At 52.9% G+C, this 461,373-nt stretch carries 416 protein-coding genes, 8 tRNA genes, 1 pseudogene and 3 riboswitches (1 of these 428 only partly in view); of the genes and pseudogenes, 311 read left to right on the forward strand and 114 right to left on the reverse strand.

The window, feature by feature from the left end; genetic code table 11:
• Positions 1-71 precede the first annotated feature (71 nt).
• On the forward strand, positions 72-677 hold the full coding sequence (locus WKI47_RS21245; RefSeq protein ID WP_340229195.1) for a sigma-70 family RNA polymerase sigma factor: 606 nt from the start codon (positions 72-74) through the stop codon (positions 675-677).
• Here the strand turns inward: WKI47_RS21245 and WKI47_RS21250 are convergent.
• Together WKI47_RS21250 and WKI47_RS21255 are read right to left on the reverse strand one after the other, a co-directional pair.
• Positions 598-1,833: a M56 family metallopeptidase gene (locus WKI47_RS21250; protein WP_340229196.1), complete on the reverse strand. Its 1,236-nt coding sequence runs from the start codon at positions 1,831-1,833 to the stop codon at positions 598-600. The genes WKI47_RS21245 and WKI47_RS21250 overlap by 80 nt on opposite strands.
• A 1-nt stretch (position 1,834) precedes the next feature.
• Positions 1,835-2,203, reverse strand: coding sequence for a BlaI/MecI/CopY family transcriptional regulator (locus tag WKI47_RS21255; protein WP_340229696.1), 369 nt, complete (start codon positions 2,201-2,203; stop codon positions 1,835-1,837).
• Positions 2,204-2,427: 224 nt separating this feature from the next.
• Here WKI47_RS21255 and WKI47_RS21260 point away from each other — a divergent pair, with 224 nt between their 5' ends.
• Positions 2,428-3,102, forward strand: coding sequence for a hypothetical protein (locus WKI47_RS21260; RefSeq protein WP_340229197.1), 675 nt, complete (start codon positions 2,428-2,430; stop codon positions 3,100-3,102).
• Between the two features lie 398 nt (positions 3,103-3,500).
• Here WKI47_RS21260 and WKI47_RS21265 read toward each other — a convergent pair whose 3' ends face one another.
• A complete protein-coding gene (locus WKI47_RS21265; RefSeq protein ID WP_340229198.1) occupies positions 3,501-4,076 on the reverse strand; it encodes a hypothetical protein in 576 nt (191 codons plus the stop codon).
• Positions 4,077-4,683: 607 nt separating this feature from the next.
• Between WKI47_RS21265 and WKI47_RS21270 the strand changes: the two genes are divergently transcribed.
• The 3 genes from WKI47_RS21270 to WKI47_RS21280 all read left to right on the forward strand — a co-directional run bounded on the left by WKI47_RS21270 (position 4,684) and on the right by WKI47_RS21280 (position 6,984).
• Positions 4,684-5,877, forward strand: coding sequence for a hypothetical protein (locus WKI47_RS21270; protein WP_340229199.1), 1,194 nt, complete (start codon positions 4,684-4,686; stop codon positions 5,875-5,877).
• Between the two features lie 12 nt (positions 5,878-5,889).
• Positions 5,890-6,306 carry a hypothetical protein gene (locus tag WKI47_RS21275; RefSeq protein ID WP_340229200.1) on the forward strand — a complete coding sequence of 139 codons (417 nt, stop codon included), beginning with the start codon at positions 5,890-5,892 and terminating at the stop codon, positions 6,304-6,306.
• 99 nt (positions 6,307-6,405) lie between these two features.
• Entirely contained in the window at positions 6,406-6,984 is a 579-nt protein-coding gene (locus tag WKI47_RS21280; RefSeq protein WP_340229201.1) for a hypothetical protein, read from the forward strand.
• A 306-nt stretch (positions 6,985-7,290) separates the two neighbouring features.
• Here the strand turns inward: WKI47_RS21280 and WKI47_RS21285 are convergent, their stop codons facing one another.
• Positions 7,291-7,632, reverse strand: a complete 342-nt coding sequence (locus tag WKI47_RS21285; RefSeq protein ID WP_340229202.1) for a hypothetical protein — start codon at positions 7,630-7,632, stop codon at positions 7,291-7,293.
• Positions 7,633-7,827: 195 nt separating this feature from the next.
• On the reverse strand, positions 7,828-8,103 hold the full coding sequence (locus WKI47_RS21290) for a hypothetical protein (RefSeq protein WP_340229203.1): 276 nt from the start codon (positions 8,101-8,103) through the stop codon (positions 7,828-7,830).
• A gap of 129 nt (positions 8,104-8,232) precedes the next feature.
• Between WKI47_RS21290 and WKI47_RS21295 the strand changes: the two genes are divergently transcribed.
• Positions 8,233-9,360: an FAD-dependent oxidoreductase gene (locus tag WKI47_RS21295; RefSeq protein ID WP_340229204.1), complete on the forward strand. Its 1,128-nt coding sequence runs from the start codon at positions 8,233-8,235 to the stop codon at positions 9,358-9,360.
• Between the two features lie 57 nt (positions 9,361-9,417).
• Positions 9,418-10,380, forward strand: coding sequence for an Rpn family recombination-promoting nuclease/putative transposase (locus tag WKI47_RS21300; RefSeq protein WP_425355502.1), 963 nt, complete (start codon positions 9,418-9,420; stop codon positions 10,378-10,380).
• A 92-nt stretch (positions 10,381-10,472) separates the two neighbouring features.
• Here WKI47_RS21300 and WKI47_RS21305 read toward each other — a convergent pair whose 3' ends face one another.
• The 4 genes from WKI47_RS21305 to WKI47_RS21320 all read right to left on the reverse strand — a co-directional run bounded on the left by WKI47_RS21305 (position 10,473) and on the right by WKI47_RS21320 (position 13,501).
• Positions 10,473-10,802, reverse strand: a complete 330-nt coding sequence (locus WKI47_RS21305) for a hypothetical protein (RefSeq protein ID WP_340229206.1) — start codon at positions 10,800-10,802, stop codon at positions 10,473-10,475.
• Between the two features lie 136 nt (positions 10,803-10,938).
• The gene (locus WKI47_RS21310) at positions 10,939-11,487 is read right to left on the reverse strand and encodes a MarR family winged helix-turn-helix transcriptional regulator (RefSeq protein WP_340229207.1); all 549 of its coding nucleotides are present in this window, start codon (positions 11,485-11,487) and stop codon (positions 10,939-10,941) included.
• Positions 11,488-11,614: 127 nt separating this feature from the next.
• Positions 11,615-12,553: an NADP-dependent oxidoreductase gene (locus WKI47_RS21315; protein WP_340229208.1), complete on the reverse strand. Its 939-nt coding sequence runs from the start codon at positions 12,551-12,553 to the stop codon at positions 11,615-11,617.
• 249 nt (positions 12,554-12,802) lie between these two features.
• On the reverse strand, positions 12,803-13,501 hold the full coding sequence (locus tag WKI47_RS21320; protein WP_340229209.1) for a hypothetical protein: 699 nt from the start codon (positions 13,499-13,501) through the stop codon (positions 12,803-12,805).
• A 504-nt stretch (positions 13,502-14,005) separates the two neighbouring features.
• Here WKI47_RS21320 and WKI47_RS21325 point away from each other — a divergent pair.
• The 3 genes from WKI47_RS21325 (at position 14,006) to nikC (ending at position 17,835) form a co-directional block, all read left to right on the forward strand.
• Positions 14,006-15,679 carry an ABC transporter substrate-binding protein gene (locus WKI47_RS21325; protein ID WP_340229210.1) on the forward strand — a complete coding sequence of 558 codons (1,674 nt, stop codon included), beginning with the start codon at positions 14,006-14,008 and terminating at the stop codon, positions 15,677-15,679.
• Between the two features lie 232 nt (positions 15,680-15,911).
• Entirely contained in the window at positions 15,912-16,916 is a 1,005-nt protein-coding gene (locus WKI47_RS21330) for an ABC transporter permease (RefSeq protein ID WP_340229211.1), read from the forward strand.
• A 10-nt stretch (positions 16,917-16,926) separates the two neighbouring features.
• The gene (gene nikC / locus WKI47_RS21335) at positions 16,927-17,835 is read left to right on the forward strand and encodes a nickel transporter permease (protein ID WP_340229212.1); all 909 of its coding nucleotides are present in this window, start codon (positions 16,927-16,929) and stop codon (positions 17,833-17,835) included.
• Positions 17,836-17,940: 105 nt separating this feature from the next.
• On the opposite strand, the gene WKI47_RS21340 is transcribed toward nikC, so the two are convergent.
• The gene (locus tag WKI47_RS21340) at positions 17,941-18,171 is read right to left on the reverse strand and encodes a hypothetical protein (RefSeq protein WP_340229213.1); all 231 of its coding nucleotides are present in this window, start codon (positions 18,169-18,171) and stop codon (positions 17,941-17,943) included.
• A 707-nt stretch (positions 18,172-18,878) separates the two neighbouring features.
• On the opposite strand from WKI47_RS21340, the pseudogene WKI47_RS26235 reads away from it, so the two are divergent.
• The 4 genes and pseudogenes from WKI47_RS26235 to WKI47_RS21360 all read left to right on the forward strand — a co-directional run bounded on the left by WKI47_RS26235 (position 18,879) and on the right by WKI47_RS21360 (position 23,620).
• A pseudogene (locus tag WKI47_RS26235) lies at positions 18,879-19,396 on the forward strand (DUF418 domain-containing protein).
• A 141-nt stretch (positions 19,397-19,537) separates the two neighbouring features.
• Complete coding sequence (locus WKI47_RS21350; protein ID WP_340229215.1) at positions 19,538-21,586, forward strand: McrB family protein; 2,049 nt, start codon at positions 19,538-19,540, stop codon at positions 21,584-21,586.
• Positions 21,587-21,823: 237 nt separating this feature from the next.
• Entirely contained in the window at positions 21,824-22,267 is a 444-nt protein-coding gene (locus WKI47_RS21355; RefSeq protein ID WP_340229216.1) for a MarR family winged helix-turn-helix transcriptional regulator, read from the forward strand.
• Positions 22,268-22,597: 330 nt separating this feature from the next.
• Positions 22,598-23,620, forward strand: a complete 1,023-nt coding sequence (locus tag WKI47_RS21360; protein WP_340229217.1) for an NADH:flavin oxidoreductase/NADH oxidase — start codon at positions 22,598-22,600, stop codon at positions 23,618-23,620.
• 208 nt (positions 23,621-23,828) lie between these two features.
• Here the strand turns inward: WKI47_RS21360 and WKI47_RS21365 are convergent, their stop codons facing one another.
• Together WKI47_RS21365 and WKI47_RS21370 are read right to left on the reverse strand one after the other, a co-directional pair.
• On the reverse strand, positions 23,829-24,362 hold the full coding sequence (locus WKI47_RS21365; protein WP_340229218.1) for a hypothetical protein: 534 nt from the start codon (positions 24,360-24,362) through the stop codon (positions 23,829-23,831).
• 324 nt (positions 24,363-24,686) lie between these two features.
• A complete protein-coding gene (locus tag WKI47_RS21370) occupies positions 24,687-25,604 on the reverse strand; it encodes an AraC family transcriptional regulator (RefSeq protein WP_340229219.1) in 918 nt (305 codons plus the stop codon).
• 291 nt (positions 25,605-25,895) lie between these two features.
• Between WKI47_RS21370 and WKI47_RS21375 the strand changes: the two genes are divergently transcribed.
• From WKI47_RS21375 to WKI47_RS21400, 6 genes are all read left to right on the forward strand, one after another.
• Positions 25,896-26,873, forward strand: a complete 978-nt coding sequence (locus tag WKI47_RS21375) for an aldo/keto reductase (protein WP_340229220.1) — start codon at positions 25,896-25,898, stop codon at positions 26,871-26,873.
• Positions 26,874-26,910: 37 nt separating this feature from the next.
• Positions 26,911-27,897, forward strand: coding sequence for an aldo/keto reductase (locus WKI47_RS21380; protein ID WP_340229221.1), 987 nt, complete (start codon positions 26,911-26,913; stop codon positions 27,895-27,897).
• Positions 27,898-28,163: 266 nt separating this feature from the next.
• Positions 28,164-28,355, forward strand: a complete 192-nt coding sequence (locus WKI47_RS21385; protein ID WP_340229222.1) for a hypothetical protein — start codon at positions 28,164-28,166, stop codon at positions 28,353-28,355.
• A gap of 43 nt (positions 28,356-28,398) precedes the next feature.
• A complete protein-coding gene (locus WKI47_RS21390; protein ID WP_340229223.1) occupies positions 28,399-29,742 on the forward strand; it encodes a deoxyribodipyrimidine photo-lyase in 1,344 nt (447 codons plus the stop codon).
• 15 nt (positions 29,743-29,757) lie between these two features.
• Positions 29,758-30,708 carry a dipeptidase gene (locus WKI47_RS21395; RefSeq protein WP_340229224.1) on the forward strand — a complete coding sequence of 317 codons (951 nt, stop codon included), beginning with the start codon at positions 29,758-29,760 and terminating at the stop codon, positions 30,706-30,708.
• Positions 30,709-31,419: 711 nt separating this feature from the next.
• Positions 31,420-33,237 carry a restriction endonuclease-like protein gene (locus WKI47_RS21400; protein ID WP_340229225.1) on the forward strand — a complete coding sequence of 606 codons (1,818 nt, stop codon included), beginning with the start codon at positions 31,420-31,422 and terminating at the stop codon, positions 33,235-33,237.
• 459 nt (positions 33,238-33,696) lie between these two features.
• On the opposite strand, the gene WKI47_RS21405 is transcribed toward WKI47_RS21400, so the two are convergent.
• Positions 33,697-36,108, reverse strand: a complete 2,412-nt coding sequence (locus WKI47_RS21405; protein WP_340229226.1) for a family 43 glycosylhydrolase — start codon at positions 36,106-36,108, stop codon at positions 33,697-33,699.
• 312 nt (positions 36,109-36,420) lie between these two features.
• Positions 36,421-36,726 carry a hypothetical protein gene (locus WKI47_RS21410; RefSeq protein ID WP_340229227.1) on the reverse strand — a complete coding sequence of 102 codons (306 nt, stop codon included), beginning with the start codon at positions 36,724-36,726 and terminating at the stop codon, positions 36,421-36,423.
• 472 nt (positions 36,727-37,198) lie between these two features.
• Here WKI47_RS21410 and WKI47_RS21415 point away from each other — a divergent pair, with 472 nt between their 5' ends.
• The 4 genes from WKI47_RS21415 to thiD all read left to right on the forward strand — a co-directional run bounded on the left by WKI47_RS21415 (position 37,199) and on the right by thiD (position 40,376).
• Positions 37,199-37,498 carry a hypothetical protein gene (locus WKI47_RS21415; RefSeq protein ID WP_340229228.1) on the forward strand — a complete coding sequence of 100 codons (300 nt, stop codon included), beginning with the start codon at positions 37,199-37,201 and terminating at the stop codon, positions 37,496-37,498.
• Between the two features lie 69 nt (positions 37,499-37,567).
• Positions 37,568-37,672: riboswitch (TPP riboswitch) on the forward strand.
• Positions 37,673-37,908: 236 nt separating this feature from the next.
• Positions 37,909-38,574 carry a thiaminase II gene (gene tenA / locus WKI47_RS21420; protein ID WP_340229229.1) on the forward strand — a complete coding sequence of 222 codons (666 nt, stop codon included), beginning with the start codon at positions 37,909-37,911 and terminating at the stop codon, positions 38,572-38,574.
• Positions 38,575-38,631: 57 nt separating this feature from the next.
• Positions 38,632-39,468: a hydroxyethylthiazole kinase gene (gene thiM, locus WKI47_RS21425; RefSeq protein WP_340229230.1), complete on the forward strand. Its 837-nt coding sequence runs from the start codon at positions 38,632-38,634 to the stop codon at positions 39,466-39,468.
• Positions 39,465-40,376 carry a bifunctional hydroxymethylpyrimidine kinase/phosphomethylpyrimidine kinase gene (gene thiD, locus WKI47_RS21430; RefSeq protein WP_340229231.1) on the forward strand — a complete coding sequence of 304 codons (912 nt, stop codon included), beginning with the start codon at positions 39,465-39,467 and terminating at the stop codon, positions 40,374-40,376. The genes thiM and thiD overlap by 4 nt, the downstream gene beginning before the upstream one ends.
• A gap of 94 nt (positions 40,377-40,470) precedes the next feature.
• On the opposite strand, the gene WKI47_RS21435 is transcribed toward thiD, so the two are convergent.
• The 4 genes from WKI47_RS21435 to WKI47_RS21450 all read right to left on the reverse strand — a co-directional run bounded on the left by WKI47_RS21435 (position 40,471) and on the right by WKI47_RS21450 (position 46,012).
• A complete protein-coding gene (locus WKI47_RS21435) occupies positions 40,471-40,617 on the reverse strand; it encodes a hypothetical protein (protein WP_340229232.1) in 147 nt (48 codons plus the stop codon).
• Positions 40,618-40,775: 158 nt separating this feature from the next.
• Positions 40,776-42,116 (reverse strand): hypothetical protein, encoded by a 1,341-nt coding sequence (locus WKI47_RS21440; RefSeq protein WP_340229233.1) that lies wholly within the window; start codon positions 42,114-42,116, stop codon positions 40,776-40,778.
• Between the two features lie 260 nt (positions 42,117-42,376).
• On the reverse strand, positions 42,377-44,791 hold the full coding sequence (gene yicI, locus WKI47_RS21445; RefSeq protein WP_340229234.1) for an alpha-xylosidase: 2,415 nt from the start codon (positions 44,789-44,791) through the stop codon (positions 42,377-42,379).
• 186 nt (positions 44,792-44,977) lie between these two features.
• The gene (locus WKI47_RS21450; protein WP_340229235.1) at positions 44,978-46,012 is read right to left on the reverse strand and encodes a LacI family DNA-binding transcriptional regulator; all 1,035 of its coding nucleotides are present in this window, start codon (positions 46,010-46,012) and stop codon (positions 44,978-44,980) included.
• A 293-nt stretch (positions 46,013-46,305) separates the two neighbouring features.
• Between WKI47_RS21450 and WKI47_RS21455 the strand changes: the two genes are divergently transcribed.
• Positions 46,306-47,019 carry a metallophosphoesterase family protein gene (locus WKI47_RS21455; protein WP_340229236.1) on the forward strand — a complete coding sequence of 238 codons (714 nt, stop codon included), beginning with the start codon at positions 46,306-46,308 and terminating at the stop codon, positions 47,017-47,019.
• 327 nt (positions 47,020-47,346) lie between these two features.
• Here the strand turns inward: WKI47_RS21455 and WKI47_RS21460 are convergent, their stop codons facing one another.
• The 4 genes from WKI47_RS21460 to WKI47_RS21475 all read right to left on the reverse strand — a co-directional run bounded on the left by WKI47_RS21460 (position 47,347) and on the right by WKI47_RS21475 (position 51,086).
• Positions 47,347-48,111, reverse strand: coding sequence for a transmembrane domain-containing protein (locus tag WKI47_RS21460; RefSeq protein WP_340229237.1), 765 nt, complete (start codon positions 48,109-48,111; stop codon positions 47,347-47,349).
• Between the two features lie 186 nt (positions 48,112-48,297).
• Positions 48,298-49,818: a methyl-accepting chemotaxis protein gene (locus tag WKI47_RS21465; protein ID WP_340229238.1), complete on the reverse strand. Its 1,521-nt coding sequence runs from the start codon at positions 49,816-49,818 to the stop codon at positions 48,298-48,300.
• Positions 49,819-50,089: 271 nt separating this feature from the next.
• Positions 50,090-50,356 carry a YkgJ family cysteine cluster protein gene (locus tag WKI47_RS21470; protein ID WP_340229239.1) on the reverse strand — a complete coding sequence of 89 codons (267 nt, stop codon included), beginning with the start codon at positions 50,354-50,356 and terminating at the stop codon, positions 50,090-50,092.
• A 1-nt stretch (position 50,357) separates the two neighbouring features.
• Positions 50,358-51,086 (reverse strand): peptidylprolyl isomerase, encoded by a 729-nt coding sequence (locus tag WKI47_RS21475; RefSeq protein ID WP_340229240.1) that lies wholly within the window; start codon positions 51,084-51,086, stop codon positions 50,358-50,360.
• Positions 51,087-51,230: 144 nt separating this feature from the next.
• On the opposite strand from WKI47_RS21475, the gene WKI47_RS21480 reads away from it, so the two are divergent.
• From WKI47_RS21480 to WKI47_RS21495, 4 genes are all read left to right on the forward strand, one after another.
• A complete protein-coding gene (locus WKI47_RS21480; protein ID WP_340229241.1) occupies positions 51,231-51,914 on the forward strand; it encodes a TIGR00266 family protein in 684 nt (227 codons plus the stop codon).
• 266 nt (positions 51,915-52,180) lie between these two features.
• Positions 52,181-54,478: a YcdB/YcdC domain-containing protein gene (locus WKI47_RS21485; RefSeq protein WP_340229242.1), complete on the forward strand. Its 2,298-nt coding sequence runs from the start codon at positions 52,181-52,183 to the stop codon at positions 54,476-54,478.
• A gap of 423 nt (positions 54,479-54,901) precedes the next feature.
• On the forward strand, positions 54,902-59,521 hold the full coding sequence (locus WKI47_RS21490) for a S8 family serine peptidase (RefSeq protein WP_340229243.1): 4,620 nt from the start codon (positions 54,902-54,904) through the stop codon (positions 59,519-59,521).
• 660 nt (positions 59,522-60,181) lie between these two features.
• A complete protein-coding gene (locus WKI47_RS21495; RefSeq protein WP_340229244.1) occupies positions 60,182-63,655 on the forward strand; it encodes a S8 family serine peptidase in 3,474 nt (1,157 codons plus the stop codon).
• 208 nt (positions 63,656-63,863) lie between these two features.
• Here WKI47_RS21495 and WKI47_RS21500 read toward each other — a convergent pair whose 3' ends face one another.
• The 7 genes from WKI47_RS21500 to WKI47_RS21530 form a co-directional block, all read right to left on the reverse strand.
• Complete coding sequence (locus tag WKI47_RS21500) at positions 63,864-64,814, reverse strand: NAD(P)-dependent alcohol dehydrogenase (protein WP_340229245.1); 951 nt, start codon at positions 64,812-64,814, stop codon at positions 63,864-63,866.
• A gap of 166 nt (positions 64,815-64,980) precedes the next feature.
• Positions 64,981-65,970, reverse strand: a complete 990-nt coding sequence (gene nrdF, locus WKI47_RS21505; protein WP_340229697.1) for a class 1b ribonucleoside-diphosphate reductase subunit beta — start codon at positions 65,968-65,970, stop codon at positions 64,981-64,983.
• A 315-nt stretch (positions 65,971-66,285) separates the two neighbouring features.
• A complete protein-coding gene (nrdE, locus tag WKI47_RS21510; RefSeq protein ID WP_340229246.1) occupies positions 66,286-68,370 on the reverse strand; it encodes a class 1b ribonucleoside-diphosphate reductase subunit alpha in 2,085 nt (694 codons plus the stop codon).
• Positions 68,357-68,716, reverse strand: coding sequence for a class Ib ribonucleoside-diphosphate reductase assembly flavoprotein NrdI (gene nrdI / locus WKI47_RS21515; RefSeq protein ID WP_340229247.1), 360 nt, complete (start codon positions 68,714-68,716; stop codon positions 68,357-68,359). Before nrdI ends, nrdE begins: the two co-directional genes overlap by 14 nt.
• An 853-nt stretch (positions 68,717-69,569) precedes the next feature.
• Positions 69,570-70,154: a GNAT family N-acetyltransferase gene (locus tag WKI47_RS21520; RefSeq protein WP_340229248.1), complete on the reverse strand. Its 585-nt coding sequence runs from the start codon at positions 70,152-70,154 to the stop codon at positions 69,570-69,572.
• A 56-nt stretch (positions 70,155-70,210) separates the two neighbouring features.
• Positions 70,211-70,960, reverse strand: coding sequence for a 2,3-diphosphoglycerate-dependent phosphoglycerate mutase (gpmA, locus tag WKI47_RS21525; protein WP_340229249.1), 750 nt, complete (start codon positions 70,958-70,960; stop codon positions 70,211-70,213).
• Between the two features lie 101 nt (positions 70,961-71,061).
• The gene (locus tag WKI47_RS21530) at positions 71,062-71,700 is read right to left on the reverse strand and encodes a hypothetical protein (RefSeq protein ID WP_340229250.1); all 639 of its coding nucleotides are present in this window, start codon (positions 71,698-71,700) and stop codon (positions 71,062-71,064) included.
• A gap of 343 nt (positions 71,701-72,043) precedes the next feature.
• Between WKI47_RS21530 and WKI47_RS21535 the strand changes: the two genes are divergently transcribed.
• From WKI47_RS21535 to WKI47_RS21550, 4 genes are all read left to right on the forward strand, one after another.
• Entirely contained in the window at positions 72,044-73,201 is a 1,158-nt protein-coding gene (locus tag WKI47_RS21535) for an iron-containing alcohol dehydrogenase (RefSeq protein ID WP_425355496.1), read from the forward strand.
• A 242-nt stretch (positions 73,202-73,443) separates the two neighbouring features.
• A complete protein-coding gene (locus tag WKI47_RS21540; protein WP_340229251.1) occupies positions 73,444-73,635 on the forward strand; it encodes a hypothetical protein in 192 nt (63 codons plus the stop codon).
• 44 nt (positions 73,636-73,679) lie between these two features.
• Positions 73,680-74,438, forward strand: coding sequence for a hypothetical protein (locus tag WKI47_RS21545; RefSeq protein ID WP_340229252.1), 759 nt, complete (start codon positions 73,680-73,682; stop codon positions 74,436-74,438).
• Positions 74,439-74,523: 85 nt separating this feature from the next.
• Entirely contained in the window at positions 74,524-74,988 is a 465-nt protein-coding gene (locus tag WKI47_RS21550) for a hypothetical protein (protein WP_340229253.1), read from the forward strand.
• A gap of 90 nt (positions 74,989-75,078) precedes the next feature.
• Here WKI47_RS21550 and WKI47_RS21555 read toward each other — a convergent pair whose 3' ends face one another.
• Positions 75,079-75,846, reverse strand: coding sequence for an MBL fold metallo-hydrolase (locus tag WKI47_RS21555; RefSeq protein WP_340229254.1), 768 nt, complete (start codon positions 75,844-75,846; stop codon positions 75,079-75,081).
• Positions 75,847-76,023: 177 nt separating this feature from the next.
• Between WKI47_RS21555 and WKI47_RS21560 the strand changes: the two genes are divergently transcribed.
• Complete coding sequence (locus WKI47_RS21560) at positions 76,024-76,566, forward strand: Lrp/AsnC family transcriptional regulator (RefSeq protein ID WP_340229255.1); 543 nt, start codon at positions 76,024-76,026, stop codon at positions 76,564-76,566.
• Positions 76,567-76,630: 64 nt separating this feature from the next.
• Here WKI47_RS21560 and WKI47_RS21565 read toward each other — a convergent pair whose 3' ends face one another.
• Together WKI47_RS21565 and WKI47_RS21570 are read right to left on the reverse strand one after the other, a co-directional pair.
• A complete protein-coding gene (locus tag WKI47_RS21565) occupies positions 76,631-78,307 on the reverse strand; it encodes a DUF4179 domain-containing protein (protein WP_340229256.1) in 1,677 nt (558 codons plus the stop codon).
• Complete coding sequence (locus tag WKI47_RS21570; RefSeq protein ID WP_340229257.1) at positions 78,261-78,854, reverse strand: RNA polymerase sigma factor; 594 nt, start codon at positions 78,852-78,854, stop codon at positions 78,261-78,263. The genes WKI47_RS21565 and WKI47_RS21570 overlap by 47 nt, the downstream gene beginning before the upstream one ends.
• 130 nt (positions 78,855-78,984) lie before the next feature.
• On the opposite strand from WKI47_RS21570, the gene WKI47_RS21575 reads away from it, so the two are divergent.
• The 4 genes from WKI47_RS21575 to WKI47_RS21590 all read left to right on the forward strand — a co-directional run bounded on the left by WKI47_RS21575 (position 78,985) and on the right by WKI47_RS21590 (position 82,793).
• Positions 78,985-81,096 carry a class I SAM-dependent methyltransferase gene (locus WKI47_RS21575; RefSeq protein ID WP_340229258.1) on the forward strand — a complete coding sequence of 704 codons (2,112 nt, stop codon included), beginning with the start codon at positions 78,985-78,987 and terminating at the stop codon, positions 81,094-81,096.
• A gap of 190 nt (positions 81,097-81,286) precedes the next feature.
• Positions 81,287-82,006, forward strand: coding sequence for a M50 family metallopeptidase (locus WKI47_RS21580; RefSeq protein ID WP_340229259.1), 720 nt, complete (start codon positions 81,287-81,289; stop codon positions 82,004-82,006).
• 74 nt (positions 82,007-82,080) lie between these two features.
• Positions 82,081-82,623 carry a YkvA family protein gene (locus WKI47_RS21585; protein WP_340229260.1) on the forward strand — a complete coding sequence of 181 codons (543 nt, stop codon included), beginning with the start codon at positions 82,081-82,083 and terminating at the stop codon, positions 82,621-82,623.
• An 11-nt stretch (positions 82,624-82,634) separates the two neighbouring features.
• Positions 82,635-82,793, forward strand: a complete 159-nt coding sequence (locus WKI47_RS21590) for a hypothetical protein (RefSeq protein WP_340229261.1) — start codon at positions 82,635-82,637, stop codon at positions 82,791-82,793.
• Between the two features lie 343 nt (positions 82,794-83,136).
• Here WKI47_RS21590 and WKI47_RS21595 read toward each other — a convergent pair whose 3' ends face one another.
• Positions 83,137-84,012, reverse strand: a complete 876-nt coding sequence (locus tag WKI47_RS21595; protein WP_340229262.1) for an ROK family protein — start codon at positions 84,010-84,012, stop codon at positions 83,137-83,139.
• Between the two features lie 167 nt (positions 84,013-84,179).
• Here WKI47_RS21595 and WKI47_RS21600 point away from each other — a divergent pair, with 167 nt between their 5' ends.
• On the forward strand, positions 84,180-87,107 hold the full coding sequence (locus tag WKI47_RS21600) for a beta-mannosidase (protein ID WP_340229263.1): 2,928 nt from the start codon (positions 84,180-84,182) through the stop codon (positions 87,105-87,107).
• Positions 87,108-87,225: 118 nt separating this feature from the next.
• Here the strand turns inward: WKI47_RS21600 and WKI47_RS21605 are convergent, their stop codons facing one another.
• Both WKI47_RS21605 and WKI47_RS21610 read right to left on the reverse strand, forming a co-directional pair.
• Complete coding sequence (locus tag WKI47_RS21605) at positions 87,226-89,322, reverse strand: endonuclease MutS2 (RefSeq protein ID WP_340229264.1); 2,097 nt, start codon at positions 89,320-89,322, stop codon at positions 87,226-87,228.
• A gap of 602 nt (positions 89,323-89,924) precedes the next feature.
• A complete protein-coding gene (locus WKI47_RS21610; RefSeq protein ID WP_340229265.1) occupies positions 89,925-90,500 on the reverse strand; it encodes a hypothetical protein in 576 nt (191 codons plus the stop codon).
• A gap of 518 nt (positions 90,501-91,018) precedes the next feature.
• Between WKI47_RS21610 and WKI47_RS21615 the strand changes: the two genes are divergently transcribed.
• Positions 91,019-92,245 carry an MFS transporter gene (locus WKI47_RS21615; protein ID WP_340229266.1) on the forward strand — a complete coding sequence of 409 codons (1,227 nt, stop codon included), beginning with the start codon at positions 91,019-91,021 and terminating at the stop codon, positions 92,243-92,245.
• 180 nt (positions 92,246-92,425) lie between these two features.
• Positions 92,426-93,235 carry a pyridoxine/pyridoxal/pyridoxamine kinase gene (gene pdxK / locus WKI47_RS21620; protein WP_340229267.1) on the forward strand — a complete coding sequence of 270 codons (810 nt, stop codon included), beginning with the start codon at positions 92,426-92,428 and terminating at the stop codon, positions 93,233-93,235.
• 130 nt (positions 93,236-93,365) lie between these two features.
• Here pdxK and WKI47_RS21625 read toward each other — a convergent pair whose 3' ends face one another.
• Positions 93,366-93,530, reverse strand: coding sequence for a hypothetical protein (locus tag WKI47_RS21625; RefSeq protein ID WP_340229268.1), 165 nt, complete (start codon positions 93,528-93,530; stop codon positions 93,366-93,368).
• A gap of 418 nt (positions 93,531-93,948) precedes the next feature.
• Here WKI47_RS21625 and WKI47_RS21630 point away from each other — a divergent pair, with 418 nt between their 5' ends.
• A complete protein-coding gene (locus tag WKI47_RS21630; protein WP_340229269.1) occupies positions 93,949-95,853 on the forward strand; it encodes an ATP-binding protein in 1,905 nt (634 codons plus the stop codon).
• Positions 95,854-95,923: 70 nt separating this feature from the next.
• Here WKI47_RS21630 and WKI47_RS21635 read toward each other — a convergent pair whose 3' ends face one another.
• Both WKI47_RS21635 and WKI47_RS21640 read right to left on the reverse strand, forming a co-directional pair.
• The gene (locus tag WKI47_RS21635) at positions 95,924-96,196 is read right to left on the reverse strand and encodes an NHLP leader peptide family RiPP precursor (RefSeq protein WP_425355497.1); all 273 of its coding nucleotides are present in this window, start codon (positions 96,194-96,196) and stop codon (positions 95,924-95,926) included.
• A gap of 198 nt (positions 96,197-96,394) precedes the next feature.
• Entirely contained in the window at positions 96,395-97,318 is a 924-nt protein-coding gene (locus tag WKI47_RS21640) for a hypothetical protein (RefSeq protein WP_340229270.1), read from the reverse strand.
• Between the two features lie 282 nt (positions 97,319-97,600).
• Between WKI47_RS21640 and WKI47_RS21645 the strand changes: the two genes are divergently transcribed.
• The 3 genes from WKI47_RS21645 to WKI47_RS21655 are packed head-to-tail and all read left to right on the forward strand — an operon-like array spanning position 97,601 to position 101,298.
• On the forward strand, positions 97,601-98,068 hold the full coding sequence (locus WKI47_RS21645) for a cupin domain-containing protein (protein ID WP_340229271.1): 468 nt from the start codon (positions 97,601-97,603) through the stop codon (positions 98,066-98,068).
• Position 98,069: 1 nt separating this feature from the next.
• Positions 98,070-98,381, forward strand: a complete 312-nt coding sequence (locus WKI47_RS21650; protein WP_340229272.1) for a hypothetical protein — start codon at positions 98,070-98,072, stop codon at positions 98,379-98,381.
• A gap of 25 nt (positions 98,382-98,406) precedes the next feature.
• Complete coding sequence (locus WKI47_RS21655; RefSeq protein WP_340229273.1) at positions 98,407-101,298, forward strand: CHASE3 domain-containing protein; 2,892 nt, start codon at positions 98,407-98,409, stop codon at positions 101,296-101,298.
• A 168-nt stretch (positions 101,299-101,466) separates the two neighbouring features.
• Here WKI47_RS21655 and WKI47_RS21660 read toward each other — a convergent pair whose 3' ends face one another.
• The 3 genes from WKI47_RS21660 to WKI47_RS21670 form a co-directional block, all read right to left on the reverse strand.
• Entirely contained in the window at positions 101,467-103,296 is a 1,830-nt protein-coding gene (locus WKI47_RS21660; RefSeq protein WP_340229274.1) for an ABC transporter ATP-binding protein, read from the reverse strand.
• The gene (locus WKI47_RS21665; RefSeq protein WP_340229700.1) at positions 103,280-105,031 is read right to left on the reverse strand and encodes an ABC transporter ATP-binding protein; all 1,752 of its coding nucleotides are present in this window, start codon (positions 105,029-105,031) and stop codon (positions 103,280-103,282) included. The genes WKI47_RS21660 and WKI47_RS21665 overlap by 17 nt, the downstream gene beginning before the upstream one ends.
• Positions 105,032-105,374: 343 nt before the next feature.
• Entirely contained in the window at positions 105,375-106,547 is a 1,173-nt protein-coding gene (locus WKI47_RS21670) for a GNAT family N-acetyltransferase (protein ID WP_340229275.1), read from the reverse strand.
• A 519-nt stretch (positions 106,548-107,066) separates the two neighbouring features.
• On the opposite strand from WKI47_RS21670, the gene WKI47_RS21675 reads away from it, so the two are divergent.
• The 12 genes from WKI47_RS21675 (at position 107,067) to WKI47_RS21730 (ending at position 119,510) form a co-directional block, all read left to right on the forward strand.
• Positions 107,067-108,299, forward strand: coding sequence for an aminopeptidase (locus WKI47_RS21675; RefSeq protein WP_340229276.1), 1,233 nt, complete (start codon positions 107,067-107,069; stop codon positions 108,297-108,299).
• An 83-nt stretch (positions 108,300-108,382) separates the two neighbouring features.
• The gene (locus WKI47_RS21680; protein ID WP_340229277.1) at positions 108,383-108,796 is read left to right on the forward strand and encodes a DivIVA domain-containing protein; all 414 of its coding nucleotides are present in this window, start codon (positions 108,383-108,385) and stop codon (positions 108,794-108,796) included.
• Between the two features lie 80 nt (positions 108,797-108,876).
• A complete protein-coding gene (locus WKI47_RS21685; RefSeq protein ID WP_340229278.1) occupies positions 108,877-109,197 on the forward strand; it encodes a thioredoxin family protein in 321 nt (106 codons plus the stop codon).
• 488 nt (positions 109,198-109,685) lie between these two features.
• Positions 109,686-110,219, forward strand: a complete 534-nt coding sequence (locus tag WKI47_RS21690; protein ID WP_340229279.1) for an RNA polymerase sigma factor — start codon at positions 109,686-109,688, stop codon at positions 110,217-110,219.
• A complete protein-coding gene (locus WKI47_RS21695; protein WP_340229280.1) occupies positions 110,203-112,050 on the forward strand; it encodes a hypothetical protein in 1,848 nt (615 codons plus the stop codon). Before WKI47_RS21690 ends, WKI47_RS21695 begins: the two co-directional genes overlap by 17 nt.
• Before the next feature lie 85 nt (positions 112,051-112,135).
• Positions 112,136-112,483 (forward strand): DUF4181 domain-containing protein, encoded by a 348-nt coding sequence (locus WKI47_RS21700; protein ID WP_340229281.1) that lies wholly within the window; start codon positions 112,136-112,138, stop codon positions 112,481-112,483.
• A 211-nt stretch (positions 112,484-112,694) separates the two neighbouring features.
• On the forward strand, positions 112,695-113,228 hold the full coding sequence (locus tag WKI47_RS21705; RefSeq protein WP_340229282.1) for an RNA polymerase sigma factor: 534 nt from the start codon (positions 112,695-112,697) through the stop codon (positions 113,226-113,228).
• Positions 113,212-114,987, forward strand: a complete 1,776-nt coding sequence (locus tag WKI47_RS21710; RefSeq protein WP_340229283.1) for a hypothetical protein — start codon at positions 113,212-113,214, stop codon at positions 114,985-114,987. The genes WKI47_RS21705 and WKI47_RS21710 overlap by 17 nt, the downstream gene beginning before the upstream one ends.
• A 182-nt stretch (positions 114,988-115,169) precedes the next feature.
• Positions 115,170-115,703 (forward strand): RNA polymerase sigma factor, encoded by a 534-nt coding sequence (locus tag WKI47_RS21715; RefSeq protein WP_340229284.1) that lies wholly within the window; start codon positions 115,170-115,172, stop codon positions 115,701-115,703.
• A complete protein-coding gene (locus WKI47_RS21720) occupies positions 115,687-117,441 on the forward strand; it encodes a hypothetical protein (RefSeq protein WP_340229286.1) in 1,755 nt (584 codons plus the stop codon). The genes WKI47_RS21715 and WKI47_RS21720 overlap by 17 nt, the downstream gene beginning before the upstream one ends.
• A 151-nt stretch (positions 117,442-117,592) precedes the next feature.
• Positions 117,593-118,126, forward strand: a complete 534-nt coding sequence (locus tag WKI47_RS21725; protein WP_340229288.1) for an RNA polymerase sigma factor — start codon at positions 117,593-117,595, stop codon at positions 118,124-118,126.
• Positions 118,110-119,510 carry a hypothetical protein gene (locus WKI47_RS21730; protein WP_340229289.1) on the forward strand — a complete coding sequence of 467 codons (1,401 nt, stop codon included), beginning with the start codon at positions 118,110-118,112 and terminating at the stop codon, positions 119,508-119,510. Before WKI47_RS21725 ends, WKI47_RS21730 begins: the two co-directional genes overlap by 17 nt.
• A 465-nt stretch (positions 119,511-119,975) precedes the next feature.
• Here the strand turns inward: WKI47_RS21730 and WKI47_RS21735 are convergent, their stop codons facing one another.
• Positions 119,976-121,220, reverse strand: a complete 1,245-nt coding sequence (locus tag WKI47_RS21735; protein WP_340229701.1) for an MFS transporter — start codon at positions 121,218-121,220, stop codon at positions 119,976-119,978.
• 466 nt (positions 121,221-121,686) lie between these two features.
• Here WKI47_RS21735 and licT (WKI47_RS21740) point away from each other — a divergent pair, with 466 nt between their 5' ends.
• From licT (WKI47_RS21740) to WKI47_RS21765, 6 genes are all read left to right on the forward strand, one after another.
• On the forward strand, positions 121,687-122,526 hold the full coding sequence (gene licT / locus WKI47_RS21740; protein ID WP_340229290.1) for a BglG family transcription antiterminator LicT: 840 nt from the start codon (positions 121,687-121,689) through the stop codon (positions 122,524-122,526).
• A gap of 170 nt (positions 122,527-122,696) precedes the next feature.
• A complete protein-coding gene (locus WKI47_RS21745; protein ID WP_340229291.1) occupies positions 122,697-124,619 on the forward strand; it encodes a beta-glucoside-specific PTS transporter subunit IIABC in 1,923 nt (640 codons plus the stop codon).
• A 110-nt stretch (positions 124,620-124,729) separates the two neighbouring features.
• The gene (locus WKI47_RS21750; RefSeq protein WP_340229292.1) at positions 124,730-126,193 is read left to right on the forward strand and encodes a 6-phospho-beta-glucosidase; all 1,464 of its coding nucleotides are present in this window, start codon (positions 124,730-124,732) and stop codon (positions 126,191-126,193) included.
• A 167-nt stretch (positions 126,194-126,360) separates the two neighbouring features.
• Complete coding sequence (locus tag WKI47_RS21755) at positions 126,361-126,663, forward strand: AAA family ATPase (RefSeq protein WP_340229293.1); 303 nt, start codon at positions 126,361-126,363, stop codon at positions 126,661-126,663.
• Positions 126,664-126,844: 181 nt separating this feature from the next.
• Entirely contained in the window at positions 126,845-127,060 is a 216-nt protein-coding gene (locus WKI47_RS21760; protein ID WP_340229294.1) for a hypothetical protein, read from the forward strand.
• Complete coding sequence (locus WKI47_RS21765) at positions 127,050-127,454, forward strand: RloB family protein (protein ID WP_340229295.1); 405 nt, start codon at positions 127,050-127,052, stop codon at positions 127,452-127,454. The genes WKI47_RS21760 and WKI47_RS21765 overlap by 11 nt, the downstream gene beginning before the upstream one ends.
• A gap of 597 nt (positions 127,455-128,051) precedes the next feature.
• Here the strand turns inward: WKI47_RS21765 and WKI47_RS21770 are convergent.
• The 5 genes from WKI47_RS21770 to queC form a co-directional block, all read right to left on the reverse strand.
• Positions 128,052-128,447 (reverse strand): rhodanese-like domain-containing protein, encoded by a 396-nt coding sequence (locus WKI47_RS21770; protein ID WP_340229296.1) that lies wholly within the window; start codon positions 128,445-128,447, stop codon positions 128,052-128,054.
• Between the two features lie 256 nt (positions 128,448-128,703).
• Positions 128,704-129,201 carry a preQ(1) synthase gene (queF, locus tag WKI47_RS21775; RefSeq protein WP_037283726.1) on the reverse strand — a complete coding sequence of 166 codons (498 nt, stop codon included), beginning with the start codon at positions 129,199-129,201 and terminating at the stop codon, positions 128,704-128,706.
• A gap of 26 nt (positions 129,202-129,227) precedes the next feature.
• Positions 129,228-129,980 carry a 7-carboxy-7-deazaguanine synthase QueE gene (gene queE / locus WKI47_RS21780; protein ID WP_340229297.1) on the reverse strand — a complete coding sequence of 251 codons (753 nt, stop codon included), beginning with the start codon at positions 129,978-129,980 and terminating at the stop codon, positions 129,228-129,230.
• Positions 129,977-130,480: a 6-carboxytetrahydropterin synthase QueD gene (queD, locus tag WKI47_RS21785; protein WP_340229298.1), complete on the reverse strand. Its 504-nt coding sequence runs from the start codon at positions 130,478-130,480 to the stop codon at positions 129,977-129,979. The genes queE and queD overlap by 4 nt, the downstream gene beginning before the upstream one ends.
• Positions 130,477-131,139: a 7-cyano-7-deazaguanine synthase QueC gene (gene queC / locus WKI47_RS21790; protein ID WP_340229299.1), complete on the reverse strand. Its 663-nt coding sequence runs from the start codon at positions 131,137-131,139 to the stop codon at positions 130,477-130,479. The genes queD and queC overlap by 4 nt, the downstream gene beginning before the upstream one ends.
• A gap of 161 nt (positions 131,140-131,300) precedes the next feature.
• A riboswitch (PreQ1 riboswitch) is annotated at positions 131,301-131,344 on the reverse strand.
• 735 nt (positions 131,345-132,079) lie between these two features.
• Between queC and WKI47_RS21795 the strand changes: the two genes are divergently transcribed.
• The 17 genes from WKI47_RS21795 to WKI47_RS21875 all read left to right on the forward strand — a co-directional run bounded on the left by WKI47_RS21795 (position 132,080) and on the right by WKI47_RS21875 (position 149,063).
• Positions 132,080-132,826, forward strand: coding sequence for a metal-dependent hydrolase (locus WKI47_RS21795; protein WP_340229300.1), 747 nt, complete (start codon positions 132,080-132,082; stop codon positions 132,824-132,826).
• Between the two features lie 81 nt (positions 132,827-132,907).
• Positions 132,908-134,179 (forward strand): MFS transporter, encoded by a 1,272-nt coding sequence (locus tag WKI47_RS21800; protein WP_340229301.1) that lies wholly within the window; start codon positions 132,908-132,910, stop codon positions 134,177-134,179.
• A gap of 100 nt (positions 134,180-134,279) precedes the next feature.
• Positions 134,280-135,038 carry a VWA domain-containing protein gene (locus tag WKI47_RS21805; RefSeq protein WP_340229302.1) on the forward strand — a complete coding sequence of 253 codons (759 nt, stop codon included), beginning with the start codon at positions 134,280-134,282 and terminating at the stop codon, positions 135,036-135,038.
• Between the two features lie 87 nt (positions 135,039-135,125).
• On the forward strand, positions 135,126-135,572 hold the full coding sequence (locus tag WKI47_RS21810; protein WP_340229303.1) for a tellurite resistance TerB family protein: 447 nt from the start codon (positions 135,126-135,128) through the stop codon (positions 135,570-135,572).
• A 515-nt stretch (positions 135,573-136,087) separates the two neighbouring features.
• On the forward strand, positions 136,088-136,687 hold the full coding sequence (locus WKI47_RS21815) for a TerD family protein (protein WP_340229304.1): 600 nt from the start codon (positions 136,088-136,090) through the stop codon (positions 136,685-136,687).
• A 66-nt stretch (positions 136,688-136,753) separates the two neighbouring features.
• Positions 136,754-137,335, forward strand: coding sequence for a TerD family protein (locus tag WKI47_RS21820; protein ID WP_340229305.1), 582 nt, complete (start codon positions 136,754-136,756; stop codon positions 137,333-137,335).
• A 141-nt stretch (positions 137,336-137,476) separates the two neighbouring features.
• Positions 137,477-138,058, forward strand: coding sequence for a TerD family protein (locus tag WKI47_RS21825; protein WP_340229306.1), 582 nt, complete (start codon positions 137,477-137,479; stop codon positions 138,056-138,058).
• A 40-nt stretch (positions 138,059-138,098) separates the two neighbouring features.
• Positions 138,099-139,583 carry a TerD family protein gene (locus WKI47_RS21830; RefSeq protein ID WP_340229307.1) on the forward strand — a complete coding sequence of 495 codons (1,485 nt, stop codon included), beginning with the start codon at positions 138,099-138,101 and terminating at the stop codon, positions 139,581-139,583.
• 121 nt (positions 139,584-139,704) lie between these two features.
• Positions 139,705-140,526 carry a TerC family protein gene (locus WKI47_RS21835; RefSeq protein WP_340229702.1) on the forward strand — a complete coding sequence of 274 codons (822 nt, stop codon included), beginning with the start codon at positions 139,705-139,707 and terminating at the stop codon, positions 140,524-140,526.
• A 242-nt stretch (positions 140,527-140,768) separates the two neighbouring features.
• A complete protein-coding gene (locus WKI47_RS21840) occupies positions 140,769-141,953 on the forward strand; it encodes an HpcH/HpaI aldolase/citrate lyase family protein (RefSeq protein ID WP_340229308.1) in 1,185 nt (394 codons plus the stop codon).
• Complete coding sequence (locus tag WKI47_RS21845) at positions 141,916-143,409, forward strand: phosphoribosyltransferase family protein (RefSeq protein WP_340229309.1); 1,494 nt, start codon at positions 141,916-141,918, stop codon at positions 143,407-143,409. The genes WKI47_RS21840 and WKI47_RS21845 overlap by 38 nt, the downstream gene beginning before the upstream one ends.
• A 1-nt stretch (position 143,410) precedes the next feature.
• Positions 143,411-144,553, forward strand: a complete 1,143-nt coding sequence (locus WKI47_RS21850; protein WP_340229310.1) for a cysteine protease StiP family protein — start codon at positions 143,411-143,413, stop codon at positions 144,551-144,553.
• Positions 144,550-145,356, forward strand: coding sequence for an HAD family hydrolase (locus tag WKI47_RS21855; protein WP_340229311.1), 807 nt, complete (start codon positions 144,550-144,552; stop codon positions 145,354-145,356). The genes WKI47_RS21850 and WKI47_RS21855 overlap by 4 nt, the downstream gene beginning before the upstream one ends.
• Positions 145,357-145,498: 142 nt before the next feature.
• Entirely contained in the window at positions 145,499-146,557 is a 1,059-nt protein-coding gene (locus WKI47_RS21860; RefSeq protein ID WP_340229312.1) for an ATP-grasp domain-containing protein, read from the forward strand.
• 95 nt (positions 146,558-146,652) lie between these two features.
• Positions 146,653-147,423 (forward strand): hypothetical protein, encoded by a 771-nt coding sequence (locus WKI47_RS21865; protein WP_340229313.1) that lies wholly within the window; start codon positions 146,653-146,655, stop codon positions 147,421-147,423.
• A gap of 168 nt (positions 147,424-147,591) precedes the next feature.
• Entirely contained in the window at positions 147,592-148,719 is a 1,128-nt protein-coding gene (locus WKI47_RS21870) for a toxic anion resistance protein (protein ID WP_340229314.1), read from the forward strand.
• 68 nt (positions 148,720-148,787) lie between these two features.
• Entirely contained in the window at positions 148,788-149,063 is a 276-nt protein-coding gene (locus WKI47_RS21875; protein WP_340229315.1) for a hypothetical protein, read from the forward strand.
• Positions 149,064-149,146: 83 nt separating this feature from the next.
• Here WKI47_RS21875 and WKI47_RS21880 read toward each other — a convergent pair whose 3' ends face one another.
• Both WKI47_RS21880 and WKI47_RS21885 read right to left on the reverse strand, forming a co-directional pair.
• Positions 149,147-149,854 carry an AIM24 family protein gene (locus tag WKI47_RS21880; protein ID WP_340229316.1) on the reverse strand — a complete coding sequence of 236 codons (708 nt, stop codon included), beginning with the start codon at positions 149,852-149,854 and terminating at the stop codon, positions 149,147-149,149.
• 13 nt (positions 149,855-149,867) lie between these two features.
• Entirely contained in the window at positions 149,868-150,335 is a 468-nt protein-coding gene (locus WKI47_RS21885; protein WP_340229317.1) for a hypothetical protein, read from the reverse strand.
• A 303-nt stretch (positions 150,336-150,638) separates the two neighbouring features.
• On the opposite strand from WKI47_RS21885, the gene WKI47_RS21890 reads away from it, so the two are divergent.
• Entirely contained in the window at positions 150,639-150,794 is a 156-nt protein-coding gene (locus WKI47_RS21890; RefSeq protein ID WP_340229318.1) for a hypothetical protein, read from the forward strand.
• Positions 150,795-150,892: 98 nt separating this feature from the next.
• On the opposite strand, the gene WKI47_RS21895 is transcribed toward WKI47_RS21890, so the two are convergent.
• The 4 genes from WKI47_RS21895 to WKI47_RS21910 all read right to left on the reverse strand — a co-directional run bounded on the left by WKI47_RS21895 (position 150,893) and on the right by WKI47_RS21910 (position 156,160).
• Entirely contained in the window at positions 150,893-152,587 is a 1,695-nt protein-coding gene (locus WKI47_RS21895) for a methyl-accepting chemotaxis protein (protein WP_340229319.1), read from the reverse strand.
• 319 nt (positions 152,588-152,906) lie between these two features.
• Positions 152,907-155,129: an Ig-like domain-containing protein gene (locus WKI47_RS21900; protein WP_340229320.1), complete on the reverse strand. Its 2,223-nt coding sequence runs from the start codon at positions 155,127-155,129 to the stop codon at positions 152,907-152,909.
• Positions 155,130-155,292: 163 nt separating this feature from the next.
• Positions 155,293-155,706, reverse strand: coding sequence for an ImmA/IrrE family metallo-endopeptidase (locus WKI47_RS21905; protein ID WP_340229703.1), 414 nt, complete (start codon positions 155,704-155,706; stop codon positions 155,293-155,295).
• 46 nt (positions 155,707-155,752) lie between these two features.
• Complete coding sequence (locus WKI47_RS21910) at positions 155,753-156,160, reverse strand: helix-turn-helix transcriptional regulator (RefSeq protein WP_340229321.1); 408 nt, start codon at positions 156,158-156,160, stop codon at positions 155,753-155,755.
• 417 nt (positions 156,161-156,577) lie between these two features.
• Here WKI47_RS21910 and WKI47_RS21915 point away from each other — a divergent pair, with 417 nt between their 5' ends.
• The 3 genes from WKI47_RS21915 (at position 156,578) to WKI47_RS21925 (ending at position 158,614) form a co-directional block, all read left to right on the forward strand.
• Positions 156,578-157,084: an ArpU family phage packaging/lysis transcriptional regulator gene (locus WKI47_RS21915; protein ID WP_340229322.1), complete on the forward strand. Its 507-nt coding sequence runs from the start codon at positions 156,578-156,580 to the stop codon at positions 157,082-157,084.
• Between the two features lie 109 nt (positions 157,085-157,193).
• Positions 157,194-157,730: an RNA polymerase sigma factor gene (locus WKI47_RS21920; RefSeq protein ID WP_340229323.1), complete on the forward strand. Its 537-nt coding sequence runs from the start codon at positions 157,194-157,196 to the stop codon at positions 157,728-157,730.
• Positions 157,727-158,614, forward strand: coding sequence for a hypothetical protein (locus WKI47_RS21925; RefSeq protein WP_340229324.1), 888 nt, complete (start codon positions 157,727-157,729; stop codon positions 158,612-158,614). Before WKI47_RS21920 ends, WKI47_RS21925 begins: the two co-directional genes overlap by 4 nt.
• Positions 158,615-158,806: 192 nt before the next feature.
• Here the strand turns inward: WKI47_RS21925 and WKI47_RS21930 are convergent, their stop codons facing one another.
• A complete protein-coding gene (locus WKI47_RS21930) occupies positions 158,807-159,049 on the reverse strand; it encodes a type B 50S ribosomal protein L31 (RefSeq protein ID WP_037283662.1) in 243 nt (80 codons plus the stop codon).
• Between the two features lie 192 nt (positions 159,050-159,241).
• On the opposite strand from WKI47_RS21930, the gene WKI47_RS21935 reads away from it, so the two are divergent.
• Positions 159,242-159,547, forward strand: coding sequence for a hypothetical protein (locus tag WKI47_RS21935; protein ID WP_340229325.1), 306 nt, complete (start codon positions 159,242-159,244; stop codon positions 159,545-159,547).
• Between the two features lie 150 nt (positions 159,548-159,697).
• Positions 159,698-160,186 carry a hypothetical protein gene (locus WKI47_RS21940; protein WP_340229326.1) on the forward strand — a complete coding sequence of 163 codons (489 nt, stop codon included), beginning with the start codon at positions 159,698-159,700 and terminating at the stop codon, positions 160,184-160,186.
• 149 nt (positions 160,187-160,335) lie between these two features.
• Here WKI47_RS21940 and WKI47_RS21945 read toward each other — a convergent pair whose 3' ends face one another.
• On the reverse strand, positions 160,336-160,665 hold the full coding sequence (locus WKI47_RS21945; protein WP_340229704.1) for an IS66 family transposase: 330 nt from the start codon (positions 160,663-160,665) through the stop codon (positions 160,336-160,338).
• 1,221 nt (positions 160,666-161,886) lie between these two features.
• Between WKI47_RS21945 and WKI47_RS21950 the strand changes: the two genes are divergently transcribed.
• The 21 genes from WKI47_RS21950 to WKI47_RS22050 all read left to right on the forward strand — a co-directional run bounded on the left by WKI47_RS21950 (position 161,887) and on the right by WKI47_RS22050 (position 179,246).
• Positions 161,887-162,795 (forward strand): hypothetical protein, encoded by a 909-nt coding sequence (locus tag WKI47_RS21950; RefSeq protein WP_340229327.1) that lies wholly within the window; start codon positions 161,887-161,889, stop codon positions 162,793-162,795.
• A gap of 49 nt (positions 162,796-162,844) precedes the next feature.
• On the forward strand, positions 162,845-163,051 hold the full coding sequence (locus WKI47_RS21955) for a hypothetical protein (protein WP_340229328.1): 207 nt from the start codon (positions 162,845-162,847) through the stop codon (positions 163,049-163,051).
• A 1-nt stretch (position 163,052) separates the two neighbouring features.
• On the forward strand, positions 163,053-164,510 hold the full coding sequence (locus WKI47_RS21960) for a phage tail sheath family protein (RefSeq protein ID WP_340229329.1): 1,458 nt from the start codon (positions 163,053-163,055) through the stop codon (positions 164,508-164,510).
• Positions 164,511-164,620: 110 nt separating this feature from the next.
• Positions 164,621-165,028 (forward strand): phage tail tube protein, encoded by a 408-nt coding sequence (locus WKI47_RS21965; RefSeq protein ID WP_340229330.1) that lies wholly within the window; start codon positions 164,621-164,623, stop codon positions 165,026-165,028.
• Positions 165,029-165,288: 260 nt separating this feature from the next.
• Entirely contained in the window at positions 165,289-165,723 is a 435-nt protein-coding gene (locus tag WKI47_RS21970; protein ID WP_340229331.1) for a phage tail assembly chaperone, read from the forward strand.
• A 23-nt stretch (positions 165,724-165,746) separates the two neighbouring features.
• Positions 165,747-165,875 (forward strand): hypothetical protein, encoded by a 129-nt coding sequence (locus WKI47_RS21975; protein WP_340229332.1) that lies wholly within the window; start codon positions 165,747-165,749, stop codon positions 165,873-165,875.
• 28 nt (positions 165,876-165,903) lie between these two features.
• Positions 165,904-167,907: a hypothetical protein gene (locus tag WKI47_RS21980; RefSeq protein WP_340229333.1), complete on the forward strand. Its 2,004-nt coding sequence runs from the start codon at positions 165,904-165,906 to the stop codon at positions 167,905-167,907.
• A 48-nt stretch (positions 167,908-167,955) separates the two neighbouring features.
• On the forward strand, positions 167,956-168,582 hold the full coding sequence (locus tag WKI47_RS21985; RefSeq protein ID WP_340229334.1) for a LysM peptidoglycan-binding domain-containing protein: 627 nt from the start codon (positions 167,956-167,958) through the stop codon (positions 168,580-168,582).
• Positions 168,579-169,565 (forward strand): XkdQ/YqbQ family protein, encoded by a 987-nt coding sequence (locus WKI47_RS21990; protein ID WP_340229335.1) that lies wholly within the window; start codon positions 168,579-168,581, stop codon positions 169,563-169,565. The genes WKI47_RS21985 and WKI47_RS21990 overlap by 4 nt, the downstream gene beginning before the upstream one ends.
• Positions 169,558-169,929: a hypothetical protein gene (locus WKI47_RS21995; RefSeq protein ID WP_340229336.1), complete on the forward strand. Its 372-nt coding sequence runs from the start codon at positions 169,558-169,560 to the stop codon at positions 169,927-169,929. Before WKI47_RS21990 ends, WKI47_RS21995 begins: the two co-directional genes overlap by 8 nt.
• Complete coding sequence (locus WKI47_RS22000) at positions 169,922-170,389, forward strand: DUF2634 domain-containing protein (RefSeq protein WP_340229337.1); 468 nt, start codon at positions 169,922-169,924, stop codon at positions 170,387-170,389. Before WKI47_RS21995 ends, WKI47_RS22000 begins: the two co-directional genes overlap by 8 nt.
• A complete protein-coding gene (locus WKI47_RS22005; RefSeq protein ID WP_340229338.1) occupies positions 170,382-171,521 on the forward strand; it encodes a baseplate J/gp47 family protein in 1,140 nt (379 codons plus the stop codon). The genes WKI47_RS22000 and WKI47_RS22005 overlap by 8 nt, the downstream gene beginning before the upstream one ends.
• 10 nt (positions 171,522-171,531) lie before the next feature.
• Positions 171,532-172,131, forward strand: coding sequence for a YmfQ family protein (locus tag WKI47_RS22010; protein WP_340229705.1), 600 nt, complete (start codon positions 171,532-171,534; stop codon positions 172,129-172,131).
• Between the two features lie 29 nt (positions 172,132-172,160).
• Positions 172,161-173,528, forward strand: a complete 1,368-nt coding sequence (locus WKI47_RS22015) for a pyocin knob domain-containing protein (protein WP_340229339.1) — start codon at positions 172,161-172,163, stop codon at positions 173,526-173,528.
• A 12-nt stretch (positions 173,529-173,540) separates the two neighbouring features.
• On the forward strand, positions 173,541-173,936 hold the full coding sequence (locus tag WKI47_RS22020) for a hypothetical protein (RefSeq protein WP_340229340.1): 396 nt from the start codon (positions 173,541-173,543) through the stop codon (positions 173,934-173,936).
• Positions 173,937-173,992: 56 nt separating this feature from the next.
• Complete coding sequence (locus WKI47_RS22025) at positions 173,993-174,136, forward strand: hypothetical protein (protein ID WP_340229341.1); 144 nt, start codon at positions 173,993-173,995, stop codon at positions 174,134-174,136.
• 79 nt (positions 174,137-174,215) lie between these two features.
• Positions 174,216-174,704, forward strand: a complete 489-nt coding sequence (locus WKI47_RS22030; protein ID WP_340229342.1) for a phage holin family protein — start codon at positions 174,216-174,218, stop codon at positions 174,702-174,704.
• Between the two features lie 21 nt (positions 174,705-174,725).
• Positions 174,726-175,730 (forward strand): peptidoglycan recognition protein family protein, encoded by a 1,005-nt coding sequence (locus WKI47_RS22035; RefSeq protein WP_340229343.1) that lies wholly within the window; start codon positions 174,726-174,728, stop codon positions 175,728-175,730.
• Positions 175,731-175,943: 213 nt separating this feature from the next.
• Positions 175,944-176,486, forward strand: a complete 543-nt coding sequence (locus tag WKI47_RS22040; protein WP_340229344.1) for a hypothetical protein — start codon at positions 175,944-175,946, stop codon at positions 176,484-176,486.
• 251 nt (positions 176,487-176,737) lie between these two features.
• Positions 176,738-178,144, forward strand: a complete 1,407-nt coding sequence (locus WKI47_RS22045) for a dGTP triphosphohydrolase (protein WP_340229345.1) — start codon at positions 176,738-176,740, stop codon at positions 178,142-178,144.
• A gap of 127 nt (positions 178,145-178,271) precedes the next feature.
• Entirely contained in the window at positions 178,272-179,246 is a 975-nt protein-coding gene (locus tag WKI47_RS22050) for an MsnO8 family LLM class oxidoreductase (RefSeq protein ID WP_340229346.1), read from the forward strand.
• A gap of 283 nt (positions 179,247-179,529) precedes the next feature.
• Here WKI47_RS22050 and WKI47_RS22055 read toward each other — a convergent pair whose 3' ends face one another.
• A complete protein-coding gene (locus WKI47_RS22055; protein WP_340229347.1) occupies positions 179,530-181,095 on the reverse strand; it encodes a PLP-dependent aminotransferase family protein in 1,566 nt (521 codons plus the stop codon).
• 170 nt (positions 181,096-181,265) lie between these two features.
• On the opposite strand from WKI47_RS22055, the gene WKI47_RS22060 reads away from it, so the two are divergent.
• A complete protein-coding gene (locus tag WKI47_RS22060) occupies positions 181,266-182,204 on the forward strand; it encodes a DMT family transporter (protein WP_340229348.1) in 939 nt (312 codons plus the stop codon).
• A gap of 95 nt (positions 182,205-182,299) precedes the next feature.
• Here WKI47_RS22060 and WKI47_RS22065 read toward each other — a convergent pair whose 3' ends face one another.
• Positions 182,300-183,250 (reverse strand): D-2-hydroxyacid dehydrogenase, encoded by a 951-nt coding sequence (locus WKI47_RS22065; RefSeq protein WP_340229349.1) that lies wholly within the window; start codon positions 183,248-183,250, stop codon positions 182,300-182,302.
• A 184-nt stretch (positions 183,251-183,434) separates the two neighbouring features.
• On the opposite strand from WKI47_RS22065, the gene WKI47_RS22070 reads away from it, so the two are divergent.
• Positions 183,435-184,301 (forward strand): YihY/virulence factor BrkB family protein, encoded by an 867-nt coding sequence (locus tag WKI47_RS22070; protein WP_340229350.1) that lies wholly within the window; start codon positions 183,435-183,437, stop codon positions 184,299-184,301.
• Positions 184,302-184,303: 2 nt separating this feature from the next.
• The gene (thpR, locus tag WKI47_RS22075; RefSeq protein WP_340229351.1) at positions 184,304-184,921 is read left to right on the forward strand and encodes an RNA 2',3'-cyclic phosphodiesterase; all 618 of its coding nucleotides are present in this window, start codon (positions 184,304-184,306) and stop codon (positions 184,919-184,921) included.
• Positions 184,922-185,464: 543 nt separating this feature from the next.
• Here thpR and WKI47_RS22080 read toward each other — a convergent pair.
• Positions 185,465-186,463, reverse strand: a complete 999-nt coding sequence (locus WKI47_RS22080) for an anti-sigma factor (protein ID WP_340229352.1) — start codon at positions 186,461-186,463, stop codon at positions 185,465-185,467.
• Positions 186,460-187,038, reverse strand: coding sequence for an RNA polymerase sigma factor (locus WKI47_RS22085; protein WP_340229353.1), 579 nt, complete (start codon positions 187,036-187,038; stop codon positions 186,460-186,462). The genes WKI47_RS22080 and WKI47_RS22085 overlap by 4 nt, the downstream gene beginning before the upstream one ends.
• A gap of 190 nt (positions 187,039-187,228) precedes the next feature.
• Between WKI47_RS22085 and WKI47_RS22090 the strand changes: the two genes are divergently transcribed.
• From WKI47_RS22090 to WKI47_RS22150, 13 genes are all read left to right on the forward strand, one after another.
• Positions 187,229-188,851: a copper amine oxidase N-terminal domain-containing protein gene (locus WKI47_RS22090; RefSeq protein ID WP_340229354.1), complete on the forward strand. Its 1,623-nt coding sequence runs from the start codon at positions 187,229-187,231 to the stop codon at positions 188,849-188,851.
• A gap of 257 nt (positions 188,852-189,108) precedes the next feature.
• Positions 189,109-190,110 carry a cell wall hydrolase gene (locus WKI47_RS22095; RefSeq protein WP_340229355.1) on the forward strand — a complete coding sequence of 334 codons (1,002 nt, stop codon included), beginning with the start codon at positions 189,109-189,111 and terminating at the stop codon, positions 190,108-190,110.
• Between the two features lie 165 nt (positions 190,111-190,275).
• Positions 190,276-190,959: a metal-dependent hydrolase gene (locus tag WKI47_RS22100; RefSeq protein WP_340229356.1), complete on the forward strand. Its 684-nt coding sequence runs from the start codon at positions 190,276-190,278 to the stop codon at positions 190,957-190,959.
• A gap of 219 nt (positions 190,960-191,178) precedes the next feature.
• On the forward strand, positions 191,179-191,760 hold the full coding sequence (locus WKI47_RS22105; protein ID WP_340229357.1) for a TetR/AcrR family transcriptional regulator: 582 nt from the start codon (positions 191,179-191,181) through the stop codon (positions 191,758-191,760).
• Between the two features lie 133 nt (positions 191,761-191,893).
• On the forward strand, positions 191,894-194,341 hold the full coding sequence (locus tag WKI47_RS22110) for a YhgE/Pip domain-containing protein (RefSeq protein WP_340229358.1): 2,448 nt from the start codon (positions 191,894-191,896) through the stop codon (positions 194,339-194,341).
• A gap of 1,157 nt (positions 194,342-195,498) precedes the next feature.
• Positions 195,499-200,091 (forward strand): glutamate synthase large subunit, encoded by a 4,593-nt coding sequence (gene gltB, locus WKI47_RS22115; RefSeq protein ID WP_340229359.1) that lies wholly within the window; start codon positions 195,499-195,501, stop codon positions 200,089-200,091.
• Between the two features lie 185 nt (positions 200,092-200,276).
• Positions 200,277-201,233, forward strand: coding sequence for an ABC transporter ATP-binding protein (locus tag WKI47_RS22120; protein ID WP_340229360.1), 957 nt, complete (start codon positions 200,277-200,279; stop codon positions 201,231-201,233).
• Positions 201,226-202,005, forward strand: coding sequence for an ABC transporter permease (locus WKI47_RS22125; protein WP_340229361.1), 780 nt, complete (start codon positions 201,226-201,228; stop codon positions 202,003-202,005). Before WKI47_RS22120 ends, WKI47_RS22125 begins: the two co-directional genes overlap by 8 nt.
• A 108-nt stretch (positions 202,006-202,113) precedes the next feature.
• Positions 202,114-202,650: a tRNA (adenosine(37)-N6)-threonylcarbamoyltransferase complex ATPase subunit type 1 TsaE gene (tsaE, locus tag WKI47_RS22130; RefSeq protein WP_340229362.1), complete on the forward strand. Its 537-nt coding sequence runs from the start codon at positions 202,114-202,116 to the stop codon at positions 202,648-202,650.
• A complete protein-coding gene (gene tsaB, locus WKI47_RS22135; RefSeq protein WP_340229363.1) occupies positions 202,637-203,467 on the forward strand; it encodes a tRNA (adenosine(37)-N6)-threonylcarbamoyltransferase complex dimerization subunit type 1 TsaB in 831 nt (276 codons plus the stop codon). The genes tsaE and tsaB overlap by 14 nt, the downstream gene beginning before the upstream one ends.
• Positions 203,468-203,499: 32 nt before the next feature.
• Positions 203,500-204,027, forward strand: a complete 528-nt coding sequence (rimI, locus tag WKI47_RS22140; RefSeq protein ID WP_340229364.1) for a ribosomal protein S18-alanine N-acetyltransferase — start codon at positions 203,500-203,502, stop codon at positions 204,025-204,027.
• Positions 204,028-204,032: 5 nt separating this feature from the next.
• Entirely contained in the window at positions 204,033-205,112 is a 1,080-nt protein-coding gene (gene tsaD, locus WKI47_RS22145) for a tRNA (adenosine(37)-N6)-threonylcarbamoyltransferase complex transferase subunit TsaD (RefSeq protein WP_340229365.1), read from the forward strand.
• Positions 205,113-205,151: 39 nt separating this feature from the next.
• Positions 205,152-205,307, forward strand: coding sequence for a hypothetical protein (locus WKI47_RS22150; protein ID WP_340229366.1), 156 nt, complete (start codon positions 205,152-205,154; stop codon positions 205,305-205,307).
• Between the two features lie 412 nt (positions 205,308-205,719).
• Here WKI47_RS22150 and WKI47_RS22155 read toward each other — a convergent pair whose 3' ends face one another.
• The gene (locus WKI47_RS22155) at positions 205,720-207,696 is read right to left on the reverse strand and encodes an ABC-F family ATP-binding cassette domain-containing protein (RefSeq protein ID WP_340229367.1); all 1,977 of its coding nucleotides are present in this window, start codon (positions 207,694-207,696) and stop codon (positions 205,720-205,722) included.
• A 198-nt stretch (positions 207,697-207,894) separates the two neighbouring features.
• Here WKI47_RS22155 and WKI47_RS22160 point away from each other — a divergent pair, with 198 nt between their 5' ends.
• The 4 genes from WKI47_RS22160 (at position 207,895) to groL (ending at position 211,325) form a co-directional block, all read left to right on the forward strand.
• Positions 207,895-208,533 (forward strand): 5-formyltetrahydrofolate cyclo-ligase, encoded by a 639-nt coding sequence (locus WKI47_RS22160; RefSeq protein ID WP_340229368.1) that lies wholly within the window; start codon positions 207,895-207,897, stop codon positions 208,531-208,533.
• A 105-nt stretch (positions 208,534-208,638) separates the two neighbouring features.
• Positions 208,639-209,124, forward strand: a complete 486-nt coding sequence (locus tag WKI47_RS22165; RefSeq protein ID WP_340229369.1) for a MogA/MoaB family molybdenum cofactor biosynthesis protein — start codon at positions 208,639-208,641, stop codon at positions 209,122-209,124.
• A gap of 215 nt (positions 209,125-209,339) precedes the next feature.
• Positions 209,340-209,621: a co-chaperone GroES gene (gene groES / locus WKI47_RS22170; protein WP_340229370.1), complete on the forward strand. Its 282-nt coding sequence runs from the start codon at positions 209,340-209,342 to the stop codon at positions 209,619-209,621.
• A 75-nt stretch (positions 209,622-209,696) separates the two neighbouring features.
• A complete protein-coding gene (gene groL / locus WKI47_RS22175) occupies positions 209,697-211,325 on the forward strand; it encodes a chaperonin GroEL (RefSeq protein WP_340229371.1) in 1,629 nt (542 codons plus the stop codon).
• Between the two features lie 68 nt (positions 211,326-211,393).
• Here the strand turns inward: groL and WKI47_RS22180 are convergent, their stop codons facing one another.
• The 3 genes from WKI47_RS22180 to WKI47_RS22190 all read right to left on the reverse strand — a co-directional run bounded on the left by WKI47_RS22180 (position 211,394) and on the right by WKI47_RS22190 (position 213,599).
• Positions 211,394-212,539: a tyrosine-type recombinase/integrase gene (locus WKI47_RS22180; RefSeq protein WP_340229372.1), complete on the reverse strand. Its 1,146-nt coding sequence runs from the start codon at positions 212,537-212,539 to the stop codon at positions 211,394-211,396.
• A 104-nt stretch (positions 212,540-212,643) separates the two neighbouring features.
• Entirely contained in the window at positions 212,644-213,144 is a 501-nt protein-coding gene (locus tag WKI47_RS22185; protein WP_340229373.1) for an ImmA/IrrE family metallo-endopeptidase, read from the reverse strand.
• On the reverse strand, positions 213,141-213,599 hold the full coding sequence (locus tag WKI47_RS22190; protein WP_340229374.1) for a helix-turn-helix transcriptional regulator: 459 nt from the start codon (positions 213,597-213,599) through the stop codon (positions 213,141-213,143). The genes WKI47_RS22185 and WKI47_RS22190 overlap by 4 nt, the downstream gene beginning before the upstream one ends.
• A 163-nt stretch (positions 213,600-213,762) precedes the next feature.
• Between WKI47_RS22190 and WKI47_RS22195 the strand changes: the two genes are divergently transcribed.
• From WKI47_RS22195 to WKI47_RS22255, 13 genes are all read left to right on the forward strand, one after another.
• Positions 213,763-213,996: a helix-turn-helix transcriptional regulator gene (locus WKI47_RS22195; RefSeq protein WP_340229375.1), complete on the forward strand. Its 234-nt coding sequence runs from the start codon at positions 213,763-213,765 to the stop codon at positions 213,994-213,996.
• Positions 213,997-214,022: 26 nt separating this feature from the next.
• Positions 214,023-214,232, forward strand: coding sequence for a helix-turn-helix domain-containing protein (locus tag WKI47_RS22200; protein ID WP_340229376.1), 210 nt, complete (start codon positions 214,023-214,025; stop codon positions 214,230-214,232).
• Positions 214,229-214,564, forward strand: coding sequence for a hypothetical protein (locus WKI47_RS22205; protein WP_340229377.1), 336 nt, complete (start codon positions 214,229-214,231; stop codon positions 214,562-214,564). Before WKI47_RS22200 ends, WKI47_RS22205 begins: the two co-directional genes overlap by 4 nt.
• Positions 214,561-215,205, forward strand: coding sequence for a Rha family transcriptional regulator (locus WKI47_RS22210; protein ID WP_340229378.1), 645 nt, complete (start codon positions 214,561-214,563; stop codon positions 215,203-215,205). The genes WKI47_RS22205 and WKI47_RS22210 overlap by 4 nt, the downstream gene beginning before the upstream one ends.
• Positions 215,205-215,360 carry a hypothetical protein gene (locus WKI47_RS22215; protein WP_340229379.1) on the forward strand — a complete coding sequence of 52 codons (156 nt, stop codon included), beginning with the start codon at positions 215,205-215,207 and terminating at the stop codon, positions 215,358-215,360. Before WKI47_RS22210 ends, WKI47_RS22215 begins: the two co-directional genes overlap by 1 nt.
• A gap of 71 nt (positions 215,361-215,431) precedes the next feature.
• A complete protein-coding gene (locus WKI47_RS22220; protein WP_340229380.1) occupies positions 215,432-215,815 on the forward strand; it encodes a hypothetical protein in 384 nt (127 codons plus the stop codon).
• Positions 215,808-216,698 carry a DNA replication protein DnaD gene (locus WKI47_RS22225; protein ID WP_340229381.1) on the forward strand — a complete coding sequence of 297 codons (891 nt, stop codon included), beginning with the start codon at positions 215,808-215,810 and terminating at the stop codon, positions 216,696-216,698. Before WKI47_RS22220 ends, WKI47_RS22225 begins: the two co-directional genes overlap by 8 nt.
• A 255-nt stretch (positions 216,699-216,953) precedes the next feature.
• Positions 216,954-217,187, forward strand: coding sequence for a hypothetical protein (locus WKI47_RS22230; RefSeq protein ID WP_340229382.1), 234 nt, complete (start codon positions 216,954-216,956; stop codon positions 217,185-217,187).
• Entirely contained in the window at positions 217,181-217,396 is a 216-nt protein-coding gene (locus WKI47_RS22235) for a hypothetical protein (protein ID WP_340229383.1), read from the forward strand. The genes WKI47_RS22230 and WKI47_RS22235 overlap by 7 nt, the downstream gene beginning before the upstream one ends.
• Positions 217,393-217,644, forward strand: a complete 252-nt coding sequence (locus tag WKI47_RS22240; RefSeq protein ID WP_340229384.1) for a helix-turn-helix domain containing protein — start codon at positions 217,393-217,395, stop codon at positions 217,642-217,644. The genes WKI47_RS22235 and WKI47_RS22240 overlap by 4 nt, the downstream gene beginning before the upstream one ends.
• A 119-nt stretch (positions 217,645-217,763) precedes the next feature.
• Positions 217,764-218,387, forward strand: coding sequence for a DNA (cytosine-5-)-methyltransferase (locus WKI47_RS22245; protein WP_340229706.1), 624 nt, complete (start codon positions 217,764-217,766; stop codon positions 218,385-218,387).
• On the forward strand, positions 218,362-218,718 hold the full coding sequence (locus WKI47_RS22250) for a hypothetical protein (RefSeq protein WP_340229385.1): 357 nt from the start codon (positions 218,362-218,364) through the stop codon (positions 218,716-218,718). The genes WKI47_RS22245 and WKI47_RS22250 overlap by 26 nt, the downstream gene beginning before the upstream one ends.
• A 4-nt stretch (positions 218,719-218,722) precedes the next feature.
• On the forward strand, positions 218,723-219,028 hold the full coding sequence (locus WKI47_RS22255; protein WP_340229386.1) for a hypothetical protein: 306 nt from the start codon (positions 218,723-218,725) through the stop codon (positions 219,026-219,028).
• 223 nt (positions 219,029-219,251) lie between these two features.
• Here WKI47_RS22255 and WKI47_RS22260 read toward each other — a convergent pair whose 3' ends face one another.
• Positions 219,252-219,554 (reverse strand): helix-turn-helix transcriptional regulator, encoded by a 303-nt coding sequence (locus tag WKI47_RS22260; protein ID WP_340229387.1) that lies wholly within the window; start codon positions 219,552-219,554, stop codon positions 219,252-219,254.
• A 76-nt stretch (positions 219,555-219,630) separates the two neighbouring features.
• Positions 219,631-219,978 carry a type II toxin-antitoxin system RelE/ParE family toxin gene (locus WKI47_RS22265; RefSeq protein WP_340229388.1) on the reverse strand — a complete coding sequence of 116 codons (348 nt, stop codon included), beginning with the start codon at positions 219,976-219,978 and terminating at the stop codon, positions 219,631-219,633.
• A gap of 139 nt (positions 219,979-220,117) precedes the next feature.
• Here WKI47_RS22265 and WKI47_RS22270 point away from each other — a divergent pair, with 139 nt between their 5' ends.
• The 31 genes from WKI47_RS22270 (at position 220,118) to WKI47_RS22420 (ending at position 242,696) form a co-directional block, all read left to right on the forward strand.
• On the forward strand, positions 220,118-220,759 hold the full coding sequence (locus WKI47_RS22270; protein ID WP_340229389.1) for an RNA polymerase subunit sigma-24: 642 nt from the start codon (positions 220,118-220,120) through the stop codon (positions 220,757-220,759).
• A gap of 244 nt (positions 220,760-221,003) precedes the next feature.
• Positions 221,004-221,663, forward strand: a complete 660-nt coding sequence (locus tag WKI47_RS22275) for a hypothetical protein (protein ID WP_340229390.1) — start codon at positions 221,004-221,006, stop codon at positions 221,661-221,663.
• A 111-nt stretch (positions 221,664-221,774) separates the two neighbouring features.
• Positions 221,775-221,978, forward strand: a complete 204-nt coding sequence (locus tag WKI47_RS22280; protein WP_340229391.1) for a sporulation protein Cse60 — start codon at positions 221,775-221,777, stop codon at positions 221,976-221,978.
• Between the two features lie 66 nt (positions 221,979-222,044).
• On the forward strand, positions 222,045-222,278 hold the full coding sequence (locus WKI47_RS22285) for a hypothetical protein (protein WP_340229392.1): 234 nt from the start codon (positions 222,045-222,047) through the stop codon (positions 222,276-222,278).
• The gene (locus WKI47_RS22290) at positions 222,278-222,646 is read left to right on the forward strand and encodes an HNH endonuclease signature motif containing protein (protein ID WP_340229393.1); all 369 of its coding nucleotides are present in this window, start codon (positions 222,278-222,280) and stop codon (positions 222,644-222,646) included. Before WKI47_RS22285 ends, WKI47_RS22290 begins: the two co-directional genes overlap by 1 nt.
• A gap of 148 nt (positions 222,647-222,794) precedes the next feature.
• On the forward strand, positions 222,795-223,424 hold the full coding sequence (locus WKI47_RS22295; RefSeq protein WP_340229394.1) for a terminase: 630 nt from the start codon (positions 222,795-222,797) through the stop codon (positions 223,422-223,424).
• Positions 223,425-223,458: 34 nt separating this feature from the next.
• Complete coding sequence (locus WKI47_RS22300) at positions 223,459-225,180, forward strand: terminase large subunit (RefSeq protein WP_340229707.1); 1,722 nt, start codon at positions 223,459-223,461, stop codon at positions 225,178-225,180.
• Positions 225,181-225,305: 125 nt separating this feature from the next.
• Complete coding sequence (locus WKI47_RS22305; RefSeq protein WP_340229395.1) at positions 225,306-226,523, forward strand: phage portal protein; 1,218 nt, start codon at positions 225,306-225,308, stop codon at positions 226,521-226,523.
• Positions 226,474-227,058 carry an HK97 family phage prohead protease gene (locus WKI47_RS22310; protein WP_340229708.1) on the forward strand — a complete coding sequence of 195 codons (585 nt, stop codon included), beginning with the start codon at positions 226,474-226,476 and terminating at the stop codon, positions 227,056-227,058. The genes WKI47_RS22305 and WKI47_RS22310 overlap by 50 nt, the downstream gene beginning before the upstream one ends.
• A 12-nt stretch (positions 227,059-227,070) precedes the next feature.
• Complete coding sequence (locus tag WKI47_RS22315) at positions 227,071-228,300, forward strand: phage major capsid protein (RefSeq protein ID WP_340229396.1); 1,230 nt, start codon at positions 227,071-227,073, stop codon at positions 228,298-228,300.
• A 46-nt stretch (positions 228,301-228,346) separates the two neighbouring features.
• Complete coding sequence (locus WKI47_RS22320) at positions 228,347-228,544, forward strand: hypothetical protein (RefSeq protein ID WP_340229397.1); 198 nt, start codon at positions 228,347-228,349, stop codon at positions 228,542-228,544.
• A gap of 3 nt (positions 228,545-228,547) precedes the next feature.
• Positions 228,548-229,084 carry a phage head-tail connector protein gene (locus WKI47_RS22325; protein ID WP_340229398.1) on the forward strand — a complete coding sequence of 179 codons (537 nt, stop codon included), beginning with the start codon at positions 228,548-228,550 and terminating at the stop codon, positions 229,082-229,084.
• Positions 229,081-229,548, forward strand: a complete 468-nt coding sequence (locus tag WKI47_RS22330) for a hypothetical protein (protein ID WP_340229399.1) — start codon at positions 229,081-229,083, stop codon at positions 229,546-229,548. The genes WKI47_RS22325 and WKI47_RS22330 overlap by 4 nt, the downstream gene beginning before the upstream one ends.
• On the forward strand, positions 229,545-229,877 hold the full coding sequence (locus tag WKI47_RS22335) for a hypothetical protein (protein ID WP_340229400.1): 333 nt from the start codon (positions 229,545-229,547) through the stop codon (positions 229,875-229,877). The genes WKI47_RS22330 and WKI47_RS22335 overlap by 4 nt, the downstream gene beginning before the upstream one ends.
• A complete protein-coding gene (locus tag WKI47_RS22340; RefSeq protein ID WP_340229401.1) occupies positions 229,874-230,365 on the forward strand; it encodes a phage neck terminator protein in 492 nt (163 codons plus the stop codon). Before WKI47_RS22335 ends, WKI47_RS22340 begins: the two co-directional genes overlap by 4 nt.
• Positions 230,355-231,371 carry a DUF3383 family protein gene (locus tag WKI47_RS22345; protein WP_340229402.1) on the forward strand — a complete coding sequence of 339 codons (1,017 nt, stop codon included), beginning with the start codon at positions 230,355-230,357 and terminating at the stop codon, positions 231,369-231,371. Before WKI47_RS22340 ends, WKI47_RS22345 begins: the two co-directional genes overlap by 11 nt.
• A gap of 15 nt (positions 231,372-231,386) precedes the next feature.
• Positions 231,387-231,773 (forward strand): phage structural protein, encoded by a 387-nt coding sequence (locus tag WKI47_RS22350; RefSeq protein WP_340229403.1) that lies wholly within the window; start codon positions 231,387-231,389, stop codon positions 231,771-231,773.
• A 31-nt stretch (positions 231,774-231,804) separates the two neighbouring features.
• Positions 231,805-232,101 carry a hypothetical protein gene (locus WKI47_RS22355; protein ID WP_340229404.1) on the forward strand — a complete coding sequence of 99 codons (297 nt, stop codon included), beginning with the start codon at positions 231,805-231,807 and terminating at the stop codon, positions 232,099-232,101.
• A 199-nt stretch (positions 232,102-232,300) separates the two neighbouring features.
• Entirely contained in the window at positions 232,301-234,697 is a 2,397-nt protein-coding gene (locus WKI47_RS22360) for a phage tail tape measure protein (RefSeq protein WP_340229405.1), read from the forward strand.
• Positions 234,697-235,293 (forward strand): phage baseplate protein, encoded by a 597-nt coding sequence (locus WKI47_RS22365; protein WP_340229406.1) that lies wholly within the window; start codon positions 234,697-234,699, stop codon positions 235,291-235,293. Before WKI47_RS22360 ends, WKI47_RS22365 begins: the two co-directional genes overlap by 1 nt.
• A 10-nt stretch (positions 235,294-235,303) precedes the next feature.
• Positions 235,304-235,633: a phage baseplate plug family protein gene (locus WKI47_RS22370; protein WP_340229407.1), complete on the forward strand. Its 330-nt coding sequence runs from the start codon at positions 235,304-235,306 to the stop codon at positions 235,631-235,633.
• On the forward strand, positions 235,623-236,417 hold the full coding sequence (locus WKI47_RS22375; protein WP_340229408.1) for a phage protein: 795 nt from the start codon (positions 235,623-235,625) through the stop codon (positions 236,415-236,417). Before WKI47_RS22370 ends, WKI47_RS22375 begins: the two co-directional genes overlap by 11 nt.
• Positions 236,414-236,809 (forward strand): Gp138 family membrane-puncturing spike protein, encoded by a 396-nt coding sequence (locus tag WKI47_RS22380; protein ID WP_340229409.1) that lies wholly within the window; start codon positions 236,414-236,416, stop codon positions 236,807-236,809. Before WKI47_RS22375 ends, WKI47_RS22380 begins: the two co-directional genes overlap by 4 nt.
• Before the next feature lie 9 nt (positions 236,810-236,818).
• The gene (locus WKI47_RS22385) at positions 236,819-237,175 is read left to right on the forward strand and encodes a DUF2634 domain-containing protein (RefSeq protein WP_340229410.1); all 357 of its coding nucleotides are present in this window, start codon (positions 236,819-236,821) and stop codon (positions 237,173-237,175) included.
• A complete protein-coding gene (locus WKI47_RS22390) occupies positions 237,168-238,340 on the forward strand; it encodes a baseplate J/gp47 family protein (protein ID WP_340229411.1) in 1,173 nt (390 codons plus the stop codon). The genes WKI47_RS22385 and WKI47_RS22390 overlap by 8 nt, the downstream gene beginning before the upstream one ends.
• On the forward strand, positions 238,333-238,977 hold the full coding sequence (locus tag WKI47_RS22395; RefSeq protein WP_340229412.1) for a hypothetical protein: 645 nt from the start codon (positions 238,333-238,335) through the stop codon (positions 238,975-238,977). Before WKI47_RS22390 ends, WKI47_RS22395 begins: the two co-directional genes overlap by 8 nt.
• 12 nt (positions 238,978-238,989) lie before the next feature.
• Entirely contained in the window at positions 238,990-240,501 is a 1,512-nt protein-coding gene (locus tag WKI47_RS22400) for a hypothetical protein (RefSeq protein ID WP_340229413.1), read from the forward strand.
• Positions 240,502-240,517: 16 nt separating this feature from the next.
• Positions 240,518-240,964: a hypothetical protein gene (locus WKI47_RS22405; RefSeq protein ID WP_340229414.1), complete on the forward strand. Its 447-nt coding sequence runs from the start codon at positions 240,518-240,520 to the stop codon at positions 240,962-240,964.
• A 56-nt stretch (positions 240,965-241,020) separates the two neighbouring features.
• Positions 241,021-241,164: a hypothetical protein gene (locus WKI47_RS22410; protein WP_340229415.1), complete on the forward strand. Its 144-nt coding sequence runs from the start codon at positions 241,021-241,023 to the stop codon at positions 241,162-241,164.
• Positions 241,165-241,245: 81 nt separating this feature from the next.
• Positions 241,246-241,737, forward strand: a complete 492-nt coding sequence (locus tag WKI47_RS22415; RefSeq protein ID WP_340229416.1) for a phage holin family protein — start codon at positions 241,246-241,248, stop codon at positions 241,735-241,737.
• 20 nt (positions 241,738-241,757) lie between these two features.
• Positions 241,758-242,696 (forward strand): peptidoglycan recognition protein family protein, encoded by a 939-nt coding sequence (locus WKI47_RS22420; protein ID WP_340229417.1) that lies wholly within the window; start codon positions 241,758-241,760, stop codon positions 242,694-242,696.
• A gap of 284 nt (positions 242,697-242,980) precedes the next feature.
• On the opposite strand, the gene WKI47_RS22425 is transcribed toward WKI47_RS22420, so the two are convergent.
• The 3 genes from WKI47_RS22425 to WKI47_RS22435 form a co-directional block, all read right to left on the reverse strand.
• A complete protein-coding gene (locus WKI47_RS22425; RefSeq protein ID WP_340229418.1) occupies positions 242,981-243,109 on the reverse strand; it encodes a hypothetical protein in 129 nt (42 codons plus the stop codon).
• A 380-nt stretch (positions 243,110-243,489) separates the two neighbouring features.
• A complete protein-coding gene (locus WKI47_RS22430) occupies positions 243,490-244,365 on the reverse strand; it encodes a DUF3862 domain-containing protein (protein WP_340229419.1) in 876 nt (291 codons plus the stop codon).
• A gap of 69 nt (positions 244,366-244,434) precedes the next feature.
• Entirely contained in the window at positions 244,435-244,680 is a 246-nt protein-coding gene (locus WKI47_RS22435) for a hypothetical protein (RefSeq protein ID WP_340229420.1), read from the reverse strand.
• A gap of 447 nt (positions 244,681-245,127) precedes the next feature.
• Here WKI47_RS22435 and WKI47_RS22440 point away from each other — a divergent pair, with 447 nt between their 5' ends.
• The 4 genes from WKI47_RS22440 to WKI47_RS22455 are packed head-to-tail and all read left to right on the forward strand — an operon-like array spanning position 245,128 to position 249,961.
• The gene (locus WKI47_RS22440; protein WP_340229421.1) at positions 245,128-245,934 is read left to right on the forward strand and encodes an alpha/beta hydrolase; all 807 of its coding nucleotides are present in this window, start codon (positions 245,128-245,130) and stop codon (positions 245,932-245,934) included.
• Positions 245,931-247,439: a phytoene desaturase family protein gene (locus WKI47_RS22445; protein ID WP_340229422.1), complete on the forward strand. Its 1,509-nt coding sequence runs from the start codon at positions 245,931-245,933 to the stop codon at positions 247,437-247,439. Before WKI47_RS22440 ends, WKI47_RS22445 begins: the two co-directional genes overlap by 4 nt.
• The gene (locus WKI47_RS22450) at positions 247,426-248,823 is read left to right on the forward strand and encodes an aldehyde dehydrogenase family protein (RefSeq protein ID WP_340229423.1); all 1,398 of its coding nucleotides are present in this window, start codon (positions 247,426-247,428) and stop codon (positions 248,821-248,823) included. Before WKI47_RS22445 ends, WKI47_RS22450 begins: the two co-directional genes overlap by 14 nt.
• A gap of 31 nt (positions 248,824-248,854) precedes the next feature.
• Positions 248,855-249,961 (forward strand): glycosyltransferase, encoded by a 1,107-nt coding sequence (locus tag WKI47_RS22455; RefSeq protein WP_340229424.1) that lies wholly within the window; start codon positions 248,855-248,857, stop codon positions 249,959-249,961.
• Positions 249,962-250,024: 63 nt separating this feature from the next.
• Here the strand turns inward: WKI47_RS22455 and WKI47_RS22460 are convergent, their stop codons facing one another.
• Positions 250,025-252,256, reverse strand: a complete 2,232-nt coding sequence (locus WKI47_RS22460; protein ID WP_340229425.1) for an AraC family transcriptional regulator — start codon at positions 252,254-252,256, stop codon at positions 250,025-250,027.
• A 445-nt stretch (positions 252,257-252,701) separates the two neighbouring features.
• On the opposite strand from WKI47_RS22460, the gene WKI47_RS22465 reads away from it, so the two are divergent.
• From WKI47_RS22465 to WKI47_RS22480, 4 genes are all read left to right on the forward strand, one after another.
• Complete coding sequence (locus WKI47_RS22465; protein ID WP_340229709.1) at positions 252,702-253,568, forward strand: ABC transporter permease; 867 nt, start codon at positions 252,702-252,704, stop codon at positions 253,566-253,568.
• A gap of 16 nt (positions 253,569-253,584) precedes the next feature.
• The gene (locus WKI47_RS22470) at positions 253,585-254,478 is read left to right on the forward strand and encodes a carbohydrate ABC transporter permease (protein WP_340229426.1); all 894 of its coding nucleotides are present in this window, start codon (positions 253,585-253,587) and stop codon (positions 254,476-254,478) included.
• A gap of 90 nt (positions 254,479-254,568) precedes the next feature.
• On the forward strand, positions 254,569-256,107 hold the full coding sequence (locus tag WKI47_RS22475) for an extracellular solute-binding protein (protein ID WP_340229427.1): 1,539 nt from the start codon (positions 254,569-254,571) through the stop codon (positions 256,105-256,107).
• Positions 256,108-256,215: 108 nt separating this feature from the next.
• Entirely contained in the window at positions 256,216-257,643 is a 1,428-nt protein-coding gene (locus WKI47_RS22480; protein ID WP_340229428.1) for a family 43 glycosylhydrolase, read from the forward strand.
• Positions 257,644-257,664: 21 nt separating this feature from the next.
• Here WKI47_RS22480 and WKI47_RS22485 read toward each other — a convergent pair whose 3' ends face one another.
• The gene (locus WKI47_RS22485; RefSeq protein WP_340229429.1) at positions 257,665-258,612 is read right to left on the reverse strand and encodes a hypothetical protein; all 948 of its coding nucleotides are present in this window, start codon (positions 258,610-258,612) and stop codon (positions 257,665-257,667) included.
• Between the two features lie 293 nt (positions 258,613-258,905).
• Between WKI47_RS22485 and WKI47_RS22490 the strand changes: the two genes are divergently transcribed.
• From WKI47_RS22490 to WKI47_RS22500, 3 genes are all read left to right on the forward strand, one after another.
• Entirely contained in the window at positions 258,906-259,283 is a 378-nt protein-coding gene (locus tag WKI47_RS22490; protein ID WP_340229430.1) for a hypothetical protein, read from the forward strand.
• A gap of 77 nt (positions 259,284-259,360) precedes the next feature.
• A complete protein-coding gene (locus tag WKI47_RS22495) occupies positions 259,361-260,311 on the forward strand; it encodes an AraC family transcriptional regulator (protein WP_340229431.1) in 951 nt (316 codons plus the stop codon).
• 223 nt (positions 260,312-260,534) lie between these two features.
• Positions 260,535-261,500 (forward strand): SDR family oxidoreductase, encoded by a 966-nt coding sequence (locus WKI47_RS22500; protein WP_340229432.1) that lies wholly within the window; start codon positions 260,535-260,537, stop codon positions 261,498-261,500.
• Between the two features lie 82 nt (positions 261,501-261,582).
• On the opposite strand, the gene WKI47_RS22505 is transcribed toward WKI47_RS22500, so the two are convergent.
• Positions 261,583-262,431, reverse strand: a complete 849-nt coding sequence (locus tag WKI47_RS22505) for an AraC family transcriptional regulator (RefSeq protein WP_340229433.1) — start codon at positions 262,429-262,431, stop codon at positions 261,583-261,585.
• Positions 262,432-262,613: 182 nt separating this feature from the next.
• Between WKI47_RS22505 and WKI47_RS22510 the strand changes: the two genes are divergently transcribed.
• Positions 262,614-264,692: a beta-galactosidase gene (locus WKI47_RS22510; protein ID WP_340229434.1), complete on the forward strand. Its 2,079-nt coding sequence runs from the start codon at positions 262,614-262,616 to the stop codon at positions 264,690-264,692.
• 107 nt (positions 264,693-264,799) lie between these two features.
• On the opposite strand, the gene WKI47_RS22515 is transcribed toward WKI47_RS22510, so the two are convergent.
• Positions 264,800-265,834, reverse strand: a complete 1,035-nt coding sequence (locus WKI47_RS22515) for an LLM class flavin-dependent oxidoreductase (RefSeq protein ID WP_340229710.1) — start codon at positions 265,832-265,834, stop codon at positions 264,800-264,802.
• 216 nt (positions 265,835-266,050) lie between these two features.
• Between WKI47_RS22515 and WKI47_RS22520 the strand changes: the two genes are divergently transcribed.
• From WKI47_RS22520 to WKI47_RS22545, 6 genes are all read left to right on the forward strand, one after another.
• Positions 266,051-266,407 (forward strand): DoxX family protein, encoded by a 357-nt coding sequence (locus WKI47_RS22520; RefSeq protein WP_340229435.1) that lies wholly within the window; start codon positions 266,051-266,053, stop codon positions 266,405-266,407.
• 73 nt (positions 266,408-266,480) lie between these two features.
• Complete coding sequence (locus tag WKI47_RS22525) at positions 266,481-266,885, forward strand: MarR family transcriptional regulator (protein WP_340229436.1); 405 nt, start codon at positions 266,481-266,483, stop codon at positions 266,883-266,885.
• Positions 266,886-267,081: 196 nt separating this feature from the next.
• Complete coding sequence (locus WKI47_RS22530; protein ID WP_340229437.1) at positions 267,082-269,373, forward strand: bifunctional diguanylate cyclase/phosphodiesterase; 2,292 nt, start codon at positions 267,082-267,084, stop codon at positions 269,371-269,373.
• A 115-nt stretch (positions 269,374-269,488) separates the two neighbouring features.
• Positions 269,489-270,112, forward strand: coding sequence for a restriction endonuclease (locus WKI47_RS22535; protein WP_340229438.1), 624 nt, complete (start codon positions 269,489-269,491; stop codon positions 270,110-270,112).
• Positions 270,113-270,266: 154 nt separating this feature from the next.
• Positions 270,267-271,217 (forward strand): MarR family transcriptional regulator, encoded by a 951-nt coding sequence (locus WKI47_RS22540; RefSeq protein ID WP_340229439.1) that lies wholly within the window; start codon positions 270,267-270,269, stop codon positions 271,215-271,217.
• Positions 271,218-271,269: 52 nt separating this feature from the next.
• On the forward strand, positions 271,270-271,971 hold the full coding sequence (locus WKI47_RS22545) for a hypothetical protein (RefSeq protein ID WP_340229440.1): 702 nt from the start codon (positions 271,270-271,272) through the stop codon (positions 271,969-271,971).
• 121 nt (positions 271,972-272,092) lie between these two features.
• On the opposite strand, the gene WKI47_RS22550 is transcribed toward WKI47_RS22545, so the two are convergent.
• Both WKI47_RS22550 and licT (WKI47_RS22555) read right to left on the reverse strand, forming a co-directional pair.
• The gene (locus WKI47_RS22550; RefSeq protein WP_340229441.1) at positions 272,093-274,060 is read right to left on the reverse strand and encodes a beta-glucoside-specific PTS transporter subunit IIABC; all 1,968 of its coding nucleotides are present in this window, start codon (positions 274,058-274,060) and stop codon (positions 272,093-272,095) included.
• Positions 274,061-274,321: 261 nt separating this feature from the next.
• Positions 274,322-275,152 (reverse strand): BglG family transcription antiterminator LicT, encoded by an 831-nt coding sequence (gene licT / locus WKI47_RS22555; protein ID WP_340229442.1) that lies wholly within the window; start codon positions 275,150-275,152, stop codon positions 274,322-274,324.
• Positions 275,153-275,467: 315 nt separating this feature from the next.
• Here licT (WKI47_RS22555) and WKI47_RS22560 point away from each other — a divergent pair, with 315 nt between their 5' ends.
• The 4 genes from WKI47_RS22560 to WKI47_RS22575 all read left to right on the forward strand — a co-directional run bounded on the left by WKI47_RS22560 (position 275,468) and on the right by WKI47_RS22575 (position 280,314).
• Positions 275,468-277,105 (forward strand): helix-turn-helix domain-containing protein, encoded by a 1,638-nt coding sequence (locus WKI47_RS22560; protein WP_340229443.1) that lies wholly within the window; start codon positions 275,468-275,470, stop codon positions 277,103-277,105.
• Positions 277,106-277,226: 121 nt separating this feature from the next.
• Positions 277,227-278,228 carry an iron ABC transporter permease gene (locus tag WKI47_RS22565; protein WP_340229444.1) on the forward strand — a complete coding sequence of 334 codons (1,002 nt, stop codon included), beginning with the start codon at positions 277,227-277,229 and terminating at the stop codon, positions 278,226-278,228.
• A 10-nt stretch (positions 278,229-278,238) separates the two neighbouring features.
• Positions 278,239-279,270: an iron ABC transporter permease gene (locus tag WKI47_RS22570; protein ID WP_340229711.1), complete on the forward strand. Its 1,032-nt coding sequence runs from the start codon at positions 278,239-278,241 to the stop codon at positions 279,268-279,270.
• Positions 279,271-279,354: 84 nt separating this feature from the next.
• Positions 279,355-280,314 carry an ABC transporter substrate-binding protein gene (locus tag WKI47_RS22575; RefSeq protein ID WP_340229712.1) on the forward strand — a complete coding sequence of 320 codons (960 nt, stop codon included), beginning with the start codon at positions 279,355-279,357 and terminating at the stop codon, positions 280,312-280,314.
• 425 nt (positions 280,315-280,739) lie between these two features.
• Here WKI47_RS22575 and WKI47_RS22580 read toward each other — a convergent pair whose 3' ends face one another.
• Complete coding sequence (locus tag WKI47_RS22580) at positions 280,740-282,179, reverse strand: 6-phospho-beta-glucosidase (RefSeq protein WP_340229445.1); 1,440 nt, start codon at positions 282,177-282,179, stop codon at positions 280,740-280,742.
• A gap of 551 nt (positions 282,180-282,730) precedes the next feature.
• Here WKI47_RS22580 and WKI47_RS22585 point away from each other — a divergent pair.
• A complete protein-coding gene (locus tag WKI47_RS22585) occupies positions 282,731-283,792 on the forward strand; it encodes a Gfo/Idh/MocA family oxidoreductase (RefSeq protein ID WP_340229446.1) in 1,062 nt (353 codons plus the stop codon).
• Positions 283,793-284,011: 219 nt separating this feature from the next.
• Here the strand turns inward: WKI47_RS22585 and WKI47_RS22590 are convergent, their stop codons facing one another.
• A complete protein-coding gene (locus tag WKI47_RS22590) occupies positions 284,012-284,977 on the reverse strand; it encodes a LacI family DNA-binding transcriptional regulator (protein WP_340229447.1) in 966 nt (321 codons plus the stop codon).
• A 177-nt stretch (positions 284,978-285,154) separates the two neighbouring features.
• Between WKI47_RS22590 and WKI47_RS22595 the strand changes: the two genes are divergently transcribed.
• Positions 285,155-286,501, forward strand: coding sequence for a 6-phospho-beta-glucosidase (locus WKI47_RS22595; protein WP_340229448.1), 1,347 nt, complete (start codon positions 285,155-285,157; stop codon positions 286,499-286,501).
• A 257-nt stretch (positions 286,502-286,758) separates the two neighbouring features.
• Here WKI47_RS22595 and WKI47_RS22600 read toward each other — a convergent pair whose 3' ends face one another.
• A complete protein-coding gene (locus WKI47_RS22600) occupies positions 286,759-287,439 on the reverse strand; it encodes a GntR family transcriptional regulator (RefSeq protein ID WP_340229449.1) in 681 nt (226 codons plus the stop codon).
• Positions 287,440-287,658: 219 nt separating this feature from the next.
• Here WKI47_RS22600 and WKI47_RS22605 point away from each other — a divergent pair, with 219 nt between their 5' ends.
• From WKI47_RS22605 to WKI47_RS22630, 6 genes are all read left to right on the forward strand, one after another.
• Complete coding sequence (locus WKI47_RS22605) at positions 287,659-287,991, forward strand: thioredoxin family protein (protein ID WP_340229450.1); 333 nt, start codon at positions 287,659-287,661, stop codon at positions 287,989-287,991.
• A gap of 37 nt (positions 287,992-288,028) precedes the next feature.
• Positions 288,029-288,343, forward strand: coding sequence for a thioredoxin (gene trxA, locus WKI47_RS22610; RefSeq protein WP_037283535.1), 315 nt, complete (start codon positions 288,029-288,031; stop codon positions 288,341-288,343).
• Positions 288,344-288,522: 179 nt separating this feature from the next.
• Positions 288,523-290,892 carry a glycoside hydrolase family 31 protein gene (locus WKI47_RS22615; protein ID WP_340229451.1) on the forward strand — a complete coding sequence of 790 codons (2,370 nt, stop codon included), beginning with the start codon at positions 288,523-288,525 and terminating at the stop codon, positions 290,890-290,892.
• A gap of 355 nt (positions 290,893-291,247) precedes the next feature.
• Complete coding sequence (locus WKI47_RS22620) at positions 291,248-291,484, forward strand: YkuS family protein (RefSeq protein ID WP_340229452.1); 237 nt, start codon at positions 291,248-291,250, stop codon at positions 291,482-291,484.
• A 348-nt stretch (positions 291,485-291,832) separates the two neighbouring features.
• Positions 291,833-292,798, forward strand: a complete 966-nt coding sequence (locus WKI47_RS22625; protein ID WP_340229453.1) for a 3'-5' exoribonuclease YhaM family protein — start codon at positions 291,833-291,835, stop codon at positions 292,796-292,798.
• A 204-nt stretch (positions 292,799-293,002) separates the two neighbouring features.
• Positions 293,003-293,644, forward strand: coding sequence for an NAD(P)-dependent oxidoreductase (locus tag WKI47_RS22630; RefSeq protein WP_340229454.1), 642 nt, complete (start codon positions 293,003-293,005; stop codon positions 293,642-293,644).
• Positions 293,645-294,182: 538 nt separating this feature from the next.
• Here WKI47_RS22630 and WKI47_RS22635 read toward each other — a convergent pair.
• Genes WKI47_RS22635 through WKI47_RS22645 form a run of 3 tightly spaced genes read right to left on the reverse strand, consistent with a single transcriptional unit; the run spans position 294,183 to position 297,167 of the window.
• Positions 294,183-295,106: a glycine betaine ABC transporter substrate-binding protein gene (locus WKI47_RS22635; RefSeq protein WP_340229455.1), complete on the reverse strand. Its 924-nt coding sequence runs from the start codon at positions 295,104-295,106 to the stop codon at positions 294,183-294,185.
• Entirely contained in the window at positions 295,106-295,972 is an 867-nt protein-coding gene (locus tag WKI47_RS22640) for a proline/glycine betaine ABC transporter permease (protein ID WP_340229456.1), read from the reverse strand. The genes WKI47_RS22635 and WKI47_RS22640 overlap by 1 nt, the downstream gene beginning before the upstream one ends.
• Positions 295,947-297,167 carry a glycine betaine/L-proline ABC transporter ATP-binding protein gene (locus WKI47_RS22645; RefSeq protein ID WP_340229457.1) on the reverse strand — a complete coding sequence of 407 codons (1,221 nt, stop codon included), beginning with the start codon at positions 297,165-297,167 and terminating at the stop codon, positions 295,947-295,949. Before WKI47_RS22645 ends, WKI47_RS22640 begins: the two co-directional genes overlap by 26 nt.
• 687 nt (positions 297,168-297,854) lie before the next feature.
• Here WKI47_RS22645 and WKI47_RS22650 point away from each other — a divergent pair.
• The 8 genes from WKI47_RS22650 to WKI47_RS22685 all read left to right on the forward strand — a co-directional run bounded on the left by WKI47_RS22650 (position 297,855) and on the right by WKI47_RS22685 (position 306,074).
• The gene (locus WKI47_RS22650; RefSeq protein ID WP_340229458.1) at positions 297,855-298,415 is read left to right on the forward strand and encodes a GbsR/MarR family transcriptional regulator; all 561 of its coding nucleotides are present in this window, start codon (positions 297,855-297,857) and stop codon (positions 298,413-298,415) included.
• Between the two features lie 316 nt (positions 298,416-298,731).
• Positions 298,732-299,961: an alanine racemase gene (gene alr / locus WKI47_RS22655; RefSeq protein ID WP_340229459.1), complete on the forward strand. Its 1,230-nt coding sequence runs from the start codon at positions 298,732-298,734 to the stop codon at positions 299,959-299,961.
• Between the two features lie 147 nt (positions 299,962-300,108).
• Positions 300,109-300,390, forward strand: a complete 282-nt coding sequence (locus WKI47_RS22660) for a CopG family ribbon-helix-helix protein (protein WP_018975910.1) — start codon at positions 300,109-300,111, stop codon at positions 300,388-300,390.
• A gap of 3 nt (positions 300,391-300,393) precedes the next feature.
• Complete coding sequence (locus tag WKI47_RS22665; RefSeq protein WP_018975909.1) at positions 300,394-300,744, forward strand: type II toxin-antitoxin system PemK/MazF family toxin; 351 nt, start codon at positions 300,394-300,396, stop codon at positions 300,742-300,744.
• Between the two features lie 388 nt (positions 300,745-301,132).
• Entirely contained in the window at positions 301,133-301,822 is a 690-nt protein-coding gene (gene sdaAB / locus WKI47_RS22670; RefSeq protein ID WP_340229460.1) for an L-serine ammonia-lyase, iron-sulfur-dependent subunit beta, read from the forward strand.
• On the forward strand, positions 301,819-302,745 hold the full coding sequence (gene sdaAA / locus WKI47_RS22675) for an L-serine ammonia-lyase, iron-sulfur-dependent, subunit alpha (protein ID WP_340229461.1): 927 nt from the start codon (positions 301,819-301,821) through the stop codon (positions 302,743-302,745). Before sdaAB ends, sdaAA begins: the two co-directional genes overlap by 4 nt.
• A gap of 83 nt (positions 302,746-302,828) precedes the next feature.
• On the forward strand, positions 302,829-303,755 hold the full coding sequence (locus WKI47_RS22680) for an RNA methyltransferase (RefSeq protein WP_340229462.1): 927 nt from the start codon (positions 302,829-302,831) through the stop codon (positions 303,753-303,755).
• A gap of 108 nt (positions 303,756-303,863) precedes the next feature.
• Positions 303,864-306,074, forward strand: a complete 2,211-nt coding sequence (locus tag WKI47_RS22685; RefSeq protein ID WP_425355498.1) for a Tex family protein — start codon at positions 303,864-303,866, stop codon at positions 306,072-306,074.
• Positions 306,075-306,252: 178 nt separating this feature from the next.
• Here WKI47_RS22685 and WKI47_RS22690 read toward each other — a convergent pair whose 3' ends face one another.
• Complete coding sequence (locus WKI47_RS22690) at positions 306,253-306,708, reverse strand: hypothetical protein (RefSeq protein WP_340229463.1); 456 nt, start codon at positions 306,706-306,708, stop codon at positions 306,253-306,255.
• Between the two features lie 197 nt (positions 306,709-306,905).
• A complete protein-coding gene (locus WKI47_RS22695; protein ID WP_340229464.1) occupies positions 306,906-308,399 on the reverse strand; it encodes a serine hydrolase in 1,494 nt (497 codons plus the stop codon).
• Positions 308,400-308,540: 141 nt separating this feature from the next.
• On the opposite strand from WKI47_RS22695, the gene WKI47_RS22700 reads away from it, so the two are divergent.
• The 7 genes from WKI47_RS22700 (at position 308,541) to WKI47_RS22730 (ending at position 310,101) form a co-directional block, all read left to right on the forward strand.
• Complete coding sequence (locus tag WKI47_RS22700) at positions 308,541-309,008, forward strand: SprT family protein (RefSeq protein WP_340229714.1); 468 nt, start codon at positions 308,541-308,543, stop codon at positions 309,006-309,008.
• A gap of 121 nt (positions 309,009-309,129) precedes the next feature.
• Complete coding sequence (locus tag WKI47_RS22705) at positions 309,130-309,375, forward strand: hypothetical protein (protein ID WP_340229465.1); 246 nt, start codon at positions 309,130-309,132, stop codon at positions 309,373-309,375.
• 55 nt (positions 309,376-309,430) lie between these two features.
• A tRNA-Asn gene (locus tag WKI47_RS22710) sits at positions 309,431-309,506 on the forward strand.
• Positions 309,507-309,513: 7 nt separating this feature from the next.
• A tRNA-Ser gene (locus WKI47_RS22715) sits at positions 309,514-309,605 on the forward strand.
• A gap of 201 nt (positions 309,606-309,806) precedes the next feature.
• A tRNA-Glu gene (locus WKI47_RS22720) sits at positions 309,807-309,878 on the forward strand.
• 4 nt (positions 309,879-309,882) lie between these two features.
• Positions 309,883-309,958: transfer RNA gene (locus WKI47_RS22725), tRNA-Lys, on the forward strand.
• A 60-nt stretch (positions 309,959-310,018) separates the two neighbouring features.
• Positions 310,019-310,101: transfer RNA gene (locus tag WKI47_RS22730), tRNA-Leu, on the forward strand.
• Positions 310,102-310,412: 311 nt separating this feature from the next.
• Here the strand turns inward: WKI47_RS22730 and WKI47_RS22735 are convergent.
• Entirely contained in the window at positions 310,413-310,673 is a 261-nt protein-coding gene (locus tag WKI47_RS22735; protein WP_340229466.1) for a hypothetical protein, read from the reverse strand.
• A 171-nt stretch (positions 310,674-310,844) separates the two neighbouring features.
• On the opposite strand from WKI47_RS22735, the gene WKI47_RS22740 reads away from it, so the two are divergent.
• Entirely contained in the window at positions 310,845-311,231 is a 387-nt protein-coding gene (locus WKI47_RS22740; RefSeq protein WP_340229467.1) for a helix-turn-helix transcriptional regulator, read from the forward strand.
• A 46-nt stretch (positions 311,232-311,277) separates the two neighbouring features.
• Here WKI47_RS22740 and WKI47_RS22745 read toward each other — a convergent pair whose 3' ends face one another.
• Entirely contained in the window at positions 311,278-311,928 is a 651-nt protein-coding gene (locus WKI47_RS22745) for an urease accessory UreF family protein (protein ID WP_340229468.1), read from the reverse strand.
• Between the two features lie 279 nt (positions 311,929-312,207).
• Here WKI47_RS22745 and WKI47_RS22750 point away from each other — a divergent pair.
• Positions 312,208-312,290 (forward strand) — tRNA-Leu (locus WKI47_RS22750).
• A 102-nt stretch (positions 312,291-312,392) separates the two neighbouring features.
• On the opposite strand, the gene WKI47_RS22755 is transcribed toward WKI47_RS22750, so the two are convergent.
• A complete protein-coding gene (locus tag WKI47_RS22755; protein WP_340229469.1) occupies positions 312,393-312,872 on the reverse strand; it encodes a glutathione peroxidase in 480 nt (159 codons plus the stop codon).
• A 169-nt stretch (positions 312,873-313,041) separates the two neighbouring features.
• Here WKI47_RS22755 and WKI47_RS22760 point away from each other — a divergent pair, with 169 nt between their 5' ends.
• From WKI47_RS22760 to WKI47_RS22825, 14 genes are all read left to right on the forward strand, one after another.
• Complete coding sequence (locus tag WKI47_RS22760) at positions 313,042-313,464, forward strand: organic hydroperoxide resistance protein (RefSeq protein WP_340229470.1); 423 nt, start codon at positions 313,042-313,044, stop codon at positions 313,462-313,464.
• A 181-nt stretch (positions 313,465-313,645) separates the two neighbouring features.
• Complete coding sequence (locus WKI47_RS22765; protein ID WP_340229471.1) at positions 313,646-313,915, forward strand: hypothetical protein; 270 nt, start codon at positions 313,646-313,648, stop codon at positions 313,913-313,915.
• A 179-nt stretch (positions 313,916-314,094) separates the two neighbouring features.
• Positions 314,095-314,535: a thiol-disulfide oxidoreductase DCC family protein gene (locus WKI47_RS22770; RefSeq protein ID WP_340229472.1), complete on the forward strand. Its 441-nt coding sequence runs from the start codon at positions 314,095-314,097 to the stop codon at positions 314,533-314,535.
• A gap of 166 nt (positions 314,536-314,701) precedes the next feature.
• On the forward strand, positions 314,702-315,889 hold the full coding sequence (locus tag WKI47_RS22775; protein WP_340229473.1) for a hypothetical protein: 1,188 nt from the start codon (positions 314,702-314,704) through the stop codon (positions 315,887-315,889).
• Positions 315,886-317,163, forward strand: coding sequence for a CpaF family protein (locus WKI47_RS22780; RefSeq protein WP_340229474.1), 1,278 nt, complete (start codon positions 315,886-315,888; stop codon positions 317,161-317,163). The genes WKI47_RS22775 and WKI47_RS22780 overlap by 4 nt, the downstream gene beginning before the upstream one ends.
• A gap of 14 nt (positions 317,164-317,177) precedes the next feature.
• Positions 317,178-318,050, forward strand: coding sequence for a type II secretion system F family protein (locus WKI47_RS22785; protein WP_340229715.1), 873 nt, complete (start codon positions 317,178-317,180; stop codon positions 318,048-318,050).
• 13 nt (positions 318,051-318,063) lie between these two features.
• A complete protein-coding gene (locus WKI47_RS22790) occupies positions 318,064-318,942 on the forward strand; it encodes a type II secretion system F family protein (protein WP_340229475.1) in 879 nt (292 codons plus the stop codon).
• A gap of 50 nt (positions 318,943-318,992) precedes the next feature.
• A complete protein-coding gene (locus WKI47_RS22795; protein ID WP_340229476.1) occupies positions 318,993-319,190 on the forward strand; it encodes a Flp1 family type IVb pilin in 198 nt (65 codons plus the stop codon).
• 76 nt (positions 319,191-319,266) lie between these two features.
• Positions 319,267-319,899, forward strand: coding sequence for a pilus assembly protein (locus WKI47_RS22800; RefSeq protein ID WP_425355499.1), 633 nt, complete (start codon positions 319,267-319,269; stop codon positions 319,897-319,899).
• A gap of 396 nt (positions 319,900-320,295) precedes the next feature.
• Positions 320,296-322,287, forward strand: a complete 1,992-nt coding sequence (locus tag WKI47_RS22805) for a hypothetical protein (protein WP_340229478.1) — start codon at positions 320,296-320,298, stop codon at positions 322,285-322,287.
• A 16-nt stretch (positions 322,288-322,303) separates the two neighbouring features.
• Positions 322,304-323,257, forward strand: a complete 954-nt coding sequence (locus tag WKI47_RS22810; protein WP_340229479.1) for a TadE family protein — start codon at positions 322,304-322,306, stop codon at positions 323,255-323,257.
• A 120-nt stretch (positions 323,258-323,377) separates the two neighbouring features.
• Positions 323,378-323,893 (forward strand): A24 family peptidase, encoded by a 516-nt coding sequence (locus WKI47_RS22815; protein WP_340229480.1) that lies wholly within the window; start codon positions 323,378-323,380, stop codon positions 323,891-323,893.
• A gap of 12 nt (positions 323,894-323,905) precedes the next feature.
• Positions 323,906-325,804, forward strand: coding sequence for a DUF6382 domain-containing protein (locus WKI47_RS22820; RefSeq protein WP_340229481.1), 1,899 nt, complete (start codon positions 323,906-323,908; stop codon positions 325,802-325,804).
• A 58-nt stretch (positions 325,805-325,862) separates the two neighbouring features.
• Positions 325,863-326,303, forward strand: coding sequence for a PD-(D/E)XK nuclease family transposase (locus WKI47_RS22825; RefSeq protein WP_340229482.1), 441 nt, complete (start codon positions 325,863-325,865; stop codon positions 326,301-326,303).
• A gap of 234 nt (positions 326,304-326,537) precedes the next feature.
• Here WKI47_RS22825 and WKI47_RS22830 read toward each other — a convergent pair whose 3' ends face one another.
• A complete protein-coding gene (locus WKI47_RS22830; protein ID WP_340229483.1) occupies positions 326,538-327,449 on the reverse strand; it encodes a TIGR01777 family oxidoreductase in 912 nt (303 codons plus the stop codon).
• A 224-nt stretch (positions 327,450-327,673) separates the two neighbouring features.
• Between WKI47_RS22830 and WKI47_RS22835 the strand changes: the two genes are divergently transcribed.
• From WKI47_RS22835 to WKI47_RS22880, 10 genes are all read left to right on the forward strand, one after another.
• On the forward strand, positions 327,674-328,801 hold the full coding sequence (locus WKI47_RS22835) for a deoxyribonuclease IV (RefSeq protein ID WP_340229484.1): 1,128 nt from the start codon (positions 327,674-327,676) through the stop codon (positions 328,799-328,801).
• Between the two features lie 51 nt (positions 328,802-328,852).
• Positions 328,853-329,752, forward strand: coding sequence for a formyltetrahydrofolate deformylase (gene purU / locus WKI47_RS22840; RefSeq protein WP_340229485.1), 900 nt, complete (start codon positions 328,853-328,855; stop codon positions 329,750-329,752).
• Positions 329,753-329,974: 222 nt separating this feature from the next.
• Positions 329,975-332,377, forward strand: coding sequence for a DUF7408 domain-containing protein (locus WKI47_RS22845; RefSeq protein WP_340229486.1), 2,403 nt, complete (start codon positions 329,975-329,977; stop codon positions 332,375-332,377).
• Positions 332,374-333,303, forward strand: coding sequence for an ABC transporter ATP-binding protein (locus tag WKI47_RS22850; protein ID WP_340229487.1), 930 nt, complete (start codon positions 332,374-332,376; stop codon positions 333,301-333,303). The genes WKI47_RS22845 and WKI47_RS22850 overlap by 4 nt, the downstream gene beginning before the upstream one ends.
• On the forward strand, positions 333,300-334,298 hold the full coding sequence (locus WKI47_RS22855; protein WP_340229488.1) for an ABC transporter permease: 999 nt from the start codon (positions 333,300-333,302) through the stop codon (positions 334,296-334,298). The genes WKI47_RS22850 and WKI47_RS22855 overlap by 4 nt, the downstream gene beginning before the upstream one ends.
• A gap of 44 nt (positions 334,299-334,342) precedes the next feature.
• Positions 334,343-336,055 (forward strand): phage tail tape measure protein, encoded by a 1,713-nt coding sequence (locus WKI47_RS22860; RefSeq protein ID WP_340229489.1) that lies wholly within the window; start codon positions 334,343-334,345, stop codon positions 336,053-336,055.
• A 51-nt stretch (positions 336,056-336,106) separates the two neighbouring features.
• Positions 336,107-337,096 (forward strand): MoxR family ATPase, encoded by a 990-nt coding sequence (locus WKI47_RS22865; RefSeq protein WP_340229490.1) that lies wholly within the window; start codon positions 336,107-336,109, stop codon positions 337,094-337,096.
• Complete coding sequence (locus tag WKI47_RS22870; RefSeq protein WP_340229491.1) at positions 337,093-337,995, forward strand: DUF58 domain-containing protein; 903 nt, start codon at positions 337,093-337,095, stop codon at positions 337,993-337,995. The genes WKI47_RS22865 and WKI47_RS22870 overlap by 4 nt, the downstream gene beginning before the upstream one ends.
• A gap of 21 nt (positions 337,996-338,016) precedes the next feature.
• A complete protein-coding gene (locus WKI47_RS22875) occupies positions 338,017-340,029 on the forward strand; it encodes a VWA domain-containing protein (RefSeq protein WP_340229492.1) in 2,013 nt (670 codons plus the stop codon).
• On the forward strand, positions 340,013-343,180 hold the full coding sequence (locus WKI47_RS22880; protein WP_340229493.1) for a VWA domain-containing protein: 3,168 nt from the start codon (positions 340,013-340,015) through the stop codon (positions 343,178-343,180). Before WKI47_RS22875 ends, WKI47_RS22880 begins: the two co-directional genes overlap by 17 nt.
• Positions 343,181-343,330: 150 nt before the next feature.
• Here WKI47_RS22880 and WKI47_RS22885 read toward each other — a convergent pair whose 3' ends face one another.
• Positions 343,331-343,543, reverse strand: coding sequence for a hypothetical protein (locus WKI47_RS22885; protein WP_037283436.1), 213 nt, complete (start codon positions 343,541-343,543; stop codon positions 343,331-343,333).
• Positions 343,544-343,830: 287 nt separating this feature from the next.
• Between WKI47_RS22885 and WKI47_RS22890 the strand changes: the two genes are divergently transcribed.
• The 13 genes from WKI47_RS22890 (at position 343,831) to WKI47_RS22950 (ending at position 363,775) form a co-directional block, all read left to right on the forward strand.
• Positions 343,831-344,637: an alpha/beta hydrolase gene (locus WKI47_RS22890; RefSeq protein ID WP_340229494.1), complete on the forward strand. Its 807-nt coding sequence runs from the start codon at positions 343,831-343,833 to the stop codon at positions 344,635-344,637.
• Between the two features lie 487 nt (positions 344,638-345,124).
• Complete coding sequence (locus WKI47_RS22895; RefSeq protein ID WP_340229495.1) at positions 345,125-346,135, forward strand: LacI family DNA-binding transcriptional regulator; 1,011 nt, start codon at positions 345,125-345,127, stop codon at positions 346,133-346,135.
• A gap of 258 nt (positions 346,136-346,393) precedes the next feature.
• A complete protein-coding gene (locus tag WKI47_RS22900) occupies positions 346,394-347,281 on the forward strand; it encodes an ABC transporter permease (RefSeq protein WP_340229716.1) in 888 nt (295 codons plus the stop codon).
• A 19-nt stretch (positions 347,282-347,300) separates the two neighbouring features.
• The gene (locus WKI47_RS22905; RefSeq protein WP_340229496.1) at positions 347,301-348,209 is read left to right on the forward strand and encodes a carbohydrate ABC transporter permease; all 909 of its coding nucleotides are present in this window, start codon (positions 347,301-347,303) and stop codon (positions 348,207-348,209) included.
• A gap of 71 nt (positions 348,210-348,280) precedes the next feature.
• Complete coding sequence (locus tag WKI47_RS22910) at positions 348,281-349,888, forward strand: ABC transporter substrate-binding protein (RefSeq protein ID WP_340229497.1); 1,608 nt, start codon at positions 348,281-348,283, stop codon at positions 349,886-349,888.
• 422 nt (positions 349,889-350,310) lie between these two features.
• On the forward strand, positions 350,311-352,473 hold the full coding sequence (locus tag WKI47_RS22915) for a glycoside hydrolase family 3 N-terminal domain-containing protein (RefSeq protein ID WP_340229498.1): 2,163 nt from the start codon (positions 350,311-350,313) through the stop codon (positions 352,471-352,473).
• 23 nt (positions 352,474-352,496) lie between these two features.
• Entirely contained in the window at positions 352,497-355,850 is a 3,354-nt protein-coding gene (locus WKI47_RS22920; protein ID WP_340229499.1) for a GH36-type glycosyl hydrolase domain-containing protein, read from the forward strand.
• A gap of 99 nt (positions 355,851-355,949) precedes the next feature.
• Positions 355,950-356,939, forward strand: coding sequence for a LacI family DNA-binding transcriptional regulator (locus tag WKI47_RS22925; protein WP_340229500.1), 990 nt, complete (start codon positions 355,950-355,952; stop codon positions 356,937-356,939).
• A gap of 125 nt (positions 356,940-357,064) precedes the next feature.
• Complete coding sequence (locus WKI47_RS22930; protein ID WP_340229501.1) at positions 357,065-358,531, forward strand: carboxylesterase/lipase family protein; 1,467 nt, start codon at positions 357,065-357,067, stop codon at positions 358,529-358,531.
• A gap of 163 nt (positions 358,532-358,694) precedes the next feature.
• Complete coding sequence (gene tkt, locus WKI47_RS22935) at positions 358,695-360,713, forward strand: transketolase (protein WP_340229502.1); 2,019 nt, start codon at positions 358,695-358,697, stop codon at positions 360,711-360,713.
• 260 nt (positions 360,714-360,973) lie between these two features.
• Positions 360,974-362,329 (forward strand): glucose-6-phosphate isomerase, encoded by a 1,356-nt coding sequence (locus tag WKI47_RS22940; RefSeq protein WP_037283405.1) that lies wholly within the window; start codon positions 360,974-360,976, stop codon positions 362,327-362,329.
• Positions 362,330-362,531: 202 nt separating this feature from the next.
• Complete coding sequence (locus WKI47_RS22945; RefSeq protein WP_340229717.1) at positions 362,532-363,164, forward strand: YigZ family protein; 633 nt, start codon at positions 362,532-362,534, stop codon at positions 363,162-363,164.
• A 5-nt stretch (positions 363,165-363,169) separates the two neighbouring features.
• Positions 363,170-363,775 (forward strand): TetR/AcrR family transcriptional regulator, encoded by a 606-nt coding sequence (locus WKI47_RS22950; RefSeq protein WP_340229503.1) that lies wholly within the window; start codon positions 363,170-363,172, stop codon positions 363,773-363,775.
• A gap of 144 nt (positions 363,776-363,919) precedes the next feature.
• Here WKI47_RS22950 and WKI47_RS22955 read toward each other — a convergent pair whose 3' ends face one another.
• Together WKI47_RS22955 and WKI47_RS22960 are read right to left on the reverse strand one after the other, a co-directional pair.
• A complete protein-coding gene (locus tag WKI47_RS22955; protein WP_340229504.1) occupies positions 363,920-364,843 on the reverse strand; it encodes an Rpn family recombination-promoting nuclease/putative transposase in 924 nt (307 codons plus the stop codon).
• A 138-nt stretch (positions 364,844-364,981) separates the two neighbouring features.
• On the reverse strand, positions 364,982-365,383 hold the full coding sequence (locus WKI47_RS22960) for a secondary thiamine-phosphate synthase enzyme YjbQ (protein ID WP_340229505.1): 402 nt from the start codon (positions 365,381-365,383) through the stop codon (positions 364,982-364,984).
• A gap of 586 nt (positions 365,384-365,969) precedes the next feature.
• Here WKI47_RS22960 and cysT point away from each other — a divergent pair.
• The 9 genes from cysT to WKI47_RS23005 all read left to right on the forward strand — a co-directional run bounded on the left by cysT (position 365,970) and on the right by WKI47_RS23005 (position 374,470).
• Complete coding sequence (cysT, locus tag WKI47_RS22965; RefSeq protein WP_425355503.1) at positions 365,970-366,803, forward strand: sulfate ABC transporter permease subunit CysT; 834 nt, start codon at positions 365,970-365,972, stop codon at positions 366,801-366,803.
• Positions 366,804-366,806: 3 nt separating this feature from the next.
• A complete protein-coding gene (locus WKI47_RS22970; RefSeq protein WP_340229507.1) occupies positions 366,807-367,604 on the forward strand; it encodes a sulfate ABC transporter permease subunit in 798 nt (265 codons plus the stop codon).
• Between the two features lies 1 nt (position 367,605).
• The gene (locus tag WKI47_RS22975) at positions 367,606-368,673 is read left to right on the forward strand and encodes an ABC transporter ATP-binding protein (protein WP_340229508.1); all 1,068 of its coding nucleotides are present in this window, start codon (positions 367,606-367,608) and stop codon (positions 368,671-368,673) included.
• Positions 368,674-368,709: 36 nt separating this feature from the next.
• Complete coding sequence (locus WKI47_RS22980; protein WP_340229509.1) at positions 368,710-369,813, forward strand: sulfate ABC transporter substrate-binding protein; 1,104 nt, start codon at positions 368,710-368,712, stop codon at positions 369,811-369,813.
• 483 nt (positions 369,814-370,296) lie between these two features.
• Positions 370,297-371,076, forward strand: coding sequence for an MBL fold metallo-hydrolase (locus WKI47_RS22985; RefSeq protein ID WP_340229510.1), 780 nt, complete (start codon positions 370,297-370,299; stop codon positions 371,074-371,076).
• Between the two features lie 37 nt (positions 371,077-371,113).
• Entirely contained in the window at positions 371,114-371,398 is a 285-nt protein-coding gene (locus WKI47_RS22990; RefSeq protein WP_340229511.1) for a hypothetical protein, read from the forward strand.
• 179 nt (positions 371,399-371,577) lie between these two features.
• Entirely contained in the window at positions 371,578-372,723 is a 1,146-nt protein-coding gene (locus WKI47_RS22995) for a glycoside hydrolase family 88 protein (protein ID WP_340229718.1), read from the forward strand.
• A gap of 31 nt (positions 372,724-372,754) precedes the next feature.
• Positions 372,755-373,093 (forward strand): hypothetical protein, encoded by a 339-nt coding sequence (locus tag WKI47_RS23000; protein WP_340229512.1) that lies wholly within the window; start codon positions 372,755-372,757, stop codon positions 373,091-373,093.
• 192 nt (positions 373,094-373,285) lie between these two features.
• Positions 373,286-374,470, forward strand: coding sequence for a hypothetical protein (locus WKI47_RS23005; RefSeq protein ID WP_340229513.1), 1,185 nt, complete (start codon positions 373,286-373,288; stop codon positions 374,468-374,470).
• 64 nt (positions 374,471-374,534) lie between these two features.
• Here WKI47_RS23005 and WKI47_RS23010 read toward each other — a convergent pair whose 3' ends face one another.
• Together WKI47_RS23010 and WKI47_RS23015 are read right to left on the reverse strand one after the other, a co-directional pair.
• Positions 374,535-375,335 carry a Cof-type HAD-IIB family hydrolase gene (locus WKI47_RS23010; RefSeq protein WP_340229514.1) on the reverse strand — a complete coding sequence of 267 codons (801 nt, stop codon included), beginning with the start codon at positions 375,333-375,335 and terminating at the stop codon, positions 374,535-374,537.
• A 30-nt stretch (positions 375,336-375,365) separates the two neighbouring features.
• On the reverse strand, positions 375,366-376,370 hold the full coding sequence (locus WKI47_RS23015; protein ID WP_340229515.1) for a lipoate--protein ligase: 1,005 nt from the start codon (positions 376,368-376,370) through the stop codon (positions 375,366-375,368).
• Positions 376,371-376,580: 210 nt separating this feature from the next.
• Between WKI47_RS23015 and WKI47_RS23020 the strand changes: the two genes are divergently transcribed.
• The 4 genes from WKI47_RS23020 (at position 376,581) to WKI47_RS23035 (ending at position 380,757) form a co-directional block, all read left to right on the forward strand.
• Positions 376,581-376,769, forward strand: a complete 189-nt coding sequence (locus WKI47_RS23020; RefSeq protein WP_340229516.1) for a hypothetical protein — start codon at positions 376,581-376,583, stop codon at positions 376,767-376,769.
• Positions 376,770-377,268: 499 nt separating this feature from the next.
• Positions 377,269-377,511: riboswitch (cobalamin riboswitch) on the forward strand.
• 347 nt (positions 377,512-377,858) lie between these two features.
• Complete coding sequence (locus tag WKI47_RS23025) at positions 377,859-378,842, forward strand: ABC transporter substrate-binding protein (protein ID WP_425355504.1); 984 nt, start codon at positions 377,859-377,861, stop codon at positions 378,840-378,842.
• Positions 378,839-379,894 (forward strand): iron ABC transporter permease, encoded by a 1,056-nt coding sequence (locus WKI47_RS23030; RefSeq protein WP_340229518.1) that lies wholly within the window; start codon positions 378,839-378,841, stop codon positions 379,892-379,894. Before WKI47_RS23025 ends, WKI47_RS23030 begins: the two co-directional genes overlap by 4 nt.
• A complete protein-coding gene (locus WKI47_RS23035; protein ID WP_340229519.1) occupies positions 379,882-380,757 on the forward strand; it encodes an ABC transporter ATP-binding protein in 876 nt (291 codons plus the stop codon). The genes WKI47_RS23030 and WKI47_RS23035 overlap by 13 nt, the downstream gene beginning before the upstream one ends.
• Before the next feature lie 131 nt (positions 380,758-380,888).
• On the opposite strand, the gene WKI47_RS23040 is transcribed toward WKI47_RS23035, so the two are convergent.
• The gene (locus WKI47_RS23040; protein ID WP_340229520.1) at positions 380,889-382,577 is read right to left on the reverse strand and encodes a methyl-accepting chemotaxis protein; all 1,689 of its coding nucleotides are present in this window, start codon (positions 382,575-382,577) and stop codon (positions 380,889-380,891) included.
• 432 nt (positions 382,578-383,009) lie between these two features.
• Between WKI47_RS23040 and WKI47_RS23045 the strand changes: the two genes are divergently transcribed.
• From WKI47_RS23045 to WKI47_RS23055, 3 genes are all read left to right on the forward strand, one after another.
• Entirely contained in the window at positions 383,010-384,404 is a 1,395-nt protein-coding gene (locus WKI47_RS23045; protein WP_340229521.1) for an L-cystine transporter, read from the forward strand.
• Positions 384,405-384,765: 361 nt separating this feature from the next.
• Positions 384,766-385,488: a queuosine precursor transporter gene (locus tag WKI47_RS23050; protein ID WP_340229522.1), complete on the forward strand. Its 723-nt coding sequence runs from the start codon at positions 384,766-384,768 to the stop codon at positions 385,486-385,488.
• A gap of 159 nt (positions 385,489-385,647) precedes the next feature.
• Entirely contained in the window at positions 385,648-385,950 is a 303-nt protein-coding gene (locus WKI47_RS23055) for a Dabb family protein (RefSeq protein ID WP_340229523.1), read from the forward strand.
• Between the two features lie 87 nt (positions 385,951-386,037).
• Here WKI47_RS23055 and WKI47_RS23060 read toward each other — a convergent pair whose 3' ends face one another.
• Positions 386,038-387,135, reverse strand: a complete 1,098-nt coding sequence (locus WKI47_RS23060) for a Xaa-Pro peptidase family protein (RefSeq protein ID WP_340229524.1) — start codon at positions 387,133-387,135, stop codon at positions 386,038-386,040.
• Positions 387,136-387,744: 609 nt separating this feature from the next.
• Here WKI47_RS23060 and WKI47_RS23065 point away from each other — a divergent pair.
• Complete coding sequence (locus WKI47_RS23065; protein WP_340229525.1) at positions 387,745-389,184, forward strand: RtcB family protein; 1,440 nt, start codon at positions 387,745-387,747, stop codon at positions 389,182-389,184.
• Entirely contained in the window at positions 389,184-390,515 is a 1,332-nt protein-coding gene (locus WKI47_RS23070; protein ID WP_425355500.1) for an ATP-binding protein, read from the forward strand. The genes WKI47_RS23065 and WKI47_RS23070 overlap by 1 nt, the downstream gene beginning before the upstream one ends.
• 637 nt (positions 390,516-391,152) lie before the next feature.
• Here the strand turns inward: WKI47_RS23070 and phnE (WKI47_RS23075) are convergent.
• The 4 genes from phnE (WKI47_RS23075) to WKI47_RS23090 all read right to left on the reverse strand — a co-directional run bounded on the left by phnE (WKI47_RS23075) (position 391,153) and on the right by WKI47_RS23090 (position 394,749).
• Positions 391,153-391,950, reverse strand: a complete 798-nt coding sequence (phnE, locus tag WKI47_RS23075; RefSeq protein WP_340229526.1) for a phosphonate ABC transporter, permease protein PhnE — start codon at positions 391,948-391,950, stop codon at positions 391,153-391,155.
• On the reverse strand, positions 391,947-392,693 hold the full coding sequence (gene phnE / locus WKI47_RS23080) for a phosphonate ABC transporter, permease protein PhnE (RefSeq protein WP_340229720.1): 747 nt from the start codon (positions 392,691-392,693) through the stop codon (positions 391,947-391,949). The genes phnE (WKI47_RS23075) and phnE (WKI47_RS23080) overlap by 4 nt, the downstream gene beginning before the upstream one ends.
• Before the next feature lie 104 nt (positions 392,694-392,797).
• Positions 392,798-393,589, reverse strand: a complete 792-nt coding sequence (gene phnC / locus WKI47_RS23085; RefSeq protein ID WP_340229527.1) for a phosphonate ABC transporter ATP-binding protein — start codon at positions 393,587-393,589, stop codon at positions 392,798-392,800.
• A gap of 197 nt (positions 393,590-393,786) precedes the next feature.
• On the reverse strand, positions 393,787-394,749 hold the full coding sequence (locus tag WKI47_RS23090) for a phosphate/phosphite/phosphonate ABC transporter substrate-binding protein (protein WP_340229528.1): 963 nt from the start codon (positions 394,747-394,749) through the stop codon (positions 393,787-393,789).
• 371 nt (positions 394,750-395,120) lie between these two features.
• Here WKI47_RS23090 and WKI47_RS23095 point away from each other — a divergent pair, with 371 nt between their 5' ends.
• From WKI47_RS23095 to WKI47_RS23105, 3 genes are all read left to right on the forward strand, one after another.
• Positions 395,121-397,046: a bifunctional 2',3'-cyclic-nucleotide 2'-phosphodiesterase/3'-nucleotidase gene (locus WKI47_RS23095; RefSeq protein ID WP_340229529.1), complete on the forward strand. Its 1,926-nt coding sequence runs from the start codon at positions 395,121-395,123 to the stop codon at positions 397,044-397,046.
• Positions 397,047-397,226: 180 nt separating this feature from the next.
• A complete protein-coding gene (locus tag WKI47_RS23100) occupies positions 397,227-398,732 on the forward strand; it encodes a methyl-accepting chemotaxis protein (RefSeq protein ID WP_340229530.1) in 1,506 nt (501 codons plus the stop codon).
• A 202-nt stretch (positions 398,733-398,934) separates the two neighbouring features.
• Entirely contained in the window at positions 398,935-400,452 is a 1,518-nt protein-coding gene (locus WKI47_RS23105) for a methyl-accepting chemotaxis protein (RefSeq protein ID WP_340229531.1), read from the forward strand.
• A gap of 383 nt (positions 400,453-400,835) precedes the next feature.
• Here the strand turns inward: WKI47_RS23105 and WKI47_RS23110 are convergent, their stop codons facing one another.
• Together WKI47_RS23110 and WKI47_RS23115 are read right to left on the reverse strand one after the other, a co-directional pair.
• Positions 400,836-401,912 carry an FAD:protein FMN transferase gene (locus WKI47_RS23110; RefSeq protein WP_340229532.1) on the reverse strand — a complete coding sequence of 359 codons (1,077 nt, stop codon included), beginning with the start codon at positions 401,910-401,912 and terminating at the stop codon, positions 400,836-400,838.
• Between the two features lie 135 nt (positions 401,913-402,047).
• Positions 402,048-403,049 carry a Gfo/Idh/MocA family oxidoreductase gene (locus WKI47_RS23115; RefSeq protein WP_340229533.1) on the reverse strand — a complete coding sequence of 334 codons (1,002 nt, stop codon included), beginning with the start codon at positions 403,047-403,049 and terminating at the stop codon, positions 402,048-402,050.
• A gap of 314 nt (positions 403,050-403,363) precedes the next feature.
• On the opposite strand from WKI47_RS23115, the gene WKI47_RS23120 reads away from it, so the two are divergent.
• The 3 genes from WKI47_RS23120 to WKI47_RS23130 all read left to right on the forward strand — a co-directional run bounded on the left by WKI47_RS23120 (position 403,364) and on the right by WKI47_RS23130 (position 406,291).
• A complete protein-coding gene (locus WKI47_RS23120; RefSeq protein WP_340229534.1) occupies positions 403,364-404,008 on the forward strand; it encodes a cyclodeaminase/cyclohydrolase family protein in 645 nt (214 codons plus the stop codon).
• Positions 404,009-404,137: 129 nt separating this feature from the next.
• The gene (locus WKI47_RS23125) at positions 404,138-404,620 is read left to right on the forward strand and encodes a hypothetical protein (RefSeq protein WP_340229535.1); all 483 of its coding nucleotides are present in this window, start codon (positions 404,138-404,140) and stop codon (positions 404,618-404,620) included.
• A gap of 27 nt (positions 404,621-404,647) precedes the next feature.
• Positions 404,648-406,291 carry a hypothetical protein gene (locus tag WKI47_RS23130; protein WP_340229536.1) on the forward strand — a complete coding sequence of 548 codons (1,644 nt, stop codon included), beginning with the start codon at positions 404,648-404,650 and terminating at the stop codon, positions 406,289-406,291.
• 63 nt (positions 406,292-406,354) lie between these two features.
• Here the strand turns inward: WKI47_RS23130 and WKI47_RS23135 are convergent, their stop codons facing one another.
• Together WKI47_RS23135 and WKI47_RS23140 are read right to left on the reverse strand one after the other, a co-directional pair.
• On the reverse strand, positions 406,355-407,341 hold the full coding sequence (locus WKI47_RS23135; RefSeq protein ID WP_340229537.1) for an RluA family pseudouridine synthase: 987 nt from the start codon (positions 407,339-407,341) through the stop codon (positions 406,355-406,357).
• A 323-nt stretch (positions 407,342-407,664) separates the two neighbouring features.
• Complete coding sequence (locus WKI47_RS23140; RefSeq protein ID WP_340229538.1) at positions 407,665-408,102, reverse strand: carboxymuconolactone decarboxylase family protein; 438 nt, start codon at positions 408,100-408,102, stop codon at positions 407,665-407,667.
• 495 nt (positions 408,103-408,597) lie between these two features.
• Between WKI47_RS23140 and recQ the strand changes: the two genes are divergently transcribed.
• The gene (gene recQ / locus WKI47_RS23145; protein WP_340229539.1) at positions 408,598-410,541 is read left to right on the forward strand and encodes a DNA helicase RecQ; all 1,944 of its coding nucleotides are present in this window, start codon (positions 408,598-408,600) and stop codon (positions 410,539-410,541) included.
• Between the two features lie 56 nt (positions 410,542-410,597).
• Here the strand turns inward: recQ and WKI47_RS23150 are convergent, their stop codons facing one another.
• From WKI47_RS23150 to WKI47_RS23160, 3 genes are all read right to left on the reverse strand, one after another.
• On the reverse strand, positions 410,598-411,512 hold the full coding sequence (locus WKI47_RS23150; protein ID WP_340229540.1) for an alpha/beta hydrolase: 915 nt from the start codon (positions 411,510-411,512) through the stop codon (positions 410,598-410,600).
• A 371-nt stretch (positions 411,513-411,883) separates the two neighbouring features.
• Complete coding sequence (locus WKI47_RS23155) at positions 411,884-412,468, reverse strand: tRNA (mnm(5)s(2)U34)-methyltransferase (RefSeq protein WP_340229541.1); 585 nt, start codon at positions 412,466-412,468, stop codon at positions 411,884-411,886.
• A 4-nt stretch (positions 412,469-412,472) separates the two neighbouring features.
• Complete coding sequence (locus WKI47_RS23160; RefSeq protein WP_340229542.1) at positions 412,473-413,441, reverse strand: TIGR01212 family radical SAM protein; 969 nt, start codon at positions 413,439-413,441, stop codon at positions 412,473-412,475.
• Positions 413,442-413,721: 280 nt separating this feature from the next.
• Here WKI47_RS23160 and WKI47_RS23165 point away from each other — a divergent pair, with 280 nt between their 5' ends.
• Positions 413,722-413,907 carry a hypothetical protein gene (locus WKI47_RS23165; RefSeq protein ID WP_340229543.1) on the forward strand — a complete coding sequence of 62 codons (186 nt, stop codon included), beginning with the start codon at positions 413,722-413,724 and terminating at the stop codon, positions 413,905-413,907.
• A gap of 289 nt (positions 413,908-414,196) precedes the next feature.
• Positions 414,197-414,958, forward strand: a complete 762-nt coding sequence (gene trmB / locus WKI47_RS23170; protein ID WP_340229544.1) for a tRNA (guanosine(46)-N7)-methyltransferase TrmB — start codon at positions 414,197-414,199, stop codon at positions 414,956-414,958.
• A 475-nt stretch (positions 414,959-415,433) separates the two neighbouring features.
• Here the strand turns inward: trmB and WKI47_RS23175 are convergent, their stop codons facing one another.
• Positions 415,434-416,576 carry an MGDG synthase family glycosyltransferase gene (locus tag WKI47_RS23175; RefSeq protein WP_340229545.1) on the reverse strand — a complete coding sequence of 381 codons (1,143 nt, stop codon included), beginning with the start codon at positions 416,574-416,576 and terminating at the stop codon, positions 415,434-415,436.
• A gap of 165 nt (positions 416,577-416,741) precedes the next feature.
• Positions 416,742-417,269, reverse strand: coding sequence for a phosphatase PAP2 family protein (locus WKI47_RS23180; RefSeq protein WP_340229546.1), 528 nt, complete (start codon positions 417,267-417,269; stop codon positions 416,742-416,744).
• Positions 417,270-417,880: 611 nt separating this feature from the next.
• Here WKI47_RS23180 and WKI47_RS23185 point away from each other — a divergent pair.
• The 12 genes from WKI47_RS23185 to WKI47_RS23240 all read left to right on the forward strand — a co-directional run bounded on the left by WKI47_RS23185 (position 417,881) and on the right by WKI47_RS23240 (position 431,790).
• The gene (locus WKI47_RS23185) at positions 417,881-419,119 is read left to right on the forward strand and encodes a glycosyltransferase family 2 protein (protein WP_340229547.1); all 1,239 of its coding nucleotides are present in this window, start codon (positions 417,881-417,883) and stop codon (positions 419,117-419,119) included.
• Positions 419,120-419,412: 293 nt separating this feature from the next.
• Positions 419,413-419,910, forward strand: coding sequence for a translation initiation factor IF-3 (gene infC / locus WKI47_RS23190; protein ID WP_340229548.1), 498 nt, complete (start codon positions 419,413-419,415; stop codon positions 419,908-419,910).
• Between the two features lie 12 nt (positions 419,911-419,922).
• Entirely contained in the window at positions 419,923-420,123 is a 201-nt protein-coding gene (gene rpmI, locus WKI47_RS23195) for a 50S ribosomal protein L35 (RefSeq protein WP_087799971.1), read from the forward strand.
• Positions 420,124-420,155: 32 nt separating this feature from the next.
• The gene (gene rplT, locus WKI47_RS23200) at positions 420,156-420,515 is read left to right on the forward strand and encodes a 50S ribosomal protein L20 (RefSeq protein ID WP_340229549.1); all 360 of its coding nucleotides are present in this window, start codon (positions 420,156-420,158) and stop codon (positions 420,513-420,515) included.
• Between the two features lie 382 nt (positions 420,516-420,897).
• On the forward strand, positions 420,898-421,938 hold the full coding sequence (locus tag WKI47_RS23205; RefSeq protein WP_340229550.1) for a BMP family protein: 1,041 nt from the start codon (positions 420,898-420,900) through the stop codon (positions 421,936-421,938).
• 182 nt (positions 421,939-422,120) lie between these two features.
• The gene (locus tag WKI47_RS23210; protein WP_340229551.1) at positions 422,121-423,653 is read left to right on the forward strand and encodes an ABC transporter ATP-binding protein; all 1,533 of its coding nucleotides are present in this window, start codon (positions 422,121-422,123) and stop codon (positions 423,651-423,653) included.
• Positions 423,650-424,726 (forward strand): ABC transporter permease, encoded by a 1,077-nt coding sequence (locus tag WKI47_RS23215; protein ID WP_340229552.1) that lies wholly within the window; start codon positions 423,650-423,652, stop codon positions 424,724-424,726. Before WKI47_RS23210 ends, WKI47_RS23215 begins: the two co-directional genes overlap by 4 nt.
• Positions 424,727-425,701, forward strand: a complete 975-nt coding sequence (locus WKI47_RS23220; RefSeq protein WP_340229553.1) for an ABC transporter permease — start codon at positions 424,727-424,729, stop codon at positions 425,699-425,701. It begins immediately after the preceding gene.
• A 735-nt stretch (positions 425,702-426,436) separates the two neighbouring features.
• Entirely contained in the window at positions 426,437-428,197 is a 1,761-nt protein-coding gene (ilvB, locus tag WKI47_RS23225; RefSeq protein WP_340229554.1) for a biosynthetic-type acetolactate synthase large subunit, read from the forward strand.
• Positions 428,198-428,199: 2 nt separating this feature from the next.
• Positions 428,200-428,697, forward strand: coding sequence for an acetolactate synthase small subunit (gene ilvN / locus WKI47_RS23230; RefSeq protein WP_340229555.1), 498 nt, complete (start codon positions 428,200-428,202; stop codon positions 428,695-428,697).
• A gap of 450 nt (positions 428,698-429,147) precedes the next feature.
• Positions 429,148-430,140, forward strand: coding sequence for a ketol-acid reductoisomerase (ilvC, locus tag WKI47_RS23235; RefSeq protein WP_340229556.1), 993 nt, complete (start codon positions 429,148-429,150; stop codon positions 430,138-430,140).
• Positions 430,141-430,242: 102 nt separating this feature from the next.
• A complete protein-coding gene (locus WKI47_RS23240; RefSeq protein WP_340229557.1) occupies positions 430,243-431,790 on the forward strand; it encodes a 2-isopropylmalate synthase in 1,548 nt (515 codons plus the stop codon).
• A 115-nt stretch (positions 431,791-431,905) separates the two neighbouring features.
• Here the strand turns inward: WKI47_RS23240 and WKI47_RS23245 are convergent, their stop codons facing one another.
• Positions 431,906-432,886: an aldo/keto reductase gene (locus WKI47_RS23245; RefSeq protein ID WP_340229558.1), complete on the reverse strand. Its 981-nt coding sequence runs from the start codon at positions 432,884-432,886 to the stop codon at positions 431,906-431,908.
• 283 nt (positions 432,887-433,169) lie between these two features.
• On the opposite strand from WKI47_RS23245, the gene leuB reads away from it, so the two are divergent.
• From leuB to WKI47_RS23285, 8 genes are all read left to right on the forward strand, one after another.
• Positions 433,170-434,249: a 3-isopropylmalate dehydrogenase gene (gene leuB / locus WKI47_RS23250; protein ID WP_340229559.1), complete on the forward strand. Its 1,080-nt coding sequence runs from the start codon at positions 433,170-433,172 to the stop codon at positions 434,247-434,249.
• A 131-nt stretch (positions 434,250-434,380) separates the two neighbouring features.
• On the forward strand, positions 434,381-434,920 hold the full coding sequence (locus WKI47_RS23255) for a peroxiredoxin (RefSeq protein ID WP_340229560.1): 540 nt from the start codon (positions 434,381-434,383) through the stop codon (positions 434,918-434,920).
• A 229-nt stretch (positions 434,921-435,149) separates the two neighbouring features.
• Positions 435,150-435,557 (forward strand): hypothetical protein, encoded by a 408-nt coding sequence (locus WKI47_RS23260; RefSeq protein WP_037283247.1) that lies wholly within the window; start codon positions 435,150-435,152, stop codon positions 435,555-435,557.
• A gap of 172 nt (positions 435,558-435,729) precedes the next feature.
• Entirely contained in the window at positions 435,730-436,704 is a 975-nt protein-coding gene (locus WKI47_RS23265; RefSeq protein WP_425355501.1) for an AAA family ATPase, read from the forward strand.
• Positions 436,705-437,859 (forward strand): DUF58 domain-containing protein, encoded by a 1,155-nt coding sequence (locus WKI47_RS23270; RefSeq protein WP_340229562.1) that lies wholly within the window; start codon positions 436,705-436,707, stop codon positions 437,857-437,859.
• Complete coding sequence (locus tag WKI47_RS23275; protein ID WP_340229563.1) at positions 437,856-439,136, forward strand: hypothetical protein; 1,281 nt, start codon at positions 437,856-437,858, stop codon at positions 439,134-439,136. The genes WKI47_RS23270 and WKI47_RS23275 overlap by 4 nt, the downstream gene beginning before the upstream one ends.
• A gap of 398 nt (positions 439,137-439,534) precedes the next feature.
• Entirely contained in the window at positions 439,535-440,494 is a 960-nt protein-coding gene (locus tag WKI47_RS23280) for a DUF58 domain-containing protein (protein ID WP_340229564.1), read from the forward strand.
• On the forward strand, positions 440,491-441,729 hold the full coding sequence (locus WKI47_RS23285; protein WP_340229565.1) for a hypothetical protein: 1,239 nt from the start codon (positions 440,491-440,493) through the stop codon (positions 441,727-441,729). Before WKI47_RS23280 ends, WKI47_RS23285 begins: the two co-directional genes overlap by 4 nt.
• Before the next feature lie 61 nt (positions 441,730-441,790).
• On the opposite strand, the gene WKI47_RS23290 is transcribed toward WKI47_RS23285, so the two are convergent.
• Genes WKI47_RS23290 through WKI47_RS23300 form a run of 3 tightly spaced genes read right to left on the reverse strand, consistent with a single transcriptional unit; the run spans position 441,791 to position 444,294 of the window.
• The gene (locus WKI47_RS23290) at positions 441,791-441,991 is read right to left on the reverse strand and encodes a FeoB-associated Cys-rich membrane protein (protein WP_340229566.1); all 201 of its coding nucleotides are present in this window, start codon (positions 441,989-441,991) and stop codon (positions 441,791-441,793) included.
• Positions 441,992-442,024: 33 nt separating this feature from the next.
• Positions 442,025-444,040, reverse strand: a complete 2,016-nt coding sequence (gene feoB, locus WKI47_RS23295; protein ID WP_340229567.1) for a ferrous iron transport protein B — start codon at positions 444,038-444,040, stop codon at positions 442,025-442,027.
• Positions 444,037-444,294, reverse strand: coding sequence for a FeoA family protein (locus tag WKI47_RS23300; protein ID WP_340229568.1), 258 nt, complete (start codon positions 444,292-444,294; stop codon positions 444,037-444,039). The genes feoB and WKI47_RS23300 overlap by 4 nt, the downstream gene beginning before the upstream one ends.
• A 435-nt stretch (positions 444,295-444,729) precedes the next feature.
• Here WKI47_RS23300 and WKI47_RS23305 point away from each other — a divergent pair, with 435 nt between their 5' ends.
• The 5 genes from WKI47_RS23305 (at position 444,730) to WKI47_RS23325 (ending at position 450,473) form a co-directional block, all read left to right on the forward strand.
• Entirely contained in the window at positions 444,730-446,820 is a 2,091-nt protein-coding gene (locus WKI47_RS23305) for a putative bifunctional diguanylate cyclase/phosphodiesterase (protein ID WP_340229569.1), read from the forward strand.
• Positions 446,821-447,280: 460 nt separating this feature from the next.
• Positions 447,281-447,357, forward strand: a tRNA-Pro gene (locus WKI47_RS23310).
• A 19-nt stretch (positions 447,358-447,376) separates the two neighbouring features.
• A tRNA-Gly gene (locus WKI47_RS23315) sits at positions 447,377-447,447 on the forward strand.
• Between the two features lie 190 nt (positions 447,448-447,637).
• Complete coding sequence (locus tag WKI47_RS23320) at positions 447,638-448,678, forward strand: ABC transporter substrate-binding protein (RefSeq protein WP_340229570.1); 1,041 nt, start codon at positions 447,638-447,640, stop codon at positions 448,676-448,678.
• A gap of 139 nt (positions 448,679-448,817) precedes the next feature.
• Positions 448,818-450,473 (forward strand): helix-turn-helix domain-containing protein, encoded by a 1,656-nt coding sequence (locus tag WKI47_RS23325; protein ID WP_340229571.1) that lies wholly within the window; start codon positions 448,818-448,820, stop codon positions 450,471-450,473.
• A gap of 105 nt (positions 450,474-450,578) precedes the next feature.
• On the opposite strand, the gene WKI47_RS23330 is transcribed toward WKI47_RS23325, so the two are convergent.
• The 4 genes from WKI47_RS23330 to WKI47_RS23345 all read right to left on the reverse strand — a co-directional run bounded on the left by WKI47_RS23330 (position 450,579) and on the right by WKI47_RS23345 (position 456,457).
• Entirely contained in the window at positions 450,579-452,672 is a 2,094-nt protein-coding gene (locus WKI47_RS23330; RefSeq protein ID WP_340229572.1) for a sucrose-specific PTS transporter subunit IIBC, read from the reverse strand.
• A gap of 27 nt (positions 452,673-452,699) precedes the next feature.
• A complete protein-coding gene (locus WKI47_RS23335) occupies positions 452,700-453,677 on the reverse strand; it encodes a carbohydrate kinase (protein WP_340229573.1) in 978 nt (325 codons plus the stop codon).
• Positions 453,674-455,230: a sucrose-6-phosphate hydrolase gene (locus WKI47_RS23340; protein WP_340229574.1), complete on the reverse strand. Its 1,557-nt coding sequence runs from the start codon at positions 455,228-455,230 to the stop codon at positions 453,674-453,676. The genes WKI47_RS23335 and WKI47_RS23340 overlap by 4 nt, the downstream gene beginning before the upstream one ends.
• Positions 455,231-455,458: 228 nt before the next feature.
• Positions 455,459-456,457, reverse strand: a complete 999-nt coding sequence (locus WKI47_RS23345) for a LacI family DNA-binding transcriptional regulator (RefSeq protein WP_340229575.1) — start codon at positions 456,455-456,457, stop codon at positions 455,459-455,461.
• Positions 456,458-456,641: 184 nt separating this feature from the next.
• On the opposite strand from WKI47_RS23345, the gene WKI47_RS23350 reads away from it, so the two are divergent.
• The 4 genes from WKI47_RS23350 to pheT all read left to right on the forward strand — a co-directional run.
• Complete coding sequence (locus tag WKI47_RS23350) at positions 456,642-456,794, forward strand: hypothetical protein (protein WP_340229576.1); 153 nt, start codon at positions 456,642-456,644, stop codon at positions 456,792-456,794.
• Between the two features lie 375 nt (positions 456,795-457,169).
• Entirely contained in the window at positions 457,170-459,074 is a 1,905-nt protein-coding gene (abc-f, locus tag WKI47_RS23355; RefSeq protein ID WP_340229577.1) for a ribosomal protection-like ABC-F family protein, read from the forward strand.
• Between the two features lie 492 nt (positions 459,075-459,566).
• Complete coding sequence (gene pheS, locus WKI47_RS23360) at positions 459,567-460,583, forward strand: phenylalanine--tRNA ligase subunit alpha (protein ID WP_340229578.1); 1,017 nt, start codon at positions 459,567-459,569, stop codon at positions 460,581-460,583.
• 58 nt (positions 460,584-460,641) lie between these two features.
• Positions 460,642-461,373, forward strand: the 5' portion of a protein-coding gene (gene pheT, locus WKI47_RS23365) for a phenylalanine--tRNA ligase subunit beta (RefSeq protein ID WP_340229579.1). 1,698 nt of this gene lie beyond the right edge of the window; 732 of the gene's 2,430 nt are visible here — the first part of the coding sequence; its start codon is at positions 460,642-460,644; its stop codon lies off the right edge, out of view.

Below are 461,373 nucleotides of genomic sequence, written 5' to 3' on the forward strand. Positions count from 1 at the left end.
TGAGTTATTGCTTTTAATGTTGACATGGTACCAGTTGTCAAAACTATAATTCAATTCGGAGGTGATACGAGATGAGACTTGATGATAGTCAGAGTCAAGCGATCTCGGAATTGTTTGAAGAGATGGAGAAATTTTTGAGAACTTATGCACAAAGCCACGGGAAAGATGTTTTTTTAGCGGAAGAAGCTGTGCAGAAAACTTTTGAAATGGCTTGCCGAAAAGTAGAGAAAGTATTAGCAAGTCCAAATCCGAAAGGGTGGTTAATGAACACCTTAAAATATGTCATTAGTGATATGAATCGAACATCCAAGCAGACTGCAAAAAAAATAGAGAATATACGGTTTGAGAAGAGAAGTATAGTCTTCAGTGAGCCGGATTCGCTTGACCTAGATTTATTGTATGCGGGTTTAACGAATCAGAGAGATTACCAATTGATTAAAAGTGTCTTTTTGAGTGGATACTCAACGACGGAAATAGCAAAACAACTCGGAATTTCTATAGAAGCTTGTAAAAAGCGTATACAACGAGCGAAAAAGAAGATTAGAAAACGTATAGAGCAAGAATTAGAAGACGATTGTGCAAGCTTTTCGGAAACGTTCAATTCAATTTTGAAATATTCGATTGCTCGTATTGTCTTAACAACTTTTCGAAGTGGGATATTTGTTTGTTGGTATTGACATTACTTTGAGACGTGTCCACGACCGTTTTTTCAGCAGAAGAGCTGGAGTGAGCTTCAGATTTGCCGTCTGCGTAGTTTTGTAATTTATTAGAAATTTTTTCTATTTTTTCATTATTTTTGTCGACGCCGGAATTTGGATTTGTAACTTCGGTCGATTCTCCTGATGCCTTTGCTTCAATGGTGTTTACCACAGCATCTATCGCTCCTGTAGTAAGTACACCTGCTATAGCCAGTGCAAGAATCAAGGTTCCCGTTTTTTTAGGTTTGATATCCATGATAAGAGTAAGTCTTTTTCTCATATTTTTTGTACCTCCATAGAAAGTGGTGGAACATGCCGTTTGAGACTGAATGCCATGTTTTGCAACACGAATAATCGTTTCTCCATATTGTCGTCTTTGTTTTGTATCGCAGCCTTGTAAAGTTTGCGCATCACAAGAAAGTTCGCACTGAAGTAGAGAAGCTTTTGATAGTATATAAACGATAGGATTAAACCAGTAGATCAGGTTCACGATCAAAATAATTAATTTGACCCAAAGGTCGTAACGCTTCAAATGAATCAATTCGTGTTTGAGGATCAGTGTCCATTCTTGATGCGTAAAAGATATATCGGGAATTAAAATAGCGGGCCGTAAAAGACCGACTAACATGGGACTGTTAATCGCCGGACATACTCTAAGGCTAACGTGACTTTTAATATTTAATTCTTCTTTTAAGGTTTTCAAAATCTTGAACATTTCGGGATCATTAGATATTCTGCTCCAACGACGAATGGTTTGCATGAGTTTTTGATGGCGTATCCAATGATAGAAAAACAAAATCAGTATACCCATTACCCAGATTCCTGAGAGAATCCAAAGCCAAGCAAGAATAAATGGAGACGGCGACATATAGCGATCTGAAATGTTAATCGACAGGGACTGCACGAACGCAAAGGGCGAAAAATGATCGGGTTCGGGCTTCGGAATAAAAATGAATACTGTATCGAATAGAAGACGTACCGGGAAAAACCAGCCTAAAGCAATCAATATCCAGCCCAGGTAAACCCGTTTTGCTGAATATCTGCTGGACAACGTATGCCACGCAGCGGCGTAGCACAGAGTTAATATGGACATAGAAAGTGAATTTTGAAAAAGAATGGTGATGAATTCTTTCATGTCATTCCTTCTTTTCTTTTAACCATTTTTCCAATTCGTCGAGATCTTCAGATTTTATTTTCGTTCCGTCGTAAAGTTGAGATACCATACTGGTGAACGAATTGAAGTGGAACCTTTTCATAAAACCTTTTGCTTCAAAATTCAAATATTCTTCTTCACTGATTAACGGAAAATAATTGCGAATCTTGCCATTCTTTTCTGTACGGACAAAGCCTCTTTCTACCAGTCGGAGCATTAGCGAAATGATAGTTTGAGCTTTCCATTCTTTGGAATTCCCAAGCTGTTGCATAATCAAGCTGGTCGTAATCGGCGGTTCGTTGTCCCATATTACTTTCATGATATCGAACTCCGCGTCTGGCAGTCGCTTCATGATCACAAGTCTTTCATCTCCTTTAAATGAAATTTTTCTGTATTGATATTCTACAATTGTCTTAAATGTTTTTCAAGAGATACAAAATTCTTTTCTGCCTTTATAGAAAGAACTGTCCCTTGAGCTTACTTTTTAGACATGAATATTATGATCGGAAAAACGACAAAGAAAGGAGAAGGAATTTTCTGTTCCAAAAATTCAACTTGAAGTGGAGGTAAAGAAAAGTGAAAAAATTCTTAGGAAAGTTTGGTATGGTACTTGTCTTACTTACTACTTTTACGGTGCCCAGTTTTGCAAAAGCAGCAGATCAGTCGATTTATTCGGCGATGTCTTTAGATCAATTGGCTTACTCGGACGTTGAACATGCGCCGAAAGAATGGAAAGAAAAGATTTTAGCGGCAAGAGAAAAGCTCATTTATAGCGAATCTTGGACGGTTGACGGGCAAGTATCTTATGAATTGCCTGATGGAACTTTGAAATCGCTACCTGAATTTTCAGAGTTGTTTCCGGGGTGGGATGTTCCAAAAGTAAACACTTTCAAGGCTAGTGATCATCCGGTTGCGTTGGACGATCCCATCTTCACAATTATGGCTGCCAGTTATGTGGGATACGTCTATTTATTTAATCCACCAGTGGGACAAGAAACACCTAATTTTTATGCATTTACTGCTAATACCAATCGCGTTACGATGGAAGCGAGTACACTTCCAGGAAGTAGCTATAACGCCGGATATGCCAATCTGACCAACGGAACAAGCGTAGGTTGGGCAAATAATTTGGCACTGGGCTCGAAATTTCACCTTACTAATCCTGTATCGGGACATTCTTATGCAGCTCGAGCAAGTACTTATAGTACTGAAGGATATGCTTTGATGAGCGTATATAACAATCCGATCTGATAAGAACTACACTATTTTTTGCAGAAAAGTAAGACTTTACTGCAATCGCAGATATTTCGATGAGCAAGTGGGCAGGAGTGAAAGAGAGAGTTTGTAGATGGAAAGTTCGGGTTGGCGTTTGAGGTAGCGGAGGAAGATCAAGCGCTGCTGCATCGGTGGACGCGGGAGATTTGCGAGTATCGGCTGCATGTGCATTTTGAGCGGCGGGCGCAGCCTCAAAATTCTGAATAAGAGAGCACGGTTTCATTGAATTATGCAGCCGTGCTCTTTGTAACGATTAGGATCTAAATGCCTCACCCCATTAATTAAATGTTCCAGTTTGGCTAGAAGCTTTTGCTGCTAGATAACGAAGGAGATTGGTATCTAGCATGTAAGTGATAGGGAAATTCGTCTCCAACTTACTCATGCTCGTCGTTATCCTCTTCAGGAATTACATTTTTGCCGTCTTGCCAGAGTTCAATAGCGATTCTGGCGGCGTGAGCCGTTCGTTCTGCAATTTGATTTCTTTCTCGAAGAAAGGATTGGAAGCCTGTTTCGGACTCGAATTGTTCCGCGAAAATTCTCCATGAAGAGTGTTCTCCGGCAACCTGCTCAGCCTTATATTTTCCGGCTATACAATTTCGTCTCACCTGTTGAGGCGTAATCCCTTTATACCTTGAAATTTCACGAACCGTGAAATATTTCGGCGTAGTTTGTCTATCGGAGTTTGGTTCTTCTTCTTCTTCTTTTTCCAATTCGGATACGACCCGTTCGATTTCTTCCTGCAATTCGTCATCTTCGATCGTTTTTGAAAATTCGCTTTGAAGTTCTGCGGAAAGTTTAGACTGCGCTTTTTGAAGTCTTCTTTCGGTTCGAAGCTTGAGGATATGTGCCTGAACCAGCGCATCGGCTTCCGTTTCGCTGATTCGCATTTTTTTCAGAATCTGATTTTTGAGGCCATCGTAAGAAGAAGATTTGTGCTTCAAGCTTCCCATAGACGACTCAACTCCTTTTGTTTTATGGTAGAAATATACCACAAGTTCAACGTAAAGAACATTTGGAACATAACTATTATAGCGAACTATCATAAACACGGCCTCATTCTACATGAGACCATTTTTTTGTTGTAAGACAGGAGACATGATCAAGTGTTTATGAATACGTATAACTACACTTATAATTGTACGTATCTACCAAATCACGGATCGAATTGAGAACAACTGTATAAAATAAGCTGGAGAATAACGAGAAGTTGGTTCCAGCTTATTTATTTTGATCTAGTACTCTGTACCAGGTCAAATAGTGCGTTTCGGACGAACGTAACCTTACCTCACTTGGTGCAGAGGGTCCCCGAACCAAATATTCATACAACTTGCTCTCCACCGCATTCTCCAATACCAAATTCATATGCACAACGGGAGATGTATCAATTTTGGGAAATGAAAAAACTTTTTCCGGAAATTAGACGTTCTAAAGGTAGAGGGAAAAAAGCCTTGTCTATAAAAATTCATTTTATAAAGGCTTATCATTAGCAATCCTGGAAAGGAGGAACGGCAAAAAAAGTAGCTACTACCAAATCAAAAGGAGCTGATTCCGATTTTTTTGCGAAAAACTACCGTTTATTCTGCCGCGCCGCTGTTATTGCTTTTAATATTGATGTTATGGATACCTTCGACCGCATTGGCGGAAGAAGAAAAGGTTTCGCATGAAACCGCACAAAAAGCTGTAGAAGCCGATCTTGCCGGAATGAATTCTGAACATGAATTTTATGCACAGTGGCAAGGGGCTAAGGTTGAATATGAGCGAGAACTTTATGATCTTGAAGATGCAGTGATTGGTTATTATTTTCTTCTAAAATTGGATACGGAAACGGTTGGTTATTATGTCACTTCTGCCCGGACAGATCTACCGCCGATTTTGGAGTACGGAATTGAGTCTGAATTTGTTGAAACGAAAAATAACGAACGTATTTATTATTTCGGCGGTTCGGGTTCGATTGCCGGTCGCGATAGCGCGGAAGTTATCGCAGCAATCGGTGATCGTGTAGAGTCTCGAAATGAGGCAATTGCTACTGAGGAAAAAGGCGATTTTTCCAATTCTCGTTCGGCGCAAGCACAAGCAACGGCCGCATCTGAGCAACAAGGGCTGGACGAAGTCGTTGCGAGTCTGGAACTGGATGCCGATCCGAATGCGACATCGCATTGGGAAGAATTGTTGAATCCGCCTCAAGGTATTACCATAGCGGCTTTACCTGAAACGTATAAGTTGAATGTTCCTTTTATTTATCAACGAATGGCCGGAATAACAGGGCCGGGCAGTGCCTGCGGACCGACGACGCTTGCGATGATCCTCGAATATCTTGGCGACCAGGGGCTTGATGTGGAAGATGCCCGGTATTACAATAATTCAATCGTCAATTTAGTCAACGGCAACCGGAATATCATGTCAACAGGTGTGTTTGGCACAACTTCGGGTAATATGGTATTCGGTCTGAACAATACGCTTAGACCGGGCTGGACGATTACTTCGATAAACGCCGATTCATCAGGGGCGATCGAGAAGTATAAAAGCCGAATCGTCAGCGGTCGTCCTCCGGCATTGATGTGGGATAAGCTAGTTCTATTTCCTTGGACGGACGCACAGTTGAAATGGCATTGGCAAGCCGGATCGGCTTACACCTATAGCGGTAGCAGCTTTATGTTCGGTGTAAAAGATCCGGATCGCGACGCGACGACTCGTTATTACAACTGGAACAGCAACCAAAGCGGATTTTTGTTTATCTCTTATGCCAAATGATAGGGTGATCTTATGTCTAAATTTAAAGTTTTACCGTTTTTATTGATCATACTCACTTTTGCACTAAGCGGATGTGTGCCTCCCGGTGCGGAAACGTATTATCGTTCGCAGTACACGGGAACGTCCGACAGTTTTCATATCGAGTTAAAAACGATCGAGTCGGTCAAGCCTGCGCCGGAAGGTTCTACACTTCGGATTCTTGTTCATGATGAAGAAGAGAAGGAAGGCGTTCCGGCCCAGATCTATTTTGAAGGTTCACAAGGGATGATTGAAGGCGAGATTGGCAAAGAAAGCGCGATCAACGTTAAAGACATTCCGGCGCAGAACTTGAACGGATTGGATTTTGAAGCCACGATCAAAGTTGACGGCAAGGAAGAAAAGATCGTGTTCAAACGTGATCGGGAAGAACGGAAAAACTTCTACCCGTGACCGTAATCTAATTATCGTACTTGGGAACGAAGGCAAAAGGATGCTGCTTGTGCAGTATCCTTTTTCGTATCTAGCCAACCTCGGAAGGAGTCCGAATTCATGCTCAAACTTAATCTTATTCAAGCACACAAAAAAACAGCCGTTCTCGGACTCCTGTCGCTCGTCTTGCTGATCTCCACGATCATGCTGTACACCTCCAACCGAACCTATCGAAGTTACATCGACTACGAAATGCAGACCGATTTTTCGAACATGGTCCAGGCGATCGACGATAATGGGATGGTATACGAAGAGATCCTAAGCACCGGAACGTTGAATGAAAATCAGCGGGTCCGCCTTCTCATGACCAATCGGGATCTCGCTAACCTTTGGGAAAAATACAAGCGCACAGTCGTTCATTTCAAGCGCGAGCAGCGGGAGTACCCTTACGGAATCATCTCGATAACGGCCCTGAAAATAACCAGCTTCGCGGGCGAAGAAAAGGTCAGATCGTTAAGCGCAAAAGACTTGGCTGTCATCGAAAACTTTGCGGAATTGAATACGTTATGGCAAGAAGCTTTCGATATTCTCGACCGTTTCGACAGCACGCAAAAAGGCGTTTACCGTTTCCGGGATTCATTGTGGGTCGAGCGTATTCAATTAGGGCGTGTACGCAAACTCAGGCGACGTGCATCTTGAGCTGCCTTTTCGCCCTCCTCTACGTCACTTTCCCTTGACGTGCCCCGGCACGCCTTCGGAAAAGTTCCTGGATGAGAACGAATATTCAGCTCAATCTGCGCCCTTCGGAGTTTGCGTACACGCCCTAGCGGAAAAGAAGACGGAATCTTTTTTAAAAGAACGGAATCTCGAAAGTCTGGACGACCTCTGGTTGGAGCGCACGGAGATCAAATGAACCGCCTGCCGTCCTATCTTACTTTTCCATGCCAAACAGCGCCCGACCCCGAAATTCCGGGAGCGAGCGCTGCATTTTTTAACTGTAATCCTCTATTCGTTGTCTTCGTCCTCTTCTTCGTCTTCCCCGTCCCCATGCTCCGATAGCAACTCCAGCGTCTCCAACAGCATCGCGACGTCTCCCGAGACTTTCATCAACACGGTGTTTTCGTCTTGGGCGCCGACACGTTCGAACTGCACGTCGGTCAGCAGATCGCTGTCCGTCAATTGAAGCGAAAGGTGGTCGGCCAGTTCTTCGGGAGACAGGTTGGAGACGTCCTCTAGGCTAACCGGAAGAACGGCGGCGATACGGTTATTTTCCTGGATAGCGTGAATCTGTTGCAGCGTGAGCGGTTGAATCAGGATGTGTTGCGCGGAACCGGATGTCGTTGCCATAATGTAGCGCTCCTTTGGGTAGGGGGTGAAAGGCGGCCGTGCTCAATTCGAGGTGCGAAGTGATATGTAAAGATTGTGGATACACGTCCAGTGTAGGAGCAGATACCTAATTTAGGTACTTAGCAATACGATATCCCGAACGAAATATTGCGGCATGCCTAGAAGTGAGATCACCCAACGTCTCTTTTTCCGCAATTACGCCCGTATTTGTTTGCTCTTCACAAACGCACTCACTACACACGCGATCGCCCCATAAGCCCCGCCGTAAATCACCCAACTATCCAGATTCGCTTTCAACGTAGACCCATCCGTCCATATAAAAAGCAGCGGAATAAACAAACTCGCCACTACGCTACAACCGGAATGCAGCTTAAGTCGTTTTCCGATCAACGCCAGCACCACCGCGAGCAGCGGAGCGATCACGAGAATCATCAACAACGGATTCAAATCCGGAAAAATTTCGAATAACATGGTTAACCCCTTTTTGCGACATACGCATTTTTTCTTTTTCTATAAAGAAGAACCCGCCGGTTGGTATAATAGTTACACAGAAGGCTGAACGAATCACTTATCTTTACCTGTGGAAAGGAAATGTATCGTATGAAAAAAATCATCGTCGTCGGCTCCGGCATTCTCGGGGCTTCGGCGGCTTACCACTTATCCCGCTCGGACGCTGAGGTGACCCTGATCGACGCCATACATCCCGGGCGCGCGACGGATGCGGCGGCCGGGATTATTTGTCCCTGGCTGTCGCAGCGGCGCAATCAGGCTTGGTACCGGCTCGCCAAAGCGGGTGCGCGGTATTATGCCGAACTGACGGAGCAGCTGCATGCGGAAGGCGAGAAACATACCGGATATGCCCGGGTGGGCGCGCTGAGTCTGCATACGGACCCCGTCAAGATTGAGCAGATGCGCGAACGCGCCGAGAAACGCAGGGAGGACGCGCCGGAGATCGGGGAGATCCAGGTGCTGGGCGAGTCGCAGGTGCGAGAGCTTTTTCCGCTGCTGAACGAAGGCTATCTGGCGGTTCGGGTCAGCGGGGCGGCTCGGGTGGACGGACGTGCGCTGCGGGATGCGATGGTATCGGCGGCACGTCGTAACGGAGCAAAGGTTATAGAAGGCGAAGCGGCGTTAAACGTAGCGGAAGGGCGCGTAACCGGCGTGCAAGTGAACGGCGAGCGATTGGATGCGGACGAGGTGGTCTTGTGCGCGGGGGCCTGGTCAGGTGAACTGCTGCGGCCGTTGGGGCTTGATTTTCAAGTGACGTACCAGAAAGGACAGATCCTGCATCTCGGCATGCGCGGTCAACCGGATAGCGGTGCTTGGCCGGTGGTAATCCCGCCGACCGATCAATATCTGCTGGCATTCGATGACGCGAAAATGGTAGTCGGCGCGACGCACGAGAACGGGGTCGAACTGGCGGACGTGCGCGTGACGGCGGGGGGGATGCACGAAGTTTTGGAAAAAGGACTCGCGCTCGCGCCTGGGCTGGCTGACGGAGAATTGGAGGAGGTCCGAGTCGGCTTCCGTCCTTTTACGCCGGGCTTTCTGCCCGTGATCGGACGTGTTCCGGGCTGGGAAGGACTCATCACCGCCAACGGTCTGGGCGCGTCCGGCCTGACGATGGGACCATTCCTCGGCAGCCAGTTGGCGAAGCTTGCGCTGGGGCTGGAAACGAATTTGCCGTTGGAGGATTATGCGGTGGAGAAGGCATTGGGGGAGAAATGACACGACTCTGTAGGGAGCAAAAATGATATAATGAAAGAAAATACGGAGATGATGAGTATGGAGTTGCTTGACCCTCGGAATGACTTTTTGTTTAAACGGATTTTCGGTAGCGAAGAGAATCGGGATGTATTACTGGCCTTTTTAAACCGGACTTTTGACGAAGCAGGAAAGCCTACATTAAGCGAAATTATTCTGCTCAATCCGTACACGGATAAAGATTCGCCGCGCGACAAGCAATCCATTCTCGACATCAAAGCCAGAACCACTGAAGGCGAAATCATCAACGTGGAAATGCAGCTTTTCAACAAGTACGACACGGAGAAAAGAACGCTTTTTTATTGGAGCAAGCAGTATGGTTCGCAGTTGGTTGAAGGCCAATCTTACAGTTCGCTCAAGCGTTGCATCACGATCAACATTTTGAACTTTTCTTTTTTGCCGAACGATCGGTATCACAATGTTTTTCATTTGCGAGAAGATCAGACCGGTATTCCCTTGATCGACGATATCGAAATTCATATGCTGGAGTTGCCGAAGTTGGAAGAGCGCGAAGTTTCTTTGGAAGAAGGCGGGTTAGCCAACTGGCTGTTATTTTTAAAAGGAGCCAATCCGGACAAATGGGAGGTACTGACCATGAATGAACCGAAGTTGAAAAAAGCGATGACGACGTTGGAATTTTTGAGTCAGGATCGAGAAGCCAGAATGCAGTATGAAGCTAGACAGAAGTATTTGCATGATGAGGCGTCTTTGATGGAAGCTGCGAAGAATGCGGAAATTTACGGATTTAAAACGGGACTGGAAAGCGGAATTCGACAGGGGATCGAGCAAGGAATAGAACAAGGAATAGAAAAAGGGAAGCAACAAGGCATTGAACAAGGCATTGAACAAGGCAGACAGCAGGGCATTGAAGAAGAGAAAAAACAAACGGCACGAAAATTGCTCGCCTTGGGATTGGAATTAAGCACGATCGCCGGAGTTTCGGGTTTATCCATGGATGAGATTCGCCGATTGCAGAATGAGTAACGTTAAGCTTTTCGATACCATACAGTGAAAGAACATAACAAAAAGACCTTCATCTTCTTGATAAGGTCTTTTTCCCACGTCTAAAACTTGTACTAAATCTCCTGCTCCAACAACCCAAGCTCTAACGGATCAAAAAGATACAGCGGACGCGCATACGACGGCGTAGAATGACCTTTGATCATCTCTTGCGCGGAAAGCTGGATTTCGATCCCTTTTACCGCGTCTTCTGCACCTTTACTTGGGAAAACGTACCGAACCCCTCCATCAAGGGCACGTTCCGCTGGCGTCGAGAAATCCGTGCTGAGGGTAGCATCAGCAGCGGAAGAAGCAACAATCGATGTCGGCGCAGCTGCTTGACCTACAGGCAAGCACAGCGAAGCTAGTAAAATCCCGCAAGCCATTGCCTTTTTCAACACGTTCATCTTAAACCTCCTAACTTCATATTCCATATGATCCCTTATTTTACACGAAAAACGCTCCAAAAGAACACCTCAACTGCACAAAAAAACCGCTTCGCAAAGAAACGGCTTTTTCGCTATGCCTATGTTGTTCAAACCGTTATTTCAAATGCTTATCCGCATTCGCAGCCGCTTTCAACGCCAAGCGGGTCAGCGTCGCCAGCTCTTCTTCGGTAAAGCCTTCCGTCGTCGCTTCCTCCACCTGCCGCCAGACCTCGGTCACTCGCTGTTCCAGCGCGCGTCCCGCGTCCGTCAGCGATACCAGCGTTACCCGGCCGTCTTCCGGCGAGCGGGAACGCGATACCAAACCGGCTTCTTCCAGCCTTTTGACGGATTTGGCTACGGTAGAGTGGTCCAGCCGAAGCGCGCGTCCCAAGCTGTTTTGCGACTGCGCGTCTTTGTCCCAGAGCTGAAATAACAGGATCTCCTGCCCGGCGAAAAGCCCGATCTCGCGTAGTAGCTGGGAAGCCAATCCTTTGTGCGAGCGGCCCATGGCAAAGATCGCGAAGCTGACCGGAAACCGTTCGCCGGCGCTGAATTCGCGGGGAGCGGGCGGGGTAGAAAAAGCTGCGGTATGCGAATCTTGCGGCGTATCCGTTTGATTGTTAGGCTGAAAAGCTTCAGATGGCTGAGCGTGTTCGTGCGTCATGATCTTTTCCTCATTTCTGCCTGATTTGCACATAAAAAGCTTAAACGATCAGCCTCCCATGCGCGTCAAAGCACTGCTGCTTCTATCATACCTTCTACGTTATAGTCGTTCCAGCAGCAAGATACAGTCACGCTTGCGGATTCAGCAAAATACGTCCGCGTCCCCGGCGCTGTTCGCTGAAGCGCTGCGCTTCCGAAGCTTGACTAAGCGGATAGACGCGTCCCGTTTCCATTTTCAGCGTGCCGTCCGCAAGCAGGTCGACAATCTGGAGGAGATGCTCGCGCGTGGCAAACACGGTATTGAACTTCGCGGTCACGCCGTGCGCCTCGGCTTGCGCCGCATCCGGGTCGCCGACGAGGGAGACCAGAATGCCGCCGCGCTTCAGCACGTCCCATGAACGTTGTTCCGTGTCGCCGCCGACCGTATCGACGACCAGATCGACATCGTTGACTAGTTTGGAAAAGTCTTCGCTGCGGTAGTCGATCACCACGTCCGCGCCGAGCGATTTCACGAATTCGATGTTCGTTGCCGAAGCCGTCCCGATCACGGTCGCTCCTTTCCACTTGGCGAGCTGCACGGCGAATTGACCGACTCCGCCCGCAGCGGCATGAACGAGAACGGTTTGCCCGCTTTGCAGATTGCCTTCGAGGAATAGCGCTTTCCAGGCGGAATCCGCTCCGGCTTTGATCGCGGCGGCGTCTTCGAGCGAGATGGACTCGGGCAGCTTGACCAAAGCTTCTTCTGTGGCGACAGCGTACTGGGCGTACGAGCTGCGCAGATCGCCGAAGACCCGGTCGCCCGGTTGCAGCGCAGACACTTTCGAGCCTACCGTTTCCACGATCCCCGAGGCGTAGAAGCCTGGCGTGTAAGGGAAGGCGATCGGAAAGACCTGCTCCAGCCAACCGTTGCGAATTTTCCAATCCAGCGGAATCATGGCGGCGAAGGAGATGCGTACGAGCACTTCGTTTTCCTGCGGCTGAGGCCGGGGTGTTTCGCGCAATTCCAGAACGTCAGCATCTCCGTAGCGGTCGACCAGAATAGCTTGCATGTTGTTGTTTTGAGTCATGATTATCGTCTCCTTTGTAGGTGGAAATCAGGTTAGGTTTTTGAATAATGTTGCCGGCCACATAAATATAATTCAAATTTAAGTGGTTGGCAACATATTTTTTCGAAAAATAAAAAACGACATTTCTCGTACCTTGAACCGTAATCCGATTCAGGCGGAAATGTCGTGGGTCGATAGGACGGTGTAACGTACGTAGCAGGCAGCGGGATTCGAAACCGTTCGATACCACGCGTCTGCGAGGATGTGGGTTCAGGATTCTACCGCGTCGCCGCGGAGCGTATAACGTTGATATTTCGGTTTCTTTTGCCCAGTAGCCTGTGCTTCGCGCACTTCCACATAACCGCCCCGAACCAGATCGCCTACTTTCATAAGATAAGCCTCCATCTGATCCTGGTCTTGCAAGCCCCACTGTTTACGAAGCTGCGGATGATCGACGGAAAATTTGTACGTATGGACGCGCTGCCCGTATAGCGATGCCGAATCATTTTCAGACACGCTTCGATAGGCTTGAAGGAGCTTGGAGGCGGCTGCATTTTCGGCAAGCACCGACGAGTCCGTCATCCCCAGCCTTTTCACATACGTAAAACCGTAGGCTTCCAAAAAGGCGCTATACTCTGCATTTTGTGCTTCGCGATCCACTAACTGAGGAGGGATACGGGACTCCAACAACACAAAATTACGTGGCGCCTCTTCATCGGGTTTGAACATATATGCACGATCCGGATCATGGGCAAAACGCACGTACACCGGATAAGTCGGCAGCATAGAACGTTTGGCTTCAATCTCTACAATCTCCGACTCGGCGACGCCGCGATCTGTAAGGTAAATGCGCATATCGCGCTCGAATCCGTTCAATTTGAGTTGAAGCAGTAGGGATAAAATAGCGACCAGCAGGACAGGAATCAGAATCAAAGCGAGCGCGATCTTTTTTTTTGCCGTAGAAAACATGGTCAACCCCCTTGCGAAGCAGTAAGCGCCTCTTTAACGCAATAAACGCACGGGAAGGCAACAAAGTTATTGGATTCGGAAAAAGTAAAAAAAGGTAACGCGTATCGACTCTGCATTAGGAGGAACATCCTGTTGCTGGAAGTGGATCATTAGTCGAATAGGTTAACGAAAAAAGCGCAGAAAAAGAGGGAATGATCAATTTAGTGTGTTGATCCAACAGAAATTGATAAATTTTTTCTATAAAAATTTCCAAACGTTTCGATTAAACGTATATATGAAGAAAGAAAAATTCATTTTGAATGATTTTAGTCACTAAACCTTACATAAAGAAAGAGTTTTCAAAAAATATATTGCGAATAGACAGTCATTCATGTAAGTTATATTCACTCGACTCAGAGCCCATGCTTAAGCAAGAAAACCAATATACATAATAATTACAAAATGTTGGGCTTGGCAGGCGATGTGCGCGGGCAGAATGCGATCTTAGAGGGGAGCGTACTGTTCATGAGAAAAAGATTGGGATTGTTGTTTACGTTAATGCTGTCGTTGATGCTGGTGCTTGCTGCCTGCGGAGGCGCGGGGGAGAGTGCAACGGAACCGGCGACTTCGACGGAAACCGGAACCGAGACGACTACGGAACCTGCAACAGAGCCAGCCGGAGAAGCAACTGGCGGGACATTGATCGTCGGGCGCGGCGGCGATTCGGCAGCGCTTGATCCCGCCATCGTAACCGACGGCGAATCGCTGAAGATCGCACAGCAAGTCTTCGATCCGCTGCTCGCGTACAAAGCGGGCACGACGGAAGTCGAACCGGCGCTCGCCGAAAGTTGGGAAATTTCCGACGACGGTCTGACGTATACGTTCAAACTTCGACAAGGTGTGAAGTTTCATGACGGCACCGATTTTAACGCCGACGCGGTCGTGTTCAACTTCAACCGTTGGAACGATCCGGACAGCGAATACAAGTTCGAAGGCGATTCGTTTGACTACTACGATTCCATGTTCGGTCCTGCCGAAGCCCGCGTGATCAAAAGCATCACGGCTTCCGACGAATCGACGGTCGTATTCGAACTGAACCAACCGCAAGCGCCGTTCCTGCAAAACCTGGCGATGCCGCCTTTCTCGATCGCCAGCCCGAAAGCGATCGAAGAATCGGGAGCCGACTTCAAAGCAAATCCGGTCGGAACCGGCCCGTTCGTGTTCAAGGAATGGAAGCGCAGCGACTCGATCACGTTGGAAAAGAACCCGGACTATTGGCAAGAAGGCTTGCCGAAAGTCGATACGGTCATCGTGCGTTCGATCCCGGACAACACGGCCCGTTTCAACGCTTTGCAAAACGGCGAGATCGACCTGATGGAAGACCTCAGCCCGGACGATCTGGCGACGCTGGAAAGCAATCCTGATCTGCAAAAGTTCAACCGTCCGCCGTTTAACGTGGCTTACCTGGGCTTCAATGTAACGAAAAAGCCGTTCGACGATCCGAAAGTACGTATCGCGCTCAGCCACGCCGTCGACAAGCAGGGCATCGTGGACGCGTTCTTCGCGGGACAAGCCGAACCGGCCAAAAACCCGATTCCGCCGTCGCTGTGGGGCTACAACGACAGCATCGAAGATTACGCTTACGATCTGGACCAGGCCAAGCAATTGCTCGCCGACGCCGGGTATCCGAACGGAATCGAGCAGCCGCTGACGTTCTACGCGATGCCGGTATCCCGTCCGTACATGCCGGACGGCCGCAAAGTGGCGGAAGTCATCCAAGCCAGCTTCGCGCAGATCGGGGTCACCGTAAATATCGAATCGCCGGAATGGGCGACGTACCTCGACGATCTGAGCAAAGGCGAAAAAGACGATCTGTTTATCATCGGCTGGACCGGCGACAACGGCGACCCGGACAACTTCTTCTACCCGCTGCTCGACAAAGATTCCATCGGCGGCAACAACTACGCGCAGTACGCCAGCGAACCTTTGCACGAACTGCTGGTAAAAGCACAGCAGGAAACGGATCAGGACGCGCGTGCCAAGCTGTACGAAGAAGCACAGGTTATCGTGCATGACGACGCGCCGTGGGTACCGCTCGTACACTCCACGCCGCTGCTGGCCGCTTCGAACAACGTTCAAGGCTACGTGCCTTCGCCGACCGGCTCCGAGCCATACGCGGAAATTTCGATCACGCAGTAAACGGTAATTTGAAACAACTCCCTACGTTGACCGCGCTGTAAAGTGAGTCTGCGTTCGAATGGATCTGATCGATCGTCGCAGCCATCCACCGATTCAAGGCAGTCAACGTATACGGCCCGCGAGGTACGCCGCTCACAGCGGCAAACTTCCCGGGCCGTAACTTATCTTTTTATCCGGCATCGACCTTGCACCAACTCCCGATTTATACCAAACCGACAGCGGGTGAGAGACCATGGCTTCTTACATATTCAAACGATTGGCCGTACTGATTCCGGTACTGCTGGGCATGACGATCATCGTGTTTTCGATCATTCATGCGATTCCCGGCGATCCGGCAGATACGATTCTGGGGGAAAAAGCGACCGAGCAGTCCAAGCAGGCGCTGCGCGACCAACTCGGACTCGATAAGCCTTGGCTGCAACAGTATTTCAGTTATCTCGGCGATCTGCTGACCGGCGATCTCGGGAATTCGATTCGCACACGCGCGCCGATCTCGGAAGAGATCGTGCCTTATTTGGCCGCGACATTCGAGCTGACCGTCGCCAGTATGCTGTTCGCGGTATTTTTCGGCGTCAACGCGGGCATCATCAGCGCTTGGAAGCACAATTCGTGGTTCGACTATATCTGCATGTTGATCGCGTTGCTCGGCGTGTCGATGCCGGTCTTCTGGCTCGGCTTGATGGAGCAGTGGATCTTCGCCAACGAGCTGCATTGGCTGCCGTCGAGCGGACGCATGAACGCACGCGATCCGTTGGATGCGGTGACCGGGTTCTACGTACTCGACGCGATCATTCAAGGACAGTTCGCGCAGCTCTGGACCGTATTCAAGCATCTGGTACTCCCGGCGATCGCGCTCGGTACCATTCCGATGGCGGTCATCGCCCGCATGACGCGCTCCAGCATGCTGGAAGTGATGCAGCTCGATTACGTGCGCACGGCGCGGGCCAAAGGATTGTCGCAGTTCGCAGTCGTTTATCGCCACGCGCTGAAAAATTCGTTTATTCCCGTGCTGACCGTCATCGGTATCCAAACGGGCGCTTTGCTCGGCGGGGCGGTGTTGACCGAAACGATCTTCGCCTGGCCGGGTGTCGGCCGCTATATTTTCGAAGCGATCAGCAATCGGGATTATCCGGTGATCCAGTCCGGCATCCTGATCGTCGCGATTATCTTCGTACTTATCAATCTGCTGGTGGATCTGCTCTACGTCATATTCGATCCGCGCATCCAGTACAAATAGGGGGACTCATATGAGCGACGCATTCCTGAAAGCCGACGTTCGGCCGACCGCCGATTCGGCGAACAAGAAAGTGCAGCACGGTCCCTGGCGGGATGCGGCCCGGTCGTTCGCGAAAAACAAAACGGCGTTGATCGGATTGGGCCTGGTCGTGTTTTTCGTTCTGCTGGCATTGGTCGCCCCGTTAATCGCGCCGTTCGATTACAAAGCGCAGGTGCTGTCCGACCGACTCAAGCCGCCGTCCGGCGAGCATTGGTTCGGCACCGACGACCTCGGCCGCGACATTTTCAGCCGCGTGATCTACGGCGCCCGAATCTCGCTCTGGGTCGGTCTGCTGTCGGTCGTCGGCTCGATCGTGATTGGCACGCTGCTCGGGATTATCGCAGGTTTTTACGGCAAATGGGTGGATATGCTCATCTCCCGCGTGTTTGATATCCTGCTCGCGTTTCCCGGCATTCTGTTGGCGATCGCCATCGTGGCCATTCTCGGACCTTCGCTGCAAAACGCGTTGTACGCGATCGCGATCGTCAACGTCCCGACTTACGGGCGATTGGTTCGCTCCCGCGTCTTGTCGCTGCGGCAGGAAGAATTCATCACCGCCGCCCGCGCGCTCGGAGCCAATGACGGCCGTATCCTGTTCAAGCACATCTTGCCCAACAGTTTGACCCCGATCATCGTGCAAGGCACGCTCGGCGTCGCCACCGCGATCATCGAAGCCGCAGGCTTGGGATTCCTCGGTCTCGGCGCGCAGCCGCCCGATCCCGAATGGGGCAAGATGCTGTCCGATTCCCGGCAGTTTATCCAGACCGCCCCGTGGACCGTCATCTTCCCTGGATTGTGCATCCTGCTGACGTCGCTCGGCTTCAACCTGATGGGCGACGGTCTGCGAGACACGTTCGATCCGAAGATGAAAGGGAGATAAGCGCGTTCTCTTCGGTCGGTTGACGGCGCATAGGCGCAATCGGCAACCGTTTATCCGGAGTCGATTCGGCTTCGCGCGCAACGGTCCGTTTGGCGAATGTTGACGTCATGCACACATTTTTGCTTCTACATCGCTTCTAAGCCCGTTTTCGGCCGAATATGTGAACCAAAGGTCAACATTTTTTGAATACGGATCGGTTTCGGCAAAAAATTCGATCAAAATGTCAACATTTATGCAGCAGTCAGCAGTCAGCCCTATCCCTTCTACCCAATCACCTTCCCTTTTATAAAAATAAGGGAAGGTGATTTTTTTATCTTTTCCTTTCCCTTGCATCAAAAGCCGTCCTCCCGTAAAATATTTTATAACACATTCGTATTAAAAAAGGAGGCCTCATGCACAATCCAAACCAAAAGCAAAAACGTATCGAGCTGCTCGATATTCTGCGCGGGTTCGCGATCCTCGGCACTTTGGGTACCAATATCTGGCTGTTCGCCACCTACTCCGACCTTACCGCTTTTCTCGACCTGACCGGCTGGAGCGCATCCGCCGAAGGAATCGTGACCGCGCTACAGTCGATTTTCGTCAACGGAAAAATGCTCGGCCTGCTGACGATCCTGTTCGGCATAGGGCTGGAAATGCGCTACCGCAAAGCCGAACGAACCGGTTTGCCCTGGCGGCGCTTCATCCTGTGGACGATGCTGCTGCTGTTGCTCGACGGCCTGCTGCATTACGTGTTCGTGTTCGAATACGACGTGCTGATGAGTTATGCCGTGACGGGCATGATCGTGGCGATGCTAATTGGATTGTCCGAGCGCAAGCTCACCGTTATTATGATTGTCAGCCTCGCCCTTCACGCTCTGCTGATGTTGTCGCTGTCGCTCGGACTCGGCTGGATCATGCAGGACGCCGGTTTTCAACGCGAACTGCTGGCGCTCGGTCAGGAAACGAAAATCCTTTACGCGGACGGCAGCTATATGCAGCAAATCCTGTACCGTCTGAACAACTTCTTTTCGCTGCGAGCGGAAGGGGTAATGATCGGCCTGATGAATATCGGACTGTATATCGGCGGGATCAAGCTGCTGCGCGGAGAAGCGTTCCAAAATACCGACAAAGGACGCCGGACGCGCGCAACGTTGCTGAAAATCGTGCTGCCGATCGCGCTGGTGCTCAATATCGTTCCGTTGTTCGCGAGCGGTTATCTGGATCTGGCGTTGCGTTATATGTTCGCTCCTTTGCTGTCGATCGGTTATATCGGTTTGCTGGGTTGGATCGCGGACAAGCGAGCATTGCGCGGCCTGACCAACCGTTTGGCGGATATCGGAAAAGCGGCGCTCAGCTGCTACGTGTTGCAAAACACCCTGGCATCTGTCTTTTTTATGGCTGGGGACTGGGGCTCGGCGAGCGTTACAACGTGTGGCTAACGCTCGGCATGTTTGCCGTTATCGCCGTCCTGATCGCGATCGCCGCCAATCTCTTCGTACGCAGATGGCAAGCAGGTCCGTTAGAGTTGTTATGGCGCAAGCTCTCCTACGGGCCGTTCCGAAATTCGCGTCCATCCTGAGTCGACACGCCTTTGCCGTTTGGGTATAACTTCTATAATGCGTATTGCCCGTACAGCTTTTGAAGACGGAATATGTATATAATACGGATTATAGAAAAGACGTTCGGGTTTCGATCCGACAATCGGTAACGGAGGATTCTCATGATCAAACAAAACGGAAGCTGGTGGAAAGACGATCGTATCCCCGGCCTGATTGCACGCAAACAAGTGGACGGTTTTCTGTTCGGACACGGTTTCGAGATTCCGCCGGACTTTCGTGCAGACTTTGCGGAAGAAGGAGGCTTGCTGCCTGCGGTCGGAGAAAGCCGTCCGGTGCGTCTGCTGCATCAAAGCGGAGATACGCTTGCCACTTATGAAGCCCGATTGGAGCATTGGCGAATCGCCGTGCCGAGCGGGAAATCTTCATTAGAAATTCGCTACGATTCCAATAAAGAGTTCAAAGATTTTTTGCGGTCCGCTTTTCGGATTACGTATCGGGAAGTAGAAGAGTGGGCCGCTCGGTTTGCGAGAGAGCAGGGCGGAGACGGTGAAAGCAAAGAGGCGGGCCGACCAACGGATGCGGAAAAAGGTTCTTCGCAGACGGCAGTCGACAACTCGTCCGCCCGGCCTGCTTCTTTATCCGAAAACCTTGCGGGTTCCGCGGAGCGCAGTGCCTCGTCCGGTTCGCGCCGGATTCCGCCGCGCGGATCGGTGGAGATCGCGGCCGTACGGAATCCTTTCGATACGCCGGATGCTTATTTGCCGCGCGAAGAACGAGCCGAATATTTGTATGTGTACGAGACGGATACGCCGTTCACGTACCGGATCGAGCTGCGGACGCTTGGCGGGCGCGAGGTGAGCCGGACTCATTTTCATATTGCGGAAACAAAGGCTGACTATTCGGTTGAGGGGGAAAAGTCCCAGGATGAAGCTACCGAAGCTTCTGCCGCGAATACGATTCCGGTACCTCAGCCTTTGCCTCATATCCCGGATACAGAGGTTCGGATGGCTATAGCGGGCGTATCCGACTATATTCGGCAGCGCGGCTTTTCGTTCCCGGACGGGTTGGTCGAGCATTTTTACCTGTCGCTCAAAACGCGTCCGTTCGTGATCCTTGCAGGCATCTCCGGCACAGGCAAAACGCAGCTTGCGCGCCTGTTTGCCGAAGCGCTTGGTTCGACGCCGGACAACGGACGTTTCACGCTGATTCCGGTTCGGCCCGATTGGAACGACCCGGCCGACCTGATCGGGTACAAAGACCTGTCCGGCGCGTTCAAGCCCGGTCCGCTGACGCTGGCGCTCAAAGAGGCGTCGCGGCCGGAACATGCGGAGTATCCGTACTTTATCGTATTGGACGAGATGAATTTGGCGCGCGTCGAGCATTATTTCAGCGACGTGCTCAGCCTGATGGAGACGCGTCGGCGCTACGTTTTGCGGGAAAACGAAGGCGTGCTCGGTATGTCTCAAGTCGGCAGTATCGTCACCCAGCCGCTGCTGCCGGAAGCTTCGCTCGAACGGGTGCAGGACCGGGCGCTGTACGGCAATCTGGCGATCCCCGGCAACGTGTACGTAGTCGGCACCGTCAATATGGACGAGACCACGTATCCGTTCAGCAAAAAGGTGCTCGACCGCGCGGGAACGATCGAATTCAACCATATCGACCTGATGCGGCTGCCGCAGCTTTTTGCCGAAGCCCAGCCGGAAGCGGAAGTGCTGTCGGCTGACCGCCATCTGCTGGGTAGCGATTATTTGCAGCTGGTGGACGCGATGGAGAACCATTCCAAGTTGATCGAACGAACAGCCGAAGAGCTGGCGCAGATCAATGGGATTTTGGAAGAAATCCAGGCGCATGTCGGCTTTCGGGTACGGGACGCGGTGTGTTTTTACCTGATCTATAACGAGCGCTTCGGCCTGATGACCCGCGCGGAAGCGTTCGACGCCCAGTTGATGCAGAAGATTTTGCCGCGTATCCAGGGGAGTCGTTTTTCGGTCAAAAGGGTGCTGCTACATCTGCTGCGCCATTGCCTCGGAAGCGAAGCGGAAAAAGCATTCGACTGGCGCGAGCTGGAGGATTCCGCCGAAAGCGTCTACGCCGGACGGCGCAGCCGGGAAGCCCTGTCCGCCGCCCGTTATCCGCAAAGCGCCCGCAAAATCGCGTATATGCTGCGGCGGTTGGACGAGGACGGGTTCACTTCGTATTGGTTGGGTTAGTAGCTTGTCCCACTTCAATAGTAGGCTTAGGTTCGGCTGAACTTAACCTTACATTGACCTGGGACAAGCTACGGACACTGCGTACCTTCGCCTTCAACAGGGTCAAGGCGCGCAACTGCCACACCCTGCCTTACGGGCTGGCAAGGCGCTAAGATAGGCGATATAATACAGGGACACGCCGGGGCGGGATCGCCTCGGACTTCATGGTTATTCGATGCCAAGAAACAGGTGAATCCTATGAATCCCGAAGAGTCGAACAGACTTTTGAATAATTGGTTGGAGCTGGCGAACCTTCAAGCCAAGATCTCGCAGCGCTTGGAACAAGCTCTTGACGAAGAGGCCCGCTTGTCGCTCAATGAGTTTTACGTGCTGCATTTTCTGTCCTTGAACGAGGAAAAAAAGCTTCGCCTTCAGCAGCTTCAGGAACGCGTGGGTCTGAGCCAAAGCGCGATGTCGCGGTTGGTACTTCGGATGGAAGCGCCCAAATGCGGCGCGCTGCGCCGTCATATCTGCGAAGACGACCGCCGCGGGATCTATACCGAAATGACCGCTCTCGGCGAAGACAAGCTCAACCGTGGAACGGCAGCCGTAAAAAACGTTCTTCAATCTTTAAGCATTCCCGGCGAACTGCCGCCTGAACTGAACGCTTTCCTCGCCCGAACCGTAAGCATGGTCGAATAAAATCATTGGAGAGACCGAAAATGCCGGTCTCTTTTTTACTATCCCAAAAATTGTCGACAGAGAAGCTTGGCGGAGGGAGAAATTCAGTGAAAAACAGGGCTTCGAAGAAGACCTGCAGTAACACATGTCAAGTGTTGGCCTTTCCGAGTGAGACAGCGTTTTGTGAAGCATTTCGAAGAAATGCACTTCGGAAGCCTATGCGGGTAATTTTCCCTCCGCCCTGTTGATTCATTAACGAACAGGACTTACCCCAGAGTTGACAAAACAAAAAACCAAATGCTAATATACATGCAGACGCATACATCTAAAAGAAATCGAGGCGAGTTTTTGATGAATAATTTGTTTACCCCGTATACATTGAAAAACCTGGAGCTGAAAAATCGCGTAGTCATGCCCCCGATGTGCCAATACTCCGTTGACCAAAAAGACGGTATCGCGACAGACTGGCATTACGTGCATTACGTCAGCCGCGCGATCGGAGGCACAGGGCTCATCATCGTGGAAATGACGGATGTCGAGCCGGACGGTCGGATCAGCGATAACGATCTGGGCTTGTGGTCAGACGAACAAATCCCGGCTTTGAAAAAAATCGTCGATGCTGTCCATGCGTACGGGTCAAAGATCGGCATCCAAATCGCGCACGCCGGACGCAAAGCCGAAGACGCCGAAGTTCCGGTCGCCCCGTCGGCGATCGCTTTCGACGAAGGCTGGAAAACTCCGCGTGCTTTGTCTACCGAAGAAGTGAAAGAAATGGTCGCCAAATTCGGACGCTCCGTTGAACGCGCCGTTCGCGCAGGATTCGATACGATCGAGCTGCACGGGGCGCATGGCTACCTGATCCATCAATTCCATTCTCCGCTGACCAACAAGCGAGAAGACGAATACGGTCAGGATCGTACGTTGTTCGGCCGTGAAATCATTCGCGCCGCGCGCGCCAACATGCCGGCGGATATGCCGCTGATCATGCGCGTATCGGCAAAAGAATATGTGCAAGGCGGCTACGGAATCAAAGAAAGCCTGGAGTTCGTTCGGGCTTACCGGGAAGAAGGCGTGGACCTGTTCGACGTTTCCTCCGGCGGTGAAGGTCCAATCGGTGCGGATGGCAGACCGGGCACGCATGCGGGCTATCAAGTTCCGCTGGCTCGCGAAATCCGCGATACGCTGGATATTCCGGTGATGGCCGTCGGTCGTCTGGATGACGCCGTTTTGGCGAATGCGGTTATAGGAAACGAAGATGCGGATCTGGTTGCGGTAGGACGCGGGATGTTGCGGAATCCGTACTGGGCGATTGAGGCGGAAGCGACGTTGCGGAAGCCTTCGACGGCGCCTAAGCAGTATGCGGGAGGGTTCTGAGGCGATGCGGAGGCGCTGCGGGAGAAATTCGTTCAAGACGCTGTCTCACGCAAAAAGCCGTAGGCTTTCCGCGTTCAAAGGCGTCTTTCACTGAATTTCTCCCTCCGCTAGTGCGGCCGATCAGAGTGGATTTTATATGAAACAAAGCCGACCTCCCACAAAAGGAGGTCGGCTTTTTGATGTGCAACGGACTAAAGCTTAATCTCTTTTAATCGTCTGCGTTCACGGTCGAGATGCCTGGAAGACCGGACTTGGACGGGGTGAACCAGATATCGCCGTCGTCGATCGAAGCGCCTTTCCAGTTGACGAGCAATTCGGAGAACGAGGTTTCGGCCAGGTTTTCGCGTACGTCGTCGGTAAAGATCCGGTTATAGTTATTCAGGAACTGGGCTTTGGTTTTGATCACCAGTTTTTGATTTTGATCGTTGTCGTCATCGTCGTCCAGGAACACGGTGAGCGGGTAATGGACGCGTGCGGCTACTGCGGCTTTATCGCCTTTGGCGACAGCGCGCTGTAGGTTGGCGTAAAAGGCTTTGAAATTCGAAGCGCTTTTGAATCCGGCTACGTTCACCAGACTGTTTTCCACGGTGGAAGCTTTGGACGAAGCGGCTGCCGAGACTGCGGATACGGAGCCGGAAGCGGATATGGAAGCCGGAGCAGCGGATACCGGTACGGCAATCGCGGCGGCCAGCAGGCTTGTTGTTGCCAAAGCGGTCGTTTTCTTTTTCCAAGTAGGTTTCATCGTAAATCCCTCCAGTGATTGCTGTAATTATCGAATGTCGAATAATGTGCAGCTTTGTCAGGTCGGCGTTACAGTATGGTTTTGGACGGAATTGAGCAATCTGAATCATCGCAGTCGGAAAAAGGTAAAGCCGAGCTTGCTGCGTGCAACTGATCCAATCGCTCGGAATCGGTGCTTGTTTTTCTCGCATCGTGATCCGGAAGTCGTCAAAGTCATTGGCAGCATGCGCATCTCGGAGTAAAAGAAATCGCCATCCAGCAAAAAGGCCGTCGGGAACTTTCCCCCGGCCTTTTTGCTGTACAAAATACGTTCCGGCTTTTCCTTCTATTCCGCTTTCAGTTCGTACTTCTCCTTCAAGCGGTTAATATCCGTCCGCGGCGGAGCGCCGAACATTCTCGCATACTCGCGGCTGAATTGCGAAGCGCTCTCGTACCCGGTGCGAAAAGCGACGTCTGCGGCATCCGCCGCTTCGGATAACAGGATGCGCCGAGCTTCCTGCAAACGGAGTTGTTTTTGAAATTGCAGCGGGCTCATGGCGGTGACTTCCTTGAAGTTGCGGTGAAAAGCCGACAAGCTCATATTCGCTTCTTCCGCCAACTCTTCGACGCGAAACGGCTTGTTCCATTCCCGGATCAGGCGGTCGATCGTATCTTTGATCCGGGAGGAACTGCTGCCTTCCAGCGCGATCTGCCCCAGTGCCGGACCATAAGGGCCTTGAAGCAGCCGGAACAGAATTTCTTTTTTGTACAGCGGAGCCAGAAACGGGATTTCGTCCGGCGTGTCGAGCAGACGAGCCAACCGGAGCACCGCGTCCCGTAGCGAGGTTTCCAGTTGCCCGACAAACAAGGCTCGGCGAGTATTGTCTTTTTGCGGCAAAGTCAGTTCGGTTGCTTTTAACACGTCCAGAATATCGCTGTGCGTGAATTCGATCTTGAGGCTCATATAAGGTGCGTCCGGCGCGGCTTTGATGATCTGGCCGATTACCGGCAGGTTCATCGAGGCGACCATATAATTGGCAGGGCCGTATTCGAAACGTTCATGGGCCAGCAGCATCTGCTTCGTTCCTTGCACGATCAGGCAAAGCGACGGTTTGTACACGCGGTACACAGGCTCGGAGACGCTGGAATGTTGATAGAAAAATAAAGACGGAATATCGGTTTCGCACGAACGGTCGCGCTGCGAATACCGCTCGATCAATCGCGACAATTCTCGATGTTGCGGAGCGATAACAATATCGGACATAGGCTCCTCCTTGGTATTGAACGAAGTTAAGGTCTGGCTCGATTATACGACTTGCGCATCCGGCGTGCCAGCCCCTTTGACAGGAATAGGCAAGCATTCGGGATGATCGGGATAACGCCGCGCATGCGGGATCGATCATACTGAACAAGAACCGAAAAAGAAGCGCGAGCGTTTCGACAGAATCGAGCAAACCGAAGGCAGATCGCATTTTAACGGTCGGCGAGCTTGCTACCGGATTGTGTTTGTTGACTCAAGCTTATATCCCATTTCGATCAAGGAGCGTGTACAAGCATGGAATACGTCAAACTCGGCCGCACGGGCCTGGAAGTCTCGAAGATTGCGTTAGGCTGCATGAGTTACGGAGTCGCGGAACGCGGCATCGCGCCCTGGTCGCTCAGTGAAGAAGAAAGCCGTCCGTTCATCAAGCAGGCGTTGGAACTCGGCATTAACTTTTTTGACACGGCGAATGCGTACTCGGACGGAACCAGCGAAGAATTCGTGGGCCGCGCTTTGAAGGAACTTGTTCCGCGTCACGAGACGGTCATTGCGACAAAAGTGTATTTCCGTATGCGGGAAGGAGCGAATGGCGCCGGATTGTCCCGCAAGGTCATCATGCACGAGATCGACGAGAGTCTGAGACGCTTGGGTACGGATTACGTCGATCTGTACCAGATTCACCGTTGGGACCCGTCGACGCCGATCGAAGAAACGATGGAGGCGCTGCATGACGTGGTCAAAGCGGGCAAAGCGCGGTATATCGGGGCTTCGTCCATGTATGCGTGGCAATTTTTGAAAGCCCAGCATATCGCGGAGAAGCACGGCTGGACGAAGTTCGTTTCGATGCAGAACCTGGTCAACCTGTTATATCGGGAAGAAGAGCGTGAGATGCTGCCGTTGTGCAACGAAGACGGGATCGGCGTTATTCCGTGGAGCCCGCTGGCAAAAGGCCGTTTAACGCGCGATTGGAACGAAGAAACGGCACGTTCGGGCAATGATCCGGTCGGCACGCGTCTGGCGGATTCGATGCAGGAAAGCGACCGCGTTATCGTGGAAAAAGTAGCGGAGATCGCGGCCAAACGCGGCATTTCCAAAGCTCAGGTCGCGCTGGCGTGGGTACTGCAAAAGTCCGAAGTTACTGCACCTATCGTCGGGGCAACCAAGCCGCACCATTTGGAAGACGCAGTGGCTGCAACCGACGTGAAGCTGACGGACGAAGAAATCGCCGAACTGGAAGCACCTTACGTACCGCATGACATTTGGGGATTTTAAGCGAAGTCGAACCGAATATCGGAAGGAGAGTATACGTATGCAAAAACGCAAATTGGGCAATACCGGACTTGAAGTCTCGGCGATCGGACTTGGCTGTATGGGGATGAGCTACGGATTCGGCGAGGCGTCCGACCGGAGCGAAATGATCGGCGTGATTCGCGCGGCGTATGACCGTGGCGTGACCTTTTTCGATACGGCAGAAGTGTACGGCCCTTATATCAACGAAGAACTGGTGGGCGAAGCGCTGCAACCGTTCCGCGATCAGGTGGCGGTTGCGACCAAATTCGGCTTCAATCTGGAAAGCGGGAATCCGGGCGCGGTGAACAGTCGTCCCGAGCGGATTCGCAAAGCTGTCGAAGGATCGTTGAAAAGACTGCGCACCGACGTGATCGACTTGTATTATCAGCACCGCGTCGATCCCGACGTGCCGATCGAGGAAGTGGCAGGCGTGGTGAGTGACTTGATCCGCGAAGGCAAAGTGAAGCATTGGGGACTATCCGAAGCCGGCGTGCATACGGTACGGCGCGCGCATGCCGTTCAGCCGTTGGCAGCGGTACAAAACGAATATTCGCTCTGGTGGCGTCGTCCGGAAGAAGAACTGATCCCGACGCTTCAGGAACTGGGCATCGGCCTGGTGCCGTTCAGTCCGTTGGGCAAAGGCTATCTGACCGGAAGCTTCGATGCGAATACGACGTTCGAACAAGGCGATCTGCGCGGTACGTTGCCTCGCTTTACGCCGGAAGCCATGCAAGCCAACCGCAAGCTGGTCGATCTGCTGGACGAAGTCGCGCAGCGCAAGCAAGCCACGAAAGCCCAGGTCGCACTGGCCTGGCTGCTGGCGCAAAAACCGTGGATCTCCCCCATTCCCGGCACGCGCAAACTGCATCGTTTGGAAGAAAATTTGGGCGGCGCAAATATCGAACTGACGCAAGAAGACCTGCGCACCATCGACGAAGCCGCTTCGAAGATCGATATTATAGGCAACCGTTACACGGAAGCGCTGGAGAAGCGTACCGGATTATAAACTCATCAGCCGGACTGTAGTCCTGCCAACGTGTCGAGAAATCCCAACGTAACTGGAAGCGAGAAGACGGAGAGAAAAATTCAGTTCAAGACGCCTTTGAACTCGGAAAATTCCTTATTCAAATCCTATCCATTTTCTGAGTGAGACAGCGAATTGAACTGAATTTTTTTCGCAGTCTTCTCGCTTCCCGCTCCCACGCAACTTTCTCGACAACCTGTAGCCGGACTAGGGTCCGGCTTTTTCCATACAAGAAAGGAGCACAAACCATGAAATTCGACTGGAGCCTGAAGCACCTACAAGCTTTTTCCGCAAAATGTCTGGCTAGAATGATCGTCAACGAGGAGGACCCCGAAATGCGTGCGCTGTACCGAGACTATCTGAATGAATTGGAAGCGGAGCAAGCCAAACCTTCCGAGCCGCGTACGGTTTTCGTTTCACGCCGCGGTCGGGTAATATAGAGAAATCCATATTAACCGAGCACCGGAAAGGGGCACGCCGCATTTGAAACTGTTCATTCACCGCAAAGACCTTCGCACCGAGGATTTGGTCGCTTTCGATTATTTGAAGGACGCCGGCGAGCCTGTGCTGCATCTGCTGATTCTCGATCCGTTTTTACTGCAAAAAGGCCGGGACCAAGAGCATAGCGGCGTCAACTTTCTCCGTCACGCCGTTCGTCTGCGCAAGCTTTACGACCAAGCCGGACGCACGCTGCATATCGCGCACGGCGATCCGGCGGAAGTGCTGGAATGGCTGCTCGGCAAGCAAAAAGGAGGCGAGCACGAGATCGACGAAGTCGTGGTGCATCGCGACTTCACGCCGTATGCGCGCGAGCGCGACCGCAAGCTGAAAAAAGCGGCGGAGAAGCAGGATGTCGCGTTCACGCCGCTGCTCGATACGTTGATGATCGACTTGGATCGCTTCGCGGAGTTTACGGGCAAAGACGGCTACTACAAAGTGTTCGCGGCTTTTCATAAAAAATGGCTGGAATATTTGTCGCATGCTCCGAATCAGCCGTCTTCCGTCTCGCTCGGCGATCTGCCGAAAAGCGAAGCGAAGATTGAACTGCCGAAAAAGTTTCAGCCTTCGCTGAACCTCGACGAGATCGAACCGGCCGACGAGTGGGAAGACAAGCTGACTCCTTTTTTGGAAAGCGGGATTCGCGAATACGGCGACAAACGCGATTATTACCCGGAGCTTCCGGCCAGCGGCATCAATCCGCATGTGAACGCCGGAGCGGTGTCGCTGCGGGAACTGTACGCGCGCGCCAGACGTCGCAAAGAGCATGACGAATGGGTCCGCCAGCTGGCGTTCCGCGATTTTTATTATTACCTGGCGATCTACGACGAAGACTATTTTTCCTACGAGAAAAAATACGATTTGTCCGTGCTGACCGACGAGCATTTCGAAGCATGGGCCAAAGGGGAAACAGGCATTCCGGTAATCGACGCCGCGATGCGGGAGTTGAACGAAACGGGATTGATGCCGAATCGGCTACGGATTCTATGCGCGATGTTCTTGACCAAAAACCTGCAATGCCCGTTCACGCTGGGGGAAAATTATTTCCGCCGCAAACTGCTCGATTACGACAATATCCAGAACCGTGGCAATTGGCTGTGGTGCGCGTCGCTGGGTGCCAACTCGGCTCCTTATTTCCGCGTCGTCAACCCCGTTACCCAGTCCGAAAAATACGATCCGAACGGCGAGCATATCCGCGAATGGCTGCCGGAGCTTGCGGACGAGGAGGCCAAAACGTTGCATAAGCCGCGAAAAGACGCGATCGTCGATCTGAAGACTTCCCGGGCGGCGGCGATCGAGACGTACAAAGGCATCGTGAACAGCAAATAAAGGGAGGGCGGCGCTATGCGGATCATTGATTTACACTGCGATGCGCTGGCAAAAATCGAGGCGTCGCGCGGCACGTTGTCCTATACGGACGCGCCGGAGCTTGCGAGCAACCGGGATCGTCTGAAGGAAGGCGGCGTGGCCGTTCAGGGCTTTGCGGTGTTCGTCGATCCGGCGTTGCCGGGCTCGATGCGTTGGCAGTCGTGTTTGGACCAGATTCATTATTTTTACGCCGAAATCCTGGATAAACATGACGATATGCAGTTGATTACCGACTGGTCGCAGATTGCCAAGCTTTCCGAAGGCAAGATCGGGGCTTTATTGACGCTGGAAGGCGTGGACCCGATCGGGAATGATTTGAAAAGGCTGCATCTTTTGTATAGGCTCGGCGTGCGCTCGGTCGGGTTGACATGGAATCATGCCAATCAGGCTGGCGATGGTGTGCTGGAGACGCGCGGAGCGGGACTGACGTCGCTTGGCAAAGAGATGGTCGCGCTGCATAATCGGTATGGGATGTTGACGGATGTCAGCCATTTGAACGAGCGTGGGTTTTGGGAGGTGATGGAGCTGGCGCGTTATCCGATCGCCAGCCATTCCAATGCGAGAGCGTTGTGCGATCATCCGCGCAATCTGACGGATAAGCAGCTGATCGCGATGTTCGAGCGAGGCGCACCCGTGCATATCGTGTATTATCCGGAGTTCGTCGTCGATGCCCGGGCATCCGGTCCGGCGAAGCTCGCGGATCTGATTCGTCATATCGACCGGATGTGCGAGCTGGGCGGTGAGCGTCATATCGGCTTCGGCTCGGACTTCGACGGCATCACGCTAACGGTCGAAGGATTGGAGCATGCGGGAAAAAGTCAAAATCTGATCAACGAGCTGCTGAAGCGCTTTAGCGAGGAGCAGGTACGCGGGTTTGCTTTTGACAATTTTGCGGATTATACAGCGAAAATCGATTTGAATTCTTAACCTATTGAAAAGATCTATCCCAAACACGTCCGCAACAAGAAGAAAACTCTTCTCGATGCCGGACGTGTTTGGTTTAAGGAATCATGCCGGACCCCGTATATTTTTGTTTGGCAACGTTCCATGTATAAATGGCTTCGGCGGGTCCCAGCCTCCGAACTCGCGAAATTTTTTCCGATGTTGATGAATGCGGCCATTGCTGTCGGTCTCGACCCCTTGGTCTCCCATGACATCTAACGTTTTGCTTAAAGTTCCGCCTCGAAGACGATAGACGTTGATCCGAGTGTCGGAGGGACCGTAGGAATGGAAGGTAGCGATTTGCTTTTCAGTCGGACTCACCGCGAAAACTTGGAGTGTAGGACTGTCAAATCCTTTGTCGCTCAGAACCTCGGTTGCGATCCGGATCAGATACCCTTTGGAATTATGCAAAAAGAAACGGCCGGCGTCGGTTAGAATGAACGATTCGTATTTCTTGTCATGATTCAAATCCGCCGTGCGAATCGAATGAATGCTTTCACCAGGATACTTTTTTGCGAGTGCTTTTCGGGCTTGAACAGCTTTGGTTTTGATATCGGGACTTGGCGAAGCGGATACCGAAGGAAGCTGGACCAATGGGGCTAAAGAAGTTCCAAGCCATACGGCGCCCAATAATGATAAAATGAACTTGTCACGCATGAATATAAGCAAGAAAAATGACTCGAAGGATGGATGGGTATGTCGATGTCGCCGATTGCTTTTGACTCCAGCACCGAGCTGCTCCGGATCGAAAGCAATCTGTTTGAACTTTATATTGCCGGAGATCCGTTACACGAGACAGCGGAGCGGCTGGGACTGCATCGCGATTCCGAGACCGGGGAACGCTTGGGCGCTCATTTTAATACGGAAGTCCGGTCGCCACGCTTGAGAGAATGCCGGGTCGGTATATTCTCGCCGGAAACGGGCAAGACTGAACGGTGGGAGCCTGGGATGCTGGTATTTCCATGCTTCTATGAGACGAAAGCTTACGAGCTGACGCTGGTCAAAGCCGATCCCGGACTCAATCTGACTTTCCACCACGAGAACGTCAATCTGCGCCGCCGGGTCAAGCCGAGAGGCAGCCGCGTGTTATCGGGAACGCTCGATTTCGGAAATGAGATCGGAGAAACGGAGTTGGAGATTCGGCTGAACGATCGCCCGCTGCTCACGATCGGAATCGAGATTTTCCCGGCCAAGCTGGATTATCGCCGGGATTATGTGCGGCTGATGGAGGAAGTCAGTGAAGAAGGGTATGATCTGACTTTCGATTTTCTGCGCCGAACGTACCGCCCTGCCGAAGAACGGGAAACCTCGCGCCAAAGTCTGACCGAGTTTCATACGATTTTGCGGCGTGTGTTCGAACGATTGGAAAATGCGATGCGGCGTATCGAAGCCAAGCCGCATCAACGGCTGGACAATGAGCATCGCTTGGTCGACGCCGGAAAAGCCCGCCGCGCAGATCGCCGAACGCTGGCGGATCTGCGTCGTCACCCGCAGCGTTTGCAGGCGGATCGACACGGTTGGCTGGAAATCGAATCTTCGACGCGCTTTATGCCGACCCGTCTTTTGGAAGCCCGCCGGGTCATTTCGGCCGATACGGATGAAAATCGCTTCCTGCGCTGGATGCTGGAACGCACGGCAGGTCGGGTAGACCTACTGCGCCGTGAGCTAAAAGAAAGCCGGCCGGGCCGCGATCCGCTGCTGGACCGGGAGCTGGAACGGATCGGACGCCGGATCGGCATCATGCTAAACATGGACTTTCTGCAAGACGTCGGCCCTATGCAGCGGGTCAACGTCAGCCTGGTGCTCCAGATGGCCCCCGGATATCGCGAGATGTACAAGCTGCATCTGCTTCTGCTCAAAGGCTTGTCGCTGCGCGAAGGCATGATGCGATTGTCGCTCAAAGACATGGCGCAGCTGTACGAATATTGGTGCTTCCTGAAGCTGCACCGACTCTTGTCCCGCCGCTGCCGGGTGATCCGCCGCGAAGGAGCCGCCGTCGACCGTAACGGTCTGTTCCCGTCCTTAATCCGCGGCGGCGCTTCGCGAATCGAATACGAACATCCGGAAAGCAATACGCAATTATCGTTGGTCTACAACCCGTCCATGCTGGGGCGGTCACGCCCCACGACCGAGCAAAAGCCCGACCTCCTGCTGACGCTTCGCTCGGGCAGCCGGGAAGTCTCCTACGTGCTCGACGCCAAATACCGGATCGACCCGGCACTTCCCGGCAGCTCTTATGCTTCGCTCTACAGAACCCCCGGCCCGCTGGAAGAAGACATCAACGTCATGCACCGCTACCGCGACGCCATCGTCAAACCCGGCACTTCGGGCTACGAGCGCAGCGTATCCTCCGCTTGCGTCCTGTTTCCCTACTCAGACGAACGCGAATACGCCAGCCACCATTTCTTTCAAAGCCTAGCCAAAGTCGGCGTCGGCGCCCTCCCGTTCCTCCCCGGCTCCACCCGATTAGCCGAACGTTGGCTTGATGATCTGTTGAATCTGACGGGAAGCTAGAAGACTGCGAGAAAAATTCGTTCAATCCGCTGTCTCACTTGGAAAACTGGATTGAAATGTTGTATGGAAGTTTTCCAAGTTCAAAGGCGTCTTTCACTGAATTTTTCTCTCCGTCTTCTAGCTTCCAGCTACGTTGGGTTGTGTAGATACATTTAAGGCCATGTCTTCTATTAGATAGAGGACATGGCCTTTTTTATAGTTCTTATACACACAACCCAGTTGAGGGCGAGTATCCCGAAACCATGCCCTTTCCTTTACCCTACCCTCAAGTAGGAGTGAAGTTCATATGCCTGAGCGAAGCAATAGGCGAAGGGAGAAATTCAGTGAAAGTCGCCTTTGAAGTCGGGATTTTTCGATTTGAATATATATTCGAATCGAAAAATCCCGGCTGAGACAGCGACTTGAACGAATTTCTCCCGTAGCCGCCCAAGCTTCCCTCCCGAATAGGACCTTCCCTCCCTACTTCGCTAAATTCGCGATTTCCACCGCGCTCAACGCTTTGTCATAAACTCTGACTTCGTCCAGACTGCCTTTGAAATAAGCGTCCGCCGCGAACCGGCTTTTGCCGAGCCAGGCTTCGCTGGTTTGCAGATCGCGCGGATTATAGGTCATCGCCGTATTCGTTCCCGCCGCTTTTCCGTCGATATACACCGTTCCCGTATCTCCTGCAAGCGTCACCGCGACATGAACCCATTTACCCGCCGGCAGTGGGGAAGAGGTCAAAATGCTCTGATCCTTGCCCTGGCTATGGATCGTGAACTGCACGCCCTGACCCTGCGAAGGGGTGAGGAACATATGGCGGGTCATATCGTTGCCAAAGTCGAAAATGCGCTGCCAAGCGGCTCCGCCGTCCCATTTGACCCAAGTGGCGAACGTGTAATCCGCAGCATCCGTTACCGCGCCGGGCAGATTGACATACCCGTCTTTGCCATCGAGTTGAACGGCTTTGCCGCTTTTTCCGCCTTTCACATACGAAGCGCCTTTTTCAAGCGTGCCGTCGTATCCGTTCGGCGAAGCGTCCTTGAGACGATTTTTCGATGCGTCTTCAAATCCGTACGACGCAATCAGAGGGCTTTGCGCCTTTTCCGCTACCTTAAGCTTGAACGACTTTGTTTTTTTGGCGCTGCCGTTTGTGATCGTCGCGGTCAGCGTCACTTTGGCATCTCCTTTGCCTACGGCGGGACGAGTGACTGCGCCTGTGTTGGCGATAACTGCTGGATGCGAGGAGGACCAAGCGATCTTGGTGCCTTGCGTGCCGGACACAGGAAGTGTCACATCATAATAAACGTCGCCGGACGTGCTGAGACTGAGTGCTTTTTCAACAGCGGCCACCGCGTCTTTGGCGTTGCTTGCGGTTGCTTTGGTGCCCCAGACGCTTGTTCCTTCCGCAGACAGCGCCGTCAGCGTCAAGGTTTTGTCGCCGGATGCCGGATTGGTTTCATGTAAAAAGACACCTTTGTACGTTTTGCCGCCTGTTGTGATCGTTACGTCGTTATTGCCGTTGAGCTGCCAGGTTCCGGTGGCCGCGCCGCTTAGCGTTCCGTTCGCATTCAGCGTAACCGATACGTCGGTCACGATATCGGCACTGATTTCTTTGCCCTGCGCGATCCAGCGATAGTCACCCGGAATCTCGGAAGCCTGAACCGCCGCATCCGAATCGGTCTCGCCTGCATACCGATAAGGAGCGACAACCGGCCAGCCGTCCGCATTCATAAACATCTCGTGGACACGGATTTCATGCTCTTCGCCGCGTCCCGGGAAACGGGAGTGGAAGATCAGGAACTGCTTGCCGGTCGCTTCGTCGTAATAGGCGGAGTTATGCCCCGGCGATACGGCTCCGATACCGAGACCCGTGCCCGGATCGCCCAATTGACGCTCGAACAGATAATTGCCGATCAATTTGACGCCGTACGGTTCGATCGAGTCGTCGTCAAACAGCGGCTTGCTCGGATCGGCTTTCACGTTCGCCATGTCGTTGCCCTGCGCATCGAGGAAAGGACCGTCCGGCGTTTTCGAGCGCGCCACGCGCACATTGTACCCGCCAACCGCATCCAGCCCGCCGAAGGAGAGATACATGTAATAATAATCCGTTTCCGGGCTATACAGCATATAAGGCCCTTCGATTCGACTGTGGTTGCCGCCCATTACCTTTTTGCCGTAGCCTTGATTCGGGAGCGGTTTGCCGGTCGCTGGGTCCATTTCCATAATGAAGATCCCGCCGGAGTACGAACCGTACACCATCCACAGCTTGCCGTCTTTGTCGAAAAACACATCGGGATCGACCGCGTTCGGATGTTTGGTGGCATCGTAGACCGTGCCGTCTTCGCTGATCTGGTCCCACATGCCCGATTTCAAAATGATGCCGGTATCCTTATAAGGGCCTTCAACGTTATCGGCAACCGCGATGCCCAGCGCCGAACGGGGAGAGTCGCCTTTACACGCATTGTAGTACATATAGAATTTACCGTCCGCAAGTTGGATCACGTCTGCCGCCCAGAGCGTATCGGTCTGCGCCCATTCCAATGTTTCTTTTAGCTCAGTCGTGACGTTCGGTATAATCGGATTGGAATCCGTCACGCCGGAAGCGATCAGATCCCAGTTCATCAGATCTTTCGACTTGGCCGCTGCAAGGTGAGAGCCGAACACGTAGAAAGTATCGCCTACTTTGATCACGGAAGGGTCGTGTACGGAAGCTTCGCGGAAGGTCGGCGCTTGCGCGTTGAAAGTCGGCAGCGTTACCGCATTTTGCACAACCGAGGCAGACGCGGAAGCCGCATGTCCGGGTAGCGGGGTTGCTCCGGCGGATAGAGGCAGCAGCAGAGCGGCGGTCATAGCTGTAATCCCGGTTTTGGTCCAAAGTTTTCGAGTCATCAGAATCTCCTTTTTGTTTTAATGAATTTTTTTGTTAATTGAATTAATTTTATTTCTAAGTTGATTTATGAAAAAAGAAACTTTGGTATCGCTTACAAAACATAATAAACATAGAATCTGCCTTTTTACAAGTATTTATTTCAGGAATTAGTGTAAATTCTTTTTATAGGATAACTAAAATGTTAATTTAATTTCCGTTCAAGCAAGCTCAAGCGGTGTATTCGAAGCCTGAAGGTTTTCAACGCATAGCAAAAGCCCCGAATTCCGACAACGCGGATTCGGGGCTTCAATGGTTCATCATCGGTTCAAGGATCAGCCTACGGCAGGGAAAGGGTTGTGTTTTAAGCAGACCAGCGTGACGTAGCCGTCGTGAACGGATACAACCGCGCGAGTCGTGCGAACGCCGTACAAAATGTACGAACAGCCGTTGTTACGCCGTCCTTCGTACTTGTCGATCCGGCGTGGTGCACGGAGGAACTCACCCAGCATCTCGTCGTCGAAATGGGCGCGTTCCATGTCTCGTTCCGCACGTTCTGTGAGAAGCAGCCGATTTTCCTCCAATGCCTCTTTCAAATGTGCTGCAATCACTTCCGATTCCAATTCGGGGGATTCGATCATTAGTAAGCCTCCTTATGCTTTTTTGCGTTTCTGCTTTTTAGCTGTTGTGCTTTAATGAGTGAATGACGTTTGCTTAGCTCTATTTTGCACAAAAATGATTGTTTCGTAAAGAAGTTTAATAAAACAGCGGTCAGATTATCTGACGTGAACAGTGGAGGAACTGCGCAGAAAGCCTGTGGATATAAGCGGTTAAAGCATTCTCCCTATAAATAATAGTTCCACTTTTAACCAGAATGATAGGAAGTGTATCATTGCTTTTTATTTTTTGTAAGCGTTATCAATCGGACGGTCAAGAAGTTGAGTCATTCAAAAAAAGACGGGGTAATTTGCATATACATGACTGCTTGATTGGTTGACTCCGATTGCATTTTTGGTTAATCTGGGAAACGAATTGCGTTCGGATCGGATGTTTGAAATAAAAAGTAGGATTAACAATATTTTTACTTTTTCGAAGGGCAAATATGCTATTCTCGTGGGCAAGGAGGTGTTCAAGCTGAGCGGCATCGTATTGTTGTCAGTCACGACGTTTATCATCCTGATGAGCGCTTCATACTTGATCTATAAAAGGTATCCTTATCAGCAGCAGCTGGTGTATGTTCCATCAGGATTGGCGTTACTGGCGAGCTTTCTGATGATTTTTATAAGCTTTGATCTGAACCGGATCGACAGCTTGACGATGAGCGGCATGAGCGTATCGGTCGGGCTGGCGAGTCTGGCGGCTTTTATGTGCTCGCCGTTGATCGATTATTATTGGCGTTATCGGCAGCATTGACAAGACGGGGCGCGAACGCTAGAGTAGACACGTAACATCGACCGCTAAACGCGGCGTCAACCGAATAGCGTTTTCCACTGGGGGGGCCGCGCTGCGGCTGAGATAAGAATTGTTCTTGGACCCTTAGAACCTGATCCGGCTCGTACCGGCGTAGGGAAGTGGAGCAGGTCCTTTTTCAAACCATCCATTCGCTTAAGCGTGTCTCAGTCCCGTTGTCCGTGATGCTTGTTGATTCCTTAATCGGAAAATAACGGGCAGTTCGGCAGGTTATCGGGTTCAGACCGCGCCAAGCTTTCGACTTTGACAGGAACCGCTCCATTTCGGAGCGGTTTTTTTGCGTGCTTTGCGTGCGCTCCTCCGGTGGGAATCAGTCGGATCTTTCCATTATTTTTCGGAGGTGCATGATTATCATGTCTTTTACAGAGGAACTACGTCGCGGGGCAGAACCGATCTATGAAGCGATCTTCAAGCATCCGTTTGTGCGCGGCATTGCGGACGGCACGCTGGCGAAGGAACAGTTGATCCACTACGTCAAGCAGGATTTCGAATATCTGAACGCCTATATGCGGATTTACGGCATTGCGATCTCCAGATGTCAGCAGCGGGAGCATATTCAGATGTTCAACGAGCAGATCAGCTTTATTTTGAACAGCGAAATTCATCCCCACCAGAACTTTTGCGCGCAGGCGGGCGTGACGTATGAGGAATTGCAAGGGTATCCGCTCGCGCCTTCGGCTCATCACTATACCCGGCATATGCTGAACGCGGCTTACGAAGGCACGCTGGAGGATATTTTGGCCGCGTTGCTGCCTTGTCCGTGGACGTACATGGAGATCGGGCAGCGTCTGATCGCGGAAGTGAATCCGACGCCGGAGCATCCTTTTTACGACTGGATTCATTTCTATGGGGATCGCGAAGCGGGGGTCACGGACAAAATGCGCATCTTGCTCGACGAATGGGCCGAACCGCTTAGCGAGGCGCGCAAACGCAAGCTGAAGGAACAATTCGATGCCAGCTGCCGCTTGGAGTATATGTTCTGGGATATGGCGTACAAGCTGGAGGATTGGCCGGTGTAGCAGCTTGCAACGAGATCGGGCTCACTCACGAACAACAGAATCGGGAGGTCGAACAGAGTGGAAAAAGAACTGGGCGAATGGTTAGGGAAATTGCGGCAGCAGCGGCCTTTGGTACATAACATCACGAACACGGTCGTCACCAACTTCACGGCGAACGGGCTGCTTGCGCTGGGCGCATCGCCGGTTATGGCCTATGCCCGCGAGGAAGTGGCCGATATGGCGAAGGTTGCGGGAGCGTTAGTGCTCAATATCGGAACGCTGACGGCCGAGGTCGTGGAGGCTTGCATCATCGCGGGAAAAGCGGCGAACGAAGCAGGCGTACCCGTCCTGCTCGATCCGGTCGGAGCCGGAGCTACGCCGTACCGAACGGAATCTTGCTTGCGTATCCTGCGTGAAGTGAACGTGGCGATCGTGCGCGGAAATGCGGCGGAGATTGCGTGTCTGGCAGGCGAAGCGAGCGAGATCAAAGGCGTGGACGCCGAAAGCGGCGGCGATAGCGCGGCGGTGGAGCTGGCCGTGCGGGCGGCGGACAAGCTGGGGATGGTCGTGGCCGTGACAGGACGCGAAGACGTCATTACGGACGGGAAAAAAGGCTACGTCGTGGCGGGCGGCGATGAGCTATTGACGAGAGTGACGGGGAGCGGATGCTTGCTCACCTCGGTCATGGGCGCGTTTGCGGCCGTGGAAAAGGACCCGCTTGTAGCCGGAGCCGCCGCGCTGGCCTGGTACGGGGCGGCGGGCGAAGCGGCGGCTTCTGCGGCAAACGGCCGCGGCCCCGGCAGCTTCCAAATTGCGTTGCTGGACGCCTTGGCTGGACTGGGAGAGCATAATGCGCCTGCCGGAGCAGTGCGTGCCTTGCAGATTTCCCCGGCCACGGGAGGAGGCGCAAGATGACGGTTCCGCGCGCGCTGACGATAGCCGGTTCGGATAGCGGCGGAGGAGCAGGGATTCAAGCCGATCTGAAAACTTTTCAAGAGCTGGACGTGTTCGGCATGTCGGCGATCACGGCAGTCACGGCGCAGAATACGCTGGGCGTCCACGGCGTGTACCCGATGACGCCGCAGGCCGTCGTGGAGCAGATCGACGCCGTCGGTCAGGATCTGGGCGTCGACGCGCTGAAAACGGGCATGCTGTTCGACGCCGCGATCATCGAAGCCGTGGCCGGGCGTATCCGGGCGTTCGGGTGGAATAGCCTGGTGGTCGATCCGGTCATGATCGCCAAAGGCGGGGCCGAACTGCTGCGCGCCGAAGCGGTAGAAGCGTTGAAAAAGCATCTGCTGCCGCTGGCTCTCGTGGTCACGCCGAATATCCCGGAAGCCGAAGCGTTGACCGGGATGAAGATTCGAACGCTGAATGACCGCCGGGAGGCCGCGCAGCGGATTGCGGATTCGGGAGCCCGAACCGTGGTGATCAAAGGCGGTCATGCCGGGGAAGCCGGGCGTATCGGTCAGGAGCCTGATGCCAATGTCAGGCATGACGGTCTTGCCGATCCCGCCGATCGGCCGGTTTTTGCGCATGCTTCGGATGAGCGGGTCGTGGATCTGTTTTACGACGGCCGCGATTTTTACGAATTGTCCGGGCCGCGGATCGCGACACGCCACACGCACGGCACCGGTTGCACCTTCTCGGCGGCGATCGCCGCGCGGCTGGCGGCCGGCGCGGCGTTGGCTGAAGCGGTGCATACCGCCCGCGATTTTATACAAGCCGCCATAGAAAGCGCTTCTGCCCTGGATTTGGGCGCCGGACACGGCCCGACCGATCACGGTGCTTATCGACGGACAAACATCATCTTGCCTTCGTGATGAATCCGAGACGGGAGATCACGGTATGTATGCGGAGGATAAGCTGCGGCGAAAGCCGTATGCGATAGAGCGAAAAAGGCCGATAGAACCTGCGTCAGTCCATGAAAGTCAGGATCGAAGACGGCGACGACGGAACGTTGACAGCCAGCGAAGTTGCTTCGTGACTCCATGTCCATGCACTGACGATCACCAATCCGGCAGCGAGCGTGAGCAGCCATTTGTTTTTATTGCGGTTTGGCATAAGAACCTCCTTTTTTGTGAAATAGAAGCCTGAGGATTTTCCTTCAATTTTGTTCTATTTTAAAACAGGTTCGCGGTTAAAGCTATGATTTCCTTCTCTTTCGACCAAAAGAAGCGGAACCGCTCGCGGCTCCGCTTCTTTTTCTGTCAAAGATTCAGTTATTCCGGCAAGACGTCTTGGATACGCAAGATCGTGCCGGTGGTCGCGACGGGATTGTTCGCGTCATGGCTGCCCAGCCCGAAGTAAAAATCGCCGCCTTGCAGCTCGAACGAGCGGGCAAACGTATTTTGGCGGAAACGGACGGTTTCTGTCCAGGCGGACGAATCGCCGATCGCGGACGCGCCGGTTTCGAATACCAGGTTCGTGTACGTGCCGCCGGATTCCGTGTACGCGAGCACGTAGACTTTGTCGCCGCGCGTCAGAATGTCCATCGCGGTGGCGCCGCCGGGAAGCGCGAGAGCCGAAGATTGTTTGACCGATGACGCGACAAACAATCCTTTCGGCAGCCATTGATGGTCGTTATACCCTTGTCCGGCGATATACATCAGCTTGCTGCCTACGGTCGTCGTGCGAACAGGGCGGATATAAGCAGGCGGTAGCGGCGGTGTCGGAGCGGATAGCCCCGGGAAAAAATTCTGAGTCGTCAACGGGACATCTTTATAGCTGACCGGAGAAGCGGAACCTGCTGTCGCCGGCGAAATTTCCAGCACGCCGTTTTGAGGTTGGAAAGCCGGATTGGCTGAGAAAATAAAACTGCTGACCGCATACAGATTGCCGTTTAACGGAAACAGCGAGTAATTGCGGCCGCTTTCTTTGCCTCCGATCGGGATGCCGCTTTTGCTCCACGTCTGGCCGCCATCGCTCGATCTCAGGATAGAAGCATCACTGTCCCAGCCGGTGGCCGCGAACAAATTGCCTTGATAATAGGCCATATCGTAAGTATGTACGCCGCCGGGGATGGTTCGGATCTTTCGCCATTTGCCGTCCGAAGGATCGAGCCTGTAGAAGTTGCCGAGCGTATGCGCTTCGCTTTTGGGATCATGGCCCGGAATGTACAGCTGGCCGTTCAATACTTTGAATACGTCGATTTGTTCTTCGTCCACATACGTCTGTTCCTGAGAAGAGGAGACCAGCAGCTTGTCCGTTCCAAATTTGCCCGAAGCCGGATCATAGGTCGTCAACGGGATCGGCCCCGCGTTCACCGCAGAACCCTGATTGCTGCTATTGCCTTGCCCGATATAGATCTTGCCGTTCCAAAGCTGCATATCCCAGACATTTTGCGCGTACGTGCCTGCTTTTGCGAACGGGCGGCCCAGATTTTCGACCGGCGCCCGCACCGGATCGGCCGCGGCGACGGCGTTAGGCGCTGCGTCGGTCGCGGCATCGGCGGCTTGAGCCGACGAAGTTCCCGCTAACGGAAGCGTACCGCCGACCAACGAAGACAACAGCAGGGCAGACAAAGACGTGCGGGTCAAGCGGCGACGCAGTAATTCATTCATTTGAAAACCTCCCAAAGTAGAATCAATCCACGTCATCGCAGCCGCGAATGACATGACGTATCGAGCGAAGCCGAAGCTTCAAAGCGATATTCCGTTCAAACCACCTGTCGCATTCGAATAGATTACCCATCGTATAGACGAATAGACCGGCCAAAAAGCTTCATAAAGCGCAGATCGGCATTCGTTTATTTTTATTGTTGCAACATGCACGACGCGAGACGCGAGATGCGACTACAACGGCTAAGCCTGTACGCTGTCGCTCACAAATTCACCGAAAAGGTGAAAGAGCCGCCGGGCGCACTGCCTGAAGGCGTCAATACAGCGCCGGATTCGCTTGCGACGAAATCCGCGCCTTCCGCCGATTCGACCGAACGGATGCCGCGCAGAGTCAGCGTCCACGGTTTGCGACTTGCCGCTTCGGCAGTCACCGTCAGCGTCTGCCCGTCGCGTCGGGCAACCACCGTCAGCTCCGGCGTGCGCGATACTTCCGCCGCAAGCTTCGCTCCCGCCGAAGTCGCATCGCGTTCGACTCCGGCTTCCGCTTCGCTCCGCGCCGAAGCCGCATAAATCACCGCGCGCGCTTCGCGTCCGTCTTCGAGCGCGAACAGATGCAGCTCCGCGCCGTCGGCATAATCGTAATCCGGCCGCGACTCCTCGCCGCCGAGCGCAAGCAGCGTATTCGGTCTTACGAACAGCGGAAGCCCGAAATAATCGTACGGCTCGCGCCGCCAGCGTCCCCCATGCACCTCTTCGCCGGTCAGCAGATGCGTCCAGCGTCCTTCCGGCAAATAATACAACGCTTCGCCGCGCTCGTTGAAGATCGGCGCGACCAGCAGCGAACCGCCCAGCATGTACTGGCGATCCAATTCCTCAACCGCCGGATCTTCGCCGAACTCCAGCAGCATCGCCCGCATCATCGGCAGCCCGCTTTGGACAGCCTCGATCGAAGCCGCGAACAGATACGGCATCAGCCGCATTTTTAAGCGCGTAAAATGCCGCAGCACGTCGCTTGCCTCGTCGTCGAACAACCACGGCACGCGATACGACTGGCTGCCGTGCAGACGGCTGTGCGACGAGAGCAGGCCGAACGCGCTCCAGCGTTTGTAAATATCCGGCGACGCCGTATTTTCGAATCCTCCGATATCGTGGCTCCAGAATCCGAATCCGCACAGCCCCAGCGACAAGCCGCCCCGCAGACTTTCCGCCATAGAGACGTAAGAAGCCGTGCAGTCGCCGCCCCAGTGTACCGGGAACTGTTGGCCGCCCGCCGTCGCCGAGCGTGCGAACACCAGCGCCTGATCCCGGCCTTTGATCTCTTCCAGCACTTCGAACACGGCTTTGTTGTACAGGAACGTATAGTAATTGTGCATGTTGACTGGGTCGGAGCCGTCGTGATAGATCACGCCCGTCGTCGGAATCCGCTCGCCGAAGTCCGTTTTGAAGCAATCGACGCCCATCTGAATCAGCGGACGCAGCTTGGACTTGAACCATTCCGTCGCCTCCGGGTTCGTAAAGTCCACCAGTCCCATGCCGCCCTGCCAACGGTCCCATTGCCAGACGTCGCCTTCCGGCGTTTGGACCAAATAACCGTGCTCCATGCCTTCCCGGAACAGATGCGACTTTTGCCCGATATACGAATTGATCCAGACGCAGATGTTCAGTCCTTTGGCTTTGAGCCGATCCAGCATACCCTGCGGGTCCGGGAATTGCGATTCGTCCCAGCGGAAATCGCACCATTGGAATTCTTTCATCCAAAAGCAATCGAAATGGAATACATGCACCGGAATGCCGCGTTCGAACATGCCGTCCACGAAGCTGTTGACCGTCTGCTCGTCATAAGAAGTAGTGAACGAAGTGCTGAGCCATAGTCCATACGACCAGGCAGGAGGCAGCGCGGGACGTCCCGTGAGCACGGTATAGTTTTTGAGCACGTCTTTCAGCGTATCGCCGCCGACGATGTAGTACCGCAGCCGCTCGCCGGGCACGCTGAATTGGACCTTTTCCACCTGCTCCGAACCGACTTCGTACGAGACTTTTTCCGGATGGTCGACAAATACCCCGTAGCCGAAGCTGGATAGGTAAAAAGGCACGTTCTTATACGCCTGCTCGCTGCACGTCCCTCCGTCTTCGTTCCAGAGATCGACGGCCTGTCCGTTTTTCACAAAAGGAGTAAAGCGTTCGCCCAGCCCGTAAATCCGTTCGCCGACACCGAGATCAAGCTGGTCGCGCATATAGACGTTACCGTCGGAAGCGCGAATATGCGCAGGGCCTTTGTACCCGCTGCCGGTCAGCCGTTTGCCTTTATAGTCGAAATGCGTGCTCCAGCCGTTCGTTTTGTCGATTCGCACGCTTAAGCCGCCGCTGGTCAGGGTCGCGGAAGACTCATTTTCTGCAATATGGACCTGGGTCGTTGGATCGGTTCTTTTTTCAAAATGAGGTCCCAGTACCCGCTTTCCTTCGTGATGGACGGACTCTACGCAGATCACATCGGGCAGGGGAGAAGAGTAGCGGAAGGTGAGGATCGCGTTGTTGAGGGTATCGCCTCGGGAAACGATCGCTTTGGAGGCGGCGAAGACTTCGATTTCCTTCTCATGGACGTGCAGGTCGCGAACCTCTATGGCAATGTTGAGCGTCATACCTGGGCGGACATGCCAGTAACCGTCGGTGAATTTCATTTGGCTATACACCATCCTGTATATAATAGTAGAAAAAAACGAAAATCGACTGTACATTCTGCTGTAAACAGGGAAAAGAGAATGAATTCATCAAATTGACGTACGTACATCATTTTCGTTTAAAAAGGAGGAGTGTCCGCCATATGCGGAACTCCGAGAGTGGAATTGGGTTGTGTTGATACACATTCAGATGTAGTAGCGAGCGTTTTCCTTGGTCACTAGTTCTAATTTCGTGATATTTTCGCGCGTGTCCGGAAGTTTTCTTGAAGAAAGATACTCGAACAGCGACTTTACGATCAGATAGCCCTGGTTAAAAGGGTCCTGGCAGATCGTAGCGGTCACGACATCGCGTTGCAGACTGTCATGGATTTCTTCGTTCATATCGTGCCCGATCAATGCGACGCGGCCCGCCAGTCCCGCCTTCTCCAGATGCTCGGCAATGATATGGAGCTTGGCGCTCGCTACGTAAACGCCGTCCAGCCCTTCGAAATATTCGGCGAACGTCTCGAACGACGTATATTCTTCTTGGTCGACTTTTAGCGGCGCACGCAGTTGGATCTCCGGGTAATTGCCGATCACTTCGCGGAATCCGGTCACTTTTTGCTGCATTTGAAAGTTCGTGTACGACATGATCAGACCGATTCGGCCGCGGCGTCCCGTCAGTCTGCATAAGGTATCGGCGGCGAGGCGTCCGGCCACCCGATAATCGCAGCCGACATAGAACATGCGCGAGCTAAGGGGCGAGTCGCTGTTGAAGGTGCCGACGGTCAGATTGCAGCTCACCGCATGATCGATCACGTCGGTCATTTCCTGCGGATCATTGGGCGATATCGCGATAGCGTCGTATTCCCCGGAATCGACGAGTTGGAGCATGGTTTTTTTCTGATCGGTGAGGTCATAGTCTTTGGAACGAATCGTATGGACCTGAAGGCCGAAGTCCCGGAACTCGCGTACAGCCGCATCAATGCCGGTCTCTACCTGATTCCAGAAATATGCCGGCAGCTCGGGGTAGGCGACGGCCAAAGAGATACTGCGTCCTTTCGACAAAAAGCTCGCGGAAAGATTGGGGGTATACTCCATCTCGCGCACTTTATTCATGACAAGCTCCACGGTCTTCGGCTTGACGTTCCCCCGATTGTTGAGCACGCGGTCTACTGTAGCAACAGAGAGTCCGACCTCTTCGGCGATTTCTTTGACCGTTAAGCGTTTTTTCGGTTTCATGGCATCGGGTCCTTTGCATATGAAATGATACCGCTTTCCTTTTTGTTCGAATCGAACAGGCAGTTTGCTACGAGGATTTGTAAATTCTGGACGTTAAATGTATCGTTTGGTGAAGATGATAGACGATCGAGCAGGGACTGTCAATCAAAATGATCGGTATTTATTTAGGTTTTGATGGCAATACATCATTTCAGGAAATACTAGCTGTCGAGAAGGAGTTTGGAGCTTGGACGCGTCTGGTCGGTCACGGTACAATAGGTTAAAAGATCGGCGTTTGCGGGAAGGAGAATACGATGAGCGAGGGCAGAAAACTATTTATCACGGACATTCACGGGGAATATCAAGGGCTGATCGAGCTGTTGCGGGAAATGGATTACGATGCGTTCACGGATCAGCTGGTGGTCGGCGGCGATCTGATCGACCGAGGGCCGGACAGCGCGTTGGTCGTTCGTTATCTGCGCACGCTCCAACGGATGCACCCGGATAACGTTGTCGTATTGACGGGCAATCATGAGGAAATGCTGCGCTGGTATCGGCAGGACCAATCGGATATGTGGCTTATCCATGGCGGAGCCGAGGCATTGAAAAGCTTCGAGCGTACCTTTGCGGACGAGGCGGAGACGCGGGAAAATTTGGACTGGCTGCTGACGCTGCCGATGGTGATCGAAGATGAGGAGTATGTATACGTGCACGCTGGCTTTATGCCCGATCAGCCGCTGTATGCGCAAAGCCGGGATATGTTGTGGATGTCGGAAAATGAGTTTTATGCGTATGGAGTCGATACGGTGCTACAAGCGACAGGCGGAAAAGTTGTGGTGCATGGTCATACGCCGTGCGAGTTTATTTGTTTTGACGGAGCGAGATTGAACTGTGATTTGGGTTCGCATACGTACGCGATCAAGGAGTCGCGCGGACTTGCGCTGGTGGATCTGACAAACGGCGAGTATGCGGTTTATAACTGCGGCAGTCGGGAGATTGCCAGGCGGACGTGGCGGAAAAGAGAATAAGCGAAGCGTGGCAGCGGTCGCGACGGCGCAAGCGAATGACTACGGGGGCGAGAACGACGGAGATGCGAAATATGCACAGAAAGTCAACAAATGCGGATAAAAAAGACGATTTTTCCGCGGTTGCTGACTTTTTATCAACAATTCGACCGAAAAATCGCCTCATTTTGAAGTCTGACGTGAATATTGTTGACTTCTTGTTAGCATTTTCAAAAAATACACGTCAAAATCCGGAAAATATGCACAAAAAGTCAACAATCGGAGGAAAACGTCCGGTGATCGAAAGCTCTCCGACGGTCTCCCGGGCTTCCCGACTCCCTGACTCCGGCGTCAAGCAGACGGCGTGGAGGGCAGGGGCTTTTTCTTGCGTTTGCGGCGAAGCACAACGAATACGATCAGAGCGATCAAGACCACCAAGACAGCGGAAGCGGCGATGACGATACGTTGAATATTCGGCACGGCCAGCTCAAGCTCGATCCGATTCTCGCGCGTCGCCGCAAGATTCCAGGTCAGCGTGCGTCCGTCGTCGGACACGGTATCCGCATTGTTCTCGCCCGGCTTGATTGGCAGCGTGAGCTTGAAGCGAAAATCGAATTCGTTGTCCACGAAGCGGCTTAGCAAACGCGATCCGATAAAGCCGGTCAGCGACGAAGATTCCCGCGGAATCAGTTCCGGCGGATCGGCGACGATCACGTAATGGTGGGTCGTCGTGAACAGCCCTTCTTCTTTGCGGTCTTCGACCGTGATCCCGTCAGGCAGTTCCGGCAGCGTTCCGCTGTCGAGCTGCACCGTGCGCGACGCGCTGATGCCCGCTTGGCCGCCTTCCGTGATCGCTTGCGCGTCCAATCCTTGCTCCCGCAGGCTGGATGCGATCTGTTCCGGCAGATCGGTTTGCCCGATCGTGCTTAGCGCGGACTCGTCGATCGTAGCGTTCATTTTGATATCGGCAGTGCCGTCCGTTTTGATCGTCACATCCACCTCGCCTTGCGCGCAAGCGCTCAGCAGCAAGCCGCAGGCCAGCAGCAGAAGCGGTATATACAAACGCAAAACCTTTTTTTCGGCGAATAGGTTGGTAAATCGTTCAGTTCCTTTCATCGGCCCGCCTCTTTCCTTCCTTTATCGGATTGTTCTCAAAACTACCATACCCGATAACTATACCCGATTTCGCGGTGCCGGTCACTCGGCGAGACTCGGGCGCAAGCGGCGGCGGACGGTCGTCTGCGCGCAAAAAAACGGACCGCCAAGGTCCGTTAGCGGTCCGATCCGAGTAACAGCATGCCGTCATACGCCGATCCGGGATATCGTTTCGCGCAGTTCGGCCGTGGCACCGCCGAGCTGGGTCGCGATCTGCGCCGTGTCGCCGCTGTATTGCAGTTGGCGTTCGGCGTGCGTTTTGGCTTGCTCGCAAGCGTAAACGAATTCGTCGGCGATCAACGAGATCGTTTCGATCGAAGAGGAAGCCTGACCGGAATGGGCCAAAGCCAGATCGCCGGACGATAAAATATGCTGAAGCTTCATGCCGACTTCCGTCGCGTGCTCGCAGATGACGCGGAACGAATCTTCCGTTTCCTGCGCGGCGGACAGACCGGCGGACAGCTCGTTGGTTACGCGGTGCATGGACTCGGCCGTGCGCTGCGTTTCTTCGTTGATGCGTCCCAGGAACGCTCCGATATTTTCGGCGGAAGCGTCGGACTGCTGGGCCAGCTTTTGGATCTCGGAAGCGACGACGCCGAAGCCTCGGCCGGCTTCTCCGGCGCGGGAAGCTTCGATCGAAGCGTTCAACGCGAGCATATTGGTTTGCGAAGCGATATTGCGGATCAGGCTGGTCACTTTGCCGATCTGCTGCGCATGTTCGTTCAGCAGCCGGATGCGTTCCGACGAATCGAGCACCGACGTTTCGAGCGACGACAGATTTTGCATCAGTTGGCCCATATTGCGGTTGCCGTCTTCGGCGTGGCGCGAGCTTTGATCCGACACCTGCGAGACGATGCCGGTCGCGTCCACGATCTCGCGCAGATCGGAGCCGACTTTTTCGATCGCGCTGCGCGCGGAACCGGCTTCCGACTTTTGTTCTTGCGAACCGTCGTAAATATCCGATATACATTCGCGAATCACGCCGCTGGCTCCCGCCGACGATTCGGCCTGCGCGTTAAGTTCGTCCGTTTGCCCGTACAACTGCCCGGATGTGGCGTTGAGACGGTCCACGATTTCGCCGACGGTATGCGAACGTTCCCGGTCTTTTTCGGCTTTGAGTTCGGCCCGCGCCTTTTTGTTGGAGAAAATTTGCAAAATGACGGCGAGCGAGGTGGCCACTAGGAAAAAGGCGTGCGTAGCGAGCATGGTCGGCGAATACGAAGAAACCCCGAACACCATTTCCGGCGAAAAGAAAAAACCGACCAGATGCTGTACGGCGAAAATCAAAGTGGCCGCGATCAGCAAAGGAATACTTTCGTAAAAGCACAGTACGGCGATGACCATGAAGATGGAAAAGTGGAATTCGGTTCCGCCTCCGCTGCCCGCGACAAGCGAGATACTGGAAAACACCAGCGCCAGCATGACGAAAACCGGAATCAGGCGATGCCCGCGATGTTTGGCGTAGAGCGCGGCCGCGGCCGCAAAAAACAACAGCGGAGGCACGGCGATCGCGTTCAGCCATAGCGGATCGGGAGAAGAAGGGGAACCGTGCATCTGCTCCATCGCGTCGAACAAAGCCGTGCCGCGTCCGAGCATATGGATCAAAACGGAGAACAAGACCACACTTAACGTAATCAGCAGCATCAATTTGTTTTTTCTTTCGAACATGGGCGATCTCCTTTAACCGGGGGATGGGCGACGCGCGTGCTGGAATTTATTTCATTTGCTTTTATCTTAGTGCCGCCCGGCAAGGGTGTAAATGACTAATCCGGCAGGTTCGCCTAGTAAAAAAGAGCCATTTTCGGCACTTTTGGACGATGCGTGCGTTTGTGCTCGGCAGCGCGGCTTTATTCGGATTGCCAAACGCAAAAACCCGCAGAAAGCGATTGACGCTTCCTGCGGGTTTTCGGTTCTTTTTTCGCGTGATCTCCATGCCTGTTCAAGGCGTCGTCTCGCGTTCCAGCCACTCCAGGTAAGCAAAAGCTTCCTCGGTGGACGTTCCGCACATTTCCGGCGAAGGCGGCAGGCCGCCGCAGACCGCCGGGCGTTCGGGACTTCCGAACAGCTTGCAGCGTTTGTTCTCGTTCAATTGCACGCAAGGTACGCCGGCAGGCTTGCCGCCCGGCATACCGGGGATCGGCGAAGCGATCGAGACAGCCGTGCAGCAGGCTCCGCAACCTTCGCGACATTCGAAATCGGCGTTCATCTTATTGGATTTTCTCCGGTTCCGGGTACTCTTTGCCGAAGGTATCGACCGTCACGGTCTTCATCGTCGCGCCTTCGGAAGAAGTCGGCTTGTCGGCGCCGTCCGTCGGCAGTGCCGCAATCGCGTTGACGACGTCCATGCCTTCGATCACTTTGCCGAAAGCCGCGTATTGCTCGTCAAGACTCGGTTGTTCCGCCAGCATGATGAAAAATTGCGAGCCGCCCGAATCCGGTTCGGACGTGCGGGCCATCGACAGTACGCCTTCGGTGTGCTTCAGATCGTTGGTGAAGCCGTTGGACGTGAACTCTCCTTTGATCGCGTAGCCGGGTCCGCCGCCGCCAGTGCCGTCCGGATCGCCGCCTTGAATAACGAAGCCCGGAATGATGCGGTGGAAGCCGACTCCGTCATAGAAACCGGATTTGACCAGCGAAATGAAGTTGTTGACGGTATTCGGCGCGATGTCCGGGTACAGCTCCAGCTTGATGAGGCCGCCGTTGTCCATTTCGATCGTCACGACCGGATTTTGCGTGCCGTCGGCAGACGTTCCGGGCGTGGCCGGCGTCGTGCCCGTCGAACCTTCTTCGGTCTGGGTTTGTGTTGGAGTCGCGTCTGTTGCCGGATCAGCTTGCTGCTGAGGTGTTTGGGTGCCGCAAGCGGCCAGCAGAAGCAGGGTCAGCATCAGGAGCACGACCAGCGCGGACTTGCGTCCGGCTCTCCTGTTTTTTTGCATGGATGTTGCCCCCTTGGGTGTGAATGATGGCGATCTTGCGCCTTTTTGCGTATCGCTGCATCTGATTATAGCACAGCCTGGTATGAACTCCATTGCGCAGCAGGTAAAATCTCATTAAGATGGAGGGGAGAGGGGGCAACATCCATGCAATATCAAATTTTGTATCAAGGCGCTTTCCCATTGCTTCAGGTACAGCTTGACGGTGGAGAAAGTATCAAGGCCGAGTCGGGTGCGATGGTATCGATGTCGCCGAATATCGAGTTGAAAGGTACAACGGACGGCGGCATTATGCGCGGTCTGGGACGGATGCTCAGCGGAGAATCTTTTTTCTTCCAGGAGCTGCTATCGGTTGGGCGTAACGGCGAAGCGACTTTGGCTCCATCCAGTCCGGGTGCGATCGAAGCGGTAGAGCTTGACGGCTCCTACAGTCTGCTTGTGCAAAAAGACGGGTTTTTGGCAGGGACCGCCGGTATTCAGGTCAGCACCAAAATGCAGAATTTGAGCCGGGGTCTGATGTCCGGCGAAGGTTTCTTTATCGTCGAGGTCAGCGGCAAAGGCACGGTGTTCCTGTCTTCGTACGGAGGCATCCACGCCATTAATCTGCAAGCCGGGCAAGAAGTCGTTGTCGATAACGGGCACTTGGTCGCTTGGCCGGACTACATGCGCTACGAGATCGAAAAAGCTTCCAAAGGCTGGGTATCCAGCTTCACGAGCGGCGAAGGTCTTGTCTGCCGATTCCGTGGGGAAGGCGTCGTACTGATTCAAACACGTAGTCCGAAATCGTTCGGCGAATGGATCAGACCGTATATTCCGGGCGGACGTAGCTAAGGTCTACATACGTGAAGGTTAACCGTTCTGCATGAAGCGAAAAAGCCAAGCGCCGGCGTCCGATCCGAATTTACTTGGATCGGGCGTTATTTCGCGTTCGGTCTTTTGAAGATCCGAATCGACCAAGCCTTCACTTTGTCATATTTTCGTTTCCTGTACGTAACCTCTCCTTGCATGTGCGGTGATAAGATGATGGCGAGGCTGGGAGACCGGCTATTTGCGAACTTGACATTCCTTAACAACCATCTTCGAGAGGAGAATCGACCATGAAGACCATCAAGCGGGAATTCCCGACTTCGAGAAAAACGGCGGCTGCCGTACTGGCAGCGGCCATGTTGTGTTCGCCTGTACTGGCGACTCCGGCATCCGCGGCAGAGACTGGCGAATCGATGAATTTTACCACGTCGGCGTTGACTTCGGCAGTGCCGGACGGCGCGAAAGTTTCGTCGGCCGAAGCGGCAGCTGCTGCGGGGAAGTTGTTTCCCGCGCTAACCCCGGCTCAAGTGACCGCTGCGGATTACAGCGCGTATTACGAGGAAGACAGCAGTCCGATCAAGGCATGGAGACTTACATATACGCTATCGGATCGGGAAAACGCGAATGCGTCGGTATCGGTTGATGCTGTGAGCGGAATCGTGACGGATGCTTATCTGCCTGTGCCCGCTCCCGGACAACCGGATCGTGAAGTGACCGCCGAGCAGGCATCCGAGCAGGCGATTGCATTCTTGGTGCGAGCCATGCCGGAGCGGAAAGCGGCTGATTTCGTCAAAGAAGACCTTTCGTATGCGTATAACGAAGGGGCATCCATTACGCCGCTGTTCGGCAGCCCAAGCTATTCGTTCTCTTTCCGAATTAAAATAAACGGCGTGCCTTCGCAAAACGAGACGGTTTTCCTCTCATTGGACCGAAGCGGCGACGTGACGGGATATACGCGCAGCATCAATCATTTGTCTTACCCGTCGGCAACGCCGAAACAGTCCGCGACGCAGGCTCAACAAATCTTCGAATCGGAGTTTGCTCTGCAATTGGCTTATCTGCCTGTCAAAGGCTGGGGAGCACCTTCGTCCGGCTATTATCTCGGTTACGTTCCTTACGATGCGTCGTTGGCGCCGATCGATGCGAACAGCGGAAAGCTGCTGAATCCGCTGACCGGTCTGCCGTATACCGAGTCGATCGCCCGGGAAGGCGTAGCGCTTAAGCCTGGAAGCTCTCCGGCTCCGGCCGCTCTTCGCACGGAGGAGGCCGCACAGCTTCGGTTGGAAAAGTTGGACCTGATTCCTTCCGGTTTCAAGCTGACCGGGCAGCAGACGTACACGCAAGACTATCCACAGAAGAATACCAAGGTCTGGGTGCTGGATTTGAACCGTACGGGCAAAGGCAATCTCGGTAACATCAACGTGCAGCTTAATGCCCGGACCGGTCAAGTGTACAATTACTATTTGTATGAACAGGATGCGCCGACAGGAGATACGGTAAAGCCGACGGCAGCGGATCTATCGCGAGCGGTAGCCTGGGCCTCCAAGTTGCTTCCGAATGCCGGGGAATGGAGATTGGTCTCCGTGCCAAAAGAAGGGGATTGGAACCTGACGTATAGCTTTTTACGCTACGAATCGGGTATTCCGGTTCTGGGAGACACAGCTGCCGTCACGGTCAATAGCGAAGGGATGCTGACCGAATTCAATACAAGCGAACCTTCCGACTCAATGACAGGCGAGTTCCCGGCGGCGAATACGGTTAAGGTCACGGCTACAGAAGCCAAAGCGAAGTTCCTGGAAGCCGTATCACCGGAGTTGTATTACAGCCGTTTTGACCGTCCATCGGCAGCGGATTCGGAGAAAAGCGGGTCTGAGATTAGGCTGACCTATCTGCCGATGCTCAAAACGGGCGGCCAGCTAAACAGCTTTAACGTATTGGATGCGTCTAGCGGAGCGTGGAAGACTCTATACAGAACAAGCTTGTCACAGCGTCCGTCTGCTGCGGTCACCGATATCTCGGGACATGAACATCAAGCGGAGTTGGAAAAGATGTTGGATCATGCTGTTCTTGTCGCGGACGAGTCGGGAAAAGTAAATCCGGATGCCCAGTTAACGCGCGGGCAATGGGCGGATATGCTGGCACGAGCGATGCAGCCGGATTACTCGGCCTACAATGCGTATGCAGGAATGTCCTTGTTCCGGGACGTGAGTGCGGACAGCCCTGACCAGGCAGCGATCGGGTTCCTCGTCAGCCAGAATTGGTTAAGACCGGATAAATCGGCCGACTTCCTGCCGGATACGCTGCTGACCCGCGATGAGATGGCGCATATCTTGATGGGCGTGCTGCATTACGATAAATTGGCCTCGTATTATAACTCGACCGTCGACCTGCCAGGTATCGCCGATGCCGCCGGCATCTTGCACAAAGGCGATGCGGCACTGGCGATCAAACTTGGTCTGCTACCCGCGGTTAACGGCAGCTTCCTGCCTCAACAGACGGTCACTAAAGCTGACGCGGCGGTCGTATTGACGAAGCTTGCGGACTTGCAAGGGAAGACGGATACGTTCATGAATTGGAATTCGTGGTAATTTGACCGCCTTAAATGGATGAAATATAAAAATCATAAAGATAAAAAGGCTCAGGAATAACACCTGCGCCTTTTTTGTGTCCGTTATAGGAAGACATATCCAATACAGAGTGTTTTTATCCTAATTTTTATGTAGCATTTTTTATCATCGTTTGCTAGTATAGTTGGCAAGCATTTTGATTCACTTGTCAGAGCAAAGGAAGGAGGACGTCTGGGTTCGAAGCGAACCTTTTTTGTTTACATCAAACTGACCAGTGGTCAAGGTTTTAGTGCCATGACCGCTTAAGATGTTAGGTTACGCCCCTCGAAAACCCGCTTAACCCGTGCGTGTTTCCTATGAACGTAAACCTTAGATTTCATGCGGTCAAAGTGCTAGCTAACCTACATACGGAGAGGGGAAGTTACTGTGGCAGGAAGAAGTCGTTTGGTAAAGAAAGTATCGCATCTCTCATTCGCAGTCGTATTGACGCTCGGAACGGCGCTTCCCTACGGGGCATCGGCCGCAGGCGCGGGAGCATCGTCGGTTCGGTATTCGGGTCTTGAATTGTCCGGCACATTGGATTCGGCAATCATTTCTTCGGACGTCGACACGCATTCTTCGGGACAGGAACGTATCATTGTCCAATTTAGCCGCGATCCTCTGGCTTCGAGTATAGCGGCAAGCGGAATAGGGGCAAGATCGCTGACGGCGCGTACGGCGGAACGGGCGATCGATACGCAGCAGGACAGTTTCGTAGCCCGTGCGGAGAAGCTCGGCATCGACCTGACCGTCAACTATACATATGACACGGTCTTGAACGGCATGGAGATCACCGTAGCGGCGAACGATATTCCCAAGCTGGCTTCGATCGAAGGCGTAACCTCGATCGACGCGAACCAAACGTATTACGAGATTCCGGTCGAAGAATCGGCACAGGATATCGGCGAATCCAAATCCAATTTCGAGCTGTCGCCGCTGAAACAAATGGGCGTCGACGAAGCCTGGGCGGAAGGATTTACCGGAGCGGGCCTGAAAGTCGGCGTGATCGACACGGGCGTGGATTATCTGCATCCGGATTTGAAAGACGCGTATAAAGGCGGCTACGATTCGTTCGAAAAAGACGACGATCCGTACGAAGAACCGCCGATCGAAATCGACGGCACGTCTTATGCGGGAACGAGCCACGGTACGCACGTATCGGGCACGATCGTCGGACGCGCGACGAACCCGACTTCCGACTTGGTGCAAAAAGGCGTCGCGTACGAAGCCGATCTGTACGTGTACAAAGTGCTCGGCCGCAATATCAAGACCGGACGAGCTTCCGGTTCGTCGGCGCAAGTCATCGACGGAATCGAACATGCGGTCAAAGACGGAATGGACGTTATTAACCTGTCGCTCGGTTCGGACAGCAACAAAGATCCGAACTCGCCGGACGCCATCGCAATCAACAATGCGGTATTGTCGGGCGTGACGGCAATTTTGGCCAACGGCAACGCGGCGGATTCCGGCCCTTACTATTATTCGATGGGTTCTCCGGCTACTTCGCAGTTGGGGATCTCGGTCGGCGCGGTCACCAGCGAAAGCAAGCGTTACCAAGCAACGCTGGGTGTAACGGTAGGCGAAAAGCCGGCCGAAGAAGAACCGGCTGCCGATCCGGGCACCGGTTCGGAGAACAGTGATCACAACGGCGGAACGGTGGAAGCTCCCGAAGGCGAATCGGCTCCGACCGTTACGAGCGTCGTGTACGACGTGTATCACGAGTACCCTTCGGCAGAGGTCGGCGTGTTCGCCTGGAAGATTGGCCAGGAGAATTTCGCGGAGCAGTTCGGAACGGCTCCGAACGATGCCGTATACGCCAATCTAGGCGCAGACGCGGACTATGAAGCTTTGGCCGCGCAAGGCATCGACGTGAAAGACAAAGTCGTGTTCGTTTCGCGCGGCAGCCTGACGTTCGACGCGAAGGTGCAAGGCGCGGCGGCTCACGGAGCCAAAGGGATCGTGATCTTCAACGGTAACGTAGACCCGAACAACACGTCTCAAGCGAATCTGGCCGAATCGATTTCCGGCCGCGATGAGCCGGTTGGCTCGGTGGCCTTCCTCGGCGATAGCTTCAGTTATGTGCCGTACTTCGACTATTCGGGTACTCAGGGGCGCGCGATCGCGAGACAACTTCTTGCGCAAGGTTCGCCGGAATTCAAAATCAGCTTCGGCAGCGAATATCCGAAATCTGTGGTCGCCGGCGACAAAATGGCTGCATTCAGTTCGCGCGGCCCAAACGGCGACGACAAGCTGAGCATCAAGCCGGACGTGGTGGCGCCGGGCGTTAACCTGCTTTCGACTTACCCGGAATACGGCAAATTCGAAGAAGGCGCAAGCTACGACGAAGCTTATGCGCGTTCGAGCGGCACGAGCATGGCAACTCCGCATATCGCGGGTCTGGCGTTGCTGCTGCTGCAACAGCATCCGGATTGGACGCCGTTTGATGTCCGTGCGGCGCTGGCGAATACGGCGGACACGATCTCCGACGAGGAAGGCACGCGGTATGACGTGTACTCGCAAGGCGCGGGACGCGCCGACGTAGCGAATGCGCTCGATACGCCTGCCCTTCTGCAAGCTTTGGAGAACATCACGATCCTCAATACGGATCTGACCAATCGGGAAGTGGTCAACTATTCGCCGTCTACGTCGTTCGGCGTAGTGAGCGCGGACAGCGGACCGATTGCGCAAACGCTGCAATTGAAAAACGTATCGCAACAAAACTTGAGCTACACCGCGAGCGTTGCCTGGAATACCAGCGTGACTTCCGATCCGGAAGCGCCGATCGCGACGCCGGACAGCAGCAAAATCGCGGTGCGTTTGACAGGATTGAACGGGGGTATGGTCGAAGCCTTAGCAGGCAGCGAGACGCCGTTCGAACTTGAGATCGATCCGTCGGCCGATGCGGCGGTCGGCGTATATGAAGGCCAGGTTCTGCTGCAATCGGCCGGACAACCCGATCTGCATCTGCCGTTCGTCGTGCATATCGGCGACGAAAAGCCGGTTACCGGATTCGGCGTGGAAAATGTCCAGGTCGAACGCCGGATCGTTCAACCGCATGTTGAAGCCGAAGCTTCGACGGACGTGACGTTCACGTTGACGGCTGACGATGCGAAATATATCCAGATTGCCGCCGTAGGCTATGACGACGAATCCGTCGGCCTGCTGGACGAGATCGCAAACGAAGATTCGCAAGGCAATCTGTTGCCGATCAAGCCGGGCACGTACACGTTCGAAGACGTATCCGATCTTTACTTCAACGAAAAAAACAAAGAGTTCAAGCTGTTGCCGAACGATAATTATCAATTGGAAATCTCAGCGTTCCCGCTGAACGCTGACGGCAGCGTAATCCGAGGCTCGGACGGCGAGATCGTCAAATACACAGCCTATTCTTCGTTCCGTATCCAAAACGGCGAAGGCACGAAGCTGGCGAGCGCCGAAGCCAAGATCGACCGCACCGGCGTCGTGACCAATACGACGAATATCGGTCTTCCGGTACTCACGCTGCCGACCGATACCGAAGCCGATTACCAAGTCGCGAAAAGCGACAATCCGGCGCTGATCGGCGCCGACGGCATTCTCAAATCTTTGCCGGTTTCCGGCAAAACGGTCGTCGATCTGACCGTGCACGTCGTTTCCAAAGCTTACCCGGAAGATTATAACGAAGTGGTCATTCCGGTCGTATTGAATGCTTCGCCTTCTTCGGGCAACAACGGCGGATCGACCGGCGGAGGTTCGACCGGCGGCGGAGCGGCGGTCTCTACGCCTGTCGTAACCGCGCCGACCGTTCCGACAACGACCGCACCGCCGGCTACCGCGACCGTGGGAGCGGTGGTGCCTGCGGGGCAGCAGCGGATTGCGCTGACTCCGGTCGTCGCGACATCGGGTAACGGCGGCGTGGCGGCGTCCTTCACCGATGCCGCTTTGACCGAGGCTTTGAAATCGGCAGGCGCGACGCCGACTTCATTGGTTCTGTCCGTGCCGACCCAGGCCGGACAGGCCGCTCAAGTCACGATCACTTCCGCGCAGTTGGCTCAACTGACGTCCGCGCAAACGACGGTGACGTTGGTCGTATCGAGCGGATCGGGAGCAGTCGCGCTTCCGGCTTCGATCTTCAAGCAAGTGCCGGCAGGTTCTTCCTTGCAGTTGAACGTGACGCCTTCCGCGGAAGCGCAAACGAAATTCGCGGCGTATCTGCCCGGCGCGAGCGTGATCGGAACGCCGGTCGCTTTCGAACTGGCGGCGCTTGATGCCGCAGGCCAAGCAACGCCGATCACTTCGACAGGTTCTGTCTTTGTTGCTCGTTCCTTCGCCGTCGAAGTAAACCTTCCTTCCGGCGGAGCAGGCGTCGTGTATGAAGAAAACGGCAAATTGCGTCCGGTCGCTTCGAAATTCGCGGCGCAAACGGACGGCACGACGCTGGTCACCGTAAGCCGTCCGGGCTTCTCGACCTATGCGGTCGTCTCGGCGCCTTCGAGCTTTGCCGATATCCGCAACTCCTGGGCCAAAACGGCGATCGAACAACTGTCCTCCAAACTGCTGGTGAACGGAACGTCGGCTTCGGCGTTCGCGCCGAAACGCGATATCACGCGTGCCGAATTCGCCGCCTTGCTGGTTCGTTCGCTGGGGCTGTCGAATCAGTCCGCCGCGCCGTTTGACGATGTATCGGCAAACGACTGGTTCGCGGGCGACGTGGCTGCGGCTTACGAAGCGGGACTGATCAACGGTACCGGAAACGGCAAATTCGATCCGAACGCGGTCATCACCCGCGAACAGTTGGCGGTATTGCTGACGCATACGGCCGAACTGCTCAACCTAAAAGAAGCAGGTGGTGCTCCGGTTTATGCGGATTCGTCCAGCTTTGCGTCTTACGCCGCGGCCGATATCCAATCGGCTTCCGCATACGGACTGATTCAAGGCACCGTACGCGGCGCTCAATCCTACTTTGATCCGAAAGCGCCGGCTACCCGCGAAGCGGCTGCGCTGGTCTTGCAAAAGCTGCTGGTTCAAGCCGGATTGATCGAATAATCGGCTTCGGCAGAACACAGGCAAAAGCTTTCGTGTTTCCGTTAAGTTGAAGGTTTCACCGCTTTATCTTGAAAAGCCCGACATCCGAAGATGTCGGGCTTTTTTCTATATCTAACCTATGAAATCGCACAACGTACGGGAAATCAAACAATTCCGACTTAAAAAGTATGGAATAAAACTTAAACAGATTTGAAAAACGAAATTTTGAGCATGACGGCAAGCAAAATGTAAAGCATTGTTTTGTTTTCGGCTCCGTAAAGGTTGCAGTTTGTCGAAATTTTAAGTCTTTTTACTCATAAGCAAGAGAGGTCAGGGAACCGAAAGACCGAGTACGATTTGAAAAAAGCTGACAGGCGGATAACATAACTAAGACTTTCGCTTGCTGCAAATCCAATTTTTTTCAGGAAAAAAGCAAAATAGCTATTTAAATTTCGACAAAATTCGGCGATCGAATCCATTGAAACACTTTTCCATAAAAATTTACAAGTGGTCAACTCTTTGGCCTGATGCTAGCATAGGTGGCAAGCTTTTTGACGAGAAACAGAAAGGAGGACGGTTTTTGAGGCGTTGATACGCTGATCTGTAAACATAGCTAACAGGAAATGTGCTTGTGCTTCATTCATGCGATCCATATTTACACATCAGAGAGGGGAAGTTGCATTGAAAAAAGAGCAGCATCTATTCCGTAAACTATCCGGAGTTTCGCTCAGTCTGGCTTTGATTCTGGGTGCGGCTCTCCCGGCGGCGGCTTCGGCCGAGTCGACGACATCGCCGAGCGGCCTGACGCCGTACAAATTGTCCAATCCGACGATCAGCGGAGGCGCCGCAGACGGTACGGTGAGCACGTTTGCGCTGGAAGCCCGCGATCCCGCTTCGATTATCTCGCCTAAGCTTGATACTCGATCCCTACATACGGTACGCGCGATCGTGCAGCTCAGCCGGGAACCGGTAGCGGCTGCCGAGTCGTCCGCCAATGAAGCGGGATTGCGAAGCTTTTCCGCGTCCTCGACCGAACAACTGGTGGACAGCGAACAGTCGGACTTCCTGAGCCAAGCCGCGGCGCTGGGCGTGAACGTGCAGGTCAACTATCAATATAATACGGTATTGAACGGTCTCGAAATTACGGTGTCGGCCAAAGACCTGACGACGCTGGCTTCGATTCCGAACGTGGTTTCGATCGACGAGAACCAGACGTATTACGAAATTCCGATCGACGAGACGGAAGCTTCGGCGGGCGACAATTTCGAGATCCAGCCGCTGAAGCAGATGGGCGTAGACGAAGCCTGGGCGGAAGGGTATACCGGAAAAGGCTTGAAAGTCGGCGTGATCGATACCGGCGTCGATTATCTGCACCCGGATCTGAAAGACGCGTATAAAGGCGGTTACGACTCGTTCGAACAAGACAACGATCCGTACGAAGAACCGCCGATCGAAATCAACGGGACTTCGTACGCAGGCACGAGCCACGGTACGCACGTATCGGGCACGATCGTCGGACGCGGCACGAACCCGACTTCCGAACTGGTGCAAAAAGGCGTCGCGTACGAAGCCGATCTGTACGTGTACAAAGTGCTCGGCCGCAATCTGCAAACGGGCCGCGCTTCCGGTTCGTCCGCCCAGGTCATCGACGGAATCGAACATGCGGTCAAAGACGGCATGGACGTGATCAACCTGTCGCTCGGCTCGGACAGCAACAAAGATCCGAACTCGCCCGACGCGGTCGCGATCAACAACGCGGTACTTTCCGGCGTGACGGCGGTTATCGCCAACGGCAACGCGGCGGATTCCGGTCCTTACTATTATTCGATGGGTTCCCCGGCGTCTTCGCAACTGGCGATCTCCGTCGGAGCCGTGACCAGCGAAAGCAACCATTACACGGGCACGTTCTCGGCTTCGGTCGGCGAACAAGCGCCTGCGGAAGCCTCGCCCGAACAAACCGAAGCGGCTCCGGCCGAAGAGTCGGCAGCGCCGGAAGTTTCGGCCGCCGAATCGGATGCGGAGGAAGCAAGCGCCGCGTCGGAGCAACAGGCTGCCGACGTCGATCCTGCCGCGGCGGAAGAAACAGCTTCCGAAGCTCCGGCTGTCGAGGAAGCTGAAGCGGCGAACGCCGAAGAAGCCGCTGCCGACACGGTATCTCAAGCGGTGTACGGCGAATACGGTCCGTATACGAACGACGTGCTGGCTTGGAAAACCGGGCAAGAAGATTTCGCGTCGCTGCTCGGCACCGAGCCGAACGACGCCGTGTACGCCAACCTGGGTACCGACGCCGATTACGCCGAACTGGAAGCCGACGGCATCGACGTCACGGGCAAAGTCGTGCTCGTATCGCGCGGCAGCCTGACCTTCGACGCCAAAGTGCGCGGGGCTTCGGCGCACGGAGCGAAAGCGATCGTAATCTTCAACGGCAACGTGCTGGCGAGCAATCCGAACGAAGCGGATCTGTCGGAGTCGATTCCGGGCCGCGACGAGCCGGTCGGCACGCTGGCGTTTCTGGGCGATAGCTTCGATTACGTGCCTTACTTCGACTTTAGCGGCGTAGAAGGGCGCAAATTGGCCCGCGAATTGGTTGAATCCGGCTCGCCGGAGTTCGAAATCACGTTCGGCGACCAATATCCGAAAACGGTCGTCGACGGCGACAAGATCGCTTCGTTCAGTTCGCGCGGACCGAACGGCGACGATAATCTGAGCATCAAGCCGGACGTGGTGGCGCCGGGCGTCAATCTGTTGTCCACGTACCCGGAATACGGCAAATTCGATCCGGGCGTCAGTTACGACGAAGCTTACGCGCGTTCGAGCGGAACGAGCATGGCGGCTCCGCACGTAGCCGGTCTTGCCGTGCTGCTGACGCAAAAGTACTCGGACTGGACGCCGTTCGATATTCGCGCCGCGTTGGCGAATACGGCGGATACGATTTCCGATGAAGAAGGCACGCCGTACGACGTATACTCGCAAGGCGCGGGACGCGCTTATGTCGCGGATGCGCTCGATACGCCGGCGCTGCTGCAAGCGGTCGAACAAATCCGTATCCTGAACACGGATCTGGTCGAAGTGCCGGTAACGAACTACGCGTCTTCCACTTCGTTCGGCGTGCTGAGCGCGGACAGCGACGCGGTTAGCCATGAGCTTCAATTGAAAAGCGTGACCGGAGCGCCGGTCTCCTATTCGGCAAGCGTCGTATGGCATGACGACGTGACTTCCGATCCGACGAACCCGATCGCGACGCCGGATACAAGCAAGATCGCCGCTCGATTGACCGGCCTGCCATCCGGCAACACCGTGACGGCTTCCGCCGGAACGCCTGCGACGTTCAACCTTGAAGTCGATCCGGCAGCCGACGCGGCCGAAGGCGTGTACGAAGGCGAAGTGCTGCTGACGGCGGCCGGAGCGCCGGACCTGCATCTGCCGTTCGCCGTTCATATCGGCGACGTGCCTCCGACGACCGGCTTCGGCATTCAAAACGTCGAACTGTCGGAACGGATCATCACGCCTGACGGCGACGGCAACCGCGACAGCACCGACGTATCGTTTACTTTGTCGACGGATGACGTGAACTATATCCAGATCGCCGTTTACGGCATCGACGACAAGTATATCGGACTGGTCGGGCAGATCGTCGACGAAGATGCGCAAGGCAATCTTCGGTTCATCGAACCGGGACGTTACACGTTCGAAGGCATCGACGATTATTATCTCGACGAGAATACCGGCAAGATCGGCAAGCTTGCGCCGGGCACGTACCAGCTTGAACTGCTGGCCGCTCAACTGGCGCCGAACGGCACGGTCGTCAAAGACGCAAGCGGCAATCCGATCCAGTATTTGGCGTATACCAGCTACCGGATCGCGGACCGCAGAGTGTTGCTGGTCGACGAAGCGATTGCCTCGTTCGACAAACAAGCCGCGATCGTGAACACGACTCGCATCGGCCCTAACGTACTGGAGTTGAAATCGACCAGCGAGGTCAAATTCCAGGTAACGGGCAGCGACCATCCGAATCTGATCAACAGCAAAGGCGCCCTGCGTGCCTTGCCGAAAGAACCGACGGTGGTCAATCTGGAGGTTACGGCTTCCTATAAGAAAAATTCCAAAATCAACGAGACATTCACCGTACCGGTGACGCTGCTGCCGAAACCTTAAGCGGCGAGTCCGGAATCAAACGCCTTTGCGGAGCTATCCGCAAAGGCGTTTTTCTTTGCGGAACGAGCAAGTTCTTCGCAAGCAACGGGAGCCGAAAGGAAGCCAAACAAAAACCGACTTCCGTGTGCCCGGAGAGCCGGTTTGGCGATAAGCGTATAACGATGATAGGTAACGTGAAAACATCCGCGTTCGGTTCCGTGTTCTTTTTCTACGCGAGCGACGTCCGAATCACCACTTTGCCGCGCGTTTTCCCGGACTCCGCCAGCTCGTACGCCTGGCGCGTTTCATCCAGCGGAAATACGGCTTCGATCAGCGGTTTCAATTGTCCTTCGTCGCACCATTTTCGCATCAGGCTAAGATCAGTATCGTTGGAATTCGCCATGACGAAACGGGCTTTGCGGCCTTTCGATCCGGTCAGTACGCGCCGGAGCATCACGGAAGGACCCGGTATGGTCGTGACGTAAGTACCTTGCTCATTCAAAAGAGAACGACATTCCCCGAACCCGGATTTGCCCGCCGCGTCGAAAATGACATCGAACGTTTGCCCGCTCCGACGGAAGTCTTCCCGGTCGTACGCGATCACGGCGTCGCAGCCGAGCGCTTTGGCCGTCTCAACGCCGGAAGATCGGCAAACGCCGGTCACGTGGGCGCCCGCGATCGCGGCCAACTGCACCGCGTAATGGCCGACGCCGCCCGTCGCGCCGATTACAAGCACCTTCATACCCGATTTCAAGCCGCCTTCGCGGGTGAGCGCCTGGTAAGCCGTCGAGGCGGCAAGCGGCACGGCGGCGGCTTCCTCGAAGCTCAGCAACGCCGGCTTTTTCGAAGCGACGGAAGCTTTGCAGCACATGACTTCGGCTGACGCGCCGCCCTGAGAAGCTCCGTTCGTAAAGCCGTATACTTCATCGCCGACAGCGAATCCGGTTACCCCTTCGCCGCAAGCCTCTACGATTCCGCAAAAGTCGGAGCCGAGAATTTTGGGAAACCGAAATCCCGACAAGAAAAACATATACCCTTTGCGCACTTTGAAATCGATCGGATTGATCGAGGTAGCCTGCATACGCACTTTGAGCTCGCCTGCGCGGGGTCTCGGCTCCGGTCGGTCCTGAATCCGAAAAGCGTCCAATCCGCCATACTTGGTGATCACTGCTGCTTTCATGGTTGGAATCGCCCGCTTTCTTTTGACTTCTGCATACGACTCGATCATAACCGTTTTTACGTCAAAAAGAAGCTTCGCCCGCGATCCGAACTCCGATCAAGATCGGAAGATGGACCGCATGCGAAGCTTCTGGATAAGAAAGGGATAATCGAATCAAATTACGAACTTACAGTCCGCTCGTAACCGGCGCTTCTGCGCTGTCGAACAAAAAGTCTTCGTCGCGCAGCGGTTCGACATGAACCGTACGCACATAACCGTTGCCTTTTTTGGAGAAAAAGTCATGCTGCTTGGTTTGCGTTTTCAGGCCGTTGAGAACGATCGGGTTGATGCTTTCGTCGTCTTCTTCGAACTGCGGCTCAAGACCGAGGTTCATCATCGCTTTGTTGGCGTTGTAACGGACGAACTTGTTCACTTCTTCCGTCAGGCCGATCTTCGTGTACAGTTGCTCGGTGTACTGCTCTTCGTTATCTTGCAGCGTGTGCAGCAGTTCGTACAGTTCCTTCGTTGCCGCTTCGGCTTCCGATGCCGGGAGGTCACGCAGGATTTCCTGAGCCAGTACGCCGACGTACAGGCCGTGGATGCTTTCGTCGCGAAGAATCAAGTCGATGATCTCGCCGCTGCTCGTCATTTTGCCTTGTCCGGCCAGGTACAGGGGGTAGAAGAAGCCGCTGTAGAACAGGTAGCTTTCCAGCATAACCGAAGCGCCCATTGCCAGGTAGAGGTCTTTCGGCGTCTCGATACTTTGGTAATACTTCGAGATGATCGACGCTTTTTTCTGGAGCAGCGGATTTTCTTCGACCCAACGGAACACCTTGTCGATCTCTTCGGTGGACGCGAGCGTCGTGAAGATGCTGCTGTACGATTTGGCGTGGATTTGCTCCATCATGCCCATGAACGCCAGTACGGCTTTGCGTTGCAGGTTCTCGACGTGCTCCATGATTTGCGGCATGCCGACTCCGCCTTGTACCGTATCGAGCAGCGTGAGGCCGCCGAGGACCTGCATGTACGCTTCTTGCTCGTCCGGCGTCAGCGTGATCCAGGACATTTTGTCGTCGGACAGCGGAATCTCGTCGTCCGTCCAGAATTGCATAATATTTTGGTTCCAGAACATCAGGGTGAAGTCGTCGGCAGGACGGTTCCAGTTCACGGCTTTGATCATGTTCAGTCATCCCTTTCTCTCGTGGAGTCTATGTGTGAATCGAATGTATATAAAAAGTTAATTTGGTTATTGTTGGTCGGCGTAACCGCGAATAATGACCGCTAACGTCGAAAAGGCAGAAACGTAAGCGGCGCACAAGTTACTTATTATGAGCGATAAAAGCGCAAAAGTAAAGCGGGGCGTTTTGGCTGAGTCCGTCGATTCGGATCATAAAAGGCGCCCCGCAGGTTCTGGTCAATGTTCAGGTGAAAAAGGTCTGGCGTTGTCTATCCGAATGAAGCAAGTATCGAGCCTTAGGTCTGAAAATCAAGATCAGATCGCGCAGCTGATGCACTCTTCCACGCTGAGGTGGTTGGTGCGCGTGTAGTAGAGAGCTTTCAAGCCTTTGCGTGCCGCGTACAGGTAGTAACGTGCCAGTTCACGCGTCGTTACGTTACTGTTGACGTGCAGGATCGCCGAGATGCCTTGGTCGATATGCTCTTGAATAACCGAGATCATGTCGATGACTTTGAACTGGTCCATCTGGTAAGCGGACTTGTAGTAGAAGAAGTTATCCTGCGCCAAATAAGGCATCGGGAAATAGGTCGTCGAGTTGGCGTACGTACGTGTCTCGATCGCGTCCACGATCGGCATTACGCTCGATGTCGAGTTTTGGATATACGAGATGCTTTGCGTCGGCGCGATCGCCAGACGGTAGGCATGGTACAGACCGTTCGCTTGAACAAGCGTACGCAGGTGAGCCCAATCGGCAGTCGTCGGGATGTGCATGTCGCCGAACAGCGCTTTGACTTTGTCGGTGCGCGGGCTGTAATCGGTCTGTACGTACTTGTCGAAGTATGTACCTTTTGCATATTCGGATTGCTCGAAGCCTGCGAACGTTTCGCTCCGGTCGCGTGCGATTTCCATGCTTTTTTCGATCGAGTAGAAGTTCATCATCATGAAGAACGTGCGTGCGAAGTCGATCGCTTCGTCGCTTTCGTACGCGATTTTGTTTTTGGCCAGGTAGCCGTGCAGGTTCATGGCGCCGAGACCGACGGAGTGCATTTCGCGGTTCGCTTTTGCCACGCCCGGAGCGTTCTGCACCTCGGTCATGTCGCTGACGGCGGTAAGGCCGAGCATCGCTTCGTGTACCGACTCGCGCAGTTTGCCAAGGCCCATTACGTTCGCGATATTCAGGGAAGCCAGGTTGCAGCTGATATCGCGGCGGATATCGTTGGCTTGGCCGTAATCGTTGATCGTCGATGTTTCTTGCAATTGGTAGATCTCGGTGCACAGGTTGGACATTTTGACCATACCCAGGTCTTTCAGGGCGTGGTTGTTGTTGGCGTTGCTTTTGTTCATGATGTACGGGTAGCCGGATTCCAGCTGAACCATCGCGATCTTGACCAGCATGTCGCGTGCGCTCATGACGGTCTTTTTCTTGATCTTGTCGTTCGCCAGCAGTTCGTCGTACATTTCGTCGATATCCAGATCGTCGAGGTGCTTCCCGTATTCTTTGTACACGGAGTAAGGTCCGAATACGACCAGCGGTTGGTTTTCTTCCGCCAGTTTGTAGAAACGGTTAGGTATGATCAGGCCGATCGACAACGTTTTGAGGCGCGATTTTTCGTCGGCATTGATTTTTTTGCTGTCCAGGAATTCAAGTACGTCCCAGCCGAAAATGTTGTAGTACGCGGCGCCGGAGCCTTTGCGTTGGCCCATTTGGTCGGCGTAGGAGAACGCGTCTTCCATCAGCTTCAGTACCGGCATAACGCCTTTGGCCGCGCCTTCGACGCCTTTGATCGGCTCGCCGCGTCCGCGCAGTTTCGACAGGTTGACGGCTACGCCGCCGCCGATCTTCGACAACTGCATGCAGGTCGACAATACATAGTTGATCGAGTTGAGCGCGTCGTCCATTTCAAGCAGGAAGCAGGAAACCAGTTCGCCGCGGCGGCTTTTGCCTGCGTTCAGGAAGGTTGGCGTCGCAGGCTGCACGCGCTGCTCCATGATCGCCGTTACGAGCGATTTCGCCGTTTCCACATTGCCGCCGCCCAGATGCAAAGCCACGATCGCCGAACGGTCCGCGTATTGCTCCAGGTATTGGGCTTTGTCGTTGCTTCGCATTGCATAGTCCGTATAGAACTTCGAAGCCGCCATGTACGAAGCGAACTCGAATGGCACATTATGCGAAGTTTCGAATACCGATACGACTTCCTCGCGGGTGTAGTTTTCATACACGTTCTCGTAGTAGTCGTTCTCGATCATGTAATCCACTTGGGAACCGAAGTCCGGGAAAGTCAGGCTGCGCTGCGCGACTTCTTCCATAAATGCGACTACCGCTTCTTTATCTTTATCCAAACGGAAAAATCCGTCGGCGTTTCTGAGCATCAGTTGGTTGTTCAATTCAATATGCCGCAAGGGTGTTCAGCTCCTCTTTGAAATGTAGAATGTCTTTGTTTGTTCCGGAAAGTTCGAATTTGCAGAGGACAGGCACGCCGTAGGTTTGGGAAATGGTGTCCGCGCTTTTGGCAAAACTATGCCCCCAGTTGCGGTTGCCGCTGGCGGATACGCCGCGCAGCTGCTGGCCGTTTTGCTGGAGGAACAGTTTGACTTTGTCGGGTACTTGACCGAAGCCCGTCGTATAGGTAACAAGGATGAAAGGCTCGTCCAGTTTCATCGTCTCGTCGATTTGAACCGCGGGAAGGTCCAATTTATCGATAAATCTCCGTACGTTTCCTGTTCTGGAATCGTAAGCGATCACCATGTCATTCACGCTCCTTGATTGCCCGGTTAAATCTATATCTAGGTTTATCCGGGTCAGTGTTACTCATTTTATAACCAGATATGGGGTTTGTCAAAGCACAAATTTTAGAAAATAAAAGAGAGGGAAATGGGAGAAAAGGCGTAAACGGGAGCAATCAAGGGGAAAAAGGCGCTTTTCTAACAGAACTTTGCCCAAACCGGGATTGACGCTGGAAAAAGGTAAGAGACTTTTGAGGGAATGGCGCAACGGTGCGGAATGCAGGATTGTCTTTGCCGCAAAGGAAGCATCCAGTCGACAAGAAGTGCAAATTAATTTTTTTGTACGAAGTGATAAAAAGTTAGTTATGCGGGAAAAGGGTGGGGATAAGCCGTGGAGAAAAGGTGGAAAAGCGAAGAAACCGGACGGTGGATAATGGGGACGGCGGGGATAACCGTGCGATCCGAATTGTGGATGGCGTGGATAATGGGGATAGGTGGCGATGGCGGGAGATGGGGTTCGGCGGATAAGCGCGGGGGCGCTGCGGGAGAAATTCGGTAACGACGCTGTCTCGCTCATAAAGCCTGCGGCTTTACGAGTTCAAAGGCGTCTTGAGCTGAATTTCTCCCTCCGCTTGGCGTTTTCGCCGAAAAGGCTCCCGGCATCTTGAGGAGAGGGAATAGAAGAGAAGGGACAAGACATAAGGAGATGGAAGAGAAGAGGAAAGAAATGATAAGGAGACGGGAAAAAAAGAAAGGATGGGGCAGGGGCGAAAAAAAGGAATGGCAAAAAAGGAAGGGAACCGGATAACGGGAACCTTCCTTTCGCGGGCAAATCGGGTATAGGGGTGGACTTCATGTTTTTGCGACCGATTTGTTTAGGCTTGAGGCCCGATTTTTTTGATCATGCGTTGGTATTGATGGCCGCTCAGGTCGAGCCAGCCGTCGGGAGAGTAGCCCAGGCGTTCGTAGAGGGCTCTGGCTTTGGTGTTTTCGCTTTCGACGAGGAGCATGGCTTGGGATTGGCCGAGGTCGGCTGCCCGTTGTTCGAAAGCTTCGATTAGACGCGTCCCCAGGCCTGCGCCGCGGTAAGCACCGCTTACGGCTACGGAGTCCAGGTAGTATTCGCCCGGGTTCGTCTCGGGAACCAAACCGTCTGTGGGCAGGCCGCGTTCTTGTAGACGAAGGATCAAGGGAAGGTCCAGCGCAGCCGCTTGTTCGCCGGGGTAACTCAGGACGAACCCCGCAATGCCGCCGTTCTGATCTTCGCAGACCAGGGCGTTATCGTAGCCCAGCCGGCAGCCGGGCAGTTGGAATAGCTCCTCCAGTACCTCCAGCGTATCGGGAAGATCGGTCGTTCCCGCGATGGTATGGGCGATATCGCCTATGGCTTCGTACATCAACAAGGAAACGGCTCTTGCATCGTTCGGTACGGCCGGACGTACGGTAAAAGTATCAGTCATTTTAAAAACTCCTTTTTACAAATCGACATAGGTGAAGAAGACGCTCAACCGTTCCATCAATCGGGATCGTGGTTCGGGTCCGCGGCTTGACGCTTTTTCTCTTCGACATGCGTTGGATGACCCAGATAGAAGCGGCGGATCGGCTTTACTTCGTCATCAAGTTCATAGACCAGCGGAACGCCTGTCGGGATATTCAGATCCAGCAGCTCATGTTCCTCTAGGTCTTCCAGGAACTTGATCAAAGCACGAATCGTGTTGCCGTGTGCGGCAATCAAGATATGGTGGCCGTCCTGGATCAGCGGCACGATCTTCTCATCCCAGAACTCGCCAACCCGATCGATGGTATCCTGCAAGCTCTCGCCAGCGGGGAGCTGCTCCACAGGCACATCCGCATAACGCGGATCAAAGCTAGGCAGTCGCTTGTCATCCTGTTCAAGCAAAGGCGGCCGTACCGAAAGGCTTCGCCGCCACAGATGCACTTGATCTTCGCCGTACTTTTCCGCCGTCTCCGGTTTGCTGAGTCCTTGAAGCGCGCCATAATGCCGTTCGTTCAATTTCCATGACTTTTCTTCGGGAATCCACAGGAGCTCCAGCTCGTCCAAGGCGTGATGCAGAGTCTTGATCGAACGCTGAAGCACTGAGGCAAACGCGATATCGAACGTGTAGTCCGACTCCCGTAAAATGCGTCCGGCGTCTTTCGCTTCCTCGATCCCTTGCTCAGTCAGGTTAACGTCCGTCCAGCCGGTAAAAAGGTTCTTTTGATTCCATTCGCTTTGTCCGTGTCTAATCATTACGATCCGATACATATCCGCATCTCCTTTTGGCAAAAAGTCGTCTACCGCAAAAATCCCTCTTGCCCGGCCGAAGCCAAGCAAAGAGGGAAAAGAAAAGCCGATCAATGCCGTGATTATTTGGCTTCTTTGATGTCGGTGATCGTCAGCACTTTCGTCTCGGAATCAAAATCTTCTTCCGTATACGTGAACGTGACTTGAGCGTTTTCCGAAATTTGTCCCAGCTGTGTTTGCGCTTCTTCGGACAACTGATACATGACGGCCTCGCCGTTCACTTCGATCTCCGCACTATGGGCGTCGGCAAGACCGACGTACGATCCTTCGCCGCTTTGCTCGTCCGCCGCAGGCGTTGTCGCAGGAGCGGTTTCGGTAGTTCCGCTATTAGTCGAACTTGTCGAATCGGTAGCGGAATCGTCGGGCTTCGTTTCGGCAGGAGTGCTATCGGTTTCCGGGGTGTCCGTTTCTGCGTTATCCGCAGGAGCCGGATCGCCCGTCGTTGCGTCAAGATCGGTCTCTTCTTGAGCTTCTCCAATTGCCGAATCGGTCGGAGATTCCGTGCTGTTTTCTTCGTCGATGTCCACTTCGTCGGTTGGATGCGTATCGTTGTCGTTTCTGGACTGGTCATTCACTTCGGTATCCGACTGGGAACCCGAGGATGGCGACGGCGAGGCCGCTTGATCGTTGCCGCATGCGGCCAATACGCCGGTTAGCATCAGGGTCAGGGCCAACACGGATAAAGATTTCATTTTGTTCATACAGTCAAACACCTCCAAATGGTTATACGCGTGAGCTTCTCAAAAGTTACACAGTAGGCGCACCTTAGAAACAGCGGGCGTTTCGAAAACTTCCTACTTTGTATTGTTACCCAAAATCGAACCTATATGCAAATGTAGCGTTTTACCAAAAAGCAAAAAAGATTTTATTTTCTGCTTCTCTTTTCGAAACATGACTTAATCTGGTTTTCAAAAATAAATAAATAAAAAACCACAATTAAATGTGACTTTTATTATTTAGTGAAAATAATCACGAGTGATAGTGTGGGCATGTAGAGTATGAATTTCTGCTGATTTAACCAAAAAGAGCGGACGAGAAAGGAAGATGAATGTGACTACGCATGTCTATTATGTTCCTCCTGTTAACCTGATGGGCCGAGGCTGTCTGAATGAGGCCGGACCGTATATTCAACAACTTGGCGGCCGTAAGGCTTTGGTCGTGACCGACGGGTTCCTGCTTCAAAGCGGTATCGTGGACCGGGTGCTGGATGTTTTGAAAAAAGAAGGCTTTGAATCCGTGATTTACAGCGACGTCCGTCCGAACCCGACTTGTAAAAACGTTCATGACGGCGTGGCACTGCTGCAAAAGGAAGGCTGTGACCTCATCGTCTCGGTCGGCGGCGGATCGCCACAGGATGCAGCCAAAGCGATCGGCATTATCGCAGCGAACGGCGGTCGTATTACCGAATATGAAGGCGTGCACAAATCCAAAACCAAATCCATGCCGATCGTAGCGGTGAATACTACAGCAGGCACGTCGAGCGAAGTCACGATCAACTATGTCATCACCGATGAAGATCGCAAGGTGAAGATGGTCATGGTTGATAAAAACTCGCTGGCTTCCGTTTCGATTAACGACCCCGAACTGATGACCGGCAAGCCAGCCGACCTGACGGCCGCTACAGGCATGGATGCGCTGACGCATGCGGTTGAAGCCCTGGTCACACCCGGCGCGTATCCGGTTACGGATGCGACAGCGCTGGCTACCGTTCGTTTGATCTTCGATTATCTCCCGCGTGCCGTGAAAGACGGCAACGATATCGAAGCCCGTGAGCAGATGGTGTATGCGATCTTCCTCGGCGGCCTTGCCTTCAACAACGCCGGCTTGGGCTACGTGCATGCGATGGCGCATCAGCTCGGCGGCGTCTACGACTTGCCTCACGGCGTGTGCAACGCCATGCTGCTGCCATTTGTCGAAGCGGAAAATGCGAAACACGTTCCAGAGAAATTCCGTGCGATCGCCCGAGCAATCGGCCTGGACGATTCGGAGAAAAGCGATACGGAATGCGCACGCTATGTCGTGGACAAAATCTCCGAGCTGTCCCGCGAAGTCGGCATTCCGTCCAAACTGTCCGAACTCGGCGTCGACGACCCCGATCTCGATCTGCTGGCGGACAACGCGATGAAAGATGCCTGTGCTCCCGGCAATCCGTTCCAACCGACGAAAGAAGAAGTCGTGAAGATGTTCGAGCATATTTTATAAGTAGGCGTATTGCTGTTATTAATAGAAGGAAAAAGTTGACGTTGCGAGTAAGAAAGCCGCCGAACACTCCGTAAAGGAACTGTTCGCGGCTTTTTTGCATCACGATAGAAGAAAAATAAAATGAAGAAAAAACCAGTAGTCTATCTCAAAAAAATACAGTATGATTTTCTCAATTCATATAAAAAAACCAATGTACGATTTTTGATAAACTTCATTAATTTTTATCATAATAGGAGGGGGAAATGGAAGAAAAATCAATAATGAACAAAGAAACCGAAGAAAATAATGAAAATACGGAGAAACAAGATCGAAGAGATCGGGCGATTCAAGTCGGCTGCGTCACATTAGCTTTGATCGCTTTGATTATTATGCTGATTCCTATTTTTCCTTTCATCATTCTGCTTATCGGAAGCGGAGGATACACCGGACCTTAAATCATAAGTCCGAGAATTATACAAGAAAGAAGGAACCCCCACCCATGAAACTCAAACTCTGGACCTTCGCCCTGTTGCTCGTCGTAGGCGTATCCGCGGCGATTCTTGCCAAACCGGCTGTGTTGCGGGCGCTGGGCATCGGGGACAATGGCGGCCGGATCTCCAACACGGCGCTCGCGGACATGACGGAACGGGAAACGAATCAGAAGTACGGCGGAACATTCACGGTGCATGCTTTAAACGAAACGCAGGTCGGCGCGAGGTTCGAATCCGTGCTTTCGGAGCAAACGGAAACGGACGGCGAACCCGACTTCTTTTTCCACGCCGCCGCGTTCAAGGTTGCCGATTACTTCCGGATTCAAGACGATTACGAGCTGCAAAAGTTGGTTCGGCCGATCGTGGAAGACGTGATGGGCAGCGACGCGGAACTGATCTACGATCTTACATACGCTTCGCCGGATTTATTTTCGCATATAGACGTGATCGACATGGATTGGAATAAACTGCTGCAAAATCGCGAACGCGAGCAGATCCAGGTGAATTTGTCGTTTTACGCGTCTTTTGTCCCGAAATACGATCTGGCGGACAAGCTGCGCGAATTGGAAAAAAGATTGAAGCAAGAGCATTTGCGCGTCGCTGGTCTTCGGATGTATCGGGTGGACCCAAAAGATCTGAATCACCGGTTGCTGACGATGGATCGCGACGGTCTGGGAAAAGTCATTCGGGAAGTGTCCGAGCTTGCTACCGACGGCGAAAACAACAAGTGGAATTTGAAAAGCGGGCCGTTTGTCGGCTTCGATTGATTCCGCCTTCGCATTCTGCGCCCCGATTGGGTACAATGAATAGAAGTGTTCATTACCCGAGCCGCATCGAAAGGAGTTTTTCATCATGACCGAAGAACAAAATCCGCAACAACAACAGCAGGTGCGCGAGGCTGCGGATCTGGCTGCGCATTTTGACGTAACGGTAGAGCAGGCGAGAGAGCTTCCGTTTGCGGAAGGACAGACGTTGATCTGGGCCGAGGCGTTCAAGCTGGATAGCTGGTTGATCCTGATGCAGCCGAGCGATAATCCGCAGCAACCGGAGCCGTTTTTCGGCAACGTTGACGGGCAAGGATGGGCGTTCCTGTTTACCGATCCGATGCACGCCCAAGTGTTCGCGCGCAACAATCAGTTGATGACGCCGGGCGGGCAGGTGCTTATCGCCAAAATGCAGGTCGATCCGATGATCAATTGGTTGCAGGAGATCGAAAAGTCCGGGCTGTACGGCGTGCGGTTCAACGAAGGCGAGCAAGGCTGGTTTTCGCCGATCTCGAACTTGCGCGAAATGCAGGAGTACGTTGAGCAAAAATAGAGTAATCGAGCAGAAAAAGCAGCAAAAAAGACGCGTACAGGGAAGTTTCCCCTTGCGCGTCTTTTCATGCCGGGTTGACGTTTCTTCTTTTTAAAAAGCCAAGGTTTCGCCGTCAGCCGGTATGCGTACCCGATCTTGAAGTCCTTGCCGTTTCATCTCGTTGGCCAGCGTGTCCCGCGACGTCCGGCAATGGTTGATCGCTTCCAAATGCACGGCGACGACGGCGGTATCCGCGTTGTGGCGGCAGACCGAAACAACGTCCTCCGGCGTCATGATGATCGGATCGCCTTCGCCGAACTGCGCGCCGCCCGCATTGACCACCGTTACGTCCGGTCGGTGCGCGTCCAGCGCTTGCACGACGTCGTCGCACCAGATCGTATCGCCCGCGATATATAGCGTCGGTTCGTTCTCGGCGCGGAACGCGAAGCCGGATACTTGCCCCATCTTTTGCCCGATCTCGCCCACGCCGTGTTGACCGGATGTCCGAGTGACGGTAACGCCTTTATAAATCAGCGTTTTTTCGATTTCGGTCACATCGGAGAAGCCGAATGACGCGATACGTTCGCGGTCGCCCGGTTGCGCCAGAATCGGAAGCTGCGAACCGCCGCGTCCCGCAAGCAACGTTTTGGCCGCCGGTTCGTCCCAATGGTCCGGATGTAGATGGGTGAGCAGCAGGATATCCGGCGAGGAGAGGCTTACAGCCGGAATCGGAAGCGGGACAAGCGGATTGGAACGGGAATCAGGAACTTGCGGAATAGCCGGATTGGAGCCTTGATCGGCAAAAAAAGGATCGACGAGCCAGTGCAGGCCGCCGTATTCCAGCCATAACGTAGCATTGCGGATCAATGTGATTTTCATGTTCGAACCTCCTGATAAGAGCCTGTCTCGCGACCTCGCAATAGGCGGGGAGCGGCAGGCCGTGATATACTTTTCATTATAAAGATGCCTGGGTTGCGCGGATATGCTCTGGTGAAACGATCCGGGGCTTTTGGTTTTCGGCGTGAAAATAAGTATGCAGAAAAGGAAGGAAGCGACATGGTCAACAGCGAACGTCCGCAGACAGAGCGTGAACGCAGGCTGCAAGAACGCAAAGAAGCGAGCGCGCGGCATAGCGACAGATTGATGAGCGAAAAGCAGGCTCTAGCCGGCGCGGACGCATCGTTTGACGAGACGGATCTGCGCATCTTGGATTTGCTGCTCGAAGATTCGACGCGCACGCACAAAGAAATCGGGGAAGAAGTCCATATGACCGGGCAAGCGGTCGGCGCGAGAGTCAGGCGCATGCGCGAGAACGGCGTGATCGAAGGGTATACGCTGCGCTGGAATCCGGCGAAAGTCGGGCTGGCGATCGAAGCGTACGTGACCGTTTTTTTGGACGCCGGAACGATCCATGCCGCATTTCTCGCGTTCGCTCAAAGCGATGATCGCGTCGTGCGGATCGACCGGACGAACGGCGAAGGCTGTTACTTGCTGCTGACGCGGACCCGAACGATGGAAGAACTGAACGGATTTTTGCAGGATATGTTGAAGTACGGGAATTACCGGGTGAATCTGTCGATGGGAAAGTTAAAAGGTTGAGAGGCATTAAGAGGCAACACAAAAACACAGGCGGTTCGGATCGGGTCCGTTCGCCTGTGTTTTTTTATTGCGGGATGACGCCCGGCGTTCCGGTCTGCGGAAGATCGAAAGACCATTCGCCGTCGCGATACAGATGCTGGACTTCGGTGCGTTTGAGCGTCAGTTTTTTCGGAAGCTTGTCCAAACCCTTGATGACAAAGGTCTGGTCGCCGTCCAGTTTCGGATCGTCTTCTCGTATAGCTCCTTGAAATTCGACAGGATACTCGTTACCCGCATCGTCAACCGCCAACCAATCGTCGCTCGGAAAAAATGGGTTGTTGTACGTTCCGTTGAACGTAATGACGCCGATCGACGGAATATCGGTCGCTTCGCTTGCGTCTGCGAGAAGATCGGGTTGGATCGTTATTCCGGTCAGATTGAAGACGTCGCCGGAATCTTGGAATACCGCAGGATTTTGAGCAGAAAGCGTCAACGGATCAAAGGTAACGAAAGCGTCGCTTTTTTCCCGGATCGTATAACCTTCCAAAACGAAGCGCAGCTTTTCTTTATCGTAAGGCAGATTGCTGAAACGGTAAAACCAGCGATTAATGCCGGTCCAACGATCAAAAACAGGAGAAGCAAAATCATAAGAGCCGTAGTTCCAAGGCAATTCTTCGCCATCCGTTTGTTCGATTCGATACAGGATTTCGTGCTTGCTTTGTATGCCTTCCGCTCCCCGTTTTTGGGCTTCGGGCGTCAATGAAGTTTCGAATTCGAGCGCGCCGCCGCTGGGTGTCCGAAGCGTTCCGAGCATATTGATCTTTAGTCCCGAAGGAGTTTCGTAAGATTCGTTGATTCTTGTTGCTATTGAAGCTTTCGCGGCTTTGGACAAATCGACATCCACTTGCAGTGTCCAAAGTCCATCAACCGATTTCCGGGTAGAAGAATTCAAAACGCCGCCGGGGGAGATTTGAAGCTCTTTGGCTTGAATCAGAAAAGATAAGTGATTACCGACGGCAGCACGTTGGAATCTGAATTCGATCTGATCAAGGTCCGAGGTTGGGGCAAGCATGCTGGAGTACGTAATCTCTCCTTGGCTATCCCAGATACGAAATTGCTTACCTGATCCTTCACTCAACTGACCCGCAACCGGATTCCCATGCTTATCCCAGACCGACAGCCCCACAACCAGCCGAGTAGAATCCGCGATCAACTCCTCAATTTTTACCGTATACCCGCTGGCTTCGTCCGTGGCAAAAACGTCGGAGCTGGTCAAAAATCCGGCGTTCCTCGCTTCGGTCATCCCCTTATCGGCGATCGAACCTTTAGCGAAAAGCGAGCGTACATGTTCGGCAATCGTAGGCTGTGTACACAATAAAACACTCCCGGCAAGAAAAAGGACAACGGCCGATGCCGCCCATAATCGTTTTCGCTGTCTACGTTTTTTATAAAGGCTACGTTCAGAAGAACAGCCCAAATCTATTGGTGTTGTCAGCGTGACTGCCTGATTCTCCGTATCTTTACCCGTGGCCCCCATATCTGACGGTTCAAGTTCCGACACCGAATCCATCTCCACCCCGTCCAATTCCGCCATAAACCGCTCCGTAAAACCCTCCGGCAGCTTTTCTTGCGAAAATAGCGAGGTCCATTGGGCGTCTTCGCGGGCGTTATGCTCCCTGCCAGCCTGTCCGCTTCCGTTCCCTTCCGAACTTCCTTTATCGTGCGGAACTTTTGCCGTTGTCGAGTGCGATCGGAAATTCATGGCGCATGCCCTCCTTCGCTTTGATCTTGCTGCGCAAGCCGCGTTTGGCCCGATACAGGGCGTTGTTTACCTGGCTGACGTTCATGTCCATAAGCTCCGCGATCTCTTCGTGACTCAATTGACTCACATAACGCAGCGCCATGGCCAAACGATAATGCTCCGGCAGCGTATCGAGCAATTTATTCAATTCTTCGCGCAGTTCTGTCCGTAGCAGGGTTTCTTCCGGCGTATCCGTTTTCGGTGCGGCAGTTTCCAGGATCGGTTCATGCGGGATCGCGACTTTGCGCCGCCCGCGATCGCGAAATAAATTCAGGGCGATCGTATGCAGCCAAGCGGAAAAGCTTTGTCCGGGCCGCTGCGAGTCCAGTTTGCGGTAAGCTTTGAACAGCGTTTCCTGCGTCAAATCCTGGGCATCCGCTTCCGTCAGTCCCATTTTGCGAAACAATCCGTACAATTTATTTTTATACCGATCCACGATGCCCGCGTAAGCCTGTTTGTCGCCCGCGAGTACGGCATCCACGATGGTCCGGTCATCCGGCAGTTCCACTCCGTCTCCCCCTCTGTGATGATTTACTGTTAAGACGCATCGCGCTTCGAAGTTCTCTCACCTGCAATCCGAATTTTTTTACCGCCCCGATTTGGGGTATCATAATAGAGAATAGAGAGGAGCGAACATCATGCCAAGCGCGCTGGAACAGATCCGCAATTATATGGAAAAGGAAGAGGAAGAAGCCCGCAGAATCGATCTTCCGGCGTGGTTGAATATTTTGGCTTCCGCCGAAGAATATATCGTCAACTACGAACGGATCGGCTCGATCGGCGAGCTGGAGCAGTTGAATCCGGCGTTGGCTTACGTGGAGCGCAGCCTGGATCTTTTGCAAGGGGAGCGCATGTCGTTTTGGATGAAAGAGCTGCTGGAAGAAGTGCTGGCCTGGAGCGAGACGGCAAAAGGCGGCACAAGGCTGGACCGGATCGGCTGGCAGCGGCAAGGAATCAACGTGTTCGTACATAATGAAGGATCGGCGGATTTGTATCTGCAAAAATCGACGGACAGCGACGGGGATCGTCGCCGTTTGACTGCGCTGTTGATCCGTACGCACGGTCTGCTCGGTCAATATTTGCGGGGCGAAGTGCCTTTTGCCGCGAATATGCCGTTGCACGGCCCGGTAGACGAAGGACTGTTGACCGAGACCGAACTGGCCCGGCTGCTGATGGCGCTCAACCGCTGCATTATCGGGGCGGTGTCGGAAGAGTTATGGGAAGACGTCGCCGCCGATCTCGAAACGTGCGTGCTGCACGTCTCGCTCGGTACGGTGCCGGAAGGCGACGGATTGCAGCGACGGTTGCGGCGCTTGCGCACGGAATCGATCCGGCGCGGCGAAGACTTCGACGGCGAGCTGGCGGAAGTGGATCGAGCGCTTCAAGCGTCCGGTCTCGAAAATGGGATCGAGCAGGCTTTTGCCCGTTTGAACGATAAAACGCTTTGGTACGTCGAGGCGGCGCTGAGCGAGTTTTCGCTGGAAGAGTTTGCGAAAATGATGCTGCTCGCTCTACGCGGCGCGGACGAAGGCGCTCAAGCCCGCCATATCAGCTTCGAACGCTTGATGCACGGTTTGTATTACGATTACAAAGGCGTCAAAAAGATCAATCTGTACAAAAAGCGCATCATCGAAAAATATTTGCGCGAGCTGGATTGGTCGGCGGTGCTGGAAGGTGGGCAGCATGCGGACAGCCCGCATCTGCATCACCGGGTGAGCCGGGAAAAAGGCAATACCGATACGTGCTTTTTCGGATTCGTATTTTCTCCGGCTGCCGAAAAGCTGATCGAATTCTGCGTGGAAGCCGAGAAATCGCCGCTGTACGAACGGGCCGTGTTGATGCTGATGGACCTGTTCGGCTTGCGCCGCGACGCGTACGACCGTTTCCACAATGAAGACGAATACTTGGAGACGATGAACAGCTCTGCGGACGACAAAAAGGTGCTGCTTTCGTACATCTCCGGTTCGCGCGTGCTCGATATCGGTCCGGGCGGCGGCGTGCTGCTCGATCTGATCGAACAAGAATTGCCGGACAAAGAAGCGATCGGCGTCGATATCAGCGAAAACGTGGTGGAAGCTTTGGAGCGGCGCAGACGGTTGGAACACCGGAACTGGAGCGTGCTCAAAGGCGACGCGCTGAACCTGACCGACACGATCAAGCCGGGCAGTATCGACACGGTAGTCTTTTCCTCCATTTTGCATGAGCTGTTTTCTTATATTCCGTTCAACGGGAAAAAGTTCAATCTGGAAACGGTTCGAGCCGCGCTGCAAAGCGCTTTTCAACTGATTCCTGTCGGCGGGCGTATCCTGATTCGGGACGGGATCATGACGGAACCTGCGGAGCAGACGCGAAGATTGACGTTCTCCGACCCGGTAGCTTTGGAGAAGCTTGAGCGTTACGCCGAAGATTTTGTGGGACGCGAGATCGCGTTCGAGCAGACCGGGCCAAGCGAAGTCCGTATGCCGGTCAACGACGCGATGGAATTCTTGTACACGTACACTTGGGGCGAGGAAGCGTACGTCCACGAGGTGCAGGAGCAGTTCGGGTACATGACGCCGTCGCAGTATGAAACGTGCATCGCGGAGTTGTTCGGAGAGCAGGCGAAGATCGTGGTCAGCCGTCACTTTTTACAGGAAGGCTATACGCTGGCGCTGCAAAACAAAGTGAAGGTGACGGACGACGCAGGCCAGGAGCTTCCGCTGCCGGACAGCACCTGTCTGATCGTAATCGAAAAGGTGTCGGAAAGCTGAGGCGTACAGAACGGGTGAGCGTAGCGGTTTCTTTTTAAACAAAAATCACAGAAGCCGGAACCTTGCCTTGCGCTGTGGCGTAACATGAAGAGAACGCGTTGAACGCATAAGAGCATGTAGAAGTTTGGAAAGTCTGCGCGAACCGCTCAAGCAAAACGGGAGTTCGTGATCTGTTTGAGGAGGTTGTTTCATGCCAAAATGGGCAAAACTGGTGCTGTATCTGCTGGTCGCGGCGGTACTGACCCGGCTGATTCCTTTTTCGTCGTTATTCCGCAATCTGAATACGATGATCCACGAGTTCGGTCACGCGGTTGTCGCACTGGCAACGTCGGGCCGCGTCTCGTCGATCGACCTGAACGCGAACCACAGCGGAGCCACCTATGTGATGACGTATTCGACCTGGAGTTCGGTTCTGGTGTCGCTGGCCGGATACGTGTCCGCTTCGTTATTTGCAGTCTTGCTGTTTTATGGCTATTACAAAAAGCAGCAGAAACAGGGCTTGATCCTGATGACGGCTGTTGCTTTGATTATGCTGATTCTGTACGTGCATGACGGCTTCGGCGTAGTCTGGCTGATCGGCTTTATCGCGCTGAACGCACTCATGTATTTCGTTTGGGAGCCGCTGCGGAATTTCTATTACATGCTGCTCTGCTTCCTGACGCTGGAGGAGTCGATTACAAGTTCCCTCTATCTGGCCTGGGTCTCGATTACTTCTCCGCGTTCGGCGGGCGATGCGGCGTTGTTGGCGCAAGACACGTTCGTACCCGCTATCGGCTGGTCGATTCTGTTCGTCGCTTTCTCGCTGTTGTGCGCCAACTGGTGCATCCGATTGTTCGCCAAAACGCATGAGGGACGTTCGAGTAATCGCAGCTCAAGCAGCGGTTCGCGACGTTCGAAGATGCGGGCTTAAGCGTTTGAACATCATACCCGGGCGCTCGGGGATAGCCGGTCGCCCGAAACATCGTATAGGGAGGTCATGCCGATATGGCGGATAAAAAAACTTGGAAAGACCGCGTGTCCGATTACGGCCGCGATAAGCTCGGAATCGGCGTGAATGCCAAAGATCCGGCAGAAGCCGAAGTCGTGGAGTCAGCAGGCGATCCGATCAACGAAGCGGAATTGAACGAACGCATCAAAGGTTATGGTGATCAATATTCGGAAAATTCGTTCTGGGAAAAAGTTAAAAAGTTCGGCAAAAAAGCAGGCGTCAAAGTCGTCTACGCCGCGTTGCTTCTGTTCTACACGCTCAAAGACGCGGACGTCCCGCCGTGGGCCAAATCGGTGATCATCGGCGCGTTAGCCTACTTTATCGCTCCGATCGACCTGATACCCGACTTCATTCCGGTAGTCGGATATACGGACGACTTCGGCACCTTGATCGCAGCCGTCGCCGTCGTTGCGAAGCTGATCAACGACGATACGCGCGGCAAAGCCCGCGCCAAGCTGGTGTCCTGGTTCGGCGAAAGCGCGACGCTCGATCTGGGCGAAGTGGAAGCGAAATTAGAAGAAAAAACACAGGATAAGTAAGGAGGAAGCTTATGGACAAGCAACCAAGTAATCCGGGCACGGAACGTTTGGTCAAGCTTATGACGGCAGCGGACTTCGTTTTTTTCCTGATCGGAGCCGCCGCTATTGGCGGAGGGGGAGACGCGGTTGAGAGGGCGCTGCGGGGTGAAGGGTCTTCGATCGCGTGTTGAAAATGGGTTTCCTCGGATTGTATAAAACAAGCTGGAGGCAGGAAACCCATTTTCAAAGGCGAACGCTACGCTTCTACGACTCCTTCACCCCTCCGCTTCCTTCAGCACGTGGAGGTAGGTTGTAAAAAGAAAAGAAAAATAAATCAAGAATAAATCAAGATAAAGCAAAGGCACAGTTAGAAAATCCGCTGTGCCTTTTTTCGTTCTTTACTATATTAAAATTAAAGAAGTGCCTGCACGGCGGGGAGCAGCGGAGGGAGAAATTCAGGTCAAAACGCCTTTGAGCGCGCTTTTTGCGCGAGACAGCGTTTTGACCGAATTTCTCCCGCAGCGTCACCCAAGCTCAAAGCCGTCCAGCCGCTTCCACGCCGAGCGCTATGGAGCCGACCAGTCCGGCGTTATCGCCCAAACCCGGAGGTACGACATAGCTGTCCAGATCATCCAGTACCGAAGAAGCCACGTAGCCGTTGAGATTTTTCGCTACTTTTTGCCGGATCAGGGGGAAGAGTTGGGTTTGGTGCATGACGCCGCCGCCGAGGATGATTTTTTTCGGCGATAGCAGCAGGATGGCTCCGGTGATCGCTTCGGCCAAATAATGCGCTTCGATGTCCCAAGCCGGATGGTCTTCGGGCAAGCGGTCGGCGCTTTGTCCCCAGCGTTTGGCGATTGCGGGGCCTGCGGCCATGCCTTCCAGGCAGTCGCCGTGGTACGGACATGCGCCTTCGAAGCTGTCGTCAGGATGACGCCGAACGAGGACGTGTCCGCCTTCCGGGTGGACGAGTCCGTGGATCAATCGGCCTCCGGCATACACGCCGACGCCGATTCCGGTGCCGACGGTGTAGTACAGGCAGCTATCCAGACCTTGAGCCGCGCCCCAGCGGGCTTCGCCGAAGGCGGCGGCATTGACGTCCGTATCGAATCCGGCCGGAACGTTCAATTCTTTTTTCAAATGCCCGAGCAGATCGTAGTTCGCCCAGCCCGGCTTGGGAGTCGTCGTCACATGGCCGTAGGTTGGGCTGTCGGTGTCCAGGTCGAGCGGACCGAACGAGCCGATGCCCAGTGCCTCGATGCCTTTATCTTTGAAGTAATCGGCGGCTTGTTGGGTCGTTTTTTCCGGTTCTTCCGTGGGAAAGCTGATCCGGTCCAAAATTTCTCCGTGCTCATTGCCGATTCCGCAAACAAACTTCGTTCCGCCTGCTTCGATAGCTCCGATGATCATCCGAATCGTCCTCTCCGTTTGTGGTTTCGTTATATCGTTCACGCGTCTTAAGCCTATGCTTCAGATCAAGTATAGCATGTCGAGAAGTTGCGTCTGTACCCGTTCGGCACGTTGTGATAGTTTAAAAGAGAATGTTGAAAGCGTTATCTCGAAAGGGGAATTCAAGAATGAACAGGAATGACAGTCACGCAGCCGTCACAACCGAATTGAACGGAAGCTGGAGGATCAAGGATTTCGCGCCGGGAGCTACGCCTTCGCAGGAGAATGCGGCACCAGGCTTGGACGACCGGTACTGGATGACGGGGCAGGTGCCGGGGGATGTACATCACGCATTGACGGAGCGGCGCGTCATCGATCCTCCGTATTTTGGGCATAATGATCTGAAAAGCCGCTGGATCGAAGAAAGGGAATGGTGGTATCGGCGCGGCTTCGAATACAGCGGCGCGTTGACGAAAGACAAAGCCGAGCGGTTCGAGCTGACGTTCGACGGTTTGGACACCTTTGCGACGATCTTTGTCAACGGACACGAGATCGGCCGGGTTGGCAATATGCTGATGGCGCATACGTTCGATGTGACACGTGTGATCCGTTCGGGCTGGAATATGGTTGCTGTCCGCTTCGATCCGCTGCTTCCGCATCAGAAGGACAAAGAACGCTTCGATTGGTCTTCGTATACGAAGGAACGCCCGTGGCTGCGCAAAGCCGCGATGAACTTCGGATGGGACTGGGGGCCGCGTCTGGTCACGGTCGGGATCTGGGGCGGCGTGCGATTGAAGCGGCATATGCAGGCCAAGATCGAAAGCGTATTCGCTGAAACGGTGTCGATCACCGAGCGGGAAGCAAAGCTGCAATTTTCCGCGGAAATCGAGACGTACCGCGGCATGCCGGACGTTCCCCTTGTGTTGAAAATAAGGCTGGAGGACGCGGCAGGAAAGGTCGTATACAAATCCGAGTTGACGGAAAAAGGGGTGTCCGACCTACGTTCCGCGAACGGATCGGCTCAAGCGACTCTTTACGAAAACCAATCGACCGACCGTTTGCCAGGTGGTGATATGTCTTCCAAGATTTCGCCACAGACAGGTTCTTCGCCTTTCTCGGTGACTCGATCCGAGACATTTGTCGGCGCGCCGAGCGTACGCAGCGCCCGGTCTGCGCATTTCCGTCCGGCCAGCCGCCGCCAAGCATCGTTCTCGGCATCCGTCGTGTTGTCCGATCCCAAGCTATGGTGGACGCACGATCTGGGCGAGCCGCATCGCTATACGCTGACGGTGGAGCTGTATGCGGCAGACGAGCCGATCGATACGGTGACACAGGCAGTCGGGGTGCGCACGATCGAACTGCGGACCGAAGACGAACAGGGCCGCGCGGCGTTTCGCTTTTTCCTCAACAATCAACCGGGTTACGCCCGGGGCGCTAACTGGATTCCGGCGGACAATATGATCGGGGCGATTCCGGATTCACGCTACCGGGAGCTGGTATCGCTGTCGGCCGAATCCGGGATGAACATGCTGCGGATCTGGGGGGGCGGCATTTATGAAAAGGAAATCTTTTACGAAGAATGCGACCGTCAAGGGGTGTTGGTGTGGCAGGATTTCGCTTTCGCCAACGCGCTGTTCCCGGACTTTAATCAGGACTTTATGGACAATGTGCGCGCCGAGGTTGAATACAACGTGAAAAGGCTGCGTGGACGGGCTTCGCTTGCACTCTGGTGCGGCAACAACGAGATTGACTGGCTGTACGATATGAAAACGGCGGGCGGGGATATCAAAAGCGACTTTTACGGCGAGCTGATCTACCACGAGTTGATCCCGGAAGTGCTGGAGTTGCTCGACCCGAACCGCGCCTACTGGCCGTCATCGCCGTTCGGCGGCAATGACGCCAACGATCCGGAAGCCGGCGATCGGCATAACTGGCAGGTGTGGCATGGTTCCGTTTACCCGCGCAAGTTCGGCGAAGCGCCGATTTTGGATTACAGCATCCAAGGAGTCACGTTCCGAAATTACAAGCAGGACATGGCGCTGTTCAGCAGCGAATTCGGCATGCACGCTTCGGCCAACCGCTACACGCTGGAGAAAAACATGCCGGAAGGCGAATTCGTCTGGGGCAGCGAAGAGATGGCGTACCGCAACAAGGACACCAATCATCTCAAAGGCATTTTGCTGATGGAAGGTTATACGGGAATCCCGCGCGATATCGAGGAATACATGAATTTCTCGATGTTGACCCAGGCGGAAGGACTGCGTTACGGGGTCGAGCATTATCGGCGCAATCCGCGCAGCGGGGGCAGTCTGATCTGGCAGTTGAACGACAGTTGGCCGGGCACGAGCTGGGCGATGATCGACTACGAGCTGCTGCCGAAAGCGGCTTACTATTACGCGAAAAAGTTTTACCATCCGCTGCTGCTGTCGCTGGAGCACGAACCGGGCGAGCCGCTGAAAGTATGGGCGGTGAACGACGGGCCTGAAGCGATCGAAGTCGAAGCGGCGCTGGAAGTCTGGTCTTTTGACGGGAAAAAGGTCGGGGAGTACGTCTTCCGCTCGGACGGTGCGCTGCATGGGCCGAAATGGCTTGGAGAAGTCGGCGAAGCGGAAGCGTTAAACGGGAACGATGCGGCCGAGACGTTCATTCGACTGCGCTGGATCAGCGGGGGAGCGGCCGGGTTCGCACAGACCTATATGCTGCGCGACCATCGGGAGCTGAAGCTTGGAACGGCAGAGCTGGCGTGGGAAGTCGATATCACGGCTCCGCAGGAACAGCAGGCGGGAGAACGCGATATTCGGGCGGCTTGGCTGATGGACGAGCGGTTGGCAGAATCCGCGATCAAGCCGGGAAAAAAAGAAACCGGACAAGCAAAAGCTCAGTGCCAAGTCACCGTGCAAGCTTCCGCTTCGTTCGCGCGCATGGTGAAGCTGGAGCTGCCGCTCGGACGCGTTCGTTTCAGCGACAACTACTTTGATCTGTTGCCTGGCGAAAGTCGTACGATCGAGCTGTCCATGCTGGACGGATCGGAGCTGCCGATTGCGTTCGTGCTGGAGAATTTGCGGGTGAGCGCGATCAACGCGATGAAGATATCGGTTGCCGGGATCGAAAAGTAAAAGATTGAAAAAAGCGCTCCTGCTTAAGTGCGGGAGCGCTTCATTTGTTTTGGCTGTTTTGCATCTCGAATTGTTGCTGATACGCAGGAATCGCTTCCGAAGCGATTTTGGCGAAGCGTTATCGCCGCCAACTTTCGCCGCGTTCGTCGGGAGATTGCTCGATCGTTACGCCTTCCATATGCTTCCGTTCCATTTTACTGCGTTTTTTGCGGTTTTCTTTGGAATCGAGGACGATGCTGAGATCGTAACCGTCCGGGTACAGCGATTCGCGAGCGATATGCGGCTGGAGACGTTTGCGGGCGATCCGTACTTTTTTGCCCTGAATCTGTACGCCGATATGGCCCATGCCGTCTTCCTGCGCATAGATGATTCCCGTTTTGCCCAGGTAGGGAATCGAGACGCTGTCTCCGATACGGAAGGTTGCGGGTTTGGCAGACGTTGCTTCATGCTCCGAAGCTTCTTCGCCCGTTGTTCCTGCCGATAGGGTGGACGCTTGCGGCTCAGGTTCTGCACGCCGCAGCGAAGCGCCGGGCAGTAGGGAAAGATCGTCGCGCATGGCTTTGGCGGTCGAGACTTCCGGGAGGCCGAAAGCCGGCTTTGCATGATCCAAGTTTTGATCTGCCGCTTTTGTTGCTGCTTCCGTTTGCGGGGGAAGGGCGACTTCGGGTGACTGCGTGCGTCTTGTCAGTTCTTCTGCCCGCCGAGTCACGGCATCAGGGATCCCGAGCTTTTTGGCAATAGCGAACGCATAGCTGCGACCCGCTTCGCCAATCGTTAACCGATACAGCGGCTGCAACGTCTCGGCGTCGAACTCCATGCGGGCATTCTCGCAGCCGTTCGTCGCCGAAGCGAAGTTTTTGATTTCGGTAAAATGGGTCGTCACGACGACGCACGAATCGCGTCTGCGCAGCTCTTCCAGCACCGCGATCGACAAGCCGACACCTTCGCCCGGATCGGTGCCGGACGCCATCTCGTCGATCAGCACCAGCGTTTGGCGATCCGCCGTTTCCAGAATGGTTTTGACCCGGCGGATATGGGCGGAAAAGGTACTGAGCGCCTGCTGAATGCTTTGTCCGTCGCCGATATCGGCTTCGATGCCCGTGAATACGGCGATTTCGCCGCCGGTCTCGGCCGGGATCAACAGGCCGGATTGCGCCATTAGCGTGAGCAGACCGACCGTTTTGAGGGCCAATGTCTTGCCGCCCGTATTCGGTCCGGTGACAATCAGCATGCGAAAGCGTTCGCCCAGCTCGAAATTTAGAGGAACCATCTTCGACCCCATCAGCGGATGTCGCGCGCCGCGCAAGCGAATGATTCCCTGCACGTTCAGTTTGACGTTGACGGCATCCAGCGCCAAGGCGTAACGGGCTTTGGCAAACAGGAAGTCGTATTCGCCTACCAACTGCGCGTTGACGATAAGCTCGCTGCGGTACTCTTCGGCAATTCCGGTTAGCTCGCTGAGGATCTTCGTTTCTTCGCGTGCTTCCTCGGTTCGCAGCAGCTCCAATTCGTCGTGGAACTGCCGAATTTCTTCCGGTTCGATATAAACGGTCTGGCCGCTGGAGGATTCGTCCAATACCGAGCCTTTCACCATTTTGCGGTATTCTTTGCGTACCGGGATCGCGGAGCGGCCTCCGCGTTGCACGGCCAGGCTTTCCTGCAAAATCGAACGGTGCTTCGCCATCAGTTCGGCGAGCCGGCGCGCGCTGCGTTCTTCGACGGTTGCCATACGGCGGCGGACTTTGGATAATTCGCGACTGGCGGAATCGAGCACGCGGCTGTTGCGGATGCAGCGCTCGATGTCCGCTTGCAGCCGTTCCAGACGGTGCATGCCGGAAGCATAGGAGGCGGCGTTCGGCGCCCAGTCGGCTTTTGTCCGCATATAATCGATCAGCTGGGTACAACTGCGCAGAAATTGATGCAGGTGCGTGAAGTCTTGTTCCTGGAATACATAGCCGGAGCCGAGCAAGTCCAGGATCTGTTCCATTCCGGTCAGCGACGGCAGCGGAATGCTGGCTCCCCGGCGCAGTACGCTTGTGGCTTCGTCGGTCTCGTCCAGACGCCGCCGCAGCGTTCGGGCTTCAGTGGTTGGCTGGAGTTCGGCGATGTGTTTTTTGCCCAAATAAGAAACAGCGTAGACGGATAATTCGTGTTTGACGCGCTCGTATTCGAGGCGTTCCAGGGTGTGAGCCTGAATCGTTGAAAGGTTGTTCATGATTGGAATTGCTCCTTCGTGTTGGGATTGGAGTGCATACCGTTGAATCTGCAAACAGACATAGCCGGAAAATAAAAAAAGACGGAAGACAGGCCGATTCAGTCGGCTTTTCGAAATCAATGGTCCGATTCCGAAGAAGCTCCAATCAGCTTATCTTCCGTCTTCCGAGGTCTGGTTCCGGCACTCCCGTGCCTCCGAACCTATTCGTCTCGTTCAAGGATTCGTATACACTCCACAGCGTCCGCGCGGAGGAGTCGTTCTGCGCGCAAGGAAGGAAATAGGCTCAAACCGCTTATCCTTTCTTATACGCAGACACCAAAAGAGCCGCGCTTCAGCTACAGCGCGGCCCGAAAACTCGAAAGAGTATAAATACCCACCTCAAGTTTATGAAGAAATGATTCGCTGTTCTTAACTGAATTCCGGACAGCTTCAAACAGGTACCACGAAATAAAACCGCTTCAAGCGATTTTTCGATCGTTCCTGATCCAAGACTATCCTGTATGGAATTAATTAGTTAAGAACATACCCCGTCATCAAAATTTCCCCTTTGCACTCAAAGTTATGTTCATCATAAAGCGGAGAGGCTAGACGGTCAAGAAGTTTTATTCATCCTCGTCCGTATACACTTCGTCCCGGTAACCTTGATCCGTTTCCGAATCGATCAGATTCTTCTGAACGTCGTCTGGCAACGATGCAGGGAAAGAACCTTCGCGGAATAATCCGTTTTCCGGATCGGTATCGCGTTCGGTCACCAGATTATCCGGATGCACGGTCTCTCGATCGCCGTCGGTGATCAAAGGACGGGCGGGGTCTTCGGAATCGGCTGCCAGCTCCGCTCGTCCCTGTTCTCCGCCGGCTCCGTTGAGCAGGTCGGTTCCGTGAGGTTCGTCCTGAGCGGGAGCTGCCGGATCGACAGGACTGTCCGGGTGCAGATCGTCGGCGTCCGGCACGTCTTCCAACAGCGGAGAGTCCAGATGCGGATCTTCTTCCGTCCGGTTCGGATACGCTTCCGGATCGGTTATGGCTTGTTCAGTATCTACAGGCGCATTTTCTTGGACGGTATCGACATACTCCAGAGTTTCATCGGGAATGCCGCGCTCCTCGGAGTAGGGGGTATCGCGTTCCAGTTGAAAACGTTCGTGGGCGCGGTCGGATTCGTTTCTCGGATCGAAAGCCATGATGTCATCTCTCCTTCGTGTTCATCATATTCGTTGTATACATAGGCTTTACCCGAAAGACTGTTATTGTAACCGTTTATCTAGGGGGTGTCTGTGTTTTCGATACGGAGAGTCGACGTGCTTCTTTCCATGTTGAAAAGGGGAAGCCGAGCATCCGGCCGCGATCCGTCATGCTTTTGCGCCTTGTGGAGCCTGCTGCGCCATATGACCTGAAATCGTGCTTGTTTTCGCTACATCCCTCTGGGTTCGATTGGGAATTTCTATCGAATAGGAGTAAAATTAATAAGTTAGAAACAATGGGCGTTTGCGGCGTGGCGATTGGGCCGACGGAGGTATCGCGCGCATTCAAGCGAACGTCGACTTTGGCAAGGCGGCGGACCGCTCTTTTCAGACACGCCCTGGTATTTTGGCCCTTATAGACGTAACCCGTCTTTTGGGATAGGGCAGAGTACCGGATTATCGGGCGATATCCGGACAGGAGCGGGCGCCGTCTTGCATGCGAAAGGGCGTGCGGACGGATGGAATTTTCATGGAAAAAGAATTTGGTCGTGTTATGGGCCGGCGTATTTTTTTGTAGCATGGCCTATTCGATCTCGATCCCTTTTTTGCCGATTTTTATGCATGACGAGCTTGGCGTAGGGAATCAGTATTTATCGATCTGGGCAGGTGTGGCGTTCGGGATTACGTTTTTGTCGAGCGCGTTGATTTCTCCGTTCTGGGGATCTCTTGCGGACAAGTACGGGCGTAAGCCGATGTTGATTCGCTCAGGCTATAGTTTGGCAGCTTTGTATTTGATCAACTTTTTCGTGCAGGACCCGGTTCAGCTTGTGGCCCTGCGTCTTTTCCAGGGTCTGCTTGCGGGATTTATTCCGGCGGCGATTGCTTTGGTCGGGACGAACACGCCGGAGGAGAAGACCGGATATGCGCTCGGCATCATGGCGACAGCCAGTGCTTCCGGGAATATCATCGGACCGTTGATTGGCGGTGTGGTCAGCTTTACGTTGGGCAACCGGAACGCTTTTCTATTTTCGAGTGCGATCGTGCTGATTGCGGCACTGGTCGCGACGTTCCTGGTGCATGAAAAAGAATTCAAACGGCCGAAGGTCCGCTCCAGGGTCAAAGACGATTTGAAGCAGGCGGCAGGGATTCCGGTGTTTTTCGCTCTGCTCGGACTGGTCGCCATGAGCAACTTCTCGGTCATGATTTTGGAGCCGCTTATTACGATCTATGTGCAAGGCATGGATATTGCGTCCGACCGAATATCGTTGATATCGGGCGTCGTCTTTTCCGCGGTAGGCGTGGCGACCGTCATCATGGCGCCGCGTTGGGGCAGGATCGGCGGGAAGATCGGTTACGGCAAGGTGCTTATGATCGGCTTGATCGGGGGAGCGGTAGGTAATCTGCTGCAATTCTTCGTAACCGGGTATGTCGGCTTCGGCATTTTGCGCTTCATATACGGCCTGTTCTTCGCCGCGGTGTTCCCGGCGGTGAACGCCATGATCGTACAGGTGACCAAGCCTGAATTCCGGGGCCGGGCGTTCAGTCTGAACCAGTCGGCGACGCAGATCGGTACGATGGCGGGGCCGCTGATCGGCGGCGTGCTGGGCGCGGTGATTCCTATCCATTGGATATTCGTGATTAACGGTGCGGCGCTGCTGGCTTGTGCCTTTATTGCTCATTATAAGAAGATCGACCAGACCGCTCCGTTTCGAAAAACAAATATCGCGGACGGTCAATCAAAGTAAGCAGGCAACATACGCTTTGGTAAGCGGTTGACAAGACAGTCGCTTCGTCTTACCATTACCGAAGGCTGCGGTGTTTTCCGTTAATCCGGCGCAGCATGGACACACAAGCAGGCCGACAGGCTGGATTTGGACCAGCTCTGTCAACAGGCTTAAAATATAGACCCAGGAGGCGTTTGGAAGATGACGATACCTAAAGTTTTGACGATTGCCGGTTCCGATACAAGTGGGGGAGCAGGCATCCAGGCTGACCTGAAAACATTCCAGGAGCTGAACGTATACGGAATGACGGCGCTCACCTGCGTGGTTACGATGGACCCGCAGCTGTGGAGCCACAATGTAACGCCGATGTCGGCAGAGTTACTGGAGAGCCAATTGGACACCGTGCTGAACGGCATCGGCGTAACATCGGCCAAAACAGGCATGCTCAGCACCGTTGAGATCATCGACGCGGTTGCGCGCAAGATCGAAGAGCGCCCGTTGGAGCATTTCGTTGTCGATCCGGTTATGGTCTGCAAAGGCGAGAACGAAGTGTTGAACCCCGATACGGCGGAAGCCATTCTGGAAAAATTGGTTCCAAAAGCAACGGTCGTCACGCCAAACCTGTTCGAAGCTTCCCAGCTTGCGAAAACGGCGCCTATCCGTACAGTCGAGGATATGAAAAACGCAGCCGTGAAAATTCACGAGCTCGGCGCCAAGCATGTCGTGATCAAAGGCGGAGGCAAGCTGCTGCACGAGAAGGCTGTTGATCTGATCTACGACGGCCAAGACTTCGAGCTGTTGGAGTCCGATCGGATCGAGACGAACTATATTCACGGCGCGGGCTGCACGTTCTCGGCGGCGATTACGGCTGAGTTGGCAAAAGGGGCGGATGTGCGTACGGCAGTCAAACATGCAAAAGCATTCGTGACCGCAGCGATTCGTCACGGCTTCCCAATCAATTCCTTCGTGGGACCTACACTGCATGCGGCTCAACGGTTGTATCGCGATTAAGAACCGGTCTATCGACTGGCAACTTTAGAGTATCAACCGATAAAACGACAAAAAAGACGGATTTCCGAGGCAATGGCCAAGGAAATCCGTCTTTTTGCATACTGGGTCGTTTGAACGACTATTTTTACGTTTATTGGAACATCGGGAAGACATAACGGACCAGAAAATACAGGATGCCAAAAATGATGATGATATAGGCGGCGTATTTGATAAATGTTGAAGCGACCAGGCTCGAATCCGATTTTTTCTCGATTCTGCGTTCTTCGACATCCACGTCTCTATGCGAATTATTCATGTTGAATTCCTCCTCGATCCATCTTGGTTTCGCTTGGCTCCAGATTGGAGAGCGGTTAAGTTGATAATTTATACACAGGACTCCAGACCTTGAAACAAGGGCTTTTTACCCGTCGAAATAAATGAAGTATAGGGTCAGGCAGGGAAGCGAAGCGGGGGTGGCGAATGTGTAAGTGAGAAAGATTGGTGAATTGAAGGGATTGGAGATCAAGAGGGTATAAATCGAGAGATTAGAGATCGAGAGATCAAGAGATCAAGAGATCAAGAGATTAAGAGATCGAGAGATTAAGAGATCGAGAGATTAGAGATCAAGAGATTAGAGATCAAGAGATTATCAATCAAAAGAGTCGCTTATCGCGGGTTCAGTTCATCTTCTTGCCCGGAGGGGTTGAAGATGAACTGGACCGACAGGAGGGACTATGCGAACTTTAACCAAAATATTAGCTGTTTTAATCGGAGTATTGGTCATTCTATTTCTAGGCGTACAGGCTTATCCGCACGAAAAAAAAGAAGCCGAAGTTTCTGAAGTCGGGTCTTGGCAATTTTTATGGGACCCCGGCGGTTGGGACGAGCATTCGGATACGCCGCCTGAACGGGTTCTGCATTCGCTGGACTGGACGATGATGGACGAAGAATCGATGCCTCCTTCCCGTCCGATAGGCGCGGCCTGGGCTTGGGTACGGATCGATATTCCCCGGTTGGATTGGGCGATTCCCGCGGTATTGATCGAGAAAGCCTATGCGCGCAACGTGGTTGCCTACACCGAATACCGCGAGCTGTTCGATTCCCATCGGCAGGATCGGTATGCGATGAACGAACTGCTGCTGCCGCTTCGTGCGGAAGATGCCGGAAGTTCGATCTATATTCGTCTTCAGCTTACGGAAGAGCGGTCGGGTATCGTTCAACATATCGTATTCGGCAGTTTTTACGAGTTATTGACCGTATATCTTACCCATGACATGCTGGACATTATGCTCGGCGGCTCATTTGTGCTGATCGGGATCGTGATGCTGATATGCGCCTTGTTTTTGAATCGTAGCTATGTTGCGTCCTGGTTATCGCTGAGCTTTGTTATTTTGTCGATCGGCCTGCTTGTGGTATCGTATTCCCCGTTTTTGTTTACGCTTTATCCCGAATATGGTCGAATGCTTCAGCATTTGTTCGATATTGCACTGTTTACGCTTTTGCCTTCCTTCCTGTATTTTTTCCAACTGATTTTTGGAAAAGGGTACAAAAATTCAATTTTGTATCTAAGCCGTTTTCAATTGGGTTACTCTTTTTTGTGTTTGATCCTCGTTCTTGTGAACGTATGGACAAACGAGCGCTTTTTCTCGATCTATTATCTTCTGACCACGACCGTCCTCGGGGTGCTGATGATCGTGGAATTGCTGACGATGCTGGTCTGTTCGGTGGTTTACAGTTTGCAAAAGAACAAGGAGGCCTGGATTTTCAACGCGGGTTTGGCTGTTTTTGCGGGAGTCGGCGTGTTCGAGTTGTTCCGCTATTATGCGACGGAGGAGCAGTACGATCTGTATTGGTGGAAATGGGGGATGGTGGTTTTTGTCATTTCGCTGATCGTGGTGTTGGGCCGACGCTTTACCGAGACGCATAATCAGGTGCTCCAATACTCGAAAGAACTCGAAATGTTTAACAATGAACTGCAACACGCGGAAAAAATGGAGATTATCAGCGAGCTGGCGGCTTCGGTTGCTCATGAGGTGCGCAATCCGCTGCAAGTGACGCGTGGATTTTTACAGTTGCTTGGAGAACGTTCAGCCACGTCGGAGAAAGCGTATATCGATATGGCGCTGGATGAATTGGACCGGGCTTCAGGCATTATTACTGATTTTCTGACCTTTGCCAAACCGGGTGCGGAAAATGTGAAAATCTTATCGATCGCGGAAGAGTTCCGTCATATCGAAGGGGTATTGACGCCGCTGGCCAGCATTCATCATGGACAGATCGTTGTGGATATCGCGCCTGATCTTTATGTCAAAGGAAATTCATCGAAGTTCAAACAAGCGTTTATCAATATGATCAAAAACAGTATCGAGGCGCTTCAGGACGAAGGTCAGATTACGATTATGGCAGCCAAAGAAAACGGTGAGGTTGTTATCCGCATTCGCGATAACGGTACAGGTATGGGACCGGAAGAATTGAAGCGGCTCGGCGAACCGTACTTCTCCAATAAAACAAAGGGAACAGGCCTTGGGCTTATGGTCACATTCCGCATCATTGAGGCCATGCAAGGAACATTGAAATTCAGCAGTGAAAAAGGAGCGGGAACCGAAGCAACCATTCGTTTGCCGGAAGCCTCTGAGTAAGGGGTCCGAACGGAGGTCGCGGGGGTCCCGCTCCTTGCGCGTTTCGATCAATATGAGGGATGGATATCGCTTAGCCGCCTGTTCCCCACATGGCTGCCGGCTCGATTGTAATTCGCTCGGCTTTTGGAATAATCTCGGAAGGGTGCGGAGGGATGACCAGATAGAAGTCATTCGCCGATTCTTCAACCGCAGTCAGAGTAATAGAGTCAGGCAGTTCGATACCGAAAGCGTCACGCAGGGCGCTTTTCGGATCGGCCAGCAGACGGGCCCGGAAGTCGGGATCTTCCCATGCTTTTTGAATCACTTGGGTTTTGATCAAAGTTTCCGTTGTCAGGTTTGCCATTGAACATCATCCTTTCGCATGCGAATCCATGATTGTTGAACAGGAGGACAAGTGACGTTGGGTCCGTCTGAGGTCGATCGAAAATCCAAAGAATCGCAATCGAACTGAGAAGGTTTTATTTTTGTGGAAAATTATAACATGGTCAAAAGGGGATAGCAAGCGGAAAAGCAACGTTTTAACCAGATATGAAGAGAGGGGTTATCGGCCGAGGAGCCAATAGTTCAATCCGCCTAATGACAGCGTGTGTTTTTCTTTTTCGATGCTGGCTGCAATGCGCTCCAAATCGCCTGCCAGAGCAGCATGGAAACCGATCAGGCCGGGAAAATCCGTGCGGTAAGCTTCAAGTTCAAGTTGTCTGGCTGCCGAGAATTGTGCGTAGCGACCAAGCATGCCTTTTCCATACACGGCAGCTTCAATATCCGCAGAAGAGATTGGGTCTTCGATGGTGCTCGCGTACTCTTTGCGATATAGCGAGACAAGGCAGTTGTAAGAGCCGTCTTGTAGATCATCCGCATAGTCTGCCCAATCGTCGGCCATTTGGAGTGTAATCAACGTTTGGCGAACCGCATGGAGCGCACGGGCTTGCAAAGCTTGGTTAGTAGGGAATAAAGCTAGGGGACAGAGCAGCAGAGGAGCGGATCGGGCTGCAATATCTGGTGGGTGTTCGTAAAAGGGATCTGCATTTCGCTCGGAAGCAAGTCCTGCTGCCCATTCGGCTGTGCAAGAAACAAGAGCCTCGCGAAAATCATTTGCGGAGCGAAATATCGCGGCATATCGAACGGCCATCTCCGCGTTGAGCAACTGGGACAGGGCAATATGGTTGCGATCCAAGCCGGACTGCCGATCTATTCGCTCGTCCTGAAGGTGGAAATGCAGCATGCCGAAGATATTGGCTTCCGCAATCCCGCGGCAGTGTTCCAGCGTGGCCCCTGCCGACTCGCGCAGCCAGTAGGGGAGCAGGCAACAGATATAGTTGGTGGGGCCGTTTCCGAGTCCTGGATCGAATCGATCCAGGTAACGAATGCCGAGTTGGGCGAAGGGGGGTGGAAATCCTCCGATCGTCTCCCGGCAGGCTTCGAATGCGCGCTGCATTTCCCGCCTCGTTTCGACCGATAGTTGCATGGAATCTCTCCTTTAAAAACTTATCTAAAAACCTATCGCTTATCGCGGGTGTGTTTCATCTTCTTGCTCGGGGGATTGAAGATGAAACGAACCATAATCCGACAAGTTTTTCGTTCTGTTCTTAATATACCCTTAAAGCAGACATTGTCCCCGCAAAATTTGATAGGATCTCACCGAAGGCAAACCACAAAAATCTTTTGGTTGAAAAGCCGATAGTATAGTATGCTGGAAATCAAGAATCTCTACTCGAAATCTTGATTAAAGGAAGGAAGAACCGTACCTATGAATCCAAATCAATCATCCCAACTTTCCCCGCTCGTTGAATTGCTGGGGCTTGAGGGTCATATCGAAGGCGGATGGCACAAGGAACTGTGGAAATCGTCATTTACGATTCCGCAAAGCGTACTGCCGGAGGAATACACAGGGGACCGTTTTGCCGCAAGTTCAATCTATTTCCTGCTGCATCCGGGCGAAGCTTCGGAATGGCACGTCGTGCATTCCGACGAGTTGTGGCTCTGGCATACCGGGGGTCCGCTGGCTCTGACGCTGGGCGGCGACGGCGAAGAACCGGTCGAGGGCGAAAAGATTATCCTGGGTCCTGATACGGCTAACGGCCAGACTTTCCAGGGACTGGTTCCGGGCAAACATTGGCAGAAGGCGCGCCCGGTCGGCGATGAGCCGGTATTGGTTACGTGCATCGTGGCACCGGGTTTCCACTACGACGATTTTAAAATGATTGAACGCAAGTAGCATGAATTGGTATACGTTTGGCCAGATGTTGAACGCGATCAAACTCGGTCAGGTAGCGGAAACGGCCGACGGATACCGCCGAATCAGGCTGCTTCCGGAAGGCTTGGCCTGGATAACGGGGCCTTACGCGGACAGCCTTGTCAAAGTGGAAGGATATCTGCTGAGCGACCTCTGGACGATCCTCGAAGACGAGACATCCGAACGATTCGCGGAGCAAAGGGCGGATTGGGAACGCAAGCGTATGGAAATGCTGGAAAATCAGCTGTTCGAACAACGTGCGCGGCGGTTCGATCCGCCAAACATCGAAGAGTAAACTGAGCGAAGCGGAGGGCATGGGAGTGCCGAATAAAAGACGTTTCAATATTCGCGCGAAAATACTAGCGGGATATTTATTTATTTTGGTCTGTCTGGGGTTGTCGCTGCTGGCGATTTCGTCCCAGGTTCGCAGTTTGCAGGAAGCCAATGCGTTTATCAGCGATCATGATATCGCGGTGCACGACGAGGTTAGCGCGCTGCAAAAAAACGTGCTCGATATGGAAACGGGTCAGCGCGGATACCTGCTTACGGGCGACCGCGAGTATCTGGAGCCTTATACGAGCGGTCGCACGCAATGGGAAACCTCGTACAGCCGATTGTACGAGTTGATCGGCGACAACGCGTCCCAGCAGCAAAGCCTGGGCTTGATCCGCTCCAATATACAGAGCTGGATCGCGGAGATGGGCGATCGCACGATCGAACTCAAAACCGAAGGCAAAGACGCCGAAGTGTTGGCTTATTACACGGGCGATGCGGGCAAGCGCGAGATGGATCAGCTTCGCGTCGAATTCGACGCGTTCCGCGATACGGAGCAGCGGCTGACCGACGAGAGGGTCGCCGAACTGAAAGCGAACAGCGACCGGATGATCTATGCGATGATCGCGCTGTGGGCGCTGGTAGGCCTCGTCTCGATCGTGGCCGCGCTGACGGTAGCCGGCAATATTTCCAAAACGATATCCCGCGTGACGGACGCGATCCGCTCGATCACCGCCGGCGGCGACCTGCGCCAACGCATCGACGTCCATTCCCAAGATGAAGTCGGGGAACTGGGCGAATCGACCAATCTGCTGCTCGCCAAGATTCAAGCGGAAGACCAGCACAAAGAACGCCTGATCCATCTGGCGGAATTGCTTCAGCAGCATGCGTCTTCGTCGAGCACGCAGTTGGCGGAAGCATTTATGTCGAAAGTATCCGAAACGACCGGGATTCCAGTCGGTGTTTTCTACTCCGCCGACGCTTCTCGCGGCACGCTTGTGAAAAAAGCGGCGGTCGCCGAAGACGCGGAACACGCGATACGGACGGAAGCGGTCGAGATCCAGTTCGGCGAAGGCTTGATCGGGCGCTGCGCGCGCGAAGGGCGTACGCTGCATATGAAAGAAGTGCCGGCCGATTACGTCAAAATCTCTTCGGCGCTCGGCGCTTCCAATTCGGCGGAAGTGCTGCTTGTGCCGGCGCTTTACGCGGGCGAGGTAAAAGCGGTAATCGAATGGGCTTCGGCCAAGCCGTTCGAACCGGACGAGATCGAGCGCTTGGAGCGCAAAGCCGAGTTGCTGGGCAGCACGCTGCAATCCGTCGAATCCAGGCAGGAGATCGAACGCCTTTACCGCGAAGCCCAGGCTTTGAACGAAGAACTTCAGGTGCAATCGGAAGAGCTTCAAGTCCAGGCCGAAGAACTTCAGGTGCAGGCGCAGGAAGTGATGACGCAGCGCGACGAACTGGAGAGCATCAACGAACAATTGAGCGATCAGAAGCACGCGGCCGAAATCGCCGTGGAAGAAACCGAAAAATTCGCCCAGGAGCTGCAAATCAGTTCCAAATACAAATCGGAGTTTTTGGCGAATATGTCGCACGAGCTGCGTACACCGCTGAACAGCATGTTGATCTTGTCGCAGATCCTCTCCGAAAACGAAGGAAAATCGTTGACGGCGAAAGAACAGGAATACGCCTCCAGCATCAATGCTTCGGGCAAAGATCTGCTTAGCCTGATCAACGATATTTTGGACCTGTCCAAAGTCGAAGCCGGAAAAATGGATCTGGATCTCGGTCTGGTCGATCTGGGCGGCGTCGCTTCCGATATGAACCGATTTTTCGGCGAATTGGCAGTTCGTAAAAAGTTGAAGTTCCGGATCGAAATCGAAGAAAACGTGCCGGGCCTGATTTTCACCGACGAACTGCGATTGCAGCAGATTTTGCGCAATCTGCTATCGAACGCGTTCAAATTCACGGAGCGCGGCGAAGTCATTCTGCGAATCGGCCGGGTTCCCGGCAAGCGCATGAATCCGGAAGGTACCGCCTACGATCAGTTGGCATTCAGCGTTAGCGATACGGGTATCGGCATTACCGAAGAAAATCGACAATTGATCTTCCAGGCTTTCCAACAGGCCGACGGCACGATCGCGCGCCGCTACGGCGGTACAGGATTGGGCTTGTCGATCTCGACGCAACTCGCCGAACTGTTGGGCGGAGAAATTACGCTCGACAGCCAATACGGATTGGGCAGCACGTTTTGCCTGTACGTTCCTTGCGTCAAAGACGACGGAGAAATGGCCGATCTGTTCAAGCCGTTCAACAATCTGGAGTCTTGGGCAAGAACGCCGTTCAAACCGAAAGACATTTTGGATTTGGAAGCGGACCAATCTGGCGAAAACGACAGCAATTCGATCTGGGATGCGAAACCTGTGTTTTTTGCGGAACCGCATCATTCGATTCATATCGTGCCTGATTCCGAAGGCGGCGTCTGCGATCCCGATCCGTCGAATCTATCGTTGTTCCCGCCTTCGTCACACGAAACAGCAATTACGTTCGACGGCATGCGCATGATGATCGTCGATGACGATATCCGCAATGTCTATGCGTTGACCAGCATGCTGGAAAAGCACAACGTGGAAATCACTGTCGCGCAGACAGGATTGGATGCGTTGGACAAACTGCGCGAAGAAGGTCCGTTCGAGATGATTTTCATGGATATCATGATGCCGGAACTTGACGGTCTGGAAACCATGCGGCGGATTCGGCAGGTAAAAGAGCTCGCGCATATCCCGATTCTGGCGCTCACCGCAAAAGCGATGAAGGAAGACCGGGAGAAATGCCTGAACGCCGGCGCTTCCGATTATTTGACCAAGCCGCTCGATATGGATTTGGTTGTGGAACGAATGAGAATGCTGCTCGACGTATCAGGCCGAATCGCTGATTAGGTCTGTTCGATCCGTATGACATTCGCAAAGCCGAATGAACGTCGCGAAACAAGTGATCGGTAACGAATACCGGCTATAGTCAAAAGCCTCTGCAACCGAAATTTCGGTCGCAGAGGCTTTTTTTGTGAATGATATTATGTGCTCCGCACTTCAACTGCATGATCCGGCTTAGCCGGGAAGCTGCTGCCGCCCTGACTGTCTGGCGTGTCGATACAGCTCCGCATAATGACCGCCGCGCGCCAGAAGTTGGGCATGCGTGCCTTGCTCCGTCAATTCGCCGTCCTGCATCACGAGAATGCGGTCGGCGTGCATGATCGTCGACAGACGGTGAGCAATCACGATCGTGGTCCGGCCCTGTGCAACGGAAGAAAGGGCTTGCTGGACCAATTTCTCTGTTTCCGAATCGAGGTTGGCGGTCGCTTCGTCGAGAATCAGAATCTTGGGCTGGAAAGCGACGATACGCGCGAAAGAGATCAACTGCCGCTCTCCGGCCGACAATCCGCTTCCTCGTTCGGATAAATGCGTATCGTAGCCGTTTTGCAAACGAAGAATCATCGGATGCGCGCCTACAAAACGACAAGCCTCGATCACTTGCTCACGCGTGATATCGTCACGGAACAGGCGGACATTGTCGATGATCGAGCCGGCGAACAGATAAGGATCTTGTTGAATCAAGCCTACGGCCGCATGCAGATCGTGTTGCGTCACATTGCGAATATTGGTGCCATCAATTTCTACGGAACCGGTATCCACATCGTAAAAACGGTTCAACAGGCTGATCAGCGTGCTTTTGCCTGCTCCCGTCGTTCCGACGACGCCGATCATCTCGCCGGGCTTGATCCGTAGATTAAGATTTTTCAGCACCGGACGGTCCGGGCGATAACCGAATGTCACATTGCTGAAATTCACTTCGCCGCGCAAAGAAGAGGCGTGAAGCCGGATCTGTTCCTTTTCGCTGGGCTCGCGTACATCCGGCTTCGTTTCCAATACGCGTTGAATCCGTTCAACAGCGACCGTCGTCGATTGGAACGTATTCCACTGCATCGTGATCTGGTTAATCGGCTGGAAAAATTGACGGATATAGCTGACAAAAGCGTACAGCACGCCGACCTCCATATTTTGCCCAAGCACTGCGCGTCCGCCCAGCCAGACCATCAGCACGAGCGCGGCGTTGCCGAGAATATCGAAAGTACGGTTAAACCATACATTGGAACGCATCTGGCGCAGATTGGCGTTCCAGTAATTGCGGTTCTGCTCCGTGAAGCGTCCGAATTGTTCTTCTTCCTGCCGGAAAGATTGAATCAATCCCATGCCGGACAGATTTTCCGCGGTAAAAGCGATCAGGCGGGACAAACGGCTGCGCGCCTGCTGATACGTATTGCGCAAATAGGAACGGAATAAGGCGGCAACGATAAAAATGACCGGAAGGATCAGCATCGAGAAGGCCGCCAGCTGCGGGTCGAGGCTGAACATCAGCACAATGATGAGTACCAGCATCATACCGTCGCGCACCAGACTGAGCAGCACCTGGGTGAAAAATTGGCTGATCGTTTCCGTATCGTTTGAGACATTGGTCACGAGACTGCCGCTATGCGTCCGATCGAAAAACGACATCGACATTTTCGAAATATGCCCGAACAGGTCTTTGCGAATCCGGGCGATAATGCTTTGTCCCGCGTATTGCAGCAGATTATTTTGTAAATAGGTAAACAAAAAGCTGATAACGGCAATGCCCAAGTAGATCAGGCCTAGTCTTAGCAGCGAACCTCCGCCTTCTCCTTTGGCGAGATGGTCGTCGATCGCGATCTGGACGATCAGCGGCTGAAGCAGCTCGGCCGAGATGCCTAGCAGCGCACAGACGGTGACGCCTAGAAAAGCCATGCGATGCGGTTTGGCATAACCCAGCAACAGCTTTAACGTGGAGGAAGTCGACGGTTTGTGTTCCTGCGAAGGACTTGCTGCGGACTCGGCGGCTTGCCCTTTATTCAAGTTCGTCATGTTGAAGCCCCTCTTCCTGAAGCCGATGCATCATCGCGTACGCGCCTTCGCGCCGCAGCAGCTCCTCATGTGTTCCGCGCTGCACGATCTGTCCTTCGCTCAACACGACGATCTCGTCCGCGTGTTTGACCGCGCTGATCCGATGCGAGATGATGAGTGTCGTTTTGTTGTGGCGCTCTTGAACCAGATTATCAAGAATACCGGTCTCGGTGACGGCGTCCACGGCGCTCATGCTATCGTCAAGGATCAGAACCTGTGCTTTTTTGGTTAAACCCCGGGCGAGGCTGGTTCGTTGACGCTGCCCGCCGGAGAGCGTCACGCCGCGTTCGCCGAGCCGGGTCTCGAAGCCTTCCGGGAAACGCGAAATATTGTCGTAGATCATTGCGCGCTTGGCGCCTGTTTCGACCTTTTCCATCGGAGCTTCCCGGTCGCTAAACGCGATGTTGTCGCGAATGGTCGTACTGAACAGAAAGCCGTCCTGCGGGACGTAAGCCAGACGGCTGCGTAAGCTTTCGAGCGACAGATCGCGAATATCCGTGCACCCGAAAAACAGCGAGCCGCGCGGCGGTTCGTAGATGCGCAGCAGCAGCTTGACCAGCGTGGTCTTGCCGCTTCCGGTCCGACCGACGATTCCGATCGTTTTTCCGGGCGCGATCGCGAGATTAATATCTTTCAGCGCGGGTTCGCGACTGCCGGGATAAGAGAAAGTCAGGTGATCAAAACGAATCTCTTTCGGTTTATCCAGGGTGCGGGCATTTTCTTCGTCCTGCACGTCAGGCTCTTCATTCATCAGGCGATTGACCCGTTCAAGCGAAGCGCCGGAACGCTGCATCATATTGATCACGTTACCGATCTGTTGCAGCGGTCCCACGATAATGCGCATATACAGGGTTAGCGAAACGAAGCTGCCGAGCGTAATCGCTCCGCTAAGCGTTTGCGCGCCGCCGATCAGCAGTGCCAGCACCAACGATAGAGCGCCGAGAAACGGGATAGCCGCCTGAAACAGCGAAGACAGCCGGACGAGGAACAGTTGGGCGCTACGGATCAGGTCTACTTTTTCGCCAAACCGACGGCCTGCGATTTCTTCGGTACCGAATGTCTTCGTCACGCGAATCCCGCCGAATTGTTCTTCTGCCGACTCCGTCATTCCAGCCAGCGATTCCTGCACATGCATCGAACGCTCGCGTACTTTCGGGCCGATGCGGACAACGATTAACGGAATAAACACAAGCGGGCTGATGCAGATCAGGATCAGCGACAGCGGAATGTCTCCGATGACCATCATGACGATACAAGAAAGCAGCAGCACAACGGCATTGGTCGTCTGGGTCACGCCGTTCGAGATCGATTCGCGTACAAATTGCACGTCGTTGGTCACATAACTGAGCAGCTTGCCCGTACCTTGTTTGGAAAAAAAGTGTTCGCTGAGCGTGGCGAATTTGCTGAACAGCTTCTGGCGTACTTCGAATTCGAAGCGTCGGCCAAGTCGCATCACCTGATATTGACCCAGTCCGAACAGCACGCCATACGAAAGGCCGATCCCGAGCAGCAGCAGGGCGAACTGTGTCACGGAATCGTAATTGAGCGTTCCTGCCTGAAGATCATCAGTGAAGCGTCCCAAAACGAGGGGAAGTGCGGATTGGACAACGTTGGCGACGACGATCAGCAGCACGGCCATCATGTACCCGGGGATATGCGCCGTAACATAATCCTTGAGTAGTTCTTTGCCTTTCAAGTCCACTTCAACTCTCTTTCGAACCGCCCGGCGGCCGCCGAGACTTGGGCGAAGTTGGCCACTCGGGTCGGAAATGGGGTGAAAACATCAGTGAACACGGGGAACTCCGAAAATGCGCAGGACACGAAAAGGCAGAGCGAAGGCGCACAATTACGCGTCTTCGCCTTGCCTCTTTTTCGAAACGTGCTAAGCCTATCGGTTCATGTTCACGATCACGGAAAAGCAATGTACTATTTCATCATATACATATTACCCTTCGCTTGAAAAGACAAACGCATAAAGGCGAGGGGAGCGAGTCTTGTTCGGAGGAAGGCGGCGCTGCGGAGAAGGCAAGTTTGTAAGATCAGATGTAATGCAAGCCATAAGGATTCGGGAGAGGAATGGGTTCGAACCAACTTGGGATATCGCCGAGGCGTGGGTAGTGGGGATCGAATAGCGTTCCGTACCATTCGGCCCGGCTTAATTCGCGATTACTGCTTGTGGCGAATACGCGTCCGTCGGGATCGACGCGCAGTGCTTCTTCCCAAGGCAGAGGCCAAAGATCGTAAGCCTGTTCCAGCAGAAGGCGAACATCGGTTACGAATAGGGTGCCGCTGTTGCGGACGGATTGAAGTTCAGCCCCTTTTTGTTCAAGCAGCTTTTCCAAGTCTTGATCCTGCCACGGAATATCGACGTGCAGTTCCTCCAACGGACAGAAGTCGAGCAAGGCATGGATCAGATAGGCGGTATGTTGAGCTTCTCCGCCGTAGGAGATAACTGTTGCAGGATTGCCTTTTTCAGGTGAAGTCTTTGGTGAAGGAACGGCAGAACCGCTTAGAAGCGAACTTTGCACATCGCGAGGGACTCCCACTATCGCATAGGCGATCAGTCCATGTTCGTTTTCTGCAATAACCGTAAGCTGTGCCAACCCCAATACATTGCTGTAGGCGGCTGCGCCCAGTAATTCACCTACGCCTGCGGCACTTTCTTCGAAACGGGTGCTGCCCGATTGGTGAAGGCTGTGCAAACTCAACAAATCTTGCGGTTCGGCCAGACGGAGCCGTATGGACGATTGCATATGAGAGGACGAGGAGGAGGAAGAAGCGGCAGTCGGGCGATGGAGTAAGGCTTTTGTAACGCGTCCGAAATAAGCACTTCCTGCTCGGGTATACAGCGAACGATCGCCGGAAATAAACAGTAGCGGCGCTTCTGCTTTTTGCGTGTGGGCGATACAAAGATTCAGCAATTCGCCAGCGAGTCCGGCACCCCGATACTCAGGCGAAGTAAAAACCGAACCGATTGAAAAGGCGCGAAGCGAAGAGGCTCCGCCTATCCGCAGCGTTGAAGGCGAAAGTCCCATAAACGCGGCAAGATTCCCTTTTTCAGCAAATGCCCCATACGATTGAACAATACCTGGTGCGAAAAGACGCGGGAACATGTCGCCCATCGTCGGTTGACTATTCGGGCGAAATACGGAATTGGAAAGCCGTGCAGCATCAGCAAGCTCATGAGCTTCAAGCAGGCGAAAAGTAGTCATCCATCAAGGCTCCTTTGGTCAGTCAATATCTGCCGCGAATATAACAGAAAGCGCTTTGATTTGCAAAGTTACGCGAAGGATCGAGGGAAGCGGGCAAGTGGGCGAGCAGGAAATCAGGCAAGCGGACCGGCACGTAAACCGTATGGGAAAAACAACTACGAATATACAGGTATTTGATCGCTTTTCGCTCATTTTGAGCAAATAACGACTTATATCCAGTTATTTCTCTTTGCTGTGCGTATTTAGCGAACAAAAAGATGAAATAAATGGAGATATGCAGGTATTTTTTTCGGCGGCAAGAAGGAAGGGGAGTATAAATGGAAATACGCCGTTATTTTGAATGATGTTCGAATGTGGGTAGTCAGCTTCCGTTGTCGGTAGAATTGTTCTGTCAACGAAAGCTCTTATTAAGGCCGCTGAGTGGATTTTTGCAAAATCTTTGACTATGATAAAAAGAGATGTTTTTCGAATAAGGTTTATCTTTTCATATGTACATAACCAACTGGGGGCAAAAAAGAAATGGATAGATTTACGCAGAAACTGGAACAATACGCGGAGCTGGTCGTAAAGGTAGGGGTTAACATTCAGAAGGGGCAAGTGCTTCATCTGCAATCTCCGATCGAAGCGTCAGAGTTTACGCGGCTGATCGTCAAAAAGGCATACGAAGCGGGAGCGAAGTATGTCGAGATCGAATGGGAGGACGAAGCAGCGACCCGTTTGCGTTACGAGTATGCCTCGGAAGAGACGTTCGACTACTACCCGACATTCAAAGCCGAAGCGTTGGAAAAGCTGGCAGCCGAAGGCGGGGCGGTCATGCATATCAAAGTGCCGGACCCTGAACTGTATCGCGGCATCGACTCTTCCCGCGTGGCGCGGGCAACCAAAGCAGCGGCGGCGGCGCGTAAAGGCTACCAGCAATTCGTCCGTACGAATCAACTGTCCTGGTGTCTGATCAAAGCCCCGACGCGCGCCTGGGCGAACAAAGTCTTTTCCGATCTGCCGGAGAACGAACGCGTGGACGCGATGTGGGACACCATTTTCCAAATGAATCGGGTCGGCGAAGGCGATGCGGTCGAGAATTGGCAGAATCATATTCAGACGCTGAAAGACATGCAGGCCAAGCTGAACGAAAAAAATTACAAAAGCCTGCATTATCGCGCGCCGGGCACGGACCTCAAAGTCGAATTGGCACCGGATCATCTATGGCTCGGCGGCGGCGATACCAACCGGTCGGGCGTATACTTCGTAGCCAATATGCCGACCGAAGAAGTGTACACGATGCCGAATCGCACAGGCGTTAACGGAACGGTTACGTCCACCATGCCGCTTAACCTGAACGGGCGTCTGGTCGAAAAGCTGTCGCTGACCTTCAAAGACGGTCGCGTAGTCGAGTTCGACGCCGAATCCGGCCGCGAACATCTGGAATCGTTGCTCGATACCGACGAAGGCGCGAAGTATCTGGGCGAAGTAGCGCTGGTGCCGTACGACTCGCCGATCTCCAACTTGAACCGCGTCTTTTACAATACCGGAATCGATGAGAACGCGTCCTGCCACTTCGCGCTCGGCAGCTGCTACCCGGTCAATATGAAGGGCGGAGCGGATCTGACGCAAAACGAACTGCTGGCACGCGGCGGCAATTCGAGCTTGACCCACGTGGACTTTATGGTCGGCTCGAATCAGATGGACATCGACGGGGAATTGCAGGACGGGACGGTTGAGCCTGTGTTCCGCGCCGGACAATGGACGATTTAAATTTTAATTTTGCAAAATCTCTTAATTAAAAATTCATCAATCTCGCGAAATAATATGATACATTAAACGAAGGAGGAATGGGCATGGAGGAGCAGTATCAGCGCCAACTTGAGGAGCAAAAGCGGCTGTTCAAACAGCTCGGCATCAAGCTCGACGCTTTGCAAATTCATGAGAAGGACTTTCCCGTCAAAATGCGCGGGTATACGAAAGAGGACGTCGATGCGTTCCTTGACGACGTCATTCTCGATTACGAGCGGTTTTATCAGGTGATCTCCGACTTGTTGGACAAGTACAATGCGCTTCAGCGCCGCCAAGGCTACGATCTGGAGAAGAAAGATGCCGAGATCGCGAGACTTGCGGAAAAAGCGAAAGTGCAGGACTATCTGGTCGACCGTCGCATCGTGGATGAAGCGGTACAGGACATGGAACGCGCGCTTCAAGCGGCCAAACGCCGGATGCGTCCGGGTGCGGGCGATTCGTACAACGACTCTTACTGAAGCGGCGAGCGTAACCTTTTGCAAGTATATCCGATCAGCGTGGACGGACCCTTTCCCGAAACCGAGAGGAGAATGCACATATGGAACGAATCGAAAGCTTGGAACAATATAATCAACAAATCGGTGGCGACGGCCTGACCGTCATCAAGTTTGACACCAACTGGTGCCCGGACTGCAAAAACCTGGACCGTTTCATCGGCGGAATTATCGAAAACAACCAGGACAAAGAGTTCTTCGCGATGGACGCGGAAAAATTCCAGGACATCGCCGAATCGAACGAAGTCCGCGGCATCCCGAGCCTGCTCGTGTTCAAAAACGGCGAAAAAATCGCCCACCTGCACAGCAAATTCGCCAAGACTCCAACTCAAGTATCCGAATATTTGGAGTCGATCGGGAAGTAAATCCGCGGGTTAGTCGATTTCGCATTCTGCTCAAATTGTTTGACTTTAATGAAGCTCACTTCGATGATGAAGTGAGCTTCATTTTTCTTAGCAAAAAGGACGGCTTTCATCCGCCCAATAAGAGGTGTGCCAAAAATCTGTTCCTTGAAGAAGCGAACTTAGCGGAGGGAGAAATTCAGTGAAAGACAGGTTTTCGAAGAAAACCTGCGGTAACATAGGTGTAATTGTTGGCCTTTGAACTTGGGAATGTTCCTTATAAAAATTTAATTCGAATTCCCAAGTGAAACAGCGAATAGAACTGAATTTCTCCCGCAGCGTCTCTTCTACTCCATCGAACAGGATTTCTCGCACCCATACCTTTGGGGCGGCCCCCAGCCGTCCTTTTTGCCATGAAAAATTTATTGTGCGAAAATGGAACCTATTTCGATCCCCGCTTGTTCTTAGCGTCGAGTGATCACTACACAGAGGGGCAAAGGAAGTGAGAAACGTTGGACGACAAAGAACTTTTTGAAAATTATAAAGAGGCGGTCTACCATTACTGCCTGTACATGCTTCGCAGTCGCGCGGACGCGGAGGATGTATGCCAGGAGGTATTCGTCAAAGCGCTGCTGGCGGACCGGAGCGGCATCGACTACCTCAAAGCCTGGCTGATGAAGATCGCGGCGAACGAATGCCATACGCTGCTGCGACGCAGAACGAACGGCGAGATGAAGGAAAAGCGGGCGTTTTGGCTGGGCATGCCGCTGCGTTCCCCGCAATCGGTAGAGCAGGCTTACGAAAAGATTGAGATGTCGGGCGAGTTCGAGGAACTGCTGAGTCGGCTCAAGCCGAAACTGCGCGAGGCGCTGCTGCTGTATTATATGGCGGATCTGTCGACGCTGGAAACGGCGGACGCGCTGGGCGTACCGATCGGAACGGCCAAATCGAGAATCAGCCGAGGGCTGAGAGCGTTAAAAAAAGCGACGGAAAAAGAATCGGCGATGCCGGAAAAGGAGCGTGACGGTCGTGCTTCGAGCTACTGAAAACGAAACGGAAAAAAAGCTGCGCGGACTGAAAAAGGAAAATCCGAACTATGACGCGATGTGGAGCCGGGTACGGTTGGAGGCGGACAAGCGGGCATCGGGCTGGCAGGAACAGGCGGCTGCGCCGATACGCAAACCGTCCGCGAAAAAAAGATGGCTGATGCCGGTGACTTGCGCGGCGCTTGCGGCCGTGATCGCGCTGGGAGCGGCGGCTTCGCAAGGCTACTTCGAAACCCTGATCCCGGACGCGAAAGCCGCTCCGCTTGGACAGTCGATCGGGGCGCAGGCGGAAGTGGAGGGCATGACGCTGAAACTGAATAACGTGGTGCAAGGCACGGATCGCGCATACGGTCAGACCGAAGCGCAAAAAAAGATGATGCTGGACTTTTCGCTTAGCGGATTCGGCGATGAAGACGTGCGTATGGCGGCTTTCGACCAGGCTTCGATCACGGATTTGGATACGGGGAAAAAACTCGATCTGATGATGGGCGATTTCAATACGGATTATTCCCATAGCATCGAAGATTGGGCGTCGAGCCGTACGCTGAACACGTCGTCGAGAGTGAACGGCGATATCAGCGACACGGAAGGACAACATCGCTACCGGCTGGAAACGTCGGGGCTGTACATGATCCGCCGCGTAACGGTTCCGATCGAAGGGAACGTAAAAGTAGGCGCGGAATATACTGTACTGCCCGAACGTGATTTCAAAATAAAAATTACCGATATTCAATGGGATCAAAAGCAGGGGCAGATGAAAATCAAGTTCTTGCCCAACGAAAACGTGCCGGTATTGGATACGAAAGATTCGGCTACGTTGGGTATGGATCGGAACAACTCCGTAACGCTGAAGTTGGGAGATCGGGATCTGGGTCCGGGAGGATGGATGCAACCGCTTGAACCGGAACCGGGCGTGAGCGAAGCGGAAGGCGAATACGATGTCAAAGGCTTGACCGAAGATCAGATCGCCGATATGACGATGACGTTCTCTTACGCGGAACCGGTACGGGTCGTCGAAGGACCGTGGACCATCGACTTCACGATCGATTCTTCGAAAGCAATCGTGCAAACGGAAACGGTTCCTGTCGAGGATGCTTCGGAGCTGACGGAGAAAGCCGGCTGGACGCTGGGCGACGCTCAATTGGACGCGTACGGCGTGACGATCCCCATGTATCGCAACAATAGCGGTTCCGAAAAGACGACCGAACTGAAAGACGGTCAAGTCGTTCAATATAGCGTCTCGATTACGGACGGGGAAGTGACGACCTCCGGTTCGCAAGATCCGATTCCGGGCATACCGACCGGCGAAGAAAGAGAAGGCCAACAGGAATACATCAAATTCGGCGTACAGGGCATGGCGCGAAACAATCCGACCGATCATGCTGCGTACGAGTCCTGGGACAGTTACGATTTCCGGGGCAAGCCGTTGACCGCGATATTCAATAATGCCTGGGTCGCTCACCGTCACGACGATTATCGCAAAGAAATTCCGGTGCCGACCGAAAATGAACAGACGACGGCCGATACGATTCCGGAAGGCTTGCCGATTAAATATATCGTGCACCGCGAAGGAAAAAACGTGCTCGTACAGGTTGAAGCCCCGGAAGGCATGAATATGTATGAAGGCATAAGTTTGGAAGTTGACGGAGAGTCCTATGCGCACGATACCGACGAATCCAAAGCGACATACGTTCAAAATATCGAAAACCGACAGTACGAACGCGTATACGTGTTCGAAAACGTGCCTCAAGGCCAAAAGTTCGAACTTGGACTGCAAGCCTACGGAACCGTCGACAATACCAAAAACGCCAAAGTCATCATCCGCAAATAAAGCATCGACCCAAAACCGCCCGGGAGTTGCAACCCCGGCGGTTTTTTGCGCGTATAAAGAAGATCAGCACGAAAGAGGTGAGCGTATGTTTGCTATTGCTCCGATCCTGGTCGGTGTGGCTATTCTTCAGTGGGTACTGGAGCGAATCCTGCTGGAGAGCAAAGAGAGCATGTGGGACGTAGACGGAGAAGGATTCAAGCCTTATGTATGGTTCACGATTATCAGCATTGTGTTAGCCTTGGCTTTTTTAATCGGATTTTCGGAGCCTCGCGGCTATGTTTGGATGGCAGGATTGATTACCGCAATGTTCGCGGTGCGTTCGGTGTTGGAACGAAAATATATACCGGGCACCCGTCGGCATATCGTATCCTATTGGCTAGGCGGCTTGGGACTTGCGGTAACCGTGCTGCTTGCGATCGGCATTTACGGTTAACGATCTATCCGCGAAAAAGCGAAAACCGCCGTCGGGAAAATTCCCGGCGGTTTTTGGTTTGTCCTTTTTCCGATACGCGCATAATTAACATTTCCGGCTGCGGAAAAACGGGAACCTCTTCGCCGTTTCGAAAGTCCTCTATAAGAAGCGCGCGCTCATTCATGAACAGTGGAGGAGGCAAACGGAAGTCGATAAGGATGTGAGAAGAGGGATGAACGACCTGGAGTTGTTCGAAAATTACAAAACGACGGTATACCGATACTGTCTGTATATGCTCAAACATAAAGGCGACGCCGAAGACATATGCCAGGAAGTATTCGTCAAAGCGATGCTGGCGGATCGAAGCCGTCTGTACAACGAAAAAGCATGGCTGCTGCGAATCGCGGCGAACGAATGCCATAGCCTGATGCGACGCAGAAGCCGGGGACGGAGCAAAGAGCAAAACGTTTTTTTGCAAAACGATCCGCTTAACCATGAACCGTCGGTCGAGACCGCTTACGAGCGTCATGAGACGACTTCGGAATTCAAGGTGCTGCTCGGACAGATCAAACCCAAATTCCGCGAAGTTTTGCTGCTGTTCTACATGGCGGACCTGCCTATCGCGGACGTGGCCGACATGTTGGATCTGCCGATCGGAACAGTCAAATCCCGTATGAACCGGGGATTGAAATCGTTGAGAAAACAGATGGAAGAACAGAACGAACATACCGATAAAAGGAGCGATATCCATGCCTCGAATTACTGATTCCGCGATGGAAAACGAACTTCGCGATCTGGACGACGAAAGCCCGGATTATGCCGCTATGCGCAGACGCATCGTGCTGGAAGCGGATAAGCGGAGATCGGGATGGAAAGAAAGCGCGCCGGGCGCAAAACGATCTTTTCGCCCAATCCGAACATGGTCTACGGCCGCCGGGTTGCTGGCCTGCGCGGCCGCGGTCGGAGTCTTTTTGCTGAATCCCGATCTATTGCCGGAGCCGGCTTCGACACCCGCTACGAACTCAAGCGAGACGCTTAACGCGTACGAATCCCCCGCTGGACAAGCATTGGAAGCTTCGGCCGAATTGGACGGGATCAAGTTGACGGTCAATAATGTGATTCAAGGGCATCTCGAAGACGGCGACGCATTGGAAAAACGCAAAGATCGGCTCGTGCTACAAATGAACCTGAGCGGGTTGGCCGGATCGGATGCCGATTACGCGGGATTCGCATCTACACGTCTGACGAATCTGGATAACGGCCAAACGCAGGAGTTGAAAGGAGCTGGCTTCGATCTGCGTTCGGGCGCGGCCGACGCGCAGGATGCCCAGGTGCTCGACGGCGATTGGCCTGCCGAAGGCGAGTCGGCGCGTTACCGGCTCGAAACGAGCGATCTGTACAAGATCAAGCGCCAGAACGTACCGCTTGAGGGCGAAATCCGGGAAGGGACGGAATACCCGATTGCCTCGCTCGACGGCGCGTCTTTGCTGCTGCTGGATTCCCAATGGGACGCGGATACCGAGCAGTTGACTTTGAATTACGAACTTCGCGGTTCCGATCTGGAAAACGAAACGAATTATCCGATTTCCGTTTCGAAAGAAGCCCGGACGCAATTGCTGCTCAATAACGGCGCGACCTCGATCCAACCGTTTTTGGAAGGAAAAAACGGGAACATCGTCAGCCGGACCTACACGCTGTACGGGATGAGCGAGCAGGAGCGGCAGTCGTTGACCATGACGTACAGTTATGCGGAAAACGTCGAAAAAGTCGAAGGCGTTTGGCGGGTGGATTTTAACCTCGACGGCGAAGCTGCGCAGGAACGGGCAGTCAGCGTGAAGCCGGAAAATGCCGCGGAGATCGAGACCGTAATCGGCTGGAGACTGGGACAAGCGAGCGTCGGCGCGTACGGCGTCTATCTCCCGATCGACAGACAGCCGCAGGATCGCGTGCTGCATGACGGACTTGTGTTGTATTACGAAAAATCGACGCTGCTTGCCGACGGTTACGAGTTCGCGCAGGGCGCGCATATCAATCAGCAAGCGTCGCGCGAGCCGGAAGCGGCACAAGGCCAGGAAGCTTTGATGTTCGAATTGCTGAGCGAGCAAATGCGCGATCTGACGACCGGACCGCTGGCGATACGGCTTCAGGATGCCCGCATCGTTCGCGAAGCGCCGGAAGGATTCCGTACGGTGTTGGCCGATCCGCAGCAGCAGGAGCGCGACATCCAAGCCAAGCTGCCGGACGGCAGTCTGGTGCATTACCGGTATTCCCGCCAAGGCGGCGATCTCAGAGTCGTGACGGAAACGAACAACCGCGTGCATCTTCTGGACACGGTTGTGTTGAGCGTGAACGGCGTCGAGTTTTCCCCGGACCCGGATGCTTCGTACGAAGACTATCGGTCCGAAGGCGATTACCGCGTCGATGTCTACCACAACGTTCCGCAAGGAGCCGAACCAAGCATCGGGCTGGATTTTTACAGTCAGGTCGATTCTTCGCTGGACACGAAGATCGTGCTGCGCAAGTAAAGAAAAGATTGCGCAGGATCGACCCGCAAACCGAATACGCAGGTTGAAACTTCCAATCAGCCCGATCCTTTCGCGAAATCGAGAGGGTCGGGCTTTTGAATTTCGGAAAAGGCGAACCGTTTTTGCCGTCTGCAAGTCTCTATAGAGAACGAACGATAAAAAGGGGCAAAGGACGTGAAAGAATGGACGATCAAACACTGTTCGAAACGTATAAAGAAGACGTGTACCGATATTGCTTGCATATGCTGCGCAGCCGCGCGGATGCGGAAGATAGTTGCCAGGAAGTTTTTGTGAAAGCCATGTTGTCGGATCGAACCAAAGTCGAATACACGAAAGCCTGGTTAATGCGGATCGCCGCGAACGAATGCCGTTCCTTGTTGCGTCGTCGCAACACCGGGGATCGAAAAGAGAAAAAAGCGTTCTCGATCCATGCGCCGCTGCACTCGCCGCGATCGGTCGAGCATGCGTACGAGCAAGCCGAGACCGCGAACGAATTCGTCAGGTTGCTGAACAAGCTGAAGCCCAAAACCCGGGAAGCGCTTCTGCTGTATTACGTAGCCGACCTGTCGACGAACGAGACGGCCCGGGCTTTGGACGTTCCGGTAGGAACGGCGAAATCGAGAATCAATCGGGGACTGGGCATGCTGAAAAAAGCGTATGAAAATATGCCGGAACCGTATCGGAAAGGAAGGGAACATCATGCTTCGAGTTGCTGAGCAACAAATCAGAAAAGGATTGCAAGCTTTGCCGGACCACGGCCCGGATTACGATTCTATGTGGCAGCGGATACGCACGGAGGTAGAACGCCGACGTTCCGGTTGGAACGAACAAGTCGATACGTCGAACGATAAGCGGTTCGTTTCGCGTTCCCGCCAATGGATCATGGCGGCGTCGGCCGCGGCGGTCGTGATCGCGGCCGGAGGAACGGCGGCTTACTTCAGCCCGTCCGAAGGCTCCGAACCGACTGCGGCGGACGTCGGACAACAACTGCAAGCGACGGCGGAAGTTGACGGCGTTCGATTGACCCTGAATAACGCGGCGATCGGCTTGCAACCGCTCGCGGAAGAAAATCAGATGTCGCTTCGAATGACGTTGAACGACACGCAAGGAAGAAGCTTCGATGCCGCCGAGTTCGGGGAAGCGACATTGACCGATCTCGATACCGGAAAAAATCTGGAACGGTCGGGAACGAAGCGCGATCTGTTCCGGCAAGAAGCACCAGGCGAAGATTACGCGTTGACGCAATACTTCGCCGGCAGTTTGCCGGTTGCCGGCGAAACCAAGCGGTATCGCTTGACGATGAAAGACTTGTTTTTGAACGAAACGGCAGAAACGCCTTTGGGAAACGAGCTTGTCGAAGGTCAAGAATACGCCGTGATTCCGGAAGACGACCTGAGGATCAAGATCAACGCTTACGATTGGGGATCGGGCGATCAACGTCTTAACGTATCCTACGAAGCGAACAAAGACTGGCCCAAGTCGCAAAGCGACAGCCTGCCGTCCACATTCACCAAAGAGCCGGGCAAGCTGACGATCAAAAACGGAGAAAAGTTGTTGACTTCGCCCGTGTGGGGTTCGATCAACGCCGAGCAAGTGTGGTCGAGAAACACGACTTTCATGTTCCATAATGTGAACGGCGAGAAGCCGCAAGACCTGACCTTCTTTTACGCCTACGTCAAAACGGTCGATAAAGCTAACGGGGAATGGACGATCGACTTCACCGTGCAAGGTTCGCAAGCGGCCGCTTCGGATTACACCCTTTCGATCGACGGTCAACAATCGCTTGAAGAGCGGACCGGAATGAAACTGCCCGAAGCAATCGCGAGTCCGTTCCGAATCAAAATCCCGGTGATCCGTCAAGAAGCCGATGCGAAGCAGTCTGCCGGAAGATTCCTGTTTTATCAGGAGACGATTTTGCAGGTGGACGATATGGAGATTCCCGGTTTGCAAGCTCCGATTCCGGGTCAGGAGTACGTACCGCCGGGGATCGATCCGAAAGCCCCGGAGACGATCACGTTCAATCTGGCACAGGATTCGCTATCCGATCTGAGCGGCAAATCGTTGACGTTAAAACTTCGCAACGCGGTGGTGATGAACGAGTATCCCGAGATATGGACGTCGATCGAACCGCCTGCCGCTCAAGCCCAATCCGTGAAAGAAACGATGCCCGATCAAAGCATTATGGCTTATAAGGTCACGCGAAAAGGAAAAGACGTGCACGTTCAGACGCTGACCGAAAACAAGTTTTATTTGATAAGCGGCACGCAGTTGAAAGTGGATGGCAAAACGTACGAAAGCGACTCAAACGAGACGTCCAGCAAATATGCCGGCGACTTCGGTTATCGGATCGACGTTTTCAAAAACGTGCCGGAAGGCAGCGACTTTTCGATCAACGCGGGTTCTTACGGCGTATACGATTCTTCGCGCGACCTGGATCTTCCGATTTCCCAGTAATCCGGCTGTACCGCTCGATCCAAACCGGTTCCTTAAGTATGATAAAAGGAACCGGTTTTTTGAATTTTTTTAAAAAAGCGAACTGTTTCTTCGGCTTGGTAGTCTTTATACAAGGGATAATGACATAGAGGGGCGAAGGGCGTGAGAAACGGTGGACGATAATACGTTATTTAAAACATACAAAGAAGATGTGTTCCGATACTGCCTACATATGCTGCGCAACCAGACGGATGCGGAAGACATCTGTCAGGAAGTGTTCGTCAAAGCGATGATGGCGGATCGGAGCAAAGTGGAATATATCAAAGCGTGGCTGATGCGGATCGCGGCCAACGAATGCCATTCGCTGATGCGGCGTCGAACGAACGGGAATCAAAAAGAGAAAAAGGCATTTTCGATCAACCTGCCGCTGCGACCGTCGCAATCGGTAGAAACCGAATACGAAAAAGCCGAAATGGCCGACGAGTTCGGGCAATTGCTCAGCCGATTGAAGCCTAAAGTGCGGGAAGCCATGCTGCTGTATTACATGGCCGACCTGTCGACAGCCGAAACGGCGGAAGCGTTGGACGTTCCATTGGGAACCGCCAAATCCAGAATCAATCGCGGCTTGAAAATGCTCAAGAAGCTGTACGAAAAATCGTCGGATTCGAAAGAGAAAGGAAGTGACCACCATGTCTCGAATTACTGAACAACAAGTCAAGCAGCGGATGCACGACCTTTCGGACGGCAGCCCGGATTATGACGAGATGTGGAGTCGGATACAACTTGAAGTCAAACGCCGCCGTTCCGGTTGGAGCGAGCAGCCGAATGTTCCGGCGACGAAACGCGGCATGTCGCGCGCCCGCCGTTGGGCGATTGCCGCTTCCGCCGCTGCCGTGCTCGCGACGGCCGGAGGAGCCGCCGTTTATTTCAACCCGTTGATGCAGCAAGAAATCGCTCCGACCGAGATGGGGCAACAGATCGGCATCGCTACCGAAGTCGAAGGGGTCGAAGTTACGCTGGATAGCGTGGTGGTCGGCCGCAAACCTTCGGAGCAAGACAATCAAATCGCGCTTCATCTGAGTTTGACCGATGTGCAAAACCGCGGGTTCAACACGTTTGAATTCGAGTCTATGACGCTGACCGATCTGGATACCGGCGAGAGCTTGCCGATGCAAAGCGACCGAAGCCTGTTTCAGCCGGACGAAGCGAATCCGTCTATTCAGACGCTTATCCAATATTTCGCAAGCAATCTGTCCGCGGACAGCCAAAATAAAAAATACCGGTTGACGCTGAACAATCTTACCTACTCGACGACCCAGATCGTCGATACGATCCAAAAAGAATGGACGCTCGATTTCACGATTAAAAACGGAGAAACCGTCACCTTCGGGTACGATTTGCCGATTGAAAACCAGACGGCGTTCGAACAACGTACCGGCATGAAATTGGAGCCGGCGGAAATCGGTCCTTTCGAGCTACGAATTCCGTTGACGCGTACGCAACAAACGGCTTCAGATGGGTTCAAGCTTTTGTATTACGAAGATGTGAGTTTGCGAGTGGACGACAAAGAAGTCAAAGGAAGATGGAACCCTTGGCCGACAACCGCCAATCTGCTGGCAAACGTCGGTCCGGATTCGCCGGAGGCGCTTTATTTTAACTTTGTAGATTACGGCTTGGAGGATGTCCGCGATCGGTCTTTGACACTGCAACTGCGGAATGCGGCGGTGGTGCACGAATATCCCGATCTATGGACGAAGGTTTCGCCTCCGACCGATCAAGCGCAGCGGCTTCAACAACCGATGCCGGATCAGTATGTGATGGATTACAAAGTGACCCGGGAAGGTAAAGATATCCATGTGCAAACGTTGACGAAAAATAAATTCACGATGGTGAGCGGAACGAAACTCAAAGTCGACGGCAAATTGTACGAATCCGATCCGCACCAGGCCAGCAACAAATACGTCGGCGATTTCGGATACCAGATCGACGTCTTCCCGAACGTGCCGGAAGGCAGCGAATTTTCGATCAACGCAGGTACGTATCGCGTACAGGACGCTTCGCGGGACGTCGATATTCCGATTCCGAATTGAAGCGGTTGAATTTGGAGAACAAAGTGTGATCAATCGTAAAGTTACGTTTACGTGAGGTTCGCAGGCTCAAATCGGAGCGGGATTTGAGCGAGAGCGGTTAAAATAAGTGCGCAAATACACTTATTTCGATCAGTTTGCTCTCGGATCTGTAAATAAGTGCGTATATACACTTATTTGAAGAAAAGACGCGTAAAAGAGCAGGATACGGAGAAAATAAGTGCATATACGCATCTATTCTCGCCAAAAGGAAAAATTCGAAGAAATTAAGTGTCTATTCGCACTTATTCTTAAAATTCAGATCGCAGAAGGCCTGGATTTGAGTTTTTCGAAATTGGCTTTGTACACGCGAAGAACCAACAAAAAAAGCTGCCGAGAAACTCCAACGTGATTGGAAACGGGTTTCTCGGCAACCTCAACCTGAAGGAAAACCGTTATGGTTTTCCTTTTTTATGCTTCCCTGTTTGATCACTCTTCCGTCTCGTTGTCTTTCGCCCAGCCGTTCAGCTTCGCGTCGCTCGGCAGCAACAAGGTCAGCACGCCGAGCAGCGGCAGATAACTGCAAAACCGCATGACCGTCGCGACGCCCGCGACGTCCATCCAGTTGCCGAGCACCAGTCCGCCGAGACCGCCCATGCCGAACGCGAGGCCCGTTACCAGACCCGACACCGCGCCGACGCGGCCCGGAATCAGCATTTGCGCGTAGACGACCGATACCGAGAAGCTCGATAGCAGGATAAATCCGATCACGGCCAGCAGAATGCCGGTCCAGACCAAATTCGCGTACGGAAGCGCCAGCGCCAGCGGAGCGGCGAGAATAATCGAACCCGACAGCACGTTCCGTTTGCCGAACCGGTCGGCCAGCGGTCCGCCGAAAAACGTTCCGACCGCGCCCGCCCCGAGGAACAAGAACACGTAAATCTGCGCGTCGGCGATGCTGACCGCGAACGCGTCGCGCAAAAAGAACGCGTAGTAGCTGCCGATCGACATGACGTACCAAGAGCGCACGAACACGAATAACAGCAGCACCGTCATCGCGGAAGCGACTTTTTTGCGAACCGCCGGGTCCATCGCTTTGCGCACGACCGCTTTTTTCGTTTGCGCGGCCGCTTTGAGCGTGCGTCCGTACCAGCGGGCGATAAAGATCTGAACGACGATTCCCAGCGCCGCAAGCCCCGTGAACCAGATCGCCCCGAATTGGCCGAGCGGGATAAAGATCATTCTCGTCAGCAGCGGAGCCAGCGATTGGCCCGCGTTGCCGCCGACCTGGAAGATCGACTGCGCGAGTCCGCGGCGCGGCCCCGCAGCCATATGCGAGACGCGCGAGCCTTCCGGGTGAAACGTCGCCGAACCCAGTCCGACGAAAATGACCGCGATGATGACCGCCGCGTAATCGGACGCGTAAGCGAGCAGCAGCATCCCCGTCAGCGTGGACGCCATCGCCAGCGGCAGCAAAGCGGGCGTCGGCCTTTTGTCCGCGAACAGACCGATAACCGGCTGCATGATCGAAGCCGTAAAATTGATGGCAAACAAAATCCAACCCAACTGCCCGTAACTCAGCTGCATGGAATCCTGCAAGATCGGCATGATCGCCGGAATAACGGATTGCATCGAATCGTTGAACAGATGCACCAGACTGATCGCGAACAACACGCCGTATACCGTTTTGCGAGCGCGTCCGTCAGAAGATCCGGGAGCGGGAGATCCTTTCATGGCGGGGCCAGTCGCGGGGTCGGAATGCAGCCGCTCGGCGTTGTCGCCGTTTTTTACAAGCATGATAGAAATCCTCCAAATCGACGCAGGTCGTTCGAAATAGCGGAAGCCAAAAAGCTTTTCGCTTAGGAACGCATAGCCGCCCTGACTGAATTTTCCGTTTATGTAGGCTTACGTTCGGAATGTGTATCATTTTAGGCCAAGCTCGCGTATCCGGCAAGACTTCTTTGCGCGATTCGAACAAGCGAGCAAGTCGGAAAATTCGGTTGACACCGTTTTCAGCTAGTGCTATGATAGCCGCGAGGCTTGTTACCGGTAATGCGGGCAATACCCACGATGAATTGATGAGACGTACAGACAGGAGTTCAGGCTCCTTTATCCGCGCGTACGCTTCTTTCATTGTAGGTATTGCCCTTTTTGGTGCTTGTTCACCCAAGTGCTTAATCCTCAAAAACAGGTGGTCCATGTGATAATTAAGCAGATTTTCAATAACAATATCGTCAGCACCGAAGATGACAAGAATCAAGAACTGCTGATCCTCGGCCGGGGAATCGGGTTCAATTCGAAAGTAGGCGATACCGTCGATGAAAAGCGGGTCGAGAAAGTTTTCCGTTTACAGGACGAAGTGCTTTACGAGAAGTTCAAAGCTACGGTCATGGAAGTTCCTATCGATATTTTGCAAGCGACCGATGATATCGTGAGTCTTGCGCGTATGCAGCTTGGCAAAACGATCAGCGATGGCATCTACGTTTCGTTGTCGGACCATATCCACTTCGCGATTCAGCGCATGAAGGACGGCATGATCGTGCGCAATCCGCTGTCGTGGGAGATCCAGCATTTTTACAAGGCGGAATACGATGTGGCAAAAGAAGCGCTGAACGTGCTGAAGGAGCGTCTGAACGTCGAATTCCCCAAAGAAGAGATTTGCAACATTGCGCTGCATTTCGTCAATGCGGAAGTCAACGACTCGATGAACGACGTGACGCATCTGATGCAGCTTTTGCAGGAGATCATGAATATCGTCAAGTATCATTATAGCGTGGAACTGGACGAGGACAGCGTGAACTATTTCCGTTTTATCACGCATCTCAAATACTTTTGCCAGCGCGTCGTCACGCATTCCAGCCATGAAGACGTCGAAGAATATCTGTACGAGATCGTGAAAAAGAACTACCCGGAAGCGTTCGCGTGCATCGGCAAGATCGAACGTTTTATCCGCAAAAATTACCAGTACGACATGACCCACTCCGAGCAATTGTATCTGTCTTTGCATCTGGAGCGGCTCATGAAAAACCGAACTTCATAAGGCGTACGGATCTAAAAACCAATTCGCACGCTCACAGGGCTTGTTACTGTTCAATCAGGCAATACCCGGATGAATCCAGATGCACCGCAACGCGGGAGACGTCTATTCGTTCGGGTATTTTTTGTGCCTGCGACTTGCGCATCACAATTCATAGTATGGGGGAACGAAGAATGAACCATCAGGAAACGGCCAAAAAGATCATCGAATCCGTCGGCGGACTCGATAACGTTAATTCGGTCTACCATTGCATCACCCGTCTGCGCTTCAGTCTCAAAGACAACGGCAAAGCCAATGCGGCCGAGTTGAAAAAGCTGGACAAAGTCATGGGAACCAATATCGCGGGCGATCAATACCAGGTCATTATCGGCAACGATGTGTCCAAAGTCTACGACGCGATGACCCGGGAATTCCCTGCGCTCAAAGGAGATGCCGCGCCCGCCGCGCAAACGTCCGGTCAAAAGAAAACGAAAAATCCGATCTCGCGTCTGTTCGATTTTATCGCAGGCGTATTCGCCCCGATCCTTCCGGCCATTGCCGGCGCAGGTTTGCTCAAAGGCTTCGTGGCGCTGTTCGTCGCATGGAACTGGATGTCCGTCGATACCGACGTTTACCGTATCATTTCCGCGATCGGCGACGGCGTATTCTACTTCCTGCCGATCCTGATCGCGGTCAGCGCATCGCGCAAATTCGGCGCCAATCCGTACATCGGGATAGCCGTCGTCGCCGCACTGCTTTACCCGGATATGGGCGCGTTGTTATCGTCCGGGAATCCGGTCTCCTTCCTCGGTCTTCCGGTTACGGCGGTTACGTATTCGTCGACCGTCATTCCGATTTTGCTGGCGATATGGCTCATGGCTTACGTGGAAAAATGGGTCGATAAAATCATGCCGTCTTCGGTCAAGCTGCTGTTCGTTCCGCTGATTACGTTAATCGTCGTGGTCCCGATCACGCTGATCGCGATCGGACCTCTGGGTACGTTGATCGGTAACGGCCTGTCCGGCGGTATCAACTGGCTGCTGGCGAGCGGCGGCGTGATCGGCGGAGCAATCCTGGGCGGGGCTATGGCCCTGATCGTCATGACGGGAATGCACTATGCGATCGTTCCGGTCATTCTGAGCAATCTGGCAACAGTAGGCTTCGACAAATTCCTGCCATTGACGTACATCTCCAATATGGGTCAAGCAGGTGCAACCTTCGGCGTATTTTTCCGTGCCAAAGATAAAAAGCTTAAATCCGTCGCTCTTTCGACCAGCTTCACCGCTCTGATGGGCGTTACGGAACCTGCCATGTACGGCGTCAACATGACTTACAAAAAGCCGTTTATCGCGGGCATGATCGGCAGTGCCGCCGGCGGCGCGTTCGGTATGGGCTTTGGCGTCAATGCTTATGTGTTGGCGGGTAACGGCGGTCTGCCGGGACTTCCCGCGATGATCGGACCGACTTTCGGTTATGCAATCGCGAGTATGGCGATCGCTTTCGTGGTAGCAACCGTGGTTTCGCTGATCCTCGGGATCAAAGAAGACGTTCCGGTTCCGGATGCGACAAACTTCGGCGCTAAAAAAGCTGAACCTGCACAAACCACGACTTCTTCGCCAACGGACGAGTTAACAGTCGTTGAAGAACCTGCTAAAATCCCGGCAACCAACGAAATCATCCTGTCGCCGATGAACGGTCGTTCCATTCCATTGACCGAAGTAGCGGACCCGACCTTCGGTGATGAGCTGATGGGCAAAGGCATCGCGTTCGTTCCGTCGGAAGGGATATTGACTTCGCCGGTTAACGGCACGGTGATGAACATTTTCAAAACCAAGCACGCGATCGTGATCCACAGCGACTCCGGCGCGGAGCTGCTGATCCATGTCGGCATCAACACCGTCAAGCTGCGCGGCCAATATTTCGAAGCGTTAGTGGAATCGGGTACGAAAGTCAAAGCCGGCGATCCGATCTTGAACTTCGAACTGGAGAAAATCGCGGCGGAATACGATACGACGACCGCGATGGTCGTGACGAACACGCCGGATTACGCGGTCATTGAAGCACTGGAACTCGGCGATGTCGCCGTGACCAAGCCTGTGCTGAAAGTCGAAGTGTAAAAAGAACAAAGTAAATGATGAAGCTGTCGCAGGAGCGGCGGCTTCACTCTGAAACTTCAAGCTTCACCTGCATCACTCCCGAATTTCAAATTCAAAAGGAGCGCGATCCCATGACAAAACCAACAAACTTCCCTGCCGATTTCCTTTGGGGCGGCGCAATCGCGGCCAGCCAAGCGGAGGGAGGCTTCGACCAGGGCGGAAGAGGCATGTCCACTTCGGATATGGTTCCTTACTTCAATAAGCAGAACTACACCGACCTGAGCTCCCAAATGAGCCGTTCCAGCGATTCGATCGCCGAGGCGATCGCTCACACAAGCGCAAAAGGCTACCCAAAGCGTTACGGCATCGACTTTTACAGCCGCTACCAAGAAGATATCGCGATGTTCGCCGAACTCGGCTTCAAAACCTTCCGGATGTCGATCTCGTGGAGCCGGATCTTCCCGAACGGCACCGAAACCGAGCCGAACGAAGAAGGTCTGCGTTACTACGATTCGGTCTTCGACGAGCTGAACAAGCATGGCATCGAGCCTTTGGTGACGATGTCGCACTACGATATGCCGATCCATCTGTCGCTGGGATACGGAGGTTGGAAAAACCGTAAAGTGATCGACCTGTTCGTTCGCTACGCCGAAACGCTGCTGACGCGCTACAAAGGCAAAGTGAAATACTGGCTGACGTTCAACGAGATCAATACCACGATCATCGAGCCTTACACAGGCGGCGGACTGATCATGGACCGCGAAAGCAACCCGCGCGAAGCTTCGTATCAAGCGGTGCACCATCAGTTTATCGCGAGCGCGCTCGCAACCAAAGCCGCACGCGCAATCGACCCAAACGTTCAGGTCGGCTGCATGTTGGCCCGCATGATCCACTATCCGGCAACCAGCAGCCCGGACGATGTCTTGGCGGCGCAGTTTGAGAACCAACTGAACCTCCTGCACACGGACGTTCAGGTACGCGGCGCTTACCCGCCGATCGCCAAGCGTTATTTTGCGGAAAATAACATTAACCTTGTTATGGAACGCGGCGACGAAGAAATCCTGCGCCAGCATACCGTCGACTTCATCTCGTTCAGCTACTACACGTCCCTGGTCGCGGCAGCCGATCCAAGCCAATACGGCGTAACCGGCGGCAACCTGTACAGCACGATCAAAAACCCGAACCTGCCCGTCACCCAATGGGGCTGGCACCTCGACCCGGTCGGTCTGCGCACCACGCTGAAAGACATGTACGACCGTTATGAAGTGCCGCTGTTCATCGTCGAAAACGGCCTCGGCGCCAAAGACACCCTGGAAGCCGACGGCTCCATCAACGACGACTACCGCATCGACTACATGCGCCAACACATCGCTCAGATCGGCGAAGCCATCCTCGACGGCGTCGACGTCATGGGCTACACCGTCTGGGGCGTCATCGACATTGTCAGCGCCTCCACCTCCGAAATGTCCAAACGCTACGGCGTCATCTACGTCGATCAAGACGACGAAGGCAACGGCACGCTGAACCGTTCGAAAAAGAAAAGCTTCGATTGGTACAAAAACGTGATCGCGACGAACGGTGCGGAGTTGGATTGAGAAATTTTCGTTCATGAGTATTTTCTTTTAAATAAGGCAAGCAAAAATAAGCTTTCTTTCGGCAATTTTCGAAGGAAGGCTTATTTTTTTAGGAGAAAAATGAGAAAAAATCTCAAAAAAATGATCGTCGTCGCAACGGGTGTCATGATTCGATTGAGGTGAGAGCCATGCTATTACAGTTCGCGTTTGAAAATTATAAATCGTTCAAAAACGAAACTACGCTGGATAGGACCGCTTTTTCGATCAAAGAACATGAATCGGATGTGGCGATAGACGCTTTTGGCGAAAGAGTGCTGAAAGTAGCGGCAATATTCGGAGCGAATGCGAGCGGGAAAAGTAATGTTTTCAAGGCGTTTGAGTTTATGGTGCGTTATGTGAAAGAGTCTTTTGGGCAAAACGATGCTTTTCTTTTACGCTCGACCATAGCCGTATTCATGAAGAGTATTTGTACAAAAGAGATCCCGATATAAAAAAAGAAAAATATTTGGTTCTTCTTTATCGCAAAGATAAAGGCATACAAGAACTTGCCGAAGAACTTGAACCGGCCAAAGCACTTTTGCGGTTGCTGGACGATAAGGTGCTTTCTTTATCCATGATCGCCAACTTTAAAATTCCGATCGTTCATACGGTTTTTAACATGACGTGTTTACGTTGGACAAATACAATTTCCGCCGGGACGAGATCTGGTTTGTAGACAAAGACGAACGAGGCGTATCCGAACTGTATTCGCTTGCCGAATATAAGCAGGAGAACGGCATGAAAACCCGCAACGACGCAAGCTATGGGAAAGACTACGTCTTAGGCAAATACAACGCTATTCCGAATCTGAAAAGATTAACGGAGGAGAGCGTAGAAGATGGCGAATAGAATACAGACGGGAAAAAAGCCGCGTAAAGAAAATAAACGTAACGCCAATCCGTCCGGCCATCTGATCGTATCGGAAGGCGTCAATACGGAAGTGAATTACTTCAACGGCTTCAAAGAAGACATCAATCGAAAATTCGAAGGCACTATAGCATCCTACACGATCGACATCCACGGCGCAGATAAGGAATCCATTCGTGCCGAAAATTTCGATAACGCAATCAAAATGGCGGAAGCGAGAGGCATTCGAGTCGCTTGGTCAAATGAGTGTATCGAATTATGGTTCCTGCTGCATTTTTCATACCTTCATACTCCGATTTCGAGAGAAGCTTACTACACAAAACTAAGTGCCGAACTAAAGAAAAGAGGCGGTCCTGCCAACTCATCGAAATTCTGAACCGCCCAGACGAAACCGAGTCATAAACAAAACTCACCAAAAAGGCTCCGGCAATCACGCCGGAGCCTTAATCTTTTAAATCCTTATCCCTTATTTCCAATCAGAAGCGTACCGATATGATTTCCCTTGATGTTTTCTCGCTTTTCGCGTCTCGGCGCCTCAGGCAGACGTGCAGAAAGCCAAGCCCAAAAAGCTCGAATCGAGACGCTATACGATCGGATTTTTAAGAATAAGTGCGAATATGCACTTAATTTCTTCGAATTCCCGCATTTGGAGAGAATAGATGCGGATATGCACTTAATTCCTCCGTATCCTGATCTTTTACACATATTTTCTTCAAATAGTTGCATATACGCACTTATTTGAAGAATCGGGAGCAAATCGAACGAAATAAGTGCATATACGCACTTATTTCAACACGCCAACCAGAAGCGTACCGAGCGGAGGGGGAAATTCAGTGAAAGACGCCTTTGAACTCGGAAAACTTCAACTAAAAACTTTAATCGAATTTTCCGGGTGAGACAGCGTCTTGTGAAGCATTTCGAAGAAATGCACTTCGGAAGCCTATGCTGGCAATTTCCCCCGCAGCGCCCCCTCTTACGCTTCCTCCACCTCAAACCCAGCCTGTTTCCAAGCCGCAGTCCCGCCGTCGATAAACGCCACATCCGTAAAGCCCATCAGCTTCAGCGCATACGCGCCCAGAGCGGCCTGTCCGCCAGCCCCGCAAGTCACCAAAATCGGACGATTCCGGTCGCTCAGGCGCTCGTCGCGCAGTTCGGCAGGAACGCCCAGATCGGCGCGGATCGGCAGCATGCCGAGCGAAATATTCGCGCTGCTCGGAATCAGTCCGCAGGCACCGGCGTCTTTCGCGTCTTGCACGTCGATGATGAACGTATCGGGATTCGCGTTGATTTTCTCGCGCGCTTCCTGGGAAGAAACGGCGGGTACATTGTTTCTCGCTTGCGTGACCATATCCGTAAATGTCAAAGCCATAATCATTCATCCTCCTCGAAATAGGTTTCAATGCGGCTGGCGTTTCGGAAAACGCGTAACCGTTCCGTTACTCTTTTACCCAAAGTCAGCTTCTTCCAAAGCAGTTCGGATCAAATTTTGCCAAATCTTATTTTACACAAAAAACGCCTCGCGCACCAGAAAGAATTCCGATGTGCAAGGCGGCCGTTTATTTCATTGTTATTTTTGTTGTTATTTTCGCTGTACCGGCAGAAGCGGGAGCGCCCGGATTTCCGGTTTAGCGGTTGTCCACTTTTTCCGGGTACAGATCGTGGTTCGTCAATCGGTTAAACGCCATTTCTTCATACTTCGTACCGGGCTTGCCGTAGTTCGTGTAGGGGTCGATAGAAATCCCGCCTCGCGGCGTGAATTTGCCCCAGACTTCGATATAACGCGGGTCCATCAGCTCGATCAGGTCGTTCATGATGATATTCATGCAATCCTCGTGGAAATCCCCGTGGTTGCGGAAGCTGAACAGGTACAATTTGAGCGATTTGCTTTCCACCATTTTCACGTCCGGGATGTAGCTGATATAGATCGTGGCAAAGTCCGGCTGACCGGTGATCGGGCACAGGCTGGTGAATTCCGGACAGTTGAATTTCACGAAGTAATCGCGGTACGCGTGTTTGTTGTCGAACGATTCCAGAATGCCTGGATCGTATTCAAACGTATATTTCGTGCCCTGGTTGCCCAGCAGCGTCAAATCTTCCAGTCCGTCTTGTCGAGAGTGGCTCATCTGTCATTTCTCCTTTATATAAAAAATTATACGCCGCGCTTATTGCCCCAGACCAGCGTATGCAGCTGTGGGAGCGCACGGGCGTCTTTCAAATCGGAAAGCTCGGACAGGCGTCCAATCAGCCATTCATAACGGTTCAGCAGAGAAGCGACGTGATCGTCCGACTCATGCGCCACCTGCGGATTCCCGGTCTGTAAAATGAAAGGAACATCCGGGTAACGTCTGTGAACCCCCCGTGCATAGGTCAAATCGTCTTCGTCGAAGATCACGATCTTGATACAGACCTCGCGACGCCCCGGCGCAGCTTGCAGACGGGAAACGATCGTGTCCAACGCCTCGAAGTCGGTTTCCATACCGGAGCTTGGCGGCTTGGGGGATAGCGTAACTTCATCGATCCGGACTAACCAATCTTGCCAGCGCGACCCCTGTGTTTCGACAGCGATACGGATACCTTTTTCGTGCAGCCGCTGCGTAAGCAAAGCGATTTGCGGAAGCAGAAGAGGGTTGCCGCCGGAGATGGTCACATGGTCGAAAGAGTCTCCGCCGATCTCCAACAACTCGGTCACGATCTCGTCGGCGGACAACATGCGGATCTCGTCTTTGGCGCTGCCGTCCCAAGTGAACTTGGAGTCGCACCACGAGCAGCGGTAATCGCAGCCTGCCGTGCGCACGAACATCGTTTTGCGCCCGATCGCCATGCCTTCGCCCTGAATGGTCGGACCGAACACTTCGAGCACCGGAATCGGACGTGCGGACGGATGGTTGGAGGATTCGCTCATTCTTCCATCCACTCCCGTCTGGCTTCCGCGTACGACGTGGGCGTTTCGAACAGTCGGACAAATTCGGTGCGGGCGCCGAGTGCTGCATAAGCATCGGAAGTCAGCGCCTGCTCCATCTGTTCATAAATCCAGACCACCATATTTTCCGCCGTCGTATTCATAAGGGGGAGCGTCTCGTTCAGATAACGGTGGTCCAGATAAGTCTCGATCCGTTCTTTCCAAATTTGTTTGATCTCGCCGAAGTCCACAGCGATACCGTTAGGCGAAGGAACTCCCGAGATGCCGAAAACGACTTCATAGGTGTGCCCGTGCAGGTTTTTGCATTTGCCCTCGTAGTCATGCAGATGGTGGGCCGCATCGAATGTGAACGACTTGCTCACCAGCACGCGTTTGCGATGGTAGCGAAGCTGCTCGCCCGTGATATCCTGTCCGAAGACTTGAAGCTGCTGCACGATATGAAAAGGTCCCGGTTGGCGCTTTTCTTGGTTATGTTCGCTCATACGCTTGCTTTCCGTTCGCTTAAATATTTTTCCAGACCGGCGCGTCGCAGTTGGCAGGCCGGGCATTGTCCGCAGCCATCGCCGATCACGCCGTTATAGCAGGTCAGCGTACGCTCGCGCACGAAGTCGAAAGCGCCCAACTCGTCGGCCAATCCCCACGTTTCCGCTTTGTCGAGCCACATGAGCGGGGTGTGGATCACGAACGGATAGTCCATGGCGAGGTTCAACGTTATGTCAAGCGATTTGATAAACGTGTCCCGGCAATCGGGATAACCGCTGAAATCCGTTTCGCAGACGCCGGTGACGATATGGCGCGCGCCGGACGTTTTGGCAAGAATGGCGGCAAAGCTCAGGAACAGCAGATTGCGGCCTTCCACGAACGTGCTTGGCAATTCGCCTTCTTCCTGCGTAATTTCGATATCGTCGCGGGTCAGCGCATTGGGAGCCAGTTGATTGAGCAGACTCATATCGAGCACCGTGTGCTTGACGTCCAATTCTTTGGCGATTGCCTGTGCGCATTGTATCTCAAGCTTATGACGTTGTCCGTAATCGAACGTGACCGCCTGAACTTCAGCGAACGTTTGTTTAGCCCAAAACAGGCAGGTCGTGCTGTCTTGGCCGCCGCTGAACACGACGACCGCTTTTTCATTTTTGAGCATGCAAAAAACCTCTTTCTTCTTCATGATGAAATGGGAAGGAAAGAGGTCCAGGAACTTGCCGTAAAAAACAGCTACCGACTTCAGGGATTTAGGACATACTTGTCCCTTGGGTCGCAGGATCGCGCTTTGAACACGCCGAAAAAGCCTCGGTATCGGCGGGGCAGCGATTAGTTTTTTATAGAGGGAGTTCTCGAACCTCTCCCGCGCTTGGAAAAGCACGGAGTCTCTTCGTGTATATGATTGTGCGCTATGGAGAAACATGATTCCGCAGCGTGCTATATTATAGCATAAATCTGCGGGGCATGATACGGAGAAGAGTCTATCCCGTAGCGATTTTTTACCTAGGGCGTGTACGCAAACTCAGGCGACGTGCATCTTGAGCTGCCTTTCCGCCCTCCTCTACGTCACTTTTCCTTGATGAGAACGAAAATTCAGCTCAATCTGCGCCCTTCGGAGTTTGCGTACACGCCCTAGGGCGTGTCTTCAAACCTGCCAATGTGCATCTTTTGCCGCCTTTTCGTCCTCTGCTTCGTCACGTTCCCTTGACGTGCCCCGGCACGCCTTCGGAAAAGTTCCTGAATGAGAACGAATATTCAGCTCAATCTGCGCCCTTCGGAGTTTGCGTACACGCCCTAGACGAATCTGTGAAAAATCCCCGAATATTCGTTCGCAAAAATGCGGTGTTCGTATTGAGATGCGAACACCGCTGTGATATGATTGGAGCAGCGCAACATACATAAACTTTGCCAAAAGGTTAAAAATAAAAAAATCGTTCCAAGGAGCGTGTTTCCGTTGTAAGAGTAGAACGATTGTAGGAATTTTCGGAGAATGACAAATTCCCCGTGAGCATCCCAACCGTCTATAGCCTCATGAATGTTTCCATATGGGGAAGCCTGATTGGAGCTAGGGCCGGCGACAAGAGGAAAGGACAACCAAGATTATGATGGGAAAAGCTCACTTCATCATAGGGACCGGCGTTTCACTCTCCCTATTGGCATTAACCGGAGCACCCGTAACCGTGGGAGCGGTGGCTATCGCAGGCATTAGCTCGCTGCTGCCGGATATCGACCACCCCAACTCGATCCTGGTGACCCGCGCTTTACCGGATCGGCTGCTGCGTATTTTACAGTCGGCTATGCTGCTGATTGCCGCAGCGTTATTGTTTTATGCGCCGATCGAACAGCCCTGGAACAGCGTATTGGCCGCGATTGCGGTCGTCGCCATGTTTCTGCCCGAGCAGGCATTGCGCAAAGGAGCTTTCGTCCTGATCGGGTTGGCCGTCATCGTGCTGGGAGAGAATTACGCTCCTTGGAACCGCATGGGCGGCATTTTGCTGATCGTTTTTTCTTTGGCTCCGCACCGGGGCATTACGCATACATTGTACGCGACAGCGGCCTGGACGCTGCTCTTATACGGGCTAACCGCTTCGCACGGTCCATCGATCTGGCTCGCTGGAGGTATGGGCTATGCGCTGCATCTGATTTGCGATTCGCTTAGCAAAAACGGTATCCGTCCGTTGCCCCCATTGAAGTGGAAACTTCGTTTCGGTCTGATGACAACAGGCAAAAAGTCCGGGAAACGGATTGAGCGAATCGGAATCTGGATCACGATCATTCTATTTGCCGCCGTGTTTGGCATTCGTTTGATCGAGTACGGCGCACGTCTGTATCTCCAATGGACAGCTTGAATGGGCAAAAAAAGGCTTTGGCGTTAACCTTAAGCTCTTTGACATGTTCATATTCGAGTTTTGACAGGAGAGAATCTATTCATGAAAAGACAGTCTTTCTATTGGCTCTGGTCATCGCAGACGATGTCCAATGCGGCCGATATTTTATACGTGACGGCGTTGACCGTGCTCGTTCTCCAAGGCACCGAATCGGTGGTTTCCACCATTCTGGTGCCCTTTTTCCGTGTTTTTTCGCAGATTATCAGCGGGTTTTTGGCACCGCTCATGCTGCGCAAATTTCGTTTGCCGCGCTTGATGCTGCTATCCCAGGGGGGCCAGTTGCTCTTTTTCGCCGCGTTGGCCTGGTATCTGCATTTCGCTGAAGGTCTGCCTTCGTTGTTCGTGGTCTTTACACTGGTATTCCTGATGTCTTTTCTCGATGGATGGACCACACCGGTTCGCAACGCCTTGGTTCCGCGCCTCGTTGAAAAGGATTGGTTGATGCGGGCCAACGGACTGATCTCGGTCAGCGACCAGACGGTTCAATTTGCGGGCTGGGGCATTAGCGGGGTGCTTGTCGCTTTCCTCGGGGCCCCTCAGGTGATCAATATCGCTTTTGGGCTTTATATGATCGCTTTCGCGTTCACGGCTTTGATTCGGGAGCCTTCACGGCTTCAAGCAATCGGAGGCCAGCTACCGGCGGCGACTGAAGAGCATCCGGAGACGGACGTCCATACGGGAACGCGCCGCGAAGTCCTGCTCGAAGGATGGAAATTGATCGGACGGAGCCGCAAACTGCGTGCGCTGACGCTGATCGACTCGATCGATATGCTGGGCGGATCGGTCTGGATCGGCGCTTTTACCTTGTTGTTCGTTCAACAGGCTTTGGGACAGGGCGAAGAATGGTGGGGATTCATCAATGCTTCTTATTTTGCCGGTGCGGTGCTGGGCGGAATACTGGTTGTCGCGCTAGTGAAAAGGTTGCAACAGCGGTTGTTCGACTCCATGTTGGCCGGAATTTTCGGTTATGCGGCGATCACGCTGGTTTATGCGCAAACGACTTCGCCCGCCATTGCGTTGCTTCTGGTTCTGGTCATGGGGCCTTTTGCGGAATTGTCCATGATCTCGCGCCGTACGTTGATCCAACAAAGCGCAAGCGAAAACGATCTGCCGAAAGTGCTGTCCGCGCAAGCGACCGTGCTGAACCTGATCTTTTGCGCATCGATTTTGGGTACGGCCAAATTGGCGGAGACGATCGGAATCGTCAACTTGTACGTTTACGCGGGTGGCATGTCGTTGTTGGCTTTTGCGATCGGCATTGCGGTACGCCGTCATTTTTCGGTTCGGGAAAAAGCAGAAGCAAACGTCCAATAAATTCCTTTTAGAAAAGCCCCTGCAATGTTAGAGTGAGAAGCAAAGGCGTCTGCCTGGATCGTGCGTTCACGCTCCAAGCAGGCCGAAAGGGGATGTACGCATGAGTATCGATTTGCGCAAAAAGGCAGAAGAAAATCTGATCAGTCTCTCCAAAACCGCCACGATTTCGCTGGATAAAAAAGGACTGGGCAATCAACGGGCCAAGGTCGCATTAGCGCTTGATATTTCGGGTTCGATGACGGGCTTGTTCTCGAATGGCATCGTTCAAGCCGTCTGCGAGCGAACATTGGGGCTTGGTATGAACTTTGACGACAACGGCGCCGCTGATGTGTTCTTATTCGGCGTTAAAGACTATGAGGTCGGCGAAATTCAGAAGGATAACTTCTACGAATTCGTCAGTCGGCAGATCCGTCCCAACTATCCGCTTGAAAACGGAACGAATTACGCGGGCGTCATGCAGCGGATCGCCGACTTCTATTTTCCCGGCGCGACCAGCGTGAAAAAAGGACTGTTCGGGCTTGGCAAAGGCAAAGTCGCGGTAAATCGGACAAAGGTCGAAGACGAACCGGTCTACGTGATTTTCGTGACCGACGGCAACTGCTTCGACAGTGATCGCGCGGCGGAAATCGTACGCCAAACGTCGCAGCTCGGGATTTTTTGGCAGTTTGTCGGCGTGGGCCGCGAGAACTTCCAATTCCTGAAACAGTTGGACGATCTGGACGGGCGCCTGATCGATAACGCGAACTTTTTCCAGGTCAACGATCTCAAAAAAATCTCCGACGAAGAGCTGTATGACCGACTGCTTGGCGAGTTCCCGGATTGGCTAAAGGCAGCGAAGGAGAAATCGCTGATTAAATGAGTTATACTGAGGTTACAACAGAAGCAAGCGGCATCTTAGAACAAACGCGAAGTTCCATCCATTTTATATAAAACGGAGGCGCATACAATGAGTTCGTTCCAAAGTTGGCTGAACAAAACGAAGACAGGTTTGCAAAGTCAGGTAAGTCGTTTTAAGAACAAGGACTTCCTGGACGCGATTGTTGCGGGTTGTGCGATTGTAGCGGTAGCCGATGGCACGATTGATTCAACCGAGCAGCAAAAAATGGCAGGTTATATCGGACGAAGCGAGCAGTTGAAATCGTTCAATATAAGCGAAGCTATCGACCGTTTCAAACATCACGCCGGAAATATGGAATTCGATGTAATGGTCGGCAAGCAGGAAGCGCTGCGCACCATTGCGAAGTTCAAATCCAAGCCTGAAGAAGCGCGTTTGATCGTCGGCGTATGCTGCGCAATCGGCGCTGCGGACGGCGATTTCGACGATCTCGAAAAAGCGGCCGTGCGCGATATCTGTAACGTATTGAATCTGCAACCCGGCGAATTCGGTCTGTAAGACCGTCAACGTTTCGAGAAAGCCTAACGTAACTGGAAGCGAGAAGACGGAGAAAGAAATTCAGGTCAAGACGCCTTTGAACTTGGAAAACTTCAACTAAAAATTTCAGTCGACTTTTCCAAGCGAGACAGCGAATTGAACGAATTTCTCTCGGAGTCTTCTTGCTTCCCAAGCCTACGTAACTTTCTCGACAGCCTGTCGGTCTGTAAGACTGTATTTTAGAATTGAGATGGAGGAAGAACCTCCGGCGTGTCCGTTTTGCGGTCTGAGCCGGAGGTTTTTTTGCAAACAAAAGCGTAATTTCGAAACCTGCCGAATCTTGCGGCGTATACGTATGCCATGCGACCAGGCAAGGACAGTCGAACCCGGTTCGTCCACACGAAGCAAAGTTGTTTTGTACCCTGGGAAGCAGGTATAATTCAAGGTATCTTGAATTGAGCCCAGTTGTAACCAGGTGATGCAATTCAAGCAGGCTTCTATCACACCATTCCACATTGGGAGGGCAATAGACAGCAATGACAATTTCTTTGGTAAAAGGTCAGAAAGTCGATCTGACGAAAGGGAATGCCGGCTTGTCGAAGATTACGGTCGGATTGGGCTGGGACCCAGCCGAGTCGGAAAGTCGTGGTCTGTTCGGCATGAAGAAGAAAGCGGCGAACATCGACTGCGACGCGTCGGTGCTGCTGCTCAGCGAACAGGGCAAGTTGACGAACGGCAAACACGTCGTCTGCTTCCATAACCTGCAGAGTCCGAACGGTTCCGTCGTACACGGCGGAGACAATCTGACCGGAGCAGGAGATGGGGACGACGAGCAGATTCATATCGATCTGTCCGCCGTGCCGGCTGACGTTCACCGTTTGCTGGCTGTCGTGAACATCTATGATTGCGAAGCGCGCAAACAGCATTTCGGCATGATTCGTTCAGCGTTTATCCGGGTATTCGAATCGGGCAACGGCCGCGAATTGATCCGCTTCAACTTGACGGACGACTACTCGGGCATGACGGCGCTGCTTGTTGGCGAGATTTATCGCCACGGCGGCGAGTGGAAGTTCAGCGCAATCGGCGAAGGGGCTCAAGCTCCGCATATCGATCTGCTGGCGCGCCGTTACAGCTAAGATTTCTTTTCAAGTAAGATCTGTTTTCAAGCTTCACCCAAAACCAAACGAAAGAAGGAATTTCACATGGCAATCAGCTTATCCAAAGGTCAAAAAGTCGATCTGACGAAAACAAACCCGGGTCTGAAAAAAGTTCTGATCGGTCTGGGTTGGGACACGAACAAATACGACGGCGGCGCGGACTTCGACCTTGACGCTTCTGCATTCCTGCTTGGCGGCAATGGCAAAGTAACAGCGGATACGGATTTCATTTTCTATAACAACCCGAAAAACGGTAACGGTTCGGTTGTACATACGGGTGACAACCGTACCGGCGAAGGCGAAGGCGACGACGAGCAATTGACCGTTGAACTGGCTAGCGTACCTGCCGAAGTCGAAAAAGTATCCTTCTGCATCACGATTCACGACGGCGCGGGCCGTTCGCAAAACTTCGGTCAAGTCTCGAACGCTTTCGTGCGTATCGTGAACGAAGAAACGAACGAAGAACTGATTCGTTACGATCTGGGCGAAGACTTCTCGGTCGAAACGGCTATCGTTGTCGCCGAATTGTACCGTCACAGCGGCGAATGGAAATTCAGCGCTGTAGGCAGCGGTTACCAAAACGGTCTGGAAGGTCTCGTACGCGACTTCGGACTGGCTGTCAATTAATTTCAAAAAAGTCCGCTATTTGAGAAAATCCAAACAGGGCTTCAAGAGTCAAATCCGAAGGCCGTCTTCCACATAGACGGCCTTCGGTCGTCATTATGAATTCGATTTAACTTTTTAACAACGGAAACGGAGGAAATTCTCATGACAATTAGCTTATCCAAAGGACAACGTATCGACCTGACCAAAACAAATCCGGGCCTGCAAAAGGTCGTCATCGGCCTTGGCTGGGATACGAACAAATACAGCAGCGGCGCGGATTACGACTTGGATGCTTCGGTATTCCTGCTGCATGAAGACGGTCGCGCAAAAGGCATTGAAGACTTTGTTTTCTATAACAACCCGAAAACGCCGAACGGTGCAGTCGAGCATACCGGCGATAACCGCACGGGCGAAGGCGAAGGCGATGATGAGCAAATTATCGTAGACTTCTCTCTGGTTCCTCAAAATATCACGCGTCTGGGCATTACGGTTACGATTCACGATGCCGAAGCTCGCGCACAGAACTTCGGACAAGTCTCCAACGCGTTTGTTCGCGTAGTCGATTCCGGCGATAATCGCGAAGTGCTGCGTTATGACCTGGGTGAAGAATTCTCTGTCGAGACTGCGGTTGTCATCTGCGAACTGTACCGTCAAGGCAACGATTGGAAATTCCAAGCGATCGGTTCCGGATTCGCGGGCGGTTTGGCCGCTCTGTGCAAAAACTACGGACTTGACGCCCAATAATCGGATCGTATCCTAACGAGAGCGAAAGGCGGAATTCCCAGTGACGACCACGATTATCAGGGGGCAAAAAGCCGACCTGACCAAAACAAATCCCGGTCTTGACCGGGTCGTCGTCGGAATGGGCTGGCAGGGATCGCCGGGAGTCGATATCGACTTCTCGGCGTTTCTGCTTGGTCCGGGTTCCAAAGCGACGGCTGACGAAGATTTGATCTTCTACGGTAACCCTGCCGGGGCAAAAGGTGCTGTGCAGCTTCAGACCGAAAACCGAAGCGTTTATGCGGGCGTTACAGACAATGAGCAGGTTTCAGTCTCGTTAAGCGGCGTACCGGCTACTTATGAGCGAATCGCCTTTTCGTTGACCTTGTACGAAGGGGAAAAGCGGCGTCAGAATTTCGCCGGTGTGAATGGTGTATATTTGCGTATTGTCGACGCGCGTGGCGGTTCGGAATTGGTTCGTTTCACCTTGGATAAGACATCCGGCGTTGAAACGGCCATCGTTGTCGGTGAATTGTATCGCTACAACGGCGAATGGAAGTTCAGCGCTGTCGGCAGCGGCTACACAGGAGGACTTGAAGCGTTATGTGGCAGCTTTGGCATCGATGTGCAATCGGAACCGGAGCCTGCGCCGACTCCTGCTCCTCCGGCGCCGACTCCAACTCCTGCACCGACCCCGTCGGCGCAGCCGTTCAATCCGGTACCTTCTCAGCCACCACAGCCTCAAAGCGGCAATCCATCACCGCTGAATCTGGGGCGTCCTTCGCAACAAGGTGGAGGAAGTCCGCCTGCATCTTCAAACGGTACGCAAAACGACTCTTCACCCCGTGTGATTCCGCCGCCTCCAGGCAGTCATTTGGCTCCCGGAACTCAAAGCGGAACTCCGACTCCCGTCCCGGCACCCACTCCGGCTTCGCAACCTGCGTCGCCGAGTCTCCAGAAGATCGAGTTGACCAAGCGTGGAGACAAGATCAGCTTGGAGAAGAAAGCCGGCACGAATACGATCGGGGAGATTCTGATCAACCTGAACTGGAATCAGCGCCAGGGTACGGGGTTTTTCGGCAAAACATCCGGAGTCGATCTCGATCTGGGTTGTTTGTTCGAGCTGAAGGATGGCTATAAAGGCACGGTTCAGGCACTCGGACGTGCTTTTGGATCTCTGAACGACGAGCCTTACGTGATGCTTGACGGTGACGACCGTACAGGAACCAAAAGCGGCGGCGAAAACATGCGTATCAACGGTGCGCATTTACGCGATATCAAGCGAATCGTGGTCTATGCCTTCATCTATGATGGGGCGGCGAACTGGGCGCAGGCCGATGGCGTCGTCACGATCAAGGGCGGCGGACCGGATATCGTGGTTCGAATGGACGAACATGGAAGCCGTAAAGGCATGTGTGCCGTAGCGATGATCACCAACGTTGGCGACCAGACCTTCAGTATCGAACGTCTCGTTGAATATTTCTCGGGTCACCGCGAGCTGGATCAGGCTTACGGCTGGGGACTTCGCTGGACAACCGGCAGCAAATAACATTATGTACAATCAAGACAAGTACGACGGTTCGATCCGTCCTGTACCGGTCTCTGCCCGCATCGCAATGCCCGCAGTCTCCATAGCAGGCCGCCTCTGAACCGCCTTGAAGGAGAGAGACATCATGGCGGACTTTTTTCAGAGTTTCTTCGGCAATTTTGCCAACTATTTTCAATGGGAGCATGTCGGTGCGCTTTTAAGCCAGCCCGCAACCTGGGGAGTGATCGGCACGCTGGTCATTCTCGAAGGATTGCTGTCTGCCGACAATGCGCTGGTGCTGGCCGTCATGGTTCGGCATTTGCCGCCTAATCAGCGTAAGAAAGCTTTATTTTACGGAATTATCGGCGCGTATATCTTCCGCTTCGTCGCGATCGGCGTCGGAACGTTCCTGGTCAAAATCACCTGGGTCAAGATTGTTGGCGGTGTATATCTCCTGTGGATTGCGATGAGCAATTTGTTTGGTCTTGAATTACACTGGGGTCGCATCGGAGGAATCCCTTTAATTCCGAAGATCGGACGCAAGAACGAATCGGACGAGGAGTCGGCAGCCGAAGAGAAGAATTATGGCTTCTGGCGCACGGTTCTTGCCGTCGAGCTGATGGATATTGCTTTTAGTATCGATAGCGTTCTGGCCGCTTTCGGTGTCAGCCAGGAAGTATGGGTGCTGTTGCTCGGCGGGATGATTGGCGTGCTTATGATGCGCGGCGTCGCTCAATTGTTTCTCAAGCTGCTTGAGAAGTTTCCGGAATTGGAACGCGCGGCATTTATTTTGATTACGATTATCGGGCTGAAAATGATTGTGGCCGCCGTATTCGATTACGAGCTGCCTCAAGCGGTCTTTTTCCCGATGCTGATTGCTGTCTTCGTCGGTACGATTTTGCTCAGTCTGGTTCGTCAGCGGCGGCAAAATCGGGAGGATAACGAAGGCCGGCCAGCGAATTAAAAGATCAATGAACAACGAGCATGATGAATCGCCGCCGCTGTGCGTCAGAGATTTAGCGCGCGGCGGTTTCATGGTGAATATCCGGGTTTATTAATTGTATTCCTCCGCACACGGAGAAAGGCTTCCTGTTTTAGGAAAAAGTCCTCATTGAATCGAAACCGGGACTTTTATCCAAGCAGAAAGATTTTCTCCGTTCGGCGGAGTTTTTTCAAATATGCCGCTTGTGGGAGGGGAACTCATTTATGCATTATTTTGATTATTTGTCGGTGGAAGAAACCGAAACGTTGTTCCATTTGGCTCCCGCACCGTTCTGCAACCGTTCGGAGAAAGAATTGCTTTCTCATGCGATCGGAGCGGCCCTGTACATGCCGGCCACGCGGCCGACGATCGCACAGGATCTAAGCACAGGCAAGCACAAAGGGTTAACCTCCGTCGTGATCGATCTGGAGGATGCCGTAGGGGATCTGAAGGTGGAGGAAGCCGAAGCTTCTCTTGTCTCGCAGATTCATAGTCTGGACGCATGGGCGAAAGAAGGCACGATCGATTCAGAATCGCTTCCGCTGATCTTTATCCGGATTCGTACATCCGAGCAAGCGGAACGGATTTTGGAGCAGCTCGGCTGCGCAGTGGTTCGTTTGACCGGACTTGTTTTTCCGAAGTTTGAGGCCCGCACAGGTGAACGCTATCTGAAAATCCTTCGCGATTACAATCAATCCAGGCCATCCGAAAGCCCTTTATTGTACGGCATGCCGATTCTTGAAAGCGCCGAAGTGATTTACGCGGAGACGCGCCGGCAGACATTGCTTGGAATCAAAGCATTGCTCGACCGGTACCGAGAATACATACTGAACGTCAGAATCGGAGCCACCGACTTTTCCAGCTTATTCGGTCTTCGTCGCAAGCCGGATATGACGATCTACGATATTGGCGTTATTCGGGATTGCGTATCGGATATCGTTAATTTGTTCGGCAGAGCAGACAGCGGCTATGTGATCTCGGGCCCAGTCTGGGAATATTTCAAAAGCGACCGCGTGCTGAAGCCGCAACTGAGAGAGACTCCTTTCCAGGAAACGGCCGGTCCGGAAGGACTTCGCCTACGCATGCAGTATATCAATAAGTACGTAGATGGTCTGATTCACGAAGTGGAATTGGATAAGGAGAATGGCATCATAGGCAAAACGATTATTCATCCTACCCATATCTGTCCCGTGCAAGCCATGTATACGGTCACTCACGAAGAGTACATGGACGCTTCACATATTCTGTCCAGCAGCGGTGGCGAGATCGGCGTCGTCAAAAGCGGCTATGCTAATAAAATGAACGAGATCAAGCCTCATCTGAATTGGGCGCGGCGGATCATGATTCGTTCGGAAATTTATGGGGTGCTGAATGAAAACCAAAACTTCACTGCATTACTCGTTCGCTAACAATGATTCGGAGACCCATCTATCAACAAGCGGAAAGCCTGCCGTTCGGGAAACAAGCTCTGAGCAGGCTGAATATGTATACGAAATGCCGGAAGGATTGACGGTGCGTGTTCGATTGAAGGCCAACCCTTTCAACATTCATCCCGACGACCTGTTTCAAATGGCGGCCCGGATTAATAAAAAGCGCAGCTTTTTGTTTGTTAGTCGAATCCTCGGCAAGCATATTCCCGTTGATCCGCACAAGTCGTTATTGGGAGGCGCGGCGCTTGCGTTGCTGTGGCAGCGTCGAAGAGCAGAAGCGTCGCATGACGATGCAGATGTCGCGGCGAGAGAAGCGGGAGCGTACAGTCTCGAAGAAGTCTGCGAAGCGATCCATAACGATGGCGCTGCGGCGAGCCAGCTATACGCCAGACTGCAAGCAGACAAGCTGCATGTCGAGGTGCCTGCTCTTTTCATTGCTTTTGCGGAAACGGCCACGGCGCTTGGACATGCGATGTATGACTGTTTTTCCGGGGATACGAGATTCCTGCATACGACGCGCGAGGAACTGGTGGGACAAGAACCCGTATTGAGCTTTGAAGAAGAGCATTCGCATGCGACGGCACACCGCTGTTATGCGAGAGAGACATCCTTTTTTGCAGGAGAAGATACGGTTGTGCTTGTGGATGACGAAGTGACGACCGGGAATACGGCGCTCAACATCATTCGCGATTTGCAGAGCAAGCATCCGCGCCGCCATTACGTGGTAGCGAGTCTGCTGGACTGGCGAGGCGCGGAAGATCGTAAACGTTTTGCCGAATTGGAAAAGGAGCTGAGCGTTTCGATCGATACCCTCGCGTTGATCGAAGGCGAGATCGAGGTTGAAGGCGGCCCGGTCGACCGACTGCCACAGCCTGCGCCGGATCGACGTAGCCACGGTGGCATGAAGCTGCTCCAGCATGATCTTTCGGACTTTTTCACGCATCTGGAGGTCAGTTCTTCCGATTCTTCGGGCACGGTCTCGGATTCTCCTTATCTGGAATGGACAGGACGGTTCGGGATGTACGAAGCGGATAACGCGGCGTTGAGCGAACAGGTGGCGAAAGCTTCGGCGTATCTGGCGGATCAGCGTGTCGGAACACGTACGTTGTGCATGGGAACAGGGGAGTTTATGTACGTGCCTATGCGAATCGCGGCGGGCATGGGGGACGGGATTTGGTATCAATCCAGCACCCGCAGTCCGATTCACGTGCTGGATCGGGATGGGTATGCGGTACGCAGCGGCTTCCCGCACCTTTCGCCGGATGACCCGGGTGTTGCAAACTTTTTCTATAATGTACCGGCAGGCCAATATGACGAAATTTTTGTTTTTCTGGAGCGGGCACCGATCGGAGATCGCGTAAATCCGCTGCTGGATGCTTTGGAACATAGCGGAGTGCTGGTTGTGCATCTCGTCGTTACGGGAGGAGAACAATAATATGCTGAATCACTTATCAAACAAGCAACTACCTTTGCCTGAACGGCTGGGAAGCTATAGCCCTGACGATGTTGTCTTTTTGCTGAAGGATCTGAGCGAGGTGAAGCTGGAGCGCGGGACCGAAGATCGCGAAGAAGCGATTCAAGGGGGAACGCATTATTCGGAGATGCTGCCTGTGGAGTACAAACCGACCGCGGACTATCTGAAGCTGTTCCATGAGACGTTGGAGGCGACGGCGCGCAAAGTCGCTCGCGATGCGGGCATCGTCTCGGAACGACTGGCTTCCCGGCACGGTACGGACTTCGTACTGGCTTCATTGGCTCGCGCGGGGACGCCGATCGGGATTCTGATGAAACGTTATTTTAAAGCTGTCTACGGTGCGGATCTTCCTCATTACAGCATCTCGATCATTCGCGGCAAAGGGATCGACGAGAACGCGATGCTGTATATGCTGCGCGAGCATCCGGGGCGTCGTATTCAGTTCGTGGACGGTTGGACGGGCAAAGGCGCGATTCGCAATGTGTTGGCCGAAGCGAAAGCAACGATGCAAAGCAAATACGGCATCGAACTCGATGACGATCTGGCTGTTCTGGCCGATCCGGGCCGCTGCTCCGAAACGTTCGGTACACGCGAAGACTTCCTGATTCCGAGCGCTTGTCTGAACTCGACGGTGTCCGGGTTGATGAGCCGTACCGTGCTGCGCGACGATTTGATCGGACCGGACGATTTTCACGGGGCGAAATATTACAAAGAATGGCTGGAAGACGATGTCTCCAATCTGTTCGTAGACGTGGTATGTAGCTATTTCGACGAGATTCGTGAAGAAGCCAAGGCGGAAGCGGCGCGTCTGGAGAATCTGCCGGAAGCCAATGTATCGAGCTGGCAGGGCATGAAGGATATCGCGCGCATTCAGCAGGATTACGGAATCGCGGACGTCAACCTGGTCAAACCGGGCGTGGGCGAGACGACTCGCGTACTGCTGCGACGCGTGCCGTGGAAGATTCTGGTTGACCGTCTCGATAATCCGAATCTCCGTCATATTTTGCTGTTGGCTGAAGACCGCGGCGTGCCGGTCGAAGTGTATCCGGAATTGACCTACTCCTGCTGCGGGATTATCAAGCCATTGAACGGAGGACCCTCATGATTTTTGCAAGTGACCTCGACCGCACGCTGATTTATTCGAAAAAAGCGATGGGCGAAGCTTTTGGCTCGACGGAAGTCATTCCGGTTGAGCTATACCAGGGCGAGCATATTTCGTTCATGTCGCCGGAAACGGCAAGATTGTTGGCCGAGTTGTCCAAGACTGCGCTGTTCGTGCCTGTGACGACGAGAACGATCGAGCAGTATGAGCGTATTTTCTACATAAGGGAGACGTTTAAGCCCAAGTACGCCGTGACAAGCAACGGAGGCAATGTACTGATCGACGGCGTGCCCGATCCCGATTGGCAGCGCCACGTGGCGGAGGCGTTAACTCGCAGCGAGAACGCGGAAAAGGTGATTGAAGCCTTCGATCGGATTTCTTCGCCGGAATGGGTCAAGTCGTACCGTCATTCGGACAGCCTGTTCTATTCCATCATTTTGGAGCGGGACAGTATGCCTCTGGACGTCGTTGAAGATTTTCGAAAAGAACTGGCGGGCATGCGCTGGAATCTGTCTGTACAAGGCCGCAAAATGTATCTGGTTCCGGACGGCGTGAGCAAAGGGGACGGACTGCTGCATGTGAAAGCTCTGGCAGGCGCTTCCCGCATTGCCGCTTCCGGCGATTCGCTGCTGGACGAAAGTCTGCTCAAAGCTGCGGATTACGCGATCGTGCCAAAGCATGGAGAGATTTATGCGGCGTATATGGAGGCAGGCGTGTACACGTTCACGGATCGTGACGGAATGGGCGCCGCCGAGGATTTGATCGCGAAGATTGCTGACTGGTTTGCTTTGCCTGCACAGAAATAGGCTGTAGAGTCCCCGAAAATGCGCCGAAGCGAAACCAGGCCGCCTTTTCAAGCGTAATACACCGTAATTCCGACATCATACATTGCGTGGACAGTATGAGCTTACGAGCTTCTTTTGTTTACCCGAAACGCTGAAAAGGAAGATGACAATGAGAAAAATATGGATGAATCGCTGGTTTTCCGTCGCTTACCATTATGTGAATCTGATTCGCGAAAACGAAGACGGAGAATCTTTCGAGTTTTACGGGACGCATCCCAATATCGATCATGTCTCGCTGGGAGCAAGCGACGTCAAAGAAGTCGAGCCGGAAGTCGAGGGTGAAGAGTACATCGTGTTTTGCCTCGATTTTTGCAAGCGGCATGGAATCGACTTATTTATTCCGCGTCTGCATATGGAATTGATCGCACAAAATCTTAAGCGGTTTGAAGAAGCCGGAACGAAAGTCATGGTCTGCGGCGATATGCAATTGTTGCAAAATATGATGAATAAGGAAAAATTCTATCGTTCGCTCGAAGGAAAAGGAGTCGTCGAGATTCCGGATTATCGGGTTGTGCGCACGGCGGATGAGTTTGCGCAAGCTTACAAGGAATTGACGGAGGCCGGAGAACGCGTTTGTTTCAAGCCGACAGAAGCCGAGGGTGGAATGGGCTTCCGGATCATCAAGGAAGAAGCCGGCGACCCGATGCAAGAGTTGTACGGTTGGGTGACACTGGAGACGACCTATGAAGAGACATTCCGCACCCTCTCTTCGGTAGACAACTTCGACGATCTGATGGTTATGGAGTTGCTCGAAGGCGAAGAGTATAGCATCGACTGCCTGGCGGATGCGGCGGGGAATCTGTTGACGGCCGTTCCCCGGCGCAAATCGGAAGGACGCGTGTATCATCTGGAGTATTCGGAAGAACTCTTGGCGATCTCGCACCGGATTGCGGAAAATTGCCGCATTCCCTATGCTTTTAACGTTCAGGTGAAGTACAATAAAGGTATTCCCAAACTGCTGGAAATCAACCCGCGCATGTCGGGAGGTTTGTATATCACCTGCCTGTCCGGCGTGAATTTCCCTTACCTGGCTGTCAAATCGGCATTTGGCGAGACATTCCCGGCGCCGAAGCCGCGATTCGGAATCAAAGCGAGTTACGTAGAGCAAGCCGTAAGGCTGGACCCTGTTCGCAGCGAGGCGGGAACGCCGGGCCTCAAGTAGCCGATCTGATAGAACATTCGATAAAAAGAACGCTGCTAAGGCGGACGTGGGCGGGGCGGCTTATGCTCTGCCATCAAGCTGGAGGTGTTTAAGGCATGATAGATTATATCAAACGTTACGGTCTGGCGATTACGGCCTTTATCGCGGGTTATGCGCTGACGATTGTGGGACAGGATTTTCTGCCTGTGTTTATCTCGGCGCTTATTCCCGGCGGTGCGGTGCTGCTGAGTATCGGTGCATTTAAACGTCGCAAGCCAAAGCCGACACCGATCGACTTATCCCCACAGTCTCAGCCGCAGCCTGAGGTACTTCCGCCGAGCGGAAGACGCACAGGCATTCCGGCAGTCGATCAGGCGGTAGATCGCCGTCTGCGCGAAGAGCAGGCTGCTCAGCGCGAAGAGGAAAGCCGCAAGGCAGCGGCCGCTGCCGCGAATCCTCCGGCACCTCCCAAGCCTGCTGCGGAGCCTGACGAGATGTGGGACCCGGTTCACGAGTATATCTCGGTGATCGAAGAGCTGATTATTTCGGAAGGGCAGAAAAATTCGCTGGATGACGAGATCGTCGAAAAAACGATGTCGCTCCTGGCCCGGATCTCCCGCCTGATCCCTCAGCTCAAAGAATTGAACGACAGCAAAGTCAATCACAATATTCAGCGCCTGGTCTTCAAAGACCTGAACGGCGCGATCAATCCGTTCCTGAAGCTAAGCGGCGAAGCCAAACGCAAAAACCGCCGACTGCTGCTGGACGGAATCAAAGACATCAATTCCCGGTTATCGCTGTATGTGGAGACGATTGAGCACCGCGACTTGATCGAGCTTCAAAGCCGGATCGACCTGATCCAACAACGCTACCGAACTTCTGACTAAGGATGGCTGGATCGCTGGATCGCTTTTTCTTCAATCCCTCCGGGTAAGAAGAAAAAGCAGACCCGCGATAAGCGATATCTTTGATTGTTCACATCTTCGCTTTCCCGGGCAAGACGCGCCAAGCGATAAGATCAATTCACGCATAACGGATCAAAAGGAGGAATCTTTATGTCGATGAACCTTGCGGTAGATTTGAAAAAAGACGATGTAGCCAAAGTCGAGCAGGAAGCGAAACAGGTTATTCAAAAAGTTGCGAATACCGATAATCTCCAGCTCGACGAGCTGATGGATCAGATCGGCCGGATGGGCCAACGCACGATGGAAAAAGCGGGCCAGTCGCTGGAAATGCTTCAGCGTCCGGTCAACGATATGGTATCCGGCAAGCGTTCCGAAGTGGGCGGCAACATTTTGCGTTTGCGTACCGAGATCGACTCGCTCAGCAAAAGCAAGCAGTTGGGCTTTTTCGACAAGATCATGCGTAAGACGCCGCTGAAAAACTATATCTACAAATATCAATCCGTGAAAACAAATGTCGATGCCATTGTCGTGTCGCTGCGCAACGGCAAAGACACGCTGGAAGAAAACATGGCTTATATGCGCAACCTGAAGCGGACTTCTATCGAGGAAGTGTATAATCTGCAAATGCGGATCGCCATGGGGAACCGCTTGAAGATTTTGTTCGAAGAAGAGATCGCCAAACCGGAAAACGCAGGCCGCAAAACGACGCTGGAACGCGGACTGCGCAAGGTGGTAACGCGTATCCAGTCCTTTACGGAAATGATCATGTTGTATCAGCAAGCGATTGCGGGTACGGATATCATCAATGACAATAACGACAAGCTGATCGACTCCGTCGACGCCACGATCGACAAAACGCAGCATTTGATCACCGTGTCCGCGATGATCGCGATGGCTTTGCAAGATCAGATGGAGACGATCGAGGCCGTCAATACGGCGAACCAGACGCTTCAGAACATGTTCGAGGAGAATTCCCGCATGTTGAAAGAAACGACGCAAAAAACGAACGATCTGCTCGGCAAACCGGCAATGCAGCTTGAAGCCGTGGAACGTGCAATGGGCGATCTGTTCACGGCCATGGATCTATATGAGCAGTCCAACCGTACGATTATCAAGTCGGCAACGGAGCAGACAGGCCGTATGACGGAGATCAACAAGAAGATGAATGATCGCTTGGGGCTGATGCAAAAAGGCGATTCTGCCGAGCCTGCGCGCGTTACAGCCGGTCAGCAGAGCGACGATCAGCGCTTGCAGTCGATCTCTAATTTGTTAGATTAAACAAACACGTATCAATTGGTACAAGGTCTGCTCGGCAGGCATGAAGATGAGAGGGAGGACTGCGTGGGATGAACATCAAGATACTAAATGCACGTATGGAGCGCAGGGAAGACAAGAGCTATATAGGGAAGGTCGAAGCCGAGGTTGAGGGCCACAAAGAGCCTTATGAGCTGACGATCTACAGTAAGAGTGGAGATGCGTGGGAGTACAGCCTCCACTTTTTGCAACAACCGGGACCCGAAGAGGAAATTCTGGCATTCGAGGAACATATCGAAAACGATGACGAAGCGTTCGACGTGATGGTCGACGCGGCTTGGGATTCGATGGAGCCGGAGGAATCCTGATCTGGGTACGTCAGGGTAACACAAAAAGGCCACTTTGACCGCGAATCGCGGCGAAGATGGCCTTTTTCATATGCGTACGCGCCCTACTTGATAAAAATATTCCCGAAAGGAATCGCTTCGCGCAAAATACGCTTGACCAATCCGTCGTCTTCCATATGCTCGCGAAGCTCCTGGCTGCGCGTGCCGCCCGCCTGAAGCAGCACATGGCCGCGCCCCGTCATTTTCCAATGAAAATTCATGTGTTGGCTGGCGAGATGGTTGCCGTAGACGGCGAGGTTCAGTTTGGCGTTCTCCGGATAGGCCAGGATGCTTCCCGCATTGACGAACAGAGGCTCTTTCTCGTGCAATTCGGCCTGGAATACGGTTCCTTGGGTCATGATGCCGATTTGCCCGTCGCCGGAAAATTTCATTTTGATGGCATCCTGGGTGATAAGCATGTTTTTCAGCTTCAAAATCCGGCTTTTCATCTCGATACCGTCGGTATAATAAAACAGCTGCCGGAAGTCGTACAGCATATCGCTGCCGCCGGACAAATCGAGCATTTGCAAACCGAAGCCGGCAGGCAGCACCGCAGTGAAAGTACAGCGTCCTTTGAAGTCAGCCCGGATCAGTTTGCGCTTGCGCATCATACGGCTGATTTCCAGCAGACGGTCGCTCCGTCCCCGCGGATCTCCACGGTACGACATCACTTGCTGCGGATGCAGAATATGGACGCCGTCATCGTGTTGTAGCTCGAAGGTATAAGCTTGAGCACCGAAAGAGTCTCCGGATTGTTCGTGAATGATGTTCATGCAAATCCTCCGTTCATCGTCTGCCGCGCAGACCGAGGCGAAGCACGCGAATAAACAGGAAGTAACCGACGAAAAGGCCGATCAGAACGAAAATGATGATTTTCATGGTGCGTGCGCTGCGATCGCGTTCTTCCTGTGCCGCGTTCAAGGCTGTGACGGTCTGCTGAAGCTGTTGATTTTGCTGGTCGAGTCGTTGATTTTGTTCATTCAACTGCGTCACCTGATCCCGATACCCTTCCATGTCTTCGCGGTAGCTTTGGATATCGGCTTTGGCGTCTTCAAGCTGATTCACCGTTTCCTGGTAGCTTTGACGCAGTTGGTTGACTTCGCCGGGCAATTCGCCGAACATTTCCAGCCCATTCACGAAGTTATCGAACGGCTCCCAGGCATGCGCGGGACGAGCGGCAGGCAGGAACAGGATTCCGACTAACAGGGCGACAGGAACGCATTTGCGTAAAGCGAAAGAGAATCTATGCTTCATGATGAGAAGGTCACCTCGATTTAAGATGTCGAATAGAAGTAGGGCCAATCCAGAATGTACAGGCCCTGATAGGAGAAAGCGTTTGATAAGGAGAATGTTTGATAACGCAGTCAATCGGGTATACATAAACAATAAGCGGACAAGACTTTGTACCGAATATGTCCGTATTTTGCAGTGCCTAAGATTGTACGTCATTAAGTGTACCGAAGTTTCCGAACAAACACCAATTTCGGTTAAAAAAGATCACTTCTGGCCGTACGATGAAGCACGCCTATATTAATCATCGAACGGGAGCGAATATATATGTATACCACAAACTCGAATTTCACAAAAATTACGGTGACGGTCAACGGGGAGCCGGTCGGTAACGAACTGTTGCTCGATAGCGTGACTTTCCGCCCGGTTACCGCAGAAGCGGCAACGCTTGAAATGGAAAGCAAAGTGGCTTCGAAGCATTGATGATGTGAAAATCTATCCGATCATCCGCAAGACACAAACCAAAAAGCTGCTTGGTTCAGATCCGTTCAAATAACGGACTGGGCAAGCAGCTTTTTGGTTTAAATTTTGAATCGGTCTACCAACGTAAACAGGTCTTCGGACAGATGCGAGAGCATCGTGGACGAAGCCTGAATTTCCTGCATGGAGGCATGTTGATCGCCTGAGGAGCCGGCCAATAATCGCGCACGCTCATGCGTACCATTGGCGATCGAGGCGCTAAGTCTTATTCGCTCGGAGACGGAAGTGGCATCTTGGGCTAGACGTTTGACATCGTTCATCGCTGCGCTGGCATTTTCTTTGGAGACAGACCAGGCACTTTGAATAGCACTGAATGATGCGGAGGCCGAGGCAAACGTCTGAGTGCCGCGGTCAGCCGCAGAGGATACGGACACCATTGCACCCGCAGCGGCTTCAATCTGGCCAAGTGTGGATTCGATGATTCCATGGATTTGCCGCACCGCCGATCCGGAGCGGTCCGACAGCTTGCGAATATTATCCGAGACAACGGCGAAGCCGCGTCCATACTCGCCTGCGCGAGCGGCCTCAATGGCGGCGTTTAAGGCAAGCAACTGCGTTTCTTCCGAAATTTCCGTAATCACGCCCAGAATTTGACGAATCTTTTGCGAATGCAGGCGCATATCTTCGATAGCCGTTTTCAATTCGTCCAATGCAACCCCTGTCAGATTCAACTGATGGGAGGCTTGATCCAGGTCTCCTCCAGCCGTACGCGAGTGCCGTTCCGATTCGGACGCGCGGTATGCCAGATCCTCGACACGTCCCAATACCTGTTCGGCAAAGGTTGTGATTTGATCCAGCAGCTTCGAGCTTTCGGTCAACGAACGGAGTTGGAGAGACGCTTCTTCTTCCAGGCCCATGGCCACATCGTGAATGCGTTCTCCGGCGTCGCCCGTCTGTCCGGCGCTCGCCGTAAGCTGTTCCGAAGCGGAAGCGACTTGATACGAACTGTCCCGAACCTCGGTCAAAATGGTGCGGAAGCTGCCAGCCATTACATTAAAGTCGGAAGCGAGCATAGCAGCCTCGTCACGTCCTCGTATCGGAATCGTCTTCATGCTGAGGTCACCCTGTGCCAGCAAACGAGTCTGTTCAGACAAGTGAACGACAGGAGAAATCATTCGGCGAATGATGAAATATACCGCAATCAGGGCGACGGTGAGCAGGATGGCTCCAATCAGGAGAGGAAGTTCAAACACGGAGAGTGTGCGCTCCTGAATAATCGAGGAATCGAAGTTGATGGCCATCAAAGCGACGACTTTCTGATTTTCGCCTTCGCCGGCATAAATAGGGCCATAGCCGGTTTTGAGTCCGATTCCATCATAGGTATATACTTTCGAGTAGACACCGTGTGACATCGTTGTTGCCATTTCCCGATCCTCATCAGTGAAATAGAAGCTATCTCCTGCCTTGTAACCCCGTTCTCTTAGATTGGAGTCAGCCGCCAGAATTTTTCCGTCTACAGATAAAATAAAGGCTTCTTTGAAAATAGGTTTGTGCTCGTGAATCCAGTCGATTTTGTTTTGAATTTCTTCCAGTTTCGAGGTGTCACCTGCGGCTAATGCTTCGATATCAGCGGGAGCTACGAGTCCGGTCGTGATATTTGCACAGCCTACTAGCTCGATTCCGACGGCTTCGTCAACTTGTCCGTAAGCCGCTTGATAGGCGAGCAGGCCAACCGCTAATCCGATCACAAGAAATAAGGATACGATAGCCGTTGTAATTTTTCCGGCGAGTTTCATAATGAATTTGATCCCCCTCTAAATTGTACGTTGAACAACGTCGTGCTTACCGCTGCCGTCATTGAAACGGAATAAATCGGAGAGGGCGAGGGGATTGGAGTCGAGTTGTTATACGTTCATATCGTGCAAGATTGCAAAGGGAGTTGCTGTGATAAAAATCTCAAAAACAAAGATACGCAAAATTTAAATCAAAGTCCAAATCCATAAAAACTATATTTTGGGATTTGAAAATGAACACAAACAAAAATGCCGTTCCTTCGGAAGAAGGAACGGCATTTCTTTGGCAAACTAGCCTATCATAAAAGGTTTTTAACGCTTGTTATTTCTTCACCGTTACCGAGATGGTCACGGTTTTGGTGCCGAATTTGCCTTTGATCGTAGTCTTGCCTTCGGCCACGGCAGAGATTTGACCTGTTGCCGAGATTGTCGCTACAGATGGCTTGGAGCTTGTCCATGTGGTTTGTGCAGCAACGCTAGCTGTTACTCCGGTGTCGTAAGCAGCCGTAACCACAACTGTTTTTCCGGCGCCGGGAGCCAGTTTCAACGACTTTTCGTCAACGGTGAGCTTGGTCAGTTTCGGTACGACGGTAACGTCGACAGATACCGCGATGCCCTGGTAGGAGCCGCTCAGCGTTGCTTTACCTTCCGACACGCCTTTTACGGAAGTCGTCGCGATCGAAGCTACCTGAGGATTGGAAGATTCCCAACCTACCTTGCTGCCCAGCGAGATTTTGGAGCCGTCCGCGAAGAATCCGGTAACTTTGATCGATTTGCTGGACTTAACGTTGAGTTCGATCGAAGTCGGTTCGACTACGATCTTGGTGATTTTTTGTTCGATCTTCACGGGAACCGTGATCGACTTGTTCAGGTACGTGCCTTTCAGCGTTGCCGAACCTTTGAGCAAGCCTTTGATTTCTTGGTCTTTGCCGGTCGTTTTGATTACGGCATTCGTGCCGCTTACGGTCCAGGTAATCAGCGAAGAGATATCTTTCTCTTGCCCGTCTTCCCAGACTGCGTTCACCGTCGGCAGATCGGAAGATTCGCCGATAATCAGGTTCAGAGCTTCATCCGGACCGATCAGAACCAGAACTTTCTCATTGATCGTGACTTTGAATTCAACCGTTTTGCCGCGTACGGAAACGTCGCCCGAAGGCGTGTTTACGGAGGTGGCGTCAGGCAGGGAAGCAGTCAGTGTAACGGTACCCGCCGACTTCGCAATGACTTTGCCATTTTCAATATAAGCAATCTCTTCGTCGCCGGATGTCCATGTTACGTCGTTGCTCAGATCAAGCTTCGAATCATCAAGCTTCAGTGCATTGACCTTTGGAAGAGACTCGGACTCGCCTTTGTACAGATCTGTTTCGGTTTTTGCTGCTTCAAGCGACTTCAGCGTCGGATAAACCGTCACTTTGATTTCTTTGGAGATTCCGCCGTAGTCGGCTTTGATCGTTGTACTGCCTACGGCTTTTGCTGTAACTTTTCCGCCTTCAACGGTAGCGGCCAGCAGGCTACTGGATGTCCATTTGGAAGAAGCGGATACGTCGAGCGAAGAGTTGGCACGGTCGCGTACTTCGGCTTTCAGATCAAGCGTTTCGCCCAGGAAGATCGTAGTGGCTTCGGAAGGAACCAGCAGCAAGGCTTCATACGGTGAACGTACATAGACGTCCAGCGTTCCGGTTACGCCCAAGTATTGAACCGTAATCGTGGCTTTACCCGCAGCTTTTACGGTAAGTGTTCCTTTTTCGACGGCGACAACCGATTCGTTGGAAGTCGTCCATGTTGCATTCGCAGTTACATCATGCTCGCCACTGCCGCCAGCGGCGGGAGCGATCGATTTCAGCTTGATTTCATCGCCGACGAGCAGTTCCAGATCGGATGCTTTGCCTTTGTCGTCGCGAATCTCAAGGGAAGAGTAAGGCAGTTCGACCGTAGCTTTGAACGTACCGGTCTGACCTTGGTATTTCGCTGTGATGGTCGCGGTACCTTTGCCGACCAATGTAACTTGTCCGGCGTCGATCGTCAGCACGGAAGAGTTGGAGCTGGTCCATGTTGCGAGCGAAGTGACATCGGTGACTTTGTCTTTTTCCGCGCCGCCTGTCAGCTTGGCTGCGATTTTCAAATCGCTTTCGGAATCGCCCAAAAGATATGTACCGCTTTTGACCGGTTCAAGGGCGAGTTTCGTATACGGATACGAAGCTGCGATTTCTACGGTTGCGACTGCACCTTCGTAAGTGGCGGTAATGGTTGCTGTGCCTGCTTCTTTAGGCGTTACCAGACCTTTGACAACCTGTGCGACGTCTTCGTCGGAAGAAGTCCATGCTGCGGTTGCCGTGATATCTTTTTTGGAAGTCGAGCCTTCGATGGTCGCATAAACCTTCAACTGTTTAGCCGATTGGCCGATCACCAATTCTTTTTTCGTGGCGTCGTCGAACGAAATCGAGGTGACGTCTCCCGTGGCGGCAAAAGCATTCGCTGGGAACGCGATCGCGGCAATCATCAGCAGCAGGGCCAGGGTTCTCATCACTCTTTTTTGTCGGATCATGATCTTCTCCTTCAATAAATAAGTTTTTGGAATCGTTTTGGAAGGCGGGTTCAGCCGTTCCGTCTCCTTTATTATCGGAAAAAAACCCCAGAACGTTACGTTTTGAATATAAAAAAATGGAAATAGGTAATAGGTCCTAATAAGGTTTGGAACGTATGTTCGATCATTGGACAAAAAAATAAACGCATTCCGCCGGAATTCCGCTGCGCAGCAGAAACCGTTCGAACGATTCGCCGGGAATCGGTTCGGTCTTGCTGGTCAGAAGCAGCATAGCGAAGCGATTGGCTTGACGCTCAAGCTTGCCCGCGCTGAAAAAAGAATGCTCCTCGATAAAAAACCGGTTCACTCCTTTGTGCAGGCGGTCGTGTCCAAGCTCGTGCGCGCAAACGAAATTCCGCCATTCTTCGGGAAGCTGCTCGTTGATGACGATGAAACGCCTGCGAAGCTTGCGATAATACAATCCTTTGGTCGATTTGCCGAGGTCCATGTAACGGATATGGATACCGAGCGATTCAGCCATGGCAAACGGATCGGTCGTGCGGGTCATGCGAATAAGTCGATCGACGAGTTGGGTCATAGAGTCCACCGTCCGTGCCCTCCTTTTGGCGGAATGTTCGGGTGTGTCAGCTTTTGCGTTTGTTCATTTGCTTGGCTTCCCAGAAAAGTCCGGTCAGCACGTCTTTGATCCGCTGCTTGTCTTCGCGATCCAGGGGAATGCCGTCGAACATCAGCTCGCCGTCTTCTTCAAGCATCTTTTTGAAATCCCGTTTGTCGCGCGAACTGGCCCATTCCGGCGCCGTTCCTTCATGGGCATCGGGCAGATAGCCGGCTTCGTTCATCATCTCTTCGTACGGAACGCCGAGCGCTTGCGCAATCTTCGTGATCGTCTGCGGCTTGGGCACGCCCCGAAGGCCGTGCTCGATGCGGGAGATCTGCGACGTGCTGACACCCGCTGCTCCGGCCAGACGGTTAATGCTCCAGCCTTTGCGTTCGCGAACCTGTCTCAAATAACTACCGAATCGCTTTTCCATATGCGCATCCTTCCTCGCTTCGTCAATTTAGCCGATCGCCCGGCGTTCCCTCTCTGTTTAATATACCCAATATCCGGTGCCGGGTAAATGTGTGAATAAAAAATATTGCCAAAAGGCGGAAAGTACGGAATGTCTACAAAAAATTCATGTCTGGCGCGAGCAGGTTGTCCCGAATGAATACGGAGCTCGTCTGCCGGATTCGTTCTTGAACCGTAAACGAATCATTCGCACGTAAATATCATTTTTGAGCGGGACAAGCTGTTCAAGTGGAAGAAAACGTCAAAATGGTTCTTTACGAGTTTGGAAAAGATGTGGTAAGGTTAAAACATGAATACGAACAAGATGCGAACAAAATCTTAAGAAGACGGACTTGCTTGCTTTAATTATTGCCAAAAGACAACAAAAGGAGAGATCAAAATGGATGCCACATTGAATTTGCCCAAGCTCGATCGCCGAAAAACGCAGGCTGCTATCGAGGCCGCCATGGAGAAATACCGCATTTACAAAACGATTACGTTCGAGGAACGGGAAGCACGCGTCACATCTTCTTATAACGAGACGCCTTCGGGCTACACGGGTACGACCAGCGACTCCACAGCTCGAACCGCTATATATAATGTAGATATGCCGGCTGCCCGTGTCGCTTATTGCGAACGGATCGAGCGGATCGTGGAGCGGTTGAACGATCGGGAACGGCTGCTGCTGCGCGAACGCTATATGAAGCAGGACGATGTATTCGATTATAAAGTGTACAACCACGTATTCGACCCGCCGATCAGCAAAGATACGTACGTGAAGGTGCGTACCGGCGCTTTTTACAAAATGGCTCTGACGCTGTCGGCAATGGGGTTGATCCCGTTGGATGAATTGTTGGCGAAAACGTCGGAAAGCGGACGCGGCAAGGGCGAGAAGCAGCGAGCTTAGCGGAACAACTGCACGAAAGCAAAAGGATATTCAAAAAAACAGAACTTTTTTCGGAAAAAGGGAACGATCTCAGGTCTGTCTTGTCTAAAAGGGTAGAAGAGGTGAGCAGATGGATAAAATGAGAGGAAATCCGGACGCGAAGATGCAGGCCGCCGATCCGGATACCGTCATACGCACTTATTGGGGGGAAGTGTGGAAATATCTCTTCTTCATGACAGGAAGCCGACCTACGGCCGACGACCTGACTCAAGATACGTTCATTCGGGCGCTGCGCGGATGGAACTCGTTCAGAGGAGACTCTTCGATCAAAACATGGCTGATGAAAATCGCTCGAAACACGTACATCAACCATAAGCGTTCCGCGTTTGTACGTCGGGTATTGCCTTTTTCGCAAGTGGAGCATGGGGGGACGGAAGCGTCGGCGGAAAAAGCGTATCTGGCCGAAGCGGGCGAGCGGCGGATTTGGGAGTTGGTGTTCCGGCTGCCGGACAAATTGCGCGAGACGCTGCTGCTCGAAGCCCATTACGGCATGACGGCGCGCGAAGGCGCGGAAATGCTGGGCATCCCCGAAGGCACGTATAAATCGAGATTGTCGCGTGCAAGAAGCCGGATAGAGCGCATGATGAACGGGGAGGAACAGGCATGAACCGATTCAAGGGACTGAACGATAGTCAGGAAAAGAGGCAAGATCGGGACGTGCGGCCAAATTGGTACGATACGCTAAGCCGCGAGCCGGGGCAGATGAGCCAGGAGCCCACGCTCGCGCAAATGCGCAAGATCAAGGAGGAATCGACGATGAAACACGCATACGCACCGACACGAAACAAAGGCAAAACGGCTTTTGGAGCAATCGTGGCAGCCGGGGTGATTTTCGGAGGTATCTGGGGAGCGAATTCCGCAGGGTGGCTGGACAATGGGACGCCGAACGCCGCGCAAACGCAAGTGGCCGGGCAATCGCAGACCGATCCGGGATCGGCAGGAAGCAATGCGGGAGGCGCGGTCGGCGGCGGACAGACGGAGCAGAACGCGCAGACTTTGGCCGCGGAAGCCGAAGCGCAGGCGCGAGAGGTCGCGGAAGACTTCAAAAAAGAAGATCTGACAGTGACTCCGGAAAAGTTGGACGTATACGAACGCGAGTTTCGGGTAGAAAACGAAGACACGTCGAGCATGGAAGCCTGGATCGAAAAACGTCATGCCGAGTTATCCGCATACGCGGAAAACGAGTTTTTGTCGAGTTACTTCGCCAACCGGGCCGGAGATATGCCGTATCAAGCGGCGATCCGCACCGATTCGGAATTGACGGTCGAAGATCTGACGATGACGACGAGAAACATAGACCTTGAAAACAATCAGGTCACGTTCGATTACAAGCTGAATCTGGTGTTCTCCGGCAATCGCGAACCGCTGCCGATGAAAGGCGCGATCCGCATGGAAAAAGGAGCGGACGGATGGAAAGTGTTGAAAGACGTGCCAGGCAAAGCGAGTTTTTTGGAACTGTACAAAATCGCGTGGCCGAATCTCGCAGGTTAAAAGCAAACGGAAAAACGAACCGAAATCGAATCTCGATCGGTCCGAAACGCAATCGCAAAAGCTGCGACTCCCTTTATCGGGAATCGCGGCTTTTTTGCATAAAGATCCCGGCGCCCAAAAAAACGCAAAAAAAAACAGGCGTCGGAAGATTCCGCTGCCTGGTCGTAGAAGTTCGCTTGCGCGAGCTTGATCTTACAAGTTGTATTTCTTTTTGAAACGCTCGACTTGGCCGCCGGCATCAAGAATCTTCTGTTTGCCAGTGAAGAACGGGTGCGAATCGGAAGTGATTTCCACTTTGATCAGCGGGTACGTGTTGCCGTCTTCCCAAGCTACGGTTTCATTGGATTTACGAGTCGAAGCGCTCAGGAACTGGTGTCCTGTGCTCGTGTCCATGAATACTACCGGTTGGTAGTTCGGGTGAATTCCTTGTTTCATCTATTTTCAACTCCTTCTTAAAATAATCAATAATCACATACACTATATAGTAGCATAGGGCAAGCATCTTGACAATATTGAAATATGGAGAAGTGATTGAATTTGTTTGAGACAGGCGGTGATAGGCGAGAAGACATAGATGTATATAATGTAGTTAGTCGAAACCAATACTGGGCACAGGGTGGCATCAGTATGACATTCCAAAATCCCGGCGTTTGGAAACAAAGAGCTCAGAATGAGAACATGCAAGGTATTGATAGTGATACTCAGCGATCGGGCGTAGTCTACAACAACACCAATAATATTTGGCTCATCATGACTCCGACTCAATGTACAGCTGAGCAATTCCGAACTGCTATTCTTGGAAGTATCGGTTTTGGTACACTTGTTAACGGAATCTTCTTAGATAGTGGGGGATCTTCACAAATGAGAGCAGGAACGACTACTATTGCAGCAAGTTCACGGAAGGTTCCAGAAATGTTGGCTTTGAGATCTTGACTCAAAACAGTTTGAAATAAATATTTAGTTTATAAAAAAAACCCAGATGCCTTTAAAGGCATCTGGGTTTTTTGTTTTTGGAATTTATTTTTTCAAAAAGCGAATCTTTTTGAAATTTAAAATGTCTATTTTGTTGAAAGGATGTGCGACATGAAAAAAATTATTTCTGCTATCAGTATTACGATGTTAGGTTTCAGTTTCTTAATAGCCTGTGGAGCTGAATCGGACACTAAAGAGCCGGTTGCAGCTCAAGAAGCTACGACAAAAACTAGTGATACGAAAAATGAAACGGCAATTGATGCAGGTGTCCATGTGGATTGGAGTGCAGTCACTAGTCCTCTATGGAACCAAGATATTGAAACTAAGTTAAGAGCAACCCTCGATGCAATTATTCAAAAGGATGCAAAGAAGTTAAATGAAGAAGTTATGCCGGATGCATCAGGTGCGTTTGATTATATGCTCAAAGACCAATACGATTTTAAAAGTATTTCAGATGTCAGAGAAGAAGATAATAAAGTTCTTGTAAAGGTGGATCACGATGTTTTGATGGCAGGAAGTGATTCTGTTCAAACTGGTGGTTATTATTACTATTTTGAAAAAGACGGAAATGGTAAATGGCAATTAGTGACGATTGATTAGGAAGTACAATGAAGATGGGAGCATCCCTGATGTCGAGACGTAGCGGTGCTCTTTTTTTACACTCAATATTATGAGTAGTTCTAAAGCTAATTAAGTAGATTTTCAGTTCCTACTTATCCCCTTACCAGCGAGTTACGCTGGTATAAGGCTTAGGTCAACGAGTCGAGAAGTGGCTTGCCCTGTTTCATCATGGTTGAAATAACCGAGTGCAGCCGAGTAAATTGATTCGCTTCCTGCTCGGTCCGAAAACAGTCGGATACATTCTGTTTCACCTTCGTCATGCCAATGTCTCGTTCGTCCTGGTTGTGGTCAAATGGCAACCGGACATCGGAAAGAAAGCGGAGGAACGCCGGTTTTTGCGCGTTCATTCTTTTTCTGAGATTGCTCGCTTTGCTACCCATTTTTCGTCCACGAGGCCTATTTTTTCCCAGTGCTCGTTTTGAACCCAGCTTCCCTCGCGCCAGCAGCAATTGGTACACGCTCAAGTAGGTCGTCCAAGCCGAGAAAAATTAAGGCCGTATTGGTTTCAGGCACGCAAGCCTTTCAGAAAGGGAGCCCGAGCTTTGACGTCGTAGTAAGGGAACGATTTTGTGCGCGGATTGGCAATTCGGTCACGACCATGCATGGGCTCGGCAGGTATTCAACCTGTCGGACTTCATGAGCGTGAGCCGGAACATCTCGAAGCGTCGCTTGATAGCCGGGTCGAGTTTCGAGCGAGTGGAGGATGATTTCATACGAGCAATCCGCAAAGCGGAGCGTGTGGACGTCATGCCCGCGAGGGGCCTCTTTTTTATCGCCGACGATTCGGGAATTCGTAGGCTTTCTGCTGTTTTGAATTTTTTAACCGAGCTGTCGTTCCAGCTAATGCATGCGTTTTTTCAGCTTTTGAAGCTGTACCTGTTCACGTAGCATCCGATTTTTCTCCAAAATTAGAGTGAAGACGTCCTCGATTTCGGAGTCACCTTTGCAAACCAGCAGCATCTGTTTCGGCGTGAATGTCACAAACGTCACTCCTTTCTCGTGAAGCAGTATAAAGAATAGATTCAAGATTCGGGTTGGAAAATTCCTTTTTTATCGAATTACTATAGTAGAATACCTAAGTAGCAACCTAAAATGGAGGTAATTCAAATGAGAGTAGCTCAACACGAAGTATATACATATGACGGAGTGAAGGTGCATATCTTTATATAGAAGAATCGGGTGCTTGAGCGCATGGATTTGTAATTCTTCTAATTAAGAGGTTTTCGGATCACTCAAGGATTCGAATCAACGGAAATGGAATGTTTGAGCCGTCAAACCCCGTAGCTACGCGGTCGGCAGAGGTATTCCGCTCTTTTTCCACCTACGGTTCGTCTTTTTCCCACCTTTTATCGGACAGAAACCGGACGCTTCACCGTCTCCGTTTGGTGAAAAAGGCGGTAAGATTATATCATCGGGAAGTTGAGCGAGAGGCCAGGCGCCGAAAGCTCAGAGAAGCTCATATCCGCTGAAAAGACGGGTGCGGCCCTTACGGGCGACGCAGCCGTTTTTGTCATGCAACAGGCGGCGTGAACAGGTTCTGGCAAGACTCCCGAAGTTGGAACATAAACAGAAATAAACGCGAAAATATCAAACCCGTCGTCGGAGTATCTGTCGGCGGTTTTGGGCATGGAGCGGGAAAGGAAGGAGGATGTGTTATTCGCGAGACGATCAAAAAAGCATTGGAAGAACGAATTCCGGAATTGGCTGACCGCGTGCATGATTTGCCTTCCACTGGCCAAATCTATACAGGGATCGGTGCAGTGGTCACTTTCGGCGAAGAGATTCGCAAAAACGATTGGGCCGGTTATCGGCGCATCGTGAAGATTTGGCCTTATGCCGATGAGGCTGCTGGCGGTTTTGACAAGGTGGAAGAGCTGGCTGAAAAGATTGAAGCGGCGCTGCACGAGTCGGTGCTTGGCGGTGATTCGGCGGCAAAAGACGCATCGACTTCGGGTGAGCAAGCGGCAAGTAGCGGGAGTAATCTTATCAAATCCCCGTTCACCTGCGTCTTTGCCGGATCGGCGGACGGGGATCGTACAGACGCTGTACTTGGTATCGGAAGTCTGACACGCGGTTTGCGGTTCGCGGTGTATCGACAGCCGGCTAGCGCCGTTGTTGTACCGGATACAAACGAAGCAGGGACAGAATTAAGCAGCTTATCCAAGTTGACGTCCGATCTGCTCGGAACAGACTGGCAGATCCATACGGATCGCTGGGCATCGGCGGTTGCAAGACCTTGCGTATTATGGCGGCTGTCGGGCAGTCGAAAAGTAACGGCCAAGCCTTCTGCGTTCGATGTAAGGCGGACATACGCTGCACATGTATTGGGGCGAGTGCCCTCCGAGGAGCGTGAGGCACTTGTTCTTTTGGCCGAACGGCTTAGCGCGACTCCGCGATTGAAGCCTACGGCGCCGGGGCGTCGCGGAGCAACGATTGCGGACGTAGTTGCGGATCTGGAAGCCGACGGAATGTTGAAAGGTCAATTTCGACTCGATGTGCTGGAGCGCGTGGTTGATCCTGGAGGTCAACCCGGAGAGACCGAACCACCAGTGTTGATCGGTGAAGTCGGACTGAAGCATGGAGATTGAAGCGTCCTGTGAACCTACCGATCAAGATGGACAATAAGGCGGGATGAATATGGCAGGTATGACGAAGGTTGAAGCCGATACTCGCCGAGAAGCGGCTTTGTATACGGCAGATGAACTGATGCCGCATGCGGAAGACCTATTCGGCGTGCGCAAAGAAGTCGTGCACGCTGCGCTCTGCGGCGAATCGGAAAAACGTTTTACAGTCGAACAAGTAAGGCAAAAGATCAAACAATTTATGAAAGCGAAGGTGAAGTAATATGGCAGGCGGAACTTGGAGTGCAACAGAAAAACCGGTCCTTCCGGGACTTTATATGAATTTTCAGGCGGCAGCGGCTTCGGCGGTACAGCCGGGCAGTCGCGGAACGGTAGCGGTATTGGTCAAAGGCAACTGGGGACCTGAACGGGAATTTATCGAAATCGGCAGCGAAGCTGCGATCAGCCGTGCTTTTTCGAACGAAGCGACAGGCGGAGCGACGGCTTACGATTCGTTGTATCTGGCTCTGCTGGGCGGTCCGAAAAAGCTGCTCGCTTACCGTGTCGCCGATGACACGGCCGCTGCGGCGTCGCTGGCGCTCAAAACGGGCGAAACCAACGTGCTGCGTCTGACCGCTTCGTATACAGGTAGCCGCGGCAACAATTTCCGTGCTGCAGTTCAGCCGAACGTCACGAACGAAAATGCACTGGAACTGCGTCTGTACGAAGGCGCGAAGCTGCTGCGTACATTCGTTTCGGAAACCGGCAGCGTGGCGACATTCGTCGAGGCGATTAACTCGGACGTAGAAAATGTCTGGGTAAAAGCAGAAGCGCTGGCGCCGGAATCGATTCTGTCGCAAGTTTCCGGTGCGGCGTTTACCGGTGGCGCAAGCGGCAACGGCGAGCTGAGCAATGCGGATTATATTGCGTCGCAGTCGGCGCTGGAAGGCGCGGACTTTGATGTGTTGGCACTGGATTTCGCAGCCGATTCGGCACTTCTGCAAAGCTTTGCGGCATTCGTGAAGCGTCTGCGCGGAGAAGGTCGCGGCGTAACGCTGGTGGTCGGGGGTACCGAAGCCGACGATAAAGCTGTCAATGCACCTGCGCTGGCTTCCGCTCGTTCGACGGCGCTCAACCACGAAGGTATTATCAACGTCGGCACAGGCGTCAAATTGGGCTCGGCTTCTTACAGTTCCGCACAGACAAGCGCTTATGTCGCAGGTCTGATCGCCGGACAGCGTTTGAACGAATCGACGACGTACCATGCGGCTCCATTCGAAGACGTGACTCGCCGCTGGACGCGTTCCGAACAAGAAACAGCGGTCAAAAACGGCGTGTTCCTGCTGTTCCATGACGGTCGCCAGGTCAAAACGCTGCGCGGAATCAACACATTGGTCACGCCGGCTACCGGTCAAAATAACGCCTGGAAAAAGATTCGCTCCGTCCGCGTGATGGATGCGATCAGCAGCGACCTGCAACGTACGGCCGAAGACTCGTACATCGGCAAGGTCAACAACACGGAAGAAGGCCGTCTGGCGCTGATCGGCGCAATGAAAGAATACCTGGCCCTGCTCGCCCAAAGCGGCGTAATCGAAGAAAACGGCTTCGACGTGATCCCGGACCCTGCCTACTACGGCGATGCTCCGATTATCAAGCCGGAGGCGGATCAGGTCTTCCTGCAATGGAACGTGAAGCTGGCCGACGTGATGGAGCAATTGTTCGGTACGTTTAACGTCCAGTAAAAATAGACGGAGGAGCGTTGGCGCATAGTAGGAATGCCGCGCAACAGCTCCTTTTTTCAACACTGATATTCATTAAAATAAACCATTAACGATCTCAAGGAGGAAATATTATGTTGGATGCTTCGAAAGTCATTCTTGGCACGTACGGTCAATTGCATATCGATGGGGTATGGCAGTCCCATATCAACAAACTGGAAGCTAGCGTGGAGATCGAAAAGCGCGAGCTGAACCTGACCGGAACCGATTGGAAAGTGCATAAAAACGGCGCGAAAAAAGGTACCGGTACCATGAGCGGTTACAAAGTCACGTCGGATATGATCCGCCGCGGCTTCCAGAAGTTCGATATCATCTCCAAGCTCGACGACCCGGAATCGTACGGTCACGAACGCGTTCGCCTGATCCGCTGCATGCCGGACAAAATCCAGCTTGCGAACTGGACGGCCGGCGAAGAAGTTGCGGAAGAAACGACCTTTACCTTCGAAGGCTACGAGCTGGTCGATCCGATCCGCGCGAACTGATTCGGCGTAAGATCGGTTGTTGCTTGATGATTGAAAAGGATAGCCGAGCTGCCGATTGCGAGAAGATAGGCGTATGACAAAAGAAAGCAGCATCATCGATAAGAACTTGACCAAGATCGCCGTCAAAAGGGCTGAGCTGCCCTGTGCGCGATCTTTTTGACGTAAACGAATCGGCGTGTGCGGCAGAAGGTCTTCGCCGGCGCGCCGTTTGCGTTTTCGCTCAGCTATCATCATACCCAAATCCGAGGAGGAATTATCTCATGAGTATCAACGAAAACCTGTCCGAAGAACAAATCCTGGACGTGCTATTCGAAGCGGCAGACAAACTCCCTGAAGAAACGGTCGTTATCCGCCGTCTCGATCTTCGCATGACGCTGCGCGGCCTGACATCCAGCAAAGTGGACAGTATTCGCGAGCGCTGCATGGTGCGCAAGACCGTCAAAGGCCGCACGGAAGAAAAAGTCGACAGCGAGACGTTCAACGCCCTGCTGATCTCCGAAGCGACAGCGAAACTCGAAGTCAAAGGGCTGGAACTGAACGGTTGGGGCGATCCCCGCATCACGAGCCGGCTTAAGCTGTCCGGCGGCGAACAGGCCGTGCGCCGCATGCTGCTGGCAGGCGAACTCGATGCCGTCGGCGACAAGGTGCTGGAGCTGTCCGGCTTTGGCGTGGAGCTGGCTGACGTAAAAAACTAATCCACTCCGGCGGGGTAACGACGATGATGTACCACATGTGGGTACGCCACCATCTCCGTCCCGGAGAATTTTGGAAGCTGCCGCGCGGGGAGAGGCTGTTGCTTTTGGCTTTTTCGGAAGAGGAGTTGGAAGCGCTGAGCGAGCATAAATGAACAATTTAACGACATAGGAGGTGAAAATATGGCAAATTCAGAAGACTTTGCGGCAAATGCTGGCGGGCTTAAGGCTACGATTCGTTATTTTGACCAGATACAACGTGCTTCTGATCGATTTGGGCAAACGCGCTATCAGAATATCACTAAGTTGAACAGCGAATTAAAATCTACTGTTCGTTATTTTGATCAGGTCTATAAAGCGGCGCGCAGATTACAAAATATTAATTACGATGCAGGCGTTCAGCGATTGAGACGGCAAGTAGTTTCTACTTCTCGGGAGTTTTCTGCTCTTTACCTTACAGCTTCAAAATTAAGCCAATTGCAGATTGGTGTTCAAATCGGGCTCAATGACAACCTTACAAGCAAACTGAATGGCATCACCGAAAAAATTAAGCAATTCAATAGTCTTAATCTGAACGCGACCGGAACTGTGAAAGTGCAAACGTCAGAAAAGCAAAAAACCGGTGTAACAGAAGCTTCCGATTCAAATAACGATTTTTCGAAACTGGCTAGTGCTATTGAATCAAATACACAAGCTACGCGAAGTAACACGATGCAGCTTTTTTTGGCTGATCCACAATCTTCTGCTCAATCCACTGCTAAAGATGAAGAGCCGAAAAGTATAGGAAGTAAGATTATGGGGGTTTTGGGTGGCCTTTATACGATCTTGGCACTGGTGGACTTTTCTTATCGCGGATCTGCGAAAATGCGTCAAATTAAACAGCAGAAAAAGTTTTACCCTGACGCAAATGCCGGGACAGGAAATAAGAGTGGAGGGACTCCAAACAAGACGTCAAGCAATGGCGGTTTAAACAGACCGAATCGCGGAAGACCAGGGTCTGTGAAACTTCAAACGCCAGAAAAGCTGCCGCCTAAAGCATCCCCTGCTCCCAAACCTTTTTCTGACAAGCTTAAAAATTATAACGACCGCTATGGACCCATGAAGACAAGTGACCCCAAAGCGCCTTCTGCCTCTAAGCCTTTTTCCAAAAAGCTTGAATCCTACCATGCTCGTTATGGATCGATCAAAACAGGCGATCCAAAAGTAAGCAAGAGTACTTCTTTAAAAGCAGATAAACCGGCCGGTCCTAAGTCGCTAAGCAATCCGCTGAAGACTCTGGCAGATTCTCAGAAAAATGCCATAACCAAACTACCTAAGAAATCTTTCATGAGTTCTATAGGGGAAAAGTTTAATGCTTTCAAAAGTACTGGTAAAGGTTTGCTTGGAAAAGTCCCTGGACAAAAGCTTTTGCAAACAGGAGGCAAGATTTTAGGAAAAGCATTTGTACCTCTTGCCGTTGCATCTGGAGTGGCTTCCATATTTCAAGCGCCAAAAGAAGAACGAGGCAAAGCGATTGGATCTGTAGTTGGTACCGCAGCCGGAGCTTTTTTTGGCGGTCCAGCCGGAGCTGTAGTAGGAAGTTATTTGGGCGGAAAAGCAGGCGAGCTAATACAACAGACAAAAGTGTTCGAAAAAGGCGGAAAAGCGATCAGTGACGGAGTGGACTGGATTGGAAAGAAGTTCAAGAATATTTTTGGCAAGAAGTCTGCCGAAGAAACTACAGCACCCTCTTCTGCGGCACTCCCTGCATCGCCATCCAGCGCTTCAAGTCCTGCAATAACACAAGCTAAATATCCGCAAATGCAGGCAGTAACAGTCGGTGCAACGATGGCTTCGACCGGTTTGAGTGTTCCTACGATTGATCATGCGAACATGGTTTCAAAAGTAGGGACTCCCGTTAATAATGGGGCTAAAGCAGGAACGGAAGCTGTTCAATTGAGCGAAGCACAGCTAAGTTCCATTTCCGGCATGCTTAAAGATTTCAAAACAGAAGTGACCAATCAAGTCTCGATTACGATTCCTCAAGGAGCGGTACAGCTCGATATCCACGAAGAGATCGACTACGCCGAAATCGAGGGCAAGATCGGGGCGGCGATCGTGGCGAAGGTACGCCAAGCGTTCCAGAACTACAAGCCGTCCGGCGGAGGCGGAGGTTCGGCCGGACCTGCGCGAACGATGGCGACGTAAGAAAGCGGGACGGGCTGTGCAGCCGCGATCCCGGAAAGGAGGACAGCCGTGGAGATTTATTTGTTTTACGGCGACAAAAAGTATTTTCATTTCCCCGTCAATCCTGAAGAGATCAATTTCTCGCGTTCGAAAGGATATGAGACGGTCAACATGCTGCAACACGGGGAGTTCGATTTCGCGCAGGGCGACAAGATCAAGGAGATCAGTTTTTCTTCGTTTTTCCCGAAAGAATACGATCCGTCTTATTGCCGCTTCCGCAAGATTCCCGATCCGATGGTTGCGGTCAATGTGCTGAATCGTTTTCTCGTTTCGGCTGAGCCGGTTCGTTTGGTCATTTCCCATACGGGCATCAACGTGCCGGTCTACCTGATCAGCTATAACAGTTCGTTCAGAGGCGGAGAGCCGGGAGACATTTATTTCGAATTGACGTTCCGCACCTGGCGCGATGCCAAGCTGCAAAGCAAGTCCGGCGGGGTCAAAGCGCTTAAACGAACCGATCTTAAGCCCACAGGCAAAACGTATACGGTCAAAAGCGGCGATTCCTTGTCCAAAATTGCCAAACTCGAACTGGGTTCGGGCGACAAGTGGCAATTGATCTATGTATTAAATAAAAGCGTGATCGGCCCCAATTACAACCTGATCAAGCCGGGACAAAAGTTGGTGTTGCCGAAATGAGTTACAAAGTGATCGTAGGCAGCAACACCGATATCACGCCCATGGTCGAGACCATCAGCATGCGTGACGCGCTCGACCAAATTGCGTATCAGGCGAGCGTTCGGTTGGCCGTGTCCACAGCGAAGACACTGCCCGACTTTACGCCGGGAACGCCGATTCGGGTAAGTGGCGTTCCTTTCGGCAAAGAGGCGCAGATCTTTCCTTTGCTGAATCCCGGCGTGATCTGGGAAGCGGAAAGCACGAACAGCGGCACCAAACGTATCTCGCTGACGCTGTACGATCGGATGATCTACCTGGAGAAATCCGAAGACGAATACCTTTTTCCCAAAGACCAGACCGCTACGCAACGTTTGCAAAAGTACGCTAAAGACTGGGGCATCACGCTCGGCGATCCGGTGGACACCAAAACCAAACTGGCGAAGGCCGTGTATCGATCGCAAACGATTTTTTCCATGTTGTTCGCGGATCTCAAGGAAACGTCCAAATCGGGCGGCGACATGTACCATCCCCGGATGACGAGCCGCGGGCTGGAACTGTTCAAGCTCGGCAGCAACACGCAAGTGCATGAGCTGGATCGCCTGATCGACGTCGCGCAGATGCGTACGTTGGAAGGAGCGGTCACGAAGGTGAAGGTACTTGCGGCGGCCGAATCTTCGAACGGAAAGGAAGTCGCATCCAAGATCCTGACCGTCGAGGAAAAAGGGGCCAAAGAGCTGGGCACGCTGCAAAAGGTAGTATCCGACGATCAGGTCAAAACGGCGAAAGCGGCGAAAAAGCTCGCGCAAAGCTATCTGACCGGAATCCAGGAGACGTTTACCGTAACGGCGCCTGACGTCAATACGATTCGGGCAGGCGATGCCGTGAAGCTTAGCGGGATGAAGCTGCTCGTCACGTCGGTCAGTCACGATCTCGGCAATCCGGGCACGATGACGTTGGAACTGGCGACCGAGGCGTCGGTAAAAAGGAGGTTTTATCTTGACTAAAGATCCGTATGGGCAATTCGCCGATATGATGAGTTCCGCGATGAAAGGGCACACCAAGCAGATGGCAAGCGGCCTCGGCGGCGTGTTGGGAACGATGACGGCTTCCGGCGTGAAGTTGGACGATTTCAAGCATGAGATTCAGGATTACATGGTCGCGGAACTGCCGGGCACGATGGAAGCTGGTGAAGGCGGGAATGGAACTGCTGTACCAGACGCCGACGATTCCATGGGCAGTGGGGGGATCGGAGGCGAGGTTACGCTGCAAGTCAACGGATTCCAACCCGGCGACCGCGTATTGGCGATTCGGGTGAACGGCGGCAGCGACGTGGTTGTGCTGTGCAAGGTGGTGGGCGCGGATGGCTAATCTTTTTCCGGATAACGGCGGTTTTTTCTGGGGAGACGAGGAAACGGACGTCGAAGTCGATTCCGCTGCGGTCACGTTCGGCCGGAGCTGGAAGTTCGACTATGAGCATGGCGAGTTCATGACGACGCCGAGCGGACGGATCGCGGCGGCGAATCCGAGAGAAGCTTGGGTGGAATGGTGCGAAAAAGCGATCCGTACGCCGCGCTATCGGCATGTCATCTATTCCCGCGACTACGGCAGCGAACTCGAAGACCTGCTCGGCAGCGATCATCCACGTTCGGTTATCGAAAGCGAAGTCGAACGAATGGTCACGGAAACGCTGCTTGCGGACGATCGGACAGGTTCGGTGGATCAGTTTTCTTTTGCCTGGATCGGGGACGGTTGTACGTTCAGTTGCCAAGTGACCAGTGTGCAGGAGGATATTGAAATTTTGGAAAGCGAGGTGATTGGATTTGGCTGAGTTTCCTTATTATTTGGAGGAACAAACGGAGGATGCGATCCGAAACCGGATGTTGGATCGTTTGCCGGATGATCTCGATAAGTCGGAGGGGTCTTTTTTGTGGGATGCGCAGGCCCCGGCGGCTTTTATGTTGTCGGAAGCGGCGTTGTGGGCACAGGAGCTGTTGCGGCGAGGGTTTGCGAGCACGGTAGCCAGCACGGATGAAAATTTTCGTTCGGAGGAGTTGGACTTGCGGGCTTCCGAGCATGGCGTGACGCGGCGGACTGCGACGTTTGCGGAAGGTAGCGTTACGTTTACCGGGGAGCCGGGCAAGATCGTACCCGCCGGGACAACGGTATCATCCCCCTCGGACGAAGAGATCGGCGAAGCGTCGAAGGAATATGAGACGACGGCAGCAGTCACGATCGGTGAAACGGGCAAAGCAGCGGTCAGCGTACGTGCGGTGATCGCCGGGAAACCCGGAAATGTTCCGCCTGGCGCGATCTCGCTGATCTCCGATTCGGTTTCCGGCGTGACGGGAGTCAGTAATGCGGCAGCTTTGACAGGAGGAACCGACATCGAGTCGGATGCCTCGCTGCTGGAGCGCTTTTACGCCAAAGTTCGCAACCAAGGCACGAGCGGCAACAAAGCGCAGTACAGACAATGGGCGAGCGAGATTCCCGGCGTCGGCGCCAGTCGGGTCGTTCCGCTCTGGAAAGGTCCGGGCACGGTCGGGATCTACCTGCTGGACAACGATAAACGCGCAGCAAGCCCTTCGATCGTATCGGCGGTCCAAACCTATATCGATCCGACGCAGGACGGACAGGGCGAAGGTACGGCTCCGGCCGGCCCGACCGTGACCGTTATGCCGGCGGAAGAAGTGACGATCGATATCGAAGTGACGCCGACATTAGCTAGCGGAGCTTCCGCAGCGGATGTGAAAAGGCAAATCGAAGAAGGCGTGACCGCGTATCTGAAACAGTTGGCTTTTCAAGATCCGCTGGTTCGTTACACGCGGATCGCCGCGATCCTGCTCGATATTCCGCCTCTGATTGACTATACCGACCTGATCGTAGGCGGCGCCAGCGACCGGAATATCGAGATGGAGGAGCATCAGGTGGCGGTGTTGGGGACGGTGACGGTTCATGAGTGAGGATGTAAAAATGACAGGTAAAGGCGTCTCGACGCCTCATACTGTGAATTTCGACGAGCTCCCCCTTTCTCCGAAAGGGCAGGAGCTCTTTTCCTATCTGCCGCATTATTACGAGAATTCCCGGATCATGCGTGCGGATGCCGAAGCAAAAGGCCGGGAAATGGATCTGCTGCATCAGGCGCTGGAGGAAACGTTGGATCAGTTTTTCGTGCGTACGGCGACCTGGGGATTGGACATCTGGGAGCGGGAGCTGGATATTGCGGTCGATCCGGCGAAGCCGGTGGAACAGCGCCGTTCCGTCGTGGAGTCGAAGCTGCGTGGCGGCGGCGTTTTTTCCGGGAAAATGGTGCGTAACGTGGCGGCGGCGTATGAACGCGGCACGGTCGATGTGACCTTTCAACCGGATGAATGGGCGTTTACGATTCATTTCGTCGACACGATCGGCCTACCGCCGAATCTGGACGACCTGAAAGCCGCGATCGAAGACATCAAACCGGCGCATATGACGGTGGAGTACGAATTCAGCTATCTGCTGATTCGCGATGTGGACGGCGTAATGACGCTGGGACAATTGGATCGGACGGCGCTCGACAAGTTTGCTTTTAATTAAAAAGTTCTACATTTGAAGGAGGGGAAAGCATGTCTTCGAAAACACCGAATATCAATCTGCATAAAGCGGACAAAGTCGCCGACGCGGATCAGACTTTCAATATCGACACGCTGCTGAACGAGAACTGGGACAAGCTGGACACTGCAATTGGGGAAATGCGCACGGAGATTGGGGAGATCGAACCGGAAATCCCCGATGCATCGACGACGCAGAAAGGGCTCGTGCAGTTGGACGATACGACGAGCAGTACGAGTAAGGGAAAGGCTGCTACGGCGGATGCGGTAAGGCGCGCGAAAGACGAAGCGACTTGGGCAGCAGTAGGCGTGAAAGATACTCGTAACGTAAATGCAGCTCCGAGCACGTATGTGCAAGGTTTGACGAGAGAATTCAAGGTAGGAGCCGCTATTGGTTTGGATGGTCAAACTCATGTTTTACTTGAAACGCATAAGCCGTGGATGGACGTCTCCGGAGGCGTTGTTCATCAAATCGGGTTCGGAGGAACAACGGGAACGCTGTATCGTAGAACCGGAAAAGAAGATGCAACAGGTTGGAACGGCTGGGTTGAGCAAATCCATTCCGGGTATCCGTGGCAGAAGCATAAGCTGACAGAAGATAATGGATTAAGTTTAATTATATCGGGACAGAATCTTAATGATATTAAAAAAGTAGGTTTCTATAATGGAAGTTCAGTTGTCAATGCCCCTAATACTGATTGGTATCATTTTGAAGTTCAAGTTCATCCAAATACAAAAGATTATTATATTGTACAAATCGCCCGAAATATGTTCACAAATACGTATCAACAACGTATTTGTACTGCTAATTCTTGGGGACCTTGGACTGAAGACCTTTTTCAATCTGTCGCTAACGGAAAAGCCAGCCTGAAAACGGCCATTAGCGGCAAAGGCGGCACGGTTTCCCAGGCTGGGAGTACGCCGACATTCGCTGAATTAGTAACGGGAGTAAATAGTGTTCAACGAGCAGAACGGTTCTCCGGCGGGTTGCAATACGGCGCAGAGGTAGCGTCCGGGAGCAGCACCACAATCGCAACATTGCCTACGATATCGCGCTATTTATCTTTAGTCGGCTTGCGTAATCCGGGCATATACATTTATACAAACTATAACGCTGCTGGGTATATCAATTTGTATCTTTTTGATTCAGCAGGAACGTCGATATTCCTTTTCCAAACAGTAAATGCAGGGCAAGGAATGACGGCATTGTTTATTGATGCTACGCAACGAACGGTTCAATTCAGATTTGCGACTAATGCGGATATGGCCGGGGCCGTGGTTCCTGCTAATTTTAGATTTGACGGCCCTATTCGGATAGTTGTCGTCAACAACAGCCAAGCGCCGGGAAGATGGCAAGGCGATTGGATCGGAATTTATGGATAAGGGAGGATTAATATGCCTGAATTTTATATAACATATGGCGACCGAATGGGAGATAAAGCGCTGTTCACAACTTTGGTCGAAAATACATTTCCGAGAATCGAAGAAGCGCAGCCGGGAGGCATTCACATCGATTTTGAAAGAGCGCCGGAAAAGGAAGGGTACATGCCTGTTTATTACGTAACGTTCGAAGACGAAGAAGTTACGGGCGTTATCTACGAATACCTACCGTTGCCGGAGCCTGAAAAAACCCAGCTTGAAAAGGCGCAGGCTCGAATCACAGAGCTGGAGAACCGAACTAAAGTTCTTGAATATACAGCCCAAACGACGGGCGAAACGCTCGATGTGCACGAGGGAGCGATCGTTGACGTTATGAAGCTGGCGCTCGGTAGATCGCCGGAAGAATTATGATCGTCTGAATTTTGATATGACCCCTGCTTAAACTCGCAAAAGGAGGTACCAAAACTATGCTGATTGTAATGCTTGCAGGCCGCGTTGTGCGCGGAGCAACACTGTTTTCTGAAATCCCTGATCCGATCAAACTGAAAGTCTATGACGAACTCAAAGCAAACGGAGTCGAATTTTTGGCTGGCGATTATAAGCCTGAGTAAACCGCATCCCTCCCGGATCGCGGTTATTTTTATGCCCTCGGACCTCCGGGGGCTTATTTTGCACAACGGGGGACGCAGAATGGGGGAGCAACTATTCAAAGGAACGGCCGCGGTCGTCGGACTCGCGATCGGTTTCCTTTTTGGAGGACTGTCTATGCTTATTAATTTACTGCTGATCCTCGTGATCGTCGATTGGTTGACAGGGTGGGCTGCGGCTTGGATACGAGGTGAGCTTCGCAGCAGGGTGGGATTCAAAGGGATCGTTCTTAAAGTCGCGATCTTCGCCGTCGTCGCGATTGCGCATTTTATCGATGGCGTGCTGGGCGACATGCACATGTTTCGCGATGCGGTCATCTTTTTCTATCTGGCGAACGAGTTGTTATCGGTGATTGAAAACATGGGCAAAATGGGAGTCGCGATGCCGCCGATCATCCGGGATGCGGTTCGCATTTTCGAAAACCGTACGAAGGTCAAAGAAAATCCGCAGTTGATTCCCGAAGAACAGCCGGAAGCGATCAAGATCGAAAAGTCGGAAACTTCGGCAGGCGAAGAGAACAAGACCGCCTGACGCAACGAAGGAGGAACTACATTGAACAAACCCAAATACCCCATCGAGCGCCGCTACATCGCCAAACGTTCGAACACCAGGCCTGGCCTCCGGCTGACAACCAGAGCGCCGGCTTTTTTTGTTGCTCACGATACCGGCAATCCGGGTGCGGGCGCGGATAACCATTACCGGTATTTCAACGCGCTCGCGGACCGCTCCGCTTCGGCGCATACGTTTATCGACGACAAAAAAATCTTGGAAATCATCCCGACCGGCACGGACTCCGATCCGGCCGAGAAGGCTTGGCATGTGCTCTACAACGTCACGACCGATAACGAGCGGTTCGGCTACGATGCCAATAATGCCGCGCTCGGCGTAGAATTGTGTTACGGCGGCGGCATCGACTTCGAAGAAGCGTATAAGCGATTCGTCTGGTACTTGGCTTTCTGTTGCAAAAAGTGGAACAAAGACCCTCGTTTGTTCATTCCGAGCCACAAACAGCTCGACCCTGCGCGGAAAATCGACTGCGATAACGCGCTCAAGTCGGGCGGCCGCACACTCAAAGATCTGATCGCCGACGTGACGGCCGAGCTGAATGCCTTAAGCGGCGAAAGCGCTGGACACTCTCCGTCAGCGGGCAACGGCGGTGCCGGTACGCTGACCTCGCCGAAGCCCGCTGTGCCTCCCGCTTCCGTTCCGAGCACGCCGACCGATTTCGTGCCGCTTTCGGCCGATCTGGCTTTGGCTTTGATCGCCGAATACGTACGTCCGGCTTGGGCCTCGGCCCGGACGGCGAACAAACAGCCGGAAGCCGAACATTTTCATCGTCTTGCGGTCAATTTGCGCTCCGCAGCCGGCATCGACGAGACTGGCCGCAAGCTTCCCGCTGCCGTCAAACTGCATAAATCCAACGTGCAGGAGCTGGTTTTTCGCTGGTTGTCCCCGGCTTGGTATCAAGCGCGAAAAGTCGGCGACGCCCAAGCGGCGGAACTCGCGCACGATCGGGCCAATCTTTTGCGTCTTTCCGCCGGATTGCCTAAACAATAGTCTTTTGAAGCTATTCGGCAAGGAACTCAAAATAAAGCCTCGGTACGACCTTCTACAGGAAGGCGTACCGAGGTTTTTTGCCGTGTCTGGAACCCTGCTGTGATTCTTGTCCGCGCATGATTTCGCCTGATCCGTTACGCTGGGCATAGACACTCACCGACCGACTTCTTTGGAAAAAAACGAACGAGATCCCAAATCGAAAGGCGGCCCGTCATGACCGATCCTCAACAGATTCGCAACCGGAAAACGCTATCTTCAACGCAAACACGGAAACAGTCACGCCCTTCTTTTTCCGAGCCAAAAAAAAGAACGCCTGCCGTTTTCGCGCTGATCGTGCTCCATGTTTTTCTTGCGCTCGGAGCCTGGGTCGGCGGTGTTCTGTTGATCGTCGATCCGAGCGGACAAGCGATAGGAATGCCGTTATCCATGTTGGAACGGTCTTTTTTTCCCGACTATTTGATTCCGGGTCTGTTGCTGCTAATCCTTTTCGGAATTTTTCCACTGTTGACCGCTTACGCGATTTACCGCCGCCCGGACTGGCCCGCCATCGAGATGTTCAACCCGTACCGAAACGAACTGCATCCCGCCTGGGCGCTGTCGTTATACATAGGCTTCGGGCAAATCATCTGGATCTCGGCGCAAATGTACATAATGAACGCTGCTTATCCCGTGCATATGATCTATACGGGGTGGGGATTGGCGATTTTGATCGTCACGCTGCTTCCTTCCGTGCGCAACGATTTGATAAAGAGGTAAAAAGAGAAAATTCGACAAAATGGGGTTTTTTCTGATCCAAGCCCGCTCCTTTTGCGAATGTATTTACGTTATAAAAAATCCCTGCCGCTTTTCATTGTTGTTTTTCGAATTTGCTCTGTACGGATGCCGGATTTTGTCGCTCTCTCTGTTATAATAGAAGCCGAACACCCGCCCTCTTTTACACACCGGGGAAAACGGGTATAATCGACTCCAACTGAATTGAACAGATAGAGAGGGCGGGCTGGACCGATATGAGTTTGACGGAAAAAAGAGAACACCGGCAGCATGCCGAAGACAAGCACGAAGCTTCGCGTTCTTCGTTCGAGCGCGATTATTCGAGACTGATCCACTCCCCGACCTTCCGGCGCTTGCAAGGCAAGTCGCAAGTATTCGGCGCGGGCACGGGAGATTATTACCGCACGCGGTTGACGCACTCGCTCGAAGTGGCGCAGATCGCGCGTCAGGCGGCGAAAAATCTCGTGTTCCAATACCCGGAAATCACGTTGGCGCGGGCGGACAGCCCGGGACTCGTGCTTGATCCGGAAGTCGTGGAATGCGCGTCGATCGCCCACGATTTCGGCCATCCTCCGTTCGGGCACAAAGGCGAAGAAGTGCTGGCCGATATTTTGGAGAAACTGATCGAAGAACGCACGCGCAAAGCGCTGCGGGGCAAAAAGGAAAACGCCGAGAAAAAACGGGAAAAACAGAACGAAATGCGTTACCGCTACGAACATTTCGAGGGCAACGCGCACAATTTTAGGTTAATGATGTTTTTGGAGAAGCGGGAAAATCTCGACGGGCTGAATCTGTCGGACGCGGTGCTGCTCGGGATCAACAAATACCCGTTCTCCGGACTTGAAAATAAAAAAGGCATGTACCGCAACGAATGGAACTATATTTCGGGCATCCGCAAAGAATGGCAGATCCCGGAACGCAAAACGACGCTGGAAGCCCAGTTGATGGATCTGTGCGACGATATCGCGTATTCGGCGCACGATCTGGAAGACGGGATCAAAGCAGGCAAGATCGAAGTCCATGAGCATTTTATGCACGACGAAGGCACGCACCGCTTGATTCTCGAAAAGATCCAAACGCTCGAAGACCGGGTATGGCAGGGTGTTGACCGCGAAGCGATCAGCATGAAGGTCAGCGCGGTGCTCGACGATTATCTGCAAGCGTGGAATTCCAAATGGCCGGTGTGCGATCGGGACTTTTCACGGACGCGGCGCGAGGTTAAAGCTTATTGGGTGAATCATTTCGTCAGCAATCTCGGCGTGATCGACGACGGCAATTGGAAAAAAATCACGTTCGTCAAAGACGGCGCGGAAAATGACGATATGCTGCGTACCGTGAGCGTGCTCAAAAGTTTTGCTTGGGTGACGATGATCCGCGATCTGCGCGTGCAGCGTCTGCAAAAACGCAGCGAATGGATTATCCGCCGGTTGTGGGACGCGTTTGTCGATCCGAAAACGGCGACTTCAATCATCCCAAGCGACTGGATTCACCGTTTCGAGCGCGATCAGCGGCAAGAGACGCCGGTATGGACGTGGGAACGCATGGTTATCGATTATATTGCGGGCATGACGGATATGTTTGCGGAAAAAATCTACAACGAATTGTACGGATTGAAAGTCGGCTCTATTTACGATATTGATTAAGCTTGCTTCGCGCAACAAAAACAGGAATTTTACGTCAAAAGAAACAGGAATCAAAAACAACCTTAAAATGATGGAAACACCACGGTGAACAGGATAAACCTGGGCGTCTGGGAAGGAGCAAGTCATCATGACGAAATTGGCATTGGGAATCCTGGACATGTCGCCACGGTTCGATCGTGCCTCGGATGAAGAAGCGTTGATCCAATCCGCGAAGCTTGCAAGCAGCGCGGAAAAGTGGGGGTACGGCCGTTATTGGCTGTCCGAGCATCATGGGATGGACTCGCTGGCCTGTACGGCACCGGAAGTGATGTTGGCGCATATCGGAGCACGCACGAGTAAGATTCGTATCGGAGCCGGTGCCGTGTTGCTGCCGCACTACAGTCCGCTCAAAGTGGCCGAGTGCTTTAATTTGCTGGCTACCTTGTATCCGGGACGGATCGATCTCGGCATCGGCCGCGCGCCGGGCGGCGATGCGCACACGACGATGGCGCTCAGCGGCAATTTTCTGGCGCATGTAGGGGAAATGCCCGATAAAGTGCATCAACTATGCGAATTGATCGACGGCAGCTACCGTTACGACGGCGAATCGGTGCGTGCGCGTCCGCAGCCCAAGCAGCCGCCGGAGCTGTGGATGTTGGGCACCAACGTCAAAAGCGCCGATATGGCCGCTTCCTGCGGTTCGTATTACGCGTTCGGCCAATTTATGAGCAGTAGCGACGGACCCGAGATCGTACAGACGTACCGCGATTCGTTCAAGCCGTCGGCGCAGCGCGAGAAGCCTTACGTGATCGTCGCGGTCAACGCGATCTGCGCATCGACCGACAGTCAGGCATTGACATTGGCGGAGCAGTTCCGTGACCAGTTTCCGGAATCGCCGCTCGGCCGTTCCGAGCTGAAAGGCACGGACGACCGCATGGCGCTGATCGTGGGTGACGTGACGCGCATGCGTCAACGGTTGCTGGAAATCCAGGAAACTTACGAAGCGGACGAGATCATGATCGTATGCCCGGGAATCGGGTACGAAGAACGCCTGGAGTCGTTCCGCCTGATCGCCGAAGCGGCGGGGTTGAACGAATCGAAGCAAGAGGAACGAACGGAATAGACGATAGGCCGAGCGATCAGTTTTGCGAACACCGTGCAACAAAACAGAAAAGCGTCCGGCCTCAGGCCCGGACGCTATCTTTATTTCTATACGCAAAACAGATACGAGCAAACCGAAGCAGGATTTTAGTGGTAGGCGAAGCGAGAGGCGGAGGGAGAAATTCAGTGAAGGAGCGTTAGCGTTCGCCTTTGAACTTGGGAAGCTTCCTTATAGACATAATTCAGCTTCCCAAGTTCAACATGCGACCGAAACGAATTTCTCCCGCAGCCGCCCCAGCTTCGCTTCAACGAAAACCCTGCTTTTCGGCGTGCGCTCGCAGTAGCGCCACGCCTTCCGCGATCCGCCGCTCGTTCAACATCGAAAAGCTCAATCGAATATGCGGATCAGGCCGGCTTTCCGGATCGAAAAACGATCCCGGTACAAACGAAATCGTATCTTCGCCCGACCCGCTCCCCAGCGCATCAGCGAGCAACCGCTGCGGACTGATCCCCTCAGGCAGCTTGATCCACAAATTCAGCCCGCCCTGCGGCGAATGCCACGTCCAACCCGAGCCTTCCAACGCTTTTTCCATCGCTTCTTTGCGCAGCTGCAACGCCGTACGCAGCTTATGCAGATGGCGGCGCGAGCGTTCCGACTGAAACTGATGCGCGAACACTTTCTGGTTGAGCAGCGGCGTTCCGCCCGTGCTGCGTGCTTTGGCCGTCAGCAGACGGCGCATCAGGTCGGCACGGGCGGCGAGACAGCCGATGCGCAGACCCGGAAAAACATACTTGCTGAAGCTGCGGATATAAATCGTATTGCCCGCCGTATCGTAGCTATACACAGGCGGAGGCGGCGGGGTATCGAAATACACATCGCGGAACGCATCGTCCTCCACCAAAATGCAGTTGTACGTTTCGGCCAGATCGGCGAGCCGTTTACGCTGCTCGGCAGGCACGCACCATCCGGTCGGATTATGGAACGTCGGATTCAGGTAGAACAGAACCGGACGGTGGCGGCGCATCAGCGCTTCGATCTCATCCATCCGATAGCCGTCGGGATGGATATCGACCGGAAGCAGCCGCGCGTTGCGATGCTTGAACATCTCGATGGCGACGCTATAGCTCGGCTGTTCGATCAGCACGGCGTCGCCGGGACGGACAAGCGCTTCGCAGGTCAGATGGATCGCTTCCTGCCCGCCGCTCGTCACCAACAGCTCTTGTCCTTCCGGCACGAAGTCGCAGGTCTCCGACATATAGCGGCGCAGCACGTTCAGCAGTTCCTCGTCGCCTTGCAGCGGGGCATACGTGCCCAGCACGCGTGGATACAGATCGAAAACATGCTTGGCTTCCTCGGACAGATAGGAATTGGGCAGCAACAACGGGTCGATCAAGGCCTGGGAGAACTGATAGCGGCATTCCACGCTGTGTAGCTCTCCAAGCAGCGCAGGCTGAGGAGCTTCCAGGCCGGAAGCTTCGCTATCGGTCTGCTCAGGTGAACGAAACCGCTGAATGCTGCCGAATCCGGTTTCCGCAGGACGGCGAGGCACGGTCAGATAATACCCCGACTTTTCGCGGGATTCGATCAATCCTTCGTCCTTGAGGCGATTATAGGCTTTGTATACAGTCAGGCGATGCAGACCCGTTTCTTCCGACATGCGGCGCACGGAAGGCAGCTTCTCGCCCTCAATCCAGTCGCCGCGCGCAATCCGGATTCGCAGCTCGACCGCAAGTTCGGACGAATTGGCGAGCGGCAGCAGAAAACCGTCGGGAACCTCCGCGGAGCGTCCCGATCTTGAATTCGCGCGAGCGGAAGTATTGCCCGCCGCGCGATCGCGTCTTTTTGAATGAACGGAAGAGTTATGTTCCATGAGCGTTACTCCCTGCTTCCGGACCCGCCGGATCGAAGTTTGGATTTCCCTTTAAAAAGTATACTCATCATAGCCGATTTTGTATCGCTGTGAATCCTGTCTGTTCTGCGTTTGTTAATCTGTTCTATAGACACCCCTTTACAATAAAGCAAACGAAGGGGGAAGAACAGATGATTATTCTCGGCTATGTCACGATGTGCCTGATTTTCGGGACGACTTTTTTGGCGATCAAGCTTGGCGTAGAAGCCGGCTTGCCGCCGTTTCTGGGCGCAGGGCTCCGATTTTTCGCGGCAGGCTTGCTGATGATGCTATGGATGGCAGCTCGGCGCAAGATCAGCTTTTCGCTGCTGCTGCGCAAAGAGACGCTGTTCACCGGCTTCGGCCTTACCTTCTTTACGTTTGCGGCGTTATATTGGGCCGAACAGTATATCTCGTCCGGACTGGCTTCCGTGCTGTCGGCGACAGGCCCGGCTTTTATCCTGCTGCTGCAAGCGGGCGTGTCTCGGATTCGTATTCCCCGGATCGCGCTGACGGGAACGCTGATCGGTACGGCCGGCGTCGCTTTGCTGCTGTTGCCGGGCACGGAAGGACAGCATGGGCAAATGTGGCTGATCGCCGGGTTGGTCATCGTGGCGGGAGAGATCGGTTATGCAGGCGGCGCTTTGTTGGCCAAACACGCCAGCCAGAAGATGCCTGAAGCTTCGCCGATCTCGCTTAACGCCGCGCAGATGATGCACGGAGGCTGGATGCTGCTGCTGTTGTCGGTACTGACCGAGGGAGGAGCCGCCGGCATCAGCAACTTCTCGCAGGCGATGGTTTCATTACTCTACCTGACGCTAATCGGTTCGATGGCCGGACATACGCTGTTCTATTGGCTGGTATCCCGCACACATCCGGTGTTCCCGACGACGTGGCTGTACGTTTCGCCGTTTATCGCGCTGGCGCTTGGTGCGCGTCTGTACGGCGAGCCTCTGCACTGGAATGCGGCGTTAGGCTCGTTGGTCGTCTTGATCGGGGTATTACTGACGAACGCGGAATCGATCCGTTCGCTGCTGCGCGCACGCAAAGCTTCTGTAGCCGTACGCCGTGAATCGCGGGATTCGGCGTAGGCGGGACAGTCTGGTATTACTAAAAAAGCACGGCATCCGACGTTTTCATGCGGATGTCCGTGCTTTTTTCTTCTATAATAACAGGTTGCTGTCCATCAGTACTTGCGCGAGTAATCCACCAGGTTGCGCGGCAGTGTCTCGCCTTTTACAAAGGCTTTCAGGTTGTCGATAAAAATCTCCGTGGCGCGCATATCGTAGTGGTCCGTGTTTCCCGCTACGTGAGGCGTGATGATGACATCCTCGCGTTTCCACAGCGGATGGTCTTCCGGCAGCGGCTCCTGCTCGAACACGTCAAGCGCGGCGCCGGATAGCGTACCCGAATCGAGCGCGGCGACGAGCGCATCCGTATCGACGCTCGGGCCGCGGCCCACGTTGATAAACAACGATCCTTTTTTCATATAACCGAAGCTGGCTTTGTCGAAAAAGTGGCGGGTATCGTCCGTCAGCGGCAAAATGTTCACGATCACGTCACCCTTGCCGAAAGCTTCTTCGATGCCGTCTGTTTGGTACATTTCGTCGATATACTCTTCGGGACGGCCCGAATGGCGCACGCCGATCGTGTGCATGCCGAAAGCTTTGGCAAGCTTCGCGGTCGCGCGTCCGATATGACCCGTACCCACGATAACCATCGTAAGTCCGGCAGCTTCGCCGTATGTGCCGCTCTTATCCCATTTGCCATGAACCTGACTGCGGATATTGCGGTGCAGGCTGCGGGTCATGGAGAGCAGTACCGCGAAGATATGCTCGGAGATCGGAATCGCGTGCACGCCTCCGGAATTGGTCAGCAGCACGTTTTTTTCGGCAAAACGATCCATCGGGAAATAATCGACGCCTGCGGACCAGGACTGCACCCATTTGAGCGTATCGCTTTCTACGGCCGCTTGTTCGAGTTTACGGTTCCAGCCGACCAAAATATCCGCTTCACGGATTTGTTCGGGGGTAACCTCCTTGATCGGAACGGTCTTCAGCTCGTAGTCCGGCGCAATGTCTTGGATCTGCTTCACGTGTTCATCGGAAAATTCATACAGCGTCAAAATCGTCGGCATTTCGGGTATTCCTCCTTCGGCTTCGAAAAAATCTACCTGTTTATCTTAGCAAAGTTTGCTTCATAAATCTTCCTGCCGTCATGTTGACGCGAGAGGACAGGGGGAAAACGGGTATAATACGGGTAGGCAAGGGAGCGGAACATATTTTGGACGTATCCGGCCGAATAACCTTTAAGGAGATCCAATGATCGGAAAATACGCCATGTACGCTTTTGATTTCGGCTATCGGCTGTACGTACGCATTCGCGACGACGAAGTGAGCGGGATCGGCGCCCAGCTTGCTTATTATTTGCTGTTATCGTTTTTCCCTTTTCTGATTTTTATCGTGACCTTGATCGGCTACGTCGACCTTTCGATCGAGCAAATGATGAATCTGGCGCGGCAGGTGGTGCCCGGCGCGGCGATGGATACGGTGGAAGGGATTTTGGGCGAAGTCACGCAAGGCGGCGGCGCGCTGCTGTCGGTCGGCATGATCGCGACGCTGTGGACGGCTTCCCGAGGAATCAACGCGATTATCAAAGGATTGAACAAAGCCTACGACGTCGAGGAAAACCGCAAATTTTGGCAGATCCGACTCGTTTCGCTGCTGTCCACGCTGGTACTCGGCATCGTCCTGCTGGTCAGCGTGCTGCTGCTCGTATTCGGGCGCTGGATCGGCGATCAGTTGAAAACGCTGCTGGACAACCCGCCGGGATTCGATAGCGTATGGGGACCTTTGCAGTACAGCATTCCGCTGGTGGTGCTGATCGCGGTGTTTACGGCGTTGTACTGGATCGCGCCCAATCGGCAGATTAAGCTGCGCGAAGCGGTTCCCGGCGCGGTGTTCGCGACGTTGGGGTGGATCGTGACTTCGCTGGCGTTTTCGTTTTACGTGAACAACTTCGGCAATTTTACGAAAACGTACGGCAGCCTCGGCGGCATCATCATTTTGCTGACGTGGCTGTATCTCAGTTCGATCATCATCATGGTCGGCGGCGAAGTCAATGCCACGCTCAAAGCGGGAAAAAGCGAACGGGTTCCCGTGCGTCATGCGACGAAAAGGAGCGTGTAGGGATGATCGAACGGCAAGAAGAGGCGGAAAAAGAAATGCCTGAATCCCAAAAAGCGGGAAAAGACCGGCCGCGTATTTTCGTCGCGGTTCCGGTCGGGCCGATAGTCGGAGCGGCCCTCTCCACATGGGCGGAGACGACGTTCGGCGCGGACAGCTTTCGCCGCTGGACAGACGTACGGGACGTTCATTTTACGCTGAAGTTCCTGGGGGATGTGGAACAGGAGCGGATCGCGGCGATCGAGGCCGCGTTGAAAGAGGCTTTGGCGCGCGAGACGCCGTTCGCGCTAGGGGTGGCAGGCGCGGGAACTTTCGGCTTGGCCGAAGCGCCGCGCGTGTTGTTTGCCGAGCCGGCCGAAGGCTCGGAGGGGCTGTGTCGCCTGGCCGAGGCGACAGAAGCGGCGCTTGCGCCGCTGGGCTTTGCGCGGGAAAAGCGAAGCTTCCGCGCGCATTCGACGCTCGCCCGCAAATATGCGGCGGGCGAGAAGGTGTTTGAGTCGTCGAAGCTTGAGACGGCTCCGGTATTGTCCGTTGGGACGGTGGACCAAGCGGTGCTGTACCGGACGCATATGTATCAGCGTCCTATGTATGAACGCATTGCAGAGTTTCCGTTGGGCGGATGAAGCCGGGCAGAATGCTGAATGGCACAACAACAGTTTGGTAGCATCCAAAAGCCAGGCAAGTGTCAAGTCGTTTTTTCCGAATCGTCTGTCGGATTAGCGAAATTTGCGGAAATAAGTGCTCAAGTACATTTATTTCTTTCGATCGGTTTCTGATTTTTTGCATAAGCGCAAATATACAGCTATTTGAAGAAAAAATGCGCAAAACCGCACGAGAACGAGAAAATAAGTGTATATGTGTATTTATTTTCTCTAAATCGCAAAATTCGTATCAAATAAGTGTATATACGCATTTATTGTCGTACTTGGGATTGAAGATTGCGTTCTGATTCCAACTTTTCATATCAGCTCGTGTTATGGCGTGTCTTCAAACCTCGATGGAAGCAGAGGACGAAAAGGCGGCAAAAGATGCACATTGGCAGGTTTGAAGACACGCCTTAGTAAAAAACATAAAAAGAACCCCCGAGTTTCCGTGATTTTCTGCGAAAACGATCAGGGGTTCTTTTTTTACCGTATTTTTTCAATAATAAGAACGAAGAAGTAAATTTAAGTCAAAGCCCCGGTCAGAACCATGCGTCCGCGGGGTTGATCGCCTTCGGCATCCGGTTCCAGTGTGATCGCGACCATGTCGTAATCGCCCGGCTCCATCGTGTAGGTCAAAGCTCCTTTGCCGTCGCCTGACAGGAAGGTTCCTGCGTTGATCGGCTGTCCATCTTTAATGAGCCACACCTGATACGCTTCACTGCCGCTCAAAGCGGGCAAGTCGCTGGCCTGAACAACCAGGCGCGTTCCTGTGTCGTCTTGAACCATGGCGGCCATGCCTGAAGCGTTTGGATCGTCTTCGCTTCCGACGAGTGCGACCGTACGATCGACCTGGGCGCCGACAGCAGGTTCGTTAACCGCCGCCAATTGCTGCTGCATATCGGATGTGCGTTGCTCCATTGCCGTCAGGTTGGAGCGCATCTCGTTCATCTCGCTGCGAAGCTGACCGGAATAGATCGCCAAAATAACAGCTGCTGCGGCCATGAGAGTAGCTGCGCCCGCCCATAGACTACGGCTGATTCGAGCCTTGGCACTTCGCGGCTCGATATCGGTCTGGGCCTTGGAGAGGGGGGCGACCTCTGCACCAAGAGCGGCTGTCCGATTTTGAGCACGCTCAGACAGACTGACTACATCTGCTTTCTGACTTACGTTTTCTTCAGCGGCTCGGCGGCTCGAATCTGCTTCAATAGTCTGTCTTGCTTGCTCCAGTAAGACTTCCGGGCCATGTCCTTGCTGTTCATTAGCAGGCTCGGTTGTTCGGTTCGATGCGCCTGAGCTGCCCAACACATTTGCCAGAATTCGGCTTTTCATTCCTGCCGGGGGAGCCGCCGGTTTTACGGCAAGCGCCAGCATGCCGGTTGTATCACGCAATTCAGTGATCCGTTGCTGTTCTTCGGTATTTTCGTACAAATAAGCTTCGTATTCTGCTTTTTCCATTTCGTCCAATCCGCCAAGCACGTAGGCTTCGGCGAGTTCCATCATTGATTCTTTGCGTTCGCTCATGCTTGCGTTTCCCCCCTTTCCATTCCCGCTAGTCGCTTCTGCAACTGTTTCAAAGCCAGTCTGACCCGGCTTTTGACCGTTCCGAGCGGGATCTCGTAGCGGTCGGATACTTCCTGTTGCGTTAATCCTTTGTAGTAGATCAGGTTGATGACCTGTTGTTGTTCGTCGCCAAGTTCTTGCAGCGCGGCCAGGACTCTTTCGCCTTCCAGCGTTCGTTCCACGGTCAACTCGGTATCCGATGTTTCGTCGAGTACGGCGTTCAAGTGTTCGTCCTCGACCGGGATGGCTGCTGCTCTCGCGCTGCGCCGTCTAAGCATATCGATGGAAATGTTTCGCGTGAGCGCGAACATCCAGGTCGATAGCTTGCCGTGTGAGGAGTTGTAACGTTCCGCATTGTTCCAAATCCGCATAAATAGCTCTTGTACCGCTTCTTCCGCTGCCATCGAGTCGTTCAACAGCCGGTAAGCAAACGCATAAACGGGTCGTTCGTAAGTGTCGTATAAGTGTTCGAGCGCCCCCGCGTCCCGATCCGCTATCCGCTGGATCAGTTGCAGGTCTTCCGCTTGTTCGTTCATCCAGGAGCTCCTCTCAGTATTCTCCCTTCTATTATAACGTTCGCAAAATCTTTTACTATGGATGACCCTATTTTCAAATAAAATTCCTTGCAAAAACTTTTTAATGGTTTAAAAGGATATAAATGGTTATATAGGGAGTGGTGAGCCTTTTTTCGGGCGGACCTAGTCTACAAAGAGGAGTTGTCAGAGAATGGGGAAAAGATTGGCGAAGTCGATATCGGTTTTGTTGGTGGTTTTGCTTCTGATTCCGACCCTTGCATCCGCTGCGCCCACGACACAGGGAAAAGCGGAAGATTTGCGCAGCGCGCTGGGGAGCGTGCTTGGCGAACATGCTTTGCTTGCGGTCATCGCGATGCAGAAAGGTTACGACGGAAAAGGTGATTTCGCTCAGGCTGCCGCCGCGTTGGGCGCAAACACCGACGATTTGACTGCCGCGATCGCTTCGGTGTACGGCACGGAAGCCGGAGCCGCGTTCAAACCGATCTGGGCTTCGCATATCGGATTTTTCGTCAATTATGTCACAGCGGTAAAATCGGGCGATATGGCGGGCAAGCAAAAAGCATTGGATAATCTGGATGCTTACCGCGTGCAGCAAGCGAAATTTTTCGCCGATGCTAACCCGAATCTGAACCAAGCGGCGATCGAAGCAGGTTTAAAAGTGCATATCGATCATTTGTTGTCGGCATTCGATAGTTATGTAGCCAAAAATTATACACAAGCTTACTCGCAAGCCGATATGGCCTACAAACATATGTATATGACAGGAGACGCGATCGCCGGAGCGATCGTCAAACAATTCCCGGCAAAATTCCCGGGGGATTTGACAAGCGCGTCTTCGAATCTTCGTTCCGGACTGGACCAAATCTTGGGCGAACACGCGATTTTGGCGGTTTGGGCCATGCAAAAAGGAATCGACGGCGCGCCGGACTTCCAAAACGCGGCCGCGCTCCTTTCGCAAAATACGGACGAATTGACCGCAGCGGTCGCTTCGGTATACGGCAACGATGCAGGCGCGGCGTTCAAACCGATCTGGGCTTCGCATATCGGATTCCTCGTTGATTATGTAACCGCAACAGGCGCCAAAAATACGGCCAACCAACAGCTCGCCAAAACCAATCTGGCTGATTACATCGTCAAACAAGCAACCTTCTTCTCCGGAGCCAATCCGAATCTGCCGCAAGCTACGCTGGAAGCCGGTTTGCGTGAACACATCGACCAATTGATTAGCGCTTTCGACGGCTATGCGGCAGGCAATTACACCAATGTATATCCGACTGCGCGCGAAGCTTACCATCATATGTTCATGTTCTCGGGCGCACTGAGCGAAGCGATCGTCAAGCAGTTCCCGGCCAAGTTCGAACCGGCAACCACGCCGACGACACCGACTACGCCAACGAATCCGGGAACCCCGACTATGCCGGGTATGGATATGACTCCGCAAGTCATCAAGCTTAAAGTCGGCAGCCGCACGGTAACCGTGGACGGCATGGCGATGACGATGGACGTATCGCCTTTGATTCGCAACAATACGACGTATATTCCGCTGCGTTATTTGGCGGAAAGCGTAGGTGCGCAATTGAAATACACCAAATCTTCCAAAACGGTCCAGCTCACCCAAGGCGGCGCTACGGTGACGTTCCAAATCGGTCAAGACACGTTCTGGGTAAACGGAACCAAGCAAAGTTTGGGAGCGGCCGCGATCGCGGAAAACGGACGCACGCAAATTCCTGTTCGGGCCGTTACGCAAGCTCTTGGATGGACGGTCGGATGGAGTGCTTCCAACGGTGAGATTACGCTTACAAAAGCTCAATAAAAAAATTTTTTAAAGCGAAAAAAGCGGTGCTACACGCTACTTTGAGTGTACTGGAAAACATTGAAAATTGAAAAAAAGATGAAAAAAACGCACATGTGAGCTATAATAGGCCTTGTGCGTTTTTTTGATTTTCCCTTTCTAACCGTAAAAACACCAAAAAAGACGAACGTACTTTCGGTAAAAATCGGATTCAAATCCGATTTGAACGGTTACATAGGAAGGGAGTATGCCGAGAGCAAGGAGGCAAGGAGGACATTATGGAACAACTTAAAAATAACCGTTGGGTCGCGCTTTTGGTTGGCGTGATCTTGATATTCGTTTGTGCAGGAACCGTATGGGCCGTAAATGACGTACGCACGTCTTACGCGGAAGCTGCAGAAGTAACAAGCGCAGGCATGGGGGCCTGTGAATTGACCGACTTGGTATTCGACGAAGTGTTGCATCCTGAATTTAAGGCAAGGACCGCCGCTTGGACGCAACATGAAGGGCAGAAAGCAGGCTCTTCGGCGGACAAGCAGCAAACCGATCTTCTGTCCGCTGCCAAAGAAAAGTCCGTTTCCGGGCAAGAACCGGTTTCCGAGAAAAAAGCCGCTTCCGAAACAAAATCCGAAAACTCGACAACCGCAATTTCGAAAACTACTCAAAAAGAGACTACATCGAACGTCTCTAATCAAAAAAAGAGCACACAGGAAAAGGCTACGTCCACGCCCGTTTCCGCTCAGAAGTCCGCATCCGCGGCACAAGTCGATTCGAAGCAAGAAAGCGCAGCAAAGGCCCAAAAAGCTGCTGCTAAAGAATCGGCAACATCTCTTACTCCCCCAACCCAACTATTTTTCACTAGAACTGCTCTGCTCAGTCAAGATCAGGCTTCCCAGGCCACCTGGACCTATGATCTGTCTAACGAAGATCTGCTTTTGCTCGAAAGAATCGTTATGGCAGAAGCGGAAGGTGAACCGTACGCAGGCAAAGTGGCTGTCGCCAACGTTGTGCTGAACCGTCTTCGGTCTGCCAATTTTCCCGATACCGTTCGTACCGTGATCTATCAGAGATACCAGTTCTCGCCTGTGCAAAACGGACGTTTCGACCGCGTTACGCCTTCCGAAGATTCCGTTAAAGCCGTTGCCGAAGCGCTAAACGGCCGCAAGGAAGTTCCGGACGATACGTATTATTTTGTGTCGATTTCATTGGCTACCGATATGACGATTCCAAACACGCGCACACCCGTCAAAAAGATCGGGCATCATACCTTTTTCAAATAAGCTCCATACGGCATTAAGGCTTCAAGCGAAACGATTGCGAATTTGGTATACATACCTTTACGCGTTATAATTAAGCGAAAGCCGTATACGCAAAACCGTTTTTTGAACACGTGACCGCACGTTATTCAAACACGTCCATTCGAACGCGAAAGGAGCATGTCGTTTATGAAAATCACGTATTTCGGACATTCCGCATTGCTCGTAGAAGGTGCAGGCAAGTCGGTCATCATCGATCCGTTTCTGTCCGGCAATCCCAACTCGGGGGTTAATCCTGCGGATATCAAAGTTGACGCGGTACTGTTGACTCATGCGCACAATGATCATTTTGGCGACACTTTAGAGATTGCAAAAGCGAATGGCTGCCCGGTCATCGCACCTGTCGAGCTGGCGAATTATTGTCAAGAGCAAGGTGTACAGGCTATCGGCATGAATATCGGCGGCTCGCATCAATTCGATGGCTTTAAAGTAAAATATACGTTAGCCTTCCATAGCTCCTCGTTGACCGTTGGGGATCGCATTATCTATGGAGGCGAACCGGCAGGGATTCTGCTGACGTTGGGCGGAAAAAAACTCTATCATGCAGGCGATACGGCATTGTTCGGCGATATGAAGATTATTGGCGAGCTAAACAAGATTGATCTTGCTGCTCTGCCTATCGGTGATTTCTTCACGATGGGTCCCGAGGATGCTCGCGTTGCAGCCAAATGGATCGGGGCTCCCAAAGTTCTTCCGATGCACTACGATACGTTCCCGCCGATTAAGCAGGATGTCGACGCCTTCTGCGCCGGGCTCAAAGAAGACGGCATCGAAGGGATTCCTTTGAAAAATCGCGAAAGCGTCGAAGTTTAACGGAAGCAAACGGCAGATCGAAGTCCTGATCATACAGGGGCTGCCGCGACTCTTCCGACGGGTCCTTTCCGCTTCAGCGGAAGGGACCTTTTTTCAACGGTAAGGAGCATGTACACAGAAAACCCTTGCCACGCAGAAAAGGCTATGATAAATTATAAATGACCGAATGACCGTTTTATTTTTTTAGTCAAACCAGTAAATACAAAGAGGAGGGGGAATATGGCTGTCGTCGACCGCCGTGAGCAGGTATTGCATGCGGCTGCCCAGTCGTTCTCGCTATTTGGTTACAAAGCGACCACGATGGACCAGGTTGCGAAGATCGCCAATGTGGGCAAAGGAACCATCTACACTTTTTTCGAAAACAAAGAAGAGCTGTTCGATGAAATCTTGCTGGGGGCGATCCATGAGTTACGTCGCCGGGCCGAGGCCGAGATTCACGCCGAACGACCTTTTTTCGAAAATGTCTACCAAGCGCTGGACGCGATTTTGGAGTTCCGCGAGGAGCATGAGTTGTTTCTGAAGCTATCGCAGGAACTGCGGGATATCGGAACGCCGCAGGCGAAGGCCGCCTTATTCAAGGTAGAAAGGGTTGTCCTGGAATTCCTTGAACATGTCATTCGCGAATCGATGGAAAAAGGCTCGATCCGCGAAGGCAATGCCGAGGTAATCGCTTTTGGCATGTTGAAGCTATTCATTGCGTTAACCGGGGAATGGGAGATGCATCATCCACCGATGTCGAAGGAAGAATTGAAGCGTCATATGTTTACTTTTTTGACGCAAGGATTTACCGCCGCACCCTGAGCGTTAGTCTCGGGAACGACGGGCCTGCTGAAAAAGCGGGCCGTTTTTTTGCCATAAAATGACCAAATGATTAATTCGGTCATTTAGTTCTGATAAAAAAATAGAAAAGTTTGAGACCGAGGAGAGAAACGAAGTGAAATCTTTAGCCGTATTTTTCAACGATTTGAAGACGCATTTGAAAAATCCGAAGATTCTGATTCCGATTATTGTCGTCTTGTTTATTCCGGTGCTGTACAGTGGATTGTTCCTCAAAGCCTTTTGGGACCCTTATGGCAAAATGGATGAGATTCCGGTTGCTGTGGTCAATCTGGATCAAGGCGCAACGTACGATGGGACGACCTTGCAGGCCGGACAGGATCTGGTCGATGAGCTAAAGAAAGACGGATCGTTCGATTGGCAGTTCGTTAACGCGGATACGGCTGCTCAAGGCATGGAAGACGAGACCTATTACATGCGAATCACGATCCCCGAAGACTTCTCGCAAAAAGCGACGACTGTACTCGATGAACAACCGCAGACGGCACAGATCGAATTCTCGCCGAACAAAGGGTACAATTTCCTCGCAGGTCAAATCGGCGAGACCGCGATGAAAGAAATCAAAGCGAAAGTATCGGAAAAAGTCACGAAGACCTACACCGAGAAATTGTTCGTCAAGCTGGACACGATCTCCGAAGGATTCGGCGATGCAGGCGAAGGTGCCGGCAAACTGAAGGAGGGAGCCGGAGAGCTTGGCAACGGAGCGGGAGCACTGAAAGACGGCGCTACCCGGTTGAAGGATGGCTTGGCACAAGCCGGCGACGGAGCTGTGCAATTGAAAGATGGAGCAGGCCGATTGGAAAAAGGAACGCTTCAACTTCAAAGCGGTGCCGTGACGATTCAGGAGAATCTGGATAAGCTCGCTGCTGGGGCGGTAACTCTGCAAAATGGACAAGCCAAACTCGAAAAGGGCGCAACCCAGCTGAAAACGGGGTCAGACTCGTTGCAAGCAGGCGCTAGCCAACTGGCAGGCGGCCTCGGTCAATTATCGGATGCACACGGTACGATTGAGCAAGGTTCGACAGCACTGGTGCAGGGAGCGACGCAGCTTCAAGCCGGAATCGGTCAAGCGGCTGAGGGCGTAGGCAGCCTTCGGGATGGCTTGAAACAAAGTGCCTCCGGCAGTGCGCAGTTAAAAGAAGGTCTTGTCGCTTCCAGCGCAGCTAGCGCGCAACTGAATGCAGGCGCACAAGGCGTAGCCGACGGGCTGGAGCAGTTGCTTCAAGCATCGCCGCAGTTGGCACAAAGTCCGGATGCGCAGAAGTTGCTGGCTACAGCGAAGACCGTGGCTGCGGGTAGCAGCGAATTGAGTGCAGGCCAGGCCAAACTAAGCGCAGGAGCAGAGCAACTGGATGGCGCGCAACAGCAAATGCTGAGTGGCGCCGAACAGCTTGCTGCTGGAGGTACGCAGCTTCAGAGCGGTGCAGCGAGTCTGGTTGCCGGACAGCAAAAGCTTGGCGAAGGCCTAAAGCAGTTCGGTGCGAAGCTGGATGAAGCGGCGACTGGCGGTCAAACATTGAGCGCAGGAGCAGGCAAGCTTGCTGACGGAAGCGAGCAGTTGGTTGCCGGATTGGGTCAAGCCAAAGCCGGAGCCGGAGAACTGGCCTCTGGTGCTCGGCAGCTGAGTGCCGGAGCAGGCAAGCTTGGCGGCGGTGCGGGCGAATTGGCTTCGGGTGCCGCGCAACTGGGTGCCGGAACAGATACATTGGCTGCCGGAGCGACCAAGTTGCAGGATGGAGCAGGCAAGCTTGAAGAGGGAGCGGGCAAGCTGCAAGACGGCGCAACCCAACTCGCCGACGGCTCGGGCGAACTGCAAACCAAGCTGGACGATGCGGCTGTCGAGACGGCGGACGTCAATAAAAGCGACGCCAACGCGCAAATGTATGCCGCTCCGGTCGAATTGAACGAGACGGTCTATCACGACGTGCCGAATTACGGTACCGGCTTTGCGCCTTACTTCCTGTCGCTGGGTCTGTTCGTAGGGGCTTTGATCTCGACGCTGGTTGTTCCACTGCGCGGTTCTTCCGTCGCTGACTCGACAGGATGGAACCGGTTCGTCAGCCGCTTCCTGTCGTTCTTCGGCATGAGCTTGCTGCAATCGGCTTTGGCAATCGTCGTAACGTTGTTTGTACTGAAACTCGAAGTTCAAAGCGTCGCGTTGTTCTGTCTGTTCACATGGGTAACCAGCTTCTCGTTCACCATGATGATTCAGGCGTTCGTCACGTGGTTGGATAATCCGGGGCGGTTCATGATGCTTCTGCTGCTGATCTTCCAACTGACCACCAGCGCGGGCACATTCCCGCTTGAGCTAATCCCGGACTGGATGAAAGGCTTCAACCCATGGATGCCGATGACCCATACCGTAATTGGTTATAAAGCGGCGATCTCCACGGGCTTGACCGAACATGTATGGAGTCAGACTCTTCTGATGGCCGCGATCGGCGTCGTCTGCATGATTCTGACCCTGATCTACTTCTTGCGTAACCGCGATGTTCGCACGCCGGAGACGAGCGTAAAAACGGTTCCGGCGCAAGCGCACGCTTAATCGCGCTGAGAACCAAGCAAGCATGCTGGAAATATCGCGGCGTACGATGCGCCCTATATAATGGTAGATAGCCGATTTTGTTAAAACGTGTACCATAGGCGGACATGGTCGTTTGCGCGTTGAACGCGTCTTCGATTCCGTTCTTCGTCCAGTATAAAAAGCGTCCAAGTCAAAGACCGCCTCTTCGACAGAAGGGGTGGTCTTTTCGTTAAGAAAGCCACACAGGCGGAAGCAAGAAAAGACTTCTGGAAAAACTCGTTGATTTAGTAGCTTGACCATATCCAATCTAAGGTTTACGTTCATCGGAAACATACACGGTTCAAGTGGGTTTTCGGGGGGCGTAACTTAACCTTTTAAGCGGTCAAGCTACCAGGCTTCCTAGCTTCCGAAATACGCTTCTCTGAGGAGATAAGTCGTGTATGGAGATCGGGAAAAGACAAAGCGGTTGGAATAAGTGCAAAAATACACTTATTCCGTTCGATGTGCTCCCGAATCTTTAAATAAATACGAATATGCACTTATTTGAACAAAAGACGGGTAAAAGATCGGGATATGGAGCAATTAGCTGCATATTCGTATCTATTCTTCCGAAATCGCAAAATCTGAAGAAAATAAGTGTATATCCGTATTTATTTTTAAAACGCCGATCGGAAAGTATCCGGATGAAGCTCATTCCGTCAAAGTCGCACAAAACTTTTCGTCAGCCCAGCCCACAACGTGGCGCCTTCCTTTTTTGCACATTTTGCATCATTGCTTGGACTAATCGCCGCAAGCATAGGCAAAGCCTTTTTTTTGTCGTATAATGACTCAAAATCATACCTGTCTTTCTTTGTAATCGTTGCGGCAGGCTGCCGTCCCGTCTGACGCATCACTGTACTAATGCTTCTCCGCACCAGTAATTTTGATCAGGCTGATCAAAGATTTAAATTGCGCGTCTTACGAGCCGAATGTTACAATGGGGGAACTAAAAATCCAACTGCGACCCTGCTTTTTGCAGGATGTGGAAGACTGCTTTTTGACCCCTGCGGAGCCTCCGTTGGGTGCGAAAAGGAGTCTGTTCTCTTATATCCGTGGCTTTTCAGCAGCTTGCGACGTGCGAGCGCCTTATCTCTTTGTCGGGATGAATGAATTTCATTACAGAAAGGTTGTTTGATGAAATGACTGGATTGCCTCCGAAACAGGGTCTATACGATCCGCAGTTCGAAAAAGACGCCTGCGGCATGGGCTTTATTGCCAATATCAAAGGAACGCCCGCGCACAATATCGTTCGCGACGGATTGACGATGCTGGAAAACATGGAGCACCGCGGCGGTCAAGGCGCGGAGCCGAACTCCGGCGACGGAGCGGGCATCATGCTGCAAATCCCGCACGACTTTTTCGCGTCCCAGGACTTGGGCTTCACGCTTCCGGCAGCCGGGGACTACGGGGTCGGCATGTTGTTCCTGTCTATGGACGACAAGATCCGTGCGCGTCACGAGTATCTGCTGGGTGAGATCATTCAGGCAGAAGGACAAAAGCTGCTTGGATTCCGCACCGTACCGACGGACGACAGCACGCTGGGCTTCTCCGCGAAAGCGGCCAAACCTTGCGTTCGCCAAGTGTTTATCGGACGCGGAGAAGTGAACGGAACGGACGATCTGGCTTTTGAACGGAAATTGTATGTGATCCGCCGTCTGGCCGAGATGTCGATCCGCTATGCGGAAGGCGAAGGCGCGGAGTCGTTCTACATTCCAAGTTTGTCGAGCCTCAAGATCGTGTACAAGGGCATGCTGACAACTGCGCAGGTCGGATTGTTCTACCCCGATCTGGCGGACGAAAAGTTGGCTTCGGCGATCGCGCTGATCCACTCCCGTTTCAGTACGAATACGTTCCCGAGCTGGGATCGTGCACACCCGTATCGTTTTATGATCCACAACGGCGAGATCAACACGATGCGCGGCAACGTCAATTGGATGCACGCACGCCAAGCGCTGTTCGAGAGCGAAGTATTCGGTCCTGATCTGGACAAAGTAAAACCGGTCATCAACCCGGACGGCTCCGATACGGCGATGTTCGATAACACGTTCGAATTTTTGTACCTGAGCGGACGCTCGCTGCCGCACGTTGCCATGATGATGGTGCCGGAACCGTGGAGCAAGCACGAAACGATGGACGATACGAAAAAAGCCTTTTACGAATACCATAGCTGCCTGATGGAGCCTTGGGACGGACCGGCTGCAATGGCGTTCACGGACGGCGTGCAAATCGGCGCGATTCTCGACCGTAACGGACTTCGCCCGGCACGCTACTACGTAACCAAAGACGACCGGATCATCCTGTCTTCCGAAGCGGGCGTACTCGATGTCGCGCCTGAAGACATTCTGTACAAAGACCGTCTGCGTCCAGGCCGTATGCTGCTGATCGACACCAAGCAAGGCCGCATCGTGTCGGACGAAGAAGTGAAAGAACAAATCTCGTCCGAGCAGCCGTATCGCGAATGGTTGAACGAGCATATGATCAATCTGGACGAACTGCCTGACGCGCAAGAGCCGCCGGCTCCGAAGCACGAGAACGTGACGCAGCTGCAATTGTCGTTCGGCTACACGTTCGAAGAGCTGCGCAAAACGCTTGAACCGATCGCTTCCACGGGCATTGAAGCGACAGGCTCGATGGGCTACGACGCTCCGATCGCGGTGCTGTCGGATAAGCCGCAGCGTCTGTACAACTACTTCAAGCAAATGTTTGCCCAAGTGACGAACCCGCCGATCGACGCGATCCGCGAAGAAATCGTAACCTCGGCTTCGACCGCAATCGGTGCGGAGCGCAATTTGCTGGTCGCAGAACCGGAAAGCTGTCGCATGATCTCGCTTGACACGCCGGTCCTTTCCAATGAAGATTTCGCGAAGATCCGTCACGTACACCGTCACCGTCCGGGCTTCCGCGCGATGACGATTCCGATCTTTTTCGAAGCGGCTCGCGGCGCGGAAGGTTTGCGCGATGCGCTCGACGCCATGTGCAAAGCGGCTGACCGAGTGATCGACAAAGGCCACAACATTCTGATCTTGTCCGACAAAGGCGTGGATCGCGAAAACGCGGCGATTCCGGCATTGCTGGCTGTTGCGACGATGCACCACCATTTGATCCGTCAAGGCACGCGTACCAAAGTGACCATGCTGCTCGAATCGGGCGAACCGCGCGACGTGCACCATTTCGCGCTCTTGCTCGGCTACGGCATCAGTGCGGTGAACCCGTACCTGGCATTCGAGACGCTGAAAGACATGATCGCTCAAGGCATGCTCAGAGGCATCTCGCACGAGAAAGCCGTTAAAAACTTTATCAAAGGCATGACCAAGGGCGTCGTGAAGATTTTGTCCAAAATGGGCATTTCGACGATCCAGTCTTACCGCGGCGCGCAGATCTTCGAAGCTGTAGGTCTCAAATCGGACTTCGTGGACCGTTACTTCACCTGGACGCCGACCCGTATCGGCGGTATCGGCCTGGAAGAAGTGGCATTCGATACGCTGCTGCAACATAACCGCGCGTTCTCCGACAAAGACGGTATCGACAAGGTGCTGGATTCCGGCGGCGATTACCAATGGCGCAGTGACGGCGAGGAACATTTGTTCAATCCGCAAACGATCCATTTGCTGCAACATGCCGTTCGCACGGGCGATTACGAAACGTATAAAAAATATGCGCGATTGGTCGAAGGCGAGTCCAAAAAGCATCTGACGCTGCGTGCGCTGCTGAACCTCAAACCTGTCGGCGAACCGGTTCCTTTGGAAGAAGTCGAGCCGATCGAGTCGATCATGAAACGCTTCAAAACCGGCGCGATGTCGTTCGGTTCGATCAGCAAAGAAGCGCACGAATCGCTTGCGATCGGCATGAACCGGATCGGCGGCAAAAGCAACACGGGCGAAGGCGGCGAAGATCCGGCGCGCTTCGTGACGGATGCGAACGGCGATTCCCGCCGCAGCGCGATCAAACAGGTCGCTTCGGGCCGCTTCGGCGTCACTTCGAACTATCTGGTCAATGCCGACGAGATTCAGATCAAGATGGCGCAAGGCGCAAAACCGGGCGAAGGCGGACAATTGCCGGGCCGTAAAGTGTACCCTTGGGTAGCCGAAGTGCGGGGTTCCACGCCGGGCGTAGGTCTGATCTCGCCTCCGCCGCACCACGATATCTACTCGATCGAAGATTTGGCCGAGCTGATCTATGACTTGAAAAATGCGAATCCGCGCGCGGACATCAACGTGAAGCTGGTATCCGAAGTCGGTGTCGGCACGATTGCGGCAGGCGTTGCCAAAGGCCGCGCCGATATTATCCTCGTCAGCGGTTACGACGGCGGTACGGGCGCGTCGCCGCAAGGCTCGATCCGTCACGCGGGTATGCCGTGGGAGCTGGGTCTTGCCGAAACGCATCAGACGCTGATCCTGAACAATCTGCGCGACCGCGTCGTGTTGGAAACAGACGGCAAAATGCTGTCGGGACGCGATCTGGCAGTAGCCGCATTGCTCGGAGCGGAAGAATATGGCTTCTCGACGGCGCCTCTCGTGGCGGTCGGCTGTATCATGATGCGTGTCTGCCAGCTGGATACTTGTCCGGTCGGCGTAGCCACGCAGAACCCGGAACTGCGCAAAAACTTCATGGGCGATCCGGATCATGTCGTGAACTTCATGAAATTCGTGGCCGAAGATCTGCGCGAACTGATGGCTACCCTCGGCTTCCGCACCATTCAAGAAATGGTCGGCCGCACGGATTGCCTGGACGCGGTAGACGCTTCGCACCATTGGAAAAAGAAAGGGCTGGATCTGACGCCGCTGTTGCACATCCCGCAGCTTCCGGAAGGCAGCTCGCCGTTCCGTACGCAGACGCAGAACCACGGCCTGGAGCATACGCTCGACATGCGCGAACTGCTGACAGCCGCCGCCCCTGCTTTGGAAAACGGGGATAAGGTCGAAGCGGAGTTCAAGATCACCAACGTGGACCGCGCGGCAGGCACGATTCTGGGCAGCGAAGTCACGCGTAAATACGGTGCGGCCGGACTTCCGGACGACACGATTACGCTGCGTTTTACCGGTTCGGCAGGTCAGAGCTTCGGGGCGTTCGTGCCGAAAGGCATCACGCTTCAAGTCACTGGCGATTCCAACGACTATGTCGGCAAAGGCCTTTCGGGCGGCAAAATTATTGTTAAGCCCGATCCGAAATCGACGTTCAAGTCGGAAGAAAACATCATCATCGGCAACACGGCCCTTTACGGCGCGACAGGCGGCGAAGCGTACATCAGCGGTATTGCCGGCGAGCGCTTCGCGGTCCGGAACTCCGGCGCAAAAATCGTCGTCGAAGGCACGGGCGACCACGGTTGCGAATACATGACCGGCGGACGCGTGGTGGTGCTCGGCGCGACGGGACGCAATTTCGCGGCAGGCATGTCGGGCGGCGTCGCTTACGTCTATGACGGAGCAGGCGATTTCGTCAACCGTTGCAACCTGGAGATGGTGCTGCTGGAAACGATCGAAGACGCGGCGGAAAAAGAAGAAGTCCGCGGCATGATCGAACGCCATGCCGAGCTGACCGATAGCGGTGTAGCGAAGCTGATTCTCGACGGTTGGGAACAGACGTCGGCACGCTTCGTCCGCGTCATTCCGAAAGATTACAAACGGATGCTGGAGCAGATCGAGAAAGCGGAATCGACAGGTCTGACCGGCGAAGCCGCATTGCTGGCAGCGTTTGAAGCCAATATGCGCGAGCTGGCCCGTACAGGCGGCTGATTCGGGTTGTTGTTCGAGGCATGACCCCGATAGCTTGAAGCTTTACTTTTTATCGTTTCCAAAGCCCATCTGTTTCTCTTGGAGAAACAGGTGGGCTTTTTTGCTGAAAATAACGGATGTGACGCCCAGCTATGTTACATTGTTAACGTAGCGTTTTTCAGAGATCATCCAAAGGAGGCATGCACATGGAAACGATCAGCGAAAAGATCACTCAAGCAAACGACAAGGCTTCTATAGTCAGCGAACCGGTCGTCCGTTTCAAAAACATCGTCAAAACAATCGGCCGCAAAACGATCATCGAAGGACTGACACTCGACGTTCCGCCGGGGCAGGTATTCGGATTCCTCGGACCGAACGGATCGGGCAAAACGACGACGATCCGCATGATGACCGGCTTGATGAAAATGACCGCAGGGGATATTGCCATTTGCGGACACAGTATTGCCGGAGACTTCGAGCGGGCGATCGCGCAGGTCGGAGCTATCGTCGAAAATCCCGAAATGTACAGCTATCTTAGCGGCTACGCGAATTTGCGGCAGTATGCCCGAATGCGCTCCGACGTATCCAAAGAGCGGATCGACGAAGTGGTTCGTTTTATGGGCTTGCAGCAGCGGATTCATGACAAGGTATCCACCTATTCGCTCGGCATGCGTCAACGGTTGGGCGTCGCGCAAGCGATCCTGCATCGGCCCAAGCTGCTGATTTTGGACGAACCGACCAACGGTCTCGATCCGCAGGGTATCCGCGAATTGCGCGATTATCTGCGCGAGTTGACGCGCCGAGAAGGTACGACTGTGTTCGTATCGAGTCACTTGCTCAGCGAAATGGAACTGATGTGCGATTCGGTCGCGATCATTCAGGCAGGCAAGTTGATCGACGTGCGGCAGTTGAACAGCGAAACGGATACGGAGACGCTGCTGGAAACGATCTTCGACGTCTCGCAGATCGAGCAAGCGATCGCGCTGCTCGGCGGAGGCGAAATTCGCGAGGGCCGTTTGGTCGTGCGCACGAATCGCGAAGGGATTGCCGAAATCAATGCGCGTCTGGTACAAGCGGGAATCGCGGTATACGGCATTCGTCCGCAGAAGCGCTCGCTGGAAGATCAATTCCTGGAGATGACGGGAGGCGGACAGATTGTCTAACTTTTTCCGATTGGTGCATAACGAAAATATCAAAATCCATGCCCGGCCACGAACATGGATTATGCTGGGCATCTTGCTGTTAGTCGCGATTCTGATGCCGGTCTTGTTCCGTTTCGTGAGCGATGGAATCGGTATGTGGAGTTCGATGAATACGATGCTGCAATTCTGGTTCCTGCCGACCGTTTTTTCGATCGCCGTGGCGGCGGATTCGGTAGCGGGCGAGTTTTCGCGGGGAACGATCAAGCTGCTGCTGATTCGTCCGTGGAGCCGGATCAAGATTTTGCTTTCCAAGTACGTCTCGATACTGCTGTTTATTTTGACCTTGTACGCGCTGCTTATGCTGGTAAGCCTGGGCATGTCCGCAGTATTGTTCGATACTTCATCCAGCTCAAGCGATATTTTGGGTCAACTCGCGGGTAGCTTGGCCGACTATTTCTGGTGGGCGTTGCTTTATCGGTTAGTCGATACGTTGATCTATGTGACGATGGCCTTCATGTTCGCTTCTTTGTTCCGCAGCAACTCGCTGTCCGTGGCATTGACCATCGTGTTGATCTTCATGGGCTCGCTGGTGACGCTGCTGGCCGACCCTTCCAAATACGAACTCGGTCGTTACCTGATCTTTGCCAACCTGAACCTGGGTCAGTACCTGGCTTCCGATACCGGGAACTACGGCGTGACCACGCTTGGATTTTCGATCGCCGTGCTGGCCGTCTATTATGCGGTGTTCCTGGGCCTGACCTTCTGGGTTTTTCGGAAAAGGGACGTGGCGTAAAGCGGGAGTGTTGAGCATCACATATTTGCGCTATAATGAGAAGATCAACAAACCGGTCGGCTTGCAAGTTAGCGGCTGACCGGACAGGAAGCGAAGGTGGAAGAAAGCGTGCACGCATATGAAAAAGCAACGAAATCGTGGGTATCGCACGGCGAAGCGGATACCGCAGCTTTAGCGGCGTATTTTGCGAATTTGGCCCAGCCGGGGACGGTCGTGGCACTCGATGGCGATCTGGGCGCGGGGAAAACGAAGTTTTCGCAAGGTTTTGCCGCTGCGCTGGGCGTCAAAGGTGTCGTGAACAGTCCTACTTTTACGTTAATTAAAGAATATGAAGGGCGTTTGCCTCTCTACCATATGGATGTCTACCGGATCTCGCAGGATGAAGCGGAGGATCTGGGCTTGGACGAATATTTTGAGGGCCAGGGCGTCTCGCTGGTCGAATGGGCTTCGATCATTCCGGACCTGCTGCCGGAAGAACGTCTGAACCTGCATATTGAGCATACGGGAGGCGAAGGCCGGACCATTCATTGCAAAGGTGTCGGCACTCCTTATGTACAGTGGATCGCAGAGCTGCCCGAACCGCCACAAATAACGAACGAAGCAGGCGCAGCGCAAGGAGAATCGAAGAAGGATGGGGAATTATAAGATGGAAAAGCCTAACCGATCGCAGGGTCGGATTCTTGCGTTGGATACGTCCAGCGCCGCGCAAGCCGTAGCGGTGTTGGACGAGGCCAACGTATTGATCGAGAGCAATAATCTGGCGGAGCGCAATCATTCGGTTAATCTGCTGCCGGAGATCGAACGCGCCCTACACGATTCGGGGACAAACAAACGCGATCTGGCCGCTATTGCGGTCGGCGTGGGGCCCGGTTCGTACACGGGAGTACGTATTGCCGTAACGACGACGAAGACTTTGGCTTGGGCTTTGAAGCTTCCCGTAGTCGCCGTGTCCAGCCTGGAAGCGCAAGCGGCTTCCGGATTGGAGATTGCGGCTCTTCGTGGAAAGACCTGGATTATTCCGCTTGTCGACGCCAGACGCGGACAAGCTTATACTGCGTTATTTGAAGCTAAGGCGCCGGGGGAAAAGAAATCGGATTCCGATAGATCAGAAGACGGTTTTTCCATGCAGCGCTTGGCGGACGATGCTATTTTGCTTACAAGCGAATGGACAGCGAAGCTTGCTGAACGATTCAACGCACTTGTTCCATCCGAGCGGCCGGACCATATCCTGTTTACCGGAGAAACGGTCAAACATGCGGAAACCGTACTTGCGATCGCCGAGTTGGCCGGAGTGTCTGCGGAACAGGTGAAGTTGCAGGATTGCGTAACCGAAGCACGCTGGATCGGCCGGATCGGGCAGCGCAAGCTTGCCGCGGGCGATACTACCGAAGCGCATTCGCTTCTGCCGAACTATACGCAGGTGACCGAAGCAGAAGCAAACCTGCTTCGTAATTCTCAATAATCGGATACACACAAAAAAGGGGGCCGCATTATATGCAGCATCGAGAAACCGAATCGGCAGAGCCTTCGGGCCGGCCGTCTGTCACCTTTCGCGCCATGCGGCTCGAAGATATCCCGGATGTGATGGTCATCGAGCACGAATCTTTTTCGCTGCCGTGGACGGAGCAAGCTTTCCGCAGCGAGATGACCATGAACCATTTTGCCCGCTACGTGATGATGGAAGTCGACGGCGTTCCTGCCGGATACGCAGGTATGTGGACGGTCGTCGACGAAGCGCATATTACGAATATCGCGGTACGTACCGCATACCGAGGACGCAAGCTGGGCGAGCAATTGTTGAGTGAGCTGCTCGATATGGCGCAAGCGCTGGAACTTGAACGGGCGACGCTTGAAGTTCGAGTCAGCAATGACGTGGCCCGCAATCTGTATATCAAAATGGGATTTCGGGAAATCGGAATCCGCAAAGGGTATTATTCCGATAACAACGAGGATGCCGTCATTATGTGGATTGATCTTAAGGACCATCCGCGAACGGCCGGAAATACGGAAGGAAGCGTGTAAGAAGCATGAATAAGGTGTCAAATGAAAAAGCTCGGCCTGTACAAGACAAAGACGTGTACATGCTGGCGGTAGAAACAAGCTGCGATGAGACATCGGTCGCAGTCGTCAAGAACGGCCGCGAGGTGCTGGTGAATCTCGTGGCAAGCCAGATCGAAACGCATAAAGCTTTCGGCGGAGTCGTGCCTGAGGTAGCATCGCGGCAGCATGTGGAGTGCATCACGTTGCTGCTCGAACAGGCAATCGCCGAGTCCGGGCTTCAGCCGGACGAGTTGGACGCGATCGCGGTTACGGAAGGTCCCGGACTGGTCGGTGCGCTGCTGGTCGGCATCATGGCGGCGAAAGCGTTGGCTTTTGCGCTGGACAAGCCGTTAATCGGCACGCATCATATCGCCGGACATATCTATGCCAACCAATTGATCGCAGACGTGCAATACCCGGCAATCGCGTTGGTCGTTTCCGGCGGTCATACAGAGATTGTGCGGATGGAGAGCGAAGGACGTTTTGAAGTCATGGGGCAGACGCGTGACGATGCGGTCGGCGAAGCTTACGATAAAGTGGCGCGCGCGCTGGGTTTCCCGTATCCGGGCGGTCCTCATGTCGATAAAGCGGCCCAGGCTTCCGAATCTACCGTGACGCTGCCGAGGGTATGGCTCGAAGAAGGCTCTTACGATTTCAGCTTGAGCGGTTTGAAATCGGCCGTGCTGAATCTGGTCAATCAGAGTCGCATGAAAGGCGAAGAAGTCGATAAAGGCGGCATCGCGCGAGGATTTCAGGAGTCCGTGGTCGAGGTGCTGGTTGCCAAAGCGATCCGTGCCGTGCACGAGTTCGGCGCGAAGCAGCTGCTGCTGTGCGGCGGCGTTGCGGCGAACGGCGGCTTGAGGAGCGCGTTGACGGCACGATGTGAGGCAGAAAGCATTCCGCTGCTGATCCCTCCGATGAAGTATTGCACGGATAATGCGGCAATGATCGGAGCGGCAGCCTATGTGAAATGGACGCGCGGCGAAGTCAGCGATTTGTATATCAAAGGAGAGCCGGGGATGTCGCTGGAAGACTGGTCGGTCGAAGCAACCGCTAGCCGCTCTTAATCCGATCCGCTATGTCCGAACGTGAAAGGAGGCCGCGGGATGAATATTAAAGCCCAGATCGAACGCATAAACCTGATCGATTATATGCGTGCAGGCAGGCTGGAAAGTCTTGTTGAGGCTTTCCGGATAAAAAGTTCTATAGATGAGCTGAAGTCCGAAGCGGACGCGGTCTGGCGAAACGGGGAGATTACCTAAAGCACTTGGCTACCTTTTAAAAGTATCCTTGCGAACGCGATTTGCGTTTGACGGGATATTTTTTATTACGGAAATCCATTAGAGACTTTTACGCACATTTTACTTCTGCTTGTCAATCCCTGAATAAACTTATCCACATATCCCCTTCGAATAGTGGATAACCGCTTCAAAGTCCCGCCAAACGCCATCTTCATTTTGTTTGCAAAAGGGGATATGTTTTTCAAATCACAAACTTTAAATCTGTGGATAACGTGGATAAGTAAGTGGATAAAATTGGTTTGAAGTTAAAAAAGGCCGTAAGAAAACAAAAAAACCGACCAAAAAGGCCGGTAAGATAGCGAGTTAACTCTATTTTCTGTGGATAAGACGGTGGATAACAGGGATAGATGAAAAAGTGCCTTGACAAAAAAAATTATTCCGCCGCCAAGGTTTCCCATTCATCGAAAGCAGCGGCAAGCTCTGTCTTGTTGGTATCGATCGACAATTGACGTTCTTGAATCGCCATGTAATCTTCGTAAATTTCCGGAAGTGTCAACTCCAGTTCAAGTGCCGCTATGGCGCTCTCCAATTCGGCGATCAACACTTCCAGCTGCTCCAGACGACGTTGACGATTACGTTCTTCGCGCTTGGCCTGTTTGCTTTCCTCGAATGACGCCTGTGTATTTTTTGAATCGTCCACTGCTTCGTTGGCGACCGCCGAGGCTGCGCTGAACGCGGAAGGCTTCGGGCGGTTGCCGCTCAGTACGGCTGCTTCGCGCGCGATTTCTTCCAGTTCCAGCTTTTTCTCCACATAGTCGTCGTAGTTGCCGAGGTAGCCGTCAATGCCGTTCGGGCTCAACTCGATCACGCGTTCGGCCATTTTGTTGAGGAAATAACGGTCGTGGGAGATGAACAGCAGCGTGCCGTCAAAGTCCATCAAAGCCGATTCCAAAACTTCTTTGCTGTACAGATCCAAGTGGTTGGTCGGCTCATCGAGTACAAGCGTATTGGCTTCGAGCAGCATCAGCTTGGACAGCAGCACGCGTGCTTTTTCCCCGCCACTAAGTGCCGAGATTTTTTTCAATACGTCTTCGCCGCTGAACAGGAAGCTGCCGAGCACCGTGCGGATACGGGCTTCTTCCATATGCGGATAAGTGCCCCATAGCTCTTCCAATACCGTGTTCTGCGGGTTCAACGTATCTTGATCCTGATCGTAGTAGCCGATTTGGATTTTAGCTCCCCAGGTGATTCGGCCTTCGTCCGGTTGACGCTTGCCGATCAACGTTTTGAGCAGGGTGGATTTGCCGACGCCGTTGGGTCCGATCAACGCAACCGTCTCGCCGCGGCTCAGCGCGAACGAAGCGTTCCGGAACAGCTTGTCTTTGCCTTCATAGGAAGCGGACAGTCCGTCGACGTGCAGCACGTCTTTGCCGGAGCTATAAGCAGACTGGAACGAGAAGTTGGCCCGTTTCAGATCGCCCGCCGGGCGGTCAAGACGCTCCATTTTCTCCAGCGCTTTACGCCTGCTTTGCGCACGCTTGGTGGTGGAGGCCCGGACGATATTTTGCTGAACGAACGCTTCCATTTTCGCGATCTCGCCTTGCTGCTTTTCATACTGCTTCAGGTCGGCTTCGTATTCGGCGGCTTTGACCTCGGTATAGCGGCTGTAATTGCCCGTGTATCGACGTGCGCGGTGACGTTCGATCTCCACGATCGCCGTGACCGTTTTGTCCAGGAAATAGCGGTCGTGGGACACGATCAGCAGGCCGCCTTCATAACTTCGCAAATAGTCCTCCAGCCAGGTTAGCGTCTCGATATCCAGATGGTTGGTCGGTTCGTCGAGCATGAGCAGGTCGGGCGCTTGCAGCAGCATTTTCGCCAAAGCCAACCGGGTGCGCTGGCCGCCGCTGAGCGTCGAGACGATGGTAGCCGGGTCGAATTCGCCGAAGCCCATGCCGTGCAGCACGCTGCGGATTTTGGTGCCGATCTCGTAACCGCCGCGGTCTCTGAACCAGTCGGAGCGCATCGCGTAGCGGTTAAGCAGATCCTGGTACGCTTTGTCTTGTTCGGAGTGGGATGAACCTTCGGTGATTTCCAGCTCCATCTCGCGGATTTCTTTCTCGGCATCGAGCAAATCGGCGAACACATCCAGCATTTCCTCTTGTATGGTCCGATCCGACTGCAAGCCGCTGTTTTGGGCCAGATAGCCGAGCGTCGTTTCTTTGTTTTTAAAAATCTGACCTTCGTCATGAGACATTTCTCCGGCCAGAATTTTGAGCAATGTCGATTTGCCTGCGCCGTTTACGCCGACCAGGCCGATTCGTTCGCGTTCAAGCACTTGAAACGTAATGCCTTCCAAGATGCTCTGAACGCCGTATCTTTTGGTAATTCCCGTAGCTTGCAGTAGCATGATTCTGTATCCTCCATTGCTTCTCGCAGGTCTTTTATTTTTTTATTTTACATTAATAGCGCCGAAAAACCAAAAGGAAGCAGGACATTTAAGTAGAAAAAGCCACCTAGGGGACTCAAGCGCCCTGTCAGCGGTGGTTATTTGCGCAAAACAATGATAAACTTGAGCATGTGAGAACAAAAAAGAGAACAGAAGAGAATGCGGGAGGCGAGCGGTATCGAACCTGTAGCGGATAAGGTGGAGCTTCGGCGCCGAATGGAGCGAATCAGGGAGGAACTGCCACAATCGCTGCGTCCGTTATGTTCAACCACCGTATGCGGATTGGCTGCAAGTCGGCTGGGTGCACTGCGCGAACGCAAAGGAAAGCCTTTGGTCGTGCTTGGCTATCTGTCTTTTCGCAGTGAGCTGGATGTACGTCCGCTGCTGGCCGAGTGCCGACTGCGCGGCGATATTGTTCTGGCACCGCGGATCGAAAAAGGAACCCGCCGCATGCGGCTGCTTGAAATGAGCGATGCAACAGACGAAGCGTCGGGCAGTTGGAGTATTCCGGAACCGAAGCCAGAACTGCCGGAGTGGCCGGAAGAGCGGCTTGGCGATATCGACGTGGTCTTGGTACCGGGATTGGCCTTCGATCTTAAAGGAGGGCGGATCGGTTACGGGGGCGGCTTCTATGATCGTTTGGCTCAGCGTTTCCAAGTTGCCGGGGCAAAACCCGGATACTGGGCTCTGGCCTTCGATGAACAGGTTGTGGAGGAAGTACCGATGGAGCCGCACGACTTTCGGCTGGAACTTCTGATTGTGCCGGCCGGCATGACGAATATGACAGGAAATGCCTGAACATCCGACTGTCGGCTTTGCAGCGCCATATAGATTTAGAAATGAATGTATCTTTGCGTAATACGCCAGGAGCAAGAAGAGTGATGGATGAGAAGAGGTGACCTCATGCTGTGGAAAGTGGCAGTCTTGACAGCCAGCGATAAGGGAGCACGAGGCGAGCGGGAGGATACGAGCGCGCAGGTGATCCGGGAACTGGTGGAAGAAGAAGTAGGCGGAGAGATTATCGAATACCGGATCGTACCCGACGAACTGGACGAGATTATGGCTGCATTGATCGAAATGACCGATTATTTTCAAGCCGATCTGGTCCTCACGACCGGAGGTACGGAACTGGCCAACCGCGACGTGACGCCGGAAGCGACCAAGCGTGTCATCGAGCGGGAAGTACCGGGCATGGCGGAAGCGATGCGGATGAACGTGATGCAAAAAAACCGCGCGGCGATGCTGTTCCGCGGCATTTGCGGGATTCGCGGACGTACGCTGATCGTCAACCTGCCGGGAACGCCGAAAGGCGTGCACGAGAACTTTGCAGCGATCATGGATCAACTGCCGGAAGCCCTGTTGATGGTGACGGGCCAATACCGACAGTAGGCGGCAGAACAGGCCCTTGCGGCCTTTGACAGGCACGCCGTACAAGAAGGACGACCCTATGTAGTGCAGGGAGTCTTTTTTTGTGCGGGGGGACTTGAAATTTTGCGGAGAGACTAGTAATATAAAACTTGGCTGTTAGCACTTTGGGTTGTCGAGTGCTAACGATAAAAATCAATGCTTGTCTCAATTTAACCTTTACAAGGAGGCTATTTTTCATGATTAAACCTTTGGGTGAACGCGTACTCGTAGAACCAATCCAGCAGGAGGAAACGACTTCGTTCGGCATCGTGCTTCCGGATGCATCGAAAGAGAAGCCGCAAGAAGGCAAGGTTATCGCTGTAGGCAGCGGCATTCTGAAAGACGGCGTGCGCACTCCGCTCGAAGTCAAAGAAGGCGATCGTGTCCTGTTCTCCAAATATGCCGGAACCGAAGTGAAGTACGAAGGTAAAGAATACCTGATTATGAAAGAAAGCGACATTCACGCCATCTTGGCTTAAGTGTCATCCTTACACATAAGATGCTCGGTAACATCTGATCTGACTCATCCATAATTCCAGGGAGGTTATTCGATAATGGCTAAAGATATTCTGTTCGGAGAAGAAGCTCGTCGTTCGATGCTTCGCGGCGTGGACGCACTGGCAAACGCGGTAAAAGTAACACTCGGTCCAAAAGGACGCAACGTGGTACTGGAGAAAAAATTCGGTAGCCCGCTGATCACGAACGACGGCGTAACGATCGCAAAAGAAATCGAACTGGAAGACGCTTTTGAAAACATGGGCGCTCAACTGGTCAAAGAAGTCGCGACCAAAACGAACGACGTAGCCGGTGACGGTACGACTACGGCGACGGTTCTGGCTCAAGCGATGATTCGCGAAGGTCTGAAAAACGTAACGGCTGGCGCTAATCCAATGATCATCCGCAAAGGGATCGACAAAGCGGTAAAAGCGGCTGTTGTTGAACTGCAAAACATCGCGAAGCCGATCGAAGGCAAACAATCGATCGCTCAGGTTGCGGCAATCTCCGCAGCGGACGAAGAAGTCGGCGAACTGATTGCTGAAGCGATGGAAAAAGTGGGCAAAGACGGCGTAATCACGGTTGAAGAATCCCGCGGATTCGCAACGGAACTGGAAGTCGTGGAAGGCATGCAATTCGACCGCGGCTACATTTCCCCTTACATGATCACGGACACGGACAAGATGGAAGCGGTTCTGGAGAACCCATACATCCTGATCACCGATAAAAAAATCAGCACGACTCAGGACATCCTGCCGTTGCTGGAGAAAATCGTACAGCAAGGCCGCGCCCTCGTCATCATCGCTGAAGACGTAGAAGGCGAAGCGCTGCCAATGCTGGTTCTGAACAAACTGCGCGGCACGTTCAACGCGGTTGCCGTTAAAGCTCCTGGCTTCGGCGACCGTCGCGAAGCGATGCTGCAAGATATCGCGGCTCTGACAGGCGGCCAAGTGATCACGGAGAAGCTCGGCCTGGAACTGAAAGCAGCGACGCTGGATCAACTGGGTACGGCTCGTCAAGTACGCGTAACGAAAGAAAACACGACGATCGTAGACGGTGCCGGCGACAAATCCGATATCGATGCACGCGTGAACCAAATCCGTTCGCAACTGGAAGAAACAACTTCCGAGTTCGACAAAGAAAAACTGCAAGAGCGTCTGGCTAAATTGGCCGGCGGCGTAGCGGTTGTCAAAGTCGGCGCGGCAACGGAAACCGAACTCAAAGAACGCAAACTGCGGATCGAAGACGCGCTGAACGCAACTCGCGCAGCCGTTGAAGAAGGTATCGTATCCGGTGGTGGTACAGCCCTCGTGAACGTATACAAAGCGGTAGCTGCGGTAGAAGTATCCGGCGACGAAAAAACAGGCGTGAACATCGTTCTGCGCGCTCTGGAAGAGCCGATCCGCACAATCGCGGCTAACGCCGGCGAAGAAGGTTCCGTTATCGTGGACCGTCTGAAAAAAGAAGAAGTCGGCATTGGCTACAACGCTGCAACGGGCGAATGGGTCAACATGTTCGACGCAGGCATCGTAGACCCTGCGAAAGTTACGCGTTCCGCTCTGCAAAACGCGGCTTCCGTAGCGGCGATGTTCCTGACCACCGAATCCGTAATCGCGGACAAGCCGGAACCGGCCGGCGCGGCTGCTCCGGATATGGGCGGCATGGGCGGTATGGGCGGCATGATGTAAGTAAGGGCCACAAACCCTTGCTACATCTAGCACCGCTTTAATCGACAGATCAATAATTTAACGAATATTTAACGTAAGCCGTTCATGAGATCACTAAATCTCTGGGCGGCTTCTTTTTTGAGGTCTTGTGTAACGTGGGTATAGATGAGGCGTGTTACTTCGTCGTCCGCATGGCCTAATCGCTCCATGATTGAATCGAGCGTGGCACGAGCTTCCGCGAGAAGCGAAGTATGCGTGTGGCGGAAAGTGTGAGGAGTGAATGATTCACTCAAACCTGCAAGTTTATTTATGCGCTGCATTCGTAAGGCTATCACTTTCACAACGTCAGGATAACCCGGATTCTTTCGATTTCCTATGATCGCCGAAACGAATCCTCCGTCAAAATATTCAGGGGTACGCAGCTTAAATTCTGCTTGGCGAATTTTCAACGACTTTAGCAGCTTCATGACTTCGTCGTCCATAACGATTTTCCGAACCGAGCGCTTCGTCTTTGGAGTAAGCAATTCGAATGACAGTGGATTGTTCTTCGGATTATAAAGAGTCTTCGTTATCGAAATGATTCCTTTTTCGAAGTCCAAGTCCGACCATTTCAACGCGAGCAATTCCCCGACCCGTATGCCGCTATATGCCAAAAGACAGAAAAATTCGTAGTCCCGATCCAATCCTCGCTCTTCGGCAGTTTTGAGGAACTGCGCCAACTCATGCTTTTCCATATACTTTGGTAATTCAGCTTTGCCTTCGATCTGCTCGACGGTCTTTTTGCTCCGAGGAACGCGAGCAAATTCAGTTGGGTCCTTTTTGATGTATTCCATTTTTCTTGCATACTTGAATATCATCCGAGCCGTTCCGTGCAGGCCGCTCATCGTATTATCCGCGAACCCATCTTCTTCTTTAAGCTGCCTTAGCGCTTCCTGGTACTGGCCCGCCGAAATGTCTTTAATCCTGGCGAATTTGAGCCGCAAATTCAATCGACCGATTTCGTGCTTGCGTATTCGTATGGTCCCAGGCTTCAGTTCGGCATCAGCCGCGTAAGACTCCAACCATTCGTTTGCTATATCCGCGAACATAGCCTTGGAAGGATCGACAAATCCTACCGCTTGTACTTCCGCCAAGAATGTGACCTTCGCAGCCTCTGCCTCTTTCTTTGTAGAGAACCCGCCCTTGAATTTTTGTTTTCTTTTTCCGGTGGCGGGGTTAATTCCTACGTCCACCAAGAAGCCCCACTTCGCTCCGCATTTACATTTTTGAGCTTTTGGGCATTTGCATCCAGGCTTATAAACGTGTCCCTTCAAAGCATCCACCTCTCTTGTATTTTTGATTACTCCAATTTTGCAGAACAGACCACCTCCTTATAAGCGTGCGCGTAAGGCTCGATTACGAACAGTGGATCTAGGCAAAGGGTGTGTTCGTCGTCCAGCTCCACAAACAAGCCGTGCTTGTCCTTGTAGCGATCAACAGCCTCTTGTAAAAATACCTCAGCCACATCTAAATAGGCAGCCAAGTCGTATCTGCCGCTTATACGCGCGCGGTGAGCGTCGAGAAAACGAGAGAACGGGATAATTCGAATGTGGCCCCATTGCCGCGCGCGCACTTCTTGTCGTCTGCTGTTTAAGCTTCGGCTCAGCGAACGACCGACGCCTGTATAATGATGCCCTATTTCTTCGGCTAATATGCCGCTCTTTTCTCTACTTGTCAGCGAACGACGTATGCCGATGAGGTTTCCGTCAATAAGACCGCGAGCGCCGGAGCGGAATTCTCGCTCATAAACGATGAGCCCTAGCTGGAAAGATTCTTGGATAAGCTCCTCGTATAAATTCACTCGTTGTCACCTCGTTTTTTTCTATGATGCTCTTTCAGATCGGCGAGGTCTTGTTCCATTAAACCGATTTGTTCATCGGACATGTCGTCGTTATGTGCGGCCACAACTGTAAGGTGAGGTTTTTCGATACGGAAGTATTCCATATCGAGCACCGTGTTCACAGTATGTTTTCCCTTTTCGTCCAAGACTCTATATTTGTCGAGTAATGATCTTTCTGATTCGGATATGAGTGAATCATTTTGTTGGACGATTTCCTCCCATCCCATTATGTACGCTGGTGAACATTTCAAAATTTCCGCTAAAGCGGCTATAGTTTCGTGTTTGATATTTTTAATTTCCCCACTCTCGTAACGTTGGGTCGTTGCTTCTTTTACGCCGAGCCTTTCGGCTACTTCTGCTAAAGTCAATCCTAAAGCAAGTCGACGGCTTTTAATTCTTTGATTAATAGATGACATTTTAAACCACCTCTCTACACCTGATAGTAAAGTAAACTTACGCAATATGCAATTATTTTATTGCATTTCAAATAAAAACTTACGCAATACGTATTGACTCTTTTGCGAATACGATGCTATTATCGACTTACGCAATACGTAAGAATAATTGGAGGTGATTAGATTGGAATATAAAACAGACGTAGCTGCGCTCAAAAAGAAAATGATTGATAAGGACATTCCGACTATCGTCGCCTTGTCGGAAGCTTCAGGAATTAACAGAAATACGCTTTCCGCCGTATTTAAAGGCAAAGTTCAACCCTCGGCGGAAGTCATGAGAAAGCTTGTTGCTGTGCTGGGAATCCAGCCGGAAGAAGCAGGAAGAATTTTTTTTAGCCACAACTTACGTATTGCGTAAGTATTCCAGGGAAGGGGGAGAGCATTATGGAGAAGGAAAAACTACCGGCTATTTTAACGGCAGCCGACATCGCGGGTTATCTCAAGATTTCCCGCCGCCGCGTTTACGAATTCCTGCTGCTTGAACCAGAGCAGGGCGGCATTCGACACGCTAAATTCGGGGCTTCGAAAAGGATTGAAAGATCGGATTTCATTGATTGGGTCGAAAATCAGAAAACGGGAGGAAAAAGCAAATGACTGAAAACAAAATCAGCACAGCAAGTCTTGACGGAATTGAGGGCATCGTTTTCGGCTTACATGATGTCGGGATTGACCCGGAAGCGATCGGTGCGGTAGTTGTGTCGCTCCGTCGTATGTGGCAATGGTCGATGCAAGCGACGAAACTGCTCGATCGGCTCGAAGCGCAATACGTAATCCCGTTCACGCTTGACGAGCCGGAGCTGCCGCAGCGTCTGCTGGATGCGATTGAATCTGGACGGATCACGCTCAACAAGGCACGGGCCGGAGCCGGACTACCGCCGTACGATCCGCCAACAACGAAAATCGAATTCGAGGGGGAAGAAGAATGACTCAACTGGTCTACATCGAAAATGGAAAGACGGTAACAGACAGCCTTACGGTGGCGGAAACATTCGGAAAGCGGCATGCGGATGTGATGCGGAGCATTGTCCATATGGAATGCAGCGCCGAATTCACTGAACGCAATTTTGCGCTCAGTACCTACGCCGATCCATCCGGAAGATCGTTGCCGCGCTACATCATCACTCAGGACGGATTTTCTTTCTTGGCAATGGGATTTACAGGGAAAGAAGCCGCGCGTTTCAAGGAAATGTACATTCGGGAGTTTGGGAGAATGGCGCAGTTGAATAAGCCGGCAGCAGGAGGCGTTCAGGCGATCCTACAAGCTACCCAAAACCTGCTTAACAGCCAGTTGATTATCACCGAGCGGATGGAAGATGTGGAGCGTCGCCTCGACAACGAAATCACGCTGACAAGCGGGCAGCAGCGGACGCTACAACAAGCTGTCGCCAAGCGAGTATGCAGCGTTGAGTCGGACAAAGATTCTCGGCGTCCGATGTTCCAACAGCTCTACCGCGAAATCAAAGACCGCTGGCAGGTCGCCAGCTATAAGGACGTACGGAAGATTGATTTGCAGGATGCGCTCGCTTACGTAGCGGCATGGGTGCCGATCCAGCGGGAGGGAGCGTGATGGAAGGGATGCGCGTTTTGTCGAACTGTATGTTTTTTCTGATCTTCGAACGGCATCAGCGCGTACACGGCCGTGAAAAGATCGCCGCTCACGCCAAGCGGCAGCACGATCGTTACCGTGCACAGGCAGAAGAAATGGGCTTAATCCAAAAATAAAAGGTCCCGCGGCAACGGGACCCATTGGTAAACATCTACGGCAAGATTATCACGAAAGGAGCGAGCGCGCAATGAAAATCGAACACCGCCCGGTACCGAAGCCGGGCAAGACCCGCCGCAGCGCGCCGTCGCAGCGCCAGCTCGGCGAAATCGGCGATTCCGCGGACGTAGAACTTAAAGCGCGAAGTCTCGGTATCTGCGAACTCTGCGGCGAAGCCTGGGCGACGGAGCGTGCCCATCTGACCGGACGACGGCATATCAAGCACAAAACGTCCGCGTTGGATCTCGTACATCTCTGCAAAGAGTGCCACGTCTGGTTGGACGAAACGCCAACCGGAATTCGGGCGCGAAATCTTATGGCCGTGCTCATAAACTACGCTTCCGAAAGATTCCGGGAATTTCCCGGAACTTCCGAGAACGCGCAGGAAACGAAAGGAACGTTTGTCGATGGCTGAAAAACGAATGCTCTCCAAAGTAATCTCCATATCGGAAAAAGTAAACCTTCTGCCTGACATTTTTGACATGCTACTTTTCACTTGGATGATCCCTCATACGGACGATTTCGGTCGTATGGCCGGATCGCCCGCGAAGATCAAGGCGCTGGTCGTTCCGATGTTGGACAAAGGAATCGCTGATGTAGCGCGGTCTCTGGACGTTTTGGCCGACGCTGGACTGATTCTTCTTTACGAAGCGGAGGGCGATCGTGTCATCCAGATCGTGAATTTCGAGAAGCATCAATCTGGTCTGCACAAGCGAACAAAGCCCAAATTCCCCGCCCCGCCTACAGAAATTCCGGGAAATTCCGGGAACCGTCAGGAAATTCCCCTAGAAGAGAAGGGAAGAGAAGAGAAGGGAACTGAAGAGAAGGGAAGAGAAGGGGAAGGGAAAAGAACTCCGGCGTCGCCGGATTCGCCCCCTTCGGATGATGAACGAGATAAATTAAATCAACTCATTACACAATGTGACCTACAAAATATGAACCTTCACGCTCTTGAAAGGATTTATGCGTTTATCGGCATTGTTGAAACCGGAGTGATCGAAGCTTCCGTCAAAAAATCCAGTGGCAAGCATGTTAACTACGCGATCAAAACGTTAGAGGGCTGGGCGGCGGAAGGTAAAACGAGAACGGTTGATGTCATGCCCGCTCCGAACGTCGGCGAGAGACAGCGGAAAACGGGTGGCGCTGGAAGATCTGATAAACCGACACTTCCGATTATATCCAATAACGCCGCCGAAGCGCCGACGGACGAAGAGTTCGAGGCACGAATTCGGGCGGCAGAAGCGCGACGCGCGGACAAGCAGACCTCAGCCAGGGGGAAAGATGATGCTCCAATGTGAATCGTGTAGTTGGAATGGGAAGAAGGCAAAGACGATCAAAGCGACTGTACGTCTGCCCGAACGCACCGTATGCCCAGACTGCGGCGGCGGACGAATCATTCCGCTTCCGAAGAAGGCTGAGATCGGGCGCTGTACCGGATGTGGCGGATCAAGGTTCGGTCTGTTTTATCAGAATCACGAAATGACGCGGCGATGCCGTGCCTGCGGTACGCTGCTGAACCTGCACACGATGGCAGTTACGGAGGGACTTGGAAAATGAAACAAATTACTACGGCTATGTGTGAAACGGCAGAAGGCACACGCTTTTACAACAGGATCACCGATGCGATTCACACCGCGCAGATAAAAAATCAAAGCTACGTCGTTATCGAATTGCAGAGCGGCTGCGATTCGACAACCTTCGGTCTGTTATTTCGGAGCAAAGGCTTTCATGTCGAAGAGTGGAGCGGTATAGGAGGCGGTCCGGAACGGCTGTATATCGGATGGTAGTCGATCGAGAGTACGAACTGCGCAGGCTGCGCCGTCATCTGCACGTACAGGAGAACGCTGTAAAAGCCGCAGCGACCGAACGCAACCGATTGCGCGGTAAAAGCGTGCCCGCGGCGTGGAAGGCGCGCGCTGAGCGTGTATACGCCGAGGCGGTGGCTGGGCGGGACGGATTTATCAAAATGATTGAGGCATTGGAGGAGACGACATGAGTATGCAGCAGGAGCTGCGACGGGCAAACACCGATCTTGAACCGATCCATATTGCTTGTGAAGAACTCAATTTCACATGGAGAGAGCCGCAGCTTATCGCATTTCGGGAAATGTGGGCAGAAGGCCGGGACGTACGAGTGATTGCGCGCCGGCTTGGAAGAAAACCCGAAGAAGTCGCCATTCTGGTGATGGATCAGGCACGCATAGGTAACATTAAAAAGCGGCCGTCCGGAATCTTTGGGATATGAGTGCGTTGGCAACCGGATGCCCGGATTGTGGATCGGCAATGGAGCGTGACGGAGATCGGTACGCCTGCCCGGCCTGCGGACACCGTGGGGAGCAGGGAGCGCTCGCGATGCCGGGAATGATGCGGAAGCTCAGTCTGTTCAGCGGAATTGGCGGTATCGACCTGGCCGCCGAATGGGCAGGAATGGAGACGGTAGCGTTTTGCGAGCGGGAACCGTTTCCGCGCAAGGTGCTGGAAAAGCACTGGCCGGGCCGCCCGATCTACGACGACGTACGCACTCTGACACGCGAAAAATTAGAGGAGGATGGAATCATTGGACCAACCCGAACAATTGACCTTATTTCCGCCGGATATCCTTGCCAGCCTTTCTCCAACGCCGGGAAGCGAAGAGGCAAGGAGGATGACCGCCACCTCTGGCCGGAAGTTGCTCGACTCTTACGTGAGATCCGGCCCCGTTGGTTCCTTGGTGAAAATGTTGCTGGGCACATCACTTTGGGGCTCGACGACGTGCTTGATGAATTGGCAGACATCGGTTACGACACACAAACATTTGTTATTCCGGCTGCGAGTGTCGGTGCCCCGCATCAGAGATACCGAGTCTTCATTTTGGGCTACGCCGAACACAATGGATCATATGAACCAACGGTCGGACGAAGCTTTGCTGAGGATGGCAGTAACAACCGAGTTGGAGTTTGGAAAAAAAGGCGGACTGGCGAATATGGAAGACGGTATTCACGGGCTTAGACAGGAGATCGAGCGACTGAAAGTCCTGTTAGAAGAAAGAAATAAAAGAGTATCAGAATTGATTGATAAACACAAAGCGGAACTTTGGTCAGTAAAAATAAGTCGGCGTCCGGTAAAGCGAGACAAGGCCGTTGCGGAGTTGGAAGGCAAAGTTTGGGATCAGAAAGCGCGGATTGAGGAAGACGCAGAACTGATCCGTAATCAAGGCAAGGAGATTGAGCGGCTGCGGGCGGCACTGGAACAATTCGAGAAGATCCCGGTCGCGCGATCAAACGAAACAGCCATGCAGATGCGAGCGATTGCAAATGCAGCCTTGAAAGGAGCGGAATAAACCAATGACCAAACGAACGCGCGTGCCGCAGGAACTGAAAGACCTTGCCCGCAAACACGGAATAGCACCCAACCAGCTTTATAACCGGCTCCGCGCAAGGTGGAAACCGGAACTCGCTGCGACAACGCCAATTGGGGAGCAACCGAAAGATCGGTTCCTCGATAAGCCGGTTCGCCCGGCATCCGTATTTCCGGTAACAACCTATCACTGGACAGATCAACAGATTAATGATCGCCTGGCTGTGATCGGCGAGGACATAGAGCGGCACCGCGGACCCAGGCCGAAAAGCATCAAAAGGAGAACGCGATAATAAATGTAATTGAACGACTCAGCAAATGCAGAAAGTAACAGGTGTGAATCATTACGTTAAATGTATACAGCGTAAAGATCCATATTGAATCTAATAGCGGAGAGCGCAAAAAAAGAGAGCCTTTCGGCTCTCAAACATATAGAAAGAGGGGTATCAAAAGATCAAATCTTCAACACTAGCTACATCACAACGTCTCCTATATACCTATAAATTTTATTTCCTATTATGAATGGGATTCACCATTCGCTATTAATTCAATGCTGACATCTAGGGCAGAAGCTATTTTTAATATTGTATCTAGTTTAGGGATAGTATGCTCATTTTCGACTCGGGCTACTTGCGCTTGTGTGATGCCGGCTTTGGTAGCTACCTCCTGCTGAGTCAAGCCTAATACTTTTCTTCTCAGCATTAATTGGTTGACTATTTTAGCCATTCCCGAGATTGCTTTCTTCTCGACATCATTGAGAGATTTTATCTCTCGACGCGTTTGATCCCAAGTTAAGAATTCGTTTTTGAATGTACTCACTATGTCATGTCACCGCCTTTCGTTGTTTGTTAAAGGGAAAAGGTTGAGAAGGCTTTAGCCCCTCAACCAATCATTTTTAATTGTCGTGACGATTCATCCAATCTTTTTTACGACTGATTGCTCGGTCGATTTCATGGTCAGGAGTTTGATTAGTCTCTTTTCTGAAACAGGTCAATAAAACGATACTCCCTTCCCATTCGAAGTAGATGATTCGCCAACGTCCAGGACGTAGTTCTTTAACTCCGCCACGGAGAGGGCCCATGTGCGGTGGACCGTCTTTTATACGCTCCATTGCGTATGTAATTTGTTCCACATCGTATTTGGCCCTCACATTTCCCTTCGTAGCTTTAGCATCGAGTTCTTCTATGAAGTCCTTGACCTCCGAATTACCTCTGGCTGTAGTGTAGTAAATTTGATTTCCCATGATACATTCCTCTTTTCTGTATGTTTTTGTCAAAGAGCAAAGAGGTATCCTTTTCAAGGCTTTAACATATGCCCCGACCGCTTAAATATATCACAAAGCGCATATAATGTCAATATTGAATCAAAGGAGATTATTAGATATGTTAATTGAACAGAAAGTAGCTGAACAAATGGACCGGTACCGCTGGTTGAATGCCCGCATCCGAATCCTTGAAACCTATTCGATTGGCTCCGGCGTGCTCCTGCATACGATCTTTGAAGACGATCGTTTACAGGAACTACACGAGAAACTGAAAGGGCAGCCGTCTTACATGTACCTGAGTCCGCGCGAACAAGAGCTTGAAATGACGGCTCACATCAATCTGGAACGCTATCCGATTGGAATCTATGCGCAGGGGCGGGAGATCGAAGCCATAACAACGCCGCCGGAGAAGGAAGACCCACAGGGACACCGAGACGTGATTGAGCTTAAAAGGCGCATACAGCGCGTTGTCGAGGCACGCACTGGCGGAGTAGTGCGAAGCGGAACAATCGAAGAAGTGATCGACCGGATCGCCGAACTGCAAGAACTCCAAGCAGAGCGCGCAAATCTGGATAACGTGCTGGATGAAGTGTCTGACCTTAAGCCCGAATATACAGTGCTGCTCAAGTTGCGTTACGCAGAGCGTCGACAGGTGGCAGAAGTCGTGCGGCGTATGAATATTTCACGGAAGACTTATGACCGATACCGAGAGCGTGCCGTCGATGAATATGCCAAACTTGCAGGTCTGACGCATTCGTGACGCAAAAGAGACGCAAAGATGGCGCATTATCCTGCGAACGCATGTGCTAAACTGATATTGTGCCACAGATGGCAATCAACAGGCGACACGCTGGCTACAGGCATCCATACCCGTACGAGCGGCGTGCCGCTTCATACCTTTTCGACTCCTTCTGATCCGTCCGTAACTTGGGCGGGTTTTTGTTGTTGACTAACTAGTAATCTGGGATTAGATTACTAAATATCAAGAAGGAGGAGACGAAAATATGAGCTTGTATGTATGTGTATATGTTCCAAATGGGCTGGTCATTTCTGCTGATAGTAGAACAACAGGGAGTGGGTACGTGCATTCAGATCGGACCAACAAAGTTTTTTTGCTTTTTGAAAGAATAGGAATAGCAACTACCGGAAATGCCTATGCCGGAACAAAGTCAATTGAACAATGCGTGAAAGAATTCGAAATGCGTCATGAAGGTTTTAAAGAGGAACATCCGTATACAATTTGTTTAAATTTGAAAAGTTACTTAGAAGAGATTCCTGGAATTGGCTCAGTGAACTTTCTGGTATGCGCTTATGACGGAACCGAACCCTACGTTTATGCATTTAACACTTTTAAAAAGTATAGCGATAATGAAGAACTTCAAAGAACGAATCTAAATGACGACGAATCTGCATTGGCTTACGGGGTTACGAGGAATGGAGATATCGAGATCGCAAATCGACTTATCAATCCAGACTACTTGCCGCAGTTCACCATAATGAATTTACAAGATGCTATTGACTACTCAAGACATCTAATCCGGGCAACGATAGATCAAATGAGGTTTGAACCAAGAGCGGCAACTGTAGGCGGCCCTATAGATACCTTACTTATCGAACCCGGTGGTTCGAGATATATTAAAAAGAAACAACTTACAGCAGATTAACCCATCAACAGTCGCCTAACTGGACAGCTCCTTTATTTTGGATCAGACACCAAGCAAAGGAATTATCTCCCTTCTGTCGAATTAGTAAGGTGAGAGGGAGGTGAAAACCATATGCAATATGTAGAATATATCGAAGCTTCCAATGCTCCGGATCTCCAAAAGGAAGTTAATAGTTTCTTGCAGCGACTTGAGGGGCGCGAAGTCATAGATATTAAGTTCGATGTAATTGAATTTGGCGGCGGGTATAGAAATTATTGCGCACAGGTGCAATACGGAAATAAGCCAAACAATATAGGTAGAAACCCTGTGAGATAAATTAAGTCGAAAGCGAAGGCACTCCGCGGAGTGCCTTTTTATTATGCCGAAAGGAGCTGATACACGATGGATACAAAAGGAATCATGGTACGGATCAGTACGGCCGAGTGGATCAATCCGGCAATCGAACGGATTGCCAAGATGGGAGAGGATCTGGTCGAGCTCGGTGTACCTGTTGAAGCAGCGCAACAAGCGTGCGAGTCCGCGGCACAGGAAGTGGTCGGTGTCAGTGTGCAAGTCAGCAACCCTCGACAATCTGTCGCTGGGTTCCAGCCGGAAGGATTGGAGAGCCGAGGCTGATGCCGCTCAAGAAGTTCTGTCGGAAGCCAGGATGCAAGCAGGTAGTGGCTGGCGGTGGGTACTGCGATCAGCATCAGCAGCCAGCTCACAGCTATGACCAGCAGCGGGGCACGGCGGCGCAGCGAGGCTACGGCCACGAGTGGCGCAAGGCTCGGGCAGTCTACCTACAGCAGCATCCGTTGTGCGCTGAGTGTGAGCGTGCTGGTAGAGTCCAAGCCGCGACCGTAGTCGACCACGTGGTTCCGTACCGCGGCGATCGCACGCTGTTCTGGGATCGAGCCAACTGGCAGCCGCTTTGCGCGACACATCACAGCGAGAAGACTGCGAAGGAAGACGGCGGGTTCGGCAATCCTGGCTTAAAAATCTAAAATTTTTTCTTTTATTTTTTTCTAAAATTTTCCCGAAACCCCCGGGGCCGGTCAAATCTCTGGAAAATCCAGCCGGGCTAGACCACGCTGCCCTTTATTTGCGTAAAAAGTCGGGAAATGAAACTTTTCAGAATTGAGGTGTTGCGAAATGGGCCGTAATGGAAAACCGATCGGCCTTCACTTGGCGGAGGGCAACCCAAGCCGGCTCACGAAAGAAGAGATCCGGCAGCGTCAGGAATCGGAAGTGAAATTGGGGGCAGATGAACTCTCGAAGATCAAAGCGCCGGCGATCGTGAACAAAGATAAGATAGCGAAGCGGCATTGGACTGCGCTGATGAAGGATTACAAAGCGGCAGCCGAGAATGGCGTCGTGCTTTTGACGTCCGCCGACATTGGCGTGCTGGCGATGTACTGCCGGACATACGCCGAATACGAGCACCTGCTTGATGCTCGGCAGCGAATCCAGAATATCGAAGTCAACGAGTCCGTTTTTGACGATTACTTCGATAAGATTTTCGAACAGGCGGAAGCGGACGACATCGACCCGAGAGCTTTCGGAATCAAAGCGCAGCAATATCTTGCGCAGCTCGCCAGCATCGACGGTATTCTCCGGATCGAAACGGCGATCAACAAGAAAATGGATTCGCTGCTTAAGATGCAGGATCGACTATTCTTGAACCCGTTATCGAAGGTGAAGAACGTGCCGAAGTCAGAAACGAAGAAGCCGGACGAGAAGCCGAGCAAGTTCGGAAAGTTTGGCGGCGCTCGAAGTGGTTAATCCGCAAATCTATCCGTACAATACGGCGGCCGAGTTGGATCGCGTAACGGCTTATGCGCTTGAAGTAATCGAAGGTCGGATCGTCGCCGGCAAGACACAGCGTCAGGCGTGCGAACGGCATATGCGCGATCTGGAAAGACAAGGAACGAAAGACTTTCCATACCGATTCGATCCAGATAAAGCGCAAGAAATCATTGATTTCGCCGAATCGTTGACGCTGGCCGAAGGCGATGACCCGGCGCCTTTAAGATTATGGGGGTTCCAAGACTTCATTTTGGGGAGTTGGAACGGCTGGTTGCGCATGGACGGCTACCGACGATTCCGCACATCGTACGTTCAGGTAGCGCGGCAGAACGGGAAGTCCGTCAAGAATGCGGTACCGGCGCTTTTTTATTCCAATTTCGACGGTTACAAATACCCACAAGTTTACTGTACGGCGACCAAAGAGGCACAGGCTCGGATCGTCCTCAAAGAATGTATCAAGTTCATCAATGCGGAGCCGGAGTTATCGGGTGATCAGTACACCGACGGAATGTTCACGATCAAGGATTACAAGAGCACAATCGAATGTAACGTATCGCAGGGAGAAATCAGAGCGCTCGGGCGCGATACAAAATCTATCGACGGATTCCGCCCTTACTTCGGCAGCGTGGACGAATATCATATGCACAAGGATAACCAAATGTATAAACTGCTGACGGGCGGCACGAAAAAATTAAAACAATGCCTCGTGTCCGTCATCACGACGGCAGGGTTCGACATCAATTCGCCTTGCTTCGAGCTGTACGAATATTGCAAACTCATTCTCGATCAGGCTCATAGCGATGAAACACAATTCGTATTCATCTGCGAAATGGACAAGGAAGATGATATTTGGGATGAGTCGAACTGGCCGAAGCCAAATCCTCTTTGGACAGAACAAACGTTGGAAAGCCTGCGGGATGAAGCTACAAAAGCGAAGCAGATGCAGGGCAGCGAGCTGCGGGACTTTATGACAAAAGGGCTTAATACCTGGGTGCAATTCGCTGACAACCAGTACATGAATATGGAGCACTGGCGGGCCTGCGAGTCTGACACAACCCTCGCAGACATGGAGGGGCGCGAGTGTTATTTGGGACTCGATCTTTCGTCCGGCGGCGACTTGACGACCGGAAACTTGGAGTTCCCGATCGACGAAGACGGCGTACGGAAATTTTTCATCGACTCCCACAGCTTCATGCCGGCAGCGCGGATCGACGAGCATGTGAGGACGGACCACGCTCCATATGACATGTGGATTCGGGATGGACTGATCACACCGACCGAGACGCTGGGTGGCGTCAAGACGGATTACAAATACATTCTGGCTTATTACCGGGACGTCATAAAAAAACACGACCTCAAACTCAAAGGCATCGCTTATGACCCTCATAACGCGGATGCCTTTTTGTCTGACTTGGAAGAGTTCGGCGTCGATCTGATCGAGGTCGTGCAGAGCGCACGCAGCCTGAACGATGCCACGGTCGATTTCCGGTTGGAGGTCGAGGCCGGGAACGTGATTTACGACAAGCGTAACAAGTTGCTGACCTGGTCAATGGCAAACGCTAAGACAACGAGCAACAGCTTCGGCGAAATCAAGATCGACAAGGACCCACGGTCCAAGACGCGCCGGATCGACCCGGTGGACGCCGTGATTGATTCGCACAAACTGACACTGGCTTTGGCGTCCAAAAGCACACGATCTGTGTACGAGGAACGTGGAATTCGAACGATTTAATCGGAATTCAGCACGAAAAGGGGGTGAAAACACTGAAAATACCGTTTATTTCTCGTTATTTGGAGAAAAGAAGCGCTACAGGAACGTTATCTGACCCTCCGCCGTGGCTATATCGAGCATTTGGCGTGCCGTACGGGAACGAGATCGCGGTCACGGAAGCAACCTCCATGCGCTCGACGGCGGTCATGGCGAGCGTACGGGTCATAGCCGAGACAGTCGCGTCGCTGCCGAAACCGGTCTATCAGCGCCTCAAGCCGCGTGGGAAGCGTCGGGTAAGCCATTCGATCGGGGATCTGATCGGTAAATCTCCGAATCCGTACATGACCGCGTTCACGTTTTGGGAAACGCTCATGTCCCACATCATGCTCTGGGGTAATTTTTACGCGGAAATTGAGTACGACAGTGCCGGTAGCATCACTGCCCTATGGCCGATACCGCCGCACCGTGTCGAACACCGCGAGACGGCGGACGGAGATCCATACTTCCGGCTGACTTTGAAAAGCGGCAAGCAAAAGGACATCCCGTTCTACGCTATGTTGCACGTACCGGGCCTGAGCTTCGACGGACGAAAGGGGCTATCGGTTATCGGCTGGGCGCGGCAGGCGGTCGAGGTCGCCATCGCGACAGAGAATTTCGCTGCCGAGTTTTTCAAGAATGGCACGAACGTCGGAGCGGTAGTCACGACGCCGAGTACCTTGTCAGACGGAGCATTTGATCGCTTGAGCAAGTCCTTACATTCCTCATACTCGGGTCTTGGAAAAGCTCATAAGCTGATGCTGCTTGAAGAGGGCATGACGTTTAGTAAAAACACAATCCCGCCGAACGACGCGCAGTTCCTAGAGACACGAAAATTCCAGACGCTGGAGATCGCGCGGATCTTCCGGGTCCCGCCGCATATGCTCGGTGATTTGGAGCGGGCGACTTTCTCCAATATCGAGCAACAGGGCATCGACTTCGTGACGCATACAATCCGGCCGTGGCTGGTCCGCATTGAACAGACGGTCAATATGCGATTATTCGGTCAGGACGAGCAGAAGAAGCTTTTTACCGAGTTCTTAGTCGAGGGTCTGCTGCGCGGCGAGACGAAAGCGCGGTACGAAGCATACAACATCGCTCGAAACGGCGGCTGGCTTTCGGTCAATGAGATTCGAGAGTTGGAGAATCTGAATCCAATTGAGGGCGGAGACGAATACCTGCGGCCGCTAAATATGGCGGAAGTCGGTAAACCAAGCGAAGGAGGTGATAACAACAATGACAACGGTCAAGGAAACAAAGGAGCAACGGGACCTCTTGATGCCGGAAACCAAGCCGGAGATCCGGAAAGCGGAGGGGGAACCGACTAAGATCATCGGGTACGCCGTCCGCTGGGGACAGTTATCACATCTGATCTTCGGGATGTTTCAAGAGAAGTTCGAACGTGGCGCTTTTACTGAAGCGTTACAGAACGCGGACGTTTATGCGAGCTGGCAGCACGACAGCCGCGAAGTCCTGGGACGCACGCCGGGAACATTGCAACTGTTCGAGGACGACCTGGGCCTGCGCTACGAAATCCAGCCACCGAGCTGGGCGGATAAACATGTGGAGACGATCGAGCGCGGAGACGTGCGGGGGTCGTCTTTTATTTTCCGCGCAGTCAAAGAAGAATGGGACGAAACGGGCGAAATAGCGATCCGCAGCGTGACCAAAGCGGACCTTTTCGAAGTCTCGCCAGTTACAACGCCTGCATACCCGCAGTCTTCGGTCGGTATCCGCTCCGCCGAAGATACTTTCCAATCCCGACCCAAGCCACCGGGTAGAGATGACACTGATGAAGCTACCGAAAAGCGTGCTGCTGCAATGCTCGATTTTGATATGAGACTCAAAAAATTGGATTTATAGGAGGAAAATATTTTGAAAAACCTGATGGAGCTCCGCCAAAAACTGGCGGCGAAGAAACAAGAAATGCGCGGTATGATCGAAGCGGCACAGGGAGAGAAGCGCGGATTTACGGACGAAGAAGAAACGAAGTATTCCAGCTTGGAAGAAGAAATGCGCGGTCTGGAATCGGAAATCAAACTCGAAGAACGCGCTCAAGCGATCGCGATGGGCGGCGCAGGTAGCCAAAGGACTCCGGACGACCCGAATCACGAAGGCGAGTTTCGCAGCTTCGGCGACTTGGTCGCAACCTATCGTACGAATCCGTCCGATCCAAGATTGAACGAATACCGCGAACTGGCAATGGGCGCAAACATCTCCGGCGGAATCTTCGTTCCTCCGCAATACTCCGATCAATTGCTGCAAATCGCGACGGAATTTGCGGTCGTTCGCCCACGTGCAGTCGTGATTCCGGCCGATGAAACATCCCCAGATGCGTCGATCAATCTGCCAGCGCTGGATCAAGGTGCCGGTTCGAACATGTACGGCGGCGTCGAGGTCAAATGGATCGAAGAGGGTGGAGAAAAACCTAAAACAGACGTCAACTTCCGCGATCTTAAACTTGACCCGCACGAAGTCGCTGCGCACATCGTTGTTACCGACAAGCTGTTGCGCAACGCGCCGGCTATTGATTCGGTCGTTCGTCGCCTCTTTGGTCAGGCAATCGCCGCAGCGGAAGATCAAGCCTTCATGTTCGGGAATGGCGTAGGTAAGCCTCATGGCGCACTTGCATCGCCGGCTGCGACGGTAGTCGCGCGCAAAACAGCGGCGGTTATTACGTACCTGGACGTCGTAACGATGCTGGCGAAAGCGAAGCTTGGCGGATCGCTGGTCTGGACGGCTTCGCAATCCATCCTGCCGCAGCTCCTGACAATGAAAGACGACGCCGGAAATCTGATCTTCCAGCCGAACATCGCGGTAGAAATCGGCGGAACTCTGCTGGGCTACCCGATTCGGTTCACGGAAAACGCCGTGGCACTCGGTGGAATCGGCGATCTGACGTTGTCGGACTTCGGCTACTACGTCATCAAAGATGGTGCGGGCATCTTCATCCAAGCGTCGGACGCTCCGCTGTTTACGCAGAACAAGACGATCATCAAAGCATTCTGGAACGTCGACGGTAAGCCGTGGGTAAACGGTCCGTTCACACTCGCCAACGGGTACCAGGTATCGCCATTCGTGAAGCTCGGCAACCCGACCGCCTAAGCAGGAGCCTTTGGGCTCCTGATCTTTTAAGAAAGGAGTGATCGTATTGGCAAAGCCGAAAAAGTACCCGGTTATCGCAGAATTTACCGATGCGGCAACCGGAAAGACGATCAAGGTAGGCACGCAATTCGAGGCGGACGCGAAGCGGGTTCTCAAACTCGTAGCCGCTGGCGCGATCGAAGACCCCGGCCAAGTGCCGGACGAACCGGATGACGAAAAGCCGGCTCTGGAAAAGGAGGGATAAGCGATGCTGACAACCGTCTCGCGAGCGAAAGACATGCTCGGCATTATGGACGATAGCCAGGACACGCAGATCGAAGCGCTGATCGGGGTCGGTACGGATGCGATCGAAGCCTACTGCCGCCGACAGTTCGGCCGCCGCGTGCACACGGAGACGATCGAACGGACTGCCGGCCAATACTTGCAGCTCCGTAATTACCCGATCATCGAAGTGACAAACGTCAACCGCAACGGCGGCCAGCTAAAAGGCTGGTCGGAAGCAATAGAAAAAGGCATGCTGATCCGCGAGGACTGGCCGCCGGACGTGTCCGTAGAGTACGAGGCTGGGTACGTCCTGCCTGGCGACGCTACCGAAGAAGTGCCGGCGAACCTGCCGCGCTCGCTTGAATATGCGTGCATCCTCTTTGTCCAATACGCGATGCGCGAACCGGGCGTGACGAGCGTGAGGATCGGCGACCTTTCGGTCAGCTATGCCCAGGACGGCGCTGATATGCCGGGTCCGGTGCGCTCGTTGCTCGCGCCGTACCGCAACCCGCTTCCATGAGCCCGCGGCAGCGGGTGCGGCGCGCGAACGTTGAGGTCGACGACAACACGCTGATCCCGGAAATGATTCAGCGTTTGCGCGGCCTCGTTGAGAACGAGGTGCATATCGGGATGGAAGGCGGCGGGGAACTGGCGCTCATCGCGGCAGTTCACGAGTTCGGCAGCGCCAAAATGAACATTCCTGCCCGGTCGTACATTGGGACCGCGAAAAAGAAGGCGCAGGCGGCAATCAGCAAGGCGGTGCGGGCGGGCGTGACGGAAATCGCACTCGGAACTCGTGATCCGACTTCGCTTTTGCAGCAGCTTGGGGAAATTGGACTCGACAAGACACTGAAAAATTTTGACCGCATCAAGCAGCCGCCTTTATCGCCGATTTACGCCAGTCGAAAACGAGGTCGCAAGCTGCTGGTCTCTGATCGGGATCTGCGCGGCTCCATTGTATTTAAGGTGGTGGCAAAGTCATGAAGCACCGGTTTGCGACAATTATGCGGCCGTATCTCCGCCCTTACACGCTTTTGAAGAAGACGGAAGGGGTTTGGAAAGGCGGGAAATTGATCGAGGGCGAGCCAGAACGCGTCGCGCTGCGCGGAGTCATCCAACCGCTGGGCCGTAAAATCCTCCAAGAAGACGGCGGTCGCTACGACGAGGACGACCGGAATCTGTACACAACGAACACGCATGCTGCTGGCGACGTGGTCGAGTACAAGGGGAAGCGGTACACGGTGACGGATGACGACGACCGCAGCGACTATAGCGACGCTTACCAATACGTTTTGAAGCGGGTGAAGCCATGATCGACACGCAAGGGATTCGCGAAGTCATGATCGACGAAGGTCTGAACCCGTATTTGGGCGTACCGGTGATTTTGGCCGACCAGATAAACAAAGCGCCTGCTTATCCCTTCGTCGTGATCCGATTCAACGACTTTTCAGGCGAACCGATCGGTCATCCGGCGCGGGTCGTCGTCGGAAACGTGTTGAGGACGACGGAAACGGTTATCTGGACGATTGATTTCCAAACCGAAGCCGAAGACCCGGACGTCTCGGCAAGGCTCGCACATCAGGTCAGGGATTGGTTCCGGACGTCGCGCCTGCTCCAGGATCGGTTTGGCATCGGCGTCGCGAACGTAGGCGGTATTGATGACCGAGCGATCGCGCTCGGCGCGGAATGGGAATACCGGCACGGCATTGAGATTGAACTGCGCGTTACAAATACCATTATTCAGCCGCTCGAAGCAATCGAAGCGGCAAAAATCGAGGAGGTTGACCCACTTGGCAATTAAAGACGTGACCGTTATCATCGACGTCGAGCGGCCCACCCCGCTCCTGGGCTTCGGCAAGCCGTTGATTCTGGGATCGAGTACAGAAGGCAAGCCGTACAAAACGTATAACTTGGACAGCCTGGACGGCGTGAAGGCCGATTACGGGGTAGGAACGGAAGAATATAAGGCAGCCGCCGCGATTTACGCACAGGGCGATCACGCTCCGAAAGAAATCGCGATTGCACAGCGCAAGAACGGCACTGAACCGGAAACGATCGACCAAGTCCTCGCCCGCGTATGGGGTGAGGATTTTTATTTCCTCACGGCCACGACGACGGATGATGCGGAAGTCGATGCGATTGCGGCCTATGTGGACCTGGAGAATTACCGCCAGTTCTTCACACGTAGCGACGACCCGGTCAGGATCGCAGCGTTCAAGGCGAAGCTGTACAAGCGCTCGACGATGTTCGAACATGACGACATCGTTAAGTATCCGGAAGCCGCCCTGATCGGCCGCTGCGGATCTGCGCCGGTCGGTTCGCTGACGTGGAAGGGCAAAACGCTCGCCGGTATTCAACCGATGGACATCAACGGGACGGAACTCAAGGCGATTCACGACCGCGGCGCAATTACCTACGTCACCAAAGCCGGCGACAACGTTACGAGTGAAGGAAAAACTGTCTCCGGCGATTTCATCGACAGCATTCACGGGCAGGATTACATCAAATACAGCATTGAATACGAAGTACAAAAACTGTTCAACCGAGCGGAGAAGGTACCGTACACGAATGCTGGTATTGCGCAAATCGAATCCAAGGTCCGGACAGTGCTGCAACGCGCAGCGAAGCAAGGTCTGATTGACATTGTGGACAATATCCCGCAGTACGGGACAACGTTTAAGAGCCGAGCCAATTCCGACGCGGCCGAGATCGCAGCGCGCACCTACACCGGCGGCGAATTCTGGTACAGAGAAGCCGGAGCGATTCACGACTCCATCATTCGCGGCCAAGTCCGCATTTCGGCATAAGGAGGCCAGATATTCATGGAATACGATCCGCAGGACGTCAGCGTCATTGTTGACGGAACTTATTTGACCGCATTCGGCGAAGATATGATCACGGTCGAGAAGAACGAAAACAACTGGGATGTGAAAGTTGGCGCCCAGGGAGACACGCTCCGCACGCGCGTACGTAACCCGCTCGGCACGGCGACACTTACATTGCTGGCGGGTAGCCCGCAGGTGCCGATGATGGATAAGCTCGCTAACACTGGAGATACTTTCCCGCTTACGGTGATTTACGACGGGGACAACAAAGAGACGATCACGGCCGAAGAAGCTTTTGTCGTCAAACCGCCCGAGCGTAATTATGGCAATGAACTTGCTGATCGCGAGTACGAGATCCAATTGCTGGACATGAACTACGCTTAAAAATACGTTTTGAAAACAGGAGGAATTCATAATGGCAAACTTCAAACAAACGAAATTCAAATCGAAATCCGGCAAAGAATATACACTGCAACACCCGGGCGTTCGCTCGGCAGCAAAGATCATCGACCGTGTGAAAAACAAACACGGCGTCGCATCAGACGAGAAGTTAGGCGATGAAATGCTGCAATATGTTGTCGTTTCGCCGAAAATGAAAGTCGATGACTTCGGAGACGATTACGCTGAGTACGTGGAAGTGGTGAACAAAGCCTTCTCGTTTCTTACAGGACAGGATTTCGACGCCGGAAGCGAAGAAAGCGGCGAAGAATAGGGCGTTAGAAAATTGGTCGATGTGGCGGCTTCTCTTATCCGATATGGGGATTACCTATTCAGACTTGGATAATATGGACCCTGACGACATTGACGAAGCTAACGCCGCTCTTGATTTCCATGAAGAACTGATAAAAAAAGCGAACAAAACAAAGTAGACGCCTCCGGGCGTCTTTTTTCTGTTCGGGAAAGGAGGAAACATGGCGGGCGGAATTATCGGCAACTTAATGTTCGCCGTCGGATTCAAGGTCAAGGATCGCGGCCTGAGGGACGCCGATTCGAAGATTGGAGCGCTTACGAAATCGGTCGTTGGTTTGGGGGCTGCCGGTGTAGCAGCGTTCGCCGGTCTGGGCGTGGCTGCTGTAAGTGCGGCATCTAAATTCGAAACTTCGATGTCAAAAGTAGCTGGCACGACCGGGCAGACAGCAGCGCAAATGGAAGAGACGCGCGAGATTGCGAAGAATTTGTACAGCAACAATTTCGGCGCAGATTGGGACGATCTCGGCAGCTCAATTTCGACCGTTGCCCAGATTACTGGACAGACCGGATCTGAGTTGGAGAACACAACGCGAAATGCGCTTCTTCTACGGGATACATTCGGATTTGAGGTCGCCGACAGCATCAAGGGCGCTGATACGATGATGAAACAGTTCGGAATCACGTCCGAACAGGCTTATGGGTTACTAGCGCAGGGCGCAGAAAACGGCTTGGACAAGTCGGGCGACCTGATCGACACCGCGAACGAATACGCCAATCAGTTTAAAAGTCTTGGATTCACCGCAGAAGAAATGTTCGATACGCTCGGAGCAGGCGGTGAGAACGGGGCTTTCATGATTGACAAGGTCGGCGATGCGATCAAAGAGTTCAATATCCGTTCGAAGGATGCTTCCAAGACGTCGATTGAAGCGTTTCAGATGCTTGGGCTGAACGCCGATGCAATGATGCAAACGTTCGCCAACGGCGGTCCGGAAGCCAAGCAGGCGTTTTCCGACATCGTTTCCATGATCGCAGACATTGAGGACCCTGTTCAGCGTAACAATATTGGCGTTGCACTTATGGGATCACAATTTGAAGACCTTGAAGTAAAGACAATCGCGGCTATGGGTGGAGCGCGAAGGCAATTCGATATGACGGCCGACAAGATGGCGGAACTGAACAAAATCAAATTCAATTCGCCCGGCCAGGCATTTGAAATGTTCAAAAGGTCGTTGGAGACAGGTATCCTGATCCCGATCGGCGAGCGAATCCTTCCGATCATGACCAAGTTCGGACAATGGCTTGCGGATCATCGGCCGCAAATCGAAGCGTTCGGTAACGCGGTAGGCGATAAGCTCGGCGGTGCATTCGAGCGAGCAGGGCAGTTCATTTCGTATTCGGTTCCGTATCTGAAACAGTTCGGCTCTCAAGCGGCCGCGGCGTTCGGGACGGCGGTAACATGGGCGAAAAATCTTTGGACGGAGATTCAGCCGACAGCCGAAATGATCGCCGTCAATTTGGTAGGGGCCGTTGTCGCGCTTTGGCCGCATATCCAGAGCATCGCCAAAAGCATGTACGACGTCGGAAAAGCAGTTGTTACGTGGAAGCCGTTCCTGCCGATCGTAACCGGATTGACCGCTGGCATCGTCGCTTATAAGGCCGTTGTTGTAACGACGTGTATTGCCACGCAAGTCTGGACGTCCATAACAAAAATTCAGACCGCAGCAACATGGGCGATGACTGCGGCAACGAGAGCTTGGAGTCTTGCGATGGCGATGAACCCGATCGGGCTTGTTATTGCGGCGATCGTGGCGCTGGTCGCAGCTTTTGTCGTCGCTTATCAGCGTTCGGAGACCTTCCGCAACATCGTCAACGGTGTTTGGGCGTCGATCAAAGTCGCGTGGGCGGCTACGGCCAACTTCTTCACGACGACCATCCCGGCCGTGTTCAATTCGATTGTGTCCTGGGTGACGAATGCCTGGAACACGATCACGGCCTCAACGTCTGCGACCTGGGCGGCGATTACGGGAGCAATCGGCGCAGCATGGAATACGATAGTCGGTGCGATTACAACGGCCGTCAATGGCGTCGTCTCCTTCCTGTCTGGCGCGTGGGAGGGCGTGAAAAGCACAGTATCGGGTGTCGGAACCTTTATCGGATCGACGCTTTCCGGAGCTTGGGAAGGCGTTAAAACGACGTTCTCCAGCGCGATAAACTGGATCATCAACAAGTTTAACGGCATGATCGGTCGCCTCAATTCGATCAGCATCAGCAACCCGTTTACCGGGGAGCAAATCGCCGGCGTAAATATCCCGCTTATCCCAACCATCGACGGCAGCCACAAAACTGGCTTGGATTACGTTCCGTACGACGGATACGTAGCCGAGCTGCACAAAGGCGAAGAAGTCCTGACCGCAGATGAGGCACGGCAGCGGCGAGCGCAACCAGCGGCAGCTCGATACGCTTCCGGTGGTGCCGCAGCTCCCGTGTTCAATATCAACGTCGAAGTGTCCGGGGGATCCGGTTCTCCGCAAGAGATTGCCGCCGAAGTTGCGCGGCAGCTCCAAGCGGTTATCGAGTCGGCTGGCCGCCGATTGAACGTGCAAGGAGGAACGGCCTAATGGCGAAAATTGATAACTTTTACGTGCTGGTCGAGTCTGAGAATCCTTCCTTCGAAAATGAAGTCCCGTCTCAGCCGGTGGAAAAAGGGGTGAACGTCAGCGATCACGTGCAGCGTAAGCCACGGTTGCTGGCGATCTCCGGCTTTGTCGCCGGCCCTACTTCTGATAAGACACTCGCTTTCCTTAAATCGGCATCAGATCGCGGTAAAATTGTTTGGTTCACCGGACGCACGACGATGCAGGGCGTCATAACCGGCTTTTCGACTACGCACGACAGCAACGTCGGAAATGGATTCGGTTTCTCCCTGACGATCGTTGAGATCCAGATCGCGACCAGCACGCCGGCGGAGAAGTTGGACCCGCCGACCCGCGCACAGGCCGCGCCCATCATCAATAGCGGCGTCAAAAAGAAAAAAGAATCGAAGCCCAAGAAGGCAGAAAAGACGAAAAAGGACTCCAAAAAGAAAAACGGCAAGAAGGAATCTAAGCCGAAAACGAAATCACAGAAGAAAAAAGACAAGGCTGAAAAGAAGACAAAGGAAAAAGAAACGGTGAAGAAGGTCAAATTCAAAGCCGGAAGTAAATGGAATAAGTGAGGGATGCGGCATGGAGTATATTGACATTGAAAAGAACCTCGTGCCGTATCGGTTTGACGTCGATTTGGACGATGAACTGTTTACGTTCGAGGTCAATTACAACCCCGAACGCGACTTTTTCACGGTCGACTTGGAGAAGGACGGTGAAGTATTGGTCGTAGGCGAAAAGATCGTGTACGGCACGCCGTTGTTCGCGGATGTTTGGGATAGCCGTTTCCCTGCACAAACGATTCTGCCCTGGGATGAATCGAATCTGTCGACGGCAGTTACATGGGAAACGTTGGGCGTAACGTGCTTCCTGTTTACGCCAACCGAGGAGGATCTGGACGATGACGATTAAAAACTTTGGCCGCGTCGTCGAGGTCCTGGTCGCCGGCATGACGTTCAGCATGGATAAATATGCGATCGAAGGTACAGTTCCGTTCGATAACGACACGTTGCCGAACGAAAGCGAGATCAAAATATGGAATTTGGCGCCGGAAACAATCACGTGGCTCAAACGGAACGAAAACTTAATCATCAATGCCGGTTACCAGGGCGACGTCGGCGTCATTTTGCACGGATACGTGGCAGATGTTCGCACGCTGCGAGACGGCGCGGACAAGGTCACGACGCTGCGCGTCATGGACTGCGAGGATCTGTCCAAGCGTACAGTCAAAGATATTGCCTATGTGGAAGGTACACTAGCCGAACGGATTATCCGGGATATGGCCGCGCAGATCGGACTTCCGATTGCGCAATTTGAGCTATACCAGAACGTCCGGTATTTGGAAGGGTATACAGCGTCGGGCGAGGCTACGGAGATCATTGCGAAGGTCGCGGAGGATTGCAAGACTCAGGTCTACGTTAACCGCGGCAAGTTGTACGTCCGCAATCTGCGGCGCGGCAAGGATGATCTGTTCAAGCTATCCGCGAAGACGGGCCTGATCGGCGCGCCGGAGTATTTCGAGGGCGAGGGAGTTAAGGGCTACAACGTGACCCAGCAGCTCCAATATCGGGTGACAACGGCGTCCGTAATCGACTTGGATAGCCTGGCTTTTACAGGACGAGTTTACGTTCGCAGCGGGCAGCATTCGTTCAGCCGAACCGGAGACTTCACAACCGTAACGGAGGCGGTTTTATGAAAAAAGCAGACCCAGGCGGGGCGCTGGCTTTGCTTATGCAGGGACACGGAAACAAAGGGGCGGGGCAGATCAATGTCGCGCTTATTTGCCGTGTGCTGGCCTTTGATGAAGCGAAAATGCGGGCATCTGTTCAGCCGTTGATTCAGGCGAACGAGAACCAGCCGGCTCCGCTGACGTCGGTTCCGGTGCTGGGCAATCGTTATAAGGTTGACGGCGGAGCCGAGCAAACATTCGTCCCCGTATTCGAGCCGGGCGACGTCGTACTGGTTGTTTGCGCCGATCGGGAAATCAAGAATGGACTGGCCGGTCAGGTTGCAAAGCCGGACACAGCCCGGCAGCATAGCTTAAATGATGCGGTGATCGTCGGGATATTCCCGGGATCGCTGATATGAGGTGACGATATGGAGAGTTTGAAACTCGTAAACGGGGACTTGGTTTTCGCGAACGACGAGCTGCAGATGATTTCCGGACCCGATGAGTTGGCGCAATGCTGCGCGGCTGAACTCGGTACGAATAAAGGTGAATGGTTCCTTGATCCAGACATGGGCATCCGGTTTGACCGGTTCAATGGAAAGAATCCAGATCCGGATGAAATGGCGGACGAGATCCGCGAAGGGCTGCATCGCCTGGATCGGATCGACACGGTCGAGGATGTGACCGTCGTCCAGGACAAGGTCAATCGGAAGCAGGTTGTTTCGTTCATGGCGACGTCCACAGGCGGCGACCGGCTGGCATCGGGGGTGACGGTCGATGCTTGATCGAACAGGATTCAAGCGGCAGCGATTCGAGGACCTGCTTTCCGACATGGAAGACAAGGCGCGGGACGCCTGGGGCGAGACGATTAACACGTCGGCGGCGTCGCCGCTCGGAATCATCCTGCGAATCTTCGCTTGGTTTCTCGCCGCGATTTGGGCGACGGCGGAGGACGTATACAATTCGGGCTACGTGAATACGGCCGAGGGGAACAATCTGGATCGCTTGGGGCCGAACGCGGGCATCACGCGGGACACCGAGCAGTACGCGACCGGATACGTGACGTTTACCGGCACGCCGGGTTATTTGGTCCCAGCCGAGACGCAGGTCCGGACCGAAACGGATGTGTACTTCGAGACCGCAGTCGACGCACAGGTTGGCGCGACAGGGACGGTAACGGTCGAGGTCGACGCGCTCGATCCGGGATTATCCGGTAACGTGGCAGCCGGAGCAATTAAGATTATCGTCAATCCTACCGCGGAGCTGACCACAGTTATCAATGAGGCGGCAGTCACGGGAGGCCGCGCAAAGGAAACAGATGACGAATTCCGGACGCGATACACGCAATCGGTCGCTGGCGGCGGAGGCGGAACCAGCGATTCGGTTCTGGGTGCGGTGCTTGGCGTTTCCGGCGTGCGAGCGGCGACGGTCATCAACAACCGAACCAGCCAGCCGGACGCGGACGGCAGGCCGCCGAACTCGTACCAAGTATACGCGCTTGGCGGCGCTGATCAGGAGATCGCGGAAGCTATCTTTTCGCGGGCGCCGGGTGGCATCGAAATGTACGGCGACGTCCATCGCGTCGTGACCGATCTTTCCGGCGAGCTGCAGGACGTTTACTTTTCCCGCGCCGCCGAAGTGCAGGTTTCCGTCGTGGTGGACGTGACCAAAAACGCGAGCTACCCGGCGGACGGCGATGCGTTGATCCGCTCCGCCATTGTCCGGTACATCGGCGGGGAATACGACGGAGCCTTTTATAATGGCCTGACAATGGGGGCTGACGTCGTGTATACGCGGCTGATCAGCGCCGTATATTCGGTGCCGGGCGTCGAAGATGTGACGATCACGGCGGGTACAGGTAGCGCGCAGACGGCACAAAACGTCGACATTGCGCGCTACCAAGTCGCGCAGACATCCGAGGCGCTGGTCGAGGTGACGAGTCATGTTTGATTTAAAGACGATGCTCCGCCGGTTTACCGACGTGTACAACAAAGACCCGAATAGCAATATCGGGCTACTGATCAGCATCTTACACGGGCAGCTCGCCTCGGTGCTCGCTACGTTTGAGCGGACGCGAGAATGGAAAAGTATTGACGCTGCCGAAGGGGTCGGACTTGACCGGATCGGCGAGAACGTTGTGCAGCCGCGGGGCGCATCTACGGACGAGGTTTATCGGGTGCTGCTGAAAAGTAAGGTTGCGCGGAACCTGTCTACGTCTGACATTGATACGATCATTCGCGTATTGGCACTCGCTTTGGACGCGGACCCGTCCGAGGTCAAGATCCGGCCAAAGTGGGCAGATAAGGACGATCCGGAGCCCGCAGCACTTTCGCTGATCAAGGTTCCCATTCGTCGACTGAACGAAGTAGGTATGTCGCCTTTTCAGTTTGCGCAGATCATACAGCAGACCGTTGCCGCCGGCGTCCGCGTCGCGCAGATTGAGCTCGCCGGCACGTTCCGTCTATCTCCAAAGTACGCGGAAGTCGTGAAGGGAACGAACGGCCTGGCTGACGACGAAATGACCCGTGGCGGTCGGCTCGGTGAAGTATATGTGCCGGGTGACGACTATGCACTGCCTATCAATTAAGGAGGAACACACATGGCATTGACGGATAAAATTCCGCCGGAATGGAACGCTCCTGGCATCGAGCCCCCGGATTCGAAAAAGGATACCGGGTTCGAGGCTGACGACCTGGTGCCTGCCGGCTGGTTGAACTGGTTTATGGCGGGCGTTTCGGCATTCTTGCAGGATGCGCAAGAAAACGGTGCGAGCACGGCATGGGTCCAAGAACAGATCAACAAGATCGCGATCCCGCTGATCGACAGCAATACCAGCACGAGCAAGACATCGGCTCCGACTGCGGACGCACTTCGCCGGACAGTTGAAAGCATGGCTGAAGCGCTCGGGTTGAAGCAAAACACGATCCGCCTGGCTGACAACTATCTGGCTGCTTCGGTACTGGTCAACGCCGCAGCCGACTCACAAGGTCGTGTATACCCGGACGGCTTCTCGTTCTTCAAGGTCAGCAGCTCCGCTGGAGCTTGGCCGACAGCAAACGGCTATGTCGTCACGATGCGCGCTGGTAGCGGCGGATTTCAGCTTTATTTTGAGATGTATACGGGAGTGACGCAAACGGATAAGACGGCTCGATTCTGGACCCGATCCAAACGGGATTCAAACGCATTCTGGCAGGACTGGACGCGTATGCTTACGGAGGTAGATCTGCTCGATTATGTCCGTCAGCCCGGATACGCCGTCACCGCAGGCACAGGAGCCGCTTATACAGCAGCGCTCAATCCGCAGCCGGCAGTGCTCGTGGACGGACTTTCGATTACGATCGTTCCGCATACGGCAAATACGGCCGCGGATCCTACGCTCAAGATCGGGACGCTGGGCGCGCTGCCGATCCGGCGGCAATCCGGCGGAACGTTCGCTGCTGGAACGATTAAAGCGGGCGCTCCGTTATCCCTCGTCAAGGTGGGCAGTTATTTTTTAGCACGTAGCGCCCCGGCCATCGGCACGGCGACGGCGGCGCAGGTGTTGGCGGGATCGACATTCCAATCCGAGGCTGTCCCCGATGGAGGGTCCGGTACGATCCCGGTTAGGAGCGGGATCGTCAATGCGACAGGCGCAGCTCAATGGGGCGACGGGCAATTGGCCGTGTACTTGCCGGATGGATATTATCCGGTGCCGGGGTCGGAGTTAAGAGTATCGGTTGCTCAAATACAAGCAGCCGACGGCGATCTGGTAGCCGCAAATATTCGCACGGGCGTCAATATTTTCGGTGTCGTCGGTACACTTGAGCCACGCTCTTATACCAGATTGACGCTCACAATCCCAGCAAACAGTAGGTCGGCTGTGATTGATTTGGGTTTTGCGCCGTCGTCGATAACGCTGACGTCTGCTGATTCTGGAGATTTTTTTGGAGTGACTTACGTTTACAGCGGTGCAAGCTTGCAGAGTTTTACAGGCGGAAGACTGACTAATTACTTTTTGCTGTGGAATTCTGCTGGCTCATCTCTATCGGATTCATCGACTATCCCTCAACAAATCATTGTGGCAAACACAAGCTCAAGCGCAGTTACTTGTATTATCAAAGCCTATAAGTAAAGGGGAGCGGAGGACCATGTACAGATACGGACCACGAGTTTATTTTGATCGTGATGGTACAGTGCTGTATCAAACCGGATATATCGAAACGAGTGTCGAAGCGTATTGGGAAAATGCTGATCCGCGCGAATGGCATCCGGATCTGGTTGGCAACGAAGAGATCGAAATGCAGCAGTACGGATGGAGCGAGTACACGGACGATTTTTCGACTAAAAAACTCGCACGGATTGATCCGAAAACAAGGCAGCCGGTTTTCGAAGATTGGCCGGAGCCGAACGAAGTTCCGCCAATCCAATCCGAAACAGAAATAGAAAAGGCGCAGAAACAAATTGCCGACCTGGAACAGCGTACGAAGGTGCTGGAATACGCTGCTCAGACCACGGGCGAAACGCTTGATGTACATGAGGGAGCGATCGTCGACGTGATGAAGCTGGCGCTCGGTGGATCGCCGGAAGAATTATGATCGTCCGCCTGCTGTTCTGGATGATCTTGAAGCTCACGAAGGGAGGTGACGAAACTATGCTGATCGTAATGCTCGCAGGCCGCGTTGTGCGCGGAGCAACGCCGTTCTCCGAAATTCCGGACCCGATCAAAGCTAAAGTCTATGACGAACTGAAGGCCAACGGAGTCGAATTCTTGGCTGGCGATTATATGCCAGAGTAAACCGCATTCTCACGGATCGCGGTTATTTTTATGCCCTCGGGACTCCCGGGGGCTCATTTTATGTGACGGGAGATAGAGAGGATGGGGGATCATATCATAATCAAGGGGGCGGCTGGGGCCGTCGGTGCCGTAGTCGGCTTCCTATTTGGAGGGCTGTCTATGCTTATTAATTTACTTCTAATCCTCGTTGTCGTGGACTGGCTGACGGGTTGGGCTGCGGCGTGGATGCGCGGGGAACTGCGTAGCCGAGTCGGATTCAACGGAATAGTGCGGAAGGTGGCCATCTTTGCGGTGGTCGCGATCGCGCATCTGATTGACGGCGTGCTGGGCGATATGCACACGTTCCGCGATGCAGTTATCTTTTTCTACCTCGCAAACGAACTTTTGTCTGTAGTCGAAAATATGGGCAAGATGGGCGTGCCGATGCCGCCGATCATTCGGAACGCGGTTCACATTTTCGAGAACCGAACGAAGGTCGAAGAGAATCCGCAGTTGATTCCAGAAGCGCAGCCGGAGGCAATCAAGGTCGAGAAGGCGGAAGCGCAGGCAGCCGAAGAAAATAAGACGGCCTGACCGGCCAAGGAGGAATCGCTTTGAACCTGAACAAATATCCAATCGAGCGCCGCTACATCACCAAGCGCTCAAACACAAGGCCAGGCACCCGGCTCACAACCGGAGTGCCGGCTTTTTTTGTTGCGCATGATACCGGGAATCCCGGGGCGAGCTCGGATAACCATTACCGTTATTTCAATACATTGGTCGGGCGATCGGCTTCGGCACATACATTTATCGACGACAAAAAGATTCTGGAAATCGTCCCGGCTGGTACCGGTCCGGATCCGGCGGAAAAGGCCTGGCATGTGCTGTACAACGTGACGACCGATAACGAGCGGTTTGGCTACGATGCCAATAATGCCGCGCTTGGCGTAGAGCTATGCTATGGCGGAGACATCAATTTCGCAGAGGCGTACAAGCGCTTTGTGTGGTACCTGGCGTTCTGCTGCAATAAATGGAATAAGGACCCTCGTCTGTTCATCCCGAGCCACAAGCAGCTCGATCCGGCGCGGAAAATCGACTGCGACAACGCCCTCAAGTTCGGCGGAAAGACGCTGAAGGATCTGGTGAACGATGTCGCGGCGGAAATGGCCGTTACCGTGGCGCCGACTCCGGTACCAACGCCAACACCTGCCGAACTAGATTTCCAAGTGCTGCCGTTATCGGTAGCGACGGAGCTGATCGACAAATACGTGCGTCCGGCATGGGCGGCAGCTCGTGCGGCGAATCAGCAACTGGAAGCCGATCACTTCCACCGCTTGGCCGTAAATCTTCGTTCGGCCGCCGGCGTAGACGATCAGCTCAAGCCGCTGGCCGCGCCAATCAAGTTGCATAAGAGTAATGTGCAGGAACTCGTATTCCGCTGGCTCTCACCTGCCTGGCACGCCGCCAAAGCGGCCGGGAACGCGGAGTCTGCGGACTACGTACACAATCGAGCCAACTACCTGCGCCGCGCCGCTGGGATGCCCGTAGATTGACGCAACGCTTCCGAAGATGTATTATTTAAGCAAATCCGAAAGCATCGGTAAAAGCCCGCTCAGGCATAGACCTGTAGCGGGCTTTTTTTATTTCTTGCGATTACGCAAAGTAACGGCCAGGGCGGCAACCGAAATGCCCAATGCCGCCAAAGATATGATCCAGGTCAAAACATCCAACATATGGGACAACTCCTCTCGGGCTTATAACAACGAGCAGCAGTGATTTTTAACTCTGGGTATGATAGGATAAGGTGGAGAGAGGGGCTATCCTCTCTCCGGGAACCTTACTTACGCTTGCGGCCTACGCGACGTTTCGGGGTTCCTTTTTTGTTATCCTCCTTCGCTTTCTTCAACAACATCCATGCTGTACCTGCTTGAATGATTGCTGTAGCGAGGACTACCCAGTCCTTCATATTTGTCTCACCTCCTTATATCTTTATTATATACTTCCGGAAGTATAATTGCAAGTACTTTTTATACTTCCGTACGTATATTTTTTGTGGTATGATGAGATAAAAGGGGGCGAGGTTTTTGGAGGAAATAGGGAAAGCGTCGACACGCGCAAAAAATAAATACCGGGATAAGACGTATGACCGGATTGAATTTTTGGGGCCTACCGGAAGCAAAGCGGAGTTGGACGCATTTTGGAAAGCGCAAGGATACGAGAGTCGTAACGCTTTCGTAATCGCGGCTATAAAAGAGAAGATGGAAAGAGACGTTGAAACAAATTCATGACAGATAAAAGCCTGCTACAGGGTTTCTCCTAAGCAGGCTTATTATTTGCTAGAATTTTTTATTTCAGGCTGAATTGAGCTTTGTTTATCAATTTATCACCTTGAAAAATAAAGTTCGCATTGGCGCCTGTTGAGGCATCGTCCCCGTAGTACATGACCATGATCGTATAATACTCCTCGCCAGGACTTCCGCTTTCCGAAAGTGCTTCGCCTTCACCGCCGATGATATTTGCGACCTCTTTATAACTCATGCCATCTTTGACTCGATCATACTCGCTTTTGCTGATCGTTGCCGCTTCGCCGGATGCGACCGGAGCCTCCGCCGCTGCCGTAAAGTCAACCGGCTCCGCATCTTGGCTCAATTCGGGAAAGTCTTCTCCGCCCAACTCTTTATAAATCGCCTTCGTTTCATCAAGATCATTCGCTTTGACAGCGGCGGCCAATCGCGAGTATCCGTCGAGCTGTTCAGTTCCCACTCTGGCCGAATACATTTCGATGACGCCGAGCGCTGATTCATAGCCATCTTTGGACAGTGCCTTTTTCGCGCTTGAAGTAATATAGCTTTCAGTCTCGTTCAGAACGATTTCTCGATAGCTGGCTTCCCATTCTTCTTGTGTCGGCTCGTTAGCTGCCGCTTCTTCCTTGGCTGGAGCTTCGGCCGTAGTCGCTTCTTCTGCCGTTGGTTCGGTCGCTGGTTCTGCTGCTGGCGTCGCAACGGTTTCGGCTGCCGATTTCGATGCAGCAGTAGCTTCTTCTTTAGGGGTAACAGTGACCGATCCGGAAAGACTGACCGCAATCATGGAGATCACAAAACAACCTATCGCAATTAAACCGTTTCGTTTAAGCTTCTTTGCGTTTTTTCGCAAAATGTTAAAACAACACATGAAGAAAAATACGATAAAAGCAAGAAAGAAAATACCAAATAATGCTGTCAAAATAAATCCCCCTCTATCTGTTATAAACCATCAAAAGTTTACCAGAATAGAGGGGGAGTTGGCTATCTATTATTTCAGCTTCTCGTCAACAAACTCATCATACGCCGCAGTGAAGGCGCGGGCATACGTGGCGATCATCGCATCTTTTTCATCGCGAGTCGAAAGACCTGGCGAGTTTTTTCTTTCGATGCCGACGATCGCTCCGAACAGTCGGTTAACGATTGCCTTTGCTGCTTCATCGATTCCGCCTTCTCTTTGTCCGTAAACCCGGAGCAAACTTTCCAATTGTTCAGTTTTAGTTTCCTGTTCGTTCATCTTATTTTCTCCTCCTGTTAAATTTAACGAGAATTTAACGCACTCTCGTTAAACGTTGTGAAATATCGTTAAAAATGTGACAGTTACAGACGTGCGAAAAACCTATATTTCCGCAACGCCGTGCAACGTTATATAATGAAAGGAAAGGTATTGCAAAGCGCTTAGGCTATGGGCGGCATGATGTAAGCATTCTTCAAAACGCAAAAGCGTCAAATCCTGATCTTTCAGGGTTTGGCGCTTTTTTTTGCTGTGTGAGTCCCTTCGACGGGATAAAGGGTAATAACAGCAGAGAACCTTTTTCGGCAACGATCAGTTTTCTATTCCGACGATAAAAGCGAGGTTATGCGATTGTTCACCTTAATGGCTGCGAAACTTCTTCGTCTTCAGCCCAATAAAGCCCAAAAAACACCGATGGTTTCGTTGCAGCCGGTTCAAGAAAAAAAAGAGATGAAAATCGAAACCTCCGTCAAAACGGCTGACATTTCCGTGTATTATCCGTTGGAAGCCGACACGCGAAAGCTCCCCGTTTATATCAATCTCCACGGCGGAGCTTTTATTATGAATAAAAAAGACATGGATGATCCGTATTGCCGTCACCTGGCCAATATCGCGGGATGCGTCGTCGTGAATATGGAGTACGCCAAAGCGCCGGAGTATCCGTTTCCCAAACCGATCGAACAATTGTACGAAGTATTTCGATGGATCAAGACCCATGCCGAAGAATTGAATATCGATGCGGAAAAAATAATGGTCGGCGGACAAAGCTCCGGCGCGAATCTGGTTGCCGCCCTTTGTCTTTATTTGGAACAAAAAGGCGAAGCCCAGCCGCTGCTTCAGGTGCTGACTTATCCGATGCTGGATTTCGTTACCCCGCATGCGGACAAACCGGAACCGCTGAAAATGCGTGCGCGCTTTCCTCAAGCCGCCCATTTTTTGAATATGTGTTACGTTCCGGAAAAAGGGCAGGCGGAAAATCCGCTCGCGTCTCCCGTTTACGCGGAAATCAGCGATACCTTGGCGCCCGCTCTTATTCTGATCGCGGAATACGACGCGTTCAGACCCGAAGCGGAACGTTACGCGGAGAAATTGAAAACGTCCGGAGTCAAGGTCCAAAAAAAGATCTTCGCGGATTGCAAGCATGCGTTTACCCATCTGGGTCCGAAAGAAAAAGCGGAAGAAGCTTGGGACATGATCGCGAACACCCTCAAAGAAACGGCATTTTCGCACCACGAAAAGGAGCAAACCGACAAGTGAAAACGACAAACAAAAGCGTATTGGTTATCGGAGGCGGGCTGGGAGGATTGTCGGCGGCTATTTCTTTGGCGCAAGCGGGATACGAAGTTTCGTTATACGAAAAAAACGACCATATCGGAGGCAAGCTGAACCGGTTGGATCAGGACGGTTTCGGCTTCGATTTGGGTCCGTCTATTTTGACGATGCCCAAGATCTTCGAAAATTTGTTCGCCGCCAGCGGCAAAGAAATGAAAGATTACGTTCCTATCGAAAGGCTGGACCACCAATGGCGCTCGTTTTTTCCTGACGGCAACCGGATCGATCTGTACGAAGACCTTCAAGACATGCAGGAGAAAAATCCGTCTTTGAGCGAAAAAGACATGCGGGAGTATCGGGATTTGCTTCAGTATTCGAAAAAGATTTACGATCTGACGGACAAAACGTATTTCGAGCACGGCGCGGATAAAACGATGGAGATCATGAAACATACGAGCTTGTTTGCGGCCTTGAAAAATTTCGATTTGTTTTCCAGCGTTCACGGAGCCATCGACAAACGGATCAGCAACAAACAGTTGCGCGATATGTTGTCTTATTTTATCAAATACGTGGGTTCGTCGCCTTACGACGCGCCTGCCGTATTGAATATGATGATTTACATGCAGCATGACCAGGGCGTATGGTATGTGCCGGGCGGATTGAATAAGCTGGCGGACGGTTTGGTGAAGCTGGCCGAAGAAGAAGGAGTCGTTTTCCATCTCGGTACGCCGATCGCCAAGCTGGACAAAAACAATGACGAAATCACAGGCGCTTTTTTGGAGAACGGAACCCGGTTGACCGCCGATTACTACGTGTCGAATATGGAAGTCATCCCGGTTTACGAGCGATTGCTGGAAGAAGACAGCCGCTTCGTGGATAAATTGAAAAAAAAATTCGAACCTGCGAGTTCGGGGCTGGTTATGCACTTGGGCGTCAAAACGAGCTATCCGCAGCTTCGCCATCATAATTTCTTTTTCGCGGAAAACATGAAGCAGCAAATGGAGTCTATCTTCCATGAGCACACCTTGCCCGACGATCCGGTCATTTATTTGGTGAACGTCAATAAAACCGATCCGTCGCAAGCTCCTGCGGGCCACGAAAATATCAAAGTGCTGCCCCATATTCCGTATATTCAGGATGAGAAACCGATCAGCCGGCAAGAGTACGAGCAATTTGCGGAGCGCGTCCTGATCAAATTGGAAAAAATGGGCTTGCACGATCTGCGCGCCAATATCGTCACCAAAGACGTATGGACGCCGGAAGATATCCGAAACACGTACGGTTCCGACCGGGGCGCGATTTACGGAACCGTGTCGGATCGCAAAAAGAATAAAGGATTCAAACATCCCAAACAAAGCGAACGCTACACCAATCTGTTTTTCGTGGGCGGAACCGTAAACCCGGGAGGCGGAATGCCTATGGTTACGTTAAGCGGACAACTTGTCAGCAAAAAAATCGTGCAAAAGGACGTTTCCCATGCCGGACGATAAAAGCCGTTTTTTGGCCGTATGGCCTGAAAAGCAGCGCGAAGCGTTGTTATCCCGGGGAATTCCTTCGAATCAAATGCGCACAAAACAGCTTCTGAAGCTGAAAAGCATTCTTTTGGAACATGAACAAGCTTTGACCGAGGCGCTGCATGCCGATTTGGGCAAACCGCCTTTCGAATCGTTTTCGTCGGAGCTTGCCGTTTTGTTGAACGAAATCGATCATGTATGCAAACATTTGGGCAGATGGAACCGATCGACCGGCTCCGCGCAGCTCAAATTGGGCTATATCGAGGTTCTTCGCAAAAAGCGGCAACCGCACGGCAGCGTATTGATTATCGGTTCGTGGAATTATCCGGTTCAGCTTACGCTCATGCCGGTGATCGGGGCGATCGCAGGCGGAAACTCGTGCGTGATCAAACCTTCGGAATACGCGCCCGCAACAGCCGATCTGCTGGAAAAAATCATTAAAGAGGCTTTTCTTCCCGAACAGATCCATGTCATCCAAGGAGACGGACATACCGCCAGCTTGCTGACTTCGGCTCCGTTCGATTTGATTTTTTTCACGGGCAGCGGACGAACGGGCAAACGGGTCGCCGATCAGGCAGCCAAGCGGCTGACGCCGGTAATTCTGGAATTGGGCGGAAAAAATCCGTGCGTTCTTGACGAAACGGGCTTTTCCAAAGCTGCCGTCAGAGACATCGTTTGGGGAAAATTTTTGAATGCCGGACAAACGTGCATCGCGCCGGATACCCTTTTTGTCCATCAATCCGTCTACGAGCAAACGCTGAACGAAATTTCGGCCGCGCTGTCCGCTTTTTACGGAGAACAGCCTCAGAACAGCGGCGATTTCGGAAGAATTTGTACCGACGACCATTTTCAAAAAGTAATCGGGTTTATCGGTCAGGGCACGGTGCGGCATGGGGGCGGGCATGACCGCGCCAACCGGTTCGTCGCGCCGACCGTGTTAACCGATATTCCGCCGGGAAGTCCGGTTTTGGAAGAAGAAATTTTCGGTCCGGTTCTTCCGGTCATTCCGTATACCGACTTGAACGCGTTGTATTCGGGCGGCGGCCTTCAGCGCGATGCGCTGACCGGGTACCTGTTTAGCGCCGACAAGCATCATATTCAACGCTTCAACGAATATATGCGTTCTTCGACGACCAGTATCAACCAAGTGATCCATCATGCCGCCAGTCCCCATATCGCGTTCGGAGGCGTCGGCAAAAGCGGATACGGCGCTTACCACGGCAAAGCCGGGTTCCGCGCTTTCGGCTACGAAAAAACGAGCGTCCGCACTTATCACTATTTGCGCTTTCCCGGTAAATTCCCGCCTTATTCGGAACGAAACCTGAAAGCTTTGAAATTGTTGAGAAAGTGGCTGCTGTAATGCGCGTAATCAGAGAAAGGAAGGGAATCGCATGACGTCTTTGGACATGGTCAGGTGGATCATCGGATTTGCGGCTTTGATCGTCGGCGTTCTAATGTTTTGGTCGCTGCCGGTGCCTTTTTCCTCCGCGGGATCTTCGAAAGGCTTGCCGTTTTTGTCTATTATCATTCCGGCCAGAAACGAAGAAAGCCGGATCGTGCCTTTGTTGAAGTCTTTGCAAGAGCAAAGGTTCGTCCGATTCGAAATTCTGGTAGTGGACGACGATTCTTCGGACGGCACCGCGGCGGTCGCGGCAAGTTTCGGCGCCAAAGTGCTGCGCGGCGAAGGAGCCGGGAAATCATCGGCTTGCTGGCACGGCGCCCGGCAGGCCGAAGGAAGCTGGTTGTTGTTTCTGGACGCGGATACGAAATTCGTCGGCACGGACGGACTTCGCGATCTGCTGCATTTTTATCGGGATCAAGGAGCCAGAGGCATCATGGCGCTTCAACCTTTTCATACCGTCGAGCGGTTGTACGAGCATATCTCTGTCATTTTCAACATTATCGTCGTGGTCGGAATGAATTTGTTCACCGTTTGGGGCTCGCGCTTCAAAACCGCCGGTTCGTTCGGTCCGTGCATTTTATGCGATCGGAACGATTATTTTTTGTCCGGCGGACATCAAAAAATCGAAGGGGCGATCATGGACGATCTGGCGCTGGGGGAAGCGTTTGTCGAACAAGGGTTGCCTGTCCGCTGCCTCGGCGGCAAAGGGATTATTTCTTTGCGCATGTATCCGGAAGGCATAGGCAGTCTGATCGAAGGCTGGTGCAAAAGTTTTGCCGTCGGTTCCAAATCGACGCATCCCGCCGTGATGCTTATGGTCGTTTTCTGGATCGTCGGCGGGTTCACGGCAGCGGGATTTCTGATTTCTTCGTTGTTTGAGCCTAATCTCACGGCAGTGCTGCTGAGCGGGTTTTTATATCTTTTGTACATCGTTCAAACCGCATGGTTCGCCGGCAGGGTAGGGAATTTCAAAAAAGCGATTTTTGTTGTATATCCGATCTGGTTTTCGTTTTTTATAGGCATCTATCTGTATTCGTTTATCAGGGTGAATATTTTCCATTCCGTGAGCTGGAAAGGGCGGAAAATCAAAGTGTGAAGACAAGGCAATCCGATAAACCCTGTTCAGGAACAGGGTTTATTTTTGTTTATGAAACACGACTCATATACGCGCCGTTCGGCGATATTCGATCGGTGTGACGTTGAAGTGGCGTTTGAATATTCGATGCAGGTAGGAGCTGCTTGTAAAGCCGGTTTGTTCGGCAATCGTAGAAACCGAATGATTCGTTTCTTCCAACAGTCGACAGACTTCTTTTAAACGCATTTGCATCACGACATCCATAATAGTTGTCGATGTTTGTTGTTTATACAGTCGACTGATATAAACAGGCGACATCTCCAATTCATCGGCAATTTGATTGAGGTTTAGATTGGGATCTGCATATGAACCGATAATTTTTTTGTCTATCAAATGTATTAAGTCACTTTGCTTTCCGCTGCGCTTATTAGCCAACCTTTCGGAAAATTCCTCAAACCATTCTTGATAGGCGTAATGAAGGTCTTCAAAAGTCTCATAATCGGCAGCGTTCGGAATCTCGCTCATTCCTTCCAGCGAAAGTGCGCTGTGTCGGCGGATCTGTTCGGAAACGGAACGAATCGTTACTACAAGCCGGGACAGGGCGAGGCTGAGGGCCGAATAAGGATACGTTTGCGTTTCTATGATGATGTCGTACCAGACTTCGGCTGCTTCGGTTGCTTTACCAGCAGCGAGAGCATCCGTCACTTTTTTTTCCATATCGGCCGGATACACGTAGTCATCGTCCCTATGCAATGCCGCTATCTCAGCAGAACTTATGCAGCTTCCATGGCCGGCATAGAAGCGGTATAAAGAAGCATCCCGAACTTCCGCATACCGTCCGGCCGGAGTGTCCGTCTGAGCGGATAACGGGCTATATGCGCTGGAAATGCCGATTTTCAAATATTCGCCGCAGGCTTCGTGACACTGAAGCAGCAAAGTCTGGAAATGCTCGTCCCCCACCGTCGGCTCGTCCGATTTGGCTGCCAGAAGCAGCACAACCGAGTCGTCGTTCATATCCACGCCTTCTACCAGATAGTCTTGTCCGCAAATTTCCGAAGCAATATTCATAATGGCGAATTTATAAGAAGCCATAGAAGTCCCTCTTTCGGACAACAGTTCCTGATAATGATCGATTCGCAGCACCGTGATCCGGTAACCATTATCGAAATCAGTTGAGATTCCGAGCCGTAGCAGTCTTTCTTTTTTTGCGGAAGACACTCCGTTCTTATCGGTTAGAATAAGATCGCGCAAAGAATTTTGCCTCAGCGTGAACATATTGTCTCTTTTTTCGCTTTGCAGCAGTTTCATCTCGTCGGCCATCCGCTCGAAGGGTCGGTACAGCCGTCTGGAAAGCAAAGCGGAAACAAAAATTCCGACAAACAAAATCAACAGAGCGAAGAATAGGGTCATATTTCGAATCGACTTGGTTTTGGAAATAATCTGTTCGTATGGAGTGATACGGACATACTGCCAGCCGAGCGAATCCTTCGAAGTAAAGGAAACCAGCGACGATTGCCCGCCGACCACGTCGACGTAATATCCCTGGTTACCATTTCGGATATGAGCGGTCAGCGTGCTTTTTTCTTTGGAAGAGAGCGAAGCTTCGGCAAGCGTGCTTCCCGAGAGCAAATGTCCCTGGTCGTCCAGAATATAGGAATTAGAGTCGGGATTGAAGCCGCTGAATTCTTTATTGACCCATGAAGCCGAAATATTGATGACGACCGCCGAATCGACTTTTTGCTCGGGATTGATCGCATCGAATAAAAAGAAGGTATAAACCGGAGTCGGAGAGACGTTGGTTTCCGCTTCGCCCAACAGCCGGGGGATCGGCACGAAGGGCTTGAGCTTTTTGAATCGTTCCAAACGCTCGACGACATCTTGATCGGCCATATTTTCCGTCAAGAATGTACCGTCTTCGTTAGTCTTGGAGACGACGTAAAAAGAACGGTTGGCGGAATTGTATACATAAATCGAATCGATAAAAGGCATCGCGTTCAGATAGTTTCGCAGATCGATCATCGAGGCGTTCACATCATAGATCGAAGGCTGACGGTAATACAGGAGGTTAGCGATCATGCTATTTCTGTAAATTTGAAAAGAAAGCGACTGCGAAATGTCGTTCAGGTTGATGACTTCCCGACTTGTTTGACTCAGATTGTCTACATCCGATGCAAATACTTGATTTTTCTCGACTCCCGTATAGTACGTATAGTAAATGAAAGTGGAAACCAGCAAAGTAATCGAAATGCACAAAACAATGGTAATTAACAGTTTTCCGTAAAGCAGGCTTTTGGGAAGCGAAATACCGGTTCGCATAACATCTCCTTTCAAATCGCCGATTCTGGAATAAAGGCCGGTGGGCGATTCTTCATTTCTATCTTAAAATGCTTTGAAAGCGCGATCAACCGGCTTTTGCGTTTTTGATACTTTTCGTGCCGTGCACTTCTCATACATTTATGTACATAATTGCTTTTTTGGTTTTGTTCACTATAATGCGCAGGTTTGACTTCCCCATTTTCTTCCGGCGAAGTATGGTGAACATGTTTCCGGGACGTTCTGCAGAACCAGGTGTCGAAAGTATTTGGCCGCGAAACGATATCATTTATTTAATAGGGAGTGAAAGCAATTGAACCAGACTTCGTCCACGGGTGTATCCTCCCTGGAAGCCGAACTTAATCGGAACGCTGAAGCAAAAGGAACGCGCCTCAAAAAGAAAAAAGGCTTCCTGAATGAACTTGTAACCAACCGCGTTTTATTTTTGATGCTGCTTCCCACAGTCGTTTTTTTTCTAATTTTTTCTTACGCGCCGATGGTGGGCATCTATTATGCATTCGTTCAGTTCGATTTCAATACAACCATGTTTAACGCGCCGTTCGTCGGATTGCAAAATTTCAAATTTTTATGGCAGTCTGGAACGCTTCTTAAATTGACTTTCAATACGATCGGATACAATATCGCTTTTATTGTGCTTGGTCATACGCTGGCAATCGCGATCGCGATTTTGCTGACCGAATTGCGTGGGAAACTATTCAAGAAAGTCACCCAGTCGATTATGTTCCTACCCTACTTTGTCTCTTTCGTAATTCTGAGCGTTATCGTCTATAACATTTTTAATTATGATAGCGGTTTTTTGAATACTTTGCTGAAACAGTTCGGCATGTCTCCGGTCGATGTCTACAACAAGCCCTGGATCTGGATCTTCCTGATTATCATCTTTTACCTTTGGAAAAATCTCGGCTACAACATGATCATTTATCTTGCGGCTATTACCGGAATCAGCGAAGAATACTACGAAGCGGCCAAAATGGACGGAGCTAATATCTGGCAGCGCATTTTCCATATTACGGTGCCGATGCTTAAATCCACATTTATCGTTCTACTGCTGTTTGCGCTCGGAAGCATTATGAAAGGCCAGTTCGATCTATTCTATCAAATGATCGGCAATAACGGCCTGCTCTATAATACGACGGATATTCTTGATACCTACGTGTACCGTTCGCTGAAAGTTACGTTCGATATGGGGATGGCGACAGCTGCTGGCGTTTATCAGTCCATGTTCGGTTTTATTTTGATCATGACAGTGAACTATATTATCCGCAAAATCAATGACGAGTATGCTTTATTCTAAAGGAGGAAAGTTCGCGATGAAAATTCAAGATGATTCCCATATGCGGTCTTTCCGCGTGATTGCCTATATCGTTATTATTCTGATTTCACTGGCGTGTTTGCTTCCGTTTTTGCTCATCGTTTCCGCCTCTCTCACCAGTAACGATGCCATTATCCGCAACGGCTACAGTTTGATTCCCAGCGAATTTTCGCTTGAAGGATACAAAATGGTTTTTGCTTTTCCGCAGGAGGTGCTGACCGCTTACGCCGTTACTATCGGTACGACCGCAATCGGTACAGCAACGGGATTGTTTTTTATGACAATGGCCGGATATGTCCTTTCGCGAAAAGATTTCAAATACCGCAATAAATTCTCGTTCTTTGTTTACTTTACTACCTTGTTCAGCGGCGGTCTTGTGCCCTGGTACATTTTGATCACCAAGTATTTGCATCTTATGGATACTTACGCCGTACTGATTCTGCCACATTTGATGACGCCGTTTCTGATTATCCTGATGAAAAATTTTGTCCGGTCTGCCGTGCCCGAAGAATTATTCGATTCGGCGAAGATCGACGGTGCGGGCGACTTCCGGATTTACTGGCAAATCGTGCTTAAGCTTTCGATGCCGGGTATTGCCACAGTGGGCTTGTTTCTTGCATTGGGGTATTGGAACGATTGGTTCCTATCGTCCCTTTTCATCAACGATACCTCCAAATACCAGTTGCAGTTCTACTTATATAACGTAATCAACTCCGCTTCCTTTATGGCGCAAATGGGAGCCGGTACTGGCATTTCGCTGGGAGCGGACATGCCTACCGAAGCAATGAAGATGGCGATGGCGATTGTCGTGACGGGACCGATTTTGTTCCTGTATCCGTTTATTCAGCGTTATTTCGTCAAAGGCTTGACCATCGGAGCGGTAAAAGGCTGAGAGGCGCTGGGTTCCGGTTCGGTTATGTTCGGATGCCCTTGAACGGGCATCCGGCTGACATATAAGGTATAAACAAAAGGGAGGATAAACATGAGTAAAAAAACAGGCAAACGCTTTTCTTTACTTTTAACCGCCGCGTTGTCGTTCGGTTTGCTGGCAGGCTGCGGAGGAGGAACATCCAACTCCACTGTTGAAAGCGGTAACACGCAAGAAGGGACTTACGCCAAGCCCGTCGAGCTTCAAGTGTATATGCTGGGCAATGCTCCGAAAGACATGGGGAAGGTGGAAGCGGAGCTTAATAAAATGGCAAAGGAGGACTTGAATACGACCGTCCATTTCAATTATACGACCTGGACAGATTGGGATCAAAAGTACAAGCTGCTGCTCTCTACCGGCCAAAATATTGATCTGATCTATACTGCCGACTGGACGCAGTATTCGGCTTACGCCAAGCGTGGAGCTTTTCTTCCGCTTGATGATCTGCTGCCGAAAGCCGCGCCCGAGTTGCAAAAATTCGTGCCGGAAGATATGTGGAACGCGGTGCGAGTCGATAGCAAAATCTATACGGTACCTTCAACCTACAAGGAATACGTAACGCCGGGATTCGTTTATCGCGAAGATCTGCGCGCAAAATACGATCTTCCGGTTCCTAAAGACCTGGCGAGTTACGAAGAGTATATGGCGGGAATCAAAGCCAACGAACCGGATATGATGCCGGCTGCTTTTACAAGCGCCGTCGACGCGGTGCTTGCCGATACGTATCAGTCTCTTAATGGCATGATCGGCGCCATGCCTTACGGAATCGGAATCAAACAGCAGGATCCGGCAAATGTTTATTCATACTGGGGCTCCGACGAGCATAAAAAAGAATTGTCGACCTTTAGACGCTGGCAGGAAGCCGGTTACATTTCAAAAAATGTGCTGAATTCCAAAGATTCGGCCCAAGATCTGGTGTCGACGGGCAAAGCAGCGAGCATGTTCGGCGACAACCCGAACCGTTACAGCGAGATGTTGAGCCAAATGCAGGCCAATCATCCGGACTGGGATCTGGGGTATACACCTTTTGCCGAGACACTGGGATACGCGATGCCGGTTCATCCGGTTCACAACGGCTTCGCCGTTCCGACCAGCAGCAAGAATCCGGAACGTGCGCTTGCTTTCTATGAAAAGCTGGTACTGGATAAACGCTACAATCAATTGACCGAATACGGATTCGAAGGAACCAACTATACGGTAGAGAATGGGTATTACAAAATGGTGGGCACGGCCGAAACAAACGGATTCCCGCGCGAAGCCATGAACGGCTGGGCGTGGCGTAATCCCGACTATATGTTATTCGACAAATCCTACGATAAAGTAAAAGAAATTTTTGCCGAGTTGGACAAGGTGCAGACGCCGGATCTTTTCACCGGTTTCGCCGAGGACTACTCCACTTATGCGGCGGAAAGAGCGGCCCTTGAGCAGGTCGAGAAGCAATATCTTTATCCGCTGGAAGCCGGTCTGGTCGAAGACGTGGAAGGCGGCCTTGCCAATTTCATGCAGAAAGCCAAACAGGCGGGACTGGAAAAGATCCAGGCCGAGTACAAAAAGCAGTGGGAAACTTATCTTCAGAAAGCCGGTATTCAATAAACTAAAGGTAGCGGAAAAAATCGGTGCCGGACGCGCTTTCGTCCGGATTCTTCTTTCAAGCTTCAAACGATTGCCGATATAAAATCCCAAATAGAGCGAGGTCGAACGATGAAAAAGAGCCTGAATATGCTGTTGGTCGTAGTGCTTGTCGCAATTCTTTTACCACTGAATCAGACGCCTGCATGGGCCGCGCCGCAAACGATCGCGAATGGCACGGCGTGGAAAGACGTGAATAACGCTTCGCTTCAAGCGCATGCGGGTTCCATCCTCAAAGTGGGCGATACGTATTATTGGTACGGCGAAGACAAGATTCATAACAGCGCCAATTTCAAAGCCGTTACCGTCTATTCGTCCACGAACCTGAAAAACTGGACCTGGCGCAGTTATGCGTTGACGACTGCATCCGATCCGGAACTGCAATCCGCCAAGATCGAAAGACCCAAAGTCATTTACAACGAATCGACCCAACAATACGTGATGTGGGCGCATTACGAAGACGGGGCCGGATACACGCTGGCCAGAGTCGCGGTAGCGACTTCGCCGACGCCGACAGGACCGTTCACTTACCGCGGCAGCTTCCGGCCCAATGAGAACGCGTCCCGCGATATGACGTTGTTCAAAGACACCGACGGTCAAGCTTATCTGGTGTCCTCGTCCAACAATAATTACGACCTGTTAATGTACCGGCTAACGCCGGATTATCTCGGGATCGCGCAGCAAATGAATACCGTATACCAAGGCGCTCACCGCGAAGCGCCGGCGATCGCCAAAAAAGGCTCCACGTATTATCTGATCACGTCGGGCGCCAGCGGTTGGTATCCGAATCAGGCGATGTACTCCACCGCGACCAACTTGAACGGGCCGTGGTCGGAATTGAAGCCGCTCGGCAATTCGTCGACGTTTTACACGCAACCGGCGTTCATTTTCCCGGTGCAGGGGTCGAGCGCGACTTCGTACGTCTACGTGGGAGACCGTTGGAATCCGTCGACGCTGGGCGATTCCCGGTATGTCTGGTTGCCTTTGACTTTAAACGGAACGACCGCGTCTTTGGATTATTACGACAGTATCAGTTTGGATGCGGCGACGGGAGCCGTGAACGGGATATCGAACGGCACGCTGCTGTCGCAAGGGAAAACGGCCACCGCGCAAACGCAGTTGGCCGCTTCTCCGGCTACGTATGCCAATGATGGGAACTATCAGAGCAAATGGGTCGCTTCCGGAGCAACGTGGCCGCATTGGTGGAAAGTCGATCTGGGTGCGGTGAATAATATCAAAAACGTCCAGATCTCCTGGTACATGGTGAACGGCTCGGAAGCTTTTTACAAGTATAAGATCGAGACCAGTACCGACAACGTAAATTGGACGGTGGCGCTCGATCGCACAGGCAATACAACGTACGGGTTCACGTCGGATACGTTGAGCGCCCAGGCGCGTTACGTCCGAATCAATCTGGTCGACGCCGATCTCTGGAACAACCCCGGGAACTGGTATACGCCGCAGCTTTGGGAGGTCAAAGTGTTCGGTAGCGGCCTTTAACAACGAGAAAGCTGCAATGCCTCAAGGAGCAAGCTTGTCGTCGATGATCTGCTGAAAATCGTCCCGATTCTGTTGAAAAGATGCGGTATCAAAATCGGTGTCGGGGTCTTTGGGCTTGGGGAGCTGCTTTAAAAGTTGGGCGTACAAGCGGTCGGTCTCTTGCGACAGCGGCGCCCAGCTTTTTTTCACATCCTCGTAATTTTCGTCCAACGTGTCGATGTAGACGTCATATTCTTGCTTTTTGCTCATGACAGTGGATAGATGATTCATCACGGCTTCTTGATCCAACGGCTCGCCGTAAGCATTTTTACCGTTGAGCGTATAATAATGGAACTGGGCAAAACCTTCGTTCCATATATCGACAATCATAAAATTGACTAGCTCGTCCAAAACAGTCAAAGGCGGCGTTGTTTCGGCTGGAACAGGAGTTTGGAATTCGCTGCGAATTTTTGCGAACTCGGCTCCTCGCGGAGTTTCCGTGGCCCATTTGATTTTGTTATCCGCAACCAAAACGACGACTTCATTATATAGTCTATGCCGGGTTTCGCCTTGCAGCAGCACAGCGTCGGTCTGCACTCCGTCTTCATCTGTATAGTCGACGGACTCGATCACCACAGGATGGCGCACTTTAAGTTCGGACTCTGTCTCCGCTAGTTTGTCGGTATCGAATAAAGCCTGTGCATCGGGATGGATATGTTCGGTGACAAATTTCTTTTTTTCTTCTACATCGGAGTTGTTTACATAGGTATTCAGATAGTCCAGAGCGAGTTTCTCCGAAGCAGTAGGCTTTTGGGCTTCCTCAACAGACGGTTCTTGCGCTTCTGTTTCGGTCGTGTCCGTAGGCGTCGTTGTTGAAGATTCGGCAGTCTGGGCAGTCGATTCCTCAAGGTTAGTCGTGTTGGCGTTAGAGCCGCAACCCGAGAGTAGGGCAAATGCCGCAAAAATGCCAAGTATCGGTTTTTTATTCATGTGGTATTTCTCCTTTGCCTGTTCCAGTTATTTATATTTTAGCAGATTTTAGCTCAGCACTCTTTCAAAGCCGTAATGTCATGAATTTGTCTCCGCTTGCTTGCAACGTGTAAACTATATCTTTGAAGACCGTAATGGCTTTTTGGCTTCGCAAAAGGCTCGATACTTTATTTTACAATGAAGAAATTTTATTTATTTGCTATTGAACGGTTGCTTAACTTTTTATAAAATGGACGGGTACATAGATGAGGGCGATGGGGCGCTTCGATCTTAATGTGCAAGGGGACCCTAAGATGAGCGACAAAGAAGTATTGAGAAAAAAATTGCAAGCTATTTTGATTCTTATTAAAGTTTTTATGAAAGATTCTTCGATGACGTATATTGAGGGATCGTCCGATATTGTGGAGAGCGGCGCTTACGAATGGTTGCCTTTGACACCCGGACAAAAGCTCGACCAGACCGAGATTTGCGAGCAGTACACGGTGATTTTGCAGCAAACGATTCATCTAAAGCTGGACGGAGCACTATTGAACCGATTCAACGAAAGCGGGGAGCGCGTGCTCAGTTTTTTGAGACAGGATTCGATCGTGTGGCAAAGTACCGGTCCGGAAGTATACGAGGAAATTGTCAAAGAGCTGGATATCCAGTTGGAGTTGAGCACACGTATTTGAAAAAAAAGCCTGTCGCGGATCGACAGGCTTTTTGTAGTGATTGTCGTTTCGAATCTGTTAAGCGGGAGGAGATCCATATGCTGCATAAAAGCGACGGTTCCTTTTCGGAAAAAAAACGCAGTCAAGCCGAATCAGAAACGAAACGCTTGGCTTTGTTGATCGCTTCCCATATTCATAAAGACGGAACAGGCGAGTCGTCGATTCCGGGCTTGTATCTGAACCGTTATTCGCAGGTGGAACCTTCCGATTATTCCTATACGATGTATTGGCCGACGATAGGGATGGTTGCGCAGGGCAAAAAAACCGTCAAAGTCGGCGCAGAGGAAACGGAATACGGCGGTTCGAAGATCATTGTGGTGCCCGTCGCGATCCCGGTACGGATGCAAACGGTTCAGGCCAGCGCGACAGAGCCTTTTTTGGGCGTCGGCGTGTATCTGAATCCGCAAAAAATCGCCGCGCTCATTCCCCGCGTTTTTCCGGACGGGTTGCCGACAGCCAAATCGTATCGTGCCAAATACGTGCTGGAATCCGAACCGGAGCTGATTGCCGCGATCTCCCGTTTGGTCGCCTGTTTGGATGACCGCGAAGACGGAGGTCTGCTGGCTGCGCTCGCGACAGACGAAATTTTTATCCGCTTGCTGCGCAGCCCGATCGGCGTCCATGTGGCGGAGACGGCGCTGGCGGAATCAAACGTACGGCGTATTGCCGAAGCAATCGCCTGGCTTCAGAGCCATTTTGCCGAACCGTTGAAAATGGCGGAGTTGGCGCAGCGCGTTCATCTCAGCGAGTCGTCGTTTCGGGCGCATTTCAAATCCGTCACGTCCATGAGCCCGCTTCAGTATCAAAAAGAGCTGCGTCTTCAGGAAGCGCGCCGTTTGATGCTGGTGGGCGAACACGATGCGACAACGGCCTGCGGGCTGGTCGGTTATATCAGCGACGCGCAGTTCAGCCGCGATTACCGTCGGTTGTTCGGCAGTCCGCCTAACCGGGATATCGCCAAATGGAAACAAACCGAAACGAGTTTGTAAAACAATCGCTGTCCGCCGCTTCCGACTGCTTCGATCTTTTATCGCCTTTAACCCGCAGCCTCAGGCTTTGCGGGTTATTCGGTTTATCTGATGTTTCGTCGGATTGGGCAAAAAACGGCGCGAAACAGTCAAAGATCGTTCGAGCGAATCTTATATACTGATCGCAAGCCGAAAAGACAATCCGAAAAAAGCATCGGGATCGATCATCGAAGGAGATGGGAATATGAAAGTGTTGGTAACGGGAGCAAACGGATTCGTCGGTTCCGCAATCGTACGGGAACTTCAGCAACGCGGTCATGAAACGGTCGGGCTGGTCAGGTCAAAAGAAGCGGCCGAGCGTTTGGAAAAAGACGGAGTTCGAACGATCCGGGGATCGATCGAAAGCGAGGAGCTGCTGCGAAACGCGGCGAAAGAAATGGACGCGGTTATTCATACGGCTTTTTTTCATAAGTTTTCGCAGGCGGGTTTCGCGGCGAAAACGCGTATTTTGCTCGGCGGAAGCCCAAGTAATATTCCGACGCGGTTCATGGGGGAGGCGGTCGGAGCGGAGTGCCGGGCGATCCGCGCGTTGGGCGAAGGGTTGTCGCGAAACGGCGGTACGATCGTTATCGCGATACCCACGATGACGTTGAAAGCGGGAGCGGTCGGAAAAGAAAACGACGCGGGAGAACCCGGTTCGGTCGGAGGCGGTCGGGTGGCGTCCGAACGGACCTTGTTCGAGCTTGAAAGGCTTGGAATCTCCCCGTCGTTGGTCCGTTTGCCGCCGATCGTGTACGGAACGGGGGACCGGGGCGGTCTTTTGCCTTCATTGATCCGGATCGCCCGATCGAAAAACGAGGCTGCTTACGTCGGCGACGGCATGAATCGTTGGGCGGCCGTGCACCGATCGGACGCGGCGAAGCTGTTCGCGCTGGCTGCCGAGCAAGGAGCAGCCGGTTCGCGGTTTCATGCCGTCGCAGAAAACGGCATGCCGTTCAGGCAGATCGCCGAAAGCATCGGCAGGCATACCGGAAAACCGGTGCGATCGCTGCAACCGGAAAAAGCCGGAGCATATTTCGGCTGGCTGGCGTCTTTCGCGGCGGCGGACAATCCGGTTTCTTCCGAACAGACGCGCGAACGGCTGGGATGGAAGCCCGAGCAGCGAAGCTTGAGCGAAGAAATGGAACAGGGGGATTATTTCAAAGCGTGACGTTCAAGTGTTGCTTACGCTTGCCTGCGGAATGGGCGCGCTCCGTTCTGTTCGATCCGCAGGCAAGCGGCAGGTTGAATAGCTAGGCCCGTCTGCTCACCCGAAACTGCTCCGGCGTCATTCGTTGTACTTTTCGAAAACATTGAATAAAATAGCTGCTTTGCGAAAAGCCCGAAGCAAGCGCGATATCTTTTACCGTCAGGTTGGTGGATACCAGAAGCTGCTTGGCGCGCAGCACTCGGGCTTCCAGCAAATAGACGCTCGCCGTTCGTCCCATCAGTTGGTGGAATTTACGGCTGAAATAAGGAATGCTGTAGCCGCTGGAGCCTGCGATCTCGGCAATGGACAGTTCGGGATTTGCGCACTGGCTGCGAATCCGATCCGCAGCGGCGTGGATACCCGGGATCGACGGATCGCGAGGCAAAGCCAGCGGCGAAGCTTCGTGCACAAGATGTACCAGCAGCTCATACAAAAGCGCGGAAGCTTCGGCTTCTTTTCCGAAATCAGAAGCTCTTCCAAGCGCAAGCAGTTTCTCCATACATCCATGTATTCCTGTCCGATCCGGCAAGCTGAACATCCATACTTCGCCCAACCCTCGGTTGCCAAGCAGCCGGTCCGCGATCGGGCAGGAAAAATGAACCCAACGAATATCCCACGGTTCCGCAAAGCCGGACGCGTAACGCTGGGCAACGCCGGGACCATACAGAAATCCGTTCCCTGCGCCCAACTCGAAGCTCCGGCCACCCGATACAACCGTTCCTTTTCCTCCCTGCACCAAATGCAAATTGTACAGCCGGTTGAGTTGCAGATCGTCGCTCTGAGCAGGGCGATCGACCGCATGGGCAGGGTGTTCGCGATAGCCGCCGATAAAATCGGGATAGCATAGCAAATGCGTTAAAGAAGGCGCTGGGAAGAAGATATGCTCCTGCATAAAGAAAGTCTCCTGTCATGAGAAAGAGTTGATACGTTCTTTTGAGATTATATCATTCATAAAGGTTTACTAAGAAAAGAAATCGCAAAAAAGTGATAGATGCGCAAGAATCCGTTATATCGCGTTTTCCGGAATCTGCTTACAATCAAAATAGATGAACAGAAAACGGAGGACTGCGGATTATGGTCAAATCAATCAAACTGGATACGTTGCAACTGGGGGTCTGTTACTACCCGGAACATTGGTCGGAAGAACTCTGGGAAAACGATTTCAAGCGGATGCGGGAGATGAACATCTCCACGATTCGCGTCGGAGAATTTGCTTGGGCGCTGTTCGAACCCGAAGAAGGCGTGTTTGAATTCGGGCTGTTCGATCGGGCTTTGGACGCCGCTCGTCGCTACGGTCTGAACGTGATCGTGGGAACGCCGACGGCGACACCTCCGGCCTGGTTGACGCACCGTTACCCGGAAGTATTGAATGCAGCCGCTGACGGCACGCTGTATCGGCACGGGATGAGACGCCATTACAACTATAACAGCCCGAAATACCGGGAACTCTGTGCGATCATTACCCGGGAAATGGCCGAACATTTCAAAAGTCATCCGGCAATCGTCGGTTGGCAGCTCGACAACGAGTTTAACTGCGAGACCAACGTTTTCTATGCCGAAGCGGATCATATCGCATTCCGCGCATGGGCACAGCGTAAATACGGCACACTGGATGCGCTCAATGCGGCTTGGGGAACGGTCGTTTGGAGTCAGACCTATACGGATTGGGGGCAGATTTATTTGCCTCGTCCGACGGTTGCCGATTCGCCGAACCCGCATCTGGCTCTGGACGAAAAGCGGTTTATTTCGGACAGCGTAATTGAGTTCGCCCGGATTCAAGCCGATATCTTGCGCGAGGTCGCGCCGAATCATTGGATCACGACCAACGGGCTGTTCGGCCATTTGGACAGCCATGCGTTGACCGACGAACTGCTGGACTTCTTCTCCTATGATTCGTACCCACAGTTTTCGACCATTTTCCCAAGCGCCGACGAAAATCCGTTGCTGGATCGAAAATGGAGCCTGAACTTGAGCGCCGCCCGTGATATCTCGCCTAATTTCTGCATCATGGAACAGCAGGCAGGGCCGGGAGGTTGGGTCAACCGGATAGATATGCCGTCGCCTCGTCCGGGGCAAATGCGGTTATGGACGTATCAATCGGTACTGCATGGCGCGGATCTGGTGCTGTATTTCCGCTGGCGCACGGCGACGGTCGGCACGGAAATCTATTGGCACGGATTAAACGATTACCACAATCGGCCGAATCGGAGAGTGCGCGAAGCGGAGCAGGTGGGACGGGAGTTTGCGCAGATCGGCGATAAGATCGCGGGAACGGCGTATCAAGCGAATATTGCGATATTGCGCGACTACGACAACGAATGGGACGGCGAATTCGATGTCTGGCACGGACCGTTGACCGCGCGTAGCACGAATGCTTGGTTCAAGACGCTTCAATATCGGCATATTCCGGTCGATTACGTCTCGTTGTCCGCGGTCGGCACGGATCCGGAAAAGCTGCTTCGGTATCAAGTGCTCGTGTATCCGCATGCTGCGATTTTGAGCGAAGAAACGGCAGAACTGCTGAAAACCTACGTCGAGCAAGGCGGAAAAGTAATCTTCGGCGCGCGAACGGGATACAAAAACGTTCACGGGCATTGCCGGATGCAGCCTTTCCCGGGACCGGTCGCGGAACTGTGCGGAATTACGGTAGACGATTTCACATTGATCAAAGGAACGGTCAAAGCTCCGGCATTGCGCTGGACGACGACAGATGCCGGAGGACCGGAAAGTTTCGCCGAATCGTTCAACGATATTTTGCGGGTCGAAGACAATGCGGTGGAGGTGTTGGCGGAATACGCAAGCGACTATTATGCCGGAAGTCCGGCATTGACGAGACGCAAGCAAGGATCGGGCGAAGCCTGGTATTACGGAGCCGCCTTCGGCGACGATACGGTAAGCATCATCTTGGATCTGCTTGGATTGGACTCGCCGGTTTCGTCGTGGTTGCAGGCCCCTCAACAGGTCGAAGTGGGAATTCGGCAAGCGGCCGACGGCTCGGAGCGCGTTTTCTTGCTGAATTACGGAGCCGATTCCGCGCGGGTTGAAGTCAAAGGCGACTACAGCGATTTGCTCGGTGCTTCGATCGAACAAGAGACGTTGGAGCTTCCGGCGTACGGGGTCGCGATTTTGACGAAAAGCGTGGATTCCGACTAAAGATATAGAACCTACGAGATACAATGTACAACAATAAAAAGAAGCTTTTCGGCGCGCCAAAGATGCCGAAAAGCTTCTTTTCGTTAGCTTTGTTCAATATGCCGATATCAGCTTTCGAGCCGTGCCAATTCTTTGCGCACGATCGGCACGACCCGCGTACCGAACAGTTCGATAGTGCGCATCACGTCGCGATGAGGCAAAGCGGAAATATCCACATGCATCAAAAAGCGCGTCAGGCCCAGGTTTTTGCGCAGCAATACGATTTTTTCCGCCACATGTTCGGGATCGCCGACGTAGGTTGCTCCGCGAAGACTTCGGGCTGCTTCGAACGATTGGCGGGTATAGGCCGAAAAACCTCGTTCTCCGCCGATCGTGTTCGCGAGATCGACGGTAGCCGGGAAATAGCGATCGGCAATCTCCCCGTCGTTTTCTCCGATAAAGCCGTGCGAATGAACCGATACCTGAAGCTTGGACGGATCGTGCCCGGCGCGCAAAGCTGAGTCTTTGTACAATTTGACCAAAGAAGCAAAACGCTCCGGCATCCCGCCAATGATCGCAAAGCATACGGGCAATCCCAGCACTCCCGCACGAACGGCCGATTCCGGGCTTCCTCCCGTGCCGATCCATACCGGCAGCGGATGCTGCTCGGCACGCGGATAAATGCCCAGATCGTCGATAGGCGGCCGATGTTTGCCTGACCAGGTCACTTTTTCCGAAGCGCGAATCCGCAGCAGCAGATCCAACTTTTGCTCGAACAATTCGTGATAATGCTCCAGGTCGTAACCGAACAACGGAAACGATTCGATAAAAGAGCCGCGTCCCGCCATGATTTCGGCCCGGCCGTTCGAGATCGCATCGACAGTCGCGAAATCCTGATACACGCGTACCGGATCGGCCGAAGATAACACGGTGACCGCGCTCGATAAGCGAATACTGTTCGTTTTTGCCGCACCCGCAGCCAAAATAACGGCAGGCGCGGAACTGGCATATTCGATCCGATGATGTTCGCCGATCGCGTAGACGTCCAATCCCGCCTGTTCGGCAAGCACGATTTCTTCGACCGACTGACGGATTCTTTCCGCATGGGTGATCGAAGAGGTTCTCGGGTTAGCCTCCAAAAAAGTGCTGATTCCAAATTCCATTGCAAAAGACGAAGGCTGCATAATCGAACTCCTTTTTCGGCAAAGTAAAAATCAATTGGATAAATCGAAATTAGCCTAACATTAGGATTAAATTCGGTCAATCCTTTTTTTGAGAGATAGAAAAGGTGGAAAAACAAATTGACAAACCAAATAGCCTAGTGTTAGGGTTTATTTATCCTAATTATAGGGCAAATCGAAAAAGAGGGGTTTACGATCATGTCTATTTTTTCTATCGTGTTGCAAATTCTGCTGGGCGTCGGCTTTACGTTGTTCGGCGTCATGAAGTTCGGTTCCAAGCAAATGGTCAGCAATTTCGAAACATACGGTTATCCGGCGTGGTTCCGCGTTTTTTCGGGTTTGGTGGAAGTCGCGGCCGCAATTCTGCTGATCGCGGGCATCTGGAATGAAACGTTAGCCGCTTGGGGCGCGCTTTTGGTGGTAGCCACGATGGTCGGAGCCATATTGACGCATCTCAAAATTAAGGACACAATACAGAATATGATGATGCCGTTCATTTTGTTGGTGCTCGGCGCCGTCGTGCTTTGGCTTCATATCCAACACTTATTCGGATAACCGGCGGCAGGCCGCTTATCGGGGAGGACTTTTTATCAATACCCATCGGCAGCAAACGGAGTTGGATCTTCGATTGTTTCGGATCTGGGGCAAATCTTCCGAAGCGATCTCCAACCATATTTTAAAAGAGATCAAAAGTTATCGGTTAAGCCTGGACAGTTTTCGCATTTTGGAATTGCTGTACAGTAAGGGACCGCATCCCGTGCAAAAAATCAGCGAGAAATTTGCGATTCCGAGCGGCAGTATCACTTACGTGATCAACAAGCTGGAAGCGCAAGGGCTGGTGATCCGCAGGCAAAATCCGGAAGACGGACGGGAATCGAAAGTAGAGATGACGGAAAAAGGAAAGTCGCAGTTCGACGAAATTTTTCCCAAACATGCTCAAGCGATTTCCGATCAGTTTTCCGTGTTGTCGGAGCAAGAAAAAGAGCAGTTGATCGAGCTGTTGAAAAAGGTAGGCTTGAACGTTCCGAGCTAACGGAAGAAACCGAAAACCGGACATGCGCGTTTTACGGCGTGTCCGGTTTTTTGGTTTGTTTTGAAAATAGTAGGTGACCGATTTCGGTATTCGTGCGCGGATCTGGATAAAATTGTGCGTTTCCATCTATCTTTTGTTACAACGACCGCAAATAAAGGTATTTTGAGGTAAGAGGGAAAGCGAAAGGTAGATGACCATGAACCCATCCAAAAGCCAAGGGCCAAGACCGGATCTGTACGCACGCGATTCCGACCCTGCCCGCAACGCCAAAAAAGACTTGATCGCGCCGAAAGAGCGGGCATCCGCTTTTCTGCTGCTCGCGGAAGAACAAAGCATTTACCGTTCGTTGTACGCGTACAGCACGGATGCCGTTTTTTTGCTGGATGCCGAAGGGTATATCATGGATATTAATCCGAGCGGCGAGCGTATGAGCGGCTACAGTCAGGAGGAGCTTCGGTATACCGATTTCAACCGATTTTTGCTGCCGGCGGACGTCGAAAAATCCAAAGCGAGCTTTCAAGCGGTTTTTGCGGAAAAGCGCACGGACAAAACCGAATTTTCGTTCCGCTCCAAAACCGGCGGCGTCGTCACGGTGCATGTGACGATCGTGCCGCTGTTGAAAAACGGAGAGGTCGTCGGCGTGCTCGGCATTTCGCGGGACATCACGGAACAGGAGCAGTCGGCGCGTATTTTGGACGATCAAAACAAAGTGCTTGAGATGATCGCCAAATCGACGCCGCTCGAAGAAACGCTCGACAATCTGCTGCGTATGGCGGAATACCAGACCGGAGCCAAATGCTCGATCCACCGGTATAACAAAAAAAGCCGCACGTTATCCAATCTTGCGGCGCCGAGCTTGCCGAGCGATTACATGAACGCGGTCGAAAACGTGCCGATCGGCGAAAAAGGCGGTTCTTGCGGCGCATCCGTTTCGAGAAAAGAAGTCGTGGTCGTCGAAGACATCGAATGCAGCGAGTTGTGGGAAAACTATCGCGACGTCGCGCTTCGCAACGGTCTGCGGGCAGGCTGGTCGCTTCCGCTGATCGACAGCGAGCAAGAGATTCTGGGCACGTTTGCGATGTACTACGAAGTGAAACGGCTGCCGACGGAAAAAGAAATGGAATTGATCCGCAAAACCGGGTATCTGGCCCGTTTGGCGATCGAACAAGAACGTTCCGCTTCGATCATTTACCGTATGGCATACCATGACAGCTTGACCGGATTGCCCAATCGGCGATTTTTTCAGGAAAAGCTCGAAAGCTCGATCGCCGAAGCGGCTCGCAACGGCGAAAAGCTGTCGATTCTTTATCTGGATCTGGACCGGTTCAAAACCGTTAACGATTCGCTCGGGCACGGCGCGGGAGACGCGTTGCTGGCGCGAATCGCGGCCCGCTTGAAAAACGCGCTGGATACGGATTCGTGTATCGCCCGTCACGGCGGCGACGAGTTCGCGATCTTAACGCAGGATCGCCAAATGTCGGAAGCGGCCGTGACCGCGCAGCGCATCCTGCATGCGTTCGTCGAGCCTTTCGAAGTCGGCGGCTACGAATTGTTCGTCACGCCGAGCGTAGGGATCAGCATGTATCCCGAGCACGGCGACAATGCGGCGGCGCTGCTTCAACACGCGGACGCCGCGATGTACAAAGCCAAAGAAGCAGGCAAAGACACCTACGCGCTGTACGAACCTGAAAATGAGACGAAAACCGGAGCCAGAATTTTGCTGGAAAACGATTTGCGCAAATCGCTCGAAAAAAACGAGCTGCATCTGTTCTACCAACCTCAGATTTCGCTATTCCCGCAGCGTCGGATAGGCGCGGAGGCGCTGCTGCGCTGGCACCGTGGAGGAAAGGAATGGATATCGCCCGCCGATTTTATACCGTTGGCCGAAGAAACCGGCTTGATTCTTCCGATCGGGGAATGGGTGCTGCGAACGGCATGCAGACAGGGGAAAAGCTGGATCGACGATGGCTACGAGCCTTTTATTATGGCGATCAATTTGTCTCCGAGACAGTTCAGGCAGCGCAATCTGGTCGAGCTGATCCGGACTATTTTGGAAGAGACGGGATACCCGCCGCAATTTTTGGAATTGGAGATTACGGAAGGCATGACGCTGGACGTCGAAGCCGCTTCGCACAAAATGAAGCAGCTTCGCGATATGGGCGTGCATATTTCGATCGACGACTTCGGAACCGGCTACAGCTCCCTGCATTACCTCAAAAGACTGCCAATCAGCCGATTGAAAGTAGATCGCTCGTTCGTCCGCGATATCGAGACCGATCTGGGCGACCGGGATATCGTAAAAGCGATCATTTCGATGGCGCATAACCTCAAGATCACCGTAATCGCAGAAGGTGTGGAAAACGAAGAGCAGCTGGCTTTTCTCGAAGCGAACGCATGCGACGAAGTCCAAGGCTATCTGTTCGGCCGTCCTATCCCTGCCGACGAATTCAGACAAAGCATGGACGCGCAAAACGCACCGAAGCAGTAAAACGTCTCGATATTAATTATTTTCTTTTTATCTATTTAAAGGAAGGTATATTCTTCGTATCGTCGAATGCTTAAACTTACAGCAAGTCAGCATTCCACAACGCGGAGGGGTCCTTATGGCAAGAAGACAAAGCAAAGCCAAGCAGCAAGAGGAATTAGTGAAAGGGGTTATCGGGCTTGCGGCGATCGTACCGGGCGGAGCAGGCTGGGTCTTGAGCGGATCGATACAGGTTGGGTTTATTGCCGCAGGCGTAGGAATCGCTGTGGCAATCGCCCTTCTGATTAACATGGCGATCTCCCGCAACGAGCGTCTAAAACGTTCCGGAATCGGAGAAATCGACGAGATGGACGGCGTTCGTTTTGAACAGTATCTCGGCCATTTATTTCGCTCTCAAGGCTACAAAGCCGAAGTTACGCAAGCTCAAGGCGATTACGGCGCAGATTTGGTTTTGACCAAAGGGAATAATCGCATTGTTGTACAAGCCAAGCGGTATAAGAAAAACGTCGGTCTCAAAGCCGTACAAGAAGTGCAAAGCGCCAAAGCCCATTATCGCGCCAATGAAGCCTGGGTGGTTACAAACAGCAACTGCACGGAGCAGGCGAAAAAGCTGGCAAGCTCCAACAGAGTCCGGCTTATCGCCCGCGACGAATTGATTGAAATGCTGCTGCAAATGAAAGCTCGCAGCGCAGCAGGTAATCGCAACAGCGGAGAAAGGAAGACGGGAAAAACGAGTGCGTGAATCGGATAATATTAAAGCTCAGATGAAAAGCTTTCTGCTTGGAGGAAAGTTTCTCATTTGAGCTTTTTGTTCGAAAATCTATGTTAACGTCTTTTTTTACATCTTAACATACTATATGTTAAGATGTAAAAAAGACGTTAAGGAGTTGGTTGTGGTGAGACAATACGTTGAAAAGATGCTGCACACCGCTATCCAACAGGATGAGTTTCATGATGCCATGCCTCTTTACTTGAAAGAACATTACCGTTTTGAAAAGTGGCAAATTCATGAGATATCCATGCTTGTTGCTTATCCAATAGGCCATATCGGAGTTGTGGCACTACACAAACATAAAAACAAACTAGAATCTTTATTTGATATGCCAATTCTGTTCGCTTTTGAGCAAAGCAGTCGCTACAAAATTGCCAAAATGAAAGAGGAGTCGATTCCTTTTATTCTGAACAAACAGATTGTCTTTTTGCCTTTTTTAGGTATGGCTTTAAATCAAAAAAAAATGCGGAAAGTACCGGAGATCAACAAACTATCCATTTCCGCTCAAAAATTCGTGCTACTGACGATCTATGAACGTTGGGTTCGTCTCACAATGCCTGAACTTGCTGAAAGATTAGGTGTATCCAGAATGACGGCTTCCCGCATACTTGATGAGATGGAAGCTATTGATCCACGTTTCGTTTTTAAGGAAGGGAAGCTTAGAATCTTTAATCGCTTCTGTGAGCCGGAAATTTTTTGGAACACCTTACAACCGTTTTTATTCAATCCTGTTATGCGCGAATATCGACTTGAGGCGTGTCAGACTGAGCAAGGTTTTATGAAAGGCGGTTTGTCCGCGCTTAGCAGGTATAGCATGATTAGCGATAACGAGTATCCGACTTTTAGTACGACACGGGAAAACGAAGAATTGCTGGCTTTAAAAAAACGGGTGCAATTGCCTCGAGAGGAAACGCCTGATTGTGTGATTCAGATTACTAAATATCAAATAAACTTTGGCGATAATAAGACGGTTGACCCATTATCGGTAATTTTATCTTTATCGGAACAAGAAAAAAAAGATATCCGTGTTGAAGGAGAAGTGGAAAAATTATTGGAAGAGGTGTTGAAAGCGTGAAAGGCATAGATGTATTTAAACGTTTTTTTCATCTTACGAAGAACACTATGTTTTGATCGGCGGGGCGGCTTGCGATCTCATTTTTGATGTGGAGAACGGTACTGCTTTTCGAGCAACCAAAGATTTGGATTTGGTGTTGATCGTGGAGGCGCTTAATCCGGAGTTTGGCAGAGTTTTCTGGTCATTTATCCGTGAAGGAGGGTATGAGCATACTGTAAAAAGTACGGGCCTCCCACAGTTTTATCGTTTTAGTCATCCGACCCAACATGGTTTTCCGTTTATGTTGGAGTTGTTTAGTCGAAGCGGATTTGAATTAGACGATCAGGATAGCACGTTAACTCCTTTGCCGATTGGAGAAGAAGTATCTAGCCTATCAGCAATTCTGATCGACGAGGATTACTATCGAATGCTGTTGGAAGGAAGAGAATCGATTGAAGGAATAAGAGTATTGTCAGAATTATATCTAATTCCTTTCAAAGCCAAAGCGTGGCTCGATCTTACCTTGAAAAAATTAGAGGGATCACATGTTGATTCCAAAGATATCAAAAAGCATAAAAACGATATAGCCAGATTAGCTATGCTTTTGTCGGGTGAGGAGCACTGTGCGTTACCCGAAACTGTTATGCAGGATATGAAGCAGTTTATGGAAGCCTATCGGCAAGAGCCTAGCGATCCAAAAAGTTGGGGAATGAATATATCAGCAATTACCATCGTTGATGTACTAGATCGGGTCTACGGAACCGGAACCTCTTAACTCGAGTTTTTAGAAAAGCACGTTTCTCCTTCACTGCCAAAGCTTTTCCAGCAGAGAATGTATAAATAAAGCGCCGTCCCTCGGGACGACGCTTCTTGTTTCTTCTATTTGAAGTAACACTTTAAGCACTCTGCTTCGATCCGCCGTCTCCGTCCGCATCGTGCCCCGGAATCGTCTCCAGCAGCTCATCCCCAGCTTGTACCTCGCCTTGTTGCAGCGGCAGCACGTCGGCGTAATCGAATGTGTTGGTCACGATAACCGGCGTAACGGTCGGATAACCCGCGGCGCGGATCTTCTCGATATCGAATTCAAGCAGCAGTTGTCCGGCTTTGACGCGGTCGCCTTCCTGGATATGCGAAGTGAAGTGTTCGCCGTCCAGTTTGACCGTATCGACGCCGACATGGACCAGAATTTCCGCGCCTGTGTCGGATACGACGGCCAAGGCGTGTTTCTTTTTGAAAGCGACCGTTACGGTCCCGTCGAACGGAGCGACCACGCGGCCGACGCTCGGTTCGATCGCGACGCCTTTGCCCATCGCTTCGGCGGCGAAAGCCGGATCGGGGACGTCGGCCAGCGGGATAACGGTTCCGCTAAGCGGGCTAAGAGCCGTCTCGCCGATGCTGCCTGCCGCGCTTGCCGTTGCCGGAGCGACGCTCGAAGCGGGTGTTGTTGCATTTTTACCGGAAGCGGAAGTATCGGATTTAGCTTTGTCTTCTTCGCTCTCTTCAACCGGGTCTTTGAAGCCCATGATGTAAGTCAGCGTAGCCGAGATAACGAACGAAGCCACGATGCCGATAATCAGAGCCGGGAAGCCTTGTCCGCCGGGGCCGTAGAAGATCGGCAGCGTCAGCAGGCCGGGAGCGCCGGAAGCGAAAGCTTGCGTGCCGCCTTGACCGATGATCGCGCCGCCGACCGCACCGCCGATGATGCCTGCGATAAATGGACGTTTCAGCGGCAAAGTTACACCGTATACGGCAGGCTCAGTGATACCGAATACAGCGGACAGGGTAGCGGAACCGGCAAGCGTTTTGAGCTTTTTGTTTTTCGTTTTCAACATAACGCCGAACGCAGCACCTGTTTGGGCGAACACGGAAGCCGTAGCGGCCGGCTTGATGCCGTCGCGTCCGTATACAGCGATATTGTTGATGAACACCGGAACCAGGCCCCAGTGAACGCCGAAGATGACGAGCAACTGCCAACCTGCGCCGAGGATCGCGCCCGCGATCAGCGGGCTGAACGAGAAGGCAGCGAGCAAAGCGTCTGCGATGCCGTTGCCGACATAGACGCCGAACGGACCGAAGACCAGAAGGGTCAGAGGAACCATAACCGCAAGCGAGATCATCGGCGTCAGGAAGTTTTTCACGCTCTCATGGATCACGCGGTTGAAGAACTTTTCCAGCTTGCTCATGACGATCACGGCCAGGATAATCGGGATAACCGTCGAAGAGTAGCTCATCATGACGACCGGAATACCGAAGAAAGTCACATCCGTTTCGGCGCCGTTGAGTGCTGTGACCGAAGGAAGAAGCAGCGCCCCGGCTATCGTCATCGCGGTAAAGATATTGCCTCCGAATTTACGCGCTGTCGTAACGGCGAGCAATACGGGCAGGAAGTAGAATAAGCTGTCGGCCGCGCCGAACAGGATGATGTAGGTCGAACTTGTTTTAGGCAGCCAACCGAAGTTGTCCGCGATCAGCAGGAGTCCTTTCAGAATACCCGCTCCGGCCATCACGCCGAGCAATGGAGCGAAGATACTGGAGATGACATCGATGACCGCGCCGAAGCCTTTTTTACCGGCCGATGCTTTGTCTTTCGAGTTCTCGCCGTTTTTCGATTCGTTCAGAATCCCGGAGACTTCGCCGATTGCGGCATAGACTTCCGGAACTTTGTTGCCGACGACGACCTGGAACTGACCGCCGCTTTCTTTCACTGTGATGATGCCGTCCGTTTTTTCCAAAGCCGCTTTGTCCGCTTTGGCATTGTCTTTCAGCGTGAAGCGGAGCCGGGTTGCGCAGTGGACCAGGGAAACGACATTGCTTTCGCCGCCGACGCCTTGCACGATTTCGCGCGCCAATTTTTCTTGACTCATGAGTTGCACCTCCAAATATTTTCTAAACATGAACATTTTGGGTGATTTTGGCAAACAAAAAACCTAAGCCTCGAAAAAGAGCAGAAAGAAAAAATCCGCTATTTTTCGCGACTTAGGTTTTGCCTGCATCACCAGTAACAATCCCGATTGATGATATTCAATTTCGATGTGTTTAGGATATAACGCTTTCAACCGCTTGTCAACGCATACATTGCGATTCTTTTTATTTTTTTCGAGAAAATCGTTCGGATGCGAGTGTGATCAACGGTTGACGACACGCTGCAAATGTACGGTCAGATATAGCATTTCCTCGTTCGTTAGCTCATGATTATATTCTTTCAGCACAAAATTGCGGATTTTTTCCGTACAGCGCGCGGCTTCGGGATGCTTTTCCTTGATCGCGTCGTAGAGGTGGTCGTAGTTGTTTTCGTAATGCGTGCCTTTGAACACCCGCTGCGCGAAAAACTTCAAATGGGTGATAAAGCGAAAGTAGCTCAGCGATTCCTCGTCGAATTCCGTTTTAAAATGGTATTTGACGATATTGATGATCTGCTGCATAAATTTGGTGATATTCATCGTCGTGGAGACGTCCTCGTTCATCTCCGCATTGACGATATGGATCGCGATAAACGCGGCCTCGTCTTCGGGAAGCTCCAGGCCCATTTTCGCGCGGATTTGTTCCAGCATGTTCAAGCCGATTCCGAACTCGTCTTTGTAGAGCTGTTTCACTTCCCAGAGCAAAGCGTTTTTGATCTCGATCCCTTCGTTGTGCCGTTCGATCGCGAAGTTCACGTGGTCCGTCAGCGACACGTACAGATTTTCGTTGAGTTTGCGTCCGAGTGTGCTTTTGGCATGGCCGATGATCTCTTCGACGATGACGATCAGTTCGATCGGCACTTCGCGCAGCAGCATTTTGAAATTATCGGAGGTCTGTTTGTTTTTGAGCGCGAATACTTTTTGCACATTGCGTTCGTCGACCGGATCGCCCGGCTTCTTTTTAAAAGCGATACCCCGGCCCATCACGACCAGTTCGGTGCCGTCCGCCTGATAGACGCTAACGACGTTATTATTGATGACCTTGGCTATTTTCACGCTGCTTCCCCTTTCCACGCAAATAAACCCAAGGCACGGCAAATCGGCAAGACTCGCAATTTCGCTTGGCGTCTCGATCTGCTGCGACTTAGGTTTTGCCTGCGTTTGCAGTAACAATCCCGGTTGGACTTATCAAGTTATCATCTAGTGTAGCCGGAGGGGGTTAGGCTGTCAACGCTTTCAGTAAAGTTGATGTCAGGAATTTTGCAGGAGAGTCTAACAGGCGATTTTTTTGTCTTCCAGCGCTTCATTAAAAATTTGATATAATGCAAAAATAGTAGATGATCTCGGCCATATGTGCGAAGGGAGTATACCATGATTCAATCGATAGATCGCCAGGCTTTTTTACAAAAATTATGGTTCGAAATCGAGGCTGTCGGCAAGTCGCCAACGTTGCCGGAACAAGCCGACGGACAGCCTTTGCGCCAACATTTGCTGATATACGTAGCGAAAGGCGAAGGCGAAGTCGCGATGGATGGCCAAGCGCATCCGATCGGTAAAAATATGCTGTTGATCTATTCGCCCGGTACGACTGTGGAGCTGAAGCTTCAACGTCAAACCCGGCTGTATTGGATTACTTTCGATAGCTTTGCATTAAATGAAGGACATTCGGACGAGCGGCGCTTTTCCAAAACAGGCGAGTTCCCGGCAGAAGGAGCATTCCGAATCGGCGGGGAGGACGCGCTGCCGATGATGGAAGAGTTGGTCGCGAGGGTGGCCGAGCATGGGCAGACGCGCCGATTTGCGACGCAGCAGCTTTTGCATGATCTGCTCTCGATGCTGCTGCGTCATGCGGAAATGCAGGCCGGCGACGATTCGCTCGGACGGATTCGTTTGACGGTCGATTATATGCAGCTCCATTACCGGAGTGCGATTCGGGTGGCTGCGCTGGCGAAATGGGGGGATTTTCATCCGGCTTACTTTTCGCAGGTGTTCAAGCAGTACATGGACAAGACGCCGACGGTGTATCTGACGCATCTGCGCATGAACAAAGCCAAAGAACTGCTGCTGCCTGCCGAACGTCCGATTGCCCAGGTGGCGGAGCAGGTAGGGTACGACGACGAATTTTATTTCAGCAGACGGTTCAAAGATACGCATGGCTACGCGCCGAGCGCCTACTCTTCGGAAAAGAATCGCATCATCGTCTCGTTGTCGGCTCCTTATACGGAACATCTCACAGTGCTTGGCGTACCGCTTGCGGCGGCTCAGGTTCATGAAGCGACGGCGCTGCCGGACGTTCCCCGGCTGACGCTGCCCAAGCACGAGGTCGAACCGTGGCGCGTTAGCCGCAGCTTGTTTCTGGGCATTCGTCCGGATCTGATCCTCTGCAAAAACAACGTAGAAAAAAACGCGCGCCGGCATATCAATGATATTGCGCCGATTATTTCGATTCCGTGGAGTGATCGGGACGTGTTCCGCCATCTGCATGATATTGCGAATATTGTGGATCGGCAAGCTGAAGCTACGCGCTGGTTGGAAGCCCATGAACAGCAAGTGCACGGTTGGCGGGAAAAGGTGCGTGAGGCGATCGGCCCGGCTACCGTTGCGGTCTGCCTGTGCGACGGAGAACGATTACGGATGTACGGAGCGCGCAACTTCGGACATGTATTGTATCGCGCTTTGGAATTAACACCGCCGGAGCCGATACGACGGGAAATGTCGCGTTTCCCGTCTGGCACCGGTTTCACCTGGATGTCGCTTACGCCGGAAGGTATCGCTCGGCATGCGGCGGACATTTTGTTTGTAGCCATAGCGTCACCGAAAGACCGGGAACGCGTCGAGTATTGGATGCAGACGCATCCCGCGTGGATCAACCACAAAGCGGTACGCAGCGGAAAAGTCTTTTTTGTCGATGCAAATCAATGGAAAATCTATGCGCCTATGGGAATCGAAAAGCAGCTTGAAGAAGCGGGGAGACTGCTATCTTCGATTCCGGCTCATGTACAAATCTAAAATTTCTCCATTTAAAAGCCAGAAATCATCCATGTGCAAAAGCTGGGCATCGTCTTATAATCCAATTGATAATGATTATCATAATTAATATTAATAAAAAAGGATGGAGTTTGTTGACGTCATGAAATCCGGACATTGGGCGGCTGCGACGCTTTGGTTCGTAATCGCGTTGCTCGGGCTGGCGGTTACGGTCGGGATCAGCGTCGCTTACGGAGCCAAAGCCCTCGCCTACGGTGAGGTATGGAATGCCGTATTCCGCTACGATCCGACGCTTACCGAGCATCAGATCGTGCACGATATCCGCTTGCCCCGCGTGCTTGGAGCGGCGGTGGTCGGAGCGGCCTTCGCTGTCGCAGGAACCGTTATGCAAGGGGTAACCCGCAACCCGATGGCCGATACCGGCATTCTCGGCGTCAATGCGGGCGCGTCCTTCGTCGTTGCGTTAAGCTTTGCTTTTTTGCCGTCATTATCGTACGAAGCGTTGATTGTGTTGTCTTTTCTGGGCGCTGCGCTAACGACCGTATTCGTTATGCTGTTGGGAGCGGCGGCTGGCGGGATTCAATCCATGCGCTTGACGATTGCCGGAGCGGTGCTCGCAGCCGTGCTGCAATCGTTAAGCGCCGGGATCGCCATCTATTTTAAACTGAGCCAGGATATCGCGTTCTGGTTTGCGGGCGGTGTCTCCGGGATTGTATGGGAGCATCTACAAATCCTGGCGCCGCTTGTCGGTATCGCAACGCTGGGCGCCATCTTGATGGGACGGCCGTTGACCTTCCTGTCGCTCGGCGAAGAGTCGGCCATTAACCTGGGTATCCGAATCTGGCGAGTGCGCATCATTTGCTTAGTGCTGGCTGTATTGCTGGCCGGATCGGCGGTTGCGGTTGCCGGAGCAATCAGCTTTATCGGTCTGGTCGCACCGCATGTGGCCAGATGGATGGTCGGGGTGGATTATCGGAAAAGGATCGCGATGTCCGCCGTATTGGGTGCGATGCTGCTGGTGTGGGCCGATTTTGCTTCAAGACTCGTCAACCCGCCGCGTGAGTTCGCCATAGGCGCAATGGTTGCGATGGTCGGCGTACCGTTTTTCCTCTATATCGCGCGCCGCGAAAGGAGGGAACTGTAGCATGACTTCCATGACTCCCGAACAAGTTGCAAAAGCTCGTTCCCGGCGAATCTGGCTGGTATCCGTTCTGATGACTGCGGTTGCCCTGCTGGTGATCGGCATCGGCCTGAACACCGGCAAGCTCCCGGTTTCGCCTTCCGGAGTGATCCGGACCTTGCTGGGAAACGGGACGGCGGCGGAAACGATGGCGTTGTACGATATTCGCCTGCCGCGCATTCTGGTTACGATTTTGGCCGGAGCCGGTCTCGGGGTCGCGGGGATGGTGTTCCAGGGCGTATCGAGAAACGCGCTGGCCGATCCGGGAATCCTGGGGATCAACAACGGCGCCGCATTCGGTCTGATGATCTATATTTCCTTTTTCGTCGATACCGGAGGGCAGACGGCCTTATGGATTCCGTTGTTCGCGTTCGGCGGCGGTTCCGCGGTTGCGGCCGCTGTGTTCCTGCTGTCTTACGATCGCCATCGCGGGCTGTTGCCTATGCGGCTGATATTGGTCGGAATCGCGGTTGCGGCCGGAGTGAGTGCGGCTACGTTGATCCTGTCTTTGCGGTTGGACGAAGATACGTATGCTTTCGCAGCTCGTTGGCTGGCGGGAAACGTGTGGGGGAGAGAATGGATTCACGTCTGGGCGCTGTTTCCCTGGGTGCTTGCCGCCGGGATCGCGATCTATACCCAATCCGCGAAGTTGGACTTGTACGCGCTCGGCGACGAGCTTGTGCTGGGGCTGGGTCAAAAGCCGACGCGAGGCCGCTTGGTCTTGCTGGCTCTGGCTGTCGCTTTGTCCTGCGCTTGCGTCGCGATAGCGGGCGGCATCGGCTTTATCGGACTGGCCGCGCCGCATATCGCGAGAAAACTGGTCGGCCCTCAGCATCGCTACGCTTTGCCGATTGCGGCCCTGGTCGGCGTCAATATTTTGGTGCTGGCCGATACGATGGGGCGTTCCTTGTTCGATCCCAACGATATTCCGGCCGGAATCATGGTTGCGGCGCTTGGCGGTCCTTATTTTCTGTATTTATTGCTTCGTAAAAAGAATATTCGTTAACGATACATGCACAACCCATATAAAAAATAAAGGGGATCAATCCTGATGAAAACCTATACGAACATGCTGATGAACCGAAAAAACATGCGTACCAAGCTGGGGGCGGGCCTGTCCGGTCTGCTGCTGATGCTGGCTCTGTCCGCATGCGGTCAGGCTGCAAGCACGACGCCGACTTCCGAAGCCGCTTCTGCGGAAACAACACCTACCGGACAAACCGAGCAAGCCGTTCAAGTGAGTCCCGATGCCAAAATCGCGTCGATGTCGATCCACATGACCAACAACTTGCTGGCGCTCGGCATCAAGCCTGTGGGGTCCGCGATCGGCGGAGGCGTGGGTGATTTCCTGCCGCATGTGGCGGATCAGCTTGAAGGCACGGAGAAGCTGGGCGTCGTCACCGACCCGGATATCGAAGCCGTGTTGGCGCTGGCGCCGGACTATATTTTCACGGATACCCATTTCGGCGGCGACTTCCTGCCTCAATTGGAAAAGATCGCGCCGGTCATTTCGACCGATCTGGATGAAGACACGTGGCGCGAGCATTTGCTGCAAACCGCGTCCTACTTTGGCACGGAAAAAGAAGACATCGCCCAAACGTTTATTGCCGAATACGAAAAGAAAATCGAGCAGGCCCGCAAGTTGATTGATCAGGAATTTGCTGAGACGCCGAAAGTAGCTGCAATCCGCGTATCCGCAAAAGAGCTGCGTATTCAAAGCATGGAGCGCCCGCTGGGCCCGATTCTGTACGACGACCTACAGTTGAATCCCGTAGACGGATTGGTCGAAATGACAGGCGAAGAGCCATACGCCGTCATCTCTAAGGAAATCTTGCCGGATCTTGATGCGGACATGATTTTGCTGCTCGTGAACAACGACGCGGACGCGCAAAAAAGCTTCGAAGAGCTGGAAAAGAATCCGCTGTGGACAAACCTGAAGGCGGTCAAAGCGGGGCATGTGTATGCAACGGACGGACAGAAGTGGTTGGATTACTCGTCGCTGGGCCAGAGTATGGCGGCGGATAATTTGATTGATCTATTGAGTAAGTAGGTCAAAGAAGCTCGATCTTAGGGGGAGCAGCTTATTGGCCTTGAAGATCCTGTTCGTTTGGAAGCCTGGCGGCTGCGGGGGAAATTCGTTTCGGTCGCGTGTTGAAATTGAGAAATAGGATTGAAAGTTTATAGGGTTTTTCTCAATTTCAAAGGCGAACTATAGCATAGGCTTCCGAAGTGCATTTCTTCGAAATGCTTCAGCTCCTTCACTGAATTTCCCCCTCCGCCTGTGGCTTCGCAATTCAACAGATATTCACGTCAAGAAGCTCGATCCGCATAGGATCGAGCTTCTTTTTGTGTGTGGGTTAAAAAGATTAAGAACAAAATTAAGATCAAACGTAAAATCAAACCTAAAATCAAATCAAGATTCAACTATCATATCGGCTGAATGTTATGCCCGATAGATATCTGATCGGCTCAAGATCAGCCTTCCAGATCCGTTCCGTCGCTTGAGATGACCGTTTTGTACCAGTCGAAGCTTTTCTTTTTGGAACGTTGGAGCGTACCTTCGCCTGCGTTGTCGCGGTCGACGTAGATATAGCCGTAGCGTTTGCGCATTTCGCCGGAAGAAGCGCTGACGATATCGATTGGGCCCCAGCAGGTGTAACCGAGGATGTTGACGCCGTCCTGGATGGCTTCGCCCATCGCGGCGATATGGCGTTTCAGGTAATCGATGCGGTACTCGTCGTTGATGCTGCCGTCTGCTTGCGGTTCGTCATGCGCGCCGAAGCCATTTTCCACGACGAACAAAGGCTTTTGATAGCGATCGTGCAATTGGTTCGCGGTGATGCGCATACCGAGCGGGTCAACCGTCCAGCCCCATTCGGATTTCGCCAAATACGGGTTCGCAACCGAACCGAATACGTTGCCGCTGGTCATGTTTTTGTTCACTTCGGGGTCCGTGCTGGTCGTGCGGCTGGAATAGTAGCTGAAGCCGATATAGTCGACCGTGTTGTTTTTCAAAAGTTCGGCGTCGCCGTCTTCCATCTCGATATCGAGGTTGTGATCGCGGAAGAAGCGTTTCGCGTAACCCGGATACTCGCCGCGCGATTGCACGTCGATAAAGAAGTACGATTCACGGTCTTTTTCCATTCCTTGATACACGTCTTCCGGGTTGCAGGTGAACGGATAGAAGCTGCCTGCCGCCAGCATACAGCCGATGATCGCGTCGGGCGCGATCTCGTGGCAAGCCTTGACCGCCAAAGCGCTCGCGACGAGCTGATGGTGAGCCGCCTGGTATTTGATCTGCTCTACGTTGTCGCCTTCTTGGAACACAAGACCGGCTCCGAGGAACGGCAAATGCAGCAGCATATTGATCTCGTTGAACGTCATCCAGTATTTGACCTTGTTTTTATAACGCTCAAGCACGGTCTTGGCATACGTCTCGAACAGGCCAACCAGCTTGCGGTGACGCCAGCTTCCGTACTTTTCCACCAAATGTACCGGAACGTCGAAGTGGGCAAGAGTGACCACAGGCTCGATACCGTTCTTGATCAGTTCGTCGAACAGATCGTCGTAAAATTGCAGACCTTCCTCGTTCGGCGCCGTTTCTTCGCCCGTTGGGAAAATACGTGCCCAAGCGATCGAAACGCGCAGACATTTGAAGCCCATTTCCGCAAACAACGCGATATCTTCCTTATAACGGTTGTAAAAATCGATCGCTTCGTGCGACGGATAAAATTCGCCTTCAAGCGGAGTCAGCGAAGGCACGTCGCCTTTCATGATCGCACGACGTTTATCCCCGGTTGGCAGCAGATCGACAACCGTCAACCCTTTGCCCCCGTCCAAATAAGCCCCTTCAGCCTGATTCGCCGCAATCGCCCCGCCCCACAAAAAGTCTTTCGGAAACGCGTAGTTAGTCATGTTACTTCTCCTCCCAAATGATGGATTGATCGGTCGCTACACATTTGGACAAATAAAAAACCCGAACCAGCCCGGCTGCATATAAACGCAGTTCAGGTCAGCTCAGGTTATGCCCAAATGGTAACATCCCATGAATGAATATGAAATTGATCAAAGTAACGCCTTCACATCCAACTTTAAAGATTGTCGAGACAAATGTCAAATTCCTAAAAAAATAAAAGCCTTACGCTTTTCAATGTGTCGAAAAAGCCTAACGTAGCTGGAAGCGAGAAGACGGAGAGAAAAATTCAGGTCAAGACGCCTTTGAACTCGGAAAATTCCACTAAAAATTCTGATCGGTTTTTCCGAGTGAGACAGCGGCTTGAACGAATTTTTCTCGCAGTCTTTTCGCTTCCCCCACCCACGTAACTTTCGAAGGCTTTTATTTACAAACTTTATATTTTCACAAAATGCTCAAAAAATGCTAACGCTTTCTTGATTCAGTCCTTTATATTAAGGGTTGTGGGTAAACTTCTAAATTGTAGCGTTACAAAGGAAGGGAAGATCAGCTTATGAACAGTGAAAAAACGCTTCAGCTTGTCATTGTCGGATTTGGCGGAATGGGTAGTTACCACGGACAATTAGTCGAACAAGCGGAAGGGATCGCCGTTCGCGGCGCATACGATCCGATCGAATACCGGATGGAGTTGGCGAGCAGCCGCGGCTTCCGGACGTACGAAAGTTTTGAAGCGGTGCTGAGTGACGAAGAGGTTGATGTCGTTTTGATCGCAACGCCGAACGACGTACATAAAGAATTGGCGATTCAAGCGTTGCAAGCAGGCAAGCATGTAATCTGCGAAAAGCCGGTTACGGTCACAGGTGCGGAGCTGCTGGAGATCACGGAAGCGGCGGAACAGGCGCAGCGTCTGTTCACCGTACACCAGAACCGCCGTTGGGACGAAGATTTCCTGATCATCAAAGACCTGATGTCGCAGAAAAAAGTCGGCGATGTTTTCCAGGTGGAATCCCGCGTGCAAGGCGCGAACGGCATTCCGGGCGACTGGCGTCAGCTCAAAGCGTACGGCGGCGGGATGCTGCTGGACTGGGGCGTGCATCTGCTTGACCAACTGCTGCTGCTCACCGATAGCAAGATCGAGAGCGTGCACGCGGATCTGAGCTATATTCTCGGTACAGAAGTGGACGACGGCTTTACGGCGACGATCAAGTTCAAAGACGGACTCACCGCCGTAATCGAAGTGGGCACGACCAACTACATCAAGCTTCCGCGCTGGTATGTCAAAGGTACGGAAGGCACAGCGGTGATCTACGACTGGGATCTGAGCGGAGAGATCGTGACGCGCAACCGCGAAGTCGAGCATGTCGAACCGACACCGATCCAAGCGGGAAAAGGACTTACCAAAACGATGGCGCCGCCGTCCGAGGAATCGACTATCCGTCGCCCGATCGAAAAGGTGGAAGACTTGTCCGATAGCTTCTACGCCAACCTCGTATCCACGCTGCGCGGCGCTTCCCAGCAGGCGGTTCCGAACCATGAGGTACACCGCGTACTGACGCTGATCGAAACGATTTTCGAATCGGCGGAAAGCAACGGCGTGATCATTAAAGATATTTAAACCTTGAATAGGATCGATAAAAAAAGAACTGCCCGTATGCTCGGCCTAAAGGCTGGTCATGCGGGCAGTTTTTTGCGTGCAAGGATTGTTTTTGACAAACATCGGCTCAATCTATGTATCCAACGAACTCAGCTCCAGGCCGGACTTCGCTTCGTTGACTGGGCTGTACAACGGTATCCGATCGGTAAGGTCATCTATCCGCTGCGAGCGTTCCGTCGTTCAGGTGGAACGACGTTCGATCAACTCGAATTCCAACGCGTGCAGCGGCGGAGCTTTTTGGCCAAGTCGATCAAGCAGGATGGCAAAGGCATTCTCGGCTTGTTTATCGGACGGATAATGAACGGTTGTCAGATCAAGCAGACGGGCCAGATCATTGTTGTCGAAACCTATGATCGCGACATCGCCAGGGATCGAGACGCCTACGCGTTTGAATTCGGTCAGCAGACCTGCGGCGACGTCGTCGTTGGAGCAGGCGATCGCTTCGGGCTTCTGGCTCTGCTCTATCCACCAACGCGCGATATGTTCGCCGTCCGCGATCGACATCATATGATGCAGATCTGGGAAGCCGATGTCGTCCAATGTATATTTTTTCGCAAAATCGTCATAAGCCCTGATCCGCTGCGGCGTGTTCAAGCCTCTCGACGAGTACACATTCAGGATACGTCGATAACCGCGCGCATACAGGTGCTCAAGACTTAGCATGTAACCTTGATATTGATCCATAAACACCGACGGGATATGCTCGCTCACCAGTCGCTGCCAGGTCACGATCGGTCCGTATTTGGCATAAGACTCGATGATCGGCCATTCGTTGGCGCGGTGCAGGCAGACGAGCGCATCCAGTTGTTTGCTACGCAGCATCTCCAGAGCGATCCGTTCCTTTTCGCAGTCGTTATCGGTCAAGAACAGCATGACGTTAAAGCCGTGCTGCTGCGCGATGATGTTAAAAGCCTGGATAAACGGCGTCGAAGAAGTGGTATAAGAGGCGCTTACGACTCCAACGATTCGGGTCATGCCTTTTTTGAGGGAAGTGGCACTGGAATTCGGCACATAGTCCAACTGGCGGATAATCTCCAACACTTTACGTCTTTTTTCTGCGTTGACATAAGGGTGATCGTTGATCACACGCGATACGGTCGCTGTCGAAACGCCGGCCAAACGTGCGATTTCACGAATATTTGTCATAGGTTTCACCTCTCGGTTAAGCATACCATACCTGATTCGGGACCGCGTAAAACCCCTTTGCCGCATTTTTTTGAAACCGCTTAAAAAAAGGGGTTGACCTGTAATGCATTACACAAATTAAGGTAAAGGCATGAAGTTGATCACCGACTCAAAACTTATATTCAGGAGGTATTTTCGATGAAAAAAGGACTGAAGATCGTTACGATTGGCGGAGGGTCCAGCTATACACCGGAATTGATCGAAGGATTTATCAAACGACATGCCGAGCTTCCCGTACGCGAGCTATGGCTGGTCGATATCGAAGCGGGCAAGGAAAAGCTTAACATCGTAGGCGAAATGGCGAAACGGATGGTCAAAGCGGCGGGCATCGACTGCGACGTGCATCTGACGCTGGATCGCCGCCATGCCCTTCAAGATGCGGATTTCGTGACGACGCAGTTCCGGGTGGGCTTGCTGGACGCACGGATCAAGGACGAAGCCATTCCGCTGAAACATGGCATGATCGGACAAGAAACGAACGGCGCAGGCGGCATGTTAAAAGCGTTCCGTACCATCCCGGTTGTGCTGGGCATCGTCGAGGATATGAAAGAACTCTGTCCGAACGCTTGGCTGATCAACTTCACCAATCCGGCAGGCATGGTGACGGAAGCGGTGCTGCGTTACGGACAATGGGAAAAAGTCATCGGTCTATGCAACGTTCCGGTAATGGCCGTCAAAACAGAAGCCGCACTGCTGCAAAAAGAAGAAAAAGACCTGTTCTTCAAATTCGCGGGCATCAACCATCTGCACTGGCACCGTGTCTATGATAAAGACGGCGGCGAAGTGACAGCGGAGCTGATCGACAAGCTGTACGGACCCGATGCCGACCCAGGCAAGATCGTCGAAAATATTCGCGATATGCGCTTCTTGTCCGACCAGATCGCCCAATTGGGTATGCTTCCTTGCCCCTACCACCGTTACTATTACATGACCGGAAATATGCTGGAAGAAGAACTGCAAGAAGCCCAGCATGAAGGCACGCGCGGCCAAGTCGTCAAGAAGCTGGAAGAAAGCCTGTTCGAACTGTACAAAGACCCGAATCTCGATTATAAGCCAAAAGAGCTGGAACAACGCGGCGGCGCCTACTACAGCGACGCAGCCTGCGAGATCATCAATTCTATTTATAACAACAAAGGCACGCAGATGGTCGTCAATACCCGTAACCGCGGCTCCGTCAGCGACCTGCCATACGACAGCGCCGTAGAAGTCACCAGCCTGATCACCGCGCACGGTGCGGAGCCTGTTCACTTCGGCGCATTCCCGCCCGCTCAACGCGGTCTGCTCCAAGTCATGAAAGCCATGGAAGAACTCACCGTCGAAGCCGCAGTCACCGGCGATTACGCCACGGCTCTTCAAGCTTTCACGCTGAATCCTCTCGTCACCAGCGGCGATATCGCCAAAGCCGTCCTCGACGAACTGCTCGAAGCCCACAAAGAATACCTTCCCCAGTTCTTCTCCAAAGAACTCGTCGGAACCCGCGTCTAAAGCAATATTATCTACACATCTTGACTGAATCTTAAATCCCCACCCAAACAGACCAGCCCATAAGCTGGTCTTTCTCGAATTTGAACGGTCTTATTCAGCGAAGCCAGGGCGGAGGGAGAAATTCAGTGAAAGACGCCTTTGAACTCGGAAAACTCCTTATTTAAATCCAATTCAATTTTCCGAGTGAAACAGCGCCTTGAACGAATTTCTCCCTCCGCCCCCACGCTTCCCTCGAATAGGACCTTCCCTCAATTCGATCAAGACCGCCGAATCATATTCAATAATAACGGCACATCCCGCGTCGATCCCACCGTAATCACCGTTTTCCCCGCATCATCCGCAATCTTTTTCATCTTTTCCGCCAGATCCGACCGCGTCACGATTACGTCCGCTTCATGGATTGCCTGCATAAACGCCTCATCCGACAGCGAAGAAATATCGATGGTTCGAATCTCCGAAGAAGTCAGGCGGCGCACTTCATCCAGATAGAAAATACACGAGCTGGCTTTGCATTCGATAAACAGGTAGCGAGGCAGATGTTTTTCTTTTTGTCCGAACAGTTGAATATAAGCGAAGCCCGAGAGCAGCAAATCCCGAATCGGAAGCTCGGCCTGATGCGCTTCGCCGATGATGCGTTCCACGAAAGCAAAGTGCGGATTGGCTGCTTTAAATCGAGCAATCTGCGCTTCGCCCGCGACCTGCGTGCCTCGTCCTTTTTGCATCAGCAGCAAGCCGTCTTCTTTCAACTGCGTGTATACGCTCTGAATCGTATTCCGGTTGATCGAGAGTTGCTCCGCCAATTGGTTCGTCGAAGGCAGCGAGTCTCCCGGTTTCAGCAGATCTTTTCCGATCAGCCATTTGATCTGCTCCTTGATCTGAATATGAAGAGGAAGCGGAGAGTCGGGATCGATCGTGAAAAGCGGACCCGAATGTTCCATACATCATGACCTACTTTCTGAGTTTGCGTACACGCCCTAGCGATTTAGATATTTCGAGTTTAAAAAAGAATACCGTAAAAAGCAAGCCGTACGCTGAAGCCGAGCTTGAAGGCTTGACAACTTTGCTCAATATGATTATTCTATATGTATAAATGATTATTTAACTAGTTAATTGAAAATTTCGAGCTTGAAAAGTCTAAAAAAGGAGAAGAGATCGGAATGAAGCAAATCCGGAAGTTGAACACTATCGGTGAAGTGGATACTTTTGTTCAGGAACCGGGCTTAAGCTTTTTATATGTATCGACGCCCGATTGCAGTACCTGTCATGCGCTGCTGCCGAAGCTTCAGGAACTGCTGAACGATTATCCTTCTGTTTCTTTCGGACATGCCGACGCGACCGAGGTCGAGGAAGTGGCGGAACGGTTTCTGGTTTTGGCGGCTCCGATCATGCTCCTTTTGATTGAAGGTAAAGAATATTTGCGCGAAGACCGCTTTGTGCGTTTCGGTTTGCTGCAAAAGAAGCTGGATCGTATCGTTGAACATTATGCTTAAATGAAAAGATTTAAACACCGCATAGGAGGGCTTAACAATGGCAGTTACCCATACGTCTGATCAGACTTTCATGAACGATATTCAAAACGGATTGACCCTGGTGGATTTTTGGGCACCTTGGTGCGGTCCTTGCCGCACGATCGCTCCGATTCTCGACGAGTTGGACGGCGAACTTGCAGGCTCCGCCAAAATCGCCAAGCTGAACGTGGACGAGAATCCGCAAATCTCCGACGCGATCGGCGTAAAAAGCATCCCGACGCTCGTTCTGTTCAAAGACGGCCAGCCTGTTGAAGGCGTGGTCGGCGTACAGAGCAAAGCGGCGTTGAAGCAGTTGATCGAGAAGCATCGGTAAGTCGTGCCTGGAAAGTGGTAAAAGGAAAAGCGTTGCCGTCCGAGTTCGGGCGGTGACGCTTTTTTTGAATTAATCAACAAACGCCAGAGATCATAAAAGCAAATTTGACATCGCTTTTTCTATCCGTCAAGGTTAATACATAACCAGCAAGACATTCCGCCGAAGGAGGACGTCAAGCCATGTGGGGTAAACGAACGGGGTACGAAAAAGAAGGCCGCCGAATAACGCTTCGATACGAGGGGGGCCAAGGCTGGATCGAGATCATCAATCCTTGGGTGGTTCATGTGTTTGCGCCGCTGCATACGCAGGAGCTGGAATCGCGTGCGGTGGAGCAGCCGAATCCGGCGTTCGAGGTGTGCGAGTACCGGGTCAGCGAGCGCGAAGGCCTATTGGAGATTTCGACGGAAAAGCTGACGGTGCGCGTATACGATCATTTTTACGTGGATATCTATGAAGCTTCCGGCACGCCGCTGTGTCTGGATTACCGGGGCGGCCGCGATCCGTTCCTGCGCCGGGGCAACGTGAGCATCGCCGAAGGGGAAGGCCACGAAGCGATGCGCACAAGCGGCCATCACAAGATCGAAGTGCTCAAAGCGATCGAAGGCGACGAGAAGTTCTATGGCCTCGGCGATAAAACGGGTCCGCTCAACAAAAGGGGCTACGAGTACGAAATGTGGAACACGGACGACCCGTCGCCGCATGTGGAGAGCCATAAATCGCTATACAAAAGTATCCCGTTTTTTATCACGTTGAAACAGCGCGCAGCGTACGGACTCTTTTTCGATAACCCGTTCAAAACGTTCTTCGATCTCGGCAAAGAAAATCCGGCTTATTATTACTTCGGCGCGGACAACGGCAATCTGGATTATTACTTCATTCACGGTCCGAGTATTAAAGACGTGGTGACGCGCTATACCGCACTGACCGGACGCACGCCGCTGCCGCAGCTTTGGACGCTTGGCGCGCATCAGTCCAGATGGTCGTACGCGCCGGAGTCGAGAGTGCTCGAAATCGCGGAAAAGTTCCGGGAGCACGATCTGCCGCTGGACGCCATCCATCTGGATATCGACTATATGGACGGGTACCGCGTGTTCACTTGGGACAAGGAACGTTTCCCCGATCCGGCGGCATTGGCGGCAAGGCTGCGCGATATGGGCATCAAGCTGGTCACGATTATCGATCCCGGCGTAAAAAAGGATAAAGGGTATTCCGTGTACGACGAAGGGTTGGAAAAAGGGTACTACGCGACCGACAAAGACGGCGTGACGTACGTGAACACGGTGTGGCCGGGCGATTCGGTCTATCCGGACTTTTCCGACGAGCCGGTACGCCAATGGTGGGCAAACAACCAGAAGATCATGCTCGACGCTGGCGTTGCGGGAATCTGGAACGATATGAACGAACCGGCGAGCTTTACGGGACCGCTGCCGGACGATGTAAAGTTCAAAAACGACGGTCGCCCGGCGGACCACCGCGAAATTCATAACGTTTACGGCCATCTGATGTCCAAATCGACGTTCGACGGTCTTTTGGAAGCGACGGGCAAACGGCCTTTCGTTATCACGAGAGCCGCTTATGCGGGCACGCAAAAATATTCCACCGTATGGACAGGCGATAATCAGAGCTTTTGGGAGCATCTGCGGATGTCGATTCCTCAGCTTACGAGCCTCGGCCTGAGCGGGTTTGCGTTCAGCGGCTGCGACGTGGGCGGATTCTCGCACGATTGCACGCCGGAACTGCTGGTGCGCTGGGTGCAGGTCGGCGCGTTCAGCCCGTTATTCCGCAACCATACGGCAATCGGCACGCGCGACCAGGAGCCGTGGGCATACGACGAAGCGACATTGGATGCGTATCGCCAGGCCATGAAGCTGCGTTACCGGCTGCTGCCTTATCTGTATGACCTGATGGTCGAAGCGGAGAAAACAGGGCTGGCACCTTTGCGTCCGCTTGTGTTGGAATATCCGCAAGATTCGAACGTGCATGAGATCGACGACCAATTCTTGTTCGGCAGCCGATTGCTGGTCGCGCCTGTCGTTGAACAAGGGAAAAGGCACCGCGCGGCGTACCTGCCGGAAGGCGTTTGGTTCGATGACCGTACCGGTGAGCGCTTGGAAGGCGGTCGAACGATTCTGGCCGAAGCGCCGCTGGACATTTGCCCGATGTACGTGCGCGCGGGGACGCTGCTGCCGGCTTATCCGGATCGGCGTTATGTCGGGGAACGGAAGATCGATGAATTGCTGCTGTACGTGTATCCGGGAAGCGGCGAGTATACCCATTTCGAAGATGACGGAGAGAGTTACGCGTATCGGGACGGCGGATATAACGAATACCGGTTTGCGCAGGAAGAGAAGGACGGCGGTCTTGTGCTTAACTTGGAAAAAGTTCATGCGGGTTACGCGGAAGGCTACAGTCTGATTCGGGTTGCGGTGCATGGCGTTGTCGCTTCATCGGTTACGTTGGACGGACAGTCGATCGAATTCGAGACGGAGGACGGCAATACCGCATTTAACGTATCGGCTAGCGGCGGAGAGATTCGACTGAACGTTTAGACACACCGCGTAACGCGATATTGAATGGATATTCAATCCCCAAATTTTCTTTTTCGATAATGGGTTTTGACGGAAAAGTAAAGGGATATGGCCGCTCTCTCGGTTTCAGGACAAGGCAAAACGGGGAAATGGATGACGGACGGCGCGGAATCATTCCGTGTCTAGGGCGTGTACGCAAACTCCGCCGGGAGCAGATTAAACTGGATTTTCGTTCTCAGCAAGGAATTTTTCTGAAGGTGTGCCGGGGCACATCGAAGGAAAATGAAGCCAAAGAGGGCGAAAAGACAGCTCAAGATGCACGTCGCCTGAGTTTGCGTACATGGCCTAACTTACTCATACACCGGAGGTGCCAACCATGGCCAAGATTGCAGTAGAACAACCGTTTGCAGACGTGAAAGAAGCGCTTGAAGAAAAAGGATACGAAGTAGAGCTGTTTGAGAGCGATGAAAACATCAGCGGGTTCGATCTCGGTGTGGTACGTGCGTTGAACGATGGCAACACCGACCAATTCGATTTTCCGGTGATCAGCATTGAAGGGCTCTCGATCAACGACGTGGTCGCGCGCGTGGAGCAGAGTCTAAGTGGCGTTTAATTGACTTGCAACACGTATCGCAAAAAATCGGGAGTATCGAAAAGATATTCCGGTATATAAAGCTCCGTAGCAAAACGGTTCCGGTTTTCCCGGACCGCTTGCCGCGGAGCTTTTTGTACATTAAAATCACGCAGGTTTAAAAGAAGGAGATGTTCGCATTTTGTTCCTGCGAGTTTAGGCTATATAATAGAAGAAAGTGCAAAAGAACGACCTAGTTGCAAAGAAAGACTTAACTACAGAGAAAGATCTAACTACAGAGAAACATCTAACTACAATCGCTTAGCGCGGGTTCATCTTTTCTTCTTGCCCGGAGGGGTTGAAGAAAAGGTGAACCGTTATGGAGGGAAAATGAAAACGATCAAGGAATTTATCGAAGGCGATGATATTACAGGGTTTTACTTGTTAAAATCGGCGGACCTGAAGCAAACCAACTCTACGCCGCCGAAGGATTATTTCGATCTTGTGCTGGCGGATGCGAGCGGCGAGATTCCGGCGAAAATGTGGGACGTCAGCACAGTGGACAAGGAGACGTTTTTTGCGCCGATGCTCGTTAAAGTGCGCGGAATCGTACAAAAATATAGAGAAAAGCCGCAGTTCAAAGTGACCAAGCTTCGCGCTGCCGATCCGGAAGACGGATATACGTTGACCGATTTTATTCGCTCTGCTCCGGTGCCGCCCAATGATCTGGTCTATGCGATCAAAACGACGGCAGCCGGTATCGCGGATACGGATCTGCGCCGCATCGTGGATTATTGCGTGGAGAAGGTCGGCGACAAGCTGATGCATTATCCGGCGGCAAAAGGGATGCACCATGCGTTTTACGCAGGTCTAGCTTATCACACCGTGCGTATGTTGGAGCTGGCTGAATTTATCTGCAAGCAGCGTCCGTTCCTGAACCGGGACATGCTGCTGGCGGGAATCATTTTGCATGATATTGCCAAAACGGAAGAAATGACTGCCGAGCTTGGCGTTGTTTCCGAATATAGCTTTACCGGCAAATTGATCGGTCACTTGGCACTGGCTTCGACGTGGATTACGGAAGCGGCGATCAAGTTGGAACTTGACCCGGCTTCGGAAAAAGTCATTTTGATGCAGCATTTGGTGTTGGCGCATCATAACAAAGGCGAGTGGGGCAGCCCTGTCCAGCCGCAAACGGCCGAAGCCATCGCGCTGCATTATATCGACCAGCTGGATGCCAAGCTTCAAGCTGCCGAGGATGCGCTCGATATGATGCCGGATAATGAAGAATGGACCGTTCCGCTGCGCGTATTGGAAGGCAAAGCGCTGTACCGCGGCCCGAAGGACCAGGTGTAGAATGAAGGGGAAAGCAGTCTTTCACGACGAGCAAATCGTTGGCGGAAAGGCTGCTTTTTTTGATTTTCAAAAAGGGAGTTGACAAAACCGAACTAATGTAACTATAATAGTTACAAATGAACCGATACGAGGATCGCTCCATTTTCTCTGATGAAAAGCAGCGAGAGTCGCATCCCAATCTAAATCCCAATGGAGGTTTTACTTATGAAAATCGCAGTTATCGGCGCTACCGGCAAAGCAGGCAACCTGATCGTCAAAGAAGCGAAAGAACGCGGACACGAAATTACGGCATTCGTTCGCGACGCATCCAAGTTCAACGAAGAAGGCGTAACCGCCGTGCAAAAAGACGTACTGAGCCTGACGGCCGAAGACGTCAAAGGCTTCGATGCCGTGGTTAACGCGATCAGCATGCCTCCGGGTCAAGAAACGGGCCACGTCGAAGCCGGCCGCAAATTGATCGAAGTGTTCAAAAGCGCCCCGGAATCCCGCTTGATCGTAGTCGGCGGCGCAGGCAGCCTGTTCGTGGATGAGGCTCAAACGACTCGCCTGATCGATACGCCGGACTTCCCGGACCTATACAAGCCTACGGCTTCCAGCCAAACGCAAAACCTGCTGGACCTGCAAGCTTCGGAAGGCGTCCAATGGACATTCCTCAGCCCGGCAGCTTTCTTCGACGCCGAAGGCAAAAAAACCGGCAGCTACCAAGCCGCAGGCGAAGTCCTGACTGTCAACGCCGCAGGCGACAGCTACATCAGCTACCCGGACTACGCCATCGCCATCGTCGACGAGATCGAAAACGGGAAACACTTGAATGCCCGCTTCAGCGTCGTGGGGGAAAAAGCCTAATCTCTTGGTAGAGCGGTTGACAGCTCGGGGCGCTTCGGAGATGATCCGTTTCGGTCGCGTGTTGAAATTGGCAAGCTGATTGGAATTTTATAAGGAGGCTTCCCGATTTCAAAGGCGAACTATAGCATAGGCTTCCGAAGTGCCTTTTCTTCGAAAAGACTGTAGCTCCTACACTGGATCATCTCCTCCGCTGGCGCTGTCAAAACGGCTACGCCTTTTTAAAAAAAGTAATATAAAAGCACGACGCGATCTCTAACCAGATCGCGTTTTTTGTTTTTTTATGCCCTATATTTTTTGAAGTTGCCTCGAGTAGGCAGGTAGCGCCTAGGCGGAGGCATGGGGTTCAGTGTAGGAGTGATAACGTTCGCCTTTGTCTTCGGGAAGCTTCCTTGTAAAATTTAAATCAGCTTCCCGAAGGCAACACGCGACCGAAACGAACCCCATGCCGGAGCCGCCGCCCCGCGCTGCCCCAAACGAACAGGAACTACAAAAAAGCGACCCTCTGGTAAGGGTCGCTTCTCAAGAAAATAAGTCGGCGTTACTTCGCAGAAACGAGGTCTTCGATCGAATTCGCGTCCACGTAAGCGGGAACGACGAGGCCGGTTTTGACGCCGGTCATATTGGCACCGAGGTCTTCGATCTTGCCTTCGTACTGGCTCAAGTAGTCGGCGTGGGTCAGCGGCAACCAGGCCGCGAGGCTGGCGTCGGCGTCGCCTTGGGCTACGCCCAGCCACATTGGGCCGGCGTCGACTTGCAGGCCTTTGACCTTGAAGCCGAGCTTGTCTTGCAAGATTTGCTGGACGACGTTGAAGCTGGCGATTTCGGAATCCCAAGCGACGTAGGCCAGCGTGATTTCATTGCCGTCAACTGGCGTGATACCGTCGGTCCATTCCGCTACGCGATCCGGGTGAGCGGCGATAAAGTCGGTTGCGGCTTGCGCTTCAGGCTTGCCGTCCTGGATCGCGATCATGACTTCGCCCATTTCTTCTTCCGTCCATTGGAAGTTGCTCAGGAATTGATAAGCTTCCGGTTGGTCTTCTTTAAGTCCCAGACGTGCGATCGTATGGATTTCTTCCGCTTCGCCGTACGATTTTTTCGGGTCTTCCAGGTATTTCAGATCGTATTTGGAGAACATCCAATGCGGAGTCCAGCCTGTGATAACGATCGGGTCTTCTTTTTTGATCGCTTTGTCGAGCGTAGCCGTCATGGCCGCGCCGGAACCTTCAACCAGGTTCCAATCGCTCAGGCCGTAGTCTTCGATCGCTTTTTGCGTAGCGGTCATGATGCCCGCGCCCGGGTCGATGCCGATAATTTTATGTCCGACTTGATCGCCCAATGACGCGTCCGAACCGGCGGCGTTGGAAGACGAACCTCCGCCCGAGGAACAGGCACCGAGTACCAGTACAGCAGCGAGACTTGTCATGCCGAGCCATTTCTTCGTTCCAAAGTTAAACTTTTTCATTACGCATTTCTCCTTTTTTGAGCGGGTTTGAAAATATTTTGCGAAAGACGGTCGAGTACGATGGCGAGTACGACGACGGCAAGTCCGGCTTCGAAGCCTTTACCGATTTGCAGTTGCGTAACGGCGCGGTACACTTCGACGCCGATGCCTTGCGCACCGATCATGGATGCGATCACGACCATCGACAGCGACAGCATGATCGTTTGGTTGATGCCTGCCATGATGTTTGGCATAGCCAGCGGCAGTTGAACCTTAAACAGCTTTTGCGCACCTGTCGAACCGAAAGCGTCGGCGGCTTCGACCAGTTCGCCGGATACTTGCTTGATGCCCAGGTTGGTCATACGGATTGTCGGCGGAATAGCGAAGATGATCGACGCGATAACGCCGGGAACGACCCCCAAGCTAAAGAACGTAACGGCCGGCAGCAGATAGACGAACGCCGGCATCGTCTGCATAAAGTCGAGTAGCGGCGTGATGATATTGGAAGCGCCGCGGCTTTTCGCGCACCAGATTCCGATCGGAATCCCGACGATGATCGAGATCAAGCCGGAGGTCAATACGAGCGCAAGGGTATTCATGGTCGCGTCCCAATAACCGAGGTTCCAAATGAGCAGGAAACCCAGCACGGTAAACAGCGCCATTTTCCATTTTCCGGCCAAGTAAGAGAGAGCGGCCAAAATCACAATAAACAGGATCGGATGAGGCAGCATAAAAATCCAGGTAAAGAAGTCAACGACGTTTTCAATAGAAACGGAAATGCCTTCGAACAGCCCCTCCAGATTCATGCTCATCCAGTCGACCGCGCTATCTACCCAATCCGCGATCGGAAGCTTCGGCATCTCAGCCGATATCAAGTTGTTCAGCATTTGCGTTCACTCCTTCGTTGTTCACTTCTCCGGCCATCGCGCCCAGCAGGCTGCCTCTGACCACAACGCCCAACAGGCGGTTTTCTTCGTCCACGACCGAGATCGGGATCGGAGAGGTACTGCTTTGTTCGAACATTTCGCCGATCAGCTTGTCAGGAGGACAAACCGGGCATTCCGGAATTAATATATCTTGAATCGATAATTTATCTTTGACTGCACGCGAAGCGTCTTCGGCTGTAATCGCACCGAGCAGTCGTTTGCCGCGATCGATAACGAACAGATTCGATACGCCGCGTTCGCGCATGAGCTCCAGTGCGACGCGGGGACCGCGGTCCGGCGTAATCGTTTCGGGACGACGCATGACGTGCGAAGCGGTAAGTACCTTCGACAGATCGACGTCTTCCACGAAGCGTTCGACATAACCGTTGGCCGGCTGCATCAGTATTTCTTCCGGGGAACCGATCTGCACGACTTCGCCGTCTCGCATCAAAGCGATACGGTCGCCGATGCGAAGCGCTTCATCCAGATCGTGCGTGATGAAGATGATCGTTTTCTTCATCTTTTCCTGCAAATCGAGAAGTTCGTCCTGCATGTCCCGGCGAATCAAAGGATCGAGCGCGCTGAACGCTTCGTCCATGAGCAGCACTTCCGGATCGTTGGCAAGTGCGCGGGCCAGGCCGACACGCTGCTGCATACCGCCGCTGAGCTCGTCCGGCATTTTGTCTTCCCAGCCTTTGAGTCCAACCAGTTCAAGCGATTGTTTGGCTTTGTCGCGGCGTTGCGATTTTTCCACTTTTTGAACTTCCAGCCCGTATTCAACGTTGTCGATTACGCTACGGTGCGGGAAAAGCGCGAATTTTTGAAACACCATGCTGATCGTTTTACGGCGTACTTGGCGCAGCTGTTCGGCGTTCATTTTCATGATGTCTTTATCATGTACGAGAATTTGCCCCGCGGTTGGATCGATCAAGCGATTGAACATGCGGACAAGCGTCGATTTACCGCTACCGGACAAGCCCATGATGACGAAAATCTCGCCTTGTTCGATGTCCATATTCACTCGGTTGACACCAACGGTGATTTGTTTCTCCTTGGCTAACTGCTGCTTGTTTTGACCTTGCTCCAGCAACTTGACGCCCTGGGCGGCGTTAGGTCCGAACAATTTGCTTACATTACGGATACTGAGTATCGGCATTTCGTTCACCCCTTCTTTTTGTTTAACGAAATTCCTATCCAAATTACGATTCAGGATTTTCGGCGTGCGGCACATGGGCAAAGCATCATAGCGTTTCTCTCGTTCTTATTGATATGGAAGAAAAAAGAGAAACCTGCAACAAGTTGTCTTGTCAATCAAACGGATCGAACATTATCGTTTGCAGGCTGTTCGAAGCTTTGCGCATATGCCCGTTGGACATCTCTTTCGGCGCGAAACGCCTATGACGGAAAGTGGCTCGGAAGCAAACGGCACAGATGCGAGATGCAAAAAGCCAGGCTTCCGGAACCAACCGAGCTGTGTGAACCCAACGTCCTAAATTGTAACAAAGCACTTTTTTCTTTTCAACCTTCATATCCGTTCATTAAGTTCGTACAGAAAAAACTGTACAAAGTTATGGTCGAAAATGCTCGTTTATGCTCCTAAATGCTCGCTTTTTGAAATCTTTACAATTGACAGACGTTCTCCTAGAATAAAAATGACCAATCGCGTGCCTTTTTGCCGGTACGGGAAAATAGCTTTTACCGAGCAGGTTTTCGCGAAGCGCGTATCGAAAACGTATAAGCCTTCTTTTATATAGAAGAAACGCGCATCAAACATCGATACGAATATGTACACGAAGACTCATATACCGAGTTCGAACGGAAAGAGATTAAGGAGGTTTTAGGCATGGCCTTGGACCAGAAGCAGTGGAGCGAAGAAGAACACGACGTCGTGCAGCGGATCCGCAAACGCGTAATCGAGGTTGTCGGGCGCAATATGGAACTGTACGGAGTAACGTTGTCGACAGGACACCTCTATGGATTGTTATTTTTTGCGGACAAACCGATGACGCTCGACGAGATGGGCAGCGAGATGCAGATGAGCAAGACCAGTATGAGTACTGGCGTACGAACGCTGCTTGATTTGAATATGGTTAATAAGGTCTGGGAAAAAGGATCTAGAAAAGACCTATATGAAGTGGAGTACGATTGGTACCAGACGTTCACCGACTATTTTGCCAATGAATGGAGACGTGCGGTGGAAAGCAATCTTCAGGCGTTGCGCAGAGCGATGAAAGAAATTGAACGATTGTTGGAAGCACCGGACACAAGCGAATTTATAGCCGACGTTTTGAAAAAGGATTTGGAAAAAATTCGTCAGGCCGACCGCTATTACCGTTGGTTGGACCGCTTGATCGACACGATGGAAGACGGATCTATTTTCGATCTGGTACCGCGAGAAACCTGAGTATCGCGGCCTAATGAATCGAAACGTTTCGTTTTCAAAAAAGGTTTGGCTCCGCGACAGCGGCAAAGCCAAGCCTTTTCCGTTAGCCGCGCCGTTTTCGGTGCTTTTCGGATTCCTGATTTATTTTGAAACAACCGTTTGATTCGGCGCTTCTAAAAAACCCAGTCAGGGTAATGATTTGATTGTAGGCGGATTTTGTTCTCTGGCCTTCTTTTCGTTCCCTATTCTTCGTCGGTGTGGACTGGTCTGCTGCATTGACAGCCCCGCTTCCCGAGTTTACGCTGGAATTAATAAATTTACGTAAGAGGTGGCTGTTTTGCCCATGCAGTATCGTCCTACCGAAGCCGTTGTGGATTTGGATGCGCTTCGCGCCAACTACGAGGCTTTTCGTTTGCATTTACATCGTTCGACCCTTCTTCTGGCTTGCGTCAAAGCCAATGCCTACGGGCATGGAGCTGTAGAGGTTAGCCGTGAGTTAGAGCGCCTGGGCGCTGATTATTTGAGTGTGGCTTTTCTGGATGAAGCGTTGGAGCTTCGTTACGCGGGTATAGGTCTTCCGATTCTGGTATTGGGCTATACGCCTCCGGAAGGACTGGCTGTTGCGCGGGAACATGACATCACCGTGGCGCTGTTTAGCGACGAAGTGTTGGAAGCGGCTCGCTGTCTGGAACATTCTGCTTACGGTTCTCGGCTTAAAGTTCATGTCAAAGTGGATAGCGGCATGGGACGCCTGGGTCAGATGGCAGGAACGGATGCGGTGTCTTTTGTGAAGAAGGCGATTGAGGCGGATACGATTGAAGTCGAAGGGCTTTTTACCCATTTTGCCAGAGCAGATGAAGTTGACAAAACCTATACATGGACCCAATACGAAAATTTCCGGAACGTGGTTGACGCACTTGCTCAGGAAGGCATCGATATCCCGTTGATACATACTGGCAATAGTGCCGCTGCGATCGACATGCCGGGGTTATCCCCCAAGATGGTTCGAATCGGGATTGCGCTGTATGGTCTTTATCCTTCTTGCGAAGTGAACCGCACTGTTGTAGCTCTTAAACCTGTGCTGACGCTCAAGACCCGTGCCGTATTTGTGAAAACCCTGCAAGAGCCGATGGGGATTAGCTACGGTTCGCTGTATACGGCAGAAGCAGGCGAGCGGATTGCGACGTTGCCGATCGGTTACGCCGACGGTTACTCGCGTATGCTAGGGGGCAAGGCCGAAGTGCTGGTACGCGGCAAACGCGTTCCCGTCACCGGAACAATCTGTATGGATCAATGTATGGTATCGCTCAAATCTTTCGCGGATGCGGAAGATATCCTAGCAGGCGAGGAGGTTGTTCTGCTTGGCAGCCAGTCCGGCGAGCATATTACAGCCGACGAAATTGCCGACAAACTCGGAACCATCCACTACGAAGTGGTGTGCATGCTCGCGCATCGTATTCCGCGAATTTATACTCGAAAAGGCATGGTTATCGCGGAGTCCAACCCCCTGTTAAATGCCTCTCCGAAGGCTTCCCGCACGTTTTCCGAGCAGATTGTGAAGAAATAGGCTGTACGGATAACAGATTGTAGGCTATAATGGGTGGCAGCATAGGTGATATACGCATCGTATATACGCTTTTTCAACAGTTCCCGATGAACGGCTGTTTTTTAAGGAACCGTTGACGGGGTAAAAGCTCATGGGGGTGGAAGAACGGTGGCGAACTTGCAAAGCACCAAGAGAGTGATGATTAGCTTGCCTGATCATCTTCTGCAAGAAGTGGATGGTATCGCAGCTTTGGAAAATTCCAATCGCAGTGAACTGATTCGGCTGGCAATGAGACAGTATTTGGTCGACCGTAAAAAGCGGTATATCCGCGAGTCGATGCAGCAAGGGTACATGGAAATGGCCCATATCAATTTGTCGATGGCCTGTGAAGCGTTTCATGCGGAGGAAGATGCAGACATCACTCTGGTTCGCTTAGTAAGCGGGGTGTAACTATTGCTTGTAAAACGCGGTGACGTATTTTTTGCGGACCTGTCTCCAGTGGTGGGGTCCGAGCAGGGCGGGGTGCGTCCGGTTCTGGTGATCCAGAACGATATCGGCAACCGCTTTAGCCCTACGGTCATCGTCGCGGCGATTACCGCCCAGATTCAGAAAGCCAAACTTCCGACCCACGTCGAGATCGATGCGAAAACGCACGGGTTCGACCGGGATTCCGTCGTGCTGCTTGAACAGATCCGAACGATCGATAAGCAGCGCTTGACGGACCGGATTACGCGTCTCGGCGAAGAGACGATGAAAAGAGTCGACGAGTCTTTGCAGATCAGTCTGAGCCTGGTTGATTTTTGATCAAGGGTACAGCGCTGCGCAAGCGGTGTTCGGCAGAGGGGCCCGAGCCTGGTGGCGGGTTCGGACTTCACACGGAACGAAAAAGGAGCACGATTGTGCGATACATTTCGCACAAACGGCTCCTTTTTCGCTTTTTTGCGTGCAGAGAAAAATCAATATTTTGTAGAATAAACTAACTAAATTGACATAAAGCTAACATTTGTGTCTCGGTAGCTCGATCTCGTTTTACAAATTGACGGAACTTCGCCACGGTATCGAAGTAGTGTGCCGTAGTCGACGGAAAAGCATTTGACGTGTAAAATAGCGGTATAAAGCTTGAAAACAAACCATTATATTCATCATGTCGAGCATGAATGACTATGATCCATGAAGCGAGGAGAACTTGTCGATGCGGTTTAAAAATGTGTTTTCTATTATAGGACCTTCCATGGTCGGTCCTTCTAGCTCACATACAGCGGGAGCGGTACGGATTGGCCTGATTGCCAGACAATTGCTTGCCGAAGAGCCCGTTAGCGTCAAAATCGCTCTCTACGGTTCGTTTGCCGATACGTATTGGGGACATGGAACGGATCTGGCATTGGCAGGAGGTCTGCTGGGCTATGCGACCGACGATTCTCGCGTGGCCGAAGCGTTGGAAGAAGCAGCGCGTCGCGGGATAGAGATTACGTTCGTTCGCGGCGTGGGCCTGGCGCCTCACCCGAATACGGCGAAGCTGGAATTGGTCTCGAAAAGCGGCAAAGCGGCTCAGGTCATCGGCGCGTCGATCGGTGGCGGCAACGTCATGATTCACGAAATGAACGGATTTACGGTACGGTGCAGCGGCGAGTATCCGACAATTGTCGTGCTGCATGATGACCGTCCGGGCGTTATCGCTTCGTTGACGACCGTTTTAGGCGAAAGCAAAACGAATATCGGTTATATGGGTGTCGACCGCAAAGGACGCAGCGCCGAAGCCATTACGGTTATGGAACTGGATTCCGTGCCGGACGCCGATCTGCTCGGCAAGCTGTGCGAGATCGGAGACGTTAAGGAAGTGACCGTAATCAACCTGAACAGCAAGGAGGCGGAGCAGCAATGAGATTTCGGACGCTAAAAGAATTGACGACAATCAGCCTGGACGAAAACAAGTCGCTGGCCGAGGTCATGATCGAAGAACAAGCGGCAGAGACGGGAGCGTCGCGCGAAGAGATCGTGGCGCAGATGGCGGATTATTACGAGAAAATGAAGGAAGCCGTACGCAGAGGGTTGAGCGAGCAAAACGTATCGCGCAGCGGACTCAGCGGCGGCGACGCGGTCAAGGTCTTGGACCTGGTGGAAAACGGCACGCCGTCGTCCGGCGATCCGTCTTCCCGCGCGATGGCGTACGCGCTCGCGGTATCGGAAGTGAATGCTTCGATGGGACGTATTATCGCGACGCCGACAGCAGGTTCATGCGGTATTATCCCGGGCGTGTTCGTCAGCTCGCAGGAACGTTTCGGCTGGAGCGACGAGCATATGGTCAACGGATTGTTCGCCGCAGGCGCGATCGGCTACGTTATTGCGAACAACTCGTTTATCTCCGGAGCGGAAGGCGGCTGCCAGGCCGAAGTCGGTTCGGCGATCGGCATGGCGGCAGGGGCGTTGGTCGAGCTTCGCGGCGGCGATGCCGAAAAAGCCATGCACGCGGTCGGATTGGCTTTGAAAAACACATTGGGACTAATCTGCGATCCGGTAGCGGGTCTGGTTGAGATTCCGTGTATCGTGCGCAACGGCTTGGGCGCCGTCAACGCGTTGGCGGCGGCGGATATGGGCTTGGCGGGCGTTCGCAGCGCGATCCCGTCCGACGAAGTGGTCAGCGTCATGCTCGAAGTGGGCGCGGCCATGCCGAGCGGGCACCGGGAAACCGGACAAGGCGGGTTGGCGCAGACGCCGACAGGACGCAAGCTGACCGAGAACCTGATGCGCGGTCGCAAGCCGTTGGAACCGGAAACGGAAGAGCCGGCAGGGCAGACGGTCGAATAATGAGGAAAGGCGGAGCGGATCACGGCTGCTGAACAGCCGAGCGCTTCGCCTTTTTTTGATGGATAGGAAATGGGGAGACTGGAATGGAACCGTATAGGTATGTGTACGATTATGCCTGTCATGAAGATGAACGTTCGTTATGCTGGATGGAACTGCGCGTCCTGCTGAATGCACAGCCTGAAAAGCATTATGTAAGGTCAAAACGGGCAATCGATCCGTCCCGAAGTCCGTTTGTACATGGGCGGCTCACGATTGAACGGAGAAGCGAAAGTCTGGAGAAGTTGGCGAAGCAGGCTGCCGAGCTGGAGCTGAACGGGGATACTTTTAAGCTGCGGTATGTAAAAACGGATCTGCGCACGGATTACGAAGAGTGTCGGCGGATTGAACGGTTGGTAGGTGCGCAGATTCGCGGCACAGCCGACATGAAGCATCCGCAGCGGCTGTACGGGATTGCGTGCATCGACGGCGAGTGGTTGCTGGGCGCTTACGAAGAAAGCCAATCGATCTGGTTGCAGCACAACAAAAAGCCCAGGCAGTATTCGACGGCACTGGGCACGCGTACGGCCAGAGCGATTGCCAACATTGCGGTGCCGGAGCCTGCGGGAGTTCGGGCTGTCGATCCGTGCTGCGGCATCGGGACTGTCTTATTGGCTGCGCAGTCGATGGGCATCGCGATGGACGGTTTTGATTTGAATCCGTTGGCGGCGATCGGGGCGCGGGAAAATCTGGCGCATTTCGCTTTGCCGGGTACGGTAACCGTAGCGGATATGCGCACGTTGAAAGTTCGCTATGATGCGCTTGTGCTCGATTTGCCGTATAATTTATGTTCCGTTCTGGCTTCTGACGAGCGGATCGAGATGCTGGTAAGCGCACGGCGGTTGGCATCACGTTGTGTGTTTGTCGCGACGGAGGACATCGTTTCGGAGCTTGGGACGTCGGGCTTTTCGGTGATTGAATCCTGCATCGTGCGCAAAGGACGTTTTTCCCGGTATGTTTGGCTGGTTGAGTAGAGGCGAAGATGATTTTAGTTTGCGGAAATGAATGTTCGTCTGTCATAATAAAAACATCGTTTTTATAGATACTTGGAGAACAAGCGGTAGCAGAAAGAGGGAGATTTTGTGTCGGATCTGGAACAGACTACAGCAATCGGCTCGTCCGAAATGACGGGAACCGAGATTGAAGCGATGTTCCGCCGGACGGCGGAAGCATTGAATATTGCAGCAAAACAGGTGAAAGCGGCGGTATCGCTGCTTGACGAAGGCAACACCGTGCCCTTCATCGCGCGTTACCGTAAAGAAATGACCGGGGAGCTGGACGAAAACCGGTTGAGAGACATTGAGGAAAGCGTGCAGTATGCGCGTAATCTTCATGTACGCAAAAATGAAGTGCTGCGCATTATCGACGAGCAAGGAAAACTGACGGAAGAGCTGAAACGTTCCATTTTGGAGTCGGCGAAGCTTCAGCAGGTTGAAGACCTGTATCGTCCGTTCCGTCAAAAACGCAAAACGCGTGCCAGTGTGGCGAAAGAGAAAGGTTTGGAGCCGCTGGCGGAATGGCTGTTGAGCCAACCGGGCCGTGCCGACATCGATAAAGAAACCGCTCGTTACGTGTCAGAGGAAAAAGGGGTATCTTCCGCCGAAGAGTCTCTTCAAGGCGCGTTGGATATCGTGGCCGAGCAATTGGCGGACGACGCGAAGATCAGAGCCTGGGTACGCACCTACACGCTGGATCATGCCATTCTTGTGACAGAAGCGAAAGACGCTTCGGCAGAATCCGTGTACGAGATGTACTACAAATATAGCGAGTTGGCCAAAAAAATGCCGCCGCACCGCATTTTGGCGATCAACCGCGGAGAACGGGAGAATGTGCTTAAAGTCTCGCTGGAGACAGACTCCGCTCCGATCCTGCGCTACATGTCCAGACGTTTGATCAAAGGATCTTCTCCGGTGCATGAGCTGTTGGAGGGGGCAATAGAAGATGCGTACAAGCGTCTGATTGCGCCGTCGATCGAGCGTGAGGTGCGCGGCGAGCTGACGGAAAAAGGCGACGCGCAAGCGATCTCCATTTTCGCGGGGAATCTGCGCAGCCTGCTGCTTCAGCCGCCTGTACGCGGGAAACGCGTGCTCGGCGTAGACCCGGCTTTCCGCACAGGCTGCAAGCTTGCCGCTCTCGACGAGACAGGCAAGCTGCTGGAAGTGGCCGTTACGTATCCGACGCCGCCGCGCAGCCAGGTTCGCGAAGCTGCGGAGAAATTCCGCGAACTCGTCGACAAGTATAACCTGGAACTGATCGTGATCGGCAACGGTACCGCTTCGCGCGAGACCGAGCAATTCGTCGCGGACTGGATCGGCGATTACAAGGAGCGTAAACTGGCGTACCTGATCGTCAACGAAGCAGGAGCCAGCGTCTATTCGGCTTCCAAAGTCGCCCAAGAAGAATTTCCGGACATGGACGCCGCGGAGCGCAGTGCCGCTTCGATTGCCCGTCGAGTCCAAGATCCGTTGGCCGAGCTGGTTAAAATCGACCCGAAAGCGATCGGCGTGGGCCAGTATCAGCATGACGTGTCGCAGAAGCAGCTGGAAGGGCAGTTGAAGGCAGTTGTCGAGTCGGCGGTTAACCACGTCGGCGTAGACGTCAATACGGCTTCTCCGTCGCTGCTGTCTTATGTAGCGGGGATCAACCAGACGACCGCTCGCAATATCGTGAAATACCGCGACGAGAACGGTTCGTTCGAAAGTCGCGCACAGTTGAAAAAAGTACCGCGTCTCGGCGCGAAAACGCTGGAGCAGTGTGCAGGCTTCCTGCGTATCGAAGGCACGAACCCGCTCGACCGCACGCCGATTCACCCGGAGTCGTACAAGGTTGTCGATCTTTTGTTCAAGGAGCTGGGCGTCAAAGCGGCGGATCTGGGCACGGCAACGATGACGTCGGCGCTCGAATCGGCTGATGCTCAGACGCTGGCGGACAAGCTTGAAGTCGGTCTGCCGACGCTGCGCGATATCATCGAAAGCTTGCAGCGTCCGGGCCGAGATCCGCGCGAAGAACTTCCGGCTCCGATCTTCCGTACGGACGTGCTGAAGATCGAAGACTTGAAGCCGGGCATGGAGCTTCAAGGCACGGTACGCAACGTGATCGACTTCGGCGCGTTCGTCGATATCGGGATCAAAAGCGACGGCCTTGTGCATATCTCGCAGCTTAGTTCGAAATTCGTCAAGCATCCGATGGATGTGGTGTCTGTCGGGGATACGGTGACGGTATGGGTGCTGAATGCGGATCTGAAAAAAGGGCGCGTCGGTCTGACCATGCGTGGACCCGTAGAAAACGGCTGAGTGCCGAAGATTCATATGTAGTGGCGAAACCGAGCAGGGATGAAAAAAAGCGTTCCGGAAGTTAACTTCCGGAACGCTTTTTTTGCGATTTGTAAGGTCTGCTGCCGAGACGGCCGACACTGTTCGATTCCATATGTGGAATCCGAATGCTTTGCCGCTTCGTGTGTCATCGAAGGACTTACTTGGCCTCAAGCTCGGCTAACGATTCGACAGCCGATACGATCGGAATTCCTTGCTGCAAAGAAAAACCCAAAAATTCGCTGCTTGAGTATTCGGTTTGCGAGGAATCGGTATAGGTGTAGTCGATCTGGATGCCTTCGCCTTTGAGTGTCAAGTCATAGTCGGTTACCCACGGGCTGGACCATCGAATAACGGTGCTGTCGGCGTCTCCGTTTTGCTGAAGTTGAGTCTCGCGAAAATCGGTTAGCATGTCGGCGCTCATAATTGCGGTACGCACCGAACCGTCCCGTGCTTTCCAAGCTTCCGCCCAACTTTGAGCCAATTCTTTTTTGTCGGAAACGGAAATTTCCGGCTCGGCCTCTACGGAAAAAACAAAGAACGAAAAAGTGCCTGCGGTCAAAAGAAGCGAACAACCGACGGCAATAAGAGTTTTGGAAGCTTTACTCATTTTCAATAGAGCACCGTCCTTTCTTATGAAGCAAAATGGAATGAAGAAAGCTTTTATAGAAAGAACGGTTGGCCGGAATGAAAAGTTTTATTAAAAATCCAAATGAGGAGGATTGGACGTCAAATTGGCAATTCATGATAAGTTGCAAAACGATCCTTGTGTCGAATAGGTAGCGTTTTGCCAGTAATCCAGCCTGCTTCCGATTATTCGTTTGAAGTTTCGGCTTCTCCCGTCAGCTTCGCTTCTTTCTTGTGCAGTTCAGGATTTGCGTGTTCGTTTAATTGCAACTTGTCGCCATCGAAGGTAAGTGTCCAATCAAAAAGAATCGGTTCTTCCGCGAAACGGATTGCCAGGCGCAGGGAACCATCCGGGCGCCGACTGTTCCAGGCATAAGCCGGTCCCATGTCTGAAGGAAAGAATGGCGTATTGGCTGGCACTGGCGCTTCATTTTTCTGCCAATGTCCTGCACCGCTGAGTAATGAGAATTTAAATTCATCTGAAGGTACACTTGCTTTATCTAGGCTCATCCAAGCTTCAATCTGGACGGAACCTTCTTCATTTGCGGTAAAACGTACTCCTCTAAGCTTGACGCCTTCATCTTGATCTTCACTCAAGCGATACGTGCGACCGGACCACGATTCGTCGTTTGTGGAATCTCCGGCTGGATCTGGCGCATTGCGCAGCTCTTTCAAACGCCGGGCAGCTTGATCGCCTACTTCGCTAACGGAAACAGAACCATCCTGCATAGCAGGCAGTAGATGCGTCCAGACCTCGTCCAGCAGCTCTTTGGTACGCGAGATAGCGGAAGTCAGCACGACGACGGCTTCCTGATCGGGAAGGACAAGGCAGAACTGTCCGTACGCTCCGTCGGCGCGATAAGCGTTATGTCGACAGACCCAGAACTGGTATCCATACCCTTGTCCCCAGTCTCCTTGCGGGTCGTCTCCGTTATCGATACGTTTCGATGACGCGAGATCCACCCATTTTTTCGACACTAATTGTTGCCCGTTCCAGATTCCTTTTTGGAGATATAACTGTCCGAACTTGGCGAGGTCTTCGCTGGATAGCTTGAGTCCCCAGCCACCGGTCGTATAGCCTTGCGGACTTTCCTGCCAGCTCTTATGCTCGATACCCAGCGGGGCGAAAAGTCGGGATTCCAGGTAATCGACGACTTTTTCTCCGGTCAACGTTTGCAAAATCACGGACAACATGTAGGTTGCGCCGCTGCTGTACGAGAAGGTACTGCCTGGAACATTTTCGACTTCGGCGGCCAAAAAGATTCGGGCCCAATCGGAGTCCGGGTTCGGGCGTGCTTTTTCAAGCGGATCTTGCTTATGGCCCGTGCCCATGACCAACAGATCGTGTACGGTCATTTTTGACAAATTCGGATGAGGATCGGTCGGCATCAGTTGGGGAAGCAGGTCGGCGACTTTATCTTCGACGGTAAGCAACCCTTCGTCAACGGCCATGCCGATCGCGGTCGACGTAAAGCTTTTGCTGACCGAATACATGGCGTGACGGTCTTCGGAAGCGTGCGGGGCCCACCAGCCTTCGGCAAGCACCTCGCCTCGACGCAGCAGCATAAAACTTCGCAGATCGAACTTTTGCTCGGCTACGGCGTCTAAGAAATCGATAATGCCTTGCGGATCGACACCGGCTTCTTCGGGTCGACGTCTTGGGAGTTTCGTTGATGGCATAAATAAGTTCCTCCAAAGAAATAGATTTGATTGAGTAGTGGATATATTACGACCTTTCCTTGACAGTGTAGTCCAATCTCAAGTTACAATTCAATATAAGGACGCATAGAAAGAGGGATGGATGTGCAAGTTGAACGAAGCATGACGGACGAAGAACTTCAACAATGGATCGAAAACGTATCGCTTGAACATTTTGGCATACCGTTCCGGCATCGTGCTTTTTTCAATGGAAGATTACGATCGACGGGTGGACGTTACGCTCTGCGATCCCATCATATTGAGATTAATCCGCATCAACTTGAGGCTCACGGACTTGAAGCGGTGGAGGGGATCATCAAGCATGAGCTGTGTCATTACCATCTGCATATTGCGGGTCGTGGGTACCGTCATCGGGATGCCGACTTCAAGCTTTTGTTGGCAAAGGTAGGCGGAAGCCGCTTTTGCCAGGCGCTTCCCGACAAAGCGAAAAGGACGCTACCGTTTAAATACAAGCTGATCTGCTGCGCCTGCGGCATGGAGTATAAACGCAAGCGGCGGATGGATGCTTCTCGCTACCGCTGCGGACGTTGTGCGGGCAAGCTTCGTCTTGAAGAATTCAAAGAGGCATAGGGATGCCGCTGGAGCTTAAAACTGTGGGAGATTGACTTTTTCCTCTCCGAATCCGATATAATAGTGGAGACTCCCGTTTGCGGGATTCGATATCTTTTTGAATGAGAGGAAGGTTTGACACATGGCCAAATCGGCATCCAGAAAAATGCGGGATAAGCGAGTCAGAGAAGGCAAAGCAGACGTGACGGAGTGGAGAAGCCCTTTTGCGGCAATGGATATGCGAATGCGCAGAACCAAAACAAAGCAGGATCTATTGAATCAAATCGCGCGTAAAGGACGTCATAAGAACCCTAATTTCACCGGAGGTGATGAGGGTTCTTTTTATTTTAAGGATTTTTTTGAAATACAGTTGACGAAAAAGTCCTAGCATGGTATATTATTTCTTGTTGAAACGTTAGCCAACATTCAACGCCACACAATGTTCCCTGATAGCTCAGTTGGTAGAGCACTCGACTGTTAATCGAGTTGTCACAGGTTCGAGTCCTGTTCGGGGAGCCATTTTTATGGAGAGATACCCAAGTGGCTATAAGGGGACCCTCTGCTAAGGGGTTAGACTGCGTTAGCGGTGCGAGGGTTCGAATCCCTCTCTCTCCGCCATTTCTTTTCAAACAAAGTAATTTACATACGTAAAGTAAAGAGGGACCTGAAAAGGTTCCTCTTTTTGTATCTGTTAAGTGTAGAAAAAAGCTCTTAAAAATAAAATGAAATTAAAATAAAAAAACACTTGCATTGTAGCTTGGATATTTGATATACTCTTACTTGTGCTCAGTTGAGAAACGCCGAGCCGCAAGACATCAAGGCCCGTTGGTCAAGGGGTTAAGACACCTCCCTTTCACGGAGGTAACAGGGGTTCGAATCCCCTACGGGTCACTTTGAGCCATTAGCTCAGTTGGTAGAGCACCTGACTTTTAATCAGGGTGTCGAAGGTTCGAGTCCTTCATGGCTCACCATTTCTTTTTCTCCTCAGATCGAAATGGTGATTGAAATTCGCAAAACGAATTATTGAATATGCGGTAGTGGTGGAATGGCAGACACGCTATCTTGAGGGGGTAGTGGGTGTATACCCGTGGAGGTTCGAGTCCTCTCTACCGCATACGATAAAGACGCAGACTCTTCACAGGGTCTGCGTCTTTTGTTTTACGAATATCGACGTTGGTTCGGCTTGGGTGTACGGGCAGACAGTTGATCTGCAATATGCGCATATGAGGGATACAAATCGCGTATACAGTCCGGACAAATATCGTGCGTGATCTGGGAATGGTCGAGCTCGCCTGAGGCCGGCTTGCGCCAGCCTTCGGGAGAATGGATGCGATCGCAGCTAGCGCAGACCGAGCTCCAGGTGGACATCTTTGTTTTTGCGGAAATGGAAGCTCCATGGGGCAACGACTTCGGGATATTCATGGCTCACCTTCCTGTTCCGGCTGCTTCTGCGCTTCGGGAATCCTCGTCTGCAAAAAGCGAGGTTGCCGACGAGTCGGAGAGTCCGAGCAGGATCGAGACTTGTTTACGGTGTTTCGCTGCTTTTCGGCTTCCGTTAATGATATTGGATAGGCGGGAAGGTGGGATATCGTAAAGTTCGCAAAATGTTTTCTGGTCCATCTCAAGTTCGGCCAAGCGCCGTTTGATTTCCCAGCCGAATGGAGTAATTGGTTTTTTTCTTTGCAATGTAGCGCTCCTCCTGTTCATGCGCAAAAAGATGAATTATAATCGATAAAGAGACGAATGAGGGATCATTTACCATAAAACCAATTATATACGCAAATACGTAAACATTCAATGAAATGTTGCGTAATTACGTAATATTGGAGTGGAAACGGTTTTGAAGGGGATGGTGTTTTGCAGTCGATTTACGCTCGGATCGAACAATTGATCAAAGGTAGCGGCATGACGAAAAAGGCATTCGGTGAACGTCTGGGGATCAGTGCAGGGAATCTTGGCGATTGGCGTAGAGGGAAATCCACGCCGAGCACGCACAAACTGATTGAGATCGCGGCTTTCTTTTCCGTGAGCCTGGATTGGTTGATGACGGGGAAAGAATGGCGGCCTGAAGGGGTTAAAGAAGCGGGCAACCGTTATTTTTTTGAAGGTTCGCGGCAATTGGATTGCCAGAATGACGAGCTTTCGGAGGAAGAAAAGGCGTTTGTGCGCGAGTATATGGATTTCGTTACTTATCGGCGCGAACGTAAAGCGTCGGACGAAGGGCCAAGCGGAACGTCTACATAGAACGGAATGACGGAGTTGCGCAAAAAAACGCTTTGAAGCCTCGGCTTCAAAGCGTTTTTTTGATAGGAGATTCGTAAATCGTTTCAGACATGAAGGAAGGAATGGTTGACTGACGAGCGTGTAACCAGCGTTCGGATACATCGTCGATCATACGGATCAATATTTTGCGGCGAGTGACATCGTCGAGTTGGAGTAACCGCGAGCAATATTCGACATAAGCCGTCGTGTGGTGGTAAAGATAAGCGGGGACGGCTTCGTTGCACTCGATCTCCAGTTGGAAGTTGATCCAGGCGTAGAAGATTGCCGGACATCCGAAAGCTTTTTCGGCTTGCAGCGCTTCTGCTATGGGATTAAAGTTCATCCAGGGGTAGAGCGATTTTGATAGCTTGAGCAGCTTGCGTCCCGCCCGCCGCATTTCGCTGTCGATCTCATTCGGGCTTGTGCGTGTTCGGAGATTGCGATCGATCCGGAATACGCTCTCGTAATCGACTCTTTGCAAAGCTGCGTACGTATCTTCGATAGCGCGGCCCTCGATATGCGTCAGTCGAGGATGGATATAAGAGCGCATCACTTCTTCGAAAGCTTCGGTACATGTAAGGCGTTTGCCATTCAAGTCTTCCTTGATACAGCCTATAGGGGATGGGGACGACGATTCGAGCAAAGTCATGTAGCTGAGAAGCTTTTGTCCGCTGTGCATATGCCGTACCTCCTTGAATTTAAGATCAATAGATATGTTATTTGAATGTTAGGTTTTTGGGTTTTTATCGTTGCAAAAAGGTTTATGGATTCATTTTTACATGGTTATTTGAAAAAGGTCAAGCTAATATTACAGAATTCTTGCGGATTATTTCTTATGTGTTAATTAAATTATCATTATATGTAACTAAATATAACTTAAAAGCACAATCAGAAAAAATTGATTGACTGCATGCTTAAAACCAAGTATGATATAGAAGTTGACTCAATTCTTTGATGTGCGGTAGTGGTGGAATGGCAGACACGCTATCTTGAGGGGGTAGTGGGTGTATACCCGTGGAGGTTCGAGTCCTCTCTACCGCATGCGAAGAGGCCGGGAGATCCTGAATTCAGGGTTTCCCGGCCTTTTATTTTTTTCATCCTGCACCAGTAAAGCCCACCGTTTAAACGGTGGGCTTTTGCTTATTAACCAAGAAGTTTTTCGATATCCTTTTCGAGCTGGTCCGGAGAGGTTTGCGGAGCGAAGCGCTTAACGGGCTTGCCGTCCTTGTCGATCAGGAACTTGGTGAAATTCCATTTGACCGCTTTGGAGCCCATCAGTCCCGGAGCTTCGTCGCTCAGATAACGGAACAACGGATGCGCATTGTCGCCTTTGACGTCCACCTTTTCGAACATCGGGAATTGAACGCCGTAGTTGATCTGGCAAAACTCCAAAATTTCTTCGTTGCTGCCCGGATCTTGTTCCATGAACTGGTTGCTCGGGAAACCCAAGATCTCCAGGCCGCGATCGTGGTACTTGTCGTACAGCTCTTGCAGACCCTGGAATTGTGGCGTGAATCCGCACTTGCTTGCCGTATTCACGATCAGCACAACTTTACCTTGGTAATCGGACAGCTTGACTTCGTTTCCTTTGGACGTACGAGCTTCGTATTCATAAACGGACATGATCAAAATTCCTCCTCGAAGAAAATGATTACTCTCTTTTTGATTGTAAACAATTTAATAGAGCTTTGCAAATCGCTTTTTTCGTTTCATTCTGCTTGGTTTGCTTTATACATTAGATAGTTTGACAAACGGGCTATGGCTCAAATTCCATATGAGGAGTGAAGGATACATGGAGGCTTTGTACACAGCAAAAGCGACAGCGCGCAGAGGCGGAAGAAGCGGCGTAGTGGAATCGGCGGACGGTGCGCTGAATCTGCAACTTTCCGTGCCCAAAGGACTTGGCGGAGGCGGCGGTACAGGCACGAACCCGGAAGAGCTGTTTGCAGCCGGTTACAGTGCATGCTTCGAAAGTGCCCTATCAAACATCGCTCGCAAGGAAAAAATCGATATTCCGGACACGGAAGTGACCTGCCATATCCATATCGGTAAAGACGAGTCCGACGGCGGCTTCAAGCTGGCAGGCAAACTGGAAGTGCGCATTCCCGGATTAGACCCCGATAAAGCGAAAGAATTGGTGGAAAAAGCGCATGCTTTTTGCCCGTATTCCAAAGCGACGCGCGGCAATATCGACGTGGAGTTAAGCGTGATCTAAACTTTGTTTTTTGCAAAGGCCGGAAGCTCTCCCTGACTCGGGGAACTTCCGGCCTTTTTTCATCATGAAATGGCTTTTTGCGCGGTTGACACAAAGAGTGAAATTCATTAAGCTATATAAGCACGCGGCGTGGGTGGAGCATTCTTCCCATGTCGAGACTATGAAAACGGGTGATATTAAAATGGCTTACAGACCGAAAGTCGTAGGTGTAGACAAGGCCGGAAGCAACGATAAAGACGGACTGTACGAATTCGTTCTGCATTTGGAAGACGGTACGATGTGCCGCGTCTTCTATAACCGTTTCCCAGAGTGGAAGTTGACCAACGTCAGCCGCCTGCTCAAAACGCCTTGCCCAATCTGCCGCAAAGACTATATCTGCAACTGTTTCGAAAAGTTCAAGGTTGAACTTGACGCGCAGATGCAGGATGGAAGACTCGAACAACTCGCGTAGGCGGACAAGCTGCCCGTCGAGCATAGGCTTGAGGGAAAGTCGAAAACGCAAACGGACCAAAACGGACGTCGGGAATATTCCTGGCGTTCGTTTTTTTGTAGCCGACAGGCAGCGCATACGATGGGGTTAAGGGTAAAGAAAATAGAAGCGAAACGTTGGAGCGAAGAGGGGGGATACAGATGAAACCCAAATCCGGAATTCAAGCGGAACACTCTTTTGTCGTACTGATCGACGGCGTTTGCCATTTCTGCCAGGGAGCCGTTCGGTTTATCGTCAAGCGGGATCCGAAAGGCGTTTTTGGCTTCGCTTCTCTTCAATCCGAGCTTGGGGCGCAACTATCCGGCGGCGAAGGCTTTGAAGCATCGGGCGAACCGAATACGTTGGTATTGGTTGAAAAGGGACGACGATACGTACGCTCGACCGCCGCTTTGCGCATTGCGCGCAAGCTGCGTTTTCCATGGCCGCTGCTGTATGCTTTGATTATCGTGCCACGCCCGCTGAGGGATGCCGTATATCGCTATATCGCGCGCAATCGGTATCGTTGGTTCGGAAAAGACGACGTTTGCCCGCTTCCTCCGCCGGGTGTGCGAGAGCGATTTTTGGATACGGGCCAGGTTTAAAAGAATAAGCAAAAAGAAAAAAATGGGTCTTGCCTGCTCGCAGGCTCTATGCTATTGTGAGATCAAATGAATGGAACACGGCGGAAGCACCGCTCCTTACTTGCCCAAAATGGCAGGTTTGTGAGCGGTGCTTTTTTGTGTTGCGTGGAGAGCGAGGAGACATCATATGCGGAATTTGCAGATTACGTTGGCAGTGGCGGACGAACAATATATCGAACCTTTCCTGCTATATGCGCGCACCGGAGAATTTGCCAAACAGGTGAGCGTAAGAGCTTTTTCGAAGGTGGAAGCCTTTTTGGAAGCGATGGGCGAGACACGGCCGGACTTTGTGCTGGGCGAGCCGGATTTCCTGTCACCGTGGCTGGCGTCCGAGAGGGGAAAAGGCATTGCTTGGGCCGTGCTTGGAGGCGGGGAAGAAAGTATTGCCTTAGGTGGTCCGGTACTGCTTCCGTTCCAACCGTTGAACCTGCTGCTAACGGCGGTAATGGACTTGGCGGGCAGCGCGCAGGTTTCGGCAAAAGGAATGCTGACTTCGTCCGGAAAAGCGGAAGTGCTTGCTGTGTATTCGGCGGCGGCTGGAGCTGGCAAGACGACGGTGGCGCTAAACTTGGCTAAACAGCTTGGAGGCCGGGGACTTCGGGTCTTTTATCTGAATTTGGAGACGATAGACAGTTCGGTCACGTTCCGAAGCGGAAGCGGAGGACATCAAGGGCAGGAAGGCGGCTTACCCGAGTTGCTCTACGATCTGCGCGCTGCCCGGGAGACCGGGGAGGTTTGTCACTCGCCGTTATCTCGATATGCGTCTTTTCAAGAACGGATGAAGTGTGCTTCCTTCCCGCCGTTGGATCGCCCGGACGAGCTGCTTCAGATGGATCAAGCGGACACGACGGCTCTGCTCGACTATCTGGCTGCGAGCGAGATGTGCGACATCATCGTGGCCGATACGGATACCGAAAACCATGCACGCTCCGAGGCGCTTTTGGATCGGGCGGATCGGGTGCTTTGGCTGCTGACCGATGATTTGCTGCATATGCAGAAAGTGGCAGGCTGGGTGAGCTACCGGGAAACCCGTCAACCGGAACGTTTCTATACGTTGCTGGGGAAAAGTCATTTTATCATGAATCGGTACAGCGATCATTTGGAGAATCCTTTGCCCAGACCGGAGATGCGTCCTTTTGCCTTCTTGTCTTATATCCCGTCTTGGAAGTATTTGTCGCGTGAGGACGTGCTGCTGGGTTCCCCCATTTTCCAACGCGATATTCTTGCGCTGTGCGAACAGCTAGGGCTGGGCAATCGGGGAAACCGCAGCGCTACAGGCAAAGAACTGGCACAGGCTGCGGGAGGTTGGCAATGAAAAGTGCGGCCGAGGAGGAGCAGCTTCGGGAGGAAATGTTCCGCACGATGCGGGCCGAGGTTCGATCTTCGCTGGATGTCACGCAATCGGCGGACGATGCAGAGCTGATGAAGCTGATCGAGCGCAAAGTGCTGTCCGACGTGCGCGCCGTAACGATGACATCGGGAGAAAAGCGTGCGCTGGTTCGAAGGGTATACGACTCGTTCCGCGGACTCGATATTTTGCAGCCGCTGGTGGATGACAAGACGGTAACGGAGATCATGATCAACGGGCATACGGAAATTTTTATCGAGCGTCACGGCGAAGTGCGCCGTGTACCGCAAACGTTTGAATCGAAGGAAAAGCTGGAAGACATTGTGCAAACGATCGTATCCGGCGTCAACCGTGTCGTGAACGAATCGTCGCCAATCGTCGATGCACGTCTCAAAGACGGCTCGCGGGTGAACGTGGTGCTGCCTCCGATCGCGTTGAAAGGGCCAACGATGACGATCCGTAAGTTTCCCGAGAAGCCGATGACCATGAACGATCTAGTCGGACGGGGAGCGTTGGACGAAGAGGCCGCGGACTTCTTGAAAACGTTGGTGCGCAGTCGGTACAACATTTTTATTAGCGGAGGAACAGGTTCGGGCAAAACGACCTTCCTCAATGCGCTGTCGCAGTATATACCGCCGGATGAACGGGTGATTACGATCGAAGACTCCGCGGAGCTTCAGATTGTCACCGTGCCCAACCTGGTCTCGCTGGAGACGCGGAACGCGAACGTGGAAGGCAAAGGCGAAATTTCGATCCGCGATCTGATCCGTTCCTCGCTGCGCATGCGTCCTAACCGGATCGTGGTCGGGGAAGTGCGCGGCGCGGAGGCGCTGGATATGCTTCAGGCGATGAACACGGGCCATGACGGCAGTTTATCCACGGGTCACGCCAACAGCGCGAAGGATATGCTCAGCCGTTTGGAAACGATGGTATTGAGTGGAGCCGATCTGCCGGTTGAAGTGGTAAGGCAGCAGATCTCCTCCGCAATCGACTTGTTCGTGCATCTGTCGAGACTGCGTGACCGTTCCCGGCGTGTCGTGGAGATCAGCGAAGTGCTCGGCATGAAAAACGGACAGGTTGAGCTGAGACAACTGTTCCGCTTCGAGGAAGAAGGCGAGAAGGAAGGCAAGATTGTCGGAAAGCTGCGGCGACGCCCGGAACCGATGATGCATACCGGCAAATTACAGGACGCGGGAGCGGCCGACTGGCGAGAGGTTGCCGGGCTGCCTGAAAGGGGGTGAATCTATTGCTGCGCATGAACGCAAGCGGAGCCCGCAGGCCGGCCACGGGCAAAGCCGCGTCCGGGAAAGGAGTTCCGCAGCGCGGAGGCCCGCCTGGTCCCGTGGGGACGTCATCCGCAACTTCCGCTTCGCCAGCGGATAAATTGCGCGACTATACGACGTATAAGCTGGCGGGATACGAGAAAGTTTTGAGCATGATCGTTGTGGCCGGCGTTTTGTTTGCGGTCGGCATGATCTTTTACAACATGTGGTTGCTTGCTTTTCTGCTGACGATCCCCGCGTTAAAAGCGCCGAAGATGTGGCAGAAAAGACAGATCGAACGCAAGCGAACATTGTTGAAGTTGCATTTTAAGCAGGCGCTCTACTCGCTGTCCTCGTCGATGGCAGCCGGACGGTCTGTTGAAAACGCGTTTCGGGAAGCCGCGAAGGATCTGGAGCTGTTGTACCCTGGGGGAAATAGCGACATGATTCGCGAGCTGGACGTCATTACGACGCGATTGGAGTACGGCGAACCGATCGAATCGGCACTGCTCGACTTTGGTCGGCGAGCGAAGATCGAAGATATCGACAACTTTATCGATGTCTTCGTGACTTGCAAACGCACCGGCGGCGACTTGATCGAAGTTGTGCGGCGCACATCAACCGTAATCGGGGAGAAGATGGATATCCAGCAGGATATTTCGGTCATGATCGCGCAGAAAAAATTCGAATCGAATATTTTGCTGGCGACGCCGTTCATCTTCATTCTGTTTATCAACGCTTCGGCGCCTGAATTTATGGCTCCGCTGTATGGCACTCCGATGGGGATTATTCTGGCTAGCGTCGGCCTCGGCTTGCTGTTTCTAAGTGCCTGGCTGATGGGACGCATCATGAATATTCAAATCTAAGCGGGGTGAAGGCATGATTGTAACACTGATTTCGGGAGTTCTGCTGTTGGTCTTGGTAGTTGTGCTATTGATAGCGGCAACCAAAAGAACGAAAGCGCACAAAAAAATCGCCGCGCTGCCGATGGATGGTATTCGTTTAAGAGGTCTGCTGCCATTGATGCTGGTATTGGTTGAACATATGCGGGTTGCCGCAAGGTTCCCGATCTTTTTCCACAAGCTTCAGTCTTCGGTGCAAAGAGGCGAAGGTCTGCGCGATAGCGCGGAGCGGACGATGCTGTTTATGGCGCAAATGCTGCTGTATGCAGTGCTGCTATTGATATTCGGCTGTGCGATGGCAATCGGCAACGGCGGTTCGGTAGCCTGGTTGGCGATTGGGATGGGGATGGCTGTGGTCCTTCCTTTTGCCCTGATCAAAGACCTGGCTGCCAAAGTGAAAAAACGTGAGGATAAGATCCTGATGGAGCTACCGGAAATGTTGAACAAAATTGTGCTGTTGGTCGGTGCAGGTGAGACGGTCCAGCAAGCGATCGTACGTTGTTCGCAGCAAAAAGAAGGCAGTGACCATCCGCTGTATAAGGAACTTGACCGGATGGTGACGGAATGGCGTAGCGGCGATCCGTTCCACCAGGCGTTCGAACAGTTCGGCAAACGTTGCGGCGTGCAGGATGCGACGGTCTTCGTGACTACGGTTCTGCTCAATCATAAGCGCGGAGGCGGAGAGTTCGCGATGGCGCTGAGGGATTTGTCGAGAACGCTGTGGGACAAGCGCAAGGCGCTGGGAAGGATTCAAGGGGAGAAAGCTTCGTCGAAATTGGTGTTTCCGATGGTGCTGATTCTGTTGGTCGTGATGCTGATGGTCGGGGGACCGGCTATGATGTTGATTCAAATGTAAGGAACGTTCAAGTTTTTATTTTGAGTTTTCTATTCTAAGGAGGAATATTCATGCTGCAAGCGATCGGTAACAAGGTCAAAGGATTTTGGAAGGAAGAAGATGGTTTGGGGACGTTGGAGATCATTTTGATTATTGCGGTGACGGTGGTTATCGCGCTTTTGTTCAGAAAACAAATTGCTACTCTTATGAACAACCTGTTCACTAAGTTGAATACGCAAACCAATCAATTCTTTGAAGACGTCAAGTGATCGTATGCATCAACCTGCAACGACAAAATTCATACACGACTCTAGCGGTAGATTTACTGTTGAATCCGCTCTAGTCATGCCGATGATCATGCTCTGCGTCATCATGATCCTTATGCTCTGCCTCTACCTTTACCAAAGCGCGATGCTCGTCCAAGCCTCAGCGATTACGTCCGAACGCGCCGCATATAGCTGGAACAATCAACATAAGGACGCGCGTACGGGTAGTTTTGGTGAAAATCCTGAGGAGAAAGAAGGGCTTTACTGGCGTCTGACCGACGACCAACTGCTCGCAGCGCTGTTCAGCGGTGTTGGCGGAGAGACGGCGGCAGAAACGATCCGTGTTCCGGGAGGGCCAGGCGGATCGCTGAGTGCAACCAAAATGGCAAAGGCGGCAACGCAGCTTCCGGCAGGCATGGACGGGACGATGACCAGCGAGCGCGGACTGCTGCATCCGATTACGACGGTATTGTACACACCGCTCAATCTGACTCCGATCAAGCGGATCGCGGGAGATAAAATGGGGGGCGCGCAATACTCGACGGTCGTCGAACCTGTGGAATTTATCCGCAATATCGAACTGGTGCGTTATTATGCGGGCAAGTTTAAAGCAGACGAAGCTGTACCTGCCGAAGAAAAAGGCGGAGAAGCCGTAGCGATGACGCCCAAGAATGCCGGAGTTCAATTGAGCAAGGTGGCAAAAAAGAAGTGACCGAAAAACGAACAAAAGCCGGGATGTACGATTGGGGATGCTTTCCGGCTTGGGGGTGAAAAGTTGAAATTTAAATCAAAAAAAAGTAGAGGTTGGCGCCCATTTACACCGAAGCCTCGTCTTTGGAAGAAAGAGCACGGTTCGATCACTATTTTTCTAAGCTTGGTTCTGGCAGTCATGCTGGCATTCGTTGCGATCTTTATTGACTATTCACGGATGGCGGCATTGAAGGCCAAAAGTGAACGGCTTGTACATGCCGCCACGCGCTCGGTAATGTCGGCATACATACCGGAATTACAAAGTAGTTATGGACTATTTGCCTATGGTGAAACAGATCCGTCCTTGATTTTCTCGGGCGTGCTTGAGCGAAGCCTTGAGTACAAGGCGCGAGAGGATATGCTACCGATCATGGATGCCAAGTTGGTGTCTTCTTCGGTAGAACTCAGTCGTGAACTGGGCAATTACGAAGTTTTTAAAACGCAAATTAATGAAGAAATGAAATATAAAGCACCGGTTAACTTTGCGATTGAAGTGGTTGGACGATTCAAACCAATGTCGCAGACGATGAAGGAAGCTTCGGGTGCGGTTGAAGTGCTTGAAAAAGTACAGAAGCTATATGACAAGCGTGAAGCCGAATTAGATAAAATGCTCGAATTAATGAAGAAAGCCGGGCAGCGAACAGACGGCGTGGTCACGAGCATCGGGACGGCCGGAAGCGGCGGAACCGGCGACATCGCTGACTCTCCGCTTAGCGGAAGCGTATCGACAGCAACCGATATGGCTGCGCAATACCACGATTATAAGGTACAAAAAGACCGGGTTTCTTCCGAAACGCCGCCTCCGGAAAAAATAACTGTACCGGTAGGGCTGGATGAGGAAACGAGAGAAGAAGACAATCCGAGTTTTTTGGAATGGCTGAACTTGTTATTAAGAATCGATCAGTACGAAAGGGAGTCGGGAAGTGCTATAGCACGCGTCAATCATGCCGTAGGAACTGCTTTTCCGCCTCATACGAATGACTTGATCAAGGCGAGAGAGCATTTGCTCAAAGCCAAAGAGTATAACGCGGAAATGTCTGCGGTTATCGCGACGATAGGAACAAGGAGTGCAGACGAAGCCTATGATACCGTTACGCGCTCGGATATTCCGGGTGCAGAAGGCGGTCCGTCCGGCACTACGTCAGAGATTCGCGAAGAAATGAAAAAGCTGCCTTTAAACGCTGAGTTCTTTACTGAAATGGAGAAACATATCACGGATCAAGAAACGGACTTCGTCTTCATGAAATCCAAAGTGGAGCTGCTGGAAAGCATACTCCCTCGTGCCTTTGGCGATTCAGGAATGAGCGCGTACAATCTAAAGCTTAATGTGGCTACCGCCGGTCAGGCTTCTTCCCAATACAACGGTCGCTACGGAAGCGGAGGCAGCGTGATCAAAGCGATTGAGGCAAGGTTTGCGGAACATCGCACGCACGAGGAACAACGCAAAGAATTTGAAAAGCAGGCCAAAGGCGAGCTTGAAAAAGCGAATGAGCTGATTAAATTCCTTTCCGAATCAAAAGGCCATCTTGAAGATTTTCAAGAGGTCGAGAAATACTTTCAGGAAAACATCGATCTGAATCGCGCGTCCGTCGAAGCTCTTGAGACAACAGCCAGAGAAGAGGACCCTGCTGCGGCAGGAAAAGATTCCATGGAAAAAATGGACGGATTTTTCGGAGGAATTTCGGGGATGTTGGATGCGACAGGCGATCGGCTATTGCAAAACGAATACGCCTCCGATCATTTCTCCAATTTTGATTTCTCTAAAGTAGAGGCATTGATGAAACCCGGTGCTTCAATTGACGGAGCGGCGGCCGCAGAACTGCTCTCGATCGATCAGCAAGAGTTGGAGTATATCCTTTATGGATTTGGCAACCCGGCAGGGAATCTTGCAGCGGCTTACGGCGAAATTTTCGCTATGCGTCTGGCGATTCGGACGATGGAAGCATTGGTCGATCCGACAATCCTGGCGTTCGGCAATCCACTCGTAATCCTGGCAAAAGCGATCTTGGAAGGCTTGAGGGCGGCGGTTGCCGATATGACAACGCTGATCACCGTAGGACATATTGATTTGGCCAAGACCCTTCCGATCAAACTGACCTACAAAGACCACTTAAGACTGTTCTTATTCGCACATCCAGGGAACGATAACCGTCTGTCCCGAATGTTGGCACTGATCCGTTTCGATACGGGTGTCAACCCGGATGATCACTATACCTACCTGTCAGGCGATACGGCGATGTCAATACCGATCTGGTTCCTGCCAGGCGTCATGAAAACGTTCGGTGTTGGCGGAGGTACTTGGACAGGCAAAGCGTACACGGTCGATCTACAAGCGGACTATTCTTATTGATTGACGGAGGCGGAACATGAAGCGAATGTACAAAAAGCTCCGGCGGGCTGCCGGTGAACGGGGCAGCATCGCTGTAGAAGCGTCGCTTGTCCTGCCTATTTTCCTTTTTACGTTCATTTTCTTGGCTTATATTGTGCAAATGACTGCCTACTCAACCGTTTTGCAAACAACTGCCTCAGAAGCTGCGAAGCAAGTGTCCACTCATTTGTATCCGGTACAGATGGCAGCGGATCATTTAAGCAAAACGGAGCCTATTGCGAAGGGATTGCAAGGATTTTCGAAGATTTCTTTCAGCGAGTTGGCGGCTACTTATGCGTCTTCGCTTCCGGAGCCGATCGGAGGCTGGGTAGCGGAAGCCGCAGCCAGCGGGGACGTTCCTCTTCAATCGCTAAAGGATGAAATATCTTCGGCTGTACTTGACCCTGTCATTAAGCCGCTACTCCAGCCTCTGATCAAGGACGGTCCGCTCGATATGGATAAGCTGCATGTGATCGGGATTACGATTCCGACAACGGGGGCAAGTAATCAACCGTACTTCGGCGTGGAACTGACTTATGAAATGCCGCTTCGGGTTCCTTTTACAGGGAAAGCCATGTCCATACGTGCCAAAGCAGAGGAGCGAGCGTGGATTGGCGATACGGGAGAGACAGCTGCCACAAGCAGCACAGATCCGAGTGCAGGTAGCGGAACAGCCACGATTACTTCCGTACCTAGTCCCGCTTATCGGGGAAGCCGGGCCACGGTTACGGCGAAGATTGAACCGGGTCAGACAGCTACGATCAAGGTCGTTTATAAAAGCGGTAATAGCCGGGCGCGTTATCTGGGACAACAAACCGCAGATGCTTCGGGGAATCTTTCCTGGACCTGGTTGGTTGGCGGCAATACGACTCCCGGCGAATGGGCGCTTGTTGTAGACACTGGGAGTGGAGCGACGGCGGAAGCCTCCTTCGAGGTTCGGGTTCCGGACTAAGCAAAAGAGACAAGCAACCAACACCGGCGATACCGCAGATCGGACAGGATATCGCACGCAAGAACCGGTCCGGTATCGCGGGCGTTGGGGCAAGTAAGGAAAAAGAAACGAGGGAACAAAATGAATGATATTCTGGCCTATATCGGCTGTGGTTGCTTTTTGGCTGTTGCATTTATGTCGGATGTTCGAACCCGGAAAATCCCGAACTGGCTTAATCTGACCTTTGTTTCTACCGGGCTGATTTATCAAGGTGCCGTTCACGGGCTGGACGGGCTGTTGTTTGCGGCGAAAGGATGCGCGATAGGCTTTGTTGTACTGTTCGCATTGTATTTGCTTGGCGCGGTCGGAGCGGGAGATGTGAAATTGTTTGCCGGGATCGGAGCTTGGACAGGGACTTTGTTTGCTGCCCAAACGTTGCTGTATTCGATTTTATTTGCGGGAGCGATCGGTCTTGGCATTTTAATCTGGCGTCGTGAAAGTATGCGCCGGATCAAACGGATTTTCAGCAGCTTTGTAGGCGTGTTTATGTTTCGCAGTCTCACGCCGCTTGCTTCGGATCGGGCTAATCATCTGACGTTTCCTTTTATGTGGGCGGTTCTGCCCGGCGCATTGGCCGGATACTTTTATATGTACTAAGGAGTGTTTGATGTGGAAGAGTTTGTCACCGATTTTATCCAAAGCGATACGACTTATATGGTGCTGAAAAACAAACGGAAACTGAGCGGGGACGATTTGAACCGTATTCAAGTCAAGATGTTGGCATCATCGAATGTTCCGCATGTACTCGATTTGCATGTGCGCGAAGTTGATGCCGAAGCGGAACTGCATTATAACATCGGCGGCAAAAGAATGTTATCGACTTGCATGAAAACGGAAAAAATCACCTTGGTCGAATATTATGCGCTGCTGTTGCAAATCGTGACGGCGCTTGAATACGGGATGACTTATATGCTGAATCCAAACGGATTTTTGCTTAAAGAGGACTATATGTTCGTGGAAGGGCCGTTGTCGGAAGGAACGGTGTATCTGACGTATTTGCCTCTTAACAAGTCGGTTGAACTTGCGCCTAGTCGTGAACGGATCGGCGGACTTGCGGCACGTTGGATGGCCTCCGTCGATGATTTGCGAGGTAGTGGAGTTCAGCGTATTTTGCAAATGTGCGAGCAATCTTCATTTTCGCTACAATCTCTGAAAAATCTGTTGATCGGTTTGTTGGCGGGCAGCGGTAAGCAACCCACCGGAGGCTTGGCGGCTGCGGGTGCCGCGGCTCCCAAACCGTTTGCTGCGATGGGAGACTACCGGGATATACAACATGGAGCACGAGGCTCCAATGGTAATGGTTATGATGGTTCTGCGCCACAAGGAAGCTGGCCGCAAGAGAACTCTTATGGAGGATACTCTGCTGCATCAAGCGGAGGGGCGGCTTACGGAGAATCTGCGTCTGCTTTTTCGATGAATAATCGTACTAGTATGCCATACCAACAAGCGACTCCAACTAAAAATAGGTATGCTCAAGCGCCTGCTGAGCAATGGAGATCGGGACCCATGGCAGAAGCTTCGACCGTAGAGCAAGAAGAAACCACTGGGCGTCGTGCTCTATTTGGCAGCGGTAGTCGTCGAAGCAATAAGGGTAAGGGACAACTGTCGGAGAAAAACCCGGAAAGTGGAGTGCCGTCCGAAGAAGCGGTCGAAGACAATAAAAATGGACGCTTAGTCGTTCCGTTGATCTGTGTGATGCTGCTGGTTGTTTTATGGAAATTTTTATACTTGGATAGCCCGGGAACCATGAATTTATTGATTTGTGTAGTGGCGACGCCTATTCTGCTCGTATTTGCTTATCTGGGCTGGGCGCGCAAACTGAAATTCGGAAAACGCGGCGCAGATCGTATGCAGGAGGAAGAGGAAGCAGCGGCTCTTTCCGCTTCCTGGCAGGAGCCGCGAGGTGCTTCCGGTCATCGCGTCTTTTATGGACAGCAGGAGAATGAATCTGTTCCGGCCGTAAACAGAAACGCGGCTGGAGAATGGAATGCCGCAGGAGACTCCGGAAATGAAGGATTTCAGCTTCCGGATTTTCTTAAGCCTTCGCAGCGTTACGGTGGAGGACGAAGTGATGAATTCCATGCCCCATCTTCTGCACCTTCTGCGTTTCCCGGCACGGGAATGCTGGTACCTCCAGCTTCGCAACCCACGGTAATGTTGGATGGAGGCCGTGGAGCCGGGCAGTCAGGTAGTCCTTCTAGCAGTTCCCGATATCGATTGGAACGTCTGGAAAATGGTTCACTGCCTAAAAGTATTGTTCTACCCATGGGCAGCTTTACGATCGGTCGTTCAGAAGACGTATCGCAACATGTCGAAACGGCGGCAGGTATATCTCGGGCACATGTCGAGTTGGAGCTGACAGGCGCACAATGCACCATCAAGGATATCGGTTCGCGCAATGGCACGATACTGAACGATGAAGCACTTACTCCGTACAAAGCTTACGATTTGAATGAAGGAGATACCTTTAAAATCGCGGATATTTCTTATACTCTGCGGTGCGGGTAGTCCGAAATTTGGTATAGTAAAAAAAGAAAAGAAGCGGGGTTGAAGTTCGTGGAAATGCTTGATCCCAGAATCGATTTCGCGTTCAAACGCTATGCAGCGCAGCTTCTCGAAGGCGATCAAGCTAATCGACGATATGGAGATTCGTTTTTCGGAATTGCCCAAGCTTGACGATACGTTGCCGAGCCAGGGCGGCTTGGAAAACTGGTTATGGTTCCTTAGCGGCGTAGAATTCGAACATTGGGAGGCGTTGAAAACGAACGAACCGAAATTGGACAAAGCGATGGATACGTTGCAGTATTTGAGCCAGGATTCGAAAGCCCGTCGTTTGTACGAAGCCCGTCAATGTTATCTGCACGATGAGGCTTCAATGCGTCATGCGGGTATGCAGGAGGGCGTTGAGAAAGTTGCCCGAAACCTGCTGCGATTGAATTTGGATATGGATACGATTATCCAGGCTACCGGCTTGACGGAGCAGGAGGTTTTGGCGTTAAAAGAGTAGCGGTTTGATCCAATACCCTGTAATCGATAAAGGTAAGGTTGGACAAGCTGCTCGTACCATGACCGCTTACGATGTTAGGTTACGTCCATCAAAACCCCGCTTGGACCGTGCGCGTTTTAGCCGAACTTAAACCTGCAATTTATTCAAGACAAGCTACTAATACATCGCGAAAAGAGTCGGTTCAGCCATTCTGAACCGACTCTTTTGTATGTGCAGATCTATTACGAATAAGGTTCAATCCTCTTCTTTTTCCAACTCCCGAATCGCTTGCTCCACATCCGTATACGCGAAAACGAAACCTGCTTCCTGTGCGGCTACGGGAATGACATGCTGGCCGCCGATGACCATGACCGACATTTCGCCGAGTACGGTACGCAGCAGAGGGGCCGGGACGGGGAACCAATGCGGGCGATGGATCACGCGTCCGATCGTTCGGCCCAACTCGTTTTGTCTCACGGCGTTCGGAGCTGCGGCGTTGACCGGACCTTCCACCTGCGGATGTGTCAAAGCGAACTCGAATAGCGAAGTCAGATCGTCGATATGAATCCACGACATCCATTGGCGCCCGCTGCCCAGACGTCCTCCGCCCATCAGTTTATAAGGCAGCTTCAGCGTCGGGTAGACGCCGGCTTCCCGGCCCAAAACCAATCCGATACGCATTTTGACCAACCGAACGCCGGGAATCTGGCCGATCGCGTTCGCCGAATTTTCCCATTTGATCGATAACTGGGAAGGGAAATCCTGCCCGCCCGGAGCCGAACTTTCATCGAAAATTTGATTGTCGTCGGTTCCGTAAATGCCGATCGCGGAAGCTTGAACGAATACCGACGGCGGATGCTCCAGGCTGCGAATCGCGTCGGTCAGCTTTTGCGTGGCTTCCAGTCTCGAACGCTCCATCTCTGCTTTGGCTTTGTCGGTCCAACGCTGATTGAGCGACGATCCAGCCAGGTTGACGATACCGTCGCATCCCGAGAGAACGCGCGGATTTTGAGCGATTTCGTTCCAGGTCAGCACCGAAGTCCCCGATGGGTTGCCTTGTTCCGGTTTTTTGCGGGAGATCACGACGACTTCATGCCCGGCCGCTTTGAGTTTTTCCGTTAACTTTTTTCCGATGAATCCTGTTCCTCCGCTGATCGCGATCTTCATGTCGGGCCTCCTTGTTCGACAGCTGCGTGTCCGCTGCCGTATCCGTAAAATTTGCTGCTTTCTTTCTATTAAACGCCGTTCTTCGATACAATACAAATTTCGCTGCGCTTATTTCCTCTTTGTACTTACTCATGGATTTCTTGCCCGCTTCACGTTAGAATATAACAAGGTTTGGACGGTTGTTGGAGTTCAGCAACGACCGCAGACAAAGAGGAGGATGAATCATGCTTAAAATCGGCTCCCATGTGTCCTTTTCGGATAAGGGACTGGTGAGCGCGGCGAACGAAGCGAACAGCTACGGATCGACGTCGTTCATGATATATACCGGGGCTCCGCAAAATACGCGGCGCAAGCCTATCGACACGATGAACATTGAAGAAGGCCGACAATTGATGGAGAAAAACGGCGTGCCCGAGATCGTGGTGCATGCGCCGTACATCGTCAATTTGGGCTCGTACAAAGACGCGACGTATGAGCTGGGCGTCAGCTTTTTGCAGGAAGAAATTCGTCGCACGCATGCAATCGGAACCAAACAAATCGTGCTGCATCCCGGCGCGTTTACGGATAAAGACGTGGAATACGGCATTGAACGTATCGCGGCTGGCCTGACGGAAGTGTTGAAAGGCGTCGCGGAAACGGATGTCAATATCGCGCTTGAAACGATGGCGGGCAAAGGCACGGAAGTCGGCCGCTCGTTCGAGGAACTGGCGCGGATTATCGACAAAGTGCCGCATAACGGTCGTTTGAGCATTTGTATGGACACCTGCCATATTCACGACGCGGGTTATGACGTTGCGGGCGATTTCGACGGCGTGCTGAAGCAATTCGACGATATCGTGGGCTTGGATCGCCTTGCCGTGATGCATATTAATGATAGTAAAAATCCGTCCGGCGCGAAAAAAGACCGTCACACGCCGATTGGCGCAGGCTGGATCGGGTTTGACGCTATTAATAAGGTCGTGAACCATTCGTCGCTGAGCCATCTTCCGTTTATTTTGGAAACGCCGTGGATCGGCAAAGACGTCAAAACGCAGCGTCCGATGTACGAAGTCGAGATCGCGCTTCTGCGCGGCACCGTAGGTGAGCGATTTGGTCCGGGCTTTGCGGAAGACGTCGAGAAGCTGCATGCGTTTTTCGCGTCGCAGGGGATCGATCCTCGTGCATTCACATTGGATGTATGGTCGGTGCTGAAAAACGATGCCAAAGCCAAAAAGGCCGATCCCCGCGAGCCGCTTGATCGGTTGTACGACTTGGCCGTAGAAGCGGCAGTGCTGCCCAACGCTTCGGAAGAAGAGTTGAACAAACGTCTGATCGGCGTGCTGGCAGGCAAAGAAGCATTGGCACGTTTTTGATTTTTTGGGCACACCAGCGTTTTTACCAGACCTAAGGGGGATTCACGAATCATGGAGCTTCATATCAAAACTGCGGGTTCCGCAGGTCAACAACAACCGGAAAACCGTGCACGCATGCTTATTTCATGTCCGGACGGTCCTGGAATCGTATCGGCCGTATCTCGTTTCTTGTTCGATCACGGAGCGAATATCGTACAGTCCGATCAGTATACGATGGACCCGGACGGGGGCATGTTTTTCATGCGCATCGAGTTCGATCTCGAAGGTCTGACAGACAAGCAATCGAAGCTGGAAGCGGACTTTAACGAGATCGCGCAGCGTTTTTCGATGGATTGGAAAATCTACCGCGCGGCCAAAAAGAAAAAGCTCGCTATCTTCGTGTCCAAAGAAGACCATTGCCTGGTGGAGCTGCTGTGGCAATGGCAGGCCGGCGATCTGGATGCGGAAATCGCGGTCGTCGTCAGCAATCATCCGGATATGCGCGAATATGTGGAGTCTTTCGGTATCGAATATCGTCATATTCCGGTCACGAAAGACAACAAGCCTGAAGCGGAGCGTCAACAGTTGGAAGCGGTCGGCGACGATATCGATCTGATCGTTTTGGCGCGTTATATGCAGATCGTTTCGCCGTACTTTATCGAAAATTATCGCAACCGTATCATCAATATCCACCATTCGTTCCTCCCGGCGTTCGTCGGCGGCAAGCCGTATGCGCAGGCTTACGATCGAGGCGTGAAAATTATCGGCGCGACCGCTCACTATGTGACGGAAGAGCTGGACGGCGGCCCGATCATCGAACAGGACGTACAGCGGGTCAGCCACCGCGACGACGTGCCCGAACTCAAGCGGATCGGACGCACGATCGAACGGGTCGTACTGGCGCGTGCGGTAAAATGGCATGCGGAAGACCGCATTCTGGTGCACCATAACAAAACCGTCGTTTTTAATTAAGACAAAACCGTAAACTATTGTTTCCGTAACAAACAGCTGCTGAAGGTCGTCTTTAATAAGGGGAAGTCTCAGCAGCCGATCCCATATCATTTTGCAGCCGAAAGGCGCATAGAGGCGGCCTGTTGAGCGATCAACAGGCTGCTGTCGTTGTTGGGTTTGTAAAATTTAGTTATTTATGGCGCTTGGTCGCTAGAAGAGTTTTGAAAACGAAAGGAGAATATTATGTTTGCATGGATGAAACGGATCGTCCGAAGTTGTGCGGCGTTGCTGCTCCCGTTTGCGCTGATTGCGGCTTTGCTGCCGGCACTGCCGACGAAAGCGAGCGCCGTCGATCTGATGGCCCACCTTAACGTGACGACCGAATTCGGTTACGGAGGCAAAATCAATGACGGCCGTTGGAATCCGTTGAAAGTGACGTTGGCCAGCGATCGCGATTTATCCGGCGATCTGGTCGTGCAAGTCGCGCCGCAAAACGGAATGAGCGAAAGTACATATGTGCGCCATGTCGAGCTTCCGGCCGGAACGGCCAAAGAAGTAACGCTGGCGATTCCGGGAGGTTCTTATTCCCGAAATACGAGTATGATCCGGTTTTATCCGGAGTCGGTGGAAAAAGGCAGTTCTTTGCCGTTCAGCGAAGGGCGCGCCTACCTGTCGAGTTCGAGTCAGTACGGAGGACTCGTCGGCGTGTTGGCGTCCGATCCCGATACGATGAATTTCCTGAATCTGCTTCAAGGCAGCGGTCAGCCGGTCAGCATCGCGCCGCTCGAAGCGGCGGATATCGGCGACGATCCGTTGCTGCTTGACGGGCTTGATGTATTGGTCATGAATGATTTTGCTTCCGATACGTTGAGCGAAGGGCAAAGCAACGCGATTCGGACCTGGGTAGAACGCGGCGGCGCCCTTGTGATCGGAGGCGGCGCGGGGTACGCCAAAACGGTCGGCCCACTGGCTGATTTGTCGCCGGTGGAAGCTTCGGGCGGAACCACAGCGGCGTCCGCAGCACCTTTGGCATCCGGAGGCGGAGGCAAAACGCTTGCCGCCGGCACGTCACTGACGGCGACGCAAGCTTCCGCCAAGCCGGAAGCGGACGTCCGTTACGATAACGACGGTGTTCCGTTGATCGCTTCGATGCCGGTTCAAGCCGGCAAGGTCTGGTATTCGGCGTACGATCTCGCGCTTGAACCGTTGTCTTCCTGGGCGGGCAGTGCCGATCTATGGGGCGGCTTGCTGCAATCCGATCTTCAGACCGTGAATATAAACGGGGGCATGTACGGGAACGCTTATTACAATATGTCATACCTGCTCGATTATTTTCCGTCGCTGCATATGCCGAAACTGAGCGGGCTGGTATGGATGTTGCTGGTCTACGTGATTGTCGTCGCGCCGATTCTGTATCTCGTGCTGCGCAAATTCGACAAGCGCGAATGGGCGTGGGTCTTTATTCCGTTGGTCGCGATCGTATCGAGCGCCGCGATCTATATGGCCGGTTCGTCGGATAAAACGAGCGAGCTTGCGCATACGATCAGCTATGTGAACATGGACGGCGAAGGCAAAGGGGTGAGAAGCAGTTCGACCGCTTTGTTCGTTCCGAATTCAGGCAGTTATACGGTCAATTTTCCAAAGGGAACGCGGGTGTCGATGATGAGTACCGATTCCTGGATGGGGAACACGGGTACAGTCAGCGGCGAGTTGAGCAATTTCGTCCGCGAACAGCCGGATGCTACGCAGCTTCGCCTGGGCGACATGTCGTACTGGTCGGTTGCGAAATTCGGCGTGGAAGAAGCAGGCAGTATCGAAACAGGCCGGTTGAGCACCAAACTTGCGGCTGACGAAACAGGCGAAGTCAGCGGCACCGTAGTTAACGAAACAGAGATGCCTCTTAACGATGCTGCGCTGATTGCCGGCGGGAAATTGTATAAGCTGGGCACTTTGGAGCCGGGCGGATCGGCGTCGCTCGGAAGCTCGATCTTGTTGTCTTCGGGTTATTACGATATCGGAAGTTACCTGTTCCCTTCTCAAACGTCGGCGAACGATCCGTATATCCGTCAGCGCTCGATGGCGCAAAACGTTCAGGTCGGAAGTCCGGTCAACGGCAATACAGGCATTGAGAGCGCGTTCCTGATCGCTTTTGCGGAAAATTCGGATAATACGCTGGATGTCGGCGGCAAGTCGATCACCAACGACCGAATCAGCATGTACACGCAACCGGTATCGGTGGACCTGGTGCAGAACGGCGAAATCAATATCCCTTACGGTTACGTCGGCGGTTCGGTTATCCATACCAATACGACGCAGGTCAGCGATGACGGAATGGGACGGATCAGCGCTTCGCCGGGCACGATGACGATCGGTTATGCTCTTCCGTCTGTGGGCGAAGTCGATTACGGGCAGTTGGACGTGAATCTGCCGGACGGACAGACCCAGACGGCTACGTTTGAACTGTGGAACGAAGCCCAAGGCGATTGGGAGCCGGTCGATTGGAAAGCCGGAGGCGTGTCCCAAACGTACGACAATGCCGCGGATTACGTGAATGAAGGCAATTTGATGCAGCTTCGCGTTCGGGTAAATGAATGGACCACGCTGGCGATGCCGCAAATCAAACTGAAAGGAGCGGTGCAGCCATGATTGAGATCAAAGATCTAAGCAAGCGCTACGGCAATTTTCAGGCGTTGGATCATATTAGCATGAATATTGACGCAGGTACGGTGTTCGGTTTCGTCGGTCCCAACGGGGCCGGCAAGTCAACGACCATGTCGATTCTGGCTACGCTGCTGCTGCCGGATTCCGGCATCGCGAAAGTCAGCGGTTTCGACGTGACCCGGCATCCGAAAGAAGTGCGTCGCAGAATCGGCTATATGCCCGACTTTTTCGGGGTGTACGACCGATTCAAAACGGACGAGTATCTTCATTTTTACGGAGCCAGTTACGGGATTGCGCGCTCGGAGCGGGAGAAGCTGATTCCTCAACTGCTGGAACTCGTCAATCTGTCGGATAAAAAAGATGCTTACGTGGACGGGCTGTCTCGCGGGATGAAGCAGCGTCTTTGTCTGGCGAGAAGTCTCGTGCATGATCCCGAAGTGCTGATTCTCGACGAACCGGCTTCGGGTCTGGACCCGCGTGCCCGGATCGAAATGCGCGAGATTTTGAAAGAGCTCAAACGGATGGGCAAAACGATTATTATCTCCTCGCACATTTTGCCGGAGCTTGCCGAAATGGTGGATCAGATCGGCGTGATCGAGCACGGCCGAATGGTCGCGCAAGGCAAAGTTTCCGATATCCAAAGCCGGATGCGGGTCAATCGGGTACTGCATATTCGTACGCTTGGGCGTCAGGACGAATTGGCAGAGCGTCTTCGCGACGAAGCGCATGTGAATCGGGTGCTGAGCGACGCCAATGGGATTCAGGTTCATTTTAGCGGACAAGATCCGGAGCAAATGCAGCTATTGCGGCGCGTGCTGGAATGGGAATACGAAGTCGTATCGTTTAATGAAGCACAGACCAATCTTGAGGACGTCTTCCTCGAAATTACGAAGGGAGGAGCGGCGACATGAAGGTGAAAAACAAACCCGGCAACGGCGGAAGTCTTTGGATCAATCCGGTGCTCGACAAAGAGTTTCGGCTGCGGATGCGCACGCCGCGCTCGTTTATCGCTCTGTTATCGTATGTGTTGATTCTGGGACTGCTTGCGATCGGATTCATTTACGTCAGCATGGGCTTTCAAAGTCAACAGGCGGGCATGCGGTTCGATCCTTCGGTCAGCCGCATTCTGTTCTACGTCCTCAGTATTGCCCAGCTTGTACTGATCGCGTTCATGACGCCTGCTTTGACGGCCGGGGTTATCAGCGGCGAACGGGAAAAGCAGACGCTGAACATTTTGCTTACGACCCAACAAAGCTCATCCGCGATCGTTTTGAGCAAACTGGCTTCGTCGCTGGCGTTCATGGTGCTGATCGTGCTGGCGACCTTGCCGGTGTACAGTATCGTGTTTTTGTACGGAGGCATTTCGCCTTCGCAGTTGATGTTGGTGTTCCTGTTCTATCTTTTTACGATGCTGCTTCTTGGCGCGATCGGGATCATGTGTTCGACGCTGTTCAAACGAACGATCATTTCGGTCATTATGACGTACGGGATCACCTTAACTATTTTCGTCGTCACGGGCGTTGCTTACCTCCTGCTGTATGCCGTGGTGCAGCAATCGTATTACAGCGGCTCGGTACCTCCGAAATATTCGTGGGTCGGTTTTATTTTGGGACTTAATCCGGTGGGCGCGTTAATCAGCATTTTCGAACCGAATATTTCCAAGCAAGCTTTTCTCGTGAATAGCGGGAATTTGCAAGACGATGCGCCGATCGCGCTTTGGCTGCAATTCCTGTTGGTCTACGCGGTCGCGACCGTGGGTGCGCTTTGGGTCGCGATTCGTCGTATTCGTCCGGTGCGCCGCAAAAGACATACGGACGATGGAAATCAGACTGTAGGTAGCGCAGGCGATAGGACTTCGTCAGACGAAGTTGCGGAAATGAAGCCGACAGAAACACCAAAATTGTGATCGTGAAGTCGTGATCGGCTGGCTAACGCGAAAGGGGAATCGACATGGAGAATATCATGACTTCGATCCGTTCGGTACAGCGCAGGCTGCAAATGTCCAAAACAGGATCTTTTGCCATACGCGGTCTGGCGGTAGGTCTGGCTGCTGCTGCGATCCTGCTCGGCGTGGCGTATCTGGTGCCGATCCCGTATTCCATGGTCTGGGCATTGGCTTGCGCGCTGTCGGGAACAGTGCTGGGAGCGGCCGCCGCTTTTTTGAAACCTGTCGGTGCGGAAAAAGCGGCTCGGGCGATGGATGCGGCAGATCCGGCGGAAGAGCGTCGCGATCTGATGATGACGGCACTGGAATTTCGGCAACAGGAGTCGACCGCGGCCAACTGGCAGCGAGCGCAGGCGGAGGCTTATGGCCGTGAGTTTGCAGCCAAACGCAAAGAACGCCTTCCGTTCGTTTGGAAGTTCGGCAGGATGGCAACGGCTTGTTCGGCGCTTGTCGTCATCTGCGTAATATTGCTTGTATTGCCGAATCCGATGGACCGGGAACTTCGCCAAAGGGCAGAGCAGCAGGCGATGATCGACGCGGAGCAAAAAAAGGCGGAAGCTCTAGCCCAACAATTAAGCGAGGCTCCGATCGAACCGGAAGTCCGTGCGCCGTTGGCGGAAACGGCAGCTAATCTGGCCAAAGAGCTTGGCGATTCGCGGCGTGCCGAGGAAGCGCTGGACAAGATGGAAGAAGCGATGAAGGAGCTTGGGCGCCAAGCGGACGAAGCGGATCAGCAGCAAAAGGAATTGCAGGATTGGGGACGTCGCCTTGCCGCGCAGCAAGCGTTACAGGAAGCGGCCAAGTCTACGCCTATGGATGCTTTGGAACGTGCGGAAGCGTTGAAGAACGCGATGTCCAAAATGTCCGAGCAGCAAAAAAAAGAGCTGGCGAACGCGTTAAAAAACCTCGCCGAACAGGCACCTCAGAGCGGAAAAGAAACGGCGGCTTTGCAGGAAGCGATCAAAAAAGCAGCCGAAGAATTGGCGGCTTCCGGGCAATTGACGGATGAGCAACTTCAGGAACTGGCGGAGAAACTTGCCGCTGCGGCGGCCGAATCCGGATCGCTCGGCGAACAAAGCGAGCTGGCTGCTGCGGCCGCCGCCCAGCTTGCTCAAAGCGGGATGAACATGGCGGGCGAGCTTGCGGCAGCAGGAGTATCCGTGTCCGACACCTGGGGGAGCGGGGGCACCGCCGAAGCGCTCGCGGATGCGGGTTCCGCCAACGGAGAAGGTTCTTCCGGCGAAGGGGGCTCGGGTGAAGGTTCAAGCGGAGAAGAAGGAGCATCGGGTTCTTCGGGCAACGGAGACGGCTCCGGTTCGCAAGGAACGGCTTCCGGTCAAGGATCCGGTCAAGGCCAAGGAAATGGTCAAGGAAGCGGGCAGGGTTCCGGCAGCGGTTCGGGCTCAGGTTCCGGAGGCAATGGAAACGGGCAAGGAGGCAGCGGCGCCGGATGGGGGAACGGCGGACGCGAATTGGTGACGACGCCGAGGGATTTGCAGGGCGAAGGTAATATTCAATCCGACAACGGCCCATCCAGCGGAGGCGACAAGCAGACCGGTGGCGTCTCGCCGACGGTCGACGGGGTCAGCCGTCCTTACGAAGAAGTGTACGGCGAGTATTCCGAGCGTGCCAAGGACTCGATAGGCCGAAGCGATCTGCCGCAAAGCGTGCAGGGATTGGTAGAGAGCTACTTTACTGAAATCCGGCCTGAATCGTAATTAGACAATAACCGATCCGGCCCGTAAGAGGCCGTCAAAGGGGGAAAATCCATGTTGCAAGAAACCGATCGGATCGAGACCTGGAGAAAAACGATGGACGATGTACGCGAGGAGATCGCCCAGGTCATCGTCGGACAAACGGAAACGGTCGAACAGATGTTATGGTGCGTTTTCGCAGGCGGACACGCGCTGCTGGAAGGCATACCGGGATTGGGTAAAACGATGCTGGTCCGTGCGGCCGCGGATACCCTCGACCTGCCTTTTTCGCGGATACAATTCACGCCCGATCTGATGCCGAGCGATATTACCGGCACGGACGTGATCCATTTCGGAGGAGAAGGCGGCGTTTCCGGCGAGTTCCGCAAAGGCCCTCTGTTCGGCAGCATCGTGCTGGCCGACGAAATTAACCGGGCTACGCCCAAAACGCAAAGCGCGTTGCTGGAAGCCATGCAAGAAAAGACCGTAACCATAGGCGGAACGACGCATCGGCTGCCGGAGCCGTTTTTCGTTTTGGCTACGCAGAACCCGCTTGAAAATGAAGGCACGTATCCGTTGCCGGAAGCGCAACTGGATCGTTTTTTGCTCAAGTTGGACGTGGATTATCCTTCGCCGGACGAACTGAAAGAGATCATTCGGCGCACGACGTCTTCGACGAACCGCCAAGCCGTTAAACAAGCGGACGCGGCGTCGCTGCTGGATATCCAGCGCGGCGCCAAAGAAGTCCTGGTAGCCGAAGACGTGCTGGATTACGCGGTACGGCTGCTGATGATGACGCATCCGGATCAAGCGACCGCGCCGGATTCCGTGAAACGGTATGTCCGCTTCGGCTCGGGACCTCGCGGGTTGCAAGCCATGATCGCCGTATCGAAGGTTCGCGCGATCGCGAAAGGCCGTATGCATGTCTCGACCGGCGATATTTTGGCCGCGGCCAAGCCGGCGATGCGCCACCGTCTGCTGCTCAACTTCGAAGGCCAAGCCGAAGGAATCTCGCCCGATACGTTGGTTACGGATATCGCCGATCGCTTGGAGTCTTCAAGATGAAGCCGGAGGAGCTGCTCGGCGCAGATTGGATCGCACGTTTGAATCGGTTGACCTTATCGACCGGTCAGCGCGTGCGCGGGACCCGGCAGGGCAGACGTCGTTCCCGGGAGTTGGGCGCTTCGCTCGAATTCGCGGATTATCGCGAATACTCGCCCGGAGACGACGTGCGCCGATTCGATTGGAGCGTATACGGACGGACGGGGCGCAAAGTCGTTCGACAGTATTTGGACGAGCAAGAGCTTCAGGTTACGTTGTACATGGACGTCTCGCAGTCGATGGCATTCGCCGATGATGGAGGCGCCTCGAAGCTGCTGCATGCCTCCAGACTTGCGGCGAGCATCGGCTATATGACACTTGCCGCCTACGATCGGCTGGGCGTATATCGGGTCGATGAGCGGATCGGAGACGGCATGCCGCTACTGCGCGGACGTCCCGCGACCCATCGCTTGCTGGAATTTCTGGCGGCTTCGGAAGCCGGAGGGCGCGGCGATTTGGCCGAAGCGTTCAAAGATCGATCCCGCTTGCCGAAGTTGCCGGGAATGACCTGGATTTTCTCCGACTGTTGGACGGAACGGGGCGAAGAAGAACTGGAAGAAGCGGTGGCGAGACTTCAGGCGGCCCGTCAGGAAGTGGTGCTTGTTCAAGTGTTGACGCGAGGAGAGATCCAGCCGCGCTTGAGCGGGGATTTGAAATTGATCGACGCGGAGCTGGGCACGTTTAAGGAAGCGGCGTTGACCGGACGTCTGATTGAAGCGTACGAGCAAGAATTTACGGCTTACCGGGGAAGACTGGCGGAGTTTTGCGCGCGCCGCGGCGTGGCTTACGTGCTGGCTCCGGTTGATGTTCCGCTCCGCGAAACGGTGCTGGGTACGATGCGGGAATTGGGCTTAGTCCGTTAGGAAAGGAAGGAGGTGCGAACGATGGGAATCGGTTCGTGGGCAGGACTGTGGTTTGCACTCGGCATTCCGTTGATCTTGATGATGTATTTGCTGAAACGGAAGTTTATCGACACCCCGGTGCCCAGTCATTTGTTATGGAGAAGGGTGCTGGAAAATACAGAAGCGAATCGTCCCTGGCAAAAGCTGCGCAATCGATTATTGATGTGGTTGCAGATTCTGGCTGCGGCTTTGCTCGCTTTTGCGCTGATGCGTCCTTTTTTGTGGACAGATGCGGGGACGGGTGGGACTCTAGTCGTGGTGGCTGACGTGTCGGCGAGCATGAGCGCCATATATGCTTCGGAACCGGGCGATAGCGAAACGGCGGTTGCGCCGACGCGATTGGATATACTCAAAAGCGAGATTTTAGCCGATACCCGGCAAGCGGACGGAGATCTGACCCTGATTCGTATGGGAGGCAGTCCGCAGGTTGTCGCTTCGGCCGCGGATGATCAGGCTTCGTGGAACCGTGCCGTGGAGGAATTGGAACCCGACTACGCGCGTACTTCTTATCGCGAAGCGATTTCTTTGGCGTCGGCGGTAGCGGAAGGTCAGCAGGATGCACGGATTATCGTGTATACGGACGGGCAATGGAGCGAACGCGTAGAGGATTTGCCCGTATCCGTGCCGGTCGAAGTACGCCGGATCGGCGGAGAACGTTATCGCAATGCGTCGATCGAACAGTTCGGTACAGACGGCAACCGGGCAGTCGGCGTGGTCGCGAACACCGGAAATTCGGTGCTGGAAGTCGGCGTCGAATTATCGGGTGACGGACGGGCGCAAGGCAAGGAGACGCTGGCTCTTCAGCCGGGCGAGCGCCAGACGGTGACGTTCGACCGTGCGGAAGCCGCGGAGGTTTATCGGCTCAGCCTGGCAGGACTTTCGGATGATTATGCGGCCGACGACGATGCTTTTGCTTTCCCGGAAAGCGGGGGCGCCGTGAAGGTGCTGTTGTTATCCGACGGCAATCTGTTTTTGGAAAAGGCGCTTCGTTTGTCTGGGGCGGAAGTGACCCGGCTTGATCTGTCAGGCAACGCGCCGACAGCGGATACCGAAGCTTCGGATACGGAAGAGGGTGCCGGAAAAACGGAAAGTACGGCGCCGCCTCTTCCGGAAGAACAGCCGGATATCGTTGTGGTTGAAGGAGAACTGCCCGCTTCTTTGCGAAGCGGCACCTGGGGACAATGGCTCGGCAACGCTGCGCGTTGGACCATTGGCGGAAAAGAAGAAGCCGGACAGCCCGGTAATCGGCGGGTAGAGTTAACGGCCCATCCCATCACCCGTTATTTGTCTTTGACCGAACCTTATTTCGGGCCGTTGACGGAAGGCAGGCCAGCCGGACTGCAAACGCTGCTGAGTATCGGCGGGCGTCCTGCGATCGCGGCAGGTACGGAAAACGGTCAGCGTGCGCTCTGGTTCGGATTCAATCTGCAAAGCGGGGATTTACCGTTGAACAGCGAGTTCCCGGTGCTGGTGAGCAATGCGACAACCTGGTTATCCGGTGGCCGCGGAGGCGGGCTGGGCAGAGCAATTTCGGGGGCTGTCGTCGAAGTGCCGATTGCAACCGGAGCAGAATCGGCGCTATGGCGTCCGCTGCAAGGGGCTGCTTTTGAGAAGAACGGCGGAGCAACGCAGGCCGTCAACGGAAATCCGACGTCCGGTTCGGGCGAACATGCGGGTCTTGCTTCTTCGCAGGTTGCGCCGAGCGTTCCGGGGTTGTATGCCTTTGAACAAAGCGGCAACGGATTGGAAGAGGCGCCCGTTTATCTGCTTGACGTTCGGGCGGATGCTTCGGAATCGACTGCACCAACAGCAGAAAATCCGGTATTCGGCGCTATGGCGGCAACAGGTACAACAGGCGTATCGGACGACATGGCTCCAAATACGGCTAACGGAGATCATCGGAGCCGACTGCCGCTCACGATCCCGCTGGCTGCGCTGATTATCGCTATCATGTTGACGGAATGGGGGGTGTACCGACGTGGGCGTTCAATTTGAGCATCCCTGGCTGTTAGTGCTGCTTATTCCGTTGGCTGTTTTCGCGGTCTTCGCTTTTCGGGGACCGTCCCGAGTCTCCATGCTCCGGCATCGAATAGCCGCTTCGCTGCGCACACTCGCTCTGTTACTGCTTGTCTTGCTGCTCGCGGGCGTTCAACTTTACACGGTGCAGCGGCAGCATCAAGTGGTGTATGCCGTCGACCGTTCTTCAAGCGCGGACGCCAACGAGAAGGATCGGGAATGGATTGCTTCTTCGCTGGCCAATAAAGATCAGGGCGACGATTATGCAATGATCTCATTCGGGCGAGAAGCTTCGGCCGAGCAGACTTTGAGCAGCGAAGCCGCGCTGGGCGGACTGGACGCGGCGGTCGATCCGGATTATACCAACGTCCAACGAGCGCTTCAATTGGCTTCGGGGATGCTGGGAGCGGGAGATCCGCGCATCGTGCTGATCAGTGACGGCGATGAAAATATCGGGAATATGCTGGAAACGGGACGGCTGCTCAAAAATCGCGGAATCACGGTAGACGTATTGGAAAAGCAAACCGATACGGAGCGGGATGCCGCGATCGATTCATTGTCTTTGCCGGGGAAATTATATCTGGGCGAAGCTTTTACCGTCGAAGCGACATTGCGGAGCACGTTCTCGGGCACGGGAGAAATCCGTTTATACGAAGACAATGTCGAAATAGGCTCGCAAACGGTACGCGTCGAGCGGGGAGAAAGCAGCGTGCTGCTGCAAGGACTTGCCAAAAGCGCGGGCTTGCACCGTTACCGGGCGGAACTCAGCTTGACGGGCGACGGGCAATCCGCCAACAACGCGGCGTTTGCGTTTACCCGCGTATCCGGCAATCCTTCTGTTCTGGTGGTCGAGGGCAAACCGGATACGTCGGCCAATATCGCCAACGCGTTGAATGCCGGCTTGATCGACACGACGGTGATCGCGCCCGGACAGCTTCCTGTACAATTGGCCGACTATGCGCAATACGATAGCATTTTGTTCAATAATGTATCGGGCGACTCGTTGGGACAATCCAAAATGGACGCGATCGAAACGGCGGTTCGCAGCTACGGGATCGGCTTTATGATGAGCGGCGGCGACCAAAGTTTCGGGCTCGGCGGATACTTCGATACGCCGATCGAGCAGGCTCTGCCTGTGTCGATGGAACTGGAAGGCAAGCGCGAAATTCCCGAGCTGGGCTTGATTTTGGTGATCGATCGTTCGGGCAGTATGAGCGGCAGCAAGATCGAATTGGCTAAAGAAGCGGCGATGCGCACGGTCGAGCTGATGCGGGCGAAAGATACGGTCGGTGTCGTCGCGTTCGACGATGCGCCGTGGTGGGTCGTCGAGCCGCAAAAGCTGACGGATAAGGAAGCGGTGCTGGAACAGATTCAGTCGATCCCGAGCGGCGGAGGAACGAACATCTATCCGGCTATGGCTTCCGCTGCGGAATACATGAAAGAAATCGATGCACAGCGTAAACATATTATTTTGCTGACGGACGGACAGTCTGCCGGAGGCGGAAGTTATGAGCAACTGCTGTCTGATCTGGGCGAGGAAAACGTAACCGTATCGAGCGTAGCGGTGGGTTCCGATGCGGATCGCGGATTGCTGCAACGCGTGGCGGATTTGGGAAAAGGACGTTTCTACGATGTGCAGGACGAGACGACGCTGCCCGCAATCTTCAGCCGCGAAGCTGTTCTGCTCGCCCGGACTTACGTGGTTGACAAACCGTTCACGCCCGCCGTAGCGGATGCGGGAGAATGGGCGTCGCTGTTTGCGGAGGGCGTGCCGCAAATCAATGGGTATATTGCCACAAGCGCCAAGCCTTCCGCGCAGACCGCATTGGTTAGCCCGGAACCGGACCCGTTGCTTGTCAGATGGCAATACGGTTCGGGACGCAGCGTAGCCTGGACCAGCGACTTGACAGGCGAATGGTCGGGGCAATGGGTTTCTTGGGATCAATTCGCCAATGTGCTGACGCAAACGGTCAAGTGGACGTTCCCGCAGTTCAGTGCTTCGCCTTACCGGATCGAAACGTCGCTTGCCGAAGGCGGAACCGAACTGGTGGTGACAGCTTCGCAGGAACAATCCTCGCCGCTGCCGGACGAACTGATCGCCTCAATAGGAGGAGACGGCGGCGAACAGGCTGAGCCCGTGACGCTGGTGCAAACTTCGCCGGGGCGTTATACGGGCATGCTTCCGGCCAGTGAGCCGGGCGCGTATCTGCTCAATCTGTCGCCGTCGGACGGAAGTGATCAGAACGGCGGGAATTCGGGGAACGAACCGGATACGGGAAAGAGTTCCGAATCCGGGGAACCGTCAGGAACAGGCGGGGAAGATTCCGGAGCGTCGTCTTCCGCTTCGGCCTCGACCGGAACCGGACTGGTTATTCCGTATTCACCGGAATACCGAATCTCTTCCGCTTCGGACGAAGGGGAGGCTCGTCTGACCGAGCTTGCCGATCTGACAGGCGGACGCGTGCTGTCCTGGGAAGATCCGGCGGCCGTTTATGCGCAGCCGGCCGCTCCGCATAAACAAATGCGGGATTGGACCTCGCTCTTGCTGGCCGTCGTGTTGGCCTTGTGGATCGCGGACATTGCGATCCGCCGCCTGGCCGTCCCTTGGGGACGGGTTGCCGCATTTTTGGCGGCACCGTTCGCGGCGGCCGGCCGGCGGGGCTCCGGCGCCGCGTCAGGCGAAGCCGCTCCCGCGGAAGAAGGCGCGCTCGCGCGCCTGTCCGCCGCCAAGCGGCGCAGCGCGAACTTCCGCGGCGGCGAGAAAGTCGCCGCCGAGGGCTCCGCCGCGCCTGCGCAGGGCGCGGCGGACCGGCCCGCAGAGCGGCCGGGCAAGACTCCCCGCGCCGCAGGCGGGGAGTCCGGGCCCGCGGCGGAGGGAGGCATCGCCTCCGCCGTGGACCGTGTCCGCGCGGAGCGCGGAAGCGGCGGCGACGCGAAGCCGCCTGAGCGTCCCGCCGCCAGCGGGACGCAGGGCGCGCGCGAAGCCGCGCCAAAAGCCGCGGGCGAAGCCTCCCGCGGCGCAAGCACGCCCGGCCCGGCGAAGCCGCCGGGCGAGCCTTCCCCGCCGACAGAGTCCGGCGGCAGCGCCATGGAGCGACTGCTGGCCGCGAAGAAGCGCGGCGGAAAATAAAACCTCCGTCAGCGACTTTGCTTTTTTCTTGAAAAGGTTCAAAACAAAAAAACGTCTTTCGAAAATCTGCCGATCCGGCGATTTCGAAAGGCGTTTTTCATCTCCGTAACCGTTTACGTCTTACGTAAAACAAGCGCTTCTACCTACCTATTACCTGCGTAATTCAAAAAATTCGCAAGCCTGTCGATCGTAATAATCCAGATCGCTAACACTGGATTGAATCGCCACCATAGAAGCTTCGAAGCGAACGATCAATCCGCCTGAATTAATCATTTCATCATCCCGGAACACACGGACCGTTCGTTCCTGATCCATCGCTTCCTGAAAATCCAGCTCCGTATCGAGCCTGCGATTGCTGGCCATGCAATCCCTCCTTATCTACACCTGTTCGGTTTATGCAGCATCGGCATTATTGTAACACAGACCCCGACACAAGGGTTCCCGCAGACACTTCAATCCGATGAATAATGTCAAAAGGCAATATGTATAAGCCAAAATCGAAACCGTATTCGTTTTTTTGCGAAATGACTATACCTCTTTTGTTGAAAGCGTATAATATAACGAGTAGCCAAACAGGTAAGGCCGAGTTTCAGACTGGGCTTGACCATTCGGTTTGGGAGTTTGTCAGCGACTTTTAGGAGGATGAAATCATGAATCCCGTAATTTTATGGCCGGAAGGTGCGCCGAATGCGTTGGGCACCACCGATGAAGATGTACCTGCGATTTTTCCTTACCTTGTGGAAGGAGACACTAACGCGGCCGTGATCGTGTGTCCGGGCGGCGGCTACGAGTTCCGCGCTGACCATGAAGGAGAACCGATCGCGTTGTGGTTGAACACGCTGGGGATTTCGGCTTTCGTTATTCGCTACCGGGTAGCCCCTTACCGTTATCCAAGCGCGCTATCCGATGTGCAACGTGCCGTGCGCACCGTTCGTCATCGCGCTGCGGAATTCGGCGTCGATCCTGCAAAAATCGGAGTGCTGGGCTTTTCGGCCGGCGGGCATTTGGCTTCGACTGCGGGGACTTTGTATGATGCGGGCTTGCCAGGGGCGGAAGATGAGATCGAGCGCCAGTCCAGCCGTCCGGATCTGCTGATGCTTTGTTATCCGGTGATCACGCTGCAAGAACCGTATACGCATGCTGGATCGCGGATTGCTTTGCTTGGAGCCGAGGCTACCGCGCAGGAGATCGAATCGCTGTCCAGCGAGCGCAACGTAACCGGCGATACGCCACCGACTTTCTTGTGGCACACGTCTGAAGATGGTCTTGTTCCGCCGGAAAACAGTCTATTGTTTGCTTCCGCGCTGGGACGTGTCGGCGTACCGTTTGACCTGCATGTCTATTCGTTGGGCGGGCACGGTATGGGCATGGCCGATGGAGACGAGCATGTTCGACGCTGGACGGATGAATGCGCTTCGTGGTTGAAACTGAACGCTTTTTCCCGATCGTCTTTCTGATGTTCGAGACACCGGGATTCAGATTTTGAAAGCCGGAGCAGCGATGCTGCCTTCGGCTTTTTTTGCGTAACCTGATTCATCAAAATTGCAATGGGTGAATAGGGAAGTGAAAAGGAGGTGGAAACGTTTCCTATGAGAGAAGTGAAAAAATCAATTTGAATGTTTTCGATAGTATCCCAAATGGCAAAAAGTTAAAATGGAACCGTTTACTATCTTGAAAATTTCGGGTATCGCGATGCTTTCTATGGATAAGGCTGGAAGCGGTTCAAAGAAAGCGGTTTTTCAATTTAAAAAATCATGGAAACGGTGTTGACACTTCGAATATTCGGGTTTATGATGTGTATCGAAACGATTCGAAGGCTTGAGAAAACGCTTCCTGCATGATGGGAAACGTTTCCCATAGAACTCGACGAATTTTAGAACCAGCTCGGCTTTTACCTTGATTTTCAAGTGGCCGACTGACAACCGAGGTGAAGTGGCGAACGAGATGAACATTAAGGATATTGCAAAAATTTCCGGAGTGGGCATATCGACGGTATCGAGAGTGCTCAACAATAGCGGAGTCGTCAGCGATACTACCCGTGCCAAGGTTCTGTCCGTTGTGAAGCAGTACAATTACGTGCCGAACAGCAATGCGCGCAACTTGAAAAAGACTCAGTCGAATACGATCGCTTTGATGGTCAAAGGCATCTCCAATCCTTTTTTCGCCAACATGATCAAAGAAGTGGAACGTCAGGTGCACCTAAGAGGTTGCCCGCTGATGATTCAACAGGTCGAAGACGGAGTCGACGAGATTGCCGCGGCGATGCAGCTGATCCGGGAAAAAAATCTGTACGGCGTCATCTTTATGGGCGGCACGTACGATCACTCCGAAGAAGAGTTCAATCAGCTGGGCGTTCCTTTTGTACTGACCACGATCACGACGATGAAGGATGTCGATCCAGCCGCGTTTTCCAGCGTATCGATCGACGATGTGCAGAGTGCTTACAAAGCGACAAGCTATCTGATCTCGCTGGGGCACCGCAACATTTGTTTTTTGGCCCGGTTCCCTTTTATGGCGAACACGATCGGCAGCCGCCGGTTATTGGGTTATAAGAAAGCGCTTGAAGAGCACGGAATCGAATACGATCCGGCTCTCGTCGAAGATTGTGAGTACGCACCGAGTTTCGGCTTCGCGGCTGCCAAGCGTCTGCTAAGCAAAAACATGGGTGTAACGGCGATGTTCGCAGCATCCGACGCCATTGCGATCGGTGCGGCCAAAGCCGTGTTGTCCTCGGGACTGTCGATTCCGGGCGATGTATCCATCGTCGGCTTCGACGGCATCGAGATGGCGGAGTATTATCACCCGTCGCTCGATACGATCAGCCAGCCGGGCGTCGAAATGGCCCACGTCAGCGTCGAGATTTTATTCGATCTGATCGCGGGAGAGACGGCGAACCGACACGTGGTATTCGAATCCATGCTCGTCAAGCGAGGGTCCAGCCGCAAAGTCACGTGAAGCGGAGACCGGCTGAAGCCAAAAGCGAAACGTTTGGGGCGGACCAAGAAGTAAACGCTTGCTGAAACCGTTCACGCAACGGGATCGGCCGGCATTCCCGCGTTAATCGAAACGTTTCGCCCGCTAGCGATCCAGCCGTTTTGTCAACAGCAAGATAAAGACTCAAGTAGAGTGAGGAGATGCCGTGTGAAACCCGCAACAATAACCCCGGGTTCGTCCAAAGGGGAAGAATCGAAATTCAAGCGATTGTTCGTTGAAATGTGGAAGTACAGAATGACTTACACGCTGCTGATTCCGGGCTTGATCTGGTTGATTTTGTTTGCTTACATGCCGATGGGCGGATTGTCGCTGGCATTCAAACATTACCGGGCCAACGACGGAATTTGGGGCAGCGAATGGATCGGGATGGAAAACTTCACGTACCTGTTCCGCGACCCGGCTTTCGCCGCGGCGGTATGGCGGACGCTGTACGTCAATATCATCAAACTGTTCATTACGTTCCCGTTCCCGATCCTGCTCGCGCTGCTGCTGAACGAGCTGCGGATGCGCCGTTACAAAAAGGTGCTGCAAACCGCGTATACGTTCCCGCACTTCCTATCCTGGATCATCGTGTCGGGTATCATCATCAACGTGCTCGCTTACGACGGTTTCGTCAACAGTTTGCTGGGGCTGCTCGGGTTGCCGACGATCAACTTCCTCGGTTCCGAACAAAACTTCTATCCGATGATCATCCTGACGGATATCTGGAAATCGACCGGTTGGGGCGCGATCGTGTTCCTGGCCGCGATCTCGGGGATCGATCAGGAACAATACGAAGCGGCACAGATCGACGGCGCGACGCGGTTGCAACAAATGTTCCGGGTCACGCTTCCGAATATCATGCCGACGGTCACGATCATGTTCATCTTGTCGGTCGGCGGCCTGATGTCGTCCGGTTTCGACCAGATTTTCAACTTGGCGAACGCCGCAACGCAAAATGTATCGCAGGTACTCGACGTGTACATCTATCGGATTACGTTCCAGTCTTCCAGCGACTTCGGGTTCTCGTCGGCAGTCAGCTTGTTCCGTTCCCTCGTGAACATGGCGTTGCTGCTGCTTGCTGACCGGGCGGCGAAATGGATGGGCGGAGACGGTCTGTTCCGATAAGAGAGGAGAAGTAAGCCTTATGAGCACTTTGGCGAGAAAAAAGAAAAAAGCCAACTTCGGCACGAGCCGAATGACGGCACTCGATATTTTGATCTTCATTGTCCTGACGCTGGGCGCGTTGGCGATCCTGATTCCGTTCTGGAACGTCATCATGATCTCGTTCGCGACGCAAAGGGAATACGCGGAAAACCCGTTGTTGATGTGGCCGAAAGAACCGACGCTCAGTTCTTACAAAGCGCTGTTCGCGGATGGAAGCATCGGCAGCGGTTACTGGAACACACTTAAGCTGATGGCCGCAGGGCTTCCGCTCAGCATGTTCCTTACCGTGAGCATGGCTTACGGGTTGAGCCGTCCGAAATTCCCGGGTAAAAAACCGATTTTCTTTCTGGTATTGTTCACGATGATCTTCAACGGCGGTATCGTGCCGTTGTACCTGGTGATGAAAGACCTGCATTTGACGGGGTCGCTCTGGGCGGTCATTTTGTCCGGAAGTTTCAGCGTTTTCAATATGATCCTTATGATGAACTACTTCCAGGGGCTGCCGGAATCGCTGATGGAATCGGCGAGACTCGACGGTGCCGGGGAATGGAGAATCCTGCTGTCCGTGGTGCTTCCGCTGGCTGCTCCGATCATGGCAACCATCGCGTTGTTCTACGGGGTCGCGTTCTGGAACAGCTGGTACGACGCGATGGTGTTCTTGCGCAAAGCCGATCAGCTTCCGCTGCAAAACGTGCTGCGGGCGATCATCGTCGAATCGCAAACCAACGCCTCCAACGCGACAAGCGTAGGGCAAGGCACCGCGCAATCGTTCTCGACGGGCATGAAAATGGCGGCGGTATTCGTTACCATGGTTCCGATTATGGCGTTTTTCCCGCTGCTGCAAAAGCACTTCGCAAAAGGGGTATTGACAGGGGCTATCAAGACCTGATGCACCAATACATGCTGTACAAGGGGTAAACAAAGGGTCTAAAAATCCTAACGAAAAAATGGGGGTAAAACATGAAAGCGAACAAAATGTTTTCGGCAAAAACACTTCTCCTGCTCGCGTTGTCCCTGGTCATGATTCTCGTGACCGCCTGCTCCAAAGGTTCGGAATCGGCAACAGGAACCGCGGACGAGAAAAACGAGGACGGTACGTACACAAACAACTTGACCATCTCGTATGCCGGCATCACCGACATCTCCAAAGCGAACCTGCAAGACAAGTTCCACAAAACATTCAGCGACAAATTCAATATCACTTGGGATTACAACTACGTGGACTGGGATTCCTGGGGCGAAAAGCTTCGCCTGTGGATCAACTCCGGCGACCTGCCCGACTTCGCGAGTTGGAACTACGTGAACGGCGACGCCATGAACTATATCGACCAGGGTCTGTTCTACAAATTCCCGGACGATTGGAAAGAACGTTGGCCGAACGCCGCCAAAGCCTACGAATCGACAGGCCTGGGCGAGCGTCTCGAAGAAAAAGTCGGCGGTACTTACGTTCTGCCTAGACCGGTTTACTTCCAAAACAAACCGGCCGATCCGCTGCTGAACCAAATCGGCGTTATCGCGATCCGCAAAGACTGGGCGGAAAAAGTCGGTTTCGAGCTGAAAGACGCTTATACCGTTACCGAACTGATGGAATTCGCGAAACTGATCAAAGAACAAGATCCGGGCAAAGTGGGCAACCAACTGATCCCGATGTCGTTCAACGCAGGCGATATCCTGACCGGATTCGTGATGTCGAACAATGCGCATGCCCGCGTCGAATCGGCCTTCTACAAAGGCGAAGACGGCAAATATCACTGGGGTCCTGCGGACGAGTCCACGCTGACAGGCCTGAAACTGGCTCAACAAGCGTACAAAGAAGGTCTGCTTGATCCTGAATTCTACACTTGGAAAAACAGCGAAGGCGGCGACGCGTTCAAAGTAACGGGAACTTCCGCAATCGCGGGTCTGGGCGGTCTGGCTTCGTACAGACAAGACATGGACACAGCGATGAAAAAGAACCTGAACCTGAACAGCTCCGACGTCGTGCACGAAGCGCTGATCGTCGGCGAAGACGGCAAATACCGCAACCTGGAGCAAGTCAACTTCTGGTCGTCCATCGTGTTCTCGCCGAACGTTTCTCAAGAAAAGTTCGAGCGCATCATGGACATGATCGACTACTCCGTTACCGAAGACGCTCAGAAATTCCTGAACCTCGGCTTCGAAGGCGAAGACTGGAAAGAAGAAAACGGCGAATTGGCCAGCCTGCTGCCGGAAGGCACGACGCTGGAAGACAAATACCCGGGCCGCTTCGAAGGTCTGTACGTACTGGGCGACGACTTCAGCGTAATCAACCCTGCGATCAAAAAAGAATTCCGCGACCGTTCGGTTGAACTGTACAAAGAAAAAGCTTCCCTGAGCACCGAAGGCGGCGCGATGGCTACGTACGATTGGGACTTCCAACTGTACACGTCCAAAGCCAAAGACCAAGCCAACTTCACGTACGAAACCGAATACGCGAACCTGATCCTGCAAGACGGCGACCTCGAAACCAACTGGAAAAAATGGGTGGAAAGCAAACAATCCATCGTTCAACCGGTTATCGACGAGCTGAACAACGAATTCGCGAAGTAATGACTTTGCGTCGGACACGGACCGGCTTCGATTCGTCGAGCCGATCCTGCCCGCGTGCAAGCTTCGATGTTTGAAAAGTCCGAAATGTGCAATACCCGGGTCCGGACGGCACCTCGCCTATAGGCCCGGCTGCTTTTCTTACCCGGTGCGCGCGGAGTTTCCGCACGAACCGGGTTTTCTCTTCTTCGTGTTCTTGAGATAAGTCTTCTACGATGAGGAATTTGCATAATTAACGTACTTCCCGTTTTTCGAAGAAAAAACAGAAGCACGTACCGGTTTTAAGCTGGATTGAATCAAATAAACCACCAATTGTGCAAAATCCTGAAAAATGGAGAAACCCACTCATCACCATTTTCAAAAATGTTTGTTTTCATACCGTTCAATAAAAAACGTTAAATTTCACTACGCTTGGAGGACTCGACATGGACAATCAGCAGCTTCTTGACCTGATTGGCAAGATGACGCTTGAAGAGAAAGTCGCTCAACTCGTCCAGCTCGCAGCTCCTTTTTATGAAGGAGCAGGCGACGAGGGCCAAATCACCGGACCGATGCAGGCGATGGGAATCACCGACTCCATGATCGCAAACAGCGGTTCGATTCTTGGCTATGCCGGCGCGGAAGGCGCCATTGCCGTGCAGGACGCTCATATGAAAAAAAATCCGCACGGCATTCCGCTTTTGTTCATGGCGGATATTGTGCACGGATTCAAAACGATCTTCCCGGTACCGCTGGCGATCGGCTGTTCCTGGGACACCGACCTGGCGCAAAAAAGCGCCGAAATCGCCGCGCGCGAAGCAGCCGTTTCCGGGATTCACGTTACTTTTGCGCCGATGGTCGATCTGGTGCGCGATCCCCGCTGGGGACGCGTGATGGAATCGACAGGCGAAGATCCTTACTTAAACAGCCTGTTCGCGCGAGCGTTCGTGCGCGGGCTGCAAGGGGAAGATTTGATGGAAGAAATCGAGCGCGTCGCGGCCTGCGTAAAGCATTTCGCCGCTTACGGCGCTTCGGAAGCCGGCCGCGACTACAACACGGTCGATCTGTCCGAACGCCAACTGCGCGAATATTACTTACCGGCCTACAAAGCCGCGCTCGACGAAGGCTGCGAGATGGTCATGACGTCGTTCAACACGATCGACGGCATCCCGGCCAGCGGCAACGAGAAATTGATGCGGAATCTGCTGCGCGACGAATGGAACTTCGACGGCGTGCTGATCTCCGACTGGGGCGCCGTGAAAGAACTGATTCCGCACGGCGTGGCCGAAGATGAGCGCGAAGCTGCTTATAAAGCGATTCGCGCCGGCGTCGATATCGAGATGATGACGGCTTGCTACGTGCACGAACTGCCGGAACTCGTTCGCGGCGGCAGCGTGGACGAAACGTTGGTCGACGAATCGGTGCTGCGCATCCTGCAATTGAAGCAAAAACTGGGCTTGTTCGATAACCCGCATCGCGGCACGAATCCACAGCGCGAAGCGGAAGTGGTGTTCAGCCGAGAGCACCGCGAAGCGGCTTACGAATTGGCGACCCGCTCGACCGTTTTGTTGAAAAACGACGGCATTCTGCCTCTGCAAGCGGAAGCCAAAGTCGCTCTGATCGGACCGTTCGCCCAAAGCGGCGATATTCTCGGCCCGTGGTCGTGGAGCGGTTCGACGGAAGACGCCGTGAAGCTGGACTTCGCCTTGATCGAGCGGCTGGGCGATACGAACGTAAGCGTCGCGGTCGGCTGCGGCATCGAGGAAGGAACGGAAGAACAACTGCGCCTTGCCGTAGAAACGGCGGCTCAAGCGGATATCGTCGTGCTGGCGCTGGGCGAAGCTTCCGAGATGAGCGGCGAAGCCGGCTGCCGGACGGATATCCGGTTGCCGCAGATCCAACTGGAGCTGATCGCGCGTATCGCGGAGCTGGACAAGCCGACCGTGGCCGTGCTGTTCAACGGCCGCCCGCTCGATCTGCACGGCGTGTACGACAAAGTCGGCGCCGTAGTCGAAGCCTGGTATCCGGGCAGCGAAGGCGGGGCCGCAGTCGCGGATATTCTCGTCGGCGCAGTCAATCCGTCGGCACGGCTCACCATGTCGTTCCCGCATTCCGTCGGACAGGTTCCGGTGTATTACAACCATTTCAATACCGGACGCCCGCAGGGAGCAGCCGACGCGCAAGTTCGTTACGTCTCGCAATATCTGGACGCTCCGAACGAACCGCTGCTGCCGTTCGGTTACGGACTGTCGTACACCGCTTTTGCCTATGACGGACTCAAGCTTTCCTCCGGTCAGATGACAGAGAAGTCCCCGCTTGCGATCTCCGTGAACGTGACGAATACCGGTGAGCGCGCAGGCGTCGAGACGGTTCAACTGTATGTCCGAGACGTATCCGGCGAGGTGGTACGTCCGGTATGCGAGTTAAAAGGTTTCGTCAGATTGGAGCTTGCTCCGGGCGAACGCGGAACGGCAGTGTTCACTTTAAATGAAGAACAACTGCGCTATCACCATGCAGACCTCAGTTTTAAAAGCGACCCGGGCCGTTTTGAAGTTTTTGTCGGCCGTAACAGTCAGGATACGTTAAATGATTCTTTCATCTTAAATTGATCAACTTAGGAGTGAACGCATTTATGGCGACTATCGCAAACACGAACTCGAAATTCAACGTTCAGGCAGGAAGCTTGAACTTTACCTTCTGGCCGAGCGGCGATCTGTATCAGGCACTCGGCGGCAAAACGATGCTGAACCAACTGCTGTCTTCCCCGCTGGACGGCTCGCTCAATAATCTGTTCCTGCGGATTCACCGCGAATCGGGCATAGCCTTTTACCCGCTGCTCGGCATCCATTCAACCAGCAAAGTCAGCCAAAACGGCAAACGCGTTGTATGGGAAGGCGAAGCAGGCGGGGTGGCCTACACGGTAACGTTTGCCGTAACCGAACAGGATGTCTGGTTCTGGGACGTGCAAACGCGCGGCGAAGGTGTCGATATCGACATCGTATACGGCCAAGACGTGGGCGACGCCGATCCGGGTGCAGTGCGCAGCAACGAGGCGTACCTGTCGCAATACATCGACCATGCCGTTTTCCAAGACGAGCACAAAGGCTATATCGTATGCTCCCGCCAGAACCAACCGCAAGGCGGCGCGTTCCCGTATATGCAGCAAGGTTCGCTTACGCGCGCAACCGGATATTCGACGGACGGCTTCCAGTTCTTCGGCAAATCCTACAAAGAAACGAACGTGCCGGAAGCTTTGACGCACGGCCAGCTTGCGAACGAAGTCTACCAATACGAGTTCGCCTACACGGCTCTTCAATCGGAATTGGTTCCGCTGAGCGGCGAAGAGCGTTTCGTGTTCTACGGTTTGTACCGTGCGGATCATCCGGCAGCGATTACCGAAATCGAGTTCACGCAGGATGTCCAGGCGGCTTGGGACGCTTACGATGCGGAAGAAGTCGGCGAGCTGCGTCCACTGCCGTCCGTATCGTTCCGATCGACCATCGGCGAGCCGCTGCAAACGCTGGATCTGGCCGACGAAGAGATCGAAACCCTTTTCCCGAACCGCTATGAAGAAGAACGCGAGAACGGCAAGCTGCTGGCTTTCTTCACGGATACGTACGAACATGTCGTTTTAAAAGAAAAAGAACGTCTCGTCGAGCGCCCTCACGGCCATATCCTGATGAGCGGCGGCAACGTGGAGTTTGGCGTGCCCGTCCTCGCGTCGACCGCGTATATGTACGGCATTTTCAACTCGCAGCTTGTGCTGGGCAACACCAACTTCAACAAGATGATGAGTAACGCGCGCAATGCGCTCAACGTGCCGAAAACGGCGGGACAGCGCATTTATATCGAAATCGACGGTCAGTACCGCTTGCTCACGCTGCCTTCGTTGTTCGAGATCGGTTTCAACTATGCGCGCTGGACGTACAAAACGGACAGCGACACGATCTTCGTGACGACTTCGACGACCGTGGACAGCCCTGAAGTCCGTCTGCATGTGGTGTCGAAAAGCGGCCAAGCCTACCGTTACCTGGTGACGACGCAGATCACGATGAACGTCAACGAATACGAATTCCCGCTGCATATGACCGAAGAAAATGGCAAACTGACGTTTACCGCGGATTCGGCTTCGCTGAGCGCAAGCGCTTATCCAAACCTGGCTTACGTGATGGGCGTCGAAGGCGCGGACGTATCGGTCAGCGACGAATCGGCGATCGCGGAGGGCGTAAACTCGGGCGATGCTTCCCTGGTGGCATTGACGCTCGCATCGAGCACGGAGTGGACGCTGACGATTCAGGGATTGCTCGACGGCACGGCGATTGCTCCGGTCAAACGTTCCCTGGACGAAGAAATCGCGGCTTACCGAGACTTTTACCGGAACGTGATGAACGGCTTCCGTTTGTCCAAAGACGGCGACGCAACGCACGAAGACCTGTTCAAAGTCAACGCGCTCGCTTGGTGGTACACGCATAACATGCTCGTTCACTACTCGTCCCCGCACGGATTGGAGCAGTACGGCGGCGCGGCGTGGGGAACGCGCGACGTCTGCCAGGGACCGGTGGAATACTTTATGGCGACGCAAAAATACGGGCAGGTCAAAGACATTCTCAAAACCGTTTATTCGCACCAATACGAAGACGACGGCGCTTGGCCGCAGTGGTTCATGTTCGATAAATACTTTGCGATCCAGCAAGAGGAAAGCCACGGCGATATTATCGTTTGGCCGTTGAAAGTATTGGGCGATTATCTGAAAACGACGCGCGACTTCGGGATTTTGGAAGAAAAAGTCCCGTATACGGTCAAGCATCAATTCGGTTTTACCGAAGATACGCACACCGTTCTCGACCATGCCAAAAAAGAAATCGAGTATATCAAAACCAACTTCCTGCACGATACGTTCCTGTCTTCGTACGGCGACGGCGATTGGGACGATACGCTGCAACCGGCCAACGCGCAGCTCAAGCAGTACATGGTGAGCAGCTGGACGGTCGCGCTGACGTACCAGACGGTTAACGTGTTGTCGGGAGCGCTCAAAGACGCCGATTCCGCGTTCGCGGAAGAACTGGCGGCTATGGCCGAAGGCATTAAAGCCGACTTCAACCGGTACATGCTGAACACGGACGTCATTCCGGGCTTCGTTTATATGGAAGAAGCCGATCAACCGAAACCGATGCTGCATCCGAGCGACGACGAAACGGGCATCAACTACCGCCTGCTGCCGATGACGCGCAGCATGATCGGGGAACTGTTGACGCCTGAGCAGGCCAAGTCGCACTATGAGCTGATTAAGCGCGAATTCTTCTGCCCGGACGGCGTGCGTCTGATGAACCGCCCTGCGCAGTACGCAGGCGGCGTCAGCACCCATTTCAAACGTGCCGAGCAAGCTTCGAACTTCGGCCGCGAGATCGGTCTGCAATACGTGCACGCCCATATCCGCTACGTGGAAGCGATGGCGAAGCTGGGTCTGGCCGACGAGACATGGAACGGGCTTGCCATCATCAATCCGGTCGGAATCCGCGATGTGGTGCCTAATGCGGAACTGCGTCAAAGCAACTCGTATTTCAGCAGCTCGGACGGCAAATTCAATAACCGTTACGACGCGCAAGAGCGGTTCGGCGAGTTGAAAAACGGAGAGGTTGCGGTCAAGGGCGGATGGAGAATCTACTCCAGCGGCCCAGGGATCTACATGAACCAGTTGATCGGCAACGTGCTCGGTATCCGTCAAGACGGCGGCGACCTGATCGTCGATCCGGTTCTTCCGGCATCGCTCGACGGCTTGCACCTGGACTTTAGCTATGACGGAATTCCGGCCACGTTCGTGTTCCGAATCGGCGCAAGCGAATCCGGAGTCGTCAAATTGAACGGTCAACTCATCGGCGAAAAAGCAGGAGACAACCGTTACCGCGAAGGCGGAATTCGGATCGCCCGCACCGAATTTGAAGATTTGTCTGACAAAAATAGCAATAAAATCGAAATTTTCGTATAAAATTCACCAAAAAACACAAGGCGATCTTGACGGATCGCCTTTGTTGTCTGTTAGATGGGTATAAGAACTAAAAGGCAACCAGACAGGGGAGCGAGTGGATTGGTAAGTATCAAGGATATCGCCAAAAAGGCGGGAGTATCGATTTCAACGGTGTCTTACGCGTTAAATGGCAGCAGCAAGGTGACGGAAGAAACCAGTTCGCGCATTTTGGCTATTGCCGAGGAGCTGAATTACGTGCCGAATGCTGCGGCACGTACGCTGAAGAAGCGAGAATCCCGCATCATCGGCGTGTTCCTGACCGATTTCCGAGGCGACGTTTACGGCGATCTGTTGGACGGCGTCAAGGATGTGCTGAATCAGCAGGGTTACGATCTTATCGTCTGTAGCGGCGTCCAGTCGCATCGGATGCTGCCCGAGCGGATGATCGACGGGGCGATCATTCTCGATTCGGGTTTCGACAGCGAAGAAATTTTGCGTTACGCGGATCGCGGGCATCGCATCGTCGTGCTGGATCGCGAATTGATTCATCCGAATATCAACAGGGTGCTGCTGGATAACCGGTCCGGCGCGGCGGCGGCCATGAACCATTTGCTGGAGCAAGGCCACCGGAAGCTCTACGTGGTCACGGGCCCGGAAGATTCGTACGATTCCAATCAGCGTTTGGCCGTGGTGCGTCAGATCGCGGCGGAACACCCGGACGTGGAATTGACGGAGATCGCCAGCAATTTCGAGAAAAAAGGCGGTGCCGTAGCCGCGCGGCGGATCATCGATGAGTATAGTGAGCCGGTCGCGGTATTTTGCCTGAACGACGAAATGGCGGTCGGTATCTGCAACGTGCTGAGCGAGACGGAACTCAAAGTCGGCGAGCATGTTCACGTGATCGGGTTCGATAACATCGAGCTGACCAAATACTTGCAGCCCCGATTGGCGACCGTCGATTATTCCCGCGCCAAGTGGGGAGCCGCGGCCGCCGAACATTTGCTGCGCATTTTGGCCGGGGACCCGATCGACCACGAACTGATGCAAATTAAGCTGATCGAGGGCGGTTCGGTAGGACGGTCCAACGATTCGGTTAGAAGCCTTCCTTAACCGGGAAGGCTTTTTTCCTTTTCCGCAACCCTTGTCGAATATTTGAACCGACGGTCCTGCCTATGTTTAAATGAACATGTAAAGTTCAACAATCAATCGTTCATTGCGGAAAGGCAGGAGAGACGATGGAAAATAAAATCGTACAGATTACACAAGGTCATATTCAGGGGATTTCGGCAAACGGGATCGTTTCCTGGAAAGGCATTCCGTATGCCAAGCCGCCTGTCGGCGAATGGCGTTTTCAGGCGCCGCAGCCGCCGGAAGGTTGGGAAGGCGTCCGAGAAGCGTTTGCGTTCGGGCCGATTTGCCCGCAAGCCAAACCGGACGAAATGTTTTCTTTCGGCGCCGAAGCTCCGGTCATGTCCGAAGACTGCCTGTATTTGAACGTATGGGCGCCCGAACAGATCGAACACCCGCTGCCGGTCATGGTCTGGATTCACGGCGGGGCTTTTATGGCCGGTTCTTCCAATATTCCGCTCTACGACGGCACGCAGATGGCATTGCGCGGAGACTGCGTTATCGTCACGATCAATTATCGGTTGGGGCCGCTCGGGTTCTTGCATCTTTCGCCTCTCGGCGAAGGCTTCGATTCCAATCCCGGTTTGTCCGATCAGGTGCTTGCCCTGGAATGGGTACAGCGCAATATTGCCGCTTTCGGCGGCGATCCGGACAATGTAACCGTTTTCGGCGAATCGGCCGGTTCGATGAGCATCGCTTCGCTGCTCGCGATGCCTGCGGCAAAAGGGCTGTTCCACCGCGCCGCGATGCAAAGCGGAGGCGCCCAATCGCTGCCGGCTATACAGGCCGAAAGCATTGCCGCCGCTTATTTGCGCCGGCTCGGCGTGGACGGCGGCAATCTGGAAAAGCTCAAAGCGTTTCCGGCGGAAATGCTGTTGTCTGCCGCAGCCGGATTGCAAACGGAAAACGAAGAATTTCCGGCTATGCCGTTCCAGCCGGTCGTTGAACCCGCGACGCTGCCGATTGAACCTCTTCAAGCGATATCGGAAGGCAACGCCGCTAATATCGCGCTGATTATCGGCACGAACCGCGAAGAAGGGGCCATGTTTTTCCGCGACGAATCGCAGCGGTTGGAACCGGACGAACTTGCCCGTACGCTGCGGGCGATCACGGGTTTGGACGACGTGGAGAATTGGATCGGACAGTATCCGGCGGACATCGAAGGTCAGGCCGCTTTGATGACCGATCTTTATTTTTGGCGTTCGGCGTTGAAGCTCGCGGAAGCGCAAAGCGCCCACGCGCCGGTATGGATGTATCGCTTTGACTGGAGTCTGCCCGGTCATCCGTTTTTCGGCAAAGCGGCGCATGCCGCCGAAATTCCGTTCGTGTTCGGCAACTTGGTGCTGCTGCCCCGCATGGGCGTCAGAGTCGAACCGTCCATGCAGAATCTGGCCGACGCGATGCGCGGAGCCTGGCAATCGTTCGCTGTGACCGGAGATCCTTCTACGGCCCTGTTGCCATGGGCGGCCTATGATACGGACGAGCGAACCACGATGATTTTCGGAACGGCCATTTTGCCCGAGCATGATCCGGAACGCGAGAAAAGGGAAACTTTGTTCGGTGGCGAATCATAATCCGCGTACGCGGGTAAAGGTGCAGGGGAGAAGGAATCCATGAATTCGCAGCTTTGTTTCGAATCCTATGGAAATGAATGTTTCAAAATGATATACTGGAGCACAGGAGTCTTCACAATCCGTTTTCGGTAAAGCCGGAAACGACCGAGGAGGATATTAGAACATGGCTAACAATATCAAAATCGACGATCTGTCGATTGCAACCGTACGTACCCTTTCGATCGACGCGATCGAGAAAGCAAATTCCGGTCACCCGGGCATGCCGATGGGATCGGCACCGATGGGCTACCAACTTTTCGCCAAAACAATGAACCACAACCCGTCGAACCCGACTTGGGTTAACCGGGATCGCTTCGTGCTGTCCGCGGGTCACGGTTCGATGCTGCTGTACAGCCTGCTGCATCTGTCGGGCTATGATCTTCCGATGGAAGAAATCAAGCAGTTCCGTCAATGGGGAAGCAAAACGCCGGGTCACCCGGAATTCGGCCACACCGCTGGTGTCGACGCAACGACTGGCCCGCTGGGTCAAGGCGTAGCGATGGCAGTAGGTATGGCGATTGCTGAAGCCCACACTGCCTCGGTATACAACAAAGGCGACTATAAACTGATCGACCACTATACGTATGCCATTTGCGGCGACGGCGACCTGATGGAAGGCGTTTCCCACGAAGCGGCTTCGATGGCTGGCCATATGCAACTCGGCAAGCTGGTCATGCTGTATGATTCCAACGACATCACGCTGGACGGTGAAGCTTCCCTGTCGTTCTCCGAAAGCGTGCAGAAGCGCTTTGAAGGTTACGGCTGGCAAGTGCTGCGCGTCGAAGACGGCAACGATCTGGACGCGATTGCCAAAGCAATCGAAGCAGCGAAGCTCGACACCGGACGCCCGACGCTGATCGAAGTGAAAACGATCATCGGCTACGGCAGCCCGAACAAACAAGGCAAAGGCGGCCACGCCGGTCCTCACGGTTCCCCGCTGGGTTCCGACGAAGTCAAGCTGACCAAAGAATTCTACGAATGGGTTCATGAAGAAAACTTCTTCGTGCCGGACGAAGTCCGCGAACATTTCGCTAAAGTGAAAGAAAAAGGCGAGCTGACGAACAAAATCTGGGATGAACAATTCGAGAAATTCCAAAACGAAAATCCGGAATTGGCTGCTCAATTCCTGAACGCTTTCAATAGCGACCTTCCGGTAAGCTGGGACAAAGACCTGCCGAAATACACGACTGCCGACAAAGATCTGTCGACTCGCGTAGCTTCCGGTAAAGCACTGAACGGCGTCGTACAAAACGTACCTCAACTGTTCGGCGGATCGGCCGACTTGGAAAGCTCCACGATGACGCACCTGAACGATATCACGGTGTTCACGCCGCAGGACCGCGCAGGACGCAACATCTATTACGGCGTACGCGAATTCGGTATGGCGGGCGCCATGAACGGTATCGCCCTGCATGGCGGGATCAAAGTGTTCGGCGGTACGTTCTTCGTATTCACCGACTACCTGCGTCCAGCCATTCGTCTGGCTTCCCTGATGAAGCTGCCTGTGACTTACGTGCTGACGCACGACAGTATCGCAGTCGGCGAAGACGGTCCTACCCACGAACCAATCGAGCAACTCGCTTCGATCCGTATCATTCCGGGTCTGACGGTTATCCGTCCGGCAGACGGCAACGAGACGTCCGCGGCTTGGGCATACTCGCTGCAAAACAAAGAAAATCCGGTTGCGCTAGTGCTGACTCGTCAAAACCTGCCTATTCTGGAAGGAACGGTCGAAGGTGCATGGGAAGGCGTGGCACGCGGCGCTTATGTCGTATCCGATGCCAAAGACGGCAAACCGGCCGCGCAAATCATCGCGACCGGTTCGGAAGTTCAATTGGCTGTCAAAGCCCAAGCGAAACTTGCCGAAGAAGGTATCGAAGTTCGCGTCATCAGCATGCCGAGCTGGGATCTGTTCGAGAAGCAAGACAAAGCGTATAAGGATTCTGTCCTGCTGCCCGACGTTAAAGTTCGCCTTGCTGTTGAAATGGCTAGCCCATTCGGCTGGGAGCGTTATGTGGGCGACCAAGGCGCGATTCTTGGCATCGACACATTCGGCGCTTCGGCTCCGGGCAACAAAGTGATCGAAGAGTACGGCTTCACGCCGGATAACGTAGCAGCCAAAGTCAAAGCACTGCTTAACTAAATTTCGACTGGGATTTTGAGCTTATTGATCGGCTTTTGCAGCGATGAACAAGCTTTGCCCTGCTTTTATTCGCCCCTGCGGCGTCCAAGCGAAAGTGAGCATCCGGTGATGGACTCCTGCTGGATGACGTCAGGGGTGTTTTTATGTGCAAAGTGTGACCTGTCGCGCTTGTCAGTCCCCGCGAAATCCAGTATGCTGGTTCTGGATGTTTGACATTGCAAGGCGATTCAAGCAGTAAATTCAGAGGAGGCTTTTCCATTATGGCTAAAAACGTTCATTTCGATTACAGCAAAGCGCTCAGTTTCGTCGGGCAGCACGAAGTTGATTACTTCGCAGAGCCGATCAAGCTTGCTCACGAGCAGCTTCACAATAAAACAGGCGTAGGTTCCGATTACCTCGGCTGGATCGATCTTCCGAAAGCCTATGATAAAGAAGAGTTCGCACGCATTAAAAAAGCCGCGGAAAAAATCCAAAGCGACTCCGAAGTGCTGATCGTAATCGGTATCGGCGGTTCGTACCTGGGCGCGCGCGCGGCGATCGAAATGCTGACGAATTCGTTCTACAACGTGCAAGACAAGTCGCAGCGCAAAACGCCGCAAGTCTTTTTCGCGGGCAACAGCATCAGCTCGACGTATCTGGCGCATCTGCTGCAACTGGTAGAAGGCAAAGACTTCTCCGTTAACGTTATTTCCAAGTCCGGCACGACAACGGAACCTGCGATCGCTTTCCGTATCTTCCGCGCCGCTCTGGAGAAAAAATACGGCAAAGAAGAAGCTCGCAAACGCATCTACGCAACGACGGACACCGCTCGCGGCGCTCTGAAAAAGCTTTCGACCGAAGAAGGCTACGAGTCGTTCGTGATTCCGGATGACGTCGGTGGTCGTTATTCCGTGTTGACCGCCGTAGGTTTGCTGCCAATCGCAACGGCTGGCGTAGACATCGACGCGATGATGCAGGGCGCTGCCGACGCGTCGGACGAATTCTCGAACCCGAATGTGGCCGAGAACCAAGCGTATCAATACGCGGCTGTTCGTAACGCTTTGTACCGCAAAGGCAAAGGCACGGAAATCCTGGTCAACTATGAGCCATCGCTGCACTTCGTATCGGAATGGTGGAAACAACTCTTCGGCGAAAGCGAAGGCAAAGACTTCAAGGGCATCTATCCATCCTCCGTTGACTTCTCGACCGATCTGCACTCCATGGGTCAATTTATCCAGGAAGGTAGCCGTAACATCTTCGAGACGGTGATCCAAGTGGAAAACGTATCCGAGCAAATCACGATCGAAGAAGACGCGGACGACCTGGACGGCCTGAACTTCCTCGCAGGCAAAACGATGGACTTCGTCAACAAAAAAGCGTTCCAAGGCACGATGCTGGCGCACACGGACGGCCAAGTACCGAACCTGATCGTCAATATCAAAGACTTCAGCCCGTACACGTTCGGCTACCTGGTCTACTTCTTCGAGAAGGCTTGCGGCATTAGCGGTTACCTGCTGGGCGTCAATCCGTTCGACCAGCCGGGCGTCGAAGCGTACAAGAAAAACATGTTCGCGTTGCTGGGCAAGCCTGGCTTCGAAAAAGAAAAAGCGGAACTGGAATCGCGTCTGTCCGAATAATTCTGCGGAATAATTCTGACATCAATCTTTACGCCAACGTGAATTCCTGTTTTAATAAGAGAATAACCACCGGTTAATTCGCCATACGGCGGGATGACCGGACCAAACAGAAGAAAGCAGTTCACCCGTGTGCATCGCGTCTCTGGCGCGTATGCAAGCGCGGGGAACTGCTTTCTACTATAAGGAAGGTTCGAAAAACTTTATGCTGGAACGTTATCAAACAGTCAGGCACGAGGGGAAGAAAGAAATCGTCATCCGTAAATCGCGGTTTATCGGCCATATTCGCCCTGTCGAGACAGAAGAAGAGGCCATCGCGTTTATCGACGAAATCAAAAAACTTCATCGCGACGCTACCCACAATTGTTCGGCTTACCTGCTCGGCGAGCGTGATGAAATTCAAAGACAGTCCGACGACGGAGAACCAAGCGGAACGGCGGGCAAGCCTATTCTGGAAGTATTGAAGAACCGGGAATTGAAAAACGTAGCCGTGGTCGTCACTCGTTACTTCGGTGGCATCATGCTTGGCGCGGGCGGCCTGATTCGGGCTTATGCGGACGGAGCGGTAGCTGCGGTCGAGGCTGGCGACGAGATCCTTCGGGTGCTGCATACGCAAGTGTTTGTGACGATCGATTATACGTGGCATGGCAAGGTGGAGAACGAGCTGCGCGGGCGAGAAGTTCGCACAGGCGAAACTACGTTTACGGACAAAGTAACGCTGCTCTGTTTGCCTCCGCTTGCGGACACCGATCGTTTTATTTCCTGGATCACCGATCTGACACAAGGGCAAGCCGACATCGTGCAGGGAGATCCGGTTTATTACATCGAAGGGGAATAACGACTATGGCGAGAAGAGCAGTAGAGCAGGAACTGTCGCGTGAGCGAATCCTGGAAGCGGCGAGACACTTGTTCATCACCAAAGGATACCGTGCCATCTCCATGCGCAGTATCGGACAGCATCTCGGTTACAGCCATGGTTCGCTCTACTATCATTTCAAAGAAAAAGCGGAGCTGTTTTACGCCATCGTCATCGAAGATTTCGGCTATTTGTCGAGCTGCCTGAACAGCGTGGTGAACGCGCCGGAGATGGAAGGATTCACGCGCACCGAGCTGTTGCTGCTGGAATTCATTCGCTTCGGGCTGGATCATCCGCATCAGTACGAGATCATGTTCATGACGCGCGACGAAGAGCTGTTGGCTTACTGTCGAAACGAACAGGGCCGATGTCTGGAGTTATTTGCATCCATTGTCCGCGGACATCTGGATCAGGAAGGGCGGCATACCGAAGAGTCATTGAAAAGCATTCCGCTCAGTCTCTTTTTGTCTGCGCACGGTTTTGTCTCTTACTACATTCAAGAAAAAGCTTCATTCGACGAAATCCGTCCGGCAGCTTTGGCGCATGTACGCATTTTGTGCGAAAACCTGCATTTGCCTGCTTCACGGCGCTGAAATAGTGCATAGAGAACGCTTCGATGCGTTGTTGCGCGGAAGTATATTGTGCAGAAGAGTATGTTTTGAAAAAATAAAAAGCCGTTAACGTCCCAGCTTGTTTACAAGCCTGAATGCTAACGGTTTTTTCATGCTGTCGTTTATTTAGGGTGCCGTTTGTAGATGCTGAACTTGCTCGTTTGTCAGTCCGGTAGCTTCGGCTACTTCGTCAATGTTTAGGCCCATCTTCAACAGACGGCGAGCGGTATTTTCGATGCCGCGTTGGATGCCTTGTTCGATGCCTTGCTCAATCCCTTGCTGGATGCCTTCTTGAATGCCTTGCTGCATGCCATGTTTAAATCCGAAAGCTTCCGCATTTTTGGCTGCGTTCATCATAGAAGCTTGGTCGTGCAAAAATTTTTGCCGCGCTTCGTATTCCATTCTGAGCTGCTTGTCCTGACTCAGAAACTCCAGTGTGTTCATAGCTTTTTTCAATTTCGGTTCGTTCATCGTTAGCACCTCCCATTGGTTATGATCGACGCCTTTTAGAAACAACAGCCAGTTGGCGAGCCCGCCTTCTTGCAGATCGACCGTACGTTCTTCAAGCTTGGGCAGTTCCAAAAAATGAATCTCGATATCGCCGGTCAATTCGATTCCGGTCCGATCTTCCCTAAGATGGAACACGCTGTGATACAATTTGTTGGGCAGCAGAGAAAAATTTAAAATATTGATTGTCACGCAGCGCTTGAGCGTATCGTAAGACTGACCCTCTACCAACTGACTACCGTACTGCTTGCTCCAATAAAACAATGTGCGCTTTTCCATATCATATCGGTTAAACAACTGCATTTCCACATTGATCAATTCACCTTCGGTCGTACGCGCGCGAACATCCAGAATCGATTGTTTGTCGGTCGGAGAATCTTTGTCCGTATACGGATTGAGCAGCAGAATCTCACTTAGCGGCGGTTGTCCGGCTTCAGTGAAGGTGCGATTCAAAAACGCCAATAACACATCCCGATTTTCTTCGCTGCCGAAGATGCGCTTAAATAAAAAATCGTTTCGAGGATCGAGCAATTCCAACTCCATCAGCTCCGTTTTCTTTTTATTATAAAAGAAAATAGAGTGGAAACATACGAACAGATTGCGTCGAAATGTTGAATATACGCTATAATTACGTTTTTACATCATTTTTTATCCAATACGCCGTAAAAGTCTTTGTTCCCGCTATCCTTCCATAATCTTCACCTTGAACGCCCGCGAACGCGGCCCGTCGAACTCGCAAAAATAAATCCCTTGCCACGTCCCCAACACCAGTCTGCCACCGTCGATAATAATCGTTTGCGAAGACCCGCAGGTGATCGCTTTCAGATGCGCCGCCGTATTGCCTTCCGCGTGCCGGTACTTCGGATGCTCCCACGGATACACCTCGTCCAGAATCATCAAAATATCCCGTTTCACGTCCGGATCGGCATTCTCGTTGATCGCGATCCCCGCCGTCGTATGCGGGCAATAGACCATCGCAATCCCGTTCTCGACCCCGCTCTGACGCACCACTTCCCGTACCTGCGGCGTAATATCCACGATCTCGTCCCTTTTCGACGTAGACAACTTCAGCGTATGTAACACATCTTTTCCTCCTTGTGATGTAGAGAATCTTCGACTATGACGAGAGTGCTGCGGCCATTGAATGTGAATGACTTTTCTTTATATTACCCATGTCTTTCCTCGATCGCACCCGGTACGTTGCCAACGCTAAAGGTAAGGTTACGTTCGCTTAAAACTCGCCTAAAGCGTATGAGCTTTAAGTGAACGTAACCCTCCGATCAAGAGTCGACAACGTACGGGTAGCTTATCTTGGATTGATGAATGGTTTAAGACAAGCTACTAGCCGTGAGCGTGTTTCGAACCGAAGCGCCTTTCTACTTTCCCTTTACCGCTAAATCTTTTATCCAATCAAAAAGGGAAAGCACAACGAAGCGCAGGTCGAAACACGCTCACGGCGCCTCCGCGCGCAATCGTTCCCCTTCTGATACAATGATTCCACTCTGACAACGCACACGTTTATTCCGTTTTGAAAAAAAAGCATATTGACGCTAATCGTTAACCCTGATACATTATGCAGTAAGTTAAACCGACTAGACTAATGGGAATAATGCGACGAGGCTTCTTGCGAAAAACGACGCAATCGTTACACTTCGTACAAGTCTCGGAATTGGAGGAAGATCCGGTGCAAACGTCATGGCTGCGTCACAAAGGCTGGACCTACGGTTTTCGCACGACGGTCCTGCTGTATTTCGTTATATTGATCGTGCTTCCGATCGCGGGCGTGTATGTTTATGCGTTCACCGACGGCTGGGCGCCGTTTTGGGAAAGCATCTCCGATCCGATCGCCTGGAAAGCCGTGCTGCTCACGCTCAAGCTTGCGCTGATCGCGACCGTCGCCAACGTGCTGATCGGAACGATGATCGCTTGGGTGCTGGTGCGTTATCGCTTTTACGGACGAACCGTGCTCAACAGCCTGGTGGATCTGCCGTTCGCGCTACCGACCGCGGTAGGCGGGCTGATGATCCTGCTGCTGCTCGGGCCGAATAGCTGGGTAGGCGGAATCGCGGAAAAGCTCGGCTTCGACATCGTGTTTCACCAGCCGGCGATCGTGATTGCGATGGTGTTCGTGACGTTTCCGTTCGTGATCCGCGCGATCCAGCCGTTGCTGGAAGAAATGGACGCATCCGCCGAAGAAGCTTCGTATACGCTCGGAGCCTCGCGCGCGGCGACGTTTTTCCGGGTCATTTTGCCGCAGATTGTACCGGGAATCGCCGGAGGCGCCATGCTGGCTTTCTCCCGCGCGCTGGCGGAATTCGGAGCGGTCGTGCTGATCGCGGGCAATATTCCGGCCAAAACGCTCACCGCTTCCGTGTTTATTTACGGCGAGGTCGAGAGCGACAACAATCTGGGCGCGGCTGCCGTATCGGTACTGCTGTTGACCTTATCGCTGCTCATTCTCTGGTTCATTAACCGGGTGCAGCGGCGGGGAGGGAGAGGATAACTCATGAAAAAATTATGGATCGTCCTCACTTATCTCGTCTTTGCCGTGCTGCTGGTCGCGCCGTTGGTCAAAATGACGCAAAGCGCGTTCGCTGACGGATGGTCGGGCTTCGTCGAATCAATCAGCCGTCCCGAAGCGCTGCATGCCTTGATGATGACGGGACTGGTCGTGCTGTGCGTCACGGTGCTGAACGGGATATTCGGCATCATGACTGCGCTGTATCTCGTACGCGGAAAATGGCTCGGCCGAAGGCTGCGCAGCGTGATGAACAGTATCGTCGATCTGCCGTACGCCGTGTCTCCCGTCATCGGCGGCTTGATGATCGTGCTGCTTGTGGGACCGGATACCGCGATAGGTGCTTTTTTCGCCAAGATCGGGATCAATATCGTTTACGCGTTTCCCGGAATGGTCATCGCGACGCTGTTCGTGACGTTTCCGTTAATGGTGCGCGAAATCATGCCGGTGCTCGAAGAAATCGGCGACGATCAGGAGCAGGCTTCGGCGACGCTGGGTGCGTACGGGTGGACGACGTTCCGCCGCGTGACCTGGCCGTCGATCCGCTGGGGAGTGGCGTATGGCGCTGTGTTGACGATTGCGCGCTCGATGGGCGAATTTGGCGCGGTGCTCGTCGTGTCGGGCAATATTATCAACCGCACGCAGACCGCGACGACGCTCGTGTATCAGGACGTGGAGAACTTCAATATCGCCGCCGCCGGAGGAATCGCGCTGGTTTTGGCCGCGTTCTCGGCGGGTCTGCTGCTGTTGATGGAATGGACGAAGAAAAGAAGGGAAGTGCACTAATATGCAGCATGTGGAGGTCCGCGGACTCGACAAGCATTTCGGCAGTTTCCATGCGGTGAAAGACGTCTCGTTCGATATTCAAAAAGGGCATTTGATTGGCCTGCTCGGCCCGAGCGGCGGCGGCAAAACGTCGATCCTGCGGATGCTGGCGGGACTGGAAAGTCCGGACGCGGGCGAGATTCTTTTTCACGGCAAAAGGGTCAACGAGCTTCCGCCGCAGGAGCGTGGCATCGGCTTCGTTTTCCAGAATTACGCGCTGTTCAAGCATATGACGGTATTCGAAAATATCGCGTACGGCCTGAAAGTGAAAAAAACGCCGAAAGCGCAAATCCGTGAACGTGTCATGGAATTGGTCGAGCTGACCGGGTTAAAAGGATTCGAGCAGCGTTACCCGCAGCAGTTGTCCGGCGGCCAGCGTCAGCGCGTGGCGTTTGCCCGGGCGCTTGCGCCGGAGCCGCAATTGCTGCTGCTCGACGAGCCGTTCGCGGCGATCGACGCCAAAATCCGGCAAGAGCTGCGTTCATGGCTGCGGGAATTGATCGAACGTGTGGGCATCACGTCGATCTTCGTCACGCACGACCAGGATGAAGCGATCGAGGTGGCCGACGAGATCATGGTTATCAGCCAGGGTCAGGTCGAGCAGAAGGGGACGCCGTGGGACATTTACAAAGAACCGGCTACGCCTTTTGTCGCTTCGTTTATCGGGGAATCGACGCAGGTAGAGCACGCCGTGAAGCTTCACGGATTTGATCGCGCTGCCGAAACGGCGGGAACAAAAGCCTTGATTCGCCCGGAATATGTAGAGGTTGGACGTCCAAGCGAGTTCCCGTTGCTATCCGCAACCGAAGAAGGCGTCGTGCAACATCTGCATTTTCGCGGGAGTCAATGGCTGGTCGAAGTACAGGTCGGCGACCAAAAGCTGATTACGTACCGTTCGCTGGAAAAAGAACCTTTGCAGGTCGGCGATCCGGTTCGCGTGATGGTGCATCGGGCTTATCTGTATAACGAACAGCGTAGCTGGATCGCGGAAAACCGCTTCAAAGTCGATCCGATGTCCATGATGATCTGATTGCGGCAGCAACTCATTAGGCGAGGGTGTGAAAAGATGCAACATGGATACGAATATGGCGAAAAGGCCGAGAAGCGACGGATCGGCAAACGTAAACGCTGGCCTGCTGTCGCGGCGTCTTTGGCCTTGCTCGGTTCCCTGCTGGCTGGTTGCAGCTCGGGCGAAAGCACAGCAGAAAGCACCGGAGGAACCACGCAGCAGGGCGATGTGACGTTGGTCATCGGCGCGTACAGCGTGGTGAAAGACTCGGTGCAGGACATCATCCCGCTGTTTCAGAAAAAGTGGAAAGAAGAAACCGGTCAGACCGTTACGTTTCAGGAATCATACGAAGCGTCAGGCACGCAGGCCCGGGCGATTGTCGGAGGCTTCGAAGCCGATGTGACGCTGTTGTCGCTCGAAGGCGATATCGACAAGCTGACCAAAGCCGGACTGGTAAACGAGAACTGGAAAGAAAAGCCGGACGGCGGCATGATTACCCGTTCGGTCGCCGTAATCGGTACGCGCGAAGGCAATCCGCTCGGCATTAAAAGTTTTGCGGATCTGGCGAAGCCAGGCGTCAAAGTGCTTTACCCGAATCCGAAAACGTCGGGCGGCGCGCAATGGGATATCAATGCGATCTACGGAGCCGGTCTGAAAGAATCGGAACGGGAGACGGGACAAAAGGATCCTGCATTTGCCAAAAAGTTTCTGGAATCCGTACACGCCAATATCGAGTCTTTGGATAAAAGCGGACGCGCGTCCATGGCGGCGTTCGAATATGGCGTAGGCGATGCGCTTGTAACCTATGAAAATGAACTGGTCGCGCGGATCAAGCAGGGCGCCAAGTATGAAGTGGTCGTGCCGGACGATACGATCCTGATCGAAAATCCGGCCGCTGTCGTCGATGCCAACGTAGACAAACACGGCACGCGCGAAGTCGCGGAAGCGTTTCTCGATTTCCTGTGGTCAGCGGAAGCCCAACAGGTATTCGCGGAAAACGGCTTCCGGCCTACCGATCCGGCTGTGTACGCGAAGTTTGAAAAAGATTACCCTGTGCCGCCGGGACTGTTCGATATCGGTTACTTGGGCGGATGGAGCGAAGTGAGAGAAACGCTTTATTCGAAACGCGGGGTCTGGTATCAGGTATTGGCGGGGATCTGAATGCGGGGGATCTGAGCGTTGGGCGCGGCTGGGTGATTTCGACTTTCGCTTATGCTCGTTTTCCTTGCGGAAAGCCGAAAGTCGCTCAATTCGAAATCACCCAGCCTGGTACGTTGATCGCCCGCGGTGGTTTTTTTAGGGAAGGGAAAAAAGAGTAGAGAATAGCATGTTAAACGATATTTTAAAAACGTCGGGTTTGCACTTACACTGCAAACCCGACGTTTTTCTTGGTTCATTATAATTTTTTTATTCCACAACCCCCAAAAAACGTCCTATTCTTTTTCAGAACAAACACCGGAGGCGGAGGGGAAAATTCAGTGAGCGATGCCTTTGAACGCGGAAAGCCGAAGGCTTTCTGCGTGAGACAGCATCGCGAACGAATTTTTTCCGCAGCCGCAGCCCTTTTGTTCATTCAACGAATAGGACTTTTTGGGTTATAATTTTGAGGAATAACACACAACACGTAGCGGAAAGGTGAGAAGGATGGCGGAAGACGAGTTGGTTTTTTGGGGGACCGGGGATGCGATGGGGGTTCCTCGGGTTTATTGCGAATGCGCCGTGTGCGAGGAGGCGAGAACGACTGGACTCAACCGGAGATTGCGCTCGCTGGTATCGGTGGAGGCTGGCGAGAACCGGTTTTTGATCGACTGCGGTCCGGATTGGCGGGTGCAGATGGAAGCCAGAGGGATTCGCACCGTGGATACGATTTTGGTCACGCATCCGCATTTCGATCATATCGGCGGGCTGCCGGAGTGGGCGGATCAGTGCCGGTGGACAGAAACGCGGGGCAAACTTTACGCTCCTGGCGAAGTATTGGAAGCGATTGCCGACCGTTATCCGTGGCTGAAACGCAATTTGGAGCTGATCAGAGTCGAGTCCGATTTGACACTGGGCGGTTGGTCGATTGCAAATTGGAGGGTCAATCACGGCAAGAACGGGTATTCGTATGCATATAGGTTAGAAAAAGAAAACTTCTCCTGGGTGTACTGTCCCGACTCGATCGGCTTGTCCGCAGAGGAGATCCAGCCTATGCGCAATGCCGATCTGCTGGTACTTGGAACGAGCTTTGTGCAAGAAGATGCAGAGTATTCGACGAGATCGGTATACGATATGCGCGAAGCGGCAGAGCTTTTACAGGAGGTTCGACCGAAGCGCGCGATGTATACCCATATGTCGCATGACGTCGATCTGAATCGGTTGCCTGGTCTTCCTCCGCATGTATCGGCAGCCAGAACCGGGCTTCGGGTGAAGTTGGTGAAATGAAGGCGCAATTCAATCCAATTTACGGAGGGACATAATCATGAGCGAATACGAGAAGAACAATCAAAACACTACAGATCCTTTGGAAGAAAGATTGGACCCGACGGAAGACAATCCGACGAATCTCAGAGACGATGGTTCGATGCACCCTACCCATGTCGAAAAAGAAACGCCTCCCGGCGAACGACCTGACTCGCATGAAGGCACGACGTCGGGAGAAGTCGATCCCCGTATGCAGGAAGCGGCGGCAGCTTTCAAAAACGAGCACGACCAAGAAGACGCGAGTCGGCAATCGTTTGATCGACCGACCCCGGACAGAGAGTAAGCGGAATGGGCCAAAAAGAACAATCGGCCGGGAAGACGCTGGAAGAAGCGACGAATCTCAGAGACGATTCTTCCAACGAACAGCAAGCCATGCCGCCTCATGATTCGTTTGGCGAACGTCCGGATGCTCATATCGGTACGACCATCGGAGAAGTAGACCCGCGTATGCTCGGCAGATCCATGCCGCCTCAATCCGAAGCCTCCGCTTTATCGAGCGATTCGTGGATAGACGAGGCTTGGCGGCATATGCTGCAAAAAACGGAAAAGCTGGCTGAGCGAATCGGAGCTTCTTTTCCGCACGCCGCACCGAACGGTCGTTATGATCAAGAATCCCCGGCGTGGTGGACAGCCGGATTTTGGCCGGGAATCTTGCGTTTGATCGAACAAGATCAGGCGGACGAACGGCTGCGCGGAATCGCGGACGAATGCGAACGGCAGTTGGAGCAGGTGCTGCGCGATCCGGAACAGGTCGATCATGATCTCGGGTTTCTGTGGCTGCCGACAGGCGTGGCGAACTACAAATTGCATGGCGATCGCGAATCGCGCCGTCGCGGGCTGTTGGCAGCGAACCTGCTTCTGGCGCGCTTCAACGTGCAAGGTCATTTTATCCGGGCGTGGAACTTCGAAGGACGGAATATGGATACGCGCGGCGTGGCGATTATCGACTGCATGATGAATCTGCCGCTTTTATACTGGGCATCGGAAGAAAGCAACGACCCGCGTTTCAAACAAGCCGCGATGCTGCATGCGGATATGGTGCTGAAGCATTTTGTCCGGCATGATCATTCTGTGTGCCATGCGATCGAATTTGATCCGGAGACGGGAATGAAGCTTGCGGAGCATGGCGGTCAGGGATTTGCGGAAGGCTCGGCTTGGGCACGCGGGACGTCCTGGGCGCTGCACGGGTTTGCCCTTTCTTACGGATACACGGGCAAGCCTCAGTATTTAGCGGCTGCCGAAGGTATCGCGGACTTTTTCTTGCAGCAGCTTGGTCAGGATATTGTTCCGGTGTGGGATTTCCGCGCGACTGAAGACCATCGTGTCGCCTGGGATTCGTCCGCAGCGGCCATTACGGCAAGCGGGTTGCTGGAGCTGGCTCGCCATTCGTCCCGTGGAGCCTTTTTCCGGGAAACGGCATCGAGCTTGTTGCACGGTTTGTATCGGAACTTTTCAACGCCGGATCACGAAGAAGGGCTGTTGGTAAAAGGGACCGTCCATTACCCGGAGCGCCGTCATCTGAATGTTCCGATTATTTACGGCGATTATTTCTTCGTGGAAGCGTTAAGCAAGCTGCGCGGGTATCCGGGATTTTTTGAGAAAACATAATAGTTGACTCTAAGGAAGGGGAGAAGAGGCGATGTGGTTAATTAACCCTGCCGAAGCGTTTCCCGATCCGTTGTTTCGTTTGATATGGATAGCGGAGCTGCTCGTTTTGCTGGCTCTGATCGCCGCAGCGATGCGTTTCTCGCGCCGTGCCTGGATCAGCTGCGGCGTTTTGCTCGCGATCGGTCTTTTGGCAACTTTACCGGGATGGATTTATCAGCTGTTCAATCCCGATTATATCGGAGCGATGATCGATATTCCGTTATTGGCGATGTTCCCGTTGATGGCTGTGAGTCTCGGCTGGGCCATTGTAGCTTGGGCAATCCGTCTGTACGGCGGGCGAAAAGGCAAAAGCAGCCCGATGTCCCCGTAATGGCAGCGTCATGGAAGGAATAAATGATACGGCATAGAACCAGCAAGTCCGGAAGACTAGGGTGTATGTTCAAGCGCGCCCTTATCGCTTTCGGGCTTTTTTTGCATAAATATATACTTCTGATTTGTACGAATATGGTAAGCTGGTAGGTTAGAGAAAGATCGCAAGTCGATAAAGAGAGGATGAAACAGAATGAAGACAGACCGAAAAGCGAGTTATGCGTTGTATTCAACGGATAGCAAAAATCAGAAAAGCACACGGGGACTTGCGCTGTTATTGAGCTTGATTCTCGTGTTGTCTACGGCTGCGTTTTGGCCCGCCGGACAGGCGGAAGCGGCAGGCACGACGATCGATGCAACCAAGCTGAAATCGATCAGCCGTTTGTATTTTCCGATGCGGGATGAAAAAAAGCAGTTATATACGCTATATTTGTTCGCAACCGACGAGAAAAAAACTTTAACGACGCAGGAAGGAGCCTGGGCTGGAGCAAACGTAGGAGATGTCGTTTATTCGGGCACGTACCGAGCGGCATTGTTGAAACACGGGCAAAAGACGGGAAGCGTACAAAATATCAACCTGAATTTCGACTTCTTCAACGCCACGCGCAATGAAAGTTTCCGGTTGCCGGGGGACGGTAAAAATCGGCCTGATTTGTTATTTCTGTCCGAAGCGGCAAGCTCTAACGTGAATCTTATTCGCGGTTTTGCGATTACCGGAGGGACGTTGCATTCTCTCAGTATTGCTGACGGAAACGGCAAAGTTTGGGGCAAAGAAACAGCAGCTGCTCAAAAAAACGCGATGAGAGGATTAAGCGGCGATCGGATACAGACACGGGTTTACGACAATTCCTCGGGCCGTTACCGGTTCGATATCTACAAGCTGGATCTCAAGCAGTTGAAACTTCGGCATATCGACGATTTGTATGCGCCGTCCAATGCTTGGCCTACCGGACAAGGTTCGCACGCGCTGCTTGATTCGATCAAGCAGTCTGCCTTGAAGCATGTGCTTCGCGACAAACCCCAAGTGAAGATTGGCATGACGGAAAAACAGGTGCGCTCGATCATGGGTAGCCCCAAAACCGTCGAAAACGGCGAGTGGGGCGGTTATTTCGGTTATGGCAACTTGTGGGTCGGGTTCAACGATTACATGAACCAGGGCAAAATCCCTGCCCATGCACGGGTTGGCGAGTTGACTACCCAGCTGAACGGAACGTTCATGCGGACTCATCAAGTCAAAGAATGGCTGGGAGCCCCGAAAGAAGAATACGAGGATGACTTGGAAGGCGGTTACGCGATGATCTACCGCTGGAACAACGCTTCACTCGTGTTCCGCTATGAATACGACGGGGGACCGATCCACTCGTTCAGTATTCATTGACGCGAAACCGTTGAGAACCGTTAGACAGCAAAAGTCCGCAAGCAACAGGCTTGCGGACTTTTGTCTATTTATTCAGCACGAACTTATCGATCACGACTTTCACGCCGTCTTCGTTGTTGCTCGTCGAGATGAAGTCGGCGATCGCTTTGAGCGGCTCGATCGCGTTGCCCATCGCTACGCCAAGGCCTGCGGCTTCCAGCATCTCATGATCGTTCCACGAGTCGCCGATCGCGATACATTCTTCCAGCGTGCAACCGAAGTAGTCCGCCAGAAAAGCCAACGCATGTCCTTTTGTTCCTTCGCGGTGCATGATTTCGAGGAAATGCGGCTTGGACTTGGTGATATGCACTTGGTCGCCAAGCAATTCGTGCAGCTTCGGAGCCAGTTCGTCAAGGAATGCCGGATCGTCGATGATCAGCATTTTCGGAGTCGGCTGCGAGAACAGCTTTTCGAAATCAGGCTCCAGATAGAATCGCGTATTGTTCAACTGGGCGTACGCGACCAGTTTTTCGTTTTCTTCGCGCGCGTACAGCTTGTCGTCGATATACGTTTGCAGGTGAAGATTGTGTTCCAGGCAGTATTTGCCCAATTTGAGCGCCGCTTCGACCGGAACGTGGCGTTCCAGCAGCACTTTGCCGTCGAGCAAGTTTTTCACCAACGCGCCTTGATACGTGATAATCGGGACGTTCAATCCGGTTTGGGCGGCGAGCTGCTTGGCGGAAGCGTAAGCGCGTCCGGTGGCGAGCGTTACGACCACTCCGGCTTCTACCGCTTGCTCCAAAGCCGCTTGAGTCGCGGGCGTTACCTGTTTGTCGTCGTTAATCAGCGTGTCGTCGATATCGATCGCAATCAATTTGTAAGTCATGGTTTCTCTCCTGTTTCTGTCTGTATTTTTTTAATCTTCCAGGAATACGAGTCCGACGAAGTCGTCTGTCTCGATATTGCCGAAATAATGTTTCAGGTTCACGCCGTCCAGCGCCGCGCGAATCTCGGATTCCTCGTAACGTTTGCCGCGCAGCAGATCCGCTACTTCGGACGCGTCGCCGACGCCGAAGAAATCGCCGAATATGGTGATGTCCTCGATATGTCCGTTTTTCACGTCCATACGCAGGTCGATGATGCCCACCGAGAATTTTTTCGCGTGCTTGACGTTATATTCCGGCGACTGCCCGTAGTTCCAATCCCAATTCCGATAACGTTCTTCCGAAATTTCGTGAATCTTTTTCCAATCCTCTTCGGTCAGTACGTATTGCGGGACTTCGTTCGGCTCGACTTTGAAAATGTGGCGCAGAATATTGTCCTTGAATTCCTGTAGCGTCAGCTTCTCGTTCATGAACTCCGAGATGTTGGCGACGCGGCTGCGGACCGACTTGGTGCTTTTGGACTTGAATTTCTCAGGGTTGGCTTTCAGCGCCGAATGTACGTTGTCCAGCTCGGAATCGAACATGAGCGTGCCGTGGCTGAACATGCGTCCGCGCGTGGAAAATTGGGCGTTGCCCGAGATTTTCTTTTCGCCCACCTGAAGATCGTTGCGACCCGACAATTCCGCTTCGACGCCCAATTCGCGCAGCGCTTCGGTCATCGGTTCGGTGAACTTGCGGAAGTTATGGAACGATTGGCCGTCATCCTGGGTCAGGAAACTGAAATTCAGGTTGCCCAGATCGTGGTAGACCGCGCCGCCGCCGGACAAACGACGCACGACATGGATACCGTTTTCTTTGACATATTCCGCGTTGATCTCTTCGACCGTATTCTGGTGCTTGCCGATGATGATCGACGGTTCGTTGATGTAAAACAGCAAGTAGCTGTCGCCGTCCATCGGAAGATGGCGCAGAACGAATTCTTCGATCGCCAGGTTGATCCGCGGATCGTTAATGCCCTGATTGTCGATAAAAAGCATGATATGGCCTCCCGTTTTGACAAAGTGATAAGGATTCGGTATAGCTATTGATTCGCCTTTATCATTGTAAACCATTCCCCAGCACTTTGTCCCACTCAACAGAACCTTCTGATTTGAATAGATACGGTAGGGTAATACATAACTATCTTCACCCAACACCAATACGCGATGGACGCGAGAAGCGGACGACGCATAGGAGGTTGAACACAAATGGACGAAAAGGCTAAAGCACTGCTTGACCGGAAAAAGGAAAACGAGCATGGCGGACAGTTGAGAAGTTTTGTGGAGAATCAGGTGGAGGGAACGGGGAAGTCAGTTCCTGAAGGAATCGAGGCTACCAAGGATCAGATGCAAGACCAGCAAAACAGGCTCAAAGACACTCAAAATATGCGCAAGTAGCCACATGGAGCGGACGCTGTTACCCTATTGTTGAAAATCGTTACAAAAACCGTTTTGCGGGACTCCGAACAGAAGGAGAGGCGCAAAACGGTTTTTTATGCGATTTATGCCTAGCATCTTGTCTCGAATTAATGTAGGGTTACACTTTCCTGAAACGTACTAGAACCATGCACGTTTCAGGAAAGCGCAAACCCCGGATTAAAGCAAGACAAGCTACTAGCTGTCTGTATTGTGCGTCCGGCGGCAATCTAATATAATCGGGGGACGAGGTTCCGCAAATGGACCTTCACGATTTCATAAATGTACAGCTGCCGAGGTCCCAAGCGGCTAGGGCGTGTTTGAAAACTCCGAAGGAAGCAGATTTTGCCGAATTTTCGCTCGCAACAAGGAAGGGTTTCGCAGTCGTGCCGGGGCACGTCAAGAAACCGTGACGCCGGTGCGGGCGAAAAGGCGGTAAAAGGTGCACGTCGTTGAGTTTTCAAACACGCCTTGAACCGAACTTTCGATGAATCGCCAAAGTTCGGATCGCCGCTTGGGTTAAAAGGGAAGCCGGTGCAAGTCCGGCACGGTCCCGCCACTGTAACACGGGTGGAATCCAACAGCCATTGCGCGCCGCAAGCGTGCGAGAAGGCGGATTCCGGTTCATCTGATTCGTCATCGTATTGGCGGGCGCAACCGAGGCCTCCATACCGATGTCGGGCAGCCCGTGAGTCAGGAGACCTGCCTCGCAGACCCGATGCCGGTCCGGTTCTTCGCGGAAAGAGCGCTCCACGCACGTACGCCGATTTTTAGTCCATTCGCTTTTTTAAGCAGAATTTGGGCTTTCATTGGCGTGCGTCCAGATCAAGCTCTTTCCGCAGGCTGTGTCCCGGGGAGGGCTTTTTTGTTTCGATTAGCGGGGACAGACGCTGAGTCAGACGGAAAACGAAGACTGTACCCGAAATCGAATCAAAAGGGGGAAACGTGAAGATGAAGACAGATGTAGCCAAAAAGCAAAACACGGAAGTATCGCAGGACGAAGCAAATGGGATGCAAAGCGGAAGCTTTCATGCAGGAGAGCGCAGGGCTTCAGCCTATCGACTTGGCCGAATGCTGCTAACAGGTACGGCGGCTTTGCTGCTGACATTGAGTCTTGCCGCTTGCGGACAAGGTCAATCGGCTGTGGCGCCAGAGCCGACAACGACAGAAACGCAAACCGCTGAACAGGCTCCGGCAGAAGCGGTTGACACGACGGAAGCGGCCGAAACCGCGAGCCAAACTGTATATCCATTGACATTGACCGATGCGACGGGAACCGAGGTGACGTTGGACGCCGCGCCTTCCAAGATCGTATCGCTGGCGCCGTCGGAGACGGAAACTTTGTTCGCGTTAGGGTTGGATGAGCAGATTGTCGGCGTCTCGGATAACGACGACTACCCGGAAGCCGCCAAGTCCAAGCCGAAGATGGGCGGTTTCGAATTGAATACGGAAGCGATTGTTGCGGCGCAGCCGGATATCGTATTTGTGGCCGATGTGACGGACGACGCGACGGTCGAATCATTGCGTGGCCTGGGCTTGAACGTGTTCAAATTCAATCCCGATACGTTGGAAGACGTCATCAACGACGTGACGACATACGGTGAGATCACGGATCGGCAAGCGGAAGCGAAAGACGTGACGGACAAAATGCGTACCGATATTGAGAAAATTCGCACCGCGGCGGCTTCGATCGACGAAGCAGACCGCAAAACCGTGTATCTGGAATTTTCCCCGGGCTGGACCGTCGGCAAAGGGGAGTTCATGGATGAGCTGATTAGCACTTCCGGTGCGATCAACGCAGCCAATGCGACGACCGGGTGGAGCGAAGTCGACGCGGAAGCGATCATTCAGGCTAATCCGGACGTGATCTTGTACAGCCAATTGTCCGTCGATCCGCAGACGATCAAGGATCGCAGCGGCTGGGCAACTATTGCGGCTGTAGAAAACGATCAATTGTTCGCAATTGATGATAATCTGGTGAGCCGTCCGGGTCCCCGTTTGTCGGAAGGGCTGATCGAAGTATTTAACGCGATCTACCCTGATGCCTTGCAATGATACGCAGACTGGGCGGTTACGGAGGAGCGGGGATTTTACTGCTCCTTTTCAGTCTGGTGCTCACACTTCGGATCGGGTCGGTCGAGCTTCCTGCGGGGCGAATTTTTTCAATCCTGATCCATGAACTGCCTGGAGCGGGAACATGGTTTCCTCAGACCTGGGACGTCGGGGAAGCGCAGATTGTGTTAAAAGTCAGGCTGCCTCGTATCGTGCTGGCGGCGTTGGTCGGCGCGGCATTGGCCGTAGCGGGAGCCGCTTTTCAGGGAGTGCTGCGCAATCCTCTTGCCGATCCTTTTACGTTGGGCGTCTCGTCCGGGTCTTCGCTGGGTGCGGCCCTGATTATCTTTTTCGGACTGCGAACGGCTTGGATCGGCCAGTGGACGTTGCCTTTGACCGCATTTTTTACCGGAGCGCTTACTTTAATCCTTGTATTGGCGTTAGCCAGGGATCGAGGGAAACTGCCGATTTACGGTTTGCTGTTGGCTGGCGTCGTGATGCAATCTTTTCTCGGCGCGATCGTAACCTTTCTGTCAGCCCTGTCGGATCGCCCGGTCAATGAAATTTTGTTTTGGACGATGGGGAGCTTGAATCTTAGAGGTTGGAGCTACTCGTTCGTGTTGTTGCCTTACGTGCTGATCGGAGGAGTGTTCCTTTGGGCAAATGCCGGAGCCATGAACCTTTTTGCATTGGGGGAACGGCGTGCCGGGCAATTGGGCTTGAATACGGAACGAACCAAAATGAACGTCTTGCTGGTCGCTACGCTCGTCACGGCTGCCGCGGTATCGGTATCGGGCGTCATCGGCTTTGTAGGCTTGATCGTGCCGCATATGATTCGATTGATCGCGGGACCTGATTACCGGTTGCTCATTCCGTTGTCCGCGCTGGGCGGAGCTTTGTTCCTGATGTGGGCAGATACGCTGGCTCGTTCGTTACTTGGAGGCACGGAAATTCCGCTGGGCGTGGTTACGGCATTTGCCGGAGCGCCGTTCTTTGCGTTATTGCTGCAACGAAGCAAGCGCGGGAAGGGAGGAAGCGGATCATGGACTGGATGAAAAAAAGGAATTCGCGGAAGCAACGGCAGCAGAGAAACAGCGATCCTTTGGCAGCTTCGCCTGCCATTTCGCTGCAAGGAGCAGCTTGCGCCTATGACGGGCAGCAGGCTGTTCAACCGTTGAGTTGGAGCGTTCAGCCGGGAGAGTTCTGGGTAATACTCGGACCTAACGGAAGCGGAAAATCCAGTTTGCTCGGGCTGATCTCGGGGGCAGAGCGTGCTTCGGCAGGTGTCGTAAACGTACAGGGTCGTCCTCTGGCTGAATATAGTCGACGTCAGTTGGCCCGCGAATTGGCCGTGCTGCCTCAAGACGGCTTACCGCCGCTTGGGATCACGGTCAGAGATGCACTGGAGATGGGACGCTTTCCTTACCGGGATCGTTTTGGGCGTGAATCCGATATAGAGGCTGCAAAAGCGCTGTTGGCTCGGATCGCGAAGCGGCTTGCATTGACCGGGCTGTTATCGCGTCGATTGGACGAATTGAGCGGCGGGCAGCGTCAACGCGTAGCGCTCGGTCAAGTGATGGCGCAGCAGCCGAAAGTGTTGCTATTGGATGAACCTACCGCATATCTGGATATTTATTATCAGCTCGACATGATGGAGTTGGTGCAGGAGTGGCGGGCAGAAGAGGGGTTGACTGTGGTTGCGGTGCTGCATGATCTTAATCTGGCCGCACAGTATGCGCAGCGATTGTTATTGCTTCGCGAAGGCAGACGGGTAGCGGAAGGTACGCCGGAAGAAGTGCTTACGCCTGAGGTTGTGGGTGATCTGTATGAAGTGATGCCGCCGATCCAAGTCGGGCATGAGGAGATTGGTGTCCCGCAACTGTTGTTTCGTGCACGGTCGGGTAAAAGCGGTAAGTGATCCTATCCCAAGTACCCGTCCGCGTAACTGCCCGATCGCTGTTTTTTTGAATAACAAAAAGCCGGGACTCCCTTTTCCCGGCTTTTCGTCATGTCGTGAAATTATTCATCGAGAGCATCAGAGCTACGCGATTAAATCTTAAAGCGTCTAACCGTTTCTTCCAGCTCGTCCGCCTGGCGAGTCAGCTCGCCGACGGTACGTGCGTAGGTTTCCATTTCTTCGACCTGGCGCGTGCTGCCTTCGGAGACTTCCAGTACGCGCATCTGCACACGCTCCGTAATACGGGCTGTTTCTTCCACGGATGCCGTCACCTGCTGGCTGCCCGCGGAAACTTGTTCGGTCGAAGCGGATACTTCCTGCACGGATTGGTTGAACTGCTGCATCAGGCTCATCAGTTCGTCGAAGGCTCCGCCGGCACTGCGTACCGCTTCGGCGCCGGACACGATCTCTTGATGCACCGAGCCGATTGCCATTACCGAACGTTCCGAATTTTCGCGCAGCGCGGACAGCGATTGTTCGATCTGCCCGGTCGCTTCGCGCGATTGGTCGGACAATTTGCGCACTTCGTCCGCGACGACGGCGAAGCCGCGACCATGTTCGCCTGCGCGAGCCGCTTCGATCGAAGCGTTCAGCGACAGCATTTGAATCTGTTTGGAAATGCTCGTGATCGCTTGCAGCACTTCCGTGATCTCGTCGGAACGCGAACCCATCGACTCGATATAAGAGCGGGCTTCGACCGTGATCTCCTGCACGCGGTTCATCTGGCCGACAGCTTGTTGAGCCAGCGTGTTGCCCGATACGGCCTGGTCGGAAGCCCGGGCGATCTGTTCGTTAACTTCGGCTGCCGATTCGGCGATATGCTGGATGCCGCCGCTGATTTCTTCCATCGCTTTGGCGTTTTCCGCGGCGCTTGTCGCGACCGCTTCGCTGTTTTGGGCGATTTCGACGGCGGACGAAGAGGTCTGGCCGCCGATTTCGTACAGTAAGCCGATGCCGCGCGACAATTCGATCGAATCGTTTTTCACGCGGTCCGTCGCTTCGAGCACTTGACCGATCATGCCGCGAAGATTGCTTGTCATTTGTTGGAACGCGGAAGCGAGCTGGGCGATTTCGTCGCGTCCTTTGACTTGGATGTTTTCTTGCAGATCGCCTTCGGCGACCAGACGCGCGTGCTTCACCAGTCGGCCCAGCGGTTTCGTCATTTGGCGGCTGACGCCTGCGGCGACGAGAGCGCCGATCACGATAACGATCGCCGTGATCGCCACGCTGGTCCACAGGATCGCTTGAGTCACTTCGGTGACGAAGTTGGCATCCATCGTTCCCGCCACGAGCATCGTGCTGCCCGAGATCGCCAGGTAGCCTTCGATCTGCGCTTCGCCGTTATTTTGATTCAACGGCGTAACGACCGCTTCTTTGGTGCTTTTCAACGCTTGCTGCATCTGCGGATTGACAGGCAGCTTGTCCCCGGTCTTGATCGCGGCTCCCTTGCTCGCGAGTACGACCGTCGCTTCATTGTCTTGAACGTTCAGGATATACACGTTGTCGAGACGGTATTCCGCGGCGGAATCGTTCAGATACGTTTGCAGTTTCATCGACGCGGCGGCGTTGGCTTTGGCGGCCATGCCGGCCTGGGTCGGATCGACCCCGCTTTGAATTTCGGAAACGCTGAGATCCATCGTTTTGCTGAATTCCGGTATGATTCGGCTGTGCAGGGTATTATTGAATATGACGAAAAAACTCCCGCACAGCAGCAGGCTTGCAACGAGGATGATGGCTCCCGACAAAGCGATGATCTTGCGGCTGATGGAACGCTTTAACATGATAGGCTCCCCCTTCATTATGAAAAGCAAAACGCAATCCTGAACGCGGCGCCTGAGGCTTGCATACGAACGATCCCGGATATCGGGACTATGTAAAAAACGAAAACCGGGACCAAAGTTCGTAAAGACGCAATGCGGAATAGGGCCAAAGAATAGAAAAAGCGGGTGGAACGTTCGGAAGTTATGCTTGGTTAATCCCTATCATACATGAGAATAGCCAAATTTGACCAGATTCATGTAAGCTCTTTTCGCAAATTCCGAATATTTTCGTGACTTTTCCGACAATTACCGAAACCGATTTATCAAATTTTAAAATAAGTCTATCAAAATGATCGGAATAATGGTATTATGATTCACGAATTTGAAAAAGCTTACATAAAGCGACGAGGTTGACCACTGTTCGAAAAATAAAAAGAAAAGAGGGATTGAATCTTGGAAACTTTCTTCGTCATTCTGAATATCGCGGTTTTGGCAGGACTGGCCGTTTTGCTGTATGTCATGCAAAAGCGTCATGTCTCGTTTAGCAAACGGGTGTTTACCGCACTCGGCCTGGGTATCCTGTTGGGAATCGCTTTGCAATGGATTTACACGGCCGATTCGGAAATCGTCTCGAAGTCGATGGATTGGTACAGCCTGCTCGGAAGCGGATACGTTCGTCTGCTGCAAATGATCGTCATTCCGCTCGTCATGGTCTCGATCATTACGGCGATCATGAATATTAAAGGCGGCAAAAAGCTCGGCAAGATCAGCGTGTCCGTCTTGCTTACTCTCGTATTAACGACTGCGATCGCGGCGGCGGTCGGTATCGCGTCGGCAACGGCATTCGGCCTGAACGCGGACGAATTGCTGAACGGCGACGCGGAACAAGCTCGCGGCGAAGCGCTGGAATCGCGTCTCGGCGACGTGGAAGGTCTGACGCTGCCGCAGCAAGTGTTGTCCTTTATCCCGACGAACCCGTTCGAAGACATGACGGGCGCGCGGCCTTCGTCGACGCTGGCCGTGGTGATTTTCTCGGCGTTTATCGGCTTGGCCGTTCTCGGACTGGATCGTAAAAACGCGCAGCAAGCCGAGACGTTCCGCGGCATCGTCAATGCGGTGCACGGCGTCGTTATGCGGATCGTGACCATGATTTTGCGCATTACGCCTTACGGCATTCTGGCCCTGATCGCGAAAATGATGGCGACGACCGAACCTTCGGGCATCATTCGCCTCGGCGAATTCGTGATTGCGTCCTATGTGGCCCTGATCGTGATGTTCGTTATTCATTTGGTCATTCTGCTGGCATTCGGTCTGAATCCGGTCACGTATTTGAAAAAAGTCGTGTCTCCGCTCGTATTCGCGTTCACCTCGCGTTCGAGCGCGGCAACCATTCCGCTCAATATCGAAACGCAGCGTAAAAAACTCGGCGTATCCGAAGGCGTGGCGAACTTGTCCGCCAGCTTCGGCGCCACGATCGGCCAAAACGGCTGCGCCGGCATCTACCCGGCCATGCTGGCCGTCATGATCGCTCCGGCGGCGGGCGTCACCGTCGATCTGCCGTTTATCCTGACTTTGATCGCCGTAGTCGCGATCAGCTCCTTCGGCGTAGCCGGAGTCGGCGGCGGCGCGACCTTCGCGGCCCTGATCGTCTTGTCGACGATGAACCTGCCTGTAGCCCTGGCTGGCCTCCTGATCGCCGTCGAGCCTCTGATCGACATGGGCCGCACAGCCCTGAACGTCAACGACTCGATGGTCGCCGGCGTCGTGACCGGCAAAGTCACGGGCGAACTCGACAAAAACGTCTACGACTCCGACGACACCCCGGAACTCGAAACGGCTCAGGCTTAACTTGCTGTTAAGCGAAAAGCCCAAAGCGGCCTAAGCTGCATCAAATGAAAGCAGGATCTACATGAGAAAATGTAGATCCTGCTTTTTTGTTTTACGCTGGCCGATTGAGCGGAGGGAGAAATTCAGTTCAAGACGCCTTTGAACTCGGAAAATCCCTTATTTAAATCCAATTCAACTTTTCCGAGTGAGACAGCGAATTGAACGAATTTCTCCCGCAGCCCTTCCAACTGTCTAAAACGAATAGCATTTATCCCAACCCATTCAAAAAAAGATAGCATCATCCCACTTTCTCATGGTAGACTAAAACGTCCATTACGCGGTTCGTAACCATCCCGCGATACCAAAACTAGGGGGATTCACCTTGTTCAATTTCACGTGGGGCGTGTTTTTCGTCCTGGTCAATTTTGCGTTTTTCTTGCTTTGCTTCAAGTTTTTCGGTCAAAAAGGGCTGTATGCCTGGGTCGGAGTCGCGACGGTCGTCGCCAATCTTCAGGTTGCCAAAACGATCGATATGCTGGGTATCACCATGACCCTCGGCAATACCATGTACGTCAGCATCTATATGGCAACCGATCTGCTCAACGAACGGTACGGCGTCAAAGCCGCGCGTAAAGCCGTTTGGTTCGGCTTTTTTATGCTGATCATGACTACGGTCATTATGCAAATGGTCTTGTTTTTCCGTCCGTCGGAAGTCGATTTTGCCCAAGAACCGCTGCAAACGTTGTTTGGTCTGCTGCCTAGACTGGCGCTCGGAAGCCTGGCCGCTTATCTGGTCAGCCAACTGCTCGACGTTTATCTGTATGCAGGCATCCGCCGCCGCTTTGCCTCAGCCAACCAACTGTGGATTCGCAACAACGGGAGCGGGGTCGTCAGTTCGTTTATCGACACGTTGATCTTCTGCGCGATTGCGTTCACGGGACCAGAATACGGAGGCTTTTCCGTGTGGATTCAACTGTTCATTTCGACGTATTTGTTCAAATTCATTCTCACAGCGGCAGGCACGCCTGTGCTTTATTGGGCGCGCAGCTTCAAAGTCCCGGCTGTAGAAGCGGATTCGGGCCTACCGACCATCGCATCCAAATAAAGACTCGTGACTTGCTTTAAGTTTATGTAGGTTCATGAATCGGATTTGCCGACAATGGTAGGGCTTCCATATCGATTGTGGTAAACTGGTAACATGCGCGTATCGCCGCGGCGATGCGTCAGTATTCCATCTAATCGATCGAAGGAGGCAGTCGGCAATATGAGTGCATTCATACACATGGTGACGTTCACCCTGCACGCAGGCAAGGATAACGGGGAAGCGGAAGCTTTTTTGCGTGAAAGTAAAGAGCTGTTAGCGGTTATTCCCGGTGTGCAAGATTTCAAGGTGCTTCGCCAGGTCAGCGCCAAAAACGATCACGATTACGGATTCTCGATGAACTTTGTGGATCGCGCGGCTTTTGAAGCGTACAATGTGCATCCCGTACATGCGAAATACGTAGCCGAAATTTGGGAGTCCAAAGTGAGCAGTTTCCAGGAAACCGATCTGGTCGAGTACGAGTAATAACGCGAAGAATCAGATATGAAGCTATACAAAAAGCCAGTTCCCGAGTGGTCGGAGACTGGCTTTTTCGTGTTTTTAAAAAAGAAATTATCCGCCGATTACCGTCAGTTCTTTCGGGAACGTGGTGAGTACGTCGACGCCGTCTTGAGTCACGATAATATCGTCCTCGATCCGAACCCCGCATTCGCCCGCGACATAAACGCCCGGCTCTACGGTGAAGCAAAGCCCTTCCGTAATCAGCTCTTCGTTGGCTCCATGTACCGACGGATATTCATGCACATCCATACCGAGTCCATGACCCAAACGGTGCATGAAGTATGTGCCGTAACCCGCTTCCGTAATGACTTCGCGTGCCGCCGCATCGACAGAAGCCAGCGTAACGCCCGGACGGATTTGCGCGATAGCCGCCAGATTCGCCGCGAGTACCGTTTCGTAAATTTTGACCGACTCGTTGTTTGGACGTTCGCCGACGGCGAAAGTGCGCGTAATATCCGAAGCGTAACCGTCCAAATACACGCCCATATCGAACATCAGCATATCGCCGGATTGAATCTTGCGGTTGCCCGGATTGCCGTGCGGCAAAGCCGTTTTATCGCCCGTGAGCACCATCGTATCGAAAGACGGGCCTTCGGCGCCGAGCTTTTTCATCTGGTATTCCAGTTCGGCGACGATCTCGATCTCGGTAGCGCCTACGCGTACATGCTTCAGTCCTTCGGTCAGCACCGCTTCGATCAGACGCGCGGCGCGGCGCAATTTCTCGATCTCCTCCGGCGTTTTGGCTGCTCGAAGCGCGGTCAGCACGCCGCCTACGTCTGCATAGCTTGATACGCCAAGCACAGCGTTTAAGCGTTCGAAACGAGACACCGACAAGTGGTCTTTTTCAATCCCTACAATGCCTTGTCCGCCACCGAGCCAGCCTTGAAGCAGGGCGTACGCATCATCGGTATCGCTGTGTGTGCGAATCGTGGATACCGAGGATACGGCTTTGGCCGCTTCCAGATCGAGGGCAGGCACGACGAGGAACGGCTCATCGTTTTTCGGAACGGCGAGTCCGAGGAAACGTTCGTGCGGATTCGAGAAAAAGCCGGTCAGATAGCCGACATGCTTCGGTTCCGTGATCAGCAGACAGTCAAGCTTGTGTTCATCCATATGCGTTCTGATTTTGTTCCAACGTTGATCGTTCATGAAAGATTCACTCCTGTTCATTTTGCATCATCATTCAGTTTCCGTTGCGTAACCTGTACGTTGTCTATTATAGACCAAGATTCAGCCAGCGGCCAAAAAAATCATAAGGGCTTCCAGTATTAGGGCGTGTACGCAAACTCCGAAGAAAGCAGATTGACCTGAATTTTCGATCTATGCAAGAAAGCGTGACGTAGCAGAGAGCGAAAAGGCAGGGTAAGATGCACGTCGCCTGAGTTTGCGTGCACGCCCTAGGGTTGACAGCGATCAAAAGAAAAGGCTATGATAAGTTTACTATTTGGCAAAGGAGGATGGCAGCAATGATGGTTGTTAATCGTTTGAAAGCTCATTTGAAAATTGAACAGACGTTTTTCGTTCTGCCTGTCCTCGACGGGTACGGTCTGGCTTGACTGGTTCGAGCGGTGCAATCGATCTTTGCGGAATTCTCACTTTCGCGGTAGATGGAGTTTGCGCGGCTTTGATGTCAATCAATCTGGATCGGCATAACCGCGGACGGAAGGTTCGCGGTTTTTTGTTATGCTTTTTTTCAAAAATACTCGATTTGCCTTATAGGAAGGAATGGATTTTTACTTTATGTCAAATGTAAACCCAATGAATCTAACATCAACGAACTCTTCTTTTTATCGTCAGGTACAGCTTGCTTCAGGTCATGTTCATGTGTATGCCGACGAAGAGATGTTTGCGGAACTGGACCCGAGAATTTTCGATATGGCCGAACGCAATCTGCAAATTCCTGATATCCGTTACATGGGTTATACGCCGGACGTGCATGTTGGAGTCGGCACTTGTATCGGTACAACGGCGGTCTGGAACAAAGACGGCGGAATCGTGTCCCCGTCGATCGTAGGCAGCGATATCGGTTGCGGCATGCGTGTGCATCTGACGAATCTGCATCGCAGCGATGTACAAGATTTGCGTTTGCGCCACAAGCTGGTTAACCGGATCGAAAAATATTTGCCGATGGAAGCTCATAAACGCAGTCCATTCTCCGATTTGAAGATGGAAAACATCGTGCAAAAAGGACTCAAAGGATTACCGAATAAATACCTGCCTGACGGAGCGTCCGCCAAACGTTCTCCTTCCCTGACCCATGTCGAGCGAGCGCGTTTTGACTTCGATCCCGAAGAACTGAACGCGGTAGCCGATAATTATTGGGTAAAAGGATTACGTCAGCTTGGCACGCTCGGCGGCGGCAATCATTTTGCGGAAATTCAGTATCTGGAGATCGCGGAGGAAAACCGGGAGCTTGCCGAAAAATGGGGCATGTATGACGGTCAGGTGGTCGTGATGATCCATTCCGGTTCCCGTGCCTGGGGAGCGATGGTCAGCCAGCATTATACTTCGATGGCTGCCCGGGCAATGACGCGTTTGGGACTTGGCACGGCCGATCCCAAACTCGTTTTCGCGCCGCTTGATTCGCCGGAAGGACAGCGCTACGTGAATATGATGGCTTCGGCGCTGAACGTAGCGGTGGTGAACCGGCATCTGATCGCTTTTGCGATCCGTGAAGCTTTTCTCGACATCTTCGGCTCCAAATTCGATATGAAGATTCTATACGACCTGATGCATAATTACGCTTGGGACGAACATCACGGCGGTCAAGACTGGTTTGTGCATCGAAAAGGAGCGACACGCGCGCTTCCGGCCGGTCACCCCGATAACCCCCACGTTTACATGCAGACCGGCCATCCGGCGCTGATTCCCGGCTCGATGGGCACGGCTTCGTATATCATGGTCGGAGAGCCGAGCGGGGCAAACAACTACCATTCGATCTGCCATGGCGCGGGACGTGCCCGTTCGCGGACCGCGACCAAAAAATTGGTGACGGTGGACGAGTTCGCGGCGGCGCTGAAAGTCGGAACCGAAGAAGAAGTCATCGTCAATCACAATTCGCTGGGCGTTATTTTGGATGAATCGCCTCAAGCTTATAAAGACGTAGATCGTATTATTAACAGCGTGACGGGGGCAGGACTTGCTTCCGTCGTAGCCAAATGCAAGCCGCTTGCGGCAGTGAAAGGGGCGAAATCCTAATGGAACGAAAAGTACAACCGGACCAAGGCCTGCGAATCGCGGGAATCGATATTCCGGCTAATCAAGAACGAACCATAGTGGCATATGAGCCAGGCAATGTGAATATGGCCGAATACGAATCGTATGCCCGCGTAACGCGGGGAATCGAAGCGATGCTGGAGGAACGGTACGGCGTCACGTATACGTTGTATGCCAGCGATGACGGGAACAACGATTACTGGGATTTGCTTGAGGAAGACGTGAAAAAAGGTTCTCCCGACGTCGAATGCGCAGGTCGAATCTATGAAGGGATCGAAGGTCGGACGTTCGCTTATGACGAAGACAGTCTGACGCCGGAATATACGATTCATCCCGCGATCCGCAATAACGTGTTCGTATATGCCGCTCAAGGCGTGGCCCTGGCGCGTATCCCGATGTTCCGCCAGCACGGCATCTATAGCGAAGACTTCGTGTTTGCGACGGGAGACGAGGCGATCAGCGAATTTCTGCGCAGCGTGCGTATTCGTCAACGTAATCGCGAGCAGGACCGGATCACGGTGTTTACCGATACGAATAACGGCATGCAGCGCGAGAGCGAACCGATCACGCGGGCCGTATCGCGGGACGATGTGATTCTCCCCGATCCGTTGAAAAAAGAAATCTACCGCTCGCTGGATCAGTTCTTTGCTTCGGATCGCAGTTTTTACCGTAAGCATAATCTTCCGTTCAAACGCGGCATTCTGCTTTACGGTCGTCCGGGTAACGGGAAAACGACGCTGGTCAAGTCGATCGCAGGCAGCGTGCCGGGTCCGGCCGCTTACTGGCAGATCACGGAGTACACGTCCAGCGGCTCCGTACAGGAAGTATTCGAGACCGCGGCGCGCTTGGCTCCTATGGTGCTGGTGATCGAAGACATCGACTCCATGCCGCAGGGCGTGCGTTCCTTCTTCCTGAACACGCTGGACGGCGCGACTTCCAAAGAAGGCATCTTCCTGATCGGGACGACCAACTACCCGGAAAAGATCGATCCGGGCCTGATGAACCGCGCCGGACGCTTCGACCGTTCGTACGAAATCATGCTACCGGATAAAGACATGCGCCGAATCTTCCTGGAACGCCGCGGATTGCTCGAATTCGTATCTGCGGAAGCGATGGAAGGCGCGATTGCCCTCACTCAAGGCTTCAGCATGGCGCAACTCGGCGAGCTTTACGTCTCGGCCGCTTTGGAGTGGAACGAGCAGGGCGAAGTCGATATCGCCGCCATTATCCGCTCGATGGGCGGCGAGATGAACAAAGAGAAAAAAGGCAGCTGGATGGACGCCAAAAGCGGCGGGATCGGCTTTCAATTATAATAGAAGAAGAAAAGCGTTCCGAGGATTTCGGGGCGCTTTTTTTGTTGGACTCTATTCAACTCGACAACCCTAGTGCGGGGAAAAGGCTGGGAGGTGTGGCTGTGAGTGAGATTCGTTTCGGTCGCGTGTTGCCATTGGGAAGCTAGATTGGATTTTATAAAGGAAGCTTCCCAATGGCAAAGGCGAACGCTTCGCTCCTACACTGAACCCCACCCACAGCCACACCGCCTTTTCCGGGTTGTCGGATTTCATCGACAACAAAAGCCCTCAAAAAGGAACTTTTTGAGGGGGAGAGCAGGAGAAGGGCAAGAGAAAAGACAGAAGCAAGAAGAAAAGCGAGAATATAAGTAGAAAGTAGAAAGTAGAAAGTAGAAAGTAGAGAGTTGATAGTAGACAACAGGAAAAGATAAAACCACAAAAGAAAAGAGCCGAATCCAATTAAGATTCGACTCCTCTTACCCTAAAAAATATTTGCTGCGCGGTAGCGGCGGAGGGAGGGATTCAGTGTAGGAGCGTTAGCGTTCGCCTTTGTATTTGGGAAGCTTCCTTATTAAAATCCAATTCCAGCTTCCCAAATGCAACACGCGACCGAAACGAATCCCTCCCGCAGCCGCGTCTCCCCGCACCAAAGTCAAAGTCAGATAATCCGACGCCGCAACCACCCGGAAATAAGGTCAATAATAATGACCAACACCACGATACCGAGCAGGATAATCCCGACCCGGCTCCAGTTGCGGGTTTGCAGGGCGAAGATCAGCGGGGTACCGATACCGCCCGCGCCGACGAGGCCGAGGACGGTCGCGGAACGGATGTTGATCTCGAAGCGGTACAGCGCGTACGAGATGAATTGCGGGATGACCTGCGGCAGTACCGCGAAGCGCAGCACTTGCAGTTTGCTCGCGCCGCTGGCGACCAGTGCTTCGCGAGGGCCGTTATCCACGGCTTCGATCGTTTCGGAATACAGTTTCGCGAGCATGCCGATCGAGTGAACGCCGAGTGCCAGTACGCCTGCGAACGCGCCAGGGCCTACGGCGACGATGAACAGGATCGCCATGATGATTTCCGGGAATACGCGGATCACGGTCAGAACGAATTTGCCGCTGCCGGAAACGATTTGCAACCGGCTCATATTGTTCGAAGCCCAGAAAGCGAACGGGATACACAGGAACGCGGAAATGAACGTACCCAGAATGGAGATAATCAGCGTTTCCAGCAGGCCGCGCAGCAGATCTTCGCCGTCAGGCAGATAAACGTAATCCCAATCGGGATGGGTGAAGCCTTCCCAGATGGATTTCATGACTTGCGCGCCGTATTCTTGAATGCCGTCGAATTGCAGCGACGACAGCGACCAGACGAACAAAACGATGATCCCGGCGCCGACGATCCAGTTGCGGATCAGGGCAGAACGGGATTTGGAAGGAACGGATTGGTTCATAGCAATTTCCTCCGTAAGTAAGTACTCGCGTAGTCGATCAGCAGCACGATCACGAGCGTGAGCAGAATGATCGTCGAAGCGCGGTCATAGCGCAGCGAGTTGAGCTGTTGATCGAGATGCAGGCCGATACCGCCCGCGCCGACGAAACCGAGCACGGCAGCCGCCCGTACATTAACCTCGAATGTATACAGTACATACGAGAAGAAGTAAGGCAGAGCTTGCGGGATAACACCAAATACGATCAATTGAATTTTGTTGGCGCCGGACGCCGTCATTGCTTCGAGCGGACCGGGATCGATCGCTTCAATCGCTTCATAGGTCAGCTTGGCTACGAGACCGAAGGAGAAGAATACGAGCGCCAGCATACCGGCGAACGCGCCGATACCGAATACCGCGACGAAGATCGCCGCGAACAGCAAGTCAGGCACCGTACGAACCAGGTTAAGCACCATGCGCGCCGGAATCGAAACGATTTTCTTGGGCATGATATTCACTGCGCAGAGCAAGGCGACAGGCACGGCAAGCACCGACCCGATGATCGTGCCCGCGATCGCGATCTGAACCGTTTCGACCATAGGCTTCCAGATATGCGAAGCGTAGCTCCAATCCGGGCGGGCCATTTCGCCGAGGATGCGGCCCATATTGGAACGGGCGCCTTCGCTGAACAGCGCCATGAAGTCGGCGTCGACTCCGACGAAGCAGACGACAAGAACGACGATGAACAACAGCCAGGTCGCCAACATTTTATAGCGTTGAGGTCCTTTTGAATCCAGAGTCGGCGCCGGCTTTTTGGACGGCGGAGGAGTCGGTGCCCCGCTCGCCGCCGCTTCCGGCGTAGGAGCAGGGGTCATACCGTGACTCCTCCTTTCGGAGCGTCGGCTGCCAGCAACTCGTCTTCGTTGATCGGACGGCCGTAGATTTCGGAGAACTTGGCATCTGTCGCTTCCGAGACAGGACCGTCGAATACCACTTCGCCCGCTCGCAGGCCGATGATGCGCGTCGCGTATTCGCGGGCCAGATCGATAAAGTGCAAGTTGACGATCGTCGTGATTTTTAGTTCGCGGTTGATACGCTGCAAGTCGTCCATAACCTGACGGGTTGTCAGCGGGTCAAGCGAAGCGACCGGTTCGTCGGCCAAAATGACTTTCGGTTTTTGCGCCAATGCGCGGGCGATCGATACGCGCTGCTGTTGTCCGCCGGACAGTTGATCGGCGCGGGTGTACGCTTTTTCGCGAATATTGACGCGGGTTAGCGCGTCCAGCGCGATATCATGGTCTTCTTTCGGGAAGTAACCGAACATCGTGCTGAACGTGGAGTGATACCCGACGCGGCCGGATAACACGTTGCGGATCACCGTCGCGCGTTTAACCAGATTGAAGCTTTGGAAAATCATGCCGATATCGCGACGGATACGGCGAAGCTGTTTGCCGTTCGCTTTGGTGACGGATTTGCCGTCGACCAGAATCTCGCCCGAGCTAATATCGTGCAGGCGGTTGATCGAACGCAGCAGCGTCGATTTGCCCGCGCCGGACAGACCGACGATCACGACGAACTCGCCTTCCTTGATCGTTAGATTGATGTTGTTCAGGCCGATAGTGCCATTGGGATATTGCTTGACTACATTTTTAAATTCGATCATCGTTGCCCGCTTTCTCCGGATTGCCTTCTCTGTAGGTCAGAGAGGAACCGGTCAGATTCGTCCCGTCTCCAAACGCCGCACAGCGCCGCTTGCGGCTGGAAAAACCGCAAGCGGCGCTGCATATAAGCATGAAGAGGGCGCATAAAAGTTGGTTTTGTCGAGATTATACCATAAGGCCCCTGAAATGGTGAAGAGTGCTATTCGATCTTTTGGCCTACGGCTTCAGCCGATTCGCGAACGATGGCGAAGTTGGCGTCGTCGCCTTTAACGTAACCGACATGCGTGTACACGTCGTTGATGATTTTTTGGCCTTCCGGATCGTCGCCCAAAGCGATGAACGCGTCAGCGATCTTGTCTTTCCATTCTTGCGTCATATCGCTGCGTACGCTGACCGTATCGTTCGGAATCGGGTCGGTCGAGAACAGGATTTCCGTTTGGTCGAATACATCCGGAACGTCGCCTTTAACCGTGTTGCGCGCGTCTTGGAACACGGCAACCGCGTCAACTTGTCCGTTCAGCAGAGCCAGTACCGCTTGGTCGTGGCCTTTGAGCGTTACGCCTTGCACGTCCGTACCTGGGTCGAGGCCTGCTTTGATCATGGCAGCGGCCGGGAATACGTAACCTGCGGAAGACGTAACGTCCTGCCATCCCATCTTTTTGCCTTTCAGATCTTCCAGGCTTTTGATGCCCGAATCTTTTTTAACGAGAATCAGCGATTTGTAGAAGTCGACTTTTTCGTCCGTAGGTTGGCCTGTCGCTTCGTCAACGCCGTAACGTTGCGCTTGCAGCAGCAGGTCAGCCGATTTTCTTACGTCATGCGCCAGCACGTACGCGTTCGGAGGCAGGAAGCCTACGTCGACTTGCTTGGCGGTCATCGCTTCGATGATCGTGTTATAGTTAGGCGAAACGCTGACTTTGACCGGAATGCCCAGTTTGTCGCCGAGAAGTTTCTCAAGCGGTTTCGCTTTGGCTTCGAGTGTTTCCGCATTTTGCGAAGGCACGAATTGTACTTTGAGTTCGGTCGGCACGTAACCCGCTGCCGCCGTGTCGCCGCCTGCTGCCGTATCCCCACCTGCTGCGTTATTGTTGCTGCTTCCACAAGCTGCCAGGCTCGCCGTCACTGCAAGAGACATGCAGATCGTAAGTACTTTCTTGAACAAAATCTTTTCCCCCTTGAGTAGGTATGTTGTTTTTGCAATCTCCGCGGCTCGAAGCCGACAAAAAGAAGTGTACCAGCATTTTCCTAAGACTGAGTAAAGTGGGAGGACGATTTTTGTTAAAACTACGTAAAATTCAACATCCCACTCTTGCGAAAAACATAGTTAAATGTCATTCTAATCAAGTCGGAAAGTACAGGGACGCTTCTAATCTACGTTTCGAGAAGCGAACAATCCAGCACCGAATGTTAGTTAATGTTTAGTTTTTTTACTAACTACCACCGGTAAATTAATCTTCATAAAAGATAGTACCACAAAAAACGAAAATTGCACGAGTTTTATCTGAAAAAGTCACGGAAAAAAATGTTAAACGCGTGCAATCGCAAAACCGTGTCATTTTAGCTTACATATTGGAGGAGAGTAAACTGAATATTAAAGCAAGCCTGCGGGTACTCGAAACAACGGACCTTCATGTCCATATGACGAACTATGATTATTACGGAGACCGACCGGTACTGGAATATGGATTCGCTCAGACGGCAACCTTGATTCGCCAAGCGAAAGCGGAAAAAAAGAATGTTCTGTTGTTCGATAACGGCGATCTGCTGCAAGGCAATCCGATGGGAGACTACATGGCTTCGGGAGGACTTGAGGCAAACGGAGGTATCCATGCGGTCTATCAGGCGATGAACGCGCTCGGGTACGACGCCGCGACGCTGGGCAACCATGAATTCAACTACGGATTGGACTATTTGGATAAAGTGCTTGAAGGCGCTGCTTTCCCTTACACGAATGCCAATCTGTTTCTCGACGGCGAAAACGTTCCGAAAGGATCGCATTATCTCCCGCCGTATCTGCTGCTGGAGCGCACGATCGAGGACGACGAAGGGAATTTGCACCCGATCAAAGTCGGCGTGATCGGATTGGTGACGCCGCAGATCATGAGCTGGGATAAGGCCAATCTCGAAGGCAGGCTGACAGCCGAAGATATGGTCGAAACAACGAAGACTTTCGTGCCGAAGCTGAAAGCCGAAGGCGCGGATCTGATCGTATTGCTGGCCCATTGCGGCTACGAAGATGTCTCCGAAGCGCCGATGACGGAAAATGCCGTGCTGCACCTTAGCCGGATTCCGGGCGTAGACGTGATATTGTTCGGTCATGCGCACAAGGTGTTTCCAAGCGCTGCTTTCGAAGGAAAAACAGGTGTCGACGCGCAAAAAGGTTCGATCAACGGGATTCCGGCGGTCGAAGCGGGATATGCAGGCGATCATCTGGGCGTCGTTGACTTGGAGTTGACTTTGAGCGAAAAAGGATGGGAAGTAGCTGATTTTCACACTGAAGCACGCCCGGTTTTCGATGCTTCCAAAGCTGTATCGCTGGTGCGTACAGATGCCGAAACCGCAGAAGCCGTACGCGAAGGGCACGAAGGAACGCTGACCTATATTCGGACCGCGGTAGGCGAGACGACCGAGCCGATCGACAGCTTTTTCGCTCTGGTGCAAGACAGCGTGTCCGTGCAGATCGTCAACGACGCCCAGCGCTGGTATTTGAAAAAAGAACTGCAAAGCACGCCGTACGCGAATCTGCCGGTTCTTGCCGCAGGCGCGCCGTTCAAAACCGGCGGCCGCTACGGCCCGGCGTATTACACGAATATTCCGGCCGGTCCGCTTGCGGTCAAGCATATCGCCGATTTGTACAATTATCCGAATACGCTGTGCGCGGTGCTGCTGACGGGCGCGGAACTGAAAGAATGGCTGGAATGGGCGGCGGGACTATTCCTGACGATCGACCCGCAAGGCGCCGACGGCCAGCCGTTGATCGATCCGGATTTCCCTTCGTTCAACTTCGATATTATCGACGGCGTCACCTACACCATCGACGTGACACAGCCGGCGAAATATTCGGCTTCTTGCGAACTATCGAACCCGCAAGCGCAGCGGATCGGCAATCTGCGGTATGAAGGGCGTCCGGTCGGGGAGGAAGAGAAATTCGTGATCGCCACCAACAACTATCGGGCCTTTTCCACGCCGATCGCCAATCCCGACGGTCAGCGGGTCGTGCTCGATTCGCCGGACGAAAACCGGCAAATCCTGACCGACTATATTCGCGCTTCCGGTACGTTGGCGCCGAAAGCGGACAACAATTGGACGCTTGCGGGCATTCCGGCGGGTCTCAAAGTCGAATTGTTGTCGTCGCCCGACGCACGTCGGGAAAATATGCCCGATGGCATAGCTTTTGCAGGGATGACAGATAACGGTTTTGCGCGCTTCAATGTAGAGATCGTGCCTTCGACCAAGTAAGCGCAGCGAATCGGAACCATTTTTTTGATGGCAAACAGCGGCAAATTCGATACAATGACAGCGAGACAGCGGAGTCTTGATTTTCCGCAGTCTCGTTTTTTTGCCGCCATATTCAGCAAGAACACAATCTCAGCAATGGACGGACCGGATCAGCCAAGCCGTGCAAACGGCGTCCGCATCATGAGCAAAAACGACGGAGGATGGAAAGTGGACAACAAGACAGCAATGATCGGACAACGCAACAAAGTAATGATTTGGATTTTATGGTCGGTGCTTGCGATCGCGACGGTGCAGGCTCTTTTCGACGCTTCGTTATGGGTAACGAATATTTCGGGCGCGGTATTGTGCGGTATCATTCACTTTATGAACGCGAGAAAAAAAGGCGTCATGGTTATCCCGTGGATCTTGACGCTGGTGTTGGCGGCTTTTTCGATCTATTTCAATATCGGCAAGATCGAAACGTCGACGGCGCTTATTTTTTGCTCCGTGCTGCTGCTTTATCCGAATTACAAATATTTCGCGACCGCTTTCGGGTTGGTGCTGATCAATATGCCGATTCAAATCATGAACGGCGCGCGCATGGCCGGAGTAACGTCGCTGAGCGGCATGTATTCCGACGTGTTCGCCATGTTTCTGTTGACGGGCGTCGCGCTGGTCAGCGTGGCGCTGCTCAATCAACGGACGTACCGGGCTAGCGAGCGTCGGCGCGCCGATAGCGAAAAGTCCGAGCGGAGAGTCGAAGAACTGCTGCTGCGCGTACAGGAATCCGCCGAGACATTGAGAACCTTTTCGGCGCAAACCAAGCAGGAAGTCGGCAGCGTCGGCGCGATCACGGACGAAGTGATGATCGCGCTGCGCGAAGTGGCGCGGGGCGCCGAAGAACAAGCGGACAGCATCACAAGAATGAACGATGCGCTGGCCGTGTCGGATCGCCATATCGGCGACGTGAGCGAATACGCGGGCCGCATGAAGACTTTGTCCGCCGAAACGGCGTCCGCGGGCGATGCGGGCAATACGCATATGGAGAGCCTGGCTGCACGGATTGCCGAACTGGACGCCACGATGTCGCGCACGCTTGAGCAGATGCGCAGCTTCACGGATGCCAGCCGTTCGATGTCGGATATTTTGGCGCAGATCGAACAGATTTCGCGGCAAACGAACCTGCTGTCGCTGAACGCTTCGATCGAAGCGGCGCGCGCGGGCGAACACGGCAAAGGCTTTGCGGTCGTAGCCGGGGAAGTAGGCGCGCTGGCGAAACATTCCGGCGAAGCGGCAGGACAGGTCGAAGGCATCTTGTCGGGGTTGAAAGAACGGATCGAAGCGCTGGCCGGTCAGCTCGATGCGGGCGTGCGCATGTTTGAAGAAGGCAAAGCGTCGGCGTTGCTGGCGGAAAAAGGCTTTGCGACCGTTCGCGGCAGCGCGCACGGCGTGCTGGAAGAAGCGGAGCGGGTCGAGAATCGTTCGACGGAGTTGAGCGCTTTTTCCGGACGGATGGTGACGGAGATGTCGGAAGTGGCGGGTATTACCGAGCAATCGAGCGCGGCGGCCGAGCAAATTCTGGCGAGCGTGGAGCAGCAGCGCGGCGTCACCCGGCATATGGCGGACAGCTTCGACCAACTGGAGCGCCTGATTATCGAATTGGACGGTCTGGTGCAGCGGCATCGCGGCGAACATCCGGTTTCTTGATCGCGTAAACGGGGATAGATTCAGCAGAAACAGGCTTTCGACCGAACAGGGCTTCGCTTTTTCCCATCGCGGAAAAGCGAAGTGTTTTTTTGAAAAAGAATCTATTGACCAAGCATTAACTGATGAGGCGATATTGACGATATAAACCGTATTGCCCAAAATCGTATAGGGCACCATCATGATCGCGGAGGATGAAGAACGGATGACGAGAGCGGAAGAAATGATTTGGCAGCGCAACAAACTGGTCGGAAAAGTATTATGGGTCGTGGTGGCGCTGTCGTTGCTGCTGGCTTTGCTGGAACCGACGCTGTGGACGACCAATGCGATCGCTTTTTTTGCGGGATTGGGGATCGAGATCTGCAATCGGAAACGCAAAGCGATCTACATCATTCCGTGGGTGTTTACCGGTCTGATGATCTTTTTCGGCGTGTTTTTCAATCTGGCTTCGTTGGAAGCGCCTATTTTTCTGATGTTCTGCGTCTTTTTGTTGATTTATCCACACTATAAATATTTCACCGTCGCTTTTGCGGCCATGACGGTCACGCTGCTTGCGCAAATCTTCAACGGCGCGCAGACGCAGGCATTGACCGACCGGACCGAACTGTTCACCGGCATCGTCGTGGTGTTCGCCATGATCGGAGGTCTGCTGATCGTGGTCGCGGCTTTGAACAAGCGCACGTACCGTTCCAGCGAACGGCAGCGCGAAGAAGCGGAAGCGGCCGGGCAGCAGGTTCAGTATTTGCTGGGACGCGTCCGCGAAGCGGCCGAAGCGCTGCGCGGTTTTTCCGAACAAACGAAGCAGGAAGTCGAAAACGTCAACGCGATCACGAACGAAGTCATTCTCGCTTTTCAGGAAGTGGCGCGCGGCGTGGAAGAACAAGCGGGCAGCATCACGCGGATCAACGATGCGCTGTCCACGTCGGATCATCATATCGGCGACGTGAGCGAATACGCGAAAGCGATGAACTTGCTGTCGCGTCAGGCAGCGGAAGCGGGCGACGAAGGCAATCTGCATATGGATCAGCTTGCCGGACGCATCGACGATCTCGACGGCATGATGGACCGCACGTCGAGCCAGATGCGCAATTTTGCGGAAGCGAGCCATTCGATGTCGGATATTTTGGCGCAGATCGACCAGATTTCGCGGCAAACGAACCTGCTTTCGCTCAACGCGGCGATCGAAGCGGCACGCGCGGGTGAACACGGCAAAGGCTTTGCGGTCGTGGCGGGAGAAGTCGGCTCGCTCGCCAAGCATTCCGGCGAAGCGGCAAGCGAGATTGACGGCATTCTGTCCGGGTTGAAAACGCAAGTAGAGTCGCTGTCGGCGCAAGTCGAAGCGGGCGTGCAGATGCTGGAAGCGGGTAAAACGTCCGCCAAACGCACCGAAGAAGTATTCGCGTCGGTTCGCAAAAGCGCGCACGGCGTTCGGGAACAAGCGGAGCAGGTCGAACACCGTTCGTCCGAACTGCGCGCGTTTTCCGGGCAGATCGTGCAGGAGATGAGCGAAGTTGCCGGCATCACGGAGCAGTCCAGCGCGGCGGCCGAGCAGATTTTGGCGGGGATGGAAGAACAGCGCAGCGTGACCGGCCATCTGTCCGACAGTTTTACAGCACTGGAAACGTTGATCGTCGAACTGAACGAATTGGTCACGCAACGGACGAAGACGGGCAACGAGGAGTCCCTGCCTGCGGCTGAAGGGAGTCCGAAGCGCAAACGCTGAATCGCGGCCGGTTCTGCAAAGACTTTTGAAGCAAAAAGGCATGGCAGCCCATTTCCGTGCGATACCTGCATCACACCTTTACGCGGATACAAGAATAGGCAAAAAAGCTTAATCTCAAAATCCGAATCTCAAAAGCCCGGATCGGAATAAATTCCGACCGGGCTTTTAATAATAAATGCGTATATGCACTTAATTGCTTCGAATTTTGCGATTGGGGAATAATAAGTACAGATATGCACTTAATTGCTCGTTCTTCTACGCTTTTACGCGTTTTTTCTTCCAATAAATGCAGATTCGCATCTATTTGAAGATCGGGGAGCCGATGCAACGAAATAAGTGTATTTGAGCACTTATTTCAACGCCTCACATTCCGACCGGTATTCTTACTCCGCCAAATGATACAAATCCGAGGTCAGGTTGATTCGATCTTTCAAGCCGCTCGTTGCATGGATACTGTTGTCGTCCATGATGAAAAAGGCTTCGACGCCAGGTTTTTTTTCGATATAAGCCATCCCGTCTTCCAGCCCCATCACAAAAGCAGCGGTGGAGAGCGCATCGGCGTCCGTTGCATTGTCGCTGACGATCGTAATGCTCATCAGGCCGTTTTGCGTCGGATAGCCGGTACGGGGATCGAGAATATGGTGATACCGGACGCCGTCCTGCATAAAGAATCGTTCATACACGCCGGAGGAGTCGATCGTCTCGTTGTTGATCTTGATCGTTCCCAGTTGGCTGCCGCGGCTTTTGACCGGATCTTGCAGGCCGACGTTCCAATCCGCGCCGCTCGGCTTGCTACCGACCGCAATGATACTGCTGCCCCCGAGATTGATCAAAGCGCTGCTTAGATCATGGTCGTGCATATACCGGGACACTTGGTCGGCCGCATAGCCTTTACCGATCGAACCCAGGTCAAGCACCATACCGGGTTCTTCAAGTTTAATGGTCAGATTGGCTTCGTCCAGCGTCACTTTGCGGTAGTCGGTCAGTTTGCGAGCCGTTTCCAGGTCGTTTTTATCCGGCACTTTCGCGCCTTCATGCCCGATATCCCACAGATTGATCAGCGGTCCGATCGAAGGATCGAGCAATCCGTCCGTTTCTTTGGCATAGTCCAACGCAAGTTTCACCACGTCGAATGTGCCTTGCGAGACTTTGACCGCTTCTTTGCCGGAGGCCGCGTTAACCTTGTACAGATCGCTGTTTTCGTTGGTCCGGCTCAGTTCCAGATCGATTTTGCTTAACAGATCACGGATTTCGTCTATGTTTTGCTCTGTTGCTTTCTCGTCGTAAATCTTGATCGTCGCTACCGTATCGTATACATAGAAGGTTGCCGATACCGGCTCGGAATTCGTTTGTGCGGCTGTAGCCGCTCCGTCGTTGGCTTGTCCGCAACCGCTTAATACAGCTGCGAGGGTCAAAACTGCCGCTGCCGCTTTCATTGTTTTGCCTGCATGCTTCCACATCGTGAAGTCACCGTCCCGTTAGAATGGAGCTTTCATCGGTGTACCTTTTCCGGAAAAAAAGTACGTGAAAGTCCTCACATTCATCATACCTTAACGAAACGCGCGACAGAACCTTCAAATTAGTCAAATTTTTGATTATTTTAGTTGCGAGTATTTTTCGTCGGCCGGGAAAACAAGACCGAACTGTTTGCGGGCTTCTTCCATCACTTCCGCAGCGGCCAACGAGCACGCGTGAGAGTTGACGGAAGACTCGCTTGCGCCTGAACGGATCACGTCGACAAACTCCTGAATTTCGTAAGTCATCACCGGTTTGCCGGCCGGTTCGCTGAGATCTTCCACGCTGCCGTCCCGATAACGAATCTGTACGCTGCGCGGTTCGCTGATTTTGTCGATCAGAATGCTGCCCAGCTCGCCCTGGATCTCCGAAGGTACATGCGAATCGGTAATTTTGGAAAAAGTAACGACGCCCTCCATGTCCGCGTAACGCGCCAGCAGACTGCCTTCGCCGTCGACGCCGGATTCCAGCATATAAGCGCTCGCTTTGACCTCTTCCGGTTTGCCGAACAGCAGCACCATCGGATAAATACAGTACAGGCCCAGATCCATCAGCGCGCCGTTGGAAAATTCCGGGCGGAACGCGTTCAGCACCATGCCTTCCTTGTAAGCGTCATAGCGGGACGAGTACTGGCCATAGTTGGCAAAATAACGGCGAACGGGTCCGATCTTATGCAGGTTTTCCCGCAGCAGCGCGAAGGAAGGGAGCAACGTTGTTTTAACCGCTTCCATCAGTACGGCACCGCTTGCTTGCGCCGCAGCAAACATGTCGCGAACTTCCTGGGCATTGGAGGCCATCGGCTTTTCGCACAGCACATGCTTGCCCTGCTGCAAGAACAAAATGGCCTGCTCCACGTGGAGAGAGTTAGGGCTGGCGATATAAACGGCGTCGATTCGGTCCGAAGCGGCCATTTCATCCAGGTCCGTAAACGTAAGCCCGACCCCGTAACGGTTCGCAAACTCCTGCGCGCGATCTTCCGTGCGTGAGTACACCGCGGTCAGCTCCAAGCCTTCCGCTTGCTGCGCCGCATCAATAAAGCGTTCCGTAATAAAATTCGTGCCGATCATTCCGAATCGAATCATGAATAAATCCACTCCCAGTCCACATATTGAAAAATCCGATAATATTCCTGTCCATCATAACATGAACGGTCAAGTTAGCATTCATTTTTTTGGACCGCGTCAAACCGCCGCCGAAGTCCTTCCCCCAGCAGACTGAACGCCAATACGGCTTCCTTTTTTACAAAGAGAGAAAATTTAAACAGGGATCACCGGTTAGTTTAGAAGAAAGTTTACTTGTTGACAATACAACCGTTTCCAGTGCGATCTGCAATCCGGGGTAATAAGAAGAGAATAAAGTCCGAACAGTCATCCAGGCGAAAAAGGAGAGAGCCATCATGAAAAACCAATCCCCTTGGGATCTATCGATTCGAGAATTCACTGAGCGTGCCGGAAGCGCCAAAGCCACGCCGGGCGGAGGCAGCACTTCGGCGCTCGCGGCAGCGTTGGGTTCGGCAATGACGTCGATGGCCGCACGGTTGTCGCACCGGGAGCGGACGTCCGAGCAACGGGCAAACATTGACATCGCAGAACAGGAAATGACAGAGATCGCGGCGGCTTGCGAGCGATTGATGCAGGCGGATATAAGCAGCTTCGCCGAGTATATCGAGGTCAGCGAAAAGGCGGAGTCCGCAGAGGACGAATCTCTGCTTCATGCCGCAAAACGGACGATCCAAGTTCCGCTGGAGCTGATGGAGATCGGGGTACGCGGTCTGAACAGTGCCCGGGGAATCGCCGAAGCGACCCGCGAGCATGTCTTGTCGGATCTGGGCATCGGCATAGTCATGTTCGAAGCGGCGGTTCGTTCGGCTTACCTGACCGTCCGGATCAATCTGCCCGCGTGTACGGATAAACGTGCGCGCGAAGATTACGGCGATCGGGCGGACCGGTTGATGTTCCAGGCCGAACGGCTGAAAGAGCGGGCTTTGAACGAGGTCATGCAAGCGCTGGAGCAAGCGGCAGAGCAACAGTCGGAGACGTAAAAGCGAATCAAGCGTTCTGCGCCTGAGAGGATAGCGTCGCCGCTTCGGGAATGGCATAATGGAAAGACCGGACTGGCGGCCGAGCGTAAAGGGTCTGCCGGTCTTTGGGTTGCGGAAGGAGCGAGTGATATGGAAGGCGGACAACCGGATCAAGCGATGCCGGATGAAATCATCATCAGCACTCAGACCACCGAACAATGGAAGCGGCGCAGAATGGAGCTTGGGCGCTGGGCGGAACGCGAGAAGATTCGTCTTTTTCCGAAAAAGGTCGGTCTATTGGACGGTGTTGAGGTGGATATCGAATTATTGGAAGCTTTAACGCGATTGAACGCGGCAGGCATCGTCACCGAATTCTCCTGCGCGGGCGTAAGCCCGCTCGATGAACCGGAAGAACATTCCTTATATGCCTACGTCACCTTGTTGGAAAGCGAGTCCGCGCGGGAGTTTATTGACTATGCGTCACGACGGATGGGGCGGCGACTGCTTGTTTCCTACGAACCATCCCATCATCGTTATGATCTATCTTCGTTTATGCTGGGGCAGAACCGTTCGTTTTGCTTTTTGCTGGAAACGTGCGCACGGGAGTTCAAGCCGAAACGAAGCCGCCATTAATGATAAAAAGGAGTTGGAATCGGTAATATGTTGAGTCTGGAAAAAAGAAGTCGTCAACTTGTCGGGAAGGTCGCTGCGCAGGCTGCTTCGCGTGAGCGTCTGCCGAGCGGATTATGGTTCCATGACGATATCCGCAACAATTTTTATTATGCCTCGTATCTGCATGCCGCTTCGCTCGACCCGGATATTCGGGTTCGTTTCGATCGCGAGCAGGCCAAAGAGACGGCGGAGGAAGTGCTCGGCATTGTGTTAGAGCTGCAAGATCGCCGGGAAGGCAGCGAGACTTACGGCCATTGGCCGCTTGGACTTGGCGAAGATCCGAAACAGGCGTCGCCGCATCCGCTTCCGGTCGAGCTGATGGGCAGTCTGATGCTGTACTTCGCCGAACGCAGCGGGGAGACGTTGCCTGAGGAGTTGCGGACCGCGTTCGAGATCGCACTTAAAGCCGTGTACGATAGTCGTTTCTATGATCAACCGCTGCGGGAATACGGGCATCATGAAGCAAAATACACAGCGGCCAAGCTGTTGTTCGGTTCGTTTTACGGAGATGACGAGTTGCTCGAAAACGGACGCCGTTCGCTTCAAGCCTTGCTTGCGCGCGTTCGGGAACGGGGCATGCACGAATACGGTTCGCAGCCCTGGTTCTGGCATTGGGTACAGGCGTTCACATGCGCTCGGCTGCTGCTCGACGACGCGCAGATTACGGCTGATCTGAACAGCATGCTTGATTATCTGTGGAGCGAACGTTCGTTGCATTATATCGGAGGCGCCTGGGCCGGACCGCATGCGCGAGGGTTGTCCGCCGATGCGCCGAAAGACGGCAATGTCGCGTTCGATTATTTGCAATACGGAGATTTCCGTTTGCCGCCGCAGTTGGTTCGTGCCGAATACGCCGGATTCCTGTTCTACGAAGCGCCGGAAGAAGCACGGATCGCGGCGATGGATCGTCTGGTTCCGGTCGAGGTCAAAAAGAAAGTGCTCAAGCCGCTTGAGGACGGAACGGATCTTGAACTACACAGCTACACGTATCTGACCGATGCGTACGCGGCGGGCGGGATGTGGGAGCGCTCGGAAGAGTTCGATAACGAACAGCATCGCTGGGACGTGACGCTTCCGCTATCGTACGAGCTGGGCAGCAGCGTCAATCAGGCATATTTTATCCATCCGGGCAAAGGGTATAGCGAAGGAGATCTGCGTCACGAAAGTCCGTACGCACGCATTTTGCCGGATCGAAGCGTAGTCATGGCGTTGTATCCGGTGCCGGAGGGAGAAGACCCAAGTATCGTCGGCGTTCTGCCGAAAGGGGAATGGATTGAAGACGAGCACGCGCTGTTCGGATTGGTCGGCGGTGTCTATCTGGCTGTGTTCCTGCGTCACGGTTACGAAACGGCGGAGCAGGAGGATCGGGTGAACGTGCGCAGCACGGGAGCGTCCAACGCCGTCGTGATCGAAGCGGCCAGCGTGGAGGAAGCGGAAAGTCTGGACGTCGAGGATCTGAAAGGCTTTGCCGAGCTGATGCGCGAGCGTGCGCCGAGTTTTGGCGAAGACGGCAGCCGTGTGAGATACCGGAGTCTGCACAGTCGTCGATTGGAGTTGGCCGTGGACGAGAAGGGCGAAGCATCGGCGCAGATCAATGGGCAGACGGTTGGATTCGGAGATTACGTGGTTTAAAAAAAGAAAGCCCCCGGTCTCTGCGTTTTTTCGCGGAGTTCGGGGGCTTTGAGCTATACTGATTTAGTTCTGGTTTTCCTGGAACAATGCCAAAAACGTCTTCGGAATTTCCGTTTCGAACTTGGTCGTGCGGCCGCTAGTCGGGTGAACAAACGTCAGCTCATGCACATGCAGACCCAGCCGACCCAGGTTGCGCAGCGTCGAGCCATATTTTTTGTCGCCGACGATCGGATGGCCGATGTCTTCGAACTGGGCACGGATCTGGTTTTTGCGATTCGTTTCCGTCGTGACTTCGAGCAAGGATACCTGGCTGGCTGCATTCAGGAGTTTGTAATGAAGCACCGCGTGCAGGCCGTCGCCTTCTTTGCGGCTGGCGTACATTTTGAGCGTTTTCGTTTCGCGCAACCAGGACGTGACGGTATCCGCTTCGCGTTTCACTTTGCCTTCCACCAGCACGGTGTAGGCTTGTTTGGCGATGCCGTTGTTCCATTGTTCAAGGATGGCTTCTTTGGCCGCTTCGTTTTTGGCAAGCAGCATTACGCCTGAAGCGTCTTTTTCCAGCAATTGCAGAGCAAACAGGCGACCGTGGGCATCCGTTAAGCGGATATGTCCCATAAGCTGACGATAGACCGTGTTGTCTTCTTCTCGGGAAGAAGACATCGACAGCAGTCCGGCTTCTTTGCGGATCACGATTACGTCATCGTCTTCATGCAAAATGCGCAAACCGGTTAGTCTTGCTTTCGGTTTTGCGCGTTCTTTGCCTACAACCACCGTTTGTCCGGGTTGCAGTTCATGGTTGTGTCGCGTAACGGCTACGCCGTCTACGCGAACCTGACCGTGCGATAGCATCGACTTGACCGAGTTACGGCCTGTGCCGCTCATGGCTTCTAACAGAAAGGCCAGCAGTTCGGCAGATTCTTTGACGGTAAAACTGCGGGATTGAGCGTCCGCTTTTTCTCTTCTTGCTTGTTCGCGCGCAGCGTAGGACGTATCTTTTGCGACGCCGGGAGGACGTTTCTTGCCGCCCGGCCGTTTATTCGTATAAGCCATAATCGGATAAACTCCATTCTGGGAAAAGGATCTCGGCGCAAGCGCGGACGCTGCACAAAACCCTTTTGCACAGCCGCGATTCGCCGAACCCACTATACCAGAGCCAACGTCAAAAGGCTAGTACCCTGACCGCTTAAGAGATTAGGGTACGCCCCCGGAAATCCGCTCAACCCTTGCGTGTTTCCGATGAATGCAAACCTTGGATTGGATGCGGTCAAGGTACTGCCCATAACAAAATAATAGATAGCTTTTTCCTATCCGAATAAGCTGCTCAGGCGCGAAACTCGTTTCCGTACCAAGTATCGGATATTGAATGCTTCCCCTTATACCGGCATCAGCCGCGTCGATACCGCAATCCGGTTCCAAGCATTGATCGCGACGATCGCCATCATGACTTTCGCCGTGCCTTCCTGGCCGAAAAGGCGCACCGCTTCGTCATAGACATCGTCCGCAACCCCGTGCCCATCCAGCCGGGTTACCGCTTCCGTCAATGCCAACGCCGCCCGTTCCTCTTCGTTATAAAAAGGCGCTTCGCGCCAAGCCGAAAGCATGTAAATCCGCTGTTCGCTTTCCCCCAGCTTGCGCGCGTCCCTCGTGTGCATGTTCAAGCAAAACGCGCACCCGTTCATCTGCGAAGCCCGAATCTTGATCAATTCCAACAACGTCTTGTCGATCCCCGTAGCCTTGACCGACATCTCGAACTCCATCATCTTCCCGTAAACTTCCGGCAACACCTGCTGCATATTCATTCTTTGTTCCATATCTTTTAATCTCCCTTATCCTAAAATTTGTCGTATTGATCGACATTTCAAAAAGTTCTGTCCGTCAGCGAAGCGTTAGGCGGAGGGAGAAATTCAGTGAAATACGCCTTTGAACTTGGAAAACAACCTTTTAAAATTTCAATCCAGTTTTCCAAGTGAGACAGCGTATTGAACGAATTTTTCCCTCCACCGCCCGAGCTTCTCTAACGAACAGGAACTTTTCTCCCCTTGTCGATCAATAAGACAAAACACCCCTTCTTATCGTGACGACTTTTTCAAAAAAAGAATATTCGTTCGCATTCAGCGGTTGCCCCAAACCATGATGCCCGGTAAAATATAGGAAGAACGCGTCCCGTGCGCCGATCAGGCAAGCAGCTTGATTGTGCCACCCTTGCCGAAGTTTCCACAAGAAGAAGGACTTCCAGCCGGGCGCTTGGAAAGCAACGAATACTCGGGGATGCCGACTGTGGCATTCCCTTTAAGGAGTTTTGCATAATGGCGATCGAAGAAAATAAACTGATGGAGCAGGCCGGCGAGCTTTTGCAGAAGTATTACGGATATCCCGATTTCCGCGAAGGGCAAAAGAAAATCGTCGAAAGTCTGCTAACGCGCAGCGATACGCTGGGCATCATGCCGACAGGCGGCGGTAAATCGATCTGTTACCAGATTCCGGCGTTGATGATGGACGGGCTGACGCTGGTGATCTCGCCCCTGATCTCGCTGATGAAAGACCAGGTGGACGCGCTCGTGACGAACGGAATCGCGGCCGCTTACATCAACAGCACGCTGAGCGGACGCGAAGTGAATGAACGCATCCGTGCGGCGCAGCGTGGCGAGCTGAAGCTTCTCTACGTTGCGCCGGAGCGTCTGGAGCTGGACTGGTTCCGCGACGAGATGGCGAATCTGCGTATCGATTGCGTCGCGGTGGACGAAGCCCACTGCGTCTCGCAATGGGGGCACGATTTCCGTACGAGTTACCTGTCGGTCGCGCCGTTCGTCGATTCGTTGCCGCTGCGCCCGACCGTTGCCGCATTTACCGCGACGGCTACGCCGCAGGTCATGGACGATATCGTTCGGTTGCTTGCGCTTCAGGAAGCGAAAATGTTCGTCACCGGACTCGGCCGCGACAATCTGGCGTTTTCCGTGCTGCGGGGCGAAAACAAAAAAGAATACATTTACGATTACGCCAAAACGCATGCCAACGAAGCCGGAATCGTCTACGCCGCTACGCGCAAAGAAGTCGACGAGCTATATTCCCAATTATCGATGAAAGGACTGGCCGCCGGACGTTACCATGCAGGCATGACCGACGATGAGCGCGAAAGCGCACAGGAAGCCTTTTTGTATGATGATGTGCAGGTGATGGTCGCGACCAACGCCTTCGGGATGGGGATCGATAAATCCAACGTACGTTATGTTATTCACTACAATATGCCGAAAAACATGGAAGCTTATGTACAGGAAGCCGGTCGCGCGGGTCGTGACGGCGAACCGAGCGAATGTATCTTGTTGTTCAGCGCGCAGGACATCGTGGTGCAAAAGTTCCTGATCGAGCAAAACGGGCAAGAGGAAGAACGGCGTCACAACGAGTATCGCAAACTTCAACTGATGGTCGATTACTGCTATACTACCCGATGCCTGCGCAGCGCCCAGCTCGATTATTTCGGCGAAGAGCACAGCGACGAGCCTTGCGGAACATGCAGCTCGTGCCGCGACGATCGGGAAATCATCGATATTACGGTGGACGCGCAAAAAATCTTTTCCTGCATTTACCGGATGCGCGAGCGGTTCGGCGCTTCGATGGTTGCAGGCGTGCTCAAAGGATCGCGGAACAAAAAAGTGCTGCAATACAAATTCGACCAATTGTCCACGTACGGTATGTTGAACGGCAAAACGGAGAAAGAAATCGTCGATATGATCAATGTGCTGGCTTCGGAAGGCTATCTGGAGCTGACCGAAGGGCAGTATCCGGTCGTGAAACTGCGCCCGCTCGCCACGGAAGTGCTCAAGGGCGGCCGTCAGGTGTTCCAGCGCGAAGCGCGCAAAGCTTCGTTTGCCGCATCGTCGTCCGGATCGCGCAGCAGCCATCCGCGTGCGGAAGTGAAGCTGTCGGCGACGGAAGTGACCATCTTCGAGCAGCTTCGTCTGATCCGCCGGGAACTGGCGTCCAAAGAGCATGTGCCGTCGTATATTATTTTCAACGATGCGACTTTGAGCGAAATGAGCGTGCATAAGCCGAAAACGGAGTTCGAAATGCTGCGGATCAAAGGCGTAGGCGAAGTGAAATATCGTAAATACGGTCAGCCGTTCCTCGAATTTTTCCAAAACCGCGAAGGCGATTCTGAAGGCGGCGGGACGGATGACGGATATTACGAGATGGAAGCGCCGCCCGAAGACGATTCGAATCTGTTTGCTTACTATGAGGATCACGATAAGTAATTAAAAAGCTGTACGGAAAAAGACCCCAATGTCCATGTGAAAATGGAGGTTGGGGTCTATTTGGCAAAGCGTCGATCCAGCCAAGCGATCCAGTCCTCGGTCACTTCGCCGCGATTCGTCTCGAAAGCCAGTTCATGCCGGGCTTCGCGATAAAGACGGCATTCCAGGTCATGGATTCCCGCGGCCTCATAGAACTCTTTTAACTTCGCGAGTCCTTCCGTGCCGCCGACAGGATCATGTTCGCCCGAGCAAAGCAATACGGGCTTGGATCGGTCAAAGCGCTTGGCAGGGTCCGGCATATGAATCTCCAGCAAAAGCCGGAAAAAGTCGCGGAAAAATCCGCAACTGAACAATGTTCGTCCATAGCGGCGTATAAAATCATCCACAGCCTCCGCGTCGCGGGATAACCAATCAAAGAACGTACGGCGGCGACCCAATCCCCGTCCGAATGGACCGAATACGAGGGCGTTTAGCGCAGGCGAGGCAAATGCCGGGGAAAGCATGTTTGCTTCGGCAGCGGCCAGTGCACGACCCAGTCGAAGAGGCCTTTCCGCGCGTGGTCCGCTGCTGCCCGTCAAAATAAATCCGGCATACATGGAAGGGTGGTCGGCCATAAGCTTTTGGGTCAGAAACGAGCCCATGCTGTGGCCCAACAAAATTATGGGGATGCCCGGATGGCGCTGGGAAATTTCTTTTGCTATGGTCAGCAGATCGCGGCACATTCCGTTTAGCGCATCGGGTCCGGCGTAGCCTTGACGTAGCGGACCGGCTGGCGTATGGCCCGTCGTGCGTCCATGTCCCCGATGATCGCCCGCGTATACCGTGTATCCGGCGGCATTCAAAGTGTTGGCAAGTTCGATGTACCGTGCGCCGTTCTCGCCCATACCGTGAGAAATCTGGACGATCGCTTTTGGTTTCGGGATCGGCCATACATTAACGCAGATCGAGACCTCGTCCGTGCCGCTCAGCATGAAGAACGAAGAGCGTTCCGTTTCATGAGAGTGAGAGCGGTTAACGGGCTGGCGTCTTTGTTTTAAAAGTGCTTTACGTTTAGGCTCAAGGCGAGTCGAAGTTGGTTGTAACCGTGATCGGTTGAATAACATGTCGTCCCTCCCTAGGTTCGAATGGGGCCGATTTTTTGCCGGAGTCCAAATGTTGGTTCGATTGTTGTTTCGATCAATGTCTTTAGATCATGTATACCCGCTTTGGGAGTGGTTAATCGGATTGGAGTAAGGATTTCGAACGGTCGCAAGACGGAGAAAAAGCCGAAAGTGCGGGGATTGTCCCGTACTTTCGACTTTTCTTTTAACTTTGCCGATGAAAAAAGAGGGTGGTTGAATCTTTAACTTTTTTCTACTGCAATGAGGTAAGGCGCGTCCGGTCTTTGCGGTTGCCGATACAAAATCACCCGTGCGGTCGTGACAGGAAGCCCGCTAGCCCACTGCTCGACAGCCAGAGCTTCGGCACCGCCACCTTCATGCCCGGGGTATAAGATCGCAGTCAAAATCCCTTTCGGCCGCAAAAGGGAAAGGGCTGCGTGGAGAGCGGGCAATGTCGAAGCCGGGACTGTCATCACGCTCAAGTCCTCCGCACCCGGCAAATAGCCAAGGTTGAACATCACGGCGCCGACCTTTCCTTGACGTTCTGTAGGCAAAGCTTGCGCCATTTCCGCGTGGCTGCGCAGAAGCAATTCCGTAACCGCCAATCGCGTTCCGGCTTCGGCTTCTTTTTCCAGCCGCGCTTGCGCCTGATCCAAAGCCGCCTGCTGGATATCGAATCCGTACACCGTTCCGCGCGCGCCGACCGTCCGGGCGAGATACAACGTATCCGCACCCGTACCCACTGTCGCATCAATCGCGGTTTCGCCGGGTTGCAACCTTTTTTGAATCAACTGTTGGGCAAAATTGAGTACCGATACAAATCCCATAACGTTAGCCCCTCCAGTACTTACCTTGCCAGGTATTGCGGTTTTTCAGTTCATCGTCGATGCCGTTCAACACTTCCCACTTTTTCAAACTCCACATCGGTCCGACCAGCAGGTCGCGCGGCGCGTCTCCGGTCAATCGGTGCACGATCATTTCCGGCGGCAAAATTTCCAGCGTATCGACGATCAGCTTGATATATTCATCGCGTTCCAGGAAACGAAGCAGTCCGGCCTCATACTGCTTGACCATCGGCGTTTTGCGCATAAGATGCAATAGATGGATTTTGATGCCTTGTACGTCCATATTCGCTACAGCGCGTCCGGTGTCCAGCATCATCTCGTGCGTTTCCTGCGGAAGGCCGTAGATGATATGCGCGCAAACCCGGATGCCGCGTGCACGCAGCTTGGCGACCGCTTCTTCGTAGCAGGCGGTATCGTGAGCGCGGTTAATGAGCGTTGATGTAGACTCATGGATCGTTTGCAGGCCCATCTCGACCCACAGGTACGTGCGTTCATTCAGCTCGGCCAAATAATCCACGACGTCGTCGGGCAGACAGTCGGGGCGGGTAGCGATAGCAAGACCGACCACGCCGGGCTGCTTCAGAATCTCTTCGTAATATTCGCGCAGCGTCTCAAGCGGGGCATACGTGTTGGTATACGCTTGGAAATATCCGATATATTTCGCGCTCGGCCACTTCAGATGTTGGCGATCGCGGATATTGTTGAACTGCGTCACCAGATCGTCGCGTCGGCTGCCTGCGAAGTCGCCCGATCCGCGTGCGCTGCAAAACGTACAACCGCCTTTGGCAACGGAACCGTCGCGGTTCGGACAAGAAAAGCCGGCATCCAGCATGACTTTGAATACTTTATCACCGAATTGATCGTGCATTTCGGTGTTCCAGGTATGGAATCGTTTATCGCTCCATAAAAGAGGCGATTGCGGTTCAAGAGTCGAAACAGGTGAAGAAATGCTCATGATAAGAGTCGAGCTCCTTTCGATATGGACACTATTACTCAATCTTTAATTCTAGCAAAATTGCGTTCGTTAAAAAAGGTTGATTCCGTGAATATTGATTTGAAACTTAAAAATAAAGAAATAAAAAATAAATTTTGCGCTTGATAAATATTACATGGATGTGTTATATTTATCTCAAGATCGGAAGACGGGAAAACAGCGTCGCATCAACGATGGTAACGCTCTCTTTTTTATCCCGGCACAGGCCGATTATTCTATAGAAATGAAGAGGTGATTGACAATGACGACTCAATTTGCACCGGATCACTTGGAAGAAAAAATCTCGGTTGAGCTGACTCGCGAAGAAGCGCTGGCACTGACTGGCGTACGTTTCCATAGCGGTCATAAAATCGAAATTGATGCCCGTAAGAAAATTCGTACTGCTTTTGAAAAGACATTCGATATTGCCGCGGATCGCACGGAGTAAACGAGGACAGGGAGCAATAAGCCCCTTTTCGGTTAACCGGATTATTATCCCGGCATAGATCGACGGCCTGCTCGCAAAAGCAAGTCGTCCCACGAAGCCCTTCCTTCCCGGAGGGCTTCTTTTTCATGAATCAGGCCCGCTTTTATCTTTACTTTTAGCGGGAAGTTCGGCACAATAAGGCGGAGGCTACGGCATGTTTTCAGATCGAAGGGATATTGGCACTCAGCCGAGCAAAAGCAAGGGCGACACCGAGATCACCGAGCCGAGATTTTTATAGCGGAGGAATGACATGCGTTTACGCGGAAGAAAAGGAATCCTGGAAAACCTGCAGGCACAGCCGGAATTGGTTGTCCTCGAACCGGAACAGTATAAGGGACGTTGGGCCGAATTGTTCGGTAACGACCATCCGATCTTTGTAGAATTGGGTATGGGCAAAGGCCGCTTTATCAGCGGAACCAGCGTACGCATGCCCGAAGCCAACTTTATCGGGATTGATATGTACGACGAACTCGTTCGACGTGCAAGCGATAAAGCGAGAGCGGCCTGGGAAGAGCAAGGCCATGAGACGCCGCCGAGCCTGATGCTGGCACGTGCCAATGTGGAAAAGCTCGAAGATATTTTTGCGCCTGGCGAACTGGATCGCATCTACTTGAATTTTAGCGATCCGTGGCCGAAGAAAAAACATGCTCGCCGTCGTCTGACACATCCGCGTTTCCTGGATATGTACAAGCGCGTACTCAACACCGACGGACAAATCCACTTTAAGACCGACTCGGAAACCTTGTTCGAGTTCTCGCTAAACTCGTTCGCGGATTCGGGTCTTCAGATGACCAACATCAGCCTGAACCTGCACCGTGACGGGATCAACGAAGAACACGTCATGACCGAGTATGAGCATAAATTCATGGGCAAAGGCATGAACATCCACCGCTGCGAAGTCGTAATCGGCGAGCGCGCGCTGGAACGCTACAACGAAATCCGCATGGAGCCCTACCGAATCTCCTCCGACGAACGCGCCGCCCTGGCCGCCGAAGAGGCCGAAGAAGAATAAGCTCTTCTTCGGGGTGGGTTTAGTTACGCTTGAGCCGCTGCGGGAGAAATTACCAGCATATGCTTCCGAAGTGCATTTCTTCGAAATGCTTTACGAGCCGCTGTCTCAAGCAGAAAGCCTACGGCTTTCCGCTTTCAAAGGCGTCTCGAACTGAATTTCTCCCTCCGCTTCATAGCGGAACAACCCATCCAAGCAGATCTTATTCTTTGACGACCCCATGAGCGGGGTCGTCTTTTTTTATGGAGTTCGTTCTTTTTTTGTAAAAAAGGAAGGCCGAGAGGCGGAGGGGGTGTTTCAGTGTAGGAGCGTTAGCGTTCGCCTTTGAACTGGGGAAGCCTCCTTGTAAAATTCCAATCCGGCTTCCCCAGTTCAACACGCGACCGAAACGAAACACCCCCGGAGCCGCCCCCCAGGCCTTCCTCCCCAAAAAACGAACAGGAACTCAAAAAAGAAAGGCGCCCCCAAGCGAATACGCTTATTGGGGCACCTTGTTTGTAGTTTCCAGGATTTCGATGATGCGCTTCGCGCTTTGCATCGGGCGAAGTTTTTCGATGTTGCGGCGGCTTTCGGCGCGTCTGCTCGCGAGTTCCGCGTATTGCTCCTCGTCCGTTAGCCGCGTCATCCATTTCCCGACGACTTCCAGCGAAGACAAGCGTTCTCCCCAGCCTTTGCTGGTGAAATATTCGCAGTTCTCTTCTTCCTGGCCGGGCAGCGGATTGTGGAACAGCATCGGAAGGGCTTTGGCCAAGCCTTCGGTGCAGGTCATGCCGCCAGGTTTCGTGATCAGCAGATCGGAAGCTTCCATCAGCTTGTCGATTTCTTTCGTGTACCCGATCACATGAATGTTTTCATGTTGGAAGCGGGGATCTTTTTTTAACTTGCGCATGGCTTTCTCGTTGCTCCCCACGCAGAATACCAATTGGACATCCTGTCGCCAACGGGTCAGATAGGGATTGAGTACATCACCGTTCATGAGTCCCCAACCGCCACTCATCACAAGCACGGTCGGCATGGCTTTAAGACCCATTTCCTGCAAAATGCTTGCCTTGACCGGATGCTCCCAGAAGCTTGGATCGACCGGGATGCCCGTCACGTCAATGCGAAAAGGGGATACGCCGCGTTGCAGGACTTTGTTTTTCACTTCCTGCGTAGAAACCAGATAATGATCTACGCCGGAGCTGATCCACGTTCCGTGAACGTCGTAATCCGTCACAACCGTGCATAGCGGCACGCGCAGTCCCAAACGCTTGAGCCTTGAGATCACCGCGCTCGGAATCGGATGCGTGCATACGACCAGATCCGGTCTGAGCTGTTCGATGACTTCTCTGGCATGCGCGTAAAAAAGTCGGTGGAGCGCCAGCGTCGTCAGGCGATTGAGCGATTTTTTATACTGCTGCTTGTACATCATGCTCACGAAACGGGGCTGGGTCACCACCGTTTTTTTGTAAGCATTGATGAACAGCGGGGCGACCTTGGGGTTCAGAAAGCTTCCGAGTTCGAGCACGCGGGTCTGAACGTCGGGGCAAAGCCTGCGAAGGCTGCCGGACAGGGCGTAAGCAGCCCGCGTATGTCCGGCGCCGAAGCCTTCCGACAGGATCAGGACTCTGTATTTGGACACGTTTTTCGTCACCTTTTTCGGAAAAGCCCGTCGCCGACGCTATGCAGCGCGGAAGACGGGCCGATTTTTCGATCTGCCTCAACGATCAGGCAGGTTCGGCTGTTCGTTCGAGCGGTGTGTAGACCTGCCGAATGGCAGGCTTCATACCCCTCTACGATAGCCGCTTTAAGGCCATAATGCAACTGTCAACCAAGCGGTCAACGAACCGATGACGCCGCCGGCCAGTACATCGGATGGATAGTGCAAACCGAGGTACATGCGGGAAGTTCCTACAATTAAGGCGATCGGAAGCAGTATGGCTGTGCTCCACGGAATGAGCAGCATGATCGGAACCGTGACAGAAAAGATTGCGGTTGTGTGTCCCGACGGGAACGAGTGGTCCACAAGCGGGTTGCGAAATGTGTTCGTCTCGGGCAGCGCCAAATGAGGCCGAACACGTGGGTACAGCTTTTTGACAACGGCGACCGGTACGTGACTCGCAGCCAGTGCGACAAGCGAGTGCAGGGCGGCGGAGTTCCACGGCGCCGGCGCGAGCCAGGACGCGAGCACAGTCGCCGTAATGGTGAATGTAGCGCCACCCAGGTGAGTCAAGTAGTAGAGCAGGACACTCAGAACGCGATGGTGCAGACGTCCGTTGACCCATTTGAAAATGCGCTGGTCCAATTGGCTCAGCTTGATCAGCAAACTACGCATAACATCCCTCCGGATAAAGAGCCCGGGCAATTGGAGAAGGTGACGGGGCTGTCTTTTTTTGCTACCGCAGCTTGCCGTGTCAAGGCGCTTATTATTTTTCGAAGACGCCTGAGCCACGGGCAAGCGGAACGGCAGTTCCACATCTGGTTGCAATTTTGACTCTATCAACCCCGAATTATACAATGATTCAAGGCAATTATAATAGGGTTAAAAAAAATTAACCGAAATTGCCCAACTTTTATCAGTGCTCTCGCGTTTAATTAAGAGTGAGAAGAACGGGAGGTGGGCAGGTCCCTTGATTCGGAAAGCTGAAACGGGACCAAAAGCACGAAAGTCGGAGCAAACCGCACATAAAACGAGGTGCGGAAGCGAATCGGCAGGCCGCTGCGTTGGATTTGACGGTAAGGCACTCTTTTTTTGCCTTGCATCGCGAATTCACGGTTTTGACAAATGTCCGCAAAATCGCCAGAATCGAAAAGAACGATTTATGCCAAGCATAAAACAAAAAATGGGTCATTCAAAGTCGCTATGGAAAACAAGGCACAGAAGACAAAAACAAAAAAACAAGCTTTCTGTGTACATAGGGGTAAAAAAAGGGGGTTCAACCAACCATGCTGCAAGGAATATTTATGACGCTCCAGGTGCTGCTGGCCGTAATCGGAGTGTATCAGTTCGGATTTGCATTGTTCGGACTGTACAAAAGGAAAAAGGAAAAGTCGTTTGAGCCGCAAAAGTCGTTCGCCATTTTGGTCGCTGCGCATAACGAAGAAGAAGTTATCGGAGCCCTGATGGAGAACCTCAAAAAGCTGCGTTATCCGAAAGAACTGTACGACGTATTCGTCATTTGCGATAACTGTACAGACCAGACAGCCGATATCGTGCGTCAGCACGGTTGGAACGCTTGTGTTCGAGTAAATCCTAATCTGCGCGGTAAAGGCTATGCGATCGAGTGGATGCTGGAGGAACTGTGGAAGCTGGACCGCGAGTATGACGGGATCGTCATGCTGGATGCCGACAACCTGGCACATCCGGACTTCCTGATCGGCATGAACGACGATCTGTGCAAAGGCGCAAAGGTTATTCAAGGTTATATCGACACGAAAAACCCGAACGACTCGTGGATCACGGCTGCTTACGGAATTTCCTACTGGTACATCAACCGCTTGTGGCAGCTGTCCCGTCATAACCTGAACATGGCCAACTTCCTTGGCGGTACAGGCATGTGCTTCGACAATAAATTGTTGAAGGATATGGGCTGGGGCGCGACAAGCTTGGTTGAGGACTTGGAATTCACGATGCGTTGCGTAAAGCGCGGCGTATATCCGAAGTTCAACTATCACGCTAAAATTTACGACGAGAAGCCGTTGACGTTCAAAGCTTCCTCCGTGCAACGTCTGCGTTGGATGCAAGGACACTTTACCGTAGCGCGGAAATACTTCTTCCCGCTGTTGTGGCAAAGTATCCGTGACCGCAGCATCGTGAAGTTCGATATGGCGCTGTACGCGGTTAACGTCTATATCGTACTGTTGACTCTTCTTCTTACGGCAGTCCTGTACGGCGACATCGCATTGTTTAACGGACCTCATATCGTGACGATGTACAGCTTCCTTCCGTTATGGGTGGCTGCCGGTGCGATCCTGGCTCAAGTTGCGGTGTTCTTCGTAGCCATGATTTTGGAAAACGTGAAGTCTTGGAAAGTGTACGCGTACATGCTGCTCTTCCCAATCTATCTGCTGTCGTGGTTCCCGATTACGTTCTATGCGTTCTTCACGCAAAACAACAAGCAATGGAGCCACACCAAGCATACCCGCGTCGTTCGTATCGATGAGATGCAGAGCGAACAAAGCTAATCCGGAATCGGCGAATAAAAAAGTTTTGAAAAAGACTTTACAATCTGTTGAATCTCCGGTATAGTAATTCGAGTGTTGTTTAACTATTAGGATTCAAAAGCAGAAGCTTCCGCTTCTCACCTGTCCGGTATAGGCCGGCTGGTTCCCGATCCGATCGTTTATGAAGAGTTTTTTCTCATGAAGATTGAAGATCACCGGGATGCGGACTGCTTGTCCGTATCCCTTTTATTATGGGCAAATAAGCCCTTGTAACAAACTCGATTCGGAGGTGGACGGTTATTAGTAAGGACCATATGATCAATGAGGAAATCCGGGCGCGCGAAGTACGCCTGGTAGGCGCGGAAGGCGAACAAATCGGAATTACGCCGATTCGTGAAGCGCTTCAGATGGCAGCGGACCTGAATTTGGATTTGGTGAACATGGCGCCACAAGCAAAACCGCCGGTTTGTCGGATCATGGATTACGGCAAGTTCCGTTACGAGCAACAAAAGAAAGAAAAAGAAGCACGCAAAAATCAAAAGATCGTCGAGCTCAAAGAAGTTCGCTTCAGCGCGAACATCGAAGAACACGATTATCACACGAAATTGCGTAACGTGGTCAAGTTCCTTGAGGCTGGCGACAAAGTGAAATGCTCCGTGCGTTTCCGCGGCCGCGAGATCACGCACGCTTCGCTTGGTCAAAAAGTGCTGGAACGCGTACGGGACGAAGTGACGGAAATTTCTATCGTCGATCGTCAACCGAAGCTCGAAGGCCGTAGCATGATTATGATTTTGGCTCCGAAAAACCAATAGGGGGAAAGTACAATGCCTAAAATGAAAACACACAGCAGTCTGAAAGGCCGTTTCAAAATCACAGGTACCGGTAAAGTGACGCGTTACAGCTCGCACAAAAACCACCTGCTCTCGCACAAATCCAAGCGCGCTAAGCGTAACCTGAAAGCCGATCATCTGATGGCTCCGGGCGACGTTAGACGTCTGGCTCAAGGACTCAAGCAACTCAAATAGTTTCAACATAATCGACTGGGAGGTCTTTAGATATGGCAAGAGTTAAAGGCGGTTTCGTGACGCGTCGTCGTCATAAAAAAGTACTGAAGCTGGCAAAAGGTTATTTCGGTTCCAAACACCGTATTTTTAAAACGGCAAAAGAGCAAGTAAACAAATCCCTGATTTACGCTTACCGCGATCGTCGTCAGACAAAACGCAACTTCCGCAAACTGTGGATCGTGCGTATCAACGCGGCAGCACGTCAAAACGGTTTGTCTTACAGCAAATTGATGCACGGCCTGAAACTGGCGGGTATCGACGTGAACCGTAAAATGCTGGCTGAGCTGGCTGTTAACGACCTTACGGCGTTCAACACCCTGGCATCCGCAGCAAAAGAAAAAATCAACGCTTAATTTAAGCGTAGGCAAGATCCTTCATCCGGAATCTGATTTCGGAATGAGGGATCTTTTTTTTGTCTTCATCTATAAACAGGTTGTATGGAAGCCGATGTATTCAAGTAAGGAGGAGAAAACCGAAGTATCCGGTTCATTGCAGTAAAGCGTTTAGGCGATGGTTCCTTAAATGAAAAAAGCGATTGTTCGTTATTAAGTCACAGCATATGTTAACTATGACCGAGGTAAGCGATTTCAGATCAAAAAATACGAATTTTGTCTTGGAAATTGATTTTTAATAGTAGATTTTGCGGCGCGCTGAATGTATAATCTGTAAAGCGAAAGCAATCCTGCAAAGAAAGATACTTATGCAGGCAAAGATCCTAAGGGGGAACTATCCAAAATGAAAAAAGCTGTAAAACTCTCGCTTTTCATGCTACTGGCCTTCTCGCTCGTTCTGGCTGCTTGTGGCAACAATAGCAGCGGCAACACTGCTTCGACTGGTGGCGAAAGCACAGAAGGTGCTGCTACAAGCGACATCAAGATCGCTATGGTTACCGACACTGGCGGCGTAAATGACAAGTCGTTCAACCAAACTTCTTGGGAAGCTCTGCAAGCCCTCGAAAAAGAGCAAGGCGTTACAGTTAAGTACCTGCAAAGTAAAAGCGAAGCAGATTATCAGCCTAACCTGAACCAATTCGTTAAAGATGGATATAACCTGACTTGGGGCATCGGCTTCGCACTGGAAAGCGCTCTGGGCGAAATCGCCAAGCAAAACCCGGACTCCAACTTCGCGATCATCGACGCTGCTGTCGATGCACCAAACGTTGAATCCGTTCTGTTCTCCGAGAACGAAGGCGCGTTCCTGGTTGGCGTAGTTGCCGGTAAAATGACGAAAACAAACAAGATCGGTTTCGTAGGCGGTATGGATTCGCCAACAATCAAGAAATTCGAAGTTGGTTTCAAAGCGGGTATCGAAGCTTCGAACCCAGATGCTCAATTCACGGCTGTATATGCAAGTGGATTCGATAAGCCGGACGAAGGCAAATCGGCTGCAGCAACGCTGTACAACGACGGCGCGGACATCGTGTTCCAAGCTGCCGGCGGTACGGGTACTGGCGTATTCAACGAAGCTCTTGATCGTAAAGGCCAAGGTCAAGCCGTATGGGTTATCGGCGTAGATAAAGACCAATCGATCGAATTCGGTACAGACATCACTCTGACTTCGATGATCAAGCGCGTAGACGTGGCAATCAAAACGGTATCGCAACAAGTTATCGACGGAACGTTTAAAGGCGGCACGATCACGACTCTGGGTCTTAAGGACGATGGCGTAGGTATCGCGGATACTTCGAACGTAAACGTACCTCAAGAAGTTCTGGACGAAGTACAATCGTACAAAGAAAAAATCGTGAACGGCGAAATCACAGTTCCTGCTGAATAATCACCGCACAATGATATAATACTAGTGACAAGGCCGGTTCCTTGAACCCGGCCTTGTCGTTACGTTTACGGTTAAATGAAACCGCAGGCCGCACGCTGTTCACGCGAAACGAACCGTTTCCCGTTTCGCTTCCGTGTATTGAGATTCGACAAGCTACTACTACGATAGATAAGGGTGATTCCATGGCTGCAACTCCCGTAGTCGAGTTAAAGCAAATTACGAAGCGTTTTCCCGGAATCGTCGCCAACGATTCGATCAGCATCAAGCTTCAAAAAGGCGAGATTCACGCATTGCTCGGCGAGAACGGCGCGGGCAAATCGACACTGATGAACATTCTTTTCGGGCTCTATCAGCCGGATGAGGGGCATATCGAAGTGAATGGGGAAGCCGTTGCCATCGACAGTCCCAATAAAGCAATCGAACTCGGAATCGGAATGGTGCATCAGCATTTCAAGCTGGTTCAATCGTTCAGCGTGACCGAGAACATTATCCTGGGTATGGAGCCTTCCAAAGGCGGTATACAGATCGACTACAAGACAGCCACGGAAAAGGTCAAAAAGCTTTCTGACCAGTACGGGTTCCGTATCGATCCGAATGCTAAAATCGAAGATATCTCCGTCGGCATGCAGCAGCGTGTCGAGATCCTCAAAACGCTTTATCGCGGCGCGGACATCCTGATCTTTGACGAACCGACCGCCGTATTGACTCCGCAGGAAATATCGGAATTGATCGAGATTATGCGCAAGCTTGTTGCTGAAGGCAAATCGATCATTTTGATTACCCATAAACTGAAAGAAATCATGTCGGTTTCCGACACCGTAACGATTATTCGTCGCGGCAAAGTGATTGACACGGTCAAAACGAACGAGACAAGCCCGTTCGAGTTGGCCGAGAAAATGGTCGGTCGCAACGTTTCTTTCAAAGTCGACAAAAAGCCGGCCGAGCCGGGCGAAAAAGTCATCGAAGTGAAAGACGTTTCCGTCAAAAACAAAGAGGGTATCACTTTGCTTGACGGGATGACGTTCGACGTGCGTCGCGGCGAAATCGTCGGCGTGGCCGGGGTTGACGGCAACGGCCAAACCCAGATCATCGAAGCTTTGTCCGGATTGCGTAAGATCGACAGCGGATCGATCGTGCTTAACGGCAAAGAAATCGGCAACCATACCCCTCGCCAGATTTCCGAATCGGGCGTCGGCCATATTCCGGAAGACCGTCACAAACACGGGCTCGTACTGGATTTCTCCGTTAGTGAAAATATGGTGCTTGAAAGCTATTACAAAGAGCCTTATACCAAGCGCGGCTTCCTGAATTTCCGTGCGATCAATGATCTGGCCAAGCGCCTGGTCGAAGCTTTCGACGTGCGCACGCCGAGCATTCAGACCAAAGCCCGTTCCTTGTCGGGTGGTAACCAGCAAAAAGCGATCATCGCTCGCGAAATCAATAAAAATCCGGACTTCCTGATTGCGGCCCAACCGACGCGCGGCCTTGATGTCGGGGCCATCGAATTCGTACAGACGCAGTTGATTCAACAGCGTGATCAGGGTAAAGCCGTACTGCTTGTTTCGTTCGAGTTGGACGAGATCCTGAACGTGTCTGACCGAATCATCGTCGTCTATGAAGGCAAAGTCATTGGCGAAGTGCGTCCGGAAGAGACGAATGACCAGGAGCTCGGCCTGATGATGGCGGGCAGTCGGCAGGGAGGAACAAAGGCATGAATAAATTTCTGAAATGGTTCGCGAGCGATTCGTTTATCGTTTCGTTGGCAGCCATCGTAATGGGCCTGCTGCTTGGAGCGGTCGTCATGATGATCGGCGGCTATAATCCCATCACGGCTTACGGTGCGTTGATTTCGCGCGTATTCGGTGATTGGTACGGATTTGGCGAAGCGCTGCGCGAGATGACGCCGCTCGTTCTGACGGGTCTGGCGGTTGCTTTCGCTTTCCGCGCAGGGATGTTCAATATCGGCGCGGAAGGCCAAGTGCTTATGGGCATGACCGGTGCTTCGCTGATCGGGATCAAGATTACGGGACTTCCGGCTTTGATCCATGCGCCGCTTGCGATTATTGCCGGCGCATTGTTCGGCGGTCTTTGGGCTGCTCTGGCAGGCTATATCAAAGCCAAGCGCGGCGTAAACGAGGTTATCACGACGATTATGCTGAACTGGACGGCGCTGTTCCTGTGCAACTACATCGTTCGTACGTTCTTGCTGATGCCGGGTAACCAGCGTTCGGTGGACATCCAGCCGTCGGCCTCGATCTCTATCGACTGGTTGTCCCAGATGATGGGCAATGCCCGCGTACACTGGGGGATTTTGCTTGCGATGCTGGCCTCGACCTTCTTCTATTACTTCCTGTGGAAAACGAAACAAGGCTTCGAACTGCGTGCGGTCGGCAGCAACCCTGAAGCCGCCCGTTACGCAGGCATCAACGTAAGCAAAAATATCGTGAAAGCGATGTTTATCAGCGGCGTGTTTGCGGGTCTTGCAGGAGCATTCGAGACTTTGGGCGTATTCCATTATCAAAGCGTGTACTCTTCATTGCCGGGTTACGGCTTTAACGGGATCGCTGTCGCATTGCTCGGGATGACCCACCCGTTCGGCGTTTTGGCTGGCGCGGGATTGTTCGGCTCGCTGACCTACGGATCGGCAGGCATGAGCTTCGATGCCGGCGTTCCGCCGGAAATCATCCAAATCGTGATCGGGTCGATTATTTTCTTCATCGCGGCACAGGGCATTGTGCGCTTCATCCTCAAGCCTGTGTATAAGCGCAAGAAAGAGAAGGTGTTGTAAATGGATTCTCTTCTTATCTTCGGCAATCTGCTGAACACGACGCTCGTCTTTTCGACGGCTCTGATCTTCGCGGCCCTCGGAGGATTGTTCTCCGAACGCTCGGGTATCGTAAATATCGGGATCGAAGGTCTGATGGTATTCGGCGCGTTCGCAGCGGCGATCGGCACGCATTATGCGGAAGAAGCAGGCATGGGCGGAGCTTCGCCCTGGATCGGTCTGATCACAGCAGTCGTGGTTGGCGTGCTGGGCTCGCTGATCCATGCCGTTGCGACAATCACGTTCAAAGCGGATCAAACGATCAGCGGTGTCGTCATCAACTTCCTGGCGACGGGCATTACGCTATATCTCGTCAAGTTGCTGTTCGACGGCGCTGGCGAGACTCCGCTTCTGCTGCACCGTTTGGCGAAGTTGAACTTCCCTGACTTCGCTTCGATTCCGGTTATCGGTCCGATCATCGGAGCCGGTATCTTGAACTCCTATCCAACGACGTTCATCGCGATTATTCTCGTGTTCGTGACTTACTATGTCCTGAACAAAACGACGTTCGGCTTGCGACTGCGTTCTGTCGGCGAACATCCTAGCGCGGCGGACACGATGGGGATCAACGTCAACCGTATGCGTTATATCGGCGTTATGCTGAGCGGCGCTCTGGCGGGCCTGGGCGGCGCTACGATCACGCTGACCACGACAGGACTGTTCTCGCACACCACGGTCTCCGGTCAAGGCTTTATTGCCATTGCCGCTCTGATCTTCGGTAAATGGAATCCGCTTGGCATTATGGGCGCGGCATTGTTCTTCGGCTTCTCGCAAGCGATCCGGAACTATGTCCAGCTGTTCGAGTGGTCCGCCAGCATTCCGCAGGATTTCATCCTGATGCTGCCGTACGTCCTGACAGTTATCGTGCTTGTTGTCGCAATCGGCAAATCGAGAGCTCCAGCAGCGCTTGGGGAAGCGTACGACCCCGGAAAACGCTGAGGATACGTACGCGGTTTTCAAGGTTTTCAATGTCTCCTTAGCATCTGTCACTCATGAACAAGTAGAAAAACCGATTTCTCCAAACTGCTTTGGCAGAAGGAGAGGTCGGTTTTTTTGTCCGTGTGGAGAGGATATATAGTATGCGTGACGTGTATATGAAAGATCGACTTTTTATTTTTTGTTGAAAATAGGTGTTGACTTCCCTAAAACTTAAGTCATATAATAATCCTAACATTCAGCAACAAACAGAACTTGAATAACTGATCGGCTATGAAGAGGACGAAGTTTTAAGGGCCCTTTTGCCAGAGAGCGGGGAAGCATTACGCTGTAATCCACCGCCAAAATCCCTTATATACGAGCTCACCTCGGAGCTGTTTTCCTGAAAAGCGAATGAATTGCCGTTTGAAGCGGTCTTTCGGGTATTAGGGAAAATCGTGTGGTTCGCGTTACGAACCGCGAGTTTGGAATCGGAATATCCGATTTTAGACCCGCTTGAGGCTGTGCGCTGCGAGGCGTCGGCAAATTTGGGTGGTACCACGTGAGGATTATAACCTTTCGTCCCTCGAAGCAGATTTTCTGCTTTGCGGAGCGAAAGGTTTTTTGGTTTTTCAGACCTATACAAATTCGTAGCCCGCATAGCAACGACCTTGCCGATAAACGGGAAAAGCCCGTTTTGAAGGCCCTTTACAAACTGACGATGTGAGATTGATGTAATCTTTGGAAGGGGGAAAAACGATGAGCGCACAAATGCCAGAAGCGAGATCGACGGAAGAATTAAAAGAAAAATGGGTGGACAAACAGGAAGTCCTGACAGGTTCGGATATCCTGCTCCGCAGCCTGGTACTTGAAGGTGTAAAATGCGTGTTCGGATACCCGGGCGGTGCGGTGTTGTATATCTACGATGCGATGTACGGCTTCAAAGATTTCCACCACGTGTTGACCCGACATGAACAAGGCGCGATTCACGCGGCAGACGGTTACGCTCGCGCGGCTGGCGAAGTCGGAGTCTGTATCGCGACCTCCGGTCCCGGAGCAACCAACCTGGTAACCGGGATCGCAACGGCCTACATGGACTCGACGCCACTGGTTGTGATCACGGGCAACGTCGCATCCACGCTGATCGGAACCGACGCTTTCCAGGAGGCCGACATCACGGGCATCACGATGCCGATCACAAAGCACAGTTACCTGGTACGCAGCGTAGACGAGCTTCCCCGAATCATTCACGAAGCTTTCCATATCGCGAACACAGGCCGTAAAGGTCCGGTACTGATCGATATTCCAAAAGACGTATCGGCGGCAATGACATTGTTCCAACCGCATACCGAACCCGTAGCTTTGAGAGGGTATAACCCACGGATGATTCCGAACAAGCTGCAAGTAGACCGTTTGGCTGAAGCTATTGCGCAAGCCGAGCGTCCACTGATCCTGGCGGGCGGCGGCGTTGTCTACTCCGGCGGTCATGAAGCGCTATTGGAGCTGGTCAACAAAACAGGCATTCCGATCACCACTACATTGCTTGGACTGGGCGGTTTCCCAAGCGGCCATGAACAATGGTTGGGTATGCCGGGTATGCACGGAACATTTACTTCAAACATGGCAATTCAGGAAGCGGACTTGCTGATCAGCATCGGAGCACGATTCGACGACCGGGTAACCGGCAAGTTGAATGGGTTCGCGCCAAAAGCCAAAATTGCACACATCGATATCGATCCGGCCGAAATTGGTAAAAACGTCAAGACCGACATTCCGATCGTGGGCGACGTTAAAACCGTATTGGAACTGCTGAATAAAACGGTTACCCACGCTGACCGTGCGGACGAATGGCGCTCACAGCTTCAACAATGGAAAGCGGAGAAGCCATTCCGTTATAAAGACGATTACAAGGAAGACGAGATCGGCCTGAAGCCGCAATGGGTAGTCGAGTTGCTTAACGAGACAACCAAAGGCGAAGCCATCGTCACGACCGACGTAGGCCAGCATCAGATGTGGGCCGCTCAGTATTACAAGTTCAATAACCCGCGTTCATGGATCACTTCCGGCGGCTTGGGTACAATGGGCTTCGGACTTCCGTCCGCGATCGGCGCCCAGATGGCTAAGCCGGACCGCATGGTCATTTCGATCAACGGCGACGGCGGCATCCAGATGTGTTCGCAAGAGCTTGCGATCTGCGCGATCAACAATATTCCGGTCAAGATCGTGATTCTCAACAACCAGGTTCTCGGCATGGTTCGCCAATGGCAGGAACTGATCTACGAGAACCGCTATAGCCATATCGATCTGGCCGGCAGCCCGGACTTCGTGAAACTGGCTGAAGCTTACGGGGTCAAAGGCTTGCGGGCATCGACCAAGGCGGAAGCGAGAGCCGTTTGGCAGGAAGCGATGGATACACCGGGACCGGTCGTTATCGATTTTGTAGTTGAAAAAGGCGAGAACGTGTATCCGATGGTACAGCAGGGCATGACGCTGGATCAAATGCTGATGGGGGACGAATAACGATGACGAATACGACGCAGACCAGACACACGATTTCTATCCTGGTGAATGACCAACCGGGCGTGCTGCAACGGGTATCCGGATTGTTCGGCCGCCGCGGGTTCAACATCGAGAGCATCACGGTAGGACAATCGGAAGAGCAAGGCCTTTCCCGAATGATCATCGTAACTACCGGCGACGACAAAACGGTTGAACAGATCGAAAAGCAATTGTACAAAATCATCGACGTCATCAAAGTCGTCGACCTGAGCGCAAATCCGATGGTCGGCCGCGAATTGGCATTGATCAAAGTCAAATCCGAACCAACCGCTCGTCCCGAAATCATGGGCTTGGTCGAAACCTTCCGCGCTGCGGTTGTCGACATCGGCACCCATAGCCTGATGGTTCAAGTTGTCGGAGACACCGAAAAGATCGACGCCATGATCGAACTGCTGTCTCCTTACGGCATCCGCGAACTGTCCCGCACCGGCGTAACCGCGATGATCCGCGGCAACGCCTAAAGCAAGTCGGCAGTAAGCAGGAAAAAGCGCCTCGCTGGCGAATCGAATCTATAGAATAAAAGACGCATACGACGGATGGCTGGATAAGCCGAAAGCGATAAAACATCGCTCCCGGCTTCCACACACATACCCCGAACAAGCGGGGAGCTGAACGGAGTCGTTCCTTTCGACTTTTTCTATTAAAAGTCCACGCATTTTCGAAAAGTGTTATTCGCTTGCGGAAGCGCTCCAGCGGAGGGGGAAATTCAGTGAAAATCGCCTTTGAACTCGGAAAACATTCATCTAAAATTTCAATCCGTTTTCCGGGTGAGACAGCGATTTGAACGAATTTCCCCTGTAGCTCTCGCACTTTCGCTCACGAATAGGAACTTCAAGAAAACCGGCGACTCCACTGAGCTACCCGCTTGTTTGGGCAGGGTTGAGGCTTTATACACAAAGGAGGAAATAAGAATGGCAATTACTACTTACTACGAAAATGATGCAGACCTGAGCGTACTTCAAGGAAAAACGATCGCGATTATCGGCTACGGAAGCCAAGGACACGCACACGCACAAAACCTGCGTGACAGCGGTCTGCAAGTTATCGTGGGTCTTCGCGAAGGCAAATCGGCGAACAAAGCAAAAGAAGACGGCTTCGAAGTCTTGTCGGTTGCGGAAGCAACAAAGCGTGCCGATGTTGTTCAGATCCTCATGCCTGACGAAACGCAAGCCTCCGTGTATAAAAGCGATATCGAACCGAACCTGAAAAGCGATGCGACACTGTTGTTCGCACACGGCTTCAATGTTCACTTCGGTCAAATCGTAGCCAAAGAAGGCAACGACGTTCTGCTGGTCGCTCCAAAGTCCCCAGGCCACATGGTTCGCAGAACCTATGAAGAAGGATTCGGCGTACCGGGTCTGATCGCGATCCACCAAAACGCGACAGGCAAAGCGCAACAAATCGGCCTGGCTTACGCAAAAGGCATCGGTTGTACGCGCGCGGGAGTCATCGAGACTTCGTTCCGCGAAGAAACCGAAACCGATCTGTTCGGTGAACAAGCGGTACTGTGCGGTGGCGTAAGCGCCCTGGTCAAAGCCGGTTTCGAAACGCTGACTGAAGCTGGTTATGCTCCGGAAATGGCTTACTTCGAGTGCCTGCACGAGCTGAAACTGATCGTTGACCTGATGTATGAAGGTGGTCTCAGCACAATGCGCGATTCCATCAGTAACACAGCAGAATACGGCGATTATGTAACAGGTCCTCGTATCGTAACGGAAGACACGAAGAAAGCGATGAAAGAAGTGCTGAGCGATATCCAACAGGGTAAATTCGCACGTGACTTCATGCTGGAAAACCAATCCGGCCGTGCATTCCTGACCGCAACACGCCGCAACGAATCCGAGCACCAACTCGAAGTTGTCGGTTCGCAACTGCGCGACATGATGCACTGGATCAAAAAATAAGTTCCCTACTTCAGGGACGGGGCCTATCCCGCGTCGCGAAAATGCGGCGTCCGGGGTGGCCCCTTTGCGCATTCATTCGAACTTCATGAAGGAGGCCAAACCGTGCGGAAAATTCATATCTTCGACACGACGCTGCGCGACGGCGAACAGTCGCCCGGCGTCAACCTGAATACGCGAGAAAAAGTCGAGATTGCTCATCAATTGGAAAAGCTCGGCGTTGATCGGATGGAAGCCGGATTCCCGGCTGCTTCTCCGGGAGACCTGGCAGCAGTCAATGCGGTGGCACGCGCCGTGAAAAATGCTAGCGTCGTGGGTTTGTCACGCTCGCGCGAAGCCGATATCGACGCGGTACGCGAAGCGCTAAAAGGCGCGGCAGACCCATGTCTGCACGTTTTTCTCGCAACTTCGCCAATCCATCGGCAATACAAGCTGAAAATGGAGAAGCATCAGGTATTGGAAGCGGCGCAATCCGCGATTCGATACGCCAAAAAATACTTCTCGAAGATCGAGTTTTCTTTGGAGGACGCAGGACGTACCGAAGCGGACTTCCGGGCCGAGATGGTAGCGATGGCGATTCGCGAAGGAGCTTACGTCGTCAATATTCCGGATACGGTCGGTTACCTGAATCCGGAAGAATACGGCGCCATTTTCCGCCATCTCAAAGAAACCGTACCGGGTATCGAGAAGGTTCAACTGAGTGCGCACTGCCACGATGACCTCGGCATGGCAACCGCCAACACGTTGGCAGCCATCTTGAACGGAGCGGACCAGATCGAAGGAACGATCAACGGAATCGGCGAACGTGCCGGCAATACGGCGATCGAAGAAATCGCAATGGCACTGGAAACGCGCAGCGATTATTTCGGTGCGAAAACCGGACTGGTGCTGAGCGAGATCGCCCGCACAAGCCGCCTGGTCAGCAAGCTGACCGGCATGAATGTACCGGGCAACAAAGCGATCGTTGGCGCCAACGCGTTCGCGCATGAATCCGGCATTCACCAAGACGGCATGCTTAAGGAAAAGACGACGTACGAGATCATGTCCCCGGAAACGGTCGGCTTCAAAGAAAGCAAGCTGGTGCTCGGTAAACACTCCGGACGTCATGCTTTCCGCGAACAACTGCTTGAATTGGGCTATAAGCTGGAAGACGAGCAGTTGAATGAGGCTTTTGCCAGGTTCAAAGATCTGGCGGACAAAAAGAAAGAAATTACCGACGAAGATCTGCTCGCTTTGCTTGAAGAGCGTCTGCCGGATGCGCCTGAGCAATACGGGCTGGAGTCGCTCAGCTTCTCGTTCGCAACCGAGGCTGCGCCGAAAGCCAGCGTAACCGTTTCTGTGGCAGGCGAAGGCAATCGCAGCGCCGAAGCGGGCGGGAACGGTACTGTCGATTCGATCTACAACGCGATTGATCAGGCAGTAGGCGAAGAAGTGACGCTGGTCGATTATTCGATCCAGGCCGTTACCCTCGGAAAAGACGCGCTTGGCGAAGTACATGTGACGATGCGCCAGGGCGAGACCGAAGTTCGCGGCCGCGGCGTCAGCACCGACGTATTGGAAGCCAGCGCGCGCGCGTATATCGATGCGCTCAATCGCTTGGCGGAAAACCGTCGACTGCCAGGCGGCCGCAAAGGTGCGGAGAAAGTCTGGTAGAGCTTTTGCCGGATAGTCCGAAAAATAGTGCCTCACAAAAAAAAGCGAGACGGCCAATCCGATAATCGGAAGGCCGTCTCGCTTTTTATTTTGCTTTACGCCTAAACGTCGGTTTTTACCATGCGTAAGCGTTCGGCGCCGAACCGCCCGGCCCCGGGAAGATTTCGTCAAGACGCTTCAACGCGTCCTCGTCGAACTTCACGTCAAGGATACGCAGCGCGTCTTCGAACTGCTCCAGCGTACGAGGTCCGATGATCGGAGCGGTAACCGCAGGATTTGCCAATACCCAAGCCAGCGCAACCGTGTCTTGCGGATGTCCCAGCTCGGCACTGAATTCGGCAAACTGCTCCAACTGTGCTTTATGCTTCTCGACGCGCTCGGCATTGCCGCCGCTGCGCGAGCCTTCGATCTTTTTGAGCGCGTTGCGTCCGAGCAGTCCGCCGTCGAGCGGGCTCCACGGAATCACGCCGAGACCCAGCGCTTGCGAAGCGGGCAGCACTTCCAGCTCCGGTTGGCGCGTTAGCAGGCTGTATTTGTGCTGCTCCGAGATCAAGCCGAGGAAGCCGCGTTTTTCCGCTTCCTTTTGTGCGACGGCAATATCCCATCCGGCAAAGTTGCTGGAGCCGACATAGCCGATTTTGCCTTGTTGCACGGCAACTTCGAACGCGCCCCATAGCTCGTCCCAGCTTACGTTGCGGTCGATATGGTGCATCTGGTACAGCTCGACATGATCCGTTTGCAGGCGCTTGAGCGAACCTTCCAGGTGACGGCGAATCTTGTAAGCGGACAAGCCGCGATCGCCGTTCGGTCCGTCATGCGGATCGCTCATGCCGCCGTACACTTTGGTCGCCAGCACGACTTTTTCCCGGCGTCCGCCGCCCTGCTTGAACCAGCGCCCGATGATTTCTTCCGTCAGGCCCGCGTTGTCTTTGCCTCCGTAAACGTTTGCAGTATCAAAGAAGTTGACGCCCGCTTCAAGCGCTGCATCCATGATGCGGAACGAATCCTTCTCGTCGGTCTGTCCTCCGAAGTTCATCGTTCCCAAACAAATACGGCTTACTTTCAGCCCCGATTTTCCCAGGTATGCGTATTCCATGTTCGTCGCTCAGCTCCTTGGCCGTAGTTTTAAGAAAACGTATTCGTGTATCTTTACCCGTTTACTTTACCAATGCGCACAATCAGAAGCAAATTTCGTTATGTAAGTATCGACATTCTTGATCCTTTATAGGCAACTCCTATCAAGCTGATAGTTTCTATATCTTGGTCAATCTCTGACGGAGTATGTTACTGTTTTTGAATAGAGGTTTACAACCGGGACGGTAACGGAAATGTTAAGCTTTGGCCGGCCGGAATTCCATGGAGAATAGGAAGTGCGACAAATGGCTGAAACGAAAAAGATCGCGGTAATCGCAGGAGATGGCATCGGACCGGAAGTAGTGGCAGAAGCGGAGAAAGTGCTGCAAAAGGTCGGCGAAGTATTCGGTTATTCGTTCGAAACGGAACATGCGTTGTTCGGCGGAATCGCGATCGACGAGAAGGGCACGCCGCTTCCGGCGGAAACGCTCGAAGTGTGTAAGCGCGCGGACGCTGTACTGCTCGGTGCGGTCGGCGGTCCGAAATGGGACAACAACCCGAAAGAGCTTCGTCCGGAAACCGGGCTGCTGGGCATTCGCAAAGAATTGGGACTGTTCTCGAACCTTCGTCCGGCCGTCGTGTTCGACTGTCTGAAGGATGCGTCCACGTTGAAGCCTGAAGTGCTGGAAGGCACGGATCTGATGGTGGTGCGCGAGCTGACAGGCGGCATCTACTTCGGCGAAAAGTTCCGTCGCCAAACGGAACACGGCGAAGAAGCGGTCGATACTTGCGCGTACAATGTAACCGAGGTTGAGCGCATCGCCCGCCAAGCTTTCGATATCGCCATGAAGCGCCGCAAAAAGCTGGCTTCGGTCGACAAAGCGAACGTGCTCGAAACGTCGCGCCTGTGGAGAGAAACGGTCATTCGTGTCTCTGCCGACTATCCGGAAGTCGAACTGGAGCATGTACTCGTCGATAACTGCGCGATGCAGCTGTTGCGTCGTCCGTCGAGTTTCGACGTTATCGTGACCGAGAATATGTTCGGCGACATTCTCAGTGACGAAGCGGCGATGCTGACCGGTTCGATCGGAATGCTCGCATCGGCTTCCATGGGCGAAGGTAGCTACGGCCTGTACGAGCCTGTCCACGGTTCCGCGCCGGACATCGCTGGCCAAGGACTGGCGAATCCGATCGCGACAATCCTGTCCACGGCATTGATGCTGCGCCTGACATTCGGGTACGGGGAAGCGGCGGACGCGATCGAGCGTGCGGTTGCCGAAGTTCTCGACGCGGGACACCGCACGAGCGATATTGCCGCGGGACGCGGAGACGCACTGTCCACGACGCAAATGGGCGAGCAAATTCTCAATGCTATTCGCAAATGATAATTATTATAAATAAATAAGCGTTATAATCTTGACTTCGAAAAATCCCGGTGATAACATAGTCTCATGAGTTTCAGAATATTCAGAAAACACTCTTCACCGGGTGTCATTTTGAAGGAGGATTTTCGACAATGGCAGAACGTTTGGTAGGTAAACCGGCTCCGGCCTTTACAATGGAAACTGTATCCGGAGACGGACAGGATTTCGGCAAAGTATCTCTCGAAGATTACCGCGGCAAATGGCTCGTATTCTTCTTCTATCCGCTTGATTTCACGTTTGTTTGCCCAACTGAAATTACGGCAATCAGCGACGCTTACGGCGATTTCCAGACGCTGGACACCGAAGTTCTGGGTGTGAGCATCGACTCCGTACACAGCCACAAAGCTTGGATCGCGGCTTCTTCGGATATCGGCGGCCTTGGCAAAATCAACTTCCCGCTGGCTTCGGACATCACGAAAAAAGTGGCAAGTGATTACGGCGTTCTGATCGAAGAAGAAGGCGTCGCACTGCGCGGCCTGTTCATCATTGATCCGGAAGGCGAACTGAAATACCAAGTCGTGAACCATAACGACGTAGGTCGCAGCGTCGAAGAAACGCTTCGCGTGCTTCAAGCTCTGCAATCCGGTGGTCTGTGCCCAATGAACTGGAAACCAGGCGACAAAACTCTGTAAGACGCGTTCGCTAGGGCGTGTACGTAAACTCCCTAAGCAGCGACGTTGCTGCTTGAACATTGGATAGATTAAGCCTTCTTCCCGGGATTTATCGGGAAGGGGGCTTTTTTGTCCCTTTGCCCTCTGGCATAGGTGAAAATTCCGTGCTAAGATGAAGGCCAAGCCTATATGAATGTCCCAAAAATGGTTAAGTATAATAGAAGTAAGCCAACAAGGAGGGTGAACGGCCATGAGTTTCTGCTGCGGAGCTAGCATGATCGGAACAAAAGGAACGCTGACCCACTATCGAACCCAAGTTCATAACGTTCCCTTGCTCTATTGTCCGGTATGCCAACGAATCGAAGTTCATTATAAAGTCGAGAGCGAATACGAAGTGCTGGCTGAGTACGCGCATGGCGACGGCGAATCGGAGATCGATTTCCAGGATTACATTCTGGAAGACGACGAAGAGATTTTTGCCAACTGCGTCAGTCTCGATAGCGAAAATAAGATGGAATCGGTCCGTAACCAGATCGATCTGTCGCTCGACCTGCTCGGCGTTGCCAAACAGATGGGCGATAAACGCTGGCAGCTGGATTTGAAGCGTCGTCTGGCGGTCATGAGCCAAAAGCTGGAGAAGTTGCAGCATCAGAAATAATTTGATTTGCTACGTCTTTATCGATGAACCGGAAGCGATCTTCTGATCCTTCCGGTTTTGTTTTGTACCGAGGTTTGGAAAACGCTATCGTGTTTGTTAAAATAAACATGAATACATATCCCGGCATGGCGAACGCTTATCAGGCAGGACGCAGCATAGGGAAGACGGAGGAATGTTCATGCAAAACGTACAGGAACTCGCTTCGAGACTCAAACAGAATATCGGAAAAGTTATCGTCGGCAAAGACGAAGAAGTCGATCTGCTTTTGACCGCACTGCTCGCTTCCGGGCATGTGCTGCTTGAGGATGTACCCGGAACAGGCAAGACGATGCTGGCCAAAAGTCTGGCGTCTTCGCTCAGCCTGACCTTCCAGCGTATCCAATTCACTCCCGACCTTTTGCCGTCCGATCTCACGGGCATTCATTTTTATAATCAAAAAGACGGCGAATTCCATTTCCGTCCGGGTCCGTTATTCGCACGCATCGTGCTGGCCGACGAAATTAACCGGGCGACGCCACGTACTCAATCCAGCTTGCTGGAATGTATGGAGGAACGCCAGATCAGCGTAGACGGACAAACGATGAAGCTCGAACAGCCGTTTATGGTGCTCGCTACGCAAAATCCGGTGGATAACCAGGGAACGTTCCCGCTGCCGGAAGCGCAGATGGACCGGTTTATGATTCGAATGAAGCTCGGTTATCCGTCGGCGCCGGAAGGTCGCGAAATTTTGCGTCGTACCGTGCAGGCGGAAGGGCTATCGGCAGACTCGACAGTGACAACCGCTACGGCGGAAGAAGTCATAGCAGCTCAACAGGAATGCCGCCGCGTCACGATCGCCGATGATCTTTTGGATTATATCGTCGCACTGGCTGACGCTTCGAGAAATCATCCGGAGCTTGCTTTAGGCATCAGTCCGCGGGGGACCCAGTCGTTGCTGCGTGCTTGCCAGGCTTATGCCGCGCTCAAAGGACGTAATTATGTGTTACCCGATGATATCAAAACACTGCTTGCTCCGGTATGCGCGCATCGCCTTGTATTGAACAATCGCTATGATCTGCAAGATAACCCGGCGGAACGTATTCTGGCCGAATTGACGGACCGGATTCCCGTGCCGAGCGAAGCGGGATTGGAAAGCGAAGTGAGATAAATGGCGCTGCTCGGATTTCTGATCCTTGTCGGGCTAATCGTTGTCGTGCAGGGCTGGTTGTTGGGCAAACCGGCGCTGGCACGACTCGACTATAAGCGCGATTTCAGCAAATATACCTGTCGTGCAGGCGAGCGAATCGAGATGGTCGAGACGTTATCCAACCGCAAGTTGCTGCCCGTTCCGTGGTTAAGGCTGGAAGCGATGCTGCCGTCGGCATTGCTTTTCGCACGCAGTGATGACACGAGCGTGAGCGAAGGCCATATTTATCAGAACCAGACCAGTATGTTCACTTTGCCTCCGCGGACCAAATTGACGCGTACCCACCGTATCGTTTGTCAGACTAGGGGCATTTACCAGATCGAATCGGCAACGATGACGGGCGGAGACTTATTCGGATTGTATGCGCCTTCAAAAAAAATCGATCTGAATATGCGCATGGTCATTTACCCGCGTTTGCTTGGAGACGGCGAGCTGCCAATCTCGTGGAAAACGTGGCAGGGGGAGCTTGCGGTGCGTCGCTGGATAGTGGAAGATCCATTTTTGATGACCGGCGTGCGAGAGTATGCGCAAGGCGATCCGATGAATCGGATTCACTGGAAAGCAAGCGCACGTACGGGTCAGCTTCAAGTGCATAAAAGCGGCCATTCCGCTGATCCGCGCGTCATGATTCTTTTGAATGTCGAGGATTCCGAATCCATGTGGAGCGTCGTGACGCGTACCGAACTGATCGAACGTCAGCTATCGCTGGCCGCAACCTGTGCCGCCACATTGATCGGTCAGGGCATGGCAGCCGGATTCGCGCATAACGGCGGCTCGCAGTTGGGCGACGAAGGAATGAGAATCGATATGGATTACGGGCCTGTTCATTTGAATCGGATCATGGAGGCCGTGTCGGGGTTCGAATTGAAGTCGAGAATGCCTTTTCAAGAATTGCTTCAGCTTGAAGAACAGCGGGAGTTCCGCGAGCCGATCGACTATCTGGTTATTACGGCTCACCGTTCGGAGAAGTTGGAACAAGCCGTGGAGTCGCTCGAAAAGCGCGGCCATCGGGTAGGGATTACAGGTTTTATGGCAAATGATTCGGGCCGTACCGCTCCAAGTATCCGTTCTTCCCAGCATCGCGACTCGGCTCGCAAGGAGGAGGCGATCCTATGAGTAAACAAGTCGATACTCCGGTAACGGCTAATCGTCTGCCATTGCTGCAAGGCTTTGGACGTCCTGCTGCTTATTCTCTGCTCGAGACGTTGTCGGTATATGCTATTGTCGTTTTGCTGACGCATTACGTGCTGAATCTGCCGGATATGGTCCTGCTGCTTCTGATATTCGTTATCCATGCTTTTGCGAGTTGGATCGGATTGCGGCAAGCCGAGAAGCGGATATCTACGGGGTTCGCGTTCCTGCCGTTCGGGGTCGCACTGTTATCGCTGTTTGCTTTCCCGGGCGGATGGTTGGCAAAAGGCATCGGAGCGGCTGTGCTGCTGGTGATCGCTTTGCGAGGGTCGATCGTCGGCCGGCGGCAGCTCTGGGACAATATGTGGCTGCGCATTCCGTTGAGCGGAGCGGCCGCGATATTGATCGTTTACATCATTGCTGGACGTGCTGCGGATTTGGCCTATTCCAGACCGTTTTTGTATTTGGTCGCGACATTGGTTCTGGCTTTGACTCTGCTGCTGTTAAATGGCGATCGCGTTCGCAGCGCGGCCGGCGAACAAACATCCGCGCTTGCCCACGTACTGGCCGCCAATCGGAAATTAACGTGGATCGTGGCCGCCTTGATCGTGCTGGCCGGAATCGTCGGAGGGCCTACGGGCGTGCTGAACGCGATTCGCGAATGGTGGCTTTCGATATTCGGCGGATCTTTGCCCGGCAATCCACCGGGCGTTCAACCGACGGCCGAGATGCCGGGCGTCGATTATTCCCAGCTCGGTCAATTGGGAGACGCAAGCGGGCCGCCGCTATGGTTGAAGATCATCGGCTACGCGTTGCTGGCTTTATTTTGGATTGCGGCGGCGTTTGCGATCGGATGGCTGCTGTACCGTTTGTTCGGCCGTTGGCTGCCCAACGGCATACGCAACCTGATCCGGAATCTTGCTTCCAAATTCGGGTTGATGCGCGATTTGCGTGCTGCTCAAAGCGATTCGGATTATACGGATCAAGCGGAAAAAATCGCAACCGAGAAGAGCGGCGGAATCATGCGTTTCTTCCGTCGCAATCGGCGCGAAGCGGAATATACGGGCGACGATCCAAGGTTACGTTATCGCAGCGTCCTGCTGGGAGCGTCTCGCAAAGGCTACTCCCTTCGTTCCAGCCGCACGCCGTTGGAAAACGGAAAAGAGTTATCGTCGAGCAGCTATACCGAAATGTCTCCGACCGAACTGGAACAGCTGGTTGAACGCTACAATGACGCACGTTACGGCAGCAAAGGAGAATAGGATTGACTGTTTTTCTTTTAACCGTGTCATCAGGCGGCAAAATTCTTACACCTGCCGCTGCATTCAAATGCAATGTTCATACGAGAGCGGCTTCAATAAGAAGCCGCTTTTTGATTTGATACGGGAATGCAGCCGATGCAGGTTCCGGAATATTGAAAGAAGAACTAACATGCTTTTGCCTGCTTACGATCTTTACAGTTATAATGGGGGAATCAGGAAAAAACAGGGCTTATTATAGAGACAGAGGAGGGACGCGTTTGGCTTTAATCTGGATGATGTTGACGGGGATTCTCTTGGTGATACTGCAAGCACAAATCCTGGGGCGTTTTTCAATGCGCGGGATAAGGTACAATCGAAGCTTCAATTATGATCGTTGCCATGCCGGCGACGACTTGGAAATGATAGAAATCATTGAAAATGATAAACGCCTTCCGGTTGCCTGGCTGCGGCTAGAGTCGGAGTTTCCCGCGTCCTTCCGTTTTCGCGGGCAGCCTTCGCAAAAAATGGAGCTTGGAAGCGTGTATCAGACCCATACGAGCGGATTCGCGCTGATGCCTCGTCGTCGGGTCATTCGCCGGCACTTTTTAACCTGTGAGGGGCGTGGTGTTTTCCAGCTTTCTACGGTATTTATGACTTCGGGCGATTTGTTCGGTTTTATCCAGCAGGCGCGTTCGGAAACTATCCAAACTCCGCTTATCGTATATCCGGCTCTGCTGCAAAACACCCAACTTCCGCTGTCCTGGCACAATTGGCAAGGAGATTTGTCGGTTCGTCGCTGGATCATGGAAGATCCGTTTCTGATCGAAGGTTCGCGTGAGTATGCAGCGGGCGACCCGATGAACCGGATTGATTGGAAAGCAAGTGCGCGCACGGGCGGGCTTCAAGTCTATAAGCAAGGATACTCGGCCGATCCGAATGTGATGATTGTGCTGGATATCGGCAAGGTTATTGTCGGACTTCAAGGCGGAGGCGGCGAGGCCGAAGCGGAGCATGCCATCAGTTTTGCCGCGACCTGTGCGACACATCTGATAGCAAGCGGAGTTCCGGTAGGTTTTGTACATAATGCACACAGTTTGAATGAACGACGGATTCCTTCCGGCAGCGGAACGGTGCAAAGACAGCTTGTGATGGAGGCTATGGCCGGTATGCGGCTTCAGTCCAAAATTACGTTGTCCGATTGTCTAATGGAAGAAGCCAAGCATCACAGACAAGGGCTCGCCAAGGATTATCTCGTCATTACGAATGCGAATCCGGCCAGTATCGGGCAGGCGTGCAAGCAGCTTGAGCATCTTGGGCATCGCGTGAGCGTGATTCATCCGGCTGATGCAGCAGCGGATCGCAAGGAGGTCGGCGCATGAAATCCATCTTGAAAAAAGCGCTGTTTACCGCGATTCGCGATACGGCACTCGTTTATTCGCTGCTTTTGCTTCTTGCGCTGTATCTATTTGATCTATCGCCGTACCTGTTTGCCCTTTTGATCGGGATCAGCTTGTTTGGAGGAGGGATTACGGGTTATCGTTTTCGCACGGAGGCGGCTTATCTGACAGCGATGGCGTTTCCCGTGCTGTCGACTGCGTTGCTGATCGCGGTCGGACTGATGGACGGGAGAGGCATTCTGTTATTGGTTTTGCTTGGAGTTGCCGGGGCGCGAGGCGTTCGGCAAGCGGGGCGGGCTTCGAGGAGCAGCAGGGAGACTTTGATCGTCTGTTGCTGGTTAGTTGTCGGCTTTGTCGTCTACGGTTGGGCGCTACGTGACGGTCCGTTATCGCCGTATAGCTTTTCGATCTATATCGCATTGACGGTCGTACTCCTGGGTTTGTTCCTGCGCTGGAATGAGCTAAGAGTGCGTGAAGCCATGGGCATCTATGGAGAAGAAGATATTCCGATGAATCGTTTGAAGCGAATGAATACGGCTTTTATGGTGGGATTTATACTGCTCGTTGTGTTGATCGGAGGCGCGACGCAGCTTGCCGCAGTGTTGGATGGGGTCGTTTATCTGTGGCGTCTTCTATGGAGGGGCACAACGGACGGTCAGACTGTGGATCTTTCGATGCTGCCGCAGGACGAACGGTTAGAGCCTGGGGAAGTGGTTCCTTCGTACGATGAGCTGGAAGATCAAGATATCGGTTGGATGCGCTGGATGGTCTGGGTCGTGGCAGCGATTATTTTGGCCTCGATCGGTGCAACGCTTTTTTTCCTATTCAGATGGTTATATACGGTTCTGGCGGAGTGGCTGCCGGACTGGTTAAAGCGTCTGCTGGCGAATCTGCGTATCACGGTGCGGGCGATTCAAGAACCGGAGCAAATCGCGTACGCGGATACGACAGAGAAGTTGGAACCGCGCAAACGAGTTCAAAAACGCTCATCCGTGAAAATCGCCGAGCCGCCGGATGGACCGAGGCGCGAATACTTCAAGTTGGTGCAAGCCGCGATTCACCGGGGTTATGTATTCCGACCGTGGAAAACGCCGACCGAAACGGGACGCGACATTGAAGCTTTGCTCGCTGCCGATGAAGAAAATTCAGGCCAGGTCGAGCAAGTGGTCAAACGATATAATGACAGCCGGTACAGGCAGGAAAGCAAGCAATCATAATCAAACCCCAAGTATTCGTGGATATAACGCGGAAGCTTGGGGCTTTTTTTGACAACTAAAACTATTCAGCGTGACGGTTACGTACCGCTTGGCGTGCTTCGTCGCTGAGTGCGGAAGAACAGCCTGGGCATCCACTTGGCGTCTGACCGTCGGATTGAACCGAGCATCCGGCACAGGCGCCTTTTTTGCCTTTTTTCCAAAATCGAATAAGTACATAACTGGAATAAGCAATGACCAAAATGGCAATAGTCCAGTCGATCATAAGCGATCTTCCTTTCTGTTCGGATCAGACCAGTCATAATCCAAATAGTGTTCCGCCTTGATAAATGATGATCGCGACTACATAGGCGAGCACCAGCGAGTATCCCATCGAAAAGAAAGTCCAGCGCCACGAGGACGTTTCTTTGCGAATGACACCGACTGTGGCGAGACAAGGGATATAGAGCAGAATGAAAGCAATAAAGCTGAACGCCTGAAGCGGCGTGAACGCCAGGGCAACCTGATGCTCCAGCCCCGCCATATCGGGAACCTGGTAAATAATATTCATGGTCGACACGACAACTTCTTTGGCCATAAACCCGGTAATAAGCGCTGCTCCAGCCTGCCACGTACCGAATCCGATCGGAACGAGCAGTCCGGACAAAGCGCCGCCGATATAGGCCAGGAAGCTTTCGTTCATATCCACGCCGTAGCCGCTCGGGCCGGTGTTGGACAAGAACCAGATGATCACTGAACCCGCGAGAATGATCGTGCCTGCTTTTCGCAGAAAGCCTTTGACCTTTTCCCACGTCATGCGCAGCAAAGAAAGAAGCTGAGGCATACGATACGGCGGGAGTTCCACGATAAAGAGCGAAGGTTCGCTTTTCATCAGAGTGCGGGAGAACAGCTTGGCGAGCGCGAGTGCGAGCACCATGCCCATCAGATACAGACCCATGACCACAAGAGCCTGATTGGAAGCGAAAAAGACACCGGCAAACAGCGCGTACACCGGAAGGCGTGCCGAACAGGACATAAGCGGGACGAGCAGAGTCGTCAGCAGACGGTCTTTACGTTGTTCCATCGTTCGTGCCGCCATAATAGCCGGGACGTTACAGCCGAAGCCGATGATAAATGGGATAAACGCTTTTCCGCTTAGCCCGACGGCTTCCATGGTGCGATCCATGAGCAAAGTGATCCGCGCCATATAACCGGAGTCTTCGATGAAGGAGATCAGCAGGAACAAAATGCAGATCTGCGGCAAGAAGACCAGCACGCCGCCGACTCCGCCGACAATACCGTCCACGACAAGCGCATGAGTAAAGGACGAAGCTCCAAGCCAATCCAATACCGAAGAAATCCAGCTGCTCAACGTACCGGAGATCAATCCATCCAGTTGATCGGACAGCAGACTGCCCAGCCAATCGAAGGTTAATTTAAAAATCAGGAACATTAGCGCCAGAAACAGCGGAATGCCGATGATGCGGTGGGTTAAAACGGCGTCGATCCGCTCCGTTGCCGTATGAAGACGCTGGGCGGAACGATCTAGCACGGCTGCGCAGATCTGCGCGATCCGCGCGTTACGAATCTTGCGCAAATACGCCGGAACATCGGTTCCTTCACCCGCCAGACCCAGCTGTTGAGCGGTTTGCGCGATCACATCATCCAGATGATGAAGGACGTCATTTCGAGACAAGGAAGAGCGGATTGCTTCATTGCCTTCCAGCAATTGAAGCGCCGTCCAACGTGCATTCGAGGAGCAGGCTTCCGTAATTTGGGTTAACCGTTCGGATATGCGCGCTACGGCTGATTCGATAACGGGGCCATAATCAATCCGGAAGTTGCTTTCTCCCGATTGCGCGAGACGGCTAAGCGCTTGAAGAATATCCGAGCAGCCGGTTCCTTTGCGCGCAATGACGGATACGACAGGCACGCCCAGCTCCCGTTCAAGCAAGGCCGCGTCCACCGCGATATTCCGCCTGCGGGCGACGTCAACCATGTTTAACCCGATGAGCATAGGGCGGCCGCACTCCAGCAGTTGGATGGTGAGATACAGATTCCGTTCCAACTGCGAAGCGTCCACGATATTGAGAATGGAGGTTGGAGCTTCTTCCATTAAAAACCGGGCAGCTATACCTTCGTCTTCGGTCAACGGTAGAAGCGAATATAATCCCGGTAAGTCCACGATCCGTCCGCCGCGTCCACGCAATGTGCCGACTTTTTTCTCGACAGTGACTCCCGACCAGTTACCTACGGTTTCGTAAGAACGGGTCAACATATTGAATAAAGAAGTTTTTCCTGTATTCGGATTGCCAAGCAAAGCCACTGCGCTCATAGAGGGGCAACCTCCATACGGTTAGCTTCTCCCCGGCGGATGCCGATATGCTGACCGACGCATTCGAAAGTGAGAGGGCCGCCGAACGGGCTGCGCCGCAAGACTTTTAATATGCTGCCTTCCGTTACGCCAAGGTCTCGCAAACGACGGCGCAGCAACGGGCTTACGCTGTCCAGCGCGTGAAGGGTGGCTGTGGCACCCGGCTTCATATGCCCTAGCGTGAACGGAGTAGCCGATCCATGTTTCTGTAACATAAAAATCCTCCAATACCGGTCATTTTCCGGTGAGAATGAATATCAACTGTCTTTTTTTGTAATGTACCATCGGCCTTTAATCGCAGCCGTGATAATTGTCATAAAACCGCAGGATTTCCGCTTTACTTTATACGGTGGCTTAAGTATGATGAAAAAGCAAAAAATGAGTGTTTGTTATATTCGAGGTCCTGCGGTAATCCAAACCTAAGCGGGAGCAGGAAGGTTCCGGCGAAGGAGCCTTTTTTATTGCCTGATTCGTTGGGGATTAACCTAAGGTGTCGCAAAGTTGAACGTTCGGAAGGCGACTTATTACGACAAAAGAAAATTGTCTGATTTTGACGAAGCACAGCAGGAGTTAGCAAGGCGGCGTAGAATTTAAAGCGAAGGTGAGATTGATCTTATACTATGACATCCCTGCAGGACGGAAGTGAATTTATGAATACAACTTCGGCATCGCGCCAACTGACCCTTTACACCTTTTCCGTCTTTGTTCTGATTCTTGCGTGTGAAGCAGTCGAATACTTCTTCTACGCCACTGGAGCGCAGAGCCGTTGGGCTTCTGCTTTATTGTTGTTGACGGCTTGCTTTTCGGTTACGGCGTGTTTAACCGTGTATTTCCATGCAACGCCGCTATTTGACCGCCGTATTGGCAGCTACAGCAAGCGAATGGTTAAGCTGATGGGAGCCGCAGGCTCAATAGAGTTTTTGTATTTACTGACGAATTTATATCATTTTACAACGGAGTCGGTGCCGGGCCGCGTTGGCAGTGAATGGTTACTGTCGTTGTCGGCCCTCGTTTACGCGTTCGGACTTCTGCTGCTTTTTGCTTTGCCTGAGCGTCCGGGTCGCGTCCCGAGCCGAGCTTTATATTTGGGTCTGCCTTTGTTCACTGCGGCATTGGCCGGACTTTTGTTCTTCGTACGTTCTGAGCTTCAGCCCGCCGGGGTTGCAGGCCTGGAGCTGACGCTGACGATTCTGGCTTTGGGGGTCGCTGCGCTTGCGGCGGTTAGTCTATTCGTCCGTTACCGTCAAACACGGAGTAAAGCCCCTTGGATCGCCGTGCAATCGTTGGGGATCGTGGTAGTCGGCCAGATTCTGCTGCTTCAATCAGGGAACTCGTCGGGACTGCCTCTATTAATGGCTTCGGGTCTCCATGCACTGGCTTATGCTATTCTGGTTAGTCAAGGGTTGAGGTTGGCGATTGCCGAGCCATTGCGCGAACGCCGCGAAGCGGAGGAACGAATCGAATTCTTGGCCTACAACGACGATCTGACGGGGCTTCCGAACCGTCGTAGTCTGCACGCGCGATTGAATGTTCGTTTCGACGAAGCGTATTCCGGCAAAACGGCTTTGATGGTGCTCAACATTAATCGTTTTAAAACGATCAACGATTCGCTTGGCTATGAGGCAGGCGATCGGTTGCTGGGAATCGTGTCGGAAATGCTGCAAAACCATGTTGAGGGGCCCGAAGAGGTGTTCCGCACAGGCGGCGATGAATTTGCAGTGGTGCTGCCCGAAAGTGGCGGAGACGAGGCGATGAAGCGGGCCCATGCCCTTTTGATCGAATTCGAGAGGCCTGTTAATGTAGGAGGCATGGAGCATTATGTAGCATTATCTGCCGGCATCGCCGTTTATCCGGAAGACGGCCATGCGGCGGACGGCTTGCTTCAAAGCGCGGATGCAGCCGTGCATTTAGCGAAGGAGCAAGGATCTGAAGTCAAACGTTTCTCCAAAGGCATGACGACGATTGCCCGGGAAAAGCTGATTTTGGAAAGCGATCTGCGCAAAGGCTTGGAGCGCGGCGAGTTCTATCTGGAGTATCAGCCCAAAATGTCTGTCGAACATGGGAACATTTTGGGAATGGAGGCGCTTGTGCGTTGGAACCATCCTGTACGCGGCCCTGTTTCTCCGGGTGAGTTTATTCCGTTGGCGGAAGAAAGCGGCCTGATTGTCCCGCTCGGCGAATGGGTGCTGTATGAAGCCTTCCGTCAAAACAAAGAGTGGCAGAACAAAGGCTACGATCCGCTCTGTATGTCGGTCAACCTCTCGATTCGCCAATTCCGTCAGCCGAGGCTTGCGGAGCAGATCGGTCGAATGTTGGAGGAGATTGATCTTGATCCGCAATATGTGGAGCTTGAGATTACGGAGAGCATGACCGTTGATAAGGATGCGGCGTTCGAGCAACTAAAACGCTTCAAGCAGCTTGGGCTGCATATCAGCATTGATGATTTCGGCACAGGCTACAGCTCGTTGCATTATTTGAAAAATATGCCGATCGACCGCTTGAAGATTGATCGTTCTTTCGTCAGCGAAGTGATGAGCGGCCAAAGCGACGCGGCGATCGTATCGACCATTACGTCGATGGCGCATCATCTGAAGTTGAAGGTGACGGCCGAAGGCGTGGAAAATGAGGAGCAGCTTGAGTTCTTGCGGAATCAGCATTGTCATGAGGCGCAGGGGTTCTTGTTTAGCCGTCCGGTGCCGGCGGGGCAATTCGAGAGGATGTTTTTGAAGAAGTTAGGGTAGGTGTGAGAGGAAGCTGTTGGGGACGCTGCGGAGACGCTTCGGGGCAAATTACCAGCATAGGCTCCCGAAGTGCATTTCTTCGAAATGCTTCACGAGACGCTGTCTCACCCGGAAAATTGATTAAAGTTTTTAGGGCGTGTACGCAAACTCCGCCGGGAGCAGATTGAGCTGAATTTTCGTTCTCGGCAAGGAATTTTTCTGAAGGCGTGCCGGGGCACGTCAAGGGGAAATGACGCCGCAGAGGGCGAAAAGGCAGGGCAAGATGCACGGTGTTGAGTTTGCGTACACGCCCTAGTTGAAGTTTTCCGAGTTCAAAGGCTTCTCTCACTGAATTTCCCCCTCCGCTGGGGTAGGTGTTTAAAAAGACTTTTTAAAATAATGCTTGCAATGCCGCTTCGTACATGGTATATTATTTCTTGTCCCCAAGAGGACGAAGCAAGGAAAAAGGTACACGCAATGTCGGGACGTAGCTCAGCTTGGTAGAGCACCTGCTTTGGGAGCAGGGGGTCGCATGTTCAAATCGTGTCGTCCCGACCATTCATTTTTTCTTACATATGCGGGTGTAGTTCAATGGTAGAACTCCAGCCTTCCAAGCTGGTAGCGTGGGTTCGATTCCCATCACCCGCTTCCTTGCAACAAGATCGAAGGAGTCGTTCATCGTCAAGATGAGCGGCTCCTTTTTTCGTGCGTCCAACCCAGCCTGTACAAGAATCCTAATTTTAATCCATTGAATATTGATAAACGTCTAGGATAAGGTTAGATAAGATGATAATGATTATTATTATTAATACAGTCAAGAATGGAGAAATGGACGGATATGAAAGCAATGCGCGTTATGACAGTCAAAAGTTTGCTAAGTTTGTCGCTTGTGTTCATGTTGGGAGCATGCGGTTCGGCAGGCGTGGAAACAACGGCGTCGGATACAAAATCGGAGGATAACCTTGCCGCGCAAAGCACCGTCGCCCAGGAAGAAACTTCCGCGACCCGAACCTATACGGACTATAACGGAACAAAGAGCGAGATTCCGGCGGTTCCCAAAAGGATCGTTTCCGTTGCCGGATCGGGCGCTACGATCGACTTGCTGGAACTTGGATTTTCGCCTATAGCCTACCCGTACCGATATATGCAGGATTCGTCCATTTTAAAAGACACGGTGCAGCAATTGAACGCCACGGCTACGGATATCGGGATGCCGACCAATCTGGAAGCGGTGCTCGGCCGTGATCCCGATCTGATCGTTTTCGGTTATGAAACGCAGGACGGCGAGCAAGCCCAATTGGAAAAAATAGCGCCTGTCGCCGCTTTCGATGAATCGCTTGCGTTTCAGGATCGGTTGCTTGCTATAGGCGATATCGTAGACAAGCAAGACGAAGCGAAAGCCATCGTAGCGGATATCAATGAGCAGACCGAGCAGATGTGGAAGCAGCTTTACGCGGAAGGGAAGATCGGAAAAGACGAAACAGCGGCTGTCGTCGTGTATTACTGGAATAAAAAAATGTACGTGATGAAAAACTTCGGCGTATTCGATCTGATCAACCATCCGTCAGGCATGAAGCTGTCTCCGGAGATCGAAGCTTTGAACGCCAGCAGCAGCTCGTCCTATATCGAATTGTCGGAGGAAGCGATGGTCGATACACTGGTTTCGGATCATCTTTTCCTGATTTACGATCAAAACGAAGAAGCCACGGAAGGCTTTAAGCAGCTTCGCCAAAGCTCGCTTTTCCAGATGCTGCCGCAGGTTAAAAACGAAAAAGTCCATTATATCCCGATCGAATACAACGATAGCGATTTGATTACCGTCCGTAAGCTCATTCAGGATTTTCCAAGCCTGTTGGACGCCAATCCGTCAAAAGATTAGACGAGGCTTCGGCCAGCGCTTGAACAGCTCCACTCCAAACCTTTAAATCTATCGGCAGCCACCTTCGTTTTCGCTTGAAGGTGGCTGTAAAAAAATATAGAATGATAATTATTCTCAATAATGTTTGGAGTGGTAGGGGATGATTACGCCTTTTGCGGAAAGGATGAGCGAACGCAGATTTGATGCTTTGTCGGTTGTGATGACTTCCTTGAGCCGGGGGAGCGATATTCAGGACGAAAAGTTGGAGCTTGAACAAAGCGCGGAATACCGGTTTCTGCTTATTCTTCAGGGCAATCCGCTGCTGCTTGCGAACGGACGGAAACGGTTTGGCGAGCCCGGAACTTGTATGTTGATTGCGCCCGAAGAACGGGTTCAACTGATACGTAACGGTTCTCCGTACAGCTTGGGTTTGATAAATTTTAAAGGAGTCTCCGACGATCCCGATCCGCGTCTGGATCAAGAACTGCTTGAGCGTATTCCGAAGTCTGTGGTCGTTCCGTTGCATGTGTTGCAATTTCTCGTAGACGAACAGCAGCGGGAGAACGATCTGTCGTCGGTATGGGCAGAGTTGAACCGGCAGCAACGTTTTCTTTCTTTTCTGACGGAATTGTTGAAGCCGCAACGGGCGGACAAGGCTTTGCTGTTCGATATCAAAAACAAGGTGCAGGACACGATCTCGCATATCGAACAAAATTACGCGTCCGAGTTGTCCGTGCAGGATCTGGCAGATCGTGCAGAGCTTCCGCGCTGGCATTATTTGCGAGTGTTCAAGCAACTCACGGGACATACGCCGAGCGGTTATATCACGCAGGTGCGGATCGAACAAGCCAAGTCATTGCTGCTTCAATCCGAAGGAAAGGTCTGGGAGGTGGCTCACCAGGTCGGTTACCCGGATGAGCAGTATTTTAACCGGAGATTCAAACAGCAGACAGGAAATGCTCCCGGCGAATATGCGCGTCTTCACAATGCCGTTTTTCACGTGAACGATTGGCAGGGCAACCGCTGCAAAGTGCCTGTCGCTTCCAAACGGATCATTTACGACGATGCCAGTACGCTCGGGGATTTGCTGGTGCTCGGCGTAGCGCCGATCGGCGCGAACCTGCGGCATTACGCGATCACGCAGCAGCTTCAGGAAACGAAAGAAATCGGCTTTCCGTTGAATATGAACACCGTGCGCGAGCTTCGACCTGATTTGGTTCTGCTCAGCCGTTACGGGTACGAGCATTTTGAATCGATTGCGGAAATTTCTTCGATCGTCGGTCTGAACGAATATGCACCGATGGAAAGACGTCTTCACAAGCTTGGCGAAATATTGGATATGCGGGACGAAGCCCAAGCGTGGATACAATTGTACGACGAAAGACGCACGGAGATGTGGGAACGACTTCAATCCCGCAAAGCGAAAGGCGAAACGGCAGCCATTTTGTTTTATGCGAAAAGCGGGGCCGTCTATGTGATGCACCGGCGCAGAGGGATAGCCAAACTATTGTATCATCCGCTCGGATTTGAAAAGGACGAAAAGTTTAAACGGTTGCGTCCACGAAAAGGGGAATACTATATCGCGTTAGACCCCGAATCGATAGCCGAGACGTTGATCGCGGATCGTTTATTCGTTTTTTATCAATCGGGCTTTACTGCGGAAAAGGTGCAAACAGAGCTGCAAAATCTTGCGGATTGGCAAACGCTGCCTGCTGTTCGGGCGGATCGCGTACATTACATGCACGAGCGTTGGAACGGCGAGGACGCGTTAAGCAGCATGAGGCTGATCGAGCATTTTCCCGATCTTTGGGACTAAAGCATCTGTTAAGCGAAGCCGGGGATTTTGAAAAAAAGAAGGGAGGTATCGAAAGTCGAATGATCGACTTTCGATACCTCCCTTGCTTGGGTTCACGCGTCCGGTTTAAAGAAGCGGAAGCGCAGAGGTCTGCACGTTAAGCACGCTTTGTTCTCCGGCCGTTACATGGCCTTCAGCCTGCGGTTGTACATCCAGCACAGCGTCAATGCCGTCGGGCACAAGGATCGGCGTAATCGACGACAGCCCGGCTGCTTGAATGGCGTTCAGGTCGAATTCCAACAACAGTTGGCCTTCGCTCACGCGGTCGCCGCTTTTGACATGGGCGGTAAATCCTGCCCCTTTCAGCGAAACGGTATTGATGCCGACATGGATCAGAAGCTGGGCGCCGTTATCGTGTTCGAGGATCACGGCGTGTTTGCTTTTGTCCATGACGTGGGCAACGGTGCAATCGAACGGAGCGACCACGCGGCCTTCCGACGGTTCGATCGCGATCCCGCTGCCCATATGGCCTCCCGAGAAAGCGGGGTCCGGGACTTCCGACAACGGCAGCACGCGTCCGGTGATAGGAGCTTTCACATGGAGATCCAACGGTTTCGTGTTCTCGGTTTGGGTTGCTGTCGTATCCGATGCCGTCGGCGAGTCGGTTGCGGAAGCAGGGACGGCCGATTCGGTCGTTTGCTGACCGTCCGGATTGCTGTTGGCTACAGCGGAAAAGAAAGCCGGCGATACGGCGGCGCTTTGCGGTGTTTTCGCAGCGGGCGAAGCGTCGGTTCCTTTGCTCGATGCGCCGCTTTCGTTTCCGTCTGCCGCCAAAACTTGCTCGTCTTTATAACCGAACAGCCAGGTCAACGCAAAGGCCACGGAAGCGCCGACCAGGTTGCACAGGATGTACAGCGGCAGTTGATTGTTCAGGTACAGCAGCGAACCCGGAATGACGGTGACGGCCATGCCCGTGCCTGCCAGGTGCAGGAACGAAGCCAGGAAACCGCCGGCCGCGCCGCCGATCAGACCCATCACGAATGGCTTCATGTAACGCAGGTTGACGCCGAAAATCGCAGGCTCCGTAATGCCGAGGAACGCCGAGAACGAAGAAGGCAGTGCCAGCGCTTTGAGCTTGGCGTTTTTCGTTTTGAGACCGACGGCGAGGCAGGCTGCGCCTTGAGCCGCCATCGCGCAAGTAATGATCGCGTTGAACGGATTGGAGCCGGTTTGTTCAAGCAGTTGAATCTCCAGGAAGTTGAAAATATGATGCACGCCGGTCACGACGACGATCTGGTGGAAGAACCCGATCAACAGACCCGCGATGCCGAACGGCAGATCGAGCAGGAACGTCGTGCCGTGCAGCACGATGTTTTCCAGCGAGTGGAACACCGGTCCGATCGCGAAAAGACCCAATGTGATCATAACGAGCAGCGTGATAAACGGCGTCAGGATCAGGTCCAGCGCTTCCGGTACCCGTTTGCGCAAAAATTTCTCGAATTTCGCGCCCAGCAGGCCGACGAAGAAGGCGGGCAGTACCGATCCCTGATAACCGACGACCGGAATAAATCCGAACATGGTCAACGCTTCCGCGCTGCCGTCGGCGACGGAGTACGCATTCGGCAGCGCCGGGTTGACCAGCATCAAGCCGAGCACGATTCCGAGTACGGGACTGCCGCCGAATACGCGGAACGCGGACCAGGCAACGAGCGCAGGCAAGAACGCGAACGCGGTATCGGTCAGCACCTGGGTGAACAGCAGGAAATTAGGCGGGATGCTGTCGGGCGTCATGCCGAACCAGGACAACACCAGTTCTTGCGTCAGCAGGCCGCGCAGACCCATGAACAAGCCGGTCGCGACCAGCACGGGAATGATCGGGACAAACACGTCGCCGAAAGTGCGGATCGCGCGTTGGAACGCATTGCCCTGCTTTTTGCCTTCGCTTTTGATTTCTTCTTTGGACGTGCTTTCGATCCCGAGTTTTTCGACTTCTTCGAAAATCCGGTTCACCGTACCCGTGCCGAAGATGATTTGATATTGGCCGGAGTTGAAAAAGGCGCCTTTGACCTTGTCCGTATTTTCGATCCGGGTTTGATCGACTTTATCTTTGTCCCGCACCATGATGCGCAGGCGCGTCGCGCAGTGCGCGAACGAAGCGATGTTTTCTTTGCCGCCGATTGCTTCGACGACTTCGAGGGCGATATCGCGATTTTCAGACATGATGGTCATTCCTTTCCGAATAGGGGATTACGTATTTTGAAAGTGCATAAGGGCTTCGACGGCGGCTTTGTCCGGCAACGCGGAGATCGCGCCTTTGTTCGTTGTCGTCAGCGCGCCGCTGGCATTGGCGAAGCGCAGAATTTCCGCATGATGCTCGTCCAGCAGCGAAGTCAGATTCGACGGCGACGCTTCTTTTTGCAGCAGATGGAACAACATCCCGCCTACGAAGGCATCGCCCGCGCCGGTCGTGTCCTGGGCATCGACTTTGAAGCCCGGAGCCGTGTAGCTGCCGTTAGCGGTATAAAGTTCGGCTCCGTGCGCGCCGCGAGTGTATACGACCGCCTGCACGTCTCCCCGGAACAACGACAAGATCGCCGTTTCCTCGTCCTCGATGCCGGTGATGAAAGCCAGCTCCTCATCCGATATTTTGACCAGATGCGCTTTCGGCAAAAATTCCAGAATGGCGCGTCGGCAATCTTCGGCATCGTTCCATAGCGGCAGCCTCACATTGGGATCGAAGCTGACCAGACCGCCCGTTTCCTTGACCGCGCGAATCGCTTTGCGATGCGCCTGCTTCATTGGACTGTCAACCAGATCGACCGAACCGAAATGAAGGATATCGCCGGTCTGGAATAATGCTGCGTCAATCTCGTTCTCCGACAACAAAAGATCTGCGGACGGCTTGCGGTAAAAAGAAAAGTCGCGTTCGCCGTTGTCTTTAAGCGAAACGAACGCCAGTCCCGTATTCGCTTCGTCGGTGCGTTTTACATGCGTCGTGTCCACGCCGGCATTGTGCAGCTCTTCGAGCAGGAAGTCGCCGAAAGCGTCGCGTCCCAGCTTGGTTAAAACGTGCGCCGATGCGCCGTACTTGGCTACAGCCGCTGCGACGTTGGCAGGCGCGCCGCCCGGTGCGCGTTCAAACGAACGTACGTCTTTGAGTGCGCAGCCTTTTTGCAGAGGGATAAAGTCGATCAGTACTTCGCCGATTGCATACAGTCTATTCATGGCTTCACCTTTCCGTGTTCCAAAATACCGGTCGGCAATCCGCGTGGGATCGCGTTCTCGCGCAGCGACCAAAACGAACCTTCGAATGCCGCGCTGCCTCCGTTTGCGAAAAATGAGATTCCTGTGCTTGCAGAGTCGGGGAATAGGCGGGCGGTAAACGTTTCTTCGCCGCCGTTCACAAAGATTTCCGCAGATGACGTATCGACGAACAAGCGGAATTCGATCGGCCGGTCTCCGGATTCGCTGCTCAACGTACAGCTTCGGGTCGTGCCGTAGCCTGGACTGAGCGAAGCGCCGGACTGCGAACGGTCAAGTGTGACTTTGCCGCTTGAAGCGTCGTAGCTCAGCACGGTGCGCTCGTTTTCGCCGGTGCGGAACTCGATGCCGAACATTCCTTGCTTACAATCGGACGCGGCAGGAGAGACGGAGACTTGCAGCTCGTAAGCCGCGCCTTCGACTCCCGCGAAGCTGCGGCTTTCTCCGTTCAGCTCGGCGGAAAAAGTAATCTGCTCGCCGCGCAAACCGATCAATCCCGCTGCAGGACGCTGGATCAGCTTACCGTTTCGCAGAGACAATTCTCTCGGCAGCGTCAGGCAGTGCGCCCAGCCTTTGTCGTCTGTCGGGTAATCCAGATCGGGCAGTCCCATCCAGCCGACCAAAACGCGCTCTCCGTCCGGACCTTGCGTCGTCTGTGGCGCATAAAAGTCGAATCCTCGATCCAACTCGGCGAATTCGCCGTGTTCGAATGTCTGCCTATCCGATTCCAGCGGCTTTCCGAGCATATAACCGGACTGGTAAATATTGCGGAACCGTTCGCCTTGAGGCTCGATCCCTTGCGGACAAAACAGCAGCACACCTTGATCGCCGAGTTCGAAGTAATCCGGGCATTCCCACATATAGCCGAACGAAGAGAGCGACGTCTGCAACTCGCCTTCGAATGTCCAGTCCAGCAGATCTTTCGAACGGTAAAGCACCGCCGTCCCGGTCAGATCGTCCCGCTGCGCGCCGATCACGCACCGATACGAATCGCTGTCCTGCCACACTTTTGGATCGCGAAAATGGTCCGTATACCCCGGCGGCACACTCCCGATAACGGGCTGCTCCAACTTCGTCGCGATTGCGTGTCCATCCGTAATCGCCAGACACTGGTACGGATGCCGAACCCAGTTCTCGTCGCGCACATTGCCCGTGTACATCAGATGCAGCTTGCCGTCTTTCACGATTCCGCTGCCCGAATAAGCGCCATGCGAATCGTACGGCCCGCCCGGCGTAAGTCCGATTCCCAAGTCTGTCCAATGCGCCAGATCGGAAGAAGTCACATGGTACCAATACTTCATCCCGTGATCGGTCCCCAGCGGAAACCATTGATAAAACAGATGGTATTTCCCGTCATAAAAAGCAAATCCGTTCGGATCGTTCAACAATCCCATATGCGGCTGAATATGATAACGTTGCCGCCACCCGCAGCTCTCGGCCTGTGCGGCCAACCTTTCCAACTCCCCAGGCTCCGCCTGCTCCAACAGCCGATACTTTTGTTCTTTTGTCATTTTCATAGATGCCAACATTCCTCCATATCCTTGAACGGAACCGGTTCCGTTTTGAGTTAAAATAAACAAAGTCCTGTTCTTTCCCGCAGCCTCTAAGCTTCAGTCCAAACGAATAGGACTTCAAAGGAACCGGTTCCAAAAATAAATAAAAATAATCCTTCCGCATAGGACAGACTCCCCCGGTTCCAAACAATCGGCTATGATCGCCTTGTTTCGGAACCGGTTCCGTTTGCATTATACAGAAGAATCGTTCAAATTGTCAACGCTTTCTCGGGACAACATTTCCACATTCATCACCGTCAAAAGATCCACGTCCTCGCCGGCCGTCAGCTTCAGCATATGCCGTGCCGCAAGCTTCCCAGCGTCAAAATACGGAAAACGAACCGTTGTCAGCTCCGGGTGAATAATCGCCGTAATCTCATAACCGCCGAAGCCCGTGACCGATAGCTCCGAAGGAATCGACAACCCGCGCACATGCGCCGTTTTTATCACGCCAAGCGCAATATTATCCGTTGCGCATACGATCAGCGTCGGCACGCATTCGTCCAGAATCTTTTCCGCCGCCAGGCGCGCATCGGCGATCTTGAAGCTGCTTTCGTAATAAAAAACGTCGCAATCGCCGCATTCCGCTACCGCCTGCTTAAATCCTTCTTTCCGCCGACGCCCGACCGCTTCGTCTTCTTCCGTCACCCCGAGATAAGCGATACGTCGATGTCCTTTTTCCAATACGTAGCGTCCCATAAGCAGTCCTGCTTGGTAATCGTCATATACCAGACTGTGCAGAGCCGTATGGCCTTGACCGACCAGCAGAACAGGAATGCCCGCCGTTTCGGCTGCCCGCAAATGTTCATCCGTCACCCGGGCCGGCATCAGAATGATTCCCGATACTTTTTGCCGTGCCAGATCATAGATCGCTTCGATCTCCCGCTCGCGTTCCTGCCCGGCGTTATACACCAGCATCTGACCGCCTGCGCCGCGCAACTCTTCGTCGATCCCGGTCATCGTTTGCGCGGCAGCGAACGAATCGAGTCGGGGAACGATGGTGCCGATCAGATTGGTTCGTTTGGCTTTGAGGCTTTGAGCGAAGGTGTTAGGCACATATCCGGCTTCCCGGGTGATACGCTCCAGCTTTTGCTTGGTTTTGACACTGACAGAGCCGCCGTTCAGATAACGCGATACCGTGCTTTTGGCGACGCCTGCCATCTGCGCGATATCCGATATGGTTGTATTCATGTCCGTTCATTCCTCTCTTTTTCGCTATGCCGATTTTACCATGTTCACAGAACTTTTGCAGATGCGGGCTATCGGAAAGCTTCTTCGAAGCCGATAAATAAAAGGAAGGGCTTTTTACCGGGGGAAATGTCGGGTCAAGGCATAGGTAGCGAAGCCCCATCGGAGCAACGGGGAGTGGACGGATATGGAAGACCGCATGCACGGAAAACGGGGAAACGGAATCGGTTTGGCTTTGATTGCAGGCATAGGTTTATTGACGTATCTGGCATTCCTGGTAGGCGTGCTGTTCCTGGCGGGGACCGGGCTGCACGCTGTCTGGGGCTATGTGTTCGGCTGATTTGGAGAAAAAAGGTTGCGACTGCGCGAAAGTTTGGGTATACTGGCGTTGTTCAACTGATTTATCCATTCTGTAGAATTCGAGAGGTAACCACTATACGATGAAGCTTACGACGAATGTCCTCATCTAACTCAGCATATACAGGCGAACGGCAATTTGTTCGGCTGCGGCATGAGTGCGAGAGGGATACGTCTGTCTTCTATCGGGAGCTGGCTGCCTTTTTTTGCATATCTACTATCTTGCTTCTAGCATGACAAGGTATTGCGCTTAAGCTCCGATCGAAACGTACGTTTCTTTTCTGCTATTCATTTCAAGTCCGCAGCGGCATTTGCCGCCCTGCGGACTTTTTTTGAACCCGGAGAGGATGAAGAATTTATGCGTACATGGATGATCGCAAAAGATTTGGAGAAAGAATGGGACGGCCGTTTATTGTTTGAAAAGATCAACCTGGAAGTGGCGGAAGGCGAGCGTTTGGCGCTGTTCGGAAAAAACGGTTGCGGCAAAACGACGCTTTTGCGCATTTTGGCCGGCATGGACGAAGCAACGGGCGGCAGCGTGGAGCGCATCTTGCCGACCGAAGAATGGGGCATGATGAAGCAACATGAAGAAGTCCCTGCGGACACGACGGCATTGGATCGGGCGTATCGGGAAAACGGGAAATTGTACGCATTAAAAGCCCGGTTGGAGCATCTCACGTACGAAATGAGCGGCTCCGGTGAGGTAGCGGAAGCGGCGCTTGCAGCCTATGGACCGACGTTGGAACAATACGAGGCGGAGGACGGTTTTAGCTGGGAAAACGAAGTCGAGAAGCAGCTTCAGCGGATCGGCATGCCGAAACCGACGTGGGAGCTGCCGTACGTGTCGCTTAGCGGCGGGCAGAAAACGAGGGTGCGTCTCGCCGCGCTGCTCGCCAAGTCGCCCAAGCTGCTGATTCTCGACGAACCGACCAACCATTTGGACGAGGAAAGTCTGCATTGGCTGGAGGAACAGCTCAAAACGTACTCGGGAACGCTGCTGTTCGTCTCGCACGATCGGCAGTTTATCGACGAGGTGGCAACCGCCGTATGCGAGCTGAACCCGGACGGAATCACCAAATACCGGGGCGGCTACACCGATTACAAAGGCCACAAAGAGCGCGAGCTGAAAGAACACGAAGCGCTGCACAAAAAGCAGGAGCAACAGCGCAAAGCGCTCGAAGAATCGATCCGCAATTACCAGCAGTGGTTTTTGCAGGCCCATAATGCCGCGACGCATCAGAGTGAGGTCAAGATCACGCAAAGCTTTTATAAAGCCAAAGCGAAAAAGAACGTTTCCCGTTACCACGCCAAGCAAAAGCAGCTCGAACGTCTGGACAAGGAAAGCGTAGGCAGCGTGCGCAAAGCGCCGCAAATGAAGATGAATCTGGAAGACGAAGGATTCGAAGCGCGTACGCTGCTGCGGTTCGAGCATGCGGACTTCGCGTATGACCAACAGCCAATTTTGAAAAACGTGCATTTCCAATTGGATCGCGGCGATCGCTTGGCGGTGCGCGGACCGAACGGAAGCGGCAAAACGACTCTGCTCCGGTTGGCAAACGGGAAACTGTCTCCGGCAAGCGGCGAGGTCGTGCTTCATCCAAGCGTGAAGATCGGGTATTTTTCGCAGGAGCTGGAAGGGTTGCCTGTCGATCGGACGCTGCTGGACAGCCTGCTGGAACTGCCGAACATGACGCAGACGGAAGCACGCACGCTGCTGGGCTGTTTTCTTTTTCCAAAAGAAGACGTCTTCAAAAAAATCGGCGATCTCAGCATGGGCGAAAAATGCCGCGCGGCGTTTATCCGATTGTACTTCGGCGGCGCGAACCTGCTGATTCTCGACGAACCGAACAACTATCTGGATATCGACACTCGCGAGGTGATGGAATCGGCGTTGATGCGGTATGAAGGCGCGCTGCTGCTCGTCTCGCACGACCGGATGCTGGTACGCAAAGCGGCCAACCGGATCATCGATCTGGACGGAAAAGGCGGCTTTGCCCTGTTCGAAGGCAGTCTGGAGGAGCAGGAAGAGAACGAGAAGCAGCGGGCAAAAAATCCGGGCGGACGCGAGGAAAACGAACGGCGGTTGATGCTGGAGCTGAGGTTGGCGGAGCTGCTGCGGGGGGAAGCGGAAAACCGGGCGGCTGTGGATGAATGGGATCGGAAAAAAGCGCAAAGCGGAATCGCGGAGATGTTTTCGGCCGATACGATGAATGAGATCCGCGAGGTGAAAAAAGAATTGGCGGAGCTGAAAGGTCGATCGTAAATCGCTTTTTCGGCGATACGGTCAACGCGTGAAAAGTCGACAACGGCAACTTGCCCGCTTCGGTTGACGACTCCGCTGTTTTTTTAGTAGAATAGATGGGCATCTTATCATATATCTATCATATAAATCTTGCGATGATGGAGAAGAGTAAGCAACGCCGCCGTACAGGGAAAAAATGCCGTGGATTGAGAGCATTTTTACGACAACGACGCTGCCGAAGTTCGCTCCGGAGCCGCTTTCTGAACCGAACGCTTCGCGTTGCCAGTAGGAAAGCCGGGTTGACGATCCGTTATTTTCGTTTCTGAGAGAAGTCCGGCCGCTGCGGCCGCAACGTTTCCCGTATGCCGACGATCGGCGGGAAAGCTTCTGAATTAGGGTGGTAACGCGATCTTTTCGTCCCTTGGGGCGGGAAGATCTTTTTGTTTTTCGGGTCTTTTTTACACAAAAAGCAACCATTTACTACTCCCCATGCGGGAAAGGAGTCTGCGGACGATGAGAGAACGTTTGGAACAACTGAAAGCCGAAGCGCTTGAGCATTTGAAAAGCGTGGCGGACGCGAAACAGCTCGACGAGCTGCGCGTCAAATACCAGGGTAAAAAAGGCAAGCTGACCGAGATTCTGCGCGGAATGGGCGGATTGTCGGCAGAGGAGCGTCCGGTCATCGGGCAGCTCGCCAACGACGTGCGTGACGCGATCGATTCGGCGATCGGCGCGCATAACGAGCGTTTCGAGCGTGAAGAAACGGAGCGTCGCCTGGCTTCCGAGACGATCGACGTCACGCTGCCGGGCCGCAAACTGCCGCGCGGCGCCGTGCATCCGCTCACGCGCGTCGTCGAAGAGATCGAACAGATCTTTATCGGCATGGGCTACCGCATCGCGGAAGGACCGGAAGTGGAGACGGACTACCATAACTTCGAAGCACTGAACCTGCCTAAAGACCATCCGGCGCGCGATATGCAGGATTCCTTCTATATTACGGAAGAACTGCTGATGCGTACCCAGACGTCTCCGGTTCAGGTGCGTACGATGGAAGCGATGAGCGGCGAAGTTCCCGTTAAAGTCATCTGCCCGGGCAAAGTGTACCGCCGCGACGACGACGACGCGACGCACTCTTTCCAGTTCAATCAGATCGAAGGGCTCGTGATCGGCAAGAACATCCGCATGAGCGATCTGAAAGGCACGCTGCTGCACTTCATGCAGGAGCTGTTCGGCAGCGATACCCAAATCCGGATGCGTCCGAGCTTCTTCCCGTTCACGGAGCCAAGCGCGGAAGTGGACGTCACGTACAAGAAAAAAGGCGCGACCGAACCGGGCTGGTTAGAGGTGCTTGGCTGCGGCATGGTACATCCTCGCGTGCTGGAGATGAGCGGCTACGATCCCGAGCAGTACAGCGGATTCGCGTTCGGTATCGGCGTGGAACGTATCGCGATGCTGAAATACGGCGTTGACGACATCCGTCATTTCTACAACAACGACGAACGCTTCTTGGAGCAGTTCGCGCGTCAATAGAAGAGTTCGTTTTGCAGGATAAAAGAAGATCAAAACCAGATAAGGAAGTGAGCGGGCAGTGAAAGTATCGACGCAATGGTTATCCGAATACGTGAATATCGACGGCGTGACGCCTGAAGAATTGGCAGAAAAAATTACGCGGTCCGGGATCGAGATCGACGAGATCGAGCAACGCAACCAAGGCGTGACGGGCGTGGTTGTCGGTTACGTGAAGCATAAGGAAAAGCATCCCGACGCGGATAAATTGAACGTATGTACGGTTGACGTCGGCTCCGGCGAAGACCTGCAAATCGTTTGCGGCGCGAAAAACGTGGATGCCGGACAAAAAGTGCCTGTGGCCGTCGTAGGCGCGGTGCTTCCGGGCAACTTCAAGATCAAAAATGCCAAATTGCGCGGCGTCGCTTCGCAAGGCATGATCTGTTCGGCCAGCGAGCTGGGCATGAACGACAAACTGCTGCCGAAAGACCAGCAGGAAGGCATTCTGGTGCTGCCGGAAAACACCGAACTCGGTTTGCCGATCACGCAAGTCCTGGGTCTGGACGATTCCGTGCTGGAATTCGATCTGACGCCAAACCGCTCCGACTGCCTGAGCATGATCGGCGCGGCTTACGAGACGGCTGCGATTCTGGGCCGCGACGTGAAGCTGCCTTCGATCGACCTGATCGAAGCGGGCGGTTCCGCTTCGGACAAAGCGACGGTGACGATCGAAAACGCCGATCTCTGCTCGCATTACGCGATCCGTTACATTTCCGGCGTTAAGATCGGACCTTCGCCGCAATGGATGCAAAAC

Source organism: Saccharibacillus sacchari (assembly GCF_037722395.1).
In the GTDB taxonomy this organism is placed as follows: Bacteria; Bacillota; Bacilli; order Paenibacillales; family Paenibacillaceae; genus Saccharibacillus; species Saccharibacillus sacchari_A.

Coding starts and splice junctions, on each gene's coding strand:
- WKI47_RS22970 (WP_340229507.1), top strand. CDS start 366,807: ATGAAAAAATTATGGATCGTCCTCACTTATCTCGTCTTTGCCGTGCTG.
- WKI47_RS22460 (WP_340229425.1), bottom strand. CDS start 252,256: ATGCGAACCGGTATTTCGCTTCCCAAAAGCCTGCTTTACGGAAAACTG.
- WKI47_RS22950 (WP_340229503.1), top strand. CDS start 363,170: ATGGCGAGAAGAGCAGTAGAGCAGGAACTGTCGCGTGAGCGAATCCTG.
- WKI47_RS22200 (WP_340229376.1), top strand. CDS start 214,023: ATGGAGAAGGAAAAACTACCGGCTATTTTAACGGCAGCCGACATCGCG.
- WKI47_RS22695 (WP_340229464.1), bottom strand. CDS start 308,399: ATGCCATCAACGAAACTCCCAAGACGTCGACCCGAAGAAGCCGGTGTC.
- WKI47_RS22310 (WP_340229708.1), top strand. CDS start 226,474: ATGCCGGAAACCAAGCCGGAGATCCGGAAAGCGGAGGGGGAACCGACT.
- WKI47_RS21885 (WP_340229317.1), bottom strand. CDS start 150,335: ATGAAGCATAGATTCTCTTTCGCTTTACGCAAATGCGTTCCTGTCGCC.
- WKI47_RS23220 (WP_340229553.1), top strand. CDS start 424,727: ATGGATTCTCTTCTTATCTTCGGCAATCTGCTGAACACGACGCTCGTC.
- WKI47_RS21810 (WP_340229303.1), top strand. CDS start 135,126: ATGAGTTCGTTCCAAAGTTGGCTGAACAAAACGAAGACAGGTTTGCAA.
- WKI47_RS21660 (WP_340229274.1), bottom strand. CDS start 103,296: ATGACGAACTTGAATAAAGGGCAAGCCGCCGAGTCCGCAGCAAGTCCT.
- WKI47_RS22800 (WP_425355499.1), top strand. CDS start 319,267: ATGCCGATGATCATGCTCTGCGTCATCATGATCCTTATGCTCTGCCTC.
- WKI47_RS22915 (WP_340229498.1), top strand. CDS start 350,311: ATGGACAATCAGCAGCTTCTTGACCTGATTGGCAAGATGACGCTTGAA.
- WKI47_RS22435 (WP_340229420.1), bottom strand. CDS start 244,680: ATGAACGAACAGGAAACTAAAACTGAACAATTGGAAAGTTTGCTCCGG.
- WKI47_RS23020 (WP_340229516.1), top strand. CDS start 376,581: ATGGACGAAAAGGCTAAAGCACTGCTTGACCGGAAAAAGGAAAACGAG.
- WKI47_RS21550 (WP_340229253.1), top strand. CDS start 74,524: ATGACCGAAGAACAAAATCCGCAACAACAACAGCAGGTGCGCGAGGCT.
- WKI47_RS21275 (WP_340229200.1), top strand. CDS start 5,890: ATGTCTAAATTTAAAGTTTTACCGTTTTTATTGATCATACTCACTTTT.
- WKI47_RS23165 (WP_340229543.1), top strand. CDS start 413,722: ATGACGACTCAATTTGCACCGGATCACTTGGAAGAAAAAATCTCGGTT.
- WKI47_RS23140 (WP_340229538.1), bottom strand. CDS start 408,102: ATGGAACAAAGAATGAATATGCAGCAGGTGTTGCCGGAAGTTTACGGG.
- WKI47_RS22870 (WP_340229491.1), top strand. CDS start 337,093: ATGAAGCCGGAGGAGCTGCTCGGCGCAGATTGGATCGCACGTTTGAAT.
- WKI47_RS22160 (WP_340229368.1), top strand. CDS start 207,895: ATGCGGGAGGCGAGCGGTATCGAACCTGTAGCGGATAAGGTGGAGCTT.
- WKI47_RS21300 (WP_425355502.1), top strand. CDS start 9,418: ATGGAGTTGCTTGACCCTCGGAATGACTTTTTGTTTAAACGGATTTTC.
- WKI47_RS22995 (WP_340229718.1), top strand. CDS start 371,578: ATGCCGCCTCAATCCGAAGCCTCCGCTTTATCGAGCGATTCGTGGATA.
- WKI47_RS22650 (WP_340229458.1), top strand. CDS start 297,855: ATGGCCTTGGACCAGAAGCAGTGGAGCGAAGAAGAACACGACGTCGTG.
- phnE (WP_340229526.1), bottom strand. CDS start 391,950: ATGAACCAATCCGTTCCTTCCAAATCCCGTTCTGCCCTGATCCGCAAC.
- tenA (WP_340229229.1), top strand. CDS start 37,909: ATGTCTTTTACAGAGGAACTACGTCGCGGGGCAGAACCGATCTATGAA.
- WKI47_RS21455 (WP_340229236.1), top strand. CDS start 46,306: ATGAGCGAGGGCAGAAAACTATTTATCACGGACATTCACGGGGAATAT.
- WKI47_RS22585 (WP_340229446.1), top strand. CDS start 282,731: ATGAACAGTGAAAAAACGCTTCAGCTTGTCATTGTCGGATTTGGCGGA.
- WKI47_RS21605 (WP_340229264.1), bottom strand. CDS start 89,322: ATGAACAACCTTTCAACGATTCAGGCTCACACCCTGGAACGCCTCGAA.
- tsaB (WP_340229363.1), top strand. CDS start 202,637: ATGGGGAATTATAAGATGGAAAAGCCTAACCGATCGCAGGGTCGGATT.
- WKI47_RS22520 (WP_340229435.1), top strand. CDS start 266,051: ATGTCTATTTTTTCTATCGTGTTGCAAATTCTGCTGGGCGTCGGCTTT.
- WKI47_RS21475 (WP_340229240.1), bottom strand. CDS start 51,086: ATGCAAAAAAACAGGAGAGCCGGACGCAAGTCCGCGCTGGTCGTGCTC.
- sdaAB (WP_340229460.1), top strand. CDS start 301,133: ATGCGGTTTAAAAATGTGTTTTCTATTATAGGACCTTCCATGGTCGGT.
- WKI47_RS21890 (WP_340229318.1), top strand. CDS start 150,639: ATGTATACCACAAACTCGAATTTCACAAAAATTACGGTGACGGTCAAC.
- WKI47_RS22190 (WP_340229374.1), bottom strand. CDS start 213,599: ATGTCATCTATTAATCAAAGAATTAAAAGCCGTCGACTTGCTTTAGGA.
- WKI47_RS21380 (WP_340229221.1), top strand. CDS start 26,911: ATGCAAAAACGCAAATTGGGCAATACCGGACTTGAAGTCTCGGCGATC.
- WKI47_RS23160 (WP_340229542.1), bottom strand. CDS start 413,441: ATGAGCATTTCTTCACCTGTTTCGACTCTTGAACCGCAATCGCCTCTT.
- WKI47_RS23180 (WP_340229546.1), bottom strand. CDS start 417,269: ATGCGTAGTTTGCTGATCAAGCTGAGCCAATTGGACCAGCGCATTTTC.
- WKI47_RS22765 (WP_340229471.1), top strand. CDS start 313,646: ATGGCTTACAGACCGAAAGTCGTAGGTGTAGACAAGGCCGGAAGCAAC.
- WKI47_RS22890 (WP_340229494.1), top strand. CDS start 343,831: ATGAATCCCGTAATTTTATGGCCGGAAGGTGCGCCGAATGCGTTGGGC.
- WKI47_RS23000 (WP_340229512.1), top strand. CDS start 372,755: ATGTGGTTAATTAACCCTGCCGAAGCGTTTCCCGATCCGTTGTTTCGT.
- WKI47_RS22485 (WP_340229429.1), bottom strand. CDS start 258,612: ATGAATAAAAAACCGATACTTGGCATTTTTGCGGCATTTGCCCTACTC.
- WKI47_RS21730 (WP_340229289.1), top strand. CDS start 118,110: ATGTCTCGAATTACTGAACAACAAGTCAAGCAGCGGATGCACGACCTT.
- WKI47_RS23105 (WP_340229531.1), top strand. CDS start 398,935: ATGACGAGAGCGGAAGAAATGATTTGGCAGCGCAACAAACTGGTCGGA.
- WKI47_RS21370 (WP_340229219.1), bottom strand. CDS start 25,604: ATGTCCGATATTGTTATCGCTCCGCAACATCGAGAATTGTCGCGATTG.
- WKI47_RS21255 (WP_340229696.1), bottom strand. CDS start 2,203: ATGAAGCGACTGCCAGACGCGGAGTTCGATATCATGAAAGTAATATGG.
- WKI47_RS21465 (WP_340229238.1), bottom strand. CDS start 49,818: ATGTTCGAAAGAAAAAACAAATTGATGCTGCTGATTACGTTAAGTGTG.
- WKI47_RS21895 (WP_340229319.1), bottom strand. CDS start 152,587: ATGAAACTCGCCGGAAAAATTACAACGGCTATCGTATCCTTATTTCTT.
- WKI47_RS21765 (WP_340229295.1), top strand. CDS start 127,050: ATGGCGAATAGAATACAGACGGGAAAAAAGCCGCGTAAAGAAAATAAA.
- WKI47_RS22875 (WP_340229492.1), top strand. CDS start 338,017: ATGGGAATCGGTTCGTGGGCAGGACTGTGGTTTGCACTCGGCATTCCG.
- WKI47_RS22350 (WP_340229403.1), top strand. CDS start 231,387: ATGGAATACGATCCGCAGGACGTCAGCGTCATTGTTGACGGAACTTAT.
- phnC (WP_340229527.1), bottom strand. CDS start 393,589: ATGATCGAATTTAAAAATGTAGTCAAGCAATATCCCAATGGCACTATC.
- WKI47_RS22280 (WP_340229391.1), top strand. CDS start 221,775: ATGCAATATGTAGAATATATCGAAGCTTCCAATGCTCCGGATCTCCAA.
- WKI47_RS22215 (WP_340229379.1), top strand. CDS start 215,205: ATGGAAGGGATGCGCGTTTTGTCGAACTGTATGTTTTTTCTGATCTTC.
- WKI47_RS22910 (WP_340229497.1), top strand. CDS start 348,281: ATGAAAGCGAACAAAATGTTTTCGGCAAAAACACTTCTCCTGCTCGCG.
- WKI47_RS21720 (WP_340229286.1), top strand. CDS start 115,687: ATGCTTCGAGTTGCTGAGCAACAAATCAGAAAAGGATTGCAAGCTTTG.
- WKI47_RS23290 (WP_340229566.1), bottom strand. CDS start 441,991: ATGATCGACTGGACTATTGCCATTTTGGTCATTGCTTATTCCAGTTAT.
- WKI47_RS22830 (WP_340229483.1), bottom strand. CDS start 327,449: ATGAAGATCGCGATCAGCGGAGGAACAGGATTCATCGGAAAAAAGTTA.
- WKI47_RS23110 (WP_340229532.1), bottom strand. CDS start 401,912: ATGTGGAAGCATGCAGGCAAAACAATGAAAGCGGCAGCGGCAGTTTTG.
- WKI47_RS22155 (WP_340229367.1), bottom strand. CDS start 207,696: ATGCTACTGCAAGCTACGGGAATTACCAAAAGATACGGCGTTCAGAGC.
- WKI47_RS22855 (WP_340229488.1), top strand. CDS start 333,300: ATGAAGGTGAAAAACAAACCCGGCAACGGCGGAAGTCTTTGGATCAAT.
- WKI47_RS21645 (WP_340229271.1), top strand. CDS start 97,601: ATGAATCCAAATCAATCATCCCAACTTTCCCCGCTCGTTGAATTGCTG.
- WKI47_RS21805 (WP_340229302.1), top strand. CDS start 134,280: ATGAGTATCGATTTGCGCAAAAAGGCAGAAGAAAATCTGATCAGTCTC.
- WKI47_RS22475 (WP_340229427.1), top strand. CDS start 254,569: ATGAGTAAAAAAACAGGCAAACGCTTTTCTTTACTTTTAACCGCCGCG.
- WKI47_RS22120 (WP_340229360.1), top strand. CDS start 200,277: ATGGAAACGATCAGCGAAAAGATCACTCAAGCAAACGACAAGGCTTCT.
- WKI47_RS22560 (WP_340229443.1), top strand. CDS start 275,468: ATGATTCAATCGATAGATCGCCAGGCTTTTTTACAAAAATTATGGTTC.
- WKI47_RS21905 (WP_340229703.1), bottom strand. CDS start 155,706: ATGACCCAACTCGTCGATCGACTTATTCGCATGACCCGCACGACCGAT.
- WKI47_RS21440 (WP_340229233.1), bottom strand. CDS start 42,116: ATGAATGAATTACTGCGTCGCCGCTTGACCCGCACGTCTTTGTCTGCC.
- WKI47_RS21315 (WP_340229208.1), bottom strand. CDS start 12,553: ATGACTCAAAACAACAACATGCAAGCTATTCTGGTCGACCGCTACGGA.
- WKI47_RS21685 (WP_340229278.1), top strand. CDS start 108,877: ATGGAACGAATCGAAAGCTTGGAACAATATAATCAACAAATCGGTGGC.
- feoB (WP_340229567.1), bottom strand. CDS start 444,040: ATGAGCGCAGTGGCTTTGCTTGGCAATCCGAATACAGGAAAAACTTCT.
- WKI47_RS22895 (WP_340229495.1), top strand. CDS start 345,125: ATGAACATTAAGGATATTGCAAAAATTTCCGGAGTGGGCATATCGACG.
- WKI47_RS21310 (WP_340229207.1), bottom strand. CDS start 11,487: ATGACGCACGAACACGCTCAGCCATCTGAAGCTTTTCAGCCTAACAAT.
- WKI47_RS21935 (WP_340229325.1), top strand. CDS start 159,242: ATGACATTCCAAAATCCCGGCGTTTGGAAACAAAGAGCTCAGAATGAG.
- WKI47_RS22515 (WP_340229710.1), bottom strand. CDS start 265,834: ATGGAATTTGGAATCAGCACTTTTTTGGAGGCTAACCCGAGAACCTCT.
- WKI47_RS21250 (WP_340229196.1), bottom strand. CDS start 1,833: ATGAAAGAATTCATCACCATTCTTTTTCAAAATTCACTTTCTATGTCC.
- WKI47_RS22620 (WP_340229452.1), top strand. CDS start 291,248: ATGGCCAAGATTGCAGTAGAACAACCGTTTGCAGACGTGAAAGAAGCG.
- WKI47_RS21460 (WP_340229237.1), bottom strand. CDS start 48,111: ATGAAAGGAACTGAACGATTTACCAACCTATTCGCCGAAAAAAAGGTT.
- WKI47_RS22975 (WP_340229508.1), top strand. CDS start 367,606: ATGCAGCATGTGGAGGTCCGCGGACTCGACAAGCATTTCGGCAGTTTC.
- WKI47_RS22850 (WP_340229487.1), top strand. CDS start 332,374: ATGATTGAGATCAAAGATCTAAGCAAGCGCTACGGCAATTTTCAGGCG.
- WKI47_RS22630 (WP_340229454.1), top strand. CDS start 293,003: ATGAAAATCGCAGTTATCGGCGCTACCGGCAAAGCAGGCAACCTGATC.
- WKI47_RS21800 (WP_340229301.1), top strand. CDS start 132,908: ATGAAAAGACAGTCTTTCTATTGGCTCTGGTCATCGCAGACGATGTCC.
- WKI47_RS21970 (WP_340229331.1), top strand. CDS start 165,289: ATGAGTATCAACGAAAACCTGTCCGAAGAACAAATCCTGGACGTGCTA.
- WKI47_RS22225 (WP_340229381.1), top strand. CDS start 215,808: ATGGCTGAAAAACGAATGCTCTCCAAAGTAATCTCCATATCGGAAAAA.
- WKI47_RS21320 (WP_340229209.1), bottom strand. CDS start 13,501: ATGTTTTCTACGGCAAAAAAAAAGATCGCGCTCGCTTTGATTCTGATT.
- WKI47_RS22980 (WP_340229509.1), top strand. CDS start 368,710: ATGCAACATGGATACGAATATGGCGAAAAGGCCGAGAAGCGACGGATC.
- WKI47_RS21975 (WP_340229332.1), top strand. CDS start 165,747: ATGATGTACCACATGTGGGTACGCCACCATCTCCGTCCCGGAGAATTT.
- WKI47_RS23010 (WP_340229514.1), bottom strand. CDS start 375,335: ATGACTTACAAATTGATTGCGATCGATATCGACGACACGCTGATTAAC.
- queF (WP_037283726.1), bottom strand. CDS start 129,201: ATGAGCCACTCTCGACAAGACGGACTGGAAGATTTGACGCTGCTGGGC.
- WKI47_RS23120 (WP_340229534.1), top strand. CDS start 403,364: ATGAAAAACCAATCCCCTTGGGATCTATCGATTCGAGAATTCACTGAG.
- WKI47_RS22355 (WP_340229404.1), top strand. CDS start 231,805: ATGGCAAACTTCAAACAAACGAAATTCAAATCGAAATCCGGCAAAGAA.
- WKI47_RS21670 (WP_340229275.1), bottom strand. CDS start 106,547: ATGACTACTTTTCGCCTGCTTGAAGCTCATGAGCTTGCTGATGCTGCA.
- WKI47_RS22705 (WP_340229465.1), top strand. CDS start 309,130: ATGGCCAAATCGGCATCCAGAAAAATGCGGGATAAGCGAGTCAGAGAA.
- WKI47_RS21900 (WP_340229320.1), bottom strand. CDS start 155,129: ATGATCCGACAAAAAAGAGTGATGAGAACCCTGGCCCTGCTGCTGATG.
- WKI47_RS22045 (WP_340229345.1), top strand. CDS start 176,738: ATGAGTTTGACGGAAAAAAGAGAACACCGGCAGCATGCCGAAGACAAG.
- WKI47_RS22065 (WP_340229349.1), bottom strand. CDS start 183,250: ATGCCGACGATTTTGACGCTGTATGAATTTTCCGATGAACACGTGAAG.
- WKI47_RS22785 (WP_340229715.1), top strand. CDS start 317,178: ATGAACGCAAGCGGAGCCCGCAGGCCGGCCACGGGCAAAGCCGCGTCC.
- WKI47_RS22480 (WP_340229428.1), top strand. CDS start 256,216: ATGAAAAAGAGCCTGAATATGCTGTTGGTCGTAGTGCTTGTCGCAATT.
- WKI47_RS22770 (WP_340229472.1), top strand. CDS start 314,095: ATGAAACCCAAATCCGGAATTCAAGCGGAACACTCTTTTGTCGTACTG.
- WKI47_RS22000 (WP_340229337.1), top strand. CDS start 169,922: ATGGCTAATCTTTTTCCGGATAACGGCGGTTTTTTCTGGGGAGACGAG.
- WKI47_RS21880 (WP_340229316.1), bottom strand. CDS start 149,854: ATGAACATCATTCACGAACAATCCGGAGACTCTTTCGGTGCTCAAGCT.
- WKI47_RS22095 (WP_340229355.1), top strand. CDS start 189,109: ATGGAACAACTTAAAAATAACCGTTGGGTCGCGCTTTTGGTTGGCGTG.
- WKI47_RS21925 (WP_340229324.1), top strand. CDS start 157,727: ATGAACCGATTCAAGGGACTGAACGATAGTCAGGAAAAGAGGCAAGAT.
- WKI47_RS23150 (WP_340229540.1), bottom strand. CDS start 411,512: ATGCTGAGCGGCACGGACGAGGTCTCGATCTGCGTTAATGTATGGCCG.
- WKI47_RS22835 (WP_340229484.1), top strand. CDS start 327,674: ATGCTTAAAATCGGCTCCCATGTGTCCTTTTCGGATAAGGGACTGGTG.
- WKI47_RS22165 (WP_340229369.1), top strand. CDS start 208,639: ATGCTGTGGAAAGTGGCAGTCTTGACAGCCAGCGATAAGGGAGCACGA.
- WKI47_RS21840 (WP_340229308.1), top strand. CDS start 140,769: ATGCATTATTTTGATTATTTGTCGGTGGAAGAAACCGAAACGTTGTTC.
- queD (WP_340229298.1), bottom strand. CDS start 130,480: ATGAGCGAACATAACCAAGAAAAGCGCCAACCGGGACCTTTTCATATC.
- WKI47_RS21675 (WP_340229276.1), top strand. CDS start 107,067: ATGGATAGATTTACGCAGAAACTGGAACAATACGCGGAGCTGGTCGTA.
- WKI47_RS21755 (WP_340229293.1), top strand. CDS start 126,361: ATGCTATTACAGTTCGCGTTTGAAAATTATAAATCGTTCAAAAACGAA.
- WKI47_RS21585 (WP_340229260.1), top strand. CDS start 82,081: ATGGCGGATAAAAAAACTTGGAAAGACCGCGTGTCCGATTACGGCCGC.
- WKI47_RS22400 (WP_340229413.1), top strand. CDS start 238,990: ATGGCATTGACGGATAAAATTCCGCCGGAATGGAACGCTCCTGGCATC.
- WKI47_RS21910 (WP_340229321.1), bottom strand. CDS start 156,160: ATGGAAAAGCGATTCGGTAGTTATTTGAGACAGGTTCGCGAACGCAAA.
- ilvB (WP_340229554.1), top strand. CDS start 426,437: ATGAGCGCACAAATGCCAGAAGCGAGATCGACGGAAGAATTAAAAGAA.
- WKI47_RS23210 (WP_340229551.1), top strand. CDS start 422,121: ATGGCTGCAACTCCCGTAGTCGAGTTAAAGCAAATTACGAAGCGTTTT.
- WKI47_RS22470 (WP_340229426.1), top strand. CDS start 253,585: ATGAAAATTCAAGATGATTCCCATATGCGGTCTTTCCGCGTGATTGCC.
- WKI47_RS23060 (WP_340229524.1), bottom strand. CDS start 387,135: ATGAACGATCAACGTTGGAACAAAATCAGAACGCATATGGATGAACAC.
- WKI47_RS22020 (WP_340229340.1), top strand. CDS start 173,541: ATGCCTGAATTTTATATAACATATGGCGACCGAATGGGAGATAAAGCG.
- WKI47_RS23285 (WP_340229565.1), top strand. CDS start 440,491: ATGAAATCCATCTTGAAAAAAGCGCTGTTTACCGCGATTCGCGATACG.
- WKI47_RS22335 (WP_340229400.1), top strand. CDS start 229,545: ATGAAGCACCGGTTTGCGACAATTATGCGGCCGTATCTCCGCCCTTAC.
- WKI47_RS22395 (WP_340229412.1), top strand. CDS start 238,333: ATGTTTGATTTAAAGACGATGCTCCGCCGGTTTACCGACGTGTACAAC.
- WKI47_RS23340 (WP_340229574.1), bottom strand. CDS start 455,230: ATGAAAATGACAAAAGAACAAAAGTATCGGCTGTTGGAGCAGGCGGAG.
- WKI47_RS21435 (WP_340229232.1), bottom strand. CDS start 40,617: ATGCCAAACCGCAATAAAAACAAATGGCTGCTCACGCTCGCTGCCGGA.
- WKI47_RS22085 (WP_340229353.1), bottom strand. CDS start 187,038: ATGAACGAACAAGCGGAAGACCTGCAACTGATCCAGCGGATAGCGGAT.
- purU (WP_340229485.1), top strand. CDS start 328,853: ATGGAGCTTCATATCAAAACTGCGGGTTCCGCAGGTCAACAACAACCG.
- WKI47_RS22595 (WP_340229448.1), top strand. CDS start 285,155: ATGAAAAAAGGACTGAAGATCGTTACGATTGGCGGAGGGTCCAGCTAT.
- WKI47_RS22500 (WP_340229432.1), top strand. CDS start 260,535: ATGAAAGTGTTGGTAACGGGAGCAAACGGATTCGTCGGTTCCGCAATC.
- WKI47_RS21700 (WP_340229281.1), top strand. CDS start 112,136: ATGTTTGCTATTGCTCCGATCCTGGTCGGTGTGGCTATTCTTCAGTGG.
- WKI47_RS22090 (WP_340229354.1), top strand. CDS start 187,229: ATGGGGAAAAGATTGGCGAAGTCGATATCGGTTTTGTTGGTGGTTTTG.
- WKI47_RS22600 (WP_340229449.1), bottom strand. CDS start 287,439: ATGGAACATTCGGGTCCGCTTTTCACGATCGATCCCGACTCTCCGCTT.
- WKI47_RS21325 (WP_340229210.1), top strand. CDS start 14,006: ATGAGAAAAAGATTGGGATTGTTGTTTACGTTAATGCTGTCGTTGATG.
- WKI47_RS21480 (WP_340229241.1), top strand. CDS start 51,231: ATGCAATATCAAATTTTGTATCAAGGCGCTTTCCCATTGCTTCAGGTA.
- WKI47_RS22100 (WP_340229356.1), top strand. CDS start 190,276: ATGAAAATCACGTATTTCGGACATTCCGCATTGCTCGTAGAAGGTGCA.
- WKI47_RS23350 (WP_340229576.1), top strand. CDS start 456,642: ATGGAAGACCGCATGCACGGAAAACGGGGAAACGGAATCGGTTTGGCT.
- WKI47_RS21555 (WP_340229254.1), bottom strand. CDS start 75,846: ATGAAAATCACATTGATCCGCAATGCTACGTTATGGCTGGAATACGGC.
- WKI47_RS22050 (WP_340229346.1), top strand. CDS start 178,272: ATGACGAAATTGGCATTGGGAATCCTGGACATGTCGCCACGGTTCGAT.
- WKI47_RS21845 (WP_340229309.1), top strand. CDS start 141,916: ATGAAAACCAAAACTTCACTGCATTACTCGTTCGCTAACAATGATTCG.
- WKI47_RS21735 (WP_340229701.1), bottom strand. CDS start 121,220: ATGAAAGGATCTCCCGCTCCCGGATCTTCTGACGGACGCGCTCGCAAA.
- WKI47_RS21305 (WP_340229206.1), bottom strand. CDS start 10,802: ATGAACGTGTTGAAAAAGGCAATGGCTTGCGGGATTTTACTAGCTTCG.
- WKI47_RS22535 (WP_340229438.1), top strand. CDS start 269,489: ATGGCAAGAAGACAAAGCAAAGCCAAGCAGCAAGAGGAATTAGTGAAA.
- rplT (WP_340229549.1), top strand. CDS start 420,156: ATGGCAAGAGTTAAAGGCGGTTTCGTGACGCGTCGTCGTCATAAAAAA.
- WKI47_RS23015 (WP_340229515.1), bottom strand. CDS start 376,370: ATGCTTTTTATCGACAATCAGGGCATTAACGATCCGCGGATCAACCTG.
- WKI47_RS21280 (WP_340229201.1), top strand. CDS start 6,406: ATGCTCAAACTTAATCTTATTCAAGCACACAAAAAAACAGCCGTTCTC.
- WKI47_RS23215 (WP_340229552.1), top strand. CDS start 423,650: ATGAATAAATTTCTGAAATGGTTCGCGAGCGATTCGTTTATCGTTTCG.
- thpR (WP_340229351.1), top strand. CDS start 184,304: ATGATCGAACGGCAAGAAGAGGCGGAAAAAGAAATGCCTGAATCCCAA.
- WKI47_RS21870 (WP_340229314.1), top strand. CDS start 147,592: ATGTCGATGAACCTTGCGGTAGATTTGAAAAAAGACGATGTAGCCAAA.
- WKI47_RS23065 (WP_340229525.1), top strand. CDS start 387,745: ATGAATCTAACATCAACGAACTCTTCTTTTTATCGTCAGGTACAGCTT.
- WKI47_RS21530 (WP_340229250.1), bottom strand. CDS start 71,700: ATGAACAAAATGAAATCTTTATCCGTGTTGGCCCTGACCCTGATGCTA.
- WKI47_RS22450 (WP_340229423.1), top strand. CDS start 247,426: ATGCCGGACGATAAAAGCCGTTTTTTGGCCGTATGGCCTGAAAAGCAG.
- WKI47_RS22505 (WP_340229433.1), bottom strand. CDS start 262,431: ATGCAGGAGCATATCTTCTTCCCAGCGCCTTCTTTAACGCATTTGCTA.
- WKI47_RS22565 (WP_340229444.1), top strand. CDS start 277,227: ATGAAATCCGGACATTGGGCGGCTGCGACGCTTTGGTTCGTAATCGCG.
- WKI47_RS22635 (WP_340229455.1), bottom strand. CDS start 295,106: ATGAAAAAGTTTAACTTTGGAACGAAGAAATGGCTCGGCATGACAAGT.
- WKI47_RS22860 (WP_340229489.1), top strand. CDS start 334,343: ATGGAGAATATCATGACTTCGATCCGTTCGGTACAGCGCAGGCTGCAA.
- WKI47_RS21535 (WP_425355496.1), top strand. CDS start 72,044: ATGAATGTGACTACGCATGTCTATTATGTTCCTCCTGTTAACCTGATG.
- WKI47_RS22900 (WP_340229716.1), top strand. CDS start 346,394: ATGTGGAAGTACAGAATGACTTACACGCTGCTGATTCCGGGCTTGATC.
- WKI47_RS22380 (WP_340229409.1), top strand. CDS start 236,414: ATGAAAAAAGCAGACCCAGGCGGGGCGCTGGCTTTGCTTATGCAGGGA.
- WKI47_RS22060 (WP_340229348.1), top strand. CDS start 181,266: ATGATTATTCTCGGCTATGTCACGATGTGCCTGATTTTCGGGACGACT.
- WKI47_RS23155 (WP_340229541.1), bottom strand. CDS start 412,468: ATGGGATTTGTATCGGTACTCAATTTTGCCCAACAGTTGATTCAAAAA.
- WKI47_RS22440 (WP_340229421.1), top strand. CDS start 245,128: ATGAAAATCGAAACCTCCGTCAAAACGGCTGACATTTCCGTGTATTAT.
- yicI (WP_340229234.1), bottom strand. CDS start 44,791: ATGAAATTCACCGACGGTTACTGGCATGTCCGCCCAGGTATGACGCTC.
- WKI47_RS22805 (WP_340229478.1), top strand. CDS start 320,296: ATGCTACCGATCATGGATGCCAAGTTGGTGTCTTCTTCGGTAGAACTC.
- WKI47_RS22920 (WP_340229499.1), top strand. CDS start 352,497: ATGGCGACTATCGCAAACACGAACTCGAAATTCAACGTTCAGGCAGGA.
- WKI47_RS22365 (WP_340229406.1), top strand. CDS start 234,697: ATGGCGAAAATTGATAACTTTTACGTGCTGGTCGAGTCTGAGAATCCT.
- WKI47_RS22760 (WP_340229470.1), top strand. CDS start 313,042: ATGGAGGCTTTGTACACAGCAAAAGCGACAGCGCGCAGAGGCGGAAGA.
- WKI47_RS22810 (WP_340229479.1), top strand. CDS start 322,304: ATGAAGCGAATGTACAAAAAGCTCCGGCGGGCTGCCGGTGAACGGGGC.
- WKI47_RS22985 (WP_340229510.1), top strand. CDS start 370,297: ATGGCGGAAGACGAGTTGGTTTTTTGGGGGACCGGGGATGCGATGGGG.
- WKI47_RS23275 (WP_340229563.1), top strand. CDS start 437,856: ATGAGTAAACAAGTCGATACTCCGGTAACGGCTAATCGTCTGCCATTG.
- WKI47_RS21820 (WP_340229305.1), top strand. CDS start 136,754: ATGGCAATCAGCTTATCCAAAGGTCAAAAAGTCGATCTGACGAAAACA.
- WKI47_RS21360 (WP_340229217.1), top strand. CDS start 22,598: ATGAATAATTTGTTTACCCCGTATACATTGAAAAACCTGGAGCTGAAA.
- WKI47_RS21635 (WP_425355497.1), bottom strand. CDS start 96,196: ATGGCAAACCTGACAACGGAAACTTTGATCAAAACCCAAGTGATTCAA.
- WKI47_RS21355 (WP_340229216.1), top strand. CDS start 21,824: ATGAATCCCGAAGAGTCGAACAGACTTTTGAATAATTGGTTGGAGCTG.
- WKI47_RS23130 (WP_340229536.1), top strand. CDS start 404,648: ATGTTGAGTCTGGAAAAAAGAAGTCGTCAACTTGTCGGGAAGGTCGCT.
- WKI47_RS21560 (WP_340229255.1), top strand. CDS start 76,024: ATGGTCAACAGCGAACGTCCGCAGACAGAGCGTGAACGCAGGCTGCAA.
- WKI47_RS23260 (WP_037283247.1), top strand. CDS start 435,150: ATGAGTTTCTGCTGCGGAGCTAGCATGATCGGAACAAAAGGAACGCTG.
- WKI47_RS22575 (WP_340229712.1), top strand. CDS start 279,355: ATGCGTACCAAGCTGGGGGCGGGCCTGTCCGGTCTGCTGCTGATGCTG.
- infC (WP_340229548.1), top strand. CDS start 419,413: ATGATCAATGAGGAAATCCGGGCGCGCGAAGTACGCCTGGTAGGCGCG.
- WKI47_RS23305 (WP_340229569.1), top strand. CDS start 444,730: ATGAATACAACTTCGGCATCGCGCCAACTGACCCTTTACACCTTTTCC.
- WKI47_RS22015 (WP_340229339.1), top strand. CDS start 172,161: ATGTCTTCGAAAACACCGAATATCAATCTGCATAAAGCGGACAAAGTC.
- WKI47_RS22340 (WP_340229401.1), top strand. CDS start 229,874: ATGATCGACACGCAAGGGATTCGCGAAGTCATGATCGACGAAGGTCTG.
- tsaD (WP_340229365.1), top strand. CDS start 204,033: ATGAATAAGGTGTCAAATGAAAAAGCTCGGCCTGTACAAGACAAAGAC.
- WKI47_RS21405 (WP_340229226.1), bottom strand. CDS start 36,108: ATGACTCGAAAACTTTGGACCAAAACCGGGATTACAGCTATGACCGCC.
- WKI47_RS22815 (WP_340229480.1), top strand. CDS start 323,378: ATGAATGATATTCTGGCCTATATCGGCTGTGGTTGCTTTTTGGCTGTT.
- WKI47_RS21745 (WP_340229291.1), top strand. CDS start 122,697: ATGAACCATCAGGAAACGGCCAAAAAGATCATCGAATCCGTCGGCGGA.
- WKI47_RS22465 (WP_340229709.1), top strand. CDS start 252,702: ATGCTGCTTCCCACAGTCGTTTTTTTTCTAATTTTTTCTTACGCGCCG.
- WKI47_RS22275 (WP_340229390.1), top strand. CDS start 221,004: ATGAGCTTGTATGTATGTGTATATGTTCCAAATGGGCTGGTCATTTCT.
- WKI47_RS21680 (WP_340229277.1), top strand. CDS start 108,383: ATGGAGGAGCAGTATCAGCGCCAACTTGAGGAGCAAAAGCGGCTGTTC.
- leuB (WP_340229559.1), top strand. CDS start 433,170: ATGGCTGAAACGAAAAAGATCGCGGTAATCGCAGGAGATGGCATCGGA.
- WKI47_RS21485 (WP_340229242.1), top strand. CDS start 52,181: ATGAAGACCATCAAGCGGGAATTCCCGACTTCGAGAAAAACGGCGGCT.
- WKI47_RS21960 (WP_340229329.1), top strand. CDS start 163,053: ATGGCAGGCGGAACTTGGAGTGCAACAGAAAAACCGGTCCTTCCGGGA.
- WKI47_RS23025 (WP_425355504.1), top strand. CDS start 377,859: ATGCTGCTAACAGGTACGGCGGCTTTGCTGCTGACATTGAGTCTTGCC.
- WKI47_RS23270 (WP_340229562.1), top strand. CDS start 436,705: ATGGCGCTGCTCGGATTTCTGATCCTTGTCGGGCTAATCGTTGTCGTG.
- WKI47_RS22270 (WP_340229389.1), top strand. CDS start 220,118: ATGTTAATTGAACAGAAAGTAGCTGAACAAATGGACCGGTACCGCTGG.
- WKI47_RS22640 (WP_340229456.1), bottom strand. CDS start 295,972: ATGCTGAACAACTTGATATCGGCTGAGATGCCGAAGCTTCCGATCGCG.
- WKI47_RS23070 (WP_425355500.1), top strand. CDS start 389,184: ATGGAACGAAAAGTACAACCGGACCAAGGCCTGCGAATCGCGGGAATC.
- WKI47_RS22930 (WP_340229501.1), top strand. CDS start 357,065: ATGGAAAATAAAATCGTACAGATTACACAAGGTCATATTCAGGGGATT.
- nikC (WP_340229212.1), top strand. CDS start 16,927: ATGAGCGACGCATTCCTGAAAGCCGACGTTCGGCCGACCGCCGATTCG.
- WKI47_RS23300 (WP_340229568.1), bottom strand. CDS start 444,294: ATGTTACAGAAACATGGATCGGCTACTCCGTTCACGCTAGGGCATATG.
- WKI47_RS23265 (WP_425355501.1), top strand. CDS start 435,730: ATGTTCATGCAAAACGTACAGGAACTCGCTTCGAGACTCAAACAGAAT.
- WKI47_RS22570 (WP_340229711.1), top strand. CDS start 278,239: ATGACTCCCGAACAAGTTGCAAAAGCTCGTTCCCGGCGAATCTGGCTG.
- WKI47_RS22150 (WP_340229366.1), top strand. CDS start 205,152: ATGAATATTAAAGCCCAGATCGAACGCATAAACCTGATCGATTATATG.
- WKI47_RS22615 (WP_340229451.1), top strand. CDS start 288,523: ATGTGGGGTAAACGAACGGGGTACGAAAAAGAAGGCCGCCGAATAACG.
- WKI47_RS21540 (WP_340229251.1), top strand. CDS start 73,444: ATGGAAGAAAAATCAATAATGAACAAAGAAACCGAAGAAAATAATGAA.
- WKI47_RS22885 (WP_037283436.1), bottom strand. CDS start 343,543: ATGGCCAGCAATCGCAGGCTCGATACGGAGCTGGATTTTCAGGAAGCG.
- WKI47_RS22360 (WP_340229405.1), top strand. CDS start 232,301: ATGGCGGGCGGAATTATCGGCAACTTAATGTTCGCCGTCGGATTCAAG.
- WKI47_RS21855 (WP_340229311.1), top strand. CDS start 144,550: ATGATTTTTGCAAGTGACCTCGACCGCACGCTGATTTATTCGAAAAAA.
- WKI47_RS22425 (WP_340229418.1), bottom strand. CDS start 243,109: ATGAAGGACTGGGTAGTCCTCGCTACAGCAATCATTCAAGCAGGTACA.
- WKI47_RS21590 (WP_340229261.1), top strand. CDS start 82,635: ATGGACAAGCAACCAAGTAATCCGGGCACGGAACGTTTGGTCAAGCTT.
- WKI47_RS21565 (WP_340229256.1), bottom strand. CDS start 78,307: ATGAATTTCCGATCGCACTCGACAACGGCAAAAGTTCCGCACGATAAA.
- queE (WP_340229297.1), bottom strand. CDS start 129,980: ATGAGCGAATCCTCCAACCATCCGTCCGCACGTCCGATTCCGGTGCTC.
- WKI47_RS21410 (WP_340229227.1), bottom strand. CDS start 36,726: ATGATCGAATCCCCCGAATTGGAATCGGAAGTGATTGCAGCACATTTG.
- abc-f (WP_340229577.1), top strand. CDS start 457,170: ATGCGTACATGGATGATCGCAAAAGATTTGGAGAAAGAATGGGACGGC.
- WKI47_RS22080 (WP_340229352.1), bottom strand. CDS start 186,463: ATGAGCGAACGCAAAGAATCAATGATGGAACTCGCCGAAGCCTACGTG.
- WKI47_RS23335 (WP_340229573.1), bottom strand. CDS start 453,677: ATGAATAGACTGTATGCAATCGGCGAAGTACTGATCGACTTTATCCCT.
- WKI47_RS22775 (WP_340229473.1), top strand. CDS start 314,702: ATGCGGAATTTGCAGATTACGTTGGCAGTGGCGGACGAACAATATATC.
- WKI47_RS22700 (WP_340229714.1), top strand. CDS start 308,541: ATGACGGACGAAGAACTTCAACAATGGATCGAAAACGTATCGCTTGAA.
- nrdI (WP_340229247.1), bottom strand. CDS start 68,716: ATGGTGATCGCTTACGATTCCAGAACAGGAAACGTACGGAGATTTATC.
- WKI47_RS21815 (WP_340229304.1), top strand. CDS start 136,088: ATGACAATTTCTTTGGTAAAAGGTCAGAAAGTCGATCTGACGAAAGGG.
- rpmI (WP_087799971.1), top strand. CDS start 419,923: ATGCCTAAAATGAAAACACACAGCAGTCTGAAAGGCCGTTTCAAAATC.
- WKI47_RS21350 (WP_340229215.1), top strand. CDS start 19,538: ATGATCAAACAAAACGGAAGCTGGTGGAAAGACGATCGTATCCCCGGC.
- WKI47_RS23245 (WP_340229558.1), bottom strand. CDS start 432,886: ATGGAATACGCATACCTGGGAAAATCGGGGCTGAAAGTAAGCCGTATT.
- WKI47_RS23325 (WP_340229571.1), top strand. CDS start 448,818: ATGATTACGCCTTTTGCGGAAAGGATGAGCGAACGCAGATTTGATGCT.
- WKI47_RS21600 (WP_340229263.1), top strand. CDS start 84,180: ATGAACAGGAATGACAGTCACGCAGCCGTCACAACCGAATTGAACGGA.
- WKI47_RS22530 (WP_340229437.1), top strand. CDS start 267,082: ATGAACCCATCCAAAAGCCAAGGGCCAAGACCGGATCTGTACGCACGC.
- WKI47_RS22415 (WP_340229416.1), top strand. CDS start 241,246: ATGGGGGATCATATCATAATCAAGGGGGCGGCTGGGGCCGTCGGTGCC.
- WKI47_RS21875 (WP_340229315.1), top strand. CDS start 148,788: ATGAACATCAAGATACTAAATGCACGTATGGAGCGCAGGGAAGACAAG.
- WKI47_RS23040 (WP_340229520.1), bottom strand. CDS start 382,577: ATGTTAAAGCGTTCCATCAGCCGCAAGATCATCGCTTTGTCGGGAGCC.
- WKI47_RS23055 (WP_340229523.1), top strand. CDS start 385,648: ATGAGTGCATTCATACACATGGTGACGTTCACCCTGCACGCAGGCAAG.
- rimI (WP_340229364.1), top strand. CDS start 203,500: ATGCAGCATCGAGAAACCGAATCGGCAGAGCCTTCGGGCCGGCCGTCT.
- WKI47_RS22455 (WP_340229424.1), top strand. CDS start 248,855: ATGACGTCTTTGGACATGGTCAGGTGGATCATCGGATTTGCGGCTTTG.
- WKI47_RS21290 (WP_340229203.1), bottom strand. CDS start 8,103: ATGTTATTCGAAATTTTTCCGGATTTGAATCCGTTGTTGATGATTCTC.
- WKI47_RS22375 (WP_340229408.1), top strand. CDS start 235,623: ATGACGATTAAAAACTTTGGCCGCGTCGTCGAGGTCCTGGTCGCCGGC.
- WKI47_RS21575 (WP_340229258.1), top strand. CDS start 78,985: ATGCCAAGCGCGCTGGAACAGATCCGCAATTATATGGAAAAGGAAGAG.
- WKI47_RS22510 (WP_340229434.1), top strand. CDS start 262,614: ATGGTCAAATCAATCAAACTGGATACGTTGCAACTGGGGGTCTGTTAC.
- WKI47_RS21295 (WP_340229204.1), top strand. CDS start 8,233: ATGAAAAAAATCATCGTCGTCGGCTCCGGCATTCTCGGGGCTTCGGCG.
- WKI47_RS22040 (WP_340229344.1), top strand. CDS start 175,944: ATGACCGATCCTCAACAGATTCGCAACCGGAAAACGCTATCTTCAACG.
- WKI47_RS22625 (WP_340229453.1), top strand. CDS start 291,833: ATGAAAACGATCAAGGAATTTATCGAAGGCGATGATATTACAGGGTTT.
- WKI47_RS21500 (WP_340229245.1), bottom strand. CDS start 64,814: ATGAAAGCAGCAGTGATCACCAAGTATGGCGGATTGGACGCTTTTCGG.
- WKI47_RS23280 (WP_340229564.1), top strand. CDS start 439,535: ATGATAGAAATCATTGAAAATGATAAACGCCTTCCGGTTGCCTGGCTG.
- WKI47_RS22405 (WP_340229414.1), top strand. CDS start 240,518: ATGTACAGATACGGACCACGAGTTTATTTTGATCGTGATGGTACAGTG.
- WKI47_RS23115 (WP_340229533.1), bottom strand. CDS start 403,049: ATGATTCGATTCGGAATGATCGGCACGAATTTTATTACGGAACGCTTT.
- WKI47_RS21650 (WP_340229272.1), top strand. CDS start 98,070: ATGAATTGGTATACGTTTGGCCAGATGTTGAACGCGATCAAACTCGGT.
- gltB (WP_340229359.1), top strand. CDS start 195,499: ATGACTGGATTGCCTCCGAAACAGGGTCTATACGATCCGCAGTTCGAA.
- WKI47_RS21965 (WP_340229330.1), top strand. CDS start 164,621: ATGTTGGATGCTTCGAAAGTCATTCTTGGCACGTACGGTCAATTGCAT.
- WKI47_RS22205 (WP_340229377.1), top strand. CDS start 214,229: ATGACTGAAAACAAAATCAGCACAGCAAGTCTTGACGGAATTGAGGGC.
- trmB (WP_340229544.1), top strand. CDS start 414,197: ATGCGTTTACGCGGAAGAAAAGGAATCCTGGAAAACCTGCAGGCACAG.
- WKI47_RS22605 (WP_340229450.1), top strand. CDS start 287,659: ATGAAGCAAATCCGGAAGTTGAACACTATCGGTGAAGTGGATACTTTT.
- WKI47_RS21865 (WP_340229313.1), top strand. CDS start 146,653: ATGATAGATTATATCAAACGTTACGGTCTGGCGATTACGGCCTTTATC.
- WKI47_RS23345 (WP_340229575.1), bottom strand. CDS start 456,457: ATGAATACAACCATATCGGATATCGCGCAGATGGCAGGCGTCGCCAAA.
- WKI47_RS21450 (WP_340229235.1), bottom strand. CDS start 46,012: ATGAAACCGAAAAAACGCTTAACGGTCAAAGAAATCGCCGAAGAGGTC.
- WKI47_RS21860 (WP_340229312.1), top strand. CDS start 145,499: ATGACAATGAGAAAAATATGGATGAATCGCTGGTTTTCCGTCGCTTAC.
- WKI47_RS21545 (WP_340229252.1), top strand. CDS start 73,680: ATGAAACTCAAACTCTGGACCTTCGCCCTGTTGCTCGTCGTAGGCGTA.
- groL (WP_340229371.1), top strand. CDS start 209,697: ATGGCTAAAGATATTCTGTTCGGAGAAGAAGCTCGTCGTTCGATGCTT.
- WKI47_RS21915 (WP_340229322.1), top strand. CDS start 156,578: ATGGATGCCACATTGAATTTGCCCAAGCTCGATCGCCGAAAAACGCAG.
- WKI47_RS22905 (WP_340229496.1), top strand. CDS start 347,301: ATGAGCACTTTGGCGAGAAAAAAGAAAAAAGCCAACTTCGGCACGAGC.
- WKI47_RS22790 (WP_340229475.1), top strand. CDS start 318,064: ATGATTGTAACACTGATTTCGGGAGTTCTGCTGTTGGTCTTGGTAGTT.
- WKI47_RS22495 (WP_340229431.1), top strand. CDS start 259,361: ATGCTGCATAAAAGCGACGGTTCCTTTTCGGAAAAAAAACGCAGTCAA.
- WKI47_RS22490 (WP_340229430.1), top strand. CDS start 258,906: ATGAGCGACAAAGAAGTATTGAGAAAAAAATTGCAAGCTATTTTGATT.
- pheS (WP_340229578.1), top strand. CDS start 459,567: ATGAGAGAACGTTTGGAACAACTGAAAGCCGAAGCGCTTGAGCATTTG.
- WKI47_RS21990 (WP_340229335.1), top strand. CDS start 168,579: ATGAGTTACAAAGTGATCGTAGGCAGCAACACCGATATCACGCCCATG.
- trxA (WP_037283535.1), top strand. CDS start 288,029: ATGGCAGTTACCCATACGTCTGATCAGACTTTCATGAACGATATTCAA.
- WKI47_RS22780 (WP_340229474.1), top strand. CDS start 315,886: ATGAAAAGTGCGGCCGAGGAGGAGCAGCTTCGGGAGGAAATGTTCCGC.
- WKI47_RS22250 (WP_340229385.1), top strand. CDS start 218,362: ATGGAAGACGGTATTCACGGGCTTAGACAGGAGATCGAGCGACTGAAA.
- WKI47_RS22410 (WP_340229415.1), top strand. CDS start 241,021: ATGCTGATCGTAATGCTCGCAGGCCGCGTTGTGCGCGGAGCAACGCCG.
- pdxK (WP_340229267.1), top strand. CDS start 92,426: ATGACGATACCTAAAGTTTTGACGATTGCCGGTTCCGATACAAGTGGG.
- tkt (WP_340229502.1), top strand. CDS start 358,695: ATGGCTAACAATATCAAAATCGACGATCTGTCGATTGCAACCGTACGT.
- WKI47_RS21980 (WP_340229333.1), top strand. CDS start 165,904: ATGGCAAATTCAGAAGACTTTGCGGCAAATGCTGGCGGGCTTAAGGCT.
- WKI47_RS21610 (WP_340229265.1), bottom strand. CDS start 90,500: ATGGCTTTCGATCCGAGAAACGAATCCGACCGCGCCCACGAACGTTTT.
- gpmA (WP_340229249.1), bottom strand. CDS start 70,960: ATGTATCGGATCGTAATGATTAGACACGGACAAAGCGAATGGAATCAA.
- ilvC (WP_340229556.1), top strand. CDS start 429,148: ATGGCAATTACTACTTACTACGAAAATGATGCAGACCTGAGCGTACTT.
- WKI47_RS21940 (WP_340229326.1), top strand. CDS start 159,698: ATGAAAAAAATTATTTCTGCTATCAGTATTACGATGTTAGGTTTCAGT.
- WKI47_RS22235 (WP_340229383.1), top strand. CDS start 217,181: ATGGTAGTCGATCGAGAGTACGAACTGCGCAGGCTGCGCCGTCATCTG.
- WKI47_RS22220 (WP_340229380.1), top strand. CDS start 215,432: ATGAAAATCGAACACCGCCCGGTACCGAAGCCGGGCAAGACCCGCCGC.
- WKI47_RS21640 (WP_340229270.1), bottom strand. CDS start 97,318: ATGCAACTATCGGTCGAAACGAGGCGGGAAATGCAGCGCGCATTCGAA.
- WKI47_RS21955 (WP_340229328.1), top strand. CDS start 162,845: ATGGCAGGTATGACGAAGGTTGAAGCCGATACTCGCCGAGAAGCGGCT.
- WKI47_RS22245 (WP_340229706.1), top strand. CDS start 217,764: ATGCGGAAGCTCAGTCTGTTCAGCGGAATTGGCGGTATCGACCTGGCC.
- WKI47_RS22645 (WP_340229457.1), bottom strand. CDS start 297,167: ATGCCGATACTCAGTATCCGTAATGTAAGCAAATTGTTCGGACCTAAC.
- WKI47_RS21375 (WP_340229220.1), top strand. CDS start 25,896: ATGGAATACGTCAAACTCGGCCGCACGGGCCTGGAAGTCTCGAAGATT.
- WKI47_RS22940 (WP_037283405.1), top strand. CDS start 360,974: ATGGCTAAAAACGTTCATTTCGATTACAGCAAAGCGCTCAGTTTCGTC.
- WKI47_RS22330 (WP_340229399.1), top strand. CDS start 229,081: ATGAGCCCGCGGCAGCGGGTGCGGCGCGCGAACGTTGAGGTCGACGAC.
- WKI47_RS23125 (WP_340229535.1), top strand. CDS start 404,138: ATGGAAGGCGGACAACCGGATCAAGCGATGCCGGATGAAATCATCATC.
- WKI47_RS21850 (WP_340229310.1), top strand. CDS start 143,411: ATGCTGAATCACTTATCAAACAAGCAACTACCTTTGCCTGAACGGCTG.
- WKI47_RS22025 (WP_340229341.1), top strand. CDS start 173,993: ATGCTGATTGTAATGCTTGCAGGCCGCGTTGTGCGCGGAGCAACACTG.
- WKI47_RS22210 (WP_340229378.1), top strand. CDS start 214,561: ATGACTCAACTGGTCTACATCGAAAATGGAAAGACGGTAACAGACAGC.
- WKI47_RS22240 (WP_340229384.1), top strand. CDS start 217,393: ATGAGTATGCAGCAGGAGCTGCGACGGGCAAACACCGATCTTGAACCG.
- WKI47_RS23185 (WP_340229547.1), top strand. CDS start 417,881: ATGCTGCAAGGAATATTTATGACGCTCCAGGTGCTGCTGGCCGTAATC.
- WKI47_RS22030 (WP_340229342.1), top strand. CDS start 174,216: ATGGGGGAGCAACTATTCAAAGGAACGGCCGCGGTCGTCGGACTCGCG.
- WKI47_RS23030 (WP_340229518.1), top strand. CDS start 378,839: ATGATACGCAGACTGGGCGGTTACGGAGGAGCGGGGATTTTACTGCTC.
- WKI47_RS22990 (WP_340229511.1), top strand. CDS start 371,114: ATGAGCGAATACGAGAAGAACAATCAAAACACTACAGATCCTTTGGAA.
- WKI47_RS21630 (WP_340229269.1), top strand. CDS start 93,949: ATGCGAACTTTAACCAAAATATTAGCTGTTTTAATCGGAGTATTGGTC.
- WKI47_RS22590 (WP_340229447.1), bottom strand. CDS start 284,977: ATGACAAATATTCGTGAAATCGCACGTTTGGCCGGCGTTTCGACAGCG.
- WKI47_RS22680 (WP_340229462.1), top strand. CDS start 302,829: ATGGAACCGTATAGGTATGTGTACGATTATGCCTGTCATGAAGATGAA.
- WKI47_RS21385 (WP_340229222.1), top strand. CDS start 28,164: ATGAAATTCGACTGGAGCCTGAAGCACCTACAAGCTTTTTCCGCAAAA.
- groES (WP_340229370.1), top strand. CDS start 209,340: ATGATTAAACCTTTGGGTGAACGCGTACTCGTAGAACCAATCCAGCAG.
- WKI47_RS22945 (WP_340229717.1), top strand. CDS start 362,532: ATGCTGGAACGTTATCAAACAGTCAGGCACGAGGGGAAGAAAGAAATC.
- WKI47_RS21770 (WP_340229296.1), bottom strand. CDS start 128,447: ATGGCTTTGACATTTACGGATATGGTCACGCAAGCGAGAAACAATGTA.
- WKI47_RS23135 (WP_340229537.1), bottom strand. CDS start 407,341: ATGGCTTATACGAATAAACGGCCGGGCGGCAAGAAACGTCCTCCCGGC.
- WKI47_RS23320 (WP_340229570.1), top strand. CDS start 447,638: ATGAAAGCAATGCGCGTTATGACAGTCAAAAGTTTGCTAAGTTTGTCG.
- WKI47_RS21470 (WP_340229239.1), bottom strand. CDS start 50,356: ATGAACGCCGATTTCGAATGTCGCGAAGGTTGCGGAGCCTGCTGCACG.
- WKI47_RS22285 (WP_340229392.1), top strand. CDS start 222,045: ATGGATACAAAAGGAATCATGGTACGGATCAGTACGGCCGAGTGGATC.
- WKI47_RS23205 (WP_340229550.1), top strand. CDS start 420,898: ATGAAAAAAGCTGTAAAACTCTCGCTTTTCATGCTACTGGCCTTCTCG.
- WKI47_RS22290 (WP_340229393.1), top strand. CDS start 222,278: ATGCCGCTCAAGAAGTTCTGTCGGAAGCCAGGATGCAAGCAGGTAGTG.
- thiD (WP_340229231.1), top strand. CDS start 39,465: ATGACGGTTCCGCGCGCGCTGACGATAGCCGGTTCGGATAGCGGCGGA.
- WKI47_RS22865 (WP_340229490.1), top strand. CDS start 336,107: ATGTTGCAAGAAACCGATCGGATCGAGACCTGGAGAAAAACGATGGAC.
- WKI47_RS21825 (WP_340229306.1), top strand. CDS start 137,477: ATGACAATTAGCTTATCCAAAGGACAACGTATCGACCTGACCAAAACA.
- WKI47_RS22580 (WP_340229445.1), bottom strand. CDS start 282,179: ATGACTAACTACGCGTTTCCGAAAGACTTTTTGTGGGGCGGGGCGATT.
- WKI47_RS23255 (WP_340229560.1), top strand. CDS start 434,381: ATGGCAGAACGTTTGGTAGGTAAACCGGCTCCGGCCTTTACAATGGAA.
- WKI47_RS21795 (WP_340229300.1), top strand. CDS start 132,080: ATGATGGGAAAAGCTCACTTCATCATAGGGACCGGCGTTTCACTCTCC.
- WKI47_RS21705 (WP_340229282.1), top strand. CDS start 112,695: ATGAACGACCTGGAGTTGTTCGAAAATTACAAAACGACGGTATACCGA.
- WKI47_RS22845 (WP_340229486.1), top strand. CDS start 329,975: ATGTTTGCATGGATGAAACGGATCGTCCGAAGTTGTGCGGCGTTGCTG.
- WKI47_RS22325 (WP_340229398.1), top strand. CDS start 228,548: ATGCTGACAACCGTCTCGCGAGCGAAAGACATGCTCGGCATTATGGAC.
- WKI47_RS22230 (WP_340229382.1), top strand. CDS start 216,954: ATGAAACAAATTACTACGGCTATGTGTGAAACGGCAGAAGGCACACGC.
- WKI47_RS22550 (WP_340229441.1), bottom strand. CDS start 274,060: ATGAGTCAAGAAAAATTGGCGCGCGAAATCGTGCAAGGCGTCGGCGGC.
- WKI47_RS21710 (WP_340229283.1), top strand. CDS start 113,212: ATGCCTCGAATTACTGATTCCGCGATGGAAAACGAACTTCGCGATCTG.
- WKI47_RS21580 (WP_340229259.1), top strand. CDS start 81,287: ATGCCAAAATGGGCAAAACTGGTGCTGTATCTGCTGGTCGCGGCGGTA.
- sdaAA (WP_340229461.1), top strand. CDS start 301,819: ATGAGATTTCGGACGCTAAAAGAATTGACGACAATCAGCCTGGACGAA.
- phnE (WP_340229720.1), bottom strand. CDS start 392,693: ATGTTGGCGACCTGGCTGTTGTTCATCGTCGTTCTTGTCGTCTGCTTC.
- WKI47_RS22255 (WP_340229386.1), top strand. CDS start 218,723: ATGACCAAACGAACGCGCGTGCCGCAGGAACTGAAAGACCTTGCCCGC.
- WKI47_RS21330 (WP_340229211.1), top strand. CDS start 15,912: ATGGCTTCTTACATATTCAAACGATTGGCCGTACTGATTCCGGTACTG.
- WKI47_RS21615 (WP_340229266.1), top strand. CDS start 91,019: ATGGAATTTTCATGGAAAAAGAATTTGGTCGTGTTATGGGCCGGCGTA.
- ilvN (WP_340229555.1), top strand. CDS start 428,200: ATGACGAATACGACGCAGACCAGACACACGATTTCTATCCTGGTGAAT.
- WKI47_RS22795 (WP_340229476.1), top strand. CDS start 318,993: ATGCTGCAAGCGATCGGTAACAAGGTCAAAGGATTTTGGAAGGAAGAA.
- WKI47_RS22385 (WP_340229410.1), top strand. CDS start 236,819: ATGGAGAGTTTGAAACTCGTAAACGGGGACTTGGTTTTCGCGAACGAC.
- WKI47_RS22010 (WP_340229705.1), top strand. CDS start 171,532: ATGACAGGTAAAGGCGTCTCGACGCCTCATACTGTGAATTTCGACGAG.
- WKI47_RS21285 (WP_340229202.1), bottom strand. CDS start 7,632: ATGGCAACGACATCCGGTTCCGCGCAACACATCCTGATTCAACCGCTC.
- WKI47_RS22755 (WP_340229469.1), bottom strand. CDS start 312,872: ATGTCCGTTTATGAATACGAAGCTCGTACGTCCAAAGGAAACGAAGTC.
- WKI47_RS21265 (WP_340229198.1), bottom strand. CDS start 4,076: ATGGGAAGCTTGAAGCACAAATCTTCTTCTTACGATGGCCTCAAAAAT.
- WKI47_RS23330 (WP_340229572.1), bottom strand. CDS start 452,672: ATGTCTGAAAATCGCGATATCGCCCTCGAAGTCGTCGAAGCAATCGGC.
- WKI47_RS22955 (WP_340229504.1), bottom strand. CDS start 364,843: ATGGAGTTGGAATTGCTCGATCCTCGAAACGATTTTTTATTTAAGCGC.
- WKI47_RS22390 (WP_340229411.1), top strand. CDS start 237,168: ATGCTTGATCGAACAGGATTCAAGCGGCAGCGATTCGAGGACCTGCTT.
- WKI47_RS22055 (WP_340229347.1), bottom strand. CDS start 181,095: ATGGAACATAACTCTTCCGTTCATTCAAAAAGACGCGATCGCGCGGCG.
- WKI47_RS21245 (WP_340229195.1), top strand. CDS start 72: ATGAGACTTGATGATAGTCAGAGTCAAGCGATCTCGGAATTGTTTGAA.
- queC (WP_340229299.1), bottom strand. CDS start 131,139: ATGCTCAAAAATGAAAAAGCGGTCGTCGTGTTCAGCGGCGGCCAAGAC.
- WKI47_RS23005 (WP_340229513.1), top strand. CDS start 373,286: ATGAAGACAGACCGAAAAGCGAGTTATGCGTTGTATTCAACGGATAGC.
- WKI47_RS22745 (WP_340229468.1), bottom strand. CDS start 311,928: ATGCACAGCGGACAAAAGCTTCTCAGCTACATGACTTTGCTCGAATCG.
- WKI47_RS21930 (WP_037283662.1), bottom strand. CDS start 159,049: ATGAAACAAGGAATTCACCCGAACTACCAACCGGTAGTATTCATGGAC.
- WKI47_RS21520 (WP_340229248.1), bottom strand. CDS start 70,154: ATGACTGATACTTTTACCGTACGTCCGGCCGTACCGAACGATGCAAGA.
- WKI47_RS21625 (WP_340229268.1), bottom strand. CDS start 93,530: ATGAATAATTCGCATAGAGACGTGGATGTCGAAGAACGCAGAATCGAG.
- WKI47_RS21920 (WP_340229323.1), top strand. CDS start 157,194: ATGGATAAAATGAGAGGAAATCCGGACGCGAAGATGCAGGCCGCCGAT.
- WKI47_RS21395 (WP_340229224.1), top strand. CDS start 29,758: ATGCGGATCATTGATTTACACTGCGATGCGCTGGCAAAAATCGAGGCG.
- WKI47_RS21400 (WP_340229225.1), top strand. CDS start 31,420: ATGTCGATGTCGCCGATTGCTTTTGACTCCAGCACCGAGCTGCTCCGG.
- WKI47_RS22370 (WP_340229407.1), top strand. CDS start 235,304: ATGGAGTATATTGACATTGAAAAGAACCTCGTGCCGTATCGGTTTGAC.
- WKI47_RS23100 (WP_340229530.1), top strand. CDS start 397,227: ATGAGCAAAAACGACGGAGGATGGAAAGTGGACAACAAGACAGCAATG.
- WKI47_RS21715 (WP_340229284.1), top strand. CDS start 115,170: ATGGACGATCAAACACTGTTCGAAACGTATAAAGAAGACGTGTACCGA.
- WKI47_RS22265 (WP_340229388.1), bottom strand. CDS start 219,978: ATGGGAAATCAAATTTACTACACTACAGCCAGAGGTAATTCGGAGGTC.
- WKI47_RS22295 (WP_340229394.1), top strand. CDS start 222,795: ATGGGCCGTAATGGAAAACCGATCGGCCTTCACTTGGCGGAGGGCAAC.
- WKI47_RS21595 (WP_340229262.1), bottom strand. CDS start 84,012: ATGATCATCGGAGCTATCGAAGCAGGCGGAACGAAGTTTGTTTGCGGA.
- WKI47_RS23035 (WP_340229519.1), top strand. CDS start 379,882: ATGGACTGGATGAAAAAAAGGAATTCGCGGAAGCAACGGCAGCAGAGA.
- WKI47_RS21365 (WP_340229218.1), bottom strand. CDS start 24,362: ATGAAACCTACTTGGAAAAAGAAAACGACCGCTTTGGCAACAACAAGC.
- WKI47_RS22070 (WP_340229350.1), top strand. CDS start 183,435: ATGATCGGAAAATACGCCATGTACGCTTTTGATTTCGGCTATCGGCTG.
- recQ (WP_340229539.1), top strand. CDS start 408,598: ATGGCGATCGAAGAAAATAAACTGATGGAGCAGGCCGGCGAGCTTTTG.
- WKI47_RS22105 (WP_340229357.1), top strand. CDS start 191,179: ATGGCTGTCGTCGACCGCCGTGAGCAGGTATTGCATGCGGCTGCCCAG.
- WKI47_RS21750 (WP_340229292.1), top strand. CDS start 124,730: ATGACAAAACCAACAAACTTCCCTGCCGATTTCCTTTGGGGCGGCGCA.